The sequence below is a fragment of the Anatilimnocola aggregata genome (genome assembly GCF_007747655.1).
GTDB lineage: Bacteria > Planctomycetota > Planctomycetia > Pirellulales > Pirellulaceae > Anatilimnocola > Anatilimnocola aggregata.
On record NZ_CP036274.1, the window covers coordinates 230687 to 692059 of the forward strand.

The 461373-nt window shown below is 58.3% G+C and carries 362 protein-coding genes, 5 tRNA genes and 3 pseudogenes (1 of these 370 running past the window's edge); 170 read left to right on the forward strand and 200 right to left on the reverse strand.

Translation table 11 applies throughout. The annotated features are described in order from the left end of the window. The first annotated feature begins 151 nt into the window (after positions 1-151). The 5 genes from ETAA8_RS00780 (at position 152) to ETAA8_RS00800 (ending at position 13166) form a co-directional block, all read left to right on the forward strand. Positions 152-3199, forward strand: coding sequence for a CHAT domain-containing protein (locus tag ETAA8_RS00780; protein WP_202921480.1), 3048 nt, complete (start codon positions 152-154; stop codon positions 3197-3199). A gap of 87 nt (positions 3200-3286) precedes the next feature. Continuing rightward, positions 3287-6322, forward strand: coding sequence for a CHAT domain-containing tetratricopeptide repeat protein (locus tag ETAA8_RS00785; protein ID WP_145083462.1), 3036 nt, complete (start codon positions 3287-3289; stop codon positions 6320-6322). Positions 6323-6417: 95 nt separating this feature from the next. Further along, a complete protein-coding gene (locus tag ETAA8_RS00790) occupies positions 6418-9654 on the forward strand; it encodes a CHAT domain-containing protein (RefSeq protein ID WP_145083464.1) in 3237 nt (1078 codons plus the stop codon). A 279-nt stretch (positions 9655-9933) separates the two neighbouring features. After that, the gene (locus tag ETAA8_RS00795; protein ID WP_145083467.1) at positions 9934-11598 is read left to right on the forward strand and encodes an arylsulfatase; all 1665 of its coding nucleotides are present in this window, start codon (positions 9934-9936) and stop codon (positions 11596-11598) included. Beyond that, complete coding sequence (locus ETAA8_RS00800; protein ID WP_145083470.1) at positions 11595-13166, forward strand: sulfatase family protein; 1572 nt, start codon at positions 11595-11597, stop codon at positions 13164-13166. Before ETAA8_RS00795 ends, ETAA8_RS00800 begins: the two co-directional genes overlap by 4 nt. A 30-nt stretch (positions 13167-13196) precedes the next feature. Here the strand turns inward: ETAA8_RS00800 and ETAA8_RS00805 are convergent, their stop codons facing one another. From ETAA8_RS00805 to ETAA8_RS00820, 4 genes are all read right to left on the reverse strand, one after another. Beyond that, entirely contained in the window at positions 13197-14408 is a 1212-nt protein-coding gene (locus ETAA8_RS00805; protein WP_145083473.1) for a DUF1444 family protein, read from the reverse strand. Between the two features lie 100 nt (positions 14409-14508). Further along, positions 14509-14970: a hypothetical protein gene (locus ETAA8_RS00810; RefSeq protein WP_145083476.1), complete on the reverse strand. Its 462-nt coding sequence runs from the start codon at positions 14968-14970 to the stop codon at positions 14509-14511. 116 nt (positions 14971-15086) lie between these two features. Continuing rightward, on the reverse strand, positions 15087-16796 hold the full coding sequence (locus ETAA8_RS00815; RefSeq protein WP_145083479.1) for a thiamine pyrophosphate-binding protein: 1710 nt from the start codon (positions 16794-16796) through the stop codon (positions 15087-15089). Between the two features lie 589 nt (positions 16797-17385). Next, a complete protein-coding gene (locus ETAA8_RS00820) occupies positions 17386-18249 on the reverse strand; it encodes a sugar phosphate isomerase/epimerase family protein (protein WP_202921481.1) in 864 nt (287 codons plus the stop codon). 374 nt (positions 18250-18623) lie between these two features. Here ETAA8_RS00820 and ETAA8_RS34275 point away from each other — a divergent pair, with 374 nt between their 5' ends. Continuing rightward, a complete protein-coding gene (locus ETAA8_RS34275; RefSeq protein WP_202921482.1) occupies positions 18624-19991 on the forward strand; it encodes a BBP7 family outer membrane beta-barrel protein in 1368 nt (455 codons plus the stop codon). Positions 19992-20090: 99 nt separating this feature from the next. Here the strand turns inward: ETAA8_RS34275 and ETAA8_RS00830 are convergent, their stop codons facing one another. The 4 genes from ETAA8_RS00830 to ETAA8_RS00845 form a co-directional block, all read right to left on the reverse strand. Next, positions 20091-21206, reverse strand: a complete 1116-nt coding sequence (locus ETAA8_RS00830) for a D-TA family PLP-dependent enzyme (RefSeq protein ID WP_145083482.1) — start codon at positions 21204-21206, stop codon at positions 20091-20093. A 115-nt stretch (positions 21207-21321) separates the two neighbouring features. Beyond that, a complete protein-coding gene (locus ETAA8_RS00835) occupies positions 21322-21837 on the reverse strand; it encodes a sigma-E factor regulatory protein RseB domain-containing protein (protein ID WP_145083485.1) in 516 nt (171 codons plus the stop codon). Between the two features lie 143 nt (positions 21838-21980). Continuing rightward, positions 21981-23429, reverse strand: coding sequence for a DUF1501 domain-containing protein (locus ETAA8_RS00840; protein WP_145083488.1), 1449 nt, complete (start codon positions 23427-23429; stop codon positions 21981-21983). A gap of 86 nt (positions 23430-23515) precedes the next feature. Further along, positions 23516-26035, reverse strand: coding sequence for a DUF1549 domain-containing protein (locus ETAA8_RS00845; RefSeq protein ID WP_145083491.1), 2520 nt, complete (start codon positions 26033-26035; stop codon positions 23516-23518). A 183-nt stretch (positions 26036-26218) separates the two neighbouring features. Here ETAA8_RS00845 and ETAA8_RS00850 point away from each other — a divergent pair, with 183 nt between their 5' ends. Together ETAA8_RS00850 and ETAA8_RS00855 are read left to right on the forward strand one after the other, a co-directional pair. Next, entirely contained in the window at positions 26219-27454 is a 1236-nt protein-coding gene (locus ETAA8_RS00850; protein WP_145083494.1) for an ROK family transcriptional regulator, read from the forward strand. Positions 27455-27626: 172 nt separating this feature from the next. Beyond that, a complete protein-coding gene (locus tag ETAA8_RS00855; protein ID WP_145083497.1) occupies positions 27627-28925 on the forward strand; it encodes a DUF481 domain-containing protein in 1299 nt (432 codons plus the stop codon). A gap of 104 nt (positions 28926-29029) precedes the next feature. Here the strand turns inward: ETAA8_RS00855 and ETAA8_RS00860 are convergent, their stop codons facing one another. Continuing rightward, positions 29030-29224: a hypothetical protein gene (locus ETAA8_RS00860; RefSeq protein ID WP_145083500.1), complete on the reverse strand. Its 195-nt coding sequence runs from the start codon at positions 29222-29224 to the stop codon at positions 29030-29032. A gap of 148 nt (positions 29225-29372) precedes the next feature. Here ETAA8_RS00860 and ETAA8_RS00865 point away from each other — a divergent pair, with 148 nt between their 5' ends. Continuing rightward, positions 29373-31313, forward strand: a complete 1941-nt coding sequence (locus tag ETAA8_RS00865; protein ID WP_238397846.1) for a YjhG/YagF family D-xylonate dehydratase — start codon at positions 29373-29375, stop codon at positions 31311-31313. Between the two features lie 421 nt (positions 31314-31734). On the opposite strand, the gene ETAA8_RS00870 is transcribed toward ETAA8_RS00865, so the two are convergent. Continuing rightward, complete coding sequence (locus ETAA8_RS00870; RefSeq protein ID WP_145083506.1) at positions 31735-32421, reverse strand: hypothetical protein; 687 nt, start codon at positions 32419-32421, stop codon at positions 31735-31737. A gap of 329 nt (positions 32422-32750) precedes the next feature. Here ETAA8_RS00870 and ETAA8_RS00875 point away from each other — a divergent pair, with 329 nt between their 5' ends. Then, on the forward strand, positions 32751-33044 hold the full coding sequence (locus ETAA8_RS00875) for a hypothetical protein (protein WP_145083509.1): 294 nt from the start codon (positions 32751-32753) through the stop codon (positions 33042-33044). Positions 33045-33592: 548 nt separating this feature from the next. After that, the gene (locus ETAA8_RS00880) at positions 33593-34546 is read left to right on the forward strand and encodes an alpha/beta hydrolase (protein WP_145083512.1); all 954 of its coding nucleotides are present in this window, start codon (positions 33593-33595) and stop codon (positions 34544-34546) included. Positions 34547-34560: 14 nt separating this feature from the next. Here ETAA8_RS00880 and ETAA8_RS00885 read toward each other — a convergent pair whose 3' ends face one another. Beyond that, on the reverse strand, positions 34561-35898 hold the full coding sequence (locus ETAA8_RS00885) for a hypothetical protein (RefSeq protein WP_145083515.1): 1338 nt from the start codon (positions 35896-35898) through the stop codon (positions 34561-34563). Positions 35899-36100: 202 nt separating this feature from the next. Here ETAA8_RS00885 and ETAA8_RS00890 point away from each other — a divergent pair, with 202 nt between their 5' ends. Continuing rightward, positions 36101-37975: a heavy metal translocating P-type ATPase gene (locus ETAA8_RS00890; protein ID WP_145083518.1), complete on the forward strand. Its 1875-nt coding sequence runs from the start codon at positions 36101-36103 to the stop codon at positions 37973-37975. A 30-nt stretch (positions 37976-38005) separates the two neighbouring features. Here the strand turns inward: ETAA8_RS00890 and ETAA8_RS00895 are convergent, their stop codons facing one another. After that, a complete protein-coding gene (locus tag ETAA8_RS00895) occupies positions 38006-38908 on the reverse strand; it encodes a DUF1559 domain-containing protein (RefSeq protein WP_145083521.1) in 903 nt (300 codons plus the stop codon). Positions 38909-39140: 232 nt separating this feature from the next. Here ETAA8_RS00895 and ETAA8_RS00900 point away from each other — a divergent pair, with 232 nt between their 5' ends. Both ETAA8_RS00900 and ETAA8_RS00905 read left to right on the forward strand, forming a co-directional pair. After that, the gene (locus tag ETAA8_RS00900) at positions 39141-39707 is read left to right on the forward strand and encodes a hypothetical protein (RefSeq protein ID WP_145083524.1); all 567 of its coding nucleotides are present in this window, start codon (positions 39141-39143) and stop codon (positions 39705-39707) included. A gap of 557 nt (positions 39708-40264) precedes the next feature. Next, complete coding sequence (locus ETAA8_RS00905) at positions 40265-41194, forward strand: hypothetical protein (RefSeq protein WP_145083527.1); 930 nt, start codon at positions 40265-40267, stop codon at positions 41192-41194. Positions 41195-41336: 142 nt separating this feature from the next. On the opposite strand, the gene ETAA8_RS00910 is transcribed toward ETAA8_RS00905, so the two are convergent. Then, the gene (locus tag ETAA8_RS00910) at positions 41337-42461 is read right to left on the reverse strand and encodes a DUF6268 family outer membrane beta-barrel protein (protein ID WP_145083530.1); all 1125 of its coding nucleotides are present in this window, start codon (positions 42459-42461) and stop codon (positions 41337-41339) included. A 271-nt stretch (positions 42462-42732) separates the two neighbouring features. Here ETAA8_RS00910 and ETAA8_RS00915 point away from each other — a divergent pair, with 271 nt between their 5' ends. Next, positions 42733-43656: a calcium-binding protein gene (locus tag ETAA8_RS00915; RefSeq protein ID WP_202921483.1), complete on the forward strand. Its 924-nt coding sequence runs from the start codon at positions 42733-42735 to the stop codon at positions 43654-43656. Between the two features lie 121 nt (positions 43657-43777). Further along, positions 43778-45754, forward strand: a complete 1977-nt coding sequence (locus ETAA8_RS00920) for an MBL fold metallo-hydrolase (protein ID WP_202921484.1) — start codon at positions 43778-43780, stop codon at positions 45752-45754. 40 nt (positions 45755-45794) lie between these two features. Here the strand turns inward: ETAA8_RS00920 and ETAA8_RS00925 are convergent, their stop codons facing one another. Then, positions 45795-47270: a M81 family metallopeptidase gene (locus ETAA8_RS00925; RefSeq protein WP_145083540.1), complete on the reverse strand. Its 1476-nt coding sequence runs from the start codon at positions 47268-47270 to the stop codon at positions 45795-45797. Between the two features lie 168 nt (positions 47271-47438). On the opposite strand from ETAA8_RS00925, the gene ETAA8_RS00930 reads away from it, so the two are divergent. Continuing rightward, positions 47439-50654: a c-type cytochrome gene (locus ETAA8_RS00930; RefSeq protein WP_145083543.1), complete on the forward strand. Its 3216-nt coding sequence runs from the start codon at positions 47439-47441 to the stop codon at positions 50652-50654. A 132-nt stretch (positions 50655-50786) separates the two neighbouring features. On the opposite strand, the gene ETAA8_RS00935 is transcribed toward ETAA8_RS00930, so the two are convergent. From ETAA8_RS00935 to ETAA8_RS00955, 5 genes are all read right to left on the reverse strand, one after another. After that, positions 50787-51479, reverse strand: a complete 693-nt coding sequence (locus ETAA8_RS00935) for a HEPN domain-containing protein (RefSeq protein ID WP_145083546.1) — start codon at positions 51477-51479, stop codon at positions 50787-50789. A 3-nt stretch (positions 51480-51482) separates the two neighbouring features. Beyond that, positions 51483-52367, reverse strand: coding sequence for a DUF262 domain-containing protein (locus ETAA8_RS00940; protein WP_145083549.1), 885 nt, complete (start codon positions 52365-52367; stop codon positions 51483-51485). Then, positions 52367-52639, reverse strand: a complete 273-nt coding sequence (locus ETAA8_RS00945; protein ID WP_145083552.1) for a DUF262 domain-containing protein — start codon at positions 52637-52639, stop codon at positions 52367-52369. The genes ETAA8_RS00940 and ETAA8_RS00945 overlap by 1 nt, the downstream gene beginning before the upstream one ends. A gap of 328 nt (positions 52640-52967) precedes the next feature. Next, the gene (locus tag ETAA8_RS00950) at positions 52968-54320 is read right to left on the reverse strand and encodes a DUF1552 domain-containing protein (RefSeq protein WP_145083555.1); all 1353 of its coding nucleotides are present in this window, start codon (positions 54318-54320) and stop codon (positions 52968-52970) included. A 25-nt stretch (positions 54321-54345) separates the two neighbouring features. After that, positions 54346-56982 carry a DUF1592 domain-containing protein gene (locus tag ETAA8_RS00955; RefSeq protein WP_145083557.1) on the reverse strand — a complete coding sequence of 879 codons (2637 nt, stop codon included), beginning with the start codon at positions 56980-56982 and terminating at the stop codon, positions 54346-54348. Between the two features lie 210 nt (positions 56983-57192). Between ETAA8_RS00955 and clpB the strand changes: the two genes are divergently transcribed. The 3 genes from clpB to ETAA8_RS35765 all read left to right on the forward strand — a co-directional run bounded on the left by clpB (position 57193) and on the right by ETAA8_RS35765 (position 60653). After that, positions 57193-59853 carry an ATP-dependent chaperone ClpB gene (gene clpB / locus ETAA8_RS00960; RefSeq protein ID WP_145083560.1) on the forward strand — a complete coding sequence of 887 codons (2661 nt, stop codon included), beginning with the start codon at positions 57193-57195 and terminating at the stop codon, positions 59851-59853. A gap of 148 nt (positions 59854-60001) precedes the next feature. Next, the gene (locus tag ETAA8_RS00965; protein WP_145083563.1) at positions 60002-60235 is read left to right on the forward strand and encodes an antitoxin; all 234 of its coding nucleotides are present in this window, start codon (positions 60002-60004) and stop codon (positions 60233-60235) included. Between the two features lie 10 nt (positions 60236-60245). Further along, complete coding sequence (locus ETAA8_RS35765) at positions 60246-60653, forward strand: type II toxin-antitoxin system VapC family toxin (protein WP_145083566.1); 408 nt, start codon at positions 60246-60248, stop codon at positions 60651-60653. A 29-nt stretch (positions 60654-60682) separates the two neighbouring features. Here ETAA8_RS35765 and ETAA8_RS00975 read toward each other — a convergent pair whose 3' ends face one another. Then, complete coding sequence (locus tag ETAA8_RS00975; RefSeq protein ID WP_145083568.1) at positions 60683-62512, reverse strand: S8 family serine peptidase; 1830 nt, start codon at positions 62510-62512, stop codon at positions 60683-60685. Between the two features lie 110 nt (positions 62513-62622). Further along, entirely contained in the window at positions 62623-63066 is a 444-nt protein-coding gene (gene fliW, locus ETAA8_RS00980; protein WP_145083571.1) for a flagellar assembly protein FliW, read from the reverse strand. Between the two features lie 623 nt (positions 63067-63689). On the opposite strand from fliW, the gene ETAA8_RS00985 reads away from it, so the two are divergent. Both ETAA8_RS00985 and ETAA8_RS00990 read left to right on the forward strand, forming a co-directional pair. Next, positions 63690-63983, forward strand: a complete 294-nt coding sequence (locus tag ETAA8_RS00985; RefSeq protein WP_145083574.1) for a hypothetical protein — start codon at positions 63690-63692, stop codon at positions 63981-63983. 341 nt (positions 63984-64324) lie between these two features. Further along, positions 64325-66760, forward strand: a complete 2436-nt coding sequence (locus ETAA8_RS00990) for a VIT domain-containing protein (protein ID WP_145083577.1) — start codon at positions 64325-64327, stop codon at positions 66758-66760. Positions 66761-66874: 114 nt separating this feature from the next. Here ETAA8_RS00990 and ETAA8_RS00995 read toward each other — a convergent pair whose 3' ends face one another. Continuing rightward, positions 66875-67384: a hypothetical protein gene (locus ETAA8_RS00995; RefSeq protein ID WP_145083580.1), complete on the reverse strand. Its 510-nt coding sequence runs from the start codon at positions 67382-67384 to the stop codon at positions 66875-66877. A gap of 319 nt (positions 67385-67703) precedes the next feature. Here ETAA8_RS00995 and ETAA8_RS01000 point away from each other — a divergent pair, with 319 nt between their 5' ends. After that, the gene (locus tag ETAA8_RS01000) at positions 67704-69143 is read left to right on the forward strand and encodes a hypothetical protein (protein ID WP_145083583.1); all 1440 of its coding nucleotides are present in this window, start codon (positions 67704-67706) and stop codon (positions 69141-69143) included. On the opposite strand, the gene ETAA8_RS01005 is transcribed toward ETAA8_RS01000, so the two are convergent. The 3 genes from ETAA8_RS01005 to ETAA8_RS01015 form a co-directional block, all read right to left on the reverse strand. Beyond that, positions 69140-69634, reverse strand: a complete 495-nt coding sequence (locus ETAA8_RS01005) for a cell division protein FtsH (RefSeq protein ID WP_145083586.1) — start codon at positions 69632-69634, stop codon at positions 69140-69142. The two genes, ETAA8_RS01000 and ETAA8_RS01005, sit on opposite strands and share 4 nt — an antisense overlap. A 28-nt stretch (positions 69635-69662) precedes the next feature. Further along, positions 69663-71966 carry a hypothetical protein gene (locus ETAA8_RS01010; protein ID WP_145083589.1) on the reverse strand — a complete coding sequence of 768 codons (2304 nt, stop codon included), beginning with the start codon at positions 71964-71966 and terminating at the stop codon, positions 69663-69665. Positions 71967-72036: 70 nt separating this feature from the next. Continuing rightward, on the reverse strand, positions 72037-72846 hold the full coding sequence (locus tag ETAA8_RS01015) for a hypothetical protein (protein ID WP_145083592.1): 810 nt from the start codon (positions 72844-72846) through the stop codon (positions 72037-72039). A gap of 198 nt (positions 72847-73044) precedes the next feature. Between ETAA8_RS01015 and ETAA8_RS01020 the strand changes: the two genes are divergently transcribed. Continuing rightward, positions 73045-74688, forward strand: coding sequence for a sulfatase family protein (locus tag ETAA8_RS01020; protein WP_145083595.1), 1644 nt, complete (start codon positions 73045-73047; stop codon positions 74686-74688). Here the strand turns inward: ETAA8_RS01020 and ETAA8_RS01025 are convergent. Beyond that, on the reverse strand, positions 74685-76442 hold the full coding sequence (locus ETAA8_RS01025; protein WP_145083598.1) for a carbon starvation CstA family protein: 1758 nt from the start codon (positions 76440-76442) through the stop codon (positions 74685-74687). The two genes, ETAA8_RS01020 and ETAA8_RS01025, sit on opposite strands and share 4 nt — an antisense overlap. Before the next feature lie 236 nt (positions 76443-76678). On the opposite strand from ETAA8_RS01025, the gene ETAA8_RS01030 reads away from it, so the two are divergent. Next, positions 76679-77587, forward strand: a complete 909-nt coding sequence (locus ETAA8_RS01030; RefSeq protein WP_145083601.1) for an Lnb N-terminal periplasmic domain-containing protein — start codon at positions 76679-76681, stop codon at positions 77585-77587. 83 nt (positions 77588-77670) lie between these two features. Here the strand turns inward: ETAA8_RS01030 and ETAA8_RS01035 are convergent, their stop codons facing one another. The 3 genes from ETAA8_RS01035 to ETAA8_RS01045 form a co-directional block, all read right to left on the reverse strand. Beyond that, the gene (locus ETAA8_RS01035) at positions 77671-77973 is read right to left on the reverse strand and encodes a hypothetical protein (protein WP_145083604.1); all 303 of its coding nucleotides are present in this window, start codon (positions 77971-77973) and stop codon (positions 77671-77673) included. A gap of 85 nt (positions 77974-78058) precedes the next feature. Beyond that, positions 78059-78712: a hypothetical protein gene (locus ETAA8_RS01040; RefSeq protein ID WP_145083607.1), complete on the reverse strand. Its 654-nt coding sequence runs from the start codon at positions 78710-78712 to the stop codon at positions 78059-78061. Between the two features lie 31 nt (positions 78713-78743). Next, positions 78744-80060, reverse strand: coding sequence for a CARDB domain-containing protein (locus ETAA8_RS01045; protein ID WP_145083610.1), 1317 nt, complete (start codon positions 80058-80060; stop codon positions 78744-78746). Positions 80061-80255: 195 nt separating this feature from the next. Between ETAA8_RS01045 and ETAA8_RS01050 the strand changes: the two genes are divergently transcribed. Then, positions 80256-81569, forward strand: a complete 1314-nt coding sequence (locus ETAA8_RS01050; protein WP_145083613.1) for a Gfo/Idh/MocA family protein — start codon at positions 80256-80258, stop codon at positions 81567-81569. Between the two features lie 127 nt (positions 81570-81696). Here the strand turns inward: ETAA8_RS01050 and ETAA8_RS01055 are convergent, their stop codons facing one another. Genes ETAA8_RS01055 through ETAA8_RS01065 form a run of 3 tightly spaced genes read right to left on the reverse strand, consistent with a single transcriptional unit; the run spans position 81697 to position 83885 of the window. After that, a complete protein-coding gene (locus ETAA8_RS01055) occupies positions 81697-82023 on the reverse strand; it encodes a hypothetical protein (RefSeq protein WP_145083616.1) in 327 nt (108 codons plus the stop codon). Between the two features lie 30 nt (positions 82024-82053). Next, a complete protein-coding gene (locus tag ETAA8_RS01060) occupies positions 82054-83151 on the reverse strand; it encodes an anti-sigma factor family protein (protein WP_145083619.1) in 1098 nt (365 codons plus the stop codon). Between the two features lie 17 nt (positions 83152-83168). Next, on the reverse strand, positions 83169-83885 hold the full coding sequence (locus ETAA8_RS01065) for an RNA polymerase sigma factor (protein ID WP_145083622.1): 717 nt from the start codon (positions 83883-83885) through the stop codon (positions 83169-83171). Between the two features lie 282 nt (positions 83886-84167). Between ETAA8_RS01065 and ETAA8_RS01070 the strand changes: the two genes are divergently transcribed. Continuing rightward, positions 84168-85838: a permease gene (locus tag ETAA8_RS01070; protein WP_202921486.1), complete on the forward strand. Its 1671-nt coding sequence runs from the start codon at positions 84168-84170 to the stop codon at positions 85836-85838. 60 nt (positions 85839-85898) lie between these two features. Here the strand turns inward: ETAA8_RS01070 and proC are convergent, their stop codons facing one another. The 6 genes from proC to ETAA8_RS01100 form a co-directional block, all read right to left on the reverse strand. Next, positions 85899-86705 carry a pyrroline-5-carboxylate reductase gene (gene proC / locus ETAA8_RS01075; protein WP_145083625.1) on the reverse strand — a complete coding sequence of 269 codons (807 nt, stop codon included), beginning with the start codon at positions 86703-86705 and terminating at the stop codon, positions 85899-85901. 295 nt (positions 86706-87000) lie between these two features. Further along, complete coding sequence (locus tag ETAA8_RS01080) at positions 87001-87978, reverse strand: hypothetical protein (protein WP_145083628.1); 978 nt, start codon at positions 87976-87978, stop codon at positions 87001-87003. A 27-nt stretch (positions 87979-88005) separates the two neighbouring features. After that, entirely contained in the window at positions 88006-89760 is a 1755-nt protein-coding gene (locus tag ETAA8_RS01085) for a DUF4339 domain-containing protein (RefSeq protein ID WP_145083631.1), read from the reverse strand. 184 nt (positions 89761-89944) lie between these two features. Then, positions 89945-91402 carry an APC family permease gene (locus ETAA8_RS01090; protein WP_145083634.1) on the reverse strand — a complete coding sequence of 486 codons (1458 nt, stop codon included), beginning with the start codon at positions 91400-91402 and terminating at the stop codon, positions 89945-89947. A 57-nt stretch (positions 91403-91459) separates the two neighbouring features. Beyond that, positions 91460-95980 (reverse strand): SdrD B-like domain-containing protein, encoded by a 4521-nt coding sequence (locus tag ETAA8_RS01095; protein ID WP_145083637.1) that lies wholly within the window; start codon positions 95978-95980, stop codon positions 91460-91462. A 167-nt stretch (positions 95981-96147) separates the two neighbouring features. Then, on the reverse strand, positions 96148-97263 hold the full coding sequence (locus ETAA8_RS01100; RefSeq protein ID WP_145083640.1) for a WD40 repeat domain-containing protein: 1116 nt from the start codon (positions 97261-97263) through the stop codon (positions 96148-96150). Positions 97264-97674: 411 nt separating this feature from the next. On the opposite strand from ETAA8_RS01100, the gene ETAA8_RS01105 reads away from it, so the two are divergent. After that, positions 97675-98658 carry an alpha/beta hydrolase gene (locus ETAA8_RS01105; protein WP_238397848.1) on the forward strand — a complete coding sequence of 328 codons (984 nt, stop codon included), beginning with the start codon at positions 97675-97677 and terminating at the stop codon, positions 98656-98658. An 18-nt stretch (positions 98659-98676) separates the two neighbouring features. Here ETAA8_RS01105 and hpnC read toward each other — a convergent pair whose 3' ends face one another. From hpnC to ETAA8_RS01125, 4 genes are read right to left on the reverse strand one after another with little or no spacing between them, the layout of a single operon-like run. Continuing rightward, positions 98677-99579 (reverse strand): squalene synthase HpnC, encoded by a 903-nt coding sequence (hpnC, locus tag ETAA8_RS01110; RefSeq protein ID WP_202921487.1) that lies wholly within the window; start codon positions 99577-99579, stop codon positions 98677-98679. A 33-nt stretch (positions 99580-99612) separates the two neighbouring features. Beyond that, a complete protein-coding gene (locus ETAA8_RS01115) occupies positions 99613-100320 on the reverse strand; it encodes a hypothetical protein (protein WP_145083651.1) in 708 nt (235 codons plus the stop codon). Between the two features lie 42 nt (positions 100321-100362). Further along, positions 100363-101169 carry a hypothetical protein gene (locus ETAA8_RS01120; RefSeq protein ID WP_145083654.1) on the reverse strand — a complete coding sequence of 269 codons (807 nt, stop codon included), beginning with the start codon at positions 101167-101169 and terminating at the stop codon, positions 100363-100365. Continuing rightward, positions 101169-102569: an MBL fold metallo-hydrolase RNA specificity domain-containing protein gene (locus tag ETAA8_RS01125; protein ID WP_145083657.1), complete on the reverse strand. Its 1401-nt coding sequence runs from the start codon at positions 102567-102569 to the stop codon at positions 101169-101171. Before ETAA8_RS01125 ends, ETAA8_RS01120 begins: the two co-directional genes overlap by 1 nt. A 225-nt stretch (positions 102570-102794) precedes the next feature. Between ETAA8_RS01125 and ETAA8_RS01130 the strand changes: the two genes are divergently transcribed. From ETAA8_RS01130 to ETAA8_RS01140, 3 genes are all read left to right on the forward strand, one after another. Next, positions 102795-103199, forward strand: coding sequence for a BlaI/MecI/CopY family transcriptional regulator (locus ETAA8_RS01130; protein ID WP_145083659.1), 405 nt, complete (start codon positions 102795-102797; stop codon positions 103197-103199). Between the two features lie 8 nt (positions 103200-103207). Continuing rightward, complete coding sequence (locus ETAA8_RS01135; protein ID WP_145083662.1) at positions 103208-104875, forward strand: M56 family metallopeptidase; 1668 nt, start codon at positions 103208-103210, stop codon at positions 104873-104875. A gap of 195 nt (positions 104876-105070) precedes the next feature. Further along, positions 105071-106627, forward strand: coding sequence for a hypothetical protein (locus ETAA8_RS01140; protein ID WP_145083665.1), 1557 nt, complete (start codon positions 105071-105073; stop codon positions 106625-106627). Between the two features lie 118 nt (positions 106628-106745). Here ETAA8_RS01140 and ETAA8_RS01145 read toward each other — a convergent pair whose 3' ends face one another. Further along, a complete protein-coding gene (locus tag ETAA8_RS01145) occupies positions 106746-107771 on the reverse strand; it encodes a dihydrodipicolinate synthase family protein (RefSeq protein WP_145083667.1) in 1026 nt (341 codons plus the stop codon). A 1171-nt stretch (positions 107772-108942) separates the two neighbouring features. Here ETAA8_RS01145 and ETAA8_RS35150 point away from each other — a divergent pair. After that, positions 108943-109230: pseudogene (locus ETAA8_RS35150) on the forward strand (glycosyltransferase family 39 protein); the annotation flags it as partial. 1145 nt (positions 109231-110375) lie between these two features. On the opposite strand, the gene ETAA8_RS35155 reads toward ETAA8_RS35150, so the two are convergent. Continuing rightward, positions 110376-110801, reverse strand: coding sequence for a VanZ family protein (locus ETAA8_RS35155; RefSeq protein ID WP_145083672.1), 426 nt, complete (start codon positions 110799-110801; stop codon positions 110376-110378). A 185-nt stretch (positions 110802-110986) separates the two neighbouring features. On the opposite strand from ETAA8_RS35155, the gene ETAA8_RS01160 reads away from it, so the two are divergent. Then, positions 110987-111958: an NAD-dependent epimerase/dehydratase family protein gene (locus ETAA8_RS01160; RefSeq protein ID WP_145083675.1), complete on the forward strand. Its 972-nt coding sequence runs from the start codon at positions 110987-110989 to the stop codon at positions 111956-111958. 16 nt (positions 111959-111974) lie between these two features. On the opposite strand, the gene ETAA8_RS01165 is transcribed toward ETAA8_RS01160, so the two are convergent. The 3 genes from ETAA8_RS01165 to ETAA8_RS01175 form a co-directional block, all read right to left on the reverse strand. Beyond that, positions 111975-112907: an alpha/beta hydrolase gene (locus ETAA8_RS01165; protein ID WP_145083678.1), complete on the reverse strand. Its 933-nt coding sequence runs from the start codon at positions 112905-112907 to the stop codon at positions 111975-111977. 244 nt (positions 112908-113151) lie between these two features. Further along, the gene (locus ETAA8_RS01170) at positions 113152-113916 is read right to left on the reverse strand and encodes a DUF6891 domain-containing protein (protein WP_145083681.1); all 765 of its coding nucleotides are present in this window, start codon (positions 113914-113916) and stop codon (positions 113152-113154) included. Between the two features lie 129 nt (positions 113917-114045). After that, positions 114046-114492, reverse strand: coding sequence for a hypothetical protein (locus ETAA8_RS01175; RefSeq protein ID WP_145083684.1), 447 nt, complete (start codon positions 114490-114492; stop codon positions 114046-114048). A 283-nt stretch (positions 114493-114775) separates the two neighbouring features. Here ETAA8_RS01175 and ETAA8_RS01180 point away from each other — a divergent pair, with 283 nt between their 5' ends. Next, positions 114776-116185, forward strand: a complete 1410-nt coding sequence (locus tag ETAA8_RS01180; RefSeq protein ID WP_145083689.1) for a transposase — start codon at positions 114776-114778, stop codon at positions 116183-116185. Positions 116186-116529: 344 nt separating this feature from the next. On the opposite strand, the gene ETAA8_RS01185 is transcribed toward ETAA8_RS01180, so the two are convergent. After that, complete coding sequence (locus tag ETAA8_RS01185) at positions 116530-117213, reverse strand: DUF2314 domain-containing protein (protein ID WP_238397653.1); 684 nt, start codon at positions 117211-117213, stop codon at positions 116530-116532. 542 nt (positions 117214-117755) lie between these two features. Beyond that, the gene (gene pepT / locus ETAA8_RS01190; protein WP_145083692.1) at positions 117756-119009 is read right to left on the reverse strand and encodes a peptidase T; all 1254 of its coding nucleotides are present in this window, start codon (positions 119007-119009) and stop codon (positions 117756-117758) included. Positions 119010-119184: 175 nt separating this feature from the next. On the opposite strand from pepT, the gene ETAA8_RS01195 reads away from it, so the two are divergent. Further along, a tRNA-Leu gene (locus ETAA8_RS01195) sits at positions 119185-119268 on the forward strand. A gap of 84 nt (positions 119269-119352) precedes the next feature. On the opposite strand, the gene ETAA8_RS01200 is transcribed toward ETAA8_RS01195, so the two are convergent. Both ETAA8_RS01200 and ETAA8_RS01205 read right to left on the reverse strand, forming a co-directional pair. Then, the gene (locus tag ETAA8_RS01200) at positions 119353-120708 is read right to left on the reverse strand and encodes a glycosyltransferase family 4 protein (protein ID WP_145083696.1); all 1356 of its coding nucleotides are present in this window, start codon (positions 120706-120708) and stop codon (positions 119353-119355) included. After that, positions 120705-121331, reverse strand: a complete 627-nt coding sequence (locus ETAA8_RS01205; RefSeq protein WP_145083699.1) for a hypothetical protein — start codon at positions 121329-121331, stop codon at positions 120705-120707. The genes ETAA8_RS01200 and ETAA8_RS01205 overlap by 4 nt, the downstream gene beginning before the upstream one ends. Positions 121332-121650: 319 nt before the next feature. On the opposite strand from ETAA8_RS01205, the gene ETAA8_RS01210 reads away from it, so the two are divergent. Then, on the forward strand, positions 121651-122091 hold the full coding sequence (locus tag ETAA8_RS01210) for a TraR/DksA family transcriptional regulator (RefSeq protein WP_145083702.1): 441 nt from the start codon (positions 121651-121653) through the stop codon (positions 122089-122091). Positions 122092-122233: 142 nt separating this feature from the next. Next, positions 122234-122674 (forward strand): RidA family protein, encoded by a 441-nt coding sequence (locus tag ETAA8_RS01215; protein WP_145083705.1) that lies wholly within the window; start codon positions 122234-122236, stop codon positions 122672-122674. A 26-nt stretch (positions 122675-122700) separates the two neighbouring features. On the opposite strand, the gene ETAA8_RS01220 is transcribed toward ETAA8_RS01215, so the two are convergent. From ETAA8_RS01220 to thrC, 3 genes are all read right to left on the reverse strand, one after another. Beyond that, positions 122701-123546, reverse strand: a complete 846-nt coding sequence (locus ETAA8_RS01220; protein WP_202921488.1) for a triphosphoribosyl-dephospho-CoA synthase — start codon at positions 123544-123546, stop codon at positions 122701-122703. Positions 123547-123633: 87 nt separating this feature from the next. After that, the gene (gene dapB, locus ETAA8_RS01225) at positions 123634-124428 is read right to left on the reverse strand and encodes a 4-hydroxy-tetrahydrodipicolinate reductase (RefSeq protein ID WP_145083711.1); all 795 of its coding nucleotides are present in this window, start codon (positions 124426-124428) and stop codon (positions 123634-123636) included. Between the two features lie 88 nt (positions 124429-124516). Continuing rightward, entirely contained in the window at positions 124517-125917 is a 1401-nt protein-coding gene (gene thrC / locus ETAA8_RS01230; protein ID WP_145083714.1) for a threonine synthase, read from the reverse strand. 345 nt (positions 125918-126262) lie between these two features. Between thrC and ETAA8_RS01235 the strand changes: the two genes are divergently transcribed. Next, a complete protein-coding gene (locus ETAA8_RS01235) occupies positions 126263-127522 on the forward strand; it encodes an ABC transporter ATP-binding protein (protein ID WP_145083717.1) in 1260 nt (419 codons plus the stop codon). Then, the gene (nusA, locus tag ETAA8_RS01240; RefSeq protein WP_145083720.1) at positions 127509-128879 is read left to right on the forward strand and encodes a transcription termination factor NusA; all 1371 of its coding nucleotides are present in this window, start codon (positions 127509-127511) and stop codon (positions 128877-128879) included. Before ETAA8_RS01235 ends, nusA begins: the two co-directional genes overlap by 14 nt. Before the next feature lie 104 nt (positions 128880-128983). On the opposite strand, the gene sppA is transcribed toward nusA, so the two are convergent. Continuing rightward, positions 128984-130042, reverse strand: a complete 1059-nt coding sequence (gene sppA, locus ETAA8_RS01245; protein ID WP_145083723.1) for a signal peptide peptidase SppA — start codon at positions 130040-130042, stop codon at positions 128984-128986. Positions 130043-130166: 124 nt separating this feature from the next. Further along, positions 130167-131255 (reverse strand): PA0069 family radical SAM protein, encoded by a 1089-nt coding sequence (locus ETAA8_RS01250; protein ID WP_145083726.1) that lies wholly within the window; start codon positions 131253-131255, stop codon positions 130167-130169. Positions 131256-131381: 126 nt separating this feature from the next. Here ETAA8_RS01250 and ETAA8_RS01255 point away from each other — a divergent pair, with 126 nt between their 5' ends. Both ETAA8_RS01255 and ETAA8_RS01260 read left to right on the forward strand, forming a co-directional pair. After that, entirely contained in the window at positions 131382-132824 is a 1443-nt protein-coding gene (locus ETAA8_RS01255; protein ID WP_145083729.1) for a neutral/alkaline non-lysosomal ceramidase N-terminal domain-containing protein, read from the forward strand. A gap of 92 nt (positions 132825-132916) precedes the next feature. Continuing rightward, positions 132917-134095, forward strand: coding sequence for an enolase C-terminal domain-like protein (locus ETAA8_RS01260; protein ID WP_145083732.1), 1179 nt, complete (start codon positions 132917-132919; stop codon positions 134093-134095). Between the two features lie 18 nt (positions 134096-134113). On the opposite strand, the gene ETAA8_RS01265 is transcribed toward ETAA8_RS01260, so the two are convergent. From ETAA8_RS01265 to ETAA8_RS35770, 5 genes are all read right to left on the reverse strand, one after another. Further along, a complete protein-coding gene (locus tag ETAA8_RS01265) occupies positions 134114-135214 on the reverse strand; it encodes a hypothetical protein (RefSeq protein WP_145083735.1) in 1101 nt (366 codons plus the stop codon). Positions 135215-135531: 317 nt separating this feature from the next. After that, positions 135532-136263: a hypothetical protein gene (locus ETAA8_RS01270; RefSeq protein ID WP_145083738.1), complete on the reverse strand. Its 732-nt coding sequence runs from the start codon at positions 136261-136263 to the stop codon at positions 135532-135534. Positions 136264-136437: 174 nt separating this feature from the next. Then, entirely contained in the window at positions 136438-137121 is a 684-nt protein-coding gene (gene trmB, locus ETAA8_RS01275) for a tRNA (guanosine(46)-N7)-methyltransferase TrmB (protein WP_145083741.1), read from the reverse strand. Between the two features lie 13 nt (positions 137122-137134). Then, positions 137135-137665 carry a 3-hydroxyacyl-ACP dehydratase FabZ family protein gene (locus ETAA8_RS01280; RefSeq protein WP_145083744.1) on the reverse strand — a complete coding sequence of 177 codons (531 nt, stop codon included), beginning with the start codon at positions 137663-137665 and terminating at the stop codon, positions 137135-137137. Between the two features lie 108 nt (positions 137666-137773). Further along, positions 137774-137872, reverse strand: coding sequence for a 50S ribosomal protein bL37 (locus ETAA8_RS35770; protein WP_391484802.1), 99 nt, complete (start codon positions 137870-137872; stop codon positions 137774-137776). 456 nt (positions 137873-138328) lie between these two features. Between ETAA8_RS35770 and ETAA8_RS01285 the strand changes: the two genes are divergently transcribed. Next, positions 138329-139375 carry a 3-keto-disaccharide hydrolase gene (locus tag ETAA8_RS01285; RefSeq protein WP_145083747.1) on the forward strand — a complete coding sequence of 349 codons (1047 nt, stop codon included), beginning with the start codon at positions 138329-138331 and terminating at the stop codon, positions 139373-139375. Here ETAA8_RS01285 and ETAA8_RS01290 read toward each other — a convergent pair whose 3' ends face one another. Then, positions 139376-140137 (reverse strand): CPBP family intramembrane glutamic endopeptidase, encoded by a 762-nt coding sequence (locus ETAA8_RS01290; RefSeq protein ID WP_145083750.1) that lies wholly within the window; start codon positions 140135-140137, stop codon positions 139376-139378. Between the two features lie 166 nt (positions 140138-140303). On the opposite strand from ETAA8_RS01290, the gene ETAA8_RS01295 reads away from it, so the two are divergent. Together ETAA8_RS01295 and ETAA8_RS01300 are read left to right on the forward strand one after the other, a co-directional pair. Beyond that, positions 140304-141239 (forward strand): amidohydrolase family protein, encoded by a 936-nt coding sequence (locus tag ETAA8_RS01295; protein WP_145083753.1) that lies wholly within the window; start codon positions 140304-140306, stop codon positions 141237-141239. Next, positions 141239-142429 carry a glycosyltransferase gene (locus ETAA8_RS01300; protein WP_145083756.1) on the forward strand — a complete coding sequence of 397 codons (1191 nt, stop codon included), beginning with the start codon at positions 141239-141241 and terminating at the stop codon, positions 142427-142429. The genes ETAA8_RS01295 and ETAA8_RS01300 overlap by 1 nt, the downstream gene beginning before the upstream one ends. 90 nt (positions 142430-142519) lie before the next feature. On the opposite strand, the gene ETAA8_RS01305 is transcribed toward ETAA8_RS01300, so the two are convergent. Beyond that, complete coding sequence (locus ETAA8_RS01305) at positions 142520-143392, reverse strand: SDR family oxidoreductase (RefSeq protein ID WP_145083758.1); 873 nt, start codon at positions 143390-143392, stop codon at positions 142520-142522. A gap of 305 nt (positions 143393-143697) precedes the next feature. Between ETAA8_RS01305 and ETAA8_RS01310 the strand changes: the two genes are divergently transcribed. Next, positions 143698-145245 (forward strand): cytochrome B6, encoded by a 1548-nt coding sequence (locus ETAA8_RS01310; RefSeq protein ID WP_145083760.1) that lies wholly within the window; start codon positions 143698-143700, stop codon positions 145243-145245. Positions 145246-145254: 9 nt separating this feature from the next. Here the strand turns inward: ETAA8_RS01310 and ETAA8_RS01315 are convergent, their stop codons facing one another. Both ETAA8_RS01315 and ETAA8_RS01320 read right to left on the reverse strand, forming a co-directional pair. Beyond that, positions 145255-145758, reverse strand: coding sequence for a TrmH family RNA methyltransferase (locus tag ETAA8_RS01315; RefSeq protein ID WP_202921490.1), 504 nt, complete (start codon positions 145756-145758; stop codon positions 145255-145257). Positions 145759-145924: 166 nt separating this feature from the next. Further along, positions 145925-147337 carry a DUF1501 domain-containing protein gene (locus ETAA8_RS01320; RefSeq protein WP_145083763.1) on the reverse strand — a complete coding sequence of 471 codons (1413 nt, stop codon included), beginning with the start codon at positions 147335-147337 and terminating at the stop codon, positions 145925-145927. 672 nt (positions 147338-148009) lie between these two features. On the opposite strand from ETAA8_RS01320, the gene ETAA8_RS01325 reads away from it, so the two are divergent. After that, a complete protein-coding gene (locus ETAA8_RS01325) occupies positions 148010-149029 on the forward strand; it encodes a restriction endonuclease (RefSeq protein WP_202921491.1) in 1020 nt (339 codons plus the stop codon). A gap of 466 nt (positions 149030-149495) precedes the next feature. On the opposite strand, the gene ETAA8_RS01330 is transcribed toward ETAA8_RS01325, so the two are convergent. The 3 genes from ETAA8_RS01330 to ETAA8_RS01340 form a co-directional block, all read right to left on the reverse strand. After that, the gene (locus ETAA8_RS01330; protein ID WP_145083769.1) at positions 149496-150071 is read right to left on the reverse strand and encodes a hypothetical protein; all 576 of its coding nucleotides are present in this window, start codon (positions 150069-150071) and stop codon (positions 149496-149498) included. A gap of 422 nt (positions 150072-150493) precedes the next feature. Continuing rightward, positions 150494-151375 (reverse strand): BON domain-containing protein, encoded by an 882-nt coding sequence (locus ETAA8_RS01335; RefSeq protein WP_145083772.1) that lies wholly within the window; start codon positions 151373-151375, stop codon positions 150494-150496. 407 nt (positions 151376-151782) lie between these two features. Beyond that, a complete protein-coding gene (locus ETAA8_RS01340) occupies positions 151783-152337 on the reverse strand; it encodes a hypothetical protein (RefSeq protein ID WP_238397654.1) in 555 nt (184 codons plus the stop codon). A gap of 313 nt (positions 152338-152650) precedes the next feature. On the opposite strand from ETAA8_RS01340, the gene ETAA8_RS01345 reads away from it, so the two are divergent. Both ETAA8_RS01345 and ETAA8_RS01350 read left to right on the forward strand, forming a co-directional pair. Continuing rightward, positions 152651-154387 carry an OprO/OprP family phosphate-selective porin gene (locus ETAA8_RS01345; protein ID WP_202921492.1) on the forward strand — a complete coding sequence of 579 codons (1737 nt, stop codon included), beginning with the start codon at positions 152651-152653 and terminating at the stop codon, positions 154385-154387. Between the two features lie 50 nt (positions 154388-154437). Next, positions 154438-155013, forward strand: a complete 576-nt coding sequence (locus ETAA8_RS01350) for a hypothetical protein (protein WP_145083780.1) — start codon at positions 154438-154440, stop codon at positions 155011-155013. A 13-nt stretch (positions 155014-155026) separates the two neighbouring features. Here the strand turns inward: ETAA8_RS01350 and ETAA8_RS01355 are convergent, their stop codons facing one another. Beyond that, a complete protein-coding gene (locus ETAA8_RS01355) occupies positions 155027-155605 on the reverse strand; it encodes an RNA polymerase sigma factor (RefSeq protein WP_145083783.1) in 579 nt (192 codons plus the stop codon). Between the two features lie 453 nt (positions 155606-156058). Between ETAA8_RS01355 and cbiE the strand changes: the two genes are divergently transcribed. The 4 genes from cbiE to ETAA8_RS01375 all read left to right on the forward strand — a co-directional run bounded on the left by cbiE (position 156059) and on the right by ETAA8_RS01375 (position 161411). After that, positions 156059-157297 carry a precorrin-6y C5,15-methyltransferase (decarboxylating) subunit CbiE gene (cbiE, locus tag ETAA8_RS01360; RefSeq protein ID WP_145083786.1) on the forward strand — a complete coding sequence of 413 codons (1239 nt, stop codon included), beginning with the start codon at positions 156059-156061 and terminating at the stop codon, positions 157295-157297. A 46-nt stretch (positions 157298-157343) separates the two neighbouring features. Beyond that, positions 157344-158258: an alpha/beta hydrolase gene (locus ETAA8_RS01365; RefSeq protein WP_145083789.1), complete on the forward strand. Its 915-nt coding sequence runs from the start codon at positions 157344-157346 to the stop codon at positions 158256-158258. 89 nt (positions 158259-158347) lie between these two features. Continuing rightward, positions 158348-160387, forward strand: a complete 2040-nt coding sequence (locus tag ETAA8_RS01370) for an alpha/beta hydrolase domain-containing protein (protein ID WP_145083792.1) — start codon at positions 158348-158350, stop codon at positions 160385-160387. A gap of 22 nt (positions 160388-160409) precedes the next feature. Further along, on the forward strand, positions 160410-161411 hold the full coding sequence (locus ETAA8_RS01375) for an alpha/beta hydrolase (RefSeq protein WP_145083796.1): 1002 nt from the start codon (positions 160410-160412) through the stop codon (positions 161409-161411). 7 nt (positions 161412-161418) lie between these two features. Here the strand turns inward: ETAA8_RS01375 and ETAA8_RS01380 are convergent, their stop codons facing one another. Then, positions 161419-162066 (reverse strand): DNA-3-methyladenine glycosylase family protein, encoded by a 648-nt coding sequence (locus ETAA8_RS01380; RefSeq protein ID WP_145083798.1) that lies wholly within the window; start codon positions 162064-162066, stop codon positions 161419-161421. A gap of 383 nt (positions 162067-162449) precedes the next feature. Between ETAA8_RS01380 and ETAA8_RS01385 the strand changes: the two genes are divergently transcribed. Next, positions 162450-163019, forward strand: a complete 570-nt coding sequence (locus ETAA8_RS01385; protein ID WP_145083801.1) for a type II secretion system protein — start codon at positions 162450-162452, stop codon at positions 163017-163019. Positions 163020-163037: 18 nt separating this feature from the next. Next, positions 163038-164147 carry a protein-glutamate methylesterase/protein-glutamine glutaminase gene (locus tag ETAA8_RS01390; RefSeq protein WP_145083804.1) on the forward strand — a complete coding sequence of 370 codons (1110 nt, stop codon included), beginning with the start codon at positions 163038-163040 and terminating at the stop codon, positions 164145-164147. A gap of 88 nt (positions 164148-164235) precedes the next feature. On the opposite strand, the gene ETAA8_RS01395 is transcribed toward ETAA8_RS01390, so the two are convergent. Then, positions 164236-168078, reverse strand: a complete 3843-nt coding sequence (locus ETAA8_RS01395) for a HEAT repeat domain-containing protein (RefSeq protein WP_145083807.1) — start codon at positions 168076-168078, stop codon at positions 164236-164238. 312 nt (positions 168079-168390) lie between these two features. On the opposite strand from ETAA8_RS01395, the gene ETAA8_RS01400 reads away from it, so the two are divergent. The 9 genes from ETAA8_RS01400 to ETAA8_RS01440 all read left to right on the forward strand — a co-directional run bounded on the left by ETAA8_RS01400 (position 168391) and on the right by ETAA8_RS01440 (position 180731). Beyond that, the gene (locus ETAA8_RS01400; RefSeq protein WP_202921493.1) at positions 168391-170658 is read left to right on the forward strand and encodes a PSD1 and planctomycete cytochrome C domain-containing protein; all 2268 of its coding nucleotides are present in this window, start codon (positions 168391-168393) and stop codon (positions 170656-170658) included. Between the two features lie 47 nt (positions 170659-170705). After that, positions 170706-172157, forward strand: coding sequence for a DUF1501 domain-containing protein (locus tag ETAA8_RS01405; RefSeq protein WP_145083814.1), 1452 nt, complete (start codon positions 170706-170708; stop codon positions 172155-172157). Between the two features lie 51 nt (positions 172158-172208). Continuing rightward, positions 172209-172832: a hypothetical protein gene (locus ETAA8_RS01410; protein WP_145083817.1), complete on the forward strand. Its 624-nt coding sequence runs from the start codon at positions 172209-172211 to the stop codon at positions 172830-172832. Positions 172833-173334: 502 nt separating this feature from the next. Beyond that, entirely contained in the window at positions 173335-174075 is a 741-nt protein-coding gene (locus tag ETAA8_RS01415) for a hypothetical protein (RefSeq protein ID WP_145083820.1), read from the forward strand. 23 nt (positions 174076-174098) lie between these two features. Continuing rightward, complete coding sequence (locus ETAA8_RS01420) at positions 174099-175190, forward strand: hypothetical protein (protein ID WP_145083823.1); 1092 nt, start codon at positions 174099-174101, stop codon at positions 175188-175190. A 109-nt stretch (positions 175191-175299) separates the two neighbouring features. Then, on the forward strand, positions 175300-178428 hold the full coding sequence (locus ETAA8_RS01425; RefSeq protein WP_145083826.1) for a PVC-type heme-binding CxxCH protein: 3129 nt from the start codon (positions 175300-175302) through the stop codon (positions 178426-178428). Positions 178429-178454: 26 nt separating this feature from the next. Then, on the forward strand, positions 178455-178961 hold the full coding sequence (locus ETAA8_RS01430; RefSeq protein ID WP_145083829.1) for an MgtC/SapB family protein: 507 nt from the start codon (positions 178455-178457) through the stop codon (positions 178959-178961). Between the two features lie 242 nt (positions 178962-179203). Beyond that, a complete protein-coding gene (locus ETAA8_RS01435) occupies positions 179204-179689 on the forward strand; it encodes a CsbD family protein (RefSeq protein WP_202921494.1) in 486 nt (161 codons plus the stop codon). 178 nt (positions 179690-179867) lie between these two features. Then, entirely contained in the window at positions 179868-180731 is an 864-nt protein-coding gene (locus ETAA8_RS01440; RefSeq protein ID WP_145083832.1) for a class I SAM-dependent methyltransferase, read from the forward strand. 3 nt (positions 180732-180734) lie between these two features. Here ETAA8_RS01440 and ETAA8_RS01445 read toward each other — a convergent pair whose 3' ends face one another. Then, positions 180735-181631, reverse strand: a complete 897-nt coding sequence (locus ETAA8_RS01445) for a hypothetical protein (RefSeq protein WP_145083834.1) — start codon at positions 181629-181631, stop codon at positions 180735-180737. A 191-nt stretch (positions 181632-181822) separates the two neighbouring features. Here ETAA8_RS01445 and ETAA8_RS01450 point away from each other — a divergent pair, with 191 nt between their 5' ends. Further along, positions 181823-183109, forward strand: coding sequence for an outer membrane protein assembly factor BamB family protein (locus ETAA8_RS01450; protein WP_145083837.1), 1287 nt, complete (start codon positions 181823-181825; stop codon positions 183107-183109). On the opposite strand, the gene ETAA8_RS01455 is transcribed toward ETAA8_RS01450, so the two are convergent. From ETAA8_RS01455 to ETAA8_RS01475, 5 genes are all read right to left on the reverse strand, one after another. Then, complete coding sequence (locus ETAA8_RS01455; RefSeq protein WP_145083840.1) at positions 183110-184042, reverse strand: cation diffusion facilitator family transporter; 933 nt, start codon at positions 184040-184042, stop codon at positions 183110-183112. It abuts the gene before it with no gap. A 103-nt stretch (positions 184043-184145) separates the two neighbouring features. Beyond that, positions 184146-184682 (reverse strand): LPS assembly lipoprotein LptE, encoded by a 537-nt coding sequence (lptE, locus tag ETAA8_RS01460; protein ID WP_145083844.1) that lies wholly within the window; start codon positions 184680-184682, stop codon positions 184146-184148. 12 nt (positions 184683-184694) lie between these two features. Further along, a complete protein-coding gene (locus ETAA8_RS01465; RefSeq protein WP_202921495.1) occupies positions 184695-186068 on the reverse strand; it encodes a tetratricopeptide repeat protein in 1374 nt (457 codons plus the stop codon). Positions 186069-186127: 59 nt separating this feature from the next. After that, positions 186128-186895 (reverse strand): DNA repair protein RecO, encoded by a 768-nt coding sequence (recO, locus tag ETAA8_RS01470; protein WP_145083851.1) that lies wholly within the window; start codon positions 186893-186895, stop codon positions 186128-186130. Between the two features lie 54 nt (positions 186896-186949). Continuing rightward, entirely contained in the window at positions 186950-187960 is a 1011-nt protein-coding gene (locus ETAA8_RS01475) for a hypothetical protein (protein ID WP_145083854.1), read from the reverse strand. Positions 187961-188346: 386 nt separating this feature from the next. Here ETAA8_RS01475 and ETAA8_RS01480 point away from each other — a divergent pair, with 386 nt between their 5' ends. Next, positions 188347-189588 carry a BBP7 family outer membrane beta-barrel protein gene (locus ETAA8_RS01480; protein ID WP_202921496.1) on the forward strand — a complete coding sequence of 414 codons (1242 nt, stop codon included), beginning with the start codon at positions 188347-188349 and terminating at the stop codon, positions 189586-189588. A gap of 87 nt (positions 189589-189675) precedes the next feature. Here the strand turns inward: ETAA8_RS01480 and ETAA8_RS01485 are convergent, their stop codons facing one another. From ETAA8_RS01485 to ETAA8_RS01510, 4 genes are all read right to left on the reverse strand, one after another. Next, positions 189676-191028, reverse strand: coding sequence for a twin-arginine translocation signal domain-containing protein (locus tag ETAA8_RS01485; protein WP_145083859.1), 1353 nt, complete (start codon positions 191026-191028; stop codon positions 189676-189678). Positions 191029-191281: 253 nt separating this feature from the next. After that, positions 191282-192874: an SHD1 domain-containing protein gene (locus ETAA8_RS34285; RefSeq protein WP_202921497.1), complete on the reverse strand. Its 1593-nt coding sequence runs from the start codon at positions 192872-192874 to the stop codon at positions 191282-191284. A gap of 255 nt (positions 192875-193129) precedes the next feature. Continuing rightward, positions 193130-196633, reverse strand: coding sequence for a PAS domain S-box protein (locus ETAA8_RS01505; protein ID WP_145083871.1), 3504 nt, complete (start codon positions 196631-196633; stop codon positions 193130-193132). A 981-nt stretch (positions 196634-197614) separates the two neighbouring features. Continuing rightward, positions 197615-197839, reverse strand: a complete 225-nt coding sequence (locus ETAA8_RS01510; RefSeq protein ID WP_145083874.1) for a DUF167 domain-containing protein — start codon at positions 197837-197839, stop codon at positions 197615-197617. A 177-nt stretch (positions 197840-198016) separates the two neighbouring features. On the opposite strand from ETAA8_RS01510, the gene ETAA8_RS01515 reads away from it, so the two are divergent. From ETAA8_RS01515 to ETAA8_RS01525, 3 genes are all read left to right on the forward strand, one after another. Next, on the forward strand, positions 198017-198769 hold the full coding sequence (locus tag ETAA8_RS01515) for an SDR family oxidoreductase (protein WP_145083877.1): 753 nt from the start codon (positions 198017-198019) through the stop codon (positions 198767-198769). 402 nt (positions 198770-199171) lie between these two features. Continuing rightward, the gene (locus ETAA8_RS01520) at positions 199172-202594 is read left to right on the forward strand and encodes an aminotransferase class I/II-fold pyridoxal phosphate-dependent enzyme (RefSeq protein ID WP_145083880.1); all 3423 of its coding nucleotides are present in this window, start codon (positions 199172-199174) and stop codon (positions 202592-202594) included. A 105-nt stretch (positions 202595-202699) separates the two neighbouring features. Beyond that, positions 202700-203707: a S1/P1 nuclease gene (locus ETAA8_RS01525; RefSeq protein ID WP_145083883.1), complete on the forward strand. Its 1008-nt coding sequence runs from the start codon at positions 202700-202702 to the stop codon at positions 203705-203707. Between the two features lie 61 nt (positions 203708-203768). On the opposite strand, the gene ETAA8_RS01530 is transcribed toward ETAA8_RS01525, so the two are convergent. The 3 genes from ETAA8_RS01530 to ETAA8_RS01540 form a co-directional block, all read right to left on the reverse strand. Then, complete coding sequence (locus ETAA8_RS01530) at positions 203769-204692, reverse strand: DUF1559 family PulG-like putative transporter (RefSeq protein WP_145083885.1); 924 nt, start codon at positions 204690-204692, stop codon at positions 203769-203771. 115 nt (positions 204693-204807) lie between these two features. Continuing rightward, on the reverse strand, positions 204808-205950 hold the full coding sequence (proB, locus tag ETAA8_RS01535) for a glutamate 5-kinase (RefSeq protein WP_145083888.1): 1143 nt from the start codon (positions 205948-205950) through the stop codon (positions 204808-204810). Between the two features lie 157 nt (positions 205951-206107). Next, positions 206108-206947 carry a hypothetical protein gene (locus ETAA8_RS01540; protein ID WP_145083891.1) on the reverse strand — a complete coding sequence of 280 codons (840 nt, stop codon included), beginning with the start codon at positions 206945-206947 and terminating at the stop codon, positions 206108-206110. A 98-nt stretch (positions 206948-207045) separates the two neighbouring features. Between ETAA8_RS01540 and gluQRS the strand changes: the two genes are divergently transcribed. The 3 genes from gluQRS to ETAA8_RS01555 all read left to right on the forward strand — a co-directional run bounded on the left by gluQRS (position 207046) and on the right by ETAA8_RS01555 (position 209563). Then, positions 207046-208020: a tRNA glutamyl-Q(34) synthetase GluQRS gene (gene gluQRS / locus ETAA8_RS01545; RefSeq protein WP_145083894.1), complete on the forward strand. Its 975-nt coding sequence runs from the start codon at positions 207046-207048 to the stop codon at positions 208018-208020. A gap of 125 nt (positions 208021-208145) precedes the next feature. Further along, positions 208146-209357 carry an NAD(P)/FAD-dependent oxidoreductase gene (locus tag ETAA8_RS01550; RefSeq protein ID WP_145083897.1) on the forward strand — a complete coding sequence of 404 codons (1212 nt, stop codon included), beginning with the start codon at positions 208146-208148 and terminating at the stop codon, positions 209355-209357. 132 nt (positions 209358-209489) lie between these two features. Next, positions 209490-209563: transfer RNA gene (locus tag ETAA8_RS01555), tRNA-Met, on the forward strand. A gap of 74 nt (positions 209564-209637) precedes the next feature. Here the strand turns inward: ETAA8_RS01555 and ETAA8_RS01560 are convergent. Genes ETAA8_RS01560 through ETAA8_RS01570 form a run of 3 tightly spaced genes read right to left on the reverse strand, consistent with a single transcriptional unit; the run spans position 209638 to position 214368 of the window. Further along, positions 209638-210519 (reverse strand): endonuclease/exonuclease/phosphatase family protein, encoded by an 882-nt coding sequence (locus tag ETAA8_RS01560; RefSeq protein ID WP_145083900.1) that lies wholly within the window; start codon positions 210517-210519, stop codon positions 209638-209640. Positions 210520-210574: 55 nt separating this feature from the next. Continuing rightward, positions 210575-212005 carry a DUF1501 domain-containing protein gene (locus ETAA8_RS01565; RefSeq protein WP_145083903.1) on the reverse strand — a complete coding sequence of 477 codons (1431 nt, stop codon included), beginning with the start codon at positions 212003-212005 and terminating at the stop codon, positions 210575-210577. Positions 212006-212019: 14 nt separating this feature from the next. Next, entirely contained in the window at positions 212020-214368 is a 2349-nt protein-coding gene (locus tag ETAA8_RS01570) for a PSD1 and planctomycete cytochrome C domain-containing protein (protein ID WP_145083906.1), read from the reverse strand. A gap of 479 nt (positions 214369-214847) precedes the next feature. Between ETAA8_RS01570 and ETAA8_RS01575 the strand changes: the two genes are divergently transcribed. The 4 genes from ETAA8_RS01575 to ETAA8_RS01590 all read left to right on the forward strand — a co-directional run bounded on the left by ETAA8_RS01575 (position 214848) and on the right by ETAA8_RS01590 (position 217457). Further along, complete coding sequence (locus ETAA8_RS01575) at positions 214848-216149, forward strand: outer membrane protein assembly factor BamB family protein (protein ID WP_145083909.1); 1302 nt, start codon at positions 214848-214850, stop codon at positions 216147-216149. A 46-nt stretch (positions 216150-216195) separates the two neighbouring features. Next, on the forward strand, positions 216196-216474 hold the full coding sequence (locus ETAA8_RS01580) for a DUF1844 domain-containing protein (RefSeq protein ID WP_145083912.1): 279 nt from the start codon (positions 216196-216198) through the stop codon (positions 216472-216474). A gap of 42 nt (positions 216475-216516) precedes the next feature. After that, positions 216517-216696 carry a hypothetical protein gene (locus ETAA8_RS01585; RefSeq protein ID WP_145083915.1) on the forward strand — a complete coding sequence of 60 codons (180 nt, stop codon included), beginning with the start codon at positions 216517-216519 and terminating at the stop codon, positions 216694-216696. Positions 216697-216971: 275 nt separating this feature from the next. After that, a complete protein-coding gene (locus ETAA8_RS01590; protein WP_145083918.1) occupies positions 216972-217457 on the forward strand; it encodes a hypothetical protein in 486 nt (161 codons plus the stop codon). 39 nt (positions 217458-217496) lie between these two features. Here the strand turns inward: ETAA8_RS01590 and ETAA8_RS01595 are convergent, their stop codons facing one another. The 6 genes from ETAA8_RS01595 to ETAA8_RS01620 all read right to left on the reverse strand — a co-directional run bounded on the left by ETAA8_RS01595 (position 217497) and on the right by ETAA8_RS01620 (position 224119). After that, the gene (locus ETAA8_RS01595) at positions 217497-218018 is read right to left on the reverse strand and encodes a YkgJ family cysteine cluster protein (protein WP_145083921.1); all 522 of its coding nucleotides are present in this window, start codon (positions 218016-218018) and stop codon (positions 217497-217499) included. A gap of 4 nt (positions 218019-218022) precedes the next feature. Further along, entirely contained in the window at positions 218023-218244 is a 222-nt protein-coding gene (locus ETAA8_RS01600) for a hypothetical protein (RefSeq protein WP_145083924.1), read from the reverse strand. Between the two features lie 95 nt (positions 218245-218339). Beyond that, positions 218340-219656 (reverse strand): KamA family radical SAM protein, encoded by a 1317-nt coding sequence (locus ETAA8_RS01605; protein WP_145083926.1) that lies wholly within the window; start codon positions 219654-219656, stop codon positions 218340-218342. 399 nt (positions 219657-220055) lie between these two features. Then, a complete protein-coding gene (gene fabF, locus ETAA8_RS01610) occupies positions 220056-221306 on the reverse strand; it encodes a beta-ketoacyl-ACP synthase II (RefSeq protein ID WP_145083929.1) in 1251 nt (416 codons plus the stop codon). A gap of 165 nt (positions 221307-221471) precedes the next feature. Continuing rightward, positions 221472-221711, reverse strand: coding sequence for an acyl carrier protein (locus ETAA8_RS01615; protein WP_145083931.1), 240 nt, complete (start codon positions 221709-221711; stop codon positions 221472-221474). A 386-nt stretch (positions 221712-222097) separates the two neighbouring features. Then, on the reverse strand, positions 222098-224119 hold the full coding sequence (locus ETAA8_RS01620) for a PQQ-dependent sugar dehydrogenase (protein WP_145083934.1): 2022 nt from the start codon (positions 224117-224119) through the stop codon (positions 222098-222100). Positions 224120-224429: 310 nt separating this feature from the next. On the opposite strand from ETAA8_RS01620, the gene ETAA8_RS01625 reads away from it, so the two are divergent. From ETAA8_RS01625 to ETAA8_RS01680, 12 genes are all read left to right on the forward strand, one after another. Further along, positions 224430-225677 carry a cupin domain-containing protein gene (locus ETAA8_RS01625; protein ID WP_145083937.1) on the forward strand — a complete coding sequence of 416 codons (1248 nt, stop codon included), beginning with the start codon at positions 224430-224432 and terminating at the stop codon, positions 225675-225677. A 112-nt stretch (positions 225678-225789) separates the two neighbouring features. Continuing rightward, positions 225790-226542, forward strand: coding sequence for a Uma2 family endonuclease (locus ETAA8_RS01630; protein ID WP_145083940.1), 753 nt, complete (start codon positions 225790-225792; stop codon positions 226540-226542). 103 nt (positions 226543-226645) lie between these two features. Further along, the gene (locus tag ETAA8_RS01635) at positions 226646-227674 is read left to right on the forward strand and encodes a sugar phosphate isomerase/epimerase family protein (protein ID WP_145083943.1); all 1029 of its coding nucleotides are present in this window, start codon (positions 226646-226648) and stop codon (positions 227672-227674) included. A 99-nt stretch (positions 227675-227773) separates the two neighbouring features. Beyond that, the gene (locus ETAA8_RS01640) at positions 227774-228037 is read left to right on the forward strand and encodes a MoaD/ThiS family protein (RefSeq protein ID WP_145083946.1); all 264 of its coding nucleotides are present in this window, start codon (positions 227774-227776) and stop codon (positions 228035-228037) included. A gap of 267 nt (positions 228038-228304) precedes the next feature. Next, on the forward strand, positions 228305-231433 hold the full coding sequence (locus tag ETAA8_RS01645) for a DUF2309 domain-containing protein (protein WP_238397655.1): 3129 nt from the start codon (positions 228305-228307) through the stop codon (positions 231431-231433). Positions 231434-231470: 37 nt separating this feature from the next. Beyond that, entirely contained in the window at positions 231471-232910 is a 1440-nt protein-coding gene (locus ETAA8_RS01650) for a proton-conducting transporter transmembrane domain-containing protein (protein WP_145083949.1), read from the forward strand. Next, positions 232907-234409 (forward strand): proton-conducting transporter transmembrane domain-containing protein, encoded by a 1503-nt coding sequence (locus ETAA8_RS01655; protein ID WP_145083952.1) that lies wholly within the window; start codon positions 232907-232909, stop codon positions 234407-234409. Before ETAA8_RS01650 ends, ETAA8_RS01655 begins: the two co-directional genes overlap by 4 nt. 353 nt (positions 234410-234762) lie before the next feature. Beyond that, on the forward strand, positions 234763-235245 hold the full coding sequence (locus ETAA8_RS01660; protein ID WP_145083955.1) for an Hcp family type VI secretion system effector: 483 nt from the start codon (positions 234763-234765) through the stop codon (positions 235243-235245). A 138-nt stretch (positions 235246-235383) separates the two neighbouring features. Further along, on the forward strand, positions 235384-236172 hold the full coding sequence (locus tag ETAA8_RS01665) for a type VI secretion system accessory protein TagJ (RefSeq protein WP_145083958.1): 789 nt from the start codon (positions 235384-235386) through the stop codon (positions 236170-236172). A gap of 546 nt (positions 236173-236718) precedes the next feature. Further along, positions 236719-237528, forward strand: a complete 810-nt coding sequence (locus ETAA8_RS01670) for a YkgJ family cysteine cluster protein (protein WP_145083961.1) — start codon at positions 236719-236721, stop codon at positions 237526-237528. A gap of 17 nt (positions 237529-237545) precedes the next feature. Continuing rightward, the gene (locus ETAA8_RS01675; RefSeq protein WP_145083963.1) at positions 237546-239102 is read left to right on the forward strand and encodes a class I SAM-dependent methyltransferase; all 1557 of its coding nucleotides are present in this window, start codon (positions 237546-237548) and stop codon (positions 239100-239102) included. Positions 239103-239390: 288 nt separating this feature from the next. Then, positions 239391-240782, forward strand: coding sequence for a hypothetical protein (locus ETAA8_RS01680; RefSeq protein WP_145083966.1), 1392 nt, complete (start codon positions 239391-239393; stop codon positions 240780-240782). A gap of 6 nt (positions 240783-240788) precedes the next feature. Here ETAA8_RS01680 and ETAA8_RS01685 read toward each other — a convergent pair whose 3' ends face one another. Next, positions 240789-242951, reverse strand: coding sequence for an SEC-C domain-containing protein (locus ETAA8_RS01685; RefSeq protein WP_145083969.1), 2163 nt, complete (start codon positions 242949-242951; stop codon positions 240789-240791). Positions 242952-243465: 514 nt separating this feature from the next. Next, complete coding sequence (locus ETAA8_RS01690; RefSeq protein ID WP_145083972.1) at positions 243466-244314, reverse strand: glycerophosphodiester phosphodiesterase; 849 nt, start codon at positions 244312-244314, stop codon at positions 243466-243468. Positions 244315-244600: 286 nt separating this feature from the next. Between ETAA8_RS01690 and ETAA8_RS01695 the strand changes: the two genes are divergently transcribed. Beyond that, the gene (locus ETAA8_RS01695; RefSeq protein WP_202921498.1) at positions 244601-246082 is read left to right on the forward strand and encodes a DUF1501 domain-containing protein; all 1482 of its coding nucleotides are present in this window, start codon (positions 244601-244603) and stop codon (positions 246080-246082) included. A 13-nt stretch (positions 246083-246095) separates the two neighbouring features. On the opposite strand, the gene ETAA8_RS01700 is transcribed toward ETAA8_RS01695, so the two are convergent. The 7 genes from ETAA8_RS01700 to motA form a co-directional block, all read right to left on the reverse strand. Further along, the gene (locus tag ETAA8_RS01700) at positions 246096-248579 is read right to left on the reverse strand and encodes a hypothetical protein (protein ID WP_145083978.1); all 2484 of its coding nucleotides are present in this window, start codon (positions 248577-248579) and stop codon (positions 246096-246098) included. Between the two features lie 84 nt (positions 248580-248663). Beyond that, positions 248664-249914, reverse strand: coding sequence for a M16 family metallopeptidase (locus ETAA8_RS01705; RefSeq protein WP_145083981.1), 1251 nt, complete (start codon positions 249912-249914; stop codon positions 248664-248666). Positions 249915-250042: 128 nt separating this feature from the next. Then, complete coding sequence (locus tag ETAA8_RS01710) at positions 250043-250603, reverse strand: GNAT family N-acetyltransferase (RefSeq protein ID WP_145083986.1); 561 nt, start codon at positions 250601-250603, stop codon at positions 250043-250045. 202 nt (positions 250604-250805) lie between these two features. Further along, positions 250806-252449, reverse strand: a complete 1644-nt coding sequence (locus ETAA8_RS01715; RefSeq protein ID WP_145083989.1) for a hypothetical protein — start codon at positions 252447-252449, stop codon at positions 250806-250808. 90 nt (positions 252450-252539) lie between these two features. Next, a complete protein-coding gene (locus tag ETAA8_RS01720) occupies positions 252540-253787 on the reverse strand; it encodes a hypothetical protein (protein WP_145083991.1) in 1248 nt (415 codons plus the stop codon). 233 nt (positions 253788-254020) lie between these two features. Further along, entirely contained in the window at positions 254021-254776 is a 756-nt protein-coding gene (locus ETAA8_RS01725) for an OmpA/MotB family protein (protein ID WP_145083993.1), read from the reverse strand. Positions 254777-254824: 48 nt separating this feature from the next. Continuing rightward, positions 254825-255688: a flagellar motor stator protein MotA gene (motA, locus tag ETAA8_RS01730; RefSeq protein WP_145083996.1), complete on the reverse strand. Its 864-nt coding sequence runs from the start codon at positions 255686-255688 to the stop codon at positions 254825-254827. Between the two features lie 371 nt (positions 255689-256059). On the opposite strand from motA, the gene ETAA8_RS01735 reads away from it, so the two are divergent. Then, positions 256060-257700, forward strand: a complete 1641-nt coding sequence (locus ETAA8_RS01735; RefSeq protein ID WP_145083998.1) for a PP2C family protein-serine/threonine phosphatase — start codon at positions 256060-256062, stop codon at positions 257698-257700. A gap of 213 nt (positions 257701-257913) precedes the next feature. Here the strand turns inward: ETAA8_RS01735 and ETAA8_RS01740 are convergent, their stop codons facing one another. The 6 genes from ETAA8_RS01740 to ETAA8_RS01765 form a co-directional block, all read right to left on the reverse strand. Further along, positions 257914-261930 carry a general secretion pathway protein GspD gene (locus ETAA8_RS01740; RefSeq protein WP_202921499.1) on the reverse strand — a complete coding sequence of 1339 codons (4017 nt, stop codon included), beginning with the start codon at positions 261928-261930 and terminating at the stop codon, positions 257914-257916. Between the two features lie 292 nt (positions 261931-262222). Further along, positions 262223-263482, reverse strand: a complete 1260-nt coding sequence (locus ETAA8_RS01745) for an aminotransferase class I/II-fold pyridoxal phosphate-dependent enzyme (RefSeq protein WP_145084004.1) — start codon at positions 263480-263482, stop codon at positions 262223-262225. Positions 263483-263527: 45 nt separating this feature from the next. Further along, positions 263528-264838, reverse strand: coding sequence for a 3-phosphoshikimate 1-carboxyvinyltransferase (gene aroA / locus ETAA8_RS01750; protein ID WP_145084007.1), 1311 nt, complete (start codon positions 264836-264838; stop codon positions 263528-263530). Between the two features lie 27 nt (positions 264839-264865). Continuing rightward, positions 264866-266083: an outer membrane protein assembly factor BamB family protein gene (locus tag ETAA8_RS01755; protein ID WP_145084010.1), complete on the reverse strand. Its 1218-nt coding sequence runs from the start codon at positions 266081-266083 to the stop codon at positions 264866-264868. A gap of 56 nt (positions 266084-266139) precedes the next feature. Then, on the reverse strand, positions 266140-267330 hold the full coding sequence (locus ETAA8_RS01760) for a hypothetical protein (protein WP_145084013.1): 1191 nt from the start codon (positions 267328-267330) through the stop codon (positions 266140-266142). Positions 267331-267429: 99 nt separating this feature from the next. Continuing rightward, positions 267430-267969 carry a hypothetical protein gene (locus tag ETAA8_RS01765; RefSeq protein WP_145084016.1) on the reverse strand — a complete coding sequence of 180 codons (540 nt, stop codon included), beginning with the start codon at positions 267967-267969 and terminating at the stop codon, positions 267430-267432. Positions 267970-268227: 258 nt separating this feature from the next. Here ETAA8_RS01765 and ETAA8_RS01770 point away from each other — a divergent pair, with 258 nt between their 5' ends. Together ETAA8_RS01770 and ETAA8_RS34290 are read left to right on the forward strand one after the other, a co-directional pair. Beyond that, positions 268228-269187, forward strand: coding sequence for a DUF1559 domain-containing protein (locus tag ETAA8_RS01770; protein ID WP_145100065.1), 960 nt, complete (start codon positions 268228-268230; stop codon positions 269185-269187). A 93-nt stretch (positions 269188-269280) separates the two neighbouring features. After that, positions 269281-269442: a hypothetical protein gene (locus ETAA8_RS34290; protein ID WP_202921500.1), complete on the forward strand. Its 162-nt coding sequence runs from the start codon at positions 269281-269283 to the stop codon at positions 269440-269442. Positions 269443-269465: 23 nt separating this feature from the next. Here the strand turns inward: ETAA8_RS34290 and ETAA8_RS01775 are convergent, their stop codons facing one another. The 9 genes from ETAA8_RS01775 to ETAA8_RS01815 all read right to left on the reverse strand — a co-directional run bounded on the left by ETAA8_RS01775 (position 269466) and on the right by ETAA8_RS01815 (position 280589). Beyond that, positions 269466-269927: a hypothetical protein gene (locus tag ETAA8_RS01775; RefSeq protein ID WP_145084019.1), complete on the reverse strand. Its 462-nt coding sequence runs from the start codon at positions 269925-269927 to the stop codon at positions 269466-269468. A 420-nt stretch (positions 269928-270347) separates the two neighbouring features. After that, positions 270348-271310, reverse strand: coding sequence for an exo-alpha-sialidase (locus ETAA8_RS01780; RefSeq protein WP_145084022.1), 963 nt, complete (start codon positions 271308-271310; stop codon positions 270348-270350). Between the two features lie 133 nt (positions 271311-271443). Beyond that, complete coding sequence (locus tag ETAA8_RS01785; RefSeq protein WP_145084025.1) at positions 271444-272784, reverse strand: DUF1501 domain-containing protein; 1341 nt, start codon at positions 272782-272784, stop codon at positions 271444-271446. 26 nt (positions 272785-272810) lie between these two features. Then, positions 272811-275300 (reverse strand): PSD1 and planctomycete cytochrome C domain-containing protein, encoded by a 2490-nt coding sequence (locus ETAA8_RS01790; RefSeq protein ID WP_145084028.1) that lies wholly within the window; start codon positions 275298-275300, stop codon positions 272811-272813. Then, complete coding sequence (locus ETAA8_RS01795) at positions 275297-276865, reverse strand: FecR family protein (RefSeq protein ID WP_145084031.1); 1569 nt, start codon at positions 276863-276865, stop codon at positions 275297-275299. Before ETAA8_RS01795 ends, ETAA8_RS01790 begins: the two co-directional genes overlap by 4 nt. After that, positions 276862-277392, reverse strand: a complete 531-nt coding sequence (locus ETAA8_RS01800; protein WP_145084034.1) for a sigma-70 family RNA polymerase sigma factor — start codon at positions 277390-277392, stop codon at positions 276862-276864. Before ETAA8_RS01800 ends, ETAA8_RS01795 begins: the two co-directional genes overlap by 4 nt. Positions 277393-277525: 133 nt before the next feature. Further along, positions 277526-278611, reverse strand: coding sequence for an AI-2E family transporter (locus ETAA8_RS01805; RefSeq protein WP_145084038.1), 1086 nt, complete (start codon positions 278609-278611; stop codon positions 277526-277528). Between the two features lie 68 nt (positions 278612-278679). After that, positions 278680-279927 carry an alpha/beta fold hydrolase gene (locus ETAA8_RS01810; RefSeq protein WP_238397850.1) on the reverse strand — a complete coding sequence of 416 codons (1248 nt, stop codon included), beginning with the start codon at positions 279925-279927 and terminating at the stop codon, positions 278680-278682. Positions 279928-280088: 161 nt separating this feature from the next. Continuing rightward, positions 280089-280589 carry a general stress protein gene (locus ETAA8_RS01815; protein ID WP_145084044.1) on the reverse strand — a complete coding sequence of 167 codons (501 nt, stop codon included), beginning with the start codon at positions 280587-280589 and terminating at the stop codon, positions 280089-280091. 305 nt (positions 280590-280894) lie between these two features. Between ETAA8_RS01815 and ETAA8_RS01820 the strand changes: the two genes are divergently transcribed. Further along, entirely contained in the window at positions 280895-281644 is a 750-nt protein-coding gene (locus ETAA8_RS01820; protein ID WP_145084047.1) for a DUF72 domain-containing protein, read from the forward strand. Positions 281645-281837: 193 nt separating this feature from the next. Here ETAA8_RS01820 and ETAA8_RS01825 read toward each other — a convergent pair whose 3' ends face one another. The 7 genes from ETAA8_RS01825 to ETAA8_RS01855 form a co-directional block, all read right to left on the reverse strand. Continuing rightward, on the reverse strand, positions 281838-282185 hold the full coding sequence (locus tag ETAA8_RS01825) for a hypothetical protein (protein WP_145084050.1): 348 nt from the start codon (positions 282183-282185) through the stop codon (positions 281838-281840). A 300-nt stretch (positions 282186-282485) separates the two neighbouring features. After that, positions 282486-283442, reverse strand: coding sequence for an acyl-CoA desaturase (locus ETAA8_RS01830; RefSeq protein WP_145084052.1), 957 nt, complete (start codon positions 283440-283442; stop codon positions 282486-282488). Between the two features lie 166 nt (positions 283443-283608). Next, positions 283609-284568: a DUF1559 domain-containing protein gene (locus tag ETAA8_RS01835; RefSeq protein ID WP_145084055.1), complete on the reverse strand. Its 960-nt coding sequence runs from the start codon at positions 284566-284568 to the stop codon at positions 283609-283611. Positions 284569-284587: 19 nt separating this feature from the next. Beyond that, complete coding sequence (locus tag ETAA8_RS01840) at positions 284588-285916, reverse strand: PQQ-dependent sugar dehydrogenase (protein ID WP_145084058.1); 1329 nt, start codon at positions 285914-285916, stop codon at positions 284588-284590. Positions 285917-286159: 243 nt separating this feature from the next. Beyond that, the gene (locus ETAA8_RS01845; RefSeq protein ID WP_202921501.1) at positions 286160-287764 is read right to left on the reverse strand and encodes an FAD-dependent oxidoreductase; all 1605 of its coding nucleotides are present in this window, start codon (positions 287762-287764) and stop codon (positions 286160-286162) included. Positions 287765-288057: 293 nt separating this feature from the next. Continuing rightward, positions 288058-288882, reverse strand: a complete 825-nt coding sequence (locus ETAA8_RS01850; RefSeq protein WP_202921502.1) for an SDR family NAD(P)-dependent oxidoreductase — start codon at positions 288880-288882, stop codon at positions 288058-288060. Positions 288883-288949: 67 nt separating this feature from the next. After that, positions 288950-291211 carry a catalase gene (locus ETAA8_RS01855; RefSeq protein WP_202921503.1) on the reverse strand — a complete coding sequence of 754 codons (2262 nt, stop codon included), beginning with the start codon at positions 291209-291211 and terminating at the stop codon, positions 288950-288952. A 541-nt stretch (positions 291212-291752) separates the two neighbouring features. Here ETAA8_RS01855 and ETAA8_RS01860 point away from each other — a divergent pair. Together ETAA8_RS01860 and ETAA8_RS01865 are read left to right on the forward strand one after the other, a co-directional pair. Next, on the forward strand, positions 291753-292490 hold the full coding sequence (locus ETAA8_RS01860) for a PAS domain-containing protein (protein ID WP_145084066.1): 738 nt from the start codon (positions 291753-291755) through the stop codon (positions 292488-292490). Between the two features lie 47 nt (positions 292491-292537). Then, on the forward strand, positions 292538-294070 hold the full coding sequence (locus tag ETAA8_RS01865; protein WP_261343657.1) for a PAS domain-containing sensor histidine kinase: 1533 nt from the start codon (positions 292538-292540) through the stop codon (positions 294068-294070). A gap of 10 nt (positions 294071-294080) precedes the next feature. Here the strand turns inward: ETAA8_RS01865 and ETAA8_RS01870 are convergent, their stop codons facing one another. From ETAA8_RS01870 to ETAA8_RS01920, 12 genes are all read right to left on the reverse strand, one after another. Beyond that, positions 294081-294743, reverse strand: coding sequence for a response regulator (locus ETAA8_RS01870; protein WP_145084072.1), 663 nt, complete (start codon positions 294741-294743; stop codon positions 294081-294083). 25 nt (positions 294744-294768) lie between these two features. Continuing rightward, positions 294769-294842 (reverse strand) — tRNA-Arg (locus ETAA8_RS01875). 498 nt (positions 294843-295340) lie between these two features. Further along, entirely contained in the window at positions 295341-295823 is a 483-nt protein-coding gene (locus ETAA8_RS01880; protein ID WP_145084075.1) for an ExbD/TolR family protein, read from the reverse strand. A 24-nt stretch (positions 295824-295847) separates the two neighbouring features. Further along, positions 295848-296297 (reverse strand): ExbD/TolR family protein, encoded by a 450-nt coding sequence (locus ETAA8_RS01885; RefSeq protein ID WP_145084078.1) that lies wholly within the window; start codon positions 296295-296297, stop codon positions 295848-295850. A 63-nt stretch (positions 296298-296360) separates the two neighbouring features. Next, positions 296361-297164: a MotA/TolQ/ExbB proton channel family protein gene (locus ETAA8_RS01890; RefSeq protein WP_145084081.1), complete on the reverse strand. Its 804-nt coding sequence runs from the start codon at positions 297162-297164 to the stop codon at positions 296361-296363. A gap of 329 nt (positions 297165-297493) precedes the next feature. After that, entirely contained in the window at positions 297494-298543 is a 1050-nt protein-coding gene (locus ETAA8_RS01895) for a tetratricopeptide repeat protein (protein WP_145084084.1), read from the reverse strand. A 103-nt stretch (positions 298544-298646) separates the two neighbouring features. Then, positions 298647-301979 (reverse strand): hypothetical protein, encoded by a 3333-nt coding sequence (locus ETAA8_RS01900; protein WP_145084087.1) that lies wholly within the window; start codon positions 301977-301979, stop codon positions 298647-298649. A 401-nt stretch (positions 301980-302380) separates the two neighbouring features. Then, positions 302381-304555, reverse strand: coding sequence for a VWA domain-containing protein (locus ETAA8_RS01905; RefSeq protein ID WP_145084090.1), 2175 nt, complete (start codon positions 304553-304555; stop codon positions 302381-302383). Between the two features lie 56 nt (positions 304556-304611). Continuing rightward, positions 304612-305109: an RNA polymerase sigma factor gene (locus ETAA8_RS01910; protein WP_145100072.1), complete on the reverse strand. Its 498-nt coding sequence runs from the start codon at positions 305107-305109 to the stop codon at positions 304612-304614. Positions 305110-305340: 231 nt separating this feature from the next. Then, on the reverse strand, positions 305341-305541 hold the full coding sequence (locus ETAA8_RS01915; protein ID WP_145084093.1) for a hypothetical protein: 201 nt from the start codon (positions 305539-305541) through the stop codon (positions 305341-305343). Positions 305542-305994: 453 nt separating this feature from the next. Next, a complete protein-coding gene (locus ETAA8_RS34300; protein ID WP_202921504.1) occupies positions 305995-306135 on the reverse strand; it encodes a hypothetical protein in 141 nt (46 codons plus the stop codon). A 127-nt stretch (positions 306136-306262) separates the two neighbouring features. Next, a complete protein-coding gene (locus ETAA8_RS01920; protein WP_202921505.1) occupies positions 306263-306922 on the reverse strand; it encodes a Uma2 family endonuclease in 660 nt (219 codons plus the stop codon). 237 nt (positions 306923-307159) lie between these two features. Here ETAA8_RS01920 and ETAA8_RS01925 point away from each other — a divergent pair, with 237 nt between their 5' ends. The 5 genes and pseudogenes from ETAA8_RS01925 to gnd all read left to right on the forward strand — a co-directional run bounded on the left by ETAA8_RS01925 (position 307160) and on the right by gnd (position 311737). Beyond that, positions 307160-308452, forward strand: coding sequence for a diphosphate--fructose-6-phosphate 1-phosphotransferase (locus tag ETAA8_RS01925; protein WP_145084099.1), 1293 nt, complete (start codon positions 307160-307162; stop codon positions 308450-308452). A gap of 99 nt (positions 308453-308551) precedes the next feature. Then, positions 308552-308881 (forward strand): annotated as a pseudogene (locus ETAA8_RS01930) (four helix bundle protein); the annotation flags it as partial. A gap of 76 nt (positions 308882-308957) precedes the next feature. Next, on the forward strand, positions 308958-309824 hold the full coding sequence (locus ETAA8_RS01935; protein ID WP_145084103.1) for an HAD family hydrolase: 867 nt from the start codon (positions 308958-308960) through the stop codon (positions 309822-309824). A gap of 44 nt (positions 309825-309868) precedes the next feature. Then, the gene (locus tag ETAA8_RS01940) at positions 309869-310240 is read left to right on the forward strand and encodes a four helix bundle protein (protein WP_145084106.1); all 372 of its coding nucleotides are present in this window, start codon (positions 309869-309871) and stop codon (positions 310238-310240) included. Next, on the forward strand, positions 310241-311737 hold the full coding sequence (gene gnd / locus ETAA8_RS01945; protein WP_145084109.1) for a decarboxylating NADP(+)-dependent phosphogluconate dehydrogenase: 1497 nt from the start codon (positions 310241-310243) through the stop codon (positions 311735-311737). A gap of 79 nt (positions 311738-311816) precedes the next feature. On the opposite strand, the gene ETAA8_RS01950 is transcribed toward gnd, so the two are convergent. The 4 genes from ETAA8_RS01950 to ETAA8_RS01965 all read right to left on the reverse strand — a co-directional run bounded on the left by ETAA8_RS01950 (position 311817) and on the right by ETAA8_RS01965 (position 315778). Continuing rightward, on the reverse strand, positions 311817-313049 hold the full coding sequence (locus tag ETAA8_RS01950) for a cation:proton antiporter (protein WP_202921507.1): 1233 nt from the start codon (positions 313047-313049) through the stop codon (positions 311817-311819). A 57-nt stretch (positions 313050-313106) separates the two neighbouring features. Next, on the reverse strand, positions 313107-313442 hold the full coding sequence (locus ETAA8_RS01955; RefSeq protein WP_145084112.1) for a hypothetical protein: 336 nt from the start codon (positions 313440-313442) through the stop codon (positions 313107-313109). Positions 313443-313847: 405 nt separating this feature from the next. Further along, positions 313848-314615 carry a hypothetical protein gene (locus ETAA8_RS01960; protein ID WP_145084115.1) on the reverse strand — a complete coding sequence of 256 codons (768 nt, stop codon included), beginning with the start codon at positions 314613-314615 and terminating at the stop codon, positions 313848-313850. Between the two features lie 107 nt (positions 314616-314722). Beyond that, positions 314723-315778, reverse strand: a complete 1056-nt coding sequence (locus tag ETAA8_RS01965; RefSeq protein ID WP_145084119.1) for a DUF1611 domain-containing protein — start codon at positions 315776-315778, stop codon at positions 314723-314725. Between the two features lie 452 nt (positions 315779-316230). On the opposite strand from ETAA8_RS01965, the gene ETAA8_RS01970 reads away from it, so the two are divergent. Beyond that, positions 316231-316986 carry a PIG-L family deacetylase gene (locus tag ETAA8_RS01970; protein WP_145084122.1) on the forward strand — a complete coding sequence of 252 codons (756 nt, stop codon included), beginning with the start codon at positions 316231-316233 and terminating at the stop codon, positions 316984-316986. Positions 316987-317008: 22 nt separating this feature from the next. Here ETAA8_RS01970 and ETAA8_RS01975 read toward each other — a convergent pair whose 3' ends face one another. Next, complete coding sequence (locus ETAA8_RS01975) at positions 317009-319207, reverse strand: fused MFS/spermidine synthase (RefSeq protein ID WP_145084125.1); 2199 nt, start codon at positions 319205-319207, stop codon at positions 317009-317011. A 307-nt stretch (positions 319208-319514) separates the two neighbouring features. Here ETAA8_RS01975 and ETAA8_RS01980 point away from each other — a divergent pair, with 307 nt between their 5' ends. Next, positions 319515-320606: a redoxin domain-containing protein gene (locus ETAA8_RS01980; protein ID WP_202921508.1), complete on the forward strand. Its 1092-nt coding sequence runs from the start codon at positions 319515-319517 to the stop codon at positions 320604-320606. Between the two features lie 18 nt (positions 320607-320624). Here ETAA8_RS01980 and ETAA8_RS01985 read toward each other — a convergent pair whose 3' ends face one another. The 4 genes from ETAA8_RS01985 to ETAA8_RS02000 all read right to left on the reverse strand — a co-directional run bounded on the left by ETAA8_RS01985 (position 320625) and on the right by ETAA8_RS02000 (position 324062). Next, entirely contained in the window at positions 320625-322217 is a 1593-nt protein-coding gene (locus ETAA8_RS01985) for a CRTAC1 family protein (protein WP_145084131.1), read from the reverse strand. A gap of 102 nt (positions 322218-322319) precedes the next feature. Continuing rightward, complete coding sequence (locus ETAA8_RS01990) at positions 322320-322694, reverse strand: hypothetical protein (protein WP_145084134.1); 375 nt, start codon at positions 322692-322694, stop codon at positions 322320-322322. 537 nt (positions 322695-323231) lie between these two features. Beyond that, positions 323232-323429: a hypothetical protein gene (locus ETAA8_RS01995; protein WP_145084137.1), complete on the reverse strand. Its 198-nt coding sequence runs from the start codon at positions 323427-323429 to the stop codon at positions 323232-323234. 561 nt (positions 323430-323990) lie between these two features. Beyond that, positions 323991-324062, reverse strand: a tRNA-Cys gene (locus ETAA8_RS02000). A 416-nt stretch (positions 324063-324478) separates the two neighbouring features. Between ETAA8_RS02000 and ETAA8_RS02005 the strand changes: the two genes are divergently transcribed. From ETAA8_RS02005 to nadC, 7 genes are all read left to right on the forward strand, one after another. Beyond that, the gene (locus ETAA8_RS02005; RefSeq protein ID WP_145084139.1) at positions 324479-324817 is read left to right on the forward strand and encodes a hypothetical protein; all 339 of its coding nucleotides are present in this window, start codon (positions 324479-324481) and stop codon (positions 324815-324817) included. A gap of 106 nt (positions 324818-324923) precedes the next feature. Continuing rightward, complete coding sequence (locus tag ETAA8_RS02010) at positions 324924-325259, forward strand: hypothetical protein (protein WP_145084142.1); 336 nt, start codon at positions 324924-324926, stop codon at positions 325257-325259. A gap of 105 nt (positions 325260-325364) precedes the next feature. Next, positions 325365-325856 carry an acetolactate synthase gene (locus ETAA8_RS02015; protein WP_145084145.1) on the forward strand — a complete coding sequence of 164 codons (492 nt, stop codon included), beginning with the start codon at positions 325365-325367 and terminating at the stop codon, positions 325854-325856. A gap of 822 nt (positions 325857-326678) precedes the next feature. Beyond that, complete coding sequence (locus tag ETAA8_RS02020) at positions 326679-328007, forward strand: MFS transporter (RefSeq protein ID WP_145084148.1); 1329 nt, start codon at positions 326679-326681, stop codon at positions 328005-328007. Positions 328008-328104: 97 nt separating this feature from the next. Further along, on the forward strand, positions 328105-328656 hold the full coding sequence (locus tag ETAA8_RS02025) for an REP-associated tyrosine transposase (RefSeq protein WP_145084151.1): 552 nt from the start codon (positions 328105-328107) through the stop codon (positions 328654-328656). A gap of 186 nt (positions 328657-328842) precedes the next feature. After that, on the forward strand, positions 328843-329856 hold the full coding sequence (gene hemB / locus ETAA8_RS02030) for a porphobilinogen synthase (RefSeq protein WP_145084153.1): 1014 nt from the start codon (positions 328843-328845) through the stop codon (positions 329854-329856). A gap of 26 nt (positions 329857-329882) precedes the next feature. Then, positions 329883-330815: a carboxylating nicotinate-nucleotide diphosphorylase gene (gene nadC, locus ETAA8_RS02035; protein WP_145084156.1), complete on the forward strand. Its 933-nt coding sequence runs from the start codon at positions 329883-329885 to the stop codon at positions 330813-330815. Between the two features lie 27 nt (positions 330816-330842). On the opposite strand, the gene ETAA8_RS02040 is transcribed toward nadC, so the two are convergent. Both ETAA8_RS02040 and ETAA8_RS02045 read right to left on the reverse strand, forming a co-directional pair. After that, positions 330843-331832 carry an amidohydrolase family protein gene (locus ETAA8_RS02040; protein ID WP_202921509.1) on the reverse strand — a complete coding sequence of 330 codons (990 nt, stop codon included), beginning with the start codon at positions 331830-331832 and terminating at the stop codon, positions 330843-330845. 123 nt (positions 331833-331955) lie between these two features. Next, positions 331956-332216 (reverse strand): zinc ribbon domain-containing protein, encoded by a 261-nt coding sequence (locus tag ETAA8_RS02045; RefSeq protein ID WP_145084159.1) that lies wholly within the window; start codon positions 332214-332216, stop codon positions 331956-331958. 151 nt (positions 332217-332367) lie between these two features. On the opposite strand from ETAA8_RS02045, the gene ETAA8_RS02050 reads away from it, so the two are divergent. Further along, positions 332368-334164, forward strand: a complete 1797-nt coding sequence (locus tag ETAA8_RS02050; RefSeq protein ID WP_145084162.1) for a cytochrome c peroxidase — start codon at positions 332368-332370, stop codon at positions 334162-334164. Positions 334165-334179: 15 nt separating this feature from the next. Here ETAA8_RS02050 and ETAA8_RS02055 read toward each other — a convergent pair whose 3' ends face one another. After that, entirely contained in the window at positions 334180-334638 is a 459-nt protein-coding gene (locus ETAA8_RS02055) for an NADAR family protein (protein ID WP_145084165.1), read from the reverse strand. Positions 334639-334801: 163 nt separating this feature from the next. Here ETAA8_RS02055 and ETAA8_RS02060 point away from each other — a divergent pair, with 163 nt between their 5' ends. The 4 genes from ETAA8_RS02060 (at position 334802) to ETAA8_RS02075 (ending at position 339212) form a co-directional block, all read left to right on the forward strand. After that, a complete protein-coding gene (locus ETAA8_RS02060) occupies positions 334802-335566 on the forward strand; it encodes a class I SAM-dependent methyltransferase (protein WP_145084168.1) in 765 nt (254 codons plus the stop codon). A gap of 280 nt (positions 335567-335846) precedes the next feature. Then, on the forward strand, positions 335847-336545 hold the full coding sequence (locus ETAA8_RS02065) for a pirin family protein (RefSeq protein WP_145084171.1): 699 nt from the start codon (positions 335847-335849) through the stop codon (positions 336543-336545). 152 nt (positions 336546-336697) lie between these two features. Beyond that, entirely contained in the window at positions 336698-337369 is a 672-nt protein-coding gene (locus ETAA8_RS02070) for a hydrolase (protein WP_145084174.1), read from the forward strand. A 61-nt stretch (positions 337370-337430) separates the two neighbouring features. Next, positions 337431-339212, forward strand: coding sequence for an amidohydrolase (locus ETAA8_RS02075; protein ID WP_145084177.1), 1782 nt, complete (start codon positions 337431-337433; stop codon positions 339210-339212). A gap of 17 nt (positions 339213-339229) precedes the next feature. Here the strand turns inward: ETAA8_RS02075 and dusB are convergent, their stop codons facing one another. Continuing rightward, a complete protein-coding gene (gene dusB / locus ETAA8_RS02080) occupies positions 339230-340369 on the reverse strand; it encodes a tRNA dihydrouridine synthase DusB (protein ID WP_145084180.1) in 1140 nt (379 codons plus the stop codon). A gap of 68 nt (positions 340370-340437) precedes the next feature. Between dusB and ETAA8_RS02085 the strand changes: the two genes are divergently transcribed. From ETAA8_RS02085 to ETAA8_RS02105, 5 genes are all read left to right on the forward strand, one after another. Further along, the gene (locus ETAA8_RS02085; protein ID WP_145084183.1) at positions 340438-341073 is read left to right on the forward strand and encodes a 5-formyltetrahydrofolate cyclo-ligase; all 636 of its coding nucleotides are present in this window, start codon (positions 340438-340440) and stop codon (positions 341071-341073) included. A 108-nt stretch (positions 341074-341181) separates the two neighbouring features. Beyond that, a complete protein-coding gene (locus ETAA8_RS02090; protein WP_145084186.1) occupies positions 341182-341775 on the forward strand; it encodes a hypothetical protein in 594 nt (197 codons plus the stop codon). Between the two features lie 36 nt (positions 341776-341811). Then, complete coding sequence (gene thiS, locus ETAA8_RS02095) at positions 341812-342012, forward strand: sulfur carrier protein ThiS (protein WP_145084190.1); 201 nt, start codon at positions 341812-341814, stop codon at positions 342010-342012. A 4-nt stretch (positions 342013-342016) separates the two neighbouring features. Then, positions 342017-342883, forward strand: coding sequence for a thiazole synthase (locus tag ETAA8_RS02100; protein ID WP_145084193.1), 867 nt, complete (start codon positions 342017-342019; stop codon positions 342881-342883). 191 nt (positions 342884-343074) lie between these two features. Further along, positions 343075-344379: an NINE protein gene (locus ETAA8_RS02105; protein WP_202921510.1), complete on the forward strand. Its 1305-nt coding sequence runs from the start codon at positions 343075-343077 to the stop codon at positions 344377-344379. 41 nt (positions 344380-344420) lie between these two features. On the opposite strand, the gene ETAA8_RS02110 is transcribed toward ETAA8_RS02105, so the two are convergent. Both ETAA8_RS02110 and ETAA8_RS02115 read right to left on the reverse strand, forming a co-directional pair. Continuing rightward, positions 344421-345200 (reverse strand): SDR family NAD(P)-dependent oxidoreductase, encoded by a 780-nt coding sequence (locus ETAA8_RS02110; protein WP_145084196.1) that lies wholly within the window; start codon positions 345198-345200, stop codon positions 344421-344423. A 59-nt stretch (positions 345201-345259) separates the two neighbouring features. Beyond that, a complete protein-coding gene (locus tag ETAA8_RS02115) occupies positions 345260-346162 on the reverse strand; it encodes an alpha/beta hydrolase (RefSeq protein WP_238397656.1) in 903 nt (300 codons plus the stop codon). A 159-nt stretch (positions 346163-346321) separates the two neighbouring features. Here ETAA8_RS02115 and ETAA8_RS02120 point away from each other — a divergent pair, with 159 nt between their 5' ends. Together ETAA8_RS02120 and ETAA8_RS02125 are read left to right on the forward strand one after the other, a co-directional pair. Further along, entirely contained in the window at positions 346322-349651 is a 3330-nt protein-coding gene (locus tag ETAA8_RS02120) for a PSD1 and planctomycete cytochrome C domain-containing protein (RefSeq protein WP_145084202.1), read from the forward strand. A 64-nt stretch (positions 349652-349715) separates the two neighbouring features. Beyond that, on the forward strand, positions 349716-351128 hold the full coding sequence (locus tag ETAA8_RS02125; protein ID WP_238397657.1) for a DUF1501 domain-containing protein: 1413 nt from the start codon (positions 349716-349718) through the stop codon (positions 351126-351128). A 68-nt stretch (positions 351129-351196) separates the two neighbouring features. Here the strand turns inward: ETAA8_RS02125 and tadA are convergent, their stop codons facing one another. After that, positions 351197-351712, reverse strand: a complete 516-nt coding sequence (gene tadA, locus ETAA8_RS02130) for a tRNA adenosine(34) deaminase TadA (protein ID WP_145084208.1) — start codon at positions 351710-351712, stop codon at positions 351197-351199. Between the two features lie 278 nt (positions 351713-351990). Here tadA and ETAA8_RS35775 point away from each other — a divergent pair, with 278 nt between their 5' ends. Beyond that, a complete protein-coding gene (locus ETAA8_RS35775; protein ID WP_391484829.1) occupies positions 351991-352461 on the forward strand; it encodes a tetratricopeptide repeat protein in 471 nt (156 codons plus the stop codon). Between the two features lie 9 nt (positions 352462-352470). Here ETAA8_RS35775 and ETAA8_RS02140 read toward each other — a convergent pair whose 3' ends face one another. The 3 genes from ETAA8_RS02140 to hisA form a co-directional block, all read right to left on the reverse strand. Continuing rightward, on the reverse strand, positions 352471-353157 hold the full coding sequence (locus ETAA8_RS02140) for a 3-keto-disaccharide hydrolase (protein WP_145084213.1): 687 nt from the start codon (positions 353155-353157) through the stop codon (positions 352471-352473). A 197-nt stretch (positions 353158-353354) separates the two neighbouring features. Next, on the reverse strand, positions 353355-355472 hold the full coding sequence (locus tag ETAA8_RS02145) for an elongation factor G (protein ID WP_145084216.1): 2118 nt from the start codon (positions 355470-355472) through the stop codon (positions 353355-353357). 248 nt (positions 355473-355720) lie between these two features. Continuing rightward, a complete protein-coding gene (gene hisA / locus ETAA8_RS02150) occupies positions 355721-356437 on the reverse strand; it encodes a 1-(5-phosphoribosyl)-5-[(5-phosphoribosylamino)methylideneamino]imidazole-4-carboxamide isomerase (RefSeq protein WP_145084219.1) in 717 nt (238 codons plus the stop codon). Between the two features lie 141 nt (positions 356438-356578). On the opposite strand from hisA, the gene ETAA8_RS02155 reads away from it, so the two are divergent. The 4 genes from ETAA8_RS02155 (at position 356579) to ETAA8_RS02165 (ending at position 358142) form a co-directional block, all read left to right on the forward strand. Beyond that, positions 356579-356833 (forward strand): addiction module protein, encoded by a 255-nt coding sequence (locus ETAA8_RS02155; RefSeq protein ID WP_145084222.1) that lies wholly within the window; start codon positions 356579-356581, stop codon positions 356831-356833. After that, a complete protein-coding gene (locus tag ETAA8_RS35780; protein WP_145084225.1) occupies positions 356826-357128 on the forward strand; it encodes a type II toxin-antitoxin system RelE/ParE family toxin in 303 nt (100 codons plus the stop codon). The genes ETAA8_RS02155 and ETAA8_RS35780 overlap by 8 nt, the downstream gene beginning before the upstream one ends. Continuing rightward, complete coding sequence (locus ETAA8_RS34310; RefSeq protein WP_202921983.1) at positions 357076-357264, forward strand: hypothetical protein; 189 nt, start codon at positions 357076-357078, stop codon at positions 357262-357264. Before ETAA8_RS35780 ends, ETAA8_RS34310 begins: the two co-directional genes overlap by 53 nt. A 107-nt stretch (positions 357265-357371) precedes the next feature. Beyond that, positions 357372-358142: a hypothetical protein gene (locus tag ETAA8_RS02165; RefSeq protein ID WP_145084228.1), complete on the forward strand. Its 771-nt coding sequence runs from the start codon at positions 357372-357374 to the stop codon at positions 358140-358142. Positions 358143-358181: 39 nt separating this feature from the next. On the opposite strand, the gene ETAA8_RS02170 is transcribed toward ETAA8_RS02165, so the two are convergent. Both ETAA8_RS02170 and ETAA8_RS34315 read right to left on the reverse strand, forming a co-directional pair. Then, on the reverse strand, positions 358182-359291 hold the full coding sequence (locus ETAA8_RS02170; RefSeq protein ID WP_145084231.1) for a slipin family protein: 1110 nt from the start codon (positions 359289-359291) through the stop codon (positions 358182-358184). Between the two features lie 785 nt (positions 359292-360076). After that, positions 360077-360146: transfer RNA gene (locus tag ETAA8_RS34315), tRNA-Trp, on the reverse strand. A 190-nt stretch (positions 360147-360336) separates the two neighbouring features. On the opposite strand from ETAA8_RS34315, the gene ETAA8_RS02180 reads away from it, so the two are divergent. The 8 genes and pseudogenes from ETAA8_RS02180 (at position 360337) to ETAA8_RS02215 (ending at position 369121) form a co-directional block, all read left to right on the forward strand. After that, on the forward strand, positions 360337-361722 hold the full coding sequence (locus ETAA8_RS02180; RefSeq protein WP_145084234.1) for a Kelch repeat-containing protein: 1386 nt from the start codon (positions 360337-360339) through the stop codon (positions 361720-361722). Positions 361723-361900: 178 nt separating this feature from the next. Then, entirely contained in the window at positions 361901-365017 is a 3117-nt protein-coding gene (locus tag ETAA8_RS02185) for a PSD1 and planctomycete cytochrome C domain-containing protein (RefSeq protein WP_145084239.1), read from the forward strand. A 142-nt stretch (positions 365018-365159) separates the two neighbouring features. Then, positions 365160-365711, forward strand: a complete 552-nt coding sequence (locus ETAA8_RS02190) for a nucleotidyltransferase family protein (protein ID WP_145100082.1) — start codon at positions 365160-365162, stop codon at positions 365709-365711. A 12-nt stretch (positions 365712-365723) separates the two neighbouring features. After that, positions 365724-367196, forward strand: coding sequence for a DUF1501 domain-containing protein (locus ETAA8_RS02195; protein WP_145084242.1), 1473 nt, complete (start codon positions 365724-365726; stop codon positions 367194-367196). A gap of 141 nt (positions 367197-367337) precedes the next feature. Then, on the forward strand, positions 367338-367604 hold the full coding sequence (locus ETAA8_RS02200; RefSeq protein WP_238397658.1) for a hypothetical protein: 267 nt from the start codon (positions 367338-367340) through the stop codon (positions 367602-367604). Then, the gene (locus ETAA8_RS02205; RefSeq protein ID WP_145084250.1) at positions 367601-367924 is read left to right on the forward strand and encodes a type II toxin-antitoxin system RelE/ParE family toxin; all 324 of its coding nucleotides are present in this window, start codon (positions 367601-367603) and stop codon (positions 367922-367924) included. The genes ETAA8_RS02200 and ETAA8_RS02205 overlap by 4 nt, the downstream gene beginning before the upstream one ends. Before the next feature lie 200 nt (positions 367925-368124). Continuing rightward, positions 368125-368289: pseudogene (locus tag ETAA8_RS35710) on the forward strand (phosphopantetheine-binding protein); the annotation flags it as partial. A 427-nt stretch (positions 368290-368716) separates the two neighbouring features. Then, positions 368717-369121, forward strand: a complete 405-nt coding sequence (locus ETAA8_RS02215; RefSeq protein WP_145084256.1) for a DUF6157 family protein — start codon at positions 368717-368719, stop codon at positions 369119-369121. A 53-nt stretch (positions 369122-369174) separates the two neighbouring features. Here the strand turns inward: ETAA8_RS02215 and ETAA8_RS02220 are convergent, their stop codons facing one another. Beyond that, complete coding sequence (locus tag ETAA8_RS02220; protein ID WP_145084259.1) at positions 369175-370209, reverse strand: DUF1559 family PulG-like putative transporter; 1035 nt, start codon at positions 370207-370209, stop codon at positions 369175-369177. An 827-nt stretch (positions 370210-371036) separates the two neighbouring features. Between ETAA8_RS02220 and ETAA8_RS02225 the strand changes: the two genes are divergently transcribed. Next, complete coding sequence (locus ETAA8_RS02225) at positions 371037-372170, forward strand: hypothetical protein (RefSeq protein WP_145084262.1); 1134 nt, start codon at positions 371037-371039, stop codon at positions 372168-372170. A 97-nt stretch (positions 372171-372267) separates the two neighbouring features. On the opposite strand, the gene ETAA8_RS02230 is transcribed toward ETAA8_RS02225, so the two are convergent. The 3 genes from ETAA8_RS02230 to ETAA8_RS02240 all read right to left on the reverse strand — a co-directional run bounded on the left by ETAA8_RS02230 (position 372268) and on the right by ETAA8_RS02240 (position 374616). After that, positions 372268-372666, reverse strand: coding sequence for a hypothetical protein (locus ETAA8_RS02230; protein ID WP_145084265.1), 399 nt, complete (start codon positions 372664-372666; stop codon positions 372268-372270). 49 nt (positions 372667-372715) lie between these two features. Continuing rightward, positions 372716-373714, reverse strand: a complete 999-nt coding sequence (locus tag ETAA8_RS02235) for a DUF1559 domain-containing protein (protein ID WP_145084268.1) — start codon at positions 373712-373714, stop codon at positions 372716-372718. A 206-nt stretch (positions 373715-373920) separates the two neighbouring features. After that, positions 373921-374616, reverse strand: a complete 696-nt coding sequence (locus ETAA8_RS02240) for a hypothetical protein (protein ID WP_145084271.1) — start codon at positions 374614-374616, stop codon at positions 373921-373923. A 58-nt stretch (positions 374617-374674) separates the two neighbouring features. On the opposite strand from ETAA8_RS02240, the gene ETAA8_RS02245 reads away from it, so the two are divergent. The 3 genes from ETAA8_RS02245 (at position 374675) to ETAA8_RS02255 (ending at position 377121) form a co-directional block, all read left to right on the forward strand. Continuing rightward, complete coding sequence (locus tag ETAA8_RS02245) at positions 374675-375133, forward strand: hypothetical protein (protein WP_145084274.1); 459 nt, start codon at positions 374675-374677, stop codon at positions 375131-375133. A gap of 214 nt (positions 375134-375347) precedes the next feature. Then, positions 375348-376058, forward strand: coding sequence for a 3-keto-disaccharide hydrolase (locus ETAA8_RS02250; protein ID WP_145084277.1), 711 nt, complete (start codon positions 375348-375350; stop codon positions 376056-376058). A 55-nt stretch (positions 376059-376113) separates the two neighbouring features. After that, positions 376114-377121, forward strand: a complete 1008-nt coding sequence (locus ETAA8_RS02255; protein WP_145084280.1) for a TlpA family protein disulfide reductase — start codon at positions 376114-376116, stop codon at positions 377119-377121. 43 nt (positions 377122-377164) lie between these two features. Here the strand turns inward: ETAA8_RS02255 and ETAA8_RS02260 are convergent, their stop codons facing one another. From ETAA8_RS02260 to ETAA8_RS02270, 3 genes are all read right to left on the reverse strand, one after another. Then, positions 377165-378148 (reverse strand): DUF6807 domain-containing protein, encoded by a 984-nt coding sequence (locus tag ETAA8_RS02260; RefSeq protein ID WP_145084283.1) that lies wholly within the window; start codon positions 378146-378148, stop codon positions 377165-377167. A gap of 110 nt (positions 378149-378258) precedes the next feature. Then, positions 378259-378750, reverse strand: a complete 492-nt coding sequence (gene greA, locus ETAA8_RS02265; RefSeq protein ID WP_145084286.1) for a transcription elongation factor GreA — start codon at positions 378748-378750, stop codon at positions 378259-378261. A gap of 179 nt (positions 378751-378929) precedes the next feature. Further along, positions 378930-379259, reverse strand: a complete 330-nt coding sequence (locus tag ETAA8_RS02270) for an ArsR/SmtB family transcription factor (RefSeq protein WP_145084289.1) — start codon at positions 379257-379259, stop codon at positions 378930-378932. A 218-nt stretch (positions 379260-379477) separates the two neighbouring features. Here ETAA8_RS02270 and ETAA8_RS02275 point away from each other — a divergent pair, with 218 nt between their 5' ends. Further along, positions 379478-380215, forward strand: coding sequence for an energy transducer TonB (locus tag ETAA8_RS02275; protein WP_202921513.1), 738 nt, complete (start codon positions 379478-379480; stop codon positions 380213-380215). 58 nt (positions 380216-380273) lie between these two features. Here ETAA8_RS02275 and dnaE read toward each other — a convergent pair whose 3' ends face one another. The 3 genes from dnaE to ETAA8_RS02290 all read right to left on the reverse strand — a co-directional run bounded on the left by dnaE (position 380274) and on the right by ETAA8_RS02290 (position 385240). Next, positions 380274-383861, reverse strand: a complete 3588-nt coding sequence (dnaE, locus tag ETAA8_RS02280) for a DNA polymerase III subunit alpha (protein ID WP_145084295.1) — start codon at positions 383859-383861, stop codon at positions 380274-380276. A 171-nt stretch (positions 383862-384032) separates the two neighbouring features. Further along, entirely contained in the window at positions 384033-384536 is a 504-nt protein-coding gene (locus ETAA8_RS02285) for a YaiI/YqxD family protein (protein WP_145084298.1), read from the reverse strand. 5 nt (positions 384537-384541) lie between these two features. Then, complete coding sequence (locus tag ETAA8_RS02290) at positions 384542-385240, reverse strand: DUF2293 domain-containing protein (RefSeq protein ID WP_145084301.1); 699 nt, start codon at positions 385238-385240, stop codon at positions 384542-384544. A gap of 119 nt (positions 385241-385359) precedes the next feature. Between ETAA8_RS02290 and ETAA8_RS02295 the strand changes: the two genes are divergently transcribed. The 8 genes from ETAA8_RS02295 (at position 385360) to ETAA8_RS02330 (ending at position 395935) form a co-directional block, all read left to right on the forward strand. Continuing rightward, on the forward strand, positions 385360-386283 hold the full coding sequence (locus ETAA8_RS02295) for a beta-propeller domain-containing protein (RefSeq protein WP_202921514.1): 924 nt from the start codon (positions 385360-385362) through the stop codon (positions 386281-386283). Positions 386284-386322: 39 nt separating this feature from the next. After that, positions 386323-387366 (forward strand): leucine-rich repeat domain-containing protein, encoded by a 1044-nt coding sequence (locus ETAA8_RS02300; RefSeq protein WP_145084304.1) that lies wholly within the window; start codon positions 386323-386325, stop codon positions 387364-387366. A 34-nt stretch (positions 387367-387400) separates the two neighbouring features. Continuing rightward, positions 387401-389815 carry a sialidase family protein gene (locus ETAA8_RS02305; RefSeq protein ID WP_145084307.1) on the forward strand — a complete coding sequence of 805 codons (2415 nt, stop codon included), beginning with the start codon at positions 387401-387403 and terminating at the stop codon, positions 389813-389815. A 418-nt stretch (positions 389816-390233) separates the two neighbouring features. Next, the gene (locus tag ETAA8_RS02310) at positions 390234-390566 is read left to right on the forward strand and encodes a hypothetical protein (RefSeq protein ID WP_145084309.1); all 333 of its coding nucleotides are present in this window, start codon (positions 390234-390236) and stop codon (positions 390564-390566) included. Between the two features lie 148 nt (positions 390567-390714). Further along, complete coding sequence (rny, locus tag ETAA8_RS02315; protein WP_238397659.1) at positions 390715-392271, forward strand: ribonuclease Y; 1557 nt, start codon at positions 390715-390717, stop codon at positions 392269-392271. 51 nt (positions 392272-392322) lie between these two features. Next, a complete protein-coding gene (locus tag ETAA8_RS02320; RefSeq protein ID WP_315851582.1) occupies positions 392323-393159 on the forward strand; it encodes a TIGR00282 family metallophosphoesterase in 837 nt (278 codons plus the stop codon). A 24-nt stretch (positions 393160-393183) separates the two neighbouring features. After that, positions 393184-394347, forward strand: a complete 1164-nt coding sequence (locus ETAA8_RS02325) for an aldose 1-epimerase family protein (RefSeq protein ID WP_145084314.1) — start codon at positions 393184-393186, stop codon at positions 394345-394347. 1120 nt (positions 394348-395467) lie between these two features. After that, positions 395468-395935: a hypothetical protein gene (locus ETAA8_RS02330; protein WP_145084317.1), complete on the forward strand. Its 468-nt coding sequence runs from the start codon at positions 395468-395470 to the stop codon at positions 395933-395935. 16 nt (positions 395936-395951) lie between these two features. Here the strand turns inward: ETAA8_RS02330 and ETAA8_RS02335 are convergent, their stop codons facing one another. After that, positions 395952-396884, reverse strand: coding sequence for a DUF1559 domain-containing protein (locus ETAA8_RS02335; RefSeq protein WP_202921515.1), 933 nt, complete (start codon positions 396882-396884; stop codon positions 395952-395954). Positions 396885-397107: 223 nt separating this feature from the next. Here ETAA8_RS02335 and ETAA8_RS02340 point away from each other — a divergent pair, with 223 nt between their 5' ends. Together ETAA8_RS02340 and ETAA8_RS02345 are read left to right on the forward strand one after the other, a co-directional pair. After that, positions 397108-397701 (forward strand): hypothetical protein, encoded by a 594-nt coding sequence (locus ETAA8_RS02340; RefSeq protein WP_145084323.1) that lies wholly within the window; start codon positions 397108-397110, stop codon positions 397699-397701. A 399-nt stretch (positions 397702-398100) separates the two neighbouring features. After that, positions 398101-399510, forward strand: coding sequence for a transposase (locus ETAA8_RS02345; RefSeq protein ID WP_145083689.1), 1410 nt, complete (start codon positions 398101-398103; stop codon positions 399508-399510). A 252-nt stretch (positions 399511-399762) separates the two neighbouring features. On the opposite strand, the gene ETAA8_RS02350 is transcribed toward ETAA8_RS02345, so the two are convergent. Continuing rightward, a complete protein-coding gene (locus tag ETAA8_RS02350) occupies positions 399763-400395 on the reverse strand; it encodes a hypothetical protein (RefSeq protein ID WP_145084327.1) in 633 nt (210 codons plus the stop codon). A 10-nt stretch (positions 400396-400405) separates the two neighbouring features. Then, complete coding sequence (locus tag ETAA8_RS02355; protein WP_145084331.1) at positions 400406-400660, reverse strand: hypothetical protein; 255 nt, start codon at positions 400658-400660, stop codon at positions 400406-400408. Between the two features lie 223 nt (positions 400661-400883). Here ETAA8_RS02355 and ETAA8_RS02360 point away from each other — a divergent pair, with 223 nt between their 5' ends. Further along, positions 400884-402002: a M48 family metalloprotease gene (locus tag ETAA8_RS02360; RefSeq protein ID WP_145084334.1), complete on the forward strand. Its 1119-nt coding sequence runs from the start codon at positions 400884-400886 to the stop codon at positions 402000-402002. A gap of 254 nt (positions 402003-402256) precedes the next feature. On the opposite strand, the gene ETAA8_RS02370 is transcribed toward ETAA8_RS02360, so the two are convergent. The 5 genes from ETAA8_RS02370 to ETAA8_RS35530 all read right to left on the reverse strand — a co-directional run bounded on the left by ETAA8_RS02370 (position 402257) and on the right by ETAA8_RS35530 (position 406063). Next, positions 402257-402646 carry a type II toxin-antitoxin system VapC family toxin gene (locus ETAA8_RS02370; protein WP_145084337.1) on the reverse strand — a complete coding sequence of 130 codons (390 nt, stop codon included), beginning with the start codon at positions 402644-402646 and terminating at the stop codon, positions 402257-402259. Next, positions 402636-402866, reverse strand: coding sequence for a hypothetical protein (locus ETAA8_RS02375; protein WP_202921516.1), 231 nt, complete (start codon positions 402864-402866; stop codon positions 402636-402638). Before ETAA8_RS02375 ends, ETAA8_RS02370 begins: the two co-directional genes overlap by 11 nt. A 44-nt stretch (positions 402867-402910) precedes the next feature. Next, the gene (gene thiC / locus ETAA8_RS02380; protein WP_145084340.1) at positions 402911-404323 is read right to left on the reverse strand and encodes a phosphomethylpyrimidine synthase ThiC; all 1413 of its coding nucleotides are present in this window, start codon (positions 404321-404323) and stop codon (positions 402911-402913) included. A gap of 97 nt (positions 404324-404420) precedes the next feature. Then, on the reverse strand, positions 404421-405218 hold the full coding sequence (locus ETAA8_RS02385; protein WP_238397660.1) for a DUF1295 domain-containing protein: 798 nt from the start codon (positions 405216-405218) through the stop codon (positions 404421-404423). 146 nt (positions 405219-405364) lie between these two features. Next, positions 405365-406063 carry a PEGA domain-containing protein gene (locus tag ETAA8_RS35530; RefSeq protein WP_202921517.1) on the reverse strand — a complete coding sequence of 233 codons (699 nt, stop codon included), beginning with the start codon at positions 406061-406063 and terminating at the stop codon, positions 405365-405367. 408 nt (positions 406064-406471) lie between these two features. Between ETAA8_RS35530 and ETAA8_RS02395 the strand changes: the two genes are divergently transcribed. After that, positions 406472-406825 carry a PadR family transcriptional regulator gene (locus ETAA8_RS02395; protein ID WP_145084346.1) on the forward strand — a complete coding sequence of 118 codons (354 nt, stop codon included), beginning with the start codon at positions 406472-406474 and terminating at the stop codon, positions 406823-406825. 18 nt (positions 406826-406843) lie between these two features. Continuing rightward, positions 406844-408028, forward strand: coding sequence for a permease prefix domain 1-containing protein (locus ETAA8_RS02400; RefSeq protein WP_145084349.1), 1185 nt, complete (start codon positions 406844-406846; stop codon positions 408026-408028). A 26-nt stretch (positions 408029-408054) separates the two neighbouring features. On the opposite strand, the gene ETAA8_RS02405 is transcribed toward ETAA8_RS02400, so the two are convergent. The 3 genes from ETAA8_RS02405 to ETAA8_RS02415 form a co-directional block, all read right to left on the reverse strand. Continuing rightward, entirely contained in the window at positions 408055-409548 is a 1494-nt protein-coding gene (locus ETAA8_RS02405; protein ID WP_145084352.1) for a type VI secretion system contractile sheath domain-containing protein, read from the reverse strand. Between the two features lie 131 nt (positions 409549-409679). Next, the gene (locus ETAA8_RS02410) at positions 409680-410939 is read right to left on the reverse strand and encodes a GspE/PulE family protein (RefSeq protein WP_145084355.1); all 1260 of its coding nucleotides are present in this window, start codon (positions 410937-410939) and stop codon (positions 409680-409682) included. Beyond that, on the reverse strand, positions 410936-411292 hold the full coding sequence (locus tag ETAA8_RS02415) for an STAS domain-containing protein (protein ID WP_145084358.1): 357 nt from the start codon (positions 411290-411292) through the stop codon (positions 410936-410938). The genes ETAA8_RS02410 and ETAA8_RS02415 overlap by 4 nt, the downstream gene beginning before the upstream one ends. Before the next feature lie 185 nt (positions 411293-411477). Here ETAA8_RS02415 and ETAA8_RS02420 point away from each other — a divergent pair, with 185 nt between their 5' ends. Next, positions 411478-412623, forward strand: a complete 1146-nt coding sequence (locus ETAA8_RS02420; protein WP_145084361.1) for an esterase/lipase family protein — start codon at positions 411478-411480, stop codon at positions 412621-412623. 63 nt (positions 412624-412686) lie between these two features. On the opposite strand, the gene ETAA8_RS02425 is transcribed toward ETAA8_RS02420, so the two are convergent. From ETAA8_RS02425 to ETAA8_RS02455, 9 genes are all read right to left on the reverse strand, one after another. Beyond that, positions 412687-413130, reverse strand: coding sequence for a hypothetical protein (locus tag ETAA8_RS02425; protein ID WP_145084364.1), 444 nt, complete (start codon positions 413128-413130; stop codon positions 412687-412689). A gap of 107 nt (positions 413131-413237) precedes the next feature. Continuing rightward, a complete protein-coding gene (locus ETAA8_RS02430) occupies positions 413238-414398 on the reverse strand; it encodes a type II secretion system F family protein (protein ID WP_145084367.1) in 1161 nt (386 codons plus the stop codon). 71 nt (positions 414399-414469) lie between these two features. Beyond that, a complete protein-coding gene (locus ETAA8_RS02435) occupies positions 414470-417943 on the reverse strand; it encodes a PVC-type heme-binding CxxCH protein (protein WP_145084370.1) in 3474 nt (1157 codons plus the stop codon). Positions 417944-418016: 73 nt separating this feature from the next. Beyond that, positions 418017-419720, reverse strand: a complete 1704-nt coding sequence (locus ETAA8_RS02440; RefSeq protein ID WP_145084373.1) for a GDSL-type esterase/lipase family protein — start codon at positions 419718-419720, stop codon at positions 418017-418019. A gap of 93 nt (positions 419721-419813) precedes the next feature. Further along, a complete protein-coding gene (locus ETAA8_RS02445; RefSeq protein WP_202921518.1) occupies positions 419814-421631 on the reverse strand; it encodes an arylsulfatase in 1818 nt (605 codons plus the stop codon). 213 nt (positions 421632-421844) lie between these two features. Continuing rightward, complete coding sequence (locus tag ETAA8_RS36035) at positions 421845-422051, reverse strand: DUF7639 domain-containing protein (RefSeq protein WP_449224061.1); 207 nt, start codon at positions 422049-422051, stop codon at positions 421845-421847. 36 nt (positions 422052-422087) lie between these two features. Further along, complete coding sequence (locus ETAA8_RS36040; protein WP_449224062.1) at positions 422088-422384, reverse strand: DUF7638 domain-containing protein; 297 nt, start codon at positions 422382-422384, stop codon at positions 422088-422090. Between the two features lie 132 nt (positions 422385-422516). Next, positions 422517-423307, reverse strand: a protein-coding gene (locus ETAA8_RS02450; RefSeq protein WP_202921519.1) for an IS5 family transposase whose coding sequence is annotated in 2 segments (ribosomal slippage) — positions 422517-422959 and positions 422959-423307 — 792 coding nt in all. Because the reading frame shifts where the segments join, the coding sequence is not laid out codon by codon here. Between the two features lie 175 nt (positions 423308-423482). Then, complete coding sequence (locus ETAA8_RS02455) at positions 423483-424193, reverse strand: ROK family protein (protein WP_145084378.1); 711 nt, start codon at positions 424191-424193, stop codon at positions 423483-423485. Positions 424194-424496: 303 nt separating this feature from the next. Here ETAA8_RS02455 and ETAA8_RS02460 point away from each other — a divergent pair, with 303 nt between their 5' ends. Beyond that, positions 424497-426023, forward strand: a complete 1527-nt coding sequence (locus ETAA8_RS02460) for a serine/threonine protein kinase (RefSeq protein WP_145084381.1) — start codon at positions 424497-424499, stop codon at positions 426021-426023. Positions 426024-426075: 52 nt separating this feature from the next. Here the strand turns inward: ETAA8_RS02460 and ETAA8_RS02465 are convergent, their stop codons facing one another. After that, positions 426076-426396, reverse strand: a complete 321-nt coding sequence (locus ETAA8_RS02465) for a DMT family transporter (RefSeq protein WP_145084384.1) — start codon at positions 426394-426396, stop codon at positions 426076-426078. Positions 426397-427426: 1030 nt separating this feature from the next. Between ETAA8_RS02465 and ETAA8_RS02470 the strand changes: the two genes are divergently transcribed. The 4 genes from ETAA8_RS02470 to ETAA8_RS02485 all read left to right on the forward strand — a co-directional run bounded on the left by ETAA8_RS02470 (position 427427) and on the right by ETAA8_RS02485 (position 432568). Next, the gene (locus ETAA8_RS02470) at positions 427427-429118 is read left to right on the forward strand and encodes a DUF1549 and DUF1553 domain-containing protein (protein WP_238397661.1); all 1692 of its coding nucleotides are present in this window, start codon (positions 427427-427429) and stop codon (positions 429116-429118) included. A gap of 132 nt (positions 429119-429250) precedes the next feature. Then, on the forward strand, positions 429251-430528 hold the full coding sequence (locus tag ETAA8_RS02475) for a DUF1501 domain-containing protein (protein ID WP_145084387.1): 1278 nt from the start codon (positions 429251-429253) through the stop codon (positions 430526-430528). Positions 430529-430708: 180 nt separating this feature from the next. Further along, positions 430709-431665, forward strand: a complete 957-nt coding sequence (gene mch / locus ETAA8_RS02480; protein WP_145084390.1) for a methenyltetrahydromethanopterin cyclohydrolase — start codon at positions 430709-430711, stop codon at positions 431663-431665. Between the two features lie 18 nt (positions 431666-431683). Continuing rightward, complete coding sequence (locus tag ETAA8_RS02485) at positions 431684-432568, forward strand: ATP-grasp domain-containing protein (protein ID WP_145084393.1); 885 nt, start codon at positions 431684-431686, stop codon at positions 432566-432568. 87 nt (positions 432569-432655) lie between these two features. Here ETAA8_RS02485 and ETAA8_RS02490 read toward each other — a convergent pair whose 3' ends face one another. The 3 genes from ETAA8_RS02490 to ETAA8_RS02500 all read right to left on the reverse strand — a co-directional run bounded on the left by ETAA8_RS02490 (position 432656) and on the right by ETAA8_RS02500 (position 435644). Beyond that, positions 432656-433390 (reverse strand): DUF4198 domain-containing protein, encoded by a 735-nt coding sequence (locus tag ETAA8_RS02490; RefSeq protein ID WP_145084397.1) that lies wholly within the window; start codon positions 433388-433390, stop codon positions 432656-432658. Positions 433391-433560: 170 nt separating this feature from the next. Then, on the reverse strand, positions 433561-433980 hold the full coding sequence (locus ETAA8_RS02495; protein WP_145084400.1) for a hypothetical protein: 420 nt from the start codon (positions 433978-433980) through the stop codon (positions 433561-433563). A 2-nt stretch (positions 433981-433982) separates the two neighbouring features. Beyond that, positions 433983-435644 carry a HEAT repeat domain-containing protein gene (locus ETAA8_RS02500; RefSeq protein WP_145084403.1) on the reverse strand — a complete coding sequence of 554 codons (1662 nt, stop codon included), beginning with the start codon at positions 435642-435644 and terminating at the stop codon, positions 433983-433985. Between the two features lie 284 nt (positions 435645-435928). Between ETAA8_RS02500 and ETAA8_RS02505 the strand changes: the two genes are divergently transcribed. Further along, entirely contained in the window at positions 435929-437236 is a 1308-nt protein-coding gene (locus tag ETAA8_RS02505) for an outer membrane protein assembly factor BamB family protein (RefSeq protein ID WP_145084406.1), read from the forward strand. Here ETAA8_RS02505 and ETAA8_RS02510 read toward each other — a convergent pair. The 3 genes from ETAA8_RS02510 to ETAA8_RS02520 form a co-directional block, all read right to left on the reverse strand. Beyond that, positions 437224-438783 (reverse strand): glycerol-3-phosphate dehydrogenase/oxidase, encoded by a 1560-nt coding sequence (locus ETAA8_RS02510; protein WP_145100100.1) that lies wholly within the window; start codon positions 438781-438783, stop codon positions 437224-437226. The genes ETAA8_RS02505 and ETAA8_RS02510 overlap by 13 nt on opposite strands. Then, positions 438783-440282: a glycerol kinase GlpK gene (gene glpK / locus ETAA8_RS02515; protein ID WP_145084409.1), complete on the reverse strand. Its 1500-nt coding sequence runs from the start codon at positions 440280-440282 to the stop codon at positions 438783-438785. Before glpK ends, ETAA8_RS02510 begins: the two co-directional genes overlap by 1 nt. Before the next feature lie 640 nt (positions 440283-440922). Beyond that, positions 440923-441765: a carbon-nitrogen hydrolase family protein gene (locus ETAA8_RS02520; RefSeq protein WP_145084412.1), complete on the reverse strand. Its 843-nt coding sequence runs from the start codon at positions 441763-441765 to the stop codon at positions 440923-440925. Positions 441766-441993: 228 nt separating this feature from the next. On the opposite strand from ETAA8_RS02520, the gene ETAA8_RS02525 reads away from it, so the two are divergent. From ETAA8_RS02525 to ETAA8_RS02550, 6 genes are all read left to right on the forward strand, one after another. Beyond that, entirely contained in the window at positions 441994-443943 is a 1950-nt protein-coding gene (locus ETAA8_RS02525; protein WP_202921520.1) for an outer membrane protein assembly factor BamB family protein, read from the forward strand. A gap of 254 nt (positions 443944-444197) precedes the next feature. Beyond that, positions 444198-445607 (forward strand): sulfatase family protein, encoded by a 1410-nt coding sequence (locus tag ETAA8_RS02530; RefSeq protein ID WP_145084420.1) that lies wholly within the window; start codon positions 444198-444200, stop codon positions 445605-445607. Then, on the forward strand, positions 445604-447031 hold the full coding sequence (locus ETAA8_RS02535; protein WP_145084423.1) for a sulfatase family protein: 1428 nt from the start codon (positions 445604-445606) through the stop codon (positions 447029-447031). The genes ETAA8_RS02530 and ETAA8_RS02535 overlap by 4 nt, the downstream gene beginning before the upstream one ends. A gap of 255 nt (positions 447032-447286) precedes the next feature. Beyond that, positions 447287-448363, forward strand: coding sequence for a DUF1559 domain-containing protein (locus ETAA8_RS02540; RefSeq protein ID WP_145100105.1), 1077 nt, complete (start codon positions 447287-447289; stop codon positions 448361-448363). A gap of 52 nt (positions 448364-448415) precedes the next feature. After that, a complete protein-coding gene (locus ETAA8_RS02545; protein ID WP_145084427.1) occupies positions 448416-448886 on the forward strand; it encodes a carboxypeptidase-like regulatory domain-containing protein in 471 nt (156 codons plus the stop codon). A gap of 902 nt (positions 448887-449788) precedes the next feature. Continuing rightward, complete coding sequence (locus ETAA8_RS02550) at positions 449789-450262, forward strand: hypothetical protein (protein ID WP_145084430.1); 474 nt, start codon at positions 449789-449791, stop codon at positions 450260-450262. Between the two features lie 435 nt (positions 450263-450697). Here the strand turns inward: ETAA8_RS02550 and ETAA8_RS02555 are convergent, their stop codons facing one another. The 4 genes from ETAA8_RS02555 to ETAA8_RS02570 form a co-directional block, all read right to left on the reverse strand. Continuing rightward, positions 450698-452341 (reverse strand): cyanophycinase, encoded by a 1644-nt coding sequence (locus tag ETAA8_RS02555; RefSeq protein WP_145084433.1) that lies wholly within the window; start codon positions 452339-452341, stop codon positions 450698-450700. A 78-nt stretch (positions 452342-452419) separates the two neighbouring features. After that, positions 452420-453487, reverse strand: a complete 1068-nt coding sequence (locus ETAA8_RS02560) for a site-2 protease family protein (protein ID WP_145084436.1) — start codon at positions 453485-453487, stop codon at positions 452420-452422. Positions 453488-453682: 195 nt separating this feature from the next. Continuing rightward, the gene (locus ETAA8_RS02565; protein ID WP_145084439.1) at positions 453683-454600 is read right to left on the reverse strand and encodes a sugar phosphate isomerase/epimerase family protein; all 918 of its coding nucleotides are present in this window, start codon (positions 454598-454600) and stop codon (positions 453683-453685) included. A 103-nt stretch (positions 454601-454703) separates the two neighbouring features. Next, complete coding sequence (locus tag ETAA8_RS02570) at positions 454704-455852, reverse strand: Gfo/Idh/MocA family protein (RefSeq protein ID WP_145100108.1); 1149 nt, start codon at positions 455850-455852, stop codon at positions 454704-454706. Between the two features lie 121 nt (positions 455853-455973). Between ETAA8_RS02570 and ETAA8_RS02575 the strand changes: the two genes are divergently transcribed. Then, positions 455974-456801 (forward strand): hypothetical protein, encoded by an 828-nt coding sequence (locus ETAA8_RS02575; protein ID WP_145084443.1) that lies wholly within the window; start codon positions 455974-455976, stop codon positions 456799-456801. A 14-nt stretch (positions 456802-456815) separates the two neighbouring features. Here ETAA8_RS02575 and ETAA8_RS02580 read toward each other — a convergent pair whose 3' ends face one another. Next, positions 456816-457256, reverse strand: a complete 441-nt coding sequence (locus tag ETAA8_RS02580) for a YbaN family protein (protein ID WP_145084446.1) — start codon at positions 457254-457256, stop codon at positions 456816-456818. 220 nt (positions 457257-457476) lie between these two features. Here ETAA8_RS02580 and ETAA8_RS02585 point away from each other — a divergent pair, with 220 nt between their 5' ends. From ETAA8_RS02585 to ETAA8_RS02605, 5 genes are all read left to right on the forward strand, one after another. Continuing rightward, positions 457477-458871: a bifunctional folylpolyglutamate synthase/dihydrofolate synthase gene (locus ETAA8_RS02585; RefSeq protein WP_145084449.1), complete on the forward strand. Its 1395-nt coding sequence runs from the start codon at positions 457477-457479 to the stop codon at positions 458869-458871. Positions 458872-459116: 245 nt separating this feature from the next. Further along, positions 459117-459380, forward strand: coding sequence for a hypothetical protein (locus ETAA8_RS02590; RefSeq protein WP_145084451.1), 264 nt, complete (start codon positions 459117-459119; stop codon positions 459378-459380). A gap of 160 nt (positions 459381-459540) precedes the next feature. Further along, complete coding sequence (locus ETAA8_RS02595; protein ID WP_145084453.1) at positions 459541-459846, forward strand: plasmid stabilization protein; 306 nt, start codon at positions 459541-459543, stop codon at positions 459844-459846. 51 nt (positions 459847-459897) lie between these two features. Continuing rightward, entirely contained in the window at positions 459898-460701 is an 804-nt protein-coding gene (locus ETAA8_RS02600; RefSeq protein ID WP_145084455.1) for a hypothetical protein, read from the forward strand. Between the two features lie 7 nt (positions 460702-460708). After that, a complete protein-coding gene (locus ETAA8_RS02605) occupies positions 460709-461194 on the forward strand; it encodes a hypothetical protein (RefSeq protein WP_145084458.1) in 486 nt (161 codons plus the stop codon). Positions 461195-461227: 33 nt separating this feature from the next. Here the strand turns inward: ETAA8_RS02605 and ETAA8_RS02610 are convergent, their stop codons facing one another. Beyond that, positions 461228-461373 carry the 3' end of a hypothetical protein gene (locus ETAA8_RS02610; protein WP_145084461.1) on the reverse strand. The gene runs 1213 nt beyond the window's last position, so only the last 146 of its 1359 coding nucleotides appear in the window; its start codon lies off the right edge, out of view; its stop codon occupies positions 461228-461230.

Here is a 461373-nt window from a genome sequence, read left to right on the forward strand (position 1 = left end):
GGGCATGTTGAATTGCCCCCCATTATAAATAAATGCCAGAAGTGAATCGCAGTTCAGCCCCTCTCCCCGATATACCGAGGAGAGGGAAAAAAATGCGAAAATAAAAAGTAAAAAGTAATAAGGCTCTATGGGCCTTCAGGAGTTCGCTGCCATGAACGATCGAGCTTGTTCATCGACGTTCGCCGTCGTGCTGTTGCTCAGCGTTTGCTCGGTTTCGCTACACGGCCAAACGCAAGAAGACTTGGAAACTTCAGCCTATTATTCGCGCACCTACGTTCAGCTTTCGCGCTCGGGCAAAATAAACGAGGCGGTGGCCACGGCCGAGCGTTACGCTGAATTTTTGCTGCAGCGATTTCCGAAGCGCGACCACTGGAAGGCTTCGTTGTACCTGGGCGAAGCCTACGGTTTTCAAGCACGCTACAAGGAAGCGATGGAGCAATGGCACCTGACGATCGAGCGGATAAAAGACGCCGCGCCGCAAACGGAATTGGAGCGGCAAGCAATCGTCGTCATGAGCGGCGACGCGCTGAAGTCCATCGGCTTTTGCTTGGAAAACTTGGGACGAGCCGCGGAGGCAGTTCCTTACTTTGAAGCTGGCGTTGACTACTGGTCCAAAGCGCGGCATCCCAATGCTCGAAGGTATTACGCCAACGCTCAGACGGCGCTCGCCGATGCGCATATCATTCTCGGCAATTCCGAGAAGGCCAGGTCTTTGCTCAACGCAGCCACGGCGACGCTAGAGCCGCTTGCTCGCGCCGATACCAATGTGGGGCATTCGTCACCCAGTTACGACCTGTCGCTGACTCTGCACATGAGCGGCGAACTCGATGCCAAAGAAGATCGCTATGACCTGGCCGAAGTGAAACTTCGGCGAGCATTGCAACTCCGCGCCACCGCCAATGGCTGGCATCACTTGGACACCGCGAAAGTGCTCGATTCACTGGTGCGACTCTATGGCAGCCAAGGTCGCTGGCAGGAAGCAGAAATGTACTGCCGCGCTGAACTGGAAGCCTATGAACAAAGTGTGGGTCAGGATCACGTGGAAATCACGACGGCCCAGATTCGCATGGCCGCGGTGCTCAACGCCCAGGATCGACATGCCGAGGCCGAGCCCATCCTTCGCCGGGCCGCGGCGCAGTTGACCGCAGCTTTCGGTGCCGACAACACGCGCACGACCACTGCCACCTTTGAACTGGCCAAGACGCTCTGGAATCTGGAAAAGTACGACGAAGCCGAGACCGTCATGCTGAAAAATCTGGAGATTGGCAAAAAACTCCACGGCCCGGCGAGCGCACTATTATCCGACGACCTGAACTTGCTCGCGAGTCTGAAGTTCAGTCAAGGCAAGCCTGCCGAATCGCTGCAAGTGCTCGATGAACTCCTCAAGATTCATCAGGTCAGCCCACTGACGCCGCAAGATCTGGAGAGCTTGTACATCAACCGCTCAAGCGCGCTGTGGTACACGGGAAAGCGTGAAGAGGCGGTGCTGGAATTGGATAAGTGCCTCGATCAAGTGGAACTGCTACGGAGTTTTTCATCGGGAGCTGAACGAGAACGGGCCGAAATGTTTCAGGAGGTGTCCGCCAGTTTTGTCACCGCAATCGCCTGGCAGGCGGAGCTCAAAAACGCGGAGAAACTCTTCGCGGCCGTCGAGCGAGTGAAAGCCCGCTCGTTTCTCGACGAACTGAAACTGAAGAACGCCGATCTGCTGGCCGGTTTGTCGGCCGAGGAACGGGCGGAGTTGACACGCACCGAGAATCAATTGCGGCAAGAATTGCTGGCGGCCGAGAATCGATATTACGCGTTGCCTGAACTCGGCCCTCAACCCGCGGCTGAAGCAATCGAGCAACGAAAGAAACTTGCCAGCGAAGTGATGAGTGCCCGAGATCGGCTGTATCGTCACCTGGCCGACATTCGCTCGGCCAGTCCGATCTATCGAGAATTAATCGTCAATAAGACCGCCGCACCCACTGTCGCCCAGGTGCAGCAACTACTCGGCGACGACGAAATCTTGCTGTCGTATTCGGTTGGTGCGTACCACTCCTATGTGATTGCGGTGCGGCGAGACTCAGTTCAATTCACTGAACTCACTTTGGACGAAGCAACCGCAACCAAGTTGGGCGTCGAGGCTGGGTCGTTGACTGCAGCCATGGTCAGCCAGGTATTACAGGATAAGAAAACCGGCTTACTCACGATTGTCTCATCTCCCCACCGGCGCGATGAAAAGGTCGGGGGTGTGTTGTCGAGCTTGTGGAAGGCTCTGATTCCCGCAACGGAACGCGACCTGCTCACCAGCGGCAAATTGAAGTTGCTCACGATTCTGCCCGATGGGCCGTTGGCGTTGCTCCCGTTCGAAACGCTCGTCACGAGCGACGACGAAGAACATCCTGAATATCTGCTCGACGTCGGCCCGCCGATTGCTTATGCACCCTCGGCCGCCGTGCTGCTGAACCTCGCCAGTCGCACACCGAGCGATGCCGCCGCAGCGCAAAAGCTGTTGACGCTGGGCGATCCAAGTTATGCCGCGCCCACAGCCACGACCGACGCAGTCGATCGCAAAGTGGGTGTGCAACGTTCGATCGACCGCTTTCGCGCGTCACTCTCGCGTCTGCCTTTCACGGGCAAGGAATCGAACTGGGTGCAACAGAATCTCGAGAAGATCGGCTTCACGACCGTCAAAGTTACTGGCCCTGCGGCCACCGAAGCAGCCATTCGCCAACATGCACCCGGCCGGCAGATCATTCACCTGGCCTGCCACGGCATGGCCGATCAAAACTATGGCAACTTTTTCGGTGCCCTCGCGATTGCACCTGGCCGAGCGGGCGATCCTCGCGATGACGGCTATTTGTCCATGTCGGAAATCTACGAGCTCAATCTCGATGGCTGCGAGCTGGCGATCTTGAGTGCCTGCGAAACCAACTACGGCCCGCAACAGCAGGGCGAAGGAGTGTGGGCCTTGTCGCGTGGCTTTCTGGTTGCCGGCAGCCGCCGCGTAGTAGCCAGCAACTGGGTCGTCGACGATGCAGCTGGCGCGACGCTCGTCAGCTACTTCGCCGGCTACCTGACTCTTGCCGGAAAGGATCCGACGGCCCGCAATTACGCATCGGCCCTGCACAACGCCAAGAAGCAAGTCCGCAAACAAGAGCAATGGAAGCACCCGTTTTACTGGAGCAGCCTGGTGCTGGTGGGACCAAAATAGGTCGAGCCTTGTCACAAATGAGGCCGTCAGTTGTAGAGAACGCAGGCAGCCTCATCACAAACCCAGAACCTCAAACCGAGCTTGAGCATGAATACCTGGCGTCGATTCAATAAAATCTGTGTGCTGAGCTTACTCATTCTCTGGTCACTCAGCGTGACAAGCTCGGCGCAAGAGCCCAATGGCGACGATTGGCAGGCGTACTTGCAACTGCAGTTCGATACGATCGAACTTGCCGACGCGGGCAAGGTGCAGGAATCTGCTGCCAGCGCCGAGCGACTGAACGCTCATTTGCAAAACCGCTTTCCCAAGCGGTTGCATTTTCTCGCCAAGTTCCCGCAAGGGCGAACTGCGGAAGTGCAAGCGAAGTACGAAGAAGCGCTCGCCAGTTATCAGGAATTTCTGAGCGACTCCAAGGGTTTTCAGCCGCGGATCGAAACCGAGCGGCTGCTGGTCAACTCGTTTATCGGCGACTCGCTGCATTGCACCAGTTACTGCCTCAGCCAATTAGCCCGCTACGACGAAGCTGTCCCCTTCGCTCAAGCGGCCGTCGATTGGAAGCGGAAGTACAATGCGGACCAGCCGCTGGTGGCGGCGGAGTCGGAGAAGCAGATGGCGCTGCTGTTTCGTGACATGCGGGATTTAGAGCGAGCGGAAAAACACTTCCGGCAGGCGGCGGCTGTTTTCGAACGGGCCTATCAGCGAGAACAACAGCCAATTGCCGGTTTCCCGCATCTGCTCGCAGGTTGGGCTTCGATTTATGAACATCGCGGCCGCTACGATTTGGCAGAGCCTCTTTATCGCCGAGCGTTAAGCATGCAGCTGGCAATATCCGGTTGGCAGCACAACCACTCGGCCGAATGCGCCAACAACCTGGCCACGGTTTACATGGCCTTAGGACGTCATGCCGAGGCCCGCCAATATGCCGAAGCGTCACTCGTCGTGTGGGAAAAATTGGCGGGCAAGACGCATATCGTTACCATGCAGGGCGTGCAGCGGATGGCCATGATCGATATCGTCCAAGGCCGTGAAGAGGAGGCCATTCCGTTGATGCGCCGTGTCGCCAGCGTCTATGAAGAAAAATTCGGGGCTGCACATCCCTTCGCGGCTCAAGCCCTGGTTGACTTGGGGCAGACTTTGATGCTGGCCAGAAAGTACGACGAAGCAGATTTATCGATTCAGAAGGGCCTCGACGCACTCACTACCAAATTCGGCGCGGGCGACGCGCGCACGGCCAGCGGGCTGTATGGGTTGGCCATCATCAAGTTGAAGCAGGGCAATCCTCAGAAAGCCCTGACCTATCTCGACCAAATTGATAGCGTGTACGCGCTTCATCCGCCTGATCTCAAGGCGGCCGCCTCGGTGCATCGCTTTCGAGCGGAAGCCCTTTGGGAACTAAAAGACCAGGCCGCGGCCGTGAAGGAACTGCAGCGGGCTCTTGACCTGCTGGAATTGCAGCGCGGCAATGCCGTCGGCGCGGAGCGGGAGCGCGCCACGTACATGGCCGAGTTTGCCCCGGAATTTGAGAGCATGATTCAGTGGCAGGCCGAACTGGGTAACATGCCTGCGCTATTCGTCGCGATCGAACAGATGAAAGCACGATCCTTTCTGGATGAACTCCGGCTGAAAGGAGCAGACCTGCTCGAAGGATCTTCTGCGGCGGAGCGCCAGCAACTGGCGAAACGCGAGAATGAACTGCGTGTGTCTCTGGCGAGTGCGGAGAGGGAGTTTGAAGCTGTCGCGCACGTTCATCCCGAAACGCAGCCGGAGCTTGCCGAGAAGCGCTCGGCTGCGTTAACTCAGCTGCTCCACGCGCGAGATGCGTTGTATCGCCACATTGCCGATGCGAGGTCCTCCAGCCCGGTCGTTCGCAAGCTAGTCACGGATAATTCGCAGGCGATTACCTTGTCGGACGTGCAAGCGCAGTTGCGCGAGGATGAAGTATTGCTCGCATACTCGATCGGCACCTTTCGCACGTCGCAAGTCATGGTGATCCGCCGCACTACAGCAACTAGCAAACAGCTTGCCGTCGATGCTGCCGCCGCGGCAAAGCTGGGCATCGAGGCTGGTCCGATCGCCGCTCACGAGTTGACAACAATCCTGCAGGATAAAGACGAGGGAGTGTTGCCCGCGCTTTCGTCGCCAGAGAGCAAGATCAACGTCGACGTAAAATTGGCCACGCTCTGGCAAGTCCTCGTCCCAGAGAGCGTGAGGCAGGAGTTGACCAGCGGAAACGTAAAGCTCTTAACGATCATTCCCGACGGTCCATTAGCCTTGCTCCCCTTCGAAGCACTGATCGTGTCGTCGGTGCCCGGCGAAGACGAACCGCAGTACTTGCTCGATGTTGGACCGCCGATCAGCTATGCACCATCTGCGGCCGTGATGCTCAATCTGGCGAAACGCGAGCCCGCCACTCAGCGCGCAAGTCAGCCGTTGTTCACGTTGGGTGACCCCACCTATCCGCAGGTCACGCAAAGCTCTGCCGAGCGAGCGAAACTTGCCGTCGATGAGCAGTTTCGGGCTGGCCTGTCACGGTTGCCCTATACCGGTTCGGAGTCGATTTGGGTGCAGCAGTGGTTTGAAAAGGCTGGATTAGCGGGACTTCGAATAACCGGTACAGCGGCGACCGAGGGCGCAATTCGTGAGCATGTGGCCGGTCGCGAAATCGTGCATTTAGCCTGTCACGGAATGGCCGACCGGAGTTACGGCAATTTTTATGGAGCGCTCGCAATCGTGCCGGGCAAACCAGGCGATCCGCGCGATGACGGCCTCCTGTCGATGTCGGAAATCTATGAATTGAACCTCACTGGTTGCGAACTAGCGATCTTGAGCGCCTGCGAAACGAACTACGGCCCTCAACAGCAGGGCGAAGGGGTCTGGGCTTTGTCGCGCAGCTTTCTCGTCGCAGGCAGCAAGCGCGTGGTGGCCAGCAACTGGGTCGTCGACGATGCGGCGGGCGCCACGCTCGTCAGCTATTTCGCCAACTATTTGGCGCGCGATGGAAAAGATCCAATCGCCCGCAATTACGCATCTGCCCTGCACAACGCCAAGAAGCACGTCCGCAAAGAAGAGAAATGGAAGCACCCGTTTTACTGGAGCAGCCTGGTGCTGGTGGGGCCAAAATGAGCGGAACGTTGTCACAAAGCGGCAATTCGGCGGTACTGTCGGAAGTACATCACGTTCCGTCGCTGGCTGAATAACTCAGGTGCAGGAAACACGCCATGTCGTACTGCCGACCTTTCCTTCTCATGCTAAGCCTCGTCGTCTTGGCCGACCTCCTGCACGCTTCACCCGCAGTCGCCCAGACGAGCGATGCAATCATCGATCAATTCTGGGAACAATACAGAGCGGGGCAGTTCGACAAGGCTGAGCAAGCGGCCCTTCAGCTCCGGCGACTTCACGAGCAAAACAATCGTCCTGCGGGAGTCGGCGTCGCGCGGTTCTTACTAGGTCGAGCCGCAGAAAGTCAGGAACGCTACGACGATGCTGAGCAACATTACCGGGCAGCTCTCAAGATACTTCCCGATGCTGACTCCGCACCGCTGACAACCGAGGTGCAGCACGTTCTGGCCTTGCTGCTGAAGAATCAGAATCAATTTGCCGAGGCAGAGCAATTCTATCGTAGCGTCGTGACGCGACTCACTGCGAAGGAAGGAGCCAATTCACCAAAGCTGATCGCTCCGCTGACCGAACTCGCAGATTCACACATGCAGCAGTTGCAATTTGCCGAGTCCGAACCGCTGTTAATTCGGGCTCGCAACATCGCCGAGAAACAGACGCCGCCGCTCGACTATCAATTGGCGGCCATCGTTCGCACGTTCGGCCTGCTGCGCGGCCGCCAACATCGATTGAGTGAAGCCGAGTCATTGCTTCGCGACGCCTTGCACCGCTTTGAGCAGCTGCAAAACGCCAATGGCATTGCCGTCTTGAATGAAGACCTGGCGCTGCTACTGATTCGGCAGGCCCGCTATCGTTCGGCCGAAGACTATGCCCAGCGAGCGCTGCAGTTGCGGCTGCAGCAATTCGGTGCCGAGAATTCGAGCGTTGCAAATGTGCAAAATACGTTGGGGCGAGTCTATGCAAAGCAGGGCCGACTGCGGGAAGCCGAAGCTCTCCTGCAACGAGCGCTTGGCACACGTCTTCGAACTCTCGGACCCGGGCACGCCAAAGTGGCGACGTCGCTCGTCGATTTGGCCGACGTCTATGCCGCTCAAGCGCGGTTTGCCAATGCAGCGCAGTTGCTGCATCGCGCGCTGGCGATCGACGAGAAAGTTTGGGGCTCCGATCACAGGAACTTGCTGACGACCCTCGCGTCGCTGGGGTATGTCGTCTTGCAACTGGGCCAGCACGACGAAGCCGTGAAGCTTGCGCAGCAAAGTCTGCAGATTCTCGGTTCAGACTCTTCGGCTGCCGGCCCCGGTCACGCGGCGCTTGCGCAGATCTCTTTGAATCGCAAAGATTATGCGGCGGCCGAACGCGAGTATCTGCGGGCGATTGAATTGAACGAAAAATTCATAGCGGAGACCGGCAATCCTTTCCATCGCATCTCTGCTCCCGCGCTGCGCGGCTTGGCGCGGGTTTATCAGGCCACGGCGCGGCATGAACTGGCCGACGCCAAGTTCAACGAGGCCATCGCCGCACTCGAATTGGATGGCGGCAGTTCAGGCGAACTGTGTGCCGCTTATTGGGAACGGGGCCGCAGTAACTGGGCGCTGGGCAAACACCCGTCTGCTGCCGCCGACTTCACGAAGGCGATGCAACTTGCCGAACAGCAACGTAGCCAGTTCTCGGGCTCCGATTCAGATCGTTCTCAGTCGTTCGCCAATTCCACGGTAGTGTTCGAAGATATGGTTCGCTTGCAGGCGGAGATCGGCGATGTGAATGCGGCGCTGAATGCGATTGAACGTGGGCGCAATCAGTCGCTGCTGGATCAACTGGCAATGCAGGGGATCGATCTGCTGGATACCTTGCCAGCCCCGCAGCGGGCTGATTTCGAACAACGACTGGCCACGGTCCAAACGCGCGTCGCCACCGCCGAACAGCAACTGCAGGATGTCCTCAGTGTTTCGACGCTGGCGATCGACGAGCGCCGGCGACGGAGCATTCCGCTGCACCGAGAATTAACTTCGGCCCGCAGCGAGTATGTCTCCCTCGGAGCGGCGATTCGTAACGCCAGTCCCGCTTATCGGTTGGCAGTCAGCGAACGGCACGAACCTGTAGTGCTAAGCAAGTTGCAGGAGTACGTCGCAAGTCAGAAGGGGCTGCTGCTACGGTACATCGTGGGCGATGGAACCTCGTTTGTGCTGATTGTGCCCGCTCAAGGGACGCCACGGCTGATCGAATTGACGGTCGACTCGCACCAGGCCCGGACGCTTGAGATTGAGGCGGGAAAGCTGGACGAACGCAAACTGGCCATTGCTTTGCAGAACGATCAAAAGACCGGCATCCTCCAACTGCTCCGCCAATCGGAGTACGTAGCGAACGAACGCCCAACCACAGACAAGCTGTTCGCGCTTTGGCAAATCCTCATTCCGCCGACCGAGCGCGCGCTCCTGATGCAAGGCGACGTGCAGCGCTTGTTGATCGTTCCTGATGGCGATCTGACGATGCTGCCGTGGGAGGCCCTGGTGGTGGAGGCAGGTCAAGTGCCACAGTATCTGCTCGATGTGGGCCCCCCGATCTTGTATTGCCCGAGTGCCACGATTCTCTGCAACCTGGCTCGCCGCGCAGCCACTCCACATAGCGCGGGCCAGCTGAATGTGCTGACGGTTGGCGATCCTGTGTATGGCGCTGTCGCGGAAGATAGGGGACGGGGCGGTAGCACTTCGAAACAGCGGGGGGTGGTCGGACAGCTTTCGCGGTTGCCTTATTCGGGCCTTGAGTCGGGTTGGGTCGAGCAAATCATGACCAAGGCGGGAATGAAGGTCAGCAAGTTGACCGGCTCGGCGGCGAGCGAAGCCGAGATTCGCCAGCGTCTGTCGGGCCAGCATTTCATTCATTTCGCCTGTCACGGCCTGGTCGATCCAAGTTACGGCAACCTGTTTGGCGCGCTGGCGGTTACAGCCGGCAACAGCCGTGCGGTCAACGAATCAGAAGATGGCTTTCTGACTCTGGCCGAAATCTACAAGCTCGATCTGCGGAGTGCGGAACTAACAATTCTCAGCGCCTGCGACACCAATGCCGGCCCTACGCAAAGTGGCGAAGGCGTCTGGTCACTGTCACGCGGTTTCCTCGTTGCCGGAAGTCGCCGCGTGGTAGCCAGCAACTGGGTTGTCGACGATCAGGCCGGTGCCACTCTCATCAGTTACTACAGCCGCAATCTAACGAAAGAAGGCAAACTTTCGGCAACGCCAGATTACGCTCAGGCTCTCCACAGTGCGAAAAGAAGCATCCGCAAAGAAGAGAAGTGGCGCAATCCGTTTTACTGGAGCAGCCTCGTGCTGGTGGGACCAAACTAAAGGATCGTTCGTGGGCAACACAGCAGAGTTGGCTTTTTCACCATTCAAGCTCTGCAGCCGGCATGTGAACGATCTGCAAGGACCACGTTGCCGAAGAGAGTCTCCGAACAGCAGCAGTCACGAGCGTTCGGTTTGTTGGGTCTGCTCGATGGCCTCTCGCTCGCCTCTTGGTTGACCTCGCGTTTGCCCGCCGTGATACTGACGCCGTTCGGCAAATCCTTGGCAATGAGCCTGTTTGCCGCTGACAATGCCCGCCCGCTACTCTCTCAGCGAAGTTCTATGCGTCTACTACACAAGTTAGCTTTCCTGCTCATCGCGACCGTGGCGACAAGCACCGCAAGTCGCTCACTATTCTCTGCGGAAACAGCCACTGCAGGCCGTCCACCCAACATTCTGCTAATTATGGCCGATGACTTGGGTTACTCGGACCTTGGCTGTTATGGAGCGGAGATTGAAACGCCGAATCTCGATGGGCTGGCGAAGGGTGGGCTGCGGTTCACGCAGTTCTATAACACGGCCCGCTGTTGGCCGACGCGGTCGGCACTCCTCACCGGCCACTATGCCCAGGCTATTCGTCGCGATGCGATTCCTGGAGTGCGCAGCGGCGGGCAAGGAACGCGGCCCGCTTGGGCTTCGCTTTTGCCGACAATGCTACGGCAAAAGAACTATCGGAACTATCACAGCGGCAAGTGGCACATCGATGGCAAGCCGCTGCAAAACGGCTTCGATCATTCGTACGACTTGGGTGGAGTCAGCCAGAGCAACTTCTTCAAAGTGCAAAGTGTGACTGAGGACGAAAAGCCCGTTCCGCCGCAGGAAAACTTCTACTCGACCACGGCGATTGCCGATCATGCCGTCCGCTGTTTGCAGGAACATGGCGAGCAGTTTGCTGATCGTCCGTTCTTTCATTATCTCTGCTTCACCGCGCCGCACTTTCCGCTGCATGCGTTGCCGGAAGACATTGCCAAGTATCGCGACAAATACAAAGCGGGCTGGAATGTAGTTCAGCAAGCTCGTTACGAACGAATGAAGGCCATGCAAATTGTCAACTGCGAGCTCGCCCCGATGGAGCGCGAAGTGGGCCCGCCGTATGCGTTCCCCGAGGCGCTTGCCAAGTTGGGGCCCGGTGAAGTGAATCGCCCATTGCCGTGGAGCGAGTTGACCCCCGAGCAGCAGGCGTTTCAGGCCGAGAAGATGGCCATCCATGCAGCTATGGTCGATCGGATGGATCGCGAGATCGGCAAGGTCCTCGCTCAGATCAAGGCGATGAAGCAGTTCGAGAATACGCTCGTCTTGTTTCTATCCGATAATGGCGCTAGTGCCGAAATGATGGTCCGTGGCGATGGTCACGACCCCACGGCGCCACTTGGTTCGGCGGCGACTTTCCCTTGCCTCGGGCCGGGCTGGTCGAGTTCGTCGAACACGCCCTTTCGTCGCCATAAAACCTGGGTGCATGAAGGAGGGATCTCCACGCCACTGATTGCGCACTGGCCACAAGGCATTCAGTCGTCAGGCGAGCTGCGTCAGCAGGCAGGACATGTGGTCGATATTGTCCCTACGCTGCTCGAAGTTGCCGGCGCTAAGGCCCCAGCACCCGCGAATAACGAGGCGGTGCCCGCGATGGCTGGCAAGAGTCTGGTCCCCGCTTGGGCGAAAGGGGCTACTCCCGCGCCCGTTGAACTTTGGTGGCTGCACGAAGGAAACCGCGCACTCCGCTCCGGCGATTGGAAGTTGGTCGCGGCGAAAGATCAGCCCTGGGAGTTGTACGATCTGTCGAAGGACCGCGGTGAACTGAACAATCTCGCTGCCCAGCAGCCCGACAAAGTGAAAGAACTGGAGAGCCACTGGCAGCAACGGTTCGAGGAGTACCGCGCCCTCGCTTTGAAGAATGCCACGGCAGAAGACTTGCGCAACACCCCGAAGAAAAAAGGAAAGAAGCAATGAAGTCCCTCTCCGGGCTAGTGATGGGGCTGCTGTTACTCCTTTCTGCCGGTGCCTTCGCCGCCGATGAGACCACGCCGCGCAAGCCGAACATCATCTACATCCTTTGCGACGATCTGGGCTATGGCGACGTGAAGTGCCTCAACCCGGACTGCAAGATTGCTACTCCGCATGTCGACGCGCTCGCCAAGTCGGGGATGACCTTCACCGATGCTCACAGCGGCTCGGCTGTCTGCACGCCGACGCGTTACGGGGTGATGACGGGGCGGTATGCCTGGCGGACGAAGTTGCAGCGGGGCGTGCTTGGCGGGCTCAGTCCCTCGCTAATCGATCCCGCGCGGATGACAGTGGCCAGCCTGCTGAAGAAGGAGGGCTATCGCACCGCCTGCGTCGGCAAGTGGCACTTGGGGCTCGATTGGATCAAGCAACCCGGCAAGCAGGTAAACGAGTTGAACATTGAAAGTGCGCAGCAAGTGAACAACGTCGATTACTCGAAGCCCTTCGGCGGCGGACCGCTCGGCGCAGGTTTCGACGAGTACTTCGGCATCAGCGCTTCGCTCGATATGGTGCCCTACACTTTCCTGAAGAACGATCGCGTCGCTGTGCTTCCCACTGCCGAAAAGACGTTTCCTATGATGCTCGGTCTCCTGGGTGGCCAAACGCGCAAGGGGCCGGCTGCGCCCGACTTCGAAGCTGCCGACGTGCTTCCCGCGCTCACGAAAGAAGCGATCGCGTTTATCAACCGGCAAGCGCCGGATGCACACGCGGGCAAACCGTTCTTCTTGTATCTTCCCTTGGCCTCGCCCCATACGCCGATTGTTCCCACGAGCGAATGGCAGGGAAAAAGCGGGCTCAATCCGTATGCCGATTTTGTGATGCAAACCGATGACGCCGTCGGTCAATTGATGCGGACGCTCGACGAACAAAAACTGGCAGAAAACACGCTCGTCATTTTCACCAGCGACAACGGCTGTTCGCCGCAAGCGAACTTTGGCGAACTGAAAGAAAAGGGACACAACCCCAGCTATGTCTTCCGCGGCACCAAGGCCGACATCTTCGAGGGTGGGCATCGCGTCCCGTTCATTGTCCGCTGGCCCGCGCAAGTTCCGGCGGGCAAGACCTCGGACCAGCTCACTTGTCTTACCGATTTCTTTGCGACGGCAGCGGCCGTTGCAGGTGCCGATGTTCCCGCCAATGCAGCCGAAGATAGTGTGAACATGTTGCCGGCGATCACGGGGAAGGCGCACGAGCCGATTCGCGAAGCGGTCGTGCATCACTCCATCAACGGCTCGTTTGCCATTCGCCGCGGCAACTACAAGCTGGAGTTCTGCCCAGGCTCAGGTGGCTGGAGCGAGCCAAAGCCGGGAACCAAGTTGGCCAAGGAACTCCCCGAGGTTCAGCTGTACGATCTGGAGAGCGACATCGGGGAGCAGAAGAACTTGCACGATGCCGAACCCAATGTGGTGCGTGAACTGACCAGGTTGTTGAATCGCTACTTCACTATCGGCCGGAGTACGCCCGGTGTGCCGCAGAAGAACGACGTCGAGATTCCGCTGGTCGGCAATCCGTAGCGCTAGTTCCTGAACATCGGCATCAGCACATTAACTCGTTTTTCCCAGCTTCGATAATTCCTTCTCGCTGGGAAAATCGCTGACGAGATAGCGCGGCGGGTAGCAGTCTTGCGCTTGCAGCAAGTGGCCGACGACTTGCTGCACCCGGTCCCAGGGAGCTTGGGCGAGTAATTGCGGCTGCTTCGGATCGCCCCCCATGAAGTAGACCTGCTCTGTCTCGGGGAGCAACGTCGGCACGTCGCGCGGCCAGATGCAGTAGCTTGACGTGTTGCCCGTCTGGCTGTCTTGCACGCCGCTGAAAGATGAGACGAACACGTCTTCGCCGCGCGCGGAGTGCAACTGTTCGAGCAGGTCTTTCTGGTCGTTGTACTCGCCGCCAATGCTTCGCAGCTTGAGTTCGTGCAGGCGGTTATACGCGGGAGACGAAGGCTCTGGCAGCCACGATTGCCATTCGTCATCGACCAGCGTGAGCATCACGCCCGAAATGGGGCGCGGCTTTTGATAGGCCTCTTCCGCCAGTGTGGCGAGCAGTTGCAGCCCTTCGTGATCGTCCTGCCCGGCGACCAGCAGCGTGTCCCGATTGGGAACAATCGCCACCGGCAAGCCGCGCACGGGGAAGGTGCGAATCACATCGACGAGTAACAGGCGCGAAGCATCGTAGTTATCGCCCGTGGCCGTTGCAAAGACGCGATCGTCGAGCGAGGCCACCGAGATGTTGTTCATCTGTTCGAGATTGTGCCGGGCCGCTTCTACTGCCTCATAAAACGTGACGTTCCAGTCGTCGAGATCCTGCTGGCCAATCGATCGCATCGCGTGCGGCAAGTCATACACCAGCGACAGGGCCAGGTGATCGCCGATCAACTGCTGGGGAATGTTGACCTTGTCGCTCCCCTTGAGCCGCGCTTGCAGGCGCACCGCTTCAATCTGAAAGCGCGAGCGAATCACGGGGAGCAAGTCGGGATGAACGTCTTCAAAATCTTCGGGCAACTCGAAGGTCTTGCTGGCCAGCGAGCCGCGAATGAACCGCTGCATGATGGCCGCCCGCTCGCCTCGCGACACCTGGCAATATTCCTGATAGACGTTGGCCAGATTGATGAAGCCGCCATCCTTACGCAACAGCAGAAACTGACCAGCATCGTAAGTGAGCGGCCCTTCGAGCTTGCTCTTGGCAATCTCGGCCAGCATGAGGCGAGCGAACTTGTCTTTGCTCGGCGGACGGAAGAAATAGTCGAACCAGCCCACGGCCTCATACTCCTGCACGCCACGAATGCCTTAGTCGCACTGTACTACGTTGGCGAGTGGGAAGAAAGAAGTGAGAACGGAGAAGGGAGCAGTCAAAGATCTATTTACAGGCCATGTTCTTCGCGCGCATGTCGAACGGCTGCGGGCCTCGCGGGCGATTCGGGCGGATGATCAGAGCTACTTGCACGGCCAGCCACCAGGCCAGCGGAATGAGCGTTAAACCCGCCACCCAAAACCAAACGGGACTAGGTATCGAGATCAAATTGACCAGCGCGGCGAACCATAAGAAGGCGGCGATAATGCCCGCCAGTACCATCCGCCTGCTTGCGCAGGTCAGCGCGGCAACCAGCGATCCGCCGAACGAACCCACGGTCCAAGCGGCCAGGACGAACGCGAACGAAGCGGGAGTCAACTCTGCGAAAGCTGCCTGTTGCTTCACTTTGTCGACTGACATGATGCCCTCCGGTGGCGGCACGATGGTCATGCCTACGAGTTCGATCACCAGGACCAAACCCATCGCCACCATCAGGCCCAGCACGACGCCAGCGATGTTGCGGAACATAAAAGGGGCTCAGTTCAAAATTGGGATAGGCATCCTGCCTGTCAGAGTCTTTCTACGAAATTCACAGGCTGGAAGCCTATGCCACGGAATTCACAAGCTAAAAGTCTGTGCCACGATTAACCATACTGCAGGCGGGGCTGCGTCGTGCGCGATATCGGTACGTCGATTAGCAGTGGTCGGTTTCCTTGCCAGGCTTGCTGAATCGTATCACACAGTTCGTCGGGCTCGCTGATTCTTTTTGCCTGCACGCCGAAGCCTTCGGCCACCTTCACAAAGTCAACTTCCGGCCCGACCAGATCGAGTCCTTCAAACTCATCGGCCAGTGCGTGCGGCAGTTGTAGCCCCTTCGCGCCAATCTTCAGAATTTGGTATTGGGCGTTGTTACAAATGACGAACACGACCGGCAACTGATACCGGGCAGCGGACCATAACCCTTGAATGCCATAGCTGGCCGCTCCTTCGCCGAGCAGCGCAAGGACCGGCCGCTCGGGCCAGGCAAGCTTCACACCAATCGAGACGCCGAGTCCCCAGCCCAGCGCCCAGCCGCGATGACCAAAGTAGCCCGTGGTGTTCTTCAGCGCGCCGAGTCGTTCGAACGTGGTGTTGGTCGTCGTCACCGCTTCTTCAATCACAGCCACATTGTCGGGCAGAGTCCGCGCCAGTGAACCCATCAGCGCGCGGGGCGTAAGCGGCCTTAACTCACGATCGCCGGCGATGTCTTTTTCGAGTCGATTGCGCGCGGCCTGATGCGCGGCGATATGCCGCAGCGTGCGCGTCCGAATCAGTTCCCGTTGCTCGGGCGCTAGTTGCGGCTCGCACAGTCTGAGCATCGTGCCGAGATCGGCGAGCCCTGCCTTGGTGTCGCCAAGAATGCCGACATCGAGCGGATAATTCTTGTTCAGCTGCCAGGGATCTTCGTCGAGTTGAACCAGCTTGATCTGCTCCGGCAACGGGCGGTCGGGCTCGTGGTGCATGTAGAGGCGAAGCAGATCCATGCCGACGACAAGCAGCGCGTCATACTCTTTCAAGCGCTCGCGAATCTCGGGCGACCACAGCGGCAGTCCTTGGCCGTACAGCGGATGTTCGCAGGGGAACGCCAGCCGGCCATGCGTGGTCCCCGGTTCAGAAATGACCGGAGCGCCCAGTCGTTCGGCAACCGCGACCAGTTCTTGTACCGCGTCCCGCTCGGTGACTCGACTGCCGGCGAGAATCGCAGGGTTCTTCGCCGAGAGCAACACTTCCACGGCTCGCTGCAGTGCTTCCAGGGGCGGACGAACGCGCGTGCTGGGCAACCGCGGTGGCGTCAGGTCGAGCCCCTCGGCCAGCTCCATTTGCACATCGACGGGCAAGGACAAAAAAACCGGCCCGGTCGGCGGTGTGAGGGCGGCTTGCACGGCGCGGCGAATGGCGTTGGGAACATCTTCGACCCGATTCACCTCGGCCGACCACTTCGTCCACGGGCGAGCGACCGCCACCATATCTCCGGCCAGAATCGGATCCTCAAATCGCAACTTGCGACTCGTTTGCCCCGCCGTGACCAGGAGCGGAGTCCCCTCGCGAAAGGCGTTGTACAGAATGCCCATCGCGTGCCCCAGCCCGCAGCTGATGTGCAGATTGACCACCGCCAGGCCCCCCGAGGCCATCGCGTAGCCGTCGGCCATTGCCATCACCGGCACTTCCTGCAGCCCCAAGATGTACTGAAAGCGGCGGTCGGAAACCAAGGCTTCGTTCAGTGGCAACTCGGTCGTTCCCGGGTTGCCAAAAATGTGCCGCACACCAGCGCCGTGCAGCAGTTCGAGCGCCGCCTGAATGCCTGAAGTTTTCATGCAGAAATTGTACCCGTGAGACAGACTTTCTGCCTGTTGTTGAGTTTGAGTTCAGGGCAGAGCGACACGGAGTGCCACGAACTGCCGGCCACGAATCAGGAAATTTCCGTTATTTTCAAATATCGCGCAAATTGCTGGTGTCTCACAAAGGCTTGCGCGGTAAGCAATTATGCTCCGCGGGCTCGCCGTAAGTCCTTGCCGCATGCGGAAACTCGCGAAAATCAATTTCCAGAATTTCCATAATGAGTGCGCGGCAACTACTCAGCAATGTTGCGACATAAACGACACAAATTTCACGCAGTTACTACCAGATTGTCAATGAGCGCGCCAATAAGTTTCGATGCGCAGTTGTTGACTAGTCTGGTCCGCTGCAAAAAATTTACCGATTCACGCTGGCGAACAATCTGCCCGGGGTCGGGAGGCTTTTCGGGCAAGTTGACCGTGTCTTCAGCCGCTTGGCGACGGCCCGAAAATCCTCCAGAACCCAAACGTCCGAATCCCACAATCAGGGGTTAGGTTGGTGTTTCGGGCCAAGGGTCGACAGCAAACGGGCTGGCCGAACTCGCCCGATAACCAACGCCGACCCCGGTCATGCTGACTTGGCGATCGCTTCCTTGGCGACGGCGAGGCATTCTTTCATCTCGCTGATCGGGTCCTTGGGGTTGGCTTCGTATTCGAGGCAGAGGGAACCGTCGGCGGGGAACTTGATGGTGCGCAGGGCTTTGAAGAGGCCGACGACATCGAGGTGCCCCTTGCCGATGATGACGTTGCTCGACTTGGGGGTGTTCGCTTCCTTCTCGTCCTTGATGTGGGCGCCGAACACGCGTGGGCCGAGTTCCAGCACACACTTCACCGGGTCTTCGCCGCTGCGGATGAAGTGGCCGCAGTCGACGCAAGCACCGAAGTTCTTATGCCGCCCCTCGACGGCTTTCTTCACGCTGTCGAGCTTATCGAACAGGGCGTTCGGGCCGTGGTTATGAATGGCGATGCGAATGTCGTATTCGGCGACCAGTTTATCCAAGCTGTCGAACGAATCGGGGGTGGGGTTGGCGGTGATGACGCGAACGCCGATCTTCTTGGCAAAGTCGAACAGTTTGCGATTGGCCTCGTGGTCTTTGCCAAAACCATGCACGCCGTGACCGGAGAGTTTGATGTCGGCGTCTTTGAGCAACTTCTGGGTCTCGGCGATTTGCTCGTCGGTCGCCTTGGCATCCAGATGCTTGTTGTAGAACTCCGCATAGTGCAGCCCCATCCCCTGCAAGTGGCGAACGGCCTCCTGCGTGTTGAAGTTCCGCAGCGAATAGCTCTGGGCACCCAGCGGAAAACCACCCCAAGGATCGTCGGCCAGCAAGTTCGCCTTGGCCAGAACCTGCGGCACATCGAACCAGGTGGCTCCAGCGGCCGCAGCAGCGGCAATAGCGACGAAACGACGACGGGAGAAGTTGGAGTTCATGAGAGCCTCGGAGAGAAGGAGTCAGAAGGCAGAGGACAGAAGACTATTGAACCGGCATTATGTAGGCGGAAGTGGGCAGTCTCAACCGGCAGGGGGCGATTGATTGGCGAAATTGGGGTGACTTAGCAAGACAGGGAAACTGCCTTGAGCTTGCGACTTCGAGAAAAACTGTCGGTTGTAGCGGAAGTTCTGATTTTAACCGTTCTGACGTGTCGATAGGAGCTTTCGAGCCGAGATTGCGCGGGGCGATGCCGTTTCCGCAAAGTCTGACGGCTAGATGCAAGTCAAGAACACTCGACGACGCGGGCTAGCACAACGTAGCCCGGCCTGTGGTCAGGCGCTAGGAAGATCCTATGAGCCGCGGAGACTCGCCGATGAACTGTCGCTGGGCGTGGATGTTGCCCCTGCTATCGATTGTCACCTTGATGCTGGGCGATCAAAGCGTGCAGGCCCAAGGACCTCCCGGAATGATGGGGCCCGGTGGGCCTCCTCCCGGCATGATGGGCGGACCGCCCGGCATGATGGGCGGACCGCCCGGCATGATGGGACCTGGTGGACCTCCGGGCATGATGGGTGGACCTCCGCCCGGCATGTACGATCCCGATTCCATGAACGGCGCGGGAATCATGGGCCCCGGTGGCCCTCCCGGCAGCATGATGGGCCCCAGTGGCGACATGATGGGGGGCTGCCCGCCAGAGGGTGGCGGTTACGGCCATCGTCACAACGGCCTGCTGGGCGATGTGCTCGGCATCATCGCTCCCTATAGCGATGGCGGCTGTGCTGCCCCTCGTTGGTTCGACTTCGATGTCGGCGTTATGAGCATTCGCCGCGACGATGTCGGCAACAGCAGAGTCTTCACCGTGCAAGACGACGGCGTGAATCCTCCCGTCACCGTCCTGCAGACGAGCGATCTCGATTTCGATAGTTCCACCAGCTTCAAGTTCTCGGCCATGATGCAATGTGGCCCCGGCAGCAACTTGGAATTCACCTACTTCGGTCTGTTCGGCTGGACCAGCACTGCCCAGGCTCTGGGGAACAACGATCTGTTCTCGGTCTACAGCCAGTTCGGTACCGACCCGGCGGGTGGCTTTCCCGAAACCGATGCTTCCGATATCCAACGCATCACTTACTTCTCCACATTCGATAACTTCGAAGTCAACTTCCGCCAACGTTGGCAGTCGCCCAATTGCCGCTACCAAGGGTCGTGGCTCTACGGTGTTCGTTACTTCAAGTTAGATGAAGACTTCAACTACAACACCTTGGGCGTGCATACCGATTTGGGGCCGCCGATCGTTGTCACCACCGACACGTCGCGGACGAACGTAAACACCAACAACTCGCTCACCGGTCTGCAGATTGGTGGCGACATGTGGGTCTGCTTGATCCCCGGCTTGCGAGTCGGCGGTGAAGGCAAGTTCGGTGTGTACGGCAATCACCAGAACATCGATACCACAATTACCACGAGCACCGGGCTCAACTTCCAGGAAGAACTGCGAGTCGGCGACGTGGCCTTCATCGGCGACCTGGCTGCTTACGCCACCTATCGCATTAACTACAACTGGACTTTCAAGGCCGGCTATCAAGCCTTGTATGTCGAAGGGGTCGCTTTGGCCTCGGAGAACTTCAATCCGGTTCCGCCGAACGTGTTCGTCGGTGGCTCGCAAACGCGTGTCCCCACTGCGTTTCGCAACGGCAACGTCTTCTATCACGGTTATACCGCCAGTTTCGAATACCTCTGGTAATCGCCTGACGACAACCCGATCGACCACCTCTGCCCCGCCGAGCATTGCTTCGCGGGGCAGGTTTGTTTCTTGAGGTGGATGTTACGGAAATGAAGATCGTTAGATTGTCAGCACCCGATCGCGGGCGATGACGTCCCAGGTTTCGGTGACGTGGCCGCCAGCAACGACGTAGACCGATTTGTGCAACGCAGAAGTCGGGCAGACGTGCCGAGGAATGGCCAATAGTGCATCGCCCGGTTGAAACTCCGCAGCCCGCGAAGTTTCGAGCACCAGGTGCTCTTCGTTTTGCAGCACGGCCACTGCATCGGGCAGGTCGGGAAAGAAGAGCCGCTTGCCAGCTGGGGGATCGGAGGCGACTGCCTTGTAGCCGAGGTCGAGCGTGACTCGATTGGGGGTTGGCCGGCTGATGACGCGGGTGAAAAGTAGGGCCGCGGGAGTGAACTTCAGATCCGGGAACAGTTCGCGATAGTTGGCATCGTGAAAGATGATTGTCCCGGGGCTGAGTTCAATGACCGGGTCATTCAGCGCAGCAAAAATCGGGAACGAACCCGTGCCGCCGCAAAGAATGCGCGGCACTTTCAAGCCCGCGGCGACCAGTTCATCGCGCAGCTTGGCTGCTGGCTCCCAGACGGCCATGACGGCTTCGCGCCGGGCAGCGGCATCGGTCTGGTGATTCTGTCCATCGTACAAATGGAAGCCACCGGGGACGAGTCCAGCTGTCTGGGCAATCCGTTCGTACAGTTCGCGCGCTTGCGGACCAGCGGGGAGGCCAGTGCGATGTTGCCCGCTGTCGATATCGAGCAGCACGTCAATCTGCACCTTGGCTGCGACCGCTGCTTGACCCAACTGCGCGACGGGCTGCGGATGATCGGCTGTCACAGCCAGCTTCACCTGCGGGAACTGCTGCTTGAAGCGAATCACGCGGCCGATGTTTGGCCCGACCGGGTTATACGCGAGCACAATGTCTGGCACGCCAGCTGTCGCCAGCATTTCGGCTTCAGCCAGCGTCGCGCACTTGTGCTTGGTGATGCCCGCTTGCAATTCAAGTTTGACAATGGCCGGCATCTTGTGCGTTTTGCAATGCGGCCGCAGGCGTGCGGGGTCGCCGGCAATGCGGAGCATTTCGCGCAGGTTGCTTTCGACCAGTTCGCGAAACACGACCATTGCGGGGGAAACAATTTCGCTGGTCTCGGCGATTGCGTAGCAGGAGTCCATAGCGGCAGAGTGGGTGTGAGGGGGAGTGGGTGAGCGGAAGAAAGACCTTTATATCCTGAATTCTACGGCGGTCACACTCGCCTATATAGCTCAGGCGAGTCATGGAATGACTCGACTACGGCGTGAGCCTGTAGCCTTCTAGCGGCTCGAACACGTCAGCGGGTGGTGGGCCGACCTCAACCTGCCGGAACTCTATAGACAGCACCGGATCGCCCAACTTATTGAATGTCTGAGTTTTTAGCCGAATCCCCGTTTTCGGATCAACAAAGACCCAATTTGCAACGCGATCAGGTTGCGTCAATCGCCCTGCGAACTTTGTGCACAAGACACCATTCACAGTTTCTTGGCCAATCTCCGCCCAGGAATAATCCTCAGTTGGATCAAACTGCTGCGTGTTCAGAATCGGTGGAAAGTGCGCAATGCTGTACGTTTTGGTAGCCGGAATAAAGGTGTAGCCTCTGCCTAGATCACCGAGGGTGATCGAGATCGAGCGGCACACTTCGCCCTGGTAGTTGTCTATCCGGACTCTGTTGAGGCCGCCGTGATAAATTCGATACCAAAGACCGTCCGAGCGAACAACGTTCGCAATAAATGCTGCGGGAAGCGGGGGGAGCTTAGCAGAGGTACTCATATCTTGTGGAGTGAGACTTTATCCAAGGTGCCGCGCGTCATGGAATGACTCGACTACGTAGCTCAGTCACTCCGTGACTGAGAAGTGCCGGGTGCGATGTTTGTGGGAAGAGTGGCACGAGTCAGGGAATGACTCGACTACGGTTAGGCCATCAATTCGCGGATGGGCTCTGCACCTTCGACGCCGATGAGCTTCTGGTCGAGCCCGCCGTAGAAGTAGGTGAGACGATCGGGATCGAGCCCCATCAATTCGAGAATCGTTGCGTGCAGGTGTTTGACGTGGAACGGCTTCTCAACGGCAGCAGCGCCGATTTCATCTGTCTTGCCGACGCTGATGCCACCTTTCACGCCGCCGCCGGCCATCCACATGGTGAAGCCATAGGCATTGTGATCGCGGCCCGTTCCCTTGGGATATTCGGCCGTCGGCTGACGACCAAATTCGCCGCCCCACACGATGAGCGTACTATCGAGCAGCCCGCGCTGACGCAGGTCCGCGATGAGCCCCGCGATGGGTTTGTCGGTTTCGCCGGCATGCAAGTTGTGGTTGTGAGCCAGGTCGCCGTGCGCGTCCCAGTTGTCGTCGTTGTGCGCGCCGCCGGAATAGAGTTGCACGAAACGAACGCCCCGCTCGACCAGCCGCCGAGCCATCAAGCATTGACGACCGAAGGTCGAAGTCTTCTTGTCGTTAAGACCATACAACTCCTGTGTCTGTTCGGACTCGTTTGAGAGGTCGGTCGCTTCGGGTGCTGACGACTGCATCTTGAACGCCAATTCGTAACTGGCAATGCGAGCCGCGAGTGCTTGATGATCGGCATGAGCCGCCTTGTGATCTTCGTTGTAACTGCGGAGCGTATCGAGCAGGCGGCGCTGTTCGGCTTCGGTCATGCCCCCTTGCCGCGCCAGGTCGAGAATGGGTGTCCCTTGCGAGCGGAACATCGTCCCTTCGTACTGGGCCGGCATGTAGCCGCTGCTCCAGTTTTTCGCCCCGCTGATGGGACCGCCGCGTGGGTCGAGCATCACCACATAGCCCGGCAGGTTTTCGTTCTCGCTGCCGAGACCATAGTTCAGCCAAGAGCCGATGCTGGGCGCGCCGCTGAGAATCTTGCCCGTATTCATCTGAATCATCGCCGAACCATGAATGGGCGAGTCGGCAGTCATCGAGTGAAGAAACGCGATGTCGTCGACATTCTTCGCCAGGTTCGGAAACAGGTCGCTGACCCATTTGCCGCATTCGCCGTACTGGTTGAACTTCCAGCGCGGCTCGACGATTCGCCCTTGGTTCTTGTGCCCGCCGCGGCCGAACGTTTTGACTTGGATCGTCTCGTTGTCGCGGCCGATCATCGCCGGCTTGTAATCGAACGTGTCCATGTGGCTGGGGCCGCCATACATGTACAAAAAGATCACGCTCTTGGCCTTGGCCGCTTTGTGCGGCTTTTTCGGCGCCAGCGGGTTGGCGAACGCTGGCTTGCTCTCGGCCGCGTTGGCGCCCGGAATCAGTTCGTTGCCAAACAGGCCAGCCATTGCCAGGCCCGTGAAGCCCGCGCCGGTTTCCCAAATGAATTCTCGTCGCGTGCGGCCGCAAAAGTTTTGCATGATGGTCTTCCTTCAGTTGGAGTCCCGGCTTCAGCCGGTCCTAGGATTTCAGCGCTTATCACCGGCTAAAGCCGGAACTCCAGCGATCAATCCAAAAACACAAACTCATTCAGGTTCAATGTCAGCAGGCAGAAGCGTTGCAGGGCAAGATCGGCAGTGAGCTTGTCTTGCGCTTGGGCATCGCGAAGGAACTGCAGCCCGCGGCTGATTTCTTTTTCGACCGGTTCGCGTTGCAGAGCGCGCCGCAGGGCGAGGCGAATCTGCTCGGCCGGCTTCGCGCTTTGCGATTGAAGCTGCTTGGCAAACTCGGCTGCCTGCGATTGCATGAACTGGCCGTTAATCATGCCGAGCGCTTGCGTGGGCTGCGTGGTGGTGAAGCGAACCGGGCAGGGGGAATCGGGATCGGGGGCATCGAACACAGTGAGAATCGGCAGCCCGAGCGAGCGCTTGATATGCACATACACGCTGCGGCCCGCGGCATCTTCGGGGGACGATTTGTCCCAGCCCTTGCCAGGCTGCGATTGGCCGGCCAACACCTCGGCGGGAATGAACGGATAAATGCTCGGGCCTTCACTCTTCTTCAAATTCAAGTTGCCACTGACCGCCAAGACAGAGTCGCGAATCTCTTCGGCCGTGAGGCGGCGGAGATCGAAGTGCGAATAAAGATCGTTCTCGGGATCCTTCAAGTTTGCAGCCGGCGTCGTGTCGGTCGACATCCGGAACGTGTTGGAAGTGAGAAGCAGTCGATGGAGCGATTTCAACTTCATGCCGCCAGCGACGAACTCACTGGCGAGATAATCGAGCAGTTCGGGATGCGTCGGCGGTGTGCCCATGTAGCCAAAATTGCTCGACGAGCGAACCAGCCCGCGGCCGAAGTGATATTGCCAGACGCGATTCACCAGCACGCGCGGCGTGAGTTGATTCTGCGGACTGGCGATCCAATCGGCCAGAACGCGGCGACGACCGGAAGTGTTCGAACCACTGGGAGTGATTTCGGGAGTGGGAGGCATCTCGGCGGGAAACAGGACTGAGGGAAAGCCAGGTTCGACTTTGTCTCCCGGGCTCGTCGGATTGCCGCGCAGCAGCACAAACGTATCCTTGGCCTTCGGGCCGTTCTCAGTCACCACCAGCGCCATTTCGCCCGACTTGGGTGGATTGCGACGCAACTGATCGCGTTCTTTGAATCGACTGCGGTACTTTTCAAACACCTCGTAGGGAATTGGGTCGGGCGCATACCGCTTGAACAATTCCACCTTGCGCGCGTCGTGCTTAAAGTCGTCGATCTCGCCACCCTTGAGGTGCGGCTTCAGGATTTCGTCCATCTCGGCGATCAGTTTGTCGAATTCGCGAAGCTTCGCGTTGTGGGCTTCGATCTGACCGCGATGCTGCTGCTGCACTTCTTCCGAGGCGATCGTGCGGAGCGAGTTGCCGCCGTTGTCGTAGTGCTTCACGCCGTGAAAGAAGGCCATCAGGCGGTAATAGTCGCGCTGCGGAATGGGATCGATCTTGTGATCGTGGCAGCGGCAACAGTTCACCGTTAGCCCGAGGAAGGTCTGGCTCGTGGTGGCGACGAGATCATCGAGCCCGTCGTAATAGGCGAGCAGTCGGTCGGCCGGTTCGTCGTCCCACAGACCGAGGCGGTAGTAACCAGTGGCAATCAAAGTTTCGGACGTCACTTCGTCGAGTTCGTCGCCGGCCAATTGCTCGCGAATGAACTGGTCGTAGGGCTTGTCGACGTTGAACGAGCGGATGACGTAATCGCGATAGCGCCAGACAAACGGCTTGGGATTGTCGCGCTCAAAGCTGTTCGTCTCGGCATAACGGACCAGGTCGAGCCAATGGCGGCCCCAATGCTCGCCGTAGTGCCGCGACTCAAGCAGGCGATCGACGACTTTCTCGTACGCGTTTGGTGATTCATCTTGCAAGAAGGCGGCAACTTCTGCCGGCGATGGAGGCAAACCAGTCACGCTGTAATAAGCTCGGCGCAGCAGACTGGCCTTATCCGCGGGCTTAGCCGGGGTGAAGCCTTTGCTCTCCAGCTTAGACAAGATGAATGCGTCGACCGGATTGCTGGCCCAAGCCTGATTCTTCACCGCGGGAACTGCGGGACGCACGACGGCACGGAACGCCCAGAAGTTGCGGGCCTCTTCGTCGACGACTGGCGCGCCGTGCCGCTTGAGCGTGGCAGCGACCAGTTTGTCGGAATAGGGCAGCCCCATTTTCACCCAGCGAGTGAGGATTTCAATTTGCGACTGCGGCAGTTTGCCCTTGGGGGGCATCTCGAGCCCGCCGTAGTTAATGGCGTCGATCAAGCTGCTCGCTTCGGGCTTGCCAGGTGTCGCACCCGCTTCGCCACTTTCGCCCCCCTTCAAAATCGCATCGCGGCTGGTGAGTTTGAATTCACCTTGCACCTTCGGTTCGCCACCGTGGCAGGCCAGGCAGTTGGCCCGCAGAATGGGAAAGACTTCTTTCTCGAAGAAGGTTACATCGGCAGCAGAGAAGGGGTCTTTCGCCGGTTCTTCGGCAGCCGACACAGTTGCGGCCAGCAGCGCAGCGACGAATATTGCGTAATGCGTGTAGCCAGCGGGCAAACGAGACAGCAACATGAGAGAGCACCTGGCGGGAATGGGTCGGAAAGGAGGACTGCCCATTTACTTTCGTTCAGTCTGAAAATAATATAACGAGAGGGGGACTGACTGGCAACTATTTTCCGTCTTCCTCATTTGAGACACAGCGCCCACGGTCTCCATTCCACACCCGTCAATCCAACTTCGGTCATCCCATATTCTATGGTACCGCCTCGTTCGTCCGGCAGTTCGATCTTTGCGAATGGCGGCAAGCCGAAAGAGGCTCGCAACAGCGGCGCGCAGTCGTCGTTATTGCGCCAGCTGAACACGCGCGAAGTGCTGACGGCATTGCAACGGCACGGTCCATTGTCGCGAGCAGAGATTGCGCGACATACAGGCATCAGCGGGCCGACGATCACGCGGACGGTGCTCGACTTGCTCGCTGGGCAGTTGGTCGAAGAAGCGGAGCTGTCGCCAGGTGTCGTGAATCGACCGGCGCTTGGTCGCCCTGGCAAAGTGTTGCGATTAGCTAGCGCGTCGGTCTCGGTCCAAGGACTTGTGATCGGCGTGCAGCAGTGCGAACTGACGACGGCGGGCCTCGATGGCTCTTGGCAAGCGGAACCGCGCACCTTTGCCACGCCCAAGCGCTACAACGACCTGGTGCGCAAAGTGGTCGAACAACTGCAGCGCTCGCGCGAACAAAGCAAAACGAGCGTGCTGGGGGTCGGCATTAGCATTCCCGGTTTGCTCAGGCGGCAAGATAAGCGGACACTCGTCTCGCCGAACTTGCATCAAACCGACGGCCAGCAATTGGGGGTCGATGTGGCTGAGCGACTGCAGTCGCTGGGGCTCGGCAACGAAGTGGTGCTGCTGCAAGAAACGCAGGCCCTTTGTCTGGGCGAGCGGATGTATGGAGCCGCGCGAGATATTCCTGACTTCGCGATGGTCGATATTACCGACGGTCTCGGTCTCGGCGTGGTACAGGGCGGGCAGTTCGTCGAAGGAAGCACGGGTCTGGCCGGTGAACTCGGGCATATTACCGTCGATCTGCACGGACGACTCTGCGGCTGCGGCAATCATGGTTGCCTGGAAACCGTTGCCACCGATGCCGCGCTCGCAGCCGCCATCTCCGCGCGACAAGGGCGGCAACTCACGCTGGCCGAATGGCTGCCGCTGATTCAAACGGGCCAAGTGCGCGTTGAGCAAGATCTGAACGAATGGCTCGATTACCTGTCGGTCGGGCTGGCAGCAGTCATCAACATCTTCAACCCCAGCCGGCTGTTCGTGCATGGTCACGCGCTCGATGCCGCGCCAGATCTGTTCGATCGCCTGATCGAGCGCACCGCCAGGCGAGCCCTCGCGCCGTCGCTGGCCGATTGCCGGATCATTCGCGCCCAAGGAAGCAAGCGGCACGGTGCTGTCGCTGCCATCATTCAGCAACTAACCGCCGGGCGGTAGGCTTCTTCGGGTTACCTGGGGAAGGGCTGGGCGATTCGCGAGAATCTGTCTTCACCTGACGACGATGCCCTGCTATTGTTCGCGCGTCGTTACGGACCAGAGGGCTCGTTGCGCGCGGGACAGGCTGCGCTCGGACCGCTGCTAATCTTGATTACCTGCTGGATAACCTGTCATGAAGACGGCTCAACTCGATGCGCTCGTTCGGCAAGCATGGCGGCTACCGCTCTGTGCTGGCCTGGTGCTGCTCGTGGGGATCGTACTGGCTGGCGAATCGAACGGACAAGATCCTGTACCCCAGCAGATCAACATGGATGGTCCGTTTCGGCTGCCACTGCCGCCGTACGCGCTCGATCCCAGCGTGCCTGCGGAATTCTTGCCCACTCAAACTGCACCGGCAGCCCCGCCCGTTCAGCAAGTGAATGGCCCCCTCTTTGCGCCGTTTGTTCCTGCGCCGAGCGGGCCGATTCAGTCCCCCTATCAGAACCTGCCGTCGCAGCCATCACCCTTTCAGCCTGCTCCGTTTCAGCCAGCGCCTGCACCGCCGTATGCTGCGCCGCAATTCAACGCGCCGCAGAATGGTGTGCCACAGTACCCGCCGCAGTATCAACCTTTGCCCAATCCGCCCCTCGACTATCAGCCGGGTTTTCAGCAGCCCGGCAATCAGCAGCCGGTCGCGCCGCAGTTGCCAGCCCCCGCGCCCGAAACTCCCTCCTCAACTCCACCGCCGGAAGTTGTGCCACCTCCGCCACCGGCCGAAAAATCGACCGCGCCCCTGTTGGTTGAAGAATCGGGCTGGGGTTGGTGGACGCCCAAAATGCTCGATCCCTGGGAAGGAAATGTCGAGCTCGGCATGAACGGCACGGATGGCAATAGCCAGACATTCAACATTCGCTTCGGCGTGACGGCGAAGCACAAAACAGAAACGTTCGTGCAGTCCTTGCAGTTGACGTCGATTCAGAAATCGGCCAACGGCAACACGACGGCCAATACCGCGCTGCTAGACGGCCGACTGGAATGGCCGATGCCCAACTCGCGGTTCAATTACTTTATTCACGGCCTGGCCGAATACGACGAATTCAAAGCGTTCGACGTGCGGTTGTCGGGCGATACCGGTTTCGGTTACGAGTTCATCCAAAACGACATGACCACGCTCATGGGCCGGTCGGGTCTCGCGTTTTCGCGCGAAATCGGCGGCCCCGATACGACGGTCCATCCCGAATTGCTGTTCGGCGGCGAATACAAACACAAGTTCAGTCCGACCCACTCGATCAGCATGAAGGTCGACTACTTTCCCGACGTCACCGACTTCAGCGACTTCCGCGTCAACAGCCAGGCCTCGTGGGAAATCGCGCTCTCGCAAGCCTGGGGCATGAGCCTCAAGTTCAGCGTGATCGACCGCTACGACAGCACGCCGCAAGGTGCCAAGCCCAACGATCTCGACTACAGCACGCTGCTGCTGTGGACGTTCTAGGAAGGGGCGAGAGACGAGGGGCGAGAGCAACTCCTACTTAGCCCGACGCGTTAGCGAGGGAGCTACTTCGCTAACGCCATCCGCTTGTTTCTAGTTAAACACTCTCAAACCACGTGCCCTGGCAACTGCGCTGCATACTCGCGCACGCGATCGCAGTGCGTGTAGCGATACACTTCCACACGGCCGACAATTTTGTCCGCTCTGGTCGATTCCAACTTCAGTGCGAACCAGCCGCCGCACTGCGGGCAAATCCGGCAGACATCGGGACGCGGCGGCTCAGGCAGAATGGGAACTTTCATCTGCATCACGATAACGCCACCGGTTGAGTACAATCAACGTTCGTTTTCCCGCCTCCCCGCTCTCGCCTCTTTTCGTTTGAAGCTACCGATGCCAACTCCTGCTGCGCTCATTTCGCTCGAAGATCTGCTCGCTGTGCCCAGCGGGCAAATGGAAACGATTCAAACCCATGCAGCTGGTCCGCAGGGTGAGTTGCCGCTCAGCGATACCATGCTGCGCGAGTGGTCGAGTGGCGACCTGTTTGGACTGACGCAGAATGCGGGCATGGGGTGGTCGCCGCAAGAGTTGCTCGGCCCGCAGTATTTGATTCTCAGCACGCAAGGCGGAGTGCGCGCGCCCGATGGCACGCCGATTGCGCTCGGCTATCACACTGGTCACTGGGAAGTAGGCCTGCTCGTGCAAGCGGCGGCCCGCGAGATCAAGTCGCTTGGCGGTGTGCCGTTCGCCGGGCATGTATCGGACCCTTGCGATGGCCGCACGCAGGGGACGGTCGGCATGTTCGATAGCTTGCCGTATCGCAATGACGCAGCTGTGGTGCTGCGGCGGCTGATTCGCTCGCTTCCGCAGCGGCAGGGCATTGTTGGCGTCGCGACCTGCGACAAAGGCTTGCCCGCGATGATGCTCGCCCTGGCTGGCACGTCGCAATTTCCCAGCGTGATTGTTCCCGGCGGTGTGACGTTGCCACCGAGCGAAGGCGAAGATGCCGGCAAAGTCCAGACCATTGGCGCGCGCTACGTGCAGGGTGAAATGTCGCTGCACGACGCTGCGGTCGCGGGCTGTGCCGCCTGTGCGACACCCGGTGGCGGTTGCCAATTCCTCGGTACGGCAGCCACCTCGCAAGTCATTGCCGAAGCGCTCGGCATGGCGCTACCACACTCGGCACTCGCACCGAGCGGCCAACCAATCTGGCTCGACCTGGCCACCCGCAGCGCTCGCGCGGTTCATCAACTGGCCACGCGCAAGCTGGCGCTCAAAGACATTCTCACCGAGAAGAGCCTGCATAATGCGATGGTCGTGCATGCGGCCTGCGGTGGCTCGACGAACCTGCTGCTGCACGTGCCAGCGATCGCCCATGCCGCGGGCCTGCGACGGCCAACGTCAGCTGACTGGAGCGATATCAATCGTCGCGTTCCTCGCTTCGTTTCGGTCCTGCCGAATGGTCCTGTCGCGCATCCCACCGTGCGCATGTTCCTCGCCGGCGGCGTACCCGAGATCATGCTGCATCTTCGCAATTTGAAGTTGCTCGAACTCGATGCGCTGACCGTCACCGGTCACACCTGGGGCGATGTGCTGGACTGGTGGGAACGCTCGTCGCGCCGGCAGATGGTTCGGCAAGTGCTGCAAGAGCGCGACCGCGTTCAGCCCGACGATGTCATCATTCCGCCGGCCGAAGCCAAGCACCGCGGGCTCACCAGCACCGTCTGTTTTCCGCACGGCAACATTTGTCCCGAGGGTTCGGTCATCAAGGCTACGTCCATCGATCCGGTCGTCGTGGATGCTGACGGTGTGTATCGCAAAACGGGGCCAGCCCGCGTCTTCACCAGTGAGCGCGATGCCATCAAAGCGGTGAAGGGGCAAACGCCGCAGCCCATCAAGCCGGGCGATATTCTCGTCCTCATCGGTCGCGGGCCGATGGGTTCGGGCATGGAAGAGACGTATCAGATCACGTCGGCCCTCAAGTTTTTGAAGTGGGGCCGCGAAGTGGCCGTCGTCACCGATGCCCGCTTCTCCGGCGTCAGCACCGGCGCATGCATTGGCCACGTCGGCCCCGAAGCACTCGCTGGCGGCCCGATCGGCAAAGTGCAAGACGGCGACATCATTCAGATCATCGTCGACCGCAATAACCTCGAAGGGACTGTCAACTGGATCGGTGATGGAGTGAACACGTACACTCCGGAGCAAGGGGCACTGGTCCTCGCTGCTCGCCTGCCGCGGGCTGACCTCTTTCCCGATAAAGACCTGCCCGCCGATACACGCCTGTGGGCCGCGCTCCAGCGTGTCGGCGGCGGCACCTGGGGAGGCTGCGTCTACGACGTCGACAAGATCATCGCCACCCTCGCCGCCGGCGAAGCCGCTCTCGCTAAACCGTAGGCCGGTTACTTCGTTATGGATATCTCGGAAGCTGCGTTTTTTCCTCGACACACGGTCGAGCCATTGTGTGGTGTCGCCTACTAGGGCCCTAGATTGGCAGGCTGAAAGTCGGGGAGCTGTGGCGGGTCATACCAAGTCTCCGGCCTTAAGGTTCGGTCGATTCGCTCAAGCGACCAAAAGATCTGTGCTGAGTGATTGCGACCAAACCTGTAATGGGTAAAAAAAGGGCCTGAACCTACGAGGGGAAGGTGATTGCCATGCGGGTCCACCAACGCCAAGTAACAGATCACGTAAATCACAGGTAAGAGAAGTAGCACAATCGCAATGATAAGTGGGCCGCGGTTTGTCATTGGTTCTCCGCATGAACAACACGCCACCTTGAAAAGCCACGCTGTAGTCGTTTTCGTTGTCATCTAGGATTCTAAGCTTCTTGCTTCATCGCCGCCCGAAAGTCGGCGACCCATTCTTTACTCCAGTGGCTGCCACTAACGACGAAGCGGGTGCGCGACCTCCACTTGGCTCGCCGCGAATAACATTGGAGCAACCCGCCGGCGGGAACGTCGGGGCCGAGCGCATGGCGACAGAGTTCGCAAGTCGAGCGGTTGCGATACAAGGCGGCGGCCAGTTCGACGCGGTCTAAGTGCCAATTGAAGAAGAGGCGGACGCGAAAATCCTTCGTCGAGTTTAGCCACGAGTCTTTCAAGCAGCCCGCAAATACGAAATTGCGGTCGACGATAGTGCGATACGCGGCCTCAAACGGCTTGGTGGGCCAAACCGAGTGCCGGGCGATCCAGAGATTGGCTGCTTGGAAGGCATCCAGAATCAATTGTTGCTTGGCGAGCGGAGTAGCCGCGGCATGAAAGGCAGCGAAGTCGAAGGGCCAGCGATATCGGCAGACGCCGGGCACGTGCGGCGGAAGTTCGGAAATCTCGTCACTGAATTCCCAAACGAGCTTAGCCGTTTTGACTGTGCGAACCTGCTCGTGGAGAGCCGCCAGGTAAGGTTCAACGACTGAAGTCGACTCACGATGAAACCGTTGCACGAAGCCACCCTGATAGCGGTCAACAATCGCTTCGTCGGCGTGGATTGAGAAATCGCGGAGGAACATGGTTCGCGGCCGGCCAAGTTAGAGTTGCTATCACCTTTCGCAGGGTGCCCGTTATCTTGCCGTGGAGGGCGGGAAATTCAATGAAAAATCCTGGGGAGCGTTTGACCAGACTTGCCACGCGCGGGTGTTTTCTTGAAGCAGGCAAGCTCTTCTGCACTTTAGACGCACCTGAACCTAAATTGCTACCTACGTCCTGACTGCCCTTGGCTTGGGTACAAGACACAGCCGGCCTTCCGGCATTTTCTGCTTTTCAAGCAGCCTGGTGTCGACTAGAATCCGGGGGCATAAACCCTTCCTAAGAAGTATTTGATGGCTACCCGGTCGCTGCCATGAACACCAGTTGCTCATCGATTCGCCTGGTGGCCGCGCTGGCAATCTTGCTGCTGCCGGTGGCCTATGTTGAGTGCTACGTGATTCTGGTGCATCCCGGGCGCGCCTCGCACGGCACCGATTTTCGAATCATTTCGAACTATGCCAGCGACAGTGACTGGGACGACTACGTCTTCTGGCCATTGGAACAGGTGCACCGCAGACTGTTGCCCGCGCAGTGGGACGGCGTAGAACCGAGCAAGTACGTTCGCCCCCCCAACTTGCCCCTCAAGCGTGGCAAAGCATCGCCCTAGTGCTTAGCCGGGGAACGCGCCAACCAACATGCTTGGGGAGTGCGAAAAAAAGAAAGCCCTGGCAGCGGTCGCGGGTGCAACGCACTGCCAGGGATTTTGGACTGATCTTCCGAATCGCTGCGGGTGTGAGCGTCGCCACAGGTCACCCGGGCGGCATCCGGCTGAAGATCGGGCCAGCGCCACCCATGATGCGCGTCCCCCCGTTGGTAGTCAATTATCTCCAGCGAATTGGCAGAAAAAGGCCAGCAGTGCGAGTTTATTTGCCACGAATCAGGCCCCGCTGAAATCAAGAGTTTTTCGCTGTGATGCCAGTCATGCTAGTCCATCAGCCAAGCCGCTAGCAGCAGTTTTTTTCTGCCCTACGTGCACAGTAGCGAAAAAAGTAATGTCAAATAGGCGAAATGCGAGATAATCACTACAGTGGGGAGCAGCCTCCCTGCCTGGGACAGGCTCGCCCGCAAAGTCTTCCCAGCTTGATGGTCTACCCTGATTTACTATCCCACCAAAACGGGTAAAATCCGTTCGAGGCTGACCCCTCTCCAGGTCAGATGGCCGAAAACGTTCGACTGAAATCCACTTTCTCATCTCCCCTGAAGTGGAAGTTGGTCATCCTTCCTGCCGTTCACCCCGCCCAAACGCACATCATGCTTCTAGCCCCGCTAGCCAACCTGCTGATTTTGCGCCCCAGTCGTCACGTGATCCCGACTCCCGACAAGGAGCGACGGTTGATTCCGTTTCGAGGGGGGCACTTAGAGATTTTCGTCACGCGCACGGGCGACCCCGACGTCGATCCGCAATACTTCACGCTGGCCTTTCCCGGAACCGAAGGTCGAGCCGAGAAGTACCCGACCGATCCGCTCGATCAGTGGAGCGACATCCCCGGCGAAATCTGGACGGTGAACCCGCCCGGTTACGGTAAGAGCACCGGCTGGGCGAAGTTGTCGAAGCTGGCCAAAGCAGCCGATACGGTCTATCGGGCTTTCGAACGGGAGGCGAGCGGGCGACCGATGCTCCTCTCGGCCTTCAGCATGGGAACGTTGTCCGCCTTGCACCTGGCCGCGAATCAGTCCGTGAATGGACTGATCTTGCGAAATGCCCTGCCGCTCAAGTCGGTGATTATGGAACACCACGGCTGGAAGGGTCTCTGGCTGGGAACCTACTTTCTGACGTGGGAAGTGCCACGCGCCTTGGATGCCCTAAGGAATGCCCGCCGCTGCAACGTGCCGGCGGTCTTCCTGGTCTCAGGCAAGGATGAAGTCGTCTATCCGCACTTGCAACAGCGCGTCATCGATCGCTACTCGGGACCGAAGCAAGTTCTGCAATTGCCGCGGGCCGGGCACAACACCGGGCTGACGAAGCGCGAGCGCGAGACCTATGGCCAGCTATTGCAATGGCTGAGGATGCGAGTGTTGCCACCTTATGCGTGCGCACTGAACGACCGCTCGGCATATGTGCCGCAAGCGATACCGCAGGATTGCGAAAACGGCGTGTGGGTCGCATAGCCGCTCTGACGCTTTTAGAGTGCCTCCGCGGCCTGTATTGTCGCGGCGAATGCGCCGAGCAACTCGCTGGCTTGCGCGGCAGTCAAAATGCAACGATCGTAGTGCAGGCCAATGTGCAGCTTGGCGGCATACGTCACGATTGAAAACGCCACTTGTGTGAAGGGCCTGAGCGGCGGAATCAGCTCGATCGCCGCGAGGGTAACATCACCGGCCTGCAAGTGGCCGGTTTCATCGCGCGGCAACGGCACCTGGCTGTAAGGATCGCCGAGATTCGTCAGGACTGTCGTGGCTCGACAGCGCTGGTCGTCAGTCATCGAGCCTAATCGCCCCAGGGAACGGAGCAGGCCGAGCATCAGCGGAAAGATGAGCCCCAGGCGATGCCGCTTGATGCGATTCATCTGCTGCTGAATGCTCGCCAGGAGTGGCGCGGGCTGCTGCAAGAGCGGGTCGCGACGATCGATAAAGACCATGCTCACGACATTCGCCGCGGTGAGCTTCGCTTCGCTGGCTAACCGCAGGTTCACAGGCACGCTGATGCGGAGCCAATCGCGTTGCGAGTTTTCGCCCTGCGACCGTTGCCAACGATCGAGCGTCAGAAGCAAGTCGCGAATGAGCAAATCATTGAGCGAAGTGCCCAGTTTTTTGGCGCGCTGCCGGAGTGCTGCGGTTTCCTCCGGCGCAAGCGTGTGCGTTAACCAACCGGGCGAATAACTCTGCCCTGCTTCGCCCTGCACCGGCAAAGCCGAAGTGAGTGGCGCGGCACGATGCAGATTGAAGCGAATTGTGTTCGGCAAACCGAGGAGCAACCGCGGCACGCGCGCCAGCAGACCGAGCGAGGAAAACCAAAACTCACCGCGGCCCGGCAGCCGGTGAACATCGCGCGGCGCGGGCCTGCTCGTGGCGTCACTGGCAATTAAGGCATGGTAGTGCTGCAGCCAATCGCTGACAAAGCCAAACAGCCCCAGGCCATCGACGGCAGCATGATGTGCACAAAGCACCAGGTCGACTTGCTCGCCCTGCGCGCTGGCCAAAACTTGCAGCGCTGCCTGGTGATCCAAATCGAGAGCGGCAGTTGTGACCTCTGTGAGAGGTTCTGTCGACCAACTCAGCGGCAAGGCCGAACCTGCCGGGAGTTCGCGCCACTGCGGCCGCGCGGGGTTGGTGCGATCGAGTCGCGCAGCCAGCAGCGGATGCATGGCCAGCGTTTCGCGCAGCGACGTTTCCAGGGCCGTTCGATTCACCTGACCGCGCAACCGCAGTCGACACCAGATGTGCATCGGGTACGCCGGCCGATCGTCGAGCACCATGTATTCTTCAAACGGCGCGAGTCGGTGCGAGAGGGGTGCGGCCACTGGGCAAGTTCTCTTCCTCGAAAGCTCAAATATTCACGGCGACGGAACCGGCAACGACTATAACGCAAACCCGCCCGTCCTGCGCACTTTTCACTCTGACGCGAGGCTGGCACCGCAGCTACAACTAGGATTCTTCGCCAGTTTCTGGCCGCAAGAGAATCCACCAAGCCGACCATCGGCTCGAACAAAAGCGTGAAGCAACATGGCTGGTGAGCTGCAGAGTCGTCGAGCTTGGATCTTTGAACATCACGATGCTCTCGTGGCCGCCGTGGCGATCGCCGGACTGGTGACGCACGTGATGATGGCCTATGGACTGCGCACCAGTGAGTTCGCCGCGAACGTGCCACTCTGGGCGGCGCTAGTGCTGGGCGGCATCCCCGTGCTATTGGAACTTGCCTACAACGCCAGCCAGGGAAAGTTTGGTGCCGATTGGCTGGCAGGCATTTCGATCATTACCGCAATCCTGCTTGGGCAATATCTGGCCGGGGTGCTAGTGGTGCTGATGCTCTCGGGGGGCGAGGCCATCGAAGCATATGCCCTGGCCTCAGCCTCTTCAGTGTTATCTGCCTTGGCCAAGCGCGTGCCGCTCGTGGCCCATCGCCGCAGCGACGGGCAGCTGAACGACATTCCGTTGGATCAGGTGAACGTGGGAGATGTTCTCACGCTCTTTCCGCACGACATTTGTCCCGTCGATGGCGAAGTGATCGAAGGGCACGGCTCGATGGACGAGTCGTTCTTGACCGGCGAACCGTACAACATGTCGAAGGCGCCGGGCTCGCTGGTGATCTCGGGTGCGCTCAATGGCAACGTGGTCCTAATCATTCGCGCCACCAAGCGCGCGATCGATTCGCGCTATGCTCAAATCATGAAGGTGATGGAACAAGGCGAACAATATCGCCCGCGCATGCGCCGCCTGGGGGATCAACTGGGCGCGTGGTACACGCCCCTGGCCTTGGTGATTGCCGGCATCGCCTGGGCCATCAGTGGCGAAGCCACACGCTTCCTGGCGGTGCTGGTGGTGGCGACTCCCTGCCCGCTGCTGATTGCCATTCCCGTGGCGATCATCGGTGCGATCTCGCTCGCTGCCCGGCACGGTATCATCGTGAAGAAGCCGACGGTTCTGGAACAAATCGGCGGTTGCCGGACAATCATCTTCGATAAAACGGGCACGCTCACCTATGGCCGCCCGAGCCTGACCGAGCAACTAGCGCCGGCCGGCGTGCAGGTTCGCGACATGCTTCAACTGGCGGCCAGCTTAGAGCGTTACTCAAAGCATCCGCTGTCGCAGGCGATTGTCGATCAGGCCGAGCGCGAAGGAATCGCCCTGCTCGATGCCAGCGAAATCCAAGAGCCTCCCGGCCAAGGGGTGCGCGGCAAGGTGCATGGGCGCGAAGTTCAAATCACCGGCCGCAATAAGCTGGCCGTCAGCAATCCCACCGCTGCCCGCGATTTGCCCCCGGTCGACGCTGGCCTCGAATGTATTCTGCTCGTCGATGGCAACTACGCCGCCACCTATCGTTTTCGCGATGAGCCGCGGCTCGATGGGCGGTCGTTCATCCACCACTTGGGTCCGCAGCATCACATCGACCGCGTGATGATCGTCTCGGGCGATCGCGAGTCGGAAGTGAAATACCTGGCGGCCCGCGTCGGCATCACCGATGTTCGCGCCGAGCAAAGCCCGGAGCAGAAGGTCGAGATCGTCCGCGCAGAAACAGCCCGCGCGCCGACCATTTTCGTGGGCGACGGCATCAACGACGCTCCCGCGCTGCAGATTGCCACGGTTGGCATCGCCTTCGGTCAGGCCAGCGACATCACCAGCGAAGCGGCCGGCGCGGTCATCATGGACAGCTCGCTCAAGCGGGTCGACATGCTGCTGCACATTGGTCATCGCATGCGCAGCATCGCCCTGCAGAGCGCCGTGGGTGGCATCGTTCTCAGCTTGGGGGGCATGCTCCTCGCCGCCAGCGGGCACTTGTCGCCGGTGGCCGGGGCGGTGCTGCAAGAAGTGATCGACGTCGTCGCGGTCCTTAACGCGGCCCGCGTCGCATGGTCGACGCAGCCGCTGAACGACTACTAGCAGCAGGAACGACGAGCCAAGCCAATGCGCTTACTGCACCGCGTTGGCATCGTCGCGGCCAGCAGCCCATTTGACGACGCTCTTATCGCCGGTCTCATAGAAGAATCGCACGGAGCCATCGCAGTAGGCAAAAAAGGCTCCCCCAGGATGACGGCTGCTGAAGGCTTGCGGCGCGGGGCCGTTCACGTTGGCGCTCACGTCGTCGACCGACCACATGACGTCGCTGGTCCACACCGACGAAGCCATTTCGCCCGGCAGTGTGCGCATGCCGGTCATGCCCGCCCACAGGGCTGCTCGCTTGCCGGTCTTCTCGTCCAGAATGCACTCGCCAATCGCCAGCGTGTTCGAGGTGCCGTCGGTCACGCGGGCCAGCGGCGTGCGACTGTTTTGATACATCACGCCGCCATAGTCATAGTCGATATAGAACCGCATCATGTCGACCGGACCAGCCACGCAGCGATAGTTCGATGTGCCGTGAAACAACCGGGCCGGATTCTTGGCCGGCGAAGGATCGGACGGGCAGCGATAAAGGTTCAGCTGCAACTCGGTGTGGGTGGTGGGAAGTGCCGGAATCGCTCCGTCGCCGAACGTGGGCGTTTGATTGCGGGCCGCTTCGAACAAGCTCTTGTGCTCGATATAAGGCAAAATCGCACTACCCCAGCCCCAGCCGGGGTCAGTCCCGCTGGCCTCATAGGCCGAAGGGAAATAGCCGTAGCACCCTTCGTGATTGTGCAGACCAATCACAAGTTGGCGCAGGTGATTCTCGCACTGGGCTCGCCGGCCCGCTTCGCGCGCCGACTGCACCGCGGGCAACAGCAGCGCCACCAGCACACCGATGATGGCAATGGTCACCAGCAACTCAATCAGCGTGAACGCCGGTCGAACAGAGCGACGACGACGCGCAGCATCCTCTCTTCGACAAAGTTCGGCCATGACGGCAGCCCCCGGTGGTGAGCGATTCCACAGTCATGCCTCCCGCTTTCGCGAACCGCCCCCCTGAGAAGTTATCGAGCCCCCCAGCCACCGTCAACCAGAATCGCTGGTTTCTCGCGGGCGTTTTGAGGCATTGGGGAGCACGTCCGGCCAAATTTGACGCTCCCCCTCAAGCAAGGTATTGTGAGGGATCCTCTCGATTCGCACCCCAGACGCTGGCCCACCATTCCTCATGCAAGCCTATACCAAGTTCGAGCAGCAGGTCGTGGCGATCCTGACGAACAAAAAATACACCGGCAATATCAAGTTCACACTGTTGAACCGCAAAGTCGAACCGTCGATGTTTCAAGACGTCGCCGCCGCCATCAAGCAGAATCGCATTCAGGTCCGCTGGGTCGATAAGAACTCCAAAGTCCCAGGCGACGGCCTGTACGACGCCGCCCGCAACACGTTCTATATCCGCGATACCACGTCCGATATTGGCGATCTCTACTCGCTCATCGTCCACGAGTCGGTTCACGCCTATTCCGATCTCGTCAAAACACCGCGCGACACGTTGCCCGAAGAATTCATCGCCTATGTTGCGGGGAGCGTTTGCCTGCACAACCTGGGCAAAGCGAAAGACCCTGTCATTTATGACCTGGCCATGCTCGGCCTCGGCAGCAAGCTCAAGTATCACAAAAAGAAGCAAGACCTGATCAACGGTGTCTCGACCTATATCGCCACGCTCAAAGACAGCAGCGGGCACAACGTCTACAACCTCAAGGCCCAGTACCAGTTCGACGGCGTCCCCAAATAGTAGGCCACCCGCTCGAGTAATGGGGCTACACGGCTTGAGTGGCTGCGGTTCTACCCCGGGGCTTTCCTTGGTCTTCAGAGGTAAGGCTCCTCGTCAAGCGTGTAGGACAATCAAGTTTTCTTCTGAGGGGCCTCGATTCTGCAGCATTCGTGGCCTGTGCTAGTGACTCTCTTTTGACCGCGTTGGTCAGCAAACGATCCGTAAACCGACGAGCGGCGTGTCGTGGTTCGCCCTGTCGATTGCGTGTCGTAAATGGGCCATGCGCTGCCAAAGTGCTGGCACAAGGCCAGTGCGCCCTGAGCGATACGCTCGCAATTCAACGCAATTGTCCGGCGGAAGCCAAGCTTCATTCGGCCAACCTCAGGACTGTTTAAGGGGCGCAATCTTTATCGTCACTACGGCATAGGGTTCGCATGCTGCGGGTACAACCCAACCCGGACGGCGGCAGAGTTGGCTTCCTTTGATCATCACACAAAAGACGTCCACAGAGCCGGGTTCTTTCGACGGGATAGTTATCTCGTCAGCCCGGCTGAATAAACGCGTTGGAGTACCTGGAAATGTTTCGAGTTCATGGATTGAATCTGGCCTTGTCTGCCACCTTGCTTGCCGGTGGCTTGTTCGCCACCGACACCGCTCAAGCTGGGAGACGGCATCAGCGGGGCTGCGCTTCAGCCTGCAACGAAGGTTGCGCGACTGCCGAGTGTGCTGTCGACGCATCCGCGCCACAGCCGGAGACTGTCACGAGAACGATCATGGTCCCGCAGACCACTTATGAGACCATGACGGTGCCGGTCACGGTCTACAAGCCGGTGACCAAAACCAAGATGGTCACGGTCTATCGCATGGTCCCGCAGACTCGCGAGGTCAAGCGAATGATGACTGAGTACGTCAATGTGCCCCAGACCCGCACCGAGACGTATGTCTCGGTCACGCCCACTTGGAAAGAAGTGCAGAAGGACGTAACCGTCATGGTGCCGACCACCGAATCGCGAGAAGCGGTTCGCAGGGTCTGCAAGCCGGTAATGTCTACCGAGACTCGCACCGTTAGTCGCGATCAGGGTGCCTACGAAACTCGCACGCACACCGACTGCTGCGGCTGCATACGCACCTGCAAGGTCTGGGTGCCGAATGTTGTGCAGGAAGAAGTCGAAGTCCCCGTCTGCAGGCATCAGGTTTCGGAAGAGGCCTACACCTATAACGTCACCGTTTGCAAACCAGAAACTCAAACCAAGACCTTCAAGGTTTGTGAAATGGTCCGCGAAGACAAAACTCGAGAAGTGCAATTTGTCGAAACCCAGGCCAAGCAAGTTGAAAAGACCTTCACCGAGTCGTTCTACGAGCGCGTGGCCGAAGAGAAAGAAGTGAGCTACGTCGAGCGCGAAGCGGTCACGGAACAGCGCGAAGTTCAAGTCGCCAAGTGCGTCATGGTGCCGAAAGAAGTGACCTACACCCACTCTCCCCATGGTAGCTGCCGTAGCTGTCGATAAGCGTCTGCCGTCCGGTGGACTAAACCAGAGAGCCAGATAGCGAGGACCAGGCTGCAATCGCTGCCGCCTGGTCCTCGCTTGTTTCTTGGCAACTGCAGCGGACTCCGACCGTCAATGAGGTTCCCGACCGGGAGCGCTTGGATCAGCGAGACCAGCTGAAGAGCAGGCTAACGGCGGGGCCTGGTTCGATGTCTAGGACATCGTGCCGCGCGTCGGAGAAGGACTCGGCTTGAAAGATGCGCCGGTCGAACAAATAGGCTGCCGCAAGATCGAGCTTGAAGCCAAACGCCAATTCTCGCTCCAGGCCAATTCCCACCCGTTGATCGAACAGGTAGAGCCGGTCTTGGGTGTTCACTCGTTCGGAAAGCCAATACGTTTCGTTCACGATCTGATAGCTGGCATACAAATTCCAATAGTCTCCCAGCCTTTGACTCCCTCGCAGCGCAACATTCGTCAGTGGCAGATAGCTGGCGGTGAAGGTGAATGTCTCGGTGGGTTGATAGCGCAGCGAAAACGGGATGCCGATATTCGCGGTGAACTGATCGCTGGGCCGCCAGACGTAGGCCACCCCCGGAATGGGAAACGGCAACTGTGACGTCGGTGAATAAAACAGACTGAAGCTCCAAGCATCGCGCTCGCCGCTCGGAACGTTGAGAAACCCGAGCGTCGTCAGGGTCATGTCGCGAATACCGGCAAAGGGCCGATCGCTGGCAGAACCAACGTTGAACATGAAGCCGGCGCGCCAGCCGTTGTCGAACTCACGGCTGTGCAACGTGCCGATGCTAAGTTTCCAGAGATCGGCCGGCAGAGGCGTTCCCGAGTCGGGCAGTATCGCGTTGCCGCCAATTTCCAAATGCTCTAGGTTCGTCATGGCCAGCCAGATCGAGCGGCCCGTCGGCTCGATATAAAGCGGAAAAGCCAGGCTGGCCTGCAACCCGGTAAACGACAATTCGCTTCCCTGCCCCCGCACGTTCTGCGAGGGAACCCACAGCGCGCCCAACCTTAGTGGAGAACGGTCCTGGCCAGGTGGTCCGGCCGTTTCGCGGGGCTGAAATTCTGCGGGGTAAGTTCCCTCGCGCGGGGCAAACAGCAGAGCTTCTTCATCGACAAATAGAGGGTCTACCTCTGGCCACTGTTCGATTAACTGCGGAGAGGTCTGAGTTGGCCAGGCAATCTCGTCTTGGCACCGCGCATCGGCAACCATCCCCAGCAGCAGCCAGATCATGACCAATCCATTGGTTCCGCCCAGGCCGCGCCAGCAATGCATGCAACACCGACTCCGTTCGCTGTTTCCAAAAGCCAGCGCAGTATAGAAGGTAGTCAAGAGCGCTAATAGGCCATTTGAAAGAGCGCAAGTCGCATCGCACCATATGCTTATGAATAATCGTTCCGGCGATTAAATGGTCGATGGGGGCTCTTTTTCGAGCCGCAAGTTCGGAATCTCGAAAATTCTTGCCAGACCGTGTCGGGTTCTGACCATTGCCGTTGAGTTTCAAGTTGTAACGCCAACTTTCAACTCCCTGCCAAGGACCCAAACGATGAAGACCGCCACGACCCGCTGCCAACTGAAATGCGAAAAGCTCGAACAACGCGACCTGATGGCTGGCATCAGCATGAGCAACGGGATTGTCACCATCAGCGGCACCAACACCCGCGATATTGCCGTTGTCTCGCAGAACGGCAGCACCATCAACGTCAGCCTGGCGGGTGGCCACTCGCAGTTGAAGGCCTTCCCCGCCTCGCAGGTTCGGCAGGTGGTCTTCAATGCTTATGGTGGCAACGACGAATTCTACAACGACACGAAGGTCCCCTCGGTCGCTTGGGGCGGTGACGGAAATGACTTTCTTCGCGGTGGCGACGGGGTCGACTTTTTGTACGGCGACAACGGCAACGATCGCGTGCTCGGACTCGGCGGCAACGATCAACTGTTCGGCTGGTATGGGAACGACCTGCTCGAAGGTGGCAACGGCGACGATATTCTTCGCGGCGAACAAGGGGACGACGATATGTGGGGACATGCCGGCAACGACCAGTTGTTCGGCGACATCGGCAACGACACGCTCCAAGGTGGCACTGGAAACGACTTTCTCGCTGGCTGGTATGGCGACGACCGCATCATTGGCGATGACGGTGACGATCACATCCGCGGCGAATTTGGCAACGACAAGCTCTGGGGCAATAACGGCAACGACCACATCTATGGCCACGATGGCAACGATGAATTGTGGGGCGGAGCCGGCAACGACATGCTGGCTGGTATGAACGGTGCCGACGTCTTAAACGGAGAAGACGGCAACGACTACATGGACGGCGGCGGCTTGGACGGTGCCCAAGACAAACTCAGTGGCGGCCGTGGCTACGACCTCTACGTCATCGAGACTTACCTCAGCGGTGGCACACGGAAGCGGCGCGATACGTTGATCGGTCTGGAAGCTGTCGATGGCGTCTCGGAAGTTCGCTAGAGCTTTACGGGCACTCAAGTTGCCAGTGTGGCTGCTGCCGATTCCAACAGCAATTTTCTCAGCGGAGCGTTATGATTGCGACTCAGCAACCGTGCGACGAATCTCCGCTGAGGAAAACATCATGCGTCACCTGGCTCGTTGGTCATCCCGGGCAATCGCCTGTGCCTGTGTCTTGGCGACTTCGCTGCTCGCCTCCGCTCAAGAGCCGGCCACTCCCACCAAGGGAAGCTTTCGCCAGCCCGATGCGAAGGGGCATCCCGACCTGTTCGTCTGGACCGACACCTGCAACGTGTATGTGCTGAAACAGGGCGATTCTGCGCTCCTGATCGATTTAGGCAGCGGGAGTGTGTTGAAACACCTGGGCGAGATCGGGGTGAAGAAGGTCGAGTGGATTCTCTTCACCCATCATCATCGCGAGCAATGCCAGGGGATCGAACTTGTCGATCGCACCAAAACGAAAATTGCCGCACCAAAGTTGGAACAAGACCTGTTCGAGAAGCCGACCGAGTTTCGTAAGTGGCATCCCACGCTGGGCGATGCTTACACCGTTTATGGTGCCAGCTATGCCAGGCCACCACGCCGCGCCATACCGCTCGATAAAGCGCTCGAGCCCGGCGAGAAGTTTGCTTGGCGCGGGATCGAACTCGCCTGCCTCAGCACTCCCGGCCATTCGCCGGGGAGCATGACTTATATCCTGCAGAGCAATGACAAGTCGCTCGCCTTCAGTGGCGACGTCATGCACGACGGTGCGAAGCTAACAACCTGGTTCGATACCGAATGGGATTACGGTTTTGCGAAAGGAATCGACACCCTGATTGCGTCGGTCGAAGGACTTCAAGCCACGCCACTCGATCTGGCCCTCACTTCGCATGGACCGACCATTGAGAAACCACAGAAGCAGTTGGCAACGTATCTAGGCAAATTAAAAACGTTCCGGCAAAGTTATATCCGCGGCTATCCGGTCTTCGAAATCAAGCCGCCCGAGTCCGATCCCATCTCCAAACCGACCGCAGTGCCGCTCATCAATCAAGTGACACCGCATCTCTATAAGTTGAGTCACAAACTGCCGGGAAAGAACTTCGCGATCATTATTTCCGACAAAGGACGCGGTCTGATTCTCGATGCCGGGCTGTTTCCAGAAGCACAGCTCGACGAGATCGTCGTCGGCCTGCGCGAGCACATGGGACTCAAGCAAATCGACGCCTTCTGGATTTCGCACATGCACGGCGATCACTTCCTGCTCGGGCCAACGCTCAAGCGAAAGTACGGCGCGCAGGCGTGGACTCTCGATCGAATTGCCGACCGCTGCGAGCACCCGCGGCGCTACGATTACTCCGCACTGGTTTCAGCTTATAAGGATGGCTTTGATGGCATGAAGATCGACAAGCCCTTTCGCGATGGCGAATCGGTCGAGTGGGAAGGTTACAAGATTCAAGTCGATTGGATGCCCGGCCAAACGGAATTCGGCTGCTGTCTGTGGCTCGATATCGACGGCAAGCGGATCGCCTTCACCGGCGACAATCTGTTTGGCAACTCGGCCGACAAAAAGCAAAACGGCCACGAGGCGGTCGTCGCCCGCAACAGCGCGATTTTCGAAGAAGGGTACATTCTGGGAAGTCGCTACTTGAAAAACCTCAAGCCCGACATCGTGATGGGAAGCCATTCGTATGTCATGCCCGAGCCTGCTGACTTTCTCGCCCGCTATCACGACTGGTCGCTGCAGATTCGCGACCTGTATCGCGAACTGTTGCCCGATCGGGACTACGAATATTTGTTCGATCCTTACTGGGTTTCGGCCTATCCCTATCGCGTCGACTTCAGCGCGGCCGAAACGCAAACCGTGGCCATCACCGTCCGAAACTTCCGCGACAAGCCGCAGCAACACCACATCGAATTGAAGTTGCCGGCCGGCATCACTGCTGAACCCGCGACGCTCTCAGGTACCGTCGCGGCGGAGAGCCGGCAAACCTATCCGGTGAAGCTGACCGTCAATCGCGCGGCAGTCCCCGCTGGCCTGCAGATCGTCCCATTCGATATTACGCTCGATGGCCGGCACTATGGTGAACTGTTCGACTTCATCTTGCGCACCAAGGAATAACCGTGGGACAGGCATCCTGCCTGTCATCTGCTTCTCCCTCTTACTTCAACTCCACGGGAAACAGCGGCCGACGCTTGCGATACGTGAGGGTGCCGAACTGATGACTATGGAGCGCCGGGGCATCGACCAGGTGAATCGAACCAGCGATCTGCTCGAACCCGCTGCGAAAATGGGCCGCACTCTTCACGGCGATGTACTTCAGTTGGCTGCAGTCGATTCCCAGGGACCGAGCAAAGGCCGGATCGAGAGGCTGCTCGCGCTTCGAGACGACGACGACCGAAACTCCGCCGCAGCGGAGCCAGGCGCTCGGGCCCATGTTGCCCGTGAGCCCGGCGTACATCGGTCCGTCGTAGCGAAACGCGCCATCGGAGAGCGCCACAACTTCGACAGTCACTTCGAGGGGCGGTCCTTGCGACGGATGCGAACTGCCACCAAGTGGCAGCGTGAGTTGCGCGCCGACACCCGCCTGATGCGCTGCGGCGACCGCATTCAGGTCGACCAGGTACAGCAGTAATGCGTCGGGCAAATTCATGTCGATCATCGTCCGCAGCAACGCAGTGGAATCGCCGGGAGCGCCGCCGCCGGTGTTGTCGTTGTAATCGCCGAGCAGGATCGGATACTTCCCCAGCGCCTGGCCCGCAGCAATTCCGTCCCGCACACTTTGCGGCGCTTGATACCAGCGCGAGCGCTCGGCCCAGATCCAATCGCCCAGTTCCTTCGCAGCTTGCTGGGCCAGCGGTTCGTCTCCATCGGCGACCACGAAGACCGACGAGCATAACTGCGGCACGTCCGCCCAGGGAAAGCCGGTCGAAATACTAGCGGCGAGAATACCGGGGCGGCGTTCCAGTTCATGTAGCCGCGCGAGGACTTCATTCATCGGCGCGTGCCCGGTCACTTGTCGCTGGGAACTCCAAAACAGCGGCAACTGATGCAGCGCGGTAACGGGACGGACTTCGCCGCGAATCGTCCGGGCAATCAGTTCCCCCGCTTCGCGGCCGCGCTCCCCCATATCGACGTGCGGATAAGTGTCGTAGCCGATGCTCGCGTTCGCAGCCCGCATTCGCTCGGGCGTATGATTGCCGTGCAAGTCATACGTCACCACGATCGGCCGCTCGTTGCCAATCGCCGCGCGCACGGAAGTTACGAAATCCCCATCACCGTCGTCGAGCCCTTCCACCACCATCGCGCCGTGCAGATCGAGCAGCACGCCATCGAGTCGCTGCTGCTTGTCGGCGGCCAGGAGTCGTTCGAGGAACTCGCTCTTCAACTGTTCATAGTCGGCCCGCGCGATGACGCCGCTGGGATAGGCAAAGCCCCAGAGGAGCGGAATCGCTTCGAAGCCGGCCGACTTGGCAGCGTCGAAGAAGCCGCCGATGCACATGTTCGCGCCGCTGAAACGCTGGCGCACTTCTTCGCCGCGATACAGCCCAAAGCCTGCCGAGAAATCGGCGACCGTCGTCGGTTGGGGCAAGAACGTACTCGTCTCGTGCAAGACGCCACCCATCGCAATTCGCATCACGGGCTCCCTCAGCATGCGGGTACAACTGTTCGAAGTCTCGCCGATTGTAGCTGGTGGCAAGCACGAGAATTCGCGGGCAAATGTTTCACCCCACAGGTGCCACGCCAGCCCGCAGCAATTATCCTGTTAAGCTCCCCCGACCAGCCTTCCTTTCTGGAGTTGCCCATGAAGCGGCCCATCCTCAGTTCGCTCACGTTCGCTGCCGCCACGCTGTTCATCATCTCTTGCGCTCCCGCGCATGGTGCCGACACCACCGATGGCAAGCATTTCACGCAGAAGCCCGAACTGGCCGCTGCGGTGGGTCAGCCTGCGGTGGAACCAGCGCCGGCCGCGACTTCGGCCGTTCCCAAGAACTGGGTCAGCGAAGGGCCGGCACCCACTTGGATCTGGGGAGCGGATCCCAAGAAGAACTACGTCGCCCGCAAGACGTTCATGGGGGGCACGAAAGGGGCCCGCCTGAAGACCTCGTGCGATAACGTTGTCGCCATTCGGATCAATGGCCAACTCGTACTGCAGTCGAGCGAGTGGCAAACGGCCTCCGAAGCCGACGTGCAAAAGTTCATTAAGCCCGGCGAGAATGTTCTCGAAGCTGAGATCACCAACGAAGGGGGCAGTGCGGCCTTCGTGCTGAAGATGATGCTCACCGCCGCCGATGGCAAAACCAGCTACCTCGTCAGCGACGATTCGTGGGAAGTCGCCAATCTGCGCAATCCCAAGGATTGGGCCAAGCCAAAGGTCGTGGCCAAGTATGGCGACGCTCCGTGGGGCCAGGTGCTGACGGGCGGCGCAGTCGCCTCGAATACGCCGCGCGATACGTTCAACCTGTTGCCGGGCTTTCAGGTCGAACGCTTGTTCACCGTGCCGAAGGACAAGCTCGGCTCGTGGGTCTGCCTGGCCGTCGATGGCAAGGGTCGCTTGCTGGCCAGCGATCAAGGTGGCATCGGTCTCTGCCGCATCACGCCCCCGAAAATCGGTAGTACTGAAGAAACCAAGGTCGAACTGCTCGATATCAAAATCGATGGCAAACAAGTCTCCGGCGCGCAAGGCCTGCTCTGGGCTTTTGACTCGCTCTATATCTGCTGCAACGGTGGTCCCGGCAGCGGACTGTATCGCGCTCGCGATACCAATGGCGATGATCAGTTCGACGAATGCGTCAAGCTGAAGGACTTGCGTGGCGGCGGCGAACATGGCCCGCACGCGCTCCGGCTTTCGCCCGACGGCAAGTCGATCTATGTCGACTGCGGCAACCATACGCAGCCTCCTTTCGATCGCAAGTTGAATGCGCCGGTGCAAACGATGGGTGGCGTGCGTGCCGAGCAGTTGCATGCCGAATTGCCGGCGGGGATGACCAGCCGGATCGCGCCGAACTGGGACGAAGACTTGTTACTCCCTCGCCAATGGGACGGCAATGGTCACGCGACGGGAATTCTGGCTCCGGGTGGCTGGATCGCGAAGACCGATCCGGATGGCAAGACCTGGGAAATGATTTCCATTGGCTATCGCAATCAATACGACTTTGCTTTGAACGGCGACGGCGAAATTTTTGTCTACGACGCCGACATGGAATGGGACATGGGTTCACCCTGGTATCGCCCCACGCGCGTGGTGCATGCCACGAGCGGCAGCGAATTTGGCTGGCGCAGCGGCACCGGCAAATGGCCTCCCTACTACGTCGACAGCTTGCCGCAACTGGTCGATATCGGCCCGGGTTCGCCAGTGGGTGTTGAGTTCGGCTACGGCACGAAGTTCCCCGCGAAGTACCAGAAGGCGCTGTTCATTTGCGACTGGACCTTCGCGACGATGTACGCCATTCACATGGAACCGAGTGGTGCGAGCTATAAGGCCGTGAAAGAAGAATTCGTCTCGCGCACGCCGCTGCCGCTGACCGATGTGGTGGTGGGAGCTGATGGGGCACTCTATTTTTCGATCGGTGGCCGCGGTGCTCAGAGTGAATTATTCCGCGTGACGTATGTCGGTAAGGAATCGACCGCGCCAGCCGAACGCAAAGATGCCAAAGATGCCGACCTGCGTGCGCTGCGGCGCGAGATTGAAACGTATCACGTGGCCGATCATGCTGCCCCGGCGAAAGCAGCGGCCTTTCTCGTTCCTCATTTGGCGCACAGCGATCGGCACATTCGTTATGCGGCGCGCGTGGCGCTGGAGCGCTTGCCCGTCGCCACCTGGCAAGATCAGGTGCTTGGTTCGACCGATATCGAAACGGTGATTACCGGCGTCGTTGGCCTGGCTCGTCAGGCTGATGCCCCGCTGCAGTCCAAGCTGCTCGCCGCGCTGGAAAAGCTGAATTACTCGTCGCTGACCGAGAATCAACAACTCGAATTGCTACGGGCCTATCAGCTTGTCTTCCTCCGCTTGGGTCTGCCGGCCGATGCTGACAAAATCAAGCTCGGCAGCAAGTTCGACTCGCTCTTTCCGACCGCGTCGAACAGCCACAATCAAGAACTGGCGATTCTGATGGTCGGTCTCAGTTCGCCCCAAGCGGCCAGCAAGATCGTGCCGATGTTGACCAAGGAACGAGTTGCCACGCAGACCGTTGCGGAACAACTGCTGGCCCGCAATCGTGGCTACGGCGGCAATATCGCGACCATGCTCGCTAATCAGCCTGACTTGCAGCAGTATCAATTCGCTTTCACGCTTCGCAACCTGAAGTCGGGCTGGACTATCGATCAGCGGAAGACGTACTTCGGTTGGTTCGAGAAGGCCCGCACCTGGAGCGGCGGCAATAGCTACCAGAAGTTCCTCACCAACATTAACAACGATGCGTTTGCCAACTCGACCGACATCGAACGGCTGGCGATCGAATCGGCAGGAATTCGTAAGCCTTACGTCGCTCCGGAATTGCCGAAGCCCAAAGGTCCAGGCCGCGAGTACACCGTGGCCGATGTGGTGAACCTCGCGACCGACAAACTCAAGGGGCGCGACTTCAAGAACGGACAAAAGATGTTCGCCGCCGCCCGCTGCATTGTCTGCCATCGTTACAGTGGCGACGGCGGTGCCACCGGCCCCGACCTGACGCAACTCGCCGGGCGGTTCAACCTGAAGGATCTCACCGATTCCATTGTCGAGCCCAGCAAAGTCATCTCCGATCAGTACAAGGCAACCGTCGTGCTGACGGACGACGGCAAGATTCGGACGGGCCGTGTGGTGAACGATACGGCGGAAGAATTAACGATGGTGATCGATCCGGAAAATGCCGCGAAGATCGAGGTCATCAAAAAATCGGGCATCGAAGAAAGCAAGCCCTCGGCCGTTTCGCTGATGCCCAAGGACCTGCTCAAGCAGTTGAACGAAAACGAAGTTCTCGACCTGATGGCCTACCTACTCTCGCGCGGCAACCCGCGAGACGCGATGTTTCAGAAGTAGGGCGGGCTGAATGTAGGAGATTGGTTAGCCCGCGTTTGCGGGCTAACCAAATCTTTCGACAGCAAGCATTGAAATGCAATTCGGCAAGGTCACAATACCGGCCCGCGGTGGCGCTTCCGAACAATGCACTTGCTAAAGAGCGGCCAGATATATCTGGACATCTTGATCAATTGTCTCGGCAAGAGTTTGTAGAAATTTTGCGCCGGCCGCTAAGTCAGCCCGGCCGATAGCGAGTGCATTTGCTGAGTGTGCAACTCGATGGCGTCTTTGCACAATTTCTTCAAGTTTATCAACAAGAAAGCTTGCCGCTTCCGGTTGGGCCCATTTTAAGTCAAATGTTGGCCGAAGGTAAGCGAACGGATCTGGGATCCCCAATCCTTTGAGCAATCTCTTTACTGTGGCAGGACTCGGATTACTTTTTGTTTGACTTAAAGCAGCTGGATCAACCAACCCGCTCGAAATCTTGCTTACCGCTGCATCAATATCTGGCAGTCTTTGTTCCTTTGTAGTTGTCTGGCCATGTCGAGGGCCGTACATAGCAAGTTCTAGCGATTCATACACAGATGCTGTTTGCAGCTTCTTGGGCAAAGTATTCAACAGTTTTGCCGGCGGACCAAGCAAAGGATACACTAATTCCGCAATGCCACTACTCAAATATCCTTCGAATGCAGCAACCATCAACACTGCCGCCCCTCCTCTCAATCCACGTGCGCGCGCTTCATCTGCAGGTGGAGCAGGGTCTGGTAGCACAGCCTCGATCTGCATTAATTCGTTGGCTAGTGCCAAGGAGGCTCTGAAGTTGGTTAGTGCTGCGGTGTCGGGCATACTCTATTTTCCAAGAGCCTCTTTTAGCAGTGTTTCAACTGCGCTTACACGGTATTTCAAGTAGCTCGGTGTGTTTGTGGCAGCATCGACTGACTTTCGAAACTCATCGCTATCGAAAAGCTTCTTAAATTCAGCAATTATTGTCGACTTTGCCGCGTTTAGATCTTTCTTGCGGAATGACCGCATGGCGAGCATTTCCGCGTCAAACAGCGACGCAAGGACTTGCTTTCGCCATGCGCTACGATCGGTTTGCCATCGCTGGAATGCATTTGGACCAAAAACCTTCGATACCGCCTCAAGTGTATCTAGGAATTCCTTTTCTAGACTCTTTAGCTCAGTTTCAGTTGGCGCAGGCTTAATCGCCATGAACCTGTCCATTTGTCGCATGACTCCGCCTGTAAAAGTATTCCATTTTGTTCGGAAGGCGAAATATCGCAGAACCAATTCAGCGTCGCGCATTTCTTGATGCATACGCGATTTGTGTTTCGCCTTAATTCCAAGTGCTGCGTGAAACCGTGGATCTTCTGAAAGCTTCAAGATCAGGTCATTTAACGGTCCAGGGTAGGTGCTATTGCGAATTTCCTGGGCGTTCAGTTTAACTCCGCCAGTATTCAGCCGTTTAAAGACCTCGAATTTCACATCACTATCGGATTGTCGTAGTATAATGACGGCGCGAATAGTGGGGGGTACTCTAAGAACCGTCTTCAATTCTTCTGGTAGTTCATCAAATGTCTTGCCGTTAATGTCCGAAAATACTTCGAGGCCAGAAAGTCGCAGTTTGTCAAGAAACAGGGATGATATAGCCTGAAGTCGCTGCTTTCCGTCGATCACACTATATTTGCCGTATTCATCTTCGTTCAGAAAAATCGGGGGCACTGGGACGTTCATCAAAAAAATGATTCTATCAATTTTGATTGTCGCTTATCGTCCCACCGAAATCGCCGTTGATACTTTGGCGAGAGATCGATTGTCTTGAGCCGCACCAAGTCCGAAAGTGTTCCCAGATTGTAGTCGACAACACTAGTGATTACCTCTCGCTGCTTTTGCTCCCAAAAATTGACGGGATCGCCGTCTTGCATTGCGCTCTCGAGAAGGTTGTCATCTTCATCTGGGATCTCGATGTCGTCCTCAACATCCGCGTGTGAAGTTTTCTTGCCCATTGACTGTCCTCGTTTGAGCTTATCAGCATCGAACATCCCACAAAGTGGGCTTTAGGCCAAATAGTGTAGCAGTAAAGGCAAAGGAGGGCATTTGCCAGCAAGCGGTAAAAACCCGATGTTCCAGAAGAAGGGCCGCGTGATGCAAGTCGCTGCTAGTTAGTTCGGGGGGCGTCCATTTATCGCCCCAATTGTTGGACACCAACTGCAGAATTCCTCGGGAACGGCGCGAGTTCGTGTCCAAATAGGGGCTCGAAGTTGGACAAGTTGGTGGAGTTTTGATTCACGCGCACGAAGTTACGTTTGGGACTGCGAGTGACCAGCAGGTGGACTACACCAGTTCACTAATGAGTCCGTCGGCTTCGCCACCTTGAAAATTCTTCGGCGCGGGAACTTGCATCCGGTCGAACATGGTGGCCCAGAGGTTGCCGAGTCGCACGTCGTCTTTGACGATGTGCCCTTGGTGTTTGATGCCCAGCTTGGCCCCACCGGCGAGCATGGTGGGGAGGTGGTGATTGTGATGGGCGTTGATCGCACCGCCGCTGCTGCCGTAGGCGACTAGCGTGTGATCGAGCAGCGAGCCGTCCCCTTCTTTGATCCCCTTCAGCTTGCTCAGGAAGTACGACCATTCTTCCATGTACCAAATGTCGGCCTGCGTGAACCACTTGAGCTTGTCGGGGTCTTCGCCGTGGTGGGTCATCTCGTGGTAGTTGTAGGGATTGCCCATGTCGCGGTACGAGCCGGTGCCATCTTGCCCATCCATGCGTGCCAGGTAGGAGACGACGCGGGTGCTGTCGGTTTGTAGTGCGAGGGCGATGGTATCGAACATCAGCCGTTGATAGCGGCGATACTCGAGGCCGGCCTTGTCGGGGTCGAGGCCTTGTTCTTTGCCGAAGTCGAGCGAGGCGACATTGGGCTTGGGGCGGCGGAGCCACTCTTTCTCGTCCTGCATGCGGCGTTCGAGGTCGCGAATGCCGGTGAGGTATTCTTCGAGCTTATGTTGATCGTCGCTACCGAGCGTGGTGCTCAGGCGGCGCGCCTCTTCGCGCAGCGAATCGAGCACGCTGGTGCGGCGAATGAACTCGGCTTCGCGCTGGGCAATGGTATCGGCCGTGTCGGGGCGGAAGAGTTGATCGAAGAGAATGTGCGGCCGGTTCTCGCACGGCAGCGGTGTGCCCGCTGAGGTCCAGGAGAGCGTTTGATCTTGATTGCCGCCGAAGCCGGTGCCGCGGCGAATGCCGAGGATGAGCGAAGGAAAGCGCGTCTCGCGCCCGACAGCTTCAGCCAGTTCCTGATCGCACGAGACGCGGAACTTGGCACCGGCGCTGCGGGTGTTGGTGCCGGTGAGAAACGTGCGATCGCCCGTGTGGCCGCCCGAATGCGTGAGCTTGAGCCCCGAGATGACGGTGAAGTCCTGCTTGTGAGCCGCCAGCGGTTTAAGGATGGGGGTCAGTTCGTAATCGCGTCCCGTTTGGGCGGGAGTGAAGTCGCGGCCATTGATACCCAGGCCAAAGAAGCAAAATACCGAGCGCTTCGGCCGTTCGTTCTCGGCGATGGTGCCGGCGTGCGTGAGCGAACTGGAGGTGCGGCTCATGATATCGAGCCACGGGAGTGCCAGCGTGATGCCGGCACCTTGCAGGAAAGTGCGGCGCGGCAGCGACGGTCGCTGAAGTTTGATATGCACGGGAAATACTCCAGGGAGTGTCGGATTATTTGGTGAGGAAGGGCTCGCTGCGGACAATCTCTTGCAGCAGCCGATGAATGCGGTAGTCGTCTTGTTTGAGCGCGGCCGTCAGTGAATCAACCACTTCGTGATCGGTATAACCGACCGGCCGCCCCAGGGCATAGGTCAACATCTTCACGGTGAAGGCGCGGGCAAAGCGATCTTGTTGTTGCAGCAAGATTGCCTTGTATTCTTCGAGTGTTGTAAATTTGGCTCCACTGACCAGTTCACCGCTGACATCCAAGAGCGGAGCATCGCGCCCGCGAAAGCCTTCGCCGTTGAAGCGCTCGCGCCACTTGCCGATTGCGTCGTAGTTCTCGAGCGCCAGGCCATAAGGATCGAGCTTGGCATGGCACGAAGCGCAGACGGCATCGGTCCGGTGCAAGTCGAGCCGTTGGCGGACGGTCAAATTCTTGCCGGCGGTGTTGGGTTGAATCTCACCCGCATTCGGCGGTGGGCTGTTGGGCGGGTCGTTGAACAACTCGCGCAGCACCCACGAACCGCGCCGCATGGGGAGCGTGCGGGTGCCATCGGCCAGATAGGTCATCAGCCCCGCCATGCCGAGCACGCCGCCGCGGTGATGCTCGGGCTTGATCGCTACACGACGGAACTCGGAACCGGCGACGTCGTCAATGCCGTAGTGCCTGGCGAGTCGGTCGTTGATTACCAGAAAGTCGCTGTCGATGAAGTTGGTGATCGGCAGATTGTGGGCAAGAACCTCGGCAAAGAAGGCCAGTGGTTCCTGCTCGGCGGCCGACTTGAGCGGGCTGTCGTAATCTCGATATTCGGCTGCCGGCTGGACCGATCCATACTCGCGAACCGATAGCCATTGGCCGCCGAAGTTCCGCACGAACTGCTCTGCCTTCGGATCGGCCAGCAGCCGCTGCAATTGAGCCTGAACCACTGCTGGTTCGCGCAATTTGCCTTGGGCAGCTAACGCCAATAACGGCTCGTCGGGCATCGAACTCCAGACGAAGTAAGACAACCGCGAGGCCAGTTCGTAATCGTTCAAAGGGCGGCGCGTGGTTTCGCCAGCCGACGGTTCGTGAATGAACAGGAAACTGGGCGAGCAGAGGACGCGCTGCAGGCCCACGCGCATCGCTGCGGCGAAGGGCAACTTGCTGGTTGACTGAGCATCTTCGACCACGTCGACCACGGCTTCAACTTCCGCGGCTGTCACCGGCCGGCGATAAGCCCGAGGCAGAAAGCGAGTAAAGATCTCGCGGGCATACGCGGCATCTTGTCGCTCGTCCCCCGCAAAGAACAGTTGCTTGTGGCTGGCCGGGGGCCACTCTTTTTGCACGGGGCCGGTGATTTCGATCGACTCGAGCAGCAGGCGCGGCAGTTTGTCGATGTCCATTTCCGGGTTGTAGATGTTGGCCGGCCCGGTCCAGGCATTCAGTTTTTGTTCGAGTTCGCTGCGCTGTTGCTTGAGTTCATCGAGTTCGCTCTGCGGCGCGCGACGAGCGGCTGCCTGTTCGGTTTTGCCGCGCAGGCCGGTCCATTGCGACACCAGCTTCATGTAGTTCGGCTCGCGAATGACCGCCTTATCGTTATGGTTCCAGAGCAAGCGAAAGACCTGCGGTCCCTTCACTTCGCCATTCACGGGCCCGCGCAAGAACAGCACGACCTCGGTTACTCCGGAGGGATCGACCGGCACTTCCTTCTCGACAAAGATGGGGGAATCGGTCGCGTAAAGCAGGCGAAATTTGTTCTGCTCGGTTCGGCCGCGGTTGTCCATCTTGGCGTTGATGCGAAACCGATAGTAGCCGTCCTGCGTTACCACTTTGCTGATGGCGAAATGCTCAATTGCGCCCCAGCCGTCGTATTCGCGCTTGTAGGTTGGGCCGCCCTGTATGATCTCGATGTGATCGGCATGTACGAAGCGATCCTTGGCTCCGCGTGGAATAGTGTGCGCGAAGGCGGGAAAGACTTCGACCATCTCGGGCGGTGGTCGCTTGTGTTCGAACTCGAACCGGTTGACCAGACTGTTTTCTTTGGGGGGAGCAGTCACGATCGCCCGCGCGACGATCTTTTCGGCGACGCCTAGGCTGCGTTCGATTTGGGTCTGGTCGAAGAAGAGGGCTACGCCTAAGCGGTCGAAGCCTTCGGCCTGACCATCGCTGGGAAGGTCTTCGATGAGCGGGCGGACAATTTTATCGTCGAGCAACAGCAGGTCGCGCACGGTGTTGGCATATTCATCGCGATTGAGTCGCCGCAGCGGAATGCGCCCCCCCGCTTTCTTCGCCGCCAGGTCGACTTGCCGCAGTTGCTCGTTCACCCAAGTCACAAACGCGGCTGTTTCCTGCGCGCTGGGCTGCGGGCTCTCTTTGGGTGGCATTTCGCCGACGTTCACCCGGTCGATCAGTTCCTTCCAATGATCAGCCACCGAAGCAGCCGAAAAATCGGTCCCGATGAGATCGATCCGGTAGCCAGCCTTGGCCGCGGTGCCGTGACAGTTCAGGCAGTACTGCTTGATGAAAGGCTGAGCGACGTCGTCGTATCCCCGGGGCGCGGCGACGGCCTGTTTTGCTGAGGGTTGTTGGGCAGCGGCAATATCCACTGCAGCCAAACAGAGGCTTAGCCAGCAGCAGACGGACAATGCCCGGATCGAGAGAGGCATGGTAGACAGCTCGTTACAGGTGATAAAACCGCTCTGTCGCTCAATTTAGCTCACATGGGCCGGCTTTGATATCAAAAACCCATTGCTGGCGGCTTCCCGAAATGGCAAATGGATTGGAACGGAGTTTGCGTTAGGAGGTGCTTGGCGCGAGAATCTGTCATTCTCGACGCACTTGTCTCCCGCTCCTGCCTTCTCTCTTCAAAAAACTATATGCCCTTCCGCTTCGACAAACTGACCATCAAAGCCCAAGAAGCCGTCGCTGGTGCCCAAAACCTGGCGGCTGAACGGGGCAACCCGGAAATCGACTCTCTCCACTTACTAAGCACCATGCTGACTGAGCGCGAGGGGCTCGTGCGCCCGCTGCTGGAGAAGATTGGCGTCAATTTGGGGCAGCTATCGAAGCAAGTGAATAACGAGCTCGACCGCCTGCCGAAGGCCCAAGGTGGCTCACAACCGAACCCAAACCGCGCGCTGGGGCAAATTCTGGAAGGGGCAGCCAAAGAAGCCCAGCAAATGCAGGACGAGTTCGTTTCAGTCGAGCATCTGCTGCTCTCGCTGACGAAGAACGACTCGACCGCCCGTAACCTGCTGCAGGTCAATGGCGTGCGCGATAAGGACGTGCTGAGCGCGCTGAAAGATGTGCGTGGCAGTGGCCGCGTGACCGATCAGCACCCCGAAGATAAATTCCAGGCGCTGAAAAAGTACGGTATCGACCTGGTCGAGAAAGCCCAGGCGGGCAAGCTCGACCCGGTGATTGGTCGCGACAACGAAATCCGCCGCGTGATTCAAGTTCTCTCGCGCCGCAGCAAGAACAACCCTGTGCTCATTGGGGAACCGGGCGTGGGCAAGACCGCCATTGCCGAAGGTCTGGCGCAGCGCATCGTGCAGGGGGATGTGCCACAAAGTTTGAAGAATCGCCGGGTTATCGCCCTCGATCTGGGCCAACTGATTGCCGGGGCCAAGTTCCGCGGCGAATTCGAAGAACGGCTGAAAGCGGTTCTGCGCGAAGTGCAGGAGAGCGCCGGCCAGGTGATTCTGTTTATCGACGAACTCCATACCGTCATCGGTGCCGGCGCTGCTGAAGGTGCTGCCGACGCAGCGAACCTGCTCAAGCCGGCGCTCGCGCGCGGCGAGCTGCGCTGCATTGGCGCGACGACACTCGACGAATATCGCAAGCACGTAGAAAAAGACGCGGCGCTCGAGCGGCGCTTTCAGCCGGTGTATATCGGCGAGCCATCGGTCGAAGACACCATCAGCATTCTCCGCGGGCTGAAGCCGCGATATGAGGCGCATCACGGCGTGAAGATCAAAGACGGCGCGCTCATCGCCGCTGCGAAGCTGTCGCAGCGCTACATCACCGAGCGGTTCTTGCCCGACAAGGCCATCGACCTGATCGACGAAGCGGCGAGCAAGTTGGCCATTGAGCTCGACAGCGTGCCGACCGAAATCGACGAAGTGCAGCGCCGCCAACGGCAGTTGGAGATGGCCTCGCGCCAATTGGCCGAAGAGAACGAAGATGCTGCGCAAGAACAACGGGCCGAAATCGAAGCTGAGATGACGGAAGTCAAACGGAAGCTTGCCAGCCTGCGCGAACAGTGGGAAGCCGAGAAGCTGAGCGTGTCGGACGTGCAAAACGTCCGCAAAGAGCTGGAGAAAGCGCAATTTGAATACAGCCAGCTCGAAACGGCCATTAAAGAAAAACAGTCGGCCGGCGTCGTTCCCAGCGAAAGCGATTTCCAGAAGCTGATGCAGTTGCATAAGCAGCGGGAAGTGCTGAGCAAGCAGGTCGAAGCCAAGGATGAGCGCGACGAAGCCCAAGCGGCTGAAGCGCCCGAGAAAACCGGCAAGAAGGCCGATCGCCGCCTGCTGCGCCGCGAAGTGACCGAGGACGAAATCGCCGAGGTCGTGAGCGCGTGGACGGGCATTCCGGTCAGCCGCATGCTCGAAACGGAGCGGGCCAAGTTGCTCGTCATGGAAGAGCGCCTGCATCAACGGGTCATTGGCCAGGAAGAGGCTGTGATCGCCGTCTCGAATGCCGTGCGTCGCAGTCGCAGTGGGCTGCAGGATCCGAATCGCCCCATCGGCTCGTTCATTTTCCTCGGGCCCACGGGGGTCGGCAAAACCGAGCTCTGCAAAGCACTCGCCGAAGTGATGTTCGACGACGAGAGCGCGCTCGTGCGCGTCGATATGAGCGAGTTCACCGAGAAGCATAACGTCAGCCGCTTGATCGGCGCTCCGCCCGGATACGTCGGTTACGAAGAAGGGGGCAAACTGACGGAGTCGGTTCGTCGCCGCCCTTATTGCGTGGTGCTGCTCGACGAAATCGAAAAGGCCCACCGCGACGTGTTTAACGTGCTGCTGCAAGTGCTCGACGATGGCCGCCTGACCGATGGCCAGGGGCAGACCGTGGACTTTACGAACACGATCATCGTGATGACCAGCAATATCGGCAGCCAGCTGATACAAGAGATCGCCCGTGAGCATGGTTCGCTCGACGAAATGAAAGATGCGGTGAAGGAAGCGTTGCAAGCGAAGTTTGCGCCGGAGTTTCTCAACCGCATCGACGAAACGATTGTGTTCCACCCGCTCACGCGCGAGGATCTGACTCGGATCGTCGATATTCAACTCGACCGGCTGCGAAAGCAACTGGCTGCCCAGGAGATTACGCTCGAAATCACCGACGCTGCGAAAGAAGAACTGGCCCGCGAAGGCTTCGATCCTGTTTATGGCGCGCGCCCCTTGAAGCGAGCCATTCAACAGCGATTGCAGAACTCGCTCGCCACCGAATTGCTGCGCGGCAACATTCCCGAGAAGACCGGCGTGCGGATTGATTTTCGCGGAGATGAGTTTGTGTTTGAGCCGATACGCTAGGCAAGTTGGTCGTATCGCAGCCCGATGCCTTGCTTCGGGCCACATAGAGACGTGCTCATGCGAACCCGACCGAGCCTTTGAATAAGTTTCCGCTTAGTGGTTAGGACGGCAAGCGGCAGCTTATACTGAAGCGAGAATGGGGATCGCTATGAAGACCGCTGAAGTGATCGAGTTACAGGGGATGCAGGCCGTCAAGTTGCCCGAGGAATTTCGTTTTGACGGATCGAGCGTATCGATTCGCAGGGCGGGAGAAGCGGTAATTCTCGAGCCGATGAAGCCTGCAACTTGGCCTGCCAATTTTTTGGAATCCATTCATGTTGACGATCCGGCATTCGTCCGTCCTGAGCAAGGACAGACACCACCAGCCCCCAACTTGAGTTGACTTCGATCCCGTGCAGTATTTGCTCGACACCAATACGTGCATTGCGGCCATGCGGAATCATCCGCTGGTGGCGAGACGATTGCTGGCCCTGAACCCTGGCGACTGCGGGATATCGACCATCACTGCATATGAGTTATTCACTGGCGTCGAAAAGTGTGCGGATCCAACACAAGAGCGTCGTAAGGTAGAGCTATTTTTGCAGATGGTGAGCTTACTCCCATTTGACTCAATTGCGGCGGTAGAGGCAGCCCGAATCCGAGCAGCGCTTGAGAAGCTTGGACATACCATTGGACCTTACGATCTGTTGCTCGCAGGACACGCCTTGTCGTTGCGACTTATCCTGGCCACTAACAACACCGGGGAGTTTTTACGAGTCAGAGGATTGACTGTGGAAGATTGGCAATGCCCGGCACCTTAGCTCGCCCAATACTTTTCCACTAACTTCTCCTACGGCTTTAGCATCTTGGCGAGCGCCGCGCGTTGTTCGTCGGTCATTGGCTTGACGTCGATCTTCACGTTGGGGAGTTCTTTCTTCAGCTGTTCGACTTCGGCGTCAGCGATGTCAACGCGCTCGAGCGTGAGGAGCTTTAAGTTGGGGAGCCCTTTCAACTGAGCGAGCGCGGTACCCGACAGGCGTGCTTCGTCGAGCCAGAGACTCTCGAGTGAAGTGAGCTGTGCAATCACTTGGATGGTGTCGTCGGTCAAGCTCGGCGGGTTCGGTTGGCCGTTGTATTGCCGCAACCGCTGACCCAGTCGCAGCTCTTTCAGGTTTGTGAGCTTCAGCAGGTGCTGATTGCCCGCTTCGGTTTGAAACGTGTGCCAGGTGCGAAAGGCCTTCAGTTGCGTCAGTTTGCCGACCGCGGCCATCCCTTGATCGTTGAAGGGCGTACCAGCGATGGTCAACTTTTCGAGATTGGGCAACCCCGCCAACTGCACGAGTCCCGTGCCGACGAATTCCTTGCTCCCCCACGAAGGATGAAAGAAGCTCAGCGACTTCAGGCTCTTCATTTCTGCGAGCGGGCCGAAGCCAGCGTCGGTCACTTGCATGCCGTCGGTGCTCACGTCTTCCAGCTTGGTGAGCTTCTTCAAGAGCGGGAGGGTCTCGTTGTTCAAGCCTTTGCAGCTGCCATAGAGGGTGAGCTTTTTCAGCTCAGGTTGATTGGCAATAAGTTCAAACTCCGCAGCACCTAGCTTGGAGCAGTCTTTGAAGCTGATCTGCGATATCTGATCGCCAGCCTTCGTCACTTGGGCACCGAGGGCGGTCAGTTGTTGTTCGGCAGCTTCGTCGGCACCACACTCCGGCTTGGGGTCTGCTTTCGCGAAGACGTGTTCCACCGCAGCGAGCAGGTCGAGACGGCGGAAGGTGAGCTTCGTCGCCGGATCGTCCACTTCTTTGCCCGTCCGCTGCAGGATGGCGAGCATGGCAGCAGGCAGATTCTCACCGTCTGGCTTCCAGTCGTACTTAGCCTTCTCGATCGCTTCGCGGAGGATCATCACACTGCCGCAGCAGATTGCGTTCGAGGAACTGGTGGCCGCGGCGGGGACAACAAGATCGACCTTGGCATGACGATCTAAGTAAACTTTGTCTTCGGCCACGCGAACCGCACCGATGGCGAAGCAGTTGGGCTGCGAAGCGGGCCACGAGATGCCGTTGGTGAAGTTATGGTTGCCGGTCGGAGCACTCACCCAAACGCCAGCCGCACGGAGTTTGGCCAGCTTGTCGTCGATGTCGGTGGCGACTGGTTCGGCATGGGCCAGGTCATCGACGGGGGCGAGATTCACCGTGGTGATGTTGTACTTGGCATGATTTTCGAGCACCCATTGCAGCGCCTTGGCCAGCGATGCGCCGTCGGCCACTTTGCAATGGCAGCATTCCAGCCCACGAATGACAGCCAGTTGATTGTTAAATGCCACGCCACGCTTACCGTCGTAGTTTACCGACGACGGAATGCCAATCGTCGAGCCGTGATAGCCGCGCCCTTCGTGCTGCGGGTTGTCGTCGCCGTCGACACTGTCGTAAGTGACCAGCACCTTGGGCACTCCATCGGTCTTGGCTTGCCACTGCGGCATCGCCAGTTTGCAGCCGTCATCGACCAGAGCCAAAGTCTGTCCCTTGCCGAACGTCAGCTGGCCATCGTATTTCTGCCAGACGTCGAGAATTCGCGTGGTCGCGAACTCCTTCGGGTTCGTCGGTTCAGCTGCGAACATAGACAGCGGCAGCAGCATGCAGGCCGAAACGGCGAAGCCACGAGAGACAGACCACCAGGCAGTGCGCATCAGAAAATTCCCGCGAGTGTGCTATCCGAACGGATGAAGCAGTTCGCAGGTAGTTTCACTCACCCGAGTGCGCTCGGCAAGTTGGTGGCTCAGAAGAGTGGAGCGTTTCGCTAGGCTGATTTTCGCAGCAAGCTATGCATGGGCTGACCGATGGCAAGCGCTACGGGCTGCTCGTCGGTGGTGATTACCTGGCGGCCGAGGCGACGGTCGAGATTCACGACCAGCGGCGCTTTCAGATTCACCGTCAGTGACGGCCCGTCTTTGCTGACAATCGACAGCACAAACGCCTGGTCGAACTGCGCCAGTTCCAGCGGCTGCAGTTGGGTGCGAGCGACCCGCACTTGATAGCCGGCCACAAACCGTCGCGGACTGACCACGGGCAGGGCCACTTCGGTGCGCGAGACACACTGCAACCAACCGAGCGAGTCGTTCTCGCCGTCGCTCAGCAGCACCCAGTGCCGGCAGTCCTCAAAGGCAATCAGCCCGTGAGGAAACAGCAGAATATCGTCTGCCTCGAGGTGTACCGTACCGAAGCGAGTCGTCTGGATTTGCATGGCAGCTACGCGCCTGTACAGGCCCATCGAGAAAAGAACCAGCTATCACAGCCATGACATCTGTGCTGGCAGTGCGAGCCTAGTGTCATCCTTCGTATCATCGGCAGAAAGCAATCTTCAAAGCCAGAAAAATCGGTAGTTCTGGCGGCGGATGATGCGAGCGAACAGAGTTTTAGAAGAAAGCTACCTCGTCAGATTCGCAACTAATGCCGTGAGGCAGAAAAATGCCGTACACCTTTTTTTGCCCGTTTACAGTTACGACCAACTGGGCTTTGCTAGGAGCTGTGTTCTGCGGAGATTGTAGAACAAGAGTAGTGCGGCTAATTTGCCCTATCTGAAACCTCTGCCCATTCACAATTAGCTTGCCAGCAATATTGAGCTGAGGAACGTTCAAGTCCGAGCACTCCATGATCCGCCTTGATTTGCAACGACGAGCTTATTTATACGCTAGACGCACCAAAATTTCAATTCCTGATCCGTTCCCGTTCGACGGAGGCGATGACGGTTCTGTCTGGTACTCGAATCGCAAAAGCATCGTTAAGTCGTTTCTTCGGGCAGACAATTATGCTCACGAGAAGGAGTGTTATCAGCGCATAAATGAATCGGGTTTCGGGAAGAAGATCTTGGAATTCAACGTGCCCGAGTTCTTGGGACATAGCGACCAACTCCGCGTAATCGAGATGGGAGTCGTTTTTCCGCCGTACCTTCTCGACTTCGGCAAGGCATACCTTAACGACCCTGAATGGCCGGAGCATGTCCTGCAAGAGTGGCACGAGCGAATGGAGGACTGGTGGGGAGAGGACGTAAGACGAGTGCGGTTGGCGTTAGCGGCACTTCGGAAATGCGGCATCTGGTACTACGACGCAAAACCCGGGAACATCATGCTCTCCGATTGGGATCCGCAGATCGATGATTGAGTGCCTCTCTCGTAACAACCGCGTCACGAAGATTGCATTCCGCTGGGAATGCGTGAAACTGAGGGTGGGGTTCGTTCGTCTAGTTCGTAGGGCCACTGTCGTTGGCAAGCGAACGTGCGCAAGCCGCTAAAGGGGGGTGTTGATAAATGGGCCGGGTTTATCAACAGCAAAACGCGTGGCGCACGGGTTTAGCGCTAGGTAGTGTTGATGAATTGCGGTGATTTATCAACAAAGAGGATCTTTGTGACGGCGGAGTCGAGTTGGGCAAAGACACAGCAGTCGATTGAAGGGCCAGCGGCTCGGCAGGAGCCTCGCCCTCCCAAATTGGATGGAGCAGGATTATGAAACGGGCGTTGTCAGCAGCGGGTTGGATGTTCTTTCTGGCGGTCATTGCCGCTTACTCCACAGCTTGGGGCCCGGCGGCCTCAGCCCAAGGGGTGCTGATCATCATCGATCATCCTCACCCGGTGCCGCTGCCACGACCGATTCCGCCCTGGCCTCATCCCCGCCCCACTCCGCCGACACCAGCCATTTCGTACAAGATCAAAGAGCTGTCGTACCAGGCCAAGATCAAGGACCAGATTGCCCAGGTGCAGGTCTCGCAGACTTTCGTGAACACTGGCAGCCAGATCGCTCAGGTGCAGTTCGTCTTTCCGCTGCCGTACGAAGGGGCCATCGACCGGATGACCTTCATGGTCGACGGCAAAGAGTACGACGCTAAGTTGCTCGAAGCGAAGAAGGCCCGCGAAATCTACGAGGGCTACGTGCGGCGCAATCAAGACCCAGCTCTGCTGGAGTGGGTTGGCACCGGCATGTTCCAGACGAGTGTCTTTCCGGTACCTCCCGGGGCAGAACGGAAGGTCACACTCAAGTTCAGTCAGTTGCTGCGGAAAGATCATCAGCTAACCGACTTCTTGTTGCCCCTTTCGACAGCCAAGTACACCAGCAGTCCGGTGGAGAAGGTCTCGATCGAAGCGAGCATCGAAACAACCGCAGAGATCAAGAGCGTCTATAGCCCAACTTATCCCATCGAAGTAAAACGGCCGGATAGCAAGCACGCGATTGTTAAGTACGAAGCGACGAACGTCGTTCCCGCGACCGACTTCCGTCTGTTCTTCGATACCAACGATGGCAAATTGGGCGCGAGCCTGATTAGCTATCGTCCCGAGTCGAGCGAGGAGGGCTTCTTTCTGATGCTCGCCAGTCCGGAGATCAAGGCTGACAATGCCGACCGGCCAGCGAAGACGGTGATCATCGTCGCCGATCGCTCGGGGAGCATGAGCGGTAAGAAGATCGAGCAGGCGAAGGAAGCAATCAAGTTCGTCCTCAACAATCTGCGCAAGGGGGACACGTTCAACATCGTCGCTTACGACTCTGCCGTCGAATCGTTCAAACCCGAGCTGCAAAAGTTCGATGATGAAACGCGGAAGCAAGCGCTGGGATTTGTCGAGGGCTTGTATGCTGGCGGCAGCACGAATATCGATGGCGCGCTGACCACGGCGCTCGGCATGATTAAGGACGACACGCGTCCCAACTATGTCCTCTTCCTTACCGATGGTCTGCCGACCGCGGGTGAAACGAACGAAGGGAAGATTGTTGCCAACGCCAAGAACAACAACAAGATTCGGACCCGCATGATTAACTTTGGCGTGGGGTACGACGTGAACAGCCGGCTCCTCGATCGCCTGAGCCGCGATAACTTCGGCCAGAGCGAGTACGTGCGGCCGAACGAAGACATCGAAGCGCACGTCAGCCGGCTGTACAGCAAAATGAGCTCGCCCATGCTGACAGGCGTGAAGGTGAAGATTGAAGTTGATGCCGCTTCCGTTGAATCGGGCCCGGCGATCAATCGCGTTTATCCCAAAGAAGTTTATGACCTCTTTGCTGGCGAACAGCTGGTGATGGTTGGCCGTTACAAGAAGCCGGGCGAAGCTAAGGTCGCCATCAGCGGCAAGATTGGCGGCGACGAGAAGAAGTACGACTTCCCCGCGACACTCGTGGAAAAGAGCAATGACCAGACTTACGCGTTTGTCGAAAAGTTGTGGGCTTTGCGGCGCGTTGGCGAGATTATCGATGAGATCGATCTGAAGGGAAAGAACGACGAACTGGTAAAAGAGCTGATCTCGCTCGCCACCAAACACGGCATTCTCACACCTTACACTTCGTTCCTAGCTGACGACCTGGCTCGGCCGGGTCAACTGTCCGACGCCCGCGAGAATCTGGAACAGACGCGCCGCCTGGTCGATCGCCTGGGCGAAGCCGAAGGGCTCTCGGGCGTTGCCCAACGTGCCGAGAAGAAGTCGTTGCAAGAAGCGAAAACCGCTGGCAATACCACGCGCTCGTATGCGATGTCGCCGCGCGGCGAAGCTGCCTCTGGACCTGCTGCACCATTGGTTACCGGCCGCCCTGCAGCCGCAAAGCAAGATTACGCAGGGGGTGGTGCTGGCGCAGGCTTTGGCAATGCGGCTCCGCAGGCAGGCCTGGCCCAGAACAAATTCCGCGACATCGATAGCGATAAGGAAATTGCCGCCGACGCCGTGCAGAATGTCGGCAGCCAAACGCTCTATCGCCGCGGCAAGTTGTGGATTGCCGCCAATGCCCAAACGGTCGATCCCGAGAAGGACCAAGCCAAGATCAAGAAGATCAAACGCTTCAGCGACGAGTACTTCGCCCTGGTGAAGGCCAACACCGCGGACGAGAACGCCGTCCTGGCGACCCAACAAAACGACGAGCAACTCCTGGTCACCTTGCGCGGCCAGACGTATCAAATCGAGTAGCCAGAGACGGGCAGTAACTGCTTGCCCTGGCCATTTGATGCAAACACGAAAAAACCCCGGATGTTGGTCCGGGGTTAGGTCAACCTCAGTGTTAGCGAGGCAGTTCGTTGGGCGTTAGGGGTTTTGATCGTTGGCGTTGGGGTTGGTCGACCGCAAGATGACCTGATTGTCGATCACAGTTCCATTTCGGCCATTTTGAATGCGGCGAACATTTGTGGTGGAGTGAGGCCGACCGAAACTGGTCCAGCTGGTGACCGTCGTTTCCATTTGATTGCCGAAGGCATCGCGGCTGATCGACGAGCTGCGGCGAAGGCTGCCAGGATCAACCTGGTTGCGGTTGGGGTCCATCGCACTGCGGTGAATGGTGTGGCCGTTGGTGTTCACAATCCAGCGGCCGGTGCGAGGATCAATTCGCATCGACCCGCCGTCGAAGCCTTGGTCGATGACTGGGTTGCGTTGGCGACCTCCAGGAACGAATCCACCAGGATTGAAACCGCGGTTCGAACCGATGTTGAAGTCGCCGATGCGGATGAACCAATCGGGCGATTGGGCCTGGGCTTCGACAGCGACCAGCGACAGAGCGAGCAGGGCAGCAGCGGCGAGCGAGAAAGTAACAGTCTTCATGGCATGAGTCCTTCAAAGCTGAGGTTTTTTGGTGTGTCAGAGCGACAACCGCTGTGACACCCTTAGCCCGCAAACTTCCCCGTTTGCCCGCCACACTTACCCACAAGATTCCCAAAAAATCTTGGCGAGCCGCCTTCCGTCCCTTCCGTCAGCCCTCAACGACCACCAGCTCGCAGCGGTTTCTGCATTGCATTGCTGGGCGATCTAAGTTAATTACCCGACCCTCGTCGCCGCACTCCTTGCCCTGGCAAGTTGCGGGCAGCTGAAGCCGGGCTAATCGCTTCCGCTGTTGGAAATCTCCTCCAATGTGAGTCCTCGTATGCAATCGCGTCAGCGCCAGCAGTTTCGTTCGAACTTCCGTTCTCTTCTCGCCGTCGAAGCCCTCGAACAGCGTGCGATGATGGCTGGCAACGTGACAGCCACCGTTGCCAAGGGAGTGCTCGTCATTCGCGGTGATGATGCAGCCAACGAGATCATCGTTGGCAAAGGGCCGACAGCGAACAGCTTCACGATCACGCCGGCCGCCGGCACGACGATCAACTCACTCACCCCGGCCCTTACGTTGACCGGCATCACCAAGCTCGATATTCGCCTCAACGGCGGCAACGATCGGCTGGGCATTGGCAATGACGTCGAGTTCGTGGCCGACATGTTGGCAGCGGTTGATTCCTACGGCGAAGAAGAGGAGCCCGAAGGCGGCCTGTTCGACTGGCTAGCGGGGGACGAAGAGGAATCGAGCTTCGATATCGAAGATCCAGATTTTAGTAGCGACGACTTAATCAACTTGCCCACGCGAATGACCGGCCGCACGTACATCGAACTGGGAGATGGCGACGACACGCTGGTGATGACGATGCGCACCGTCGACACCATTCAAATCGAGGGTGGCAAAGGAAACGACTTCATCCTGAGCGTGCTCACCAATGCGACTCACCTGGTCATCAACACCGATCCTCGCAAGGGAGCAGGAATGGGTGACGATATCGCCGCCGTCGTGCTCAACACAGTGCGCGGCGATTTGGCAATTACCACCGGCGCTGAAGACGACGGCGTCGTCGTGCTGGGGACCACGGTCGGCAATCTGGGAGTGGGGACCGGAGGCGTGATCTCGGGCGAAATCACCGACAACGACTTTGTCATGTTCGCCGACGTTTCTGCAACCGATAACATCGGCATTCTCACCGAAGCAGGCGACGACGGCGTGCTCGTCCAATTTATCACCGGCGATAATCTCCGCATCAACACCGGATCTGGCGACGACCAGGTCGAAATCACCGGCGCGGCCCTTGTCGCGCTGGCCATCGATACTGCGGCTGGCGAAGACTCGGTCTCGCTCAACAGTGGTGAAGATGGCCTGGCGTCGTTTGTGGTCCGTCGCAACTTGCAACTCTATACGGGTGCCGATGACGACGAAGTCGAAATCGATGGTGGCCTGCTGAATCTGCTCGTGGGCGGGGTGCTCGATATTCGCACTGGCCAAGGCGACGATCTGCTGACGCTGTATCGAGTGGTGGCCCGCACCGCCTCATTCGATGGTGATACTGGGAGTGACGAGTTCGATATCGATAGCCTGGATGTGGCCAATAACCTGACGATTGGCATGGGTGCCGGCAACGACATTCTCGCCGTGCGGAACCTGAGCGCTCGCAATGCTGTGATCTCGGGCGGGACTGGCAACGACGTGCTGCACGACCTGGGCTTGCACGACATCGCCTTCACTCCGAAATTGTTCGAAACGATCGACGACGGCGATATCTAGTCGAACTTCGCCGCTGCCTGTTCGAAAAGATGCTTCGCAGCACGCCCGCTGATGGTCGTGCTGCGCAGGAGTTCATCGGCAATGAGCTTGGTCGCCAACCAAACGGCCGGATCGTCGAGCAGATGCTCGACCTTGTCGAGCATTCGCCGCTCCAGCCGTTCGATTTGCTTTTGACTGCCGGCACGTTGCGTCGTCAGCGAGCGGACGTAGCGCAGATCCTGCTGCGCACCACCCCAGGCATAGGTGCCGGTAAAGCGTGCTTCTGCCGCCACGCCACCCAAGAAGATGAGAATCTCGGTTTCGACCGGGTCGTGCGTTTGCTTCGCCTTCCCTTTCTTCAATTCGCACGCGCCCAAACGTAGTTGATTGGGCAAGATGCTCACCCGCTGCACCAATCGGCCGAGCGCGAGGGCAATCACCGCATGCCCCGCTTCGTGATAGGCGGTCGCCAGGCTGGGCGCGGGAAGTTCTGGCTTGGCTGGTTCGGTCATGAATGAAACCGCGTTGGACGGAGAAACGCTATTTCAGTTCTTCATCGCCGAACAAATCGATCGAATCAACTTCAGTTAAGAGCGTGATTGGAACTTGCTCCGCTTCGAGCAGTTGCGGACCCTGCGGAAGCAGCCTTAGGAACTCACGATGTTTTTGAAAGATCTCTTCCTGTTCGGCCAGGCTCTTGCCGGTGCAGTCGCGGGCAGTCTCTTGGACTTCCCGAATCGCTTTTAGCACCAGCTGTTGAGCTTCTGCGACCTTCCCTTGCCGGAGCCAAATCGAGGCCAACATATCGGTGGCGTCGCTCCAACTGGCGCGATCGTTGGCGTGCAACTTGAGCAACAGCGACTCCGCCAGCGCGAGATCGCCACCTGCTTGGGCCGCAGCACCTAAGCTGCTATAGCCCAAGTTGTGCGGCCAATGCGGCTCGAACGTGCGCACGACTTCCAGCAACTCGTTGCGGCGTCCCAACTCTTTAAGTGCCGCGATCGCGAGGAGCGCTGCCTCGCCGAGGGGAGAAAAAGTATCGAACATCTCGCTCTGCATTTCTGCGGGCAGACGTTGAACTGCGGCGAGCAATTGTTGATACGCGGCGAGAGTAACCTCCGGCTTGTCGCGCGCGGTCGTCTCGACGATCGCTTCGACATACCGTTCGAACTTCCCCTTCAGCAGGCTATTGCCACCGAGCAACTTCTCCGCCTCCGCGAGATTAGCCGCTTGCTGCAAATAGCCTTCATAGGTGGCGATGAAGTCCGCCGCACTCGGTTTGTTACTCTCCGGCCGTAAGTACGCGCTACGATCGACAGCCTCGCGAAAGCCAAGCAGTTCGCGTCCGACGTGGACTTTCAACACCTGCCCCGTTCGTTCTCCCGCTGGCATTTCGGCCGCTGCGTAAAAGCGACTCCGCGGGCCATCGAGCACTACCCAGCCCGGTTCACCCGCGCGCTGGGCCGTCGCAATGCCCACGAGCGCCTGCGGATAGTTCAAGCTGGATGCCGGTTCGACAACCGTTTCGAGCACCACTTCACTTAAGTCGCTCCCCGCGTACTGCCGCAGCAGGTGATCGTACTCGTGTGAATTCGGCGGCAGCTCTAGTTCCGAGATCAACTCTTGCGTCGTCAACTCCCAGTAACAATGAATTGCGTAGCAGTCCTCGGGCGACCGCTGATTCAGCTGATAGGTGAAGAGGCAAAACGTCACACTGCCGACCATTCCCACGTCGACATGGTCTTCTGCGAGGCCCGTTCGATCGAGCTTGCGAAAGCGAAATAGCCAGACTGGACAGATATCGCGAGCCGGCGGCCAGGCTAATTCACGATGGTCGACCAGTTCGAGTTCGTCCGGTGCTTCACCCAATTCGCAAGGATGAGCCAGCCAGCGCGCGAACTCTGCTTGCGCGCGAAAGGTCGGATCCTGGCACTCCGGCGGAATTGCATCTTCGCGATCAAGTTCCTTCAAGTAGTGGCAGGCGACATCGGAGTGGTTGATATCAAGGCAATAACGGGCCAACTGTTGAATGCCCGCTTCGCGCCCCACCTTCGCCGCAACCCACGCTCCTTCTAGCTGCACATTGTCGCTGGCATGATCGAGCGCTAGAGCTAGCAGGCCGTCGCGATCCGAGTGATCGAGAAAAGGCAGTGCAGCAGCCGCGCTCACCGCGTAACTGGCATGCTCAGGATCAGGGTCCGTCAGCCAGCCCTCCAGCCGAGAAATGCCAGCCGGCGAATCGAAGGGATGGATAAAATCTCCACCACTTAACCGTGCGCTGTTGGCCGCATCGAGCAGCGAGACCGCTAGAAACTTCGTGGGCAGCGGATCGGCCAGGGCTGCGAACAGCCGCTCGGCCTGTGGATGCCCTTCGCGACCATAGTTGCCGAGAATGACCGACCACATGTAGTCGTCAGCATCAAGCTCCTGCAGCGCGGCACGAATGACGGTGTCGGTCCCTTCATCGGTGCCGTACATGGCCAGAATCTTGAGAGCGAAGAGCAGATCGTCGCGCTCGAAGAGTTGCCGATCAGCTAGACCAGCTTCTACCACCGAGATTAGCGCCGGCAAGGCCGACTCCATGATTGGCGGGAAGGCTGCGCACTCGGCATCTTCCACGTCTTGCAGCAGGCCGGTCAGAGGCCGCAACCAGGCTGCATGAGTGCGCGGCGACTCGTCAAGCAGCGCGAGCGCCGCTGCGATCGCTTCGCCATCCCCCTGCGCAGAGACTGTGTATTCGCCCAGCTTGTCAATCTCATCAGCCAGTTTGCCATCGGGTTTCTGGCCCCGTTCGAGTGCGAGTTGCAGTGGCGTCTTGCGCGCAAACCAATCTTTCAGCCCCATGGCTCGTAGCTACCTCAACAAAAGCAAGTGGCGAACAACAATGCAGGTGCGGCTCAAGAGAAGGACGATCTTACTCGGTTTTGGGTTCGGCTTTCTTGTCCTCTTCCTTGGGTTCATCGTCGCCTTTGCCGGGCAGAAGTCGCTTCTTCGGTTCGCCGAGCGGTTTGGAACCAGTCACCGCGATCTGCGAAGCCAGACCCTGGCCAGCGGCCTTCTGCCCCATGGGATAGCGAGCGCGAATCTCGACCTTATCGCCAATCTGGGCATATTGCAGATGATTGACGTCGATGGCGACCTTGGCTTCTTTGTCGAGATCGGCCTTGATGGTCGTCCCGGCGCAGTTGATGGTCATTTCGCCCGTACGGCTGAGTTTGGTCACCTGCCCAGCGACCAGATACGTAGCGTCTTCGGTCACCTTACGCGGCGTCTTTTTTTCTTCTGGCTTGTTTTCGGTGAAGAGTTCGGCTTCTCCCTTCGAGAGACCTCCTTCGGGAATCACCCCCACACCGCGACCTTCGCGCACGGTGATCACCGTCAAGCTGGTAACTGGGTCAGCTGCCTGCCCCTTTTTGTTGACCTTGGCCTTGAATTCGACGAGCATGCCCGGCTTCACAAAGCTGGGATCGGCGGCGCCTTGAAAGACGATATCTTGCGGCCGCGCTTCGACCTGCACGATCCACTGTTCGCCACCTTCGGCGGCAACTTGCACCAGCCCGCCTTGCATCCCCTTGATCAAGCCGGACAGCTGGGCATTTTCCCACTGAATATTCGGCTGCTGGCCTTGTTGACGAAGCCGCTGCAGCTGTTGTTGCCACTGCTGTGGTGTTTGACTGAAAGTCGCGCCGCTTACCAAACCAACGATTACTAACGACCAACTCATCGCCCGTATCATGCGCCAACCCTTATGCTAAGCCCACTGTCCCGGAGAGCTTCACAATAACGCCCGCCGTTGGATTTCGCTAGAGAAACCCCCGGAATGCGCTGGTAGAGTTGGAGTTTGCGAACGGACAATCCGTCAATAATTGCGGCTTCTAGGCCATCTCAACCGGTCGAAATCTTTCTCTTGGAGGTGAAACGGATGAATCGCTGCTGGCTCCTCTCTGGTTTGCTCGTGCTCCTTGTTGGTAATTCGTTTGCCCACGCCGCTGACGCCAAGCGGCCGAACATTCTCTTCGCCTTTGCCGATGACTGGGGTCGCTATGCCAGCGCCTATGCCGCTGTCGATGGCCCCGGCACGCCCAACGACGTGGTGCGCACTCCGAACTTCGATCGCCTGGCGCGCGAAGGTGTCCTGTTTCGCCGGGCGTTTGTTTCTGCTCCCAGCTGCACGCCCTGTCGTAGCGCGCTCCTCTCGGGACAACACTTCTGGCGAACCGGGCGAGCTTCGATCTTGCGCGGCGCAATCTGGGACGGTTCGCAGCCCGCGTTTCCGCTCCTCTTGGGCGATGCTGGTTATCACCTGGGCGAAACCTACAAAGTTTGGAGCCCCGGCTCGCCCAATGATGCTCCCTATGGCAGTGGCAAGTTCGCCTACGAAAAGGCAGGGGGCCGCGTCAATCAGTTTTCGCAGAACGTGACCAAGATGGTCGCCAACGGCATGGCGCTCGAAGACGCCAAGCATGCGCTTTATGACGAAGTGACCAACAACTTCGATGCCTTCCTCGCCGCCCGCAAGCCCGACCAACCCTTCTGCTATTGGTTCGGCCCGACGAACGTTCATCGCAAATGGATCAAGGGCTCGGGCAAAAAACTTTGGGGAATCGAGCCCGAGTCACTCCAAGGCAAGTTGCCCGCCTTCCTGCCCGACGTTCCCGAAGTGCGCGAAGACTTTGCCGATTACCTGGGCGAAGCGCAGGCCTTCGATGCTTCGCTGGGTGCGCTGCTGAAGAAACTGGAAGCCACGGGCGAGCTCGACAATACCATCATCGTGATGAGTGGCGACCATGGTCCACCGGGCTTTCCGCATGGCAAGTGCAACCTCTACGATTTCGGTTCCAGTGTCTCGCTGGCCATCCGCTGGGGGAACGCCAAGTCGGGCCGCGTGGTCGACGACCTCGTCAGTCTCACCGATCTGGCGCCAACCTTCCTCGAAGCAGCTGGTCTGCCGATTCCCGAGCGGATGACGGGCCGCAGCTTGGTGAAGTTGCTGAAGTCGGAAAAATCTGGGCAAGTCGAACCTGAGCGAACGGCCGTTTTTATCGGTCGCGAGCGACACGTGGAAAGTGCCCGAGCCGATTACATGCCTTATCCACAACGGGCCATTCGCACGCCTGACTTCCTTTACATCATCAACTTCAAACCCGGTCGCTGGCCGCTGGGTGATCCCTATCGCCTCGATGGCGACAACGTTCCCACAGCGAGCGCGATTACCGAAGAGACTCGCGTCACTCTGCCCGATGAAGATGCGGGGCCCACCAAGGCCTGGCTCGTGGGGGTGCGTAACGAGCCTAAGTGGAAGGCCCACTACGAATGGGTTTATGGCAAACGCCCGCGCGAAGAGTTGTACGACCTGCGTCAAGATCCGCAACAGTTGAAGAACGTCGCAGCCGAAGCAGCCTATGCTTCGTCGCGAGCCAAGCTGGAGGAACAGCTGATGGGTGAACTTCAGCGCACGGGTGATCCGCGTTTGATCGACGATGGCAAGTTTTACGAAACGCCACCAATGGCGGGCCCGGTGAACGATCAGCCCACGGGCGGAAAAAAGAAGAACAAGAAATCTTAAACGGTTGCCGGCTTCGCCTCAAACTTCGGTTCTGGCTGCGGTGGATTACCCATCGTGGCCAGCACGCGAATTGCTTCGAACAGCATGATCGCGGCGAGAATCATCAGCACCACACCGGCCCAAGGAACTGGGTCGGTCGGCACGCTCCATTTGCCTTCGCTGTAGAACTTGGGAAGCGTCAGGACGATCAAGGCCCAAGTGCTCATGACATACATCCACACGGTCGGAATGCCGGTGACGATCCACACCCACCACGCGCGGCGTGTTCGCCACAACCAAACGGTAACGCCGAGCAGCGTGAGGGCGGCGAGTAACTGATTGCTTGCCCCGAACAGGTTCCAGAAGATTCGCCAGACGGGAATCGCGGCGTCGCTAGGATGCCGCAGCAAAAAGAAGAGTGGCGTTCCGGCGGTGAGCGCGGTGCCGATGAACATGCCGATTTTGTTGTGCATGCCCGTCAACTCTTGCAGAATGTAGCGCCCCAGCCGCGTGCAAACGTCGAGCGTGTCGTAGACGAACGTGGTGAACGCCATCAGCCCGAACGAAATGGCAAAGGTCACAAAGCCGGGATTCGTGCTGATGACTTGCATGAACTTGCCGATGCCGTGGGCATAGATCATGTTCGGCCCATTCTTCAGATTCAACTCCGGCGCACCTTGGGCAAACATCATCACGCAGCAGAGCGAAATGATGGCGACCATCGCTTCCATCAGCATGGCACCGTAGCCAATCGACTTGGCATCGGATTCGGTCTTCAACTGCTTGGAAGTAGTGCCCGAGGCGATGAGTGAATGAAACCCGCTGCAAGCTCCGCAAGCGATCATGATGAACAGCGCGGGAAAGAGCGTCGTGATTCCACTGCCGTTATCGACAGTAAAGCCGCGAAACGCCGGATACTGCGCGGTGGCTCCGCCAAAGCAGACGCCAATCGCACCGGCACCCAGCGCGGCATACAAAAAGTAACCACCCAAGTGGCCGCGCGGTTGCAGCAGCATCCACACCGGTACCATGCCGGCAATCAGGCAATACGCCAACAGCAACACGTCCCAAGCTTTGCGGGCGTCACCTTCGCTCAGGCTGAATTGCTTCCCTAAATCGAATGGCGCGAACTGACCGACCCAAATCGCTACGCCCACGAGCGGCACGAAGATCACCGTCGCCAGCCACATTGGCATCTTCAGGAACTTAACTAGTAGCCCCATGACGATGGGCAGAATCAGGTACAGCAGAGACGACGTAGCAATCGCCCCGCCACTCACACCACCCGCTTCGGCATTGGCCGCCGCAATGAACGACCCCGAAGTCACGTCGGTAAAGGCGACAATGATGTAGACCAGCGCGATCCAGATGAATGTCAAAAAGAGCGTGTACGAAAGTCCGCTCATGTGCTCTTTCACCACCATGGCGATGGACGTGGCCCGGTGACGAATCGAAGCCACCAGCGCCGCCATATCATGCACGCCGCCAATGAAGATCGATCCGATCAAAATCCAGATCAACGCCGGCAACCAGCCGAACGTCAGGCCGGCAACAATCGGCCCCACAATCGGGCCCGCAGCGGCAATCGCCGAAAAATGTTGCGGCAGCAGCGAACTGGCCGGCAGCGGTTCGAAGTCCAAGCCGTCATTCAATTCTTCGGCCGGCGTGATTCGCTTGGGATCCAGCTTGAATAGCCGCACCAGCAGCGAGCCGTACGTAAAGTACGCAATCGTCAGAATCACCGCCGAAGGAAGAACGATCCACAACAAATTCATGCCGCACCTACCGCCCGAAAAACGTCATAAGTCCCACCTTACAGGATAGAAGAGTGCGGCGTTTGAGGCTAGGGAGAAAGGGCAGGTAAGGTGAACTGGCTAACTGGCGTCCCAACTTCGCGGAGCTAGCTGGCTATCAGGGGCGACAGCTGCATTGCTCTTGCTGCCAGCGGACACTTTCTGTAATTCCACCACGAAAATAGCCTCACTCTGCCGCCGCTCCGTCGACCGATATCATGCCGAGCCCGCTTATCAGCTCGAACGTCGCCCAGCCAGCTAGCCGCTGCCTTGTCGTCGGCGCTATCTTGCTGGTCACCGCACTCGCTGGTTGTAAGAACGGACCAGCGGCCGCCAATGGCACCGCACCGCTGGAACTCCCCACCATTACCACCGCGTCGAACGATCGGAACTGGATCATCGAGCACCGCGTGCTGGCCGATGCCAAGATGGCCGGCGATCAGATCACCATTCACAACGTTCGCGATGCCGAGTTCTTCACTTACCGCGATTGCGTCGTCGACTACTACGACAAAACATTCAAGCTGGGCGACGTGCAGAACGTCGACTATCTGGTCGTCCCTTTCAACGAGCAGCGGGCACTCGCCCATACGATGCTCAGCTTTGGCCTGGCCGATGGTGATCGGGTTGGTGTCTCGGTCGAAGTACGACTCGAACAAGGCGAAGAGTATCATCCGGCCACGGGTCTGCTCGGGCAGTTCGAGCTGATCTATGTCGTTGCCAGCGAGCGGGATTTGATTCGCGTCCGCACCGAGCATCGCAAGTGCGATGTCTATGCCTATCGCGGCAACTCCACTCCCGAACAAACGCAGGCACTGTTGGTCGATATCCTCCGCCGCGTGAATCAGCTCCGTACCAAGCCCGAACTGTACGACTCGATCAGCAACAACTGCACGACGAACATCGTCCAGCACATCAACAAGTTGGCCCCGGGCAAGATTCCGCAGGACTATCGCGTGCTCCTCCCCGGCTTCTCCGATCAACTGGCCTACGAATTAAAACTGATCGACACCACATTGCCCTTCGAAGAGACGAAGCGTCGAGCCCGTGTGAACGACCTGGCTCTCAAGTATCGCGACGACCCCAACTTCTCAGCCCGCATTCGCGGCGAGCGAATCGCCCGCTAGTTATCTCTGGTTAACCGGGCTGCTTGCGGCCGTCGAACTAGTAGTTTGCTTGATTTGCAGTTCGCCCGCGCAAGCGCGTGGGTTCACCAAATGACAATGATCGCTAGTCGAGTTACGCGTGTCGCGCCCGGTTTATCAACACCCCCTTTTGCGTGCATCACCTGCAAGCCGTTGCGTGGCAATGAATTGCGGCCAATTTGGTAACTCTGAAAACATCCTATTTGTTGATAAACGTCCGCGGTGCATCTCGCTGCGACTGCAAGCTGGCCAGCAAAGCCAAGAAACAGTTCCTCGCGCCGCGCACGAACGGTTCCCGTCGCAATCTCCTTCCACCAAAATGCAAAAACAATCAATTTATTTATGAATAGTTCGTGAATACTTGTCAAGTATCTGTGCCGTAATTTTCTCGCTATCGCGCCGGGCGATGTGGAGCAGATTGGACGAAGTACCGATCACTCGAAGCGCTGTTGCCTAGAGGCCACTCGTCACTTCTCGCGCAGCGGAAGTTGAACGCTGGTGCGAGATCCACATCGTCACCCAGCCACCAATGCCAGCGACGAGCAGAGAGAACATCACGGGAAGTGAGCTGCGAATCGCTTCGAACTGCAAGTAGTAGTCAGAAGAGTAATACGGCGTCGCCATGGGGGGCGGCGGAAAGTTAGATGGTGGCATGGCGAAGGATGGCGCGCTGTTTGGTGCCGTGGTAGTAGGCACAGGCTGGGGTGGAGTTAAGGTTGGCTCGTAAACTTCCTCGGTCAGGTATTCGGTCACAGGCGGCTTGAAGGATGACGAGGGAATGATGCGAGTACGAGGGTAGCTGACTGCCGGACCACCCGGCTGTGGTTGCCCCATCAGCAGCGTCGACAGTTCGCTGGTCGATTGCTGATAGGCGTTGAAGTAACTCGCCAGCACAACGTTGCCGAATCCCAGCACGAAGAATCCGGTCCAGAATGCGCGGCGCAAAGGCTCACGGTCCCAAATCGCCAGGGCCAAAGTGAGGCAAATCCCCAGTAGCACCAGGTTAGTCGCCAGTTCCATCACGAGCGGTGACTTCGAAACAATCGCCCCGAGCAACACCGCCACGATCGACACCGCGATCAACCCAGTGCGAATTGAAAAGTTCATACTCACTCCTTTGAGTTCAGTCGATTGCGAACTAGATCGTAATCACCTGCGAACTCGTGCCGTTATAGAACGTCAGCGATTGAATCTTCACGCCCCCTGAAGCTGCAGCCAGAACCGCTTCGTAAGGTTGACCATCCGCACGTTGGCCGTTGATGTTGAACTGATTGGTGACCCAAATCGGATTGGCCGCTGCTGCGAGCAGGCGTTGCAGGTCGAACTGCGCGGCGAGCAGTGAAGTGGCCTGATTGCGGCTGATGATATCGGCCACGACTTGCACCGTCTTGGAGTGGTCGCTGTTGCGCACGACGAACGACTCGTCCGCAGTGGCCGAAGTCTTCGCACTGCCGTAAATGTCTTTGGCACTTTCGTAGAAGGCCCACGAGTAGCGACTGTTGCGAGCGAAGTTGACCTCGGGCACGCCGCTGGACGTCCCTTCGGGGTTATAGCTGCCACCGGGAAAGTCAGTGGCCGGATCGAGCGCCATGATCGTATTCACTTCGGTCAGCACTTCGCCCATCTCGGCACCGATGTACGCGCCCCAGCTATGACCGACCACGTTGATTTCATCCGCGGTGATGCCGTAGCCCACCAGCACGCTCGCGGCCCAAGCAGCGACGGGCTTGATAAAGTTTTCGCCACTGCCGCCAATCAGACCGCTGGCTGCGGCCGCCGTCCAATCGAGGACAAGGACCTGATCGTCGGTGTATTCCGCCTCAATCGCAGCGGCAATTTGCGCGACGCCCGTCGTGGCGGGACTGCTGTTGCGGCCGTGAATCACAATCCAGGTATTGCGATCGTTGTACAACTCGGCGCTGGGGTTGAGGGGGCGAAGGGCCACAGCCTTGGTCGTGCTGCTGTACTTCACCGTGCCGGTCAGTGAATTAACAAACAGCGTGCTGGCGGTAGCATCGCCGAGCGTGTTGTTCGTTTCAATGTTCTCGCGAATCCGATTGAGCGGATCGACGACGACGCCAATCGTGTAATTGCCGGCGGCGAGATTCGCGGGAATGGTGAGCGTCTGAACCCACTGCGAATCTCTGGCGGCCGCAATCGTGCTGCGCGTGACCGACGCCAAGAGCAGATCGGTGCGCGTAATCGTCGCATCGGTGCTGAGGCGAAATTCAACGACGTAGCTCCCCGAGGAAACGTTTCCCCGATTGTCGATATCGACGTTGACCTGCACCGTGGAACCAACCGCCACACGGTCAACCATGTTGACGAGTGCCGGCACCAGATCGGCAGCAGGGGTCCACCGTTCTTCCAGTTGTTCGCACCCTAAGCGAACGCGGCGGCGGCGCTGTTCGGGTTGACGTTGGCTCGAACGTTTTTTCTGACTAAAGATCCACATCGCAGCACTCCCACTAAAGAAGGAGGGTGAATCCTACTGCCGCGGCGGGGAAGTGGTCAATTGAGACTGCATTTTACGCAGCGAAATCGGCCGATTCTCTCACTCTTGTTGCTTGCCGCGTACTGAATGCAGCGTTACAACAGCGGGAATTGGGACGCACAGGCAACTCACCGATCAGGCCCCGGAGATTTTCAGATGGCTCGTGTAACTCGCCGCAGGTTCTTATCGGCATCGGCTGCTGCCTCCAGCGCGCTGGCGCTCGGCGCTTGGGTGAATGTAGCCCCGGCGCAGGAGTCGAAATCGCCGAACGAAAAGTTGAACTTAGCCGGAGTGGGAACGACCGGCCGCGCGGGAGCCAATCTGAACGAACTGGCGTACGAGAATCTCGTCTGCATGGCCGATGTCGATAGCGACAAGCTCGACCAGGCTGCGGTCAAGTTTTCGGAGACGCGCAAGTATCGCGACTTCCGCGACATGCTCGAAAAAGAAGGGGACAAGATCGATGCGGTCGTGGTCGGCACGCCCGATCACACGCACGCGCCAGCTGCTGCCATGGCGCTGCGGATGGGCAAGCACGTCTACTGCGAAAAGCCGCTGACGCATACCGTGGTCGAAGCCCGCACGCTCTCGACCCTGGCGAAGGAAAAGAAGCTCGTCACGCAAATGGGCAATCAGATTCACGCCGGCGACAACTACCGCCGTGTGGTCGAGGCCATTCAAGGGGGTTCCATCGGCGAGGTGGACGAAGTGCATGTGTGGGCCGGCGCGATTTATACCGGTGCGACGTTCACCACGAATACCACAGCACCGAAGAATCTCGACTGGAATCTCTGGCTCGGGCCAGCTGCCGAACGGCCTTACAGCGAAGGAGTTCATCCATTCACCTGGCGCAAATACTGGGACTACGGCACTGGCTCGCTGGGCGACTTTGGTTGCCATTACATGGACCTGCCGCATTGGGCCCTCGAACTGCGCGGGCCGTCGTCGGTCGAAGCGAGCGGCACCCCTTATGACCCGGTGAGTTGCCCCGGCTATTGCCTGGCCAAGTACGAATACCCAGCCCGCGGCAAGTTCCCGGCCTGCAAGCTGTTCTGGTACGACAGCGGCAAACAGCCCGAATTGTTAACCACGCTCAAGCACAGCCGCGTGAAACCCGAGACCTGGAAATCGGGCGTGCTGTTTGTCGGCAGCAAGGGAATGTTGCTCTCCAGCTATGGAGATCACTTCTTATTTCCCGAAGAGAAATTCACCGCTTACAAAGCGCCGCCGCAAACGATTGCCAAGTCGCTCGGTCATCATCGCGAATGGACCACCGCCATTCGGACCGGCAGCCCCACGCTATCGAACTTTGACTATGCCGGCGCGCTGACCGAAGCAGTGCTGCTGGGAACTGTCGCTTATCGCCACGGCAGCAAGATCGAGTGGGATAGCGAGAATCTGAAGATCACCAATGCCCCAGCAGCGCAGAAATGGCTGCACAAGGAATATCGCAAGGGCTGGACGCTGTGAGGAAGAGGGGAAGAGTGGGAGAGAGGGCGAGTGGGAGAAAAGCAGGACTTCTCTTCCCCACGCCACCGCCCCTGCGGCGGTGGTTCATTGGCTTGTGCACTACGTTTGCAGAGCAGAGATTTTCGGCTCAGACGGCAGCAAAGGCAGCTTGAACCAGCGCGCGAACGGCAAGCAAAAACAGGGCGAGAAATAGGGCTGCGAAGCCAGCATGCCAGCGCGTGACTGGCCGCCCGGCAAGTGCCGCAGCGAAGCCCATCACAAAGATGGCGCTGAGATCAACCGCGGTAAGAAACGACAGAGTTTGCGCCGGGTGAATCGACGCGTTTCGCCAGAGATAGCCCGGCAGCGTGAGCGTCGTAATCGCCAACAGAGTAGCGATCGTCCACAGACAATAGATGGGCCAAGAGCCCGAAAGCGCAGCGAGCGGCGGCGATGAACTCCCAGGTTCAAGCACCTTGTCACCCCCTCACCTTGTCACTTCTTCCTACGGTTGCCACAAAGCGGGAACCGGATGATCCGGGCTGCGGCCGAGAACGGCATCGTTGATATCGAGGCCGGCAGCGACCTGACCGAGGCGATTGTGGAAGGGATCGTCGAGGGCCGAATCTTGCTGGGTGTTGTTGGCCAGTTTGACGAACTTCACGCGGCCATCTTCATACAGCACGTTTTGACCGCGGCCGGCATGGTTGGCACTGCTGCGGCCCGGTTGCAGGTCGTTCGGTGCATCGGCCAGCAGAGCATATTCAGCGCGGCGGCTGTTGCGCGGCGGCAACACGTTGGCATCGCGCGAGTAGCCCATGTTGTAACCAAAGCTGCCACCCATCCGGTTCTGCAAACTGGTCAGAATTGACTTGGGCGCGGCATCGATTTCGTCCAGCGTGGGAATGAGCTGATGTTCCGGGGCCACATCGCCGCTGCCAGGGCAGAAGAAGTTTTTGCTATCAGGTACCAGCTTGTTGCTCACCAGCGTCGGAGCATAGACGCCGGCGACACTGCGCGGACCGCTCAAAGGAACGTGAGGAAAAGCACCGTCCTGTTGCAGGCCACTGTACTCGTGCAAGGCTGTGCCCAACTGGCGAAGCTGATGCTGACAAAGGTCAACGTTGGCTTGAAAGCGACTGGTATAGAGGGCCGGAAAACTGAGGGCTGAAGCGACCAGCACAATCGCGGAGGCGACGATTACGTCGAGCTTGCGGAGCGTTGGGCCACCGGCTTCGCTGCGCGAAACGGGTGAGAGCGTGACTTTGGGCCGGGCATTGCTTGCGGAAGCGCTGGGCGAACTAACCTGTTCTGCCGCGGCGATAGAACTGGCGGTGATCGCTTTCAGGATGACGGTTTCAGCGCTGTAGGATTCGGCTTTCTGTTCGACAAATTCGCAAGTTCGCGCGGCCAGGCAGAGGGGCGGCTCTTCGAGTTCGGGTTCTTCGAGCAACCCGAGCGTATCGAGCGAGCGACGCATCTTTTCCAATTCGGCGGTCATCTCGGGACACTGAGCCAAAGCTTGTTCGACGTCTACGCATTCCTTGCGGTCGAGTGCTCCCAGCAAGTATCCGAGCAAGTGCTCGCGAGTAAGGCGGGTCATAGCTGCTCTGTTAGGTATTAGTCGACGATTTGATTCTCGGCGACGGCGGTGTCGGCGAGGGTCTCACCCGGAAAGCGTTCGTTCCAGGCCTCGGTCAGTTTCAGCACTGCGGAGTGGACTCGGCTCTTGACCGTGCCGACTGGCACGCCCAACATCTCGGCCGCTTCGCGATACTTCAAATCCTGAAAATACACCAGCTCCAGTGCTTCGCGAAAACCGACCGGCATGGCGGCAATGGTTTCGCTCAGCCACAGGCGACGCTGCTCAGCACCAAACTGCACGGCTGGATTCGGCTCATTCGAGGCGAGCAGGTCGAGCAGTTTGCCATCGGCTGAGTCTCCATCGGCAGTGGATTGCCGATCGAGGCTGAGCATGCGATGCCGCTTGTTGCGGCGTTGCAGGTCGATGGCCTGATGGGTGGCAAGGGTGTACAGCCAGGGGCGAAAGGTCCGCCCTGCTTCGAACTGGTCTCGCTTCAGATGGACTTGCAGGAACGTGGCCTGGAAGGCATCGTCAGCTTGTTCGGCATCTCCCAAGTAACGGCGGAGGTAGTTGAACAACTCGCGCTCGTAACGGTGCACCAATTCGGCGAACCATTCCCGGCGGAGGTGTTCGGACTGCTCCTCGTTGCGATACCCCAGCAGGAGTTGTTCGTCCGACTTGGACGCCAGCAGCGGCTGTGCTTCGCACGACAGGTTCAGGTAATCAGGAGATGTAGCGAGGGTGGCTTTCATGTTTATCTACGAACCAAGTAAGAAGAGAGTTCGTTCGTTTTCGCCGCTAGCACCCTGTCGGCACGCGAGATTAACCCGAGTGGGGTAATCGAGGCCAACGCATCAATCGCGACGCATTCCGTTTGTAACTGTAGCAAACTCGAATCGGCTGAGAAGATTCTTTTCCGCGGTTTGCAACGAATGCGGCGATTACTGCGAGCTGGCTGTGAATCAGGAGAACTCCTGGTTACACTGCCAACTCAGGGCGGTTTACTATCACGGCACACCCAATTTGCAATCGCTATGCCAGAACCCCCTGTAAAGACCGCAACGCCCTATTTGTGGGCGGCCCCGGGCGACGTTAACGCCTTCTTTGGCTTGATGTTAGACAATGTCGCCGGATTGCTATTGACAGTCGGGCTGCTACACGTCGTTTTTGAATTTCCTACAAGTTTTGCCCTGCGTTACATGATTCCCGGCACCGCCATTGGGGTGCTAGTTGGCGATTTGCTTTTTTTCTGGCTGGCCTTCAAGTTAGCGGCCCGTACAGGCCGACAGACCGTCACCGCCATGCCCTTGGGGCTCGATACGCCCAGCACCTTTGGCATGGTTCTCTTCGTGCTGGGACCTGCCTTTATCGCTGCCAAAAAGGCAGGTCTGGACGAACAGGCAGCCGCCCTCAAGACCTGGCACATTGGCATTTGTGCCATCTTTATTAGCGGCATTTTCAAGTTTTTCTGCGCTATCGGGTCCAACCAGTTGCGCAAACTGATTCCCCGCGCGGGCTTGCTCGGTTCGCTAACCGCCGTCGCGCTGGTTCTCATCAGCTTTCTGCCGCTGATCGAAATCCTGCACGCACCGATGGTCGGCCTCGTCGCGCTGGCGATCATCCTGGTCACGTTGATCGCCCGCATCCCGCTACCGTTTCGCACTCCTGGGGCGCTCGGGGCGCTCTTGGTCGCGGGCACTCTTTACTACGTGCTGCAGGGGCTCGAAAGTTCGCAACTGTTGCCGGAGATGTTCCGCCCCGAGAAATTGGCCGACACCATCACGCACGAAACGGCCGTCTCGGCCCTGCTGCCCACCGAGTGGCTCACGGTCTTTCGCTTCGAGTGGTTGGGGGCGATGCCGGACACGGTTCAGTATCTGCCGATCATCATTCCCTTCGCGCTCGGCACGGTGGTGGGCGGCATCGACTGCACCGAGAGTGCTGCAGCTGCGGGGGATGAATACGATACGGCCACGGTCATCGGCATCGAAGCGGGGGCGACATTGCTCGCCAGCGTATGCGGCGGCGTGATTCAAACGACACCTTACATCGGCCATCCCGCTTACAAGGCGATGGGGGGCCGGGCGGCCTATACGCTCGCCACGGCGATCTTCATTGGTACGGCCGGCGTGCTCGGGTATTTCGCGTTTCTCTATCAATGGATTCCGAAGCCCACCGTCTTTCCGATTCTGATTTTCATCGGCCTCGAAATTACCGCGCAAAGTTTTTACGCCACGCCGAAAAAGCATTACACGGCTGTTGCGCTCGCCTGCATTCCCGCCTTGGCCGCCCTGGCGATGATCTATGTGAACAAGTTGCTGGGCGATCCGGACATGGCTGCTGTCTTAGCGCAGAAGCCCTATCTTCTTGCCGAGCAAGGGACGCTGCGGATGCTCTCGAACGGGTTCATCGTCACGAGCTTGCTCTGGTCGTCCGCGCTCGCCGCTGCGATCGACCGGCAGCTGTTTCGCAGCGGTGCGTTCTTTGCCATCGCCGCCCTCTGCACGCTCTTTGGCGTGATCCACTCGCCGCTCGTCAGCGGTGCCATGTACTGGCCGTGGGATCTAGCGGCCGAACACTTGAAGCAGGTGGCGCAGTACACCGCCGGCTATACGCTGATCGCCATTTTGCTCGTCGCATGGGGTGGGCACCTTTGGTATCACGGCGACCCCGGGGCGATGCACGCAGCTGAAGAAGTGCACTAACGTAGTCGAGTCATTTCATGACTCGGACAACGCAGTCACGGAGTGACTGAGCTAATGTTATTACTTGCCGAGTTCGGCGGAACGTTTTGTGGCCGCATCGACGGCGGCAATGAGGGCGCCGCGAACGCCGCGATCTTCGAGTGTGGCCAGACCCGCGATGGTCGTGCCGCCGGGGCTCGCGACAGCGTCTTTCAAGACCCCCGGATGTTCGCCACGAGCCAGGACCATCTCTGCAGCACCGAGCACTGTTTGCGCAGCGAGAGCGGTACTGAGATTGCGCGGCAGTCCGGCTTTCACGCCACCATCGCTGAGCGCTTCGATGATGAGATAGACATACGCGGGACCGGAGCCTGAGAGGCCCGTTACCGCGTCGAGCAGTTTTTCGTCGACCTGGTGTGCGGTCCCCACTGCAGCGAGCAACTTGCCGACGAGCGCTCCATCTTCGGCCGTTGCGCCCGCAGCGAGCGCGTAGGCACTGGCCCCTTTGCCGACAAGTGCTGGCGTGTTCGGCATGACGCGCACGACGCGCTGCGTCTTCAATCCTTCGCACAATTTGGCGAGCGATATGCCCGCAGCAATCGAGACGACTAACTTACCCGCCAGCTTGCCGCCCAGTTCTTGATAGACGGCGGACATCGCTTGCGGCTTGACGGCCAGCACGACCACATCGCAACTGCTGGCGATGGCGACGTTGCTCGCAGCCACTTTCAGCCCGGGGAGCTCGCTCGCCAATTTTTCTGCTGCCGCAGGCACGGGGTCGGCAGCGGTCAGCGAACTCGCGTCGAGCAGTTTCGCACTGACAAAACCATGAGCCAAAGCGCGCGCCATTTGTCCAGCGCCGATGAATCCAAGCGTCGTACCTGCCATGAACCGTGCCTGCGTGAAAGGAGCTTCTGGGCTGCGACCGATAATCGTTCTACTTTAACATGCGGTTGGCGGGGTACATCGGGCCGGGAAGGTTTTCGTCCAACAGGACAGGCGCTGGCTGAGCGAGGTTGGCCCGAAACACTTTCCTGACCCATTTCGCGCGGTGGCAGACGCCTCGCCGACTTCTGTCGTTCCAGCCCTTGGGCTCTGGAGGATGTTCCGGGTCGGCGATTGACGGCTGAAGGCAGGGCGTTGCTGCCCGGAAAACCTCCCGACCCCTATTTTTCCACATCACTCAGCGCTGCCAGAGTTCCGGCAGAAGTTTGAAATCGTACGAGCCAGTGCGCCGGACAGCAGCGGCGGGAAGTTGCAGGAAGAGGGTTTCGCTGCCGGTCGCTTTGGCGGGGGGAATGGCAAAGATCAGCACGTCGCGCACCGACTCGCCCGGGTCGAGCGTCGCCTCGGGCAAATGCCCCGCAATGTCCTGCACGCCCGTGAATCGCTGCGGAGGATAACGACGCCCCGTGTCATCGGCCAGTTCGGCCGCAATCGTTCGGTTGCCATCGCGAAAGTGATTCGCATACCAGCTGATGTAGGGCACCTTTACCTTCAACCGGTTGGTGATCTGCAAATGAATCTGCAGGAACTCGCCTGGCCCGGCGGGGACGGGCAAATTGCCACTATCGCGGGCCATTACATCGGCAAATTCACAGCGCAGCACCCGCACATGAATGCCCGCGCGCAGCCCGGCACTGCGACTGGCGTCGATCCACTTCACCGGCCCGCCGTCTGCGGGCCGCAAGTCGATAATCTCCACCACATCCGCAGCTGCCACCTCTGCCGGCTCACTCGCAACCTTTGGTTCCTTCAGCTTGTTTACCAGCCGCGGCAACATGGCGACAATCGCAGCCGCACTGATGAGGATCGTGACTAGCGCCAAGCGCATCACCAGTCCTTTGGTGCGCGATGGTCGAGGTGCTTCTTCCGCGGCTTCGCTTCTGGTGTCATTTCCGGCGAGTGGAACGGGAATGACTTGTCGCTGCAAATGCGGCGGGATCACTTGCGGCGCAATGGTGGGAGGTGCCATCCGCGGCGAGGTGATTTGCGGTGGGACAGGCCCGGCCAGATTGGCCCGGGGCTGCACCGTGGGTGGCGACAGCGTGAAGACGTGCCCACAGAGTGCGCACCGCTGCGGAAGATGGGCAGCTTCGCCGGCGACGAACTGCCCACTCTGACAACGCGGACAGCGAACCGAAATGGCAGGTAGCGGCATGCGAGCAAGCGGTGTCGATTCTGGAAATTAGGTCTTGGGGGGAGGGGCCGTGTTCGGTACTTCTTCGGGCTTCTTGGGACCATCTGCAGGCTTGGCGGGCTCATCGGAGAGTCCGGGAATCGGAATCTTTCCTGAGGAATCAGGCACCGGCTTTTTCATTTCCGGCTCATCCGACAAACCTGGAATCGGAATCTTTCCCGAGGAATCGGGAACTGGCTTCTTCATCTCTGGCTCGGGTGTGAGCCCCGGCGCAGCGACCGGAGGAACAGCAGCCGGGGGTGGCAGCGGTTTAGGTTCTTCTTCTAAGCCAGGAATCGGAATCGACGTGGAAGAGCGCGTTGCCCCGGGGCCGGCCATACCACCTGGATTCTGCGCAAGGCCCGTTCCAGAGTTCGCGGCCAGCGCTGCGGGCGAGATTGCGATGCCAAAACTTCCTTTCGCCAACTTCGAGAGTGCCTTCTGCGGCAGCACCAGGCGGAAGTCGTTGTCTTGGGGTTCGTTCATGGTAAAGACCAGCGTATCGGGCGTTGATTCGCCCGGCTGGATTTCGGTCGCTGACTTGCGGGCGGCGGTCGGTGTGGCTGCAATGGGCGCCAGAGGCAACGGCAGACCTTCGTCGTCGACGAGTAGCGCCGCCGTGGCTTCGCTGTTCCAGCCCGAGTATTGCTGCGGCCTGGCACTCGCATTCTTGATCTGCAATTCGACGAAGACAAACTTCGGCAGTTCAATTGCGAATGCCTGACTGCCAGGAACCAGGTCGCCCAGGGTGGGTGCTGTGCTGGGTGCCACAATTTCTGGAGCGGCACCGGGTACGGGCGTTGTATTGGCAGCGACAGGAGGTGTCGCAACTGGCGGCACCTTGGCCGCCAGGGCCAGCGCATTGGGATCGACTCGCTTACCCGCAGCATCGACTGCCAGCCAGACGGTAACCTTGTCGACAACCAGGCCATCGCGAATGCCAAGCCGGCTGAACTTCTCGATCTGTGACCATTTTTTAACCGCTTTTACCAAAGTGTCTGCTTCAGCCTTGGCAGCGGCCGCTCTCGGCGCTGCGGTGTCGGTTTTGGCAGCGGTCGCGGTTGTCTTGGTTGCAGGCTTAGCCGGTGCTGTGGCGCCTCGTTCGCTGCTCAAGCCCGGATCAGTTTCTTCCGTCGCAATAACAACTCCCTTGGCAGCGACCGGCTCCGCTGCGGGGGGAGCGTTCATTTTCCAAATGATGGCGATCGCGCCGAGGAGGCCAATGGCTAGAATCGCGCCGCCGAGCGCTAGGACCATCGTCTTCGATTTGTCGGGCTTGGTGCCGGTCAGATCTTCGTCGTCGGTTCTGGCTGCCGCTTTATTCATGGCCGGTGCTGCGCCAGTGTTCACCACAGGAGACCAGGCTGCCGGACCAGCCGCGGCAACCGGCGGCGCTGCTGGTGCCGAAACAACTCGCCCGCGTGGCACTCCCTGTGGCAGGCTGGCCGCAGCAGGTTGAACTCCCTGTTGCTGAACAATGGGGACCCCCTTCGCCACGGGTCTGCCAGCGGGAATCGCCTTCATCGCGCCGCTGGCCGAAGGTGCCGCAACCGGGTGCGCGGCAGTCTTGGGTGTTGCGACGGGCGCGCTGGCCGTGGCAAACAGGCCGGGAACATGCTCGGCCAGGTACCACTGACTGTCGAAGTTTCGCCGTACGTGCGTGGCCGGCACAACGTTGCCCGCCGCAGCCATCTGCACGAGTTGCGTCCACGTGTAGGGGCCATACTCTTGACCGTTGACGTAGCACAGCCATTCAGGATTCATGCAGGCAATCTCCACGACATGCGACGCTTCGCCACACAAATCCGGCAGGGAGGGTGTAAGCCATTCGTAGGCGAAGGAAGTTCCCGTAATTTACTCAGCTGACTTGCGAAACACCAGCGCGAAGGCGAGAAGCCTTATCCGATTGGGGGATTGCTAGTGAAAAAGTAACACTGGCGCGGCGTCATCAGGCTCGTGGTTTGCCGCCCGCGACAAAATCGACGGCAACAACGATTGCCCCTACCACCACGACCCCCAGCGACCAGTAGCCCTCTTCGGTCCCCTCGGTCCAGGCGTATTTAATCCCCGCGTAACACATATAGACACAGGCCAGGACAAAGAGAATTGGCGGTAACGGGTAGAGGGGCACGCGATAGCGGTCGGCACTCAGCTGGCCCCGTTGCCGCAGCACGGCCAAGGCGATAATCACCAGGCAGATGAAGCCCCAATAGAAGGGTCCGGTGAAGACCACCAGCCGGTCGAAGGCCTGAGCATTCGCGCCGAAAATCATCACCAGGGCGATTGTCGCCACGGCTTGAGCCAGCAGAGAATTGAGTGGCACAGCGCGGTGGGCGTCCCAGGCACCAAGCCACCGAAACAGCCAATGCTCGGAGCCCAGTTTGTAAAACACACGCGCGCCGGTGAAGAGCATGCCGTGAATGGTTCCCAGGCAGGAGACCACCACGAGCAGACTGATGGCGCGGTCGCCGATCGGACCCCAGGCAGAATGCAGCACATCGCTGGCGATGGATTTCGATTCATAGACCCCAGCCAGCCCCAACCCGTGGACAAAGCCGAGGTTCAGTAGGAGATAGATCACCGTGACAGCCGTCGTGCCAAGGAGCAGGGCGCGGGTAATGTTCTTTTGCGGATTGGCGACCTCCGCGGCCACGTACGACATATCGCTCCAGCCGCCGTAAGCAAACATCACAAAGATGATTCCCAGCGGCAGCAGGAAGTTCGGCGGTTGCGGAGCAGAAATTGCGACGGGGGGCACCAGAAAGCACCAGGCCGTGAGCGCGACGAACAGCAGTCCCAGCACCTTCGCGGCGGTGAGGACGTTCTGCGTCCAGCGCTCCATTTGAATGCCGAGAATATTGATGACAGTCAGGAGCGCGATGGCAGCCACGGCGAGTATCGTTTCGCCGCGCGCGCCAAGCGCTGTCCGCCAAGAATCGGGCAATAGTTGCAGCGCGAAGGTTGCCATCACGAAAGCGATCGCGCCGATGTTGCCCGGGCGAACAATCCAGAACTCTGCCCAGGCGAAGGCAAAACCCGTGGGACGACCGAAGGCCGTCGTGAGAAAGACGTAGTTGCCACCCTCGTGCGGCAGCGCGGTCGCGAGTTCCGCATAGCAGAGCGCGCCGAGGAGCGCGATCACGCCGCCGATCAACCAGATCAGGGCAATTCCCAGGTATTGCGCTTGCATCAGGCCGTTAGTATCGTCTGGCCCGGGCCAGCCGAGCGTTTGTTGCAGCGCCCAGGTCATCCAGCCAGCGGCGCTCGCGGAGATCAACGGCGAGCTTTTGAAGATCGTCGAGCCGATGATGATGCCCACGATGATCGACGTGGTATCCAGCAGCGTCAAGCGCCGCTGAGGTTGATTCCCCAGCGCGGGTTCGGTTCGTTCAGGCGTAGCAGGCATGCGGCCCAATATACCGGCTCAGGGCGAGCGAGAGGACGCGGCGGTGGTGGGTGATTCCTACTGCTGGGGTACTTCGAACGAAGTTTCGACTTGCAGTTCGCCTTGGCGATATAGCTGCGGTTCGTCGATGCCGTCGCCGTTGAAGTCGCCGACAACCGGCAGGTCGCCGTTGCCCCCCAGTTCGAAGACGCGATCGGCTGCATCGATCTCGCGATTGCCGTTCATATCGACAATCCACTTACCGTTGCGGAAGATGCCGATCTCTTCGATGCCGTCGCCGTTGAAGTCGCCGACAACCGGCAGGTCACCCTTCTCACCGAAGCGGGCCGTTTCGTCACCCTTCGACCAGCGACCATCGCCGTCCATATCGAAGTGCCACTTGCCATCGCGATAGACGCCGATCGAGCGAATACCGTCGCCGTTCCAGTCGCCAGCGATCGGAATGTCGGTCGCCACACCGAACTGGAAGACGTGGTCGATGAGATCGGCCCGCTCCTTGCCGTGCTTCGACAATTGCAGCAAGCGATCGCCTTCGGTCGCCTCTTCGGGCTTCGGCGGAACGTTCTTCTGGCGTTCGCGGGGAATGTTATGTGGGTCGGGCAAACCAGGCTCGTGCTTGATATGCCGCGGATCCATCGGCCACTCGGGGCCAAAGATGCCGATGTCGTCCTTACCGTCGCCGTCCCAATCGCCGACGACCGGTTTGTCAGCTTCGGTTCCCAGCTTGGCCCACAGGTCACCTTCGTCCCAAACACCGTTGCCGTTGACGTCGAGGAACCATTCACCTTTGTAGTAGATGCCGAGCTCGCTCTTGCCGTCGCCGTTCCAGTCGCCGACGACCGGAATGCCATCGGGAATGCCAAACGCGTAGACCCTCGTCTGGCCAGCTTCCCCTTCGACGGCTTCGTTATGGATGGTCCAGATGCCCTTGCGCAGGCGTTCCGAATCCCACTGAATCTGGTCGACGAACAGAGCCGGGCGGAAGACCTTGTCGCTGATGCGCGTGCTGCGCTCCGAGATACGGGGTGAACCCGCATCGATGATGCTCAAGTGCCACGTCCAGCCGGCATCGCCGCCGGTGATCGATTGCTCGGCAACCGGTGGTGGAATGAACAACAGCGGTGCAGGGTCGAGCGGTGGTGGGGGCAATACGAACGGAGGTTCCGGTGGCGGTACGGGTGGCGGCGGCGGTGGTGGTGGAATGATGGTCGGAGTGATCTTCACTTCGCTGAAGTTGTTAAACAGCGATTCCTGACCTGCGGCCAATGGAATTCGTAAGATCGCATCGAACTGGAAGTTCACGCCGGCCGCTTCGAAGATGAAGATCGTCAGCGGATCGACGGTCGTATTCACGTTCACTGCCAAACCGGTCGTCGTGCCCGCAGTGTCTCGGCTATCAAAGTAGCCACTGGGGTGAACTTCGATCACGGTGTAGTTGCCGCCGCGGAGGCCATCGAACTTGTAGAAGCCGTCGCTGTCGGTCGCGAGACGATAAGCGCCACTGCCGCCGTGCAAGGTTTCCGACATGTCGACAACTTCACCGGTCAGCGTATGACGCAGTTCGAGAATTACTCCCGAGATTCGCTGATCGTCGGGCGTCAGTTGGCCGTCGCGAATGTCGTACAGGTTCGCAGGTGGCGTGCTTCCGTTAGTGGGAATAGCGGGTCCATCCTGGAACACATAACCCGACAAGCTGGCGGGCGGAACTTCGCAGAAGTCGTAGCGAGTCGCGTTATCGCCGCTCTCGAGAGTGACGTCGGCAATCACGTCTTGCGACAGATCGTCGCCACCTTCACTGCCCGCCATCTGGCCGCCTTGGAAGTAGCCGGTGGGCTGAGTTTCCTTGACGGTGTACTGACCGGGCTTGAGGTTGAGGAACTCGTAGTAGCCCTGCGAGTTGGTGTGCGTCGTCGCGACGATGGCACCGAACTCGTCGTACAGATTGATCGTCACGCCCGAGAGTGGTTGCTCTTCAGGCTGGAAGATGCAGTCGGGCAGGGTATCGACCCAGACATAACCGCTGAGCCGCGCGGGCAGTACTTCGCAGAAGTTGTAATTGACGGCGTTGTCGCCCGATTCGAGCGTGATCTGGCTAAGTTCATCGGGCGCACTTTCGACACCGCCATGCGAGCCGATTTCCTGGCCGCCATGGAAATAGCCCGCCGGTTGCGTCTGCCGCACGGTGTAAGTGCCAGGCGGCAACTTATCGAACTTGTAGTAGCCGTTCTGATCGGTATAGGTCGTGGCGAGCACGTTATTGCTCACATCGTACAGAGTGATCTTCACGCCCGAGATCGGCTTCTCGCCAGGATCGAAGATGCAGTTGCGAATCGGATCTTCGTGAACGTAGCCATCGATGCTGACGGGCAGGATTTCGCAGAAGTTGTAGTCGGTCGCGTTCTGGCCCGAAGGAATCGCGATCTGGCTCAACTCGTCTTTCGATTCGAGCCCGCCGAGATTGCCCGGTTCCTGCCCGCCGTGGATGTAATCGACGGGTTGCGTCTCGCGTACCATGTACGTGCCGGGAGCCAGATTATCGAACTTGTAGAAGCCGTTTTGATCGGTGATGGTAGTAGCTAGTTGCACGCCGTTGGCATCGTAGAGCGTGATGGTTACGCCGCTGATCGGCTTCTCGCCAGGATCGAAGATGCAGTTGCGAATCGGGTCTTCGTGCACATAACCCGACAAGCTTACCGTCTTGAGTTCGCCGAAGTTGTACTCGATGCCGTTGTCGCCATTGAGCAGCACGACATTGTTCTGCTTATCGTTGGTGGCCGTGCCAACGGTGACGCCACCGATCGTTCCGGGGGTGTCTTTACCGTCGCTCCAGCCCGTGGGCTGAACTTCGACAATCATGTATGTTCCGGCACCGAGGCCCGTGAACTTGTAGAAACCGTTCTGGTCGGTCACTTGCGTGGCGATCTGTGTGCCGCCGGCATCGAGCAGGATGATTGTCGTGCCGGGAATGGTTTCTTCGCCCTGCTCACGAATGCCGTCGTTATCACGATCGTGATAGACGTAACCCGAAACCATCGCGGGTTCTTTTTCGCAGAAGTCGTAGTTGATGCCGTCGTCGCCACCGCGAAGTGAAACGTCGATCGTATCGTTCTCAACGACCGTGCCCGTCTTCACACCGTCGACCGTACCCACATGATCGCCGCCGTCAATCAAACCGGGCGGCGTGATTTCGACAATCGTATACTCGCCCGGCCGCAGACCGGTGAATTCATACTTGCCTTGAGCATTGGTGAGCGTTTGCTTGATAATGTTGCCCTGCTTGTCTTTGAGCAGGACCGTGGCCCCTTCAATCGGGCGCGTGGCTACACCGGCCGCTTCGCAATTGCCGAACTTGTCGGTCAAGCGCACGAGACCGCTGATCGAAGCTGGCAAGGTTTCGGCGAAGTCGTAGCGAATACCGTGAGTATCGCCGAGCGGCATTGCGATTTCGGTGAGTTGATCGGGATCGCCGCCGACGAGGTTACCGGTCTTCACTCCTTGGACCAAACCGACGATCGCACCGACGCTGAAGTATTCATCAGGCTGCTGTTCGCGCACCTGGTAAGTGCCAGTTTCGAGTTTCAGGTCGAGACCGAATTCGTATTCACCCTGGGCATTGGTTTTGGTCGTGTGGCCGGTGAAGACGTAGTTGTTGCCAACCTTTTTCCACAGCGACATGGTGACGTTGCCGATGCCGGTATCACCGGCGTCTTGCGTCAGGTCCGCGTCGTAATCGAGAAACACCTTACCGGCGATGGTGATTGGCTTTTCGATCTGCTGCAGCGGAACCATCACGCCGGTCGAGCGGTCGCGCTTCCCTTCGAAGTCGTCCTGGGGCAGGCCATTGGCATTGCCGGACGACTTGAGAAGATTCGTGCCTGCGAACTGCGTGTCGTAAACGTTGCGGAATTCGCGCGCGCCTTCGACATCGAAATAGTGCGGCGCTTTGAAGGTGGCCGTCGAAATCGAACCTTGGAACTCGACGCCCGAGGTGATCGGGTCGACGCTTTCGTTGTGGATATTGATGTTCGTTTCGCTCGGGTCGTAGTCCTGCACTTCGTCCACGTCGATGCTGAACCGCAGTTTCTCGCCGGCGTTGAAGCCTTTGAAGTTCAGCACCAGGCGCGTGCCGCCGTCTTCGACGGTCCAGGTCACTTCTTGAATGCCCGTTTGCGAAACGATCTGCATGGGGAATGCTTCATCAGCGCCCCAGCCACCCTTGATCGTGTCGAAGAACAAATCGCCGACGCTGCGGCCAACCGGGCCATGGTCGGTATCGATCACCAAGCGAGTGAGTTCCGTTCCGGCAGCACCCCCTTCGAACATCAGTTCGAACGTATCGCCGTGCAAGTCCGAACCACTATCTTCTTCGATGTAGACGACACCCAGCTTGATGGGATCGGCATCCATCATCTGCCGATCTTCCATCGTCTCGAAGCGGCACCGGCGCGAGGCTTCGTCGACGCGGATGGTGCGGCCGCCACTCTTGCGAATCGTGGTGCCGGTGTGCTGCGCGGCTTCCGAGAGACGAGCCGACCAAAGCGAGCGACGACAGATCGAGAGCAGATTCCACAATCCCACAAGTCACCTCCATGTGCTCGGTTCTTCGCGAACGACAAACATCCTTGTTTGCCGTTCAGTCTCGTCTTCTTCTCTCAGGTAGCCCGCAGCGTTAGCGAGGGTGAATCGCTAACAGCGTCGTGCTTCGCTTCACCCTCGCTGACGCGTCGGGCTACTTTCCAACCAACCTAACGTGTGTTCACCGGTGGCAAGCCGAAGCTTGGCAAGCTGGGGGCCGTGCCAACTCGCGGCGTACCAGCGGCAGCCGGTGCCCCGGCAATGTTTTCGGTAATCGTCCATAGGCGCAAGGTCGTGTCGTAGCCAGCCGAGGCCAGCATGGTCCCCTTGGCACCCAGCGCGGCCACGCTGCCGGTGTGTCCGGTCAGCAGGCCCACCTCTTCGTGCTTGATGACATCCCACAGCCGCACCAGGTTGTCGCTGCCACCGACGGCCAATTTGCCCGGAGCATAAAAAGTCGCGGAGAGGACCTTCACTGGCCGCTGCGGCAAATTCTTGCCGACGGCGCCGTCGCTTAACGGCTGAATGTGAATCGTGCGGTCTTCGCCGACAGACGCGAGAAAGCTGCCGTCGGGCGAGAACTCCAGCGCTCGCACGCGTTGCTTGTGGGCGACGAAGTCGCGAATCACGCGGCCATCGGCCACACTCAGCAGGCGAATGCTGCCGCAGCGACCAGCAACTGCGACCGACTTTTGATCGGGAGCAAAGACCACGGTCCGCAAATCGTTGCAGGGGCCGGCCGCTTGCCAGAGTAACTCGCCATCGCTGACGCGATACAGTCGAACAGCTTGTTCGAAACCGACCACGGCCAGCTTGGTTGCATCATCGCTAAATTTGACCGAGGCAATTGCCTGTTCGTGAACCACGAATTGCCGCGGCTTTGGGTCGGCTGTCGTTGGCCACAACAGCACGCGGCGATCGTTCCCCGCCGAAGCGAGGAGCGAACCATCGAGGCTGTAGTCAATCGTGCGGACCCAGTCGGCGTGCGCTTCCAACCGTTGCACCTGGCTCCCATCGTTCAGGCTGTAGATGCGCACGATGTGATCGTCCCCCGCAGTCGCAATCACTTGCCCTTCGCGATGAATCTCGAGGGCCGTGATTACTGGCGGCGTGAGTTCATCGGGATCGGCCTTGAGTTGCACAACGCGGGCCGGCCAATCGAGCCGGGCCGAAATATCGGTTATGCCCGGCGCTTGAGCCTGGGCAGATGACAGCGGCAACAACCACGGCGACGACAGCGTGGCAGCAGCGGCGAGCAGGAATCGGCGACGATGAATGGATGGCATGGTGGTGATTTGCCAGCGTGGGTTTCGCAGCAGACAGGAAGCCGAGTGAGGCAACGCAGCGGCGCGGAAGTCCGCTCGCGCGGCGCTGCTGTTCGTTTTGTATCGGTTGCAAAAGCAGCTGCGCCCCAGCAGAAAGATGCGGCAAAGAAAGTCGCCTGGTAAGCTTTGCGGCCTAGGGAAGCCGTGCCGGGCAAACTGGTGGGGGTGCTAGTGCCGATGCCAGGCGAATTCCACTTAAGCTTCTCCCCGGAGTGAGTTGCGCGGCGGCAGAGCGTAGGATGTCTGCCAGCGATCTGACCGACAACTCTCCCCTCGTGCGAAAGATATGACTCCATGAAATCGAAGTTTCTCTCTGCTTGCGCATGTCATTGTTTATCCGTGGTACTGGCGCTGAACCTGCTCAACTCGGCGATGGCGGCCGAGAACGAGGCGACAAAAGCCAGCAGCGATGGCAATGGCAACGTCGTCATTGGGCCCGACTACAAAATTGATCCCGATCTGACGGATAAGAAGAATCCCAAGGGGAAGTCGTTTGAGTTCTCGCTGAAGTTGGCCGACAGCAAAATATTTCGCGGCGACGATTCGACGCTCGACCCGAAGAAGGCCGTGCGCGAATCGCGCAAGATTTTTGTCTATATTCCCGCTGCTTACAAAGATGGCACGAAGGCCCCACTGCTGGTCACGCTCGACGGCCCGAGTCGCTTGAACCTGGTGCGCAACGCGCTCGACAACTTGACGATTTCCAAAGACCCAAACCGCAAGTTGCCGGCCTTCATCGCGATTGCCGTCGAGAATGGTGGCAACGATGGCAAGGGGAGCCAGCGCGGGCTGGAATACGACACCATGTCCGACCGCTTTGCCCGCTTCATCAACGACGAAGTGTTGCCGGCGGTACTCAACAACCAGGAAATTCGGGCCGCATATCCCAAGCTGGCCTTCACCGAAGATCCGTGGGGCAAAGCGGCCATGGGTTGCAGTTCGGGTGGGGCAGCGGCCTTGACCATGGGTTGGTTTCGCCCCGATCTGTTTCGCCGGTTAATCACTTACTCGGGGACGTTTGTCGATCAGCAGGATGACGATGCGCCCGAAGAGGCCAAGTATCCGCTCGGTGCTTGGGACTATCACTCCGGCTTGAAGTTGATCGAGAACAGCGAGAAGAAGCCGCTGCGCATCTTCACGCACGTCGCCGAGAACGACAACCGCGCGAACGATGCCGAGGCCACCTATCACAACTGGGTGATGGCCAACGAGCGGACAGCTGCGGCGCTGAAGGCCAAGGGTTATGACTATCGCTATGTGTTCAGCAAAGCCTCGCGCCATTGCGACGGCCGAGTGTTCGACCACACGCTGGCCGATACGCTGGTGTGGATGTGGCGCGACTACGAGCCGAAGTAAGGGGCTGCGAAGATAGCGCTACGAAAAGTATCCGCGGACGAGCAACTTAAGCTTTGTCCATTTGCTGACGACGGGGCGACGCGTCCAGACGTCGAACCGCTGGTCGCGAATTGCCTGGGCGATGGCGAGGCCGCCATCGATGAACAGGCGAATAGGCAAGCGTAAGTCGGCGCCGGCTTGCTTCACCAGCGGTTCGCCAGCGCGCAAGAGTTGCTCAGCGCGCTCGACTTGCTCCCGCAGCATGTGGCGAAAAGAATCATCTGGCACTATTTGGCTGGCGGCCTGCGCCGCAAAGCGCTCGTCGGTCCAGCCGAAGGTCTCGCGCTGGTCGCGCGGCAGATAGATGCGCCCCTTCGCGTAGTCGCGGGCCACATCCTGGCAGAAATTGATGTGCTGCAAGCCGGTGCAGATGGAATCGGAGAGGGCAATGTTCGCCGGCGATGCGCTTTGCCCCAGATGCAAAACGAGCCGGCCCACGGGATTGGCCGAGTGCTCGCAATAGCGCGCAAGGTCGGCCCAAGCTTCGTAACGCGTTTGCACCTGTTCCTGGCGAAAAGCACAGAGCAAGTCGCGAAAAGGCTGCTGCGGGATCTGTTTCTGCCCGATCGTCTGCGCGAGCGCAACGAACACCGGATGGCGCGACTCGCTGCCGAGGTCCAACTGCGCTTCCCACCAACTGAGTAATTCGCTGGCTTGCGCGGGGTTGGCGGCCTCATCGGCCAGGTCGTCAGCCCAGCGGCAATAGGCATAAACATTGCAAAGATGCTGATGGAGATGCCGCGGAAAGAGCCAACTGACTACCGAAAAGTTTTCGTAGTGCGAAGTGGCCAGCCCGCGGCAATAGGCCTCTGCTTCTGCCAAGGACGGGCGCGCGTGACTGCTCGTTGGTCCCCAGCGTGCGAGTTGTTCGGCAAGATTCAAGCGAGAGACTTTCGGCGACAGCCTGTTGGAAAGTTAGAATCCCATCACGAGCGAGATAATCAGTGGCATAGCCGCAATCAGCAAGTGGAAAGCTATTCTGACAAAAACCCCAACCGCGTGCAGATTGTCCCGCTGCCGACGATTGCGCAGATCGTCCACCACGGCCAGCGCGACCAGGCCTAGCACTAGCCAGTTGGCCCACCACTCGATGCGGTAGGTAATGAAATGGGTGCTGATTTCCCAAAACTCCAAGACAACCGATATCAACAGCACGAGGCCGATTAATCCGCCCACTGCAAAGGTTGCCCGCCAACATCCAGTGAACCTGCGCATCGGAATAATGTAGAGGACTAACGCCACACCGAGCGTCACGATTCGCAAAATTGCATAAGTGGGAACTGCGAGGCCCAACGTGTTCATGCCTGACAAGACGACGAATCGCAGGAACATCGCTGTCGTGCTGGTGATTCCAAAGATCACCAGCAACCAGTGCCCGGGCTGCGATGGAAAAGTTGGTCCGCCCGTCGCAAATCGCCAGAGCATCAACAACACTGCAACAGCGCCAGCACCCCACAGCGGTGAGAAGACAAAGGCGATTCCCTGAAAAAGCAAACCGTATTGGCCATGCCAATTGTCGTTCGTCGCCCGATCTATCGCCAACAGCACCGCGCTCATGGTGGTCCAAAGCATTAGCAGCGCAATGCTGATCCGCTCGGGCTTGATCTCAAGTTTGGTACACACGAAAGATTCCCGAGCAGCCAGGATTTTGTTTTCTGCCGAGCCCTAGATAACAAGCAAGGTAATTTTGAGGACCAGGCTGATGACCGTCAGCACCAGAGGAATGGCAACGCCCAGCCAATGCAAGGAATCGCGCTGCTTGCCTTTAAGCACGTCTTGCAGGGCAGCCATGATGAGGCAGATCGCCATGAGGCTCTGCAGAAAATTGGTGATGGAATAGGGAATCCAATGATTGGGGTCTTCCACCCACTGCGTGCTGGCGGCGATGTACCACATGTTCAGCACCAACACCCAAGCGTAGCGTTGCCACAAGCGCTCGCCGCGCGAATACCAAATGGCAAGCAGTGGTACCACGCTGCCGAGCAAGATCATCAGGATGTTGATCGCTGCCAGATTATCGCCGACGAAATTGCCCACCGGACCCTGATCGGTCTGGCTCAGCCGTTGACGTAACTCACTACGAAAACTGTAAAGGTCCAGCAATGCGTAGACATGGCGGCCAAGCCAACCGAAGCCTTGGATCAGCAAAATCCAGTGGCCAAAGAAGACCGGAAACGTCGGCGGTCCCACGCGCTTTCGCCAGATCGCCAACAGAATGGCGGCGACCAAGACGGTGCCGTACAGGGCATCGACGATATGAAACAGACCTTCGAACGACAGCAAGCCGAGCAGGTTGTGACGCAGCCTGGGCATGAGCGCAATCACGATCAGTGCCGCCACTCCGCACAGCTTCCAGTGCAGCGGCCCAATCTGCTCGCCCACAACGGGACTGTCATCTGCCGCGGGCACAGCAACATCATCGGGATCTTCGTCAAACGATCCGACTCCCGGCGACTCATACGGATTGTGCATCAAGGCAACTCCACCGCTTCGCGATAGTGCGGCACGTGGACGTTCAAGCGAAGCTGCTTTTCGGCATGGTCGGCAAAGGCGAGGGCCACATCTTCTTCGCCATGCGTGAAAAAGACCCGCTTGGGATTGGGGCTGAAGTGGGTCAGCCATTTGAGCAGGCCGGTGCGGTCGGCATGGCCCGAGAGGCCGTAGACCTGCGCGACTTGCGCTTCGACGCGGAACTGCTGGCCGTGAATCCGGACGAACTTGGCTCCTTTGACAATTTCGTGCCCGAGCGTCCCTTGCGATTGGTGACCGACGAACAGAATCGTGGCAGCGGGGCGACCGATGTTGTTCCGCAGATGATGTTTGATGCGCCCCGCGTTGCACATTCCCGCGCTGGACATAATGACGCAGGGCTCGTAACTTTCGTTGATCTTTTTCGAGTCCTCGGCCGTGCGGACCATCGTCAGCCCGGGGAAACGGAGCGGCGCATCGGAGCTGCCAATCAGCTGCTTCATTTCTTCGTCGTAGTATTCGCGATAGCGCTCGAAGACCGCCGTTACATCGACGGCCATCGGACTATCCATATAGACCTTCACCCGTGGAATCCGTTGGGCCCGCACGAGGCGAGCGAGGTGATACATCAGTTCTTGCGCACGCTCGAGCGCGAACGTGGGAATGACCACGTTGCCGCTGCGGCCAATAGTGGTGTTGATGACCTCGGCCAATTGCGTTTCGACATCGCCGGCGTCCGGATGGTTCCGGTCGCCGTAGGTCGTTTCCATCACTACATAATCGGCTTTCACGAGCAGCGAGGGGTCGCGAATGATCGGTTTGTTCCATTGGCCGATATCGCCCGAGAAGACCAGCCGTTTCATTCTGCCCGCTTCGGTCACTTCCAGTTCGATCATCGCCGAGCCGAGGATGTGCCCCGCATCGTGAAAGATCGCCTTCACGTTCGGCAGCACTTGCACGGGCTGGTTGTAATGCACCTCGCGAAACAGCGGCAGGCAACGATCGACGTCTTCGTCCCGATACAACGGTGCCGGCTCATGCGCGCCGCGGCGATTCTCGCGCGCGTGCCGCTTCTGTTTGTACTCGGCATCTTCGGTTTGAATTTTGGCTGAATCGCGGAGCATGATCTCGACGAGTGCCGACGTGGGGCGCGTGCAGTGAATGGGCCCGGTGAAGCCTTCTTTCACGAACCGCGGAATCAGCCCGCTGTGGTCGATGTGCACGTGCGTCAGCAACATCGCATCGATCTTAGCTGCGGGAATCGGGCAGGGGTCCCAGTTCCGATTTTGAAACTGCCGCTCTTGAAACAGGCCACAGTCGATGAGCAATTCGCGCCCGTCGGTTTCCAGGCAATAGCGGCTGCCGGTCACTTGCCGGTTGGCACCCAAAAAATGCAATTTCATACGAACTCGATCAAGCAAAGTTCCAGGGGAGAGACCCAGGCGATTAGACACGCGCTGCAACCCGTGGGATAGGTTGCCGCCGGTGAAAGCTCCGCGCGTGGCTTAGGCTTCCAGCCTGAGAAAAGAAGACCAAATGCTGACAGGCAGGATGCCTATCCCACGAGCCGACTTTTCTCTACGGCAAAAACAGTTGACACCTACGGCGAAACCAGTAGAATGCGTCGCATGGCTAGACCAAAGGAAGAACATCCGACCGCCGGCGAGCTGGAAGTGCTTAAGGTGCTGTGGCAACGCGGCCCGAGTACCGTGCGTGACGTGCTGGAAGTACTGAACGAGTCGCGACCGCGGGCTTATACGTCGGTGATGAGCTTGATGAATGTCATGGCTGACAAGGGGCAACTTGTTCGCCGCGAACAGGGCCGGGCGTTTCTTTACGAGCCGGCTTTCGAGCGTGAAGAGACGCTGGGTGGTATGGTGGCTGATCTGCTGGGCAGGGCCTTCGAAGGTTCCGCCAGTCAGTTGGTCGCCCATCTGCTCGACCAAACCCGCCCCAACTCGGGCGAGCTCGATGAGATTCGTAAAGCGATTCAACAATACAAACAGGCCAAGCCAGACAAGTCTGACAAGTAGAGGCGCGTATGACTGCCATCGACCTGCTGACTCATCCCTTCGCGCAGCGATTGACCTGGACGCTGGCGCACTTTCTGTGGCAAGGCGCGCTGATCGCGGCCCTGCTGGTGGCAATCGTCGAAGCTTTTCGCATTCGCAACTTGAACACGCGTTATGCATTGTCGCTGGCAGCGCTCGTTGCCATGCTGCTCGCCGTGCCCGCTACCTGGCTGCTATTGGGCGAAATGCCGGTGGTAGAAATCGCTCCGTTGGCGATCCGGACGAACACGAGTGGAGTTGTGGCCACAGCCTTTGCTCAAAACTCGGCCGCCGCAACGAACGCACCGGCCTACCTGATTTGGTGCCAACGACTGCAGCCCGTTTTATTCACCGTGTGGCTGGCGGGCTGCTTGCTCTTGAATTTGCGCCTCGTGGTCAGTTGGCTGGCGATGCACGCGCTGTTGCGTTCGCGCCTGCGGTTGCCGCGGGAAGTTACCGCGAATTTGGCGCGACTCGGCTGGCGCTTGAAGACTTCCATCCCGCACGTTGTTTACGCCAGCGAGCGCGTCACCGAAGCCCTCGCTGTCGGCTTCTTTCGCCCGGTGGTATTGCTCCCCGCAGCCTGGCTGCTCGAGCTGCCGCCGAATCTGCTGGAGGCCGTCGTGGCCCATGAGTTGGCCCATCTGCGGCGGTGCGACCTGTGGGTGAACTTGCTGCAGCGTTTGGCTGAGGCAGTTCTCTTTTATCATCCGGCCGTGTGGTGGCTCTCGTCGCGCTTGCGGCGCGAGCGCGAACTGTGTTGCGATCAACTGGCTGTCGCCGCGACTGGCGAACGGCTGGATTATGCCGAAGCATTGGAATTGACAGCCCGCTGGGCGATGGTCGACGGGCGACCGGCGCTGGCAGCAGGTTTTTTCGGAGAAGGCCAAATGAATCTGCTCCATCGTGTCCGCTGTGTGCTGGGAATTTCCAGCGAACGTCCTGCCTCGTTGTGGCCAGCTGGCCTGGTGCTGGGCGGGCTCTCCCTGGCCCTGCTCGCCGCCATCTATGGCGCCAGCGGCTCCGCTGCTGTTGCGCAGGAAGGTGCCAAGCCGGCCGAAGTCAAGCGCGAAGGGGATGCCCCACGTCGCGAAGGTGAAGTGCGTCGTGAAGGTGACCGCCCGCGCGAAGGTGAAGTCCGCCGCGATGGTGATCGTCCTCGACCAGAAGGTACGCGGGACGGTGATCGTCCTCGCCCAGAAGGTGCTCGCGAAGGTGATCGCCCACGACCGGAAGGTGCTCGCGAAGGAGACCGTCCCCGCCCTGAAGGTGCGCGGGAAGGGGATCGTCGTCCAGCCAATCCTGCATCGCCTGGCGAGCAAAACGAGATGATGCAAATCATCCGTCAACTCCGCGCTGAAGTGACCGAACTGCGGGCCGAAGTGGCTCGCCTCCGAGGTGGCCGTGGTCCTGATGTCCGTCGCCCGGGTAGCGAAGGTGACATTCGGATCGAACCACGTCGCGATGGCGACCGTCCGCGCGTGGAAGGTGAACGCCGCGACGGCGATCGTCCGCGTCCGGAAGGAAGTCGCCCAGACGCCCCGCGTCCTGAAGGAACGCGTCCACCAGCAACTCGCGAAGGTGGCGATCGTCCCAAGGTGGAAGGGGAACGACGTGAAGGTGCAGATCGTCCGAAGACCGAAGGGGAACGTCGCTAGTGAACCGTGTGGTACGCCGGGTTACCCCGTGCGAACCACCTGAACGAATGTTGATAAAACTCAACCGGCGGCCAGTCTCAACCTCTCCGAGATTGGCCGCATTTTTGCGCGCTCATGTTTTCGGCACACTCGCGCCGCGGGCTGCGCTATAATCGAACGTTGGCAGGGGCGCTGTCTTGGCAGAATGGGCGTGGCATGTTTGAACAGAATTATCACCGGAGCTTTCGTACGCTGGCCCTATTCGCCCTGGCACTCTGCAGTCTGGGCTGGCTGGCCAGTTGCGGCCCAATGCCAGCTCCTGCGGTGAAGAAGAAACCAGCCCCAAAAAAGGTCGCGCAAAAGCCCGCTGCGAAGCCAGCCCAAGCTTCTCCGAAGACCGCCAATAACAACGCGAACGATGAGCCACCCAGCCGCCCCTTTCTGCCGCAAGTTCCCGAGAGCGACGCCCCGATCAAGCCGCGGAAAGCGGGCACGCTATCGGACCTGGTGAAACGCGGCGAAGCCACTCAAAACGACTTGCCCGAACTCGATGACGGTAAGATTGCCGCGGCAGGCATCCGCAAACTGACCGGCAAGCATTTGATTCTCTACACCGACGTTCCGGCGACGGTGGAAGAAGTGCAAAAGCTGCCGCAGATCTTCGATTTGGCCGTGCCCGAACTCTGCAAGTACTTTGGAGTCGATCCCTCCAAGCTCGAGCAGTGGAAACTGGTGGGCTGCTTGATCGAAGACAAGCCGCGATTTCAAGGCTGCGGGCTGTACAACGGCGACGTCCCCGATTTTCCCAACGGTTTTCATAAGGGTTCGCAGTTCTGGCTTTATAACCAGCCTAGCGACTATTACCGCCGGCACTTGATGATTCACGAAGGGGTGCATGCCTTCATGAGTCATTGGCTGGGGGGCGCGGGGCCACCGTGGTACTCGGAGGGAATGGCCGAACTGCTGGGGACGCATGAGTGGGACGGCCAGCAGTTGAAGTTGGGCTTCAACCCGCCCGACAAAACGCAGGTGCCGTATTGGGGGCGCGTGAAGATTGTTCGCGACGAATACGCAGCCCAGCGCGGCATGACCCTGCTCGATATTTTTCGCTACGATGGGCAGGCCCATCTCAAAAACGAAGCTTACGGCTGGTGTTGGGCGGCGACTTCGTTTCTCAATCAACACCCGCAAACGCGCGAAGCGTTTCTCGCCTTAAAGACCGACACCCAGGACCGCTCGATTGAATTCTCGCGCCGGCTGCACGAGAAACTGAAACCGCAGTGGCCCGAGATTGCCGAAGATTGGCAGCTGTACGTGATGCAACTCGAATATGGCTACGATGTGGCCCGCGCGGCCACCGTGCGCAAGGAATCGGTTCCCCTGCCGGCAGCTGGTGCCACGGTGAATGTGGCCGCCGATCGCGCCTGGCAATCGACAGGATTCGAAGTGACCGCCGGCAAGACGTACGAGATTTCGGCGAGCGGGCGCTATCAACTGGCGCGCGAGCCGAAGCCTTGGATGGCCGAACCCAACGGCATTACCATCGAGTATCACCAGGGTCAGCCCCTCGGCATCTTGCTCGCCGCGGTCACCAGCCCCGCGGCCGCCGTGAACGCCATCTCGCCGCTTGCCACGCCCGACATCATTGGCACCAGCGGCCGCCTCACACCCCGCCACAACGGCACGCTCTATCTCAGTTTGAACGACAGCCCTTCCAAACTGGCCGACAACAGCGGCGCATGCACCGTGCAGATTCGGGAAGTAATGCCGTAGCCCTGTGTGAGCAATACACGTGTAGCCGCGAAAATCGCAGTGAAACTCGCTGGATCAGGCGTGATTTCGTACCGGTCGACAATCGGCGGTGCCTTCGAATACGTGGGGAACTCGCAGCCTACGCAATGCCGCGCTTGCGCAGTTCGCCGACGACGTTTTGCACAATGCGGGCGACGTGATCGGCATCGACGGTGGGAGGAACTTTGCAGCCAGCTGCGGGCTCTTTGGTGAAGCCTTCGGCGGCGAGCAGGCACTGAAGCTGATCGCTGAGTTGGCGAAGTTGATCGACTTGCACGGCCGATTTTGGTTGGCGACTGGGGCCGGGTTCGATGCCGCGGAGCTTAAGTGCCGCGCGAAAGCCGTCGGGGAATTCGGCCGAGTAGAGCATCGTGTCGAAGAGCGGCAGCAGGCGATACTGCAGATCGCGAGCTTCGTCGATCTTGCCGGCCATCGTCAGTTCGTACAGCTTCTTGGTGATCTCGGGGGCCACACCACTGGTGGCGTTAGTGCCGCCATCGCAACCGATCAGCAGCATCGGCATCAGCGCGGCATCCCAGCCCGTCATAAAGCCGAAATCGGGGCGCAGTTTGCGCACCGCAGCAATCATCCGCATCATGTGCGGCAAGTCGCCCGAGCTGTCTTTAATGGCGATCACGCGCGGGCATTCTTCGGCCAGGCGCTGCACCGTCGGCACATCGATGGGCGAAGCGAACATCGGAATGTTGTAGAGCGTGATATCGATCGGGCTGTTGTCAGCGATCTCTTTGAAATAGGCATACACGCCGGCCGGCGACAGCTTGTAGTAGAAAGGCGAAACAATCGCCACTGCGCGGCAGCCCAGCGTGTGATAATACTCGCAAGCCTTGATCGTTTCGCGGGCGTTGGCTTCGGCGGCACCTGCCAGAATTGGCACACGGCCGCGCGTCTGGTCGGCCATGATCTCGATGATTCGCCGCCGCTCTTCGACGGTGAAGCGGGTGAATTCGCCGGTGCTGCCGTTGGGATAGAGCCCATGCACGCCGTGGTCGATGAGCCAATCGACATACCGCCGCAACTCGGGCTCGTTGATCTCGGCGTCGCTGGTGAGCGGCACGATGTTCGGGGTGAAGATGCCGCGCAGGCGGTTTTCGGCGGTGGCTGCCATGTTGTTGATGCGTGGTGGTCGCGAGGAGGGAATAAGTCGGAATGGAAACGCGGAATCAGGTGGGTTGCGCGCAAGGCGTCCGCTACAACGTAATTCGGCTCAAACTTTCCGCAAGTTTCCGCCGCAACAAGCTGTGCGGTATGTTTCGATTATCCGGCCTAGCCGCTACAAAAGCATAGCCCCCCAGTTTACTGAGCCGGAAGCGTCAGCGCCCGGAGATTTCACCGCAGCAGGGGTCGATACTCTCCGGGCTCTGACGCTTCCGGCTCACAGACGACCAAACCAAAGAAGGATTCGGTGAATGCCGAAACCGCGACAACCCAAACGGCGGACCCTCAGCGACCAACCGGGCGCAACAGCCCCGCTCGACGGCGAAGATTTGATCCAACGCATCGGCCTGCGCTGGTCGGCCTTGGCGGCAGCCATTGCCACCGCACTATTCTTTTGGCTTTGGCAGTTTCTCGATTACTCACTGGTGCGCAGCGAAGTGCTGATGCTGGTCTTCAGCCCCGAAATCTGGATCGGGGAGTGGTTCGGCAGCAACGATCCCTCGGCAACGGTCTCGCTGTTGGATCGGGGGCCAATTCTGCTCACGGCATTGCTCATCGTCGTCGCCAGCCTCGGCCCCGGTTCGCTACTGGTCACACTGCTGACAAAGAAAGGCTCGCTCGACAAACTCGAACACATCACGCTCTCAATCGGCGCTGGGCTGAATCTGGCGTCGCTCTACGTCCTGGCGGTTGGCCTGATCCCCGGCTCGCTTCACCAGCCATGGTGGATCTGGCTGGGAGTTCTCTTCGGACTGCTCACTTTACCGGCCATGATTTATCAGTTGATTCGCCCCGGCGAAGCTCCGCCAGCGACTGGTGAAGACGATCAACCGCCGGCAGCAAAAGCTGCATGGTCCGAGCGCTCTGCGGGCTGGATCATTGGCCTGCTGAGCTTGCCTTATTTGTTCGGTGGCATGTTGCCTCCGTGGGACTTCGATGTGCGCGAGTATCACCTGCAAGCGCCCAAGGAATGGTTGCAGCGCGGGCAGATCGATTTTCTGCCGCACAACATTTATGCCAACATGCCGCTGGGTGCTGAAGTGCAGGCCATCACCGCGACGACCATTCTCGGCGGGGGTGATGGTGCCTGGTGGCTCGGCGGACTGACCGCCAAAACGTTGATGTCACTATTCGCGCCACTGACGGCCGTGTTGCTCTGGTGCATCGGTCGCCGTAGTCAGTTGCCGAAGGTCGGACTTGTTGCGGCAGTCTGCTATCTTTCGCTGCCGTGGGTCGCGCACGTTTCGCTCAGCGGCTTGAACGATGCCGCGCTTGGTTATTATTTGCTGGCAACCTGGTGGGTCTGGCACAAGAGTGAAACCGGCGATTGGCGGGCACTGATACTTTCTGGCTTCTTTGCCGGCGCAGCTTCGGCAATCAAATATCCCGCGCTGATTTTTGTCGTGCTGCCGCTGTTTGTCGAAACCTTGATGCGCAAACTCGGACTCCGCGGTACAAACCGAACGAGCACGTTCCGGCTCAATCGGTTTGGTCATGCGGCGATGGGGCTGCTGTTGCTGCTGATTGGTCTGTTTGCCGGCGGTTCGCTCTGGTATGTGAAAAACAAAGTGCAAACCGGCAATCCGTTTTATCCGCTCCTCGCGAAGTCGTTGGGGGGAGAAACGCGCACGCCAGAAAAAGACGCGCGCTGGGTCAAAGCGCACGCAGTCCCGCAGGATGAGCAAGGCCGGCGTTTTACGCTGGCGCAGCTTTATGGCGGGCTCAGTCAATTCATGTTTCGCGGAGCCAATGCGAGTCCGCTTTTGCTGCCGCTGTTGCTGCTGGGCTGCTGGTCGATTGTGAGGCAGTGGCTATGGCACGCTCCGGAGCAAGGTCCCTCGCTTCGTTTCCCCTTGCTGGCGATTGGTGTGTTCTCGTTTGCGCTCGCTGCCTGGTTCTTGGTGACCCATCGGCTCGAGCGATTCTTGGTCCCTACGTTGCCCCTCGCTGCACTCCTGGCGGGATATGGCTATGCCTATGCGAAGGAGCAAGCTGGCCCGCTGATCGCGCGGAGTTTTCTGTTCGTCGGTTTGGTGTACAGCCTGATATTCACCTTGGGCACATGGGGTGTTGCCGACCCGCGCTGGTTCGTCGCGCTGCAACATTTGCGCAGCGACCCGTTACACACGGACGAGCGAAATCCGCAACCACAGCGGCTTTCGCCGGCCGAGCGCTGGATCAACGATTACGTCGCCATCGATGAAGGAGTGCTCCTTGTCGGCGGTGCGCGCGTTTGGGATTTGCCCGGTCAGCCGCAGCGGACGAACATCTTTTACAACACGTGTTTCGACGATTGCCTGTTCACCAATTGGACGGCAGATAAACAGCCCGAGGAACAACGGGCTGCGTTTGAAGAACGGGGCGTCCGCTATGTGAGCGTCGATTGGAGCGAACTGCGGCGCTATCTGAGTCCGGGCAACTATGGCTACGACCCGCGCTTTTCGGCAAAGCAGATCGACAAGTTAGTGGCCGACCGCGTGCTGAAAGAAGAAGTTCGCCTCGGCCCCGACACTCAGTGGAAGGACAAAAAGCGACCGCGACCACCGCAGCAAATCTATCGCGTCTTAACATCGGCCGAGGCCACGGCCGCCGCTGCAGCAGCCCGCGCGGGCCAAAAGGCCGCCACTAAAAACATCAAACCGACTCCCACCGCAGCGCCCCCCACATCGGCTAACCAATCGAAGAAATCGGGATAGCGATAGGGAACAAATCCCTGCGTGATTTCATCGATGGCACCATAGGCGGCAATGGCGATGAAGACCCAGATGTAGCCCAACGTATCGTGCGGCCGCCAAGCGCCATAGGCTGAACAAAGTAACACGGCCAGACCAAAGAACGCGCTGCCGTGCTGCAACTTATCGAGCGAACCCACGGGTCCGGGAAATGACAGCGGCACGTGCGTCAGCGTGAAGATCAGTGCCCAATAGGCAGCGGCCATCACCGACAGAAGAAGCAGCCGCGTTTTGAAAGCTAAGGGCACTCGAACAACTCGTTAGTTTTGCGTGGCTAAGGGCGGGGGGCGAGCAACTCAGCCTGGCCGGCGCACCAGCGAAGGTAATGCGCCAGCGTCGATTGCCAGCACTTCGATTCCCGCACCAGCGGCATCCATCCAGTATATCATTGAGTCGACGGTTCGCTTTTTGAAGAACAGGCACAGGGCAGGTTATGACGGTTCTCGTGACGGGTGGGGCAGGTTTCATCGGCAGTCACCTTTGCCGCGCGCTGGCTGCTGCCGGTTACGAACGAATTGTCGCGCTCGACAACTTCAATTCTTATTACGACCCTCCATTGAAGCGAGCCAGCGCCGCCGAGTTAGCGGTTCTTCCCCAGGTTAAAATTATCGAAGCCGATTTCTGCGATGCCCCGGCGATGGCCCGGCTGTTCGCGACCGAACGGTTCCGCCACGTGATTCATCTGGGCGGTTCGCCCGGCGTGCCCTATAGCGTGCGCCAGCCAGCCGAGGTGTTGCACAACAACGTGCAAGGCACGCTCTCGCTGCTCGAAGCGGCCCGGGCGAATCCGGTCGAGCGGTTTCTCTTCAGCAGTTCGTCGACCGTGTATGGTCAGGGAGTCGCCGCGCCGTTCGTCGAGGATGCGCCCCTGGGCGTTCCAGCGAGTCCTTACGGCGTGAGCAAGCGGGCTGCGGAACTTCTCGGGCTGAATTATTTCCGCCTGCACCAGGTGCCGTTCGTTGCGCTGCGCTTGTTCAATGTTTATGGCCCGCGGTTGCGACCGGAGTTATCGCTGGCTACGTTCGCCCGCAAAATACTCGCGGGCGAACCGCTTCCCCTCTTTGGCGATGGGAGTGTGCTCCGCGATTTCACGCACGTTAGCGATATTTGCCGCGGCATTCTCAGTGCGCTCACCGCGCCGCACGTCGCCGGCGAATGCCTCAACCTGGGGCACGACCAACCGATTGCGATGCGACACCTCATCAACCTCATCGAGCAGGCTGCTGGCCGCCGCGCACAAATCGAATACCTGCCCCCGCGCGGCGAAGACCTGCCGCTCACGCATGCCGATCTCACCAAGTCGCGCCGCCTGCTCGGCTACTCGCCCCGCGTCGCAATCGCCGAGGGCGTTCACGAATACATCTCGTGGCTGCAAACTCTTCCCCGTAGCTCCGTCACTCCGTGACGGAGAAATCCCCGCCCTATTTTTTCTTCAACCATTCCAGCAACAACTCGGGCCACTTAGCAGGAGCAAAGCCGTTCTTTACTCGCTGGGGAATCAAGTTGCCGACGCCGTGAGCACCTTCATCGAAGACGGCAAAATGGACCGGGACTTTGAGCCTGGTGAGGTCGGCTTCAATTTCGCGAGGAAGTTCGATCGGAGCACCGCCACCGTTGATGCCGTCGTTAGTGGCATGCACCAAAAAGACCGGTGGAGAGTCAGCACGGAACGTGAACGGCGATTCCTTTTGCCGCCAATGCCACGTGGCCAGACCGACTGCAAAATCGGGCCGACAACTGATTCGTTCAATCGGATCGGCTGATTCGGGATCGCCGGCGTCGAAGTTGGCAGCTGCATTCATCGCCAGGTTGGCACCTGCTGAGTAACCGGCGATGCCGATCTGCTGGGGATCGAGCCCCCACTCTTTCGCCCGCGAGCGGACGAGTCTGATTGCCCGCTGAGCATCGAGCAACGTCAACTGTTGAATCCCGGCATTGTCGACCTTGTGCGGCGGCCGCAGACGGTACTTCAGCCCGATGATTGCGACCCCTTTGGGCACAAACACATCGGCTGCATAAACAACGTGCGTCCGCCAATCGAGCCCGCCGTACCCGCCCCCCGCACAAACAACAATCGCTTGCCCCGTCCGCTTCTCTGCTGGCGGCAAATAGACGCTGATGGTTGGCACCGTTACCAACTTGATTCGCCCATGATCGTCCACTTCCTCAGCTGGACCATCCTTCAAAAACTTCGGCGGCTCTCCCTCCCACAGCCGAATCGGCTCCGGCGTTCCCGCGCCCAAGATCTTCTTCAGCAGCGCTTCGCTGGCAGGGCGTGAGGCCGTGGGCGCATCTTGAGCATTTGCCATAACGCCGCAAAGCATCAGCATGAGGCAGCCACAGGTTCGGTGCATGGTCTGATCCGCCAAAGAGGAAGGTAAAATCAAAATTCAATTTGTTGTAGAGTACCACTGGCGTGGCCAGTGCCCAGTCTGCGTGGGTGAGTGGATGGATCGCTGAAAGTGAGAGATTTTACCTTTTGCCAACGCGTTGCCCTGTGCGAAAAGGCGAGATGTCAAGTTTCGGCTGCACATCGATCTTTGTGTCGCAAGTCAGCACTGGCAAAACCAGTGGCACCCGACGATGGTTCCCGTGACACTACTGCAGCATCGCTCGACGCTGCCAATTGAGAGAGATACCTATTTTCTTCGAGAAACTTCCGTCCCAATTCGATTTGAAACCATGCTTGCGGAGGCAATCGCAAACTTCCCTGGCGATGTCGAGAGCATTCGCTTCGTAGACATCCGGCGCAACGCTAGATTCCTCTTGCGATAGCCAACCATACCCGAGGTAGACAGAAATATTAGTGTCTTCCGCGAGCATGTCGGCCATATTCTGATCGATAAAAAAGGTGTAACCACACACCTTATTCCGGAAACCGGGATATCGCCGTTCTAGCTCATGAATCCGATCAGGAAGTTCGCCACCCGTACAAGTGTCGCAGCAAGGCGATGCTTGCCACAGAAGAATGCCGCGATCTCGCAAGGCCGCTTCGACCTGATCGAGGCGGTCGCAATCTGTCTCGGGCGGCCATGTAGCCTGTGCCGCCGCATGTGCGGCTTCAGCCTTCTTTAGTTCGTCTGACGCGAAGCGAACAAACGACTCCCATTCATCCTCTGGACACTCGTCCTCAATATAGACCTCACGGCAGGACTGGATGATGTCATCGTGGCCAGATTTTGACAAACGAACCTCGCCTACAACGCAATTCTGAAGAGTCTCACGGAGGTCACTTCGTGCTGTGTCGTTCCAGCTGGATTTTTCGGTCATGGTTTTCGGAGGTGATGGTGTTTGCGATGTCGGCAATTCTTGACTACTGCAACCAGCAATCAGGAAAACCACAGTGATGGGAAGCCACTTCATGACGATCTTCATTGCTCGCCGAACGTTTCCGTTCACCGGGCGGCGGTGAATGATTTTGATTTTCCAATTGAACGTTGCCTGTGCTCCGGTGCAACGGATTGTTCTGATGGAGGGTTGTTTTGATTACACCTAGTTTCGATTTGGCCTGCCTTCAAAATATCGCTTTAGCTCGACGATCTTCCGAAGAAATTCCGATTTTGATTCAGCGGTGATCGTGCCACGTTCTGCGACGTCGAATGAGACCGCGAAATCGTCAAGACTTGAGGTTCCGAATGCGGCGGCGAGATACGCGTCTAGAAACTGAACAAGTTGATCAACTGTCATTGAGGACGTATTAAAGTCGGCAAACAATCCTGCATCCCACAAACCAGCGTCTGCTTTCTCGTTGTGTGGGAAGTTCCGTTCTGCAATTAGGTCAGTTGGAGATTGGCAAAACGGATAGGACAGATTGATCTGTTCCGGAAGTAGCTGCGCCCATTTGCTGTCGTCGGAGTGATGGGTCAACGTGATCATCGCATCAGGCTCACCCTCGGCAGCGGCTCTGACTGCAGTGATGAGGTCGTGAAGCGATGGCATCTGCGCAGTTCTCGACAGAACTAGTTATTCTCTTGTGCAGCAATAGCGATAGCGTAAGCCTGTGCTTCTTGCCGGTCAATGTTCGAAGCCGTTGCGGCAGAGCGGTTTCGCTCCCGTTGGCGGCTTGATAATCGTTCGGGCAATCTTTGCGCCGGGTGCCACTCAACGCCGTGAACCCTTTTTGGCGAGAGTGAAAAAGTCTTGATGCGATTGAGGTTAGTGGCGATGCTTTCGTTTCTCACCGCGAAAGGATCGTTCACCGCTCACCCGAAAGGATTCGGGAATGTCGCATCAAGACCCTAGTCGAAGTCAGCAAGGTCGAAGTCAGGTTGTCGTTGCCGAGTTCCAAGCGGATCAGCTCAAGCAGTCACTGGAGCGATTGCTCGGCGAGGGGGACTGGGGTGCGATTCGGTTTCGTGACGACTGCACGTGGGGCCCACGGCAATTGGCGGCCACGGCGTTGCTCTGGGCTTGGTCGGATGAACTCACGCTGGGGGACCGCTTCTTTGCTGCCCGCAGATTAGCTCAATTTCTGTTTGCGCCGCAACAGGAGTTTGCCAGTTCGGTGCAAGCCTTCATGAAGTTGCTGCTGCGTTGGACGGTGCTGCTGGTCGGCGTATTGCAGGTGACGTTTCGACGGCAGATGCAGCGTGCATTACCCACCCTTTGGCGAGTTCATGGCCTGGTCCTCTTCGGCATTGATGGCAGCCGAGTCGACGTGCCGCGAAGCAAGTCACACGAGGCGGCACATGCTCCGGTTCGCGATGGTAAGGGACGAAAACTCAAACGCAATCGTCGCCAGAAACCGCGCACCGCGATTCACTCGCGCAAGGCAAGCGTCCCGCAAATGTGGTTGACCCTGCTGTTTCACGTCGGCACAGGACTGCCTTGGTCGTGGCGAATCGGTCCGACCGGCAGTAGCGAGCGCGAGCATTGGTTGGCGATGCTCGACGAACTTCCGAGCAATGCCCTGATCACCGCCGATGCTGGCTTCGTGGGTTACGATTGTCTGCGCGCCGTTGTTAACAGTGGTCGCCATTTCCTGGTGCGAGTCGGTTCGAATGTGCGTCTGCTGTACAAGCTGGGCTTCTCCCGCGAAGTCGTTGGCACGGTGTATCTCTGGCCCGATCGTGCTGCCCGTCGCAGTCAGCCGCCGCTCGTGTTACGCCTCGTCGTGGCCACTGGTGGAAAGTATCCGGTCTACTTGCTCACCAGCGTCGGAGAAGAAGAATTATCGCGCGGACAAGTCCTCGACGTTTACCGTCGTCGCTGGGGCGTGGAACTCTTCTTTCGCCACTTGAAGCAAACGTATCAGCGCCGCAAACTTCGCAGCACCAATGCCGCGCATGCGCGTTTGGAGTTGGAGTGGTCGCTGCTGGGACTATGGAGCATGGCGCTCGATGCTCAGGTCCAAGCGACGCGCGTACAACTAGATCCTACTCAACTCAGCCTAGCGGGCGTCTGGCGCACGTATCGGCGGCTGATGCGCGACTATCGACATCCGCTGGCTCGGCAACAATCGCTCCCCCACCAACTCCCTCAAGCAGTGCGCGACACCTACGAGCGAGCCAACAAATCCAGCCGCAACTATCCTCGCAAAAAACGTCCCGACCCGCCCGCTGGCTCTCCCGAGTTCCTACTCGCTACCAAGTCCCAAATCCATCGCGCCCGCTACCTCACGACCGCTGCCTAAAAAGGGTTCACGGCGTTGGGTGCCACTGGCTCAGCCAGAGCCTGGTCTGTGCGGGCGAGTGGATGGATCGCTGAAAGTGGGAGATTGTACCTTTTGCCAACGCGTTGCCCTGTGCGAAAAGGCGAGATGTCAAGTTTCGGCCGCACATCGATCTTTGTGTCGCAAGTCAGCACTGGCAAAGCCAGTGGCACCCGGCGTGTAGCAGATGACGGCGGCTCCCGCGATCTTTGACGGCACCGGACTCACGAGTTGCTCCTGCCGACTAACGACCGCAATCACCCGGCCGCGACGAGAGATTGTCCACTTGAAAACGCCCGACTTCGCGGCTCGGGTGCATTGCTTGGTTATGCGTATTCTGTGACACCGATATGACGATCAAAGTCTAGCTTTTCGGCGTCAGACATACGAGCACGATTGTACCGCAAGGAGAAACCACCAGTGAGGCGGCCGTTCTCGTTGACCATCCAGTCCATCAATTCTTCGAGTATCACGACGTGTCGAATGCCGGTTGTGTAGTTCGGAAGAGTGTCCGGAACTTCGAACAGTTCTGCAGTGAAGTTGTCGCCTTCAGTAGCGGTGTTGTTGAGCCACATGAATGCGCTGTTATCGCCATCCACAAGTTTTGTCTTGATGAGAGCGTCGGGCCGTGGCGTACCGTCCGATGGAAGCATTGCGCGAAACCGCTCGATCGATTCTTGGGCGTCCAAAATTGTTTGCTGATATGCCGGGTCACCTGATCGGACATGGTCGAAGCGTGGACCGGGATCAATGTCCGGTTTGCGGCCCATGTCGCGGCGAGCCATTTGCCAATCATGCCAGCAGTTTTCCGGATCGATGTCACGGTATCCGCGGCTATCGTCCATTTTGCGGGCATCATCGGCTTCCATCATGATGCAGGCCCCGCTGTCGCGAATCGCGTGAACTTCGTCCCGTGTCAAAGGCGTGCCTTTCTTGTCTTCCGCGTGGACAAGAAGAACCACAAGCGCTGGCATGAAGACGGGCACAAGATCGTCGGTGTCAGAATTCACGCTAATTCTCTACGCATAACTAGTTATTCTCTTGCGCAGCAAAAGTGGTAGCGTAAGCCGGTGCTTCTTGCCGGTCAATGTTCGAAGCTGCTGCAGCAGAGCGGTTTCGCTCCAGTTGAAGGTTTGATGATTGACCGGGCAATCAGTCCAACGAGCGTTCAGTCTCAACTGGTCAACCGCGCTTGCGCGGGTGAACTGCGAAGTTGCCGGAGCAGCAGTTCAGCGGCCGCAAGCGGCTCGGTTAACCGCGCTTGGGTCGCGTCCGAAAAACCTCCCGACCCCCGACATCGTGCTGGCGTGAACGCAACCCAAATAGAGCCGAGGGTATCGACGTAAGTTGCGAATAGTTCTTTCGGGTGGTGTTCAAGAATTGGCTTACTGAGGAGTTGTTTCCCTCGGGAAATGCGCTGGTTGACCACCCGAAAGAATGGCCGATAGTTGGACAAGTTGGTGGAGATTTCAATGGCTCGCGCGAAGTTACGTCGCGAGCGGGGTTGGTTGGCCTGCACTAAAATCGCTCGGTTCAGATTTGCGCGAGGAAGTTACTTCCGTTCGGCCCACACTTGCACGAGCTCGCTGCAGACTTCGGTGGCGGCGACCATTTCTTCGAGGCAGGTCCATTCGAGGGGCGAGTGTGGGTTGTGTTCGCCGGTCGAGAGGTTGGGGGTGGGAAGGCCGCGCTCGGTTAGCTGCGAGCCGTCGGTGCCGCCGCGAATGATGGTCAGCTTGGCTTCGCGGCCGAGGCGGGTGTGAGCTAGGTCGGCATAAGCGGCCGCGCGGGGCTCCTTGGCAAGGCCATCGCCCAGGTTGCGATATTGCTTCTTGATGTGGACGTTCACCTTGCAGCCCGGATGTTCTTGCTCGACTTCGCTGGCCAACTTCTGCAGCAGTTCGGCCTTGGTGGTGAGGCCGGCAGTATCGAAGTCGCGCAGCAGGACTTTCAAACTGGCTTCGGCTACACCGCCGGTCAGATCATAGGGATGCAGGAAGCCTTCACGGCCAGCAGTCGTTTCGGGCGAATGACCGGCGCGGGGCAAACGATCGAGAAACGTGCCGACCGCGCGGAGGGCGTTGACCATGCGACCCTTGCCAATCGACGGATGAATGTTGATGCCAGTCACGCGGACGGTAGCCAGGTCGGCGGAGAATGTTTCGACGTCGATTTCGTTGGCTCCGCTCCCATCGAGCGTGTAGCAGACGGTGGCATTCAGTTTGTGCAGGTCGACGTGGTCGATGCCGTGGCCGATTTCTTCGTCGCAGGTGAACAGAATTCGGACCGGGCCATGCTCCAATTCGGGCTGCTCGAGCAAGTGCTGGGCCATCTCCATGATGACGGCGATTCCCGACTTATCGTCGGCACCAAGGAGCGTGGTGCCGTCGGTGGTAACGAGGGTCTTCCCCTTCAGGTGCTCGAGTTCCGGATTCTCCTTGAGCGTGATCACGCGGGTTTGATCAGCGGGGAGGCGAATGTCGCCACCGGCGTACTTACGAATGACCTGCGGGCGGACATTCTTGCCTGTCGTCTCGGGAGAGGTATCGACGTGGGCGTTGAAGGCGACGACGGGCGCGGCGACGGTCCCCGCAGCATCGAGCGTGCTCGGGACGGTCGCATAGACGAGCCCTTCGGTGGTGAACTCAACGTCGGCGAGTCCCATTTCCTTGAGTTCGATCGAGAGCATTCGCCCCAGCACCAACTGGCCGGGCGAACTGGGATAGGTGCCGCCTGGCTCACCGGCGGTGGTATCGAGTTGCACATACCGGAGAAACCGCTGCAGCAGGCGTTCGGGCTGGATCATGGGGAGGCTCGTGGGTTTAGCAGGTTGTGGGAATTGAAAAGCATCATAGCCGCGCCGGGCGACCAGGTGACAAGGTGAGAGGGGGCAGGAATTTGGCCCCCCAAGCCGCGTGATAGCTACATTCGGCACTTCCCTTGACGCCCGAGCGGGATAACTTAGACTAGAACTTCGGCACGCGGTCGTGGCGGAATTGGCAGACGCACCAGCTTGAGGGGCTGGCGCCAGCAATGGCGTGGAGGTTCAAACCCTCTCGACCGCACTTTAAGAAGCCCGTAGTTCTGCTGCGGGCTCTTTTTATGCGCGTGGGGTTTTTTCCGTGGGATAGGCTTCCAGCCTGTCGAGATTACGGCGAAGTGCATGACAGGCAAGATGCCTGTCCCACGGGCGGGGCCACGCGCTCAAGGATCTCGAGCAGCACTTCGGCGGCGACGCGGTTGGTCCGCCGCTCGAGCACGGCGATTTGTCCCCGTTCGCGCAACTGCTGGTGCAGTTCGGGATTGGTCAGCATTTCGTGCAAGCGCTCGGCCAGATGATGGGCGTCTTCGGGGCGGTGCAACAGTCCGCCGCCCAGCTCCGTTAGCATTTCGGGAAATGCCCCATGCGCGGGCTGAACGACGGGCACACCAGCGGCCAGCGCTTCGAGCACGAAGAGCCCTTTGGGTTCCTGATAGGTCGTGGGGACCGAGAGGACGTCAATCGAACGGAGTAGATGCAGCTTGCCGGCCCGGTCGACTTCTCCCAGGTATTCGTACTCGTCACGCAGACCCACTTTATCGAACTGCTGAAAAATAGAATGCGCGTAGTCGTGATTCTGCGCTCCCATCCAGCCGGCAATTTTCAGCTGGGCGTTTTCGGTCCCTGGCATCTTCCGCAACCGGAGCCACGCTTCGGCCAGGATGTGCAGCCCTTTCTCAGGTGCCAGACGGGCGAGATAGCCGACGGTAGGCGGTCGAGACGTTGTTCCCGCAGTCGTGGGATCAACGGTCACGTCCGGCACGAGATCGCTGCCATGCACACCGAGCGGCAGGAGGTAAATCTTAGCGCGATCGATGCCCAGGAATTCGCTCATGGCATCGGCGTAGTACCTGCTGTGGGCGAGAAACCCATCGACGTGGTCGCTCAGGCGGCGAATCTCGGCCAGTGCCTGCTGGAGATCGGCGGGCTTCAATTCGCGGAGAAAGATATCGTCTCCTTGCAGCAGCACGAGGACTTTGGCAGGGAGGCGGCGTTTGAGTTCCGGCACACAGCCCGCGGTGAGGATGTTGCTGAAGATGACAATCTCGGGCTGGGCTTCGCCAGCCAGCCAATCGACCAGGCGATGGACTTCTTTGCTTTGAAAACCCTGTTCGCCCCGCAACATCGAGACGGCGAGCCCGCCCAGTTTTTGATAGTCGAGCTTGCCGCCGAACCGCGTCGCGAGGTCGATGATCCAGGGGCGGTCGATCCAGCGATCGAGCCAGCTTGGCAACCAGCGAAAGAGGGATGTCTGCTGCTGCAGATAGACATTGATCCCGCCGAAGAAGACCTGGTCGAGACTCACATCCTGGTCGTCGGTGCGGATCGGCGTATAGAGCGGGACCAGTTGCACATCGTGACCGAGGGCCAACAGCTCGCGAGCCACGGCGTTGTCGTTGAGGCAACTGCCGCAGAACATGCCGGCCGCCCCCGACGTCAGATAGGCGATTTTCCGCAGCGTCATGCTTCGCACTCCGCATTGCCGGACGGCAAAGGCTCTTTGCCGGTAGTAGTCCGTTGAAACTTCTGGCTGGTTGCCAGGTCTCGCCACTGCTTCCAAACAAACAGAACCAGCAGCGGCAGCATGGCGGTGACGACCACGATCCCGACAGGTCGAGTGGGCCCAGATTCAAACACAATGGCCCCGTTGAAGGCAATAAAAAACAGAAACAAGTAAACCGCTGCTACAACCCAACCTGGCCGGCGAATGGCCAGCCAAAGGCAGGCGACGTCGGCGACCCACAGCAGCAAGAAGATATAGCTGAAGTAAATGCCGTCGCCGAAGGCCACACCCAACATCCGTTTGGTTTCGGCCGCCGTATGTTCCCAGGCGTGCGTGTGGCTCCAGTGATGCGTGAACTGAAACGCGCACACGACATGGGCAATGAATAATAGGCAGCCTGCCGTCCAAATCCAGCGCAGCCAGCGAAAGGCCCGGTTGCGATTCGCAGTGAACTTAGCCCGCGGTTCTGCTGTCTGGTCAATGCTCGCACAACGGGCAAGACCTAGCAGGTTTCCTGCCAAATAGGCAGCAAAACAGGCCAGCGCCAGGCGGATTGTCCACTGGGTAAGAAGCGAACCGAGCATTGCAAAACCAGCGTGCCGGTTGAGTTGGGGAGGGCAGAAAGGCGAGTGATGGCTCGCATTCTACCCTGACGCCGTTGCCACGACGAACGGTTTTGTGACGAGAAACGAGCTGTTTTTGGTGACCACGGCGCTTAACCGCAATCGGGGGGTTTGTCCATAGCCGGGCGAACCGACGGCGCTAACATATCGTAGTTGCTGATGACGGCAGCGATGGTCCGGAGGATTCGGCACCTGAAATGCAAGGAGGTAGAAGACTGGAGCAACCTTTTAGGTGCAGGCAGTCGAGGGCGATGAGCCTGTACCAGGGAGAAGAGATAAGATGAAACGCAGTGACTTTGTTCGAATGATGCAGCAACGATTGACTCAGCGTCGACAGGAACTGCGCCGGTACCTGGCTGGCGAAGTCAACGAACTGCGTGATAGCGTGCAATCGGGCGTGGGCGATGAGATCGACGTGAGCGTCGATAGCGAACACGCGGCCATGCGTTCGCAATTGGCCGACTTCGAAAGCCGCGAACTGAAGCAGATCGATGCCGCGCTCGAGCGCGTCGAAATCGGCCGCTACGGCAAGTGCGACACGTGCGATAGTTCGATCGGCACCGAACGCCTGCGGGCAGTTCCTTACGTGGCCGATTGCATCGAGTGCGCACGCAAGGCCGAACGGGTTTCGAATCGCAGCCGCGGCAGCGCGTGGGATCGGTACGGTATGCCGACGGATGAAGAATCGCGACCGAAGGCGAATTACATGAGCGAGATGTAAGCTCGTCAGGTCGCGTCCACATCAAAAACTAGAGGCACCGGCGGTGAGTATTCATCGCCGGTTTTTTTGCGCGCTCGGCGAGCATACAATGGCGGCCTTCATTCGGATCATCCAACCTCACTTTTCACTCGCGAGCATCGCCATGACTCCCACCGAAAAAGCACAATCCGTCGGCATCACCTTTGTTGAACAGCCCGCCGGTTATCTGAACATGTGCGTAAAGACCGGTAACTTGCTGATTACGTCCGGCCACGTCAGCGATACCAAGGGCGTGCTCGGCACGGGACTGACGATTGACGAAGGGTACAAAGCGGCCCGCGAGTGCGCGGTGAAGATCCTCCGCTCGGTGCATCAGGCCCATGGCACACTCAACGGCCTCAAGGTGCTCAAGGTGCTGGGCTGTGTCTATTCGGCCCCCAGCTTTACCGAGCAACATTTGGTCATCAATGGCTGTTCTGACCTGTTCCACGAAATCTTCGGCAAGACCACCGACGGCTTTCATGCCCGCTCGGCCCTCGGCTTCGCCGCGCTCCCCACCGGTGCCGCAGTGGAAGTGGAAGCGATTTTTGAGATCAAGTCGTAAAAGACCGACCTGTCAGAAAATCAAATTTACCGATACGGCGGCTTGAGCAAGCCCTCGCGCAGGCCGGCGAAGAGGGCGGCGGCGAGTAGGTCGGCAGTGGTGCCGGGATTGCGCTCGTGGCCATCGCTGCGGAGCCAGAAGTCGAGATCGGCCAGGGCTTCGTGATAGTGGTCGTCGCCGGGTTGGCCAGCGTTGAGGACTTGGGCCGCATAAGCGCACGTGCGGGCGGCGATTTCGGGGCCGCACTTGCGGACGATGAGACTATCGGGATGTTCGCTGAGCAGCCGGACATGCTCGCGAATCAGATTGTCTTGCAGCGACCAGCCGTACTCTTGCCCACGGAGCAAGCTAGGGAGGATCTCGCCCAGGACTAACTCGAAATTCGTCGCATATTGCTTGGCGACCAGGTCACGCTCGGCTGCCAGGTGCATCGCCGCGAGCAAGTTTTCCGGCGCTGGGCCGGCGAGGTCCATTTCCTTTGTTTCGCCCAAGCCGCCGGGCTGGGCGAGGCGAATCGCCTCGTAGACAAGTTCACTGTCGCGCGGCGTGAGGCTTTGCAGAATGGCTGAGATGCCACTGACTAAGGGCTCACCGGCTGGAACCGCAGCCAGCGGCGCGATGAGCAGGACCATGCCCAAATTGGTGTTTGTCGGCACCAGCGTGCGCGTGGCTGTAATCGCTTGCAGCACTGCCGCGCCGACGCCAACCTCGCGAGCCCGCTGCATGGCTGGGCCAATCGCCACAGCGCTCACCACAAAATCGGCAAACGTCAACTCGTCGAAATCCGCCCCCCGGTGCACATTGCCCACCTTGGGAGCCGTCGCTTCCAGCAGGCAGGCGAGGGTAGCGCATTGGCTGAGAGACAGGGGCACGTTTTGAGTTCTAAGTTCTGAGTTTTGAGACCGGAAGGACTCCGACATACTTTCCTCGTGTCTCTGAACTCAAAACTCTAAGGTTTCTTACAGTCCCAACACGTCGTACATGTTGTACATGCCGGGCTTTTGCTGGGCAGCAAACTTGGCGGCCTGCAGCGCGCCGAGAGCGTAGCAATCGCGGTTCGAAGCTTTGACGTTGATCTCCAGCGTTTCGCCGAGCAGGCCGAAGATGATGGTGTGCTCGCCCGGGTTGTCGCCGGTGCGCACCGCGTGATAACCGATTTCGTTGAGTGGTCGCTTGCCGACGGCGCCATCGCGGCCGTGGCGATGCTCGGTCTGTCCCATCGTGGCGGCGACAATCTCGCCGAACTTAAGAGCCGTCCCGCTGGGCGAGTCTTCCTTGAAGCGGTGATGCCGCTCGATGATTTCGACATCGACGCCGCTGCTAGTGTTCTTCAGTACCATGCCGGCGGTAGCGACGAGTTTCATGGCCAGATTTACTGTAGTGCTCATGCTCGGCGACCAGACGATAGGAATTTCGTTCGACGCGGCATTCAGCCGGGCTTTGATGTCGTTCGCCAGTCCGGTCGTCGCCATCACCAGCGGAACCTTGCGGCTAAGGCAGGCATCGATGATGTTGCTCGCCCCTTCGGGGACCGAGAAGTCGATCACAGCCTGCACGTCGCCGTGCAAGGAGCCAGTCAGAGGAACGCCCAGCGCATTCACGCCGGCGAGCAAACCCGCGTCTTTACCCATCTCAGGATGCTGGGGATACTCCACCGCGGCGACGATTCTTAGTTCGGGATCGACGCTGCCGAGCGCGACGAGCCTGCGTCCCATGCGACCTGCGGCACCGTGAATGGCAATGTTGGTAATCATTGGAAGAGAGGGGCTAGGGACTAGGAGCTAGGAACTGGGGGTAAAGAAGTGCGCTCTTGGCCCAGAACTCAAAACGAAAGAGGTAACGCTAACTATACAGTTGAATCGCTTTGATGATTTCGCCGAGGTCATTGGGTACTGCGACAGCTCGGTTGGCGAACGAGGCCCGTTTGACGCCGCGGCTGCCGAGCACTTTGTTGAACTGTTCTTGATCGGTCGTGTGATAGGCGACGGTGGCCGTCGGGTCTTTCAGCTGATGGCCGGTGAGAATGCAGACGACCCGTTCGTCGCTGCCGATAATTCCTTGGTCACGCAGCAAACGAGCACCGGCCACACTCGCGGCACTCGCCGGTTCGCAACCGAAGCCGCCGGCACCAACCTTCGCCTTGGCATCGAGCATTTCTTGATCGGTGACTTGCCGCACGACTCCATCGCAGAATTCCAGCGCACGGAGGCACTTGCGCAGGTTGACGGGGCGATTGATTTCGATGGCGCTGGCGATGGTCGACGCCTTGCGCCCCAGTTGATCGAGTTCTTGATAGTAATGATCGACAATGCTCATGTTCGCGCGGCCGCCATTCCACCGCAGTCCGCGATGCTCGAAGAGTTCGAACAGCGTATCGGCGCCGGAGGCGTTAATCACTGCCAGGCGTGGCACGCGGTCGATCAGTCCGAGTTCCTTCAACTCCATGAAGGCTTTGCCGAAGGCGCTGCTGTTGCCGAGATTGCCACCAGGAACGACGATCCAATCGGGCACTTCCCAGCGCAGCGCTTCGAGCACGCGGAACATGATCGACTTCTGACCTTCGAGGCGGAAGGGATTCACGCTGTTAACCAGGTAGATGCCCAGGTCGCGCGAAATCTCTTGCACGCGGGCCATCGCGTCGTCGAAGTCGCCGGCGATTTGCACGGTGAGTGCGCCATAGTCGAGCGCTTGCGAAAGCTTGCCGTACGAGATCTTGCCGCTACCGATGAAGATGACCGCTTTCATCAGGCGCGTCGCAGCACAGTACATGGCCAGCGATGCGCTCGTGTTGCCCGTCGATGCACAGGCGGCCCGCTTCGCACCAATGGCATGCGCATGCGTGAAGGCGGCGCTCATGCCGTTGTCTTTAAAGCTGCCCGAAGGATTCATCCCTTCGTACTGCAAGTACAAGCGCCCCGGTTTCATGCCGACATAGGTGCCGACGAAATCGCTTTGTTGCAACAGGGTTTGCCCTTCGCCGACGGTGACGACCGTCTCGGGTTTGGCAAATGGCAGCAGTTCATGAAAGCGATAGATGCCACTGAACCGCAAGGGCTCATTGCGGCGCGACCACATCTCTTCGAAGTACTTCAGCGACGATGGTGGCTTCGAGCGATTCCAGTCGTACAGCACGTCGAGCAGGTCGCCACACTTGGGGCACGCGGTGCGGGCCTCTTCGGGTCCGCAGGTGTAGCCGCACTGGTGGTTCAAGCACCGCTGATAGGCAAAATCGTTGAGAGGCACGGCTGTGATTGCTTATAGCTGTAATTGCTTGTCGTAACGGGAGTTCAGACGCAGTTGCTAGTCTAAGGGGCGGGGGAGAAATGCGGAATGGGGAATTGTGGCTCCCCGTTGGGTTGGCCGGTTCTTGCTCCAACTTGACACTCTCACGCTACACCGATATCTTTTTGAGTGACTCGGAGGCGAAAGCTACTGGCACGTTGGCCGGAGGCTTTCAAGCTGGCAGGTTTTCGTTTTCGCGTCGTGATGGTATAATAGTTCGAGCGTTTTTACCGGCGCGAGCTGCTCGACAGGGTAGGTCGCGTTTTTTTGTCGATTGAGGCAAACAGTACAGGTGATCCGCGGCGAATGGCCAGCTTGCAACTCCTTGGCGTGACAAAGGTTTTCGCGAATCGCGAGACCACTGGAAGTGTCGGGGGAGTGCAGGCGGTACAACAGGTCGATTGGGAAGTTGGCGATGGCGAGTTGCTGGTTTTGTTCGGCCCCAGCGGGTCGGGCAAGACGACACTCCTGCGAATGATTGCAGGGCTGGAGCAACCCTCTGCCGGGCGGGTTTTGATGGACGGCGTCGATGTGACGCATTCATCGCCGCGCGAGCGGAACGTCGCGCTGGTTTTCCAGACCGGCAGCTTGTATGGCCATCTCACTGTCGCGCAGAACCTGGCCTTCGGCCTGGAGCGGCAAAACGGCGGTTGGTTGAGCGGTTGGACAGGTAAGTCGAGTTGTGGTTCGGAGTCAGCACTTTCGAGCGAGCAGATCGCCGAGCGAGTGCGGGACGTGGCGGAACGGGTGGGCATTGCACCTTGGTTGCAGCGTAGACCGGCCGAGTTATCGGGTGGTCAGCAGCAGCGAGTGGCTTTGGCTCGGGCCCTGATTCGTCGGCCGAAGCTACTGTTGCTCGATGAACCACTGGCCAGTCTCGATGGGCCGATTCGGTTGGCGCTGGCGAGAGAGTTGAAGCAGCAGCTGCGCGAGCAGGGTTTGACGGCGATACACGTGACACACGACCTGACCGAGGCCTTGACCTTGGCAGATCGAGTGGCGGTGCTCATCGACGGTCAGTTGCGGCAACTGGCTTCGCCCCGCGAGGTGTACGATCGGCCGGCAGACAGGCAGGTGGCGGAACTATTTTCGCCGCGCGGCTTGAATGCTTGGGTCGGACACTTGTCGGTGAACGAGCGAGGTTGGCAGTTCGCAGCGGACGATGGTTCATTGCAAGCAGCGCGCCTTGAGTTGGTAGCTGAGTTAGCGATAACGAAAGAGGCTTCGCGGCGGGTGGTCATGGCCCTTCGTCCCGAAGATTGCGATATAGCTAGTGCGAGTGCGACCCAGATAGAGCGAGCGGACTGCACGCTGGAAGTAGTTCCAGCTGCCGGTTCGCAAGTCGTCGCAGAGTGGTTGGGTAGCGATTGCTTCGGCAGTCTGTTACTAGAACCGCGAAGTGCCGGGCGCTTGGTATTTCGCTGGAACGAAGCGTTGCTAGGAGCGATTCAGCCCGAGTCGCGACTGCGGGTGCTAGGCCGGCGAGTGCTGTGGTTCGAGGAAACAGGCAAGCGAACAACTTTAGAACAATTGACTGGAAGGCAGGACGAACATGAATCCCGCTGACATGCTGCGGATCGTCGATTCGATCCACCGTGAAAAGAACATCGAAAAAGACGTCGTCTTCCAGGCGATCGAGTCTGCGCTCGTCAGCGCGGCCAAGAAGAGCTTCGGCGAATTGGCCGAGATTACCCTGCACATCGATCGTGCCACGGGCGCGCTCTCTGGCACGCACAACGGCGAGGTGATGGACCCTGATGAAATCAGCGGTCGCATTGGCGCTCAAACTGCCAAGCAAGTCATCATTCAAAAGATTCGCGAAGCCGAGCGTGACTCGCTGCTTGGCGAATTTGGCACGCAGATTGGCCAGATGGTCAACGGCACCGTCACGCGCATCGAAGGTGGTGCTACGATAGTTGCCCTCAGCAACAATGTGGAAGCGATTCTGCCCCGCTCCGAACAAATCCCTGGCGAGTCGCACCAGACCAACGAACGGGTCCGCGCGATCATCTTCGAAGTGAAGCCACAAGGAAGCCGCGTGAAAGTGGTGCTTAGCCGCACCCGCCCGCAACTCGTGCAGCGACTGTTCGAACAAGAAATTCCTGAAGTCTCGGAAGGTGTAATCACCATCAACGCGATTGCGCGCGAACCGGCTCACCGCAGCAAGGTGGCCGTCAGCAGCACCGATCAACGTGTGGATTGCGTCGGCGCTTGCGTTGGAATTCGCGGCAATCGGATCAAGAACATCGTCGACGAATTGTCGGGCGAGCGGATCGATATCATCCGCTGGAGCGACGATCCCGAAACGCTGATTCGCGAAGCACTCAAGCCTTCGGAAGTCGACCAGGTTCTGCTCTGCGATATGATCGGCCGCGCCATCGTGCTGGTTCGCGAAGATCAGCTGTCGCTGGCCATTGGCCGTAAGGGTCAGAACGTTCGTCTCGCCAGCAAGCTGTGCGGCTGGGACATCGAAATCATGACCAACGACGAACTCGAGCAGCAGATCGATCGCGCGGTCGCCGGGTTCATGCAGATCGAAGGGATGAACGAAGAGTTGGCCCAGCGGTTGGTCGAACAGGGCTACCTGTCGTACGACGATCTCTCGGTGATCGAACCCGATGCCCTCATGGAAATGGGGAGCATGACGGAAGAACAGGTCGAGAAGATCGTCGAGCAAGCGGAAACGCTCGCGCTGGAAGCTGAAAAGGTTGCCGACGCCGAGAAGCAGCGCAAGCGGATCGAAGACAACGAAGCGGCTGCTGCTGGCAAGCCCGTTGTGAAGGGCAAGTCTGCCAACCGTGGTCCAGCGAAGGCTCCGCCACCGGCTGAAGCCCCTGCCGCCGAAGCTGCGCCAGCAGTTGAAGAAACGCCGGCATCACCCGCTGAAGCTGCTCCTGCTGCGGAAGCGCCACCCGCAGAATAATCATGCGGGGTCGGGAAGTTTTTAGGGCTCGAGTATCGCTTTCGGCGAGATCGGGCCTGACCCAAACGGCTCAGGGTAATCACGATCACCGTGCCCGAGAACTGTTACTCCGCGCGTTTGCTCGCAGCCAGCGTGGGAAACGCCGAAAACAGGTAATAAGCTCGCGGCGTCGACATTTCGAGCAGGCCCGTGAGCGCCGAAATGTTCGCGCTTCCTTGTTGGGCTTTCGCCATGGCACCGATGTCGAAGAGTGATGCGGGTCGCTTGTACTTCACGACGCGGACGCTGTCTTTCTCCAGCTTGGCCAGTTCCAGCGCGCGAGCCACGGCATCTTCGAGAAAGCCGATTTTGTCGACGAGCCCATGCTTCACCGCCTGGTCGGCCGAGAAGATCTCGCCGGTGGCGAGTTGGTCGAGAGCGGATTCGTCCTTCTGAAAGATCGGGCGACCCGACTTCACGATGTTCTTGAAGCGGCCGAAGCTTTCGTCGACATAGGCCTGAATCAGTTCGCGATGCTCGGGCGAAATGTGTTTCGTCATGCTCAGCATTTGCTTCCGCTCGTGGCTGGCGATCGAATCGTCTTTTACATCGAGCTTGTCCAGCAAACCGGTCAGGTCGTAGTGCGGAATGATGACACCAATGGATCCGGTTGTCGTCGTCGGCTCGGCAAAAATGACGTTCTCTTGATCGTCGACGGCCATCGACACATAGTAACCGCCGCTGGCAGCCATGCTCCCCATGCTGACGACGAGCGGGATCTTTCCCTTGTCTTCGCGCAGCCGCTTCAGGTGGTGATAGATGTAGTCGCTGCCGGTGACCGTGCCGCCGGGAGAGTCGACGCGAACGATAATCGCCTTCACGTCTTTGTCTTCGCGCACGCGGTCGATCTGTTGCTTGACGAAGCCGTCCCCTTCCATGATGACGCCTTCGATGGAGATCACGGCAATCTTGTCGGACGAGAACTTGCCGCCGCTGACGTACTTTTCTTCCAGCCCATTCGTCACGTCGAAGTATTCGGCCAGTGCCGACCATTGACCGATGACGATCAGCCCGGCGATGAAGAGCCCAACCCAACCGAAGACCGCAGCGAGCTTCCAAAAACCCGCTCCACTTTGATAGATGACAATGGGCTGCGGCGGATAATTCGGGGATGCTTGGGACATGAGCGTGAGCTCCTCGGGCGTGCGAGCGGACAAAACATATCAATAACTTACGTTATTTTAGGGCATTTGGTTGGGGCGACCAGGGGAACCGATCGCCCAGCAATGGCCGCAAAAACCACGAAAGCTAAAACAACTGCCCCTGTCCACCCGGCAAGCGCGGGGGGCGAAAGCGACTGCAATCGAGCGCTGGCGAAGGTTGATCGAGACCCAGTTTGCGGCAGAACGCTTGAAAGGTGGTTCGCACACTATCGGCGTACGGGCCGGTTCCGGTCATGCGCTGGCCGAACTCTGCATCGTAGAGTTTGCCGCCCCGCACTTCGCGCAGCAGCGACTCTACTTTGTCGGCCTGCAACGGGCGATGTTCGAGCAGCCAAGCGCTAAAGATGGGAGCGACGGCCCAGGGCAACCGGAGCATGACATAGCCGGCGTTGTGCGCACCAGCTGCTTTCGCCGCGGCCAGAATCGCCGGCACTTCGTGATCGTTCAAGCCTGGAATGATCGGCGCGACCATCACCCGCACAGATACACCAGCTGAGGTCAATTCGCGAATCGCCCGCAACTTGGCCGCGGGCGTGGCGGTTCGCGGTTCCATGGTCCGAGCCAGGTCTGCATCGAGCGTGGTGATGCTAATGCCCACACCGACCAGCTTGCGCTCGGCCAAAGGTCGCAACAGGTCGAGATCGCGGAGAATGAGCGAGTTCTTGGTAATCATCGTCAGCGGATGTTCCGCTTCGAGCAGCACCTCCAAAATGCCCCGCGTTAGTCGGAAGCGTCGTTCCGCAGGCTGGTAGCAGTCGGTTACGCCCGAGATCATGATTGGCTCGGGCTGCCACTTCTTCTTGTTCAGCTCGCGACGGAGGATTCGCGCCGCATCGAACTTCACCAGCACGCGCGTTTCGAAATCGAGCCCCGCATTCATTCCCAATGTTTCGTGCCCGGGCCGGGCGTAACAATAAACGCAGCCATGTTCGCAGCCGCGATAGGCATTGAGGCTGAAGCGAAACGAAACATCCGGGCTGTCGTTCTCGCGAATCAACGTTTCTGCCCGGTCGGGCAAGAATTCCGTCTCGACCTTCCTTCGCTCGCCTGGCAGTTGTTCATCTTCAGCAAACCCATGCTCATGATCGGCCTCTTGCCGCGAATGCTCGAAGCGATTCGGCGGATTCACGGTCGCCGCGCGGGCAACATAGCGGTGGGGAGTTTCGTCAGGCATAACAGAACCCTGCAGAGGAGGATTTTGATTAGTGTACACTTGAACACACTTCGCGTGAACGGCATTCGTGCTATTTTCACTCCATCTCTCCTCGAACCCCCGCCCGATTTGCCTGAGCCCACCATCATGCGCCACGAATCGCCCCAATCTGTCTGCCGCTTCGGCATTGCTCGCGGCGATATCACGCCGCCGGTTGGCATCTATCACCGCATGTGGGGTGCGGCCACGCACGAGAGAGCAGCGGGCGTGCATCGCCCGCTCGTGGCTTCGGCGGTTGTGATTGCGCCCCTCAGCAGTGCAGCGACCGATAACCGGGCGCTCATTACGCTCGATCATTGTTTACTCGGCGAGACAGAAATCGAGCTGCTGAAATCGACGATTGAAGAAATTGCCGGCACGCGTGCGAAACAGTTATTGATCACATTCACGCATACGCACGGTGCTGGGCTGATGAGCCTGGACCGCAAGAACTTGCCGGGGGGTGAGCTGATTGGTCCCTATCTGCGCGAGGTGGCCAGCCGCTGCGGCCAATTGGTCCTGCAGGCCAACGAGCAACTCGCAGAAGCCACGATCACCTATGGCATGGGCCACTGTTCGCTGGCGACGAATCGCGACTTTTGGGATGCAGATCGCAAGCAGTTCGTGTGCGGCTTCAATCCCTCACTACCCGCGGACGACACAGTCGTCGTCGCGCGCGTGACGAACGAAGCGGGGAAAATTCTCGCCACCTTTGTCAACTACGCCTGCCACCCCACCACACTTGCTTGGGAAAATCAGCTGATTAGTCCCGACTTCATCGGCGCGCTGCGCGAAACGGTCGAACGCGAAACGGGCTCTGCGCCGTGCATCTTTCTGCAAGGCGCTTCGGCCGAGATTGGCCCCCGCGAAGGTTTCGTCGGTGATGTGGCAGTCGCCGATCGCAACGGCAGACAGTTGGCCTATGCAGTGCTCGAAGCTCTTACTGCACTTCCCCCAGCGGGCACGACCTATGTCTATCAAGGACCGACCATCTCCGGTGCCACGCTGGGTACTTGGAAGGACGAACCGTGGAGCGAGGCCCGCCGCGCACAGGCAAGCACCCTCGCCTGGCAGAATACCGAACTCGCTCTTTCTTATCGGCAAGATCGCCCCAGCCGCGCCGAGGTCGAAGCGACATTGGAAAAGCAGCAGCAAGTGGAACTGGAAGCCCTGGCTGCTGGCGATCAAGCCGAGGCCCGCGATGCTCACGCGCTGGTCGAACGGCAAACGCGGATGCTGCGCCGCCTGGATGAGTTGCCGCCGGATCAATATCCGTACGTCATTCAAGCCTGGCGGTTGGGCGATGCGATTTGGCTCGGGGTACGCGGAGAGTTGTACAGCGGTCTGCAAACGGCAGTGCGCCGCGCGCATCCGGAAACGCCAATCATTGTGATGACACTCGTCGATGGCTGGGGCCCATCGTATATTGTGCCTCGCGAGAGTTATGGCCGCGGTTTGTATCAAGAGTCGGTGGCGGTCCTCGCCCCGGGCACGTTTGAGCAGGTGGTCGCCGCGGCAACCCAACTCGTGAATCAATTAATCGGTTCCTAAGGTCCGCTGTGCGTTTGTTTGTTGATTCGCGCTACTACTAATCGTGAACTGGTCATGGTCCGCACAGCGGACCCTACTGAAAAAACTGCACCATGAAAATTACGCGCATTGAGCCCCTCGTTTGCCACGCCCGCATGCGGAATTGGATCTTCGTCAAAGTTCACACCGATCAGCCTGGGCTGTTTGGCTGGGGCGAAGCGACGCTCGAATGGCACACGCGGGCTGTCGTCGGCGCGATCGAAGATTTATCGCAGTTAGTAGTCGGCGAAGATCCCACGCGCATCGAACACTTGTGGCAGATGATGCACCGCCAGCACTTCTGGCACGGCAACGGCATCGTGCGTTCGACCGCGATTGCCGGCATCGATATCGCGCTCTGGGATATTCTCGGCAAAGTCGCCAACATGCCTTGCAGCAAGCTGTGGGGCGGACCGGTTCGCGATCATGTGCGGACGTATTGCCATCTTGGCGGCGGGCGGATGGAAGATTTTTACGAAACGCCCGTCGACAATGCCAAGCGGTTTGCAGAACTCGCGCAGCAGGCAGTTGCCGATGGTTACACTGCCTTCAAGAGTATGGCGGTCCCTTCGACCTTGCCGCTGGAGGGAATGAAGCCAGTTCGCGCAGCTGAAGCAGCCGTTCGCGCCATGCGTGAAGCTGTAGGGGAAGAGATCGACATCATGGTCGATTGCCACGCGCGGCCGTCACCGGCGATGGGCCTGCAGTTTGGCAAGGCGCTCGAGCCTTATCATCTGTACTTCTTCGAAGAACCTTGCTGGCCGGAGAGCATCGAAGGTCTGGCGATGATTAACCGCGAGCTCGTAGCTCCAGTAGCAACCGGCGAGCGGCTGACGCATCTGGCTCAGTTTCGCGACTTGTTCGCCGCTCGGGGCTGCGAAGTTTGCCAGCTCGATATTACTCACTGCGGCGGTTTGTCCGAAGCGCGTCGCATCGCCGCGCTGGCCGAAGCTCATCGCATTGCGCTTGCGCCGCACAATCCGCAGGGGCCAGTCAGCACGGCCGCGTCGTTGGAGTTTGGCTTTGCCCAGCCCAGCTACATCATCTGCGAGACGGTCCACAACGATGTGCCGTGGCGAGCAGATGTGGTGCAAGAAGGATTTACGATTGACCCGAAGGGGCGCATCGTGCGGCCGAATCAGCGGCCGGGTCTCGGCATCGAAATCGACGAGGCCGAAGTGAAGAAGCACCCCTTCGAACAAGAGGTGCTGCAGCGAGTCTTTCTCAGCGATGGCAGCGTGGGCGATTGGTAGTCGCCGCGCGGTCTGAGCTTAGTTCGTAAAGGTCTTGATTTTGACAACGCCGCGAAGCGTATTGCCCCCTTCTTGAATCAGGCGGGCCTTTTCGCGGCCGCCATCAATCAAGCCGAGCTTACGGACTCGGGTGTTGCCGATGGTGATGCGATCGACGCCGCCCCCCGATTCGATGTACATCCGTTCGAAGATCGAATCGCGAACCGCAATCGTATCGACGGCGTTACCGGTGCTGATTCGCAGCGTACCAGCTTGGACGTTGTCGATGAGGATGTCATTGGCACTTCCACCCGTCTTTTGCAACTTGAGTTCGCCCCCCACCACAGTATCGACCAGGTCGAAGTTCAGGTTGGCTCCCAAGTCTTGGACGAACATTCCGCCCCGAGCACGAAGGTTTGCTCCGTTGAACGTGTCGGCTCCGCCGCCGAGCAGAACCGTTGTCTTCTTGCCAACCGTCACCGGGAAGGCAGTGAGCTCACCGCCGCTGGGTGTGAAGGTCGTCGGGAAGCGAACGGTGTCGTTGCCGTCCGTGGCCGTGTTCAAAGGATTGTTGACGTCGGCATGAATGGTGAGATCGCGGGCGATCGAAGCATTCGTAATATCGAGCGTGTCGTTACCCGAACCGAGCTTAATGGCCATTGTGGTGCCAACTTCGAATTCGTTGGCGATGGGGGCTGCCCCACCCGCTGCGTTGCCATTGCGTCCGATGGTCACCGTGTCGTTGCCATTCCCCATTTGAATGTCGACAAAGCCATCGACGACAAACGAAGTGGAAGTGGCAGCGCCGAACACCAAGAGGTCGTTGCCGTTATTCGCAATGACGCGAATTCCCTTGGTAACGTTGTTGAAGATCTGCGCGTTCGCCGGCACCGAAGTATCCAGGCCGTTGATCGTCGTGGCAGTGCTGCCGGTCGGGGTCGTCCCGATCACCGAATAGGCATCGGTGGTTTGGTTGTAGTCGATGGTGATGCCGTTGTCCGCGGTATCGCCGGTGACCACGAGGACGCCGTTGGTAACCACGGCGGTCACGTTACCGGCCATGAGCGAACGATCTTCTAACTTCTCCATCGCCAGACGTTGGAAACCACGACCGCTAGGATGCTTGCGCGCTTGACGCATACAGACCTTTCTGTTGACCGCTCGGGACCATTGATGACTGCCCTACCAACCGCAAAAGGCAAGCTGGCGAGAATCTATCAATTGCAACGACACAGTTCCTTATAGATAGACTTTGCATCGGCAGCAACGAAACGGAATCTTCGGCCCGAGCGTGGGTTTGGGAGGTTTTTTCCGATTTTGCCGGCCAGCCCGTCGAACTGACTTGCTAGCAAGCACTTAGCTGATGCAACAGAACCGCGTGTGCCTGAGTGGTAATACGCGGCAACCAGGCAGAGTGTTCGGGCGGAATACTTGTGCACCAATTCAGGTACAGCCGCTTATTGGTACGAACGATAGTACTGCGACCGGTCGTTGCGGTCGTAAGTCGGATAGTAGCCATCGAGCCAAGGCTGGGCATAGTTTTTCTGCTGCCCACCCCAAGCTCCGGGGCCATTCCATCCACCACCACCATTCCAACCGCCTCCGTTCCAGCCACCGGGCCCCATATTGCCGGGCCCCATATTGCCGGGGCCCATATTTCCCGGTCCCATGTTGCCGGGACCGTTGGGGCCATTAGGCCCGTTTGGACCAATGGGCCCATTGGGAGGGAAGCCGCCACCACCGTTCCAACCGCCGCCGTTCCAACCGCCACCCCAGCCACCATTGTTGATGACCGTGGTTCCCAGTCCGCCGAACGGAGGGCCCCATTGATCGTAGGGGACCGAGAACGGACGAAACGGGAATCGCCATTCTTCGTACGGCCGCACAGCCCGGCCGTATTCTTCGACAATGTGCATATTGTCTGCACTGCCGCCCGCCTGAATCGTGCTCCGATAGTTTCGATAGCCGCTGCGCATGAAGTCGGCCCGGTGATAATAGTAAAATGGTCCGATCTGCGAGTACTGCGTTACCGGTGCGCCCGAGAGCGGATCGTTCGTGTAGTACGAAGGGGCAGTCAGCCAATCGGCACCCACGGCGGGCGCTGCACTTGCGATGAGCAACAGGGCCGGCGCAATCAGGGCCGGCGCAAGTAGAGTCGAGCGGAGCGAAGACGCAAATGATGGACGCATGGCAGCACACCCAGAACAGGCGATGAGAAGAGCTACCTTCCAGCCTAATTGGGTCGCGACCGATTTCTAGCGAGTGTACTATCAGGCCGCTGAACTGCCGGCGAATCGGGAGAGAATGTGCCGATAACGACGAATCGCCCGGGCGCGTTGGCGCAGTTGTATCGATCGCGCGAGCTATGCCGGCGCAGGTATTGCCGGAGTCGCTTCTTTTGAGAACTCCGACCGATAGACGGGCAACTCATGCAGACGCATGCGGCGCTCGAAGTGCGTGCGATAGTCGAGGTTGTGTTCGGCTGGCGATTCAGGCACTGCGAGTGGCCCGAGGAGTTTGCCGGCGGGATGCGGCGGCAACTGTGCAATCAGTTCCAGCGACGTTTGAAAATACTCTTCGACATCGGTCCAAAAGTGGAGCTTGCCGCCGGGAATCAGCGTCCGAATCACGTCGTGCAAGAATGCTTCGTTCATCACGCGCCGGCGACGATGTTTCTTCTTCCACCACGGATCGGGAAAGTAAACGTGCACCGCGTGCAACGAACTGTCGGTGACCCACTCGCGAAAGAAGGCGAGCGCGTCGCCTTGCGCCATCAGCGCGTTGGTGCGGCCCGCGCGCGCTAGGCGTGACGCTGCGAAGCGGGCATATTTCATCGCCACTTCGACGCCAAAAAAATCGTGTTCGGGCCGCTCGCCCGAAGCGCTCAGCAGGAATAGTCCCTTGCCACTACCGACTTCGACTTCGACCGGTGAGGAATGGCCAAAGAGTGTTGCGGGCGCGAACGGCTTGGGAAGTTCGCTCGCCGTGAGGAGGTGCCGGCTGAGATCCAGCTGCGGATCGATTTTGGGAAGAGCACGTCGGCCCACGGAGCTACCCTACTTAGGCTTTAGCGCCGCGTGTTTTCTGATACTCTTGCAAGGCCGAGACCGGAATCGGCACGCCTTTGAGCGTTCCCTCGATGCACAGTCGATCGTTCACCGCGCCCTGAAAGGTGCAGACAATCATCCGGCCGCGACGAACTTTTTCCAGCTTGCACATGACGAGGAAGCGATCGCCGGGAAACACCGGATCGCGAAATCGCACTTCTTCTAGGCCGCCGAAGCCGACGATTTCACTGCCGAGCAGGTCGTACTTTTGCGTTACGAAGCTGCACAGCTGGGCGATCGATTCGAGCATGACCACGCCGGGCATGATGGCCAAAGCGGGGAAGTGGCCGCGGACCCAGAAATCGTCGACCGACGTGTCTTTGTAGCCAACGCTCAGATAGCTCGTCTCATCGACGTGGACAACGGCCGTCAACTGCTCCATTTCGAAGCGTTGCGGGTTGAATTTACGAATTTCCTCCAGCGTCGCCATGGGGCGGCTGAAATCGATCGTCGACAAGTCAACCAAAAAGTCTTGCTGGGCCACAGCATCATCCCTTCCCGGACGCGGACAAACCACAGACCTGCTCAGTAAACGGTCGTGAAGCAAATCGGCTGGCTGGTTGGCGGGGTTGGCGAAAAACCAATGGAAGTCTTAGGTACGGACCAATTTGCGTTTGGCACGCTTGGCCTTGCCGTTGGCCGGGCGCTTGCCATGATTGGCTTTCTTTGTGGCACGATGGGGCTTCGCCATGAAATCACCTGAAAAATCGACGCAACTCCGCCGCCTCAGCCGGGTTACCAACCGTGGGTAACTCGATTCCGCGCGAGCTGGCGGCGTCTGCGATGCAAATTTGAATCCATCAAGCTACCACGGCTAGACCCCGGGCGAAAGACCAAACCCAAAGCGGGAGAGTCGCCGTTTCCTTGGCTCGTGGCGACGGCCAAGAGTTTCCGGAAAGCGAACTCGACTCCAGAAGTTGCCAATCTGCTGTAACGGATAAAATCTCCAGCACTTAGGACTTCCGAGGTCGACGTAACTCCTTACCGTAATAAGGAAACTGCGAGTTTCGATTTCCAATTGCCGTCGACTCTTATCATGAATGTGAAGACTTCGATCAAGTTCAGTGCTTGAGTTCGCAATGCCAGCAGGATAGTTTCACGCTGCCAAGTGCTGGCTACCTCTCGCCATTGCCCAGGAGCATCTTCGATGTTCAATTCGCTGGCCCTCGTTCTGCTCACCCTTGCCGGTGGTGAGGAAGGCTTCACGGAGCCGCTGGCCGATGAGAAATCCCCGGCCGAGTATGGCTATGGTCTGAGCAAAGAGGAGGCGCTTACCGGTTGGATTGCCCTGTTCGACGGAAAGACGACGTTTGGTTGGCAAGACGCCAAACTAGAGATGAACCAGAACAAGGCCGGCTCGTCGCGCGTGCTAACCGCGGGAACCACGACGAGCCCGTTTCACTGTTATGAACTGCGCCTGAATGTCGTGACGGCTGGAACATTGCAGGCGGGGACTGCTTTCTCGCTTCCTCTCAAGCCTGGGTGGCAACGCGTCAAGTGTGCTCATCGATTGGGACAACTGCAATTGAAAGACGGTCTGGCGGTCGGTGAGTTCTCGCTGCGGCCCACTCAGGCAGTTCCCCTCTTCAACGGCAAAGACTTGAGTGGCTGGCGGGTGCTCGCCTACCCCAAATCTCGCCCCGACAAGACGGTGAGTTGGAAAGTTCAAGACGGGCACATTCACGCTCTCGGTGGTCCCGGCGCGCTGGAGTATCATGGTGCGGCAAAGGCCAACGGCGACGTTGGCACTGCTCCGCCGCTGCTGCAAGATTTTCTGTTGCAGGCCGATGTACGGACAGCGGAAGCCCACACCAACGGTGGCATCTTTCTGCGCAATCCGCCCGGCACAGTGATGATGGGCTACGAGACTCAGTTGCACAATCGCGTTTACGATACGCGCAACGGCCAAGGGGGCTGCTGCACGGGTTCGGTCGACGATCGCCAGCATGCGCGCAAATTGGTCTGCCGCGATTGTGAACTCTTTCGTTTGACGACGGTCATTGCTGGCCCGCACATTTCCATCTGGGTGAATGGCCATCAAACCTGCGACTGGACCGATATGCGCGAGCCGAACGAGAACCCGCGCCGCGGGCTGCGACTTGCCGGCGGCACACTGCAACTGCAAGCCCATGATCCGGAAACGAATCTGGAGTTTCATCAACTCCTGCTCGATCGCTACGAGACGCCGAAGTGACTACTTCAACTGCGAGCCGAGCAGATCGTAGCCAATGAGAAAGATCACGGCATCGGCGCACGCATGGGCCAGCCACGGGGCATAGATTGATCGGCTCCGCACATAAAGCCAGCCGAAGATCGCGCCGCCGCTGCCAACGCAGAGCGACAGGATATATGTCCATGGCGAATCCCAGCGAAAATAGCCCGCGAGCACTAGCACGTGATGGGCCATGAAGGCCACGCTGGAAATTGCGATCGCCCGCCAGGTCGCTGCGGATATCGTCGCGCTGCTCGTGGCATCAGAAAGTTCTTCGCGCGGTCGCAGTTCATTCAGCACGAACCAGCGCCAGTAGTATTCTTCGAGCCACGAATGAACCAGCGAGTAGCCAATCGCTAGCGCCACAAATCCCGCGCGCCAGTCCAGCCCAAAGCCCCTCAGCTTGGCCAACATCTCTTGCACGGGCGCAGTGAAGACACCGCTCGACTTGAGCCAGAAGTAATAGACTGCCAGCCCGGCGATCAGTTGTGCGATTCCAATTAGCAGCGCTAAACCTAGCCCGCGCGTTGGGAGCTGCGGCAACGCTAGTGGACGTCGTTGGATACAAAACACCCAGACTGCGGGAAAGGCGAATTGAATCACTTTGCCAATGCCGAACGCCGCTTGCTGCCACGTGCTGGGTGAATCTTTGAGCAACGTGAAATAGACCCACGTGAGTAACGTGGGGTAAGTCATCGCGAATAAAACGGCGATGAGATTCGCGCGGTGAGGCAGTGCAGGCATCGCTTGATTATGCCAGCTGGGCTCCTGCAATGCTTGCCCCAAGGGCCGCACTGCGATAGGCTCAGCGCGGCAAAAAGATATCGTGGCATAGGCTTCCAGCCTGTGAACTCGGCAGCAGGAGATTGGTGACAGGCAGGATGCCTATCCCACTTTGAGGACTTCGCTTATGAATCGCCGTCATTTCCTCTCAGCCACCGCGGCCGCCCTCGTTGCCGCCAGTCACTATCACCTCCAGGCGGAAGACAAAAAATTCCCCACGGGCGACTACGTCGACATGCACACGCACTTGGGGCAAACGTGGAACACCACGCAGCCGTTAAGCGCGGAAGAATTGCTCCGCTGGATGGACGCTCATAAGATCGCGCAAGCCGTGGTGCTGCCGCTCGTGTCGCCCGAGTCTTCGAGCTATTTGCTGACGAGTGATTTCGTGCTGCAACAGACCAGCCCGTTTCGCGACCGGCTGATTCCCTTCTGCTGCGTCGATCCTCGCACCAGTTACAACGGCGGCGCGAAGGGCTTACTCACCATGCTCGAAAAATATCGCGAGGCGGGTGCCAAGGGTTTTGGCGAGCACAAGCCCGGTGTGGCCATCGACGACCCCCGCAACATGGCGTTGTATGCTGCCTGCCACGAACTGAAATGGCCGCTCTTGTTTCATCTCGACAATCAACGCAATCTCGATAAGCCCGGGCTTCCCGGACTGGCCAAAGCGCTCGAAGCACATCCCGACTGCAAGTTCATCGGTCATGGGCCGGGTTGGTGGGCGTCGATTAGCGGCGATACTTCGCAGGTCGATCTCGGCGGTTATCCCAAGGGAAAAGTCGCCCCTGGTGGTGCGATGGACGCGCTCATGGAAAAATATCCGAACCTGTTTGCCGATCTGTCCGCCGGCAGTGGTGCCGGGGCCATTAGTCGCGACCTGGAATTTGGCGAACAATTTTTAATTCGTCGACAAGACCGCGTGATGTTCGGCACCGACTTTCTAGCACCAGCCCAAGCGGTCCCGCAGTTCGATCTGTTCGAACAAAAGCTGCAGCTGCCGGCCGAAGTGGCGCAGAAGATTTATCGCGGTAATGCCCGCCGGATTCTGGGACTCTCGTAATGGATTTCTGGCCACTGGTGCTCCTCGTCCTTCACTGGGCTGTTCTTGTTCTCGCGATCTTCACGGCAGTCTTTTCCGTTCTGATGGTCCTGCTGCTGGCCTATAGCGACCGCTGCGTCCGTCGCCTGGCCGAAGTGCCACTCCCAGCTGACTCCGCGCAGCCGCTGCCGCGCATTTCGCTCATCGCGGGTGCCAAGGACGAAGAGCGGAACATCGAAGAGGCCGTTCGCTCGCTGGTGGCCATCGATTATCCGAACCTGCAGATCACGCTCGTCAACGATCGCTCGCGCGATCAGACGGGAGCGATCCTCTCGCGCCTGGCCGCCGAGTATCCGCAGCTGAACGTCGTGCACGTGACGGAACTGCCCGCCGGTTGGCTCGGCAAGAATCATGCGCTGCAACTCGGGGCCGATCACTCGGACGGCCAGTGGTTACTCTTCACCGATGCCGACATCGTGTTCGAACGAACCGCACTCCGCCGCGCCATTAGCTACGCCGTCACAAATCAGGTCGACCATCTCGCCGCGACCCCCGACGTCAACATGAACTCCTGGCTGCTGCAGGCGTTCGTGGTTACCTTTTCGATCTTCTTCACGATCTTCGTCAAGCCGTGGCTGATTCGTAATCCAAACAGCTCCGCGCACGTCGGCATCGGCGCGTTCAACCTGATTCGCGCCAGCGTTTATCAACAGATTGGGAGACACGAACCGATCCGCATGCGCCCCGATGACGACATGAAACTCGGCAAAATTGTGAAGCAGAGCGGGCACAAGCAAGACCTGGTGCATGGGATGGGGATGATCGCCGTCGAGTGGTACAGTTCGCTGAACGAGATCATCGTCGGCCTCGAGAAGAACGCCTTCTCCGGCGTCGACTATCGAATCTGGCACACGGTCCTTTCTTCCCTCTTCCTCCTCACCATGCATGTCTGGCCGTTCCTCGCGGTTTGGATTGTTCCCGGTCCAGCGCGGTGGTTCTATGTGGCCGCGGTGGTCGTTCAATTGTTCATGGTTGCCCGCTTTGCTCGCACGATGAGCATTCCCCTGAGCACCGCTTTCGGTTTCCCGCTCACGGTGGCGATCTTCACCTACATTCAATGGCGGGCGATGATTCTCACCTTCGTACGCGGCGGCATCCGCTGGCGCGATACGCATTACTCGCTGGCAGAACTGCGCGCGAATCGAGTGTGAGTGGGTGGGGGCTAGAGGCTGGGGACTAGAGAAGAGAAAACGTAGGCACGTCTTACTAGCCCCCAGCCCCTAGTTCCTAGCCCATTCTCATCACCCATTCACAATTTCGCCGCCGTTGGGATGCAAAATCTGCCCGGTGATGTACGAGGAATCTTCAGCAGCGAGAAACACGAAGCAGGGAGCCACTTCGGCCGGTTCGCCGGCGCGGGCCATCGGCACATCGGAGCCGAACTTCTTCACTTTGTCCGCTGCAAACGTAGAAGGAATAAGTGGCGTCCAGATTGGTCCCGGCGCAACGCCATTCACGCGGATTCCCTTGTCGACCAACTGCATCGCCAGCGAGCGCGTGAACGTGACAATCGCCCCTTTCGTCGCCGAGTAATCGAGCAACTCGGGACTGCCGCGATAGGCCGTGACTGAAGTCGTGTTGATGATCCGCGCGCCGGGATCCAAGCGCGGTAGGGCCGCTTTGGTCAGATAGAAGAACGAAAAGATGTTCGTTCGAAAGGTTCGTTCCAGTTGTTCGGCGGTGATGTCGGCAAGCGACTTCTGCGGGTGTTGTTCGGCCGCATTATTCACCAGAATGTCGAGCCGGCCAAACTTCTTCAGCGTTTGTGTCACCACCTTCTGGCATACAGCTTCGCGGCCAATGTCGCCGGGAATCAGCAGGCACTCGCGGCCATGCTCGCGCACTTGCTGTTCGGTTTCGCGGGCATCGTCGTGCTCGTTCAGATATACAATCGCGACGTGCGCTCCTTCCTTGGCAAAGGCGACGGCCACGGCGCGGCCGATGCCGCTATCGCCCCCCGTAATGATCGCCACCTGATCTTGCAGCTTGCCGCTGCCGGCATGTGAGGACCGGGTCACTTCCGGCAATGGCTTCATCTTCGCTTCGAGACCGGGACGGCGGTTCTGCTTTTGTTCGGGACGGATTTGGCGTTTGGGCTGAGTCTTGGCGGGCATGGTCAAACCTTGTCGTTCGGAAATGTTCAGGGACAAGCTGGACGAAACGATGCGTACGAAGGTGGGCAAAGAGTATGCCGCGCCGGGAACAGCGATCCTGAAACCTTGAACTGAACGACTACTGACCAACCTGACAGGTTGCGGCACAAGAATTGGCAAATGTTGAGTTGCGGCCAATGCCGTTTGTGAACGTTGTGGACGAAAGAGTGGCCAATTTGCGGCAGTCGAAAGCGTGGCATCAAACGTGCTTTGATTTGTCGGCACACCATTCGTCATTGATTGAAAGTAAGTAGCAGGAGCCACCCATGAAGAGACTAGCCATTACCTCAGCCATCCTGTGCGGCGTTACGCTGGCCGGTGGTTTTGCCTTCCGCGCGGTGGGACAACCGGGGGCTGTACCGCTGCCAGCGTCGCGTCGCGATGCCGTGCAGGAAGCTCAGGCTCCTGCTCGCCCGGTACAACAGCGAGTGGAGCAGTTGAAAACCGAACACGACCTGGCCATTGCAACGTCTGCCAAGGATCCCGCGCCCATCACGCGCGATTTGCAGAAGCAGCCCAACCAGGGACAAACCTTGGGGTTCGATTTCGGCCGCGATGGCAATGGCTCCGCACGGCCGATGCAGCCCTTCGAAGAAATCATGACGAAGGAATCGCGGGCCAAAGCAGACGTGATGGCCGCGCAGAAGTCTTACCTGGCCGGTCGCTTTAATATGCGGCCACGGCTCGATCCGAAAGCCACCATGTCGCGCGGCAAACCACTCGCAGTGGGACCGACGGCCATCCTGCCGGAAGGTATGCGCTGGGAAGACTTCGCCAGCATGACGCCTGCGGAGATTCGCGAGAAAGGAGCCTTTCCTTACACGGCGCTGCCTCATCCGCTGCAGACGAATGGTGGGCAAGTCTTCCCGCAGATGCAGGTCCAGATGTTTCCGAGGCTGCAACGGTTCGATGTCGATTTCGATCTGCCGGAAGAGTTTCTGCCCGAGTTTCCGCCCGCGATCTTCTTGAATAATCGTCCGGAACTCGGTGACGTTTCGCAGGGCGAAGTCGTCACGATCAACAACTATTATCGCCTCTTCAAAGGTCTGCTCACGCCGGTGCAACTCGACGGTCTGCGAATGCTGGTGACTCCATTTCCGCAGGAAGAATTCAATCCAACCGATGATCGGAAAACTCTCGAGCCCAGTTTGGGAGTGACCTGTTTCGATTGTCACGTGAACGGACATACGACGGCCCAGTTCCACTTGAATCCAGACACGCGGCCGCAAGAGCGCCGGATGCGACTCGATACGACTAGCTTGCGTGGCGTCTTTAATCAGCAGATTCACGGCTCGAAGCGCAGCTTGCGATCGATTGAAGATTTCACCGAGTTCGAACAACGGACTGCCTACTTCAATGGCGATCAATCGCATGCGGCGAAGAAGGGGATGAACATCATCGACCGCGTGCTGGTCAGCAACATGGCTCAAATGCAGAACATGCTCGATTTTCCACCGGCACCTAAGTTGGACGTGGCCACAGGGCGACTCAATCCCGACAAAGCCAGCGACGCCGAACTGCGGGGCGAAGCCATCTTCTTCGGCAAGGGAAAATGTGCGAGTTGCCACAGCGGAGCGTTCTATCTCGACGACAAGATGCACGACCTGCATCTGGAGCGGTTCATGTATGACGAACCAGGGGACGGTCCGATTAAGACCTTCACGCTGCGGGGCATCAAAGATAGTCCTCCCTACCTGCACGATGGTCGCTGCTTGACGCTGGAAGATACGGTCGAGTTCTTCAACATCGTGCTCGAACTCAAGCTGACCAAAGACGAGAAGGTCGATCTCGTAGCGTTCATGCGGGCGCTATAACAGGCGAGCTTAGCCCTGCGGATATTGCCGGCAGTACTCGTACATGGCGAGTGCTGCCGAAGTGGCCACGTTGTAGCTGAACGGCAGGCCATAGACGGGAATCTCGACGCAGGCATCCATCCACTGGAGCTGCTCTTCGGTCAGCCCGAGTCGTTCGTTGCCGAGTACGAGCGCCGCTTTGCGCGGGAACTGATACGTGTGCAAGTTGTGGGCACCGGTGGTCTGTTCTAAGCCGATAAGTGGATAGCCCTCTTCCTTTAACTGCTTGAGGACCGGAAGCAACGTGCGATGCACTTCCAGTTCGACTTGTTCGCCGCCATCGCGGGCAATCGATTTGTGAATGCTGGGATTGCCGCACGCTACGACCCGCGTGATGCCGCAGCAGCCCGCGGTGCGGAGCATGTTCGACAGGTTCACATTGCTGCGTAGCGGCGCGCAGACAATGATCAACTCGCGCGGTCGCTCCAGAGCCGTCGGCGGCTTGTGGCGCAGATGTTCGAACGGTTCGGACATGGGGGAGGAGCTGGGAATTGGGAGCTGGAAATTGGAGATTGGGGACAAGAACGAGACGATACGGAGCCGCGTTGATGATAGCTGGGGAGCGCGGTTTTGGCGATTCGGGAAGAAGTGGGATGGCCCGTCGAGTGGAATAGAAATGACAGGCTGGAAGCCTGTCCCACTAGAGGAGGCCGTCGATGGGTTCGGCCGTTTCGCCCAGCTTGGCGACGTCGCGGGGGATGTTGGTTTGCAGGCGGAGGAGCCCCATGTCGAACAGGACGTTCATCAGCGTGATGAGGAGGTTCTGCGGGCGATAGGACTTGCCCGCCGCGCGAGCTGCCTGGCCGTCTGACTGGCCGATGACTTGCCCCATCTTCAGCCCGCCGCCGAAGAGTAACAGCGGAGTCAGATCGCCGTAGTGATCGCGACCGCCGTTGTTATTGATGCGCGGGGTGCGCCCCATTTCGCCGGTGACAACGAGCAGGATCTTCTCTTGCAGGCCGCGCTCGCGCACGTCGTCGATGAACGCACTGACAGCGTGATCGACCTGGTGACCCAGCGGTTGCATGCCACCGAGGAACTTCGGGCTGTTGCCGTTGCTGTGCATGTCCCAGCCACAATCGCTGACGGTGACGAACCCGCAACCCGCTTCGCACAAGCGGCGAGCGAGGAGCATCTGCCGGCCGAGCAAGTTGGTGCTGCGGCGCATATCGCCCCAGCGCTGCACATCTTCGTTGCGGAAGACTTTCGACGTGTCGTAGCGCTCGAGCGTGGCCTGGCTTTCCTGCTTGAGATCGAAAGCTTGCGCGACGCCGCGAGTGATGACATCGAGCGCCTGTTGTTGGAATTCGTCGGCACCTTTGACGGCGATTTCGCGCTCGGCGTCGCGCTTCATCCGGTCGAGACCGGCCAGCAGGTTGCGCCGATCGAGCAGACGCTCGGCGGGAATCTTCAGTTCCAGGTTATCTTTGAGTTGACCGCCCCCAGCTGGATTGAAGGCATTGAACGACGGGCCCAAATCGCCGGGCTGCGTGAGTGTGGGGAGTGCGCCGGTTTCGAAATTGCTGCCCAGCTTCAACCCTTCCTTCACTGCTTCGGGGAGCAGGAGGATGTTGTTCGGGATGCCGGTCTGAGGATGATTCACGCCGGCGACGCGGGCGTAAATGGCACCGAGGGCCGACTTGAGCGTGTTGCCGCCGGTGGTGACCGATTCGTAAGAGTGCCCTGAGTTGCCCGAACCGTAGGAGCGGACAACGGTGAACTTGTCGGCCCGTTCGGCCAACTGGGGAAAGGTGCCGCCGAAGGTGATGCCGGGATGCTTGGTCTGCAGTTCGCCCGTCACGCTGCGAATCTCAGCGGGGGCCGACATCTTGGGATCGAAGAACTCGATGTGGGACGGCCCGCCCGACAAGAACAGCAGGACCACCGACTTATCGCGCACCAGGGGCGAACCGGCAGCCTTGGCAGCCAACAGTTGCGGCAACGTGAGGAGCCCGCCGAAACCCATCGAGCCGAGCGCACCGATCTTGAGGAAGTCACGACGAGCCAGCCCTTGGCAGTTCCGGCTGGGCCGCGGATCGGCGATGGTGAGCATGGCAAAGTCCTCGTGACTGGGCGGGAGCGAGGCGGAGGGGCGGGGAATCAACAGCTATTGATCTATGGCCCAGTCTAACCGTTCGTTTCACCTGTGCCAAATTTCTGCCGGCTCTGGTGTGAATTCCACGCGACGAAAATTGGACACCACCCATGATAGGGGTATCCGTTCGTAAGGCTGCTTGCGGATAGCGTGTACTGCGAAACTTCGCCGCATAGCACGTGGATTTGTACACTCAAGAGGTCGCACCATGGCCGCGATCGACAATGGCATCTCGTTCGCAGAGCACTATCAACACTTTTGAGCAATGCATGGACTGCCGCCGAGCACGATATGAAGCGTCACGTGAACGTTCGCGCTTGAGCGCGCAGTTACAAAGTCAGGATCTTCGACTGATTCGCGGTACGATCTCCTCAGTGCGCCGCGAGTCGGCATAACGCATTTCACGCTGCATTCTCGCACTCGCGACGACAAAAGATTTCGAATGCTCCTCGTCATCGTCGGCAACGAGGTCTGATCTGCATCCGCGGCCCAGGCCAGTCGCCAATTTCAAGTGAGGATTTGGCGTGATATAGTCCGACTGTCAGGGCTGGAGCACCAGACCTGACCTACGCAGCTTGGAATTGCAAACAATATTTATCTCATTGGTCCATGGCTCTATGGCTGGATTCTATGCCGACAGAACTTTACCAAGTACTGGATGCTGAACGGCGAGTTCAGCAGGTTCGCGCAGAGTGTGAATCACGCGGTGCATTCCACGTGATGCGAATTGACATAGATCGTTTTGATTCCGAAATTGCTCACCAGGAAAAATTGCGCGCAGAGCGATTCGGTAGCAGCGCAACCCGCTGGCTATGGTGGCTACCGTTGCTAATCTATTCCGGCCGTATATTCTGCGGTCAAGCAGTGAGCCTTAGCGGAATTCCTTTGTTTGCAGTGTCACTACTTGTTGCTGTTTTGTTTTTAGGGATTGGCTTGATCCTCGGCATCGGTTTGGGCCTTTCTCAACAAATCACAATCTTGACGGGCGCAGTTCTCTCCGCTACCTCGGGCATTGGGTTCGCCGTGTCCTTAGTTGCAATCAACGAGGAAAATGCCAAGCAGAGTTGTTTAGAAATCATTCGGTGGAAGGAAGACCTCGCTAGGGAAAACTCGAAGATTCAACAACTACGTCGCGAACGGAACTCCGTAGATGAATTGTTGAGAATCCGGACGTCTCTTGAAGCACTGGTCCTTCATGCGGAGACACTTCGGCAGGAATTTGAGAGTATTCCAAACAAGCTTGCGATCGAGAATTGGCGCGCGATGCGGAGTATCGAGTTTGAAGATTTCCTTGCCACTGTGTTGCGGCATCATGGGTTCGATGTTTCGACAACTAGAAGAACTGGTGATCAAGGGATTGATCTCATTGCAGTATCGCAAACAATGCGCCTGGGTATTCAAGTGAAGGGATATGAGAACAGTGTCGGTAACGATGCTGTTCAACAGGCTCACGCCGGAAAGGCACACTACAAATGCACGCACTCGGTCGTTATCACAAACAGTGTGTTTACTCGAAGTGCCAAGGAACTGGCAAAAAGCGTAGAGTGTCTGCTTATCGATGAGTCACAAATGCTCGATTTAATCGCAGGCCGAGTCTTGTCGGCACACCGTCCCGTTGAGCGAACGGGGTGTATTCACGAAACTTCTTAACGCCGGTTTGGCGCTCGGGCTTCGAGCCGTTCTGAGGTGAGGCTGTGAGGCAACTCATGATGAAAGTGAGTCGAAGTCCGCCAGGAGTGGTTAGGTGCCTTACCTCATAAGTCCAGGGAACGCACGGGTAAGTACGACCCGTTCACGTTTACCTAATTTCTGCCGGGCATTTCCAGAGACTTACGTCGATGAAAAACGCAAACCACCATTTTGGGTGGTGTTCAACAATTCGAGCCATTTTGAGCACGGAATGTGCGCCAAACCCAAGAGTTGTGCCAGGTGAGGGGGTCGTGGTACTGGTCTTAGTTGGACAAGTTGGTGGTGGTGGAGCGCTCGGCCGCAGCGAGGCCGTCGACGTAAGTCGCGCAGTCATAACGTCCGCGCGCAAAAAATCAGCCGCCAGGGAAGTGGCGGCTGAGAGAGGTTTAAGCGAGTTTGGTCGGGCCGAGCTTCAGTTAGGCAAAGCCTAGTAGTTCGAACCGGCTCCACCGCTGACGTTGCCAACCATGTGGAAGTGGTTGTGATCGATGTACAGCACTTCCTGGGCGTCTTCATCCACGGTGGTATACGGGATGGGCCAGCCGACGCGAGTGACTTCCGAGTAGTAGACGGTGCATTTGTAGTGAGCGTGATGCAACTGCACGGGACCGAGGAGCGGTACGACGCGCGGCGGATCGATGTAGTCGGCGATCTTCTCTTTTTGAATGCGAACGTTGTTTCGTTGGCGTTCGTGCAGGAACGGCAAGCCACCCTGGATGGGGTTGGCTTTTTCCCAAGCCTGAACGACTTCGTCATCGCTGGGTGGATCGAGAGCCACGGTGGGACCACCGGGCTGCAGCGGCGGCAGGATCGGTGCCCGCTCGTAACGCTCGTGGTTCCAGAAGGCATCTTCCTGCTTCTTCTGGTAGTACGGGCTGACGGGGATTGGGATGCCCCAGAGGCCCATGTTCGTACCGAGTGCCATTCCCACGCAGCCGGTGCTGGTGAGTGACGTCAGCGCCATCACGGTGCAAAGTGCTGCGAGTGCCATCCTGTGCGACATGGTTCATCCTCGATGCGAATCAGTCAATTGGCCCGTTGCGAGCTTCGTGAGAAGTTCGCGAATTGGCCGGCTTGTGTCGGTTGCCTAACGCCTGAGCTAAGAGCCCAACCGTTCCAGAGCTATTTATCGTGTGAAGCTGTAACGAACTTGCAGGATTTTCCGGTAAGGCGGGATTTTCTGAGAAATCGGGCGAGGGATCGGTGAGGGGGCTAGGAACTGGGGGCTAGGGGCTGGGGAAATACGGGGAAGACTGTGCTAGCAACCGGCGCATGGTGAACCCAACTATGAGATGTCACCACTGCGGGGCATTTCTTGTTCTTGTATTTTCCCCAGCCCCCAGCCCCCAAGAAACGAAAAAACCTTCGCGGCCCAAGACCGCGAAGGCTTCATGCTGTCGTTACGTTTTGCTATCAGCGGGCTGACTAGCGATAGCGGCGATTCTTGAAATCGAGGAACCACCAACCGTCGTCCCATTCCATGGTGACCTTACGCCAACCCAGCGGAACTTGCGGGTAGGGATAGAAAGGTCCGATGTAGGGCCAGGCGGTGGGCGAGTATTGCTTGGGATAGGTCACGGCGGCGTAGTTCGGGTAAGCCGCGTAGCTCGGCCAGGCGTGGCCGGGCATCGATGGGTGATCGTAGCGGGCTGGGGCGATGCCCATGCCGCCGCCGGTGTGCATTGGTACTGGCTGGCCGTAGCCTTCGCCAGCGTACTGGCTGGGCATGCCTTCTTGGTGATTTACATAACGGGCCGGGGCATAAGCCATTGGCACTTGCGACTGATGAGCCGGAGCTCCAGCGTAGGGCTGCATGGCTGGCGACTGCGGAGCAATCGCTTGGATACCGGTCGGAACCGGGCTGCTCGAAGCAACCACGCCCGAGCCAACTTCACCGCGGGGCGAGAGGGCCGGTGTCGGTGTGGCAGGAGTCGGGTCGACGGGCAAGTTCATGCTGGCCAGCATGTTCTTCGATTGCGAAGGGCTGTCTTCGCTCGAGAACTTGTTGTTGGCTGGGGCAGATTCAGTGATGGTGATGTCGTTCACCACTTGCTTCACGCCCTGCACGCGGCGGGCGATATCAAGCGCCCGGGCCTGTTGTTCGGGTGTCGAAACGCGGCCCGAGAGCCAGACCGTTCCTTCTTGAACTTGCAGTTCAAGATTAAAGCCCTTCAAGCTGCCGGTCTTTTTCTCGGCTTGCAGTTTCTGCACGATGGTCTGAGCGATTTGATTGTCGTCGCCCATTGCCACAACTGGCACCAGCGTCATGCCGGCCAGCAAGGCAAATTGAAACACGTAACGTCGCATGGTTTCCCCCTCCTGAGGATGAATCTTCGCATGGGTGCCCGGCGTTTTCGCGGCTGCCGAATCTCTTGTGTCAGTGGTCGTCACGCTTCTTGGGTCGCGTGACGTTCAGGCATAAGTGACAACCGCCAACCGGGCTGCTTCAGGTCGAAATCGACCTGTGCCAAGATGAGCGCCTCATTGGAACGAACGTTCCCCCCTGAGACCTGACCTGGACAAGGCGTCAGCGCAAATCGAGTGATTCGACTGAGTACCCGCTAGTAATTGTCGGTAAGGGACCGTGCCGGAAGGTAGGTTTTTTTCGATTTTGCCGGTCGGTCTATGGCTCAATCAGCCCCGAAAAGGCAGGAATCGGGGCTGCTAGCGAGAAACTTTAACGACTGCGAAGAGTCTGCCGTGCGGCAGCCAAGCTACCTGGGTTCGGTGGCCTTTTCCGTTTTGGTCTCAGCGGGCTTTTCGTCGGCGCGGGTAATGGTGCCGAATAGATGCCCCTTCACAGCTCCATGTTGCCAAGTGCCACTGTACATACCGTCGTAAATGACGACCCGCGTGCTGAAAGTGCCGAGGCCTGGGACCGCCATGTCGGTCATGGTGATGACCGGAGTATCGCCAGCCCACTGAATTTCGAGTGGGATCGGCAGTGTCTTGTCGGTGGTCCCATATTTAACGCGGGCCTTCAGCAACCAAATGTCGCCATCGGGAATTTTTTGGGCAGAGACAATGGTGTATTCCTCGGGGGTGGGTGCCTTCTCTTCCTTTCCAAGCACGGTAAAAGTGCCAGTCATTCGCGCGCCGGTTAAGGTTTTTTCGAGCTTCGCAATCAGTTCGTCTTTGGTCGCCGGTTTTGCTGCCGGCTTCGCTGGGTCTTGTGCGGCGGCCATGGGAAGCGACGCCAGCCCGAGAGCAACAAGAAAGCATGCTGGCAGGAAAAACTGTCCCGCGAAATAGCCAAACGAGCGTTTCATCGTGCCAGCTCCCTGATTTTGAGGCGGAAGGAATCAACCTCAGCAGTATCTCGCCCTGGCCAGCAAGTTGCAATCGGCAACGACTCACTCTGCTATCGAAGCCAGCTTCGCGCCAGCAGACTGCGAAGATTTTCTCAAAGGATCGATTATGCCAGACCGATGAGATTTAAGGATCGTAGCGGTTAATCCGGCGGGTCAAGGTATGCGTACAACGCACCGCACCCAGCTTCACTACCAACCACCCGATTTTTACACCCGCGTCGCTGACTGGATCCTCCAGAGGCAACCTGACCGAACTCTCGGAGGGAATGAAATGCCTCGGACCACTTACCACCTGACAGCTTGGCCCCTTACAGTGGCCGCACTGCTGACGGTGCCTTGGCCGGGGCAAGCCCAGTCACCCCCCGCGTCCGCCGCCTGGCCAGTACCGGCCATGCAGATGCCCGTGCCGCCGGGTTCTCAGATTCAGCCCTTTCCCATTGCTGAACAATACGGGCCGCTCAACGTGGTGCAGCCGCAACAGCTACCAGTGCCGCAGCACTTGCCGTCTCCGCAATTCGCTCCGCAGCAGCTGCCGCTTGCTCCCCAACCATATTACGTGCAACCGGCCACCGCGACCGAAGCCGACGAAGCACTCGTGCCGCTTCCCCTCACCGATGCTGAACGTCTCGCCGATTTGGAAGCGAAGTTCGACGACATCGCCCAGAAGTTGAAGGCCTCTGTCGAAAAGGAAAAGCCAGCACCGAAGAAAGAAGATTTTCCCACCTTTAGGACGACCGGCTTTTTGCAACTCGATTCCGCCCTGTATGCTCAGACGCCCGAAAACATTGCGACCGTGGGCGATGCACAGGACGGCACTGGTTTTCGTCGCGCTCGACTTGCGGTGCAGGGGAAAGTTGCCGAGTTCACTGCCTATCAAATTGAAATGGACTTTGCGACCGCCGGGCGGCCGAGCTTTTTCGACTGTTATGTCGAGCAGTCGAACATTCCGTTTCTCGGTGCAGTGAGGATCGGTCATTTCTGCCAACCCTTCAGCGTCGACTCGCTCACCGGCTTCCGCAATCTGACGTTTCTCGAACGCTCGTTGCCGTTTCTCGCGCTGGTTCCCTTCCGCAAGACGGGCATCTCTGCAGCGAACCAAAGCGAAGATCAAATGACACAGTGGACCTATAGCCTGTATCGCACGGGCGGGTTCAACAATGCGCCTCTGGGTGATACGCGGTCAGCGACCGACATTGGCGACATTGGCGGATACTCATTCGCGACGCGGGCCACACACTTGCTGCATTACGACGATCTGGTTCCCGATCGGTATTTGTGGCACATCGGCGGCGGTTACACCTTCGCCATGCTGGGTGCCAACGACGCTGTAGGCAGCGGTGCGTCGGGCAACATCGGCAGTCCGCGCCCCTTCTATCAAGCACGAACCACGCCGGAATTCGGCCCGCTCGGCTTCTCGGAGTTTCCTAGCAGCTTCGGCTCCGCTGTGAACGGAACGCCGATCTTTGTGGATACGGGGCGCTACGAGGCCACGAATTTCAATATGTTTGGACTCGAATCGGTGACCCAATGGGGCCCGTGGGGCGTTACTGCGGAGTACATCGGCACGCAGGTAAATACACCGTGGGGCAGCGTTTACTATCAAGGTGGTTACGCACAGGCCGCTTATCGACTGACGGGTGAGAACCGCGTCTATGACAAGAAGACCGGAACCCTGGGCAAACTTGTTCCTTATACCGACTTCATCCCGCTCAAGCGTGACGGCATTTGTGGCTGGGGCGCGTGGGAAGTGGCGGCCCGCTGGTCGGTCATCGATTTGCGGAATCCCGACTCCTTCGACGGCCATTATTATGTCGCCGCGACGAACTCCTACACCGGTACGAGCAAAGCTGGCAACGGAGTGCTAAACGACACCACGCACGGCATCACCTGGTTCCTGAATACGCACACAAAGATCCAGGCCAACTGGATTCACGCCATGCTCGACAACACTGCCGGCGGTCCCAGCACCGCTGACTTGTTCGTCAGCCGCGTGCAGGTGGACTACTAGTCAGTTCCTTCTACAAATCATCAGCCAACACATCCGCAGGGAACTCAGCCATGCGAATCATGCCCTATCTGTTTGCCGCGGCCATCGTCGCGATCTCGACCGCTTTGACCATCGCGCAGGAATGCTGCGTCACCTGCGGATGCAATGTTTGCATCCGCAAGGTGTGCCACGTGAAGTGCGAGATAAAGAAAGTCCCGAAGATCGAATACTCGTGCGAATGCGAGGACTTCTGCGTCCCCGGGCCGAGCAAGAAGTGCGGCTATGAATGCACTCCTGGCTGCGATGGTTGCAGCCAGTGCAAGGTGAATTGGGTTCCCCAGTGCGCTGAAGTTCACACCAGGCACAAGCTGAAGAAGACGACTGTCGACAAAGAAGAAAAGACTTACAAGTGGGTCGTCGAGACTTTCTGCGAGCAATGTGCGACCCGCTGTGTGACGTCCGAAAAAGACTTACACAAACTGCAAGTTGCCTCGGCAGAAGAACCGGTGACCGACGTTCGCAGCAACAACAGTCCCGTTCAACAAGCTTCGTTCGAGCAACCAGTGCGTGCCGAAAGTGCGACCAAGAGTCCGGCAACAGCTATACCAGCGGCCAAGAGCTGGTTCCGCTGGCCTTGGCAGAAGTAGTGACCGGCGAAGCTTAGTTCGCAGCCGAGTCGACACCAAAGCGACGCAATTTGGCGCGGGCCCGATACAACGTGGGCCCGACGCTGTTGCTCGGAATTCCGAGCGTGCTGCTGATCTCGTCGTAGCTCTTGCCTTCGATGTGATACAGCTGCACGATCTTGGCTTCCTCGCCGCCGAGTTCTTCCATCAGCTTTTGCACTTCTTCGCGATTGCTGAGGCGATCTTCGACCGGCTGATGCTGGTCGACTACTTCGTCAGCTTCGGCTGCATCTGCTGGCGGGGCATTCAGTTTGCGTCGCAGCATCTCGCGCACGACAACGCGGCGAGCGACCACAGTCAGGTAAGTGGCAAGGCTGCTCAGCCCTTTGAAGCGCCGCATCACGGCATAATCGTCGGCCACAAAGGCCAAGAAGACATCGGCGGTGAGATCTTCAAGGTCCTGAGTAGTGATGCTCAGCCCCCTCGAATCGGCGGTGTGATTCACGACGTGAATCACGAGCCCCAAAAAGCGGTCGACAAAGGCTTCCCATGCCCGAGGTTCATGCTCCAAACAGAGTTGGAGCAGTTGGCGATCTTCGTCGGTGAGAGGCACGGGGAGCGTTCCTTGGGCGGACAGCTAAAGGCAAATCGTGTTGCGAACTCCAAGCTTCCTGAGAAGTGATCGGCAACTTCACTGGCCAGCGGGTTGCGATTCATTTTAAGTCGCGCCCCGCACGCGGGCAAGCGAAACCATGGACTGCAGCAGACACATTCACCCTTTTTGGACGCAACCGCGACTTTGCCGTTTGGGCATTCTGCGGCGATGAACGCATCTAAGTGTCCACGGACTCACCTACCTACTGAAACCCCGGGTGGCGGACGAAGTATCGAAACTGTCAGTACTTAGGCGCCCAGAAAATCCCACCGTCGTTCCCTACGCTGACTGTTACCACCCCACGGGCCGCCGTACAATGCTCGGGAAATAGGCGTATTTTCGCCGCGGGGCAGATGGCTCGTCGTCGTTGCCACTTTTCTACTTCTCCTTCGGCAGGTCACTGCGGTTCGCATGGAAAAAGTTCAAATCATTGGTATTGGTGACGACGGACTCGAAGGGCTGACCGCCGCAGCGCGGCAGCGCCTGCAGCAAGCAGTGTTGATCCTTGGCGCGCGGCAGGCATTGGCGGCAGTCGAATCGCTGCCGGCCCAAAAGCTTGATATCGGTGGCGACCTAGAACAGATTGTGCGCCGCATCGATGCCGCCCAAGGCAAGTTGATCGCCGTGCTGGCCAGTGGCGATCCACTTTTTTACGGCACCGCGCGCTTCCTGTGCGATCGCTTGGGTAAAGACCGTTTTGAAGTCACGCCCCACGTCAGCAGCATGCAGCTCGCGTTTGCACGGGTAAAAGAAAGTTGGGACGATGCTTACCTGACCAGCCTCGCGACCCAGCCTTTGGATTTAGTGGCCGAAAAGGCGCGGACTGCAACCAAGGTCGGGCTCTTCACAACCGATGCCGCTCCGCCGGCAGCCGTGGCTCAAGCGCTGCTGGATCGGGGCATCGACTACTTCACTGTGTATGTGTGCGAGAACCTCGGCGCGCCCGATGAATGCGTAACGCAGGGAGAGCTTGAAGAAGTTGCAACGCAGCAGTTCAGCGCGCTGAATGTGATGATCCTCGTTCGCAAGCCCGGCGTGCCCGATCGGCCCGCGAGCATGGTGGGTCGCCGCTTGTTTGGCAATCCGGACGATGCGTTCCTGCAATCGCAACCCAAACGGGGTTTGCTCACGCCCGCTGAGGTTCGCGCGATCGCACTGGCCGAACTCGATATCGGTCGCAGCAGCGTCGTATGGGATGTCGGCGCGGGGAGCGGCAGTGTGTCCATTGAGGCGGCTCAAGTGGCCGCAGCTGGCTCGGTCTATGCAATTGAAATGGACCCCGAAGATTACGCGCTCATCGCCGCGAACTCGGAACGCTTTGGGGTGACGAATTTGATTCCCGTGTTGGGACAAGCCCCTGATGCCTGGCAGGGACTTCCCGACCCCGATGCAATTTTTGTCGGCGGCACCGGCCGGCATATTCGCGGGCTGGTCGAACAAGCGTTCGAAAAACTCAAGCCCGGGGGTCGCCTCGTTGCCAATGTCGGTAGCATCGATAACCTGGCTGACGTCCGCAAAGTGCTGCACAAAGCGGCTGGCGACACCAAAGTGCTGATGGTGAATATTTCGCGCGGCAACGATCAACTCGACCGGCTGCGCTTCGAAGCGTTGAATCCGACCTTTTTGATTATCGCCGTCCGTGGGAAGTGAAGCAGCGGAAGACGTGTTGATGTAGTTACTGAAATTTGAGGGTGAAATGAAATTGCGCGTTACTTCGTGGGCATGGGCACTCTTCTGCAGCGGTGCATTTCTCTTTCCCTCGCTGGCACAGGAAACGCCGAAGACCGCGCCGCCAATGCCTCCCGCGGGTGTGCTCTATCAACCCGATCTCGAATATGGGACCGGTGCCGGCGAGAAGCTGAAGCTCGATCTGGCTCGGCCTGAAAAACTCGATAAGGCCGCTCCCTGCGTGGTCGTTATTCATGGTGGGGCGTGGCGCGCTGGCGACAAACGACAGCACACGAACATCATTTTTCAGTTAGCCCAGCAGGGTTACGTCGCTGCGACCATTCAGTATCGCTTAGTTCCCAAGCATCGCTTTCCTGCGCAGGTGGAAGATGTGAAGTGTGCCGTCCGCTATCTGCGGGCTAGTGCGGCTGAGCATAAACTCAATCCTGAAATGATTGGCGCGATCGGTTTCTCGGCCGGTGCGCATCTCTCGATGATGCTCGGAACCATGAGCAAAGATGACGGCCTTGAAGGGGATGGAGGCCACGCCGATCAATCGAGCCGCGTGCAATGTGTGGTGGCATTCTTCGGCCCCACCGACATGGAGCGCAAAGATCTTCCCGCTGTCAGCGTAGGCCTGCTGAGTGATTTTGTGGGAACAACACCCGAGGAAGATAAGGGAGAACGAAAACGAGCTTCTCCGATTACTTATCTCGATCAAGGGGATGCGCCAATCCTCATTTTTCAAGGGACAAAAGACAAGCTGATTCCCACTTCGCAAGCGCTCGTGATGGCCGATGCCATGACGAAGGCTGGCGTGCCCGGCCGTGTCGAATTGCTGATTGGTGCTGACCATGGCTGGGGTGGCGAAGAACTTATTCGCACCTGGAACGAAAGTTTGCTCTTCTTCAGTCAACATTTAAAACCAAAGCCAGTCAGGTAATACTACCTAGTGATACTGCGTGTGTTCGTTTGCAACGATCACGCACGAATCACTCCCACCACTCATTCCTGCCCGCCGAGGAGGTATTGATGTCGCTACGAGGATTGGCCCCTTTGCTGATGGCTGTCGTGCTGACACCAGCCTGTTTTGCCGAGGTTACTCGCTGGGAGATCAAATCTCGCGAGCCGTACCTGGCTGGCAAATCACTTGGCGAAGTTGGCAAGTATGAGCGACTGGTGGGCAAAGTTTACTTTGCCATCGATCCTAAAAACGAAGCCAACAAAACAATCGTCGATTTGCCGCTGGCACCCCACAATGCAAAGCAGCAGGTTGAATTTTCAGCCGATTTTGAAATGCTGGTTCCCGTCGAGCGGAGCAAAGCGAATGGTGCCGTCTTTTACGAAGTGAATAATCGCGGCAAGAACACGGCGGCCAATCTGATCGACGGTGGTGGCGACGATTTTCTTTGCCGCCAGGGCTTTGTGGTTCTCTGGTCGGGTTGGATTGCCGAAGTTCAGCCCGGCAACAATCGCTGGATTCTACAAGCTCCGCCGGCGACCGAAAATGAAAAGCCTCTGCGTGGCCTGGTGCGGAATGAGTTCGTTCTCGAACAGGCCGCCGAGCGCGCTGCGGTCGCGCATCGCGCGAATCTTGGCAGCTATCGGCCCGCCCTCGATGCTCAGCGAAACGCCATTCTTTCGTTCCGCGAACGAGAAACCGATTCGCGTCGCGTGGTTCCGCGCGCCGATTGGAAGTTTGTCGTCAGCGATGTTGTCGAGGGGGGCGTGAAAGGGCAACTGCCGCTGGTGGAAGTGGAACTGGTCGGTGGGTTGCAGCCGGGGTTGATCTACGAAGTCGTGTACGAAGCCGAGGGGGCCATCGTGCAAGGCGTTGGCATGGCCGGAATTCGAGACATTATCTCGGCACTGAAATACGCCAAGTCAGGGGAACAAAATCCGCTGATCGATGGCACGGGTAAGTCGCTGGTGAATCGAGCGATCGGCTTTGGTACATCGCAAAGTGGTCGGCTGCTCCGGCACTATCTGTGGGAAGGCTTCAATCTCGATGAGCAAGGTCGCCTGACGTTTGATGGTGTGATCTCGCACGTTGCCGGAGGTGGTCTCGGCTCGTTCAATCATCGGTTTGCTTCGCCCACGCGAACCAATGGCCAGCACGACGAGCATTTGTTCCCAGCTGACTATTTTCCCTTCACCTATGGCGACGAGAAAGATCCTCACACCGGTAAAGAGGACGGCATTCTTCGCAGGAGCCGGCTGGCGAAGTCGTCCCCGCTTGTCTTTCACACGCAGTCGTCCAGCGAGTATTGGCACCGCAGCGGTTCGTTGGTGCATACCGATCCGCTGGCCAAACGAGATGCCGAGTTGCCGAGCAACGTGCGCATCTACTCGTTTGGCGGCACGCAGCATGGTAGTGGTGCCGGATATCCTGGCGCGAAAGGTGGTGGACAACTCCCAGCCAGTCCAGCCGATTATCGCCCACTGATGCGCGCGCTCGTGGTTGCCATGGATGCTGCGCTGAAAGACGGCACCGAACCGCCAGCCAGTGTTTATCCCAAGCTCAGCGACCGGACGCTGGCGAATTGGCCGGCCAACGAAAGTGGCTGGCCAGGCATTCCCGGCGTGAACTATCCGCAGGTGATTCAGCGGCCGTCGCTCGTCGACCGCGGTCCGTGGTGGGAGAAAGACGGCATCGCTTCCCTCGAGCCCCCTGTGGTCAAGCAAGCCTATGAAGTCCGTGTCCCCGCCATTGGTCCCGATGGCAACGAAGTTGGCACTCTAAATCTGCCAGCGATCACGGTTCCTGTTGGCACCTACACCAGTTGGAACATGCGCGATACTTCGATTGGGGCTGCGGGCGAGCTCCTATCGTTGCAGGGTGGCTTCATTCCCTTTGCCAAGACCAAGGAAGAGCGACTGGCCAAGAAAGATCCGCGTCCCTCGCTGGCCGAACTCTATCAGGGCTACGACGACTACGAAGCCAAGTATCTGACTGCAGCTGAAAAACTAGTCGCGCAGAAGTATCTGCTCGCTGAAGACCTGCCGCGATTGAAAGCGCTTTGCGAAAAGTTCAAGCCGTGGTTCGATTCGCCTGCCGTTGGATCGCGCTAGTAATGAGGGAGTTGAGGCGATAATGCGTGACGCGCTCCTGATCGTACTAGCGGCCGGAATGTTCTGCACTTGCAGTGGCTTTTGCGCTGCCGAAAGTGACGCCTCCGACATCGAGCGCGGTACAGCCAAATATCAGCCGGCAGAGATGTCCGCTGAGTTGAAGGTGGGTGAGCGCTTTCGCTTGCCCGAGCACACGTTCAACTACGAAATGAAGCGGCTGGATGTCGAACTATCGAATCACGACATTTGGGACGTTACGTTTCCCTCGCCGGTAACGACTCCTCACGAAGTCAACAACACGATCCACTGCGAGTACTATCGCCCGCGCGGCGCGGGCAAAAAGCCCGCCGTGATTGTGCTTCACATCCTGGGCGGCGATTTTGCTCTCTCGCGACTCTTTGCTGGTTCGCTCGCCCAACGCGGCACGGCAGCCCTATTCGTGAAAATGCCCTACTATGGTCCACGACGACCACCGGGCAGCGAACGGCGAATGATTAGCGCGAATCCGGAGGAAACCGTTGCCGGGATGACGCAGGCAGTGCTCGACATTCGTCAGGCCACGGGCTGGCTAATGAGCAGACCCGAAATCGATCCCGAGCAACTCGGCATCTTCGGCATTAGTTTGGGGGGCATCACGGGCACCTTAGCTGCGTCGTCGGAACCGCGCTTGAAAAGTGTTTGTGTCTTGCTTGCCGGCGGCGACTTGGGGCGCATTGCGTGGGAAGCGCGGGAGTTTCATCGCCAGCGCGAGAAACTGATTGCCGCCGGTCACACGCTGGCCGATTTTCGCCAAGCGGTCGAGCCGATCGAGGTTCTCAACCATGCCGCCAATTGCCGCGGCCGCAGAATCTTGATGCTCAACGCCGAGAGCGACGAAGTGATTCCGAAGCCCTGTACGGAGGCCCTGTGGGAAGCCTTCGATAAGCCGGAAATTGTTTGGTACTCCGGCGGACACTATTCAGTACTGCAGCACTTTCTAAACGCCCGCGGGCGGGTGCAGGATTTCTTCCAACCGAAGAAGTGAGCCATGCCTACGCGGGCTTTTGGCTGGCGAGGTCGCAGGCCCGCCACAAGTACCACGCCGCGGCCGAGCGAAACGGCCGCCAGCGCTCGCCGTGTCTGGCAATCGCTTCCAGGGCCGGGAGTTCTTCCCGCTGATCTTTTTTAAGGTAGGTCAGTCCGAAACCTTTGCGAATGCCCAGGTCGGCGACGGGGAGTACGTCGAGACGACCGAGCGTGAACATGAGAATCATCTCGGCCGTCCAACGACCAACGCCGCGAACTTCTGTCAGCAGTTCGATGATCTCTTCGTCGGTCTTCTTCGCTAGCGCCTTTCGCTCTGGAACAAGCCCCGCTGTACTGCGCGCCGCCAGATCGCGAATCGAAAGAAGCTTGTTGCGAGACAGTCCTGCGCCGCGCAAGACCTCGTCTGAAAGAGCGGCAATTGCCGTGGCGTGTTCGCTGGGTTCGGCAGGGAGCAGTGCAAGCACGCGGCCGTGAATCGTTCCGGCAGCTTTGCCCGAGAGTTGCTGATAGACGATCGACTTCATCAATCCAGAAAAGATCGTCCCCTTTTGCGCGCTCAGCAGCAATGGACCAGCTGCCTGAATGAGCCGGCCCATTTTTTTGTCGACAGCCGACAGGTGTGCGATGATTTCGTCCGACCTTGGGTGAGGCATGGGGGTTGCAGATTGATGATTTGTGATGGCAGATTTCAACTGTTCGGCTATCAGTCGACCAGGGTGCCTTAGTTAGGGAAAGGGGGTTCCGGAGTTTGCCGCGGGAGTACCGCGTAGGACCTCAAAAACAGGCTTAAATCCATAACGGGTTAGGCTGAGAATTTACAAAATTTCGCGCGGGCTGCGTTCCAGTCTCGATTCCCTGCTGACGATGACCACGAGCCCGTACACGCCGGTGGCGATCGCAAATCGTCAATCCTTCCATTCGGCACAATCGCTCCAGCCCTACCCGAGTAACTTCCGCAACTCCTCATTCGCGCAGCTTGCCGTGAGATAGAGTTGACCAGCTGAAATGTGGTCATTTCGGTTTCCTGGGGGCAGGCATGCAACTCTCCGGCACACTTCGCAGCACCATGCTGCAGCGCGATTCTTCGCGCTGCGAGCAGACGCCTGTGCGCACGAAGAAGCCTGCCAAGCGAAGTCGCCGCCGCGCCTTCACGCTGATCGAAGTGCTAATGGTGGTAACAACACTGGCGATTATCGCGGGCGTGGTGATTCCGCAGGTCGGCTCGGTGATCGACGACGCTCGACACGCGACGATGCTCGCCCAGTTGAGCGAGCTGACGCTGGCCGTCGAGCGCTATCAGATCGACCACGAAGGGCGAGCGCCCGACCTGATGACCGATCGTTCGCTTCCCCAGCTGATCAATCACACGAACATCCAAGGCGCCGTGGGAACCACCAGCAGCTATCCGCTCGGTCCCTATGTGCGCAATCGGATGCCGGTCAACCCGCTGAATGGCACCAGCGACGTGTTTCGCAGCAACAGTGCTCCACCAACAAATCTCACCAGTCGCGTGGGCTGGGTCTATCATCCCGAGACAGGGCAGATCTGGGCCGGGTTGTATCAAGGCGTTGTGCCCAACGGGGCAACTTCGCTACCCGGGAATTAATCCGCAGAAAGACAATTCATGAAGGCTGACAAAATTACGCGCGTGTTGGTCGTCGACGATTCGCCCTTGATGCGGGCTTTGATTTGCGACGCCATAGCCACCGCCAGCGATATGCAGGTGGTTGGTCAGGCTGAAGACGGCATCGAAGCACTCAAGCAGTTCGAAGCTTTGCAGCCCGATGTGGTCACGCTCGATATTCAAATGCCGCGGCGGAACGGGCTCGAAACCTTGCAAGACTTGCTCGCGCGGCGGCCCGTCCCCGTGCTGATGTGCAGTTCGCTGACAACCCTCGGTGCCGAGATCACGCTCACGGCGCTTGAACAAGGGGCCCTCGACTACGTCGCGAAGCCCGAAAGTGGTCGCCTCGGTAACGAACTGCTGCGCGATGAGCTGCTCCGCAAGATTCGGCTTCTGTCTGGCGCCGATGTCGCCCGGATTCTCGAAATTCGCCGCAAGCGGCAAGCGCAACGCCCCGCGCGCAATCCCGCCACCGCGCTGAGCAGCACGCTCTCGGCCCAAAAGGCCCTGAACGATCAAGCGGGCAAAGTAATTGCCCTTGGTATTTCCACCGGTGGTCCTCCGGCGCTGCATTCGCTGTTCGAAACGTTCCGCGCTCCCCTGCCGCCGCTGGTGATTGTCCAGCACATGCCACAGCACTTCACCAAGTCACTGGCTGGGCGGCTCGATCGACTTGGTCCCATTCGTTGCAAAGAAGCGGAGACCGGAGATGTGCTGCAGTCCAATCACGCCTATTTGGCAGCGGGGGGAATGCACTTGAAGTTGGAACGGGGCCCGAGCGGCGTTCGCTGCGTGGTCTATAACGGCGATCTCGTAACCGGACATCGACCAAGCATCGATGTGATGATGACTTCAGCCGCTGACCTGTTCCGCGCCAAATGCCTGGGCGTGATTATGACCGGCATGGGGCGGGACGGTGCCGACGGCTGCCGCGCGATTCGCAAGGCTGGCGGATTTGTCCTTGGCCAGGATGAAGCGTCGTCCGATGTTTATGGCATGAACCGCGCCGCGATGCTCGAAGGCCAGGTCGACGAGCAATTCGCGCTCGAAGATGGCGCACTGGCCATCATGACCCACGCCTTGCAGCTGGGAATGTCTGTCGCGCGCTAGAATTGCACGCTGGGCTCGCGCACAAAAGGAACGTGTCCAACAACCAGGACGATTGCTGGACAGAAGTTCTACGGGCAAATCGCGATCGTTAGCGATTCAGTTTTTCGAGCGGGCGGCGGGCGATGCCCGATTTACCGGTCCGCTGCATGTAGGCCATCAGGTCGGCAATCTCTTCCGGCGTCAGAGTTTCGAGCAGACCGGCGGGCATGGCGCTAACCTTGCTCGGCTTCGTCTCTTCGATTTCGCCCGCGGGGACCGAGATCCGTTCGCCAGTCTGAGTGAGGATCACCGTTTCGCCGCCACCACCCGGCGCAACGAGCCCCGTGAGGGTGCGACCATCGGTCGTCTGCACCGTCTTGGCTTGATACTGCGACGAGATGACCATCGACGGATAGTAGATCGACTCGAGCAGCTCGCGCTTAGTGAAGCGATTGGCAACTGTCGTCAGGTCCGGACCCATCGATTCGCCTCGGTCGCCGAAGCGATGACACTTGGCGCATTGGGCTTTCACGAAGACTTCGGCACCGCGGGTGGCGGTCGCCTTCTCCGCTTCTTCGCCGTTCAAGTACGACAGGAGTGCGTCGAAGGTGTACTTGGCATCGGGCGCGGCGGGGATTACCGCGTCGGGCATTTCGGGATAGGTTTGCGTGAACCACTTTTGCCAGGAGGCGAGCTTGGTCGCAGTATCGGCATCGGCGCTTAGTTCTTCGCCGGTCCAGAATTGCAGCAGTTCGATGGCGGGTTCCGAACCCTTCTCTTTCATTTTCAGGCCGAGGAGAATCACGTTGCGATAGGGATCGGGTTCTTCCGGTGCCTGCGGCACCGTAGCCAACTTACCGAGTACTTCGCGGGCAGCAGCCGGTTCGAGCGAAGGCAAGCTGCGAACCAGATAGGGCCAATTGTCCCCGTCGGGCTTTTGCGACAACCCAACGGCAATCGCCTGGCGGCGATCGGGATCGCGCTCCCAGATTTTGCGGAGGTAAGCCAGCGAAGCCTCGTCGCCACTGCGTGAGAGGACGGCGACAATGCCGACCTTCAGCCGCTGGAACGAATCGCCTTGACGATCGGCTAGGCGACCATCGAGATCGACCAACGATTGCAGCGTGGTGTCGTCGATTTGTTCGGGCAAGGTGTAGAGCGCACCGAGAGCCGCGTTGGGCATGTCGGTTCCTTGAGCCAGCACCAGTCGCGATTCTTGTTCGCTCATGGTTTTGGCAAAGTCGCGCGTCGCGGCAATGATGTAGCGGGCATAGCTGCCGCCACCCTTTTTATTGTTGGCCGCTTCATAAAAGGTGAGGAGTTCCAACCGCTGTTCGGCAGTCCAGCCGGCCTCGACAAACCGCAGGTGCATGGCCATGTGCAGCTTGTCTGCGTCGGTCACTCCGGATTTCAAATATTCGAGATAGCGGGGTGTGATGCTCGTTTCTTGCATCGCCGTGAGGAGGCGAATCAGTTCGCGATTCATCGTCGGCTCGCCGGAAGGGAATTCTTCGGCCAGCAAGGTTCGCAGCGCCGGGACTTCTTCTGGTGGCACTTCTCCCTGATGCAGGGCAACTTGGGTGAGCCGCAACAGGTCGATGAAGTCGCCATCGCTGACGAACTGCTGCATATGCTTTTGCACTTTCTGCAGCACTTCCAGACCATGCTCCTTGCTCGGGTGAGCAATCATCAGCGCCAGACCACCCTGAATCAGCAGGCGATGACCTTCGCCATCGAGAACCCGCTTCTTCCAGGCGACGACCGGCATTCGTTCGAGCAGGCGTCGAGCCGACCAGGCTTCAAACCTGTCGTCCGAGGCCAGCATCTTTAGCAACTTATCGACCGGCGGAGCTTGATCGGCCCGCGACAGCGCTTCGCACGCACTGCGGCGCACAAAGCGATCGGAATCGTCGAGCATTTCAATCAGACGGACGTGACCGTCTTCGCTCGGGTGCAGGCCCATCAACTGGGCCGCTTTGGCACGCACAATTTCGTTCTTCTCTTGCGAGAGTTGCAACAAGAGTTCCGGAGTCGGCTCTGGTCCATACAGTTGCATCAGGTCCAGCGCCTGCAGCCGGTAATTCACCGGGTTGGCAGCTGACTGAGCGACGCCGATCAGGCTCGGGTTCCAAGTATCGCCCATTTGCTTTTTGAGCGCAGCGATGTTCTGCCGGGCAAACGCGCTGGTGATTTGAGGCTGGCGAATGACGGCGGTGAGGCCGGTACCAACGTTCGAGATTTGCTCGGGAACAGTTCCCTTCCACATCACGCGATAAACGCCGCCTGCTGTACCGCGACCACCGGTCACGAAATAAAGCCAGCCATCGGGGCCAACGTCGAGGTCCGTCACGTTCAGCGGATTGCCACTCAAAAACACTTCCGGAGTCGCTTTGTAAGTTGCTCCGTTCCGTTGCATTTTCACCGCGGTGATCGTCCCCTTCGACCAGTCGGCCGTGAAGATCGCGCCGTGATAGCGAAGCGGGAACATGAAGTGGTTGTAAGCGACGATGCCAGTCGGCGAACCCTTGCCTGTATCGAGCGTGGCCGGCAGCGAGTCGACAAAATACTCGGGCCACTTCGACCAGCCACTGCGCCAGCCATATTCGCCACCTGGCAGAATGTGAGCGAGTCGCGTGGGGCGATACCAGGGCAAGCCTTCGTCCGACTCCATGTCGGCATCGTGAATGAACATTTCCCCTTCGCGATTGAAGCACAGGTCGTAAGGATTGCGCAAACCACCGGCCACAATCTGCACGCCGCTGCCTGTGGGATCGGTTCGAACGACAACGCCACCCGGAGCAGTTACGCCCGCTGCGTGACCAGTGGGATCTTCATACTTCGGGCCGACGATGTCCCCTTCGTAGTAATCGCGATGCGGGCTGCCGACATCCGGCGCGACTTCCATCTTCACGTGGTTGCCGAGCATGACGTAGATCAAGCCATCGGGCCCGAGCACCACGCCGTGACCGCCATGTTCGGAGTTCTCGGTGGGAAGTTTCAAGACAGTGCGCACGTCTTCCAAGGTCCCGTTGCGATCTTTATCGGCCAGGCGATAGAGAGCTGGTCCATCAGGACCGTCGGCAGTCACGAAGACTTCGCCATTGAGGGCGAGAATCCCTTGGCAACTTTTTACCTTGTCGCAATAGACCCGCGACTTATCGAGCTGACGATCGTTGTCGCTATCGAAGACCATCAGCAGTGGGCCACCCTCTTTCGAGCAGAGCAAGTTGCCGAACTCGTTAAACGTGCAGGCAATCAGCGAGCCCACTTCGTCCCCCTTCAGCAATTGCTGGACTTCGAATTCGGGGGAAATATCGAACCGTTCGTTACGGTGCGTCTCGGCGACGGGAACTTCCTCGCGACGATCCCAGGGGGCGGTGCTGCCCAGTGGACCGAAGGCGACTGCGCCATCCCAGCCACGATCGGAGTAAAGAACGGTGTTCCAGAGCGGGAAGGGACGAAGGGTCGTCTTCCAACTGGTGTCGCTCGAAAACGACTTCCAACCGGTTTCTTTTTCCTGGACTGTCAGCCGCACCACGAGCGCTGCCGAACCGGCCGTTTGATTAGTAACTTTGACGGCGATCACATTTGGACCACGCACGAGCGATTTCGTCACATCGTATTCATCGAGCTTTTTGGTCGATTCGCCGATGCCGATGCGCCGCCCATTGATGTACAGCTCGTATTCGTCATCGGCCGCGATAGCCAAATGCGCTGCAGTGGGCTCTTTCAACGCGAAGGTCTTGCGAAAGTGGCACTCGGCCTTTGCCGGCACGGCGTCCTTGGGATGGGCCGAGGTCCAGATCCACTGCGCCTCGAGGGCGGGATCTTGAGCCAATAGCGCTCCTGCCCACGAGCCCAATTGGCTCGCGATGGTTAACGCCAAACTACAACAAGCGATCTGTGACCAGCTTTGCAGTTGAGCCACGGCTGCACGGTTCCGTCCGTTCATGGCAAACTCGCCGTCTCGCGACGACGCCTATTTTAAGGCCGCTGGCAAGCGCAGCCGACATCCCTGTCTGCCCCCAGTTGGGAGCTCACCGCGGCACCTTAACAAAACATGTCACCGCGCGACAATGGCGAAATTGGACCATTAACGCGAAAGTGCCCCCCCAGCAGCGGTGCTAGCGGGGGCACGAAAGGCTTGCTTTGCCCAGCTTTCCCGACGAAACTAAAGGATCGCGTGTGGCACGCCGCACGCAACCGTCCCATCCTGGCCCTGCTGGCTTGTCCTTTCCTCTCCGCACGCTTGGAAACAGTCCGCATGATGTCGTTTCGCGATTTCGCTACCTTTCGCATCAGCAGCTTTGTTTCGTTGCTGATTTGCCTGGTAGCCGCCCACGCCTTGCCCGCCGCCGAAGATCACGCCTTGCCCGCTACTGAAGATGCAGTGTTTCGCGACAAAGTGCTGCCGGTGTTGGCCAAGCACTGCCTCGATTGCCACGGTGCCGAAGAACCAGAAGCCAACCTGAACCTGACGACGCGCGAAGCACTATTGGTCGGTGCTCGCAGCGGTTACATCATCACGCCGGGCAAAGCCTCGGCCAGCCTGGTGTCGCAGTTGCTCGTCAAAGGTTCGAAGCCGCACATGCCGCCGGAAGGGCAACTGAGCGACGAAGAAATTGAAGTCGTCACCAGTTGGATCGACAGCTTGGAAAATGTCCCCCTCCCCCCCCGTCCGTCGCTCGCCAAGGGACTCGACCACTGGGCCTTTCAATCGCCCAAGCACGAGCCGCTGCCCACCGTGAAAAGCGCAGCGCTTACCGAGAACGCCATCGACAGCTTCGTGCTCGCCAGGCTAGAGGACTCTCAACTGTCTCTCTCAGCGCCGGCCCAGCGCGAAGTTCTGCTGCGGCGCGCGGCCATCGATTTGATTGGCTTGCCGCCGTCGCCAGAAGAAGTGCAAGCCTTCGCCGCCGACAGTTCACCCGATGCCTACGAACGAAAGCTGGATCAGTACCTCGCTTCGCCCGCTTATGGCGAACGTTGGGGCCGCCATTGGCTCGACCTGGCTCGGTATGCCGATAGCGGCGGCTTTCACGACGATCTCGATCGTCCGCATGCCTGGCGCTATCGCGACTATGTGATTCGCAGTTTGAATGCCGACAAATCGTACGCCGAATTTATTCGCGAGCAGTTAGCCGGCGATGAGCTCGCCCCGGCGAATCCTCAAGCGCTGGCTGCGACCGCCTTCTGTCGCAATGGGCCGACCAACGACGACAACATGGGGAACAACGCCTTCGATCGCGAGAAGTATAGGCTCGATCTGCTCGACGATGTGATCTCGACGACATCCGCTGTGTACCTGGGCCTGACCGTCGGTTGTGCTCGCTGCCACGATCACAAGTTCGATCCCATTCCGCAGACCGATTACTACCAACTGCTGGCCGTCTTCAACAACATCACGCGTAAGGATGTTCCCTTTGGTGAAAGTGGCGAGCCGGAATTGGCCGGCAAATGGACCAAAGGACAGGCCGGCATTATGGCCATCACCGATGTGGGACGGCAGCCCCGCGAGACCTTCGTCCTCTATCGCGGCGACTTGAATAACAAAGGCCCCAAGGTGGAAGCCAATGTGCCGCGGCTGTTTCAATCGGCCGCGAACTTCAAACCTGCAGCACTCGAGAAGAGTTCGGGTCAGCGTTTGGCGCTGGCCAATTGGATTGCCGCGGAAGAGAATCCCCTTAGTTGGCGTGTGATGGCCAATCGCTTGTGGCAACATCATTTTTCACGTGGCATTGTCTCGACGCCGAGCAACTTTGGTTTGACCGGCGCCCCGCCGTCACATCCCGAACTGCTCGATTGGCTGGCGACAGAACTCTCGGCACGTGGTAGTTGGAAAAAACTTCACCGGCTGATGATGACGTCGGCCACGTATCGGCAATCGTCGCAAGGTTCCAAGTCAGCTGAGAGTGTCGATCCCGAGAATCTGCTGCTGTGGCGGATGAACAAACGCCGTCTGGAAGCCGAAGCCATTCGCGACAGCGTGCTGCAAGTCGCAGGAACGCTCAATCATCGGGTGGGTGGCCCTGGCGTGAAGCCCCGCATTCCCACCGAACTGCTCGAAGCGAGCCAGCGGAACAAGTGGCCCGTCGTCAAAACCGAAGGGCCCGAGCATTGGCGCCGCAGCGTTTACATTTACGTCAAACGCCAGATGGCGTTCCCGCTGCTCGAACTGTTCGACATTCCCAGCACCGCGCACACGTGCGATTGCCGCCAAGACAGCACCATCCCCACGCAGGCTCTGGTGTTGATGAACGATCAGTTCACGGCCGACCAGGCTGCCCGGTTCGCCAAGCGCGTGCAGGTTGAAGTGGGCCCAGACGCTCGCGAATCAGCCCGCCGCGCCCTGTGGCTCGCCTTGGGACGCGAACCGACCCCCTCGCGCTGCAGCGAAGCCGAAGAGTTCTTGCGGGCGCAAGCAGAATTTCATCAGTCAGCCAAAAAGCCAGCCGATGAATCAGCAACGCTGGCGCTCGTCGACTTGTGTCACGTGTTATTGAATAGCAACGAGTTCCTGTACGTCGATTAGTAGCCCAGCTAGCGCGGGCTTCAGTCCGCCATCCGAAGGACCAGAACATGTCAGGATTGAACCGACGCGAAATGCTCGCCAGCTTGGGTGGCGGTTTCGGTACCCTCGCGCTGCGCGGCCTGCTCGAAAAAGATGGCGCGCTGTCTGCCGAAAAATCAGCGGCGGAAAAATCGAAGGCTCAAGTTCGCACGAACAAGAATCCGCTTGCGCCACGTCCGCCGCAATTCGCGGCCAAGGCCAAGTCGGTCATTTTTCTGTTCATGTACGGCGGGCCGAGTCACATCGACCTGTTCGATCCAAAGCCGGCCCTGACGAAGTGGGAGGGCCAGCCCATCCCCGTCTTCAATCAGAACGACGTCTTCCGCAAGGGAAGCAAGAACGCGGCGCTGCCCAGCCCCTACTCGTTTGCCAAGCATGGCGAATCGGGAATGGAGATCTCCGAGAAGTTCCCGCATCTCGCCAAACTGAGCGACGAGTTGTGCGTGATCCGCTCGATGCATGCAGAGAGCAACAACCATGCGCCGGCCCTGTTTCAAATTCAAACCGGCGACCGACTCTCCGGCCGCCCTTGCATCGGCTCGTGGGTGAACTATGGGCTGGGGAGCGAGAACGAGAATCTTCCCGGCTTCGTCGTGCTGATGGACCGCGATGGCGCTCCCGTCAATGGCGCGCTCAATTGGTCGAATGGTTTCATGCCAGCGGCCTATCAAGGGGTGCCGTTTCGGCCGACCGGCGATCCGATTGCCTATCTCAGTCCCCCCGCAGGCGTCTCGCGCGAGCAGCAACGGGCTCGGCTCGATCTGCTCGGCAAGTGGAACGAACAACATCGCGCGCAGAACCCGAACGAGAGCGAACTGGCCGCCCGGATCGCTTCGTACGAACTGGCTTATCGCATGCAATCGCACGCCGCGGAGGCAGTCGCCATCGAACAAGAGCCCGAATCGATTCGCCAGATGTACGGGCTCGATAACAAGCTCACTGCTCACTTTGGTCGCAACTGCCTCCTCGCCCGGCGAATGGTCGAACGCGGCGTACGATTCGTCCAGATTTACAGTGGCGGTAATGAGGGGCCGAAGGCTTGGGACGCGCACGACGACATTAAGAAGAACCACGACTTGCACTGCGGCGAAACTGACCTACCCATTGCCGGGCTGATTCAGGACCTGAAGCGTCGCGGGTTGCTCGATTCGACCCTCATCATTTGGGGTGGCGAGTTCGGCCGCACTCCGTTTGCGGAAGATGGCAAGGGGCGCGATCATCATGCCAAGGCCTTTACCATGTGGCTGGCTGGCGGTGGCATCAAGGGTGGCACCACGTACGGCGAGACCGACGAGTTCGGCTACAACGTCGTCAAGGACGCAGTTTCCGTCCCCGACCTGCACGCCACCTGCTTGCACCTGCTCGGGCTCGATCACACGCGCCTGACTTACAACGTCATGGGTCGTGACTTCCGCCTGACCGATGTCAGCGGCAATGTGCTGACGAACCTCATTGCCTAAGCAGCAACTCAGATTGTGCCTTCGGGATCAGAAATTCTTGTGAGGCTCTCCATGAAACGGTGGATGGCTCTGGTTGCGCTGTTGGTTGTTGCTTGCCAGGCATCTGCTGTCTGTGGTCAAGCGTTCAATCCTGGAGCCCAACAGGCGATCGCCGAGATCGAAGCGCTGGGCGGGAAGGTTTATCCCTTACCGAACGGTGACGCAGATATCGTCGCCATGACCGGCCGAAAGTTTGGCGACGAACACTTAGATTTGCTGCTGGCGATTTCCACGGTTCGCAGGCTTAACCTGGATGGCTCGCGCGTGTCGGACGCCGGGCTGGAGAAGCTGTTGAAGTTGCCCAAGTTGGAAGAAGTTTCGCTGCTCCGCACCGCAGTCACGCAGGGAGCAGCTGATGCGCTGAAGGATCAACATCCGGGTGTGTACTCAGTTGCTCTGTCAGCAGGGACTCGCCCCGCCATGTTTGGCGTGGCGGCCGCCCTGCTGATTCCGTTCGGTTTTGGGCTGTGGCTCATTTCGCTCACGCGCAAAAAGCGAGCCGTGTTGGCACCGGCCCTTTACCTGCGCGGCATGCTCTGGGGGTTTGCCGTGATGGCAATCTGCACGCTCATGATCGTTGTGGCCTTGCTGCAGGCGATGGGCATTGAGTTCCGGCTGGCTGATCTGTTCGGCTGACAACAGTGCCGAAGAGGAAGCCAACGCGCGCAATAAGTACCTGATCAATTATTGACAACATAACACACAAGTACTAATCTAGTTGGCAGTGTTTTGAGGGCCTGGTGGCGGCGCTGCGCGCGTGGAGTGCGCTGCAAATTCACTGAGGTGGGGAGTGCGAATTCTCAACCACGACGCGCTCATTTGACGTAAGTTGTGGCGCACCTATTTGGGGGGTGTTGATTTACTCGGTCGATTTTGGTCCGTAAGAACTGTTCACAAGGTATTCAAATTTGGCGTAAGTCTTTGGGTGTCAACCGGTTACCGCTAACTGCCAAAACGGAGTCGATTCGCGGAGCCCGAGAGAAAATCAACAATCAGGATGAATTCAAAACTGCGCAAGCAAAGTTACGGCGAGAGATAGGGAGTGCTCATCCAGAAACGTTGCAATCGAAGGCTGGGTTCTCAATACTGAGTCGAGCGAGGTTTCCGGGCGTTGAGACCGAATGCGAGCGAGGTATTTGTGAGTAAGTTCCCTGCAGAACGACTGAACCGCGGTTGGAGTTCAGCAGCTTGCTGGGCAGTGGCGATCGCAACTGTGCTGCCCGGTTCATTCACGATGAGTCTCACCGCGCAAGAGCCTGCGGTGACCGCGCCTGCCGCTCGGTTGCCAATTCCCGGGGAGGCCGAACAACGGGAAGCGACGAAGTTCGTGCGCGATTTGTTTGCCGACGAGTTCGCGGCTGCCAAAAAACCACTCGAAAAGAACACGCTGGCGAACTCCCTGCTCAAGCAGGCGAACGATCCGACCAATAGCAGTGTGAATCAGTTCGTGCTCTATCAACTGGCCCGAGATTTAGCCGTGAGCGCCCCAGCAGTCGAACTTGCTTGCCAGATTATTGTCGAGCAAGGAAAGAAATTCGCCATCGATGACGATGCGGAAATTGCCGCGGTGCTCGACAAGGTCGCAGCCAGCGATGCGCCGGCCAACGTGCAGGTCGAAGCAATCGGTCAGGCCACTAGTAGGGCAGAAATCGCGGTGAGGGAAGAGAAGTTCGACCATGCCCTGCGGCTGCTGCGCGGCGCCTTGACGGCCGCTCGCAAAACGCGAGAGCCCGAGGTACTGAAGGAAATTATCGAACGAGGACGGAAGGTCACGGCCCAGTCCAAGGAGTTTACAGGGCCAAACTGGGGCGAGAAACGCTGGCCACATCGCCCGATGATCCAGCCGCGAATCTGGCCGTCGGTCGCTACCTGTGGTTAATTCAACAGCATGATGCCCAGGCGATGCCCTATCTGGCCAAAGGGAGTGACGAAGCTTTGAAGCGAGTCGCGCAGACGGAAGTTGACCATGCGGCCAAGCCGCTTGACGAGCGAGGAATCGAAGCACTGGCCGACCAATGGTGGAACCTGGCGGCAGCCAAAGGGAAGCCGCCCGAAAGCACTCCGTACTTGAAACGGGCCGGATATTGGTACCAGGCGGTGGTCGGCAAGGCGAGCGGGCTGGCGAAAGCCAAAATCAACCTGCGGATCGAAGAGATCAACGGCACGCTCAAGGTGGCGAGCGTGAGTCCTGTTCGGCCCGACCCGTTTGCACCCGGTCCCTCGGCAACGATTCCAACTCCCATGCCCATGCCGAAACCTAAACCGGTTCCCCTGCCACCAGAACCAAAAACCAAGACGGCGAAGAATCGCATTCCCACACCGCTCGAAATGGAAACCGGCACGGTCTGCGAGTTGCTGCAAGGCAAACGCATGCCCGACGGGCTGTGGAAATCGGCAATTCCCTTCAATGCGCCGGTGGGAGACGGTCGCAAAGGTGCGAACGGCTTTGCGATCATGGCGGGGGATCGCTGGAAGAAAGAGGGAACGACCTGGAAGTTTCAATACACCTGGTCCGGCTCGGCCCAAGGCGTTGAGATTGCGCATCCATTTCAGCTGGGGCAAGTCCTGATTCGTCTTGTACCTGGCAAGAATGGGGTGGGCATCACCGCTGGTGGCAACTGGGGTGAGATTGGCTGGGGGATGACCGGCAAGCGCAAGGTTCCGGTCGAGTTCTCACTCGAAAGCCAAACGGTGTTTCCGCTGGAGAAAGACGTTACGTATGACGTGGTTAGTCAACTGCTGGTCGATGGTCGCTATGGGCTCTTCATCAACAAGCAACTCATGGCCTATTCGGTCATTCCCGCAGCAATTCCGCTCGATCTAAAACTTCCCGATGGAATGGCCGCGCCGCAGTCCCGCGCGGGTTCGGTATTCACTGGCGACAACATGCCCCGCGCCCTGAAAGCGGGCGAAGCGTGCTTGATCGTTGGTCCGCTCGACAATGGCCTCAATAAGGCTTCAGCAATCGAGTTCGGCCCGCAGCCGGAGGAGTAGATTGAATTGATGATTGCTGCTGTTAGAGCGGCAAGCGATAATCACGGCTCGTCGTACTCACACTCAAATGGCGAAGAATTTTGATTTGGCTCCTCTCCGGAATGGTTCGATGAATTTGCGATCTTGGCTGGGCGGTCTGTTGGTGTTGGGATGCGCGTGCGCGGTGCTGGCCGAGGACTTCATTCCTCGTCGGCAGGATAAGTTGCCCGGCCCTGCACTCACGCCAGCCGAAGCGATTAAGAAGATGACCGTGCTGCCGGGATTTACAGTGGAACTAGTGGCCAGTGAGCCCGACATTGTGAACCCAGTCGCCATGACGTTCGACGAGCGGGGCCGCGCGTGGATCACCGAGAGTTTTGAATACCCGCGCCGTGAGCCCGGACCGGGACGCGACCGGGTCAAGGTCATCGAAGATACCGACGGCGACGGCAAGGCCGACAAGTTCACGGTGTTCGCCGAAGGGCTGAACATTCCCAGCGGAGTTGCCGTGGGGCACGGCGGCGTGTGGGTCGCGAACGCGCCGGACATTCTCTTCCTGCAAGATACCGACGGCGATGGCAAAGCTGACAAGCAGGAAGTGATCGTCACCGGTTTCGGTCGCGACGATACGCACGAGTTGCCGAACTCACTGACCTGGGGACCCGATGGTTACCTGTATGGCCTGAACGGTGTGTTTAACTATTGCCATGTCAAGTATCCGAAGACGTCAAAGCACTATCGCGAAGATCAGCCAGGCTGGAAGTTCACCTGCGCGCTGTTTCGGATTCATCCGATTACAAAACAATTCGAAGTCTTTTGCGAAGGGACGAGCAATCCCTGGGGCGTGGCCTTTGATGGCGAAGGTTCGGCGTTCATCAGTGCGTGCGTGATCGATCACCTGTGGCATCTCACGCGCACCGGTTATTACCATCGCCAAGGCGGGCCTTACCCGCCGCACACCTGGAAGCTGGAGAGCATCGTCAAGCACAAGCATCAGGCGGCCGCTTACTGCGGCATCCATTACTTCGATAGCGACGCTTATCCGGCCGAGTATCGCAACAAGTTGTACATGGGGAACATTCATGGCGGCTGCATCAACGTCGACAAGTTACGGCGTGATGGGAGCAGCTATTTTGCCACTGGCGAAGCGGACTTTCTGACTGCGAACGACGTCTGGTTCATGCCCGTCGTGCAAAAGACCGGCCCCGATGGCTGCTTGTACGTGCTCGATTGGTACGACCGTTATCACTGCTATCAGGACGCGAACCGCGATCCCAAGGGGATCGACCGCGCCAACGGACGACTCTATCGCGTACGTTACAAAGACACGCCCCGCGCTGCAGCGGTCGATTTTGCGAAGCTCAGCGACGATGAACTCATCAAGCTGCTGCACAAAGAGAACGACTACGCGCGAAGTACGGCGCAGCGCGTGTTGACAGAGCGAATAGCAAGTTGGGAAGCGCCCGTACGACCGACCGGAAAACAACAGACGTATCGATTGAAGGATGGCAGTACTCGCGTGCTCGAATTCCCCACATTCGCCGACGGCGAAGTCCCCGAAGTGGTTTCGCCCCTCGAATTGGAACTGCAGCAACTGGCATTGAACGATAAAGCTCCTCGCAAAGCTCGCATGCACGCGCTGTGGACAACACTTTCGTTGAAACAACCAAACGAAGCCTATTCGCTGCGACTACTGTCGGACAAGGATCCCGCGCTGCGCGCCTGGGCGGTTCGCACCGTCGGCAATTTCGGCGGCAGTGAAGCCGCGTGGAAGCAAGTTCGGCTTCTGGCGACTGATGCGTCCGTTGATGTGCAACTGCAAGTCGCCATCACCGCCGCCACGAAGAACGACGAGCACACCATTCCCACGCTGCTGAACGTGCTGGAAAATTGCGGCGACGACATGCTCATCCCGCACATCGTGTGGCAGAACCTGCATCCGCTCTTGGAGAAGCAAGGTGAGCAGTTCGTGAAGCTGCTCGAGCAGCCCAATTTGGCCAGCTCGAAGAACGTGATGGCGCTGATGCCGAGAATCACCGATCGAGTTCTGTCGAGCAAGGATGTGCGGACGGAAGTTCTGGCCGCCATGCTCAAAACGGTGATGATGAAGAAAAGTGACCAGACCGCGGCGACAGCCCTTTTACAAACCCTCTCACAGAGAATTCAATCACGCGAATTGGAAGGTAAGAAACTTGATTCGGTAAAGGCCGTGCTGTCGGACCGCGTCGATGAGATTATCCAGACTCCCGGCAGTCCGCTTTATATGGATGCGATCCTTGTCGCCGGGACTTGGAAGAATGAAAAGGCGATTAGTGAATTGCTGGAATTCGCCACCAAAGTAAAAGCCGACGAAGTCCGTCGTGAGCAAGCCATCAACGTTCTCGCCGCAGCGCAAGAACCACGCTTGCTGGACATCGCGGGAACGATCCTTCGTCAGCCCGATCTGAATTCCTTGAAAATTCGCTCCGCGATGATGGCGGCACTCGGCAAGTTGGAATCGCCCGAAGTTGCGCACGAGACCATCAAACGTTACGACGTGCTTGGCGAAGAACTGCAACCCCGCGCGATCGAACTCCTCACGCAGCGCGCCAGTTGGGGCAAGACGCTGCTTGGTGCTGTGGCCGAGAAGAAGATTGCGGCGACGGCGATCAACGTGAACCAGGCCCAAAAGCTGATGTCGCTCGGGGATAAGGAGTTGAGTGAACTCGTCACCAAACATTGGGGCGTGGTGCGCACGGGCCGCGATCCGGCACGAGTGAAAATTATTGAGGAAATGCGAGCGCATCTGAACAAGACACCCGGCGATCCGACGCGCGGGCTGGCGGTCTTTAACAAGGTCTGTGGCCAGTGCCATAAGATGCACGGCAATGGGCAGGAGGTTGGTCCCGATATCACAGTGAACGGTCGGTCGAACTTCGAGCAGCTGCTGTCGAATGTGTTTGATCCCAGCCTGGTGATTGGCGCGTCGTATCAGGCTCGCACGGTGCTCACGGCCGATGGACGCGTTCTCACCGGGCTGCTGGCCGAAGATAACGAGCAGCGTGTGGTACTGAAAGTGCAGGGAGGAAAGCTCGAAACGATTGCCCGGGGAGATATTGAGGAAATGAAGATCAGCGAGTTGTCGCTGATGCCCGAGCAGTTGGAAAAGCAATTGAAGCCTGAAGAAATCGCCGATCTGTTCTCGCTCCTCGCACTCGACAAGCCACCCAGTGACCCGAATGCCAAGCTGATTCCCGGAGCACCCGTGAAGAAGCAATAGCAGAGAGTTAACAACCCAGAGACAAAATGCTCAGCACCCTTGAACTGATCGTCCGATTGTCACTCGCCGCTCTGTTTGGAGCGGTCTTGGGCTGGGAGCGGGAAGCACAACAGAAGCCAGCGGGACTGCGAACTCACATCCTTGTTTCGCTTGGCTCTGCCGCATTCATGCTGGCCGGGCTAGAGCTGAAAAACGAGTTAGTTGAGAAAAATCAGGCCAACTCGGCTGACATCCTGAAAGTGCTGGGCGGCATTGTGGGCGGCATCGGCTTTCTTGGCGCAGGGTCGATCATACAGAAACGGCGCGGGGTAAGTGGCCTGACGACCGCCGCAACCATTTGGCTGACCGCGGCGGTCGGCATTGCCAGCGGTCTCGGGTATTATCGCCTGGCAATTATTAGTGTGATCCTGGCTCTGGTTGTGCTGCTGGCACTCGGCATTGTGCAGCACGGAAAGCAATACCTGCATAACGACGACTCGCCGAGTGACCCTCCCAAAGACGACGCACGCAACGAAAAGCCAGCTCGCGGTTAAGGCCTGAATTGGCGGGTGATTGACCGCTGCGCAAGCTTCTTGGCTGAAATCTGTCCGGCGAAACAGCCGTGGGTTCCATCACTTTCTTGTTTGAACCAGGATTTTGACGGCTTTGCGCCGTTGGCATAGTCGTTGCATTGCTTGGTTTCAACGAGACGAATCACTCACGGATGCAAGCAGCTGACTAGTTGTCGCTGCTTGCAAAACCAGCGGATCGAACAACCAAAACGAAGGAGCAAATCATGGCCAATGCACAAATGCTGCAAGGGAATTGGAACGAAATCAAAGGCAAGTTACGGATAAAGTGGGGTCAACTCACCAACGACGACATCGGCATGTTCAATGGCAACGTCGATCAACTGGTCGGCACCATTCAGCGCAAGACTGGCGAAGCTCGGCAATCAATCGAGCAGTTCCTCGATTCACTAACGTCTGGTAGCTCGTCGACAGTCGGTCAAGCCGCCGAAACAGCGCGTGAATATGCGACGCAAGCGACCAACCGTATTTCTGAATATGCAAACCAGGCCGGCGAGTACGCCACTGACTTTGCTCAACATGCGGGCGAACGCATGCAGCAAGGAACCGATCAAGCTGGCCGCGCTATGAAGCAAGGTTACAAGCAGGCCGAAAGCGTTGTGAGGCACAACCCAGCTGAATCCGTTGCCGTCTGCTTCGGAGCCGGCGTATTGGTTGGTCTCATGGTCGGGATGATGATCAACAACCGGTAGAACCAGTCCGGAATTGAGACGTCGTCCATTCTTTGCAGACGCTTTTGGTCAGCAAGTGCCACGCTCGGTAGTCACGCAGATTGAACCGCTTACTCGATTGCAGAATTGAGCAACCGACTCGATCTAAGGATTGCTGAGCGTGGTTTTTATTGCGCACCGTCGAGAGTTAGGTCCTGCCATGTCGACGCAAATTGCGAAGCGAGGCTCAAGCGCCAAGCAGCAGTCTCTTCCCGACTATGCTGCGAATCTGCAGGCCTTCCATGTCGAGTTTGCTAACGAGTTGCGGGCGATGTTGCAGCAGCTGCCGATCGCGCCGGGTATGCAAGTGCTGGAAGTTGCGGCTGGCGATGGTCAATTTGCGATTTGGCTAAACGAATTGGTCGGCACAGAGGGGAAGGTGACCGCAGTTGATATTTCCCGGGCGTGGCTCAAAGAAGCGACAGTTAAGTTGGAGGACCAGCAGGCAGACGGTGTCGAATTGCAGCAGGCCGATGCCACGCAACTGCCGTTTGACGATGCTTCGTTCGACTTTGTCTGGTGTGCTCAGAGTCTATACAGCTTGCCGAGAATTGGCGATTGCCTTGCCGAGATGCGCCGCGTCTTGCGGCCCGGTGGAACCTTGGCGATTCTCGAAAACGACTCACTGCATCATCTGCTGCTCCCCTGGCCTGTCGATCTCGAACTACAAATTCACACCGCGCAGCTACGTGCCTTTCGAGCTCAATCGAGACAGCCGGCGAGGTTCTATGCCGGGCGGTGGCTTTCGCGTTTGCTGCGCAAGGCCGGTTTGCAGCGGCCACAAGAACGCTGCTTCGCTTCGACGCGGCAACAGCCCCTCAGCAACATGGCCGAGCGGTATTTCAGCACCTATGTGCAAGGTGTGCGCGAGCGCGTCGAACCGTGGCTCTCGAAACGTGCTCTGCGGCGATTGGATCAATTGATCGATCCGGACCACAGCCGTTGTTTGTGGAAGCAGTCGGATTTTGTTGCCGTGTGCATCGACCGGGTCGTATGGGCGCAGCGGAGTCGGCGGGCAAAGTAGCAGCTATTCGCCTGGCGTGGCGAGCGGCAACGTAGAGAGTTCCGGTGCGAAGAGATCATCGTGCTGAGTGTGAGCCACTCGGACGAACAAGATCGACCGCGAAGTTGTCCCGCCGACCGACTCGACAAAGAAATGTTCGCCAAGTCCTTTGGCGTCTTCACCTGCCGAGACAATGAGCGTTTGTCCGGGAGACAGGGTCAGTGAAGTACGCAGGTTTTCGAAGGTCCGCTTGTCGCGGCCGATCCGCTGCATGAGCGTCCCTTCGCCGGCGACAAATTGCTGCCTGACTTCGCCATGTTCCACTTCGGGAATGAGATCGATGCGTACTCGGCCGTCCGACTCTGGATAAGGTTTGAGACCGAACAGGCATTGTGCCTTATGCAGTTGTTGCCCGCGCACGGCACCATTGTCGCGCGTCAAAAGCGAGAGCTCGTCGTAGGTTTTCGAGCAGAGAATCTTGGCGCGACGGCCAGCCCGGCATTGCAGGCGACGAACCTGACGATCGACTTCGACTTCGCCAACGTCCAAGTCTTCGCTCCGCTGCTGGGCGAGGTCGATCTTCTGCGACATCAGCTGGCGAACCTTTTCTGGCACACGCTGGCCGAGAATTCCGCACCGCAAACCGTTGCGGGCGAGTTCTTGCCGCAGTTCGAGCGACAGCGATTGCTCGTCGGCCTGCTGCCAGACTTCGTCGTACCCGCTTCTGTCAGTCAGGGGCATTTGCGCCTGGCCGATTTCCAGAATCACACTGTCGGGCGATAGCCGAGGAGCGGGGAGCGCGCGACCAGAAGTTGGTATCTCGTCGGGAACGCGAAATGGCGCGCAGCCGACCAGGCTCGCGAGTCCCCAGATGAGGATCGCCAGTCTGAACTGTCGTCGTGAATTTGCAGAACAGGCCACAAGCAAAGTTCCGGAGGGCTCATGCGCGGGACAACGTGGTCGGCGCGCAGTCGTAGCTATCGCGCAGGAAGAATAGTGACCGCCCACGACCCACGCAACGCCAATCGCGTGGAAAGTGGCTGGCGCGGCAGGTATGCTAAGGGGCCTTCCTACCCTGCTTGCCACATTCCCTCCTTTCGCGGGTTCTTTGCATGCACCGTCAGCATCTGTTCTTCACATTGGCCATTGGTCTCGTCTGTTTCGTCGGTCAGGTTGCTTTGGCAGCGGATGCCGCGCCCAAGGTTACCGGCTTTCAGCCCGCGGCCAACGATTGGCCTTGGTGGCGAGGGCCCAATAACAACGGCATCGCGGCAGCCGATCAGGACCCGCCTGTGACGTGGAGCGAGACTGAGAATGTCGTTTGGAAAACGCCGATTGCCGGCCGTGGTCACAGCAGTGCGACGGTCGTCGGCGACCAGGTCTTTGTGACCACCGCCGAAGAAGATCGCGAATTGCTGGCAGTGATCTGCCTCGAGCGAAAGACTGGCGCGGTGCGCTGGCGGACCGATGTACACACTGGCGGTATGGACAAGAAGGGGAACAAAAAGACCTCACAAGCGTCTTCAACGGTCGCCTGTGACGGCGAGCGGCTGTATGTCAATTTTCTCAATCATGGTAGCGTCGTCACGACGGCACTCGATCGGCAGGGGAAGCAGGTCTGGCAAACCAAAGTCGCCGATTTCGCCACGCATCAGGGCTTTGGCTCCTCACCGGCCCTGTTCGGCTCGCTGGTCTACGTGACGGCCGATAGCAAGACAGGGGGCGCAGTCGCAGCCCTTTCACGCGAGAAGGGCGAGATCGTTTGGCAGCAGTTGCGACCCGAAAAGGCCAACTACGCTTCACCGATTGTGCTGCGCGTGGCCGGCAAAGAACAGCTGCTTGTTTCCGGTTGCGACCTGGCCAGCGGGTTTCACCCCGTCACGGGCAGTAAGTTCTGGGAGATTGAAGGGGCCACGACCGAGTGCGTAACGACGATGGTTACCGATGGCGAGCGAGTATTCGTCAGTGGTGGTTACCCGCGCAAGCACGTGCAGGCAATTGTCGCCGATGGTACAGGCAAGACTGCCTGGCAGAATAATGTGCAAGTATATGTGCCTTCGATGATTGCCCACGATGGCTACCTGTATGCCACGCAAGATGGTGGCGTTGCCTCGTGCTGGAAGAGTGACACTGGCGAAGAAATGTGGAAAGAACGCCTTGGTGGCACCTTCAGCGGCTCGCTCACGCTTGTTGGCGACAAACTTTACACCACCAACGAAAGTGGTACGACATTTGTCTTCAAGGCGAACCCGAAGCAGTTCGAAAAGCTGGCCGAGAACATGCTGACCGGCGAAGCCTTCGCCACTCCCACCATCTGCGGCAGCCAGATTTTCCTGCGCGTCGCTGAATTCAAAGACGGCAAACGGCAGGAAATGGTTTATTGCATAGGTAAGAAGTAATTACACGACGTCATCCGGCGCTAAGCGGCAGGGATGATCGGCGTCGCCCAGTTCGAATTGAATCGTCGTGTGTTCGATGCCGAATTGATCGTGAAGCTCGCGATTGATCCGGGCGAGCAACTGATCATCGAGCGTGGCATCGGGTTTCACCAGGTGTACCGTGAGGGCTGTTTCGGTCGTACTCATTCCCCAGATGTGCAGGTCGTGTACGGCCACGACCCCGGGTAACTGTTGCAGATAGGCGATGACCTTCTCGGGATGAATGTTCGCGGGGACGGCATCGAGAGCCAGATCAAGAGACTCGCGCAGCAGTCCCCAAGTACCGAAGGTGATCACCACAACTATCGCGAGGCTGGTGGCCGGATCGAGCCACAACCAGCCCGTGAGTTGCATGGCCAGGGCCGCGAATACGACACCCAGCGAGACTGCGGCGTCAGCTGCCATGTGCAGAAATGCGCCGCGAATGTTCAAGTCGTTGTGCCCGGACATGAACAGCCAGGCGGTAAACCCATTCACCAGAAAGCCGATTCCAGCAACCACCATCACGGTGCCACCGGCGACAGGCTCCGGATGAATCAACCGCTGCACCGCTTCCCAAGCAATGCCGCCGACGGCGAGTAGCAGGATGATCGCGTTGAGAAGCGCAGCGAGAATCGATGATCGCCGCAAGCCATAGGTGCGGCGCTGCGTGGGCAGGCGAGCGGCGAGCACACTTGCGCCCCAAGCCAATAGCAGGCCCAGCACGTCGCTCAGGTTATGTCCCGCGTCGGCCAGCAATGAGAGGGAATGCGACCAGGCCCCAAAGCCAGCTTCGACAATCACAAATCCCAGGTTGAGCGCCACTCCGATTGCAAACGCGCGACCGTAGTTGGCCGGCGCATGGCTGTGGCCATGAGCGTGGGAGTGATTACCATGCGCGTGAAGGTGTGGCATTGAGCAAGGGATCGGCCAAATGAAGCGGGATGGATCTCCCTATTCTAGCTCGGGCCGTCTTTCCTGCGCTGGCTGAACCACAAGGAGGCAAGGTGACGAGCACTCACCAGGGCAATTCGAGTTGCCCGACGATCTGATCGGCAAGGCGGAACATGGCCTCTTGATGAGATGTGGCCAGCGACTGTCCACCTTCAGCGACGAAGTTGGTCGCCTGGCTGACATTAACGAGCAGCGGTTGAATGGGGATGTCGGTGTGGCTCATGATCAGGTCGCCACGACGATCGACCCAGCGAACCTGGACGAAAAAGTCGGTTTCAACATCGCGCGCCTCGTCGAGTCCGTTCTCGGCCAGCACTCGTTTGCTTTCACTGACGATGCGAGCGGTGAGGATGCTGTCGGCCGCATCAGCATCAGCCAGCTTGTACGGTGTCTTCAGTTCGATCTGTTTGCAGATCTGTTCGGTCAGTCGTTCGCCCAGATTACGACGGAAACTATCGGATTGCACGATCGGCACATGCACCGTGCGAATATCCGCGCGATAAAGCGAGCGGTTACCAAACTGGTATGTGGCGCAGCCCGCTGAGGAAGCAAGGCAGAGCAGTGCGACGGCAAGGGCGGCGATTGTTCGAAAATGGTTCAATTCGCCCGCCCCTTATTGCTGGAATCCAGCTTGCTGAACAGGAGACTGGGCTTCAGGTGTCGGATTTGCCTTTTCGTAAGCGTCGACGGCATCCTGCACGCGAGAGATCTTGTCCCGCTTGGGAAACAGGTCGACGAGCCAGGGAACGTACTGCTCAGGCTTGCCGGGCTTGTCGCTGATCTCGGCAATGCGGTTCGCGGCCTTCTCGGCGAACGGTGTGTCGTCGAATTCACGCACGATCCGTTGATAGTATTGACCTGCCGCGCGATACTCGGCCCGGAAGTCAAAGTACTCGGCCAGCTTGTAAACCTTCTCGGCCTTCTTGTAGCGAATTTCGGCCGACGCGCGATCGAGGTAGTCTTGCTCGGCTGCATATTCTTTGGGGAACTGACGCTTAATCTGTTTAATCAGCTTCTCGGCTTCGTCGAGCGCGCCGGCCCCGTAATCGGGGCCCATGTAACTCATCAGCTTGGCCTTGAGACCAAGGTAGTGCGCGTTGAACTGATGCTCGCTCGTGGGATAGGCCTGGCGCAGGTCGCTATAATAGTCGTCGGCCTTTTGGAACCTGCCGCTGGCGAAGTTTTCGTTACCTGCAGCAAGGGTGGCGTCGTCGGCCAGTCGTCCCGTTGGGTCATCCACGCGAATCTTGTCGAACACGCGTAACGCATAGCCGCGCGTGTCGCGCCAGGGGCGTTCCTGGTCGAATAGGTTGAAGGCGTACCAGCTTTCCGGTTCTTTACGATTCTTGTCGAGCCAGTAGCGAGCGACCGCGAAGCGGCGCTGGTCGATGGTGTCGAGATAGCGATTATTGGGAAACGCTTTGATTACCTGCTCGTACTGGTCGTTGGCTTTGGGGTAGTAGTCGGCAAAGTAATAACTTTCGCCCGACATGAACAATGCGTCTTGCTGGAGTGCCGAGCCAGGCCAACGGTCGGCTGCTTCCGCATACTTTTCGGCAGCTGCTACGAACAGTTCTTGCCGCTGGTTTTCGGGTTTGGCAGCCGCTTCGCGATAGATCCCTTCGGCCTCGCGATAGAGTTCGCGAGCCACTTTGCGATTGGGGCCGTTGCCGGTGACCTTCTTGACTGCTCTGGTCAGATTCTTGGGCTGAAAGTCGTCCCAGGTCAGCGCTTCCAACGCGGCGTCTGACGCAGCATCGGCTGCTACCTGCTCGGGGCTGTCATCCGCCGAGTCAAACATGTTATTGGCTTGGGTAACTTCGCTCGGGCTCTTGCTGCGGGGCACCAATGATTGGCAACCGAGACAGAGCGTGAGGAGGGCGATGCCGAGGATCGTCCAAGCGCAGCGGCCCACCGCGGGCGAAAGCGCCTCGCACATCGTCGCCCGCAATATGGTTGGTGCGGACGAAGCGGCAGTTTTCGGCATGACCATCCTTGGCATTACCGTCCCCGGAAGTTTACTCGGTGTTGTTCGCTCTGTGCCATTCAGCGGCCGCGATCTGCTGCCGTGAGTCCATTCAAATAGCTTTGCAGTCGCGAACGATGTCCCATCAAGTGGTTCAAATAGTTATTCAGCAAACCGCGCAACTCGCCTCGTTGATCGACCGGAATCACCAGCTCGCGCCAGTCCATAGTCGCATCGAGAAATCGTTGCATGGTTCCAATTATTTCGGCCCGCACGCTGACGACTTGACGTTGACCGCTGCGACACGCAGCACACAACAGCCCGCCGGCGAGCAATCCGAACGGCACGCGATCGACAACTTCTACTTCGCGACTGCAGGCTGCGCACACATCGAGTGTGGGCAGATGGCCGAGGCGAGACAGGGCTGTCAATTCGAGCCACAAAACGGCCGTGGCCGGCGAAATCTGACCATCGAGAGCCAGTAGCGACTGATCCGCTGCGTCGAACAGTTCGGGATGCGGGTCATGCGTGTCGGTTAGCTCGGCAAGGAGCTCAGCCACGTAAAAGCCGGCATACAAACGGTTCAAATCGCGAGCGCCCGCTCGAAAGCGGCGGTCGAGTTTGGCTTCGGTCAGCAAGTCGAGGACATCGGACGATTTGCGCAGGAACACTATGCGAACCAAGGCCAACAGGTCAAGAGCAGACTCGAAGGGCCCTTTGGGACGCCGCGCTCCTTTGGCCAGCGCGCTGATCTTGCCAAACTCCCGCGTAAATAGAGTGACAATCAGGCTGGTTTCGCTGAATTCGACGGTGCGCAGCACAATCGCCGGGGTTTTTTCGCTGGGCATACATCCCTGATAGCAACAAGCGGCAGCGGTGCTCCGAGAGGCACAATCGCGCGGTTACGACTTCTTCTTTTCTTCCTTCTTTTCCGCCGGCTTCTCCTCATCCACTGCTGGTAGCGGGGTGCTGGTGAGCGACCAGGCGGGGAGCCACGTCAGTTCCGTTCGCTGCATGCCAAAGTCGTCGGCCAGCTTTTTTTCCATATCCGGCAGGTGAGCTGCTCCGTAAAAGACGCCAATCTTCTTCTTTCCCGCGGCAAGTTCCTTGGCCAGAACTTCAAAGGCTTTGCGATTGCGCTCGGTCAGAATAGTGGAGCCATCGGGACCATCGAAGATGATCGTCTGCGAATCGAGGTCTTCGAACTGAGAAGACATTGCCAGCCGCAGCTTTTGCGCTCGGTTGTTCGAGAAGAGGGCTGCGAGCATTTCGAGATCGCCACTCTGTTTGCCGGTTGCCTGCTGAGCCATGCCAGCACCCATGGCGCGAAAAATCATCTGGGCAAAGCTTTCACCCTTATCCTTCATCGACTTGGCGAATTCATCGGGTGACATGTCGGCGTGGACGAAGTTGGCCTTCGTATAGTCCACGCACTCCAGCTGATGCTCAAGGCCAAGCATCGACTTCATTCCCGTTTGCATCGCCGCGATGGGATGGCCGGACGAACCCTTGGCACCCTTAGGAATGCGTGTATTCGGCGGAGCCACCAATTCATAAAGCAGGACATCGTAGTCTTCGAACTTCTTATTGAGCGCGTCGTAATACGACTTCTCGCCAATGTGGACCGCTCCAATCAGGTCGACGATCGCACCCTTATTCTTGCCAGCGGCCGCTTGATAACGGGCAATTCCGGTATCCATCGTCAGGGGCGTACCCTTATCGTTGCGATGGATGCGGATGAAGTTCTCTTGCGCGGCAGGCTCTTGATTGTCTGCTGCCTCTTTCGCCGCCGTGGCTTTGGCCTCGGCGTTCGCGGCCGGTTTTCCCTCCTGGGCAACTGCTGGCAGTAGAGAAACGAGCCAACCGCAGGCAAATCCCACGAACGTTAAGAGCCCAACAGCGAGCGTGCGCATGACAGCGGTCCTCAGATCAAAGCAAAAGCGATAGCAGCGCTGCTGCCAGCAAGTGAAACGCTTAGGCAGCCAAAATGCCGGTTGAACTTCCGTTCGTTTAACACGGGCATCAATGCCAAAGTATACGCCTGCTTAGTACTTGCGGCAATTCACGACGGCTGATGCACGGGCGATTGCCGCGGGTTGTTCGCGCCTACAGAGGGGTACGTCAAGATCAAGGTGACTGCCGCAGAATCGGAATTCTCGGAATCCTTTACCACTCTTACTCAATCTCTGCGTCGGGCAAATCCGATACTACCGTCACGAGCGGAAAAAAGGTTTCCGCGTGGAGCGTCCTGTCCCCCGGACGAGAGCCAACGGAACGCAACTCCGAAGGTGCACAAACTATGTCGCTGAAACGTTCGAAACTGTGGTTCACTGTCATCCTGGCTGCGATGTCGTTCGCGACCAGTTTGCGGGGAGAGCACCCCACACTGCCATCCTCTGGGCCAACGGTTCAGTTGGAGCGGTGGTCGCCGTTCATTGAACCCGAGAGTTTCGGGGACGATTACCAATACTTCGCCCCAGCCGATGTTAGCGGCTATGGTGGTGGTGATCCGCCGAATATCGGCTTCTTCCTCACCTATGACCGGATGAACCTGGCGGTTCAGCGGCCACAGATGAGGCCGATCTTGCGGGTAGGCGTCGAAGGCAACTTCGGCGAGAATCTGAACATTGACCTGTTCGACGACAATGGCCAGGCCATGATGGGTTTCACGGGCAATCGTGAAACCGGCTACGACAGCGACTTTACCTGGGGTAATCGCTACGACTTCGGTTTCATGACCGAAGACGAACATGGCTGGTACGCTTCGGCCTGGCACATCGACGGGCCCTATGAAGGCCTGCGGTTGCGACAGGAGCGGATTAACCGTATCAACACCAGCGATACGCAGGACAATCCCGATCCGATTCTCGCGGATCGCAACCCGCGAGCTTATGATCTGCAAGCTTCGATCAACCATGCGACCTTCTCTTCGTTCGAATTGAACAAGGTGTGGCGTCGCAAGGAGTTCCACAACGGTGGCGTGCTCGAATCGTTCCTGGGTGGTCGATACATGCAGTTCAAAGATCGCTACCGCCAGGATGGCTACGGTCGGTATGCTCTTGATCCAGACGATTTCCCAGACTTGAGCAATGCGAACCCGCTCGGTCCCGTGGAAGTGCTAGTTGTCGACCGGGCTCACTTCGAGAACAACATGGTCGGTGGCCAATTGGGTGCCCGTTACTTCTATGAGAAGGCCCACTGGACCATCTCGACAGAAATGCGGATGTTCGCCTGCCATAACTTCCAGTACCTGACCCGCTACCAAGACCAGGAGGTTACCAACTATGGTGCTGCTGCCGCGACGACTCCCGTCTATATACTGCGAAATCGTGCCCGGTCGTTTGACCGCAGCGACGAATTCGTATGGGGTGGCGAATTGCGAGCTCAGGCTCAGTACGCTCTGACCCGCGATATTTCCTTCCGCTTCGGTCTCACCTTGTTCGACCTCGGTCAAGGCATCGGCCGCGGCAATGACATCCGCGACAATACCGAAGACGTGTTCATGGCTGGTTACACGTTTGGCTTCACGGTCAATCGCTAACTCAGACAAGTCGACGCACAACGCAAATAGTGCTGCCCAGGGGCGATCCACAGCGGATCGCCCCTTTTTTGATTCTTGGGCTGGAAGTTACTGGTGAGGCGCAAAGGTTGTGGGCTGTGGCGTGGCAGCGGTGATTACTTTCCAGCTGGCGCCCGTCTCGCGCATGTTGGCAAAGTCAGCCGTTGGGTAGGCAAACTGCAATTCGGGTGTGTCGATGACCTTGCCCCCTGCCTGGTGCGAGCGCATGGCTGCTTCGAGAAGTCCGCTGGCAATTAACGTTCGCTCGACCGGGTAAGGAGACCTTCCCGATTTGAAGAAAGTGGCGATTGCGTGGCTGAGCGCGCTGAATAAGTTGAAATTGCCCCACGGGCCGTTGATGAGTGCCGTAGCCCGCTGCTGTTCTTCGCCAGCTAGTCGGCAAGCAAAGTTCCAGCGGTTGGACGAACTGCCATGCTTAACTACCGTGGCCCGCAAGCCATCGACATAGTCGATGAAGAGGGCGTGGTCGCCATGATCGGGATGGGGCTTGCCTGTGGAGGCAATCGGCCGCTGTTGTCGCTCCGTCGTGGCTTGCTCTTCAGCCTGCTGCGCCGCTGCGTACAGTTCGGCAGGCCAATCCTTTTGCTTCGTGGCAGTTGTGAAGGCGTCGCCCGAAACCAAACGGACACTACGGATGCCGGTCTCGCCACCTTTACGAAATTCGAGAAATGACTGCAGCACTTCGAAAGCGTGAAAGTCATACACTTCCATGCCGCCGCCATGCACGCTCACGGCTGACTCGACACGCGCGTCATTGGGCATTTCCCACATTGGCCGCCGCTCGGCCAGCGGCACGCTGCTGCCCGCCATCAAGGGAATCTTCAACTCGCGAGCCTGATCGTACATCTCCTTGGCCCAATCCCAGCGATACGACAGGTGCTTGTCGTTGAACACCGGCACATACCGCTCGCTGCGGCGCATGGTCCGCACGACCTGGTCGAAAAACTGCTTACGCGGGTACATTCGCTGTCCGAGCTTGTTGTCGGGGTAGTCGCCATGCTCGCCAATCAGCAGGACAGCGTCGCACTTCAGTTCTTTCCCACCGACGCAAAGTGCTTCGTCGATAGTGCTATACAGCGGCACACGAAAGCGCTGTGAAACTTCGCGGGTCATATCGTTCGCCGGAAACTGATCGGCATAGAACGAGACCACCTCCATTCCCAGGTCCTGCCATTGGCCGCGAAACATGCAGCGGCCCATGAAGTTCATCAGAATGTTGTAGGCGTGCGAGCGATGACGCAACTCGGTAAAGATAGCAGCCACACGCATTCGCCGCGGCGTATCGGCACCACGAACGGGCGTCAGACTCGCCAGCGACGAAAACGGACCGATCGCAACTGCCGTGGCCCCGAGCGATGTCGCTTGCAGAAACCGCCGGCGAGAAGTGCATACGTGGGTCATGGTCAGACAACTCCCTGCTGCCGAGGTTCATCACAGGTGGGACGTGCAGGCCCAATCATATCGCCTGGCAAATCATTCTGCAGCTTCCCCTGCAACCTCCTCCCGTAGCCTTCCCGTAAGCTCAGTCCCTCCGCGACCGAGTACCGTACACATTCTCCTCCGCGCAGCAAAAAGGCCAGCTACTTTACAGCAACTGGCCTTCGCGTTCGTGCTCGCAACCGACGTTGCGAGCTGAATGAATTTTCGCTCTCGACTAGCGCGAAGCAAACTGACCAATCAGGCCCCGACCATGCAGATTGATCACTTCATCGACGTACTTCTTGTCGGTGGTGCTCAAACGGCGATTGGGAACCGTGGTGGTGCGTCCGTTGTCTTTTAGCAAACGGACGTGCCCATCGAGGATCGCAATCAACCGACCGCGAACTTCGAACGTGCCCGTGTTATCCGTCCAGCTCCGCATCGGCAAATGACCTTCGGCCGAGATCTTGAACGGATCGGCAAACGGATCATCGCCGGCCGGTTTGGCCGGAGCTGGCGTAGCTGCCTTAACAGGAGCCGGAGCAAACGGATCATCAGCCGCTGGGGCGGGAGTCGCAGGGGCCGGAGCTGCGGGGGCAAACGGATCTGCCGCAGCTGGAGCGGCCGGTGCCGCAGGAGCAAACGGATCATCAGCGGCTGGTGCCGGAGCGGGTGCAGCAGGCGCTGGTGCAGCCGGTTTGGGAGCGAACAGATCATCGACTGGATCAGCCTTAATCGGTTCGGTTGTGGCAGGCGCTGGTGCTGGAGCGGGAACTGCCGGGGCAAACGGATCGTCCGTTGCCGGAGCAGCTGGCTTGGTCATTGGAGTGGGCGCAGGAGCCGGAGCGAATGGGTCATCCGATGCTGGGTCGGCTGGTTTTGGCATGGGTGCCGGAACAGCTGGGGCGAACGGATCGTCAGCAGCTGGAACAGCGGGCTTAGGCATCGGGGCTGGCATCGGAGCTGGATCGGCCGGTTTCGGCGCTGGAGCAAAGGGGTCGTCCTCGGCAGGAACAACCGGCTTCGGCGCAGGCATCGGAGCCGGGTCAGCTGGCTTGGGCGCTGGAGCAAAGGGGTCTTCCTCGGCAGGAACCACTGGCTTCGGCGCGGGCATTGGTGCCGGGTCAGCTGGTTTCGGATCTACCGGCTTCGGCGCAGGAGCAAAGGGATCTTCTTCAGCTGGGACTACAGGCTTTGGCATTGGCGCAGGCATCGGAGCCGGATCAGCTGGCTTCGGTGGCGCGGGATCAACCGGTTTGGGTTCAGCGGGAGCTGGTTCAACGGGCTTCGGTTCCGCTGGTGCTGGTTCGACAGGTTTTGGCGGTGCTGGTTCCACCGGCTTCGGAGCTGGTTCAACAGGCTTGGGCGCTGGTTCAACGGGCTTCGGTTCCGCTGGCGCTGGTTCGACAGGTTTTGGCGGTGCTGGTTCCACCGGCTTGGGCTCAGCAGGAACAGGTTCAGCGGGAACTGGCTCCACAGGCTTGGCCGGAACAACTGGTTTCGGCTTTGTCGGCTTTGGCTTCGCCGGCATGGGTGGCGGTGGCATCGGTGGTGGTTCCACGGGTGCCATCACTGGCGGCAACGACGGCTTTTGATCGGCTGGAGTTTCCAATTCTGGGCGTTGCACGGTCGTGCCCGGAGGCATGCTGTCCGAAGGACTTGCACCCATCGGAGCACCGTCAACTGGAGCACCGCACGCGGGTGGCGGGCAGCAAGGTTGGCAACGGCGGCGCGACCAGCGGCAAGCGAGCGCTGTGTCGAGACACATCGTCAGAATCACTACCCAAACCAACACTGGTTTGATCAGTTTGCGAAACAGCTTTCGCATGGAAATAGTCTCCAAAAACGCGTCAAGAATGGTGTGTTCAGGCAGGAAATCGGGCAGCAGTCGCTGCGGGTCAGCCGGCTATCGTGGGCTGGTATCCAAAGGCGCAGCAAGCACCGGCGGGCGGATCCGATCTCGTAGCTATGCTACCCCGCGAAAATGGGCCCCGCAACCATTTTTAAGAACTTGCGACTCGGGATCGAAAGTCCTCCAGCCAGCTGACAATTGCCATAAGTCGATTTCCGGTAAGCACTTCCCTTATGCCTGGTTGTTCAGCGGCAGCCATATGCGAAACAGCGCGCCGTGCCCCCCAGTGACCGTTGGCTGCGGGTTCGACTCCGCCGAAATTCGCCCCTGATGGGCTTCGATGGTGCTCCGGCAGATGGCCAAACCCATGCCGGTGCCACTTTCTTTCGTGGTGAAGTAAGGCTCGAAGACCTTCTCTGCCATTTCGGGTCGCATCCCGGGACCAGTATCACTGACCGATAAACCAACGCCTCCCGCTTCCAAATACGTCCGGATTTCGATCTGTCGCTGGCCAGCAGGTACATCTTCCATGGCCTCGGCTGCGTTCCGCACCAAATTGACAATCACTTGTTCGATGAGCAGACGATCCGCTTGAATCGCCGGCATCGGTTCCGTCAGTTTATAGCTGATGGTCGCTTCGTGGCCGCGCGCGGCCACTTCCAACAAGGGCTCCAAGGTGCGGACACATTCGCTCAAGCTGAAGGGAGAAGGGTCGAGTTCACCCTTGCGCACAAACAAGTTGATGCGGCGAATCACATCCGCCGCGCGGCGCGATTGCCGGGCAATCTCCCCCAGCCAATTGCGCGCCTTGTCGATTCCCTCGACCGCCTGCTCGCCATTTTGCCCCAGCGCGCCGAGTGAGGCCGAGGAGAAATTGGCAATGGCATATAAGGGCTGATTCAGTTCGTGCGCCAATTCTGCCGCCATCTGTCCCATCGTGCTCATGCGATCCGCATGCGCCAGATCGGCTTCGCGCTGGCGCAACTTGCGGGCAGCGTCGACGCGATCGGTGGCATCGCGCACCGTAATCAGCACTTCGGTAGCTTCGACGTCTTGCTCGCTGCCGCCGATCAAATCGCGCACTGCCTTGGCCTGTAGATCGAGCGATCGATACTCTCCCGCTGAATGGCGAAACCGCGCGGTGATCGATACTGGTTTTCCCTTCCACAAGAAGGCCTCGCGCATCGCAGCTAACCGCGGCCGATCATCGGGATGCACCAGTTCGTCGAAGATCTGACCATTCTTGATTTCCACCGGCTCCAGCCCCAGCAACAGCCGGCTGGCTGGCGAAGCATACAGGCATTCGCCCGCGCGATTCAGCCGCATGATCAAGTCCGAAGAGTTTTCGGCCAGCAGGCGGTATCGCTCTTCGCTTTCGCGCAAAATCACTTCAGCCCGCTTCTGGTCGGTGATATCCCGCACGATTCCGCTAATGCGGTACAACTGGCCCGCTGCGTTGAAAATTTTTGCCCCGTGATCCTGCACCCAACGCCGCTGGCCATTCGGCCGCTCGATCTGATACTCCACGTCGTAACTCTTGCGCTCGCCAGCCAACCATTCGTCCAAAGCGCGTTCCACCCGTTCGCGATCCTCGTCGATCACTTGCTTAAAGCCAACTCGCACTCCGGCATACAAGGCTTCCTGACTGACGCCCCAAATATGCGAAAAAGCCGGATTCACATATAGCAGCCGTTCGGGCATCAAATCGACAAGCCAAAAACCTTGGTCGGTCGCCTCGGCCAGTTGGCGAAAGCGTTCGTCGTGGTCGAGAAGTTCCTGCTGCATCTGCTTGCGCCGCGTGATATCGCGGGCAATCATAATGCACGAGTCGATCCGGTCCCCGTCCTTGATCGGCGCCAAATGCACCGACCACCAGCGCGGCCCCACAGGCTCGTTGGAAGACAACGTTTCGTAGTTGCACTCCTGCCCGCTGGAAAACACCAGCTCGAAGCTGTTCTCGACTACGCGGCGATAATCGCTGGCGACCCAGTCGATGCATTTGGAGCCGATAATCTGCTCCATCGTCGCCGGTGCAATTGCCCGGTTGGTATAGACAATGGTGGTATCGCGCTTGGCTTGCATGATCAGATCCGGCGCGAATTGCATGAGCGTGCGATAGCGCAGTTCCGATTGTTGCAGCGCCTTTTCAACACGCCGCTGCGCGGTCACATCGATATCGCAACCCAGCACTCCCACAATCGAATTGTCCAGCCGCACCGGCGCGATCAAGCATTGGTCGACCCGCTGTTCCCCCAGGAAGTCGTGCGCTACCTCCGCGTTCACCACTTCCCCAGCGAGCGCTCGCTGGATGAATACCATGTGCTGCTCGGCAATGTCTGCCGGCATCTGCATGTCTCCCACCTTCGTGCCGACCACATCGCCAAACTGCTGCCGCGACACCGGGTTCTGCAACACCACCCGCGCATCGCGATCGGCTGCCCACAAGCGAAACGGCAAGCTCTTCATCACCGCATCGAGCAATGCATCGGTCGAACTCTTCGCCTGTTCGGCTTTCTTTCGCCGCGTGACGTCGACCATGTATCCGCGCAATCGAACCGGTACGCCGTTCACGCGAAAGATGCTGACGAAGTCATGAATCCAGACGTTCTCGCCCGACTTAGTTGGAATGCGATACTCTGTTTCGAAGTGGTCGCTCTCTTTCAAATGAACGTAGTATTCGGCCAGCAATGCCTCGCGTTCGTCGGGATGCACCAGCTTGTGCCAGAAGCCGGGGACATACCATTCCTCCATTGGATAGCCAAAAATCTCTTCCGCCTGCGGGCCAACATACGTATAGCGGTCGGTGTTCAACTCGGCTTCCCAGGGCACCAGCCGCGCTTTCTCGGCCAGTTCGCGGAATCGCGATTCGCTGCGCACCAGCGAGTCGATTCGTCGCCGGTTCTCCATCGCCAGCGCCGCCAGGTTCGTGGCCAGCCCCAACAGTTCGATCTCATCGTCGCTGGGCGAATGGACCTGCAACCGATAGATGGCCATCGTCCCGATCACTTCGCCGCGCTCGCCGCTGATCGGTTGCGACCAGACGCTCCGAATGCCCGTTTCTTTGGCCAATTCTTCAAAGCCACTCATCCGGGAGTCGGCATGGACGTCGGCAATGACAACTCGCTGTCCTGTGGCTGCTGCCGAACCGCAAGCGCCCACTTGGGGACCAATCGGCAAGCCATGAATCCTGGCCGCAATATGCTTCGGCAAACTGGGAGCAGCCAAATGCTCGAGCCGCTGACGATCGGCCGAGACCCCGAGAATCGAGACCGCCGCGCCGTAGTAGTTGGCCTCCACTCCCTGGGCCAGTTCACTTAGTACGGTGGGTAATGATTCGTTCGCTGCCAACTGCTGGACGATGCGGCTTTGCAGGGCCAGCAGTTGTTCGGCCCGCTTTTGCCGCGTGATCTCGTTCGACCACAGATGCAATTTTGGCGGCTCCGCTAACTCGAGATGCACGCGCATTTTGAACCAGCGCCACTCGTTGGACTCGCTGCGAGCACGATACTCGCAATCCACATGCTGCGCCGTCCCGCGCAACAACGGTTGCAAGCAATCGTGCAGACCCGCTTCGTCCTGTGGATGAATCACCTGGCCGTGCGACCAGTCGACCGGCAACGCCCACTTCGTCTCGCCGTGCTTCGCCACGGCCCGGGGCACAAGTGTGGCTTGCCAGTAGCGGGCATCGGTCGTCGACAGCAACACCGCCAGCGGATCGCTAATAGGAGATTTCATCGTGCGCTTGGCCAACAGCTTGTCGGAGGAGAAGAAGTGCGGGAGCGGCCGCTCCTGTCTATCGTAACGCTCCGCGCACAAGGTTCGTAATCCCAGGCCTGAGATTGCCGCCGAAGATGCCGACAAAGAAACCGCCCCGCTGCATCGAACCGGGGGGAAGGAGGCAGCGGGGCGGGACGCAAAACACTCGAAAACCGCAAGCGGCTTTTTAGGAGAAATCTTTCCAGGCGTGTTTTGGCAACCACGCTGGACGAGTGCCTGTGCTGCCAGCAACCTGAGTTGCGCCAGACACAGTGACCCTCGCGAACGCTTGGCCCGAGGTGGCGAAGGATGAAGCCGGATCGGCAATGGTTGATGATTGCCGGCCGACGCATCGACGCGATGCCCGGGCGATTCATGCGGGGAACAGAGAAATAGACTGCAGTCCTGCAGAAAGGTTCACCGTCCAGCCGCTCGCTGGCTGATTTCCGAATCAGGAAATTTCCATAATTCACACGAGTTTGCAAAGTCTCCATTGTCTCGTAACTTGTTGTTTGGCAACAGTTTCGATCCGGTGAACTTGTCCTAAGTCCTGAAAGCCCGTCAGAAGGTTCCGAATTCAATTTCCAGAATCCCCTTCATTCAGGAAACCCGCCTGGTGAGCGAGTAGTGCCACACCTTCCTCCGCAGCAAAAGCGGAAATTTCCGTAATCCAACGCAACTTCAAAAGTTTCCGCTATCGCGCAACGTTCTTCCCGCTCACCACTTGCGAGCTTTTGGTGCGACCTAAGTCGTTATCCGCTGATGAAAATTGCCAGATTCAATTTCCATTAATGTGACGACCAACGGATTCAGATGTCGTGAGTACCTTCACGCAACAACGCGCGCAATATGCACGCATTTACTACCGTATTGTCAAAGAGCGCCAACAAATTCGATGCGCAGTCGTTGACTAGTCTGGTCCGCCGCAATTTCTTTTTTTGAACATCTCGCCAGCAAAACTCAATCATCGATCTGCACGTACTTCAGTCGGCCGGAAGCTCCGCTCTTGATGGTGACGTCGGCCTTGCGCACTCGAAAGTGGGCAGCGACGACGCGAATCAGTTCCTCGTTGGCTTTGCCATCGACGGGTGGTGCCTTGAGCCGCGCGAGCCAGGTGCCGTCGGCCTGCTCGGTCAGTTCCGAGGTCCGGGCATTCGGTTTCACTTTGATGGGAATGGTACGCATCGCGCGCTCGGTCGTGTTACGATGTTCGCCCAAGTAGTTTTTAAGTAGCCCGACGCGTCAGCGAGGGGAACTTCATGATCTCGTCCGCGACAACAGGGCCTCATTCTAGGAAGTCTCCCTCGCTGACGCGTCGTGATATGTGGGTCGGAATAATTGAACACAGGCAGAGTACCACCAATGAGCAGCAAAGTTGCGATCGTCACGGGAGCAGGGTCGGGCATTGGTCGCGCGGTCGCGCTGGCACTGCTGCGCGAAGGTTACACTGTGGCCCTTGCTGGTCGCCGAGTCGAGGCGCTGCAGCAAACGGTGGAGCAAGCTGGTGAACACGCAATGCGGGCGCTGGCAGTGCCAACCGATGTGGCCGACCCCGCCTCGGTGCGCAGTCTGTTCGATCAGGTCGTGGCGAAGTTCCAGCGGGTCGATCTGCTGTTCAACAACGCGGGGATGGGTGCGCCGGCCATTCCTATCGACGAACTCAAGGTCGAAAAGTGGCTGCAACTCATCAGCATCAATCTGACCGGCGCGTTTCTGTGCACGCGCGAAGCGTTCCGGGTGATGAAGGCGCAGCAACCCCGCGGCGGACGAATCATTAACAACGGCTCGATCTCGGCGACCACGCCGCGCCCCAACTCGGCTCCTTACACTGCCTCGAAGCACGCCATCACCGGGCTGACGAAGTCGTGCGCGCTCGATGGCCGCGCGTTCGATATCGCCTGCGGGCAAATCGACATTGGCAACGCCGGGACCGACCTGACCGCGCGCATGGCCGCAGGTGTTCCGCAGGCCAATGGCACCCTCGCCGCGGAACCTACCATGGACGTGAATCATGTGGCCAGCGCCGTCGTCTATATGGCCAGCTTACCACTGGATGCCAACGTCCTATTTTTGACGGTGATGGCGACTCAAATGCCATTCGTTGGAAGGGGTTAAGTGCCGCCAGCAAGCACTCTGCGCGTTAGGCGGGCTAGGAGGGCTGGGAAGAAAGCGTTAAATTCGAGCGCAGAAGAATGACGTCGCCGGGCCAAGATGGCGGGAATGAGCTACGTGACTGCGGCTCGCTCTGGCAGACTCCTTGGAATCATCGCAACTGTTTGCTGCCGAATTACTTAAGCTTGGCAGTCGCAGTTTCACAACCGCTCCGCGCAGCATTCCAATCCGCGGGCAAACCGGCAGCTGTCGAGAACGTGTGTTCGGGGGCTGCTGAATATGACGAAGATAAGGTAGTCCAAGGCTTTTTGATTTTCCGTTTGTGTTCGTGATTTGTTAAGGTGCAGCCTTGGTCGAGGCGACCGGTAACGGCCGGCGGCCATTTCACTGGGTTGGGAGGTACTCGTGGACCTGGAACGTTTTTTTAAGCCGTACAATCCACCGACCACATCGCTGATCGACGCCCTGCAATATTGGACGGAAAAACAACCTGACGACACAGCTTACATCTTCACCGACGGCGAGTCGGAAGAAACCAAGCTGACGTTTGCGCAGTTCAACGACCGAGTGCGCTCCATCGCGCGCCGCCTGGTCGACGAAAAGCTGAGCGGCGAGCGCGTGCTGCTCCTCTATCCGCCGGGCCTGGAATATGTCGCCGCCTATTTCGCCTGCCTGGCAGCTGGCGCGGTCGCAGTCCCGGCATATCCCCCGCGGCGCAACCGCAACATGCTGCGGATCCAAGCCATTGCCGACGATGCCCAAGCCAAGGCTGCGCTGATCACCGGCGATATTGCCGACCGCAGTGGCGACATGCTCGATGAGACGCCCAACCTCAAGCGGCTCCTCTGGCTGGCCACCGACGAAATCCCCAGCAACTCGCATGGCGGCTGGCAGCCCGGCACGCTCAGCCCCAAGCGACTGGCGATGCTGCAATACACCAGCGGTTCGACCGGCACGCCCAAGGGGGTGATGCTGACGCACGGCAACTTGATGACCAACTTGCAGATCATTACCTACGGCTTCGAACCGACCCGCAGTGGCGTGGGGTTGTCGTGGCTGCCGACCTATCACGACATGGGCCTGGTGGGTGGCGTACTGACGTCGTTTTTCATCGGGCGCCCGAGCGTACTCATGTCGCCGATGACGTTCCTGCAAAAGCCGATTCGCTGGCTGCGCGGCATCAGCAAGTATCGCGTGACGATCAGCGGCGGCCCGAACTTCGCCTACGACCTCTGCACCAGCAAGATCACCGACGAACAACTGACCGGCATCGATCTCAGTACTTGGGAACTCGCCTTCAACGGCGCCGAACCCGTCCGGGCCGATACGCTGCACAAGTTTGCCGAACGGTTTGGTCCGTACGGCTTTCAGCCCAAGTCGTTCTATCCTTGCTATGGCATGGCCGAGACGACCCTCATTGTTACCGGTGGCTTCAAAGATAAGTCGCCGTTGCTGCGCACCTTCGACGGCAAGCTCATCGATCAGCGGCGCGTGCAACCCTGCGATGCCAAGAGCGACAACGCTCGCGAACTGACTGGTTGCGGTCGCGTGTTGCCCGAAGAACGTGTGGCGATTGTCGATGCCGACATGCTGCACGAATTGCCCCCGGGGCGCATCGGCGAAATTTGGGTGCAAGGTGGCAGCGTCGCGCAAGGCTATTGGAACAAGCCCGAAGCGACGCAGGCCAACTTCCACGCTTACATGGCCGGCAGTAACGAAGGCCCCTTCTTGCGCACAGGCGATCTCGGCTTCTTCCACGAGGGAGAACTGTTCGTCACCGGTCGTTTGAAAGACCTGATCATCGTTCGCGGTGTGAATCGCTATCCGCAAGACATTGAACAGACGGTCGAGCGCGCCAGCCCGCGGATTAACTCGGGCGAAGTCGCAGCGTTTGCCGTCGACCTGCATGGTCGCGAGCGATTGATTGTCGTCGCCGAAGTCGAACGGACCCGCCGCAGCGATTGGGGTGATGTGATCGCCGCGATTCGCCGCGATGTCACTCGCGAACACGAGTTGCCACCCGATGCGGTTGTGCTCGTCCGCTTCGGCTCGATTCCGAAGACCTCCAGCGGCAAGATCCAACGCCATGCCTGCCGCGAAGATTTCCTCGGCAATCAACTGCAGATCACCGAGCAATGGCTCAGCTGGGAACAAAAAGAAACCGATGCCATCGTGCCGCCGGATATCGCGATTAGCGACGATGTCGATACGGCCATGGTTGCCGGCGACCCTGCGAAGGATCCAAACCCAGCCGTGGTGCAGGTGGTGATCGAGCACGTGAAGGCCATTGCCAAAGAACGGGCCAAGGTCATCACGCTCGAGAGCAATATCGTCACCGACTTGGGTCTCGATTCGCTTGAACGACTGCAGATTGCCAACACACTGGAAGAGACATTTGGCGGTCGCTTTCCCGAAGCAGTGCTGGCCGAGATTGAAACCGTTCGCCAGGTGGCGGATGCAATCGAACAGTACATCGGTACGCAACCGCTTGTGCAGCGGCAGTCGACGGCAGCCGTTTCGACGGTGAAGAAGACGATCGACGATATCGGCCCCGAGTGTTACGACTTCAGCAAAACGCCCGAGTATTTGCGCCTGCGACAGACCATCGACATGCTCGAGGGTCTGGGCGTCGGCAATCCGTACTTCTGCGTGCACGAAGGGATCACTCGCGATACGGCCCGCATCGGCGGTCGCGATTACATCAGCTATACGACCTACAACTACATTGGCATGTCGGGCGATCCGGTCGTTGCTGCAGCAGCGAAAGCGGCCATCGACAAGTACGGCACCAGCGTCTCGGCCAGCCGCCTGGTCTCGGGCGAAAAGCCCGTCCATCGCGAACTGGAAATGGAAATTGCCGACTTCGTGGGACAGGAAGATTCGATCTGCTTCGTCGGTGGTCACTCGACCAACGAAACGACGATTGGTCACCTGTTTGGACCCGGCGATCTCATCCTGCACGATTCGCTCGATCACAACAGCATTGTGCAAGGGTCGATCATGTCGGGCGCTCGGCGCCGGCCGTTCCCGCACAACGATTGGCAAGCAGCCGACGATATCCTTAGCGAGATTCGGACCGAGTATCGCAAAGTGCTGCTGGTTATCGAAGGAACGTACAGCATGGACGGAGATTTTCCCGACCTGCCGCGGTTCATCGAAGTAAAGAAGAAACACAAAGCGCTGCTGATGATTGACGAAGCCCATTCGAGCGGCGTGCTCGGCGCTACAGGCCGTGGCGTGGTCGAGCACTTTGGCTGCAACCCGCGCGATGTCGATCTATCGATGGCGACGCTGAGCAAGTCGTTCGGCAGTTGCGGTGGCTACATCGCGGGCAGCAAGGAACTGATCGAGTACATGAAGTACACAACGCCGGGCTTCGTCTTCAGCTGTGGGTTGCCTCCCGGGGCAGCGGCCGGTTCGCTCGCCGCGCTGCGACTGTTGAAGAAAGAACCCGAACGCGTCTACAAGCTGCGGGCCAATGCGGACCTGTTTCTGAAGCTGGCGAAGGAAAAAGGAATCAACACGGGCTATGCGGGAGGCACGGGCGTCGTTCCGGTTATCACTGGCAACTCGCCCCATGCCCTGATGCTCTCGCGTGCCCTCTTCGAACGCGGCATCAACGTGCAGCCCATTCTGCATCCTGCTGTGGAAGAAGAAAAAGCGCGGCTCCGCTTCTTCATCAACTGCATGCACAACGAAGAGCAGATTCGCTACACGGTCGAATGCGTGGCCGAAGAGCTCACCAAGCTCGACCCCAAGTACCTGCAGATGACCAAGCTCCGCGGCCCCCACATCAAGAGCCTGCGGACGCCGAGTGCGACGAGCTAGGCAGCAGTCGCCCTTGCCACGAATCTGTTTTGCTTCTGCCGCTGGCAACTCTATATTCCTCATGCGTCGGCAACCTCCCCTGCCACACATGACGGAGTTAAGTCCATGCGGAAAGCGATCACTGCCCTGCTCATCGTGCTGCTGCTGGTTGGTCCCACGTATGCGTGGAACGACCTGGGCCACAAAATTGTCGCCGCAGTGGCCTGGCGACAGTTAAATAACAACGAGCGCGATCGAGTAATCGCTCTGCTGAAAAATCACCCGCGATTCGCCGAGGACTTCAAGGCGAAGATGCCCGCTGCGGTTGCGAATGGCACGTTGGCGGCCCACAACGAATGGCTGATTCAACAGGCGGCCATCTGGCCCGATATTGCCCGCGGCATCTTGCCCGAGACGGTGCGCGAGAACTTTCATCGGCCCACCTGGCACTACATCAATAAGCCGCTGTTCCTCGTTCCTGCCGATGAAGCCACGCTGCACGGCGACGATGAGTTGAATCTCAAGCTCGATCCACCCGCTGTCGAACGTCGCGATATGAATGTCGTCCAGACGATTCGCCTCGCGCGCCGGACTCTCGGCAGCATGGAAGCCGCGAAACAAAAGGCCCTGATGCTCTCGTGGCTGACGCATTCTGTTGGCGACCTGCACCAGCCCATGCACTCGACGGCCTTCTTCACGAAAAATTTGTTTCCCGCCGGTGATCGTGGCGGCAACTTGATTCGGACCGAGCAGCGGTTCAATCTTCACTCGCTCTGGGATTCGTTTCCTGGCAGTGGCGGCCCCGGCGCGACTACTTTTCGTGAAGCGCGCAATTTTTCCTTCGTCATGACCAACGACGACGAATTCAAAACCCTTGGCACTGCCGCAGCTGGCGACCTGAACGAAGAAACGTGGCTCGCCGAAAGTTTTGAACTGGCCAAGAACGTGGCCTATGGACCGGAGATTCTCGGCCCGCTGCGGATCTTCGAAGCCGACAACGATCCAGAATATCCGCCGATCAAACTCAGTGAAGACTACCTCGAAGCTGGCGGCAGTGCCGTCGACCGCCGCTTGATCCAGGCCGGTTATCGCTTGGGCGCGATTTTGAAGAAGGTAGCGGTGGATAATCCGTAAAAGCTGTTGCCGGCTATTCTTGCGGCCTTCTGGGACCACTCAAAAAACAGGCAACGGCAATTCACTCCGGCGCTGGCAAGCTCACCACTTCGCCGCCGGCGACGGTGGCCATCGCTTCAATTTCGGAGGAAGGGGTGGTGTCGTAGAGAAAGTAGACTTCGCCATCGGCCATCAGCACGTTTGCGCCGTTGTGATGATTGCCGCCGAGGTCGCCGCCGATTTGAAAGTCGATCGTCCAGGGCAGATCAACGGGCTCCAACCAACTTTTGCCGTTCGCTTTTACTTCCACCACGAGCAGCGTGTTTTCCGGGCCGTCGGTGATTTCACTTTTCTTTCGCGCGCTGGGCGTGCGCACCAGCTTCGCGTCGACATCTTCGGGAAAGGTTGACTTCGCGCCAACGATCACCAGGTAATTGCTCTCTTGCGAAGTGAGGGCATTCGGATCGAGAGGCGAGGCAAAGACCGCCGGCATGCGCTTGGCCACCAGCGCATTGCGCGGATCGTCCCAGGCAACTTTCAGATCGAGCTGCTGATAGAGGGCCATCTCGCTTGGCCCCAGATAAGGCAGGATCAGCGCTCGCCAGCTATGCAGTGGCTTGCCACTGGCGTCGGTCGTGTAAGCTGGCGGGAACGAACCGTTCTGAGCTTCGTAGGCCAGCAATGCCTGGCCGAGCTTGCGCAGGTTGTTCGCGCAGGTGCGCTTGGCCGAAGCTTGCTGCGCGGCGACGATCGCGGGCTTGCCAATGGCCTGATAAAAGGCATACAGCGCAACGCCCAGACCGAGGAAGAAAATGGCGAGGACCAGCGCCCCTTGCCAGTTGCTTCGCTGCACACCCTTCATGGCCGTGCGCAACGAGTAGCGCGGCGCGCCCGACGGGACGGTGACCAATTTGCCGCAGTTCACGCACGGGCCCGTGTGGCCGGCGAGTGGATCGTCGACCAGCGTCGTTTCGCCGCAAAAGGGGCACGAGAAGGGAATGGGCATAGAGAACGCTGATTCGAAATGAACTACCTGGACCGATGCTTCAGCAAGTGAGAAGTACGAGTGAGCCTGATTCCATCGTAACGCGTGGCGGCAAGCGTTGGCAAAGTTAGCATCACTACTTCTTCACAATCGCCAGGTTGTCTCGGTGAATCACTTCCTCATAGGGCCGATGGCCGAGAACCTGCGCGATTTTGGCCGACTTCAAACCTTTGATACGTTCGACTTCTTCGGAAGAGTAGTTCGACAGCCCGCGCGCGACTACCTGGCCTTCGCCATCGCACAGGGCCACGACGTCCCCCTTTTTGAAATCCCCTTGCGTGCCGGTGATTCCCGCGGCGAGCAGGCTCCGCCCTTGTTCGACAATCGCGCGGCGAGCGCCCGCATCGAGTTGCACGCGCCCGCGCGTTTGCGCGGTGAAGCCCAGCCAACGTTTGAACGGCGTGATTCCCTTCCCTTGAGCCTGAAACAGCGTGCCGAGTGGCTCGCCGGCCGAGAGTTGCGTCAGCACGTCCATTCGCCGGCCACTGGCGATGATCACGTTCTCGCCAGCTGTGGTGACGATTCGCGCGGCTTCCAGCTTGCTCGCCATGCCACCTTTACTCAGGCCAGTCTTCTTGTCGCGCACGTAGGCATACACACTTTGGTCGATGACGGGCACCGTGTTAATCAACTGCGAACCAGCCAGGCTGGGGTCGCCGTTATACAGCCCTTCGATATCGCTGAGGATGATGAGGAGCGGGGCGCGAATCAGGTTGGTAACCATTGCCGCCAGGCGATCGTTATCGCCGAACGTCGTCTGCAGTTCCTCGACGCTGACCGTGTCGTTCTCGTTGATGACCGGTACCGCGCCAAATTCGAGAATCGATAGCAGCGTATTGCGCACGTTCAAGTACCGCACGCGATCGTCGACATCTTCGGCCGTCAGCAGCACCTGGGCCGCCTGGCTCCCATGCTGGCTGAAGGTTCGGTCATAAGCTTGGATGAGCGGCACTTGCCCCACTGCCGCCACCGCTTGCAGCTTGGCCAGGTCGGTCGGCCGGCCGGGCAATTTCAATCGGCTCATGCCGGCCCCCACCGCGCCGCTGCTCACCAGCACCATCCGCCGGCCTTGTTGCCGCAACGCCAGCAACTCCTCGGACAGGCGGTCGATCCGCTCGTGATTGAGCGTACCATCGGGGGAAGTGAGAACGCGGGTTCCCACTTTAACGACAATTGTCTTGGCAGCAGCAAACAACTGCTCGCGGATCGGATCGGGCATGAAGAGCGGGGCCTCTCAAGAAGCAATGCACACATTCGGGCTGCGGCAATCTACCGAAAACCCCCGCTTTCAACAATTCTGCTCAAGGAGATTTCTGCCTGACGAAGCCCCTCAAGGCCTGAAAAATCCGCAAGAAATGCCGCTGCTGGACGGGAAGTTATCCCTTGCCATTGCCGCGAACCAGGTGATAGCCAGCCAACCGCACAATCACCAGCGCACCGAAAACTAGCAGCGAAGTGAATAGCATGAGGAAGAACGCAAACACGGCGGACTGGTAGTCCTGGTAGTCACCGGTGAAATTGACGAAGGCAAACGTCGTCGCCAGCACCACACCGAATATGCCGAGGATCACCAGTGCGGGACGTTGGCGAGTGAGCATCAGGTAGCCTACCCCCAGGGGAATAACCGCCAAGATGCCGCTAACGACCATATCCAGCAGCAATTCCTCCTGTTCAATCTGCACATAGCGGAGAATGCCCAGCAGCAGCGCCGCACAAGTCGTGGTGGCGAACAAGTTGGCCACACTGAACTGCCAAGGTGGCTGGCGAGTCTGCTGTTGCTCGTGAGCCAGCACCAGTCGCCAGCCGCGCAGTTGCAGGAGCCAGGTTCCTGTGAGCACCAAGATGCCATAAAAAAACAACATCACCATCAAAGTACCCATGCGGGATTCCTCCCCGCCTCGGCTCAAATAAAACCCGGTAATTGCCGCCGTGCAGACGAACATCCAGGCGCGCAGCGCCAGGTGTTGTCGCCCAAGTCCGCACGCGAGTGCGACCAAACCCGTTTGCGCAAAACTCAGGGCGATCATCAGAATCCAGCCGGGCTGCGGCCATTCCCGACCGCCGACGCGCACCCAAGTCAGCGTGACGATGTTCAGTTCGGCAGCAGCAGTGACGAACAGCACCGCGAGCGTCCAGGCAATGATGGCGGCATTGCGGGCGCGCGGTTCCACGCGAACAGTGGGAGCAGCGGTAGTTGTTTCCGCGAGAGTGGTCACGTCTGCAATCGTCACGCAGCAGGAATAAAGTCGGTTTCGAGCGGCCGATTTTCTGATATCGTTGTCCCTTCTATCTTAACCCTTCGAGCCCGTTTCCCATGCCTGCTTTTCCCTCCACTTCGCCCCCGATCGTGGGCCGGCTAGCGCCGTCGCCAACGGGTGCGCAGCATGTAGGGAATGCGCGGACGTTTCTGCTCGCCTGGCTCTCTGCCCGCTCGCAACAGGGCAAGCTGATTTTGCGGATGGAAGACATCGATTCGCCACGAATCAAGCCCGGTGCGGCCCAGCAGGCAATCGACGATTTGCGCTGGCTAGGCCTCGAATGGGATGAGGGGCCGGATGTTGGCGGGCCTCAGTTTTCTTATGTGCAAACGGAGCGACTCCCGCTATATGAGCAGGCCCTTGCGCAGTTGAAACAGGCCGAGCGGATCTATCCCTGCACGTGTACTCGCAGCGAAGTTGCCGCTGCTGCCAGCGCGCCGCATGCCGGGCAAGAAGGCCCGCGCTATCCGGGCACTTGTGCGGCCAACACCGCAGCGCTGGCCAGCCGCTTCGTGCCCGGCAGTTTCGCCTGGCGCTTTCGCACCACTGACGAGCGGCTGACAATTCACGATGGCCTGGCCGGTGAAGTGAGTTGTAGCGTAAATCAAGAGCTAGGCGATTTTGTCATTGCCAAAGCAGATGGCACGCCGGCGTATCAATTGGCGGTCGTCGTCGACGATCACGCGATGGGCATTACCGAAGTCGTGCGCGGCGACGATCTCTTGCCGAGCGCCTTTCGCCAACAACAGCTTTACGACTTCTTCGGCTGGCAGCCACCGCGTTTCATTCACGTCCCGCTCGTCATTGGCGAAGATGGTCGTCGCCTGGCCAAGCGCCACGGCGATACGCGCCTCGCCACCTTTCGCGCCGCAGGCATTGCGCCCGAGCGCATCATCGGGCTTCTCGCCTGGTCCTGCGGACTTCGTCCGACCGCAGCACCAATCCACGCCCGCGAATTGCTCGCTGATTTTTCCTGGCAACGAATCGCTAAGATACCGTTCGTCTTCACCGAACAAATGCATTTTACTTAGCCCGACGCGTCAGCGAGGGGAAACCAGGATGGATCGTCCGCAGCAACAGAACGTTGATTCAGAAAATTCCCTCGCTCACGCGTCGGGCTAAGTAAGACAAATAAAAAGAAGAAGAAACCGAACGCATGGCCATTGATACACCGGCGAAGTTGGCGATGGTGGGAGCGGGGCCGATTGGGCTCGAAGCGGCTCTGTACGCGCGGTTCTTGGGCTATGACGTGGTGATCTTCGAGCAAGGACGCGTTTGCGAGCACGTGCAACAACAGTCGCATGTTCGCAGCTTTGTTCCCTTTCGCTGGTGTTGCTCGCCCCTTGGCCTGGCTGCGATTACCGCGCACGACGAAAACTATCAACCGCCAACTGACGACGCGCGCTTAACCGGCAGCGAATGGCTGGAGCAGTACTTGTTGCCGCTCGCCGCGACCGATTTGCTCAGCGATCACTTGCAGCTGCACACGCGAGTGCTTGGCATTGGCAAAGAGCAGGTGCGAAAAACCGATCGCGCGGCAGACCTGCCCGCCGGGGACGAGCGCGGCGATTGGTCGTTTCGACTGCTCGTACAAGACGCTGCCGGCAATGAGCGAATCGAAGAAGCCGATGCGGTTCTCGATTGTTCCGGCGTGCTGTCTCAACCTAACTACTGCGGGCACGGCGGGCTGCCCGCAATCGGTGAACGAGCCCTGCGCGGGCAGATCGACTATCGACTTCCCGATCTGCTGGGCGATGAACGCGACCGGTTTTCCGGCAAGCGGACCTTGCTCATCGGACATGGGCACTCGGCGGCCACTGCGGCTGTTCAACTGGCCGAGATCCAGCAGCAAGATCCGGCGACTTCCTTCACCTGGATCACGCGACACGAACATCAGCCCGCAACTGGGCCGGTTCGGCGAGTATCAAACGATCCATTTCCCTCCCGCGCTGAACTGGCCGCACAGGCCAATGCCATTGCTCAGCAAGCAAACAGCTGGCACTGGGCATCGCAGGTTGAAAAAATAGTGCGCGAACCTGGTGGTCCCTTTGTCGTGTCGTTATCCGTACCGATTGCCGGAGATCATTCCTACGACAACATCCTGGCGCTCGTTGGCTATCAGCCCGACTTATCGCTGCTCGCCGAGTTGCAAGTTGAACCCGACTTCGCGACGGGGGGCTTGCGAGACCCAGGCACGAAGTTGATCCAGCCCGAAGACAATTTTTACCTACTAGGAGCCAAATCGTTCGGCCGCCAAACGGGCTTTCTGTTCCGCGACGGCCTGGCCCAGATTCAACAGCTGTTTGCCATCCTCGGCGACCGCCCCACCCTGGACCTGTACGCCGCCGGTCAGCCCAAGTTGGAGTAACCGTCGTCGCAGTCGTCCCCGGGAGCATTCCGGGGCTTGTTACGCAGCACTTTCTTGATATTCTGGACTGTCTTGTTTGGGCGGGCATTCTCTGGCCGAAAAGCCGCAGATTGCTAGCCCCAGCAAACCCTTGGCGGGGTAGCTCAGTTGGTTAGAGCAACGGCTTCATAAGCCGTGTGTCGGCGGTTCAAGTCCGCTCCCCGCTACTTTGAATGAATGCGACGAGAGCCTCGTGTTGACGAGGCTTTTGTCGTTTCTTGTCTTGGGAGTGCCGAGAAACTTAGCGCAGTTCGGCGAAGACGGGCCAATGGTCGGATGGGGTGCGGCCTTCGCGCTTGGAGATATCGATCGAGGCGTGTTTGATTTTCCAGGACCGACCAGCTCCGATCCAGTCGATGCGGGCACCGTTGGCGGGCTTGGGATTGAAACCGGAGAATGTTCCCCTCTGACTATCGGGATATTGCGTGCCGAAGGTATCTACGATGGGACTTGGCTCCCCTTCCACTTCGCCAAACAGCGCCTGATGCGGCGCGCTGGCCGGACCAGCATTGAAGTCGCCAGTTACGACAATCGCCGAATCTTTGGCAACGGCGACGAGCCTGGTTCGTAACAGCTGGGCTGATTTCAAGCGAGCCTCTTGGCCTTTGTGGTCGAAGTGGGTGTTGAAGAAGGTAATCGGCTGGGCAGTCGGCGACTGGCGATCGCGGAGCTTAACCCAAGTGACCATGCGTGGTAGTGAAGAATCCCAACTCTTGCTGCCGGGCTTGTCGGGCGTTTCGCTCAGCCAGAAATGGCCGCCATCGAGCTTCTCGAAGCGCTCGCGTCGATAGAAAAGGGCGACCGTTTCGCCAGAGTCCCTGCCATCATCGCGACCCGCTGCCAGCGAATCGTATAGCGGCAAGTTCTCGGCGAGATAGTCCCGCTGAAAAGGAAGCGTCTCTTGCGTGCCGAGCAGGTCGAGTCGATAGGCCTTGATTGTATCGACGACGTGGGCCTTTCGCTTGTCCCAATGGTTCTCGCCATCTTTCGCGGTGCCGTAGCGAATGTTGAAACTCATCACGCGGAGCGAGGGAGCTTCTTCCGCCACGACGTTGCGACAGGCAATGGCCGCAATTGCAATCAATAAACAAGAAGCGGCAAATCGCAAGCTGGGGCAGGGCATGGCGACGGTTTTCGCTAAGTGATGAAGGCCTCGCGCGAAGCGTGACGAGTACAGTTTAGGCTAGCAGTTTGGTCATGATGTTGCCGTGGACATCGGTCAGGCGGAAGTCGCGACCTTGGAAGCGGAACGTCAGCTGTTTGTGATCGATGCCGAGCAAGTGCAAGATTGTCGCATGCAAGTCGTGCACGTGCGCTGGATCTTCAGCGGCATTGAAGCCCAGCTCATCGGACTTGCCGTACGTCTGCCCCGGTTTGATGCCGCCCCCTGCGAACCACATGCTGAAGGCATCGATATGGTGATTGCGGCCGGTCTTTTCGCGATTCTCGCCCATCGGCGTGCGGCCGAACTCGCCACCCCAAATCACCAGCGTGTCCTTGAGCAGATCGCGCTGCTTAAGATCCATCACCAGAGCTGCGCAGGCCTGGTCTACATCTTTAACCACCTTGGGAAAATCGTCTTCCAGCGTTTCGCCGCTGCCGCCGTGGCTATCCCAGTTGGTGTGGTACAGCTGCACGAAGCGCGTGCCGCGTTCGACGAGACGCCGCGCGAGCAGACAGTTACGAGCGAACGAAGCCTTCTGCGGACTCACGCCGTACAGATCGAGCGTGGCCTGCGTTTCGCCGCTGATGTCGATCAATTCCGGCGCGCTCGATTGCATGCGATAGGCCATTTCGTAAGCATTGATACGGGTCGAGATTTCGTCGTCCCCCGTTTGCTTCAGCCTGATCTGATTCATCGCGCGCACGGCATCGATGGCGGCGCGCTGCTTGGCCGTATCGATGCCTGCGGGATTGGTGAGATTCAGAATCGGCTCGCCTTGACCGCGCAATGGCACGCCCTGATAGGTGGTCGGCAAGAAGCCGCTCCCCCAGTTCACAGCGCCGCCGCGTGGCCCGCGCGGACCACTTTGCAGCACAACAAAGCCCGGCAGGTCTTGCGATTCGCTGCCGATGCCGTACGTCACCCACGAACCCATCGAGGGACGACCAAACTGCCCGCTGCCGGTGTTCATGAACAGTTTGGCCGGAGCGTGATTGAACAGGCTCGTCTGGCAGGTATTCACGACGCTGATGTCGTCGACAATCTTCGCCGTGTGAGGCAGCATGTCGCTGACCCAGGTGCCGCATTGGCCATGCTGGGCGAACTTGCGCTTGGTGCCGAGCAGTTTCACACCGTGACTGCTGTTCATGAAGGCAAACCGCTTGCCTTCGATATAGCTTTGTGGAATGGGCTGGCCGGTGAGTTCGACCAGTTTGGGTTTATAGTCCCACAGTTCGAGTTGCGACGGGCCGCCGGCCATGAACAGATAGATGACGTTCTTGGCCTTCGCCGGAAAGCGCCCCCCCTTGGCAATGGCCGGCGCAGCGGACGCTTGTTCGCCCCCGAGCAACGAAGTGAGAGCCAGCGCGCCGAGCCCCATCGAGCAATCTTGAAAGAAATGCCGGCGAGTGACTTCGCGGAGAATATTGTCTTGAGCTGGAGTCATGAGTGGAGAGACGCTTATTCGCGAGTAATGGTTTCGTCGAGATTCAGCAGCACGCGGGCAAGAGTGAGGGAATCTAGCTTGCCGAGGAGTTCGAGTTCGTCCTTTGTTGGTTGGCGGGCGACACAGCGCTCGAACGCAGCGGGGAGGCCATCGCGCTCGATAATCGCCTGCAGCGATTTGGCAAACTCAAAATGGCTGGCATCGTTCAAGAGCGTGAGCGCTTGCAGCGGAGTGTTGCTGCGAATGCGCCGCGTGCATGTGCTGAAACCTTCGGGTGCGTCGAACACGCTCAGCGATGGGGGTGGAGTCGAACGAAAGACAAACGTGTACATGCCACGACGATAGCGATCTTCCCCCTTGCTGAGTGGCCAAGGTCGTTTCACCTGACCGAGCCCCAGCACGCCATCGGGAATGGGTGGATAAACCGGCGGGCCCCCCATTTTTTCCGAGAGGAGGCCGCTCACGGCGAGCGAAACATCGCGGACCACTTCGGCATCGAGCCGTAGTCGCGATTGCCGCCACAGCAAATAGTTTTTGGCATCTTTCTGCAGGGCGGGATGATTGGGGGCGACACTACTACTTTGCTGATAGGTGGCGGAAGTGACAATTCGCTTGTGCAGCTTCTTCAGACTCCAGCCGTTATCCATGAAGTCGATGGCCAGCCAGTCGAGCAATTCAGGATGCGTCGGAGCGGCCCCCATCGTGCCGAAGTCGTTTTCGGTTTCGACCAGCCCGCGGCCGAAGTATTGTTGCCAGACCCGATTCACGATCACCCGCGCGGTAAGCGGATTCTCGCGACTCACCAGCCACTTGGCGAGGTCGAGGCGGTTGGGTCGTGCGTCGGCTTTCAGCTTCGGTAAGACTGCAGGAACGCCTTCGGTCACTTCGGCTGCGGGGCGAGTGAAATCACCTTTGATGAACACATTCGTCTTGCGCGGCGCGGGCATTTCTTGCATGACGAGAGTGCTGACGCCGCTGGCAAGAAGGGCAACGAGTTCCTGATACCGCTCGTTGAGCGCCCGATAGTCTTGATCCGCAGCACCGGGGCCCATCGCAAAGAGTTGGCGCTTTTGATCGAAGGTCCGCTTCGCTGCGGGAATGGTGAGGGCTTTGATGTTCTCCTTGGAGAGGAGTTTTTTCGACATCTCGCCGAGTTCGCGCTCCCAGGTGGCAAACTCTTCCTTCTGCTCAGTGAAGTAACCGTTGATCTTTTTTTCAATCTCTTTCTGCTCCGCGGCGATTTCGCGCGGGTCGACGTTGCTATCGACCACCTTCAGCGTCGGTTCGCTTTGGTTGTTGAAGAAGGCGAAAAACTGGTAATACTCGGCGTGCGAGATGGGGTCGAATTTATGGTCGTGACACTGGGCACAAGCGATGGTCAGGCCGAGCCAAACGGTGCCGGTCGTTCCCACGCGGTCGACGACGCTTTCGATGCGGAACTGCTCGACGTCGATGCCCCCCTCTTGATTGATTTGCGTGTTGCGATGAAAGCCCGTGGCGATTTTCTGCGGCTCGGTGGCATCGGCAAGCATGTCGCCCGCCAACTGCTCGACGCTGAACTGATCGAAGGGCATGTCGCCATTGATGGCGTCGACGACCCAATCGCGATACTTCCAGATTTGCCGGGGAGCATCGATGCTGTAGCCGTTCGAGTCGGCATAGCGAGCCTGATCGAGCCACCAGCGGCCCCAGCGTTCGCCGTAATGGGGAGATTCCAATATCTGATCGACCAGGTTCTCGAACGAACGTTCGTCTTTGTCCTTGATGAACGCCTCGACTTGGGCAGGAGTTGGCGGCAAGCCAAGCAGATCGAGATAGACGCGGCGTACGAGCGTGGTCCTATCCGCAGGCTGCGAAGGGGCGAGAGCTTCTTTCTTTAACCGGGCGCGGACGAAGGCATCGATGGGCTGCGTGTTTACGTCGTCGGTCTTGGGGATGGCTGGCTTCACCGGTGCGATGAACGCCCAGTGACGATCGTCGCTGGGCTTTTCATCGGTGGGCGCTGTGGCCCCTTCATCGATCCAGCGCTTTAAGAGTGCAACCTGGGCGGCATCGAGGGGCGGCCGCTTGTAGGGCATTTTGGGAATGTAATCGTGATTGCCCTCGATCGACTGAATCAGCAGGCTTTCGCTGGCCTTGCCGGGCACAACCGATGGACCGCTCACGCCACCCTTCATGGCCCCAGCTGCGGTATCGAGCTTGAGATCGCTCTTCTGCGTGCCGGCGCCGTGGCACTTCACGCAGGTTGCTTGCAACAGCGGTTTTACTTCGCGGGTGTAATCGACAGGGGCTGCTGGCGAAGGAGTGGGCACCAGGAACAGGCCCAGCAAAAGCGCGGCGATGGCTGACGGAGAAAGTTTCATGGGCGAGAGGGCTGGCTGAAGGCGGGCAGGCAAACAAAGCTGAAGCCTACACCCTAAGCCAATTCGCCCTGCCAACGCAAGCTTTTCAGCTCGAGTGCGGCCGGTTTTGGCGAGTTGGAAGAGACGGGCTGGACCGGCATCGCGATGGTTCACTCCACATCAATTCGACGATCAGATATGCTGACTTGTCCACCACGGTGAACTTGTCCCCAGGGAGACATTCGCTTCGGTAGTGAGTTGGGTTCGAGCCGCAAAATGGGTGGGGTGTTTAACAATCCGGCCAATTGTTGAACAGCAACACACATAACTCTCGGGTTTCCGAGCAATTCGTGTTCAACAATTACACACCAAGTTGAACACTTAGGATGAGATTAGAATTCAAAAGTGCCCGATGGATGATCGCGTGATTTCGCGCTGCTGACACTCGCTTGCTACAATTATTTTCCTTCGCATCAGCCCTCTCCGGATATGTATTGAACATGACTTCACAACCGTCCATTCTCTTTGCCGCTGCGATTGTTTGCGCCTCCGTCAGCAACTTGGCTGCGGCTGAGAACTGGCCGCAGTGGCGCGGGCCAAACGGAACGGGAGTCTCGAGCGAGCGCGACCTGGCAATTGTCTGGCACGAAGATCGTGGACTGTTTTGGAAGACGCCGCTGCCGGAGTGGGGAACGAGCACACCTGCCGTCTGGGGTGAGTCAATTTTTCTCACTAGTCATACGGGCGACGGAAAGTTGCTGCTGCTGAAGTTGAACAAGAAGGACGGCAAGATTGTCTGGCAGCAAGACGTGGGAACCGGCGAGGCCGTGCGCGAAGCGCCCAAACGGCTGACGCAGAAGTTCCATCAGCTTCACAATTTGGCCACACCATCGCCGGTGACCGATGGCACGACGGTCGTCGCCCATTTCGGCAATGGCGATCTCGCCGCCTACGACTACGACGGCAAACAACTTTGGAAGCGTAACCTGCAGGAAGAATTCGGCGGCTATACGATCTGGTGGGGACACGCCAACAGTCCGGTGATATTCAAGGACATGGTCATTTCGGTCTGCATGCAGGACTCGCTGGCCGATCTGCAAGACCAACCCGTGCAGAGCTACCTCGTCGCGCACGATCTGCTCACCGGCAAGCAGCGCTGGAAGACGCCCCGGATGACGCGAGCCGATTCCGAACAGAGCGATTCATATACCACGCCACTGCTGACGACTTATCAAAAGCAACTTCAACTGATCGTGATGGGTGGCAATCAACTCGATGGCTACGATCCAGCCAATGGCAAGCAACTTTGGTTTCTGCCTGGCCTTGTCGGGGGCCGCACAGTCACCGGCCCAACCGTGGCAGGCGATTTCATCTACACAACTCGCGGCCAGCGCGGGCCGCTCCTCGCCGTGCAACCTCGCAAGGCGGGCGAGAACGACTTCAAGAGCATTGAGTGGGATTACAAAGAAGGAACGCCCGACTCGTGTACGCCCGTGGTCTGGAACGAACTTCTCTTCACAGTAGCTGACGACGGGATCGCCCGCTGCATTCACGCCCCTTCGGGCAACCTGCGCTGGAAAGAACGGCTAAAGGGCAAATACAAGGCATCGCCGGTTGCCGTCGATGGCCGTGTCTTGTTCCTCAATACCGAAGGGCTGTGCACGGTCGTTTCAGCCCAGCCGCGATTCGACAAACTGGTCGAGAATCAACTGAACGACGAAACGATCGCTTCACCCGCCATCAGCGACGGCCGCATCTACCTCCGCGGCAAGCAGTTCTTGTATTGCATCGGAAAGAGGTAAGTTTGCTTGGAGCAGACATTTCCCTGCGATTACTTGAGGAGCAACCATGACCGACCAACTTACCCCGCAGCAAATTCCCCCGGCGTCGTTCACCGTGTTGGTCTCGACCGTCGCCACCCAGGCCAGCGTCGCGCTCGGCATGATCGCCGACCCGCGCACCAACAAGCCGGAAGTGAATCTCGACCTGGCCAAACACTTTGTCGATACGCTGGTGCTGCTGGAGCAGAAGACCAAGGGGAATCTCACCCCCGACGAATCCGCCCTGCTGGCTGCTGCGACGAGCCAATTGCAGATGGCGTATGTGACGATGAAGAATAAGAAGTAGTCAGGAGTCGGGGGGGCGCGAGAACGAGTGGAGAGGGCAGTCGTGCTCGAAATCAAATCGCTCGAGATTCTCTATCTGTCGCGGCATGGCCACGACATCGCTTATGGGCTAACGGAAGAAGACTTGTTTGCCGTAGCACCCTCGTTGCGGCATGCCAAAGACAAACTAATCGTCGCGAAGCCGGCGCGAGTTGGTATTGTTGTCGGAATCGTGTACGACTGAAACGAGCGGCAGAGCACCGCTTTTCGTCCCAAGGTTCATTGGGATTGTCCCGCTTGTGGCCAGCACGGGTTTGACGACTGTGGGGAGTCGCAACCGTTATTCACCGAACCGTTTTGTAACTGCGTGGACTGGTGGCTGGTGAGTTGGGATGCAACGCAAGCGAGAGCTGAATTGACAGTTCGCGAATAGTTCGCAATTTGCCCAAATGCGCACGGCGTACGTCGCGTTGAGGAAAAAAAAGTAGATGCGGGAGACGATGGCAGTAGAATTCGTGAATGGCCAAGTCCAGCCTCAGATCGTCGCAATTCTCACTGAGCTTACTGCTGCTTTTCATGAGCCTGATCTCAGTAGCAGTTTATGGCTGCAAGCTGCTTAGTTCCTACATCCATGTGCAAGATGTGCCGGTTGCAGTGGCGAACGACAAACTCCGAATGATTGGCACCCCCTTTTCCATACCGGATACAGCCACTCACTGCTCTGTCAGCGGTAGATTTTACAGCTATTTCCAGGCGACATATCAAATCGATCAAGTTGCGTTCTTGAAATCGACTGCCGATCGCTTTCCCGACATAAGGCGACCGGAGCCGATTCCGTTCGATGTCCGCACGTCCCTTGCTTACAACTTCAAGCCTCTGGGCCACGGCGACATCCAGCAGAATGCTCACGGTTACGTGCTAAACACGATGACAATGAGAGGTGGGTGGCGGATAGTGTATGACGCAACCGAGCAGCGCGCATACGTTGAGTATTCGCCGCGATGATCTCGATCCGAGAGTGCTTGCCCACGTGCAATGTGCGAGTCATGGAATGACTCGACTACGAGAGGAGTTCACATTCTCTTTCGGCAATTCCTCATACAACTGCCGGTGCCAGCGTTGGGCGTCGGTCAGGTTCATATCGAGGGCTTCGAGCAAGCCCTGGCCGATGCGGAGGAGTTCGGTCGGGCAGCCGGTCGAGAGTTCGTCGGTGATGCCGTCAGCGTCATAGCTGAACGGGTAGAGCCGGCAGATGAGAGGCCGCGTTTCCAGTGGCAGAATGCAGCCTGCGTTGCCTAGGAAGGTGCAGTCGCCGTTGGCTTGTTTTTTGAGAACGCGACGGGTGCCATCGGGGCGGAAGACATTGTCGCGCCAGATCGGGTCGTCGTCCTGATCGGCGTAGTCGGGAATCGCTGGCCCGCGAAACTCGGTGAAGCCGGTTTGCCCGGTGTACGCTTCGATTCGCCCGACATCGCCAAGTGTGGTGTAAATGTCACACGTCTGGCAGCAGGTTTTCATGTGCCGCGAGCAGCGGATGCAGAGAAATTCTTCTGGGGACGTTTCCATGTACTTACGCTGAGGTAGCTGGATAAGCGGTTTGCACACTGGCGATATGCAGATAGGCCACGATCGAAATCCGGTCAGAATCGGGGTATCCCACTACCATTCCGTTTTTGGAAAGAATCACAAACTCCGGATGTGGGACGTGAACTACTTCCCCGCTCGACAAAGTCATATCGAATGGAACAAAAGGCTGTCGTTTGATCAGGTCGCGAATCGCTTGCGAGTTCATTGCCGAATCCTCTATTTTGTTTTGGCAGGCTCTCGTGGCACCCCTAATTATATGCCACGAGACTGAACCAGCAAAATACGAGGCTGAATCAGGGGTTACCCCACCGGATCCGGATAACGATAGACCTGTCCTTCGTAGTTTCGCAGCAGCAGATCGTCCCCCTCGCGGCCGACGATGTAGTTCGGCTGCAGCGGGATCTTGCCGCCGCCGCCGGGAGCATCGATCACGTACTGGGGAACCGCGTAGCCGGTGGTATGACCGCGCAGCCCTTCGATGATCTCCAGCCCCTTGCTGACGCTAGTACGAAAGTGAGCCGAACCGCTGATCGGGTCGCATTGATAGATATAGTACGGCCGGACGCGCATCATCAGCAGGCGATGAAACAGGTCCTTCATCGTGCCGATACTATCGTTCACACCCTTCAGCAGCACCGTCTGCGCACCGAGCGGAATGCCGCTGTCGGCCAGCCTGGCACAAGCCTGGTAAGCTTCGGGCGTGCATTCATCGCCGTGCAGAAAGTGAATGCTCATCCACAGGGGATGATGCTTCTTCAGCACGCGGCAGAGCGACGGAGTGATCCGCTGCGGCAGCACGGCCGGCATCTTGGTCCCAATGCGAACAAACTCCAGGTGGGGAATCTCCCGCAGCTTGCCGAGCATCCAGTCGAGCTTTTCGTCGCTTAGGGCGAGCGGGTCGCCACCCGAGATAAGGCAGTCCCGAATCGTCGGCGTGTTGCGAATGTAGTCGAAAGCCTGTTCCAGTCGCTTCTCGTTCGGCATGATCTCGCCGTGACCCACCACGCGCGAGCGGGTGCAGTAGCGGCAATAGGTCGAGCAGAAGTCGAGGGCGAGCAGCAGCACGCGATCGGGATAGCGATGAACTAGCCCCGGCACCGGGCTGTGGCCATCTTCGCCCAGCGGGTCGTCGGCTTCGCCCGGCGTGCGGATGAATTCATCCTTCACCGGGACAACCGTTTTGCGCAGTGGCTGCTGCGAATCTTCCCGGTCGAGCAGGCTCATGTAATAGGGGGTGACTCCGACGGGGAGCAAGTTGCCACCCTTCGACAGACCCTCTTGTTCTGCGTCCGATAGTTCGAGCATTTGCGCGAACTTCTCGGCCGTGCGAATTCGATGGCGCGACTGCCAGCGCCAATCGTTCCAGTCTTTGTCGGCGACCTCGGGGAAGAATCGCTTGCGAAATGCCTTGGTCCGCGAGGTCGTCTTCGCGCGGCGATTGAACGCAGCGGGTGCCGGCGCTTGATCCGCGTGAGGCGGGTCAATTCTCGTCGTTGCGGCAGGACGAGCCGGCGGCGGAGCTAAGTTCAGGGTGAAAGAAGTGACGTGGTAGGTACTACTCGGAGGTTCCTCCAGAGCGACACTCGTCAATGTTTGCTCGCATTCGGAGCTGTTCATACCGTGGGATATCCCCAGGAGCCAGGTGAAGTGCGTCCGGAACGGTCTCCTTGCCGTCCAACGCCGAATCGCAAACGCCGCGATTCGCGGCCAGAGAATCCGAGCATTCGACGCGAAAGCAGCATCCGCTCACCGCGGTTTCGGTCGCTTGATTGCTCGAACTGGCCTGTAAAGAAACCATCGCTGGGCTCGGTGGTCTTCACCGAGCCATCCCAACAACGAATTGGCACCCGTCAAAGCTGGTTATCCGTGACCAGCATCCATGACAGCGACATTTCGTCGTAGCGCGGAATTAAAGGGGGCTACGGCGAAACTGTCAATGGACTTTCTGTCTTATTGACAAAAGAATCGGAAAAAAGTCCGGGAGTTACGAAGCGACCCGCGACGGAAGGCCGTTGCCTAGCGTAGTTGGCCGACAATCACGCAGGCATTGTGCCCGCCGAAGCCGAAACTGTTGCTCAGCGCGGCATTGATCTTGCGTTCGCGCGGCTGATTGGGTGTGTAATCGAGATCGCAGGCCGGGTCGGGAGTGTCCAGGTTAATCGTTGGGGCAATCACGGCGTCGCAAATCGACTTGACTGTGGCAATCAGCTCCAGGCCACCGCTGGCCCCCAGTGTATGCCCCAGTTGGCTCTTGGTGCTCGACACGCTCAGTTGCTTGGCGTGTTCGCCAAACACCCGCTTGATGGCGGCCGTCTCGGCCTTGTCTCCCAGTGGAGTGCTGGTGCCGTGGGCGTTGATGTATTGAATTTGGCTCGGGTTCAATTCGGCATTACGGAGGGCATCGCTCATGGCGCGGGCGGCACCGGTGCCGTTTTCGTCGGGGGCGGTGATGTGCCCGGCATCGGCACTGGCTCCAAAGCCCAGCAATTCGGCGTAAATCTTCGCCCCGCGAGCTTTGGCGTGTTCGAGTTCTTCGATGACGAGCAACCCGGCTCCTTCGCTGAGCACGAAGCCATCGCGATCGGCGTCGAACGGTCGGCTGGCCAACGTGGGCTGATCGTTGCGCGAGGAAAGCGCCTTCATGTTTTGGAACGAAGCCAGGCTCATCGGCGTGATGGCTGCTTCCGACCCGCCGGTGATCATCACATCGGCATCGCCGTATTGAATCGTTTTGAAGGCGTCGCCAATCGCGTTGTTCGAACTGGCGCAGGCCGTAGCGACCGAGTAATTAATGCCCCGCAGGCCGTAGCGAATCGAAATGTTCCCCCCCGCTGCGTTGAGCATCATCTTGGGGACCGTGAACGGGCTGACCCGGTCTGGTCCCTTCTCGATCATCTTCGAGACTTGCTCTTCAATTTCGTGCAGCCCGCCGATGCCGCTCCCCAGGATCACGCCGCAGCGGAAGGGCTCTTCTTTGGTGAAATCGAGCCCCGATTCGACAATCGCTTCGTGACAGGCCACTTGGGCAAACTGCGAGAAGCGGTCGAGTCGCTTGATCTCTTTGCGGTCGAGAAAGGCGTCGGTGAACGACTCGGGATTCCAGTCGTGGACATCGCCGCCAAAGCGGATTTTGAACCGCGTGACGTCGAACGCCCGTAGTTCGTGAATGCCGCTCTCGCCCTTGAGCAGCTTTTGCCACAACTCGTTGACCTGGCACGCGAGCGAGGTTACGACACCCATCCCGGTAATGACAACTCGCCGCTTCATATCAACAGCCCGCAATCACAGAAACGCGCAACCGCTGGCCTGCAATCGCCGGCCGGCAAACTCACCTGCGTACATCCAAACACAAAAACCCAGTTCCTGGAAGGGAGACTGGGCCTTAATGATGATCAGAATCCACCGACATTCAACCTAGTCCCTCAGGGGGAACTAGCTCTTTTGAGCTTCGTCGATGAACTTGATGGCCTGCCCGACGGTTTGGATCTTCTCCGCCGCGTCGTCGGGAATGTTAATATCGAACTCTTCTTCAAGTTCCATGACCAGTTCGACCGTATCGAGCGAGTCAGCGCCCAGATCATTGACGAACGAGGTTTCTGGCGTGATCTTCTCTTTGTCGACGCCCAATTGCTCGGCGACGATATCAATAACGCGTTCAGCGACGGATGCCACTTTCACCGTCCTCCATACACCAAGGAAGTGCGGCCCTACACTTCGGCCAAGCACGAACAAGCAACAACAGTCCCCTTTGGACGAAACCCCGTCCGCAGGGATGAAACAGCATAAGATAGAGGAGATTCGCAAGACGGGTCAAGACTGGATAGCCCCCCGCAGCACGAATCACCCACCTATTCTCGACTTGCGGCAATCCCGGGCGTCGCTGAACTTCGAAATTGGGCCATCTATCCCACATAAGGCCAGCTGCCGTTGCGTTACCGCAGGCTGCAGATCTGGCCCCAGTGTCGCTAACCGAGAACTGCTTTCGCAAAAGCCCATGAACCACCGCCCCGGGTCAAGAAACCCGCGGCGGTGGCCTGAAGGGCGGTTTGGGCGGGGTGCTACTTCCCCTTCACCAATTTGAAGATTCCCTGGCCGGTGGCGCTGGTGCCCATCAGGTAGAGTTCGCCAGCTTCGTCTTCGCCGAACGACATCACGGCGACGGGAGCTTTGGGAAGTTCGCGGTTGGCCACGACCCGTCCCTTTTCTTCGTCGTACTTCAGAGCCCAGAAGCGACTGCTGACGTAGTCGGCATAAACGTAGTGACCTTCGAGGGCGGGAACGGCCTTGCCCCGATACACGTCGCCGCCAGTGATCGACTTGCCGATGTCGTGGTGATACTCCCAAATCGGTTCGATCATGTCTTTCTGCACGCCCACGCCCTTAGCGCCGAACGGGTGCAGCGATTCACGCAGGCTCCAGCCGAAGTTGCCACCCTTGGTGACGCGGACGATTTCTTCGAACAGGTTCTGTCCGACTTCGCCGGCCCACAGCTGGCCGGTCTTTTCGTCGAAGGCAAACCGCCAAATGTTGCGGAAGCCATAAGCGTAAATCTCGGGCTTGGCTCCCTCTTGCTTCACGAACGGGTTGTCCGCAGGAATGCCGTAGGGTTTCCCCGCCGAGGGCTTGTCGACATCGATCCGCAGAATCTTGCCGAGCAGGGTCGACATCTTCTGGCCGTTTTCGTGCGGGTCGCCACCGGCGCCGCCATCACCATGGGTGATGTAGAGGTAGCCATCGGGGCCGAACGCAATCGTGCCACCATCGTGATTCCAAAACGGCTTTTCGAAGCGAATCAGTTCGACTTCGGAAGCCGGATCGCCGGCGTTCTTATTGCCAGCCTTGGTCTTGAACTTCGACACGACGTTGACCAGGTTGGTCTTCTTTTCGGTGTAGAAAATGAAGAACTCGCCGTTTTCTTTGAACTTGGGGTGGAAGGCCAGCCCGAGAAAACCTTCCTCGTTCTGCTTGTCCGAGTATTTCACCCGATCTTGCAGGTCGAGGAAGATCTTGCCTTCGGTGGGATTCTTGGGATCGATGACGTAGATCACGCCGTGCTGTTCGCCGACGACGATCCGGCCGGAGCCGTCGCCAAAGTGCGTGAGCAGAATCGGGCGAAAGGGAACCGCTTTGCCACTTTCGCTGCCGTCGTCCCAGCCTTCCCACTTGATGCCGGGGAACGCGGGCTTGGCTTCGATGGCCAGGGGCGATTCGTCGACTTCCCAGCCGGGAATGGTGGTCGAAAGGGTGATTAGCTTGCCCGACTTCATATCCGGAATAAGCAGTTGCGTGCCACTGGCATCGACGCAGCTATCGGCGGCATTCTGTTCGAGTTTGCCCAGGAACACCGGCTTTTCGCCGGGGCGAGGAATGCCAAAGGCTTTGCCGGTCGTCCACGAAGTGATGAAGAGTCGGCCGTTATAGTCCCAGGCCAACCCATCGGCACCTTCGAGTCCATCGGCAATCTTCTCGGCGCTCTTGTCGCTAAGCCGAACGCGGTGAAGTTCACCCTTGCCCATGTCGGCCACAATGAACGAACCGCCGCCGTCGAACGTGACCCCGTTCGGCTTGTTCAGCCCGGGGATGTTTTCTTCGCTGGCGACGACGTCGATCTTGTCTTGGCGGATATCGAGGCGAAACACCGCGCCACCCTTGCCATCAGCACCCGAGTCGCTGATGAGAATGATGCCGTTCGGGCCGTCGATGGCGATGTCGTTCAAAAAGATCGGCGCGACGGGAAACTTGTCTGCCGCAGCCAGGACCGACTTTTTGCCACTGGCATCAATCTTCACCACTTTGGTTTTGTCAGTCAGGTAGAATGAATCTTTAAAGAAGACGATTCCCTTGGGGTCGTCGAGACCGTCGACAAAGGTGGTCGCTTTGCCATCTTCGATGATGCTGACCTTGCCATCGCCATCTTTGCCGAACTCGCCGATCTCGGTCACGTACCACTTGCCGGCAGGGCCAACGCAGACCGATTCGGGCATCTTCAGCCCTTCGATTGCGGTCTTGGGTTCGGCAGCAGTCGCGAACAGCGAGCCGGTGAGCAGCAGCCCAGCGGAGAATAACCAATGCTTCTTCATCGTCTACCTCGGTGAATCGAGTATCAAGTTGCAGCAGGCCAGGTGCGGCGAGCCGAGACCAGAAATCATCGATTCCGCTGCGCGCAGCCGCAAGTGGGGCAATGACGGGACTCACGCAGGCCGACGAGCATTGTTGCGATACTGTTCCCTGCTGAAACCTGCTAAGAGGAGTGGTCTGGCGAGGCCGTAAGTCGAGAAGCGTTGGCTTGTGGCGTGGCTGCAAACCGAATAAAACTGCCGTTTCGCCCGTTGTTGCCGCACTTCGCGTTGCGGCCCTGCTTAGCCTTTCCCCGTGGAGTCGCTCGCACCCATGATTCAGCCGAATGTTGTGAAAAAGGATAGCATCAGCAAAGTTCTCGACCGCGCCTTGGATAAGGGAGAAGGGCTGCTGCGACTAACCCCGACCTGGGTTCCCCGCAGCTTTTTGCATCCGGGCCGCCGGATCAAGCTCCATCCGCAAGATTTGTACGCTTACGGCGCGAACCGCGGCGGCATCGACGAACGCTGGTTCAGCAGCACGACCGAAGCGGCCAACGAAGGTCGCGTCTGGCACGAAGGTCTCAGCTTCGCCAGTTTCGAAGGAAAGCAGTTCCTGCTGCGTGATGCAGTGGAAGAAGCCGGTACCCGGCTCATCGGCAAGACGATGTACAAGAAGTACAACCGCTGGCCGGTCTATTCAAAATTCTTCGATAACATGGGCCCGATCCCGCATCACATGCACCAAAGTGCTGCCAATGCCAAGCTGGTCGGGCAAGAAGGAAAGCCCGAGAGCTATTACTTTCCGCCTCAGTACAACAATGTCGACAACAACTTCTGCTACACCTTCATGGGGCTCGAACCAGGGACCACGAAGGACGACCTGAAACGCTGCTTGCAGAACTGGGACAAGGGAGAAAATGGAATCCTCGATTTGTCGCGCGCCTATCGCCTCAAGCGCGGCACGGGCTGGTTGATTCCGCCCGGCGTGCTGCACGCTCCCGGTTCGCTCTGCACGTACGAACCGCAATGGGGCAGCGACGTCTTCGGCATGTTCCAGAACATTGTCGAAGGGCGCTATGTGCCGTGGTCACTCTTGGTGAAAGACATGCCCGTCGATAAGCATCAAGATCTCGACTTCATCATCGGCCAACTCGACTGGGAGAAGAACGTCGATACCCACTTCAAGAACAGCAATTACCTGGAGCCCATCGTCGACAAGAAGTCGAGCGGTCCGGGCTACACCGACAAGTGGATCGTCTACGGCCACGTGGACGGCGAACAACTCTTCAGTGCCAAGGAGCTGACGATCGATCCCGGCGTGAAGTGCACGCTCAAAGATCCCGCCTCCAGCGGTTGGATCACCGTGCAAGGGAAGGGCCGCATCGGCAAGCTGGCGTTACAAACGCCGGCCATGATTCGCTTCGGCCAAGAAACCGAAGACGAAGTCTTCATCAGCTATGAAGCAGCCACGCGCGGTGTCGAAATCGAAAACACCGGCAGCGAGCCCCTCGTCGGCCTCCGTTACTTCGGCCCTGACGTCCACAAGAAGGTGCCGATGATCGGGGATGCAAACAAGTAATTGCAGTTCGCAGTTCCCATCCAGATGACTCTGGCGGTGTAGAATTCAGGCAGGTCCGAAACGCAATTAGTCCCGGAAACAGCGGGAAACGGCGAATAAGGCAGGTTTGAATATGAGTACGGTCACCGCCGAGTCTGAGTATGTAGTTCTTTATGGAATCCCTTGGGAGATGTACGAGGGGATCACTAGCGCGCTGAGCGAGTGTCATTTGCGGCACACCTATGTCGCCGGCACGCTGGAGATACGGCGATGTCTCGTTGGTGTTGATTGGAAAGCGTACCAAGCGTTCTTACGAGCACTAGGCGATCGAGGTGTCCGGCACACTTTTCACGAGGGTACGCTTGAAATCATGTCCCCACTGAAGGATCACGATTGGATCAAGCGATTGATTGGTCGAATGATCGAAGCCATTACGCTGGAGCTGGATCTGGACATTCAAAGCATCGGTTCGACAACCATTACCGGTGAAAAGATTGAGTGGGGACTGCAGCCCGATGAGGCCTATTACGTCGGCAATGAGAAAAAAGTGCGGGGCAAGCGTCGGTATGATCCCAAAAAGGATCCCCCGCCAGACTTAGTGGTGGAAGTCGATGTCACCAATAGTTGTGTTCAGCGACTTCCTGGCTTCGCCGCGATTCGTGTACCAGAAATTTGGCGGCATGATGGCAAGACGTTGCAATTTTTGAAAAGAGACCACCAAGGGAAATATCGCGAAGTAAAACACAATGTTGCCTTCCCCTTTCTTTCGCCAGGCGATCTCCAAGCTTCCCTCGATCAAATCGAGCATGTGCGAGAAACCGAACTAATTCGGAACTTCGTCAAGCTGGCCCTGCAGCGGTATCGTGATTTCATGCGGATTAACTAAAACTTTTGCCCTGGACATCACGACTGATCGGTATGATACGCACCAAAGGTGCTAACACTGCTTTCCAATCCTAAAGATCACCTCCCAACGAATTGAGTCAACAATGCCCAATGCCTTTCCGAAACTTCACAATGCCATGTGGCCGGGTCTCGTGGGCAAGGAGCCGGGGACCGATCATCCGCCGATCAGCCTCGATCACATGCTCGAACTGACCGCGGCGGCGGAAGTGAACGGGCAGAAATTCGAAGGGGTCGATCTCTTTCTGTTTCACCCGCACACCGATCCCGATGCCAGCGACGACGATATTCGCGCGATGGCCGATAAAATCGCCAGCTATGGTCTGAACGTCGGTTCGGTCGTAGCACCGGTTTGGCCCGGCACCGTTGGCGGTTCGGCGATGGGGAACGAACTGGAACGCGATAACTTTGTGCTGGCAGTGCAGAAGGCCTGCCGCATTGCCAAGATTCTCAACGAGCATGGCGTGCGGAAGTATGGCGTGATTCGGATCGACTCGGCCGATTCCCCGACTCATTGGGCCGATGATCCGATTGGCAACACTCGCAAGATCGCCCAGACGTTCAAGGAAGCGGCGAAGATCGCCAAGGATCACGGCGAGCGACTGGCCATGGAAGGAGAAATCTGCTGGGCCGGCATGCACTCGTGGCAAGCTGCCTTGAAGCTGCTCGAAGAAGTGAAGATGCCGGGCACGGTTGGCTTCCAAGCCGACCAGGCTCATACCTATCTCTATCTGCTCGGTTACAACGCTCCCGAAGCGGCCCTCCTGCAGCCCGGCTATGACGAAACGCAGTTCGTCACTGCTTACACCAAGATGACTGACGCTCTGCGCCCTTGGACGATCGACTTCCACGTTGCCCAGAACGACGGCAGCGTGCATGGCACCGGTTCGCACGATAAGACCGGCCGCCACTGCCCCGCCGACGATCCGAACGGCAAGATCGACATCGTCAAAACGGCCGGCTACTGGCTGAAGGGTGCCAAGGAACGCGGCATTCAGCACATCTGCTGGGACGGCTGCATGTTCCCGAACGGGATGCTCGAAGATCCCAAGACCTGGAACACGATCCTCGCCAAGATGATCCAAGTGCGCGACGCGCACGGCTGGAATGAGTAGGTAGTAGGTGGCCCGACGCGTCAGCGAGGGTGCAGCAGATCGTGACGTCGATTCGAACATCACCCTCGCTGACGCGTCGGGCTACGTAAGGAAAACTCGATGCCCACCGTCTTCATTCCGGCCCAACTGCGCGGCCTGACGAGTGGGCAAGCTCAAGTCGAAGTCGCGGCGACAACCGTTGCCGAAGCAATCGCGCAGCTCGACGAGCAGTTTCCTGGCATTCGCGCTCGTCTCTGCCAAGGCGAAAACTTAATTCCAGGCTTACAAGTCTCGGTCGATGATCGCTTTACGCGGCAAGGTCTCTCGGCCCGTTTGCAAGCCGCCAGCGAAGTCCACTTTCTTCCCGTCATTGGCGGCGGCTAGTCCCCGCCAGCTAGAATGGGCTCTCTCTCCCAGCGTGCTCTTCCGCGCTGAGCCATTACGCAGCCGAACAACATTCTTTCGGAAGCGTTATTTAACTCGCGCGTTCGTCGGCGATCTCGGTAAACCGCTGAACGCGATGTTTCCTTCGCAAACTGCCGTGCGGATTGAGCTTCTGTATATCTAAACAAGTTGTAATGAGATCGCTTCTATTCATTGATCCGAAATAGAAGTACAAGCAATAGATCACCCCGCTGAAGAGGTCTTACGGTGCCTGTCACGATGCAGCGACCTGCCGACGACGTCCGAGAGGACGAAGTCAAACCTTCCCCGCCTGCCGACCTGGAACTGCTGAAGCAGCGGATTGTCCTGATCGGCGATCTGCTGCCGACTCAAGGGCCCATCACGGCCTTCGTGTTTCTCAACACGTTGCAAGCGCTTGAAGACCTGCCGTTCGAGCAAGGCGTCAAGGAAGGGGCTCGGCTGTTTCATTGTCAGCCCTACTTGAGCGAAGAGAAATATCGCGAACGTTTGACCCAGGGGCGCATTCGCCTGATCGATTTGCAGTACATCGTGCGCGAGGACCTGGCGGACCGAGCGGACGAAATCGTCTTTGGCGATACCACGCGGTTCGATCTGCGGCTGGCAATGTTGCAGCATCCCTTGCGAACCGGCCCCGCCGAAGAGCTTCGCTGGTTCATCGCCGAGACCGACGCTCTGCAGCACTTGCGGCCGGAAGCTTCGAGCGGCATTCGCGAAAAGTTCCTGCGCGAGAGCAAGCACTGGATCATGCGCGATGCCCGGACGGCGGGCGATTCTGAAAACTATCAGCCCGATGAATCCGATCAACGGACGCAATCGCTGCTGGCCGATCTGCTCAAGCGCTATGGCCAGTCGTCGATGGAGCATTGGAACGACCGCACCTGGGAAGCCTGTTCGTTGCAAGCCTTGTGGCGAGTTTGCCGTGCTGGTGTGCAAGGTTTGCCTGCGCCGATTCGCGAAGAACTGCCGACGTTGCGCCATCGCGATTTGTTGCTGGCGGCAACCGGCGAAGATAGTGATGCCCTCGTTCACGAAGTGTTGATTCGCTTTTGTGCGGCCTTTGCCGATCAGGGTTTTGCCGATTGGCTGTTGCCCGACCGCGAACTGGGTATCTTTCGCGCATTTTCGAATCTTTACTGCCAGTCAGCAGGCCCTCCCGATCGCTGGCTCGCCGCGTTGCCGGCGGAATTGAAACGCATCGAGCAAGCGGGGCTCTCGCCACTCGAATCGATTCGCGAATCGCTCACCCTGCTTGGTGTGAGTGCCGAAGACGAACGCGAATACCTGACCGCTTCGATTCTCGCTTTGCAAGGTTGGGCCGGGCTGATCTGGCAGATGGAAGTTCGCAGCGACCGCGTCGCCGTCCCTGCTCCCGTGGGCAGCCTGGTTGAATTCGTCGCTGTTCGCTTGATCCTCGAACGAATTGCTTTGGCGCACGTCGCCCGCACTGCGCTCCGCTGCGAATGTGGTTTTCAAGAATTGCCCGCCAAGCTGCAAAGCCTGCACAAGCGCGCGGTCGATAACGTCGAACAGCGGGCCTTCCTGGCGTTTCAGTTGGCTCAGGTGCTCGGCTGGAATACCTACCAACTGCTGAATCTGAGCAAGGACCAGTGGGGTAAGTTGATCGCCGAAATCGAGTCGTTTTACAGCTTCGAACGACGGCGCATATTCCACCTGGCCTTCGAGCGGCAATATCGCATTCAAGCGCTCGACGCCATTTCGGCCCACGCCGCCAAGCCGGCTCGACGGGTCGATAAGCCCCGGTTTCAGGCCGTGTTCTGCATCGATGCCCGCGAAGAATCGTTTCGCCGGCATCTGGAAGAGTTTGCACCGGAAGTCGAAACATTCTCCGTCGCCGGCTTCTTCGGCGTGGCCATGTACTATCGCGGCGTGGCTGACGCTCATTACGCCACCCTCTGCCCGATCGTCGTGCGCCCCAAGCACTGGGTGATTGAAGAGGTCGTGCTGCCATTCGAAGAAACCAATCGACGTCGCGCCCAAACGCGAAGGGCGATTGGAGCGACGTCGCTGGGCATGCATCGCGGCAGCCGCAACTTGGCCAGTGGTGCTTTGCTCACCGCGAGTCTCGGTGTGCTGGCTTCGATTCCACTCGTCGCCCGCGTTCTATTTCCGCGCTGGACGGCGCTGGTGAGCCGCACTGCCAACAGCCTGGTTGCACCGCCGCAGATCACGCGCTTACGGCTCGAACGGCAAACGCCCGAGCCGGGTATGGAAGATGCGCAGATCGGCTTCTCGGTCGATGAAATGGCCAACATCGGCGAACGGATGCTCCGCGACATGGGGCTGATCGAGAACTTCGCCCGGCTGGTGATGTTCTTGGGCCATGGTTCGCACTGCTTGAACAATCCGCACAAGTCGGCCTACGACTGTGGTGCTTGCTCGGGTAGCCCCGGTGGTCCCAATGCTCGCGCGCTGGCTTCATTTTTGAACGATCCTCGCGTGCGCGACATTCTGAAGTCGCGTGGACTTACCATCCCGCGCGAGACGGTGTTCGTCGGCGGTTTGCACAACACGGCCGCCGATACGATCACTTGCTCCGATCTCGATCTGCTCCCGAAGACGCATCATCGCGACTTCGAACAAGCGATGGAGACCCTCCGCAGCGTATGTCAGCGGAATGCCCACGAACGTTGCCGCCGGTTTTATTCTGCCCCGCTCGATATCACGCCCCTCGAAGCGCGCGAGCATGCCGAAGGGCGCAGCGAAGACCTGGCGCAGACGCGGCCCGAATTTGGCAACGCGTCGAATGCCATGTGCTTCGTCGGTCGCCGCAGTCGTGTGCGCGGATTGTACATGGATCGCCGCAGCTTCATGCACTCGTACGACATTACCGTCGATGACGCCAACAGCACCATCCTCGGCCGCATCCTGGCCCCCGTCGTTCCGGTCTGTCAGGGAATTAACTTGATGTACTTCTTCTCCGCCGTCGATTCGACCGGTTGGGGCGCCGGCACCAAGTTGCCGCACAACATCACGGCACTGCTGGGCGTGATGGACGGTTACTCCAGCGATTTGCGACCGGGGTTGCCCCATCAGGGCGTCGAAATTCACGAACCGCTGCGGCTCCTGTTCGTCATCGAATCGACTCCCGAACGGATGCTGGCGATTATGGCCCGCGATCAAACAGTCGGCCGCATTCTGCGGAATGGTTGGGCGCAACTGGCCGTGCTCGATCCCGACAGCAACGACTTGCAGGTTTATCGCCACGGCATCTTCGAACCCTATACGCCGGAAGTTCGCGGCTTGCCACAGGCCACGTCGTCGGTCGACTGGTATCGAGGCTGGCGCGAGCACTTAGGCTTCGCCTCGATTCGAACGCCGCCGCAGCCTCAGTAATTGCTCGTTGATCTTTCCCGCCCAAAGCTAAAACGCCATGTTCGATCACGATACTATTTTCCGCGTGCTGGGGATGATTGTCGTCTGCGCGCCTCTGCTGCTGACGATCGTGCTCGGCGTGATGACGCTGGCCAGCGCGCCCCTCTCCGAACGGACGACGAGCCTGCTGGTGCAAATCAGCACCGCCGTCGGGCTCTGTGCTTCACTTTGCATTCTGGTGCTCATGCTCATTTGGGGCCCGCGGTTTGTCCCCATCGATGTGGGCGATTGGGTCGACGTGCGGGATTATCAATTCTCGGTCAAGTTTGTCTTCGATCGGCTCTCGGTTCCCTTCGCGGTCCTCACGTTTGTGCTGTGTGGTGTAATTGGCGCGTTTGCTAGTCGATATATGCACCGCGAACCCGGCTACAACCGGTTCTTTGTGATGTACTCGCTGTTTGTGCTTGGCATGGTCATTACGTCGCTGGCCGGCACCATCGAAACCTTGTTCACCGGTTGGGAACTGGTCGGTCTGTCGTCCGCCCTGCTCGTCGCCTTCTTTCACGAACGGGCCGCGCCGGTGCGGAATGGTTTGCGAGTCTGGACCGTCTATCGCATTTCCGATGCAGCCCTGCTGATCGCCTCGGTGGTCATGCATCACCTGCACGGGCATGGCGATTTCGAAAAGCTCCTCGGCACCGGCACACTGGCCACCGCCTGGCCCGGCGGACATGTCGATATTCCCACGCAGAGCCTGCTGCTGGTTGGATTCTTATTAATTCTGGCTGCTGCGGGCAAGAGCGCGCTAGTTCCCTTCTCGGGCTGGTTGCCCCGCGCGATGGAAGGCCCCACTCCGTCGAGCGCCGTCTTTTACGGCGCTTTGTCGGTTCACTTGGGCGCGTTCCTTTTACTCCGCATCAGCCCGATTCTGGCTGCTTCGCTCCTGCTGTCGTCAGCTGTGATTGCCCTCGGTCTGATCACCGCCATGTTCGCTTCGTTTGCTGGCCGCGTGCAAACCGACATCAAGTCGGCCCTCTCGTTCGCTTCGCTCACGCAGGTGGGCATCATTGTGATGGAGATCGGCCTCGCCTACTTCTGGCCACCGATGCAGTACGTGGCCCTCGTCCACATCCTGGGTCATGCCTGCTTCCGCACGTTGCAATTCCTGCGCGCTCCCACGCTGCTATATGACTATGGCACGATGGAAAACGCCCTGGGCAATCGCTTGCCGCGGCTCACAGGGCCCGGCGCAGGTTGGCTACCAGAATCAACTCGCACCTGGCTCTATCGTTTGGCCTTGGAGAAGGGATATCTCGATTCTTGGATGATGCGCTGGCTCGTCGAGCCCTTTTTGAAATTGCTGCGCGGCTGCGACGCGCTCGAACGTCGCTGGGCAGATTTGTTTGACGGCGGTGGACCTGAATTGAATGGCATCGGTGCTGCTGCTCATCCCACGCACACGTCCGCGCTGACCGGTTCGCCGGAGGAATCTCTGTGACCGAGTTACATTTACCCTGGCTCGAAATCTGCGTCGTGCTGCCGCTCGTCGGGGCCCTTTGGGTCGGGCGCATCAAGGACTCGAATCTTGCCCGGCTCCACTGCCTGTTCTTCATGCTGCTGACGTTTACCTTCGCGCTAGGGACCTGGCTCGACTTTGTCGCCATGCGCGCCAGTGAAGCGCAGGATCGCTTTCACCTGACATCGCGGTTATTCGACCGCGAGATTTTTCAGATCGACGAACTGAGCGCGCCGCTGTTGCCGCTGACGGCGCTTTTGTTCGCACTGACCACCATCGCCACAGTCCGTGCGAAAGCCCGCCGGTTTTCGTTCTCGTGGACGCTCCTCTCCGCAGCGATCACGCTGGCTACCTTCAGTTGCAAAGAGCCCTGGCTCATCATCGTGCTCCTGAGCCTCGCCACGATTCCGCCGTTTCTCGAACTGCGAGCGCGGGGACGTTCGGCCGGCATGTACGTCGCGCACATGGGTCTGTTCATCGCGCTGATGGTGATTGGCTGGGGAGTGGTCCAGTCCGAAGGGACCGACCTGAAAGTCCACTCGCTGTGGGCGGTGTTGCCCTTGCTGGGCGCTGTCTTCATTCGCTGCGGGATCGCTCCCTTTCACTGTTGGGTTACCGACCTGTTCGAGAAAGCGACCTTTGGCACGGCGATTCTCTACGTCACTCCGCTGGCCGGCGTCTATGCGGCCGCGCGCTTGGTGCTGCCGATTGCTCCCGCCGAAGTGATGCGCACGATGGGACTCATTTCGCTCTTTACGGCCGTCTATGCGGGGGCAATGGCACTGGTGCAAACCGATGCCCGCCGCCTGTTCTGCTATTTGTTCCTCAGCCATGCCGCGGTGATTCTCGTCGGGCTGGAGATGGTGACCGTGCAAGGCTTGACCGGCGCGCTCTGCGTCTGGATCTCGGTCGGACTGTCACTCACCGGCCTTGGTTTGACAATGCGAGCCATCGAAGCCCGCCACGGTCGGTTGCAGCTTAATCAATATCACGGCCTGTACGAGCATATGCCGATGCTGGCGGTTTGCTTCATGCTGATGGGGCTCTCGAGCGTTGGCTTTCCAGGCACGATGGGTTACGTCGGGGCCGAACTGCTCGTCGATGGCGCGGTCGAAACGTATCCCTTCGTCGGTGTGGCCGTGGTCTTGGCGGCGGCACTCAACGGCATCGCCATCGTGCATGCTTACTTTCTGCTCTTCACCGGCAAGCGGCACATCACGAGTGTTTCGCTCCGCATGGGCCGGCGCGAAAAGGTCGCGCTGCTGACATTGGTCACGCTCTTGCTCGCCGGCGGGATTGCGCCGCAGTTGAACATCGGCGCGCGGCATCACGCGGCCGAAGAACTCCTTAAACAGCGCGGCCCGCTGATCGAAACGGAACACGACCACGCTAATTCTCCCTGGTGGGCGCCCCGCTTGATTGCACCGCAAACGGCCAGCGAACATCCCCTGCCGATGCCTGTGAGTAACGAGCAAGATTGAAATCGCTGCGGACTGACTTCCCTGTAGCGCCGGCCCGACTGATTCCGCAGTCCGATTTTTAAAAGCAATCGTCGCACTGCACCATCGGTTCTTGAGTTTCTGTTGACAGACAGTCGCCGGCTGGCTTTCTGGGTAACTTCTTTGGGGCTTCCTAAGCCCTGTTCTGCAAAGGGGTTGTGTCGTGTTGGCCGCACAGACTTGAAGCCTGAAGAATCTTTCGGCAGATTCCACGCAACTTTCGCCGGGCCGCTTCGAGAATAGTGGTGTAAAGAGCCTCACACGGAAAACAAAACACGGGTTCGGGGCGAATCGAATTCACACTTTTTCAGGTTTAAGTTAAGGGAGACTGAGCGATGGCTGTTGACATGTTTCTGAAGTTGGAAGGTATCAAGGGCGAATCGAAGGACGACAAGCACAAGGACGAAATCCACATCGAGTCGTTCAGCTGGGGCTTGACTCAACAGGGTGGTTTCAACGTCGGTGGTGGTGGTGGTGCCGGCAAAGTGAACGTGCACGACATCTCGATTTCGAAGTACCTCGACAAGTCCTCGGCCCTGCTGATGTCGCACTGTGCGACTGGCAAGCACATTCCTAGCGGTTTGGTGACCTTCCGCAAGGCTGGCGATAAGCCGCTCGAATACCTCAAGATCAAGCTGACCGACATTCTGGTTTCCAGCGTGCAGCACTCGGGTTCGGGCCACGGCGACGTGCTCAGCGAAAACCTGAGCTTGAACTTCGCCAAGTTCGAAGTTGAATACTACGAACAGAAGCCAGACGGCAGCGGCACGAAGGCCGGTGCGATGAACTACGACATCAAGATGAACAAGGGTGGCTAGTCCGGCCGGTCGGTTGCGAGCAATCGCGGCCGACATCGCTGGCTAAAGTGCGGGGGGCATGATTGCCCCCTGCTTTCGTTTGTGCGAACATTTTCCCGGCGATCCCAGTTTATTCCTAATCTTTGCGAGCCCCGATTCATGGATGCCAAACAAGCCTTTGATGCCGGAAAACTGCGGGAAGCCATCGACGCCCAGGTGCAAAAAGTGAAGGGTGCGCCTGGCGATACGCGGGCCAGAACCTTCCTCTTCGAACTTCTCTGTTTTGCCGGCGAATGGGACCGGGCGAACAAGCAACTCGATGCCCTGTCGGTACAAGAAGCGGGGGCCGCTTGGGGAGTTTCGGTCTATCAGAATCTGCTCGCCGCCGAGAAGACTCGCCAAAAGGTCTTTAGCGAAGGTGTCAAACCCGAGACCTTTATCGAACAACCCCCTTTTCTCAGTTTGCATCTCGACGCCATCAGCAGGTTGCGCGAAGGAAACGGTGCCGCTGCGACGGCACTGCTCGAACAATCGGCCGCCCTACAGACACCGGTCAAGGGAGAATTGAACGGCCAGGGGGTCAGCGGACTGCGCAATGCCGACGATCTGCTCGCGCCGATTCTGGAAGTGATGGTGATGCGGGACTATGTCTGGGTGCCGTGGCAGCAGGTGCAATCCCTCACGGTGATGATCCCGCAACGCCCCCGCGACCTGATTTGGGCGGCCGCGAAACTCACACTCACCGACGGCATTCAGCGCAGCTGCTATTTGCCAGCCCTCTATACCGGCTCCAGCGCCGCCGACAACGACGAGGCCAAACTGGGACGGCTGACGGAATGGGTAGGTCTCGAAGGTGGTCCGGCTCGCGGGCTTGGCCAGCACCTGCTAATGGTGGGTGATGGTGACATCGGCCTGCTCGAAGTCCGCACCTTCACTGCAGGCAGTTAAGCGGCAGGCCGGGCGCAACTGTTCCTGAAATCGAAAAAAGTACTTAGTACATTTGACCAGACTAGTCACAAGTTCGGTCTCTAATTTTGAGGCAGGTGTCACGGCAGAAGGGGCTCGCTGCGCGCCGGAAGGGGCTGGTTGAACCGGCAGCGACAAGTTTCGCTGCGGGAAATTCAGGAAATTGAAAATGGACATTTCCTCATCGTGGAAAACAGGAAACGGTTGACTGTCCCCCCTTCGCAAAGAGAGCGACTTGCCAGTAGCCCACGGGCGGATAATGGAAAGTCGGGAAATCGAAACTAACGAGCGGTTGATCGATAGGTTGTGAGGATTGTCGCTAGTGTTTGGTAACAAATGCCTTGCAGTTACGCCTAAGTCCGTTGGCTTGTTTGAAGAAACGTAGATTCCGGAAATTTCTCGGTCAGCGGGCTGGGAAGATGGCGGCGAATTTGACTATGGCGAAGGGTGAACTTGTTCCCCTTGGGTTTTGGCGATGCAAATTGGAATTCCGGAAATTTCTGGGGTTAACTGGAACGGAGATCAGTCATGTCCAATGCGAACATTCCTGCAGGTGTCGAAAGTGTGACGGCTGATATCTCGATGCGCATCGCCGGCCATCAGCTGAAGACAAAGGTGACCGTCCCGACCGCGCGAATGGGGCTGAAGCAACTGTTGCCGGTGGTGCAGCAATTGTCGAGTTCGATCGTGCAGATTGGCGAAGAGAACGTCGAGCGGCAGGGGTTGAAGATCTCGTGCCAGAAAGGGTGCGGAGCCTGTTGCCGGCAATTGGTGCCGATTGCGCCGGTCGAAACCCACGGCATTCGCGATCTGGTCGAGAAAATGCCCGAGCCACGGAAAACGGAAATCCTCCGCCGGTTCGCCGAGGCCAAGGAGAAAATGACCGCTGCCGGAATGTGGCAAAAACTGACTGAGCGGGCTAACTGGCCGCATGACGAAGTGCTGCAGAATGGACTCGACTATTTCAAGCTGGGCGTGGCTTGTCCTTTTTTAGAGGACGAGTCGTGTTCGATCCATCTTGACCGGCCCATGGCTTGCCGCGAGTACCTGGTCACTTCGCCAGCTGCCAACTGTGCCAATCCCACGCCCGAGGGTGTGGAGTGGGTACCGATTCCCGCGAAGGTTTGGCCGGTCGTCGCGCGCATGGAAGAAGCCGGCGCGCCGCAGACCTATGTGCCGTGGACACCACTCATTCAGGCCCTCGATTACGCCGCCACTCATGACGAAGGACCGGAGCGACCGGGACCGGAATGGGTGAGTGAAGTTTTCTCGCGTTTGGCTAAGTCGTCCTCCGTGCCGGCAGCCAACATGAACCCCAACATTCCCGCGGCCGGTTGAGCCCAGGTGCAACACCGATGAACAACAGCAGCTACGACGAAATTCAATACGAAAGCAAACCGCATTACCCGATGCATGCCGATTGTCTGGGCACGCTCGGACATTTGTTCGGCATGCGGACCGCGCCGGCTGGAAAGTGTCGCGTGCTGGAGTTGGGCTGTGCGACGGCGATGAACATCATCTGCATGGCCGATGGTTTGCCCGAGAGCGAATTCGTCGGCATCGATCTTTCGCCTTCGCAAATCGAGGCAGGACAGCAGTTGGTCGATGCTGCTGGATTGAAGAACGTCCGCCTGCATACGGCCAGCATTATGGACCTCGATGAATCGTGGGGAGAGTTCGATTACATCCTGGCACATGGCGTTTTCTCGTGGGTGCCGGATTTTGTGCAGGAAGGAGTGTTCGCGCTGTGCCGCCGGTTGCTCAAGCCACACGGTATTGCCTACATCAGTTACAACACTTACCCCGGTTGGCATCAGCGGGCGGTTGCGCGCGAGCTGATGCAGTATCACTGTACGGGAATCGACGACCCGCAATTGAAGACGCAGCAAGCGCGGGCGATTCTATCGTTCATGGTCAAGTCGGCACCGTTTCCCAATAGTCCCCACGCGCGGGTGTTGGCCGAGGAAGCAGATACCTTAGAGCGCGCTCCCGATAGCTACGTCTTTCACGAGCATCTGGAAGACTCGAATACGCCTCTCTACTTTCATCAGTTCATGCAGCGGGCCGGCGAACATGAACTGCAATACCTGGGCGAAGCCTGGCAGCACATGCAGCTGGATGATTTGCCGGCGGAAGTCAGCGAATCGTTGCAGGGGATTTCGCACGACTTGATTCAACTCGAACAGTATGCCGACTTCCTGACCAATCGCATATTCCGCCGTACGCTACTCTGCCGCGACGACGTCGAACTCGATCGTTCACCTTCGGCCGATGTTATCGGTTCGCTGTTGGCTTCGGCGCTCGGTCAGCCTGCTTCGCCGGAGCCCGATGTCCGCACTGCCAAGGAGGAGAAGTTTAAATTGCACGATGGTGTCGTCGTCCATCTGACGTTTCCCATCGTCAAAGCGGCGCTCGTCCATTTGTTCAAGTGCTGGCCGCAGATGGTGCCGTTCGATGAGCTATTCGCCGTCTCACTGGCTGCTATCGAAGATCCAGCGGCCGACCGCGAGCAACAGCGGGCTCTGCTTGCGGCCATGTTATTGCGCGGGCATCTGACGCACTTCGTGGCGCTGCACCGTCAGCCATTTGCTTTCTCGCTGGAAGTCAGCGAGCGGCCGAAGACATCGCAGTTGGTGCGCGTGCTAGCGGCCCAATGGGCGATGGTTCCCAGCCGGCGACATAAGTTGGTTCCAGTTCCGCTGGCCGAACGTTTACTACTTACCCTGCTGGACGGCACACGCGACTTGCCGACACTTGCGCGCGACTTTGCCGCCGCGCGAGCTGACAACGTTTCTGCTAGCGGCGATGCTGATAGCAGAGTTGCTGACTTATTAGTCGATAGCGATGAATTGCCAGCGTGGATTGAAACAACCTTAAAGCAATTTGCATGGCAGGCGTTATTAATTGCTTGATAGCAAGTAGTAGAAGTGTCACTCATAATCTAATCGCTCAATCGTATTAGTCCCTGCTAGCGTTGCTATCAACAATTCTAGTAATTTGTGTGCATCTCGTACTTCGGGCAGACAAGGCAGAATTGGTAAAGCTTAGGGCGAAGGGGAATTTGATTTGCGATAGCGTGACGCCCTGCCGATTGTCCAAGGTAGGGTTTCCTCCAGACGGAGGGAGTCCTATGTAGGTGGGAAGCCTGCTGGCCACGGATTGGCCAAATTAACAAACGGATTTGCTCGGGGACTGTTTCTATGTCACTCTCAAAAGTGATGTGCCTCCTTAGCGTGGTGCTGGTCGGGGCAATGCTGCCCGGACGCGCGCAAGCCCAAGCGCCAGTGCCGGTTCAGCCGCGAGCCACACTCTGGAGTTTTTTAGGCATTCCGCAGACCTATACCTCGGTGCGCGACAACTGGTCGAACCGCAACGGTAACCGCCCCAATGCCGAGCGCAAACCAAACCTGAAGCGATTGGCCGATCCGAAGAACTTGGAATCGGAAAACCCAGCCATCAAGCGGGCTGCTGAAATCAAGAAGGAAGAGGATCTCGCTAAGCAGAAGATCAAGGCAGTGAAGTATCTGACCAAGATCGGCTGCGGCTGCTACAACCGCGATGGCAGCATTACCGATGCCCTGCTGAAGGCGCTCGACGATTGCACCGAAGACGTCCGCTATGAAACCGTGAAGGCGATCACCGAAGCGGCCAATGGCGAAGCGTGCGTCAACTGCAAGAACAAGAGCTGCTGCAGCGAAGAGCTGTCGAACAAGCTGTATGAAATGGCTTACGAACGAGATGACAGCGGCTGCTACCTCGAACCTTCGGAACGCGTTCGCTTAGCGGCAGCAGAAGCCCTGCGAGCTTGCTGCCCAGGTGGCGGCGGCGGACCTGACTACATCGTCGAAGAAGGTGGCACCGGAGCCGAGACGATCGATGGTGGTGGTGGCGAACGGCCAGACATGGCTCCGCCCGGTGGTGGTGAACGCCCCGAACTGCCCCCTGCTCCGCCACAACCTGTACCAGGGATCGGTCCGACGCCTCTGCCGCCACCTGTACCGACGCCAGCTGTCGATCCAGCTCCCACGTCGTTCGAAGATCAAACGGGCGAGGCTCCCGCGCCCGCTCAGAAGTCGAGCCGCCGGACGGCTAACCTCTACAACGGTCGACCCACGATCGCTCAAGCCTCTGGCACCACCAGCGGAACACCTGCCTCGGCAGTGGCCTTCGCCAGCGAAGCGCAACCATCCAGCCGGTTGACGCAGAACGTCGCTCCGGTGGCAACGCCGGGTGAAGTGGCTTCGCCCTTTATGCCCGCTGCTGCTCCGCAGGCCTATGTCGCCGCCCCACCTGCTCAGCAGTTTGCGGCTCAGCCCGCTCGGCCACGGCCAACGTTCGAAAACTTTGGCCCAGCTGTGGCGACCGCCGTCGATCATAAGAACAACGAAGCGACCGTTAGCTTTCCTGGTGGCGAGACAGCTCCGGTCGGCTCCATCCTGCGGGGCTATCACAACTATGCACTGACCGGCAAGCACGCGGTTGGCGACTTCGTCGTGATTCAAAGCGACCCCGGCATCGCCATCGTTCGCCCCCGTGGTCAAACCCGGCTCGGCAAACTGATGTCCGGCGACGAACTGATCCTGCTGCAGTAAGCGTTCTTAGTCCATGCCCGGCAGCCAGAGTTTACCCTTGCTCGCCTCGGCCGGAGCCGCGGCGGGTTGGCCAGGTGTCCACAGTCCGCCGCTGCTGGGTGCAGCAGCTGGCATTGCGGTGGGAGCGCCGGGCATTCCGCCCGGGCCGGCACCTGGAGCGCCGCCCTGCGGACGAATGAGACCCAGCTGGGCGAGCATCATGTACAAGCCTTGAGCAATGCCCGGCTCGTTCATGTGCTTGGCGCGAAGTGTTTCCATGATGCGAGTGAATTCGGCCTGTTCGCCACGCATGAGGCGAAGGGGAATCTCTTGCAGCATGAAGCGAGCAGGCGAGCGACCGCGGTCCTTGGCCCAATCTTGCGCTTTGGTCAGCAGTTCGAGCGTTTCGGTCGGGTCGTTCGACTGCCGCGACAGAATCTCGAACACGTCTTCCTTATTCGCGACCTTGTCGAGCGATGGCCGGGCTACCACCTCGCGACCCATCTTCAGTACCAGGCGACGACAGCTCACCAGTGTGCCGCGAGTGAAGGCTTGCATCAGATCTTCATCGTTGAGCTTGGTGGCTTCTACGCGTGTGAGCTGGGCGAGCGAGAGGGCTTGAATCTTACGGCCTGCGGGGTCGAGTTCATCGATAGTCGGCAACCCGAGCGAACGACGGACTTCGTTGAACACCGGCTCTTCTTGCGGCTGAGCCAGGTCCATTAGCAGGATTGTGGCGAGCGCCTTGTTCTGCAATTGCGGATTGGCCGCCGCTTGTCGCAACGTGGCCCCATCGAGCCCGGCTTGCACCGAATCGGGGAGCACATTCAGCAGCAAGTGCCGCCGCTGTTCGAGAATCAACGTCTTGCGATGTTCCTGCGGAGTGTCATCGGGAAAACGCCAATTCACGGCCAGAATCGCGGCATTACGATTGGCTAGACCAACAGCCTCTTCGGTCGGATCACCCTGCAGATGCGAACCGATCAGCGTTTTCACCTTCTGAATCCGGTCGTTCCAATCTTCAAGCTGAGGCGCGGTGAATTCCACGCGGGCGGCCCGATCGGTTTGGCGACCGTAGAACAACAACTCGCCCAGCACGCGCGGGATTGCGTCGCGAGCGATGTCCACGCCGGTTGACGGAATCTCGCGATCGAGAATGAAGAAGGCACTTTGCGGTGGTGGTTCACCTTCGGCCAGATCCATGTCTTCGGGCCGCAGAGTGATGGCCTGCAATTGCTTGTTCGAGATCCAGGCTTCGCGCAAAGCCGGTGCATCGTCGATGGTGAAGGTCGCGGTCACTTCGGGAACTTGATACTCTTCGCCATTCATCGCCAGGAATTGGGCCAGCGCTTCGGCTTCGATGGCTTCGTCGCGCGGCACGGCGGCAAACGCGGCATACTTCTGGAAAATGGCCGCAGCGATATCATCTTCGGCCAGCGTGACGAGCAGCGTTCCCAGGTTGCGCCAAATGGTTGGTTCGTTCGGTTCGCTGGCAGCCAGCGCTTCGAACTTCTTGGCCGCCGCTTGAAAGCAGCCGTAGTTGGCGTCTTTCAGTGCGGCTTGAAATTCGGCCAGGCCAGCAGCAGAGAGGGAACTCTCGGCCGGGGGTGGAACAAGATCGGCAAACGTGTGGGCGACGAGGGGCACCTGCCCGCTGCTATCGAGGTCCATCATCGCGCTGAAGGCCGTTTCGTCTTTCCCTTGCGAAACACGCACTTGATAGGTGAGGTGCCCGCGCGCGGCGAGAACTTCGCCGGTGGCGAACAGGGCCCGGCCCAGCGTGCCGATGGCCTGATAGACGAGGTGATGAATCTTGCCCGGGTGCTGCTCGAGTGCCTGCTGCACGCGGCTGATCGCGGCGAGCACGTTGCCATCCTGGCAATCGAGAATCGCGGCCAGCGCCAGGCCGGGCGGATTGGTCGGGGCCACTTCCAGCAGCTTCGCCGTCGATTGCCGGGCTTGTTCGACTTCGCTCAGGCTGAGTTCGACGAGTGCCTTATACATCAGGGCCGAAGGAATCTTGGGATGCGTCGACAGCAGCTTGTTGATGTGGTCGAGCGCGGCCAGCCGCTGCTCGCCTTCCATCGCCAGTTGAATCTTCTCCAACTCGTGGCTGACATCGGCCCCACAGCAGAACTTGAGCTTCTTCTCACTGCCACAGGGGCACGGTTGATATGGATCGAGAGACATCGTCCTGGCACTTTCTGGCAACAACCAGCCGGAAACCGGTCACCGCAGGGGACATGCATCCCAGGGACTCGGGTCTCAAACGGCCAGCCGACCATGCAAATTCGTGGTGAATTGGTTCAGCCGCAAGCCCTGCAATGTAGCAAAACGGGGGCAAAGGCGGGAGAAGGGACAGACCGCCGGGCTGAGTTGCTAGTGCCCCAGCTACCAGGGCCAGACTCGGGTCAAGAATCTGGCTGGCTCTCGTGGTCCCCAGTTGCAGCATCTCAGCAACTCTGACTTCACCGAGAAACGGACCCCGTACGATTTAGCACTTAGCCGCGAAAACTCCACTTCAGTTTCACCCTAAATGTCCAACTAGCAGCCCCATAGTTGAACACCAATCGCTCGGAAACCCGAGAGTTACGCACTCCCCTGTTCAATTAACAACTCCTTAATTGAACACCCCTCCTTTGCGGCTTGGCGTCGTAACTTTACTTGCAGCTGGGTGGTAATGGCATTGCCTGCATCCGGCCACCTAGCGAGTTGGCAGCGACTCTTGGACTTGCTGAATCTTGGTCGGGATGTCGGTGCAGGCAACATCAACGCCCAGACCAACGGCCAGGTAGTAGTCTTGCACGGTGTGGCCGGGCCAGCAGTTGATTTTGTAGCCCTGCTTTTGCGCTTCCCGAACCATCGCCCGCGACGTGCCGTTCAACTGACACGCGATGTGCTGAGCCTTGAGACCCTTGGCTCGTTCGATGAACTCAGCCGAGAGAGGCTTGCCCGCGATAATGGAGATGGGGGCGGCTTCGTCGAGCGCGCGAATGGCCCTCAGCGGACGCTCGTCGAACGACGTGAACAGGTAGTACGACTCTTGGGGCATCTTGGCCTGGGCCTGTTGGTAAAGCCTGGCACAATACTCGGCAATCCGCTCGTCGGGATAGAGTTTCTGGTTGCTGGTTTTCATTTCCAGCTCAATGCAAACGCCGGGCTTATCGGCAAAATAGTCGAGCAACTCTTCAAGGAACAAGAACTTCTGTCCCTTCTTGGTGGTGACCTTCCGCAACTCGTCGGCTGTCTGCGCTTCGATCGGACCCTTGCCGTTGTGTGTCCGCTCAAGGCTGTCGTCGTGCAGAACCACCAGCACGCCATCGCGCGTCATCCGCACGTCGGTCTCGAACCCCCGAATCCCGCGCTCGTAGCAGGCCCGGAAGCCCGCCATGGTATTTTCTTCGAATTCGTGAGCCCCACCCCGGTGCGCCAGAATCAGCGGAGTCTTTGCCGCTGTCTTGGTGGCAGCAACCTTTTCCTCGGCAGTCGCGCGCTTCACGCACCACAACGTCGGGCAACACAGCAGTCCAATCATCGCCAGCCGGCCTAGCATCGCAGCAGATCCTCGTGAACAAGTCGAACTATCGAGAGGCAATAGAGAATCCGAGCGCCCTACCACTTTGACTACGATTATAGCCCAGCGAACCAAGTCTAGCTGCGATGGCAATCAGTAGGTCGGGGCTGGCACTCCGGCGCCCTGACAAAGGGAATTCGAAGTACAGCGGATGAAGTTTGGAAAGACTGACGCCGGCCAGTATATTGACTTGAGCTTGCGGATGGCGTTCCACCGCCGCAACTCCGCTGGAAACCTGCCTTCGCTGCCTACCGGAGATTCGCCGATGACTCGCGATACCGCTCCCACGAATCTCTCGCGCCGTTCGTTCGGCGTGATGGCCGGTTCGTTGGCGGCAGCAGCATCGCCAATCACGGCGCTAAGCAAGGCTGCTGCAGAGCGGCCGCTGGGGCAGAGTCACTTTGGTCGCGCGAAGCGGGTAATGCTGCTGTATCTGTATGGAGCAGCAGCCCAGCATGAGACTTGGGATCCCAAGCCTGATGCGCCGGCGGAGATTCGCGGCAAATTCAATCCGACCAGCACTTCGGTGCCGGGCCTGCAGATTTGCGAGCACTTGCCCCGCGTGGCGAAAATTGCGGACAAGTTGACCCTCGTGCGGTCGATGTCGCATCCGTATAACATTCATTCGGCGGCGTACACAATGTCGGGCATCGACAAGGTCGATATCCCGATGGAATTGAACCCGTTCGATGCGCGGCACTGGCCCAGCTTTGGAAGTGTCCTAGATTACCTGGCGACGAAGGAGCAGCCGACCGCGCCGCCACCAGCGATTCCGCGCAATATCTGTCTGCCGTTTCGCTTCAGCAGTCGCGCAGGCGAGTTCACGCGCGGCGGGCCTTACGGTGGCTTTCTCGGCCGCGGTTACGATCCCGTTTGCACCGAATTCGCAGGAAAGATCACCGGCAAGGTCGGACGCTGGCGCGGCAATGCGATGCAAGACGTCGACGAACCTTACCTGGGCATCGATCCAGCTGGCCGCTTCGTCGTGTCGCAAGCCAAGGGGGATACGGCCATGTCGCTCGATCAACTCAGTAGCCGCTGGTCGCTCCTGGCCAAGTTGCAGCACGAACAACTCGACTATCAAACCGCAGCAGCGCCGCGCGGGCACGATCGCTTTCGCGAAATGGCCTACTCGCTCCTGACTTCCGATCGCATCAAGGCAGCCCTCGATATCGGCCAAGAAAAGGAGTCGCTGCGCGAGCAGTATGGCTACACTCTCTTTGGCCAGGCTACGCTCGCCGGCCGCCGGTTGCTTGAAGCAGGGGCGAAGCTGGTCACGGTGCTATGGGATGAAATCAAGACCGCCAATTCCGCCTGGGACACGCACTTCCATCACTACGAGCGACTGCAGGACGAACTGCTGCCGGGCCTCGATCGCGCGCTAAGTGCCCTAATTGCCGATCTCGACGAGCGGGGCATGCTCGACGATACGCTGGTCCTGTGCATTACCGAGCATGGCCGCACGCCCCGCGTTCACGACAAGGGAGCCAACGGCGCGGGACGCGAACACTGGTCCGACGTCTATAGCAACGCCTTCGCCGGTGCCGGCATCCGCCGCGGCAGCGTCGTCGGCAGCAGCGACAAGCACGGCAGCTTCGTCCAAGAGAATCCCATCAGCCCCAAAGACATTCTCTGCACCATCTACCACCTGCTCGGCATTGATGCTCACACCATGATCCCCGACCGCCTCGGCCGCCCCTTGCCCCTCGTCACCGGCGGGCGAGTCGTGCATGAGATGTTGAGTTAGTGTTCCCCACCCCTCACTCACACCGTCGCAATAGTTCTTGAAATTGAACTTCCCAGCCACTGCCGGCGAGACCAGGGGGAGCTTCGAGGGTGTAGCGTAGCAGTTGGGCGGCAGCGGGCTTAGCGCCAAGTTTGAATTGGGCGAGGGCTACACTGTACTTAGCTTTGTACCAGCGCGGGGTGCGGGGCTTGGTGCGCGCGGCAATTAGTCGCCAGCGATCGAGAGCCTGCTGTAGCGTTGGTTTATCGGTAGCTGCCAAAAGGACGTCGGCCCAACCTTCTTGAATGGCGGCGCTGTCCTGGTTTTCTTTCGCCAAGCGGGCATACAGGGTGAATGCTTCGTTCCGCTGGCCAGCAAGCAGCAGCGCTTCGGCTTTCACGCGGTCGAGCGTCACGCGCTCGGCGGGCTGGAGTTGATTGCGGCGCTGGTCGAGCAGCGCGATGGTTTGCAGTTGCAGGCGGGCGACAACCGTGCGCAGCGAGGCGGGTGAGGTCTCGGCGATCTTGGACAAGCGCTCGACACTGACGAGCAATTGTTCAGGCGAGGCACCAGCCGCTTGTTCAATGGCAGCCTGCGCTTCTCGTTCGCGACCCGGCAACACGGCCAAGGCAAGAATGCGCTGCAATCCGGCCGCTTGTTGCCAGGCAGCTGGTGGGTCGCTGGTACTTTGTAGAGCGGCATTGAGCAGCGATTCGACTTCGGCAGCCGAGTTGGGTTCGTAAGCGAGTCGCAGTTCAGCCACCGCGAGTGCTGCATCGCGATGAGCCTGCGTCCAGCGCTCGGGCAGGCGATCGTTTTCGCCGACGAGGACTTGCTGAAAAAACGCCAACGCGGCGGGCAACTCCGTCGACGGCGATTTACCCGCTGCGACCGTTTGCGCGAGCCACAGTTTGGCGGCGTTACTCGCCGCGGGAACAGCTTCGACCAGTTTCGCCGAGTCGCGCGGCACCAAGGCATACGCGGCCAGAGCTTCACGCCATTGTTGCTTCGCCGCCTGCCACTGCCCGAGCCAGATGGCCGCTTGCGCGGTCGAAGGATCGGCGGGCCAGGCTTTCAGATGCTCCTGCAACAGGTCGACATAGTTGGCTGCAGTGGTGGGATCCAGTCGGACATCTTGCGCGGCATTCCAAGCAGCTTGCAGGTGGGCAGCACCAGCCTGCGGATGAGCTACTTCGCGCAGGCTGGCGGCGCGCAGCCGGCGAGTGGCATCGGCAAACAGCTTGCGATTCTGCTGCACCAGCGCGCCTTTGTAGGCCAGGTCGAATGCGGTGTTGCTATCTCCCGCCGCGAAGGCCTGCTCGGCAGCCTTTTCATAGGTGGCAGCTGCCTGGTCGAGTTCGCCTTTCACGTAGAAATTATCGGCCGTGCGCGCCAGGACTGCCGCACCCGCGCCGGTGTTGCTGCCGCCGAGCGCATGCACGAGCAACTGATCGCCGCGGCGGCCCCAATAGGTGCCGTGCGTTTGCTGCAGGAACTTGGCCATGGCAGCCGCTTTGTCTTGCCACCCTTGCGACTCGGTGGCGTTTTGTTGCTGCTGGTATTGCTGCCAGACGGCGATGTAAGTCTCGAGCCACGCAAGATCGAGCTCCGGTGAATCTTGCCCGCCGAGTGTGCGGCCTTGATTGAGTAGCTGCAGCGCGGCAGTGTTATTGCGGGCTTCGAGAGCGGCCCGAATCTGTTCCGCGCGCGCGGTGAGTCGCAGCGCCGCGGGCTTGGGGTCGCGATCGAGCAGAGCGAGCAATTCCGTGGCCTGCGCTACGTTGCCTAGCAGGCGCTCGCTGATGGCCAGTTCGAGTCGCACTTGATCGGCGAGGGGATCCTCGGGAACGAGTTGGGTGAGCGGAGTCTTGAGAATCTCTTGTGTCTGCTGAGCGAGCGAGACACGATCGGGCGATTGCGGCGGATACAACTGACCGCGCAGGCGACAGACTCGCGCCCATTGATACAGCACATGCTGCTGCAGCGAGAAGAGTTCATCGGCCGAAAGTTCACCGGGGGCCAACGTGCGGCGGCGAAGAAGAGGTATCTCGCGAGTCAGTTGCTTATCGAGATTCTCGAGAGCGCTAGCCGCGGTGCGGAGGGGCTGCAAGGCGCGATCGAGTTCCGCGGCCGGTAGTGCGCCGGCCCGATATTCAGCCGCCGCGAGTTCTCCCTCAGCTAGCCAGGTGAGGGCGTCTTGCAATTGCACGAGCATGCCCCGAACGTGCTTCGCGCGAGCATACTCGGCAGCGAGTGCGTGGGAGCGCTGGAACCACTGAGCCCGCGTGGCAGGGGGTTCGTTCATGGCATGCAAGGCATAAGTGCGTTGCAGCTCGACGGTGAGTTCGGTGAAGGCTGCTTCGTCAGCAATGGTCGCAGCCAGGCGCTGCTGGCAATAGGCTTCGGCCAGTTCGAACAAGCGGCGTTGTTGCAAACCGGCGACCAGGCGAGCATCGCGCGAGTCGGCCGCGACAGTCGTCGCAGCAACCAGCAGCAGCGCGAGGCAGAAGGTTCGCACGAAGAGGACTCGAACTTTAGTCAAGCGTGTAGGCATAACGCTAAGGGAAGTCGAGTTGCCGGGCCCCCTCGCTGACGCGTCGGGCTAAATAGCGGGGATTTGCAGCGGCTGTGGGCCAAGGGAGACGACGGTGAGATTCTTGGGTGGATGGGCGGCGAGCCAGTTGTTGATGGAGTTGCAGGTCAGGCCGTCGATCAGCTTTTGAATCTCTTCTTTCGTCCGTACGTGCTGCAGGTAATACCAGTCGAGTGCGATGTTGCCAGCCCGCGCGGGGCTCGATTCTTGTTGAATGATCAGCGAGCGCTTGATGCGCCCTTTCAGCCGGTCGAGCTCTGCTTGCTCAATGCCGGAGTACATCCGCGCGAGCTCGCCCCAGGTGACATCGAACGTGTCCTGACCGTGTTCGGGAGTGGTACCGGCGAAAGCGATGACACTGCCCCGATCGCGGAGTGAATGGCACATCGCATACACGCTGTAGACATAGCCACGCTTCTCGCGCACTTCGGTGAAGAGCCGCGAACTCATGCCGTCGCTAAGTGCGCCAATCGCGCCGCGCAGTTGGAAGTAGTCGTCGTTGGCGTATGAGATGCCATCGATGGCAATGCCAACCAGCGTTTGATTCGATTCGACTTGAATGTGCTCGTAGCCGCGTTCGCCGGGCGTTTCGATCAGCTGCTCGTTGAGTCCGGGTCGCCAATCGCCGAACAAGTTCTCGACCTGATCGCGCAATTGCGGCCAGTTGATTTTGCCCGCGATGCTCAGGATCCCCTTGTTCGGCAGCATTCGCTCGGTGACGAACTCGCGCACGTCTTTGTGCTGCAAAGATTCCAACGTTTCGACGCGGCCCTGCGAACTGCGGCCCAGTGGGTCGCCATAGTAACGGCGGCGTAGTTCCTGCATCACGCGCTGCGAAAGGTCGTCTTCTACGGCCCGAACTTCTTGCAAGCACGAGAGGCGTGCATCTTCGAGCTGATCTTCGGGCAGTAACGGGCGCAGAAGGAGGTCGGCGTACATCTCCAGGACTGCGGGCAGGCTTTCTTGCGGCATCGAGCCGCCGAAGCTGGTGTGCGTCACGCTGACCGACGAACTGCAATCGGCACCCAGGTTCTCCAGGTCCGAGACGAATTGCCGGCTGTCGCGCTCGCCAGCCCCGCGTTGCAGCATTTCGCTGGTGAGGGCGGCGAGTCCTGCTTGCTGCGGCTTTTCATGCGCGCATCCGCCGGGCAGCAGAAAGGCGAAGGCGGCCGATTCGAGCCAGTCCATTTCTTCCGCAACGAGTGTGAGTCCGTTCGAGAGCGGGTGGATATGTATTTTTTGAGAGGCAGTAGCTGGCATTGCGAATCCTGGTTGCAGATTGAAGATGTTCCCTGGCAGATGGAAAGACTGCGAGGTTTTGACCGATTGGCCGTGGAATCTGCAATCTTCAAGCTCAAATCTTCAATCCTGTGAGCCTATCCCTACGGCTACGCGTACGCAACCTCACTAGCCTTATAGACGGTCTTCACCTTGCGAAAACCAAGTCGCTGGTAAAGACGAACCGCACCCGTGTTTTGGGCGGTTACTTCGAGAAACACCTTCTTCTGGCCGGCCAGGCGAAAGCCATTGAGCGAGTACCAAACCAGGGCGGCACCCAGCCCACGGCCACGATGCTCGGGAATTACCCCCACGTTCTGAATCGCGCCGATTCCCTCCCCTTCGCACACGCCTTGAATGGTAGCGCAAACATCGGGACGACGGGAACCCGCCGGCCAGTATTGAATGAGCCACGTGGCCGTCGGCAAGAAGCCGTTGCGGTCGGCGATTTCGGTCATCAACCGGCGACAGCCAGCCTTGGTCCCCAGGCAGGGGAACACGCTGGCATCCATCTCGTCGCTGAAGCAACGGAACTTGACCTCGGCGTGCAGGGGGATCAACTTCTCGGACCAAGCGAGCAGCGCATAGTCGGCGGGCAACTGCGGCGGAGTCACCGGAAGCAAGGAGAGGTCAATCTCCATGCGGTAACGCTTGAAATAGGTGACGCCCATAGCGTGAACCGCAACAGAACCTGGCTGAAGACACCCTGGCAGATTTTGCCTCGGGGGGAAATTGAATCGTAGGTCGACGCGCCGGTGGCGTCAACATTTCAGCGCGCCGGGCTGCGAAGGTTATCGGTGCCGCAACCACGGCAGGCTTGTTATAGCCGCTACAAGCGGTGCGGCTTATCGATCAAGTACTCAGGCTGCAACGCTAGCTGTTCGGAACTTCCACCACTGGCGGTTCGATGGCAGAAGTGGCCGCAGCAGCTGGCTTGGTCTCTGTTTTTTCGGGCAAGCGGATTTCAGCCATCAGCGACTTCTGGTCTTGATAAAACACCCAGACGTCTCCCTTGCCGCTTCGTTCGGACAATAGCAACTGCTTGGCCAGTTCCGGCGAGCGACTTTTGTTGACGACCAGGTAGCGGCTCTTCGCTGCTTGCAGGTGGGTGAGCCACGAGGGATCGCCCGTGTAGATTTTCACGTACGAGTCCCAGGTTTCCTTGTTGGTCAAATGAACGTGCGAGTAGACCAGCGGGCGGAGCTGGCCGTTCGTTTCCCAAATCAGATAGTCGGACCAATCCATCGGGGCAGTGATGTTGCCGTCGAGGTTCCGGCGCAGCACTTCGTCGGCAATGTAGATCGGCGTGTCGGTGACCAGGCACTCGGCTGGTCCGCGCACACGGCCGGTCAACATGCTGTAAGTCGAAGGTGAAATGATCAGGACGGTAAAGGCGAAGCCCACCGCAATGAGCGTAGCCATGGAAGTTGGTTCATCGGCCGGTTCGGCAGGCAAGTCGCTCTTCTGGCGATGAGCGGCCCAATAAGCGGCGAAGTGCGGCACAATGACCCACGGGCACACGAGTGCCCACCACGCCAGCATGCGAATTGCGTTGAGAGTGAGCAAGGCAAAAAAGACGAGCAGCAAGTACTCGTACGCTTGCCATTTGCGCGGGCTGTGCTTGATGAGCAGGCCGGCCGCAATCGACGACACGATCATCAGCACCCCGGTCAAACTCTTCGGCGAGAGGGCCCGCCACTCTGAAATGTATTGCAAGGCTGCATGTTCGCCGAAGAAAATCGTGCGCGTCAGCAGCGCCGGACCATGCGGATTCACACAGCTGGCCGCGACCGACACGATCACCGCCAACCAGGCGCGCGACAGGCGACCGTCTTTCACCGCTTTGCCAAAGTTCCAGTCTGCTTCGCGCAGCACTTCGTAGGTCATGCCCAAAGCGAACAGACCGAGAATGGCCAAACCCATGAGCACGCTGCCGTGCAAGTTGGCCCAGAGAATCATTACCACCGGCAACCAAAACAATGGCTGGCGTTTGGTGATCAGGTCGCTACAGGCGAGCAAAGTTAGTGCTGCGCCGAGCATGCCGAACAGCTGCGGACGAATCGTGCCCAGGACGGGCAAACCGAGCACAAACACGAGCGTTCCCGCCGTCCAGACCAGCGATGGACTCGTACCGCGACGATAAACGGCCAGCATCAAGACAACGCTCAGCAGTGTTACCAGCAGCGCGTGCCCGAAGGCGAGACCTTCGTTGCCGAAGTTGTGTTGCACCTCGTAACCGATGAGTTGCGACAGCCACGCGGAGTGGAGCATCGGCTGATTCACGGGAGTCGCAGCGAACGGATCGCTGGTCGGCAGCGAACCATGCTCGGCGATCCAGCGGCCGAAGTTCAGGTGCCCCCACAGGTCAGTGTGATTCAGCCGATGAAAGCTGGTGAGGCCGAACACGATGCCGGCGGTCACAATCGCCAACAAGAGCGCTCGGCTGGTGTTGGGAAACCAGGGAGACGTCAAGCGATCGCGGGTAATGCAGGCTGGCACTTCGGATGGACTGGTCATATTCGGGCCTTGGTAGCTGCGTGATTTATGTTTGGTGATTCTCTCGTCGCTTCACCCTCGCTAACGCGTCGGGCTACTTGAAACTCGGCGCTAGCCGCCGTTGGCTTTGCTTGGTGTCTGGCCAGCTTGCCAGGCGACATACGGCTCTACGCCTCGCCACAGGCAGAGAGCGCGAGCGGCATGAGTGTAAGGACCGTAGGCGGAAAGAAGCTCCTTCTCGTCCATTTCGGTCAGCGTGCGGACCAGCCATTGGCTGCCGCGAACGATAGTTTCGCGCGGGGGCTGAACATCGTCGGGGGCATAAGCGAGCCATTCGAGTTGATGGCCGGTCACCAGCAGCTTGTCGTGCAGCGAAGCTGACTTATCTTCTAGTGCAGCGGCACCTGCTGGCCAGCTACGCGACCACGAACCATCGGGAGCCTGAGCCGCGACCAGCAAATCGCTGACGCGCTTCATATATTGCAGCATGGCGCGCTTGGTTCGCGGCTGCAGCGCGTGGACTTCTTCATCGATGCGATAGAGCACAGCTAGCGCTTCCAAACGATGCAAACCGTTGCAAGGGCCCGCATCGAGTGGAGCGGCGACAAGTTCCTTCACGAGTTCGTTCACATCGATTCGACCGCCGTACTTGTTCTTCCACTGCCGCAAGGGAAACACATAGCGGGCGAAGACAATGGCCGTCCATTCGTATTCCAAACGCTCCAAGTGAAATCGCATCAACGAGTCGTTCAGTAGTTCGCCAATCGTCGCTTCGTCGTTGCGCATGACGATGGGTGTCGTTAGCGGCAGGCCCGATTCGGCAAAGGTCGCCAACAAGTCGTCAGTGTGATAACTGGACGAGTCTCGATGCTTCAGCTGTTCGTCGAAAGAGCGGACTTCGAGACCATCGCGGCCGCGATAGAACAACGGAGCCGCTTTTTCGCCGGCAAATTTGCGGAAGACCTGATCGTCGAGAAAGTACTGCTGCAGGTCGTGCCCGCTGACAACTTTCTCATCGTGAAAATCAGCTTTCGGCCCCCACAATCGCAGAGCATGGACGAAGTTGTTTGTCATCGCTTCCTTGGCCATCGGCGGCTTCACCCGATTGAGGACCGCGACGAGTTGCTCGTCAGTAGCGACCCGCGGTTCGGCAAAGCGCGGCGTGATCATCCAGGGATCGTTCTTGGCCGGCTCGACGCGCGCGACCTGCGGTTTGATGATGACTAAGCGATAGGCACCGAGCATCAAAGCCAACAGAAACAGAGGCAGAATCACGCGCGAAATACGGTGCGCGATGGTTAGTGGCGCGTGAGAGGGCGTTTCGTGCTCTGGAGAAGCTGAATCAGGAGACGCTGTCATGGCAACCACCGACCTTGCGGACAAAGTGAATGAAGGAGCGCAGCGGTAGCCCACGCGCGCGAGGGTTCGCTGCTCTTGTTCAACCCTAGTTCATGGGGGAAGAAAGGCGATAGGCGGGGGCGCAAGACCGGCACAAGATGCTCAGGCACCGTCCGCAAAACTAGTGCGATCGGAATAGGTGGCACGTGAGTGCCGCCGGTTTCTCTGAGTTCACACGACGTTCCGCAAATTCCTTAATGCCCAGCCGCCTTCGGCTCGGTTGTCTTTTCAGCCTCTTCAGCAGCAGCCCGTTCGGCTGCGGTGCCATTCAGATCCTGGGCAAATTCGCTGAGCATGAGAATTTCGACGCGGTCATTGGGGTCGTACTTCTGCTCTTCTTTCACTGCCGTGGTATAGGGCTCGAACACGCCCCCTTGGCTCAAACGCATGCGATCGGGCGCGACGTCCCCTTCTTCCAGGTATTTCATCGTGGCCATCGCGCGGGCATACGAGAGTTGCCAAGCATCGTCGAATTCGCTGGCCGCAGGTAAGGGACGCCGCGAGGCGTGCCCGCGCACTTCCACCTTCTGCGGTTTGCCGGCAAGGCGCGGCAGCAGCAAGTTCAGGCGCTCTTGCGCTTCGTCGTTCAGTTCGGTCGAGCCGTGCTTAAAGAAGATGATTGTGCCAATGCCGGTTCGTTGGCCTTCGCGAATCGTCAGCATGCGAGGCTTGCGCGCTTCGGGATCGGTTGGACTCTTCGTCAGCGACATGCGATGGGCAAACCCGGTTTGCCGTTTGCCTTGCTTGCCGGAACGGGGTCCACCAGCACCGCTCGCATCGTCGTCGGGCTCTTCGGGAAAAGCTTCGAACGGATGATTGAAATGGTGCGCAACGGCCTCTTTCAGGTCTTCCTTCTGGCCGACGAGCCACATCACCATGAAGAACGCCATCATCGCGGTCACAAAGTCCGCGTAGGCCACTTTCCATGCACCACCGCCACCACCAGCCATTGTTCGTCTCCTGCGTCAACTCGTTGCCGTTGGAATCAGCTGTGGGTATTAGCCGTTGGTTTCGACTGCCTTGAGAAGCGCTTCCATTTGTTCGGGCGTGGGACGAACTTCGGCACCCAAGCCGCGACGGGCCATTTCGATGCAAACCTTCGGCGGCAGATCACTGACAAACCCTTGAATCAGTGCCGCGATGGTTTTGAAGTAAGCCATCTCTTCGTGACCCATGAATTCGAGCTTGGTTACGAGTGGTGCGAAGAAGCCGTACGAGAGCAAAATCCCGAGGAACGTACCGACGAGCGCCGCACCCACCTTGTGACCGATTTCTTCGACCGGGCCGTTGATGTGACCCATCGTGATCACGATCCCGAGCACCGCCGCCACGATTCCGAACCCCGGTAAGCCGTCCGCCGTTTTCGACAGCACGCTGATCGGATGGTGGTGTTCGTCAGCCATTGTCTTCAGCTGCATTTCCATCATCTGCCCCAAGCGCTCGGGCGTAGCACTGCCGTCCATCACGGGCGCAAAGGCCCCGACGATGAACTCGCTGACGTGATGGTTGTGCGAGATGGTGTGATACTTGCCGAAAATGCTGCTGGCGTGCAGATCGGCCAGGTGCGATTCGAGCGTGAGCAAACCGTTACGGCGTACGAGGCGAAAGACCTCGTACATCGATTGAAATAGTTCCTCGTAGGCCTTCTTGCCGAAGGGCGATCCCTTGAGCGTAGCAATCAAGCCTTTCATCAGGTCGATGAGGACCTTCTTCGGCGACATCACAATAAGGGCACCGAGGGCTGCCCCACCGATGGTCACGATTTCGGAAGGGTGCCACAGTGCGCCGACGTGACCGCCGGCCATGGAGAAACCTCCCAGCACGCAGCCGATCACGACGATAAATCCGACGATGACGATCATGTCAACAGTTCCACATCGTGGCCTTGGGGCGCACTCACTCGCGGCGCGCCTCTCGGGCGGTGATGCCGAACTCTAGGTCAAGGTTGAGAAAACGCAACAAAGGGAGACGAGCGGATGGGAACTGGGGGCTAGGAACTGGGAACTGGGAACTGGGAACTGGGGACTCGGGAGGGAGTGGCCAGGTATAGTTGCGTGCTAACTACTTCGCGTTTTGGCAGTGGTCAACTGCTCTCCTTCAAGGATTGTAGGGACGCGCGAACTTAGGTTGAAATTGCCGCGAACTCCAACCGATTGGAAACTGTAACGATCAAGGAAGCTGGACGGCCTGCGGCAGGATTGCTGTGGGGGCGCGATCGTGACTTGTGGTTTGCATGGAGGGTCCTTTCGCTGGCCACTTTCCCCCTCGCATTTCCGTGGCTCAACAACCGCACCCTGCCCTCCGTCTCCATTTCGAAGAACCACCAACTGCGGCTCCGTTGCCCGTCGGTGAACTCTCGCTGCAATTCATTAGCGAAGCCTTTGCCCGCGCCACAGGCTGGCAATTGCAATATCAGCTTGGCAGTTCTGCCGACAACAGTCAGCGCTGGAGCGCGCCGGTCGACGGCGCTACTCCCGACGCCGACGGTCGCTTGTCGCTGGTGCCGAGCTCGCCTTCGTCGACGCAAATCGATCTCGAAGCTGCTCGCCCGTTGGCCCTGGCAATTGCCAATCTGTTGAGCGAATCGAATCGACTCAAGTATGGCCTTTGGCAGCGCGAGGCAGAGTTGGCTGCTGGTGTGCCAGTGGCGGTTCGCCCCAACGAGCAACAGCATCTGGCCGAACGGTTGCAATGCGTGCTGCAGGGTGGTGCCGAAGCCATTCACTGCGAAGCGGCAGCCCTCTATCTGCTCGACGAAACAACTTCGTCGCTCAAACTGCGCGCGATGTGGGGTTTGCCACAAACGAAATTGCTCGAGCCTGCACGTCCGCTGCGCGGTGCCGTGGCCGATCTGGAAGCGCTTGTCGGCCATGCTGTGGTGCTCGAAGATACTTCGCTGTTGCCGCATTGGCGCTGTCCCGAAGGTGAGTTTGGCGCTGCGGTGTGCGTGCCCGTTTCGACGTCATCGACCCCCCTAGGCACACTTTGGATCTTCAGCCGCACGCAGCGTGAGTTTACTTCGTCGCAAACGAATCTTGCCGAAATTATCGCCGGCCGGCTCGCTGCCGATCTCGAACGCGAAATGCTGCTCACCGTCGGTGCTTCGGCAAAACAGGGCGATAAGCAAATCGAAACTGCTGCTCGCTGGCAACAAGATCGCTTGCCCAGCGTGGTGCCGCTGCTGACCGAATTCGAAGTCTCGGGCTGGACACAACAAGCCAGGAGCGTCGGCGGAGATTTTCACGATTGGACCGTCCTGCCCGATGGCCGTCTGGCCCTCGCTGTCGGGGATGCCCAAGGTGCTCCGTTGCAAGCCGGGCTAAATGCTGCCGCCGTGCAAGCGGCGATGCGAGCGCACACGGGCTATCGGCACAGTGCCAAGGAACTAGTCACGCGGTTGAACGATACGCTCTGGCAAGGTTCGGCCGGCGATCAGTTCGCTTCGTTCGGCTATGTCATCATCAATCCCGAGACAGGCGAAGCCGACCTCGCGCTCGCGGGCAAGGTGGCTGCGCTGCTCATTCGCGAAGACTCCCGAGAAATCTTCGCCGCCGATGGTGCTCCGCTCGGCACCGGTGTCGAACCGCCACTAAAAACGGCCAAGCTGATTCTCGATCCGGGCGAGTGCCTGGTACTGCTGAGCGAAGGTGTCCGAGCTGCCACCGATCAAGCTGGCCTGCGAATTGGCGAGGCCGTGATGGCCGCCACGTTACGTCGGCATTGCAGCGAACCGGCCGAATCGCTGGCCGGTTGGCTCCGCCGCTTGCTCGAACGAGCCGGTTCGAGCGAAGCCGAAGACGACCGCACCGTCCTCGTCTGCAAACGTCGCGGCAACTTCGGCAATTCGAAGAAGTCGAAGCGCAAGCGGAGCTAAGGCGAACCTCTAACGCGGCCCATTAGAAATGACTCATCAAGAAATGCAGAAGCCGCTGCACGTCTAGGGGGGAGAGACATGCAGCGGCTTCTTACTCGGGCTGTTAACCCTGTCGCGGCGAACTCTCAAACAGATAAGCTGAGCTTTCGCGGCAGGACTGCAGTGAGAGAATTCTCACCGCAGGTTGATTAGACGATTCAGTCACCAGGTCGACTATTCTTCAAAGTCGATGCCCAGCTTCTCTTCTTCTTCTTCCTGAATGATGATGCGTGGTGTCACCATCATCATCAAGCTTTGAGCATCGCGGCCGATACCGACGTTGGTGAACAGACGGCTGACGTACGGAATTTTGCTCACAAGGGGCAAGCCACGTTCGACGCGACCTTCACGCAACCGCTTGATACCACCGAGCAGCACTGTACCACCGTCCGGCACGCTGACCGTCGTGGTGACCGTCGTGGTGGCCAGCGTTGGCAGCTGAACGGTCGTACCTTCGACAGTTCGCGTTTGACCGTTGGTGACGGTCTGATCGGGATTGGCCGGGTCTTGCACCACCGTACCACTGTCGGTCGTAACCTTGCCGTTGAAGGTGAAGGTTTCGACGTCGCCGATCTGGCTGAAGAACGGCACCAGGGTGAGGCGGACGAAGCGGCGATCGGACGAGACCACAGCTTGGACGCTCATCATCGTACCTTCGCTCAGCACCACAATCACAGGCTGGTGAGCCGCGGCAAAGTCGCCGACGACGGGCACCACGCTGGTGACGAAGGGACGGAACGAGCTGTCGATGATGGTCGCTTGTTGACCGTTGAACAACGTGACCTTCGGAGCTTGCAGCACGTTCGTGCGGTCGTCGCCCTGAGCGGCTTGCAGCAGGAAGAAGACCTCGATGTCGCTGAGGATCGCGAAGCCGAAGTTCGCAGCCGAACCGGCATCGAACCCACCGAAGGTCGGCGTGCTCGCACCGAAGCTGCCGTTACCAAAGCGGAAGTCGAGATCCGCCGTCGGGCCGTTCGGCGTCAAGCCAACCGCAAAGCTGCGGCCGTCGTCGTCGAAGGGGCTGGTTGGCACCGCCACCTGGCTCGTCGGAATCTGATCCGCAAAGCTGTTGAGGTGCGTGTTGTCGTCGATGTTGAAGTCGAAGTCGATACCGATCCGCTCGAAGAAGCGATCGCTGACCGTGATGAATCGGACTTCGATCGTCACCTGCAAGTCTTGCAAGCGGCGAAGCTGTTCGAGCAAGTCCGCGATTCGTTCGTGGATATCTTGTCGTTGGCTAACGACGAGGCTCAAGTTGGTATCGAAGCCCGAGACCGAACCAGGACCACCGACGTCTTGCCACGAGTCAGGCTCGATGGTCGACGTGATGAGTTCAATCAGCGGATCGAAGTCAGCTTGCACACCACCGCCCATGCCACCGGGACCAGAACCCAACGAGCCACCCTGGCGAGCGCTCGAAGTGGGGAACAGACCGTTGGCACTGTTCTGTTGTTGCTGAGCCATGACCACTGGATTCATCGAAGCAGGTGGCTGAGTGGTATCGGCAGCCATCGTCAGCGGAGCGCGATTGAGCGGACCTGAACCACCACCGTAGCCGAGCGAAGCCAGGCTTTCTTTCAAGGCACCAGCGATGCCCATGTTATAGGTGGGGGTGAAGTTCGGAATCGGCACGACCAGGTCGGCCACGTAGTAGACCTTGGCATACACATTCGAATCGCGAGTTTGTTGGCTCGTGATGCGGAGCACTTCGTTCTGAATGACGTAGGACAGATTCAGCGGTTCGAGGAGCAGCGTCAACGCACTCTTGAGCGAGATCGGTTGGCTCAAGTCGAGCGTCACCGGAGCATCGCTGGTCAAACCTTCGGCCCGCATACCTTGCGGATCGAGATAGATGTTCACACCGGTCATTTGACCGAGCAACGTCATCACTTCCGACAGCGGCCGTTCGGTGAACTTCACCTCCACCGGCTTGCCGAGCGACTTCTGAATTTCCATCTCCGCAGGAGACAGACGATTCTGCATTTCTGCCCGACTGCGGCGACGGCGAGTCAGTTCGCCCCAACGCCGAACGTTGAAGACGATTGGTTCGCGATCGTCGAAGGCAATGGCCGATTCATCTACCGATTCCAATGCACCCTGGAACCCGCCAGTCTGGCGTTCCTTAATCGATTGCGAAGCAGCGATGTTGCGAGCGAGCGCGGCCTTCTCCACCATGGCAGTCGTGATGACGCTATTGGGCTCGATTTCGCGAGCCTGCTTCGCAATCACTTCAGCTTCCGGGTAACGCTGTTCGTCCATCAACTTGTTGAATTGCTCAACGAGTTGAGCCATCTTGTTCTGCATTTCGCTGGTCAACTCGGCCGAGCGAGCGCGGTCGGCGAGCAGGTCGCGATTGCGTTCGGCATTGTCGATGGTCGACTTGTTCTGATCGATGTAGGTCTGCAGTTCGGCAGCCTTGCGATCGACACCGGTCAACAGGTTCTTACGAGCCGTGGTATCGATCTCGGCCGCACTAACGCGTTCGCGGAAGGCCTTGATCTTGGCAAGCGCGCCCCGCGGATCGGTCTGAGCCAGAGCTTGAGCAGCACTAGCTTCGGCGAGGAACTCGCGAACCAACCGCTGACGCGACAGTTCTTGCTGCGAGTTCACTTGTTCGAGCGGCGAGATCGGAGCACCAGGTCCCTCGGGACGAGGCAACGGCTGAGCCGGTGCAGTATTGGCCCGCAGGAAAGTGAGCTTGTCCCCCAGCTGGCGTTGCATCTCGGGATCGAGTTGATCCTTCTGCTTCCAGGCTTCTTGGAACAACTTGATCGCGGTGTCACGGTCCTGAGCTTCGAGCGCTTTCACACCCGCTTCGTACATCTTGGCCGGATGCGAAGCACCGATCGAATCGGGAGCTTGTCGCAACATGGCAGCCGATGTCGATGCTTGTTGCAGGCGCGAGTTGTCGGCCGCGGGGTTGTAGACACCGGGCGAAACGGGATACTTCGGGCCATCGTTGGCAACGGGTTCCGTGGCGCTGGCGGTTTGCATTCCCTGGCGACGATAGATGGCCTTGTCGACTTCGAGCACGATCTGCCACGGGCGAGTTTCACCCGGAGCAAACGCGTCATCAGGCACTCGCAGACCATCGGCCTGTTTGGCCAATTGGCCGGCAGTGTTCAAGTCGCCCTTATCGAGCGCCATGCGAGCCTGCGCGATGAGTCGCAGAGCTTCGGGTTTGTTAGGAACAGCTGCCTGGGCATTGCTGGGTTGCCCCGGCGGCGCGTAAGGCAGGGCAGGCAACCGTTGCGGTGGTTCGTCTGGGCGGCCCGGTTCGCGAGGCGCTGGCAGATTCAGATCGGCCAATTGCTCAGGAGTCGCTTGACGGCCAGTAGCTGGCGGCAGTCCCGACTGGGCCAATGGATTGGTCTCCATGGGCAACGCATAGGGATTGATTTGCGGTGCGACGTTCACGCCTCCTGGAGGAGCCTGCATGCCAGGCAGTAAGTTCGGCAGGTTCTGATCTTTCTCACTCATGCCGGCCGTGTTCATGATGAACGGGCTGGTGGGGTTGAAAGCAGCGGGAGCCACCCGGGAGACATCGAGGCCGGCGGCGGTAATCGCAGCAGCCACTTTCTCCGGCGAGTCCTCGTCGGGGCCGAATTGAACCCGCAGCCCCGCAGCCTTTTGATAGGCCGAAAGGGCGGCGAACTTATCGCCCTTAGCGAGCTGGGCCCGAGCTTCGTTGAGCAGTGAAGCCGCTTGAGCTTTCGCCCCATCGGTCATCTGGTTCAACGCTTGCTCTTGCGACTGCCGCTGAGCGAACGGATCTTGGGGAGGCGAAGGAGCAGCTGCTGGCTGTTGGCCAGGCTGATTCCACAGGGCCGGGAACAGAGAGCTCGGTTTGCGAGCACCACCTGTCCGGGCGCGTTCCTCGGCGGCCAGCTTGCGCAGGCTCGTCGGAGTATCGCCATACTTGGCTTGATAGGCGTCGTAGGTGACGCCCGTCTTCTCGGCCTGCACGATCAAAGCTTCCGCTTGATCGAACTGACCTTCTTTGACGGCTTTGCGAGCCTGCCGCAGCAGGTCATCGGCTTGCCGACGGGCTTCGCTGGCCTGATTAGAAATCTGGCCGGCGGTTTCCGCCGCGGTGATCCAAGCCACTGCCGTGGGCGTGGCCGCCTGACTCGACGCAAAGAGCATGGTCGATGCAACGACGATGCCCGGCAACACGACGCTCGCTTTCAAAGCGCTTCTCCTGTTTCGAGAAAACCCGCACGCGCCAAGCTGCGGCCGGCGACCCATCGCACGAACCGCGGTGACCTGTCCGCTGGAGTCCGTAGCCCACAATCGAACGACGATTGCTAGCTCCCGCACTCGAACGGACCGTATCGGCTTGTCGCCAGGGATCCCTGACGAGACTTACCTGGGTAGACGAGAGGCGGGTAATTACTCGCCAGCGGCAGTTGGCGTCAAGAGACGTTTGTCGAGAATTTTCTGTTCGCGACAGGTTGGCGGCGTCGTCAGCTGGGCCGTTTTCTTACTCCCTCTCCTCGCCCCGTTTTTGAAAATACGGCCGGGGAGAGGGGCTGATCCGCAAACCCACTTCCCCTCGCAAATAGTCGGACTTAACAAACCGCTTTCGTCCTTCCCCCACCGCGCTAAGTAACCGCGAGAGAGTCCCAACATCGTGCTGCCAGGTCAAGCTGAGCCGCAAGAGCGATTGCCCCGCTGGCACACTGGGCGGGCGAATACCCGGCACGAAGAAGCCCTGGTCGCGGAGCCAGGCAGCAAATCGCATCGTTGGTTCAGCATCGCCGATGCGCAGCGGAATAATCTGGCTGCCAACATCCGGTAGCGGCCAGCCTTGCGCGCGAAGCTGCTCGCGCAGTTGGCTGGCACGCGCGAGTAACTCGATTCGCCGCTGCGGCTGTTCCTGCACAATGCTCAGGGCGGCAAGACCCGCTGCCGCAACCGCTTCAGGACATGCCGTCGAAAAGAAGTAAGTCCGCGCGCGATTGGTGAGCCAATCAATGAGCCGCTGCTGGCCAGCCACAAAGCCACCCATCGACCCCAGCGCTTTGCTGAGCGTGCCAACGCGAATATGCACGGCGTCTTCCACACCCAGGTGTTCACTCACACCGCGTCCATTAGCACCAAAGACGCCGGTCGCATGCGCTTCGTCGACCATGAGCATGGCGCGATGTTGCTCGGCTAGTTCTGTCAGGTAAACAAGTGGCGCAAGATCGCCATCCATACTGAACAGGCTATCGGTGACGATTAGTTTCTTCTTCGCAGCGGGTGCCGCAGCGAGCAGTTCGCGCAGATGGGCTACATCGCAGTGCCGATAAACGACCACCTGAGCGCCAGACAGGCGACAGCCATCGATGAGGCTCGCATGGTTCAGCGCGTCACTAAAGACCACATCGCCCGGACCAACCAGGGCCGCGATGGTCCCGGCATTCGCTGCAAAACCAGTGGGAAAGAGGAGCGCCGCTGCGGTACCCTCAAATTTCGCGAGTGCTGCTTCAAGCCGCGCATGAAACTCGCCGCGGCCGATAATCAGCGGACTCGCTCCCGCGCCCCAACCTGCCTGGCGAACGGCGTCGTCAATATTTCCTTGCGACAGCGACGCGGCAATTCCCAAGTAATCGTTCGAACCAAAATTGGCTAGCGACTCCCCGTTCAATATCACCTGCAGGCCACTCTGCGGTCCCGACCGAACTGCCAGTTTGCGCAGCAGTCCACCCGCAGCGAGTCGCGCTAGTTCGTCGTCAAGCCAATTCAGCGGATCGTGCATCGCCCCATCTTACTTCGATAGCGCCCCAGTGCTGTCGGCACCGAATCAGCTGCCGACATCGCCGCCGGCAATCAGTTTTGTCAGATCGCTGAAGAAATGCGGATAGGTCTTGGCCGTGCAACCGGGATCGTGAATGACAACCCCAGGCAGATTCAAACCGGTCAGCGCCAGACTCATGGCCATGCGATGGTCGTTGTAAGTGGCAATCGCAGCACCGTGAAAATTGGCGTACGAAGTTGGCGGAGTGATCCGCATTCCATCGTCGAATTCATCGACTTGCGCGCCAAACTTACGCAGCTCGCGGGCCAGGTCGCCGATGCGATCGGTTTCCTTATGCCGCACGTGGGCGATGCCGCGAATGGTGGTTGCTCCTTTCGCAAACAGCGCTACGACACCCAGCGTTTGCGCGGTATCGCTGATGGCGTTCATGTCGACCTCAATCCCCCGCAGCGGTTTGCCGACGACGGTGATCGAATCTTCCTGCGCGCACACTTCGCAGCCCATTTTTTCAAGGCAATCGACGAAGTCGACATCTCCCTGCAAAGCAGCGCGGCCGAGTCCGCGAACGGTGACTTCGCCCCCCGTCACTGCTGCCGCGCCCCAAAAATAGCTGGCGGCCGAAGCATCAGGCTCGATAGCGTACTCGCGCGGTTGATACTGCTGAGCGCCGGGAATGGTGAACTGCGACAAATCGCCCGGATCAACGTTCACACCGAACGCGCGCATCAACCCCAGGGTCATGTGTACATAAGGCTGCGAAACGAGCACGCCGTCGACATGCACCCGCACGGCTTCGCGCGCGTAGGGAGCAGCCATGAGAAGCGCGCTGAGGAATTGACTCGAAACGTCGCCCCGAATGTTGGCCCGGCCGCCGGTCAAGCCTCGGGCTCGAATCAACACCGGGGGACAACCGGTCTTCTGTTCGCTGGTGGCGTCACTGCCGAGGGCATTGAGCGTGTTGAGCAAATCGGCAATCGGCCGCTCGCGCATCCGCGCGATACCGTCGAGCCGAAACGTCCCTTGGCAGGCTGCCAGCATTGCCGTGAGAAAGCGGACCGTCGTGCCACTGTTACCCACGAACAAGTCGGCTTGCCGTTGCGGAATGTTGCCGCCACTGCCATGAATCACGAGTGTCGTGCCAGCTTGCGATTCCTCAACGCCGATACCCAGGCGCGCCAGGCTTTCGATCATCACCTGCGTGTCTTCGCTGGCCAGCGCGCCGGTAAGAGTTGACTTTCCCGCAGCCAGCGCTGCGATGATCAGCGCGCGGTTAGTGATGCTCTTGCTACCCGGCGGACGAATGCTGCCGTGAATAGGTCCGCAAGTCTGAATGGCGATCGAATCGGGCGAAGACATTAGCAACAGCGTCTTGAGAGGAGGAAACTATTTAGCAGCGATTTTCCACAAGTTCTGACCAGTCCGAATAAACAAGCCATCACTGCTGACGGCTGGAGAACCCAGCACTTGCTCGCCCAGTTCGCTGGTCGGCGGGTCCTCGGGCTTCTCCGCACCCAGCTTCACGGCAAAACATTTGCCATCTTGATTGATACAGTACAAGTGCTCGCCAGCCACTACGGGGGTTGCCCAGAACGTACCGGCCAATCGCTGTTGCCACAGGATTTCACCCGTCTTGCAATCGCCGCAGGCGAGCACGCCGGCCTTCGACAAGATGTAAACGTGGTCGCCCACAATCACCGGGCTCGAATTACCCGGGGCGAGGCGATTCGATTCCCAGGCGACCGTCGGGCTGGTCGTCGTGGCTGTCGCTTCGAGCAGAGTCAGTCCTTTGGCCGGCAGAAAAACGCGATCCTGCGCAGCGGTGGCGGAAGGAATGATCGAGCACTGCGCATCGTATTTCCACACCTGCTTGCCCGAGCGTGGCTCATGCGCGGTAAGGACTCCTGGTGATTGCAGCAGAACCACTTCCTTGCCGGTAGCATCGCGCAGCAATGCGGGCGAAGCCCAGTTGGCAGATGCCTTGCGAGTTTCTCGCCAGAGCGTTTCACCGGTCAACGTATCTAGCCCTGCAGCGAACGAATCGCCTTGATTTTCAATTTGTACAACGACTGCTCCGCCAGCGACGACGGGCGAGCTCGACATCCCCACATCGTTGCCCGCTTTGGGAAAGTCGTAACCGAGACCGCGATACCACTGCAAGTTGCCATCGAGATCGAGGCAGATCAAATCGTTCGAAGAGAAGAACGCGAAGACCCGCTCGCCATCGCTGGCTGGTGTCGGCGCGGCATTAGCACTCGTGGGATGATGAAAGCAGCGACCGGTGGCCCAGAATTGACGGTGCCACAATTGCTTGCCGCTGTCGGTATCGAAGCACAGCACGTGCAGCCGATCTTGCACGACGGGACCCGAGCTGGCAGTAACGAAAACCTTCTTCCCCACGACGATCGGCCCGGAAACTCCCTTGCCAACCAGCGGCGACTTCCAGGCGACGTTCTTTTCGGCAGTGAAATCGACCGGCACTTTGGCCGACGCAGCTACGCTGCTGTTATCGCTGCCGCGAAACTGCAACCAGTCGGCAGCGAAGGTGGTCGTGGCAAATAGACTCAGTACACAGCCGAGCAGGAACACTTGTTTCGTTGGCATATTGGTTTCTCGAAATGAATGTGCGGAATTTAGTGGCCGGCAGGCACAGCAGGTAGCTATTTGAGCAACGTCGATCCCGGCAAGGCCGAGGTGCGTACGGTAGGTCGATCGGTCGAAAGAATCGCGGTGCCGATGGCATCGCAAACCCGCAGTTGAAACTTCCAGTCCTGGGCCCACATTTCTTTCTGCTCGTTCTGGCAGACCTTGATCAGAATCGTGTTCTTGCCGGCCTTCAGTTCACCTTTGGAGTTGTACTGATCGACCTGAATCCCTGCGTGATAAACGTGGTTCGCGGTCAGTTCTTTGCCATTCACCCAGAGCTTGTTCGCGTTAATGCTCCCCAAGCGAAAGTCAGCGGGCTGATCTTTGTCACTTAGAAACTCGGTGTACGCATAAGCCACGGCACCCTTATGTTTGTCGAGAGCCTTCGTCAGGTCGACAATGCCGAATTCGTCGGTCGAAGTATGCGAGATCCAACCGATCTCCTCTTTCTGCCCGGCATATTTCGCCGTCAGATCGACCCCCTTCTCGGGTGGATAGGCCACGTCCCAACCGGCGTCGTCAACGTTGTCGAATGGGCCGACAATGTGCCAGGTGGTGATGAAACCCATGTGTGTCGGCACATTGGCCTTCTCGCCAAGATCCTTCAACTTGGCGCTGGCGGCCTTGATCTGATCGAGATCGCGGGCCGCGGTCAGCGCGTTCTGATACATCTTCACGGCCGTGGGCTGGGCGGAAATTTTGGCCGCATCGTCCAGGGCTTTGGCCACAGCTTCGCGGCGAAGCTCCAAGCTCGGATCGTTGAGCAGCGTGGGAATCAGCCGCTCAGGAGCTGTCTTATCTTGCTGGGCGATCAGTTCAAAAGCCAACCGCCGGCCGCGCGGTGAATGCCGCGTATCTTTGAGAAACAGTTCCAACTGAGCAACCGGAAGCGGCTTGCCCGCATCGACTTGCTTTTGCGCGACAGCTTCGGCGGCGGCGCGAATCCAGTTCTCCACGAGTGGCTCAGCACCGTCCATGGCGGCAATGATGATTGGTAGCGCGGCGGCATCGGCCTGCGAGACCTTCTTCATCGCCAGCGAAGCATCGCGATTCCCTTCCCCCTTGGCCTGGACCGCGCGAATTTTGGCTAACTCGGGAGACAGATCGTGCGCGGGGTCCGCAGCACTGGCCACTGACCACAACAAAGCGGCACCACTGGCGGCAAAACAAACGATCCGCGCTGCGAAGAATTGGAGACGTTGCATGAACTCGTTCCTGCTACAAAGCCAGACAAACTTCCGGGCCCTGCATTGTACAGGAAGAATTGAGTTCGGGTGCTAAGGGTGAGGAAGGCCGCGCTCAACCTACTCTGCTGCTGCCCGCTCCGCGAGATAAGTGCGAATGAACTCAGCACGGTGGCGCACTTCAGGATTCGAATGCGCTTCCATCGTCGACAACAGTTCGGCACAGGCGGCGGGCTCGGCCTGCCTGGACCAGAGCAATTGATCGACGATGCCAGCCGCCCAAACTTGCACACCCAGGTCGGCATCTTGCATGAATTCGGCTGCCCAGGCGAGACCTCGGGCATCGGCCACCACGCGGAGGAGTTCGACGGCAATGCTGCGCGTATCGCTATCGCCTTGGCTGCGCGCTAGTTCCACGCAGCGCTCCATGGCGACTGCAGGCTGCAACTGCCACAGCACCGAGCGGGCCAGTTCACTCCCCGGTTTGCCCGCCACGTAATGATCAACCGCGGCCCGCAACGCTTCTTCGCCCAAGAGTTGCACGATCGCCCTGCGTGCGAGATCCGAACCGCCACTCTCACCCTTCTCGGTGAGTGCACCCACTTCACGGGCCAGTGCTGGCCAATCGATCGAAGGCTCATCTTGGTTGAAGTGACTCATTGATTTAGCCGTTTCCAAAAAATTCAAACCGTCAGCTAATACAGGTGGTTCGCTTAGGGGGCAAAGTTATTAACAACGGGGTGGACAAAAGGTGCGCTGCGACTTGTTGTCCTGTTCTGAGCTACGGACAGCCGCAAATCGGGCAGCTATCGCCAGTCCTCATACGAACTTAACCGACCGCGACAGGCTGTTTCATATTCTGTTTCTAAGCTGACGCAGTGATGCGAGGTTACTAACATTTCACTTAGAGAATTTGAAATGAAGTTGCGAGACATGAATCAATACCGGCGAGGTTTCACGCTCGTCGAATTGCTGGTGGTGATTGCAATCATCGGCGTGCTGGTCGCCCTTCTTTTGCCAGCCGTGCAAGCCGCCCGCGAGGCTGCCCGCCGAATGCAGTGCAGCAACAATCAAAAGCAACTCGCGCTGGCCATGCACAACTATCACGACACCTACGGCAAGCTGCCGTGGGCCATGTCTCAGGGATTCGGGTTCACCTATCACGCTCACGTCTATCCATTTATGGAGCAGACGCCACTTTACAACATCATCCAGTTTCAAGAGTCGGGATCGGGGCACGACAACACGCCCAACAGTTCCTTCTCAGTGCTTGCAAAAACCGTCGTCAAAACGCTGAAGTGCCCCTCCGAAAAGATTGGCTACACTTGGGCCCCGCCCATCAATGGCCTGTCGAATCGCGCAGTCGGCAGCTATGTCGGCTGCGTGGGTTCGGACGTCACCAAAGATGTGACTCAGGCTCAAGGAACAATCGACGTTCGTAGTGGCAATGGCATGTTGCTGGTTTACCACATGGCTTCGGACGTCAACAAGAATGGCCCCTTCCGCTTTGCCGAAATTAGCGATGGCTTGTCCAACACTTTCATGGGCGGTGAGTCTCCTTTCTCGGTGACGGGAGTCTGTACCATCTGCGATCGCATGTATGGCTACAGCTATGACGGGGACGCCGCCAACGCCGCGTCTGGTAACAACGATTTTTCGGAAGTCGTCTGCTCGACCTACTATCGCATGAACCAGTCGATGAAGCGTGGATCGATAAGTGGCGACGAACGAGAGCTGTCGTTCGGCAGTTACCATCCGGGCGGCTGTGTGATGCAAATGGGGGACGGCTCCATTCGGTTTGTGGCAGAGAACATCGACCTGCCCACCTGGCAAGCTGCCGGCTCGCGTAACGGGGGCGAAACGCTGCAAGTCCCTTAGTCTGCTGCCAACTGCTGTTTGCGTCATTCCTGAGACAGGCCTCTTCCCTGTCATAACGCTCTGTTGCTCTTGAACCCTGGAATATCGCCGACCATGCTCGCCCATCTCCGACTCCCCGTTATCTCCCTCCTCCTGCTCACCTTTGCCGCCACATTGACTGGCTGCAGCCAACCACAACCCGCGCAGCCCGGACCTGTCGAAGCAGTTCCTGCTGACGCGCCGGTCGACGAGCCACCGTCGACCGATGAGAGATAATGGTTAGGTCGCTAGGTTGCTTGTTAGCGATGTTCCATTAATCTCCAACCAAGCCAGATCAACGCGGGCAACAAAATCATCGCCCCGAGCAAGAAGCCCAGAGTAAAGGCGAAGTGCGTGGCAATCTGGCTGGAGTCGCGCGCGATGGGCAGAACTCGATACGCCTCGCCTCCCACGTCACCGACATCGGTTCGCGTCAAAACGATGCAGGTCGATAGCGGAATCAGCGGGCAGGAGATCACGCACCACCACAGCACCGACTGGTAAGCGACCGGTTCGAAGCCCGCCTCCATCGCAGTCTGAGCCACGCTGCCGGTTAGCTTGCAAGAATGCTTACGGCCGTACAGCAGTACATCCGACACATCCTCAATCAGCACTTCCCGCGTCTCCTCACCGGCAATCATGCGCACGATCAAGGCGTCTGTGATGGGCGATTCCGCTGGTGCTTCGCTAGCGGACACCGGTGACTCATACGGATTGGTCATTTAACTCAGGCCCCTCGTCATCGCGAAGGACTAGCACCCCATGCACAACCCTCTTCGAACTAGTTCTCTGTTCTCGCTCGCTGTTAACTAAACCAGCCTTTAGTTTGACTGAAGTGTTTTTACTGCAAATCTCACACGAGTTGTGGGTCGACCGTACGAAATCCGTCCATTGATCAAATTGACGTAAGTTTCAGAGAGCCTGCGGTGTCCAAAATAGAATGTTTCCCATCATTCGCTTTGGTGATGTTGCGAGCGTTCTTTCTTGGATTCGCATTTGGAGTGACAGGGGCAACAGGGTGCCGAGAGGGGTCTGTCCCGCTCGCAGGAACTCCCGCCGCGAAGTCGCCGACGGAAAGCACGTAAAAATGTCGTAGACGCGGGCGATACCGACCCTGGAGGTAACGATGCTCAAAACGCGTGTTATTTTGCGTTGTAGGTCACGTCGAGCCTTGCGATATAAATCGAACACTTGCCAGACTCACTCGAGTAATAGCTCGTCCACAGCTCTTTGCCAAAGAGATGGAGGCCCGGGTAACCGGTTTCGTGCTGCGATGGCAACGTGAGGGCGGGGCTAAGATTCGGAGGATCGATCGAAAGCCACGCTAACGCAGTTTTGGCAGAGCCTGCACCGATTGGCTTCGCGCGCCCCCCGACCAGAAGCCGCCCATCAGAAAATTGAATCAACGCCGGGCCGTTAAAGCGGTCGTTCAACTCCTGCCAGGTCCAATCCTTGTATGGAGGTCGCGAAAGTCCCAGACGATTCTGGCCTCCTTCACGCCTCAGCAGGACGACACACCGACTATCAGGCTGAAAGGCGAATGCCGCTTCGTTCACGTACCCACCACCAGCCTCCGTCTGCACGATGCGTTCCCACTCCAGGCCGTCACGGCTGCGATAAAAAACCAAAAAGGTCTCGCCGCCCAAGCCTTTCGGACGTTGGCAATAACCGAAACTGTAAACGTAATCGCCATGCGTCACGAATCGCCACATCCAGACCTGCGGATCACCCACGATTCGCTTATCCCACCGTTCGCCGTCCGCTGTGACCGAGACTCGCGTGACCGTCCGCCAGTTAAGCGGGTTTTTAGTGTCTTGCGTGCGGTCGCCCATTCCCACCAGCAATCGGCCATCCGGTAGTACGCAGAGCTTCGGATCGCGAAGATCGTGTCCTTCTTCAGTGAACTGCACGAGACTTTCCCAAGTCTTGCCGTCCTCGCTACGAAGGATTCGCACCTTTCCGTCGTACGAAGCATGAGCAATTCCTTCACGGAATGAGCAGTACCAGCGATCCTTCCAACGAATGAGGTCGGTGAACGCATTATGGGGAGCAGCGTCCCAGATCAGCTTCGAGTTCAGGACGCGAATCCGTGGTAGCGACGCCATCTCGCTCTGCGGCGTTTCAGCGAAGCAGGTCGCATGGATTGATAGCAGAATGGCAGCCGTTGTAGCCGCAACCGAGCCGTGGCAAAAAGTCATTCAATACCCCGTGGTTGTAAATCGTTCAATCGAACGCGCGTTAAATAAGAATGTCTTTCACGACATTGCCATGCACGTCAGTCAGGCGAAAATCACGGCCGCTGTATCGATAGGTCAACTTTTCATGATCGAGACCGAGCTGATGCAAGATCGTGGCGTGAAGATCGTGAATGTGGACCCTTCCTTCCAGTCCTTCGCCACCGTAATGGTCGCTGACGCCGTGTCGATGCCCAGGCTTGGTGCCGCCACCGGCGAGCCAAACCGTGAAAGCTCGGTTATTGTGGTCGCGACCGTTGTCGAATTGTGCGAAGGGCGTGCGACCGAACTCTCCTGCAAAAACTATCAGCGTATCTTTCAGCATGTCCCGCTGTTTTAGGTCGGCCAGGAGTGCAGCGATCGGTCCATCGACTGCGGCTGCACTTTGCTCCATCTCGTCCTTCAAATCCTTGTGATGATCCCAGCCGCCAGTGCCGATCTCGATGAATCTCACCCCCGCCTCGGCAAACTTCCGGGCATAGAGACATTGGCGACCGAATGAATCCGTGTTGCCGGCTCCGATTCCGTACGACTTCAGCGTGTCAGCGGTTTCGCGACTCAGATCCATAAGTTCCGGCACTGCGGATTGCATCTTGAATCCCATTTCGTAGCTACCGATAAAGGCTTCGAGATCGTGATTCGTTTCATCTTTTAGCAATCGGCGCTCGTTCAAACGCTGAAGATAGGCGAGCTGAAGCCGCTGTTGCTCGGAGTTAAGATGAGCAGGCCTTAAATTGGCGACCGGCTCGCCTCCCGCTTTCCCTCCGGGCCGAACAAAGGTGGCCTGGTACGATGCGGGTAGAAACGCACTGCCTTGGTTGTTCCCTCCAAAGCGATTCAGCGAATTCATGGCAATGAATCCAGGCAGATTCTCGGTCTCTGCGCCAAGTCCATAGAGCACCCATGCACCCAACGAGGGTCGAGCTTGCAGCGCGTTGCCTGTGTGAAACATCGGCACGGCCGTTTCATGCGCCTGAGCTTCGGTGTGCATCGCGGTTAGAACGCACAGATCGTCGGCGGAGCGCGCAAGCCTGGGGAACAACTCGCTGATCCACTGACCGCTCTCGCCGTGCTGCTTAAACTTCCATGGACTCGCCAACAGCTTGGCGGCTTTTCCAGTCGCCATTGCTTTGCCGTGGTCGGCTTGCAGTTGCGGCTTGTAGTCGAACGTGTCGACATGCGACACGCCCCCTTGCATGTAGAGCAGAATGACACGCTGGGCCTTGGCCGGAAAATGAGGCACTCGCGGCGCAGCTTGAGCGGTTAAGCCGGCAAGGGCCGTGTAGCCGAATCCACCCAGGGTCAAACGGAGCATGTCGCGGCGGCTGAGAACGCTATAAGACATGGTGACGTGCACTTATTGCTAAAGATTCAGTGAAGGTAAACGAACTCTGCAGAGGCGAAAAGCGATTGGCAAAGCGCCGCCACCGCTGACTGCTTATCAGCGTCAGCTGCGCGGAACTCGATTAAGAAAGCCTTCGCATCCTTGATCTCGTCTTCGCCAGGCGAGCGATTCAGAATCCTCAAGTACGCGCTGCGAATGATAGCCGCATCGTCGCCGCCCTCTTGGATGACAATTGCGGCCGTTTGTTTTGCGTGAGTGGCGATGAACGGGCTGTTCATCAGATGGAGCGATTGCGTGGGGACCGTCGTGACGCTGCGAATTCCGGTTACGAGTTCTGGATCCGGAAAGTCGAAGAGTTTCCAGTCCTCGGGAATATGATCGCGAAGAACCGGTTGATAAATCGTTCGATGACGCGCCGTCGGTAGGAACCACTCCTTCAGATCCATCGACTTCACTCGATCGTCATCCGGCATCGGCGGAATCACGGGTTCCGGTCGTGTTAGCACAAGATCATTGCTGATCTGTCGAATGGCATCGAAGAGGGCGTCTGAGTCCAACCGACGGCGATTCGATCGCCACAACAGTCGATTGTTAGGGTCGAGCTCGAAGCTCTTGGCGTCGTATGTCGTATTAAGCTGATAGGCCCGACTTTGCATGATTTCGGCAATCAACGTTTTGAGGCTCCAGCCGTGCGTAATGAAACGATGGGCCAGATAATCAAGCAGTTCGGGGTTGGACGGAGGCTGGCCGGTGTAGCCGAAATCGTCGGGCGTTTCCACGAGGCCAATTCCAAACAGCTGCTGCCAGGTCCGATTCACCATTACTCGCGCAGTGAGCGGATGGTTCGGGTCAGCCATCCACTGAGCAAGTTGCAAACGGCCGCTTTGATCGACGGGTAGTTGAGCCTGCTTACCGCGAACCAGTACTTGAGGAAAGCCACGCGGAACAACTGGCCCCAGTTGGGTATCTTCACCACGGATGTGAATTGCGCAGTCGGTAGGGGTGCTTTCGCGCATCCCCATAATTGTGTGAGGAAGCGCGGCTGTATAACGTCGGCGCAGTTCTTCGAGCCGCTCTTCTAGGAGCTTCAACTCCGCGCGTAGTTTTTGTATTGCCGGTTGCGATTCAAGAAGCGAAGAGTACTTTTGGATGTCCTTCTTGAACCCTTTGGCATCGAGAATGCGCCATTGTTCATCGCGAATCGCTAATCGTTTGTATGTGGCGTCAACACGAGTCTGGAGAAGTTTCGCTAGATCATCGTCGCTGAATGTCGCCGCCGCATCGGCTTGAGTAAGCAGGCCGGCAGCGAACGCGTTTCGTTGACGGTTGCGACGCGCACCCAACATCGGCTCGCTGCTGGTAAAAATGCCCGCCAATGCGTAGTAATCGGCGGTCGGAATTGGGTCGAACTTGTGATCGTGACATTTGGCGCACGCGAGCGTGAGCCCGAGGAACGCGCGGCCTACGGCATCGATTTGCTCGTCTGCCATAGCCATGCGGAAGCGATGCGTGTTGTTCTCACGGAGATCTTTCATGCCGACGACGAGAAAACCAGTTGCCGCGAGTTGTTCGTTACGCTGGCCCGCATCCCGAGCAGGAAGTAGGTCACCGGCGATCTGCTCACGAATAAACCGATCGTACGGCTTGTCCGCATTCAGCGAGTCTATAACCCAGTCGCGATAGCGATAGGCAAGTGGGAAGAGTACGTTGTGTCCGCCGCCGGTAGACTCCGCATACCGTGCCACGTCTAGCCAGTGCCGCCCCCAGCGTTCGCCAAACCGCGGCGAAGCAAGCAGCCTTTCGACGACCGCTGCAAATGCCTCACCTTCTTTCGATTGCTTTTCGACGGCGAGCACAAATGCTCCGACTTCGTCCGACGTCGGCGGCAAGCCAGTCAGGTCAAACGTCGCGCGACGAAGTAGATCGGCAGGCAGCGCGTCGGCGGCTGGTCGCAGACCTTTCGCTTCGAGACCTGCGAGAAGAAAACGGTCGATGTCATTGCGAGCCCGGGCGTCAAGTGTTGGCCGCGGTGCGGCAGCGACACGGAGCGGCTGAAAAGACCAGAACTTCCGGCCTGCTTCGATGTCCACCGTAGGGGTTACTTCTGATGCGATTCCATCGCGAGGGTCTGGCGCACCGGAGGCGATCCACGCCTCAAACCGTTTCACCACGTCTTCAGGCAGCCGATTACTAGGTGGCATTTCGAAACCGTCGTAACGCAGTGCGTCGAGCAACAGACTTTCGTCCGGCTTGCCAGGCACCACCGCCGGGCCGGAATCGCCTCCCCGGCGAATGCCTTCGCGTGTGTCGAGTAGCAAGCCTCCCTTTACCTTCTTAGCTTTTGCAGAATGGCATGCGTAGCATTGCTCAACGAGAACGGGACGAATGTGTTTCTCGAAGTCTTGGAAGTCTTTCGACTCCGCAGCGCGAGCACCGCGTTCATTTAAGCCTGCCTCAAAGACAAAGCAAAATGTCGCAAGCAATACTGCGAGGCTGGGATTGATTCGATACTTCACGGCGAGGAACCCTCCTGCGAAACCGACCACCAGGTTGTACCGATGCGAAGATCATCAAGGCCACGCGCCGCTGGGCCGTGTGACGACAAGAAGACGACTTGCAGCCGAGCAGCCAACTGCACGCCGCGCGTCGTTACGTCCCAAATCGGCGGTTCGATCTCGTAGTTCTCCTGTTCGTCTAAAAAGATCAGAGAGAGTTCGTCCTCGCCTTGCGTGCGCGTAAGCACCTTTCCGATCAGTCGCATACTCGTAGCAGTCGACACTTTGGTTCGACCGACGAAGCTACGACCTGCGGAAGTCTCGATGATCGGTCGTTTTGTATTATTCGTGCCGAAAGAGATCATCCCGGCGTCCATGGTGGACGGATCAGATCGAAACGAGAGGCGAACGGACCGCCCTTGTTTATCGAATGGACCGGCAGCCTCGGTTTGTTTCTCTGCATGAATTGTCAGCCCGATATACAAAACTCCGTCGGCAGCGAGATTGATCGGCTCAGCGAGGGACCGAGCACGAAAGCTTTTACCCGCGGGAGTTTCCCAAACGCGGTTGCCGTCAGAATTCCCGGTGATCTGCATGAAACGCTGTGTCCCTGGGTAACTGGGTGTACCATCTTGCTGGAGCGGCAGCTGCCATGGGCCCCGCCAACCGTGTCCGCGGTTCAGGAGATCTGGTTTGTGCATGCCGATTGGATAGTCAAAGGACTCGTCGACCAACACCGCTTTTTCTGTTTTTTGCCGTCGAATCCGCTGCAGTAACGCAGCCACTGGCTCGCCATCGTAGGGAATCGCTTTTGCCAGCGCTGATTCCTGATCGATACGCACTGCTTGCTGCGTGACAACTACCTCAGTTCGCTTTTCGGTCGCTCCCTCCCGCTCCAGGCGTACGGAGCCCTCAACGACATGAACCTCCGTTCCACCCAGCGCGTCGACACGTAGCGCGAACTCGGTACCCTGGTCGACCACTGTGGCACGCGGAGTATGAACCACAAATCCCGTCGCGTCGTCGGCGGACCGGACGCCAATCTCTCCTCGACGCAAATTGACTCCACCGTCACGACGAAGCTGCAAATCGCAATCGCCACGTAAAACAATTAGCGTACCGCCGTCTAAGCGGATAATCGCGTTGCCGGCGAGCAACCGGAGGCTTCCAGCAGGTACTCTCTGCCCCTCATAGTATTTCTGTTCGCTCCAGCGACATTGTTCCACGGCAACCAGCGTGGCCTGCGTCGGTTTAGCCAGCTCGGATGCAGAACTGACTTCGACTATGCCGGGATTGGATGATCTTGAAATTACCCATCCCAACAACATTGCTGCCGCAAAGACCGCCGCAAAGGCCAGCCGACGGCTAATTCGCCTCGACCCCGATGTAATCGCCAAAGGCCTCACATCAATGGCACCTGCCGCCCAATCCTCGAGTGCCGAATCAAGATTCATGTACTCGATGAAGTCGCGCAGCGACCGTGGATCGCGCTCCATCGCCTGCTCGAGACGTTCCATATCCGCGGCCGTGGCATCACCCGCTGCAATCCTCGGAAAGCTCTCGCGTAGTTTATCCTGTTCCGTCATCGCAAATCTCCAGCGCCAGCATTGCGCCGCACGCAATCCAGGAGGCGGGCTCTTATCCGCTGCAGATTCTTATACAGCGACTGTACTGTCTTTCCCGTCTCCTTCGACAACCAATCGAGCTTCACACCCGGCGCATAGGCGGCCCGCAACAGTGAGCGCTGCTCCTCCTGAAGTTTGCCAATGCACGTCTCCAACGCGGATCGTTGCAGTTCCAGTTGAGCAGCGTCTTCCGTCATCTGCTGCGCGATCGATTCGACGGCGCTTTCGCTAAGTACGAGTCGATCACGGGCTTTGTCACGACGCCACGCCAACACCTGGAACCGTGCAACTCCGAACGCCCACCGCCGAAAGTCCTCGTGGCCCTGGTACTCGTCGAACTTGCGCCAGAGCACGAGCGAGATTTCCTGCATGATCTCCGCTGCATCATCGCGTGTGGGAACCAGCACCCGCACGTAGGCGCGCAACGCCGCGTCACTCGCCGTAAAGAGTTTCAGGAAGGCCTCATGTCGCTCGGGACCGCTATCCATACCTAAACACTCCGTGAAAGTCACAAAGTGGACAGTATATTTTGAATGGAACCGTCTTTTCCCGATTGGCCAAAACGAGACGAAGCTTTCGGCAAGCTTGAAGTCTGTTTGCTGGGACGGTTAGCGGCACTCTTTAGTAATGAGGACCGTGAGGTTTTTCTGTCTCGCCGGTAAGAACGGCTGCCAATCCGTGCAGCGATTCAAACTGATCACAAGTGAGCTTGATGACTGCGAGCAAGGGAGCGGCCATCAGGCCACCCGCGATCCCCCACATCCAGCCCCAGAATAAGATGGCGATGATGATCGCCAACGGGGACAACTGTAACGATCGACTGAGCACGTAAGGGGTGATGAAGTAACTTTCAAGTGATGTCAGGACCGCAAACATGCCAGCAATCGTCAATCCATAGGCTAATGATTCATGTGTGACAGCGCCAACCAGAAACAAGATCCCCATGCAGAAGAAGGCACCGACATGCGGCACGTAATTCAACATGGTGACCATAACTCCCCACAGAACTGGATTTGGAATTTCCAACATCCATAGCATCAGGCCTGCCACAACGCCCAGGCCACAATTGATTAAGGTGATCGTAAGTAAGTAACGCGACACCCCGTCTTCCACATTTCGCAAAAGCTGCACAATCGTCCGCTTGTCGTTGTAGGAATCACGGCTTTCCACGGCTTGGTTGAGCAATGTTGAGTGAAACGCCAGCAAGAAAAAGGTGAGAACAAATACGATGATCGCCGCCGCGATGAAATGAGTACTTACGCCGAGCGCCGCAAACATCGTGTCGTGAGAAGCAACTTCCACTTGTAGTGGTGGTGCTTCGTCATCCGATCGCGTCATATCCTGCATGGCCTTGGATGCGGCTTTGAGGTGCTTAAACGGGCCGATCTCCGTCGGCACCAGTTGGCTCGCGCGGCTGAGTATTTTCGGCGCATCAACCACCCAGCGTTGAGCTTCACTGGCTAAAGTAAGCACTCCGATTCCGAACAAAACAACGATCGTTGCAACCAGAACAAACGCCGACACGGAATCCGGCACACGCCAAGTTCGAAGCCTTCGCACAATTGGCATGAGGAGCAGTGCAAGCAGCAACGAAAGCACGATCGGAACCAACAGATCGCGCGCGAAATAAAGTGCTGCCAAGGTTCCGAGCCAGGCAAGCACTGTCACAGGCATGTTTGCAGCTGGGAATTTCGCTTCAGCGCTCATGCCGGTGTCCCCTTGAGAAGCGACCTTAGCCCTTACTTCGCCGAACGACTTGCAGAATTGCGTTAGATTTATTCGGCGACTACTTGCGAATCCCGAATCACGGCTGGCGAAGCGGTGAACAACTGCGTCGCAAACTCTCCGATTGCTTCGCTCACTCTTGCAGATTGTTCCCAGTGTCCCAGATGCCCGCCGTCAACGGAGAAGGGCCGATCATTGGGAAGCAGGTTTTGCAGATGTTCGCTGGCCGAATGAAGTGTCATGCGGTCCTGAATGCCACCGATAACCAAGACTGGAATTTCAACCTGCGGCAACGTCGCTTCCTCATTGAACTTCAGCATCCCAAGATTGCCCCGTGCAACCGCTGCGGGCCATGCCTCCGCCGCAAGTCGGGCACCATGTTCAACCTGCTCGCGAGTCTGTTTTCCGGAAAAGCTGGCAAACCGAGTGAAGACATGGAGCGAGCCGTTAAAATAGCTTTGCCAGTTCGACAGCCAAGCGACTGGCGCGAGATAAATGGTCACGTAATTCAGCGGGACGATTACCGCCGACTCCACCGCAGTTGTAAACGTGGCGGCCAAGTTCGTGCGCAACGGGTTGGTGTAGGTGGTGTGCAACAGCACGATTCCCTGTACCCAACTACCGAGTTGCTTAGCGTAGATTCGACAGAACGTCTGGGAAACCATGCCACCAATGCTATGACCCACAAGTATTACCGGACTTCCCGCGCAGGTTGCTTGAAGAACCGCCTCTAGGTCTCGCGCCATCTTGTCCAGGCTGAAGTCATGATTCGTTGGTCCGCGAGACCTGCCCATGCCGGCGAGTTCCCACACGACTAACCGGTGGTTTCTGGCTAGATCGGTTTTCACATAGTCCCAGGCTGTGCCGTCGAGCGACCAACCGTGGGTCAGCAGCAGCGTCGGCCCCTTGGTTTGTCCATAGATCTCGACGTGCAGTTGTGATCCGTCAGGACGATCAACCATGAACGACGAATCCGTCGATAACTCAGCTGCCGATTTCGACATCGGCTTACCCAGGAAAAAGCGGATCGGCAAGTAACCGCCGACTGAGATCGCAATGCAAACAGCGCATCCGCCGAGAAATGCCCACTTCTTCCAATTCTGCGGCAACGGTTGGCGCTCTCTAAGCACCTCACGGTTTATTTCCGACTGGATTGCGAGATCACTCTTGGGCTCAACAGCAATTGCCACTGGCCGCGAGAATTCGCGATAGGTCTCATAGCCTAAATAAACGCCCAGGCCGAGCAGCGCCCAGCCGAGAACGCCTAATCCCCAAACCCGCAAGACGCTAAATGGCATCACGGTGCTGTTCCTTGCTGAGATATAGAGCCGGAAAAAGTGTGGTCAATTGCGTTAGCCGGCCATCCACTGACTGCTTAAGGACCACGCTGATGGAACCAAGGTCACTAAACGGACTCGGCGGCTACAGATGCGGCCGAGCATTTACGTTCTGTGACGTTCTACCGCCGGACGGTTGAACGGTCGTAGCCGCCGTATTGGGTCAGGACGCTTTGAGCTTGACCTGCGGGCGGACCGCCATGCACTGTTACGATCGTGCGACCCGATTTGAACTCACCTTCATAGTACTTAGCGTCGTCATCCGAAATTCCCAGACCCGCCAGAGCGCCACCAATCCCGGCCGCTGCTGCGCCCGCCGCGGCGCTCGACAGGATCACGCCGAGGGTGCCACCGAAGATCGCTGGGCCGATTCCTGGCAACACGTTCGACAAAATACCCAGTCCCCACAGCGCGCCGATCCCAGCCCCTGTGGCCAACCCTGTTGCGGCACCTTCTCCAATCTTGGTGCCGGAATCCGTGTTCGCGACCTCACGATTCTGCGACACAACACCGATCTGGTCTTCGGTGTAACCTGCCCGCCGCAATTCAGCGATCGCCTGCTGAGCCTGCCGTTGATCTTCAAAAACGCCGATTACTGCGCCAGTCACTGTTGACGAAGCCATTTGAACCTCCAGAAGTAAGATGTGAGTTGATTGAGCCCGTTGCTCTGCTCGCCCTAGTCGCAACATCCAGGCCATCCGACGAACCCACATGAACTTTGCCGAATTTCGGATTTTCGTGACCCCTTACGATGTGGTTGCTAGCGTCTGTAATGGAGCGAACTGCGTACTGTTTTCGACCGCCACTTCGTCTGCAACAAGAAGAGATCGTCTCGCTACGATCAGCCGCAACACGGATGCAAAGCGGAATAATAGTTGCCCACTCCAAACGTTTCGAGAAAGCGCAACTTGCCTGGCGGTAGGTATCGATGCAAAGTTCTGTGGCAAACTCTTCGACTGACATCCCGCACATCGGCGTTGCCGGCTGGAACATACCAGCTCAATTTGCCAGTCACTTCGCGTCGTCCGGCACACATCTCGAAAAGTACGCGTCACAATTCTCCGCCGTTGAAATCAACAGCTCTTTTTATCGCTTGCATCGTTCGCAAACTTATTCCCGTTGGGCTGCAAGTGTGCCAGACGACTTTCGCTTTAGCGTGAAAGTTCCCAAGCAGATCACACACGAGCTTCGCCTGCGGAACTCGGAGCACGCCACGGACGTGTTTCTTGCCACGGTCGCTGGCCTCGGTCCCAAGCTAGGATGTCTGCTCGTGCAACTGCCACCCAGTCTGCGATTCGACGCCGAGGTTGCGGAACATTTCTTTAGACATCTGCGGCAACGCTGTCCTGCCTCTGTCGCTTGCGAACCTCGCAACCCTAGCTGGTTTCACACCGAAGCAGAGGAGCTATTTCAATCCGCGAATGTGGGCAGGGTCGCAGCCGATCCAGCGATCACGTCTGGTGCCGCACTCCCTGCGGGGAGTGCGGAAGTTACGTACTACCGGTTGCATGGCAGTCCCCGAGTTTATTATTCGCAATACAGCGCAGACTTCTTGCAGTCGTTATCGGGAGCACTCGTCGCGAGGCGTAATACCTGGTGTATCTTTGACAACACTGCTGAGGGCTGGGCAACGTGGAACGCCCTGGAACTGCAGCTACTACTGCAACCGCAAATCTGAAGCAGCGGTTCGAGAATTGCACAGATAGAACATCTTTACCGCTGCGAAAGGTGTTCTATGTTTGCTTTCTATTCGAATCGCCTGGGATGCCTTGGGTCAATCATCGTATCGGTGATTGCTTCGATCGCGCTTGTCGCATTGCTCCGAGGGTGCAACAGCTAATCTTTCATCGGTGGTGAGGCGCCCCTGGCCGTTAACTATTGAAGATGGCGGCTAAGAGTAGTCCAGTTCCCGTCAATGCCAGTATTCCATGGCCGGCAATCAGGAACAGCGGCAGCGGCCGGCCGCGCAAATGGAAGCCACCGAATAGGGTCGCACCGCCCAGAGCGGCTAGTGCGAGCAGTACGAGAGCCCACATCGCTGAAGTGGGAAGCGTTGCCTGAGAGTAGGCAAAGCCAAGCGACGCGAGTCCGCTAATTGCAACGATTCCGTGCCCGATGGCCAACCAAATGGGTGGACGACCATGCCCGAGAAGTCGCATGGCCAGCATGGTGACGCCGCCGAGGGCGGCGACGACGAATAAAACGGCTGCGGTGTTCATGATGAGTCTGTTCCGAGTCTTGGGTAGTCTTGATTTGTAGTAGCTGATAGGGCGGAGGGTTCGAAGAGGTATCCCGTGAGTCGGCCTGCGACTTAGTTGCTGACAATATCCGCCAATGGAATCTCATGCTGTTCGCTGCAATGCGCCAAATGCCTTTTGCCTGCGTCCGACCTCGGACAACCCTTCGGGCGTAGCGTTAAGTTTTTCAATCGCAGCTTGCAGATACCAAATTGGTATCCCTCAACTCCTCAAGTAGCACCAAGTCAGCTTATGCGCCTTTTGCAAAATTGTCGCGCTAATTTAAGCCGAGTTGCGCGATATGGTGCCGCTAGAGGGCACTTTGACATTCCAGGCAAGGTGCAATACCTCGAGCAGCCGAATTACCCAATAGCTGACATCGATCTGCCACCAGCGAAGGCCATGGCGAGCAGACGTGGGGAACGCGTGATGTGTATTGTGCCAGCCTTCACCAAGTCCGAAGATCCCGAAAAATGCGTTGTTCCGACTTTCGTCATTGCTTCGATAGGGCTGCTGCCCCCAGATGTGGCAAACAGAGTTAATGCTCCAGGTAACGTGATGCACAAACAGGATTCGCACGAGTCCGCCCCAGATGAACCCGTTCCAGGCACCGCCAATTGATCCCACCAGTAGCCAACCAAGCGCGGCTGGGATGAGCAAACCCACGGCAACCCACAACGGAAACAGGCTGCTCACCGCTCGCAGCACCTTGATTTGGTTCAAGTCTTTCACGTAATGGCGAAGGTTGGCCGGTTTCGGCTGAAACATCCAGCCAAGGTGAGCATGCCATAATCCACGCAGCATCCCTAATACGCCGCTGCCTTGGTGATGCGGAGAATGCGGGTCTTCTGATTCATCGCTGTGCTGATGATGGCGACGATGGAGAGCAACCCATTGCAAGAGTGGTCCCTGTACTGCCATCGACCCCAGAATGGCAAAGGTAACTTGAACTGCTCGGTTCGTCTCAAACGCACGATGAGTAAACAAGCGGTGAAAGCCGACCGTGATTCCTAACACGGTCAACATGTACATCGAGAGGAGCAGGATCAAGTCTGTCCAGCGAAAGCCCCATCCCCAAAGCGAGGCGATAGCCGCAACTAAGCCAAGGAATGGTGCAATCACAGCCACCAGTAGAACTACACGTGCTCGTAACGATATTTTGTCGGTCACCGCAGCCGCACAGTTTGAAAGTGCATTGACAGATTTAAACCCTTCATCTCGGCTTTTCAATTGGTTCATGGCTCTGCCTCAATTGCACATCTGGTGGATTCAGAGTCACTCACAGCAATCGCTGCGCCCTCCATCGAGCGAAAGACTATTTCTGCGAAGGATTACATTGCTTTTACAAGGCGAAGTCATTCCGGCGATTTGCAGTCGCACTATCATCCGTGCGTCGCTGACAAAACTACGGCATTTCTAGGATTTCACTTTCGTCGCGGGTGGCGATCGCTCGCCAAGTGGAAAGTGCAACGCTTTCGCCGAGATAGCGAACACTGCCATCGCAAAACAGAACGGCGACAACACCGGGGTGGTAGCTGCGAGCAGTCATCAGAGCTTTTTGTTGGGTGGCATTCATGCAGTCCCAGTTGGCGGAGTTCGGCGCTTGGAAATGGTTGTAAAGAGTATTGCCGTAGTTTCCGAGAATCCATTTTGCTCCGCGTTCGTGATTCCAGGTGCCGCTGCTGCTGGCTCCACACTCCGATGAAGTCGGAGTTGCCGATCCGGAGACTTCCCGCACCGCCCGGTTCGGCATTGTCATTTGACTGATATCTTCGCCACTGCCTAACGTTCGCTCGCTGAAGGCAACGGTTTGCGAGGTACCGTCCGTAATGTCTCTGAATCCAATGGTGGAACCGAGGAAGAAAACACCATCGGCAGTAGCCAAATTGCCACCGTCGCGGCCGCTGCCAGCGTTCGCGACGTAATTCGTGGCCCCGAACAAGAGCCCTGGAACTCGTCCGACAGCGACGTCCGACGGGCACGTAAAGAGTTTTACTATGGTGTTGGCAGCGACTTGATTGCGGGTGCCATCGTAAAGCGTACTCGGAGGAACCGTGAACGTGGTGGGAGGAGCATTCAGGTCGAGTGAGGTACTCAGACTCTGTTGCTCAGCGTAGCGAAGCAGATGAGCATGCGGAGAGAACACGAGAGGTGTAGGCGCGCCGCGACCGGAGGGAAATCGCGCCAGAGCATCGTGATGATTGTGAAGCGCGATGCCGATTTGCCGGAGGTGGTTGCTGCAAGTCACCCTTGCCGCCGCCGCGCGAGCGGCCTGAACGGCAGGCAGCAGAAGCATAATGAGCACTCCAATCACGGAGATTACAACCAGCAGTTCGACGATAGTAAAGGCACGCCGCGACATCATTCGACTTTCGAGCGAGGTGCTATTTCGCCGACACGCGCCATACGACGTTGCCAGGCTCATCACAAACGAGCAGTGAGCCGTCCTTGGCTACGGCCACACCAACGGGTCGGCCGTATACCTCTTCATCGTTGGCGATGAAGCCGGCCAGAAAGTCCTCCGGTGGGCCCGCAGGCTTACCGCCAGCAAATGGAACGAACGCCACTCGATAGCCCACAAACTTCGAGCGATTCCAAGAACCTCGCTGGCCGATGAAAGCGCCACCCTGATACTTTGACGGAAAGGTCTTGCCGGTATAGAACGCCAGGCCGAGCGAGGCGGTGTGGGAACCTAAGCCGAGATCGGGAACCACCGCCTTCTTCACCAAGTCGGGACGCTCATCTTTACGTCGCGGATCTTCATGCTGACCGAAATAGCTGTAGGGCCAGCCGTAGAATGCTCCCTCGCGAACGGACGTGATGTAGTCTGGCACCAAATCATCGCCAAGCTCGTCCCGTTCGTTCACCGCTGTCCATAGACTTCCTGTTTTTGGTTCCCAACTCATGCCAACAGGATTGCGCAAACCTGCGGCAAACACACGGAGGTTGGTCCCATCCAGATCGACCTCCAGAATATTTGCACGTAGCGTTTCTTCAGCTGAGCCATGTTCGCCAACATTGCTGGCCGAGCCGACAGAGACATATAGCTTCGTGCCGCGCGGATTAGCCACCACATTGCGAGTCCAATGGTTGTTGTAGCCACCTGCGGGAAGGTCAAGAATCTTCATTCCCTTTGCCGTAATCTTCGAGTCACCCTCCTTGTACGGATAGACACGTAGCGCGTCGGTTTCTGCGACGAACAGTTGATCCTCGACCAGCGCCATACCGAATGGCTGACGCAGATCGCTGAGGAAAGTCTCCACCAGCTCAGGTTGCCCATCGTTGTTTGCGTCGCGAAGCAGCGTAATCTTATTCGGCGAGGATCCGGTGACGGTCTTCGCTTGCTTAGCCCCCTCCTCCTGTTTCTTCTCCTTTTCAGTTTTCTCGGAGTCGTCTTTTTCCTCGTCGGCCGGCTTGGGCAACGTCCGCGACTGGGCAATCAGAACATCACCATTGGGTAACACATAGATCCAACGAGGATTTTCCAGCTCACGTGTGAAAGCATCGACCCGGAAGCCTACCGGCACGCTTGGTGACTTGTCTTTAGGCCAGCCGATGACCTTCGGATGCTTGATTGTCGACTTGGTTGCAAATGGCTCGGGGAGTTGGGTGGAAGCCTTCGCGCCTGCGTCTCGGTTTTGGCCGTAGGCAAGCTTGGTGCAGGAATTGAGGACTAGCGAAAGCAGGATGAGCGACATGGAAAAGCGGTTCATGTACAGCTCTCGAGCGAGGGGATTGCAAATCAAAAAAGTTGACAACGTCCGGAGAGCAAATCCTGGTCCGGTAGTTCCAGAACTTCTGGGAGAGGCGTGGTTGAGCAGCGAAACACGCGGACGTGTTCAAAAGTTGCTTTTGCCGATAATGTATTCACTTGCAACTTCCATTCGCGTGCGCAACCAACTGGTCCCGGATTGACCAACTTGATTTGGCACTGAACCGTCAATTCTGCAGCTCGATCATTTCGGTTTTGAGGCACGCTTACGTTTGGCGGTTTGCTCTGACGCGGTTTGCTCTGACTGGGCCGCATTTGCCCGCTTCTTCTTGGCGGGTTTGACCTTTTCCAAAGGTGTCTCGGCCGGCCCCGCCAGCACTTCGCCGGTTGGCTTGAAGCGCGAGCCGTGGCAGGGGCAGTCCCAAGTTAGTTCGGCGCTATTCCAACGCACGAGACAACCCATGTGCGTGCAAACGGCTGACACCATGCAGAGCTTACCGTCGTTATCCCGCGAGCATGCGACACGTTCGCCGCTCAGCGACAAGATTTTCCCTTCCCCACGTTTTACGTCACGCGTACCTGAGCCTTCGGCTGGAACCAGGCGATCTTTGGCGTAGTAGTACGGGTAGTCCATGTTCTCAGACAGTGATTCCCAAAGGCCTGTAATCGATTGCCGGTTCACCGAGAATAGATCCTGCCAGGAATTCTTTTTCTTCAACATTGCGTCGCGGGCCATCAGGGCGGCGAGGGTGCTGAAGGTCATTCCATTGCCACTGAAGCCAGTCGCGACAAACTGCCGTTCGGCCGTTTCACCAATGAAAGGAAGCCCGTCACTCGTTTCGATAACCTGACCCGACCACTGCCGGTCGGGCTGGGCTTCGGGAATGATCGTAGTCAATACCTTCTGCAGTTCCGCGAACGTTTGCTCACTATCGGCTTGTCCCGTCTTGTGATCTTTGCCACCGAAAATGGCGTAGTCCGTTGCCTTACCTGCTTCGACTCGCAAGTAGTAATATGGTTCGCTGGTATCCCAGAACGAGGCAACCGGAATTACGCCACGCGGGATCTTGGCACCAATCACATAGGAAGAATACGGGAACAACTTGGCTTGAAATAGAGTGGCATTAAGGATGCCAGTTTTGCCCATCAGCGGAACGTGAGTGGCGATAACGATGTACTCGGCCCGCAGCTGATGCTTGTCGACCATCACTGCCTGCGGGTCATTCTGGATCTCCGTGACTTCAGCTTCCTCGAAAACGTGGCTTCCCTGCCCGTTGATTGCCGCGGCGAGTCCGGCGATGTATTTGAGAGGATGAAACTTTGCTTGGTTCGCGAACTTCACTCCCGGACGATTGAAGTAGGGCACATGTTCCGCAAACTCAGCTTCAAACCCGAGTTCGCTGGCGAGAGAGGCATCTTCGCGAAGTGACGGGGTTTCATCCTGTTTGGCAGTAATCGATTCGTGCAGGTAGCCATCGCAGCGGTGAAAATCGCAGTCGATTTGAAGGTGCGCCGCGGTCTCCTCGATCGTATCGATCGCATGCGCGCCGGCTTGCCAAACGAGCTGGGCTGCCTTTTCACCGAAGCGTTTAACCATCGAAGGTAAACGCAGGTCCGTGACATACGTTAGATGTGCCGTGGTGAGCCCTGTATCTACGAAGCCGATGCGGTGCCGCTCGACCACGGCGACCTTTTTACCGGCCCGTTTCAACAGATAAGCGGCAGTCAAACCCGTGATTCCACCACCGATGACAACAGCGTCGTACTCGGCGGATTTCGTGACGTTCTTGAACGTCGGACGCTTGGCTGCCTGCCAGATTGATTCGGAATTGAGCTTGATCGCGAGCATGGTTGCACCTGAGCGGGCGTGTGAAGTGAGATTCGCACGTTGGTGCAATTTTCGATCCAACGCCATTCGACTGCTGTTTCGAAAATTACCGCGGACGGATTACGAGTACAGGCACAGGACTTGCTATCCATGCCAGCCAAACCGACCGTAGCACTCACTTGCGGTAGACCCGATCGCCGCTTTCGCGCAGCTCGTGTTCCGCTGCTGATTTCCGTGAAAGGGGCATGCCACCAGACGGCTCCCCTTCAGAATTGAAACTTGGTGAGAGCAGGGCAGCAACTCCGACGCAATTGTCACGGAGAGCTGATTGTTGTGCGACGAATTCCACTCTCCAATATTCGCTGTGGCAGAAGTGCCTTCATCAGCGAAATTCCCCAGGACTGCATTCCGACAGGATACCGAGGCATTATCCTCTCGTCGCGAATCGCATGAAGGATCGCATCAGCGACGTGCTCTGGCGGCATGCCATCGCGAATCGCCTGCACAAACTGCTCAGCTGACGAAGCTCGCTTTGAAGAGTACGCGTCAAGCGGACGATCTGGTTTGATCGCCTTATCACCGGCGTCAGTACTCACCGTTCCAGGTGCAATCAGCGCCGCTTGGATTCCGAACTCTTCGACTTCCAGTCGAAGTGACTCCACGTAGGCCTCGAGCGCGTGCTTTGTTGCGCAGTAATAGCCAGCGTAGGGAACCGAAACGACACCTCCAGCAGAACTCAAGAACAAGACTCGTCCACCGTGCTGGTCGCGCATGCTGGGCAGAACTGCGTTCGTCATGCGGATTGCCCCAAACAAATTGATATCGAAAAGCTTTTGAACTTGCTCGATCGAGCACTCTTCAGTTGCAGCTAAAATTCCTGTGCCGACGTTGTTCACTAGCACGTCCAAGCGGCCTGCTGTCTGCGAATAGACCTCTGCCAAACAAGCTGCGACCGAGTCGTTGCATGTAACCTCGAGTTGTATCATTTCGATACCCGGCGGCGCGTCAGCGGGGTGACGGCTGGTGCCGAATACCCGGTAGCCAGCCGTAGCTAAGTGAATGGCGGTGGCCCGCCCAATTCCTGAGGACGCTCCCGTAATCAAGACGACTTGATCTGTTGGTTGATCAGCCTTAGTCATGGGAGTAATCCCGTCATGCAATGAAAAGTGCCAAACCAGATTGGCTTCGGCCATTTCCGGCTCGTAATTAACCGTTTGGTAATGTCAGGCTTTCGCGCTCCCAGTTTCGATGGTTGCTTATCGCTTCGACAAAGGCAGAAGCCATTTGCTTCGGTGAGCTATGTCCCAGGACGACCGCGACGTCACCAGCTTCGATCGACGCCTGCACTCGCGTTGAGGCCAAGAAGGCTTCCGCTGTACCGCTGCATGCAATGGCTTTACAGTGCTTATTAGCCTCTTCCACAAACTCGACTGCTCTGGTCTCGCCCTGCAATACCGCAACGCACGATTCACCTCCAGCGACGTATACCGCGTCGAACACGACAGAGCAGACAGTGGGCAAACTGAAGTCGACCTTCAATTCCGTCCCTTTATCCCCTGTCGCCATGCCGCCGCGGGGAGCAATGATCTTTGCCTCACCGCCAGCGGCGCTGATCGCTTGAGAGACCGCCTTTACACCAGCTTCATCAAATCCATCCGCCAACAGCACTGCGATTTTGGCTGTCTGCATGCCTGGCTTCGCTGAACGCATAATGCTCAAGGCTGGTGAATCGTGGGACTTACCGGTGAACTTCTTCGGTTGCACCGTTTTTGGATCTGCGTCGGCTCCAAAGTTCTGATTCAGATAGCCTTCGATTTTCTTCGGAACCAAGACTCCCAGCCCATCGGCGACTCCTTTTGCCAACGCATCGTCAATCTGCGACAGAAGGTAAAGGACTCGCTCTCGAACCGACTGCTGCGCACATTTGCCTAATTCAAATCGTAGCGCATTAATGATGTGCCGTTGTTCCACTGCGGACTGACTGTGGAAGAACATTGCCGCTTGCGAGAAGTGATCGCTGAAACTTGGACTACGCGCTCGGACCTTTGCCGCATCAAGTCGTTCGGCGTGAGATGCAAACCCGCCCTGGGCAATCTTCGCTTGACGAGGATCGCCCCCGCCGAGAGTATTGGGATCGTATGACGTCACTCCGCGATTGATCATTTGACGCATGAAGCCATCGCGCTGATTGTTGTGCAGTGGTGCAACTGGGCGATTGATCGGGATTTCGTGGAAGTTTGGTCCGCCCAGTCGGATCAGTTGCGTGTCCGTGTAGGAGAAGAGGCGCCCTTGGAGAAGCGGATCGTTGGTAAAGTCCATGCCCGGAACAATATGTCCCGTGTGAAAAGCGACCTGTTCAACTTCCGCGAAGAAGTTGTCGGGATTGCGATCCAGGACCAGTCGGCCAATCGGTGTAACGGGCACCAGTTCTTCGGGAACGATCTTGGTTGGGTCCAAGAGATCGAAGGCGAACTTGTGTTCGTCAGCTTCCGGAATCAACTGCACACCGACTTGCCATTCCGGAAAGTTTCCGGAATCGATCGCTTCCCAGAGATCACGCCGGTGAAAATCGGGATCGCAACCGGAGATGCGCTGCGCTTCATCCCACAGCACAGATTTCATTCCGAGCGTGGGCTTCAAGTGCCATTTGATAAACGTCGATTCACCCTTCGCATTTAGGAAGCGAAATGTGTGAACCCCGAACCCCTCCATCATCCGGAAGCTGCGTGGAATCGCTCTGTCGGACATCACCCACATGATCATGTGAGCCGACTCGGGGGTCAGCGAAATAAAATCCCAAAACGTGTCATGTGCGCTCGCCGCTTGGGGGATCTCGTTATGCGGTTCCGGTTTGACAGCATGAATTAGATCGGGGAACTTGATCGCGTCTTGGATGAAGAACACTGGCATATTGTTCCCAACCAAATCAAAGTTGCCTTCTTCGGTATAAAACTTGATAGCAAACCCGCGTACATCGCGGGCCAGATCTGTAGAACCGCGGGAACCAGCAACGGTAGAGAATCGGACGAAGACAGGTGTCCGACTGCCAGTCGTCTGGAGAAACGCGGCCCGTGTGTATTTCGTCAGCGAGTGGTCCAATTCGAAATAACCATGGGCACCGCTCCCACGCGCATGAACGACCCGCTCTGGAATACGCTCGTGGTCAAAATGCGTGATCTTCTCGCGCAGCAGAAAATCTTCAAGCAAACTCGGTCCGCGATCTCCGGCCTTGAGCGAATTATGGTCGTCGTTAACCGGCACCCCCTGATTGCTGGTCAACAGGGCACCAGCACTTTCTTCTATGTTCGCTTCTAAATCGGCCGTTTTGGCACTATCGGTCCGCTTGGTTTTGGCAGTAGGGCGGGCTGACGAGCGCTTAGCCATGAACATTTTCCTTTGGATACGAGAACTGCGGTGAGCTGGCATTGAAGTGGCGATAGCCAGCACGGACACCGCGACGAAGCACAATTTGTGCCACTCCGTTCCGGCCCAGGCTCGGATCAACCGCCTCCGGTTAAGGCGTGATTTGTAGCATCGCAGGGTGAAGACAGCCTTCGCTAACAACCGCTAGGCGGGTAAAGTTGCCTCAACCGTACAAAACGCACTCACACTGACTCATGAGCGTCCAAGTCGGGCCCGCCTTTTTTATGAGCTAATCAAAGCTTGGTGCGATTACTCGCGCCTGCAAGAGTTGACGAACGGTCGAGGCCCTGACCGAGTCATTGACGCAGTCGGCTGCGAGGCTCACGCTGCCAGCACTTGGGGTAACCGACGCGCGCTGGTGAGACAGCTGTCAGCGAAGTAGCCGACGATGACGTCTACGGGTTCGCCCTGAGCAGCCGAAGTGCATTTTTCGAGTTGCCGGAGGTTGATCCCCGGCTTCTCTCACGAATGCGGTGATAGTTCGCTTCTTTTAGATCATGCGGAATCGTGCTGTGTACTTCATAGGCTTCCGCCCTGATGATGGCACCCAGTACAATTCTTCGCGATCCACCGGAGGGGAACCAGAATGGCAGATGAGGACCTCAACCCGAAAGAAGTCGAGCGCGAGCCGGCCGAAGTGTTGCGCGAGCAGGACGAGCTGTTTCGCGCGCTGACACAGCACGCCAACGACCTCCTTTGCCTGAATGAACTGGATGGGCGAAGCGTTTATGCAAGTCCGTCGGTCGAGCGTCTGTACGGTCGAAAGCCGACCAAGATGTTCGAGTTCGCGTATCCAGAAGACGTGGAGCACTGTCAGCGATGGTGGAGAGGGGCGGTGGCTGGAGGAACGGAGCGTCTGCACTGGCGGGCCCGTGACAATGACGGACAGTGGCGCTGGTTAGAGACATCGGCCGCGCGGGTTCAGTATCACAATAAGCCGCAGATTCTGACCGTCTGCCGTGACGTGACCGAGCGCAGGCTCACCGAACAAGAATTGGGGCGGACAACGACGCTGCTTCGAGCGGTCATCGACGGAACGACCGATGCTGTGTTCGTGAAGGACCGGGGAGGCCGTTATCTGCTGTGCAACGCGGCCGCTGCCCAGTTTTTGGGCCGCACGGTCTCTGAAGTTCTGGAAAACGATGACAGCGTCTTCTTCGACCCGGTAAGTGCGAAAGTGGTAAAGGACCACGACGAGCGCGTAATGAAGTCGGGAGTGGCCAACACTGAGGAGGAGGAATTGACGGTCGGTGCAATCACTCGCATTGTTCAAGTGACCAAAAGGCACCCTATCGGGACGGTAGCGGAAATGTCATCGGCGTAATTGGTATCGCCCGCGACATCACTGAGCGTAAGCGGACGGAGATTGCACTGCGCGCCGCCGAAGAACGATTGCAGCACGTGGTTCAGTCTAGTCCAGCCGTGCTCTTCACCCTGCACGCGGAGAATGGACAATTCGGCGGGATCAACTGGATCAGCCCGAACATTGAGACTTTGCTGGGCTACCGGGCCGGTGAGGTGCTCGGGGGAGACTGGTTTCTGGGCAACATCCATCCAGAAGACCGCGAAGCGGTGGTAAATCCGTTTTTCACTGAGATTGTCCGCAACAACTACTTTTCCGCCGAATACCGCTTCCGTCACAAGGACGGCAGCCATCGCTGGATTCGAGGCGAGATCCGACTACTTCGCAATGCAGCCGGCCAGCCAGCCGAGGCCATCGGCTCATTGGCCGATATCACTCAGCGCAAACAGCTTGAGGATCAGTTCCGCCAGGCGCAGAAGATGGAGGTTGTCGGACATCTGGCCGGCGGCATAGCGCACGACTTCAACAACGTACTAGCCGTAATTCTTGGCTGCTGTCAGTTCCTGGAGAACGATGTGGCTGTGGGCGGTGAAAGTCGCGAACTTGTAGAAGAGATCTACAAGGCCGCGAATCGCGCGGCGTCTCTAACCAAGCAATTGCTTGCCTTTAGCCGGCAGCAGATCTTGCGGCCTATGCTCTTGAATCTTAACGAAGTTGTCACGGAGGCCGTGGCGATGCTTGATCGTTTGATCGGTGAAGACATCACGGTTAAAACCAGTTTGCAGTCGCGGCTTTGGCCGGTGAAGGTCGATGGGGGCCAGATGAACCAGGTAATCATGAACCTGGCAGTGAACGCCCGCGATGCGATGCCCCAGGGAGGAACGCTGACCATCGAGACTTCCAACGTCGAACTTGACGAAACCTATGCGCAGAGCCATCGGGAAGTGACTGCCGGATCGTACGTGATGCTGGTCGTGAGCGATACCGGTTCCGGGATGGATGAGCAAACCAAGTCTCGCATCTTTGAACCTTTCTTCACCACGAAGGAAACGGGCAAAGGGACCGGGTTGGGTTTGGCTACCGTATTTGGAATCGTGAAACAGAGTGAGGGGCACGTGACGGTCGATAGCGAGTTGGGAACAGGAACCACGTTTAAGGTCTACCTACCTAGACATGAAACAGCAGCAACCAGTGAGGACGCGACGAAAGTTTCGACGTCGGCCCCGCGCGGTACTGAGACGATCCTGGTAGCAGAAGATGAAGAGATGCTGCTTAAGCTGGCCAGTCGCATTTTGTCGTCGCAGGGTTACGCGGTGTTGCAGGCCGGCGACGGTGAGGAAGCGCTTCAAATGTATCGCGCACATGCAGGACCAATTCACCTACTGCTCGCCGATGTGGTAATGCCAAAAATGAGCGGTAGGCAACTCTACGATCAGCTCAGCGCGATCCAGCCCGGGTTAAAAGTGCTCTTCATGTCGGGTTATACCGACGACGCGGTCCTTCGGCACGGAGTTCTCGAATCCACGACGAACTTCCTCGAGAAGCCGTTCACTTACGCCGCGTTGTCAACCTGCGTACGCCGTGCGCTGGATGCGATGTGAAGCTGTTGGGTTACGCCGAAACCCAGCTAAAGACCCTTTGGAGAAGCGACCACCCACGCCCGAACTCGCGAGCGTCAACAGGTCTTGCCTCGCTGGACCTGAGCGGCACGGAGACTTCAGGCATCTCGGCTTGCGATGTGGAGGACAACTCATCTTCGGCGTTTGTCGACTCCGTAGTTGTTGAATCGTTTGCCGTAGACCTAGGCTCCGCCGCTTCAGGCATCACGTATTCCCTGAACATCGCAGAACGCCGTTTCACCAACGCTTTTACTTTCGCAGCGAGTACCGAGAAATCGGTTGGCTTGAAAAGAATGTCGTCCACTCCTCGGACAATCAGATCCTTAGCGAGTTTGGGCTCCATTACGCCGGTATGAATAATTACTACAGGACGGCGTTGTGCGGCAAGCAGATGGGTCGCCAGCGCATGACCGTGTTGATTGGGCATTCTCAAGTCGGTTACCACGGCATCGTATTTGCTTGCGGCCAACATCTGCAGGGCCTCATTGCCATCGTTCGCAAGATTGCAAGCAAAGCCATCTTGGCTCAGAGCGCGATGCAATAGCCTGCGCATCATCACCTCATCGTCGACCACTAGCGGCATTAATTGGGCACATTTGGCCATTCCGCGAAGCCTCTGCTTGCCATTCAATTCGATCAAGAAACGCGAAAACACGCGAGAAATCGCGTGTTTTCTTGAGCACCCCCAGCAGGATTCGAACCTGCGACCTGCCGCTTAGAAGGCGGCTGCTCTATCCAGCTGAGCTATAGGGGCGAATGGGCGGACTAAAGAAACGCGGCTGTTACGGCGCAGGGCAGGCATGCATTATTGGGGCGATGGGTAGACACGTAAAGCCGACTGCGAGTTCGGTAGTGGGGCAATTTGGTTGTCCAGCCTGGCCACGAGGTGGCTTGCGGGCGAACGAGTCAAGCATCCCAGGCAACCGTTGCCACCGAGAGAAATGTGCTCAGCACTGGGCACCTCTTCGTCTCGTGATCTCCCAACTAAATTCATCGTACATGTTCAACATTCACCCCGATTGTTGAACACCGATCGCTCGGAAACCCGAGAGTTGCGCAGGTCCCTGTTCAACAATTGACCCGATTGTTGAACACCCCCTTCTGCGATGACTGCTCGTTCTCGAGGTCGTGAGAATCAGCCCGGCACAAAAGACTGGCTGTCGCGACTGCACAGAAAAAAACTGCAACGGCGCATAAAAAAACCCTGGTCGGAGAGGGTGACCAGGGTCTGGAATGATTTGGAAACCGGGGGCTACTGGGCGACCGGCGGTGAGAACTTAATCTTCTCGACCAGTTTGACGATTTGCCCGTCGCGCATTTCGCCCGAGACAGCAGTGATCGCTTCGATTACGTGCTCGTAGTGCAGGTTGTAATCGCAAACGAGTTCAACTTCGGCCGAGGAGGCCAAGCTGCCGTCTCCAACGATGCCGGCGACGTGATTGTGCAATCGCGTCCACCGGTCGCCACCGCTGAACTCCGAGTCGTTCATTACGACGCGGGCGCATTTGCCGGCCGAATCAGCCTTCAGGAAGAGCTTCATCGGCGGCAATTGGTTAGGATCGGGTGGACCTGCGCGCGGAGCGGCCAGCGGCATGCGAATGTTGAAATCGCCCTCGGCAGTAGCGATCTTCAACGTCATTACGAAGAACGTCAGCAATTGGAACACGATATCGATCATGGGTGTCATGTCGATCGCGATCTTGCTGTTCCCCTGCTTTTTGATTTTAACTGCCATAGTTCAACTTTGAGTCAGATTGAATTAGTAGCCGATTTCTTCATTTGCCCGGAGCGTGAACTTTTCAAAGCCCACTTCCTGACAGACTTTGATCAGATCCTGGACATCGCCTGTTTTGCAGTCTTTATGTGCCCGGATGATGATCGTGGCATTGGCGGCCGACGAATTCTGAGTCTGCAGAACGTAAACCTCATTCTTCAACTTGGGGATGAGCGCCTTGCGATCTGCATATACTTCTGCCGCCAACAACGGATTGCCGTCCTTGGTCATTTGAATCGTGATTGGCGTTTCGAAGGGGGCTTCGGGGGGCTTCGCTAGTTGACTGGACGGCAGGACGACGCGGGAGTCCTGCTCGGCAGCTTCGAAATTGATGAGAATCATGAAGAAGGCGATCAGCTGAAACGTCATGTCGATCATCGGCGTCATGTCGATTTCGTACTGCTCGACTTCTTTTCGCTTTAGCTTGAAACCCATGAAATCACTTGTCCAACCAACGCGGAACTACAAACCCCGACGCGAAACGATGTCGTACGTCAATTACTTCTTACCCATCGATTCGAAGCGACCCATCAAGCGACCGGCAGCGTGGCCAGCTTCCATGGTGAGACGGGAGATTCGATTCTTAAACAAGTTGAAGGCGAGAATCGCGGGAATGGCGAGCACGAGACCGACGAGGGTCGTAATGAGAGCCATCGAAATACCTTCCGCCAAATCGGAGGCCTTGGGCGTGGCACCGCTAATCGCGATCACCTGGAACGATGCCACCATTCCGTCCACCGTGCCGAGCAAACCGACGAGTGGGCTGATGCTGGCGATGAGCGAGATATAGCTGAGACGATGCTCAATCTTCATCCCTTCGTCTTCGGCGGTTTCGGCCATGGCTTCCATCGCCTTGTCGTAGCCGGCTTGCAAGTTGGCCATGCCCGAAGAGAGCATTTGCCCTAGGAACGATTCATCGTTCTTCGCCAGATCAAAGGCTTCTTGGAAGCGCTTTTCGTTGAGGTGAGCTTCGAAGGCATCGATCAAGTGGCGGGGGACGAAGGAATCGCGGCGGCAGACCAGGAAGTTCATCACCAAAATAGCCACGAAGCTAAACGACAGAGCCAGGAAGGCGATGGTGTAACGAATACCAAGCGCTTTGAAGAACCAGGCGAGGTAGCTTTGCTGAGGCTTGCCAGCGGGCTCTTCGGCGGCAGCGGGCTCTTCGGCAGGCTCGTCCTGCGCAACGGCTACGGGGCCGGTGACGATGCCGAGCGAACGGCCAGCCTCAACGCTTAGACCAAGCGCAAGCAGCAGGACTACAACCAAACCCCACGGCTTTGAAACTTCAAGCCACCGCATGACTGCCTCCCCAAATCCCGAGTAAACCCGATGTAAAGATTGTTTCCAAGAATAGTTGCCTAAACAGATTCTTTCCAGCGCTGCGAATTTATTCCCTGCAGGTATTTTGCGGTCACCAGGTTCATCCTGGCGGCACAACTATTCCAAATGGAGAAATCTCGCGAGAGACCCGTGGGCAGGGCAGTGAAGGAAGCGATCTGCAGATGCGAGGGTGCCGTAGGCAAACCATCGCCAGCTCGAATGAGCCGGCACCCCGATGTGGACTGGACATTCTAATTACCGAGGCGGGGCATAGTAAAGCAGCAACCCGCGTTTTTGGCACTGAAAAGCTATTCTTTCGCATTCCAGATGCTACCAGCGTAACGTTCGCGCAACGTTGCCCGGGCAGCGGTCGCCCGGTCGGCCTTGTTCAGGTCACCCCACAGCTTGACCAGGTTGTAGAGGGCTTCGGCATGGGCGTCGCTATCGGCGTAGAACAAAACATCGGTATGCAGATAGGCGAGTAAAGCGTCCTTCGGGCGGCCGGCCTTCAGGTGGCAGGCACCGAGAGCGTTGTAAGCGCGGGCAAAGAGCTTGGCGTCTTGCGGGTCATTCTTGGCAATGATCCCTTCGGCCATGGCAACGCCTTCATCGGCCTTGCCGGTTTCGCCCAGGCACTGGGCCTTGCCGACCGAGGCCAGCATTTTCTGCTGGGTGGCTTCCACGGTGCTGAGATTGCCGGCGAGCACGGCTTCGAACCCGGCGAGGGCGGCGGGGAAGTTCTTTTGAGCGACTTGGGCCCGCGCGACGGCGTTGTTGGCCCGCATTTGATAATCTTCGAACGGAGCCTTGGAGATTGGCGTGTAGTAGCGGACCGCGTTCTCGTACTTGCCCGAAGAGGCAGCCAGGTCGCCGAGCAGTTCGGCCGCTTCGTAGAAGTGATAGCTATCGGGAGCGGAGCGGAGGAAGGCCAGCATGTCGGCTTCGGCCTTCGTCTTGTCCCCACCTTCGCTCATGGCCAAGCGCAGTTCAGACAGTGCTTTGTAATAGGCCGCATCGTGCCGCATGAACTCGCGCGTGAGGGCCGCTGGGTCGACTTTCTTCAGTTCTTCAACGGCTGCGTTGTAGTTCTTCGCCACAACCGAGTTGCGGGCATTAGTTAGTTCGTTCGGTTCGTCGGCGAAGATCACGCGAGTGATTTCGTTGACGGGAAAAGATCGGGGCACGCCGGCCATATCGAGCGCGATCTCGTTCTTGGTGATCGTGGTAACGGTCCCCTTGCTCGGCACACCACCCTTGGTGGAATAGATCGTATCGAGCGACTGGGCCTGAGCGGCCAACGTGCAGCAACTGCCGAGAATGGCAGCAGCAACTGCGATCGTGGACTGACGGAACTGCATGACAAAATCTCCGGTTCGATAAGGTCGCCGCGAAGCAAGGCGGCGCTGAAATGTTGGAACGAATGTCGACTTGGAGGCGAATGAGCAAGCGGATGACACGGAACTATTTGGCAGAAGTGGCACTTCCAGCTGCCTTGGTGGTTGTTGTCGGAGCGGTCGTCGTCCCAGCCTTGGTAGGCGTCGTGCTATTCGCAGCTGGAGGTTCTGGCTGCCGCAGAGCGGCCAGGCCTAGTGGGCGTTCACCCAGGGCTTGTTGAACATTTTTGAGCAACGAGTCGTACTGGGCCCGCCACTTGTCGCCCCCCAGGTCGGGATAGAAGCCATACATGATGGCAACGTCCTTCTTGGCGTAGGCCAGTTGTTCCTTCTTCTTTACGTCGGTCTTCTGAGCCATCGCGTAGTTGTAGCGGCAGAGGGCCAGGTTGAACCGTGCTTCGTGGAAGATGTCTTTGTACTGAGCATTGGATGCGACAATTCTCGCAACTTGCGCCCAGCCCCAAACGTTGTTCTTGTCTTGCTTGGTCTTCGGATCTTTCATGGGGCGGGCACCGAAAATCGCCCGCTGATAGTTGTCTTCCATCTTCTCTCCCTTGAGCGCGCCCCAATCCTGATAGGTGCGGGCAGCTTCGATCTGCACAGGGAGAAGCATGTTCTGAGCCTTCAAGATCTCGTCGAAGAGGTCCATGGCTTCTTTGAATTTGCCCATCGAGCGGTTCGTGCGGGCCACCGACAGGCGGAGCGAAGTGGCCATGGCAGGCTGCAAGTAAGTCGGGTCCTTCTTGCCAGTATCGAGAATGCGTTGATAGGTGGCATTGGCTTCGGCAAAGTAGCGGGCCGCTTCGGGATTGATCCCCTTCGAAGCTGGACCGAAGCTTTCACCCATGCCGCGATACGTTTCCGCGACCCAGTTAAGAACCTTCAAATCCTTCGATTCCTTGGCCATCTGACCCAGGAACGCTTCGAAGCCCTTGCCGAGCGCCACCTTGGAAGCCGGTTCGGCAAGTTCCATTTGCTTTTGCAGATCGCGAGCGAGGCTGACGTAAATGCCAATCAGCTTGGACTGCCCCTTTTCGTCGGCACTGACCAATTGATTGAGCGATTCCATCACCCCCTTGGCCTTGGTCACTGTTTCGTCGGCATTGCCGCCAGCCGTACCAAGCGACGAGATGTAACTGCGCAGGGCAGTCTTGTAAGTTTCTTCGGGAAAGCCTTCACGCTGAGTCGTGGGATCGTTCTTGCGAACGAGCACCAGCGTGCCAACCTTGGGATCTTCGAGCAGGGCAGCCGCTTTGGCGGGCTCGTTGGTATCGACATAAATCTGGGCCAGCGAAAGGACCGCGGTGACGACAATCGGATTCACTTCGCCGCTGGCTTGCATGCGCGCCACACCATCGATGAGCGTGGTTTTGGCTTTGCTCTTCAGGCTATCGAGTTCCGTCTTCTTGGCAGCCAGATCGACACCTTCGGGCTTGATTTCGGTGCCGTTTTCCCAGTCGCGTAGTTGCTTAGAGCCTTCCAGATAGGCGGCCCACAAGGCCTGACCCATCTTCAACTCGGCCGCTCCGCGGGAAGCGTGGTCGGCGGGAATTTGGTCAAGGTACGTTTGCGCTTCGGCAAGTCGCTTCTCCTTGATCATGAATGGAATCAGGGTATTGAGCGCCTCGGCCGCCTCCGTGGAATCGGGCCATTTCTGCGTGATGTATTTGCAGATGCTGACGATCTGCTGAGCTTCGAAGTCCTTCTTTTCATCGGGATTCTGAGGGTCCTTCTCGCCGTACAGCTTGATGTACGACGCCATGGTGATCTTGGCGCATTGGCGCGCACCCTGAGCATCGGGATAGCGGCGAGAAATGAAATCGCCCACCACCGCCGCTTCCAGGTATTCGGCCTTCGTATAGGCCAGGTAGCAGAGGAGGTAGCGAACCAGATTCACTTCCTCGACGGGAGTCGCAGGTTCGACATAGCCCATCGCTAGTTTCAGATAACGGACAGCATCGTCGGTCGCCTGCGCAGCTTGCTTGGTCGCATCTTCGAGTTGCTTCTGCGTTTCCGTACGCTCGGCGGGATCCTTGAGCGTCTTGAGGCGATCGGGCAGGCTCTTCACCAAGGTGTTGGCGGCCTGCATTTCATCGATCGATTCTTTGCCGACCTTGCGGGCATCGGCGAAGTTCTTTGGTTCGGGCTTGTCAGTAACTTCGCCCCCATCGCCGCCGAAGTCGCCAATCATGTTGCGCGCCCGCTCTTGGAACGGCCCCGGAAACTTCATGACGTACCGAACCAACTTGCCGCCGTCGACCAACAGTTTGCGGGCATTGGGGTCTTTGGCATCCTTGGCTTTGAGTTCATCAGCGTAAAGCTTCATCGCCCTGGCAATATCGACTCGAATCGACATGAACTCTTCGCTGCGATCTTCGGCTGGGCGGGCGGAGTCGACCAGTTGGACCGGCCGCTTTTCTTTGTTCTTGTCGATGATTTCGAGATACAGTTTTTGATCGATCCACGAGGCCATGGCCAGTTCGGTGACTTTCACCCGCATCACGCGGAAGGGTTCCGGATTATCGGGATTGGCCAGCAGTTCGTTGAAGTAGCCGAGGGCGTCTTTGTGTTTGCCAAGCTTCTGCAAGCAGCGGGCCTGATACATGCGGGCATACAAGCCGGCTAGGCGGGTGCGATACTTCGAGTAGATCTCGCCGTACTCTTTGGCCGCCGTTTCGAGCGCCGTGGTCCGATCCTTCGCGCCAGCTTCGTAAGTTTCGGCCATTTCTTCGCGAGTGGCAGCCTGCAGAAGTTGCGATTGGAGATAGTCCTTGCGGAACTGCTCGCGTTCTTCGAACTTCTTGGCTTCTTTCTTTTCATCCAGCGCCGCGGGATACGCCTTCAGCTTTTCGCCGATTTCGGTCGTCAGATCTTCGAAGACTTTGAGCGCTTCCGTGTAGAACGTGCGGGCTTCGGTCAAGAACGCTGATTTTTGTGCGGGGAGAGCCTTCTCCGATTTCTTCATGCGAGCCCGAGCGCGCTCGACCACCACGTTGCCCAAGTGACTGCGGGCAGCAATCACCAGAATGTGCGACGAGTTGCTGCCGATGAACTTTTGGAGCGCCTGCTGACCTTCGTCGAGTTGCTTTTCTCGCAGTGCCGGGTCGCGCTGGGCCTTGGCCCCATCGACGAGGGTTACACCCCGTTCGTATTGCAGCGTCGTTTTGAATTCAGCCGGCACGGCGGGATTTTTGGCAGCAACATCGAGGTAGTCGATGGCCACATCGTAATAGCCGCGTTCGCGCAGGCCTTCGAGAAACGCACGCGCCGGTTCAATAGCCTGGGCCGATTCGGTGAACCCGGCAAGACCAACGAGCGCACCGGCAAAGAGCCAAGCCGCTAATTTTGCGCGTGAACCTAATCGAAGTGAACCGAACTCGAGCGAAGATCGCCTGGTCATGACGTGAATCCTTAATCTGCCTGCTGAGTGCGTGTACTGTTGAACGTTCGCGGGGCAACGAGTCATTTATTGCCGCCACAGCGAACGGTGAGCGAATCGTCGGGAAATAATAGTCGATAGCGAAAGTGGCTACTTGGGGAACGGATGCCGACAACGGAGCACGCCGAGAAGCGAGCCAATGTCAGACGAAAGAACAACGGGGGAACGAACTTCAGACAAGGGGAATGCGCAGAGTGCCAATTGGTAAATTATAGTCATCAGGACCTGACTTCAACCGTTTTAGTCTCAAACTGGCCCTCCAGGCGACATTTTCTCCATCCTTGACCGACTTGACGCCAAATCGTCATTCGACGGCGGCAATTTGCCTCGCTTGTTGCCAACGTTTGTTGCGGGGTTTGCCGTTAGCGGCCGCGAATCTTCTCCATTCGATCGAGCAAGGTGAGCAGGCGATTCAAATCGGGCTCTTGCCGCAGCGTCAGGCTCCACGGCCGTATGGTTGTACGGATCGTAGCGGCTGTATTGCGCTGCTGCGTCGGGAGCAGATTCTCTCTCCGCAAGGCTTCGCGCGAGCCGCGCAGTTGTTCCGCAATCTCGGCGGCCACGGCCGCCGTTTGCAGCGAAGCAGGTGTTTCGCCAAACGACGAAGCGATGTGATTGCGCGTGAGCGGCAACTTTTTCTGCTGACGCTGACTCGTTTGCGGGTCTTTCCAAGTGATGATGGCTTCGCCCAGATTGGTGCTGCTATGGCCGGTTAGCCAAAGTTCAAGCAAAGCTCCCGCAGCTTCTTCCGGCAGCAATTGAGCATCGACGGCAGCGGGAACAACCGCGGCGAGCAGGTTCGGCTCGTGACCGAGCAGACGATACGCGCCCACGGTTTGCGGATTGAAACGAATGCGAAGTTGCGCTTCGAGCGCGACCGCTGGACTATGCCCTGCCAGGCTTTCGACCAGCGAAGCATACAACTGCTGCCGCGAACTAATCGCCCGATAAGTCCCTGCCAGTTCTTGCGTCAATTGGCTCAAGAGTGGGTCGGGCTCGGAACGGCCGGAGACATCGAGCACATCAAAGCCAACCCCTTCCGCGCCGATGAGCGTCATCACTTCCGTGATCTTTTCGGCCGTATCGTCCGGCATCGCTGCCCGGCTGTCGGTAATCAAGACCAGCCGTTGACGATAAGAACCTACATTCATCAGCGGTGGTTCGGTCAAGGCAACCGAAGCTGCGGTTTGCAAACCGGCCGCCAGGTTGGTGCCGCCACGAGGATTCAATTCGAGGAGCTGCTGCCGCAACTCTTCCCCCTGGCTAGCGGTCAAATGCTCGGTGCGGCAGACGATGTCTTCTTCAAAGGCGACAATCGAGAGCGCGTCGCGCCCCGTCATCTGCCCCTGCATTTGATTGAGGGCGTGGCGCACCATTTCCAGCCGATTGCCTCGGGCCATGCTGGCCGAGATATCGATCGCCACTACCAGGTGCGTGGGCTGCTTCGATTGGCGTTTCAACTTGCCCGCCTGCACGCCAATGTGCAGCAACTTGGCATCGGGCGGGCCGAAGGGGGACGGACTGCCGTTAATAACGAGGTCTAGCCTGCCGCGTGGAGCGGGTGGAAGTCGCGATTCGAGCGCGGCCACAAACTGTTCCACGCGAATTTCGTCGGCGTTGGGGAGTTTGCCGTTCGCGAGCGCTGCTTCGGCCAGTTCGACCGACGAATTTGCGGTGCTGAGTGGAATCTCCAGCTGTTGCAGTTTGGGATTGCGGCCGGGGCTAACGGGCGGAAAGATCCCTTCGCGCAGCAGAAAGCGACGATCGAATTCGCGAACCAGCGGCGGTTCGATGCCGGAACGGGCCGGCAGTTGCACGCGGATTAATTCGGGAAGTTCATCTTCGGAATACTGCGGCGCACCGAGCAGGCCGTACTTCATGAGCACAACATCGTCCCAGGGACGCATGCCGCTGCGCAGGAGCGACTGCAACTGACCCACCGGGCCGCTGCTGGTCAGGAACAGACTCGGATCGACTTCGCCCATCAGCGTGGTGTCGCTCTCGGCAGGTTCGACCGTCATCGCCATCGACGGTAGCGATTCCTGGTGTGGCAGCCAGGTAACCCCCTCGTCAGATTCGTCCGGGGCGGGAATCAGCGAGCCGTCCCAAGTACCCGGAGCCTGAGCGAGCACGACCCATTGCGGTTCGACAGCGGGTGGATAGATCGACGTCAGGTATGCGGCCCCGGAAGTGAACAGCGTTGCCGAGACGGCCAAAAACAGCGCGGCGGCCACTGTCAAGCGAGCGGCCCAGCGCTGCACGTTGCGCCAGCGATCGGCCGGTGTTGGCAGTTGCAATTGGCCGCGCAGCGTAAGGGGCGCGTCCACTTCCTGCAACTCTTCATCGAGCAGGTCGTCTTCGGGAATTGCATGCAGCCGCAGCGACAGTTCTTCGGGAACAGCCAACCCGCATACCAGTTGATCGAGTTCATCGTCCGTGGGAATCGCGATTTCCTTCAGCCGCGCAGCGAGTTCTTGCGGCACCGCGATATCGCGGAGCAAGTCGTCGAGGCGGGAATCGTCGGGAACGTGATCCATGGAACGAGAGCGCTAGTTACTTCAAGCTGTTCGATTGAGGCGGTGGGTGGGGTATGTCATGTACGGGCTGCAATCAGCACTTCGCGTAATCGCCGGCGCGCCCGGCTGACCCGCGATAACACGGTGCCCAGCGGAACTTCCAGCAAATCGGCGACTTCCTGATGGGTTAACTCGCCCACGACGACCAGCAGTAATGTCTCGCGCAACTCGGTCGGAAGTTGCGACAGGGCGAACTGCATCTCGTCGGTGTAGTCACTAGCCAGCGGATCGATCGGCTGCACGCCAACATCCAAAGGTTGTTCGCCAGCCAAGGTGGGAGGGGGGGCCTTGCGCCGCCAACGATCCACAATTCGCCGGCGCAGGATTGACGCTAACCACGCGCGGTCCCCGATCCCTTCGCAGAAAGCCTCACGGCTTTTCCACGCTGAGCGGAAGGTCTCTTGAACCATATCCTCAGCTTCGTGCCGGTCCCCCATCATGCGATAGGCAATGCGGTACAAAGCAGACGTGTGTTCATCGACCAGCGCGTTGAACTGCGTCAACGACAACGCCAACGTCCGGTCTCCGTTGCGGAAAATCGCCGCTTCAATCAGCAGCAAGTTGTTTCGAGAGAGGAACTTGCGGCAATTTGCAGCAGCGAGACTAAGTTGACTCGCTAATAGGGGTTCGCCCCGTCCCCTTAAGTTTATTCCCGCTAGCTATCGCGGGGATAGCTTTCCGTTGCCAAAAAAATGCCGCGGGGAGTGGGCTTAGCAGGCAATCTGTCTATACGAGCCAGCGGAGAATTAAGTTTTCGTGACTGAAAGGAGTTGAGCGAGGGTGACAGCCAGGCCTTCCAGAGCGCTGCGGTCGGGGAGGGTGATCGTCAGCCGCTGCTTGCCGGCGGGATCTACTTCGACGCACTGTGAAAGTTCCGAGGTGATTTCGCTGACGAGTTGCGGCTGAGCAGGGGTCGCTGCTCCTTGCGAGGCGACCAGTTCGCCCAAAACCCAGTCCGGTGCCGCGCAAGGCAACGCGAAACGTCTTGCCGGTGAGCATGCTGGTGACGGTGTAATGGGTCCAGGGCTGCTCGGGCACAGCCGCGGCGATCTTCATTTTTTCGGTGCGGGCGCGTTCGGCCCGGTCACTGAGCGCCCGCAGGTACAATTCTTCTTCCGGCAAACTTTCGAGCGGCTTACCGGGCTCGGTTGGAGCAACCGCCAGGCCCAGAAGAGTCTTCTCCTCCAGCAGCAGAGAGAAGGCTGCTCCGAGATGCTCACAGGGACCTTCGCAGCCAGTGCAGTTCCATAGTAATCGGCTGCGGGAATCGGCCCTTGGCGTGATGCTGGCGACAACAGGCAGCCCCTGCTTCGTCGTCTCAAAAAAGCGGACGCGGAATAGATCGTTCCCGAGATAGACCTGCTGTTCGGGATTGATTTCCCACTTGCCGCCCTGCTGAATCAGTTTTTTCCTGCGGGGCCGAGCAGTTTGCAGGCATCAAGAAAGTTGAGTTGCGACAGACGATCGCGAAAGGTGAGCTTGTTCGCAGGCTTTGATTCGACCACCGGAGCCTTGGTGTTTGCCGCATCCTTCGTCGTCATGACGCACCCTTGAAGAAGAGTTGCCGCGATTAGTGCGGTGAACGAGTCATTCCTAAATCAGACCCCTGCAACAGGCACCGATCTTAATGAACCGCCCACCCCGATTGAATCACCCCGTGCGACCAATTTACTTGAGCGCGTCGAGTGGATTTTGAAAGATCTCGGCGAGCTTTAGTTCGAAACCGGGCAGCAGGGAGGTCGAGACCATGGCTGTTCCTTGCCAGACCAGCGGGGACTGGGGGCTGGTGAACTGGTGCAACTCACGCGTCTTGGGATAGACGTACCAAACTTCTTCACTCCCCGTAGAGAAATACTCCTTCAACTTCTCATCCATTTCCTTGCGGCTGTTCGAATCGCTAATGACTTCGACGGCTAGGGTGGGTGCGACAGGAATGAGATTTTCTTGAATTCCTGCAAAAAACTGCTGGGCGCGATCTGCTGCTAAGTACGCCGTATTCGGGCGGCGAATGAGTCCTGTGCGCAATCTGTATGCTGCACTGCCCCCCAGCACGATTCCACCTGAATGCAGACCTACATACGATGCAAGTGAACTACAAATCCGGCTGCCGATGAAGGAATGGAATGTCCATGTCGCTTTGTCGATCAAAATTCCGTCGACTAGTTCGCACAAGCGGTCTTCGTGCTCGGCGAGATAAACCACGGCTTCTTCCGTGGCCTGACCCGGAAGAGGCCTCATGGCGATACGTGCCACGGGAATCTCGCCAAAACGCTCAGCAAGTTGAACTAGCATGAACTGCGGCAAGTCCAAGTCAATTGGACCATTCATTGGCGACCAAGTGCTCATAAACGCCAGTTTAGGCAGACTGCTGACCCTTTACGAGTGTCTTCCCCTGGTTTGTGCTTCCGCTGCCTTTCCTTGCCAGCACCGGCAATTCAGCCACTTTCCGTCCCTTCGCGCCCCTCGGCTACCCGGCTAAAATCGCGGTTTCCCGTTTTACCCGGCTTTTGCCGGTTACAAACCAGACGTAACTCTCCACGAGCACCGCTCAATCAGCACGAAATCATGAGCAAGAAGAAAAACCTGGTCGTTGCCCAAAGCGGCGGCCCGAGTCCGGTGATCAACAACACGCTGCGCGGCCTGATCGAAGCGGCTCGCAACTACGACAACATCGGCACCGTCTACGGCGCATTTCACGGCATCGAAGGGGTGCTGAAAGAAGAGTTGCTCGACCTCTCGGGGCAATGCCGCGACGAGATCTCGCTCCTTCGTTACACGCCGGCCGCCGGTTCGATTGGCACTTGCCGTTACAAGCTCAAGGCGAATCAAAACGAAGACTTCGATCGCGTGCTGGAGGTATTTAAGGCTCACGATGTCGGCTACTTCTGCTACATCGGTGGCAACGACTCGATGGACACCGCCAACAAAGTGGCTCAGCTTGCGCAGCAGCGAGGCTTGGACCTGATTGGCATCGGCGGGCCCAAGACAATCGACAACGACGTCGGCGATTCCGAATTCAAGCTCATCGACCATACACCTGGTTACGGCAGCACCGCCAAGTACTGGATGCACGCGGTTCAAAATGCCAACGAAGAAAACGAAGGCTCGTGCCCCGCAGACCCTGTGCTGGTCATGCAAGCCATGGGTCGCAAGATCGGCTTCATTCCTGCCGCGGCTCGGCTGGCCGATCCGAATCGCGAGATGCCGTTGCAGATCTATCTGGCCGAAAGCCCTTGCTCGCTCGAGCAATTGGCTGATAACGTCAACGATCAACTGGTGAAAGACGGTCGCTGCATTGTCGTCATCAGCGAAGGCTTTAACGTCGGCAGCTTGGGCGAGCGTAAAGACTCGTTCGGCCACACGCAGTTCAGCAGCAGCGAAACGACGGTGGCTCAGCTGGTCGTGAACTACCTCAACAAGATCGGCTTGAAGGCCAAGGGAAGTGCTCGCGGCAATGTGCCCGGCACCGACCAGCGTCACTCGATGGCTTATGCCTCGACAGTCGATTTGGACGAAGCCTATCGCGCCGGCGAGAACTGCGCCGTCATCGCCGCCAAGGGTGAGAGCGGCTACATGTCGACCATCCTGCGTAACCCAGGTGCCGTCTACAGTGTGACCTACGACAAGGTTCCTTTGACCGAAGTCGCCAACAGCGAGCGGACCTTCCCCAAGAAGTGGATCACCGCTGCGGGCAACGACGTCACCGACGACTTCCTCAGGTACGCCAAGCCCCTCGTCGGCGAAGGGATGGTCAGCTTGCCTATCGTTGATGGTCGTCAACGGATGACGCGGCTTAAGAAGACGTTCGCCGCGCAAAAGTTGCCGAAGTATGTGCCGCAAGCGGATCGGGCAAAGTAGTAGGGAGGAAGCGAGGAAGGGATAAAGGGTTGAAGAGAGGGAAAGCCAAGGCGGGAGGTTGTGATGAGGAATTATCGCGACCTCTAGGTTTGGCAAGCTGCCTTGCGACTCGCAGTTGATATTTGTCGTGCCCTGGAATCGTTTCCTAAGCACGAGCAGTACGGCATTTGCAGTCAGATTCGCAGGAGTGCAGTTTCTATTCCCTCAAATATTGCCGAAGGACATCAACGCGACTCCACCAAGGAGTTCCTTCAATTCCTTTCCATTGCCCGCGGTTCATTGGCTGAAGTTGAAACACAAATCATCATTTCTCAAGAACTCGGATATTTCAAGAAAGAGTATGCAGAAGCATTCCTAGCACGAACTAGCGAGTTGCTTCGCATGCTCCAAGGACTTCAAGCGGCCCTGCGAAGGCGATTGGCCAAGTAAATTCCTGCTGCTCTATCTCTTCATCGCTTCGTCCCTTTCCCCCTTCAACCCTAACCTCTAACCAACAGCCTCACCCATGTATGAGATAGCTCCCAAACACGCTTTCCTCGTCGGCATCGATAGCGATGGCTGCACGTTCGACACCATGGAACTGAAGCACAAAGAGTGCTTCATTCCGAACATCATCAACTACTACGGCCTGCAAGCCGTAAGCAAGTACGCTCGCGAATGTGCCGAGTTTGTGAACCTGTACAGCAAGAGCCGCGGCATCAATCGCTTCCCGGCGCTCATCGAAGCGCTCGAGTGGCTGCAGAAGCGGCCCGAGGTGATCGCTCGCGGCGTGAAGATCGAAATTCCTGATGCACTGCGCAAGTGGGTCAAGGAAGAAACCAAGCTGGGCAATCCAGCGCTCGAAGCCAAGGTGAAGGCCAGCGGCGACAAGGCCCTAACCGAATGCCTCGCGTGGTCGAAGGCCGTGAACAAGACCGTCGACGATATGGTTCGTCACGTGCCGCCATTCCCGTATGTCTTCGACAGCTTGAAAAAGCTGCAAGGCAAGGCCGACATGATCGTCTGCTCGGCCACGCCGAACGACGCGCTGAAGAAGGAATGGAGCGAGCATGGTATCGATCAGTTCGTGACCGCGATCTGCGGCCAGGAAGTCGGCACGAAGAAGGAAGTCCTCACGAACTCGCAGAAGTACGCCCCCAGCCATACGCTGATGATTGGCGATGCTCCTGGCGACTATGCCGCTGCCAAGGCCAACAACTGCCTCTTCTATCCGATCAATCCCGGCAATGAAGACGCCAGTTGGAAGCGGTTTCATGATGAAGCCATCGATCGCTTTTTGAATGAGACGTTTGCGGGTGAATATCAAAAGATGTTGCTCGCCGAGTTCGATAGCTACTTGCCTGAGAAGCCAAGTTGGAAGGGTGTTAGCTAGGAGGGGGCTAGGGACCGGGAACTGGGAGCTGGGGAAAGAAGGCAATGGCCGCTATTCGCAGCTACCGCGACTTAATCGTTTGGCAAGAGGCGATTTCGCTGGCGAAGAGTGTCTACAAACTTTCCGCGAACTTTCCCCGCCGAGAAGTTTATGGATTGACCAGTCAAATTCGCCGCGCGAGCATTTCCATTCCTTCGAATATCGCCGAAGGCCTCGCTCGAAACTCAACTCGTGAATATCTTCGGTTTGTTTCGATCGCTTTGGGCTCGCTGGCTGAATTAGAAACGCAACTTTGTCTTTCAGTCGAATTGGAATTCTGCACACAACAACAAGTGGATCCAGTTTTGAAAATAGCCGAGATACTCGGTCGTCGAATACACGCACTACAAAGCTCCCTCAACGCAAAGGTCGAATAGATGTCTCCTTCCCCAGCCCCCAGTTCCCAGTCCCAAGCCCCTGCAGCCGACTTTGGTTTGATCGGTCTCGCCGTCATGGGCGAAAATCTGGCTTTGAATGTAGAGAGCCGCGGCTACAGCGTCGCTGTATTCAATCGAACCACTTCGGTGACCGACGCATTCATTTCCGGCCGCGCCAAGGGGAAAAAGTTCACCGGCTGTCATTCGCTGGAAGAACTTGTTGCGGCGGTGAAGACTCCACGCAAGATCATGATGATGGTGAAGGCCGGTCCTGCCGTTGACGATCTGATCGAAAAGCTGATCCCGCTTTGCTCGCCCGGCGATGTGATCATCGACGGCGGTAACGAGCACTACACCAACACCGAACGCCGTACGCAGTATGTCGAGAGCAAGGGTTTGCTCTACATCGGCACCGGCGTTTCCGGCGGTGAAGAAGGCGCCCTCAAGGGCCCGAGCATGATGCCCGGCGGCAGCGAAAAAGGTTGGCCGCTCGTAAAGCCGATCTTCCAAGCAATCGCCGCCAAGGTCGGTCCGAAAGAAGACATCCCTTGCTGCGAATGGGTTGGGCCGCGTGGTGCTGGTCATTACGTGAAGATGGTTCACAACGGCATCGAGTACGGCGACATGCAGCTGATCTGCGAAGCCTACCTGATGCTCAAGGAAGCAGCCGGCCTGACAAACGACGAACTGTACGACGTGTTCGATTCATGGAACCGCAGCGAGCTGCAAAGCTACCTCATCGAGATCAGCCGTGACATCTTTAGTGTGAAGGATGACCAAGGTGGCGACGGCTACCTCGTCGACAAGATCCTCGACGCCGCCGGCGCCAAGGGCACGGGCAAGTGGATGAGCCAATTGGCCCTCGACCTTGGTGTGCCCAGCACGATGGTGACGGAAGCCGTGTATGCTCGCTCGCTGTCGTCGTTCAAAGATGCTCGCGTCCGGGCCTCGAAGATTCTAGCTGGTCCTTCGCCAGCATCGTCTGGAGTAAACATCGGCGACAAGAAGCAATTCATCGAAGACGTGAAGCAAGCGCTCTACGCTTCGAAAATCTGCAGTTACGCTCAAGGTTATGTGCAGCTGCAAGCTGCCGCCAAGGAGCACAACTGGCCGCTCAACTATGGCGACATCGCCCTGCTGTGGCGCGGTGGCTGCATCATCCGCGCTCAGTTCCTCGAGCGGATCAAGGAAGCCTTCGACGCGCAGCCTAATCTTGAGAACCTGCTCCTCTTCCCGTTCTTCACCGAAGCTTTGAAGAAGGCCCAGGACTCGTGGCGCAAGGTCGTTGTGACAGCGACGCAGATGGGCCTGCCGGTCATCGAGTTCAGCAACGCCCTGGCTTACTACGACAGCTATCGCCGCGAGCGCTTGCCCGCCAACTTGCTGCAAGCCCAGCGCGACTACTTCGGCGCTCACACCTATCAGCGCACCGACAAGCCACTCGATAAGAAATTCCATAGCGAGTGGATTCAGCTGCGCAAGACGCCAAAGGCGTAACGTCGACTACTCCAAAAGATCAACCGTCATGCCACTGGATTCAATGCCAGTGGCATTTTTATGGCATCTTACGCCGTGACTAATCTTCCTCTCGCGGCCCTGCCACCAGATCTTCAATTCCTTCGGAATCCGACCGCTGAGGCTTCTTCGGCACTGCAAGCCACTTGAGCCATACAGGGGCGATAAAAGTGGTTACCATCACCATGAGGGCGACGGCACTGAACAGCCCGCGATCGAAAATTCCGCTGCTAAGTCCCATGCCGGCGAAAATCAGGCCGACTTCGCCACGCGGGATCATTCCCACCCCAATGATCGCTTTGTTTCCTTTGAACCAGAACGGCGCAAAGCCCGCGGCAAACTTGCCAATAATAGCCGCCACCACGAGCAGACCGCCGAGCAGCAGAATTGGATGAGCTGCGGGATCGAGTGGATTGAACGTCCGCACATCCACTGCGGCACCAACGGCCACAAAGAAGATCGGCACGAAGAAATGCCCGAGACTGGCGACTCCTTTTTCGATCTCTTCGTGCATCGGTAGTTCTCGTTGGAACAGGCCAGCAGCGAAGGCACCAATGATGAGTGCCGAGCCAACCTGATCTGCCAGCCAGGCGAGCCCCAGGGCAACAACGAGCGCAATGATGGTGGGAGAGCCAGGCATTCTGAAGACTTGCAGAATGCGGTCCAGCCAAGGCACGATCCAAAGCCCTAGCAGCAACGTGACCACAAGGAAACCAAAAGCGATGCCCGTCGTTTGCGCAACCCCCAGTGCCGTGACTTCCGCCCCGCCAGCCATTCCTGTGACGACGGCCAAGATGACGAGGCCAATAACGTCATCCAGAATGGCAGCACCGAGAATTACTTGTCCCTCGGGATCTTGCAGACGTCCCAAATCGGACAACACACGAGCCGTGATCCCGACACTAGTGGCCGTCAGTGCCGCTCCAACAAACAGCGAGACAAGGTAATCAAGCTCCATCGCCCAGCAGACGGCATAGCCGAGCGAGAACGGCAGAATGACTCCAGCGAGCGCCACAGCAACGGATGCGCCACCGACTTTTAGCAACTTCTTCAGGTCAGTTTCGAGCCCGATCTCGAAGAGCAGGATAATGACGCCCACTTCCTTAAGCAGCGTAATGATCTCGTCCTTTGCATCGACCAAGCCTAGGAGTGAAGAGCCAAGAACAACGCCAGCGAGCAATTCGCCCAAGACGGCAGGTTGGCCAATTCGTTGTGCCAAAGCGCCGCCAATCTTGGCACCTACCAGGATGATGGCCAGCAAGCCCAAGAAGTGTACGAGGTGATGATGATCCACGGTTGCACAATCGCCCTTCGAAAAAGAAGCAAGGCTTCAGTAATAGATGTCGCAGGCCTACATTCGCACCCAAACGTTTGCCGCGATGAGTGCGACGAGTCCAATCCCGAGAGAAAAAATGGTGTACTTCCAGAAGTGTTGCCAGGTTGCCGGCTGACCATCGGCTGTGATGGCGTTGCCCGTCCGAATTTCCAACCAGCGCGACAGCGGCAAGCCCGCCAGACCGACAAGATAAGCAACACTGAAGCCCAGTTGCCGGCCATCCTCATCGTTAAGGATGCCGAGCAACATCAGAACCAGGAACATCGGGCCGATGAAAAACCAGTACAACCGCTGCGTGATCAGAGCAAACAAGGAGTCGTAGCGGGGTTCGGTCGGTTGTGCGTCAGACATGGCAGCGATCCATCCAGTTAGTAGGTTGTTGGCAAGACAAGAACTGCGCGCAGACGCTCTTCGACTTCACGGCGAGGTCACAAAACGTAAGCCCGCGCGAAGTAATGTCCGCGGTAGCGATCGAGAGTTCGGCGCGAGAGAGTTCGGCGCGAGCGAACTGAGCGCTCAGGACGGTGCCCTGATCTCACTCAATCGCAAGTGGTGTGCCGATCGGTCGCGCAAGATGCGCAAAAATTGCTAGAGCCCGCCGCCGCAGGTGATGAAGAGCTTGAGATAGAGCTCATGCTCGCTTGCCGGATGTGTTTCGAACAACTGCATGTCGGCCTTCCATAAAGTGATTCCTGCACCCTAACACCAAACGCGCTGAATCGCAACCGCAGTGAAACGCTTATCGCTCGACGCAATTCAGCGCTTCTTCGAGGTTCCCGGAAATCGCATGGTCGCGGCGAGGATGCTGCAAAGGATGAAGCCGAGCAAGAGCCCGAGCGCGACAACGCCGAGGAAGGCAAACGGGGGCGGGATGATGCTCTCGATGCCGTGATTGAGCGAGACACCGAAGATCGAACAGAGCGTGACGATGGGAAAGAAGAAAGCGGCGAGCAGATTGAGCCGATGCGAGGCGAGCGCCATTTGATGGGAAGCCGCGGTTTGCTCTTCGGTTTTTTTGGCGAGCGCGAAGTCGAGCGCGGTCTGGACTTCGCCCAGCAACAACTCAGCTGCCCGTTCAATTTCATAAGCCCGGTCGCGAAAGTTGATCAGGTCGCGATCGCTGGAAATCAGCGTACGAGCTTCCTGTAATGCAGCGTGCAGATTGCGAGTCGTGCGATGGAGTGGTCCCATGGCCTCGATGATGCGAAACATCTCGTCGACAGTGCTCGCGTTATCTTCCAAGCGGTCGAACTTATCGACCAGATCACTGAACTCACTCAAATGCTTTGCGAGCGCCGCCGCCCCTGGCCCAAGATCGCTCGACAGCCAGTTGCCATCGGGTTTGCGCCAGAAGAATCGACCTTGTCGTTCGCTTTCGTTCGCCTTGGGCAACTTGTGCAAGACGAGCAACAAGTGTCCGTCGGCCATCATCGCCCGCTGTCGTCCGACCTTATCGCCCAAGCGCTCGCGGATTCCAGCAGGAATGTCCCAGGTGGGAGGCAAGATGTTCTTTACAACGGGCATCGAGTGTTCTCTGGGTCAGGGAAATGCAGAATGTAGAACGCAGAATGCAGAATCAGGAAAGAACCGAATGGCATTTCATTCTGCATTCTGACTTCTTCCTTCTGCATTTAAGGACTGTGCCAGCCGCCTTGCTCATGAAAGGCAATCACCGCGTCGACCAGTTCGTCGGGGCCATCTCGCAGCACGTCGCAGGCGGGCAGGCCAAACTCGGCTTTCACGCGAGCTCGTTCTGCTGCTGCGGCAGCGGCGTCGACCCGGCGACTGTTGATCGCAATGCCGATCACCTGGCAGCTCTGATGGATATTCGCCATCAGCTCGAACATCTTTTTAATTTCCGCAAGTGGTGGAATCTTCACGCTTTCCACGCCGGTGACCGTGTCGCGGCCGATCTCGTAACACAAAATTAACGCTTGCGGCGCACAGCCATGCAGCAAGCTGAGCGTGACACCGGAATAGGAAGGATGGACGAGGCTCCCCTGTCCTTCGACGAGCAGAATCTGATGATGCTGATGTTCGAGCACCATTTTCTCGGCAGCACCCGAGACAAAGTCGGCGACGATGCAATCGATGGGGAGGCCGTCCCCTTCGATCATAATGCCCGTCTGACCGGTGGCGATGAACTTGGCATCCCAGCCCTTCTTCTTCAGGCCGTTGGTGACTTCGACCGAGACTACCATCTTGCCAATGCTGCAATCGTGACCGACCGTATGGACGCGCAGACAATCGGGTCTCAATCCCTTGCGGCGAGCGATCGACTTCTCACTATTAGAGCGAACATCGACCAGCTTCACGCCAGCCGCGGTCGCGGCCTGCTTGAACTCGGCATCGTTGTTCAGAAAGTCGTGCAGTCCGGAGACGACATCCATCTTGCGGCCTATGGCCTGCAAAATGATCTTGCGCCAACTGGCGGGAATCTTGCCACCCGGCGGCGCAATGCCGAGGAGCAGCGTGTTGGCAGAGGGCGCTTCGTCGAGGTTCGCAATGACCGGCACAGGTTCGCCGGTGGTCACCGCGAACAGATCGCGCGAGTTCTTGCCGACCTGCGTGCTATCGAGCATGGCAACCACTTCTTCGCGGCGGTAGCGAATGACATTGGCTGCCGTTTTTCCTGCATGGGGTTCCGAGTGACCTTCGGTGAGGCAAACAATTTTGCGAGACGTCATGGATGGGCTAACCGCAAATGACAGGGTGGAAATTGCGCGGGCTAGCGCGGCTGGATGCAGACGCGCTTCCGCTGAAAGAACTTTCAGCGGATTGTACTGCAAGGAGCGAGAAGTTGCTCCTTGCCAGGCGCGAAGATACGCCGGCGGAATGAATCCACCAGCGCAGCAAAAAGGGCGGGTCCATCGATCCTGATGAAGCCCGCCCAACACGGGAGTGAGAAAGCCTGTGTTTCGACGCAGCAGCGGGTGCGAACTGCGTACACTCAACTCTATGTCTGACCGGGGCCCTGTCAATTCAAAGCATGAGGGGAAAACTTCTGGCCGGTGGAAAAAGTTCAATCGCGGGCCGGTTGTGCAGACTTTGCTCGACTTGCGGCAGCCCCGCGAACCATCGGCAATCGATATACTTCGGAGAGTGTTCTGTCTGTAACGCTTGCCAAGAAAAAACTGCCATGAATCCCGAGCTGAGCACCGCCCTGAATCGCTGGCCGGAACTCGACGTCATCGCCGTGGGGGCCCATCCCGACGATGTGGAGATTGCCTGCGGCGGCACGCTCGCCAAACTGGTGAAGCAAGGGTATCGCGTTGGCATTATCGACCTGACCGATGGCGAGCCGACGCCGCGCTCGCCGGGGCCGGAAGTGCGCCTGGCCGAAGCGCGCAAGGCAGCGGAGAAACTGGGTGTGCAAGTGCGCGTGACGCTCGACCTGCCCAATCGCCGGTTGTTCGATAGTTTTGAAGCACGCGTGGCGCTAGCGAAGGAGTTTCGGAAGTATCGACCACGGGTCGTCATCGGTTTTGGCGATAAGACTCCGCTCGCCTCGCCCGATCATTGGCAAGCGATGCAAATTACCGATGCAGCTGTCTTCTACGCGCGGCTGACAAAGTGGGATCACCACTTCGAAGACTTGCCGGTGCATGTGATTGCCTCGCAGCTTTACTTTCGCCTGGCGTTCGAGCCCGCGAACTTGCAAGGCTTTCCCAGCCACTTCACCGTCGATATTACCGAAACGCTGGAAGCGAAATTGGCTTCCGTCGCCTGTTACGAAACGCAGTTCCCCAAGGAGAAGGCGTACGTCTTCGACCGAGTGAAGGGAGCCGCGCTCATTGCTGGTGCAGCCAGTGGCTTTCACGCCGGCGAAACTTTCGTCAGTGTCCGTCCGCTCGGTGCGATCGATCTGGTAAAGACCGCGCTCGGACAAGTGTAGGTTCCGCTTCTCGAAAAGCCGATCACCGGAGAAGCGCCGTGAGATTGGTGTAGTCATCGGTCCAGAGCGGAATGTTGCGCGGGTGACGGAGGTAGTCGGGTAGATCGTCGATCTGGTCGCGGGTTTGCGCAAGGAACGTTTCGTCCTTGGAGAGAAGCATGTAGTAGTTGCGATAAAGCAGGCGGTCGAGATCGCCCTGTTGATAGATGCGGCGATAACCAAAACCCGCCTGGTCGGCCAGTTTGCTGACGACGGGAAAGAGGTCGAGGTGGGTGTTGGTGATGTGTACGACAAGCAGACCGCCCGGGGCCAGGTGTTGCTGATAGACGTCGAACGCTTCCCGCGTGAGCAGGTGCGTGGGAATGGAGTCGCCGGAAAAAGCGTCGACAACGAGCAGGTCGAACTTCTGGCTGCCGCCAGCTTTGAGCTCCCGTTCGAGTTGCAGCCGAGCATCGCCCAGGACGAGTTCGGGTTTACAGCGACAATCGCTCAGAAAGTGAAACCAGCGCTGGTCCTGAGCAATGTCGATGACTTTGGGATTGATCTCGTAGAGCCTGATCGAGTCGGTAGAGCGGGCGTAAGTTGCGATGGTCCCCACGCCGAGGCCGATCACCCCGATTCGACATTGCTCGGAGCGAGCCTGAGCGAACTTGATAGCCACTTCGCACCCCGAGCCGGCACCGTAATAAGTAAGCGGAATCGCGCGACGGGTTGGTTCGGCCAGCTGTTTGCCGTGCTGAATGGTGCCGCTGTAGAAAGTGTAATTCTCGTCCACATCGCCGATGGCGCGGTGCATGACTTCGACAATGCCATAGAAACTGCGCGAGACATGGACCGTTTTGTTGTGCGTGCTGGTCGAAGGTGCGCTGTCGAGCAACAGGCCGACGATCGACGTCGCCCCGAGCGCAACTGCGCCACCGACTGCGGGCCAGCGCAGCTTCGAGGTGGAACTCCCCGCCCAGATCAGCACGATTGCAACCAGAGCAGCTGTCATGAGGGCGAGAGGAAACTCGAAGAACGTGTTGAACAGAAATGGTGCCGCGAGATTAACCAGCAGCCCGCCCAGTGCGCCACCGAACGACATCATCAAGTAATAGCTGGTGAGATATTGCGGCGCGGGACGCGCGCGGGCCAGTTCGCCGTGGCACATCAGAGCGATCGCAAACATGGTGAGAAAATAGATGCTGGCCTGCAGCCACCAGAGGCCGCCCAGTTCTATACTGTCGTCTGCAGTGGATCCCAGAAGTGAGTTGGCGACCTGGTCGACCGTTTCGAGCGTGGTGTCGTAATAGATCACGAAAGCCAACAGGACGAGCGTACTCCAGGCAACGATTTGCCGCGGGTACCAGCGGGGATGGTCGAAGGCGATAATGAAGGTGACGAGATACAGCGAGAGCGGAATGACCCACATCAACGGAACCGAGGCGACGTTCTGACAGACTTCGTTGGTCGTCGCCAGGAACATGACCGAGGCCAATGTCGGCAGTCCAAGCCAGATTGCTTTGTCACGGAGCGAAGCCACCGCGGGAGTGATCTTTTCGGGAATCGGAATTGATTTGTCAACGCTTGCAGCCTGTTCATTGGCTACCCGAGTCGCCGGCTTGCTCAGCTGCCAGGTGCGAATCGCACAGCAGGCACAAATGACGACGAACAGGACATAACCCACCGACCAGATGCTCGCCTGGGCCACCACGCCCCACTGAACTTCGAAAAAGAATGGGTAGCTGAGGAGTGCGAGCAGCGAGCCGAGATTGGAGAGCGCAAACAGGCGATAGGGGGAGACGCCGGGCAGGCTATCGTGCAGCCAGCGCTGCAGGAGGGGCCCCGTTGCCGAGAGAGAAAAGTAAGGGATGCCGACAGTGACTGTGAGCAGCAGCAGCAGCTGAATGAGCGGGATTTCGCCGGCCTCGCCTTGGGGGCGGAGCGATTCGGGCGGGATAAGTCGACCCCAGGCGACGTTCGCGGCGGCGAGTGCCAGCACTGACAGGTGGACAGTGAGCCGCTGGTGAATGGTGCACCACTTGCTTAACAAGTGAGCATAAAAGTAACCGCCGAACAGCACAAGTTGGAAGAAGAGCATGGCTCCGGTCCAGACCGCCGGAGTGCCGCCGAACCAGGGGAGAATGAATTTGCTCACCAACGGCTGAATCTGAAACAGCAGAAACGCGCTGAGGAAAATAGTACCGGCGAATACCACGAAGGTCGCCGTCGCGGATCGCATTCGTGCAGGAATTGCCTCGGCGGCGGAGTCTAACTTTGCTACTACGGAGTTCATATTGATCCTTGGAGAACCAACCAGACCCACCGGCGGACGAGGCTTCAGCCTTGGTCAGGCACTGAACAGCACGTCCGGCAATTCTGGACGCGTGCGGCCCGATTTGGGTGCAAATGACGTTCCGCCAGCTTGCTGCCGTCCACTAACCAATGGTGGCAGTAACCAAAGCTGTTCGCCGGCATCCAATTCGAGAGGATTGCCAGTGGTCGGCGACTCTCAGAAAATGATGTGTCATAGGAGCAGGGCTTTACCCATGCGGACAGTTTTCACTACGTTCGTTGTCGTCGCCTTTGCTTCACTGCTGTCGGGACTCACTGCGCGCGGCGCGGATCCATTTGCCGGTGCCGATCCTTCCTGGGCTTTGCTGCACGAGCCGGCCGTGGTCGCAGAACTCAAGCTGAGTTCAACCCAGCGCGTGGCCTATCAGGAGTTGATGGATAGCGTCGATCTGCGCTTCTTTCCGCTGCGGAACAAGTCGCGCGAAGTGGTTGTCGCCGTAGTCGACGAGATCATGGGAGAGTGCCAGCAGAAACTCAACACTTTGCTCCTGCCTGCGCAAAGCAAGCGGTTCCGCGAAATCCTCATGAGAAAGCTGGGGACAGCTGCCCTGGTGCGGGACGATCTCGATTTGCAAATGGACTATACCGACGAACAGTTGAAGCAACTCAAGACGATCGTCGACAAGGCTGCAGCGGCAGTCACTGCGCTTGAGAAAGAGGCCAGCGAAGGGAAGCCGCGCCAGCCGCTCGAAGAGAAATTCAAAGATGTCAAGCTGAAGGAGCAACAGGAAATCCTCGCATTGCTCAAACCGGCTCAGCGGACCAAATGGCAACAGGCGGTTGGCGCGCCGTTCGATCTTTCGCGGCTGGGACAAACCGCCTATCGCGCTCCAGAGATCGTCGATACCAAGGACTGGATCAACTCACCCGCCATGAAACTCGCCGACCAACGTGGCAAGGTTGTCGTACTCCATTTCTACGCCTTCGGCTGCAGCAACTGCATTCACAACTATCCGTGGTATCGCGAATGGCACGACAAGTTTCAGGGAAAGGACGTTGTCTTGATCGGCGTGCACACACCCGAGACTGCTGGCGAGCGCGAGGCGGCCAATGTCCGCAGTTCTGCCACCAAGGAAAAATTTGCCTTCCCGGTGGTGATTGACGGCAAGAGTGAGAACTGGAACGCCTGGGGAAACTCGATGTGGCCTTCGGTGTACCTTATCGACAAGCGCGGCTACCTGCGGCACTTCTGGCCCGGCGAGTTGAAATGGCAAGGCCTCGACGGCGAGAAGTACATGCGCGAGCGGATTGAACAGCTGCTGACAGAGACGGACGCGAAGTCATAGGATCCTGTCATCGATGGACTAAAGCTTTTTCGTTTCGTACAGCACGACTTCGCTGCCGGCGCTTGCTCCGCTGATCTCGCGCACAACTCCTGATGGAAAGCGAACCCGAACGTCGACCGTCTTGAATTCACCCAAGCCGATGTGCAACCGCGGCACAAGTACCGTCGAACGGCCGGCGCTTCGCTCCATGAATCCCTGGCGATAGTGAACCAGGGACTTGGCGTCGCCCAATTTGCCGGGTTGATAAACCCAGAGCTTAGCGCCCAGGTGAACGTCGCCAGCAGCTTTGGGGACCAACTTCACATGCAGTCCGCTTGCCGCGGTCTGGTTGCGATGCAGGGTGAGTTGCTTGCCATCGAAGGTGGCCATGTCGAGTCGTCCGTAGTTGTCGACATCGCCAAACTTGCGGTTGCGGCGGCCACCCAGGATGCCGTCGACTTCCACAAAACGACCGCCACCCAGGTTGAGAAACGCCCCATGTTGAGTGCCATGATCGCTGGCGGTGACCAGGTCGCGATAGCCGTTGTTATCGAGATCGAGCCATTGCAGTTCGTTGTCGGTCGTCCAGGGATGACCACGACGATTCGGCAGCCCGCGCTTTTCGGGATCAAACACAAGCTGCTCCTGCTGGGCAAACTTGCCGCGACCATCGTTGGCGTGCCACCTGCCAGAATGCAGGTCGACCAGGTCCAGGTCGCCATCGACATCTAAATCTTCAGGAAACAGCCAGGCGGTGGCGCTTGCCGGCAGGCCGAAAGCAGCGGTCGCGTCTTGCCAGCTTGAACCATCTTTCGACTCTTTGCGCACCAGTATCCAAGTGAAGAGTTGCGAGCTGTAAAAACCTTCGCCGCGGAAGTGCACGATTAATTCATTGCGCTCGTCCCCATCCAGATCAACCGCGTAGGCATCTCGATAGCCGGGGCGACCGGGGCCGCGGCCATGTTCGATGCCTGCGGGCCAACCCACCAGCGACTCGGATTCCCACAACGTTTCGCTCTTCAGCTTGGCATCTGCGGCGGTGGGCCATTGGTCGGGCGAGGGAGTCAAGCGAAGTGCCGCGCCGGCGCCACTCATGTACGCTTCGCGATGCAGACCATCGCCGTCGAGATCGGCCAGCTGAAAATCGCCATAGCCGGCTTGCGGCAGTTGTTGAGCTGACTTGCGATAGTTGCCCGCACCGTCATTTAAAAAGAAGTAACCAGAGATGTTGCTCCCCTCAGTGCCAATAGCATGCGGCGCGTTGCCACCAGCCCACCAGACCGGATCGCGGGCACCAAAGAGCCAGCGACGAGCATAGGGCCCCTCGTCGAGCACGAACTTCGCGTTGCCACGACCGAGCCAGATCGCCGCGCCACCCCCATGATGACCATAGACAATCAAGTCGAGCTGGCCATCACCGTCGAAGTCGATTGGCGGCGACATCCAGGGATAGTCGAGCTTCCCGCGCTCCGGCTCGCTGTTAATCACATGCGTCAGGCCAGACTCCTCGGGAGCCACCTTGACCAGCGGCAAGCGAACAGGCTCCGCCGTCGGCTCGGCAGCCACAACCGCGCATGCCGACAAACTACCGAACAAGAGCGCCACGAATGATTGCACGATGTAATTGTTCATAAGTCGCCATTTATGGTCTCCGCAAGCGGCGATGTCAAACAAATGCAGGCAAGGGGGTAGCATCGGGCGAAGAGTATCGGCGGAGACATTGCTCGATAAGTTTTATGCAGAGGCATCGAGCCAGGCGCGGGCCTCAGTTTGGGTGGCAAAGATGTTGCTGTCCAATCCCCGATTGCCGGCGACGAGTACACCGAACTTTTGCGGATCGATCATTTCTTGCTGAGCTACCATCGCCAGCCGCAGTCGTCGATTCGCTGATTCTGCCCACTTCACGACTGCTGCATATCGTTGAATGGTGGAGGGGGAATGGAACCCGGTTAGACCTGTGGTATCGACCAATAACTCCTCGACCTGCTGCGCGCACGCTGCAGTTATGGCCGCGCTAACTAGGGCAACGACTTCGTCGAACGAAACGGTGCCAACCGGGCAATAGATCCCGCGATTCCGTTCGATGCTGAATCCCTCTGGCGCGTCCAAATCACATCGTCTCCATAGATAGCAATGTGTAGCTAGCAAATAGACCAACGTTCCACGGCGGGCAGAGTGCCGACCGGCCCGGATTTTAGCAGAACAGCCAGAAACCCGCAGTCTGCACACATAGAGACGATGGGGCGCGCGTCACGCAACATAACGAAACGGTTTCGCGTGGCCGCAGCAAAATTACGCTGTTGAACGGCACACCCTTAGCCGACGGCCCCCCCAAGAAACGAAAACAGCCGACTAGCATTTGCTGCTAAATCGGCTGGTTTTCTGAGAGGCGCTGGTCGGAGTTGAACCGACGATGGCGGAATTGCAATCCGCATAAGCGTCGATCGTAATCGCTTTGCTTGTTTCGCTTTGCGTCGTTCGTTAATCGCTGGCCGCACAGTATTTGCACGGATCGTAGCGTATTCGGCACACCTACGTCCAGCGAAGGCTTGGCGGAAATGTCCCACCAAATTTCGGTGGCGCAAAGAGGTCTCTCCCTCGCCTAGGAACAAACCACGCATTAGGGCGGATGCGACGGTCAGTGCTTTATAGCGGACGAAAGAATTTGCTAGGAAGCGTGCCAGGAATCCGATAGTGCGAAACGTAGTAGCCACCTGTTGGTAAATCTACAAAATCACCTTCCGGCTGAACCAACGCCAGATAACTCCCAACGTACAGCACCTGCAGGAGCAGCAAGACGATGGCGACAAATATCGGTGCGACAGAAGTATGAGGCTTATCCATCTCCGCATTCTACCCGCCCACGAAAACGTATTGCCAGATCGTTTGGCCAGCGTAATCGCTGACTGGTACGTGCTATTTTGAATGACTAGGTCAAGGACGACGTTTTGGATTCCGGTGCTGGTTGTAGAACATCCAGATTCGGCATGATACCCAAGCCACGGTTAGCGCAACAAAGACGCCAATTAGTCCGGCTTTTTGCACTCCGTCCAAAACTGGGAACTTGCTGTACGTGTAGAATCCAACCATAACGCTGACGATGAAACTTAAGACAGCGGTGATGTTCACGATGATGTACATCGCCGCATTCTACCCGCCCACGAAAACGACTTGCCAGATCGTTTGGCCAGCGTATTCGCTGTCGCCAGAATTAAGACGGTCATTCGCTGCGAGAGGTATCGCTTAGGGGACAAACGGGACGCAAGGGTGTGAACCGTAGCGTCAGTTCGGAATCGTTGGTTTGCAGGGAAAACCATGCAAATCGAAACAAGAAACGAAAAACGCCAATCGCAGTGAAGCGATTGGCGTTGTCGTAAAGCGTTGAACGCTCAGCGATTATTCGAGAGGCGCTGGTCGGAGTTGAACCGACGATGGCGGATTTGCAATCCGCTGCCTTAGCCACTTGGCTACAGCGCCTGATGGGTGCGCGCGACACGACTCGTGTCACATCTGTGAGCGTAGGGAAACCTTGCGGGTCGGTCAAGAGGCGCAGGTTGTGCCTCAGGTGATCGCTCGGACTACGCTTACCGATTGCTAGGTTTGTATCGGCCTAAAGCGGGTGCTGGTTTAATCATCCCAACGATTTCGGTCGCTAGCAGGGGGAATATCTTCGCAGCAAACAAGTTCGCCAAGCGGTCCAAACCGGCGCGACTGCAGCTGGCATCAAGAAGCTGCAGCCAGGAATTCGATTCCCTGTATACGCGAGATGCCCTGGCATCCGCAATCTGCGCTTCTTAACGCGATTGCTGCTGCTCGTGCATTCGTGCCTGGCCGTCGTGGCGATCGTCGCTCGGCCGCCTGGAACTCCCCCCACGCTTGGAAGGATAGTGGTTATGGGTCTTGCACAATGGATGGCCGATTGGCTGGTTACCGATAAAGTGGCTCAGCTGGCCGAACGCATTGCCGGCCGCAGTCGCTTGGCAACCTATCAACGCGTTTGCGAACGTCTCTACTCGCTCGAAGCTCACGAAGCTCGCGGTTATGTTCGCACTCGTGCGGCGACAATCGTCACGGCTGAGGCTGACAAGTTGATTGCTCAGGAAGGGGTCTCGGCAGGAAAGCTGCGAGATAAGTTAATCGCCTCGGCCATGGACTCGCTCGTCTCGGCCATTCTGCTGCAAGCCGAACAAGCTCGCCGCGCGAAGCCGACGACTCGTCGCTTGGCTGCGTAGTTGGTGAATGAAGTTGACAGGCGAGTGGAGGAGGAAGTTGCAGTTCTCCCTCGCTGACGCGTCGGGCTATGTAGGAGCGCGTCGGGCTACTAAAGAGAGTACACCTATGAATTTGCCGTCACCGGGCGATCTTGCCAAAACGAACCAGCGGCTCGCCAGCAACAATGCGCGCGTCACGGCGCTGCTGAATTCGTTGCCCCTCCTGCTCGACCATTTGATCGCCGCTGCCGACCGGCGCGATTGGCTGGAAGTGGTGCGGCAAAGTGAATCGCTGGCCGAAATGGGGCGGGCGATGAAATGCGATACGCTGGCGATTCCCGCCGGTGAATTGGCGGCCGTTACGGAAGCCCGCAGCAGCGAACTTGAGATCAAGCGGCATTTGCTGCGCGTGATCGGAGCTGCTGGCCGGGCTCGCAAAACGTCGTTTCTGGCCGGCAGATAGCCCCACTGAAGCGACCGCCCGCGTTGACCGTTCTGCCCTGCCGGGCCTATAACCAAGCTGGTGTCGTGTCGTGGCATTTGAGATTGCATCGCTTGGGGATTGGGCATGAGCATTGGCGAGGGAATGGATACCGGCTATGTCACCGCCCGTGGCAAGGGCTTCCCCACCATTCGGCAGTTCACCGTGTTTCTGGAAAACCGGGTCGGACAGCTGATGGAAGTGATTCGCCGCTTCGAAGGAAGCAAGGTGCGAATCGTGGCTCTTTCGATCAACGATGCCACCGAATGCGCGTTTGTCCGGTTTCTGCTCAGTCATCCGGAGCAGGGGCGTGAGATTCTCGAACGGGCCGGGCTGGCGATTATCGAGAGCGAACTGATCGGCGTCGAGTTGCCGCAGACCAACCAACCACTGCTGGAAGTTTGCACGGCTCTTCTGCAGGCTGAGGTGAACATTGTCCAGGCGTATCCGCTGCTGATTCGTCCGCACGGTCAGCCAGCCGTCGCCCTGATGGTCGACAACCTCGACATGGCCATGTCGACCCTGAATGCCAAGGGTTTCTCGATGATTCACGAAGCCGACCTGGCCGACGAAGACTAGAACCTGAATGTTCGATGGAAGTCAGGTTGCCAAACCTGGTTAACCGGGCCGCTTGCGGCCGTTGAACCTTTAGGCCGGCGATTTTGCAGTTCACCCGCGCAAGCGCGAGGGTTAACCGGACCGCTTGCGGCCGTTGAACTGTTAGCCAAGTGAATTCGCAGTTCGCCCGCGCAAGCGCGTGGGTTAACCAGCTGACACGAAGCTAGTTGGACTAGTGGCCGGGCAAAGGAGTCGCTTCCCTTTCTCGCCAAAATAGTACAAAAAGTACGCATCAAGTTATTGACAAGAAGTCAGTACTTTGTCAGAATCGAAACGGCTAGATTGGCAACCTGGTGGAAGAACTGCGCGCCGCGGGGTGGGTGCAATTCTCACCGCTGCGAAGGACTGCTGCATGGCTGGCCCAGCGATGAATCAATCGCGGCAAGTTGGGCCACGGAAGTTCAGCAACGGTGGTTCATTAGCCAGGGGTTTATCAACAGATAGGATGTTTTCAGGTTGAGAAAATTAGCCACAATTCGTTGTCGCAAAATGGCTTAAGTGTGATGCACGCAAAAGGGGGGTATTGAAAAACTCCGGGGTGCGTGGTGCGGTCAGGCGACTGATGGAGTCTGGTGGCTGTGGCAACTCGCAGGCGGAATGACGTCGGCATGAGAATCCTTTTGCCTTGCTGCGATAGAAATTGACACGCACACTTCGGCCGCGGAAAAGGGAAAACTTGGAGCTTTCGCGAGCCCAGTGCGGAAGGTACGATTTTGACTCTGCCCCTGCGAACGTTTTACAAACCCGATTTTTCTGCTTGCCAAAACCTATTGGAGCCCGTTCATGAGTCGCGCGTCTGATCCCCTGAAGTCTCCCGCGCATGCCGGTCCCAGCGGAACGGGGATCAAGCTCTTCTTCATGATGGTGCTCGAGTTCTTTATCTGGGGCGCGTGGCTGCCGCTGATTTTCGGCTATCTTCCGGCCATGGGGCTCACCGAGAACGAACAGAAGTTGATTCTCAGCGCGTTTCCGGTTGCGGCCATCATTGGCATGTTTTTCAGCAATCAGTTTGCCGATCGTAATTTCTCGGCCGAGCGCTTCATGGCGTTCAGTCACCTGGTTGGCGGCCTGGCAATGGCCGGGCTGGCTTGGGTGAGGTTCGATCGCCTGCCGCTGGAAGCGGGCGAAGTGATTAAGCCCTACGATACGCCGTTTTGGATCTTCTTCGGCCTGATGTCCGTCCACTGCCTGTTGTATGTGCCAACGATTTCGATTGCCAATTCGATCGCCTTCAGCCACATGAAGAACTCGGAGAAGGAGTTCGGCATTGTGCGGATGGGTGGCACCATCGGCTGGATTCTCGCAGCCTGGCCGATTGCCTTCATTCTGTATGGCAAGCCCGAAGCCGAAGTGCTGAAGGCGACGAGTGCGATCTTTATTGTCTCGGGCGGGGCTTCGCTGCTGCTGGCGGCGTTTAGCTTGATATTGCCACACACGCCGCCGAATAAGGCGACCGGAGCGGAAAGCTTCGCGCTGTTGCGGGCTCTCAAATTGCTGGCAACACCCGCGATTTTGGTGCTGTTCATTGCCACGTTCATCGACTCGACGATTCACAACGGCTATTTCGTAATGACGGGCAATTTCCTAGCTCGCGCCGGGATTGAGCCAGCTTGGATCATGGTGGTGATGAGCCTGGGCCAGGTTGCCGAAATTCTGACCATGATGTTCCTCGGCCTCGTACTCTCGAAGTTGGGCTGGCGCTGGACGATGATCATTGGCATCTTGGGGCATGCCGCTCGGTTCTCCGTCTTCGCCCTGTTCCCGGAGAGTACGACGCTGCTGGTGGCGGTCCAGTTCCTGCACGGCATTTGCTATGCGTTCTTCTTTGCGACGGTTTACATCTATATCGATAAGGTCTTTCCGAAGGACATTCGCACCAGTGCTCAGGGGTTGTTCAATTTTTTGATCCTCGGCGTCGGCGACCTCGCGGCCAAGTGGCTCTTTATTCCGTTGCAGACCCATTTTGTCGGGCCCACGGGTCTGACCGGCTATCGCGAACTGTTCATGATTCCCACCGCAATGGCCATTGGTGCCGCGCTGCTATTGCTCTTCTTCTTCCATCCCCCGCGCGATGCCGAAGAACCTGTTGCCATTAAAGCGCCGTCGCATTAAGCGTTTTGAATCATCACAGGTAGGGTGGGCCGAGTGAAACGAGGCCCACCAGGATCGACTATATCTATCGAAGAATGGCAACCAAAGGGCGACTGCCATGCCGAACTATCGCAGGAACTACGTGCCGGGAGGTACCTATTTCTTTACGGTGGTTACCTACAAGCGACGACCGCTCTTTCACGATGAAGTAATCAGAGGGCTCTTTCGCGAGGCCATTCAACACGTCCAAGCGAAGCTGCCTTTTGAAATGTTTGCTTCGGTTCTGTTGCCCGAGCATTTCCACTGCATCTGGACGTTGCCGCACGAGGACGCGAACTATTCACGCCGGTGGCGACAGATCAAGGAAAAGTTCACCTACCTGTTTCTTCGATCTGGCCACCGAGGCTTGGAACGGTCGGCGTCTCAGAAAAGGCATCGGGAACAGGCAATTTGGCAACGTCGTTTTTGGGAACATACGGTTCGAGATGTTGACGATCTCGAGCGATGCACGAACTACATCCACTGGAATCCGGTGAAGCACAACCTGGCTCAACGCGTGAAAGATTGGCAGTGGTCATCCTTTCATCGCTTTGTGCAAGCAGGTGACTATCCGTTGGATTGGGGAAGTGCAGATCCTTGTCCCGGTTATCATTCGCCCGAGTGGGAGTAGTTTCTCGTGGGGACGCGTGCAATGCTTTCCTGCGTCAAACTTGGTGGGCCTCGTTTCACTCGGCCCACCCTACGTTGGCAAGTCAATACCGCCATGCATTGTGGCCGTTGTGAACAGTGGAGGTCAAAGTTAGAGTGAACGATTCGTGTTTTTAGGATCGTTCTTGCTTCGGCCTTGTTATTCCCCATGAACCAACGTTCGGCTGCCGATTCGGGTTTTCCCACTACACGCATGCGGCGCTTGCGCTACAACGCGGGCGTGCGCGCACTGATTCGCGAGACGACCCTTGCGCCAGCGAACCTGATTTTGCCGCTGTTTGTGCGGCCGGGAAAAAACATCAAGCAGCCAATTGGTTCGATGCCAGGGCAGTTTCAACTGTCGCTCGATCAACTGGCGAAGGAAGCGAAAGAAGCGGAGCAGCTCGGCATCGCCGGCGTGATTCTGTTCGGCATTCCAGCCGAAAAAGATCTGCAGGGAAGCGACTCGTATTGCGATCAAGGGATTGTGCAGCAGGCGGTGCGGACGGTGAAGGAAGCAGCACCCAAGTTGCTGGTGCTGACTGATGTTTGCTTTTGTGAATACACGAGTCACGGTCACTGTGGTTTGCTCGAAGAGCGGAATGGGCAGCAGGATGTTGCCAACGATCCGACGCTGGCGCTGCTAGGCAAGCAAGCGGTCAGTCACGCCCAAGCCGGAGCCGACATGGTCGCACCCAGTGGCATGATGGACGGCATGGTCGGTGCTATTCGTTATGCGCTCGATCATGCGGGCTTCAGTCACTTGCCGCTGATGAGTTACGCCGCTAAATATTCCAGTGCTTTCTATGGTCCGTTTCGCGATGCAGCTGAAAGCGCCCCGCAGTTTGGCGATCGGCGGACCTATCAAATGGACCCCGCGGCTGCCGCGGGCCAGGCCCTGCGCGAAGTCGAACTCGACCTGCGCGAAGGGGCCGACATGATCATGGTCAAGCCGGCGCTTGCCTATCTCGATATCATTCGCGACGTGCGCGAGAACTTTCCCGGCGTGCCGCTTGCGGCATACAACGTGTCAGGCGAGTACAGTCTGGTGAAGGCTGCAGCTGCCAATGGCTGGGTCGACGAACGAACGCTTGCGCTCGAAATGTTGACCGCAATCAAGCGGGCCGGCGCGAGCATCATTCTCACTTACTGGGCCAAAGACGTCGCCCGCTGGCTGAGTTAGCAATCGCACACGGTTAGAGATCGATCATGGCCAAGGAATATCGTCAGCTAACGTGGGATGCCGATGTCGAGCACGACTGCCGCCAGCTCGTGCGGCTGGCGATTCTCGAAGACCTGGAGCGCGGCCACGATTGGACGACCGTCGCTCTCGCCAGCGAGGAAGCGCGATCGGTGGCGAATCTCGTGGCCCGCCAAAGTGGAGTGATTGCTGGCATTGAAGCTGCCCGCATCACGCTCGAAGAAATGGAGATCGCCGCTTCGTGGGAGCCGCAAGTTGCGGATGGCGCGAAGGTCGAGCGAGGTGCACTCGTTGCCCGTCTGCGCGGACCAGCCCGCGGCCTCCTTACTGCCGAGCGAACATTGCTGAACCTGATGGGACGCATGTCGGGCATTGCGACGTTAACCAGTGAATATGTCGCTGCTGTTGCTGGCACCGGAGCTCGCGTTTATGACACGCGCAAGACAACTCCCGGTTGGCGCAGGCTGGAGAAATATTCCGTCCGCTGCGGCGGTGGACATAACCATCGGCTCGGCCTCTTCGATGGCGTGCTCATCAAAGACAATCACCTGGCACTCGGTCGCGAAGGGTCAGCTGCTACCCGCTATACGCCGGCTCAAGCAGTGCAACGGGCGAAGGCCTTCTTGTACGAACATGGGGCCGGCCAAGAGCGCTTTGCCGAGATGATGGTCGAAGTGGAAGTTGATTCCCTGGCTCAGCTACGCGAGGTTCTACCCGCGGGGCCCGATATCGTCCTGCTCGATAACATGCCGCCCGACGTGCTTCGCCAAGCCGTGGCCATTCGCAACGAACTGGCCCCACACATTGAACTTGAAGCTTCCGGCGGCATCACGCTGAAGACGATTCGCAGCGTGGCCGAGACAGGCGTCGAGCGAATCAGCTCCGGAGCTCTCACCCATTCCGCGATCGTGCTCGACGTCGCGCTCGATTGGCAGGAATGAAATAGCTCTCGGTTCCAAGCCGTCTTACTATAGGCGGTAGTACTTCACCGCGTTCTCGCTGAAGAGCTTTTTCTGCTCTGCTTCGGATCGGGCGGCGACGATTTGCCGCAGCGCTTCGGTCCAGGCTTTAAGTGGGGCACCGAGGAGGCAGACGGGCCAATCGCTGCCGAAGATGACGCGGTCGGGACCGAAGCTATCGAGGCAGTGATTGACGATGGGTGCTAGGTCGTCAGCTGACCACTCCTTCGTGACGCGGGCAATGATGCCGCTGATCTTGCAAAGGGTGTTCTTGCGCTTGGCAATTTCTGCGATCTCTTTTTTCCAGGGCTCCACGGTATGGTCTGGTTTTTGATCACCGCGACGGGTGGCCGAGAGCCAGGCCTTGGGATCGGCGTTGCCGCAGTGGTCGAGAATCAGTCGTGTGTCCGGGCACTTGTCGGCCAGCTGCGAAGCATCGGCCAGATCTCCAGGGCGCAGGCAAAGGTCGAAGCTCAGCCCCATTTCGCCTAGCAATTGCACACTCTTCACATACGCGGGCGAAAGGCAGAAGCCGGCCGGGGTGCTATCGCCATGGAGCACTTGCCGCACACCTTTGATTTGCGGCGAGTCTTTGAACTGGGCGATGTACTTCTTAAATGCGGCTTCATCACCGGGGCGGCCAGAGATAACGGCACCCACTGTGGGCGCGGTGCCAGACTTGCAGATTGCGATCAAGTGCTCGGCCTCGGCAGTCTGTTGTTCCGGCGCGACATCGACCTCCATATAAACCGAGCGGTCGATGCCGGTTCCCACGATGGCCTGGCGGTAGTCGTCCAGCACGTAGCTGCGGGCGAGCACTCCGCTGGCGGGAAGCCAAGGCAACTTGAACTTGGTGACATCCCACAAGTGCTGATGACAATCGATGAGCGGAAGCATTGGTTTTTCCTCGCGAGCGGTGGCCGTTGTTGCCAACAGACCAGCTGCGGCAGAACCGATGACCCAGTCACGTCGGGAGATTTCGCGTCGAGAGAGAGGCATGGCCGGAACTCGATAAAAGTGGGTGAGGCAGGATTGTGTTTTGTTGCGACTGAGGAACCTACGAACGCTGGATTGTAGTCACTTCGGCGCGACACCGAAATTATCCTGGGCGAAACCAGTTCACTAAAACAGCAGGCCATACAGGGCCCACAGGAGCCAATCGAGCATAACAAACAGCAACAGCCCCACGGTCACATAGATCCACCAGGGCTTGCGAGTGGGAGGCGAGTCTTCGTCGGAGATGTAGCGTTCGCAATACGGGCAGCGCTGGGAGTCTTCGTGAATCTCGCGCCGGCAATAGGGGCAATCGATAGTTGGTTCGTCGTCGCTATTGTCGAACTCTTCGTCGTCCCAATCGTCGTCGTTTTGATTATGTCGTTTCATCGCGAATTAGATCTTTCCCTGACTGCCAAGAGGCCCAGCCGATGCCTGGAACCGCGGGACTTTTGACTTGTGACCGCCCCTTCGCTATGCCAGACTAGAGGCTCCCAGCAGCTACCAGTCTGCATCTTTCCCACCTGCAAGGTCGTGCGCGATGAGCCTAGTTTCTTCGACCGTTTTGCACCGTAGTGGTGCCCAAGTCAGCGGTCTGCTGGTCGGTTTGATTCTACTGGCAACATGCCCTGCCGCAGAGCCTGCAGCGCCCAAACTAGCCACGCAACTGAGGCGGCCAATTGCTCTGGCCAATGATGCCCAAGGGGAATGGCTGTATGTGGCCAATCGCGAGAGTGGCAGCATTACCTCGCTGACCGCAGCTGGCAAAGTCACCAGCGAAACAGCGGTCGGCAAACAACTGTCTGACTTCATTCCGGTGCCCGGCAGCGATCTGTTTCTAGCTACCGACGAGCAAGCTCATCAACTGTTGGTCTTGCGAATGAAGGGTGACCAGATCACCGTTCTGCAACGGTTGGCAGTGAGTCCCTATCCGGTCGGTGTGACCGTGTGGGACGACGGCAAGCAAGCGGCGGTCACTTCCCTTTGGTCGCGCCGCGTATCATTCCTCGCACTGAACCGTAACGGTGATAAGAAACAGGAAATCGCACGCATCACGAAGGTGCTCGACCTTCCCTTCGCGCCGCGCAAACTCATCATGCTGCCGCAGCAGCAAAAGTTGATCGTCGCCGATTCGTTCAGCGGCAAGCTGGCGGTGATTGACCCGAAGAAGCAAACGCTGGAAGCTGTTCGTCAATTCCCAGGGCACAACATCCGCGGGTTGGGGATCAGCCCGAATGGCGAAATGTTGCTCGTCTCGCACCAAATGCTCAACGAACTGGCCCATACCATTCGAAACGACGTTCACTGGGGCCTGCTGATGTCGAACGACCTGCGCTGGCTGAAGATCGAGTCGGTGCTGGCTGGCGGCAAGGAAACTTACTTCGGTTCGCACATGCACCCGCTGGGGGAAGCGGGCCAAGGTGGCGGCGATCCGGCGGGCTTCGATATCGCGACCGATGGAACGGTGGCGGTGACGATGTCTGGCGCGGGACAGATTGCCGTCGGCAAGGAAGAAGATTTTTCGCTCCAGCGGATCGAGGTCGGTCAGCGGCCCGTGGCGGTGAAGATCGCCGCCGATGGCAAAACGGCGCTGGTCGTCGATCAATATGCCGACTGCCTGGTGCGAGTCGACCTGGCGCTGCAAGAGGTGACCGAGCGGATTTCGCTGGGCCCCACGCCCGAGCTAACCGAAGCACAGAAGGGAGAGGTTCTGTTTCACGACTCGCGGCTAGCTCACGACCGCTGGATGAGTTGCCATAGTTGTCACGCCGATGGTCATGCCAACGGCCAGATGAACGACAACTTCAGCGACAAGTCGTTCGGCGCGCCGAAGCGAGTTCTGTCGCTCCTCTCGCAGAAAGATACTGCCCCTTACGGCTGGAATGCCAAGGCCGAAGACCTGCTCGTGCAGATTCGCAACTCGCTAGAGAACACGATGCAGCGAGAGGATGAAATTCCCGCTGACGACGTGAAGGCCATCGCCGCTTACGTGAGCACGCTCGAACTGCCGCCGCCGCTCGATGTGCTGCGCGGCACAACTGACTCAGCTGCCATCGCCCGCGGCAAACTCGTGTTCGAGAATCACGACTGTGCCCGCTGCCACGCCGGACCCAACTTCACCACGCCCAAAGCTTACGACGTGGGTCTGACCGACAAGCAAGGGAACAAAGAGTTCAACCCACCCAGCCTCCGCGGACTCAGTCATCGCGGCCCCTTCTTCCACGACAACACCGCGGCGACGCTCGAAGACGTTTTTCTTAAGCACCAGCATCCGGCCAAGGCAGTATATAGTGCGGAAGAGATCAAAGACCTCGTGCATTACTTGCGGAGTTTGTAAATCGAAGATTGAAGTTCAAGGTTGGGAAGCAGTAGCCTCCTCACGTAACTTCGTCCTGACTTCCATCAGTATCAGCCCCAGCATGTTCTTCCCACTGCCGCCGCCATCGCCCCAGTAGTTGTCGTTGGTGGTGTGCTCGACGATCGGGGCATCGCCGGTGCTGAGGAGGATTTCGCGCAGGTTGGCATGCTGCGTGAACTTGGCGAGGACCGCCTCGCGCATGATCGAGTCTTTCACTGCTTCCCAATCGGTGCGGAAGGGGCGCTGGCGATCGCGGCCCATCCGGGCGGCGAGCAGCGGTGAGCTTGCCCGACGTATCTCTTCTTTATCCGGCTGGCCGGCAAACTTCTGCGCTTGAAAATAATGCTCCGACGTTGGCCAGGTCTTCCCTTTTAACTCGATCGGGTAAGCCGCGAAATTTGAGAATTCGCCGTACGCATCGGCTGTGGAATAAAACTGAATCGGCTCGGTCATCGTAAATCCCGCCTGCCCACCACGAAAGAAAACGCTAAATTAACAGTTCTCGGCTCGGCAGGATGCTCGCCCTCCCTCAATCGCTCCTGCCCTTCATCGCTTTATTCCTGCAACCCTTCCTCCCTTCCCCATGCACGACCACAACCGACGCGCGTGGGACGAAATGGTTCGCGATAAGCAGCGGTTCACGCGGCCGGCGCGCGACGAGGACTTTGTCGATCCGCTGAAGACGGTCGATGCCCTGGGTTGGCTGGGGGGCGATATTCGCGGCCAGCGCGTCTTGTGCTTGGGTGCAGGGGGTGGCAAGCATGGCCCGCTCTATGCCGCAGCTGGTGCGCGGGTGACGGTGGTCGATATCAGTGCCGCGCAGCTGGAACTCGATCGCGAAGTGGCCGCCGAGCGCCGGCTGGAAGTGCACACCGTCGAAGCATCGATGGACAACCTGCAGTGCTTCCAGGCTAGCGAGTTCGATCTCGTCGTGCAGCCCGTCAGCACTTGTTACGTGCCGCAGATTGGACCCGTGTATGCGGAGGTCGCGCGGATCACGCGCCCGGGCGGTCTATATGTCAGTCAGCACAAGACGCCGCAAAGCTTGCAGGCCGACGTGCAGGCGAGTGCCAAGGGATACGAATTGACAGAGCCGTACTATCGAACCGGGCCGCTGCCACCTGTGGTTGGCAGTCGGCATCGCGAAGAAGGTACACACGAGTATTTGCATCGCTGGGACGAAATCCTCGGGCTGATGTGCCGTAGCGGGTTTGTGATTGAAGACCTCGTCGAGCCGCTGCATACCAAGCCCGACGCCATCCCCGGCAGCTGGGAACATCGCAGTAAGTTCGTGGCACCCTATGTGCGAATCAAAGCGCGGCGGACCGGCGAGAAAGCTGCTGCTTCGACGGCGACGTCGCGCCTGTGGCTGCCGAGTTAACGAACAGGATTGGTATCACATAGCCCGACGCGTCAGCGAGGGAATGGCTCGAAGCGACTTTCATCTCCATTGAGTTCAGCCAAATCACCGTATCGGCAGTAAACCGTTGCGAAATCGCAGCCGTTGTTGAAGTGGCTCCCTTGCTCACGCGTCGGGCTACATGGGAGAAAAATGGGCGGAAAACAGTGGGCAAGAAGCGTGTAAGGTTCGCCTCGCTGGGCGGTAGATCAGGTGTCCACACTCACCAATGTTCTCACCAAGCTTCTCCGGAGGTCCCGCCATGTTTGCCGTTCGCAAAGCAGCTGATCGAGGTCACGCAGACCACGGCTGGCTGAACACTTATCACACCTTTTCGTTTTCCAGCTATCGCGATCCCCGGCACATGAATTTTCGTGCCCTGCGGGTGATGAACGAGGACTGGGTCGCAGCGGGTCAAGGGTTTGGCACCCATCCGCATCGCGATATGGAGATCGTTACCTACGTGCTTGAGGGAGCGCTGGAACATAAAGATTCGATGGGAAACGGCGAAGTGCTGCGGCCTGGTGAATTCCAACGGATGACGGCTGGGACCGGCATCACGCATAGCGAATTCAATCCGTCCACCAGCGAACCCGTGCACCTATATCAGATCTGGTTGTTCCCGGAAGCCAACGGACTGACGCCCAGTTACGAGCAGAAGCGGTTCGCCGACGAAGAGCGGCACAATCGGTTGCGGCTCGTCGCTTCGCGAGATGCTGCCGAAGGCTCGCTGTTGATTCATCAAGATGCCAAGATCTACTTGGCTTCCCTTGATCAAGGGCAGAGCGTGACGCACTCGCTCGCAAGTGGCCGGCATGCCTGGCTACAGGTGCTGCGCGGCAGTGTGACGTTGAATGGTCAGGCCCTCGCCACCAGCGACGGCGCAGCCATCAGCGACGAAACCTCGCTCACGATCGAGGCCACCAACAATGCCGAAGTGATGCTGTTCGACCTGGCCTAATAGTTTTCCGGTCTTTGGTAGCCCGACGCATCAGCGAGGGTGGTGCTGCAAACGACGCAAATTGGCGGTTCACGCTCGCTGACGCGTCGGGCTACTTTCTTTTTGAGTCTTACTCCTCCGTTCCCAACCCTAGCTTTTAAGGAGACTTCCTCATGGCCAACATTCTTCCGCACACCGATGGTGGCTTAATCACTGCCGACAACAGCGTGCTTGTTTTTATCGATCATCAACCACAGATGTCGTTCGGCGTCGGCAGCGGCATTGATCGTCAGTTGCTCATGAACAACGTGCTGATGCTGGCCCGCGGCGCGAAGGAATTCAAAGTTCCCACCATTCTTACCACGGTCGAAACCGAATCATTCAGCGGCCAGATGTGGCCGCAACTGCTTGATATTTTTCCAGATCAACAGCCCATCGAACGCACAGGCATGAATTCTTGGGATACCCCGGCGTTTCGCGAAGCGATCAAGCAAACCGGGCGGAAGAATATCCTGCTCTCCGGGCTGTGGACCGAAGTCTGTATCACTTGGCCCGCGTTAAACATGCTCGCGGAAGGCTATAACGTGTATGTCGTCGAAGATGCCTCCGCAGGCACCTCGCCGGCGGCTCACGAAGCGGCTCTCTCCCGCATGGTGCAGGCCGGCGCGGTTCGTATGACCAGCGTCGCCACCGTCCTCGAATTTCAGCGAGACTGGGCTCATCGCGATCATTACGACGCGTTGATGAATATCTTTCGCGAGCATGGTGGCGCGTACGGCGTGGGCATTGAATACGCCTACACGATGGTTCACAAAGCACCTGCCGCGCGGAAGGTGCTCCAGTAAAATCGAATCTCGTCAATGCTCCACTCCCGGCGCTAGCGCCGGGAGACAAGGAACGGAAACCATGAATCCTGACATCATTCTCTATCATGGCAAAATCACGACACTCAATCCGGCGCAGCCTGAAGTCACGGCGATCGCGATCTCCGGAGGAGTAATCACAGCGCTCGGATCCGATGACGAGATCCTGAAACTGGCAGCAACGCAAACGAAGACCATCGACTTGCACAAGCGGCGCGTGATACCCGGCCTGAATGACTCTCACCTGCACGTGATTCGCGCGGGGCTTTTTTATAACCTGGAGCTGCGCTGGGATGGCGTACCCACACTGGGACTCGCGCTCGAACAACTCAAGCAGCAGGCCGAACGGACCCCGCCGCCGCAATGGGTTCGCGTCATCGGCGGTTGGAACGAATTTCAATTCGCCGAAGGGCGCATGCCGACGCTCGCCGAGCTTAACGAAGCAGCACCGCACACGCCCGTGTTCCTGCTGCACTTGTACGACTCGGCACTGCTCAATCGTGCGGCCCTGGCAGCACTTGGTTTTGACAAGAGTACGCCAAATCCGCCCGGCGGTCTCATCGCCCGCGATACCAAAGGGAATCCCACCGGTCTGCTGACCGCCGAGCCCAGCGCACTCATTCTCTACTCCACGATTGCCAATGCTCCCAAGCTGTCGTTCGACGATCAACTGAACAGCACGCGACACTATCTGCGCGAGCTGAACCGCTTTGGGGTCACCAGCGTGGCTGATGCTGGCGGTGGCGGGCAGAACTATCCCGACGACTACGCCGTGGCGAAGAAGCTCGACCAGGATGGTCACCTGACGGTGCGCGTCGCTTACAGCCTGTTCGCGCAAAAGAGTGGCGAAGAGCAGGCCGACTACGCTCGCTGGCTGAAGATGACGCGCCCTGGCGAAGGGAGCGATCTGCTGCGCGTGAATGGTGCCGGTGAGAATCTTGTTTGGAGTGCTGCCGACTTCGAGAATTTTTTGCAGCCGCGACCGGATCTGAAGCCGACGATGGAGAGCGAACTCGAGCCAATTGTGCGGATGCTGGCCGAAGCGAAGTGGCCCTGGCGAATTCACGCGACTTATGACGAATCGATCGGTCGTTTTCTGGACATTTTCGAGCGGGTGCATCGCGATGTTCCCATCGATAAGCTGCGTTGGTTCATCGATCATGCCGAGACGATTTCCGATAAGAATCTCGAGCGGATTCAAAAGCTCGGCGGCGGCATCGCCATTCAACATCGGATGGCCTATCAGGGCGAATACTACATTCGCCGCTTCGGGCTCGAATCGGCCAAGCGCAAACCGCCGCTGAAGAAGATGCTCGCCATGGGCTTGCCGATTGGCGCCGGCAGCGACGGCACGCGCGTGGCCAGTTATCATCCGTGGACCTGCCTCTGGTGGATGGTCACTTCGAAGACTGTCGGCGGCACCGTCCTCCACGAAGAGTCCGAGCGGCTCTCGCGCGAGCAAGCACTCCGGCTCTATACTCACGGCAGCGCCTGGTTCAGCAGCGAAGATGATTGGAAGGGAACACTGGCCGTCGGTCGGTTCGCCGATCTCGCGGTGCTAAGTGACGATTACTTTGCCATCGAAGACGATGCCATTCGCGGGCTCGAAAGTGTGCTCACGCTCGTGGGCGGCCGCATCGTGCACGGGGCCAGCGAGTTCGCCTCACATGCGCCGCCCCTGCCGCCAGTCAGTCCCGATTGGTCGCCGGTGAAGCATGTGGGTGGCTACAACAATTCACTGCCTAGCCCGCCGATTCACCAGCACACACCCATCATGGCCGCTGATGGTCGCGTCTGGACTGCGGGCTGTGGTTGCAATCTGTAGCTGGACTGCCGTGAGTTTTAGCCGCACGTTTCTTCGCACGGCTCGGCGGCATCGTGCGGCTGAAAGAGTTGCGGGTTGTCTTGCTTAGGAAAATGATTAGCGACGACGGCGAGAAATTCAAAGCGCGTGTTCACGTTCCCCACTGCGCCGCGAAAGTGCCTGGCCCCCGCTTTGCCCTGGGCATAGTTGCAGGCGAACTTCCGCATGAGCAGCGTGCCGCGCTCTTCGCCAAACCGTTCGCAGACGAGTTCGTAGTGCCGCAGCATCCAGTCGCGTTGTTCGTCGAGCGTCGGTTCGGGGGGAATCGGGTCGCCGCGCAGCGCTGCCGCACATTGAGCAAACAGCCAAGGGCGACCAAGCGACGCCCGGGCAATCATCACGCCGTCAACGTGATAACGTCGAAACGCTTCGACGACTTTCGCAGCTGAATCGAGATCGCCGTTGCCAATCAGCGGGATGTGCTTCAAGTGCTGTTTGATTTCGGAGATTTTCTCCCAATCGGCACTGCCGCGGAAAAAGTCCGAAGCGACGCGGCCATGTACGGTCAGGGCAGCCGCACCCGCGGCTTCGACAACGCGGGCAATCTCGCAGGCATTGATTGACGCGTGCGAACATCCGAGGCGAATCTTGGCAGTCACCGGCGTCGGCGCGCAGGCTTTGACCACCCGCTCGATGATCGCGCCGACCCGATCGGGAAACTTTAGGAGGTACGAGCCGCTGTGCGCCTTTTCGGTGAGGTCTTTCACCGGGCAGCCGAAATTGAGATCGACGACGCTTACCTGATATTCATTGGCCAGTCGTTCGCCAACGCGGGCGAGCGTATCGGGATCGTTGTCCCACATTTGCACGGCCAGCGGGCGGGCTTCTTCTTTCACGCCCCACAGTCGTTCGGGGGATTCCGCTTCGTGCTCTGCGAGCCAGACAAAACTCCGCGCGCTGACCATTTCGGTGGCAAGCAAACCGGAGCCGCCAAACTGGCGCACGATCTGGCGATAAGCAAAGTTAGTGAAGCCCGCCATTGGCGCTTGGAGAATCGGGGGATCGACCTTCACGTTGCCGATGTAGAGCGGCTTCACCTGAGGCAGCGCCTGATCGGCGGCGGGTGGCAGCGAGCCAGTTTGCGGAGCGGTATTTGGTAAAGTATCGAGCGTGGTCATCTCTGCAGTTTGCCTTCTGCAGGCGTTTCGCGCCAAGGGCAAGCAGTCAGAAAGATAGAAAGGGTCGAATGCCCCCCAGCGAGATTTCACCCAAGCAGCGATTTCGCCAGCAGGCCCGCGCGAGGCGCGCCGCCATCGATCGGCGCGCCGAAAGAAGCGCCGCGATCGCTGCACGATTGATGGCAATTCCGTTATGGGCTGCGGCTCAAGTGGTCTCGATCTACGTCAGTTTTCGGGATGAAGTCGAAACGCAGCTGCTCATCGAAGCAGCCCGCGCGAGCGGCAAACAAGTAGCAATTCCGCTCTGTTTGCCCGATAAGACGCTGGCGATGATCTCGCTGCTTCCTGGCGACGAATTAGTCCCCGGCAGCTTTGGGATTCTCGAACCGGCGCGCGCTGCTGGCACGAACGAGCGGCGGGTGACGGCGAGCCAGGCGCTCGATATCATCGTCATTCCCGGGCTGGCCTTCGATCGATCTTGCCAGCGAATGGGCTACGGCATGGGGCACTACGACCGCTACCTGCCGCTGCTACGAGGGGACTGTGTGAAGGTTGGGCTGGCCTACGACGCCCAGATGGTCGACCAACTGCCGACCGAACCGCACGACTCCCCCATGGATGTGGTGGTAACGGAAAGTGAGCTCATTCGTTCGTCCCTTTTCGACGGTTTGGCTGGTGATTCGCCGGGGAATGCGATAGGATGAACGAGGTCTGACGGGCTAAGCCGTGAGGCACTTGTCATTCCGTTCAGGGGCGATTCTTAGGCGATTTCTCAGGCAGGCCTTCACAGGCAAAGGGACAGTACGATGGCGATGAAACGATTTCGTGGCCGAGCGACTTGGTTGCTGGCCGGTTTAGCGATGGGGTTGCTGTTCGGCCTGGGGACCACTGCCGGTCTGCTCTGGTCTACGCAGACAACCGCGAATCAAGCTTCGGCAAATGCGATTCCCAGCCATCCCGCCTGGCCCAAGGGGTTGCCGCTGAATGCTTCGACCGCTTCAACGAGCGAGACGTTGGCGTTGTGTACCGGCCGCGTCGACGATCAAGTGGAAGGAATTTTCACGCTCGACTTCATTACAGGCGATTTGCAATGCTTTGTGATGAATCCCCGCGTGGGAAAGTTCGTGGGCTGGTTCAAGACTAACGTCACCACTCAGTTGCCCGTCGAAAAAGGGAAGAAGCCTTCGTACGTAATGACGACCGGCGCTTGGGAGCCAGTTGGCGCTTCGACGAATGCCCGCCCTGCTGGTTGCGTGGTGTATGTGGCCGACGCCAACACGGGCATGTTCGCCGCCTATACTTTCCCCTGGGTGCGCGGTGCTGCTTCGTCGGGCGTGCTGCAATCGACGCCGATGACTCCGCTCGATGGGAACAAAGCCCGCAATATTGTGCTCCGTTCCGAGTAAATCCATTTCAAGACGCTTCTTTCGCCGATTGCTGCTGTGAATATTGTGCTTAATGGAAAGGTGGAGCAACTGCCCGGCCCGTTGACGGTCGCGCAGTTGCTGGCCAGCCTGAAGATGCCGCAGCGTGGTGTGGCGGTCGAAGTGAATCACGAGATTGTCCCTCGCTCGCTGCACGAAAAACACGAGTTGCAGGAAGGCGATCGGCTAGAAGTCGTGTCGCTAGTTGGGGGCGGGTAAGCTGATGAGCCTCGCTCCTCCCGTCTCGTTGCCCGCCGAACAGACCGGCGATGAATCGCTGGTCATCGGCACGCACACGCTGCGCAGCCGCCTGATTGTTGGCACGGGCAAATACGAAACGTTTCCGCAGATGCAGCAGGCCCTCGATCTGTCGGGTGCCGACTGCCTGACGGTTGCCGTCCGCCGCGAACGCTTGTACGACGGCCAAGGGCAGAACATTCTCGACTTCATCGATCTTGCGCGCTACACGCTGCTGCCTAATACGGCCGGCTGTTACAACGCCGACGATGCCGTGCGCGTGGCGCGGATGGGGCGCGAGATTCTCCGCTCGCTCGAAAATGCCGGTGCCGATTGGGTGAAGCTCGAATGCCTGGGGGATCCCAAAACGCTCCTCCCCGATCCAATTGAAACGCTCCAGGCGACCGAGCGCCTGGTTGCCGACGGCTTTCAAGTTCTCGTGTACACCAGCGACGATCCAGTTCTCGCGCGTAAGCTCAAAGCTGCCGGCGCGACCGCGGTGATGCCCGCCGGCAGTCCCATCGGTTCGGGGCAAGGAGTGCTGAATGCCAATAACATTCGCATCATTCTTGAATATCTCAAAGCGGACGACCCGACCTACCCGGTAATCATCGACGCTGGTGTGGGTACCGCCAGCGACGTCGCGTTTGCCATGGAACTTGGTGTCGATGGGGTGCTACTCAATACGGCCATCGCGCACGCCCGCGATCCGCTAGGGATGGCCCGCGCCATGCGAGCAGCCTGTGATGCCGGCCGCTGGGCCTTTCAAGCGGGGCGGATTCCCCGCCGGCTCTATGCTCAGGCCAGCAGCCCCGAAGAAGGGGTCATCAGCTTACGGCCGTACTCGTCGTAACGATTATTCCTGCCCGGCACGCAACTGGACCGCGAGTTGACCATTCGCAGCCTGAGGTAAGCTCACATTCCACTCCATTTTGCCCGCTAAGGCTGGAAAACAACGCCGCCGCTGCGCACGATAGTGATTCTGCGCAACTGGTTCATTCGCAATCGAAGTAATCCTCTCGTTGTCACGCGCCTGATTCACTCATGCCTGTCGAAGCCGCTTGCCCTAGTTGCGACGGAAAATTTCGCCTGCCCGATACCGCGGCCGGGAAGAAAATCCGTTGCCCCAAGTGCAAAGGTCCGCTCGAAGTGCCACCGCTTTCCGCAGCTGAAGATGCTGCTGCGCCCACCTCGATCGAAACCAAGCCCGAGCCAGCCGCCCCTCAGCCCGCCGCGCTGGAACCAACGCCACCCGCAGCCTCCACCCCCGCGGGCAAGACCGTCGAAGCGAACTGCCCCAGTTGCTCCGGAAAGTTTCGCTTGCCCGAAGCTGCTGCGGGCAAGAAGATTCGCTGCCCCAAGTGCAAAGGTCCGCTCGAAGTTCCCCCGCTCGGCGCAACGTCATCCCCAACCGCGCCGGCCAGCACCGAAGGGCTGAAGTCTGCGTGGCGCGCCGCTTCGCAAGAACCGGCACCGACCGAGATGCTCAAGGCGGCATCAACCAAGCCAGCGGCAGAACTTCCGGCGATTGAGAAACCACTCCCCGAAAAACCACCGGCGGAAAAAGTTCCGGCGGAAAAAACACAACCCACCAAAGTGCCAGTTGTCGAAAAGCCCGTTGCCGAGAAAGAGAAAGTCGTCAGCAAGAAGCCCGTGGCGGAAAAGCCGCGAGCTGAAAAGCCTCAGCCGGAGAAAGCTCCACCGGCGAAGAAGCCCGCGCAGCCAACTGCCGAAGTGGTGACTACTGCTCCCGCCTCGAACAAACTCAAATTCATCGCCCCCGAGCCCACCGTACCGCAGTGGTTCTTTCGCGGCGAAGATGGCGAGGCCTTCGGCCCCGTCGATCGCCCGACGCTCGATGCCTGGAAAGAAGAAGGGCGAATCTCTGTCGATTGCCAGGTGCTGCAACAAGGGAGCGAGCAGTGGCAGTGGGCCAGCGATCTCTATCCCGAACTGGAAGAGGCCGAAGAGGAACCTGCGCCCAGCAGTCCAGCTGACAATTCCGAGGCTGACGAATCAGCTGACCTCGACGAAGAAGCGGCTTCGGCCGACACCAGTTTCGTCAGCAAGTCGAAGTCGCGCAGCGAAGTTGCGACCACTCGCCGCGCTGTTGACGAAGAGAGCGAACCCAACGAAGAGCGTCTCAGTCCGCACAGCAAACCGGTTGCCTTCCTGCTGGCGCTCACGCTCGGCTGGCTCGGCATTCACCGCTTTTACTTGGGGCACGTCAGCATCGGCCTGGCGATGCTCTTCACCTGCGGCGGCCTCTTCATTTGGAGCATCACTGATGCCCTCCGCATCCTCTTCGGCCATGTGACCGACTCCGAGGGGCTCAAGCTCCGCGATTGAGGTTTTTCACGTTAAGTGGAGCTAAACTGCCGTTATACCTGCTACCCCGTCATCAGCACTCCACCATCGATGTTGATGGCCTGGCCGGTCATGCCGCTGGAACCGGCGCTGGCGAGATAGACAGCCAGGGGAGCAATTTCGTCAGGCTCAAGTCGGCGGCCCATCGGCGTGGTACCTGCGACGATCTGCTCAACGCTGACGCCACGACGGGCCGCGTCGTAAGCGATTCGCTTGTCGTTCATCGCTGTGTGAACTGGGCCGGGGCAGATGGCGTTGACGGTGATGCCTTCCTGCACCACTTCCATCGCGAGAGTTCGCATCAATCCGAGGACACCATGCTTACTGGCGGTATAGGCGGCACCGTGCAGCGCCCCGATCTTGCCATTGATCGAAGCGACCATGATGATCCGCCCCGCGCGGGCCCGCTGCATCTCGGGCAAAACCTGTTTACACAGGAGATAGGGTGCCGTGAGATTTATCCGCAGCGTCCGCTCCCAAAAGGCATCGTCAAAGCTGACCACGGGCTGCGGATCGGCACTGCTGCCGATCCCAGCGTTATTCACCAACACTTGCACCGGTCCCCAAGCCGCGCGTACTTGTTGCACGATCTTGGCTGGCGCGGTGGCGTCTTCCAAATCAGCGGTGATACTAAGCGCGCTCGCGCCGAGCGACTTGATCTCCGCAGCGGTCTCGGCCAGTTCACCCGCCGAGCGCGCCGTGATGGCAACCTTCGCACCCTCACGCGCAAACGACACCGCAATCGAGCGGCCAATTCCACGTCCCGCACCAGTCACGAGACAAACTTGATCTTTGAGCAGCATGCAGCAGTCGCCTTGGATACCGTTGAAGTGAGGGCTTGATGGATGACGAGTAACACAAATCAGTCGAGCAACGCCAGCGACTTCAGGAACTGCTCCGTTCGCGAGAGGGTGTCGCGATAGAGCGTTTCTTCGAACATGAGGTAACCGTGCTTGCCATCTTTGGCGACCACCAGTTCGCTTCGATTGCCGGCCTTGCGCATGGCAGCGTCAAAGGCCAGAGCGCCGGCGAAAGGAGTAACGGTGTCGCTGGTGCCGTGAAAGGTGATTGTCGGCGGCAGATCTTTGCGAACTTGATGAACGGGTGAAATGGTTTCCCACTTCTCGCCGCACTTTGTGTTGCCATAGCCCGCTTTGGAAGTATCGATAACGGGATAGAGCAGGACGAGCGCGGCGGGAGTCGACGTGACGTTCGCGTCGTCGGACGATTCGTCGATGCCGGTGAACAGGGCTGTTGCTGCGGCCACGTGTCCACCTGCTGAGCCACCGCTGACGATGATCTTGTTCGGATCGATGCCAAGCTCCGCGGCGTGCGACTTCAAATAGCGAACCGCTGAGCGGCCATCTTTCACGCACTCGAACGGAGTGTTGCCGGCCTGCTTGTTGATCAGGCGATACTCAAGGCTGACGCCCACCATCCCAAGCTTGGCGAAATGATCTGCGAAGGGGTACATCCGGCGCGGTTCACCACCGGCCCAACCGCCACCGTGAATCGTCAGGAAGCAGGGCCGCTTGTCACTGGCCTTCCAACCGGCTGGTTCGAAGACGTGCATCGACAATTTGCGATCGCCGACAGTCTTATAAACCAGCTTCTTGCTGGGCTCGAGGGTGGCCGCGATCTTGGCAACCGGATCAGGCGTTTTGGCTTTCGCCTCCGGCGCTTTTGTCGCGGGCGCTTGGGCGAAAGCCAGGGGTGCCATAAGCAACAGCGTTAGGCAGGCAAGCTGTGGTCGGGAAAGTTTCATTGGCGGACCTTTCCAATTCTGAGCGGCGGGAGGTTGGAGATGGGTGGAATCGCCGTAGCTTAAACCAGGCTGCCGGAGTTCGCGAGAGTTGCAACCCACGCTGGGGTATGCAACAGTCACAGTTGATGTGATTCGCCGAGCCACCAGCGAAGGGCCGTGATGAGAAAACTCCATTACCCGCCGGCCACTTGGGCCAGTCTGCTATTGCTGCTGATGACGCTAAGTCGCGGCGTGGCCGACGATGCCGGGCTGCATCTATTCGAAACCAGCGTGCGGCCCGTCCTGGTCGAGAAATGCCTCGAGTGCCACGGCCCGAAAGCACAGGAATCGAACCTGCGGCTCGACTCGCGCGAAGCAGCGCTGCGGGGCGGTGAATCGGGCCCAGCCATCGCGCTCGACAAGCCCGAGCAAAGCCTGCTGCTGAAGGCCATTCGCCACTCGGGCCAGTTGAAGATGCCTCCCGAAGCAAAGCTGAAGGACGCGCAAATCGCGGCCATTGAGCGGTGGATCAAGCTCGGCGCGCCGTGGCCGAAAGTCGACCTCGCGGTCAATCCGCGGGCAGAAATTGCCCGCCAACATTGGGCATTCCAACCCGTGCGCGATCCACCGGTCCCCACGCAGTTCCCCGCCGCGAATCCTATCGACTCGTTCGTCCACGAGAAATTGTCCGCTGCCAAGTTGGTCGCTTCCCCACGTGCTGATCGCCGCACGCTCATTCGCCGCGCCACGTTCGATCTGCTCGGCATGCCCCCCACAGCCGACGAAGTTGATGCCTTCGTCTGCGACGACGATCCAAGCGCCTATGCCAGGCTCATCGAACGGCTCCTCGCCTCGCCCCACTACGGCGAACAATGGGGCCGACATTGGCTCGACGTCGCCCGCTATTCAGACACCAAGGGCTATGTCTACGCACGCGAAAACCGGACCTGGGTGCATGCCTGGGCCTATCGCGATTGGGTGACCAAGTCCCTCAATGACGACCTCCCTTACGATAAGTTTCTCCTTTATCAAATCGCCGCCGATCAGGCCGCTGGAGATGAAAAGCGTCACTTGGCCGCGATGGGGTTCCTCACGCTCGGCCGCCGCTTTCTGGGCGTGACGCACGACATCATTGACGACCGAATTGATGTCCTCACCCGCGGCACAATGGGTCTCACAGTCGCTTGCGCCCGCTGTCACGATCACAAGTACGACCCGATTCCCGCTGCCGACTATTACTCGCTCTACGGTGTGTTTCAAAACTGCATCGAACGCTCGGTGCCTGCGGGTGAACCTCAGGAGCGCGATGCCGCTTATCAGGCCTTTGAACAAGAGTGGCAGAAGCGGCAAAAGAAGCTCGACGATCTATTGCTGCAGCGGCGCAATGAGTCCGCAGCTAGAGTGCGCGAACGTGTGGGCGACTATCTCATGGCCCAACTGGAATTGCACAAGTATCCCGAAGAAGGCTTCGATCAACTGCTGACGAAGACCGATATCATCCCGGAGTTCGTCCGCCATTGGCAGAACTATCTGCGCGAAGCGGCGAAGAACGACGACCGCATTTTCAACACCTGGCTCGCCTTGGCAGCGGTTCCCGCAGAAGGATTCAAGGAACAGGCAGTCGCAGTGCTGGAAGCATTGCAGCGAAGATCGAATTGCGAAGTTCATCCCTTGGTAAAGGAACGTTTTCGCACACCCGTTCATTCCCACCTCGATGTGGCCACCCGTTACGGCCAGCTCTTCATCGAAATTGAAACCGAATGGCAAGCGGCCCGAGCAAAGGCAGCAGAAAACAATGAGCCCTTGCCCACGATGCTCGCGGACAAACCCCGCGAGCAATTGCGGCAAGTCCTGTATGGCGAGAATTCACCTTGCGAAACGCCGAATGCGGGGATCGTGAACATTGAGGGCTTTTTCGATAACGGTACTGTGACCGAATTGTGGAAAGCCCAGGGCGAAGTCGATGCCTGGCTGATTCAGTCTCCGCTCGCGCCGCCGCAAGGATTGATTTTGGAAGATCGCCCCATACCGCTGCCGGCTTATGTCTTCAAACGCGGCAAGGCCGCCAACAAAGGGGCGGAAGCGCCGCGGCAGTTCCTCGCGCACTTCGCCGGCCCCAATCGCAAGCCGTTCGAGCTGGGAAGTGGCCGGCTGGAACTCGCCAAAGCGATCATCGATCCCAACAATCCACTCACGCCGCGCGTGTTGGTGAATCGAGTTTGGTTACACCATTTTGGGGCCGGGCTCGTACGGACGCCCAGCGATTTTGGGACGCGCGCGGAGCAGCCCAGTCATCCGGAATTGCTCGATTGGCTGACGAGCCGCTTTCTCGCCGAAGGCTGGAGCCTGAAGCAGTTGCACCGTCGCATCATGCTCAGCGGAACGTATCAGCAGACTTCGCACGGACCGGAGAAAAAGGAACCACTGGCGACCGCACTGCAAATCGATCCCGAGAATCGGCTGCTGTGGCGGATGAATCAGCGACGGCTGACATTTGAAGAACTGCGCGATGCAATGTTCGCCGCCACGAGCGAATTGAAACTCGAAATTGGTGGCAAGCCTGCTGATCTGTTTAATGCTGGTTTCAAACGGCGGTCGCTGTATGGTCAGATCGACCGGCAGTTCCTGCCCGGCACGTTGCGCGCCTTCGATTTCGCCAATCCTGATCTGCACATTCCGCAGCGAACCGAGACCACAGTCCCGCAGCAGGCTCTTTTCTTTCTCAATCATCAGTTGGTCCTGAGCCGCGCGCAATCACTGGCCAAGACCGTTCCTGCGACGCTCGCGCCAACCGAGCGTGTACAGCAGATGTTCCGGCATGTTTATCAGCGCGCCGCATCGCCCGAGCAAGTGACCGCAGCACTCGCGCTCGTTGCCGCGAAGAGCGATGAATCGGAGAACACGGCTCCGGCAACCGCCGTCGATTGGCAATACGGCTTCGCCGAGTTCGATGAACAGGCCCAGCGAAACAAAGCATTCACCAAGCTGCCGCTCTTCAACGGCACTGCCTGGCAAGGTGGCCCTGCGTGGCCCGATCCAAAGCTGGGCTGGGTGCAATTGACCGCTGACGGCGGGCATGCGGGAAACGACGTGCCGCACGCCGCCGTGCGCCGTTGGACAGCGCCGCGCGACATGCTGGTCAATATTTCGTCGGTCATTGTTCACGATACGGCCGCCGGCGATGGCGTGCGGGCACGCATCATCAGCAGTCGCCACGGCCTGCTTAAGGAAGCCCGTGTCCATAACAATCAGGCCGAAATGAAGGGAGAACAAGTCGAATTGAAAGCCGGTGATACCCTCGACTTCGCCGTCGACATCGGCGGTACGCTCAACAACGACCAGTTCACTTGGGAAGTTCGGATTACTCCTGCCGTCGCCACCACGGACATGCCGGTCGTTGCCTGGAACTCACGCACCGACTTCACCGGTCCCATTACCTCCCAGCTCGATTCCTGGGAACAACTGGCCCAAGTGTTGTTCTCGACGAATGAGTTCATGTTCATCGACTAGTCGTAGGGTGGGTCGAAGCTGTACTCAGCGAGGCCTACCAAATTCAACCGCTGCGAGCCCTCCCGTGAATCAAATCCTTCCCTGCTCACGCCGCGAACTGCTCCAACGGAGCGGCCTCGGTCTCGGCGCACTCGGACTGGCCAGTCTGCTGGGCGAAAGTGGCCACCAGGTGCAGGCCAAGGAAATCGCGGGGCCTCTTGCGCCGCGCGCGCCTCATTTTGCCGGCAAGGCCAAGCGGGTGATTCATTTCTTTCTGAACGGCGGCCCCTCGCACGTCGATACGTTCGATCCTAAGCCAGCGTTAGAAAAATATGCGGGGCAAACATTACCCCAGACCTTGCTCACCGAGCGCAAGACGGGCGCTGCTTTCCCCTCGCCATTCAAGTTCAAGAAGTACGGTCAGAGCGGCTTGGAAATCAGCGAGCTCTTTGCGCAAACGGCCCAACATGCGGATGACATCGCGGTCATTCGGTCGATGTATGCGCAGGTTCCCAACCACGAACCTTCGCTGATGCTGATGAACTGCGGCGACTCCGTGCAACCGCGGCCCAGTGTCGGAGCGTGGGTGCTGTACGGCTTGGGAACCGAGAATCAGAATCTGCCTGGCTTCTTGGCGATGTGCCCGGGCGGCCTGCCAATCAAGGACACTGAAAACTGGCAGTCGGCATTTCTGCCGGGCGCGTTCCAAGGAACCTTCATCGATTCCAAGCATCAGCAACTGGCCAAGCTGATTGAGAACATCGCGCACCCGCACGCTTCGACCGCCACTCAGCGGCGGCAACTCGACCTGCTCGCGCAGTTGAATGCCGAGCATCGAGCTGCGCGGATCGATACGAGACTCGATGCCCGAATCCAAACGTTCGAACTCGCCTTCCGCATGCAGACGGAAGCCGCGGACGCGTTCGACCTGGCTCGAGAGACGAAAGAAGTGCGCGAGGCCTATGGCGACGGCGTTCACGGGCGGCAAACTCTGATTGCGCGGCGACTTCTCGAACGCGGCGTTCGTTACGTGCAACTGTGGCACGGTGCCGGCCAACCTTGGGACAACCACGACAATATCGCGGGGGCTCACAGAAAGTTGGCTGGTGAGATCGATCGGCCCATTGCAGCCCTGATCGCCGATCTGAAACGGCTGGGGATGTTCGAAGACACACTCGTCGTCTGGGGAGGTGAGTTTGGTCGAACGCCAACGGTGGAACTTGGCGGCGATGGCAAAGCGAAGCTTGGCCGCGACCACAATCATTACGGCTTCAGCGTGTGGCTGGCCGGCGGCGGCATCAAGGGTGGCCAGGCGTATGGAGCCACCGACGAGTTCGGCTTCAAGGCCGTCGAGAACCCAACCAGCGCGCACGACTTGCACGCGACGATTCTGCATCTGCTCGGTTTCGATCACGAGAGACTTACGTACCGCTATGCCGGCCGCGATTTCCGCCTGACCGATGTGGCCGGGCGTGTGATCAAAGAAATCGTCGCCTAGTTCAGTATTTCAGTCACCCCGCGACTGAGTCATTCCAGCCTGCGAATTAGAGAATGACTCGCCTACGGCTACTTTTTGCCCAAGCGGCGCTGGGCCTGAAAGAACCGCGTGAGAATTTCGCCGCAGGGCCCCGCGTGTACGCCCGGGACAATCTGGCAACGGTGATTGAGTCGATTATCGTTCAACAAATGAAAGAGAGTGTTCACGGCCCCTGCCTTGGGATCGGTGGCGCCATACACGACGATCGGCACGCGCGCCTGCAAGATCGCCCCGCTGCACATGATGCAGGGCTCCAGCGTCACGTATAGTGTACAACCTTCCAGCCGCCAGTCTCCGAGCGATTCCGCTGCCTGGGTAATGGCAATCATCTCTGCGTGCGCGGTCGGATCCTTCAGTTGTTCGCGCTGATTGTGCGCCGACGCAATCACCCGCGAGCCCTGCACAATTACCGCGCCGACCGGCACTTCTTCTTCTTCCAGGGCCTGCTGCGCTTCGGCCAGCGCCATGCGCATGAACCGCTCATGGCTGATCGGCAAATCCGGCAGTCCTTCGCCCTCTTCGTCGTAATCCGGTAGGTGAATCATGCCATCCAAGGTAGCCCGAAGCGAGGCGCACAGGTAGTCCCGTTTTGATGACGGCAAATGACGCGATAGTTCTCGCGAATGCATAATGAACCAAAGCGATGGAAACTTGTCTTTGTTTAGCAGACAATTGCGAAAAACCTGTAGGCAGGAGCCCGCGGTTGAATCGAGCGACCCGATTTGAACGACTTATCAAGCTTTTACGCGGTGACTCTCCCGCATCGACCATCGTCTATGCGCGAAGGTTCCTGGCTCGCTATCCACATCATGGCCCGGGCTGGATGACTTTCGGAATCGCACTCATCGAAACCGCGCATTATGCAGAGGCGAGAGCCGCTCTGGAGACAGCCCTCAAATTCTGTCCGCCCGCAAAACAACACCGAATTTTTTGCCAATTCGGACATCTGTGTCGGAGTGAAGGAGACTTGCACCAGGCTGCGGGATGGTTTCGCCGAGCCGTGAAACTATACCCACACGAAGCTGATACATACATTTTTCTCGGAGGTACGTTGGCACGGTTGGGCTATTTGCGATCAGCGGAGCTTATACATCGGCGGGGAACAGAGTGTGCCGAAGGCTGTGTCGATGAGGCTTACCTCAACCTGGGCCTCGTTCTTCGCGCTCAGGGTCGATACGCCGAAGCGGCCGAATGCTGCTATCAAGCAATTCGCATCGACCCTAACTATTGTGCAGCGAAGCAACTGCTCCGCGATGTGCAGCGTGCGGAGCGCTGGACCAGACCGAAGGATTGAAGACGAAGGCTACTTCTTCTCTTCCACCTTCTCGGCTTCTTTCACCGTGCGCCACTTGATGTCGCGAATGCCCGCCTTGGTGCGGTAGGCCGAGACGCCGAGGGGGCGGGTGATGTCGACTTCGAAGCGGGTGGAGATTTTGTGGTCGGCGATTTTGACGTCGGCAAAGTTCTCTTTGTCGATGAAGGCTTGTAACTGTCCGCCGGCGACGCGCACGCGAATGCGGTACCACTTATTGCTCTCAAATTTTTTGTAACCCGTGGTGGTGTTTTCCGAAGCGTCCATGCCGTCGAGGCTGGAGATGCCCACTAGCCCGCCACCCCAACCGCCGCAGATGAAGCTGGCGTGCGAATCGCCAACGGGAAACGTCAGCCCGCAGAAGAAGTCATCTCCCTCAAGCCGGTTGGCTTCGAGCGTAATCTCGTAATTGTCCTTGGGGAGCCCTTCGGCTTTTTCGATCACGATGCCGGTGAGGGGGTCGCCGGTGCCGAGAATGATTGAACCTTTTTCAACGGTGATTTCGCCTTCGCCGCCAAAGTTGATGCTCTTCCAACCTTTGATCGACTTGCCGTCGAATAGCGGCTTCCATTCGACGGCAGCTGCGACTTTGGGGTCGACAGGTTTTTCTTGTCCCATGAGCGACGAAGTGGAGAACAAGATGCCGAACAGGAGAGCAATGCGAATGCTGTGAGTCATGGTGTATTCCCTGGTTAAACCTACGCGGCAGCGCGGAAGTGAGCAATTCTTCAATAGCTAGGGCGGTGAGCAGTTCAGCCCCTCACCCCATCCCTCTCCCCGGAGTACCGAGGAGAGGGAGTGAGCTTTTCGTAATCATACCCCGGTCTCTCGCCTCTCGCACCTCGCCTCCTTCTCAAGTCCCCGGCCCCTTCCTCTTACTCCTCTTCCTCTTCGTGCATGGTCGCCTTGCTCACCACTTCCTGCTGCACGCTGGTGGGCATGATGTCGTAGTGGCTGAACTCCATCGTGAAACTCCCCTGGCCGCCGGTCATGCTGGAGAGGGTGCGGGCGTAGGTGGTTACTTCGCGCAAGGGAACTTCCGCAAAGATCGTTTGATAGCCGCCGCCAGCTGCGTCGGTTCCTTGCACGCGACCGCCGCGGCCAGACATATCGCTATAAAGGTCCCCGACGTGCGATTCAGGCACGGTGATTTCCATTCGCACGATCGGTTCGAGCAGCGCGGGCTTGGCTTGCTGAAAGACGTTGCGAAACGCCATTGAGCCAGCGATTTTGAAGGCCGCTTCGCTTGAGTCCACATCGTGATGCTTGCCGTAGTGAACTTCGACAGCCACATCTTGCACCGTGTGCCCGGCAATCACACCTTTCTCGATTCGCTCTTTGAAGCCCTTCTCAATCGCCGGCAGAAAGTTGCCGGGAATCGAACCGCCCACCACGCTGTTGACCCACAAGAAACGGTGCGTGGGGTCGAAGTGAAAATCCTTCATCTGCGGGAACCGGTCTTTGGTGCAAAACCCCTCGGGAGTGATGTTGCGCGGCAAGGGATACATGCGAATGTGGACTTCGCCAAACTGCCCGCGGCCGCCCGATTGCTTCTTGTGGCGATAGCTCCCTTCGGCACTGGCCATAATCGTTTCGCGAAAGGGAATCTTCGGCGGCCGAGTATCGACATCGAGCTTATCGCGCCGGTGCAGCCGCTCACGCAGAATCTGCAAGTGCAGATCGCTCATGCCGGTCATCACCAGCTCTTTGGTCTGCGGGTCGCGATCGAGCTTAAGCGTTGAGTCTTCTTCCAGAATCTTGTGCAGCGATACCGAGAGTTTGGCTTCGTCGTTGTGACTCTTCGGCTTGACCGCCAGGCCAACCATAGGAACGGGAAACGGAATGCGGGGCATTTCGAATTCGCCGAGCGTGCTGCCCGTGTGCAGGTCTTCCATCTTGGCGATGGCGATGATCTCACCGGCCGAAGCACTTTCGATGGGTTTCGTTTCGGCACCCTGCACATCGAGCAGTGGGCCGAGCTTCGCCCCCTTGCGCGAACCGCATACATGAACCTGATCATCCTTTTTCAGCGTGCCTGAATAAATCCGCAGATAGGTGAGCTTTTGCACGAAGGGATCGATGCGGGTTTTAAAAACCTGGGCTACGAGCGGAGCACCCGGATCGGACTTCAGTTTGATCTCGTCTCCTTCCTCCCCTTCCTTATGCCCCTCTTTGTAGGCCAATCGCTGAATGTGCCCAGGCGGCAGCGCCTCGTGAGCGAGGACGGTCAGCAGATCTTTCAAGCCCACACCGGTTTTCGCCGAGCAGCAGACGATCGGAATCAGGGTGCCGCGAGCGATGGCTTGCTCGGTCAGTTCTTCGATCTTTTCGGGCGACGGCTCTTCCCCTTCAAAATATTTTTCCATTAGCGCTTCGTCGACTTCAACAATCGACTCGATCAACTGCGTATGGACATCGGCCACAGGGAGCAGCGTCCCTTTCGCGCCGTGGTCTTTCTCCAGCGTGGTCACCACACCTTTGAAGTCGGGCCCAGTTCCAACCGGAATATTAAGCAGCGCGCAGGCATTGCCAAAGGTGTCGCGCAGCTGCTCGATGAGCTTGGGGAAGTCGATGTTCGGCTCATCCATGCGGTTGATGACGATCATCCGCCCGACACCCGCCTTACCCGCCTCTTGAAACACACGGCGCGTATTCACTTCGATACCGCTGTGGGCGTTGACAACAATGACCGCGGTTTCAACGGCACGCAGGGCACCGATGGTCTGGCCGATGAAGTCGGCATAGCCGGGCGTATCGATGGCGTTGATCCGTTTGCCATCGTGCATGAAATGAACGATGCTCGACTCGATTGTCCGTTTGTGAGCTTTTTCTTCCGGGTCGAAATCACAGATGCTGCTGCCGTTGTCGACGCTCGGTTCGCCAGAGACGGCACCGGTCAGGACCAGAAGTTTATCCAGCAGCGTCGTCTTGCCGCTGTTGCCGTGGCCGCAAAAAGCCACGTTACGAAGATCCGCCACATTGACCTTAGCCATACCCGTTTCCTTCACAAAGAGATGGAGAGACGAGGGAGAGAGGCTCCGCGGTGCTAGTGCATCGGTGTTTGGTTTTCAGGTAGCCGGCGCCCTTAACTCCCTCTCCGCGGATACCCGTGGTACTCCACAAGATTGCAGGGAGAGGGTTGAGGTGAGGGGTTGAGGCTTCCAGAGACTACGATCCGAGTCTTCCGTCACCTCTTCCTCGCTAACGCGTCGGGCTACTTCATTCTTATCTGTGCGATTCCTTATTGTTTCGCTGCCATCAGTGCTGTTGGCAGTGTGAGCGTTTCTTCATAGAAGGCTGCGCCGATGATGGCCCCGGCCATCGGAACTTTGGCGAGCGCGACGACATCGTCAGCTGTCGTTACGCCGCCGGAAGCGATGACGGGAATGGTCATGGCATTTTTCATTTCGGCCATTGCGGGCAGGTTCGGTCCCTGTAGCATGCCGTCGCGGGCAATATCGGTATAGATGATGGCGCCGACCGCATCAGCGGAGAATTGCTTCGCGAAATCGATCGCGAGCGCGCTGCTCGTTTCGAGCCAGCCATCGGTGGCGACCTTGCCGTTGCGCGCATCAATGCCGAGCGCCAGCTTATGCGGATACTTCGCGCACATCTGCTTGAACCAGGCTGGCTCCTTCAGCGCTTTGGTGCCGACGACAAGCCGAGAGACTCCGAGCCCGAGCAACCGTTCGATGGTGGCTTCATCGCGAATGCCGCCACCCAGTTGGCAGGGAATTTTGACTGCAGCCAGGATAGCGATAATTGCCGCCTGGTTAGCGCCAATGCCGTCGCGCGCTCCGTCCAGGTCCACCAGGTGCAGGCATGACGCGCCTTGCCGCACCCAGTGCCGAGCCATCTCCGCGGGATCTTCTCCGTAGACAGTTTCCCGCTGATAGTCGCCCTGCTTCAGGCGGACGCACTTGCCCCCGCGCAGGTCGATCGCCGGCCAAATTTGCATCACAAAACCTAACTTTTCCTGACGTTTCTTCGAGTGTAATACCTCGCGCAATATGGCATAGCAGTGAACGGCATGCAAGCCGCGGAAAAGAGGGAGATTGCGAGTGTTTGATACCTAACGGCGGGGAGTTACAATTCAGCAATGACTCCTCAATACCAAAAACTGCTCGACGAAGCGAAGCAACTCTCCGCAGAAGAGCGAATTGCCATCGTGGGTGAACTGCTGGAGATTACAAGCAGTGACCCCGCAGACGACAAGGTCGACGATGAGTTCGAATACTCAAGCCCCTTGGCTACCGAGATTCAGCGTCGAGAGTCGGAACTCGATTCTGGCAAGGAGCAAGCAATTCCTCATGCGGAGGCAATGAGGCTGATGTTCGGAAGCTCTGATGGCTAATACTCAGCTTGAGTATCATCGGCTGGCGATTCAGGAAGCGCGAAACGCAAAGCAATGGTATGACCGAGCCAGTGAATCTGCCGGCCGTCGCTTTGAACAATCAGTCAGGCAAGCCCTCGATCAAATCGCCGAGGCACCTGAGCGATGGCCCGCGAATCCAGATGGTACTCAGTTTCGTCGATTACCGCATTTTCCGTATTTGATCATCTATCGGCGGCTTGAAAATGACCGAGTGCGGGTCATTGCCATTTCCCATTCAAGAAGACGCCCAGGGTATTGGTCTCGCCGAAAATGAAGGTCGCCTCACTCCAAAGTATCTAAGGCCACTTCAACTCCAGCAAGTTCACAACTCGGTCAGTCAAACCTTTCTCGTTGTCGCCGCCAAGGACGACTTTCAGCTGGCCAGCCGAGGCAATCTTTTCGAGCAGTAGCGATCATGGGAACTTTCTGACTTTACCCTTGTCGCCACTCCTGCGATAATCGTTGAGTAGTGACGGGCCAGGGCTAATGGGGCTAGCCGGGGCCGTGGAAAATTCTAATGGTCCGCATCATCTTCGCGGTCGCGTGTTGCCTCATTCTTGGTGGTTGCGGTCGTTCGCCGGCAAAAAAGCTTACTCCTCGCGCTCGACTCCCGGCCCCAGCGCAAGCTCAGCAGGCGGAGAGTATGCCGCCGCGTATGGCTAACAAGAAGAAGCCAGTCCAGGAGGAAGTGCCAACGCCGTTTCTTTCACCAAGTCAGTTGCAAGCCATCGAAGCTATGTGGGTCAATCATGCGTCGGAAGCAGGCGACGCTGATGAATTGACCATTGTCGAAGAAACGGATGACGAACGCCTGTTGCGCATGCATCGCGAGGAAATGGAAGCCGCAAAGGCTGCGCGTGATTACCCGGAAGATGTTGAGGATGTGATGGAGGCTGTGCTGCGGCATCGCTTCAAGCAGGAATTTGCGGGCGGGCAACCTTGCACCGAAGGTCTCAGTATTCTGGACCGCTGCCCGAGTGAGAAGTTTCTCAAACGCTTTGCCGGTGAAGCAGTAGCATTTCAGTTCGGCTATCTCAAAGATCGCCGTATGTCCTACGAGATATATCAGTGGAAAATGACGCCGCCAGACCGTGCCGTTTGTTGGCTCGCTCAACACGACTCCGGAAGCATGTGCATTGACGCCTATGTGCTCAGTCGTAAGGAAGAACATTGGCACGTGGCAACAGTCCAAACCGTTTTATACGCATGTGGAGTCGTGGTAGATGTTCCTCAAATCAACCCGAATTCGAAATTAAGGCCGGCGCTGCGGCTGCTACTACGAGAGTAAAAACAGCCCCGGACCTTTCGATCCGGGGCTGCGTGTTGGTTACAGCAAGTTCACGACTCGGTTCGCGAGTCCTTTCTCGCTGTCGCCGCCAAGGACGATCTTCAACTGGCCAGCCGAGGCGATCTTTTCGAGCACCTCGAGCTCGCGCAGCCGCATGAGCGTCGGCTGATCGGCGAGCAGCTTGGCCGTGTTGGCCTGGCTGCGGATTGCGGCCGTTTCTTCACGGCGAGCAATCAGGTTCGCTTCGGCAGCCTTCTTGGCTTCCGTTACGCGGTTCATCAGATCCTTCATTTCGCCCGGCAGGATTACATCGCGAATACCGACTGCGATGACCTCGATGCCGAGTTCCGCCGCGCGAACGCGGATCGCAGCGCTCAGTTCCTGAGCAACTTCGTCCTTGCCCGCGAGGAACGCGTCGAGTTCACGGCCGCCGATGATCGCCCGCAGAGCCAACTGTGCCTCGCGGTACAGCGCCTGCCGCGCGTCGTCGGCTGCGCTAACTGCCCGGCGAGCATCGACAATGCGATACGTCACTAGCGCGTTCACACGCAACGTCACCTTGTCAGCCGTCATGATTTCCTGACCGCTGATGTCGGCTGCCGTTTCGCGCATGTCGACTTCCACCACGCGGGCCTCGGCCGCACCCTTCCAGAATGCGTACTGTCCCGGCGCCAGCGTTTCGATGTAGCGACCGTCGATGAACAGCACGCCCACTCGGTCGCGCTGAACCTCGCAAATGTCGAGCAACACCTTGGCCGCAGCCGTGCGAGCAATGACCTTCAGGTCTTTATGCTCGAACCGCGCCTGGCGGATATCGATCATCTCGACGTTCACTCGCTTCTGACCGAGCCAATAGGCATACAGGCCCGCACCCAGAATCTGGCTGAAGCGACCTTCGATCCACACGAGCGCGCGCTGCTGGTCCTGCACATCGAGCACTTCAGCCTGTCCGGCGAGCAGACCAGACTTCACGATCAAGTCGAGCTTCTCGTGGGCAAGCCACGGTTCTCGGCGCGAAACGATCGTCACGCGCGACTGGCTCCAGGGATCAAACCGCCAGTGCGTACCTTCGCCGAGCAAGCCGACAAACTCACGGTCGCGGAAGACGAGACCCATCTCGTAACTAAGAATTTTGATGCGGTGGAACATGCGGAAACACCTCCGTAGGTCGCATCCGCTAGATGCGACCAAGCGATCAGGACGATACAAATCGGCAGTTGAATGTGTTGGTTACGAATCGGAGATTCCAAGGTCACATCCGGCGGATGTGACCTACTGAACTCGGGCAATTCAAAAAAAGGCCGCGGGGAGACGCGTCATCACGAAATCACAACGAGTAGTCGCGGAATGACGCTTGAGCTTGCCTCTGCTGGTCGGCAGCAGCGGATGGTGCAAAAGGGATGATGACAGGGGCAGGCCCGTGTCGCGCATCACACTTTCTTTCTCGTCCGAGATGGCCGAAAGCAGGAGCAGGCCGCGGCGCACTACAGAGCGGTACTCGATTGCTGCCCCGATTGCCGAAGTGAACTAAGTTCTAGCAATCGCAGTGGACAAGCCACCGCAATCGCTGCTGCACTTCATTTCGGGCCAATCGAGGCCGATTTCCTGGTTGCCACGTCTCCCGTTGGCTACTTGGCGAAAATGCTTCCGCATTTCCATGTTGTTGGTTTTTAGCCAACATGCGTTGGACGGGAGTCGAACCCGCTACCCACAGATTGAGTATCTGTTGCTCTACCCAGTGAGCTACCAAATCGATGACGGAGGTTCAGAATCCAGTAAGGAACACCAAGCTATGCGGATCACTCCGACGCTCGCTTGCCCCTGGCCTGCCGGCATCAACGCTTGCCTGGTCCTGCGTTTGTATTGTTCGAAACAGTTCACTCTTTTTCTCCTGTCTCAGAACTCAAAACCTAGAACACTGAACTTCTTCGAAGCACGAGTGCGAGGATTTGAACCCCGTGCCGCAGTTTTGGAGGCTGCTTGCTCTCCCAGGAGCACGCTCGTGTATGGTGAACTACTTGGATAAAGACGTTTGTCGGCACTGGAGGTTCGAGGTTGTGTTGGTAAATCTCCAACAATCCCCTCTCCGTTGCCAAAGCATTTGTAAATCCACTTCAACGTTGGTTTCGGCATTCCCAGTCGTTTACACTGCCGGCACTTCAGCGACCTGCTTAATTCCTGGCAAGACACCGAAATGAAGATCTTTAGCGATCTTAAGGCTTACCGCCTCTTAGTCACAAGTGTTTGCCTGGCAAGTTGCTTCCTGTTGGCAGTCGACGTGCAGGCAGCAACGCCGCATGCGAACGACCCCGATATTTCGCGTCAACTGAAGGAACTAAAGCCCGGTGAATCGCTGCTTCTTCCGAAGGTCAAACACATGGCCGACGGCAAACCGATCGACGGCACGGGGCGGAACGGTCCGTACTCGCGCGACTACACGAACAAAATGGTTTACGCTCCCGAGCGGCAAACCGCGTTGTATGCCGGCGGCAATCACGGTGCGGGAAGAATGAACGACGTCTGGGAATATCACCTCGGCAGCAACACCTGGCATCGTCTGCACATTGCCGATGGCGGGGACCATGCCCGGTTCAAGTTCGCGCTGATGTTTTATCCGCGGATGATTCTAAAAAACCCCAATCCCGAACTGAACGACAAGCAGCAGGCGGAGATAGCAACCTGTCAGCCCTGGTGGAATGAGAACGTCGTGCTGCGGGACGGTAACTTCGTCATGCGCAATACCGGCGCGCCGCTCCTTGTCGGCCATACCTGGGACACACTCATGTATGACCCAATCAACAAGCGGCTTGTGCATGGGACCGGAGCACACTGCGCGAATCTTCCTTGGCTCGAACATCGCTTTCGTGGCACACCCCTGGCGGAGGTCGAAGCGGCCCATGGCAAGCGAGCCGATGGCACTCCGTGGCGACGTCCGTGGACGTTTGATCCAGCCACCGGCAAATGGAGCCCCTACGCGCACTCCAGCCCGATTCCAGAACTGGATGGGATGGCTGGGTCGCTGCTTTACATTCCCGATCGGCAGCAAGCCGTTTGGTACTACGCCGCTCAGAACACACCAGGCGCGCCGCACGTCATGGCACTGTGGGATCTGAAAAACGATACTTGGACTGACCTCAAACCCAACGACGGAGTCTCACTCGGCAAACTGAGCACGCAGTTGAAGGTTGCCCCGATCAGCGAGCAGCAAATGGTGTATTACCCGCCGCGACAGCAGATAATTGCCGTGCTTGGCCAGTCGACATTCGGATACGACTTCGCCAGCAATGCCTGGTCGAAACTGAATGACTCCGTTCCGTTCGATGCCCATGATGCAAAAACGGTGTTTGTTTACGACGAGCAGGCCCAAGTTTGCCTGCTCTGTGCTCCCAACAAGAATCAGGTAGCAGCTTTCGATCCCCACAAGAACGAATGGCGCGGCATAGAGCCCGACGGTCCTGGCATCCCCAAACCGGCCTATAACGTGGGAAAGGGTTATTACGATCCAACGCACCGGGTGTTCGTCGTCCACGCAGCAAACATGGACCGTATCTGGGTTTATCGTCATCCGCGCGCGGCATAGTAGCGCCCACAGCAGTGCTCGATAACACACCCTTCGGTTCCTTCGTAAGACTTAGATCGCGCTAGACTCCGCCCGAAGCGTATGTTGTAATAGAAGGTGCTATTGGGACTGCCGATCCTCACCGACCGAGCTGGCTTGTCATGCCTACCCGCCTTCCTCCCACCTGCGGGACATTTCCATGCTCAAATCCATCCCGTGGATTTGTTTCGTTGCGACCGTTTTCGGCTTAACGCTGAGTGCCGTGAACCCGGCCAGGAGTGCCGATCCGCCTGTCGATTTCAACCGCGACATCCGGCCGATCATTTCCAACACTTGCTACAAGTGCCACGGCTTCGACGAGGCCAAGCGCGAGGCAGGCCTGCGACTCGATACGCATGAAGGTGCGATCGCTAAGCTCGACTCCGGTGCCGCGGCCGTTGTGCCGGGCAAATCAGCCGACAGCGAAATGCTGAAACGGCTCCTCTCGACCGATGCCAGCGAGCGAATGCCGCCGCCAGAATCGGGCAAGACGGTAACTCCCGAACAGATTGAATTGATTAAGCGCTGGATCGACCAAGGGGCCAAGTATCAAGGCCACTGGTCGTTCGTTACGCCAGTTCGCCCGGCGTTGCCGGAGGTGAAAGCCAAGGATCGCGTGCGCAACCCGATCGACAACTTCATTCTCGCCCGCTTGGAGAAAGAAGGGGTCGCCCCCTCGAACGCCACGGACAAGATCACCCTCATTCGCCGCGTTACGTTCGACCTGACTGGTTTGCCGCCCACAATTGCCGAAATTGAGGCGTTTGTGGCGGACCAATCACCGCAAGCTTACGAAGTGCTGGTCGATCGTTTGCTCAAGTCGCCTCGCTACGGCGAACACATGGCCCGCTATTGGCTCGACGCTGCCCGCTACGGCGATACGCACGGACTGCACTTCGATAACGAGCGGTCGCTGTGGCCCTATCGCGATTGGGTGATCAAGTCGTTCAACGACAACTTGCCCTACGACAAGTTCACCACCTGGCAAATTGCTGGCGACTTGTTGCCTCAGGCCACACTAGATCAGAAGGTCGCGTCGGGCTTTAACCGCTGCAACATCACCACCAGCGAAGGTGGCTCCATCGCCGACGAAGTGCTGGCCCGTTATGCCGTCGATCGGACCGAAACGATGTCGACCATCTTCCTTGGCCTGACGATGGGCTGTGCCGTTTGCCACGATCACAAGTTTGATCCCGTTTCGCAAAAAGAGTTCTATCAACTCTATGCCTACTTCAACTCCGCTGCCGATGCGGCCATGGACGGCAACGCGCTGTTGCCCGCTCCCATCGCCAAGGTCGCTCAGCCTGAGCAACTCGCCAAACTGGCGGAACTCGAAGCCAAGACTGCCGAGTTGAAGAAGCAGATGGACGAGATGATCACGAAGATCGAATACACCGACCCCACTCCTGCTGGCGATGCGGCGAAACCGCTCGAGCCTGCCGAATTCGTGTGGATCGACGACGCCGCGCCCAAGGGTGCCAAATTGCAGGGGGATACGCCCTGGAAATTCGTTGGCAAAGACAACGGTGTCGTGAACAGCGGCGAAAAGGCCACCACGCGCAAAGCCGTTGCCGTCAGCCAGCATTATTTCACCGAAGCGAAGCCCGGGTTGATCATTGGCGAAGGGGACAAACTGTTCGCCTATGTCTATCTCGACCCGCTCGATCCTCCCAAGACAGTCATGCTGCAGTTCAACGACGGCGCGTGGGAGCATCGTGCATTCTGGGGTGAAGATCTCATCCCGTTCGGAGCTGGCGACCAGCCTGGCCATCGCCGCATTGGTGATCTACCAGCGATTGGCGAATGGGTCCGCCTGGAAGTCGAGGCCGACCGCGTCGGTCTCAAGCCCGGCGCTATTCTTAACGGCTGGGCATTCAGCCAGTTTGGCGGCACGGTCCATTGGGATACTGCGGGCATCGTCACTCGCACGCCGCAAAATGGACAAGGCTTCGAATCGCTCGCAGCCTGGCAGGCGTATGAAAAGACGCAGAAGAAATCGACGGTGCCGAAAGAAGTTCAGGATGCGCTGAAGTTGGCAGAAGACAAACGCAACAACGGGCATAAGAAGACGATTCGTGACTACTTCCTGCGCAACGTCTACTCCAAGACGAAGGACATCCTCGCGCCGCTGCAAAACGAGTTGAACAAGGCTGAAGCCGATCAAAAGGCTGTGGATACAGCAATTCCTGCCTCGCTGGTGATGGCCGATATGCCGAAGCCGCGCGACACGTTCATCCTCATTCGCGGTGCTTATGATAAGAAGGGGGAAAAGGTCACCCCGGGAACTCCCGCGGTTCTTCCTCCGCTACCGAAAGACGCACCCGCCAATCGTTTGGGCCTCGCTCAATGGTTGACCGACCCGCAGCATCCGCTGGTGGCGCGAGTCACCGTCAATCGCTTCTGGCAGCAGTATTTTGGCACGGGCCTGGTCAAGACATCGGAAGACTTCGGTTCGCAAGGGAATCTTCCTTCGCACCCCGAGTTGCTCGACTGGCTATCGCGAGAATTCATCGAAAGTGGCTGGGATGTGAAAAAGCTGCAAAAGCTGATTGTCATGTCGGGCACTTATCAGCAGTCATCGAAGATCACGCCGGAACTCCTCAAGCGTGATGGCGCGAATGAACTGCTGGCCCGCGGACCTCGCTTCCGTCTCGATGCCGAAGTGATTCGCGACTCAGCGGTCTTCTCCGCTGGTCTGCTCACCGAAAAGGCAGGTGGCCGCGGCGTGAAGACTTATCAGCCTGAAGGAATTTGGGAAGCCATTTCGTTCAAAGGGAGCAATACAGGAACGTACAAACAGGATGACGGGGACGCGCTCTATCGCCGGAGCATCTACATGTTCTGGAAGCGGACCGCCCCGCCATCCGCGCTGCAAACGCTCGATGCTCCCTCGCGCGAATCGTGCGTCGTGCGACGCACCCGCACGAATACCCCGCTGCAAGCGCTGCTGCTGATGAACGACCAGCAATACATCGAAGCCGCGCGCAAGCTGGCCGAACGGGCGATCAAAGAAGCTGGCGATAAGCCTGCTGACCGCCTTGGCTACATCTTCCGCATCGCGACCGGTCGCACTGCAGCCGCAGACGAACTAGCAGTGCTCTCGCGCATCTTCGACAAGCACTTGGAAGTCTACTCAGCCGACAAATCGGCTGCAGAAAAGCTACTCGGCAACGGCGCTGCCCCACGCGACAAAGAACTTCCTGTGGAGCAAGTCGCTGCCTACACCATGGCCTGCAACTTAATCCTGAACCTCGACGAAACGATGACGAAAGAATAATCCTCGTTCCCTACTCCTTCTTCTCGGTAATCCGGGGAGGGGGTTGGGGTGAGGGGCCGTCCCTCGATCGACTTTAAGCAAATAGAGCCAAACTCGGAGCTGATCAAGCGTGGTTGACCTGGGCGAATTTTCCCTCGACCGAATGGTGCGTGCTGTGGAAAAAGTACGTGAAAGGTTGCTGCGCGCGACGGCAGCTTTGAATTCTCATCAAATACCCTACGCCGTCGTTGAGGGGAATGCAGTGGCCGCTTGGGTTTCACGTGTCGATGAAGCGGCCGTGAGAAATACACAAGATGTTGACATTCTGATTCGTCGCGAAGACTTGCCAAGAGCGGAGGCGGCGCTCGCGACCGCAGGATTCTATTACAGGCATGCTGCCGGCATCGACATGTTTTTAGATGGCGAGAATGCCAAAGCCCGCGATGCAGTTCACGTCGTGTTTGCAACCGAACGAATTCGTCCTGAGTACTATTTGGACTCGCCAGATGTGAGCGAGAACGACACAAGTGGCGCCTACTCAGTGCTAAAGCTGGAATCGTTGGTCAAGATGAAGTTGAATTCCTTTCGCGATAAAGATCGGACCCACTTACGAGATTTCATCGAAGTCGGGCTCATCGATCAACCTTGGGTCAATCGAGTTCCTTCTGAACTCGCGCCCCGTTTGCAACAATTGCTTGATACACCTCACGGTTAACGAGATCCCACCATGTCCCCTTTCGAACAACACGCCCTGCAAGAAACTCGCCGCTACTTCTTCGGACGCATGGCTGCCGGAGTCGGCACCGCTGCCCTGGCGTCGGTCATGACCCCGCAACTCTTTGCGGCCGATGCCTCGAAGGCGACCGACCCGATGGACAGCTTGGGGGAACTGAAAAAGCTCCATCATGCGCCCAAGGCCAAGCGGGTAATCTGGTTATTCATGGCCGACGGCCCTTCGCAACTCGACTTATGGGATCCCAAGCCCAAGCTGTCGGAATACTTCGATAAGGATCTGCCCGAGAGCGTGCGGAATGGCCAACGCATCACCACCATGACCAGCGGCCAATCGCGGTTTCCCTGCGCGCCTTCGATGTTCAAGTTCGCGCAGCATGGCAAGCACGGCGCCTGGGTCAGCGAACTGCTGCCGAACCTGGCCAGCGTGGTTGACGACATGGCCATCATCAAAACGATGAACACCGAGGCCATCAATCACGACCCAGCCATCACCTACATTCAAACGGGCAGCCAGATCCCCGGCCGTCCCAGCATGGGCGCGTGGGCCAGCTATGGCATCGGCAGCGTCAACGAAGACCTGCCCGCTTACGTGGTGCTGCATTCCCGCATCGCGGCCGGCTCGCAGACGCAGGCTCTCTTCTCGCGCTTGTGGGGTTCGGGCTTTTTGCAAACGAAGCATGCCGGCGTCGCACTCCGCAGCAGCGGCGACCCAGTGCTGTATCTGTCGAATCCGCCCGGCGTCTCGGCCGATACGCGGCGCACGATGCTCGATGGCCTCGCGGAACTGAATCAGAAAAAGCAGGCGCAGGTCGGCGATCCCGAAATCGCCAGCCGAATTGCCCAGTACGAAATGGCGTTCCGCATGCAGTCGAGTGTGCCGGAACTAGCCGATATCTCGAAGGAATCGGCCGACACACTGGCCATGTATGGCGACGAAGTGAAGACCCCAGGAACTTTTGCCTACAACTGCTTGCTCGCCCGCCGTCTCGCCGAGCGCGGTGTCCGCTTCACGCAGGTCTTCCTCCGCGGCTGGGACCACCACGGCAACTTGCCCAAGCAAATTCCCAACTTGTCGAAAGCCATGGACCAACCTGCTGCCGCTCTCATCAAAGACCTCAAGCAGCGCGGCATGCTCGACGACACGCTCGTCGTCTGGGGCGGCGAATTCGGCCGCACGGTCTACAGTCAGGGCACCCTCACCAAGGAAAACTACGGCCGCGACCATCATCCCCGCTGCTTCACCATGTGGCTCGCTGGCGGTGGCACCAAGCCGGGCATCGTCCACGGCGAAACCGACGACTTCAGCTATAACGTCACCGAGAAGCCAGTCCACATTCACGACCTGAACGCCACCATCCTCCATTGCCTCGGCATCAACCACGAACGGCTCACCTACCGCTTTCAAGGCCGCGACTTCCGCCTCACCGACGTCGAAGGCCACGTCGTGAAGGAGATTTTGGCGTAGTTGTGTAGTCATCTCGCTCCGCCGAGATGGCAGCAAGCCGGTACAGTACTCCGGCCGTGGGCCGCATGGGGGAGAATCTCGCAGCGCCTCATTCGGCTTTGTATACTCAAGGAGTGCCGCTTCGGGAGCTTACCAATGGCAATGAATTCCACCTCCAATCTAACTAACGAGTTGCGAGATTTTCATTCATTCGTCGGCGCACAACTAGCTGCCAATCGCGACCAGTTAACTCCCGAAGAAATCGTTGAACTGTGGCGCGATCAACATCCAACGGATGGAGAAACGGCGGCGACCGTTGCTGCTGTGCAATCCGCGCTCGCCGATATGGCCGCTGGTGACACCGGCATTTCTCTCGCCGAGCATGATCGGCAATTTCGGGCGAAGCATGGACTGCCGCCGTCCGCATGAAACGTCATGTCACCCTTCTCGCTCGAGCGCGCAGTGACGCAGACAAGATCTTCGACTGGATCGCCACAAGATCTCTGCTCGGTGCCTTGAGTTGGCATGAAGCATTTCTAGCTGCAGCAGCGACGTTAAGCGAAGACGCCCAGCGTCATCCAATTGCCCCCGAACTGCGAGAGCTTGCCGAAGAAGTGCGTGAGCTGCATTTTCGCACGCGATACGGAAAACGCAATCGAATACTGTTCATGATCGTCGGCAATGAAGTCCGCATTCTCTGCATCCGCGGCCCAGGCCAGTCGCCAGTGACAAGTACGGATTTGGCGTGATATAGTCCGATCGTCAGGCCGGAGTACCGGAACTGATCTATTTACTTTTGAAGTTGAGTCGGCGTATGAACATCGCGGGGAAATCAGGATTGTTGGTCCTTTGCTGTTTCGCTTGCACCTTCGGATGCGGGAAGCAAGATACGCCGCCAACTCAACCTAATAGTGCTTCCCAGCAGCCAGTTAGTCCAACCACCGAGCGAATCTGCCAAATCGTGGCGGAGCAGATGGGCGTTAATCGCGCCAACTTGAACAGTCAGACGACACTGGGCGACCTCCGCGCGGATGACTTGGATTTCGTTGAACTGGTGATGGAGTTGGAAGAGGAATTCGATATCAGCATTTCGGATGAGGCTGCGGAGCGGATGCTGAGTTCGAAAAACTGGAAACAAGGAATGAATAACGTGACACTCGCAAAGCTCTCGTCGTTGGTCGACGAGCAGTGTAAGTTGCCGCGAGCGAAAAACGCTGACCTGCAACCGCCCTCAGTGGATTCGGAGTTGCCGCAAGTGAAGGTGTACCTTAATCCCTTGCACACGGTACTGATTGCTGCAGAACAGAACAAAGGACAACCCTTAACGCAAGATGAGGTCCTGGACATTCGCGACAAGGCAGCGTTTGCCATGCTTTCGCCGGAGCAGGCAGAGAGATTTAATGCGGCCCTGGATTCTCAGGTTCGTGTCCCTAAGTTGGACCCGCAACGTATTTGGGAAGACTGGCAGGAAATTCGCGGTCGGCCGTCACTAATGAAGCCCGTGAAGTGACGCTTGCGCTAATGCCATAGTCAGGTTGTTCATGAAAAGCACCAACTACTACGATACGTTCATCGAGGTCGCTGAGGATTGCCCGGTTGAGGCTGCGGAGGCGCCGGCGCAGTGTGGCGAGGGGAAGTCGGTGCCGCAGTTGCAGTACGAGATGATCTTCAAGCATCCGTATCAGTACACGCAGGACGACGTGCTGTTCGCAGTGCATGCCGAACGAAACGGCATCCGCAAAAACGATGCGCAGGAGCGAGAGAAGTTCTTCTGGAAGGGGCAGCCCTGCCTGCGTTGCTCGTCACTCGGCAAGCGTTACGGCTGGGGCATTCACAGCGACAGCAATGGCAAAGTGGCCCTCTATCCGGTCGAGTCGAAAGAGTACAAGAAGCTGGCCAGCGATAAAAAGCTGAAGCGTGTGAAAGAAATGCGGACCAAGAAATGACGCTGCTTGTAAGACCTCTGCGCATGACAAGATCTCGTCGCCAGCGATAATCGCTACCAGTCGTTGCTCAAAGCGTTGCCATCGTTTGGCTGCAGGGCGTTGTCCCAAGTCGTTTGGCTGATCTCGCGAAAAACCGACCGGACGCTGCCGTCGGCCAGGGCAGCATTCATGGCGATATGCGGTGTTTGAGCGCGCCAGTTGTCGCAGCACTCGCGCCCCGGCGGGCACTGCAACTTGGTCTTGGCCGGTGGCGCGGTTTGAAACATCGTGGTGTTGGGCGTCTGATACCAGTCGAGGCCGAAGTTGTGGTAGTACCACGAATGCAGAGCAATTCGCGGAAATCCGTCGCAGTAGGCATAGCCTTCGGCGAACAGCAGGGTGTTCGACAGGCCGTCGGTGATTTGGCTGAAGCGGGAGGGGTTCGTCCACAGGGGCTGGTTAGCGGGAATTCGGACACCACTGTCGAAGGCGTTGTAATTGGCTAGGTAACTGGTGATTCCCCAGTTCGAAATCACCCCCTTTTGCGCCGTCGGGTCTGACGGGCAGCGGAGCAGCGCGAAAGGCGTCGTCCGGACAGACATCACCCAGATGCCGTGTTCTTCATACGTGCCCGGAGAGTCGCAGGAAGTGTAGCTGCGAGTATGGTTGCCGTTGTAATCACGGTCTGCCACCGTCCGGCAACCCGTCGGAGCCGACAGGGTGATCCGGGCATTGCGCGGGACGACTCGCACCTCGTCGGCGACGTTTTGGTGGAGGTTGTTCTGCTCGACGTACGGCAGGAGGTGCAGGAACCAGCCGCCGTAGGGGGCAGCCAAATTGCAGCCCGAGCGCACGCCGCAGTTACCCACAGGTGGGTAGATGCCGAAAAACGTGGGCAGGCTGCCGTTCGCCTCGTGGAATTCGTGTGTGCCCAAGGCCAGTTGCTTGAGGTTGTTCTGGCACTTCATCCGCCGTGCCGCTTCGCGGGCCGCCTGCACAGCCGGCAACAGCAGTGCCACGAGAACGCCAATAATCGCGATGGCAACCAGCAGTTCGACCAGTGTAAAACCAGCCGGGGTTCTGCGGAACTTGGCCCGAAGCACGTTCATGACAGTTGCTCCTCAAAGGTGCGAGCAAAACTCGCAAAGAGCGCTCAGCGAACCGCTTTTAGAAGCCGCGATTCAGAATCGCCAGGCCCTTGATTCTGTCGAAGCAGCACGGTGTGTCAAGTATTTTTGCCACCATTTTGTAGGGGTGCAAAAATGGTCGCGTGCTCGTTCTGTTTTGCGACGCAAGCACAGGTGTTCGTTCCATGCATTACCGGATCGAGATTGTCTCTTCGCCGCGATGCCACTGTTTTGGTCTTGCGACACCAATGTTTGTTGTGTGCGGCGTGGCACGCGCGCAAGGAGAGTTACGTCGCGAAACCGCAAAAGGGGGGTGTCCAACAATGAGGTCGATAGTTGGACAGTGGTGTGCGTAACTCTCGGGTTTGGCTGGGGATTGGTGTTCAACAATTGGGTGCATTGTTGAACGTTTAGGATGGAAACAGAGGTACGGTTTCTTGCGTAAGTGCTTGTCTTTTAATCCGGTCATCAAGACGGTGCAGTTGCTCGGCGCGCCTGATCAGCAAATCTCCAACAGCTGACATTGACGCTTTTTAATCGTCCTTCTACGATCCCTGCCGGTAGATGGGCGGGGGGTGAAGGCCTCCGCCTGACGGGGCGGATTGCGCGGCAAACTTGCGGCAATTCGCGCTGCCGGTACCGGTTTGACTGGACTTTGCCGATCAGCAGGACCGAAATAATTATACGGATGATAGCAGCGGCCTCCCTCTCATGGATGATGACAGGCCGCTCACAACATACAAGTTCACACATCCCGGGTTCATGTTGCGGACCGGGCCGCTTGCGGGCTGAGAAAGGATTCTCCTCCCATGCGTAGGACGCGTTTTAGCGGTTTGAAAGTAGTCACCTGCCTCGTTGTAGGTTCGGCGCTCATCATGAGCACCGGTTGCAAGACAGCCAGCTGGGGCAGTGCGAGCAGCTACGTTTGGAATCCCATGAAGGCGTGGGGTTGGGGCAAAAGCGAAGCTCCGGCGGCCTCGTCGCTGGCTGCGTCGAGCAAGCCCAGCACCCAGATTCCAACGCCCAGCCCGACCAGCAGCGTGGCAGCCAAGAGCTCGGCAACTCCGGCGAGCAGCAGCTGGCCTAACAGCAGCGCCACGGCTTATAGCTCGCCAGCTGTCCCCGCGGTTTCGACCGGCGGTTACGGCGGCACGACGACGCCGGGCAATGCCTACGCCGCGAACAGCTATCCAGCCACGCCTAACGCCAACGGCTATCCGACTCAACCGGCTGCCGCGTATGGCACACCAGGCCAACCGGGTCAGGTCGCTCCGACCGCTGGCTATTCGGCCGGTCCTTACGGTGCCACGGCGACTCCAGCTGGTGGTGCCGCCGGATATCAACCGACTTACACCGCTGCTGCTCCTGCACCTGCTGCAGGGGGCTATCAGCCCCAGAACTATCAAACGAGCCCGTACCAAACTCCAGGCGCTGCCGGCTATCAAGCAGCTCCGACGTACGGGGCACCCACGTACAACCAGCCCGCGGCCCCAGCCGGTGCCTACAGCCCAGCTGCCCCTGCGGCCGGTGGTTATCAGGCTGCTCCGACGTACAGCGCTCCCCCGGCTCAGCCGGCGGGGAGCTTCAACACGAATGGCTACATGCAAGGTGGTTACAACACCAGCAGCAGCAACCAGACGCCTGCACCGAATTGGCAAATGCCAGAATCGTCGGCTGCACCAGCCAGCAATGGCTACGCAGCTGCACCTGCTGTCCAGTACGAGGCGGCCCCGGTGTCGGCCACGTATGAGAACCAACCGGCTCCGCAGCCATACGTCGAAGTATCGAGCGTGAGCACCGCCAGCCCGCCTGCTGGCCCAGCGTTACCCGCTTCGTTGTCGGCTCCCGCGGGCTATCGCCCCGGTAGCACCGGCGTGCAGAACGCCGCCTATCAGCAACCAAGCACGGGTTACAGCAGCAGCGGCGGCACAATGTATCGCTAGTTGCTACTGACTTGAAGAATGAAATACTAGAACCCTCTTTCGCTTACGGAAGAGGGTTTTTTTATGCGCAGAGAGGGCGGCTGCGAGACGGCTAGCCTTACGGTTGCCGAGGGACATCGATATTGATTACGGTGTCCGCTTCTGGTAGCTCCTTGGGAATGAGGGCACCTGCAAACAACGCTTTGCCCATCGCCAATTCCGGTTGCGGAATCCCATCGTTGCCGTAAATACGCAGCACGCACTTACCACCGACAGGTCCCAAGCCGTTTTCTTTGCGAGTATCGAACGTGCCATCTTTGATTATGGCGAAACCCTGCGGACCTGCACCACCGGAGGCGATATCCGGGTCAAAGTAAATGATGCCCGCAGGAATGGGCATGCCTTGGTATGTGATCTTGCCCGATACCTCGTACCGCTTAGGTCCTTTTTTCTCGCAGCCGGAAAACGTCAACAAACCAACGAGTGACAACAACACCAAGATTCCGCTGCGCAGCATTCACGATTCCTTACTTCCTCAACGCTAAGAACTTGACTCGAGTTCGTAGTTAGTCGACAGTCTTTGGCTCGCCGCCACCGCGGCTGGATGTGGACTTGTAGACACCTAAATCAATGTTCTCAGAAACCGAGCGGATCGAGCCATCGCACATGCCGAAGTTGGTAACGCCCGGATGGTGGCTCGCCATGGCGATACTGTTGAACTGCGTGGAAACCGCGGGAGTGGGAACGTTAATGCCGTTCACGTAATTACGGCAGCCGCACACTTCGTCGTTCAAAGTCGCACAGCCACGCACCCAACTGCGAAAACGCGAGCCGTACTTTTGATCGTGCCGCGAGTTTTCGCCCAGCATGAACGTGAACGCAGTTCCATCTTGAATATCGCGCAGCTTGTAGGGCGGAATGGTACTGTCGCTGGAGGCACAGACGCCTTCTTTACTGATATAGCCATGTGTGGCAGTTCCCCGCTGTTCGTAAGTGCCACCGCCAACGCTCGCTCCCAGCGGCCCCATGTTGCCGAAATAGTGAATCGTATGGGGCGGATAATCTCCGGCCGGATAACCAGCAGGATTCGTAATCATGTCCGACGGGTTCACATTATTCGGGCTGCCGAGCATCATCTTTTGGGCGACCGAACTGGGACACAGGTAAAAGGCGACCTTGTTCATCGCCAAATGGTTTTTGGTGGCACTTGGGGAGTTGTAGTCGCCGGCACTAAAGGTGAACTTCTCGTAGAGCGGCTTCTGTTCCACAAAGGGCAGAATAAACACTGCCCAACTCAAGCCATTCCCGTGCAAACAGCCCGGCGGCAGGGTCTGAAAGGTGTCGTGATAATTATGCCAGGCCAGCGAAATCTGCTTGAGGTTGTTCTGGCACTTCATCCGCCGGGCGGCTTCTCGGGCTGCCTGAACCGCGGGGAGGAGCAAGGCGACGAGCACGCCAATGATGGCGATAACCACGAGCAGTTCGACGAGCGTGAATGCCCGCTGTTGATTAGCCCGGTGAAGGAAATGCGCCGAACGGCGATGTTCCCGGAGAGGGAGAAACATCGGCAGCCTCCGAAAAATAGAACTTAACCTGTGAACCGCGAATTTTACCTTGACACATCCAACCGGGCCAGGGTTTCGTTGTTCCGTTAATGGGAGGATTGCGGCTAATACAGGCAAATAGTCCGCCCTTCCGGGCGGGTTCGGTTGCAAGGTGGGGCGATTTGTCGCCCCACCCCATCCATTTGCTGAGATCGCCCCACAGCTTACTAAGTGTAGAGCTTCTGGGGCTGCTGCTGACCGAACTGCGGCTGGGTGGGCAGTTGGCCGGACATCATCAGGTAGGCAGTGGCCCAGAGCATAGAGAGCAGCGGCGCTGCAAACAACACCCCGATACCGCACGCCAGACAGCCCAGCATGATAATGCCGACGCCGAGCAGCCAAACCAAAAACGTCGTCAGGCGATTCCCCTCGGTAATGGTACCCGCCATTCCAAACGACTCTATCACGCCGGCTTTTTCTTCAACAATGAGATAGTAAGCCGGCCAGTAGAACAGCAGCAGAATGATGCCTGGGACCACGAGTAAGGCAAATCCCAAGAACAAGGCAAAGAACGCTATTACCATTACTCCCAGCATCGGCAGGAAGCGATCGCCCCCTTTGAACAGGTCGCCGAACTCGGCCGGTTGATAGCGGGCTAGTTGTAAGCAAATACGCGCTTGGCCAATGCCCAGGAAAATTTGCACAACGTTCTGCAAAATGAAAAAGACAACCGCGACACCAACCGATGCCTCTGGCATTTCGTTCGCTTGCAAGGCCACCTGAACTCCCTGGCCAATCCAGTTCACCGCGTTGGTGAGAATACCGGCTACAAACGTCGTTCCCACCAGCAGCCCCATGTTTTTCTGCCAAATCTCCAACGAGTGGTTCATGATCGGGCCGATGTCGACGATCTGATGGCTCACCCCTTGCGAATTGATCGGCCGGGGTGGCTCGGTAAATCCTGTCGGCGAGGCATACGGATTGGGCGAGCCACTCGGCCCCTTGGGATCGGTCGCGAAAGGATTCGACCCGCCGCCACCGAACGGATTGCCGCCGCCTGGCGCACTGCCGAATGGTGAACCAGGTGGCGTACTGCCGAACGGCGAACTTGGCGGTGCGGCACCAAACGGACTGCTGGGGGGAGGGGGGCCAAATGCGCCGCCCAACGGGGGCGTACCGAATGACGCTGACGCGGGCTGGGATTCTGGCGGGTTGCCAAACGAGAAAGCGCCAGGACTGGCGGGTGTCGATGCCGGTGGAGACAGTGGCGAGATTGCGCCTGTCTCGGAAGTGGCCGGAACCGCCAGGACCGATGCACATTTGGGACACTTGGCATTCTTGCCCGCAGCTGTATCCGGAACACGCAACTGCTGGTCGCAACTGGGGCAACGGAACTCAATCGGCATCGGAGCGATTCCTTCGAAGGTTGAACTAGGCTGATTCGCTGGCACGAATCGCAACAAAATCGTAATCGAAACGTCCGGAATATCCCACTCAGATTGTCAGTTAATCCGCTTCGCTGCCGGTCCTATTCGCCGGCCAGAGTAATCCCTTGGCTCGAATTGCTTGTTTCTAATCGACGCGCGCCCCATACTAGCGGCTTGCGACTCACCTTTGCCTCTCTCCGCAATCACACTGTCTGGAGTCCTCGGCCATGCAGCACTGCTTTCGCTTCTTCTCGCTCCTCTCGCTGTTGATTGCTCCCGCCGTTGTGCTGGCAGCGGACGATTGGTCGACGTCGGTCACGTTCCCCGCCAGCGAGAAGCCGGTCCCGCTCTTTAATGGCAAAGACCTGACCGGCTGGCATGGCAATACTGGTGCCGATGGAACGAAGGAATACTTTAAGGTGAAAGACGGCGTGATCGTTGCTCGCAACGAGAAAGACGCTGCCCCCAAGGTGAGTAACTATCTTCTCACCGACAAGAACTATCGCAATTTCCGCCTGATCTTTGAAGGGAAACTGGCCGAGTCGGGCATGCACTCCGGCATTGCCATCTGGGGCAAGCAGTTCACGAAAGATGCCGAGAAGAATTCCTATCAGGGGCACCTGGTCATGTTTCCTTCGGGCTGGGGCTTTTACGATTTGTTCCGCCGCAACTCGATCTATAAGGACGATGGCCGTGCGAAAAAGGCCGACAACAAGGATTGGAACCAGATGGAAATTCTGGCCATCGGCGATCGCATTCGCCTGGCCGTCAACGGCCAGGAAGTGGCCGATTGGCGCGACCCCAAACCCGAACTGTGCGAAGCAGGTCCGCTTGGCCTGCAGTTGCACAGTAACACCGTCGCGCAGGAAGTTCGCTTCCGCGGCCTAATCTTGTCCGAGAATCCTGAGGATCGACTCATCACGCTCAAGAGCGAATAGCTTGTCGCGTGCTGCCTAGTTTTCACGTTGTTGCCGCTTCTCTCCCAGGTGAGTTATGTCACAGCGAAATTCAGCCCCCGGGTTATTCGTCCTCAGTTTGATCGCCTTAACGATCACCACTTCTGCAGCGCTGGCTCAGATGCCGCCACTCCCACCCGACCCGTCGGTGTGGGTGAATGGTGGCCCCATCACTGCCGAAATGCTGAAAGGGAAAGCTGCGTTTCTGTATTACTACGAAGAGGGCTGTCCTCGGTGCCGAGAGAGATGGCCGGGCCTGCTCGAAGTCGCCAAGAAGTTCGAGGACAAGCCGATTGTCTTCATCGCCGTCAACTCGGGAAATCAGCGCGACGATGTCGCTTCCTATGCCCGCGAAGTGAATCTCAGCTGGCCCGTTATTGTCGATGCGAACCGCCAGTTCGAAAAAGCGTCCGGCGTCCCCGAGATCAGTCTGCAGAACATCTACCAGGCGCGAATCATTACTGCTGACGGCAAATTGGCGATGGCTAGCACCGCCAATCCCGAAGAGTCAGCGAACCGGGCCTTGCAAGGGGCCAAGTGGAACATCGATCCCACCGGCCTGCCCGCGGTGCTCGTCCCGCTTTGGCGATCGCTCGAGTTCGGCATTGCTTCGCCGGCCAACGGGCCAGCTCTCAAGTCGGCCCTGGTATCGAAAGATCCCAGCGTCAAAGCAGGGGCTGAAAAGTTGAATTCCGTTGTGCAGGAGAAAGTTGCCACCGAATTGAAAGCAGCCAAGGAACTATACGGAGCAGGCGAAAAATGGAAGTCGTACAAAATGGTCGATGCTCTGACCGTGCAATACGTCGGCCTCGATTTGCCAGAAGGAGTCGCCAAAGCCAAGACCGCGCTGGCCGCCGATGAAGAAGTGAAGAAGCAATTGCAAGCGCACAAAGAACTCGACCTGCTGAAGAAGCGGGCGGCCAAGGCCTCGCCAGCTGCCATGCGAGGGCTAATCTTCAAGTTAAAGGAACTCGTCGAGAAGCATGCCGGAACCGAAGCTGCCACCGAAGCCCAGCAGTTGCTCGGTAGCACTCCATCCAACTAACCGGTAGCAATCATTCTCCGTCCTTGTCGCCCCTCGTGGAGAGTTAGGGTTTCGGCTTCTTCTCGATGGCGGGGACATCGCCGATTTTGGCAAACGCGACGAACTGCTCGTTGATTCGGTCAGCTGTGGGGGTGCCGCCGTGGACCCAATAGCCATAGCGGAGCTTGAGCGAGTCGCCAACGGCGATGGTGCGGGGGGCTTCGTAGCTAAGGCAGGCCCCCATCCAGCCGTCGTCGCGAACGTGAAAGTGAGAAGGATGGCTGGGGTTCATGGGATGGTCGAAAAGGGTGACGCCGCCTGATTCGGTCTTGGTGAGAGGCCCGCTATAGTCGACCCAGCGAGCCTGTTTCCAAAAGACGCCGGCTTCGTTCACTCCCCCTTCGCTATTGAGAATGCGGCCGCCGCCATCGTGCACGCCGATCGTCTTGGCCAGGCGAATGCCAGTAATGCCGAAGGGAGTTTTGCCGAAGGTGACTCCCTCTTTGGCATCGGCACCGGGGGTGAGATTGAGGTCGATGACGAGAAGCCATTCACCGGGAGTAGCCGAGGGGATGAAACGCATGGCGCGCGTTTCTTCGAGCAGCTTTTTGCCCGCTTCGTCGACCCAAGTATTTTCGACTTCGATGAGGGCTTCGGAATCGGCGTCTTCATAGCGACTGACGCGTTTGTGAACGATGCGGCCCTTGGTCTGATCGTTCCAGAAGCCGACGCCGTTTACATCGTGGTGGCTGATCCAGAGGCTGTTGTGGTGGCTATGCCCGTTGGGATCGCGCGGGTGACCCATGCGGGTGTGCGACTTGCCGCTGGGGCCGATGAGAGGATAGACGAACGTGCGGCGATTGCCCGGGCCGAAGTAGTAGCGACTGATTTCGCGGCCATCGTGCTCGACCGCAGCTTGGCTATCGGGGAGCGGGAAGACCTGTACTGCCGGGACGGGCTTGGGAGCCGGAATGACTTTCTCGGCGGCTTTGGTTTCGGCAGTGACTTGGCCGAGTAAACTTGTGAGCAGGAAAACTTGAGTCAGCATGATGGGCACCAGTCGGCAGGATGAAAGGGCTCGATCAAGGAACGCTTCGGGCGCAAAACTCAAAAAACCAAAGGACAAAACAAACAAAGCCGGCTTCAGAACGTTTAGCGTTAATCGGCATCGAGAAAACTGAAATCGATCTTGACGATTTCGAGTTCGTACGAGCCCTTGGGGGCGGGAATCTCGGCAGTCTCGCCAATCTTCTTGCCGAGCAAACCTTGGCCAAGCGGACTGGTGACGAGAATCTTGCCGGTGTCGTAGTCTTCTTCGCCAGAGCCGACGAGGGTGTAGACCTCTTCTTCATCCATGTCGACATCACGAACGGTGATGGTGGCACCAAAGCAGACCTGGTCGCGCGGCAAGGTGTTCGGGTCGATGATCTGCGCCCGGGAGAGTTCCCCCTTGATCTGGTTGATCTTGGCTTGCAAGAGACCCTGCGCCTCTCGCTGGGCGTGGTACTCGGCATTTTCTTTAAGATCGCCTTCGGCCCGGGCAGCAGCGATCTTTTCGGCGATCAGCGGCATTTCAACATTGTCGAGCCGATCCAATTCAGCCTTCTTCTTGTTGAAGCCTTTTTTGGTCATCGGGACGTATTCGACCATGGGAGCAGTCTCGGTATCAGCAAGCGACAAGGGACAAAAAAATCGCGACCTTCAGTGAAGGCCGCGTGGCAGTAAACGATTTGGCTGAAAGGTATTGTGTGCCGCGCAGCAGCGTCTGTAAAGGCGAAAGAGGGGCCGTGCAGGCTGGTGAGGCGATTCGCGACCAGTGAGGCCGAGGACTAAGTCTCGCGCGGTTCGAGCTTCAGATCCAAATGACAGCAGCCGAAATCGATCTTGGCAACATCGGTCGTGGGGAGTTCGGCGGGGATCACTTCGGGGTGAATGGAGTACTGGATAAATCGCCCCTGCCGCGTGGGCAGGACGATCTTACCGCGCCGAAGTATCGACAAGTGGTGAGAAACCTTGACAATATCCTCCGAGAGTCGCTCCGCGATTTCACCGACGGTACAGGGCCCGCCAAACAGCACTTGCAAGATGCGCAATCGTTCAGGATCGGCTAACGCTTTTAATCGTTCGGCGCAAGCTTGAAATTCAGCTTGATCTTTCATGCTCAATCTCTGGCAAATTAGCCGACAAAAGCAGTTAATGGTTGCTCCTAAATTGCACGGTCTTTAGAATGTAAGACCGATTCGCGAAGCAAGTTTTACAAGTCTAACCCACCGTGATGTTTCCCTCTAGAGCGCGATATATAGCTCGGACCCTGCTAGTCGGCTGGGACGTTTCGATCATTGCGCACGTAGCAGTGGCGGCAGCAATTGGTGGAACGATGCTAGCATTTCCCTCGGTGCTAGAGTTTCAAGTTCGCCGCGGCGAAGCGATCTTGATTCACGCCCAGATGTCAGCGGTCGCGGCGACCCAGCCCGACCATACCCAGGAAGTGGAAGTGTCGGTCGAAGCGGTGTCGCTCGAACCGCCGCCGCAGGTAGCGGTCGAAAATGCCCCCATTCGCGATACGCTGGAACCGACCCCGGCGGTGCTGCCGGTGGTCAGGTCGGGCGATTACGAACCGACGAATGTAATGCCTACGGATAAGCCGCCAGCAACTTCGGTGTCGATCGATGCACCGGCGAAAGTGCCACCCAGAGAGAAGGCGAAAGAATCACCGCAGCAGAAAGTGGAAACAGCCGCCAAGCCACTCGACCGGCAAATTGCTGATCAGCTGCGGACTTCGCCCGGCAAAGTGAACGTCGCTGCCATTCGCCCTTCGGTCGCGGGCGCCAAGGTAGACGAGCTGCCTCGCAAATTGCCAGACAACCGCGAGCCACTGTACCCGCGCGATGCCCTGCTGGCGGGAGTGGAAGGGAAAGTAATGCTACGCGTGCAGATATCGGCTGCCGGTCGAGTACTGCGAGCGAGCGTCGAAAGGTCCAGCGGTATGACGAGCTTTGACGAATCGGCACTTGATGCCGTCCGTGATTGGCGGTTCACACCGGCCAAGCGGCAAGGCTTCGCCGTAGCACACGAGGTGTTCATCCCGATCCGGTTTATGATTCGGCGGGGATAGCTAATCCCATTACGCGACTTGCAGTTTAGACGGCGAAGAGTTGCCTGCTTGCGAGTGCCTACCTCGCGCCAGCTTTCTGAAACTGCCGTCGTGGGGGCGGACGATCTGCAGATGGCTTGGGAGGATTCTTCAGCAGCCGAAGGTGACCGGGACCAAGTAAGTCGTGCAAGCGAGCTTCCAGTTCTTTAGTGATGTTTAGCCGAGCCTTGGCCACTTTCAATTCAACGATGGTGCGGTCTTCGGTGACGATCTGCATTTTCAATTGACCGGGTTTCTCACCTGTCGCTGGATAGCCACGAACGATCTCGTACGCCTTTTTGATCGTCTCGGGACCGTGCTGCCGTTCGTCGAAACGAATCTCGATCCCGGAAGTGCTCCGCTCGTCGATATCGGCGAGCGTGCTTAGTTCGTTGACGATCAGGTTCGCTTCTTCGCCGCCGCGGCGATCGATACTGCCGCGAACCATCAGGATCGCGTCGGCTTGCACTAGATGACCGTAGTCGACAAAGCCATCGGGCCACAGGATGCAACGGATGTTGTTCGACTCGTCATCTTCGAGGTCGAACATTACATAGCGCGAAGGCTTACCGGGCTGCGGGTTCTTCGTGCTGCTGAACTTCAGGGCACCGAGCATGCCGCCCAAGATCACTTCCTGCCGTTCGGGCACGCTCTTCGCCCCGGTAACGGAATGTGAACGATACATGGCCAGTTTGTGCTTGTATTCGTCGAGCGGATGCGAAGATAAATAAAACCCGAGCACTTCTTTTTCGGCCTGAGCCATCTCCTTCGGCTGCTGCTCCGGCAGATCGGGCATGGTGACAACGGGCTTCGAGTCAGACTCTTCAGCGAATGCGCCGAACAGCGACTTCTGCCCGCTCTTGCGATCTGAGGCAACGCTCTGTCCCGCTTGAATCGCCCGCTCAATAATCGCATACAACTGTGAGCGCTTCACCTTAAAGCCATCGAAGGCACCAGCCTTGATCAGAGTTTCGATCACTCCCTTGCTTGAACCGGAAGAGTCGACTCGTTCGCAAAAATCGAACAAATCGCGGAATGGACCGCCTTTCTTGCGCGCGGTAACAATCGCTTCACCCGCACTACCGCCGCAACCCCGGATTGCAGAAAGCCCAAAGTGAATCTTGTCGCCAGAAACAGCGAAATCGACGTCGCTGTGATTGACGCACGGAGGCACCACCTCAATATTCATCCGCGCGCAATCTTCCAAGTGTTCGACGAGCGCGTCCTTCGTTTTAAAGTTACGCCCTTCGATATCACCACTGAGAAGTGCTGCCATGAACTCGACCGGATAGTGCGCCTTGAGATACGCCGTCATGTAGGCGATCAGCGCGTAAGCGGTCGAGTGGCTCTTATTGAAGCCGTAGCCCGCGAACTTGATGATCATGTTCCAGAAGTCTTCGGCCTCGTTTTTCGAGAGGCCCTTCTCACCGCAGCCGATGAGGAACTGGTCTTTGTTCTTGGCAATCAGCTCTTCCTTCTTTTTGCTGATCGCCTTGATGCACGTGTACGAACTGGCGAGTTCAATGCCGCCCAGTTCGCTCAGGATCCGCATCACCTGCTCTTGATACACCATCACGCCGTGCGTTTCCGAGAGGATCTTCTCGCACACGGGATGGATGTAACTGGCAGCCTGACGGCCGTTCTTCACTTCGACGTAGTCGCGGACCATGCCCCCTTCGAGCGGACCAGGACGATAGAGCGCGTTCGTGGCGATGATGTCGCGGAAGTGATCGGGTTTCATCTTCTGCAGCAGGTCGCGAATACCGCCCGATTCCAGCTGGAAAATGCCCTTCGTTTCGCCGCGTTGCAGCAGGGCGAAGGTTTTCTTATCGTCGAGCGGAAACTTGTACGGGTTAATTCGCTTGCCCGTCGTCTGCAGAATGATGTCTTCCGCTTTGCTGAGGATCGTCAAGTTGCGGAGGCCGAGAAAGTCCATCTTCAGCAGGCCAGCAGCTTCGACATCGCCCATCGACCACTGCGTGATGATGTCGTTCTTACCGCTCACCTTACCGAGCGGCACGTACTCGGTCAGCGGCTTGTCGGCGATCACGACTGCGGCCGCATGCGTGCCGATGTTCCGCGCGAGCCCTTCGATCTTGCGAGCCAAGTTCAACACTTCGCGAATTTCAGCATCGGTTTGATAGAGATGCTTCAGTTCTTCGGCCTGCTCAATCGCTTCGTCCAGCGAAATGTGCAATTGATCGGGTACGAGACTCGTGAGTTTATTCACGCGCTCGACCGGAATTCCCAGTACGCGGCCCACGTCCTTGATCGCCGCACGAGCTTGGAGCGTACCGAAGGTGCCGATTTGTGCGACGTTCGCCTCGCCGTACTTTTCCTTCACATAGTTGATGATGAGCCCGCGACGTTCCTTGCAGAAGTCGATGTCGATATCGGGCGCTTCCTTGCGATTCAGGTCGAGGAACCGCTCGAACAGCAGGTCATATTTGATCGGGCAAACGTGGCTCAAGTAGAGCGCGAAGCAGACGAGCGCGCCGACACCGCTACCTCTCGCCGTCGCGGGAATTCCCTTGTCGCGAGCTTCGCGTACGAAGTCCCAAACGATGAGAAAGTAGTTGGGAAAGCCCAGCTTGTTGATCACATCGAGTTCACGATCGAGCCGCGCGATCACCACGTCGGCCAGCACATCGTCCTTGAGCATCTCCGGATCGTCGGAGTAACGATCTTTGAGGCCGGTGATGCACAGCTCGCGCAAATATTCAGATGTCGAGCGACCTTCGGGCAAGGCATACACGGGGAAGTGCCGCTTGCCGAGTTCCAGGTCGATGCAAACCGAATTCGCAATCTCCTGGCTCCGTGCCACCGCATCTTCGAGCCCAGGAAAATGCTGGTACATCTCTTCCGGCGAACGGAGGTAGAACGAATCGTTCTCCATCTTCATCCGGTTAGTGTCGGTACGGAACCGACCGGTGTTCACGCACAGCATCACGTCTTGCGCTTCGGCATCTTCGCGATCGACGTAGTGCGCATCACTCGTGGCGACAAGCGGCAAGCCCATTCGCTTGGCAATGTCGACGGCCCCTTCCAGCTGAATGCGTTGGATGTCGACGCCGTTGTTCATGATCTCGATGAAGTAGCGATCGCCAAACAGCTTGCTGAACCAGGCAGCGGTTTCCATGGCGGCTTTGAAGGCATCGTCGCCGTCGCCACCGCGCAAGATCGCGTTGCTGAACTCGCTGGAAACACATCCGCTGAGGCAGATGATCCCTTCGCTATGTGCAGCGAGGATTTCTTTGTCGATGCGTGGCTTGTAATAAAAGCCTTCGAGCATCGCGGCCGAGGCAAGCTTGATCAGATTCTTGAAGCCGACTCGATTCTGCGCGAGCAGCGTCAGGTGATAACTGGCTTCCTTGCTGTTCGAAGCGTCCTTCTTATCGAAGCGACTGCCCGGCGCAATATAGGCTTCGTAACCGAGGATCGGGTTGATCCCCTTGGCCTTCGCCTTGTTATAAAACTCCAACGCGCCGTGCAGATTGCCGTGATCGGTCAGCGCCAGGGAGTTCATCCCATGGTCCTTCGCCCGCTGAATCAGCTTGGGAATGGGCGAGGCACCATCGAGCAAGCTGTAATGCGAGTGGCAATGCAAATGCACGAAAGAACGAGACATACGGGACTTCCTTGCGGACGGAATGCAGCGAAGACTTTGGCGCGATTAGCAGCCGACGTTCATTCTAAGAAATCGGGGCCGAGAGGCGAGAGGCGAGATATGGGAGGCAGGCGAATACAGAGGACAGAATTCGGTAAGTGTCGAGGGACGTTGCAGTTGGAGCCGAGAGAATTATTTCTTCCCCTCGTCTCCCGCCTCTCGTCTCTCTCCCCCGGCCTTCTCTCGCTCCTTGATCGCCTTGGTAAGCCACCGATCAAGCGTGTTAGCGAAAGCTTGCCGATCGTTCGCGTTGTAACCCCGCGGGCCGCGGATCACGTCGCCGCTGCCGCGCATCTGGTCGAGCATGTTCCGCACGGCAAGTCGCTCGCCGATGGAAGCCTCCGTATGAAGTTGCCCGCGCGGGTCAAGCGCTTCGCCACCTTTGGCGATGACATCGGCGGCCAGCGGAATATCGGCGGTCACCACCAGATCGCCGGGAGTCAGTAGTTCCACGATCTTGCGGTCGGCGATATTCGCGCCGTCAGTGACCAGTAGCGACGAGATGTAATCGGATCGCGGAATGCGAATCGACTGATTCGCGACCACGGTCATCTTCACTTGCCGCCGGTCTGCCGTGCGAAACAGCAGTTCCTTCACATCGACCGGGCAAGCATCGCCATCAATCCAAATTTGCATACCAGCTATTTTATCACCTCTGCTGCTGCCTTGTTGAGTGCAGTCCGCAGTGGGCAGGTGTCAGGATTGACGGGGAAGTCGGAGCGATATTGGTTGAGTAGCTTGCGTGACTGCTCAGCCAGTTCGCGGCGGACTTCGCGGCGCTCTCCTTTGATGCGGGCGATCTTCATTTCGTCGTAAGCGGTGGTTTGATGCCGCAGCCAGGCAATCACGGCTGCTTCGGCCCGCTGTTCGATCGGAATTCGCTCGGTGCGGGCAACGGTGCCACTCCCTACAGGCGTCGCATGGGCAGTGACGGCAGTCGCTAACTTTTCTGCAAGCGCGGAGTAGTAAGAAGAGAAGCCTAAGAACTGTAGCACCGCGCCGCGGAAGTCTTCGACGTACTCGCCATGCTTCTTCTCGCGCCGCGCAGCATCCGCTGCTTTCTTTTTGGCATGCGCCGGATCAGCCCGCTCAGCCGCCAGATCGGCGCGAATCTGCTCCACGGTGGCAGCAGGGCACCACATGCCGCGGGAGAATATTTTGCGGCCCCTTTTCTCTTGCACGCTCCATGTTGGACCAGCCAACTTCACCCGTCGCGTAAGGGCTGCATCGCCAGGCGGCAGGAGTATCCAATCGGCAGGTGCAGTCAGTATTTTTCCTTCGGCGGTGACGACGGTCCGCTCACTAGGACCGACGGCGACGGTGAGATTTTGATTGGGCATGAAGTGGCTGAAATGAATTCGGGTGAAGTGAATTTCCGGCGCAACAACCTGATTACAGCGGAAAGCCCGCGCGTCGGCTAGACTGTGGAACTTGCCCACACCTCTCGGGGAGAAATCAGATGCTGGTTCGCTGCAGTCGTTTGTTCTGTCTCGTTCTGCTGCTGGCTGCGGCCTTGCCCGTTCGCGGCGAAGAGCTGATCAAGCATTCGTTCTTTACTGCCGGCCCCACCTTCACGGGAATCATCGGCGAAGACGATGCCGAAGTCTGGAACGCCGGACGACCAGCTGCCCGCGATGGCTACGTCCTCGAGAACGGGAACGTGCTCGTCGCCTGGGCCGATGAAGTGGTCGAGTTCACCCGCGACAAGAAGGAAGTTGTCTTCCGTTACAAGCGGGCCGCCGAGAACAAAGAGATTGGCACTGCTGAACGACTGGCCGATGGCAAGACACTGATCACCGAGCTGGGTCCTAAGCCGCGGTTGCTGGAAGTTGATGGCGACGGCAAGATCAAGCTCGAGTTTCCCTTGCAGCCTGAAACCGACAACGCCCACATGCAAACGCGCATGGCTCGCAAGTTACCGAGCGGCAATTATCTGGTGCCGCATCTGCTCGCGTTCAAGGTGAAGGAATACACGCCGGAAGGAAAGATCGTCCGCGAACTGAAGACCGATCTCGATTCGCTCGGCGGCCGCGCGGCGAAAAACTGGCCCTTCACGGCGATTCAACTCGACAGCGGCAAGCTACTCGTCAATCTCACCAACGGCAACAAGACGGTCGAGCTCGACACCGAGGGGAACGTCGTCTGGCAGATCAGCAACGCCGACTTCCCGAAAGAACAGCCTTTTGCTGACCCTTGCGGCGGCCAGCGCTTGCCCAACGGCAACACCATCATCGCCAGCTACGGCTCCAAGGGCCCGATCAAAGCGTTCGAAGTCACTCCCAGCAAGAAGCTCGTCTGGACCTACACCGGCAAACATCGGATTCACGAGTTGCAGATTCTCACCACCAATGGCAAACCCATCGAAGGAAAACCGCTGAAGTAGCTTTCTTGTGTCGCCAGGGAACCAGCGCGAGTTTGATCGATGTCAGTAGTTGGCGAAACCTCTGAGTCCAGCAAAGTCGCCGGAAAACCTTTGCGACTTCGATTTTCGCTTCGCGCTTTGCTGGTGGCCACCACGCTATTTGCCTTCGCCCTGGGTTGGTTCGTGCGTGAGTATCGCCGATACGAGCGAGAGCGAGTGGCCGCGGCATTCTTTGCTGGCCACCCCAGCGTCAGCTTGTTTAATAGTCTGAGCCCACTTGGCGAGACTAATAATCAGCCGGTGATTGCGATTGGAGAAGTCCGTCACGGAAGAATCTATCGACCGATTGAGACGTTGTTTTGCGAAGGGAGAATCGAAGAAGAGTTCTCCAGCCATATGCAGCTTTTCACGAACCTCAAGAACATAGAGATTTATCAAGGGGAGTTCAGTTCCGAGAGCAACACCTTCGATCACCTTCCGGCGCTGCGGGAACTCTCGATCAAGCACAGCGACCTTCGCGACCGTCACCTCGGAAGCATTGCGACATTACCGAGCCTACGGAGTCTGCAGCTTCTGAAGTGTTCAATCTCGCCAGAAGGTGCGGAGAAACTCTCAACTCTTCAGAATCTCCACAACCTGATCCTCACGGATGCTCCAATTTCTGATGTTGCAATGGAGCGACTTTCAACATTTGCTCGGCTGGAAACTTTGGATCTACGGAACTGTACCTTTACTAGCGACTCAGCCGTGCATTTGGGGAAACTCTCGCGACTAAAGGTATTGGTGCTCAATTCGACGACGGCCGACGACCGCCTTCTCGAGTCGGCAGACTTTTCGCGTTTGGAGGTGCTCTCCCTCAATGACTGTCAAATCTCAGATCGCGGCCTCAAACAAGTAATCGCCGGCAGTCTTCGGCTGAAGTATCTCCTGTTGCGAAACACACGAGTTACTGATGAAGGTGTGGAGCAACTTCTGGATCTACCATGGTTGACGCACCTCGATCTGCGAGGAACAAGGATAACTCGGCAAGCACTTGCTACAGTAGAATCCCTCAAAGGCCGGGGCGTAGTTACTCTTGCCAACGTATTTCAAGTCCCGCCATAGCGCAACGATTCATGTCCATCATCAAGTGATCCCCATGAAACACCTCTCCGCGACATTAGTCCTCTTTCTCTCGATTACCTGCGCACCAATTGCCGCCGTCCCCGCGGCCGACGACCTCGCGCTACAGCCGCCATTGATCAATAAGTCCCCCGGCGCGGAGTACTCGCACGAGCAGCGAGACTATGCGATGACGATTGGCATCGAGCGGACGCCGAAGGGGCGGCTGTGGTCGTGCTGGGTTGCAGGGGGCGATAGTCACCTGGGTTACTTTGTGCTCGCGACGAGCGACGATAGCGGCAAGACTTGGACGCAGCCTCGCCTGGTGATCGACCCGACTGATGCGCCGAATGGTACGCCGCGGCGGACGCTGGTTGGCAACTTGTGGACCGATCCGACCGGCAAGTTGTGGTTGTTTTTTGATCAATCACTTGGGTATTACGACGGCCGCGCGGGAGCCTGGGCCATCACATGCGACAATCCCGATGCCGATCAGCCGACCTGGTCGGAACCGCGCCGCATCTGGCACGGCTGCACACTCAACAAGCCCACGGTGCTGAAGGACGGCACCTGGCTGATGCCCATTTCGCTCTGGCAACGGAGCCGGATCAGAACGCCCATCGCGGCGCTCAAGGGTGAAGCCGATCCGCAGGCGTTTGTGAAGACATTCACGGACGGTTTTCATGAACTGGACGAAGATCGCAAGGCTTGGCTCTTTGCTTCGAACGACGAAGGCAAGACCTGGACCAAGCGCGGCGGCACCGTGTTTCCCAAGTTCGATTTCGACGAACACATGACCGTCGAACTCAAGGACGGCAAGCTGTGGATGCTCGCGCGGACCGTCGATGGCATCGCTGAAACCTACTCCAGCGATCAGGGGCGAACCTGGACTGAACCCAAGGTGCGGTTTCCCAATATCAACGCCCGATTCTTTCTCCGACGGCTTTCGTCTGGAAATCTCCTGCTGGTGAAGCACGGCAACATGGATGAACGGACCGCCAAGCGGTCGCACTTACGGGCTTTCATCTCGAAAGACGATGGCCAGTCGTGGCAGGGTGGCCTTCTGCTCGAAGAGCGGACAGGCGTTTCCTATCCCGATGGCTTTCAAGCACCCGATGGCCGCATCTTTATTCAATACGATCGCGAGCGGGCCAAGGAGCGCGAGATCCTCTTTGCCGACTTCACCGAAGCCGATGTGCTCGCAGGCAAGCTGGTGAATGACAAGTCGCGGCTGCAGCGAATGGTCAGCAAGGCGACGGGCAATCTCAAAAAGGAAGAGCCGAAAGCACCAGCCAAGACTGAAGCAAAGCCCGAGACCAAACCGGCCGCGCCATCTTCGACCTTCGTACCGCCGCGCGGCACAGAAGGAAGTTCGGACAAGTGGGCGAAGCAAGCAGCGGAAGACGCCAAGCAGGATCGCAGTTCGATTCCCTACGACGGCATCACGCCGAACAAAATGGTCTGCGACACCACGCTGCGGCAACTGCCGGATGGCTCGTGGATTCTGTTCTTCCTCGCCGGCGGCGATACCGAACCATCGCCCAAGAACTACACCGCGATCAGTCGCAGCAATGACCAAGGGAAGACCTGGACCAAGGCCGAAGCGTTCGACACCACCTTCCCCCGCGAAGGAAAGACGATTGGCCAGGGCCCAACGGAACTGATGATTCGCGGCAACGAATGCACGCTCTTCTTTTCCACGCATTCCAAGCACTGGAACAGCGACTGGCAAAGCTGGATCATGCGCAGCAGCGATAACTGCAAAACCTGGACAAAGCCCGAAGCGGTGCCCGGTCGACTCGCCAAGCGGACCTTCATTCGCAACCACATCGTCGCCCGCGATGGCCGCATCATTGCCCCGTTTCAGCACTACATCGGCCCGAACGATCAGCAGGAGATGCCAATCCACGAACGCAAGTTCACCAATCCGCGCAACGGTGTGATCATTAGCAATGACGGCGGCCAGACGTGGAGCGAGCACGGCAACGTGGCTCTCACCGACAACGATCAATACTTTGGCTGGGCCGAAGCAAACATCGCGGAACTGAGCGATGGCCGGATCGCGATGATCATTCGCGCCGACAAGCTAGGCGGGGTGCTCTACTACGCCGAGTCGACCGATGGTGGCAAGACCTGGCCGACAATGGCCCGCAAGACCGACATTCCCAATCCGGGCTCGAAGGCCACGCTCTATCCGCTCGGTGGCGATAAGGTCGCCATGCTGCACAACCCGAATCCCGGCCACCGCAGCCCGCTGTCGCTCTGGATCACGTTCGACGGTTTGAAGACCTGGCCCTATCGCCGCGTGCTGGTGCCCGAATCGAGCGACGGGCCCAAGGGGCGGATTAACTACCCCGACGGCTTTGTTTCCGCCGACGAAGAGTGGCTCCACTTTGCCTACGACGACAACCGGCATCGCGCAGTCCATTACAGTGCGAAGTTGCCGCGGTAGGAGAGGGGGCGGGAGACGAGGGGCGAGGGCCGGGAGATTAGGAAAAGGTATCCGGACCTGAGGACTGGGGTCTTGCGCAATAAATCTGTATCTAGATTCTTCTGCCTTCTGCCTTCTGCCTTCTGCCTTCTGCGCCTCGTCTCCCGCCCCTTCCGGTTGCAGCATGCGAAGACTGTGTTAATATGCTACTCGTGCCAGGGGGCGGCATTGGTTTCGCCCCTTGCTCAGTTCATTCATGAACTGGCAACTGGTGCGGAGCTTGCTTCGGCCTGAAGGCGAAGTGGGCAGGCGTTTTGACGTTCGTAATCGATTTTGCACGCCGTGGGGCGATGGATAGCCACGCGGATTGATGGTGCGTTGCCTTGTGATCTTGCGGGTGGCGTTCTGCTGCTCGACTGTATTTCACGAGCAGAATTTCATGAGCTTCGGTTCATGGAACGGGATGAGTGGTATGGAGTTTCTCGCAATCGTGTGGTACTGGCTATGCGCTGCCTGCCGCTTGCTGAAGAGCAAGTCTGCGGCAGAGCGCGCTCGTCGCCACATCTCGACTGGCAATCGTGCCGCCGACGTTCGCCCGGTGCGAACGGGTTCGCTAGGCGGTGCCGTCGGCCGATTGGAGTGGTCAGAAATTCGGATCGCACTTCATCGTTGGCTTTCCCCGCCATTGGTCCCCTCGCTTGCGGCTCGTGCCTTGGCACAGGTTGCCACGCGAATCGCTGACCCTGCTCGTGTGCTCGATCGAAGTTGGTAGCAAACTCGTCAAGTTGGTTCTCGTCAAACACGTTTGTTCGTTCGCCGTCAGAGTTGACGCCGCGCGGGTAGTGCTCATCACTTCCCCGTGACGCGTTAACATGCGAAGCAGGTCCGCACTCTCGCTGCCAGAAAATAGCGGAGGCGTTGTGGACAATCCTGTAGTAGTCGGTGCGATTGCGGCAGCAGTTGCAGCCGTGTTGACGTTTGGCGTAGTAAAGTTTCTCGATCGACTGCGCAAGGTCGATGCCGAAAACCAGGCCAAAGAAATTCTCGACCGCGCCGCGCGCGATGCTGCTTCCAAGGTGAAGGAAGCTGAGCTGGCCATTAAAGAGCGGGAGTTAGCTTCCAAGGCTGAAACCGAGAAGCAGTTGACCAAGAGCCGCGACGAATTGCGCGAACGCGAACGGGCCGTTGAAAAGCGATCCGAGCAAGTGCAGCAATCGAGTGACGACCTCCGCAAGCAAGAGCGGATTGTCGAGACCACCCAGCGCCGCCTGGCCGAACGACTGGAAGACTCCAGCCGTCGCAACGAAGAACTGGCAAAACTGATCGAAGCTCAACGCACCACGCTCCACAACCTCAGCGGACTTTCGCCCGGCGAGGCTTCCAAGCGACTCCTCGATACGCTCGAACAAGAGTTGCAGCAAGAGATGGGTTCCATCATCCTGCGGCACGAACGCCGCGTGCAGGAGCAGGTCGAGCAGAAGTCGCGAGACATCCTGCTCACCGCAATTCAGCGCTATGCTTCTGCCCACACCGCAGAAAGCACGACGAGCACGGTCGACATCCCCAACGACGAAATGAAGGGACGCATCATCGGTCGCGAAGGTCGCAATATTCGCGCGTTCGAAAAGGCGACCGGAGTCGACGTGATTATCGACGATACTCCCGGCGTCGTCATCGTCAGCGGGTTCGATCCAGTCCGCCGCGAAGTGGCCCGCCAATCGCTGGCCAAGCTGATTGCCGATGGTCGTATTCATCCTTCGCGAATCGAAGAGATTGCGGCGGAAACGACCAAGGAGATCGAAGGCTTCATTCAAAAGAAGGGTGAAGAAGCTGCCGAAGAAGTTGGCGCGCATGGCCTGCATCCGCGCGTCATCTACATGCTCGGTCGGCTTCACTTCCGCACCAGCTATAGCCAGAACGTGCTGCGGCATAGTGTCGAAGTGGCTTTCCTCTCGGGCCTGCTGGCGGAAATGGTGGGCCTCGATGGCACGCTCGCTCGCCGCGCGGGATTGCTGCACGATATTGGCAAAGCGGCCGATCACGAGCTCGAAGGTGGTCACCCCAAGATCGGTGCCGACCTGCTCAAGCGGCACAACGAGAAGGTCGAAGTGGTTCACGCGGCGTTTGGTCATCACGACGAAATAGTCACCGAGTATCCTTACACCATGCTCGTCGCCACTGCCGATGCCTGCAGTGCTTCGCGACCTGGTGCTCGCCGCGAATCGCTCGAGCGCTACATCAAGCGAATGGAAGAACTCGAGTCGATCGCCTGCGGATTTCCCGGCGTCGAACAAGCGTTCGCGATTCAAGCCGGTCGCGAACTGCGCGTCCTCGCTAGCTCGCGCGATACTGACGATGCCAAGGCAGCAAAACTCTGCCGCGATATCGCCATGGCCTTCGAAGAACAGTTGACCTACCCCGGCGAGATCAAAGTTACCGTGGTGCGTGAATCGCGATTCATTGAAGTGGCGAGGTAATGCATTTAAACACCCTCTCCCTAGTACTCTGGGGAGAGGGATCGCGTTTTTTTGAGAGGCACCTCTGTGCGCATTCTGCTGATTGGCGACATCGTCGGCAAACCGGGGCAGCGGATTGTCATGCAGGCGCTCAAACCGCTGCGCACGCGCGAGCAAATCGACTTCGTCATTGCCAATGCCGAGAACGCCCTCGATGGCAGCGGCCTCAGCCCGACGATCTATAAAAAGCTGGTTGCCGCCGGCGTCGATTGCATCACGCTGGGCGATCATATTTATCGCCGCAACGAGATCAGCGCGACCCTCAACAGCGAGGGGAACATCGTCAAGCCGGCGAACTATCCCGCCAAAGCTCCGGGCAAAAACTGGGCGGTGGTGAAAGCCACGAATGGTGAATCGGTCGGGGTCTTCTCGCTCCTGGGCCGCGTCTTTATGAAGCCCGTCGATTGTCCCTTTCAAGCTGCCGAACGAGTGCTGGCCGAGTTGCCCGCCGAGGTCAAAATCCGCGTCCTCGATTTTCATGCCGAGGCCACCAGCGACAAACAACTGATGGGGCGCATGTTGGACGGCCGCGTGAGTGCCGTGCTGGGCACGCATACGCATGTGTCGACCGCCGACGAACAAATCTTTCCTGGCGGCACGGCCTTTCAATGCGATGTCGGCATGACCGGCCCGCACGAGAGCATCCTTGGCCGTAGAATCGACCGCGTCCTGGAGACTACAATCACTTTTCAGCCGACGCAGTTCGATGTGGCGACCGGCGACGTGCAACTGCACGGCACGCTGGTCGACGTCGATCCCGCTACCGGCCACGCCACCGCCATTCGCCGCCTGGTTCTTAAGCAGGCCGAAGCTGACTCGCTCGCCGCGCCGTCGGCTGACCCATCGTAGTTGCCCACTTTCGGAATTTGCCTCATGACGACTCGCTCCTGGACTCTCCTGCATCAAGCCGATAACACCCGCACCGACCACACCGTCATCACGCCGCAAGACCTCGGCGTCGATGGTGCCTGGAAGATCGAAAAACGGACCCTGCACGGCGGCCTCAGCGAAGGGGTCGATGAGATCCGCGTCAACAACGGCAAGCTCACGTTTTCCATTCTGCCCACGCGTGGCATGGGCCTGTGGAAGGCCTGGCTCGGCGATCTCGAAATCGGTTGGAAGTCCCCTGTGCATGGGCCGGTCAATCCGGCCTTCGTGAATGTCGGCGAACCTAGCGGTCTCGGCTGGCTCGATGGCTTCGACGAACTGCTGGTCCGCTGCGGGCTCGAAAGCAACGGCGCCCCCGAGTTCGACAAAGAGACCGGCCGGCTGAAGTATCCCGTCCACGGCCGCATCGCCAATCGCCCGGCCACTCACGTCTCGGTCACCGTCGACACCACCACACAAGAGATCACCGTGCGGGGCATTGTCGAAGAGACTCGCTTCCATTTTCTGAAGCTCCGCATGGTCACGCAGTTCAGCACCCGGTTCAACGACAGCAGTCTGACCATTCACGACGAGATCGAGAACTTCTCGGCCGGCCCTGCCGAAATGCAGATGCTCTATCACGCCAACTTCGGGCTCCCGCTGCTCGACGGTGGCTCGCGGGTCGTCTGTCCGGCGAAAACCGTCGTCCCTCGCAACGACCGCGCGGCCAGCGGCATCCGCACCTGGGATAGCTTCCCCGCACCCGAAGCGGGCTACGAAGAAATGGTCTACTTCCTCGAACTCTATGCAGCCGACGACGGCTGGACCCGCACGGTGCTCAAGAACGCCCACAGCACCCAGGGCATCAGCCTGGTCTTCAACAAACGGCAACTCCCCTGCTTCTCGTTGTGGAAAAACACGACGGCCGAAAACGATGGCTACGTGACCGGCCTCGAACCAGGCACCAACTTCCCCAACCCCCGCAGCTACGAAGGGGAACAGGGCCGAGTGGTGAAGATCGACGGCGGCAAACGAGCTGCCTTTCTATTGACTCTCGAAATTCATCCCACCTCCAAAGACGTTGCCGATGCTGAAGCGGCCGTCCACAAAATCCGCGCAGGGCGCGATGCCCAAGTCTGGGATAAACCCCAGCCCGGCTGGTGTTCCTAAGTTTCCTCCCTTGCCGTCGCCTTAACGAAATCTCGAAACCGGAAATTTCCGTTATTTTCACTCGCGTGCAAAATTTCCCTCATCGCCCAAATCCCCAGCGGCCAAACAGTTACGCCGTTCTCGATCGTCATAACTCCTTACGAGACGATTAAAACGTCCAAACTCAATTTCCATTATTTCCACTTTCCCAGGTAACCCGAAGTGTCAACGAGGAGTGTGCTCGCGGGCCCTATGCGGCGCTAACTCCGCTGGAACATTCGTCCCACCGCCGTAGCGATCGCACTCTCGAACCACGCGCTACCCAGCACTTCCGAAACCGGAAATTTCCGTTATTTTCACTCGCGCGAGAAATTTCCCTCATCGCCCAAATCCCCAGCGGCCAAACAGTTACGCCGTTCTCGATCGTCATAACTCCTTACGACACGATGAAAACGTCCAAATTCAATTTCCATTATTTCCACTTTCCCAGGTAACCCGAAGTGTCAACGAGGAGTGTGCTCGCAGGCCCTATGCGACGCTCTCTCCACCGGAACATTCGCTCGACCGCCGTAGCGATCGCGCTCACAAACCACGAACTACCCAGCACTTCCGAAACCGGAAATTTCCGTTATTCTCACTCGCACGCGAAATTTCCCTCAGCGCACAAATCTCCAGCGGCCAAACAGTTACGCCGTTCTCCATCGCCATAACTCCTTACGAACCGCTGGAAACGTCCAAATTCAATTTCCATTATTTCCACAAACAACTGAATCACACAAACTGACCATTTGCGAATAACATACCGCGTACCTTGTAGTTACTTCCACCCGCATTGCCAGAGCAATCGCCAACAATTTAGATGCGCAGTCGTTGACTAGTCTGGTCCACCTCAAAATTATTTTGCACCCATCTACGCTGGCAATGATTAGGTAACCCGAAGAGTCAGCGAGGAGAGCGAGCGGAAGGCAGGGAAGCGAATTTCCTTCGTGCCCCGTTGGGAGGACTCTGTTGGTGGCGTGGAGTATGTCCAAGCGAATGCCCCGCCTTTCGCTTGCTTTCAGCCGGAGAACCGGTTGTAATCTCCTTCGCTCTCTTGGCCGCTGTCGCCTGCACCTGTTTCCCTTTGCAGAAAAGGATGAACATGACTTACCAAGCCAATTCGGTTCGCTGGAATCGCTCGCGCAACGTGGCACTCGCGCTGGCCGCCGCCTTGTTGCTGGCCGGCTGTGGTTCCAGCGACAAGGGCAAGGTCAGCGGAACGGTGACTTCTGACGGCCAACCGGTCTCGGGCGGTTCGGTCAGCTTCGTCCCTGTGGCTGAGCCCGGTTCTTCGCCAGAAGCACCTGCAGCTGCCGCGTCTGGGCGAGTCGCCACGGGGGCTGTCCTCAGCAGTGGCTCGTTCTCGTTGAGTACCGATGCCGACGAAGACGGCGCGCTCATCGGCCGGCACGAGGTCGTGTATACGCCCCCCTCGGTCGGCGGCGAATCTGCCGACCCCGCTCTCAAATCGCCTTACCACGGGCTGGTCCCGCGCGAGCGCCAGGTCGAAGTGAAGGCGGGCGTCAATACGTTCGCCATCGAACTCGTCCCGGAGCAGCCGTTGCCGTAAGTCCCGACTCCCGACTTCAATTCACGGGCTCGCCGTCGTTCAGAACGCACGCCCGCATAAAGTTGGTGGCATCGACGTTGAAGGCAATCGTCCGCACCGAGCCATCGCAATAGACGAACTGCGCGCCACTGGGATGCGCGGAGCCAAACCGGAAAAAAAGTTGATTGTGCGGAGGTGTGGCTAGTTTGGTGTCGGCAATCGGCGTATACCACAGGCTCCCCACCGGCAAACTGCCGCGCATGACGTCGCCGTCGGGATAGCCCGGACCGGCCCAGGTTTCGTTATCGCTCCAGTCGTCGGGCGAGCTGGAACCACCCATGGTTGGCCGATTGACCAATTTCTCGCCCAGCAACACGACATTCGCGGTTCCGTCGGTGACTTCCCCCAGACGAACCTTGCCACTCTTGAATGCGGAGCTCAGCGCGTCGCACTTGGCGACAGGCCCCGTGGCCCCATCCGAATCCGCCCGCGTGGCACCATTGCCGGCATAGTCAGACCGCGACGTGCCGTTGAACAGCTTGGGCTGGCGTCGCGTCGGACAGACGTACGATTTCAGAACCGTCGAGCGCACGAGAGTGTCATTGGAATTTTCGAACAGCGGCCGCTGCTCAATGTATGGCAACACTTCATAGCCCCAGCCCCACTCCCGCCGGTCCGTGGGAGGATTTCCAGTGCTGTTGCCACCCGCAGACGGCAAGCGGCCATAGGTATCGTGATGGTTTTGGAACGACAGCCCAAACTGCTTGAGGTTATTGGCGCACTGCGTCCGCCGCGCCGATTCGCGCGCAGCTTGAACCGCCGGCAGCAAGAGCGCCACCAGAACGCCGATAATGGCAATCACCACCAACAACTCGACGAGTGTGAAACCCGAGTTTAAAGCCGGGAATATCCGGTTCTTTACCGGGAGCACCCGGCGGGTAAAACCACGCCTGCCATTCACGCAACCCATGGAGAGGCCTCGACTGCGGAAAGACGACCGAGAAAAGAAATCTAAGAAAAGCATCAGTTTTTTCTGACTCGATCAAGCAACCTATCTTCGCGCCCCCCATTTGTCAAACGTTCGGGTGGCAGCAGGCCAATCGTGCCATCCACAGCGATCGAACGAAAACCAAAGTACGTCGGCAACCGTCTCGTTTGGTTATGGGCCTTTCCCTTCACCTTGAGGTTGTGACATGAAATCCTGGGTACTGACGCGACGTCGCTGGATTGGTTGCCTGTTGTGCGGGCTGGCCCTATCGCTGACGGCATTGTCGTTGCCGGCAACGGCCGCCGAGCCCCCGCCTCAGGAAGCAGCGGGCATCGATCGTGGAGATGAGAAGCGGTTCATTTTCGTCGCCCGAGACAAGGCGACTTGGGAAGCTGTCAAAAAAGCCGTCGATCGGCCGCAAATGCTCCCCATCGGTTTTGCCAAGGGAACCGAGCTACAGACGCTCGACAAAACGGATTTCGAGAAGCAGATGATCGTCGCCGTGTTTTGGGGCGAGATGACTTTTTCCGGACAAGGAGAGAAGTGTTGGATCGAAAGTGTGCAGACCGGAGACAAGGAAGTTACAGTCGATTGCCGCGCCCTGCTCTGGGGCGGCAGAGCCTCTGCTGCCTACCGTGCCTGGCCCTACCACGCGAAAGTGGTCGCGCGCAGCGAAGTCCCGGTCAAGTTCACGCAGACCACCGAATGGAAAGCGCTGCCCGACCGCAGCGAAAAAGACAAACTCTTGGGGACCATCCAACCCGGCGAATGGCAACTAGAAATCAAGCCCGGCAAATAAATAGGCTCCGTGCGGTACTCCGTCGGATGGCTCCGTTTGGCACCGCGCGAAAACACAGCCTCTACGCCGCCCTCGTTACTCGCCCGCCATCAAACTCTGGGTGGCACGGGTTCTACCCGTGTCTTCCCTGGTCTTATGCGGTAAGGCTCCTCGCCAAGTCTCGCGGACGTCAACTCAACTTCGCCATGAACTGCCTCGCTGCCTTACCTCAGAACGGCTCGAAGTCCACCAGACGAAGTCACTCTCCCTCGAACGAGAATGGGCCTCTGGGGTGGCACGCAACGCCGTGAACCCTTTTTGGCGAGAGTGAAAAAGTCTTGATGCGATTGAGGTTAGTGGCGATGCTTTCGTTTCTCACCGCGAAAGGATCGTTCACCGCTCACCCGAAAGGATTCGGGAATGTCGCATCAAGACCCTAGTCGAAGTCAGCAAGGTCGAAGTCAGGTTGTCGTTGCCGAGTTCCAAGCGGATCAGCTCAAGCAGTCACTGGAGCGATTGCTCGGCGAGGGGGACTGGGGTGCGATTCGGTTTCGTGACGACTGCACGTGGGGCCCACGGCAATTGGCGGCCACGGCGTTGCTCTGGGCTTGGTCGGATGAACTCACGCTGGGGGACCGCTTCTTTGCTGCCCGCAGATTAGCTCAATTTCTGTTTGCGCCGCAACAGGAGTTTGCCAGTTCGGTGCAAGCCTTCATGAAGTTGCTGCTGCGTTGGACGGTGCTGCTGGTCGGCGTATTGCAGGTGACGTTTCGACGGCAGATGCAGCGTGCATTACCCACCCTTTGGCGAGTTCATGGCCTGGTCCTCTTCGGCATTGATGGCAGCCGAGTCGACGTGCCGCGAAGCAAGTCACACGAGGCGGCACATGCTCCGGTTCGCGATGGTAAGGGACGAAAACTCAAACGCAATCGTCGCCAGAAACCGCGCACCGCGATTCACTCGCGCAAGGCAAGCGTCCCGCAAATGTGGTTGACCCTGCTGTTTCACGTCGGCACAGGACTGCCTTGGTCGTGGCGAATCGGTCCGACCGGCAGTAGCGAGCGCGAGCATTGGTTGGCGATGCTCGACGAACTTCCGAGCAATGCCCTGATCACCGCCGATGCTGGCTTCGTGGGTTACGATTGTCTGCGCGCCGTTGTTAACAGTGGTCGCCATTTCCTGGTGCGAGTCGGTTCGAATGTGCGTCTGCTGTACAAGCTGGGCTTCTCCCGCGAAGTCGTTGGCACGGTGTATCTCTGGCCCGATCGTGCTGCCCGTCGCAGTCAGCCGCCGCTCGTGTTACGCCTCGTCGTGGCCACTGGTGGAAAGTATCCGGTCTACTTGCTCACCAGCGTCGGAGAAGAAGAATTATCGCGCGGGCAAGTCCTCGACGTTTACCGTCGTCGCTGGGGCGTGGAACTCTTCTTTCGCCACTTGAAGCAAACGTATCAGCGCCGCAAACTTCGCAGCACCAATGCCGCGCATGCGCGTTTGGAGTTGGAGTGGTCGCTGCTGGGACTATGGAGCATGGCGCTCGATGCTCAGGTCCAAGCGACGCGCGTACAACTAGATCCTACTCAACTCAGCCTAGCGGGCGTCTGGCGCACGTATCGGCGGCTGATGCGCGACTATCGACATCCGCTGGCTCGGCAACAATCGCTCCCCCACCAACTCCCTCAAGCAGTGCGCGACACCTACGAGCGAGCCAACAAATCCAGCCGCAACTATCCTCGCAAAAAACGTCCCGACCCGCCCGCTGGCTCTCCCGAGTTCCTACTCGCCACCAAGTCCCAAATCCATCGCGCCCGCTACCTCACGACCGCTGCCTAAAAAGGGTTCACGGCGTTGGGTGGCACGGGTTCTACCCGTGTCTTCCCTGGGTCTTATGAGGTAAGGCTCCTTGCGAAGCCAGTAGGAAATCAATTCGAGTTCGCCTCAACTTGCAGCACTACGCTACCTCAGAACGGCTTGAGGTTCACTCAACGCTGCCCAATTGCCTCGCACGAAAATGGCCAGCAAACACGGGTGGAACCCGTGCCGCCCAGGAAAAATGCAGCCAAATCAGGCGTGCAAACTCGCCGCTTATTCACAAAGTTTGTCCAAGCCTTCCTTCAGTCTTCGATTTTGAGCATTGCGTATTAAGTCTGGAAATTTGTTAACCATCACCTCAATCGGATAAAAGTTGTGCCGAGAAATCTTCAGCGTGGCGAGTTTGCGATCGCGAGTAAATTTCGGGTGGTTAATCGCAGTTACCCAGCGAATGAATCTACAAAACTCATCAAGCGTATCATCAAGTATGCGAACTAAGTCATCAGGATTCGCATCGGTCTTACGTTCCTGGTGCCGCAATTCCATATGGTCCAGGAATCTGGGAATAGCGCTATCCGTCAGCACACGACAAAACGAATCACGAACTTTGTCAAGTTCCGCGTCAGAAGCATTAGCTTTATAAACACTCACCAGTGCGTCGAGGCATTTGCCACACTCGACGTATGCACTATTCGACTCTTTCCGCGCTCGCGCGAGATTGCTGATTAGCTCAGACTCGTTTTTGATGATGTCAGCACGAAGCTTGGTGGCTTCTGTGGACAGCTTCGCAGTTTCCGCGGTTAACTTCGCGATTTCCGTCGCGGTCCTCCATTGACTTAAAAACCAACCAATGACCATTCCAAGTACCGCCCCCCCTCCGACGGCACCTAAACCCGTAGCGTCCATTATTTCCTCTTTAGTCGTTTAGTAAGCCTTCGAGGTCGCGAATTTTTCGATCAACGTCATCAGATGCGGACGCTCGCTTTTCAATTTGGTCGTCGGTGAGTCCAGTACCAGTCTTCATCGCCTTTCGCGATTTTTGGCGATGCGTCCCGCTGGTCCTGTTATACTCATCGATGACCGAATCCAGTTCATTCTGGGTAAGGGTTTGGCCTTTGAGCGCCTCAGCTGCTCTTTTTAGCGCGTCGATGATCTGCGAATTTGTAGGCATTGCGAATTCCTGAGTAAGAGGCAGGGATTGTCTGCGATCCGCGGATTCTAGCATCAGCAAATAAGCTTTCAAGTTGCAGGACAGGCTAAGCCCCTATCAAAATGCAGCCTGCTCCCGATTGTATATCGAGACTATCTCCGGTATCGGCGGAGGCTACCCAACATGTGTTTGAATTTTGATGCAACCCCAAACTCAACCGTGCTTTTCCGTAACGTGAAGTGATATGCCAACTAATGAAGACCTAATCGATAAATACATGAATGCACGCGGTGGCAGACTCGTTCCGGGTAATGATGAGCTTGCACGGACGGTTGCTTACCTAAAATGGCGAGCCAACGGAAACATCGACGTCGTCCGACAGACATTCCCAAAGTTACCACACATCCATTTTGACATCTTTGATTCATGGGATGCAAATGCTATTGCATTCAAGTACGGCCAAGTTTATTTCATTGGCGTTTCTCGTGGAATCGTTGGATTGTTGGGCGTGATGTTCGACAGAATAATGGGAGACAAATCGTTGCTCGATTTCCTCGGCGACTCTTCGAAAGAACGAGAAAGCATGCCGAATATTCCGCTCGGTCCTGACTTTGTCAATTCAATGAAAGAGGTGGAGATCTTCGGTCAACCCATAGATCCTATGCGTCACGCCGTGGCGCAGCGAATGAAGGACTTGGCTTTTGATTTTGTCTTTGCACATGAGTTTGCCCACATTGCAAACGGCCATCTTGATTATTGGAGCGACAGATATGGATATTCAGAGATTCAGGAACTAAGCGAGTCGTCCAAAATCGCTAACGTGAACCAGAACTGGGTTCGCCAAGTGATCGAGTTGGATGCTGATCGAACGGGGGTCTTTATGACTTTGTCTAGTGAACTGGGCAAAGTCCTCGGACACTCTTCTCGGCCCGCAGAGCCCGTCGCAGGTCTTTACGACCTGCCCTCAATTATACTGCAACTTTGGTGTATTTCAGTTGCTTCTGTTGCCCGTTTATTCGGGGATGACTTGTTGGAGGCTGAAGGAAGCCCAATTCCTCTCTATCCTTCCTGGCGCCTAAGGTCAATTGGAATGCAGAGAATGGCGCACCGAATCGTTAGGGCTGGCGATTTTCCCACTCGCCTAAAATGGGAGGACCTCAACATTCCGGACAGCATACTTTCCTCGACGTACCACTACGTCGAGGAGATTTTTTCCAAGATTTCCGGTATGCCGCCCGTAACTCGCGGGTTACTTGATGCAACAAGCGAACGTGGATGGAAGCGAACTTCACAATTGGATGAGATCTGGACGAAGTTGCGCCCAGACTTAGAAAGATTTGCTTATGTGGCTCTTCATGAATAATTACAAAGCTTGAGCACGCGACTGTATTTCCGCTAAGTTCCCGCATTCAGCGTCAACAACTTCTCGTCAATTTCCGGCTTGACCGTGAACTCACCAGCCACTGCCATCTTGCGGATGTCTTCCGTGAGCTTCATGGAGCAGTACTTGGGGCCGCACATACTGCAGAAGTGACCGGACTTGAAGGTGTCTTGGGGGAGCGTCTTGTTGTGGTAGTCACGGGCCGTCTCGGGGCCGAATCTAGTGACGGGAGTAGTTTACCAACTTTCAACCGTCAATCCATTCACTTTCTGAAAGTGCTGGTCGCGAGTAGCGACAATTAGGTCGTGCTGGCGTGCGATAGCAGCGATCCAAACGTCGTTTTCCGGGATAGGAAAACCTTGGGCTTTCAATTCGTTTTTGATTTGTCCGTAAATCTCCGCAGTTACGAGATCGCAACCTAACACCTGCGATTGGGTTGCGAAGGCTTGAACCTCTTGCATGTTCCGTTGCACTTGCGCGGAGTGTTGTGCCCCATAGTAGAGTTCGCCGATGGCGATGAGGGGAACGAAGGCTTCGGTGGCAGTGGCGAGACGCTGAAGTACGTTCGCGTCTCGTTTGAAGATCGCAATGATGATGTTGGTATCGAGCAGGTGCTTACCAGCCATCGGTGTCGATCCTCTCGCAACCATCCTCGATGGCTGACGACATCGAATTCAAATCAGCCTCGTCGATCTTGCCTGCAAACACGAGCAACGCAGAGCCGGGGACGCCAACGATGGGCTTTGCGCGGAGGTTAAGTGCAAACTCTAAGACTTGGCGTTGCTGAGCAACGGCCAAGTCATCAAGACAAGCAACTAACTGGCTTTGGATCGACCGATCTACCATTCGCGAGTCTCCGCGTGGCGCGAAGCAATACCTAAAATCCAATTCTACGATCCCGCGTTCAGCGTCAGCAGGCTGTCCTTCGGCGTTTCTTCCTTCACGCTTAGGTCACCCGCCACTGCCATCTTGCGGATGTCTTCGGTGATCTTCATGGAGCAGTACTTGGGGCCGCACATGCTGCAGAAATGAGCAGACTTGAAGGTGTCTTGGGGGAGCGTTTCGTCGTGATAGGCGCGGGCAGTCTCGGGGTCGAGCGAGAGGCGGAATTGCTCGTTCCAGTCGAAGCCAAAGCGGGCGCGGCTGAGGGCGTCGTCGCGGTCGCGAGCACCGGGGCGCTGGCGAGCGACGTCGGCGGCGTGAGCGGCGATCTTGTAGGCGATCACACCTTGCTTGACGTCTTCCTTGTTCGGCAGGCCCAGGTGTTCTTTGGGCGTGACGTAGCAGAGCATCGCCGCGCCGCTCCAGCCTGCAAGGGCGGCGCCGATGGCTGACGTGATGTGGTCGTAGCCGGGGGCGATGTCGGTGACGAGTGGTCCCAGGACGTAGAACGGCGCACCTTGGCAGATTTCGATCTGCTTCTTGATGTTCATGTCGATCTGGTCCATCGGCACGTGGCCGGGGCCTTCGACCATGACTTGCGTTCCCTTGTCCCAGCCCATTTGCGTGCAGCGGCCGAGGACTTCGAGCTCGGCGAATTGAGCCTTGTCGCTGGCGTCGGCCAGGCTGCCGGGGCGAAGACCGTCGCCGAGGCTCCAGGTCACATCGTACTCGCGCATGATGTCGCACAGGTCGCCAAAGTGTTCGTACAGGGGGTTCTGTTTGCGGTGGGCCATCATCCACTTGGCAATCAAGCTGCCGCCGCGGCTGACGATGCCCGTGACGCGACCCATCGTGAGGGGCAGGTGTTCCATGAGCACGCCGCAGTGGACGGTCATGTAGTCGACCCCCTGCTTGGCCTGATGTTCGACCATGTCCAGGAAGTGCTGCGGGCGCATATCCTCGATATTGCCGCCGAGTTCTTCCAGCATCTGGTAAATCGGCACGGTGCCGATCGGCACGGGCGAATTCTTGATGATCTCGGCGCGGATGTTGTCGATGTCTTTGCCGGTCGACAGGTCCATGACCGTATCGGCACCGAAGTGAACGGCGGTGTGCAGCTTATCGAGTTCGTCCTGCACCTTGCTGGTGACGGCACTGTTGCCGATGTTGGCGTTGATCTTGCAGCGGGCAGCGATGCCGATGGCCATGGGCTCTAAGCGGCCGGCGAGGTGGACCTTGTTAGCGGGAATGACCATGCGGCCAATTGCCACTTCCTCGCGGACCTTCTCAGCGGTCAGGCTTTCGCGCTGGGCAACGAATTCCATTTCGGGAGTGATTTCACCGGCACGGGCAGCAAGGATTTGAGTGGTCATGATTCTCGTCGGGCTGAAGAATTTTCGATGGAGGGCCAGCTGGGCCATTCGATTAGCCCGTGCATTATAGCGCATTCGCCCCGCCGTGGCAGTGCCGGGGTCTGGATAACCCGACTTCGTTATCCCACGAATGGGGCCGGGCCAATCAAGCGGAAGACCGGGGAAACCACGGCACAAACGGGCTCGTGGTCCGCTGATAGTCGCGGTAGTCGTCGCCGCGACTGACGATGCCTTGGGCTTCGGTCGGCGGAATGCCGGTCACAAACAGCAGGAAATAGAGGAGCACCAGCGGAGTCCCCGCCGCCAGCCAGAACCAGGGCCCACCCCAGGCGAGCAGTAAGAAGGTCCACCAATGGACCCATTCAAAAAAATAGTTCGGATGCCGCGAGTAACGCCACAAACCATCGCGACACGTCGTCCCCTTGAGTCCTCGCTGGGCAGCTGTCGCCTTGAAACGCGTCAGTTGCCAATCGGCCAGCGACACTCCGCTCACGCCCACCAGCCAAATGACGAGGGCCAGTCCATCGGTGACCTGAAACAGCGGCGCGGGATTGGCGGCCGCCAAGGCCACCGACCACACGAACAGCGGCACGCTCAGCGCTTGATACTGATAAAAGGCGAGCATTCGCAAGTTCGTCGCCGGTCCCCAGGCTTTGCGCATCGCTTGATAGCGCCCCTCTTCGGGCTCGCCCCAGAAGCGGGCAATCAGGTGAGCATCGAGCCGCAGGGCCCAGAGGGCGATCAATACTGCCGTCAACTGCCGACGGGCGATGTCTCCACTGGCGAAGTAGCAAGCGGCCAGGCCACCCGCACCAACCAGGAACGTCCAGGCGATATCGACAATCGCGGCATTCTTGGTGCGCAGTTGAATCAGCCACATCAGCAGCATAAAAACTGCCGAAGCAAGCCAAATCCAAAACAAATGCCCAGCCAAAGTGTTCACGCGCCGCTTTCAAAGGAGGAGTGGTGCCGTACTCCACTTTCTAGGCAGGCAGGGCGAAAAGACAAGTTCCTTCCCCGTGGGACAGGTATCTTGCCTGTTAGCATTTCTGCCTCCATTCACAGGCTGGAAGCCGATGCCACACCTGCTTATTGAAACGCCCGGCTCGGGAAGAACTGCGACGGCGAACCGGGAGGAGGAACCGCGCCGCTCGGTGGCATGCTGCCCGCTGGTTGCTGCTGACCGAAATTGGAACTCGGCAGCGGCGGAGCAAAGGTGGGGGGCGCAAGGGACTGCGGCGCCAGCGAACCAGGAGCCAATGAACCAGGAGCCAGCGACTGCGGACCGAGTGTCGATGCCGGCGGGCCCAGCGGCGTGGCGGCCGGGTTCGTCAGGGGCGATGAACTGGGGGTGGGGAGTGATTGATAAGGAATGGGCTGGCCGCCGGGCAAGCCTTCGCCGGGGACGCCGATCTTGGGGAGCACACCGCCGGGAGGTACATCGGGCAGCGGGGTGACGATGCCCAAGCGGGCACCGGAGCGCATGTTGTTGGCCCGCTCGAGCAGTTTTTCGGGCGAGACATTTTCTTGCGGCGCAAGCGTAACATCGACGATGCGCTCGTCGCGGATTTCACGCGGGTTCAGGTTCTCGTTGATGAAGTCGAGCGGCACGTACTGATACCAGGGGACCGTGAATTCGTGGTACAGCGTTTCGGTCTTGTAGCCATCCTTCACCAACATGATCTTCCGCGTGGCGTAATAAGTAAACGCCGTGGAGCAAGGAGTGGTGCCGATTTCCTGATCGTCGACAAACACCTGCGCGCCCGCAGGAAAGCTGCGAATGGTCATGCGCCGCCGCACGCAGCCTGCATTCGCCAGGCAAACGAACACGAACACCACGCAGCAACAACTGCGAAGCGCCTGTGAAGCGAAGCTAAGCCCGGAATTATGGCGCATCCGTGCGACGGGTCCTGGCCCTGAGGAAATTGAAAAGAACCGGCAGCACGAATCTGCCGGCAGAGACCGGGCGGGATATTACTCAGCTATGCCCTGTTCGACCAGACCGGAATTACGTCGCTCAATGAAGTCATCGCTAGCAGACTCACAGGCGAAAAGAGGGCGTTCGCTCCATCCTTGACTGGCTGAATAGGGCAAAGCTGCGGGAAAATTTGACGCGCGATATATCGCCGTGCTATACATAGCTGCGCGATACTTAAGCCTGCAAGCGCAAATGCCCCAGTGCTGGATGCCACGGCCATGATCGATAAGTTTGAGCGCGACCTGCTCCGCGGCAGTTTGGACCTGATGATTCTCTCGGTCCTCGCGGGTGGCAAAAAATATGGCTATCTGCTGCAAAAGCAGGTGCGCGATGCCAGTGCCGGACGCATCGATCTTCCTGCCGGCACCCTCTATCCGCTGCTGCACCGCCTGGAAGAAGACAAACTCATCCGCAGTTCGTGGGACGACGAGTCGGGGCGCAAGCGAAAGTGGTACGAGTTGACGGCGGCGGGGCAAAAGCGGCTGAAGTCGCAGGCCCAGCAGTGGTTCGACTATGCTCAATGCGTGCGCGAACTTCTGCAGTCGGCAGCGATCATTCCCAAGCCGGCGTAGCCGAGGGGGTAGCAAGTCATGTCGAAAGACGAGTTCGATAACTACCTGACATTGCTGGCCAGCTTGCTGCAATTGCGCGGCCAGCAGCGGGAAGCAATTGCCGGTGAGTTGCGGGCCCACCTGGAAGATCGGCTCGACGACTTGCTGGCGCAGGGTTACGACCGCGACGCAGCGGTCAAATTGGCGCTCGAAGAATTCGGCGATGCGGCCGGTCTGGCCGCCAACTTTTCTCTTTCCATTCGGAACAGGCGTAGGAGGTGGATTGTGAAGATGACGTCTTACTCAACAGCGGTGTTGGTTCTGTTAGCGGTCGGGCTAATGGCAATTTGGCCCGAGCATCGACCGGGGCCCGCCCCGCGCGCGGCCATCGGGCAAAACCCAGCGCAGAACTCTGAGCAAAAGTCGGAAAATGTTGGTCCCAAGAACCAGGCCGATCTTCAGCCCGCACTTGCCAAGCCACAACCGGGAGTCGTGATCGGCGGCGACAACTCGCTGGATGACAAGCTCTCGAAGCGAATCGCGGTGGAGTTCTTAGATACACCCCTCAGCGAAGTGCTGACCTTTTTGTCCGATTTGGCCGACGTCCAAATGTTCGTGAACCAGCGGGCGCTCGAGAATGAAGGCCTGGCTGTCGATACTCCGGTGACGATTAGCTTGAAGAGTGTGCGCGTCGACATGCTGCTCGACCTGGTGCTGGAACAAGCCACCACTGGCTCCGCGACTTATGTAGAACGCGACGGCATCTTGATCATCTCGACGTTGGCGAATCTTGAAGGGGCCAGCGAAGTCCGCGTTTATAACTGCCGCGATTTGCTCGCCATGGACGCGCCCAGCAAGCCCAGCGAAAAACCGGCCGCGGCGGTCGCACCCGCAACTGTGGGAGCAGGAGGTGCCGCCGCAGCACCAGCAGGAGTTTTTGATGGCAACAACCCGTTTGCCGGTCTGGAAACGGTCGCTTGCCAGGCTCCGCTCAGTGAAGAAGCCCAGCGCGCTACGGCCTTGAAAAGGCTGATTTGCACCGCAGTCAAACCCGATAGCTGGCAAGACTCGGGTGGCTTCGGCACGATCTCGGACTACAACGGCCTGCTAGTCGTGACTCAAAACAGCAAGACCCACAAACAGATCGAGAACGTGCTGAAAATGCTGCGCGAAGCTTCGGGTTTGGATGCAACCAAGGCCCACAAAGTCATCAGCAAGCGCTAGCTGTGAAGCGACCCCTGGCTGCCGACTTAACCCCACAACTCTCCCTGCAGATTTTGCAGGGGGAGCACGCGCACGGCGCCCGCATGCGGCAACGCATAGACGGCCGTTACCCCGAGTGAACTCAATTGCTGGAGCGCGCTCTCGCGCAACCACCAGGTTGCCGCGGGAACCATTTGTTTGGTCCCGTCGCGAGCAGGCAAGACCACGCAGGGGAGGCCCGAGACGTCGCTCGCGCCATCGACTTCGCGCAGCAATTGATCGACGCCCAAATAGGCTCCATTTCCCCAGAGCAATGTCTGCTGCGGGTCGCAACCGGCCAACTCTTCCAACTCCAACGATTCGACTTCGCTGGTCTTCTTGCCATACGGCTGTCGAAGCAAGAATCCCGGCCAGATCGCGGCGGCGCAGGTTGCTTCGGGCAATTGCTGCAGAGCGCTCCAGGCGCTTGCAGTCCCCTTTAGTTCAGCAGGGACAAATGGTTCGCTGGCCTCGTTGCATCCCACGGCAGCATCCGTCAGGCCCACTACCAGCCGCGCGCCGGCATCGGCGGCCAACTGACAGAGGCGCCCGAGCAGTTCGATATCTGCGCGCGTGGCGCTGAGTTGCAGATCGAGCACGATCAATTGCCAGCCTGTCTCGCCCGGCTTCAGTTTTGGCCGCGTGACGAGCAGTTCGTAGAGCGCCCCTTCAGTCAAATCATCCGGGGCCAGATCGGTCCGCAGCTCCTGCTCGTTGATATCGATGACCGCCAGTTTCACGGCGATGTCCGATTCAATTCGCCTCGTCAGCCAATCGACGGCTCGCCACCGCGCCTCCAATTGGCGAAAGGTCGGATGCTGCAACAGTTGACGCACTGCAAAGGACGTTGCCTGATCGGCCGCTTCGAGCCAGGCATCTTGCCGCGGATCGTCGGCAGGGACGATATAGTTGGCCATCAGCGCCTGCGCATAACGCTCGACCTCGCTCACCTTGCGCGGCTGGGCCTGAATATTCTCCTCGGTCGCCGCCAGCATCTGGTCGAGCAGGCTGGCGCTCGTTTCCTCGCCGGCAGTTTGTGGCGCACTCACCGCGACCGGCTTGGCAACGGGTTTTTCTTCCGCAGCAGTCGGCGGCTGCAACAGCCCGGTGGCTTCTGCGCGCGCGGCGTCGAAAGTATCTCGATTCGCCAACCGCTTGCGCAACTCCCGCAGGGCCTTGAAACCGCTCACACGCTGCAACAATGCATCGGGATGAAAATCGTCGAGCGAGCCAATCGCTACTGCGCCTGGCTTGCCATTCGGTTCGACCGGCACCTGCTCGATTTGGACATTTAAGTGCTGCAGCACTTGCTCGAAATTGTCGCGATCGATGAGCAGCGGGCGATACGAGCCCAGGCTTCGCTTCGGCGCCGCAGGCCGGCTGCCCCGACCGCTAAAGTCGCCGAGCACGGCAATCTTCAGCGGCTGATCGGGCCGGGCTTCATCACCGTCTGCGGCTTCCATCCCCAGATTCACGCCACCGAATTGCCACGACTTGCTCATGCGGTTGCTCCCGCTGCCGAAGATTGCTGCTGACGATCAATCATTGCTTGAATGATAGCCAATGATGCAGCGAGCAACATGCCCGCCAGCCAGGCTGCTGTCGAGATGCCGCCGGCTTTGCGCACGGGAGGCTAAAATTCCAGCCCGAGATACTCGGCAGGCAGTTCTTGCAGCACTTCCTCGGTCGAGGTGATGCCTTGGGCAACTTTTAGCATCGCTCCCCGGCGGAACTCGATCATTCCACTGGCGATGGCCGCTCGTTGAATATCGTCGGCTCCCGAGCCATCGAGAATCATGCGACGCAACTGCCGATTCATCGTCATGATCTCAAAAACACCCACCCGGCCACGATAACCTTGTTGCCCGCACTCTTCGCAGCCGCGGGGCCCGTAGATATAGCTGCCTTGACCGGCCTGCAAAAACGAGGCAATTTCAGCGAACGTCTCCGGCGAATCGCTGACGTCGTAGGCGGTGCGGCACGTCAGGCACAGGGTCCGCAGCAAGCGCTGCGCGACGACACCCAACAAGGAACTGGAAAGAAAGAATGGGTTTGCCCCGAGCGCGAGCATGCTTTGCACCGCACCCGCGGCAACCGGAGCATGCAACGTGGCTAATACCAGGTGGCCACTGTTGGCCGCGCGCACGGCAGTGTGGGCAGTCTCTTCGTCGCGAACTTCGCCGATCATGATGACGTCGGGCGCTTGTCGCAGAATGTTGCGCAGCAGTTCCGGAAAGTCGACACCCAGCTTCGGATTCGCCTGCGATTGGCGAATGCCGGAAATCGCATACTCGACGGGGTCTTCGAGCGTATTGATCTTGCGACTGCCATTATCCAAGTGCTGAATGCAAGCATAGAGCGTGGTAGTTTTGCCAGTGCCCGTTGGACCTGTCACCAGGATCAAGCCGGAGGGACTTGTCAGCAGCGAGCTAAGTTTGGCGAATTCACCATCACTGAGCCCCAGGTTGTCCAGGGTCTTCAAGCCAACTTTGCGATCGAGCAGCCGGGCAGTCAAGTCTTCCCCAAACAGCGTAGGAATGATGTTGATCCGCAAGTCGATGCGCCCTTCATCCCGCTCGATGATCCAGCGTCCTTCCAGCGGTCGGCGTCGCTCGGCGATATCAATGCCGGCCTCGGCCTTGATGTAGTTGATGAGGAAGCGACCTTGTTCTTTCGAAACCACAGCCACCGGCTCCAGCTGCCCATGCAGGCGGACGGCGACGGTCAACGATCCTTCTTCAGTCAGCAAGAATAGATCGCTGGCATGAGTATCGGCCGCCAGATCGATGATTCGCTGCACTGCCTGTTGAGGGTTGCACTCGCCAAGTTTTAAATCTGGCAGGCGTCGCTCGCGAAAGGTGATGGATTGACTGTCTGCAGTGAGTTGGTTCATGGCGCGACTCCTCGCACGACCTCTTCGGCATCGCGCCGCGTACCCGCCAGGTGCAGGAGCTTCTCCATCTTGAGCAACTTCAACGTATTGGCGACTGCTGGCGAGATGGAATGCACGATGAGCTTGCCACCCCGTTCGCGAAACCGTTTGTGCATCAAAATTAACCAGCCGACGCCACTCGAATCGAGAAAGGGGGTTCGGCTCAGATCCAGCAGAACCTGCCGTTGATACGCCTCGGCACCCAACAAATCGCTGAGCAGGTCTCCCACTGGAGAAAGCTGGCGTTGAGTCAGATCCCCCTCGATGCGTAAGTGCGCGAGGTGGCCATTGTCTTCGGCAACAAGCAGCTGCATGTAACATCCGATTCTAGAGGGAGGCTCTTACCGACTGATGCCAACTTCGCTATTTGGCGGCTCAATCTAGACCGCTACGATGAAGGGATGTTGAAGATTTCACGCAGGACGTGAATATGCCGAGAGCCCCGGCTAGCAGTGGGAATGGGCGCGCCCACTTCCCCGCCGGATAGATAGATCGAATAATGAACCGTTCAGGATTCGTAGAGGCCAAGTGCAAGGGCAATCCGGAAGCTCGCCCAGTGAATAGCATGCAGAAATTTCGCCAAATCCTGGGAACGGCTTTCATCTTTCTGACAGTCGGCCTGATGTCTGTCGCCTGCGGACAGGCCCCTTCAGAGTCTCCCACACTGCCGTTCGCCGTTCCCACCTTCACGCCGCCGAATCTCCCCTCGATTACTCTGGGGGGAGAGCAGTTCTGGAGTGACGAAGTCGTGCGCCACGGCTGGCGGGTGCAAATCAACGCACTGACGGGGCATCATCGGCTGCTCGATCAAAAAGAAGTGCGTCGCGCGTGGGGTGACCATGCTACGTGCGTGGCCGCCTTAAACGAAACGGCCCTGCGCGAAGCGTGGCCACCGCCGAAGAAGAAGGCGGTCATCACGATGCACGGACTGATTCGCAGTCGCGACACAATGGAAGGGATCGGTGCCTACCTGGCCAAGGAAGGTGATTACGAGTGGGTGAACATCGGCTATGCGAGCACGCGCCGCACCGTCGACCAGCATGCCGAGTCGCTGGCAAAGATTATTGCCGGGCTCGATGGTGTCGAAGAAATCAACTTCGTCTGCCACAGCTTAGGGAATATCGTCGTGCGGCGTTATCTGGGCGAAGCTTCTGCTGCTGAACCAAAGTGGAAGCCCGACCCGCGCATTAAGCGTCTCGTCATGCTCGGCCCGCCCAACAACGGAGCCGAACTGGCCAAGCGCTTCAAAGGGAACAAACTGGTCGCCATGGTCCTTGGCTCTAGTGGCAAACTGCTGGCGGGAGAATGGGATGTTGTTTCGACCAGGCTGGCAGTTCCCAAATGCGAGTTCGGCATCATTGCTGGTGGCAACGGTACCGACGCCGGCGCTCATGGATTGATCGCGGGAGATGACGACGCTGTCGTTGCCGTAGCCGAGACCCGCCTGCCCGGGGCCTGCGATTTTCGCGTCGTTAACTTGCTTCACGGCCAGTTGATGAACGATCCGCAAGTTCGCAACTATACGCTGAACTTCTTGCAGAAGGGCTGCTTCGAGGCACCTGAACTGCGTCAGCCCATTACGGTTCCCGACATGCCTAAGACGAGGCCGGAACAAGGTACTCCGCAGTTCCGGCAAATGCCCTAGTGCTCCTCGCGACTCAGGTCGAACTTCGCAACATTTGAGATCAGTGACGTGCTGATTGCGAAGCTAATCGAATGAATAGCCCGCGAAACAAATCTCATCTGGCTCGCCATTGCGGTAAAGAATGATATAGACACCCAGGCCTCGATCGACGTCTTCAAGAAAACTCATTTCGTTTTCGACCATTGCTCTGGTTGGTTGAGCGGTTCCATAAAGCTCTTCGAGATGCTCGCCTGGCAGTGGAGAAACCGCACAAAACTCGGGCTCTTCAGCGACGTGATCCATGTCGAGAATCGAGCGAGTGCCATCTTCGGCTGCGTCCTCGCGCGCAGCGTCGATTGAATCGTGACCTGCACCCGGCGCGGGCGAATTTGCAGTCACCGGGTAATCGGGAAATAGAATCACGGGATTATATCGGCCAGCCAGGAACTCGCGCTGTCGAAGCGTTTGCAGTGCTTCGTCAATATCTGGGTTGTATTTTTCGAAATACCAGTAGGGCGAACTTCCCATGCGACCGGCTCTCTAAATAGCAGTTTGTGTAACGACTCTATTCGAGCACGAGTATGCGATATTGATTTGGAGTTCTCAATAGTCGCTGCAGCATTTATTAGTTGATGTTAGATCGGCTCGTTAATCACCGAATACAACTGGCCAATATAAAACATGGCCATGCGTGCAATGGCGAGTACTATCACCAGCGTGACGACGAGAAACGTGACCGCCGTCGCAGCCATCGTCAGCATTCGCATCGCTCCTTGTGCCTTCTCTTCGTATTGCTTCGTCAGTCGCAGAAGCGATTCGTTGGTGGTGCCGGCGATCTCGGCCGTTTCGAGCGCGAAGAGAAAGTCGTCGGGAAAGGCCTTGGTTTGCGCGAAGGCTTCATGAAACGTCTGGCCTCGGCCAATGGCTGCCGTCACTGCCGCGGAATGTTGCTCGTAGTGCTTGTTTTGCGTCGCTGCGATGGCCAGTTCCACCACGCGTCGCGCGTCCATGCCACTTTCGAGGCCGAGCGCAAACGACCAGGTGAGCCGGGCGAGCGCGAACGCTTCCAAACAGTTGCCAATGATGGGCAGTCGCATCGCCATCTGAATCGGTGCGGGACCGAACCAGCCTCGTAGCAAGCCGTTGATCGCCAGCACGATGCCGGCGATGACGGTGGCCACGGAAGCAATGAAGATTAAAGCGCCAGATGCGCCGGAAAGACCCAGCCCGAGGATATCGAGCTTCACGCCATCGACGAGTGTGTTGACGAAGCCGTTGATCCAGATGACCAGCGCAATGACGAACGTCGCGCCGAACAACTGAATCATCGGCCACGCGATGCCGAAGTAAAACATGCGGCGCATGGCCGCCTGCTGCTCGTAGTAATGAGCCAGTTTAAGGAGGACTTCGTCGAGTTGGCCGGTTTTCTCGCCAATTTCGACCATCTGGCAAGTGAGGGGCGGGATATAACCGTGGCATCCGCGCATGGCATCGGCGACGGTATCGCCGGCCGAAACGCGGCGAAAGATCTGCTCCATGTGACGGCGATGCGATTCTTTGCCGCGCGACGCCTCCGATTGCCAGATGCGGCGAATATCGACACCCGCTTTGATCGAAGTGCCGACACGCTGGCAAAGGCCAATCAATTCGCCCGCGGAGATCGTCCACGTCAGTCCAGTTTTGCCCGGCTCAATCTGGGGCGCGCGTTCGCTGCCGCGAGCAACGCGGCCCTCACGATCGACGGCACTGGCGGCGTCAGTGGGGACAATCGGTCGTGCTTGCTCATAAGAAGTCATCGCACACCCCAAGCTTTTAGTGGCCAAGTTTCCTACCCTAGCCCCCAGTTCCTAGTTCCCAGACCCGTCGCCTACTTCCCTCCCACCAATTGTACCTTGGCAGCCGAGTCAGCTGCGTCGATCACTTGCAACTTGAGCGAACTTGTCTGCACGTTGCGATCGACAGCCAGCGTGACGTTGTGTATGCCGGTGACCAAATTCACCGTCAACTGCTTGTCCTTCAGCGCTTGCGGCTTGCCATCGATCCACAATTGCACACCTGCGACTTCGTCGAGGGCGAGTGCGACTTTGCCCGGCGTGCTCACATCGAGTTGTGCCCGCAGGAATGTGGTGGGGGGCAACTGCTTGTGAGGCTTGAAGGTCGGCAGACCTTCCAGCGGCAATTCGCCGGCCACGCGGCTGTAAGCACTGTTCCAGGTGAAGGCTTCGTCGTCGGTTGCGGCTGCATCGAAACTGGTGCGATTCAGCTTGGTGTTCGCAGCTGGGGAATGTTGCAGTACTTGCCAGCGCCGAACGGGCCGCGTCTGACCGACTGTATACTTGCCACCGACTTTGCCCAGCTCGCTCAAAAACCGCAGCAGATCGGCCAGTTCCGTTTTGGTGAGCGTGTCGACGGCACCGTCGGGCATTAGCGAACGGCTGTCCTTGATGCCTTCGATATCGCTCTTGGCCAGCGTAACGAGCTTGTCTTCGGCGGTCCGCAAGATCAACTGATCTTTCGAGTCGCGCACAATCAGCCCGGTATAAACTTGTCCGCTCGCTTCGAGCACCAGTTTGGCGTGATAGCCTTCTTTCACTTTGCTTGCGGGAGTGATGAGGGACTCGAGCAGATAATCGGGCTGCGCACTCGCACCGATGCTGACCAGATCGGGACCGACCACTCCACCCGCGCCGCCGATGGCGTGACATTTGAGGCACGCCAGTTGAGTGGAGCGATAGATGGCTTCTCCTTTTTCTGGGTTACCCTGGTCGCGGGCCAGCGAAACGATTTCGTTGATGAATTCGGGGGACAACTTCCAGCCCGCGACATCCAAGCCCCCCGCCTTCTGCGCGCTGGCGATGAGTTCTTCGGAAGGCTGCGGAGCGCTGCGGGCCGCGCGAATCACCAGCTTCGCCACGTCGGCCGATAAGTTTTGATTGGCTAGCGCGCTGGTCAAGGCAGCGGCACCACCCTTTCGAGCCAGCAGGGGTTGAATCACGGCGGCGGGGTCTACGCCATCTGCCCCTTCGTTCAGCAGTAGCACCGTGCCAAACGCGGTTGCCTGCAAGTCGGCCGAGGCCAGGGCTGCAAGCGCATGCTGACGATCGACGATCGGACGACCTTTGCTCGCCAGCGCAGCCAACTTCAACTGATTTTCTGCTCCCCCCGCTAGACCCAGCGCTTCGATGGCAGCCTGTCGCACGCTGGCGGGCTGATCCTCGCTCATTGCCAGCACTGCCACTGCGTCATTGGCCCCCGGTAACTTCCACTGTCCGGCCGCCAGCGCCGCCGCGGCGCGGAGGCGGGAGTCGCTGGCATCGAACAACTTCGTCAAGCGAGTTAGATCGCTGCTGGGTTGCACTTTGCGCAGGCGGCTCGTCTCGCGAAGGGCATCGAGCAGTGCTGCCCGCTTCGCGACATGCAGGCTAGTGTCGTTCCCCACGACCATTTCGAACACCGCGCCCAGTTCTTTCGGCCCGCCCAAGCTGGCCACAATAGCGAGTACACCTTCGACGCGTTCCGCGGGAATCTTGTCTTGCTGAATGAGCTTCAATAGCGGAGCCACCACCTCGGGCGAGTCGACCGCCTTGAGTGCGAAGGTAAGTTGATTCACATCGCTGACGTTGAACTTTCCTTCGTGCAACGCGGGGAGCCAACTGGCGCTCAGATCGCGCATGGTCGTCCACAGGGCGAAGTCGAGAAAACGATCCATGGGACGATTCAGCACGACGAGCGCGGCTTCGGCTGCCCGCGGATTGTCGATTTCCGCGAGGGCGCGGACCGCTTCCAGTCGCACGCGGGGATGCTCGTGATCAGCAGCTGCCGCTGCGAACTCCAGAAAATCTGCGGCGGGAATTTTCTTTCGCCAATGAACTGCCGTGCGAACGGCGGCCGCGCGAACGCGATGGTCTTCGGATCGCGTCAATTCACCGAGCACAAATGGCCTCGGTTGATCGAGCGCTTCGTAGACCCAGAGCGCTTCGAGCTTTTGTTGATCACGGTTCGTGGCCGTGGCTGGAATGGCCGCGACCCAGGCATCGACAGCCGCGGGAACCGTCGATTGCTTCAGGTCACTCCAATGCCGATTCTTCAGGATCGTTTTCGCGTGCTGCCGGACCCATTCTTCGGGCTGTTTTAAAAGATCGAGAAGCTTTTCAGTCGAAGTATCCGCAGCAATTTCGGTTCGTAGCAACGGCCGCCCCTTCGCCGTCACGCGCCAGATGCGGCCGTGGGTGTGATCGCGGCGCTCATCGCGAAAATCGACTTCGCCGTGCTGAATGATCGGGTTGTACCAGTCGGCAATGTAGATCGCGCCATCAGGGCCCATCTTCACATCGATGGGACGAAACGCCACGTGGGGCGTCTTGATCAGTTCGGTTTCCTGCTTCGACGCATACCCGCTGCCATCTTCGGTCACCGTGAAGCGGCAAACGCGATGCGCGCGAAAGTCGTTCGTTATCATCGAGCCGTCCCATTCGGGAGGCAGATGCCGGCCGCCGATAATCTCCAGCCCGCAATGCTTGGGGCTGCCGGGGTTCAGTCCGGTCATCAGCCGCTTCGCACCCGGGGCGGAAACAAACACCGAACCGGGGAAGACGTAGTTAATCCCTTCGCCATACGCACCGTCGGTGGCGAATGACTGGCCCCAGCGATCGATGTGATGACCCCACGTATTCACAAAGCCATAGGCGAGCACTTCCAGCTCGAGCGTTTCCGGCCGAAAGCGCCAGATGCCGCCGCCGTTCAAACGCTTCACGCCATACGGCGTTTCGATGTGCGAGTGAATGTAGATCGACTGATTCATGTAGAGACAACCATCGGGCCCCCAACGCAATGTGTGGAGCAGATGGTGCGTATCTTCGGTGCCAAAGCCGGAGAGAATCACCTTCGACGAATCCGATTTGAGATCGCCGTTCGTATCGGCCAAGTAGAGAAGTTCCGTGCTATTCGCGACGTAGCAGCCACCCTTGTTGTCCGGAATCACTCCGGTAGGAATCAGAAGTCCATCGGCAAAGACGTTGGTCTTGTCAGCTGTGCCGTCGCGATTGGTGTCTTCAATCACCAGAATCTTGTCGGTCGCTGTCTGCCCCGGCTTGATCTGGGGATAGACCTCGCTCGAAGCGATCCACAATCGGCCCTGAGCATCGAAGTTCATCTGAATCGGCTTGGCCAGCAGCGGGTCCGCGGCGTACAGACTTACTTCAAAACCTTCCGGCACCACGAACGTCTTACGTTCCTCTTCTGGATCGGTGCTCGGGATGTTCTTCAGGTCTCGCTGAGCGAACAATGTGCTGGCGACTGCCGTTGTGATGAGCAGGGCGAGTAGCTGGGTAAATCGTTTCATTGGATATGGGAGTGTTGTGAGGAGGCTGAAGGATGCGGTCGCGGAACTTTGCTGGAAATGCCAGGTTCGGCCATTACGGAGCGAGTTTGACCTCAAAGCGATGTGGCTGTGGCTGGCGGAGTTCCGCGATTTCTTTTTCTTTCTCGGCAATTAACGGATCGAATTGCGGAATCTCGACCGCATTGTTCCCCTGCTCATGCTTACGGAAGAGGAAGAGATAGGTTTCGTTTTGGGGGCGATGGCGATTAAAGAAGAGCGTGTTCTTCTCGTTGATTTTGCGTTGCAGTTCGACACTCCGCTGGAGCGTCAGCGGCACGGCGAAACGCTCGTTCCAAGCATTGGGCGCTTGCTGCGGTTCGCCATCGATGAACAAGTGATAACCGGCCCCAGTCAGGCCCTGCAGGTGCAGCATGCGGTTGGCATTCAGTGGCGCGGGGAGTGGCAAATCAATCCCTCGCCAGATGGCGGAGAACGAAACACCACTCGCATCGACCTTCAAATCCGTAACTTGAGCGCCCACGGCGTCGAGCGAATTCTGTTTCAAGTCAATCGCTACATTCCAATCAGCCTTCGGGACGCCCAGTTGTGGCAATAACTCGCGAGCCAGCAGATACTCGCCCGCTGGTGTGAGATGCACGCCGTTTTCCGAGACGACCTTGGCGCCGATTTCGCCCGAAGGAACAGAGTTATAAAGGTCGACGAAGGCATGCTCGCGAGCTTTCGCCGTTTCGGCAATCACATCGCGATAGAGCTTCAAGCTCGCGTTGTATTCCTTCTGATCGGGGAGCGGATAACCGAGCGACTCATGTTGCCGCGGACTAAGTAACAAAAGTCGCGCGCCAGTCGCTTCGAGCGAATCGAGCAGTTTATTCAGGCCGTCGCGAAAGCCATCAATGCCGCTTTCGCCTTCGTAGGCTTCGTTTTCGCCGTAGCAGACAATGATGACCGTTGGATTGCAGAGGTTCACATCGCTAAGCAATCGTTTGAATCCATCGGCACGCGTGCCGAACACCGCTCGGGCGTCACCCCAAACGGTGTCACCGCTCCAGCCCAGGTTACGGAACGTGATGTTCTTATCGGGCAGCCCCGCTGTAATCATCGTTTCGAGATAGTTGTACTTCTGCATCCGTTCGATGAAGGCACTGCCGAGAAAGACCACGCGGTCGCCGTCGCGAAAATCGAAAAAGCCCTTCTCGGTCGCGCGCGGCTTGCTCGTCACAACTGCGGCTTGGGGCGTTTTCACTTCACCAGCTTTGCCCCACGGCGCGAGCTTGCCATATTCGCCCAGCACGACGGCGCTGGTCCAGTTGCGGTCGTCAAATTCCAAGCGGGCCCAATTGCCGAACTGCTTCGCGGTGAATTTCCACTCGGCATCGGTGACAAATTCAATCGCAGGCTTGTTGTCTTTTTGCTGAATAGCGACCTTGGCAACAAGTCCTGCCGGATCGGTGCCGTCGTTGGTGGCCATCACGGCCAGGACGTTGCGTCCCGGAATTAACAGCGGACCAAGGTCGTAGCGCGTGCGCGTCTGCCAGACCGCGCCCGAACCAACATTGTGGCCATTGAGAAACAACTCGTAGCGATTGTCGACAGTGATTTCGACGGTGCCGGACCGCGGCGCATCGACATCGAAGCCACGGCGGAAATAAATATTTCCCGCTGGTGCTTTAACGTTGGCGTCCTTCTCCGACCAGATCCAACTGGGCTCAGCGGCGGGGGCGAGCGAGGCGAAGGCGAGCACGAGGGAACTCAAGACGTGCGCAGAAAGGAGTTTCATAAGTCGACGGAATAGCAAGCGGGTTATGGTAAGGCCAGCGGAATTCGAAGCTTCCTGGCTGGCGCTGCAGGTTTGCTGCGGAAGCCGTTCATTCTATTCCAAACGGCGGATGGTCGTGTAATAAGCACCCCGACTTCCACCATCGGCTTGTGTCAGCCAGGTCTGCAGCATGGCGTGCGGGGTGGGCTTCAGGTCGAGTTCGATGGTGAAGCTTTTGGCTCCGGCTGGAATTTTGGCAGACCCTTCCACATCGCCAATTTTCACTTTGGCATCTCCGGCGGGAATCTCGTGTTCGGTTCCTTCCGGACGCATCCGCAGGATGAATTGATATTTCCCCGCGCGCGCCACGCTTACAGCCCAGAGACCATTCACGAGTGGATTGCCGGCGACACCACCTTGGCCGCTTTGGTTCCAAGGAGTGGCCGGGCTGCCCGGATGCCAGTCGTGGCAGCAAAGTTCCTGCGACGGAGCAGCTTCAGCTCCTAAAGGAATGTCGCTGTACTCGCCAAAGCGGGGCGAGACATGTTTCCACCAGCGCTCGTATTCGCCGCGCAGTTGGGCCACGACCGGCGCATGATCCGCAGCGATATCTGCCTTCTGCGCAGGATCCGCAACGATGTCGTATAGCTCTTGGCCATCGACCAGTCGATGCTGCTGGGTCAGCACCGCGCACTTGCGCCACATCTCGGGATGTTCCACTCGCTGCGAATGGACGACGAGGGTGCGCGGTTGCCAGGGCTTCGCATTTTCGCCCGCCAACAATGGGGCGAGCGAACGGCCATCGAGTTGCTCGCTGGCGAGTGTTCGCTGGGCGGGGAACTGGCAAATGTCTCGCAGCGTGGGGAGTAAATCGAAATGGGCGGTGAGTTCGCTAACTTCTGATCCCGGCTTGAGCGATTTCAGAAACGGCGCGCGAATGAAACAAGGGACGCGATGACCGCCGTCATACTGCGAGCCCTTTTGCGCTCGCATGCCAGCTGCAAAGCCGTTCCACTGGCCATCGTTCTGTGGGGCAACTTTCTTCTTGGCGTTCTTGCCGCCACCCATTCGACCGCCGCCCACACCGGCAGCCGTGCCATTGTCGGTCATGTAGATGACCACGGTGTTCTCACTCAACTTCCACTCGTCGAGCTTCTTCAGCAACGAGCCGATGTTTTCATCGATGTTCTCGATCATGCCGTAGAAGTTGGCCATCGGCTGCGGCACTCCGCGCTCGACATAAGGCTTCGAGTATTTCGGGTCAACGTTGTACGGCCCGTGCGGGGCATTCGTGGCGATGTAACAAAAGAAGGGATTGTTTTTGTTCTTCTCGATAAATGCCGACGCGTTATGGAACCACACATCGGTGCAATAGCCGGTCTGCTTCTCCGGCGTGCCGTTGCGCGAAAACGTGTCGTCGAAGTAGTCGTTCCCCCAGGCATCGGGCGATTGACCAACCCCGCCGCCACCGCTGAAGAGGGCTTCGTGAAAGCCGCGATCATGCGGCCGATAGGGCCAGTTATCGCCCAAGTGCCATTTGCCGAAGTGGCCCGTGCGATAGCCAGCCTCCGCAAAATACTGCGGCAGGATCTTTTCGTCCTGACGCAAGATCGATCGCCCCATGATCGTGTGCCACACACCGACTCGACAGCTGTACTTGCCGGTCATCAGCGCGGAACGTGTTTCGGCACATGTGGGATCGACATGAAAATTCGTCAACCGCACGCTCTGCTTGGCCAGCGTGTCCAAATGGGGCGTGCGAATCATCGTGTTGCCATGCACGCCTAAATCGCCATAGCCTTGATCGTCCGTAATGATCAGCACGACGTTCGGCGCGCGACCAGCCGCAGCACCCTCTGCCAAAAACGCCGGGCAAGCCACGGCGCCAATCGCCGCAGCCAGAAGTACGAGTGAGGTTAAAGTGTGAGACATACGCATAAAATGTCCGCCGCCAGGAAGAGGCTCGATTGAAACTGCCACGATCTCAGCAGTGAAAAGTGAAACCGGGAGGGCCCGAGTTTTGGCCCCGGATTTCTTCAAGCGTAACAAATCGCTCGCCAGTTTCCCATTCCGAGCGCACGGACGACTCGGCGAGCAGGCCGCTGAACTTGGCGACTTTACGGGCAACTTCGATTACCACCTTCGCTATTCCTGGGACGACGCCTCATCTGCAAGTACTTTGCGAATAGGAATATCTTTCAGCTCTGGACCTAACAGCCAGCAGTCGAGATGCGATGGAATGGATTCGTACTCCAGTTTAAGGATTTGGCGGTTGGACTCCGTTGGATCATGAAGGAACTGTTGGAATGCTTGGCGACGCATGTCGCTGCTAGTTGGCAATCCATTGAGCATCCGCTGAATGTCCTTGACTTCCTTAAGAAATTCTATCTATTCTACAATCGGCATCACGTCACTAATATTGAATCCGATCAAATCCGGTATGGAAATCCTCGCCAAATCTGGTACTCGTGTGCAAATCTGTCCAGAATCAATCGCAGCTATTAGTTGAGCTTCAATCAGAAAGTCGTTGTCAAGCTGAAACCTCCCATCTTGCAAAATTTTTAGCTCGGTCAATTTAAAGCTGCTAAATCTCCGCATGAATACACGATATGGCACAAACTCTACCAATCCCTGGTCCGTCTGCACAAATACTCGATTCGACTGGCTACTTGATCTTTTTTCCATCAATTACCGCCTTAAGAATCGCATCAAATGGAATTTCGTTTGTAGCAAGACCATGCACTTGCTGCTCTATATACCGCGCCTTCTTCCCCATTTCTTTCATAAGTGCCTTATCTCTAAGAGGCTGTCTGAAAATCAAGCTTTTGCCTTCCTTTTGCCTGCTCTGCGGAGCATGAGTCGGATCATGCTGACGTAGATCATGGCTTCGCTGGTCTCTGGCAATTCTTCGTAGTCGCGGCTGTGGCGGCGATATTGGCTCAGCCAGGCGAACGTGCGTCCGACGATCCAGTGTTTGGGGAGAAGTTGAAAGCCCGCCGTGGCGGTTCGCTTGACGATTTCCAAGTTCCAACGGACCGAGTCCCAAAACCAGTCGACCAACTGGCCGGCGTAGCCACCGTCGGCGAACACGGTTCGCAAGCGAGGGAGTGTGCATTTCATTTGCTCGATCAGCAGCTTCGCGCCGTCGCGATCTTGAATGTCGGCTGGATGCACGAGAGCGGTAAGCACCAAACCCTGCGTGTCGACCATCAAATGCCGCTTGCGACCGCAGATCTTCTTGCCAGCATCATAGCCGCGAGGCCCTTTTTTGCGGTCGTTTTCGCCGACTGGCTATCCATGATGCCGACCGAAGGCTCGGCCTTGCGACCCTGCGATTTTCGCTCCAGGCGACGCAATGCATCGTTCACCCGCTGCCAGGTGCCATCGATGCGCCAGAGGCGAAAGTAGTGATAGAACGATTGCCACTTGCCAAATTCCTTCGGTAAAGCTCGCCACTGACAACCTTCTTTGTTCACGTAGAAGATGCCGTCCAGGATTCGCCGCCAACCGATCTCCAGCTTGCGGCCGCGCGGCTTTGGAGCTGGCAGCAACCGCTCAATCACCTGCCATTCCGCATCACTCAATTCACTCGGATAGACGGCTTCCATGCCTCGCGCTCCTCCATAAAACTGTTCAAGATCAATCCGTATCATTCCTCTCCAACAACTGAACTGGCCATAGAATAACCTCTCACGCTATGCTACGAAAATAGCATTTTCAGACAGCCGCTAAGGAGCAGAATCAATCAGCGGCCTGTTCGCCGGGATTGATTGGTAGCTCGGTTCAGCCACTAATGCGGAAGCGCTCGGGATAGATCGAGAGACCACGTTCGATGGAAACGTTAGTATCTTCCCACATCCGCACGCCGCCAAAGTAAGCGTTGTGATTGCCGCCACGGCGACAGCCTTCGGGCATCTCTTCGATCTTCTTGGCATTGCCGCCACCCAGCATGACGTAGTCGGCGAGAAACGCCTGCTTCCAAATCGAAGCCGCTTCGGCCACTGCTCGCCGCCAGCGCTTGGCACCGTTGAGTTCCAGTCCTTTGCGGCAGAGAAGTTCGTTGAACGTTTCGCCGCCGGTAAATTTCAAGTGGCCGAGCGCGAGAGGAATGACTTTGCCGTCGCTCACGAACGACGTTCCCAGATTCGTGCCAAAGCCCAGATAGAGCATGCGGCCGCCATCGTAACTGCCGAGGGCCTGCATACAGGCATCGTTCATCAGTCGCGTGGGGCAACCGAAGGCGCTGGCGTAGTCGAAGCCGACCCAACCTTTTCCCAGTGCCCAGGGGTCGTTGGCGGGATGACCGTTAATCACTTCGCCGGGATAACCAATCGAGACGCGCTCGAATTTCCACTCTTTGGTCAGTTCGCGGACCTTCTCGACCATCGCTGCAGGAGTGAGGTCTTTGCCGGACGGGATTTTTTGCTTGTCCCCTTCGCCAGTCGTCCAGACTTTGACGTTTGTACCACCGATATCCAACACCAGAATATTCATGGGAGCGATCCTCTGCAGAAGAGTGAGGTCGGAAACGGCGGACGAACGAATGACCATTCAGCAATATCGCGAGCACCTTCAGCGAAAGCAAACCTCGTGCCGCGAAAGTGCAGTAGAGTGAACCGAGGAGCGCAAATGCTCAGCCATTGCGGGAGCTTGGGCCTTGAAATAGCATGGCTTACGTATTGATTCGCTGTCGAAATACCGGCAGCGGCCAAACTCGCCGCGGGCGACGCAGCGGGGCCAATGGTAGACGACTAGCCAGGCAAGTGCCGAGCGGGTCGCATGTTTCGGGTGTTGTGAATGTCGGACGTGACTGCCGAAAAACTGGGCCAGCGGATCACCGACTCTGGCTTAATGGATTCTCACCAGCTCGAATCGGTCTGGAGTGAGCTGGGTACTCGCGACATCACGCTCGAACAATTCACCAGCATGCTCTTGCGCCGCGAGTTTCTTACCAACTATCAGCTCGATCGTTTGCTGAAGGGTGAAAAAGGGGGCTTTTTTTACGGCGATTACAAGGTTTTGTACCTGGTGGGTACGGGCACTTTCGCGCGCGTGTATCGCGCGGTGAATATCAAAACGGCCAAGGTGGTGGCCCTGAAAGCCCTCCGCAAGCGGTTCCGCGCGGAGCCGGGCATGACCGAACAGTTCATTCGCGAAGGTCAGATCGGCGCCAAATTGCGGCACCCGAACATCGTTCCCATCTATGAGGTGAGCGAGAAGCCGAGCCCATATATGACGATGGAGTTTGTCGAGGGCCGAAACTTGCGCGAGTTCCTCAAAGTGCGGAAGTCGCTTCCCCCAATTGATTCGCTGCGGCTGGGCGTCGACATTTTTGCGGGCCTGGCATATGCGTTTGAACACGGCATGACGCACCGGGACCTGAAGACGTCGAACGTGCTGGTGACGAGCCGGGGCCGGGCAAAACTCGTGGATTTTGGCTTGGCCGGACTGCAAAAAGAGAACTCGCTGAAAGAGGACGACCTGAACAATCCACGGACGATCGATTATGCAGGCCTGGAGCGGGCTTCGGGCGTGCGTAACAACGACCCCCGCAGCGACCTCTTTTTTGCTGGCTGCATTCTGTACAACATGATCGGTGGCGAACCGCCCCTCTCGGAGACCAAGGATCGGATGTCGCGCCTGAGCGTACAGCGATACCAGAACATCCGCCCCCTGCATCAGCTGGTCCCAGACATTCCGAATCGTTTGCTCGCGTTCGTGAATCGCGCGCTGGAGATGAATCCCGATCGCCGCTTCGGCAGCGCCGCCGAAATGCACGAGGAAGGGAAGCGGGTTCTCGCGCGGCTCGAATCTGGCGATTTAAGCGAGTCTGAGCAAGCAGCCGAGGTCACGGCGCCCAAGAGCGGCGCGCCGCTGACGATTGCGTCCGACCAGGAAGGATCGGGCAAGACCGTGATGCTGGTCGAGAGCCGAATTGACATTCAGGACCAGGTTCGCGAACGATTGAAAAAGCACGGCTACAAAGTGCTCGTCTTCAGCGATCCGGTACGAGCGCTGGGGCGGTTCACGGAATATGAGCCAGCCGCCGCTGACTGCGTGTTATTCTCGACCGTGGGGCTGGGGGATGATGCGCTCGAAGCGTTCAATCGGTTCGGCACCGCCGAGCACACCAAGAATCTGCCTGCCATTCTATTTGTCGATTCGCGGCAAGCTGGCATTGTGAAGAGCGCGCAGCTCTCTCCTAAGCGACGCATGTTACAGATTCAGGGCGCGCTCAAGGTTCGCGAAATTCGGGACGCACTCCTCGCGCTGCTACGCCCCGGTTACATTCGCGCCTCCGCAGCTGCTGCGGACGAGTCTTAACCACGTTGGCGAGTCATTTCTTTGACTCGCCCTCAGGTATGGAGTGGCTGAGCTACAAGGGTTCAGTCAGCTTCAAGCCGATGATGCCGCCGAGGATCAGCAGGATGCAGCCGATTCGTACGGCATTGACTGGTTCGTGAAACATCACAATGCCGGCGATCACTGCTCCAATCGCGCCGATGCCGGTCCAGACGGTATAGGCTGTTCCCAGGGGCAACGTGCGCATGGAGTAACCCAGCAGCAACATGCTAAGAGCGAGCGTCACGATCGTGAACACACTCGGCCAAAAGAGTTTGAAACCGTCACTGGCCTTGAGCCCGGTCGACCAACAGACTTCGAATAAACCCGCCACCACCAAAATGAGCCAAGCCATGCTTGCACCTCTTCGAGCGGCAGGGTCGTCCCTGCAGATGCCAAGCCCGCCAATTTCGGGGGAGCATAACCAAGTTTCAGCCCTCGGTTTGCTCGGGTCGTCCCGCCAGCCACTGCGGAAAGTTTAGGCAGCTGGCCGCGGACGTCAACCGACGTAGTGCCGGTCTGTGCTCCCAGTGCTTGGCAGATCCTCTCACTCCATACGCGAATTGCTTTTGGCACGCCACTTGCTTTTATGGTGGCATTCCCAACGAGGACCGGAACTCTTCGGTGGGAACGATTCCTGATGCGGGCCGGAACAGAGAAGTGGCATCCACAAGATGCTAGGGGCCGGCGAAAAGAGGCTAACTGACGCAGATTCCTGCGATGGTTAGAGAGAAAAGACAGACGAGAGGCAATCAGGAAACGAGTTTGAGGCAGCTGAGGGCGTCTGGACAGCGCACTCGGCAATGCATCACAGGCGAGCTGATTCGACAAGTCGAGTCAGCTCGCCTGCTGCATTTTGATAGAGCAATTTTGCAACACAGTGTTTAGAAATTAGACACTCTCTGCTTCGGCTGAAGCGATGCCAGTAAACGATTTGACGGATTGCGGCCAGCCGCAGGCGTCTCTTGTCGGTGTGACGATTGATCGCCGGCTAACCCGAGTCTTGCATCCTGCACAGGCGTTCTGCACAGGATTGCCGCCAGGAAGCCGCTAACTGCCAGCACTTTTTGATTGAATTCCAGCGTAATGAGCGATAGACTCACTCATTCTGAGACCGCCGAGGGACAGAAATAACAAAAAAGCGGAGTACTTTTCCGCCGCAGTGTCGTTTATCGGTTGTCGGGGAACACTTTCGGACGATGCGAGACACCTGCCGATGGTGCCCTAAGTCCTGATGGCAAGACCGCGAAAGAGATCTCAGCGAGTTCGCTCCTGGTTCACTCTTGGTGTGCCTCAGGACTTTCCAGGATGGTTGTTACAGGCGATGGTTTTGACGGCGACAGGGTAGGCTTCCCGACTTATCGTTCACAGGCAGTGAGGGAATTATGTCACGTATTGTAGGTGGTTTGTTGTTGGTGGCCCTGATGGGTGGAGTCGTGTTCCAGGTGAATGCGCAAACTCCGAAAGCTGGTGCTACGTCGACAGCCGCAGACTACAACATTCCTCAAGTCAAATACATCAACGAGCAGATTCGTCAAGTTTGGACCGACAACGGCATGGTTCCGTCGCCGCCGGCTACGGAAGGCGAATGGTGCCGTCGCGTTTATCTCGATGTCATCGGTCGTGTCCCCTCGGTCACCGAACTGAAAGAGTTTCAAGCCGATAAGACTCCCGAGCGCAAGCTGAAACTGGTCAACAAACTGCTCAACGACGAAATCTATCTCGAAGACTACGCTCGCAACTGGACGACGATTTGGACGAACATCCTCATCGGTCGCACTGGCGGTACTGAGCAGCGCACGCTGACCAGTCGCGAAGGGATGCAGAAGTATCTCCGCGATTCGTTTGCCCAAGACAAGCCTTATGACCGGATGGTGTACGAACTGGTCTCGGCCACCGGCACAACTTCGCCCGGTGGCAAGGGCTTCAATGGCGCTGCCAACTATCTGGTGATGAAGTTGGAAGAGAAGGCCGCTCAAGCCACGGCCATGACTGCGAAGAACTTCCTCGGCCTGCAAGTGCAATGCACGCAGTGCCACAACCATCCGTTCAACGATTGGAAGCAGCAGAAGTTCTGGGAGTTCAACGCGTTCTTTCAACAGACTCGCGCTCTCCGCACGTTCATTCCTGGCACTCGCGATGTGCAGTCGGCCGAACTGGTTAATCAAGACTTCGCCGGTGAAGGTGGTGGTGGCGATGCTTCGGAAGCCATCATTTTCTACGAACTTCGCAACGGCCTGATGGCCAGTGCTTATCCCGTATTTGTCGATGGCAAAGAAGCTCCTCGCAGCGGTTATGTGTCGGACGTGAATCGTCGCGAAGTCCTCGCCAAGATGATTGTTGCCTCCGATTACATGGACAAGATGATTGCCAATCGCATATGGCACCACTTCCTCGGTTATGGCTTCACCAAGCCGATCGACGATATGGGCCCGCACAACACGCCGACTCACCCCGAACTGCTCGATTACTTGGGCAAAGAAGTTCGTAAGAACAGCTTTAACCTCAAAGAATTGATCAAGTGGGTGGCTCTGAGCGAAGCTTATTCGCTGTCGAGCAAGATCACCCCCAGCAACAAGGCCGATGACCCGCTGATGGGCGAAACGCCGAAGTTCACTCACTTCTACCTGCGGAATATGCGGGCTGAAGAATTGTACGAATCGCTGATCGTGGCGACCGAAGCTCAAAAGACCAAGGGCGATTACGCCGAACAGGAAAAGCTGAAGACGCAGTGGCTCTCGCAGTTCAATCAAACGTTCGGTACCGACGAAGGTGACGAGCAGACGACCTTCAACGGCACGATTCCCCAACAGCTGATGATGATGAACGGCGATCTGGTGAAAAAAGCCGTCAGCACCGAACAGGGAAGCTTTTTGCAGAAGGTGGCGACCAGCAAGCTGTCGCCAGCCCAAAAGATCGATTACTTGTTTCAGTCTGCTCTCTCGCGTGCACCGACGCAGAGCGAAGTCGACATTGCCAACAAGTTGCTTACGGCCCGTGGTGGCGACTCGGTCGCTGCCTTGCAGGATGTGTTCTGGGCGGCACTCAATGCCAACGAGTTCATCCTGCAACACTAAGGAGCCATTTCGCCTCAACCATTTCGCTCAACACCCTCATTAACTCAGCAGACTCCCTGGTGGAGTTTGCGATAACGAAGATAAGTCAGCTAACTACTAAACCATCGTCGATCATTTCTCGGAGATTCTAGCATGATGAATTCAATTCCCTCGGACATGTCTCGCAGGCACTTCATGTCGCACCTGGCCGGTGCCTCGGCCATGACGATTCCCGCCCTTACGTTCGGCCACAGCTTGCGAACGCACGCTGCCGAACTGAAGAAGAATCATAAGTCAGCGATTCTGTTGTGGATGAGTGGTGGTCCGAGCACGATGGACATCTGGGATCTCAAGCCAGGTGCCCCAACCGGTGGTCCGTTCCGCACCATTCGCACCAAGGGGGACGTCGAGATTTGCGAACACATGCCCCTCACGGCCAACGTGATGGACAAGCTGTCGATCATCCGCTCGATGAGCACTCGCGAAGCCGACCACATGCGTGGTCGCTATTACATGCACACTGGCTATGTGCCGAACCCAAACATCGAACATCCCAGCTACGGAGCTGTGTTGTCGCACGAGCTGATCGATCAACGGGCCAACCTCGAAATTCCTCCCTTCGTTTCCGTCGGTGGCGGTAGCGTTGGTCCGGGCTTCCTGGGCATGGCATGGGCTCCTTTCGTGGTCAGCAGCAATGGCCAGGTCCGTAACTTGGACATGGGCATCGAAGACAAGCGTCTGATGCAGCGGATGGCCGCCCTGGACATGATCGAGAAGAACTTCATCAGCCAGAATCGTGGTTCGGCTTCGGAGGATCACATGAAGATCCTCAAGAAGACCCTGAACCTGATGACCAGCGAACAGATGGAAGCCTTCAAGGTCACCAAGGAACCGAAGGAAGTTCAAGACCGTTACGGCAACGATGGCTTCGGCCGCGGCTGCTTGATGGCTCGCCGTCTGGTTGAAGCTGGTGTACCGTTCGTCGAAGTCGACCTCGGTGGCTGGGACAACCACGCCAACATCTTCACCACGCTCGGCACTGGCATGAACCCCAAGCTGGGCATCCTCGATCGCTCGATGAGCGCTCTGGTCGAAGATTTGGAAACTCGCGGTTTGCTTCAAGACACCGCCATCATTTGGATGGGCGAATTCAGCCGTACCCCACGCATCAACGGCACGACCGGTCGCGATCACTGGGCCCGCTCTTGGAGCGTGGTCGTCGGTGGCGCCGGCATGAAGGGTGGCATCGCGGTTGGTAAGACCAGTGCCGATGGCACCGCAGTTGAAACCGAACCCTACACCTCGCAAGATGTGATGGCCTCGGTTTGCAAGGCTCTCGGCATCTCGCTCGAAACGACCTTCACCAGCAAGAGTGGTCGTCCGATGAAGATCGCCAACGGCGGCAAGGTCATCAAGGAACTGTTTGCCTAAGGCAACGCAGCTCTGCAGTTGAATTAACTCAGCCGGCCGGAAGTCCTACGATTTCCGGCCGGCTTTTTTATTGGCCGAGAAAACCGCGGAGAAGCGTCAAGCCCCGTTGCGACCCCCCCGGGCCATGAGGCAACATTCGAACTGGCAACTCGTGTAGCTCCAAACTGAAATGATCCTAGTATGCCCGTGGCGAGTCTATCCCTCAACGATCGAGCCTGGCAACGTGCCGACCTCCTGGCGGCTGAGCCGTTGCGCTACAATTTGCATGTCGCCCGGCTTCCTGGTGGAGCGCGGCTGATCGACTGCGGCGTACAGGTCGCTGGGGGCTTGGAAGCAGGTCGTCAACTCGCAGAAATTTGCCTGTCGGGGCTGGGGACCGTCAGCATTGTTCCCGGCGAGCGACAGTTGTGGGCAGGGCCAGCGGTGACAGTTCATACCGATCAGCCCGTGGCCGCGTGCCTGGCTTCGCAATATGCGGGCTGGCAAGTGACGTGCGAAAAGTACTTTGCGATGGGTTCGGGGCCCATGCGGGCGGCGGCCAATCGCGAGCCGCTGTTCAAGGACATTGGCAACACCGAAGCGCCGCAGCAAGTGGTCGGCATCCTCGAAACCAATCAACTGCCGACTGCAGCCATCACCGGTCAGATTGCCGAAGCCTGCCGGGTCGCGCCCGACAAAGTGACGCTACTCTGCGCTCCAACCGCGAGCCTCGCGGGCACCATGCAAGTTGTCGCCCGGTCGCTCGAAACGGCCCTGCACAAATTGCACGAGCTCAAGTTCGATCTCACCAAGATTGTCAGTGGGTTTGGTGTTGCTCCCTTGCCGCCAATCGCCAAGGACGACCTGGACGCGATCGGACGCACGAACGATGCGATTCTTTATGGCGGCGAAGTGACGATTTGGGTCCGCGCAAGCGACGACGAATTGGCCACCCTTGGCCCGCAGGTTCCCAGTAGCTCTTCACGCGATTTTGGCGAGCCGTTCGGCAAGATTTTCGAGCGTTATAGCGGCGACTTCTATAAAATCGATCCGTTTCTGTTCAGTCCAGCCGTGATTAACTTCGTCAATTTGACGAGCGGCAAGTTGCATCGCTTCGGCCAGTTTCGCCCGGACGTGCTGCAGCAGTGGCTGACTTAATCTCGCCTTAAACATCCCATGCGAATCGCCGTGCTGGCTGCTCCCGATAGTTGGTACGCGCGCGACCTGCAGCGGGCTGCCGGCGATCGTTGCGAAGTTTCGATTGCGGCATTCAGCGAAATGAAGGCCAGCATTCCCCGCAGCGGTGCGATCCAAATCTCGAGCGGCGAGTGCAATCTGTCGGCCTGCGAGGCCATCCTTGTTCGCACCATGCCCCCGGGCAGTTTGGAGCAAGTTGTTTTTCGCATGGATTGCCTGGCTCGGTACGAAGCGGCCGGTGGCATCGCGATCAATCCGACCCGCGCGGTCGAAGCGGCCGTCGATAAATTTCTCACTTCCGCCAAGCTGCAATCGGCGGGGCTTCTAACTCCGCGGACGATTGTCTGCCAATCGTTCGAAGCAGGCATGCAAGCCTTTGAAGAGCTTGGTGGCGATGTAGTCGTGAAACCGCTCTTCGGCAGTGAAGGGCGCGGGCTGATTCGCCTGCAAGATAGCAACCTGGCGTTGCGGGCTTTTAAGATGCTCGCGCAGTTGAATGCGGTGCTCTATGTGCAGGAGTTTATTCCGCACGAAGGTGAAGATTGGCGGCTGCTGGTGCTGGGCGAGCAAGTGTTTGGCATGCGGCGGCGCAATCCGCACGACTGGCGGACGAACGTCAGCCGCGGCGCGAGCACAGCGCCGCTAGAAGTTACACCCGAACTGCGAGACTTAGCTCTCCGCGCTGCTGCAGCTGTCCAGGCGCCGATTGCTGGCGTCGATCTGCTTCCCGCGCGCGATGGTCAGCTGTATGTGCTGGAGGTGAATGCCGTACCCGGGTGGAAGGCGCTGGCGCGCACGCTCGATGTCGACATTGCCCGGCATGTAATCGACTTCACCGCGGCTGCCATTCGCAGCCGCGATTAGACACTTTCGTAATGTGGGCTTTAGCCCACATTTGCTCGAGCGGTTCGTGGGCTAAAGCCCACGCTACATGTGAACCTGCTCGAAGCTTTACTTCGCAGCCGCTTCGGGCTTCACTTCGCCGTTCTTCAGCACGAGCGTGCAGTAGTGCTTTTCGGCCTTGTACTCTTTGTCCCCCTTTTTGCCAGCAACCGCGTTGGTGTGGCGAGCGCGGACTTGCCACAACCCCTTTTGATTGGCCTTGAACTTCACCTTGCCGTCGGCATCGGTGAAATTCTCGGTTTCCTTCTCGTACTTGTCTGGGGTCCAGATGATGACCTGGGCATTCGCGGCAGGCTTGCCGTCGAACAGCACTTGCAGTTCCCCTTCTTCACCCTGGAACGAAGGAACGATGTCCAGCTTGAGGTTCTCCGTGCGGGCAAAACTTTTGAGCGCGGCCGGATCGGTCGCGTCGATATGCTTGGCGTGATAGACAAGCAACGAAGGCTCGGCTCCGCCGCGCGAAGTCACACCATATTCGCAATTGGCAGTGAAGGCCCGGCCGACAACGTCGGTCGCCCCCATCCAGGTGCCATTCTCGCCCATGATCTCTTTTTCCAACTTCACTTCGACCGGCGGCTTGCCTGCTTCATGCGCCCAGACCTTGGTGTGGGCCACGTTGTCCAGGAACTTCGCTTCGCTGGCGATCGAATCATCGCCGAAGAGAATATGGACGGCTGGCTTACCGGCCGCATTGGGCCGCGTAGCAATAAAAATGAAGTGAGCCCAGGCGGGCAAGGCGACCAGGCAAACAAGCACGGGCGCAAGGAACGAAGCAACTTTCATCGAGGCACTCCAACAGTTACCAGGAGCGGGACACACTGCCGCGCAGCCGGTGAAGAAACAAAATCGTGGGCGCTCTCCACGTGTGGTGGCTGGCAGGCAAAAGCTGGCGTGACGCAAAAGAGTTGAGAACCAATCTCAAATGAGAGGATAGCTGGTCGCGGAGAGCGTGGTCAAGCGGGCGGGCTGACCGGAGGCTTTGGTTCGCTGAGCAATTTCTCTTGCAGCTTGGTCAATCGAAGGCGCTGGACGGGCGAGCTTTCGGCAGCGAGCAGCTCGCGCCAAAGGTCAGCTTCGAGGAAGAAGCGAGCGGGGTCGCTGATCTTGAGCTTGCGAGCGCAGGAGGAGATGAGTTGCCGGTCGAACCAGCTCAGATGATGAAGTCGGCAGAGTGCGCGGAGCAGTTGCTTCGGCGAGTTTTGTCGCCGTTTCAGCCTTGCGCCACGCCAGCGGAAGACCAGCCAGGTGACGATCGTCGACGTGAGCATCGTCAGTACGATCCAGGCGAGTACCCACGGATGATGAATCACGCCGGGATCGGGGGGCGATGTGATGACGGGAGTCGTGAGAGCTTTTTCAGCCAGCAGCCACATGGTTATGCTCCTGCCGCGGAAGGTGCGAGCGTGTCCGTGGGCATGTCGTCTTCGCTGTGCCTGACTTTTCCTGTTAGCAACTCAGGCGGAGCAGGCGACCGCTCGGCGAACCGCGCGAGGGCTTCTTCTGCAGCTTGAGCTACGAGAGGCGAATGATCGAGAAGCATCCGCCGCAGCGCTTGTTGTGATTCATGGAGGTCGCAATTGGCCAGCGTGCGCACGGCATCGAGCCGGGTGTAATGGTCTTCGTCGTTGAGCAGCAGCTTGATGGCGTCGAACAACTCGGGAACCAATTGCAGCGTGACGGCAATTTGCAGCGCGCGAGTGCGGCGGGCTCGCACCGGAGCCTGCAGTTCCGCGGTCAATTGCGCGGTGGCGGTCGTATCGACCTTCATCACCAGCCAACCGGTCGCCAGGCGCGCTTCGGGGGCCATCGTATCGAAGCTTTGCAGGTAGCGTTCAAAGTTATAGTCGTGCAAGCACTGGGCAGCAGCTTCGCGTTCGGATTGATGCGGACTATCAAGCATTTCGAGCAAGCGCGGGATTGCAGTCGGCGTGGCGCTCGTCCCCATGCGCGCCACCGCTTGCGCGCGGACGAGAGGATCTTCGTCGTCGAGCGCTTGCCAGGCGATTTCGTCGGCTTCGTTTCCTTGAAACTTCGCCAACCCCGCGGCTGCCATGCGCCGGCCGGCCGCACAACCATCTTGCAACGCGAGCGACAACAGCTGCAGCGCTTGCGAGGCTGGCAGATTGGCTTCGGTCACCAGGTTGATCGCAGCGGGCTGTTCGGTGGCAGAGAGGGCGGCGAACACCGCGCCGCTATCCGCGAGCCAAGGCAGGTCGTCGATGCGATGGAGATTGTTGCGCACGACCTGGACTGGTTGATTACCGATTTTGCGGAGCAATTGCCGAATGAATTGCAGGTCGCGCCGCCGGGCGAGAATCTCGAGCGCCGAGCGCGGCGCATGAGGATCGTCCAGATAGCTCAGCAGCAGGCGAATGACGCCGGTGCGCGAGCTCCGCTGCAGCACCTTCGCGACGAAGGGAAAGCTGGGATCGCGCGGGCTTTGCAAAATGCGTTTGACGGTTGCCGTGTCGCGCTCGGCCAGCAACAGCAGCGCTTCGATGAGGGGCAACTTCTGGTGACGATCGACGGAGTCAGCAGTCCGTTCGAGGGCCGGCATCAAGTTGGCACGTTGCAGTTGCGGATCGCGGCGGACGCGATAGTCGCGCGGTGCATGTAGTTCGTCAAACAGCATCTCGGCCAGCAGCAGCGCTACTTCGGCCGCCCGGCGATTGCAGACGTTCTTGGCATCGATGGCTGCCGCCGCCAGCGAAGGAATTTGATCGTAATCGCGCGTAGCGAGCGCCGCCTCACAGGCGTTGCGCACCAGTTGATCGGTCTGACTATTTAGTCCTTGGTGGATAACACCGGACAACCAGCCCGGCTTCTCGGCCACGAGCGAGCGCATCCGGTCGCTCAGTTCGTGCCAACGCGTAAGAACTTCCAGTTCGGCAGCGACGCTTGTGCGGTGCAACAAGGTCCGCAAGCTGCGCTCTTGCAAATGCCGTTGAGGAGCGCGCAGCGCGGCCAGGAGCACGGGAACGGCGGCTTCGTTCTCGGTCTCTGCCAGATAATTCAACGTGGAAACTATGCCCGCCATGCCCGGCACCGCGACACCCCGCCAACTTGAGGAAGCTAACAAACAGGCCGCTAAACTCTACGTCGCCAGAAGTTCGGCGCTGCCGATCCAGGCCGGCAATGGGTCGCGGCTTCGCGTATTCCGCTCTGGTTCTCGCCGCGCGTCGCGCCGCAGATTAGCTACAGCCGTCATAATCGGGCGCTGGCCGCATCGCGAGCCGCGGCGGCAGCGATTATGATTAACGGCCGTTGATGCATGCTGGTGAAGTGCTGCAGCAATTCAGAATCAAGTTGGGAGTGCGAGCGATGCGAAGTTGGCTGCGAAATGTGGTGACGCTATTGATTCTCGGTTCCTGCACCGCGGCCTTGGCCGGCGAAAACTGGCCCTGCTGGCGCGGTCCGCGCGGCGATGGGACCAGTGCTGAGACCAGCTTGCCCGTGAAGTGGGACGGCGTCAGCGGGACCAACATCGTGTGGAAGGTTCCCGTCAGCGGCAGTGGCCACGCGTCACCCATCGTGTGGGACGACCGCATTTTCTTAACGGCCTGCCTCGATGCGACCAAAGAGCGCGTCCTGCAATGCCTCGATCGCGCGACGGGCAAAACGCTCTGGCAAAAGACGGTCTTCACTGGCCCGCTCGAAACGAAACACTCGCTCAACAGTTTTGCCTCGAGCACTCCGGCCACCGACGGCAAGTTGGTGTTCGTCTCGTTCCTGGAAGTGGACGGCAGTACAATCCCCGCGCCGAACGTGGGGGCTCCGCGCCCGATCACGCCGGGCAAGATGGTCGTCGCCGCTTACGATTTTGCCGGCAACCAAAAGTGGCTTGTTCGGCCCGGTGAATTCATCAGCGCGCATGGTTACTGCTCGAGCCCCGTGCTGTTTGAAGATCGGGTGATTGTGAACGGCGATCACGACGGCAAGTCATATATCGTTGCGTTACAGCGCGAGACAGGTGAAGTTGCCTGGAAGGTGCCGCGGGCTAACGGCATTCGCAGTTATGTGACCCCGATCATTCGCGAGATCGATGGCCGCACGCAAATGATCTTCTCGGGGAGCAAGCACATCATCAGCTTGAACCCGCGCGACGGCAGTGAGAACTGGAAGATCGAAGGGCCGACCGAACAATTCGTGGCCTCGATGGTCTTCGATGGCAAGCTATTGTTCATGGCGGCCGGTTTTCCCACGTATCACGTCATGGGAATCAAACCCGATGGCCGGGGTGATGTGACCGATACGCATGTCGCCTGGCATGCAACCAATGCCAAGTGCTACGTCCCTTCTCCCGTTGTGGTTGGTGAACACTTGCTGGTGGCCGATGATCGCGGCACGGCCAATTGCTTTGTCGCTGCGACCGGCGATCGCCTGTGGCAGGAGCGGTTGGGAAATCACTTCAGCAATTCGCTCGTAACGGCTAATGGGCTGGGCTATCTCGTGGCAGACGATGGCCTGACCAAAGTCGTTCGTCCCGGTGCCACGCTCGATGTGGTCGCCGAGAACCCGCTCGGCGAACGCTGCTATTCGTCACCTGCCATCGCGCACGAGCAGTTCTTCATTCGGGGCGAAAAGCACCTCTTCTGCATCGGCGAGCCGCAGGTGACTCAGGGCAAATAGCCCGCGGCGAGCATCTCGAAGGCTTCGACTTCGTCGCGCTGCCAGTTGGCATCGCGATTGAGTTCGCTGGCAAGGAGTTCGGCCACCCGCGGTGCCATGGACATTGCCGCGCGAGCATTCAGGAAGAGGGCGCGGGTTCGCCGGGCAAGCACATCTTCGACGGTGCGGGCCATTTCGTTTCGCGCGGCCCAAACGACCTCGGCGGCGATCGATGGCAAGTCGGGGTGTAACAGTTCGGCCAGCACGGAATGTGAATCGGCCAAGGCTCGAATGGCTGGAGCATCTGCGCCATACATGGCCAGGTTGCCAAATTGCTCCGCGTTCGCTTGATGGCCATGAATGGGTAGCTCGCGCGTGGTGCAGGGACGCTTGGCCAGTTCGGCCCGCTCCGCGGCCTGATTCACGCAGTCTTCTGCCATGTTGCGATAGGTGGTCCATTTGCCACCGGTTATCGTGATTAGCCCGCTGCTGTCGACGTGAATCGTATGATCGCGCGAGAGAGCGGCGGTGCTCTTCTGATTCGCCGCCTTCACCAGCGGGCGAATTCCGGCGAACATACTCAGCACATTGGCCCGCGTAGGCTGGCGCTCGAAATAGCGGCCGGCCGTTTCGAGAATGAAATCGATTTCAGTCTCCGTGGCGAGCGGTTCCAACGGCGTATCTTGAATCGGAACGTCCGTGGTGCCCACCAGGGTGTGACCGTGCCAGGGTATCGCGAACATCACCCGGCCATCGGCAGTGCGCGGGACCATAATCGCATGATTGCCCGGCAGAAACGAGCGTGCGAAGACCAGATGAATCCCCTGGCTCGGGCTGATCATGTTCGTCGAACTGGGGTCGGCCAGTTTGCGGAGGTCGTCGCAAAAGGGCCCGGTCGCATTGATCACCGCGCGGGCTGTGACCGCGATCGACTCACCCGTCTCGCGGTCTTCGATTTCGACGCCACTGGCATGCCCCGCAGCTGATTTGTGGATGGCTGTCACCCGCGCATAGTTCAGCAGCGTCGCCCCTTGCTCCGCAGCGGTCGTGACCATGTTGATGAGGAGGCGAGCATCGTCGAACTGGCCATCGGAATAAACCACGCCACCGCGCAGTCCCGCGCGCTTGATCGTGGGAATGCGGCGCACGACTTCGGCCTGTGAGAGAAACTGCGTGGGACCAAACCGTAATTTGCCGGCGAGCAGACTGTACGCCTTGAGACCGAGGCCGTAGTACGGTGCTTCCCACCATCGATAGCTGGGTACGACGAACGCAAGGTCGTGCACCAGATGCGGCGCGTTCTGCCGCAGCAGCCCGCGCTCGCGCAGCGCTTCGGTGACGAGCGAGATGTTCCCCTGGGCCAGATAGCGGACGCCGCCGTGAACCAGCTTGGTGCTGCGGCTGGAGGTTCCTTTGCCGAAGTCGTGTTGCTCGGCGAGGAGCGTGCGATAGCCGCGGGCAGCGGCGTCGATGGCGATTCCCACGCCAGTGGCACCGCCGCCGATGATCACCAGGTCCCAGGTTGCGTGCGCGGTGAACGCTTGCGCCCGCATGTTGTCGCGGTTCATCACCGGCTGCCACCTTCCCACAGTTTGCAACGTTCCACGGCCCGTTGCCACTCGCCGCGCAGAGCGTCGACTTTGCTGCGTGGCATCTTGGGTTCGTAACGGCGGTCGATCTGTTGCAGGTGTACGAGCTCGTCGGTACCTTGCCAAAATCCGACGGCAAGGCCGGCGAGATAAGCGGCTCCGAGCGCCGTTGTTTCGATTTCTTTCGGCCGCACGAGGGGCACGCCGAGCAGATCGGCTTGAAACTGCATGAGCAGATCGTCCTTCGATGCGCCTCCATCGACGCGCATCTCGGTGAGGTCGTTTTCCGAATCGGCCTGCATGGCAGACAGCAAGTCGGCCACCTGAAAGGCAATCGATTCGACGGCGGCCCGGGCAATATGTGCTTTCGTTGTGCCGCGCGTCAGGCCAATCATCAGTCCGCGGGCAGCGGGGTCCCAATGTGGCGCGCCCAGGCCGGCGAAGGCAGGGACGAGAAACACGCCGCCGTTGTCGGGCACACTCGCCGCCAGCTGCGAGACCTCGCTCGACTTGCGAATAATTTCCAGGCCATCGCGCAGCCACTGCACCACGGCACCGCCAATGAACACACTCCCTTCGAGTGCGTAGGTTGTTTGATTGTTGCGCCGACAAGCGATCGTCGAGAGGAGCCGATTCTTCGAGATGAGGGGCTTGGTGCCCGTGCTCTTGAGCATGAAGCAGCCGGTACCGTACGTCGTCTTGGTCTGGCCGGGCTCAAGGCAAAGTTGGCCGAACAGGGCCGCCTGCTGATCGCCGGCAATCCCTGCGATGGGAATGCCCCGCGCGTTCAGCAGCCCGCCGGTTGTTTCGCCATAGATTTCGCTCGACGAACGAACTTCGGGGAGCAAGCTGCGGGGAATGTTGAACAGTTTGAGCAGCTCTTCGTCCCACTCGCCAGTGTGAATGTTCAGCAGCATTGTGCGCGAGGCGTTGGTGATATCGGTAATGTGCTGCGCGCCGCCGGTCAAGTTCCAGACGAGCCAGGTGTCGATGGTACCGAAGGCCAGCTTGCCTGCTTCGGCCTTGGCTCGCGCGCCGGGTACGTTATCGAGAAGCCAGGCGATTTTTGTCGCCGAGAAATAGGCATCGAGCAACAGCCCGGTTCGCTCTTGAATCAAATCGGCATTGCCAGCTGCCTGGAGTTGATCGCAGAGGGGAGCTGTGCGGCGATCTTGCCAGACGATGGCATGATGAATGGGGTGGCCAGTTTCACGATCCCAGAGGACGGTGGTTTCGCGCTGGTTGGTGATGCCAATGGCGACGATATCACTGGGTCGCAAGCTGGCCCGCGCAACGACCTCCGTAGCGACACCGATTTGTGTCGACCAGATTTCGTGGGCATCGTGCTCGACCCAGCCCGGCTTGGGAAAGTGCTGTTCAAACTCTTGCTGAGCGACGGCCTGGATTTCGCCCGCGTGGTTGAAAACGATCGCGCGGCAGCTGGTTGTCCCTTGATCGAGGGCCAGAATGTGAGGCATGGGGAGCAATCCTTGGAGAGAGGCTCACGAGTCAGCCTTCACTTTGGCAGGATCGCAGCCCGCTGCCAATTACGGGAGACGAATCGGGTGGGTCCGTGGTCTTCGTTTCACTCCCCAGGAGGGCGGATCGCATTATCGCGGGGCAGGCGACAAGGGCGGAATGGAAGCCTGCGATCGGCTAGGCGATGCAGCTTGTATGCCAAACATATTGTAAGTAATTATTTTGCAACTGTCAATAATATAACGAGCATGCGCATCTAACCTGTTGGCGAATTGTTGGTCGATTTTGGCGTAAGTGAGGGAAGAGTGTGCAACTCGTCACGCAGGGAATTGCCAATGGGGGGACTGAAGTTGCGGAAGATTCTGGAAAGCGATTTCCGGAGTTTCCTGCATGCGGTAACGACTTGGGGCCAAGGCGAGTCGCAACTGCTGAGCAAGACACTCATTACGACAATCAGGCAACGTCGCACAAGAGCTGGGATAATGGAAATTGAATTTGGACCTTTCCTCTAATTCTTAAGGACTTAGGAAGACCCGGAAACGCACAAACGACAGCCGGAGAAGGGTTTACGAGATAGCGGAAATTTTGCGTGTAACTGTGAATAGTGGAAATTTCCTCAACTGCTGGCAAGGGGCGGGCCTAGCTGGGCGCTGCGTACTCGGCGCGGGCGACCGTGTCGGCAAAGAGCACCTTGGCACAGCCGTCAGTATCGAAATTGAACATCGCCCGCGTGGCGAGGTCGATGTCGATATCGGCAAACAGCACCATTTCCTTTTTCAATTCAGCTTGCGCTTGAATGCGGCCGTCGGGCATAACGATCATCGAGGCGCAGTTCTGGTGCTCGGGGTGGCAGATGTTACACGAGGCGAACCAGACCGTGTTCTCGGCGGCGCGGGTGACGATCATCGCGTGATGAATCGGGATCTTCCAGTCGTTAGGGCGCGTGGTGTTGTTCTGGGGATGAAAGATCAGTTGAGCACCCTGGCGGACGCACTCGCGGGTGGTCTCGGCAAAGCGAAAGCCTTCGAAGCAGATCACAATGCCCACCCGCACGCCGAACAGGTCGAAGGTTTCGAAGGTGCTGCCGGGAGAATAAGCCACGGCATCGAGGGGCGTGAGTTTGTTTTTGTGATGGACGCCGAGGATCTCTCCAGCGGGAGAGAACACCAAGGCGGAGTTATAGGGCTTGCCGCCGGTCGGGTTCGAGGGGATTGGAGTCTCGGTCCCCAGAATGCAAGCGATCGATCGTTCGCGACAAAGTTGAGCGACGCGCTCGTGCAGCTCGGCCAATCGCTGGGGTTGAATGGGCGTATCGGGCGTGGAGATATCGACGCGATAACCCACGGTCTGTGTTTCTGGAAAGCAGACGATCTGCACGCCCAAATCGGCGGCCAGTTGGATGAACTGCAAGATCTTGGCTTCGTTCTCATCGATGTCGGCGGACTGTTTGACTTGCGCAAGCCCAATGCGGATGTTCGTCATCGCAGCAACCCTGTTGGCGAGGAAGACTCAGAAATACAGCAGCAATGTAAACGACGACACTGCGATCAACAGCATCTTTTTCCCAGGCGGCCCGTTTTCGGCAAGTTCGCTGACGAAAGTGCATCCAGCCAATTTCGCAACGGCTACAATGCAACTCTTCTCTCAGCGAGCAATATCATGCTGGCGACTCTCCTTTGCCGTGGGTCTCGTGCAAGTTGGTGCGCGGCGATGTGCTGCGCACTGCTGCCAATCAACGCAAGCGCAGCCGAGCCAGCTGCCGATTCGACTTGGCCTGGTTGGCGTGGACCAACGCATGACGGCGTCGCGACGGGAGCGGAGTTGATCGACAAATTTCCTGCGGAAGGTCCGCCGGTTTTATGGGTGCGAGAGTTGGGACAAGGCTACGCAGGTTTTGCGGCCAGCAAGTCTCGGTTGTTCACGATGTCGCAGTCACTGTACGAACAGTCCCTCGTTTGCTTGAATGCCGATTCGGGCGAAACCATCTGGTCGACGAAACTTGGTTGGCCTTACGACGGTGCTGGCTTGTACCCTGGCCCGCGCTCGACCCCGGTGATTGCCGATGAAAGAGTGTTTTACGTCACTCCGCAAGGCGTCGTGGGATGCGCGGCTGCCCAGACCGGCGAGTTGCTCTGGTCGCTGAACTTTAATGAGAAGTTCCAAGGCCGCGGTACCGAGTTTGGCTATTCGAGTTCACCGCTCGTCATCGACGGATTGGTGATCCTGCCAGTCGGTGGCGAATCGGCAAGCGTGATCGCCCTGCGGGCCTCCGATGGAAGCCTGGCGTGGAAGTCGGGTACCAAACCCGCCAGTTATGCGACACCGCTGCCGATCGAGTGGCAGGGGCATCCGCTGGTGGTCGTGCTTATGCAGAACTCCTTGGCCTGTTATCACCGCCAGACCGGAGAGCGCTGGTGGGAATTGCCGTTGTCCAATGGTTACGACGAACATGCGGCGTCTCCCATCTATCGGGAACCGCGATTGCTGATTGCCGCGCCGTTCAAAGCAGGAGCCGAGCAGTTCCAGCTTGTCGCAAGCGAAGATGGCCGTCGCTGCGAACCAGCACGTGTGTGGGATAGTTTGCAGCTTTCAAACGATGTGGCTTCCAGTGTGCTCGTGGAGGAAACGCTGTTTGGCTTCGATTTGCGCGAAGCACAGTCCCGGCTACATCGACCCTCACGAGGAGAGTTTCGCGCGCTCGATTGGCTGACGGGCGAAGTGCGTTGGTCGTCCCAGGAGCCAGGGCAAGCCCAGCTGATTGCTGCCGATGGAAAATTGGTTGGCCTGAACGACCGGGGTGAAGTGCTGCTATTTCGCGCTCATCCCGATCGGTACGAAGAGCTGGGGCGCGTGAGGATATTTCCCGATGAAGTCTGCTGGACTCCGCCGGCACTGGCGAACAATCGCTTGTACTTGCGAACACAAACTCGCGCCGCCGCGATCTACCTCGGACGCCAGCCCCTGCAAACTGCTGCATCTGTTCTCGTCGCCAGCGAAGTGGTCCGGCAAGAAAGGTTTGATCCGGGAAGCCTGCTCGGAGCCGAGCGGGACTATCCAGCGACGCCGCCTGCCGCCGTTGAGCTTCGCCACTGGTATTGGTTCAGCTGTGCACTAATCGTCATGGCGGTGGCCATCTCCGGCCTGACTGACATCTTCGTGCGTACGCGCGTCAGCATGAAACCGCAGGCGGGAAGTCCGTTTGCCAGTTCAGCACCAAGCAACCTCGCGCACGTTGTTTGCTGGACGTTGATTTTTCTCGGCGGTTGCCTGGGAAGTTGGATCGTGCATCACTGGACAACGCTCTACGTTTTTAGCTGGCCACTCGCGTTGTGGGCTGCGTATCAACTGGCGATCTTTTTTAGCGTGACCGGTAGTCGTGCAAACTTTCGAAGTCGTGCGCGTTTGAATTCTTATCTTGCCGGCGCAGGATTGGTCGTGCTGGCGGCAGTCTACTTTCATCTATGCCGCTGGCTGGGGCTCGCACTCGAGTGGTGCTACCTCACGGGCTTTGTCCTCTCGTTTCCGTTGGCCGTGCCACTGGCGTGGTACTTGATGCAAGTGAAGCAATTCGTGTGGTTCAGCAGTGGTATCGCGTACCTTGTTTCGTTCAGTGCGTACTACTGGACCAGCGTCTACTTCATGGAGTGGTGGCTGAGGTAAGGGTCGCAACTGATTAACTCCACTGGCGGACAAGGTCATGAGTTATTTCATCAATGATCGGATTGGAAACACGCATGCCGTTCGCTAGGTTGTACAGGGTGCAGACGTTGCTCCTGTGGATTTGCGAAGTACCTCAAGCTCAACACAACTGCCGTCTTTGCCAAGATCAATTCAACGCTGCAAATAGCTCCGGCTTGCAATGCGTTTACTCTAGAAACAATGTGATATCCTTCTCTTCTGAGCGGCGAAAGCTAATGGGTTCAAAATACAAATTGACGATACTGATCATCGCTGCTGCAATCCTTGCAGCCGCACTCCGACCGGCAACTGCCGATGAAACTACAGTTTCTGGCCGTGCCCCTAATGTATTGCTGATCATTACCGACGATCATGGCTATGGCGATGTTTCGACGTATCACGAGTCGGATGTGCAGACGCCGAACATCGACCGGCTTGCGGCGGGTGGCATGTTATTCACTGGCATGCGGGCGAATTGCACGGTTTGTTCGCCGTCGCGCGCGGCGCTACTCACAGGCCGCTATGCCGATCGTGTTGGTGTGCCGGGTGTGATTCGCACGCAGCCCGAGAATTCGTGGGGCTATTTCGACCCGCGGGTGCCGACGCTGGCCAATGAATTGAAAGCTGCCGGCTATCACACGGGCATCGTCGGCAAGTGGCATCTAGGACTCGAATCGCCCAACACGCCGAACGAGCGGGGCTTCGATACATTTCGCGGCTTTCTCGGCGACATGATGGACAGCTACGCCACGCACGCACGCCACGGGAATAACTACCTGCGGCATAACTCCGAAGTCATCACGGCGAAGGGACACGCAACCGACTTATTCACCGATTGGGCCATCGACCACTTGCGCGAACGGGCCAAGCAACCGGCGCAGCCGTTCTTTCTTTACCTGGCGTACAACGCGCCGCATTTTCCTATCGAGCCGCCAGCCGAGTGGCTCGCAAAAGTAAAACAGCGAGCGCCGCAGTTGAGTGACAAGCGAGCCAGCAACGTTGCGTTCGTCGAGCATCTGGATGATCGGATTGGACGCGTCCTAACGGCGCTAAAGGAAGCGGGATTGGAGGGAAATACGGTCGTGGTCTTTACGGCGGACAATGGAGGCTCGCTGCCGCATGGACAAAACAATGCTCCGTGGCGCGATGGAAAGCAAAGCCACTACGACGGCGGCCTGCGTGTGCCCTTCATGGTCCGCTGGCCGGGGCGAATTCAAGCGGGCTCACGCAGCAATTACGCGGGCTTAAATTTCGACTTATTTCCAACGTTTTTGGAACTCGCAGGACGCCAGCCAGCTGCCGATCTCGATGCCGTCAGTCTGGTTTCAGTGCTGCGTGGCGAAACGATCAACGCGCCGCGCGATTTGTATTTCGTCCGCCGTGAAGGTGGAGCCGCGTATGGAGGCAAAAGTTACGAAGCGCTCATTCGGGGCGAATGGAAACTGTTGCAGAACGATCCGTTCAGTCCGCTGGAGCTCTATAACCTGAAGGCGGACCCCCAAGAGACGAATAATCTGGCTAAGGTAAACATCAAGATGGTTCAAGAACTATCGGCTGCTTTGCGCAAGCACATTCAACGCGGCGGCAGCACCCCGTGGCAAGCTCCAGTGATAGCGCCGCAAAGCGCTCAGGACTCAACCAAATGAAATCGCCTCTTGCCACCATTATTACTTTGTTATTCTTGTCGACCGCGCTGGCAACTGCTGAGGAGCCGAAGAAACCAAATATCATCTTTGTGATGGCCGACGACATGGGCTGGGGAGAGACCGGCTATCGCAACCATCCGGCTCTGAAAACTCCTCACCTCGACGCGATGGCCGCGGGCGGTTTACGGTTCGAGCGGTTCTATGCGGGCTGCCCCGTCTGTTCGCCAACACGAGCGAGCGTGCTCACAGGGCGGTCCAACGATCGTACGGGAGTGCTGAGTCACGGCTATGCCCTGCGTCTGCAAGAGAAGACGATTGCCCAGGCGCTGCAGCAGATCGGCTACGTGACGGGGCATTTCGGCAAGTGGCATCTGAATGGAATGCGCGGCCCCGGTGCTCCGGTATTGGGAACCGATCCGCGTCATCCTGGGGTGTTTGGCTTCGACCAATGGGTCTCGGTCACCAACTTTTACGATCTGAATCCGCTCATGTCGCGAGCTGGCCAGATTGAAGAGTTTACCGGCGATTCGTCGGAGATTGCCGTGGCCGAAGCGGTCAAGTTCATCGACGCGTATCGTCGCGGCGACAAGCCACTGTTCGCGGTCATTTGGTTCGGCTCGCCCCATAGTCCGTTCCGCGCGCTGCCCGAGGACAAGGCGCAGTTTCCGAAGCTCAACGATACGTCGGCCAATCATTACGGTGAGTTGGTCGCGCTCGATCGTAGTGTGGGAACGTTGCGGCAGAAGCTCCGCGACACTGGCCTCGCCGATAACACCTTGCTGGTATTCTGCAGCGACAATGGCGGTTTATCGGGAGTGTTTCCCGAAACTGTCGGCGGCCTGCGCGGCCACAAAGGAACTGTGTTCGAAGGTGGTCTGCGTGTGCCGGGAATTATCGAATGGCCTGCGGTGATCAAACCGCGCGTTACAAACTATCCGGCCTGTACGATGGACCTGTTTCCCACGGTGAGCGACATTTTGAAGCTCCCTGCAAGTACGCGAGTCGAGCCGGTAGACGGCCTCAGTTTGCAGCCACTCTTCGCCGGTGAGATTGGCCCACGCAGCAAGCCGATTCCGTTCCGCTTTCAAGGTCAGGCCGCGTGGATCGACAATCGCTACAAGTTGCTGACTTCCAAGCTGAGCGAAGGTGAGTTTCAACTGTTCGATCTGGAAGAGGATGGCCCAGAGTCGCGCGATTTAACCGCCGAACAACCCGCGGTTGCTGCCCGCCTGAAGAAGGACCTTCTGGCCTGGAACGAAAGCGTGGAAGCCAGCTTCATGGGGAAGGATTATCCCGAAGGGAAGTTGAATCCGCCCGACTTGCGGTCGAAGTTGTGGACGAACGAACCCGAGTATCAGGAGTATCTACCTAAGTGGCAGAAGCGCCCCGAGTATCGCGCGGCCGGCAAGGGCACGAAGAAATAATCGAAGTCCCCTGTAATATGTGACGCTGCGATTTGTCGCTTGCCGAGGAGCAAGAGTTACACTCACCGGAGGGGGCGACAGACTGGCACGAGGCTGATCAGGCTACTTTTCTTGAACCAGTACATTGGATCATGCACTATAGCCGCGCGAAGATTCAGCTATAATTTCGTCAGCTGCTGAGTTCCTGCGCCACTGACCAGCACGCTACTCGTGTTGTTCGCCTTATCATCATCCTCACTCTCCCGGAGGATTCTCATGGCACGCGTAGTTGCCGTTTCACGCCGGTCTGGCTTTACGCTCGTCGAATTGCTGGTTGTGATTGCCATTATCGGCGTGCTCGTCGCGCTCTTGTTGCCGGCCGTGCAAGCCGCCCGCGAAGCGGCCCGCCGCGCGCAGTGCATGAACAACATGCGGCAGTGGGGCCTCGCTCTGCATAACTACATGGACACCTTCGGCGCGATGCCAGCTGGCTCGGGTGGAACCCAAGGCACAGGAGGCAACAGTCGGCGGATCAGTGCCTACGTTGGCCTGTTGATGTTCATCGAAGGTCGATCGCTGTACGAGAAAATGAGTTCGGAGCAGAACTTCGGTGGCACGACATATCCACCGTTCGGGCCCGTTCCTTGGGATCAGAACTACGATCTATGGGGCAAGGCCTTCCAAGTGAAGAGCATGCATTGTCCGTCCGATGTGCCGGTGGGTGACCCGCGCGGCGGCCGCACTGTCGCCATGGCGTCCACCAGTTATTCCTTCTGCGTCGGTGATCACGTGACCGGTACCGGCAATCAGCAGGCCTATCAGGGGCGCGGGTTGTTTGGCACCTACAGCTATGCCAGTTTCAAAAATATTTCCGATGGCACCAGCAATACGATCGCGATCTCGGAAAGGTGTTTCCCCAAGGACGCTCGGAGCGTTTCCGGCCGCGCGGTGGAGAATCTGACGGGCGTCAATACCAACCCCTCGTTGTGCCTGGCACAAGTGAGCCCAGGTACGAATCGGTTTCTCTCCTCTGCCGCGGTGTCGGGTTATCGCTTTGGCGGTACTCGCGCGTACGACGGCATGCCCATCTATACCGGTTTCAATTGCATCCTCCCGCCGAATGGTCCTTCGTGCCAAACCGGTGATGCCAACTCCGTCGGCGTGATCTCGGCTCAGAGCTGGCACCCAGGCGGTGTGCTGGCGTGTTTCGCCGACGGCTCGACACGGTTTATTACTCAGACCATCAATGCCGGTAACCCGGGCTCGGCGGAGTCGCTCGGCGGGGCAAGCCCCTATGGTGTGTGGGGCGCTTTAGGAACGATCAACGGCGGCGAAGTGGCGTTTGTTCCTTAACGGTTGTTCAATTGATCGTGAACGGATGAATGCGAAGCGACGAGAGTCACCTATGTGCGAAAGCTGGATTTCTCAATCACGAATTGCTGCGAGCGTTATCGGCCTGACGCTGCTGACCTTAAGCGGCTGCGCCGATCCCGGGGCTGGCAGCAATCTTCCCCCGCTCACCAAGGTGACGGGAACGGTTCGCTTCCAAGGCCAGAGCGTGGAAGGGGCCGATGTCACTTTCAACAATGTCTCGGCGGGTTACTCGGCGAACGCCAAGACCGACTCGGCGGGACGGTTTGTGCTAACAACCAGTGGTAAGGAAGGGGCAGTTCCCGGTCAGCAACTGGTGAGCATTCGTCGCGTCGATGTGATCGACAACACGCCCCCGGGTGTCGATCCAACCGCGGGGGGCATCGCACCTCCGCCGACCATCAACTGGATCGTCCCTCAGAAATACTCAGAACTGGCGACTTCTGGCCTGACCGCCGAAGTGACCGACAGCGGCCCGAACGATTTTCAGTTCGATTTGAAATGAAAGCCCATTGGTCGACACGAATTAACTCATTCGTGTTCCTCCCTGCCGATGAATCTCCGCGATCGCACTCAGTTCGCTTCGCCGCGGGCCGGGGGTTTATCAACACCCCCATTTTGCGTGCATCGTATGCAAGCCGTTTCGCGGCACCGCATTGCGCCCGATTTGCAAACTCCGAAATCATCCTATTTGTTGATAAACCTCTGCGTCGCAGTTTGCTGCGGTGACGACATTGCGAACAAAACCCAGAACAATTACCTGAACGATCGTTGGATGTCCGTTGCCAAACCTGGTTAACCGGGCCGCTTGCGGCCGTTGAACTGGCGGTTCGTTTGTTTTGCAGTGTACCCGCGCAAGCGCGTGGGTTAACCAACTGACCTGGTGCACTAGTTACACTACTAGCTCCACGCAGCGGCGCGGACAGCTCGCGCGGCGCAATCGCTCTCATTCCACCAGGTTTTCAAACAGCTGCTTAATTTATGACGATGTCGTGATTACTTGTCAAGTAACTGACAGCGACATTTTCATTGCTTGCCAGCCTGATTCACTGACGACAATCTGGTCTGCCAAAAGACACGGGTGGAGTACCTCCCGAGCCACCCGACGGTCTAGCGGAAGACCTGGATGTGGTTGAGATTGCCTACTGCGTTCCAATTGCGGAAGGCGAGCATGTCAAAAAATACTGGGAGGACACATATGCGAAACTGCCTAACATGAAGTACTGCGTTCCGGGCACACATTGCACGAGTACGGCTGCACACGAGGGCACCGGCGAACCAATCGCCAATCATTTCTTTCTCGCACCGGATATCTTTTTGAGTCAATTGTAGTTAAGCAGAAGCACACCTGCGGAAAGAACAAGGGTAAGCTTGCCGAGTTCAAAATACTTAACAAGGCACCATATCATGACAAAATTAAGCAGTGAATCTATCGATCGCAGGTTCCAGTATCATTGCAATCAGCTGCTGACAATTGCTGTTTGTGTTGCTTGGAGTTATGGCGCCAGCGTGTTTGCCGACGAGTTGGGCGCCCTAGGTAAGCGCATCAGCGTAGTGGGCACACGCCAATACAAAAAACAAACATCGGCACTGCAGGTTTCGCCCGCTGCGGCTCGAAAAAAAATGGACGATCAGTTGTTGAGTGAAGGCGCGTCTATTAGGTACGATCTTGTATGCTTGTTCGACGATGCATATGTTTTCTCTGTACCTGTGGAAAAGATGGGCGTGCGCCTTTTCGGCTACCTAGTTGACGGCAAAACTGGAAAGATTACCGCAACGAAGCGTGGCCAAATTGACGACATGCTTGGCTCGGCTGTAGACAGCGGCGTGATGCCTCATGCGACTTTTAGATCGATCAAAGATCTAAATGATCGACCGTGAACTGCATTGGTCGATGACGGAGTTTGTTTAATGGTAATGTTCGGGTGTATTGTTGCATTCGGTGCCCTTCGCGATCGGCTTAACTGAAAAATACCTGCTTCCACAAAAGTGACCACTTCTCGAGTTCCATCCTCCCGGCAACGATATACCGAATCGGCACGAATTGACTTGGGCTTATCGAGCGCTAATCGCATCGCTCCGCTGATAATTGAAATAAGTTCAACTGCCTTCGCGCGAACTGTATTTGCGTTGTCAGATGGGGCAAAGGTATCCGACTTCAGCACATACTCGTTGCGATCAAACGTTATTTCAGCCGTGGGACCGACCAACGACTTTGCGAGGATGGAGAGATCAGTTGAATCGCCTATAAGTTGCACAAGCCACATCAATCGTTCCATTCAATTCAGCGATCATTAATCTCGCTTGAAAATGCCGCTACTCCACCAACTTCCGTTCCGCCAAATCAAACTTCTGTCCGGACTTGAGTGAGAGATAGTCTTTCTCGCCGCTGGGTTCGCCGCTTCGATAGTCGTAAAAGTGGACTTCGCTGTTGCCGAGAACTTCGGCGGTGCTGCCGCGGACGACGAGGGCGGTGGCTTCGTCGATGCCGATGCCGAGCAATTGCGGTTGGAACTTCATCAGCTGGGTCATATCGCCGAACCGCTTGCGCTGGGCAAAGTGCTGGTCGATGGCGACGCCCGGCAGGTAGCCGAGGCCGCGCTCGTAACCCTCAGCCATCATTTCGAGATTGCCGAGCGGGCTGCCGCGGCAAAGGTAGTCACCTTGAATCGTCGCCCCTGCACTGCTGCCCCCGATGACACCGCCACGGGCAATCACTTCGCGCAGCAGCGGTTCGACTTTGGTTCCGGCATAGGCATCGATAAATTTCCATTGCCGACCACCACCGAACCAGACCCCCTTGGCCGTGGAGAGAGCCTCGATGACGGCCGCCGATTCCACTTCGTCCCGCTTGGTCTGCGGCAGGACGATGATGTTCTTCGCGCCGAGTCGCTTGAGAAACGCCCCTTCTAATTCGGGCTTTACCGGTTCTTGCGCGGTGGGCAAGACGACAATCGGCGCGTCAAGGCCGCCGGCCAGTTCCAAAAACTTTTCGGCAACGGGTTTCGGCATTCCACCGCCGCCGACAATCACCAGTGAACCTTGCTTCACTTCGGGCGTGGGCCATTTGGTGGGCAAGTAAGCTTCCGTCGCGCGCGCTAAGGCAGCGCGGCGGAGTGAGACCAGGTCGTGAGTATCGCCGGCCTTCAACACCACTTCGCGCAGCGGCCGGCCAGTTCCAGCTGGCAACAGCACGGTCGCCGTCGACTCGCCGATGACTTCCAACTTGCGTCCGCGGACGACGACCGCTGTCTTTTCATCGATCCCGACACCCCACAGCCCGGGCTTCTGCTCGAGCGCTTTCAGCAATCGTGGCATCCGTTTGCGGGCGACGAAGTGTTGATCGACGATGGCCCCGGGAAGCAGGTCGAAGCCTGTGGCCATCTCGGGTACGACCTTGCCGCCGCCGATCATCACGCGACTTTGAATCGCCGCGCCGGCACTGGCTCCGCCGATCAGACCGCCGCGTTTCAGCAGGTTGTACAGTTCCGTTTCGACTTTTGTGTTCAGGTACGAAGCGGCATGCAGATTCTGATTGGAGCCGAAGAACCAGACAGCGGTGGCTTCTTGCAGCGGCTTCACAAATTCGTCGCTGTTGGCTTCGGCCGCTTCGCGGGTGTGAAAGATTGTCAGGCTTTTGGGCTCGTACTTGCGCCACGGTTCGATGTATTTCAGTTCGAACTCCGGCGTGTCTTTCTCAAACTCATAGCGCGGGCGCGAGGTGGGAATGATCACCAGCCTGGCGTTTTTGCCGCCGGCGATTTGCATGAACCGCGCGCGAATCCCGTCGTCCGCAGGTACTCCGCCGCCACTCACAATGAGTGTGCCCGGAATGCCCGCGGGATCGACCAGCGAGAGGCTGTTCAGCGGCGAGATCGGCAGATTCTCGGCTGCCAGAGCAAGCGTGGCAGTCGAGAGCAGGCCGATGAACAGCAGCGAAGCGGAGAAGCGTGAAGACATTGTATTCACCTGTAGCGTGGGCTTTAGCCCACGTTGTGTTTGATGCCAGGTGCGTGGGCTGAAGCCCACACTACTAAACTAGCGGATGGCCATGACTTCGGGGGTGAGGCAAACGATGGGGATGATCAGTGATGCCCAGCCCAGGATGATGCGGGGCCAGCCGAGTGGCACTGTGTCGTCGCTGGTTGGCGGGTGGTCCGTTCCCATCAGCATCACCAGTAAGGCCATCAAGATCAACATTGTGTTGCCGGTGTAAGCAAAATACGCGAACGTAAGGACCATTAACCCGCGGGCGAGCCAATGGGCACGGCGGCCGAGCAGGCAATAGGTAATGTGGCCGCCGTCGAGTTGACCGACAGGGAACATGTTCAGGCCGGTGAAGAAGAGGCCCGTCCAACCTGCCATGAGGTAGGGATTCAACTGGCCGAGCCAAGCGCCTGATTTCCAACTGCCGGGATGGGCGGCCTGCAGCCACCAATCCATTAGCAGCGGCGGTTTGACTGAGACGATGCCGTAAGCGGCCTCTTGCAGATCGAGTTGTGTGATGCCGAGCCAAAGCACGGGAATCGCCACGATGAGGCCGGCGAGTGGACCGGCGATGCCGATATCGAAAATCTCACGACGGTTGGCCTTCCCGCCTTCCATGACGATCACGGCACCCATGGTGCCGATGGGAGATAGAGGGAATGGAATCACCAGCGGCAAGGTGGCTCGCACGCGATAGATCATGGTCATCACGAAATGTCCCATTTCGTGCGCGAGCAGAATGCCGAGCAAACTGCACATGAAAGCCAGCCCCGTGGGCCACTCCGCCAGAATGCTCCGCCGCAAAGGCGTCAGGTTTAGCTGGTTAAGACAGGCGGTGAGGACATCCTGCGGCCACCAGTGACTACAGCCAGCAATAAAGATGCTCACGCAACTGAGCAGGAATAAAATCAGGGGCAAACGCACGGCATAGTAAATGGTGCGAGGACCAGCTGCGGCGCGATCGTCCCCCGTGATGTCGGTGACGGCACTCGGTTCGTAACGGACGGTTCCGTCGTCGCTCACTTGAGGCTGCGCGGCATCATGCACGTCGGTGGTACTCGCCAGCAGGGGCGTCGAGGCTGGCGCAGGCGAATCGGTAGGCTTAACGGGGTCCATCATTCCAGAATAGCCGAAGACCCGCGCGGTCACCATGCGGGCGCGGGCTCGGCCTGATCCAGCTCGACGCGATAGCGAGGGTGATGCGCAATCGACCGTTCGCAGCTCGAACGATGCGACCTCCGGAACCTGAGATTTGACGGTGAATATCTGCTCATTTAGCTCCCTCGCTGACGCGTCGGGCTAAATAGGAACGGACTATCGTCCGATGAACTGCCGCAAGTAGATGGCACTCTGCCGCAGCGAGCGTTGGCGGGCTTGCAACGAGTCTTCATAGGCCCGGTCTTCGACTTCGACACAGACCGGCCCACGGTAGCCAACCTCACTGAGCACCGAGAAAAAGCGACCCCAGTTCACATCGCCCAGGCCCGGCAATTTAGGGGTGTGATATTCGTTGGGATGAGCGAGGATGCCGACGTCGTTCAACTTGTGCTGGTCGATCCGGACGTCCTTGGCATGCACGTGAAAGAGTTGGTCCTTGAACTCGCGCAGCGGCTGCAGGTAATCCATCTGCTGCCAGATCATGTGCGACGGATCGTAATTAAGTCCGAGGTGTTCGCTGCCCAAATCGTTGAACAAGCGCCGCCAGATCTTAGGCGAAGTGGCGATGTTCTTGCCACCGGGCCATTCATCTTTCGTAAACGACATCGGGCAATTCTCGATGCCGATCTTCACGCCCCGCTCTTTCGCCAAGGCGACGATCGGCTGCCACGTTTCGATGAGGCGAGGCCAGTTGTCGTCGACCGATTTCGTCCAGTCGCGGCCAATGAAGGTGTTTACCCGCGAGAGGCCGAGTAACGGCGCAGCAACGATTACTTTCTTGAGATGTTCCACGCATTTCGCCGCTTCGGCAGCATCCGGCGAAAGGGGGTTCGGATAATACCCGAGCCCGCTGATCTCGACCCGCGCGGTCGTCAGCACTTTGTGCACCTCGCTCGCTTTTGCCGGCGTCATATCCGTGACATCGATGTGCGTCACACCGGCGTAACGTCGTTCGGCCTTACTTACGGGCCAGCACATCACTTCGATACATTCGAAATCATTCTCGGAGGCAAACGCAGCTACTTCGGTGAGCGAGAGATCGGCGAGAATGGCGGTGACAAAACCGAGCTTCATTTTTTCTGACTCCCAATGCGATCAACGATGAACGAGTTCTGAGTTCTCAGGCAAGCGCTTGCGAAGTTCTGGTCTCAGAACCTAGAACGCAGATCCATCCCACTTAGACCTCAACCCAACCCCTTGACGCATGACTCCTCAGAATCGCTTCGCAGAGCAGAATCTCGCGATGCCCTTCCGCCAGGGTGGGATATGGTTGCGCCGCGCTAGTGGCCGGCTTATCGAGACTGCCGTAGAAGGAGCGAAATAGTTGCTTGAAGGAATCGGAAAAGCCTTCGTTGTGTCCGCCAGGGTAGGCTGCGATCCCGCGCGCTAGCGGAGACAATAGTGCTGGATCGCGCACGAGCAGTTCGCTGGCTCGGTCGCGCTGACCGATCCAAAGTTCGTTCGGGCGTTCGCTGTTCCAGGCTAACGATTCACTTCTTCCGGCCAATTCGTAACGAATGCAGTTCTTGCGGCCGGCCGTTGTTTGCGAAACGTGTAGATTTCCTTTCGCGCCGCTGGCGAATTGCAGCAGGATATTGCCGGCATCTTCGGTATCGATGGAGACTTCTTCGTCGTGCACGGGGGTCGCGCGGTCCGCTTGAAAGGTTTCGACACTCGTCATGCCCCGCGGTCGCTTGCGAATCGGATGGACCGTTTGCAGGTCGGCACACACACTCGTGACTTCTTCGGCCATGATGAATTGAATCAGGTCGAGCCAATGCGTGCCGATATCGGCAATTGCTCGCAGCGGACCACCTTCGCTGGCCAGTACGCGCCAGTTGAAGTCGGTTTCGTGCAGCAGCCAATCTTGCACGTACGAGCCGGTGACGTGCAGCAACTTGCCAGCTTCGCCCGCTAGCACTCGCGCACGCGCTTCGTGACAGAGCGGATAGAAGCGAACGTTGTAACAGACCCCGGCATGCAACCCGGTCTCAGCTGCCAACTTCACCAGGTCGGCAGATTCCTGCGACGTCATGGCTAGCGGTTTTTCGCAGAGCACGTGCTTGCCCGCTCGCAGGGCCGCAGCTGTTTGCTCGGCGTGATAGCGATTGGGGGAAGTGACGTGAACCGCCTGCACCCGGGGATCGTACAGCAGTTCGTCCAGCGACGCATAGCCCCGCGGAATGCCATATTTCTCGGCCGCAGACTGCGAGCGCGCCGGCGACGAACCGAGAATTCCCACCACCTGCTGGCCCGCGCGGCGGAGTGCTTCGAGATGGATGGGCCCGATAAAGCCCGTGCCGATCAGGGCGACGCCAAACGACATTGACACCAAGCCTCCGTTTGTTGCAGGCTACTGTAGCGTTTTACTTGCGACAGACTACTCGCACGCAGCCTAGCAATCACTGGCACCAGCGACAAGCAAGCTCACCACGGATGATTCGAGCATGAACTCTCTCCACTTCTTTTGCTCGTTGCTGGGTTACGTTGCGCTCTGTTGCCTATTCCCTTGCTCCATCCTGGCCGCGGAAGTAGAGCCCGAGTCTGCATTCACACCGTCAGAAGGATTTCAGACCTGGGTGACCGAGATCGTCCGCGATCAACTTCCCGAAGATTATGAGAAGAGCAAGAACTGGGGAAACACGACCCGCACCTTCGCTGGCTGGAAGGTCGAGCGCGATGGCCTGAAGATCGAAACTCGCCGTCGCTGGAAAGAAGCGAACGACGGCACGTGGACTCGCTATCGCGTTACGCCTCTCAATCCCGATAAGCACTTCGCGGTTCGCGTGGAGAAACTCGAACAGCTTGAAGGGAATAGAATTCGCCTGCAACTCACAGCGATCTCGAAGCTAAGGCTCTTCGGGCGGATGTCTCAATGGGAGCATGGCGTGCAACTGCTGAGCACAAGTGCCGAAGCTGATGCCAAAGTCCGCGTACGCGGCACTGTCGAGATCGCGCTCAAACTCGATCCGACCAAGTTCCCGCCAGATGTTTTCATCGTTCCAGAAGTCACCGACGCCGATTTCGCGATCACCGAATTCGAACTGCGCCGCCTCGGACAGTTCGATGGCCCGCTGGTTCGTTCACTCAGCGATGATACCCGTGCCATGCTCGCCGACGAACTGGCTGCGCGCCGTCCCAAACTCGTCGCCAGCTTGAACAAGAAACTTGCCAAGCAGCAGGACAAGTTGAAGTTCTCGTTCAGCGACTTGCTCAAATCGGAATGGGGCAAGTTCGTCCCCGCCGATTTGTCTGCCGACGAAAGTGAAAAATAGAAACTGCTGCGAGGCTAAGCGGCCATGCGCAGTTTGTTGCTGCGGCCACTCTTGATCTTGGCCGTGTCGGCGGTCGCATCCTCACTCACGGCACGTCGTACCGTCGGCAAACGACAGACCACAATCACGGCGACGAGCCCGCCGAGTAGTGACACGCCCAGCGGAATGCTGAGCTGCGGATTGAGCGTGAACGTGATGACCGGGGTGGCGAGCGCCAGACAGAGCGCCGCGAACTTGGCAGCGGGGCGCATGCCGCGATGTTGTTCCCAGTCGCGAAGCACAGTCCCGAGCAGCGGTAGGCGACGCAGGCGGCGCAAGGCCCGATTGCTGCTGCGGGCAAAGCAGGCCGCAGCCAGCAGCACGAAGGGAGTGCACGGCAACACCGGCAGCACTGCTCCGGCCAAGGCCAAGAGCACGCAGCAACCGCCGGCGATCATCAAGATGGCGCGCATCATCGGTTTGCCCCTCAGTCATCGCCGGCCCGATCTGCCCAATCGTGCGCGATCACTCTTTCAGAATATCGGCAAGCGGGCAAGTGAAACTAGATGGGGAAAATCCCGAGACTGGGACGGTCGTAGCGATTTTGCCGCGATTTTTGCCTACCCGGCACGACAGCTGGCAACCTCACGGGTAGGATAACAACCTTCGCTCGTCTGTCCCTGGTCGCCAAACCCTATGCCCGCCACGCTTGCCGTCGTCGATCGCGATTCGGCTCTGGAATTTCTCTTCGGTCGCATCAATTACGAGCGGACGACGCAAATCCCCTATCGCACCGGCGGGCTCAAGCTCGAGCGGATGCAGCAGCTGCTGCAAATTGTCGGCGACCCTCACATCGGCATGCCCGTCGTGCATGTGGCGGGAACCAAGGGGAAGGGCTCGACGGCGACCATGGTCGCCCGCATCCTGCAAACTGCCGGCTATCGCACCGGGCTTTATACTTCGCCCCATCTCGAACGGCTCGAAGAGCGGTTCGTCATCAACGGGCTGACGTGCAGCGAACCGGAGTTCGTTCGCCTGGCGGCCGACCTGCAAGCCGCCACTTATCAACTCGAAGCGCGCGACCCGCTCAATCGCACGCCAACTTTTTTCGAAATCACCACGACGATGGGGCTGCTCCACTTTGCCCGCTCGCGGGCCGACGTTGTCGTGCTAGAAGTGGGACTCGGTGGTCGGCTCGATTCGACCAACATCTGCCGCCCTACGGTGTGCGCAATCACGAGCATCAGCTTCGATCACGTTCGGCAGTTGGGTAACTCACTGGCCGCGATCGCGCGCGAGAAGGCCGGCATTATCAAGCCCGGCATACCAGTTGTTTCGAGCGTCTGCGAAGCCGAACCGCGTGAGGTAATCGAGCGTATTGCTGCGGAACAGAACTCCCCGTTGATTCAGCGGGACGTTGATTTCACCAGCTCGATTCTTACGGATCAACAGTCAGCTGCCACGCAGTTGCTTTATCGCGAACCTGGCGGACCCGCTGCTGCCAGTTATCAACTGGGGCCACTTCCGATCGGCATGATTGGCGAACATCAGGCCCTCAATGCCGCGACGGCAATCGCTACTGTCCGGCAACTGCCGCACCAGCGGTTTACGATCCACGATGCCGCCATTCGCCAGGCCCTGTGGGAAGCGAAGTGTCCCGCGCGCGTCGAAGTCCTGCAGCAGCGGCCGACAGTGATTGTCGATGTCGCTCATAATGTGGCTTCGATCGCGGCATTGATCGAGGCACTCACGCAGCGTTTCATCGCGCGGCGGCGGATCCTGGTGTTTGCGAGCAGTCGCGACAAAGACACCAGCGGCATGTTGAAACTATTGCTCCCGAAGTTCGATCACGTGGTGCTGACGAAGTTCGTCAACAATCCACGCGCGGTCGAGCCCGAAGAGTTGCGTGTGTGGGCCCAGCAGGCGCTCCTTGGCAGCGGTCACTCGCCGCAGCTTGAATTGACTGCTGAACCCCAAGCCGCATGGCAACGCGCTCGGGCACTGGCCCAAGCCGATGATCTCGTTTGTATCACCGGCTCGTTCTTTCTTGCCGCGGAATTGCTCCCCACACTGCATCAGGCCTCCCCATAACGATTTCAATCGTTCTTGATCGTCCAGAAAGCATGCTGAACGCGTGCGAAGCACGCCAGCGGGCCTTGTTCGCAAAAATGCCGGCAAAACAAGCGTATTTCAATTTGTTTTCGCTTGTGGCGCGCAGCTTGCATAACTACGAATTCGTGACGGGAACCCAACAGCCGTCAGCGAGGCCTGTGACAAGAAACATTCGTTGCCAGCGCCTGCCTCGATGCTGCAACAGTCGATTAGGAGTTTCCATCATGAAACAGTTCACTTTTGGTTTGATTGCCGCGCTCGGTTTGGCCTTCGTCGGTTGCACACAGAGTGTGCCGGATGCAGCCCGCGATGTACGCGAGGCCGAAAAGGCAACCCAGGAAAATGTGAAAGAAGAAGTTCGCGACGTCCAAGATGCAGCCATCGAAGGCAAGAAGAATGAGTTGGAAGAGAAACGCGACCTGGAAGATGCCAAGAAGGCTGAGATCGACAAGGTTAACGACTCAGTCCCCGCTCCGGTCAATCCGTAGTTCGGCGTTAAATACATAGGTGAGTTCGGCGTACTCCCAAAAGAGGGACGCTGGCTCATCAACCAAGTTCTGCCCTATGATTGGCAAGTTCGCTTGTTAATTGTGGGGCAGTTCTTTTTTGCGCATCAGCTTGCTTACGATTCGCAGCAGGAGTGCTACCATGCCCCGCGGTGATAAATCCAAATACACCGATAAGCAGAAGCGGCAAGCTGAGCACATTGCCGACAGCTACGAAGATCGCGGCACTCCGAAGAAAACCGCCAAGGCCCGCGCTTGGGCTACTGTCAATGCCATGACTGGCGGCGGCAAGAAGTCTGGCTCGGGTGTGGGCAAAAAGGTAAACAAAGCCCCGGCGAAAAAGGGTGGCAAGAAAGGTGGCGCGGCCGCCGCTGCTCGTCCCAAAGCGGCCCGGGTAAAGTCTGCCAAGAAGGCAGCAGCCACGCGCGCGAGACGAAAGAAGACGTAGTCCATAAAATCGCGCCGCTTGTGCGTAGCCTTTGGTCAGCAGCCGATTAAAATGCTGCCCATGGAATTTGACTATGTCACCCTCGTTGTCATTGGCGCTATCTTCCTGGCATTCGTGCTCCTTGTGCCGATCAGTTTGTTTTTTACGCAGCGGTTCTCCCTTCGTCCCCAAGCCGAAGTGTTTGTTCCCGCGCCGGAGACAATGCCGCCGGTCCTCTTTACTCACTTTGCGAATTCTTATCTCGCATTGCAGCGGGTTGGTTTCGAACTGCTGCTATGTGTGAAGGCGCAGGGCATGAAGAATGTCGTAAGCCACGTCGCCTCACTCGTAAATCGACAAACCCTCGATTCAGCGGTCATTACTGCACTCACAGTTGTCGGCACGCCCCATGTGTTCCTGTATGTAGAGATCTTCCGCCGCTATCGAAACGGGGAGGTTGTGCAAACGAACAATTCCCCTGTGCTGATGGGATTACCCGAACCGGCATATTGCACTTTCTATCAGTTGCCACAGATTTCAGATCCTTCTCAGCTGTTTCAGATTCATCAACTGCTAATCGAGCGCGCCGCGCCGCAAGCAGAGGCGTATTTGCGACTCGATGAAGAGTTCGGCGACAATCCCATTGCCTGCATGCAAACAATCTTCGAGGAAGCCGTACAGGATGAAATTCGGCGTGGCCTATTCTATCAACCGGCTGGTACTGACTACGCGCGATTTACAGTCTATGGTTCGCTGCGGGCCGGTTGGTCGTTGATCTTTCCCGTCAGTCTGGTTCGGCGGATACTGCGTGATCGCCGGGCACAGCAGTTGGTTCAGGAAGTAACCGCCAACATTCCCGTTGCCGAATTGAAGTAACCCCAATATGGCTCGCAACGAATCAGATCGCGAAGACTTGCTGCGCGAAGCGACCGCCCTCGTCGAGCGCGCGGAGTACCTTCTGCCCGGTGAAGAAGAGCCTGTGGTGGCGGGCTTTCGCCGCGATGGCAGTTTCAGCCTGTTCTTTGGCGGCGAGCGGGTAGTGCAATTCAATTCAGCCGGGCAATTGCGCCGCGGTTACTTTCACGGCCGTTTGCTGAAAGCGGACCAAGGGAAACTCGTCTGGATGACGCGCGAGCGAACCGCCGACGCGGTGATTCTGCTGTCGCAACCTGTTGTCAGCGCTGAGGCAGGTGACTTATTGCGTCAGGCTACCGAACTGGTCGAGCGTTTGAGTTCGCATTTGCAGCAGGGAAGGTTTACCCTCGTTGGTCAGGTTCCTGCCGAAGGAAAGATTGTCGAGCGGATCATTGCCTGGTCAGCAAACATGCCGCGTCCGTTGCAGGTTGCCGCAGCGCCGAACGCGCGCTAAGTGCCCGTTCATCGACCGCACGAACTGACAGCGTTAGAACGTCCATTGCACTTGCGTTTGCAGGCCGACCCCTTGGTTGTTCGGCAGGCCGACGTAGTCGGTTTCGCGATACGTCACTTCGAAGCCGACGCGGAATTGATGGGTGACGTCCCAAATCAGGTTGCCGAAGACCGTCTGGT

What these genes read in the sequence shown, in the direction of transcription:
- ETAA8_RS02060 (WP_145084168.1), top strand. Translation starts at nt 334,802, where the DNA reads ATGGTTCGCGATAAGCAGCGGTTCACGCGGCCGGCGCGCGACGAGGAC.
- ETAA8_RS34300 (WP_202921504.1), bottom strand. Translation starts at nt 306,135, where the DNA reads ATGACGACGAAGGATGCGGCAAACACCAAGGCTCCGGTGGTCGAATCA.
- ETAA8_RS02400 (WP_145084349.1), top strand. Translation starts at nt 406,844, where the DNA reads ATGTCGAAAGACGAGTTCGATAACTACCTGACATTGCTGGCCAGCTTG.
- ETAA8_RS02015 (WP_145084145.1), top strand. Translation starts at nt 325,365, where the DNA reads ATGAGCATTGGCGAGGGAATGGATACCGGCTATGTCACCGCCCGTGGC.
- ETAA8_RS01515 (WP_145083877.1), top strand. Translation starts at nt 198,017, where the DNA reads ATGAGCAGCAAAGTTGCGATCGTCACGGGAGCAGGGTCGGGCATTGGT.
- ETAA8_RS01810 (WP_238397850.1), bottom strand. Translation starts at nt 279,927, where the DNA reads ATGCCATTTAGCGTCTTGCGGGTTTGGGGATTAGGCGTTCTCGGCTGG.
- thiC (WP_145084340.1), bottom strand. Translation starts at nt 404,323, where the DNA reads ATGGCCCAGCTGGCCCTCCATCGAAAATTCTTCAGCCCGACGAGAATC.
- ETAA8_RS01690 (WP_145083972.1), bottom strand. Translation starts at nt 244,314, where the DNA reads ATGCTAGGCCGGCTGGCGATGATTGGACTGCTGTGTTGCCCGACGTTG.
- ETAA8_RS01200 (WP_145083696.1), bottom strand. Translation starts at nt 120,708, where the DNA reads ATGACGCTGCGGAAAATCGCCTATCTGACGTCGGGGGCGGCCGGCATG.
- ETAA8_RS02590 (WP_145084451.1), top strand. Translation starts at nt 459,117, where the DNA reads ATGAAACAGTTCACTTTTGGTTTGATTGCCGCGCTCGGTTTGGCCTTC.
- ETAA8_RS02595 (WP_145084453.1), top strand. Translation starts at nt 459,541, where the DNA reads ATGCCCCGCGGTGATAAATCCAAATACACCGATAAGCAGAAGCGGCAA.
- ETAA8_RS35530 (WP_202921517.1), bottom strand. Translation starts at nt 406,063, where the DNA reads ATGACCATTCGCAGCTTTCCTGCGGGCGCGCAGGTGTTTGTCGACGAT.
- ETAA8_RS00935 (WP_145083546.1), bottom strand. Translation starts at nt 51,479, where the DNA reads ATGCCCGACACCGCAGCACTAACCAACTTCAGAGCCTCCTTGGCACTA.
- ETAA8_RS01900 (WP_145084087.1), bottom strand. Translation starts at nt 301,979, where the DNA reads ATGACCAGGCGATCTTCGCTCGAGTTCGGTTCACTTCGATTAGGTTCA.
- ETAA8_RS02370 (WP_145084337.1), bottom strand. Translation starts at nt 402,646, where the DNA reads ATGGCTGGTAAGCACCTGCTCGATACCAACATCATCATTGCGATCTTC.
- ETAA8_RS00945 (WP_145083552.1), bottom strand. Translation starts at nt 52,639, where the DNA reads ATGGGCAAGAAAACTTCACACGCGGATGTTGAGGACGACATCGAGATC.
- ETAA8_RS01845 (WP_202921501.1), bottom strand. Translation starts at nt 287,764, where the DNA reads ATGCTCGCGATCAAGCTCAATTCCGAATCAATCTGGCAGGCAGCCAAG.
- ETAA8_RS02100 (WP_145084193.1), top strand. Translation starts at nt 342,017, where the DNA reads ATGAGCCTCGCTCCTCCCGTCTCGTTGCCCGCCGAACAGACCGGCGAT.
- ETAA8_RS00925 (WP_145083540.1), bottom strand. Translation starts at nt 47,270, where the DNA reads ATGCGAATTGCGATGGGTGGCGTCTTGCACGAGACGAGTACGTTCTTG.
- ETAA8_RS02250 (WP_145084277.1), top strand. Translation starts at nt 375,348, where the DNA reads ATGCAGCACTGCTTTCGCTTCTTCTCGCTCCTCTCGCTGTTGATTGCT.
- ETAA8_RS01650 (WP_145083949.1), top strand. Translation starts at nt 231,471, where the DNA reads ATGTTCGATCACGATACTATTTTCCGCGTGCTGGGGATGATTGTCGTC.
- ETAA8_RS01775 (WP_145084019.1), bottom strand. Translation starts at nt 269,927, where the DNA reads ATGACCAATCCGTATGAGTCACCGGTGTCCGCTAGCGAAGCACCAGCG.
- ETAA8_RS01995 (WP_145084137.1), bottom strand. Translation starts at nt 323,429, where the DNA reads ATGGATAAGCCTCATACTTCTGTCGCACCGATATTTGTCGCCATCGTC.
- ETAA8_RS02105 (WP_202921510.1), top strand. Translation starts at nt 343,075, where the DNA reads ATGCCTGTCGAAGCCGCTTGCCCTAGTTGCGACGGAAAATTTCGCCTG.
- ETAA8_RS01145 (WP_145083667.1), bottom strand. Translation starts at nt 107,771, where the DNA reads ATGGCAGCCACCGCCGAAAACCGCCTGCGCGGCATCTTCACCCCGAAC.
- ETAA8_RS01265 (WP_145083735.1), bottom strand. Translation starts at nt 135,214, where the DNA reads ATGCGTCAAGCGCGCAAGCATCCTAGCGGTCGTGGTTTCCAACGTCTG.
- ETAA8_RS01210 (WP_145083702.1), top strand. Translation starts at nt 121,651, where the DNA reads ATGAAACGCAGTGACTTTGTTCGAATGATGCAGCAACGATTGACTCAG.
- proC (WP_145083625.1), bottom strand. Translation starts at nt 86,705, where the DNA reads ATGGCAGGTACGACGCTTGGATTCATCGGCGCTGGACAAATGGCGCGC.
- greA (WP_145084286.1), bottom strand. Translation starts at nt 378,750, where the DNA reads ATGGTCGAATACGTCCCGATGACCAAAAAAGGCTTCAACAAGAAGAAG.
- ETAA8_RS02230 (WP_145084265.1), bottom strand. Translation starts at nt 372,666, where the DNA reads ATGCTGCGCAGCGGAATCTTGGTGTTGTTGTCACTCGTTGGTTTGTTG.
- ETAA8_RS01010 (WP_145083589.1), bottom strand. Translation starts at nt 71,966, where the DNA reads ATGGGGCTGAAAGATTGGTTTGCGCGCAAGACGCCACTGCAACTCGCA.
- ETAA8_RS01455 (WP_145083840.1), bottom strand. Translation starts at nt 184,042, where the DNA reads ATGCCACACCTTCACGCGCATGGTAATCACTCCCACGCTCATGGCCAC.
- ETAA8_RS01485 (WP_145083859.1), bottom strand. Translation starts at nt 191,028, where the DNA reads ATGACCCACGTATGCACTTCTCGCCGGCGGTTTCTGCAAGCGACATCG.
- aroA (WP_145084007.1), bottom strand. Translation starts at nt 264,838, where the DNA reads ATGTCTTCGCCCGATTCGATCGCCATTCAGACTTGCGGACCTATTCAC.
- ETAA8_RS02375 (WP_202921516.1), bottom strand. Translation starts at nt 402,866, where the DNA reads ATGGTAGATCGGTCGATCCAAAGCCAGTTAGTTGCTTGTCTTGATGAC.
- ETAA8_RS02340 (WP_145084323.1), top strand. Translation starts at nt 397,108, where the DNA reads ATGAAATCCTGGGTACTGACGCGACGTCGCTGGATTGGTTGCCTGTTG.
- ETAA8_RS02455 (WP_145084378.1), bottom strand. Translation starts at nt 424,193, where the DNA reads ATGAATATTCTGGTGTTGGATATCGGTGGTACAAACGTCAAAGTCTGG.
- ETAA8_RS34285 (WP_202921497.1), bottom strand. Translation starts at nt 192,874, where the DNA reads ATGCGAAAGCTGTTTCGCAAACTGATCAAACCAGTGTTGGTTTGGGTA.
- ETAA8_RS02185 (WP_145084239.1), top strand. Translation starts at nt 361,901, where the DNA reads ATGCTCAAATCCATCCCGTGGATTTGTTTCGTTGCGACCGTTTTCGGC.
- ETAA8_RS00895 (WP_145083521.1), bottom strand. Translation starts at nt 38,908, where the DNA reads ATGGCCGAACTTTGTCGAAGAGAGGATGCTGCGCGTCGTCGTCGCTCT.
- ETAA8_RS01040 (WP_145083607.1), bottom strand. Translation starts at nt 78,712, where the DNA reads ATGAACTTTTCAATTCGCACTGGGTTGATCGCGGTGTCGATCGTGGCG.
- ETAA8_RS02215 (WP_145084256.1), top strand. Translation starts at nt 368,717, where the DNA reads ATGAAAAGCACCAACTACTACGATACGTTCATCGAGGTCGCTGAGGAT.
- dnaE (WP_145084295.1), bottom strand. Translation starts at nt 383,861, where the DNA reads ATGTCTCGTTCTTTCGTGCATTTGCATTGCCACTCGCATTACAGCTTG.
- ETAA8_RS01630 (WP_145083940.1), top strand. Translation starts at nt 225,790, where the DNA reads ATGAGTACGGTCACCGCCGAGTCTGAGTATGTAGTTCTTTATGGAATC.
- ETAA8_RS02345 (WP_145083689.1), top strand. Translation starts at nt 398,101, where the DNA reads ATGTCGCATCAAGACCCTAGTCGAAGTCAGCAAGGTCGAAGTCAGGTT.
- ETAA8_RS01785 (WP_145084025.1), bottom strand. Translation starts at nt 272,784, where the DNA reads ATGTCTTATAGCGTTCTCAGCCGCCGCGACATGCTCCGTTTGACCCTG.
- ETAA8_RS02115 (WP_238397656.1), bottom strand. Translation starts at nt 346,162, where the DNA reads ATGAAACTTTCCCGACCACAGCTTGCCTGCCTAACGCTGTTGCTTATG.
- ETAA8_RS02045 (WP_145084159.1), bottom strand. Translation starts at nt 332,216, where the DNA reads ATGAAACGACATAATCAAAACGACGACGATTGGGACGACGAAGAGTTC.
- nadC (WP_145084156.1), top strand. Translation starts at nt 329,883, where the DNA reads ATGGCCAAGGAATATCGTCAGCTAACGTGGGATGCCGATGTCGAGCAC.
- ETAA8_RS36040 (WP_449224062.1), bottom strand. Translation starts at nt 422,384, where the DNA reads ATGGAAAAAAGATCAAGTAGCCAGTCGAATCGAGTATTTGTGCAGACG.
- ETAA8_RS01000 (WP_145083583.1), top strand. Translation starts at nt 67,704, where the DNA reads ATGCAATCGCGTCAGCGCCAGCAGTTTCGTTCGAACTTCCGTTCTCTT.
- ETAA8_RS00810 (WP_145083476.1), bottom strand. Translation starts at nt 14,970, where the DNA reads ATGTTCCGCAACATCGCTGGCGTCGTGCTGGGCCTGATGGTGGCGATG.
- ETAA8_RS02005 (WP_145084139.1), top strand. Translation starts at nt 324,479, where the DNA reads ATGGGTCTTGCACAATGGATGGCCGATTGGCTGGTTACCGATAAAGTG.
- ETAA8_RS00990 (WP_145083577.1), top strand. Translation starts at nt 64,325, where the DNA reads ATGAAACGGGCGTTGTCAGCAGCGGGTTGGATGTTCTTTCTGGCGGTC.
- ETAA8_RS01235 (WP_145083717.1), top strand. Translation starts at nt 126,263, where the DNA reads ATGGCCAGCTTGCAACTCCTTGGCGTGACAAAGGTTTTCGCGAATCGC.
- motA (WP_145083996.1), bottom strand. Translation starts at nt 255,688, where the DNA reads ATGATCGTCATCGTCGGATTTATCGTCGTGATCGGCTGCGTGCTGGGA.
- ETAA8_RS01695 (WP_202921498.1), top strand. Translation starts at nt 244,601, where the DNA reads ATGACTCGCGATACCGCTCCCACGAATCTCTCGCGCCGTTCGTTCGGC.
- ETAA8_RS02475 (WP_145084387.1), top strand. Translation starts at nt 429,251, where the DNA reads ATGATGAATTCAATTCCCTCGGACATGTCTCGCAGGCACTTCATGTCG.
- ETAA8_RS00995 (WP_145083580.1), bottom strand. Translation starts at nt 67,384, where the DNA reads ATGAAGACTGTTACTTTCTCGCTCGCCGCTGCTGCCCTGCTCGCTCTG.
- ETAA8_RS01310 (WP_145083760.1), top strand. Translation starts at nt 143,698, where the DNA reads ATGAAGAGACTAGCCATTACCTCAGCCATCCTGTGCGGCGTTACGCTG.
- ETAA8_RS02445 (WP_202921518.1), bottom strand. Translation starts at nt 421,631, where the DNA reads ATGTCTCACACTTTAACCTCACTCGTACTTCTGGCTGCGGCGATTGGC.
- ETAA8_RS02550 (WP_145084430.1), top strand. Translation starts at nt 449,789, where the DNA reads ATGACAAAATTAAGCAGTGAATCTATCGATCGCAGGTTCCAGTATCAT.
- ETAA8_RS01895 (WP_145084084.1), bottom strand. Translation starts at nt 298,543, where the DNA reads ATGCAGTTCCGTCAGTCCACGATCGCAGTTGCTGCTGCCATTCTCGGC.
- ETAA8_RS00940 (WP_145083549.1), bottom strand. Translation starts at nt 52,367, where the DNA reads ATGAACGTCCCAGTGCCCCCGATTTTTCTGAACGAAGATGAATACGGC.
- ETAA8_RS01065 (WP_145083622.1), bottom strand. Translation starts at nt 83,885, where the DNA reads ATGAAAGCCACCCTCGCTACATCTCCTGATTACCTGAACCTGTCGTGC.
- ETAA8_RS01925 (WP_145084099.1), top strand. Translation starts at nt 307,160, where the DNA reads ATGAGCAAGAAGAAAAACCTGGTCGTTGCCCAAAGCGGCGGCCCGAGT.
- ETAA8_RS02070 (WP_145084174.1), top strand. Translation starts at nt 336,698, where the DNA reads ATGGCCAACATTCTTCCGCACACCGATGGTGGCTTAATCACTGCCGAC.
- ETAA8_RS01840 (WP_145084058.1), bottom strand. Translation starts at nt 285,916, where the DNA reads ATGAACCGCTTTTCCATGTCGCTCATCCTGCTTTCGCTAGTCCTCAAT.
- ETAA8_RS00910 (WP_145083530.1), bottom strand. Translation starts at nt 42,461, where the DNA reads ATGCATTGCTGGCGCGGCCTGGGCGGAACCAATGGATTGGTCATGATC.
- ETAA8_RS02055 (WP_145084165.1), bottom strand. Translation starts at nt 334,638, where the DNA reads ATGACCGAGCCGATTCAGTTTTATTCCACAGCCGATGCGTACGGCGAA.
- ETAA8_RS02470 (WP_238397661.1), top strand. Translation starts at nt 427,427, where the DNA reads ATGTCACGTATTGTAGGTGGTTTGTTGTTGGTGGCCCTGATGGGTGGA.
- ETAA8_RS01850 (WP_202921502.1), bottom strand. Translation starts at nt 288,882, where the DNA reads ATGACTAAGGCTGATCAACCAACAGATCAAGTCGTCTTGATTACGGGA.
- ETAA8_RS01760 (WP_145084013.1), bottom strand. Translation starts at nt 267,330, where the DNA reads ATGCAACGTCTCCAATTCTTCGCAGCGCGGATCGTTTGTTTTGCCGCC.
- ETAA8_RS34290 (WP_202921500.1), top strand. Translation starts at nt 269,281, where the DNA reads ATGCTCGCCCATCTCCGACTCCCCGTTATCTCCCTCCTCCTGCTCACC.
- ETAA8_RS01635 (WP_145083943.1), top strand. Translation starts at nt 226,646, where the DNA reads ATGCCCAATGCCTTTCCGAAACTTCACAATGCCATGTGGCCGGGTCTC.
- ETAA8_RS01940 (WP_145084106.1), top strand. Translation starts at nt 309,869, where the DNA reads ATGGCCGCTATTCGCAGCTACCGCGACTTAATCGTTTGGCAAGAGGCG.
- ETAA8_RS02285 (WP_145084298.1), bottom strand. Translation starts at nt 384,536, where the DNA reads ATGCAAATTTGGATTGATGGCGATGCTTGCCCGGTCGATGTGAAGGAA.
- ETAA8_RS01370 (WP_145083792.1), top strand. Translation starts at nt 158,348, where the DNA reads ATGTCGCTACGAGGATTGGCCCCTTTGCTGATGGCTGTCGTGCTGACA.
- ETAA8_RS01725 (WP_145083993.1), bottom strand. Translation starts at nt 254,776, where the DNA reads ATGGCTGGTGGTGGCGGTGGTGCATGGAAAGTGGCCTACGCGGACTTT.
- ETAA8_RS01715 (WP_145083989.1), bottom strand. Translation starts at nt 252,449, where the DNA reads ATGACCAGTCCATCCGAAGTGCCAGCCTGCATTACCCGCGATCGCTTG.
- ETAA8_RS01510 (WP_145083874.1), bottom strand. Translation starts at nt 197,839, where the DNA reads ATGCGTACCATTCCCATCAAAGTGAAACCGAATGCCCGGACCTCGGAA.
- dapB (WP_145083711.1), bottom strand. Translation starts at nt 124,428, where the DNA reads ATGATTACCAACATTGCCATTCACGGTGCCGCAGGTCGCATGGGACGC.
- ETAA8_RS02220 (WP_145084259.1), bottom strand. Translation starts at nt 370,209, where the DNA reads ATGAACGTGCTTCGGGCCAAGTTCCGCAGAACCCCGGCTGGTTTTACA.
- tadA (WP_145084208.1), bottom strand. Translation starts at nt 351,712, where the DNA reads ATGATTCACCTACCGGATTACGACGAAGAGGGCGAAGGACTGCCGGAT.
- ETAA8_RS01260 (WP_145083732.1), top strand. Translation starts at nt 132,917, where the DNA reads ATGAAAATTACGCGCATTGAGCCCCTCGTTTGCCACGCCCGCATGCGG.
- ETAA8_RS01205 (WP_145083699.1), bottom strand. Translation starts at nt 121,331, where the DNA reads ATGCTCGGTTCGCTTCTTACCCAGTGGACAATCCGCCTGGCGCTGGCC.
- ETAA8_RS01020 (WP_145083595.1), top strand. Translation starts at nt 73,045, where the DNA reads ATGAATCGCTGCTGGCTCCTCTCTGGTTTGCTCGTGCTCCTTGTTGGT.
- ETAA8_RS01965 (WP_145084119.1), bottom strand. Translation starts at nt 315,778, where the DNA reads ATGACGTCTCGCAAAATTGTTTGCCTCACCGAAGGTCACTCGGAACCC.
- hisA (WP_145084219.1), bottom strand. Translation starts at nt 356,437, where the DNA reads ATGCAAATTTGGCCGGCGATCGACCTGCGCGGGGGCAAGTGCGTCCGC.
- ETAA8_RS00915 (WP_202921483.1), top strand. Translation starts at nt 42,733, where the DNA reads ATGAAGACCGCCACGACCCGCTGCCAACTGAAATGCGAAAAGCTCGAA.
- ETAA8_RS02270 (WP_145084289.1), bottom strand. Translation starts at nt 379,259, where the DNA reads ATGAAAGATCAAGCTGAATTTCAAGCTTGCGCCGAACGATTAAAAGCG.
- ETAA8_RS02255 (WP_145084280.1), top strand. Translation starts at nt 376,114, where the DNA reads ATGTCACAGCGAAATTCAGCCCCCGGGTTATTCGTCCTCAGTTTGATC.
- ETAA8_RS00890 (WP_145083518.1), top strand. Translation starts at nt 36,101, where the DNA reads ATGGCTGGTGAGCTGCAGAGTCGTCGAGCTTGGATCTTTGAACATCAC.
- ETAA8_RS00830 (WP_145083482.1), bottom strand. Translation starts at nt 21,206, where the DNA reads ATGGACTCCTGCTACGCAATCGCCGAGACCAGCGAAATTGTTTCCCCC.
- ETAA8_RS01705 (WP_145083981.1), bottom strand. Translation starts at nt 249,914, where the DNA reads ATGCCAGCTACTGCCTCTCAAAAAATACATATCCACCCGCTCTCGAAC.
- ETAA8_RS02460 (WP_145084381.1), top strand. Translation starts at nt 424,497, where the DNA reads ATGTCGGACGTGACTGCCGAAAAACTGGGCCAGCGGATCACCGACTCT.
- ETAA8_RS01100 (WP_145083640.1), bottom strand. Translation starts at nt 97,263, where the DNA reads ATGCCATCCATTCATCGTCGCCGATTCCTGCTCGCCGCTGCTGCCACG.
- ETAA8_RS01410 (WP_145083817.1), top strand. Translation starts at nt 172,209, where the DNA reads ATGAAACGGTGGATGGCTCTGGTTGCGCTGTTGGTTGTTGCTTGCCAG.
- ETAA8_RS02120 (WP_145084202.1), top strand. Translation starts at nt 346,322, where the DNA reads ATGAGAAAACTCCATTACCCGCCGGCCACTTGGGCCAGTCTGCTATTG.
- fabF (WP_145083929.1), bottom strand. Translation starts at nt 221,306, where the DNA reads ATGAAGCGGCGAGTTGTCATTACCGGGATGGGTGTCGTAACCTCGCTC.
- ETAA8_RS01590 (WP_145083918.1), top strand. Translation starts at nt 216,972, where the DNA reads ATGGCCAAGTCCAGCCTCAGATCGTCGCAATTCTCACTGAGCTTACTG.
- ETAA8_RS02605 (WP_145084458.1), top strand. Translation starts at nt 460,709, where the DNA reads ATGGCTCGCAACGAATCAGATCGCGAAGACTTGCTGCGCGAAGCGACC.
- ETAA8_RS35770 (WP_391484802.1), bottom strand. Translation starts at nt 137,872, where the DNA reads ATGGCGAAGCCCCATCGTGCCACAAAGAAAGCCAATCATGGCAAGCGC.
- hemB (WP_145084153.1), top strand. Translation starts at nt 328,843, where the DNA reads ATGAACCAACGTTCGGCTGCCGATTCGGGTTTTCCCACTACACGCATG.
- ETAA8_RS00875 (WP_145083509.1), top strand. Translation starts at nt 32,751, where the DNA reads ATGAACACCAGTTGCTCATCGATTCGCCTGGTGGCCGCGCTGGCAATC.
- ETAA8_RS02435 (WP_145084370.1), bottom strand. Translation starts at nt 417,943, where the DNA reads ATGAAACGATTTACCCAGCTACTCGCCCTGCTCATCACAACGGCAGTC.
- ETAA8_RS02520 (WP_145084412.1), bottom strand. Translation starts at nt 441,765, where the DNA reads ATGACGAACATCCGCATTGGGCTTGCGCAAGTCAAACAGTCCGCCGAC.
- glpK (WP_145084409.1), bottom strand. Translation starts at nt 440,282, where the DNA reads ATGCCTCACATTCTGGCCCTCGATCAAGGGACAACCAGCTGCCGCGCG.
- ETAA8_RS01340 (WP_238397654.1), bottom strand. Translation starts at nt 152,337, where the DNA reads ATGAAACGCTCGTTTGGCTATTTCGCGGGACAGTTTTTCCTGCCAGCA.
- ETAA8_RS01335 (WP_145083772.1), bottom strand. Translation starts at nt 151,375, where the DNA reads ATGCGACGTTACGTGTTTCAATTTGCCTTGCTGGCCGGCATGACGCTG.
- ETAA8_RS01385 (WP_145083801.1), top strand. Translation starts at nt 162,450, where the DNA reads ATGCAACTCTCCGGCACACTTCGCAGCACCATGCTGCAGCGCGATTCT.
- ETAA8_RS01105 (WP_238397848.1), top strand. Translation starts at nt 97,675, where the DNA reads ATGGCGGCCGAGAACGAGGCGACAAAAGCCAGCAGCGATGGCAATGGC.
- ETAA8_RS02165 (WP_145084228.1), top strand. Translation starts at nt 357,372, where the DNA reads ATGGTCCGCATCATCTTCGCGGTCGCGTGTTGCCTCATTCTTGGTGGT.
- ETAA8_RS01560 (WP_145083900.1), bottom strand. Translation starts at nt 210,519, where the DNA reads ATGCCCTGCCCCAGCTTGCGATTTGCCGCTTCTTGTTTATTGATTGCA.
- ETAA8_RS00845 (WP_145083491.1), bottom strand. Translation starts at nt 26,035, where the DNA reads ATGTTGCTGTCTCGTTTGCCCGCTGGCTACACGCATTACGCAATATTC.
- ETAA8_RS02050 (WP_145084162.1), top strand. Translation starts at nt 332,368, where the DNA reads ATGAGCCTAGTTTCTTCGACCGTTTTGCACCGTAGTGGTGCCCAAGTC.
- ETAA8_RS01090 (WP_145083634.1), bottom strand. Translation starts at nt 91,402, where the DNA reads ATGCCTGCTACGCCTGAACGAACCGAACCCGCGCTGGGGAATCAACCT.
- ETAA8_RS01920 (WP_202921505.1), bottom strand. Translation starts at nt 306,922, where the DNA reads ATGAATGGTCCAATTGACTTGGACTTGCCGCAGTTCATGCTAGTTCAA.
- ETAA8_RS01685 (WP_145083969.1), bottom strand. Translation starts at nt 242,951, where the DNA reads ATGTCTCTCGATCCATATCAACCGTGCCCCTGTGGCAGTGAGAAGAAG.
- ETAA8_RS02010 (WP_145084142.1), top strand. Translation starts at nt 324,924, where the DNA reads ATGAATTTGCCGTCACCGGGCGATCTTGCCAAAACGAACCAGCGGCTC.
- ETAA8_RS01720 (WP_145083991.1), bottom strand. Translation starts at nt 253,787, where the DNA reads ATGACAGCGTCTCCTGATTCAGCTTCTCCAGAGCACGAAACGCCCTCT.
- ETAA8_RS02350 (WP_145084327.1), bottom strand. Translation starts at nt 400,395, where the DNA reads ATGGACGCTACGGGTTTAGGTGCCGTCGGAGGGGGGGCGGTACTTGGA.
- ETAA8_RS02530 (WP_145084420.1), top strand. Translation starts at nt 444,198, where the DNA reads ATGGGTTCAAAATACAAATTGACGATACTGATCATCGCTGCTGCAATC.
- ETAA8_RS00840 (WP_145083488.1), bottom strand. Translation starts at nt 23,429, where the DNA reads ATGCAAAACTTTTGCGGCCGCACGCGACGAGAATTCATTTGGGAAACC.
- ETAA8_RS01890 (WP_145084081.1), bottom strand. Translation starts at nt 297,164, where the DNA reads ATGCGGTGGCTTGAAGTTTCAAAGCCGTGGGGTTTGGTTGTAGTCCTG.
- ETAA8_RS00855 (WP_145083497.1), top strand. Translation starts at nt 27,627, where the DNA reads ATGAAGACGGCTCAACTCGATGCGCTCGTTCGGCAAGCATGGCGGCTA.
- ETAA8_RS02545 (WP_145084427.1), top strand. Translation starts at nt 448,416, where the DNA reads ATGTGCGAAAGCTGGATTTCTCAATCACGAATTGCTGCGAGCGTTATC.
- ETAA8_RS02565 (WP_145084439.1), bottom strand. Translation starts at nt 454,600, where the DNA reads ATGAAGCTCGGTTTTGTCACCGCCATTCTCGCCGATCTCTCGCTCACC.
- ETAA8_RS00780 (WP_202921480.1), top strand. Translation starts at nt 152, where the DNA reads ATGAACGATCGAGCTTGTTCATCGACGTTCGCCGTCGTGCTGTTGCTC.
- ETAA8_RS00955 (WP_145083557.1), bottom strand. Translation starts at nt 56,982, where the DNA reads ATGCCTCTCTCGATCCGGGCATTGTCCGTCTGCTGCTGGCTAAGCCTC.
- ETAA8_RS00920 (WP_202921484.1), top strand. Translation starts at nt 43,778, where the DNA reads ATGCGTCACCTGGCTCGTTGGTCATCCCGGGCAATCGCCTGTGCCTGT.
- ETAA8_RS02305 (WP_145084307.1), top strand. Translation starts at nt 387,401, where the DNA reads ATGAAACACCTCTCCGCGACATTAGTCCTCTTTCTCTCGATTACCTGC.
- ETAA8_RS01350 (WP_145083780.1), top strand. Translation starts at nt 154,438, where the DNA reads ATGCGAATCATGCCCTATCTGTTTGCCGCGGCCATCGTCGCGATCTCG.
- ETAA8_RS01480 (WP_202921496.1), top strand. Translation starts at nt 188,347, where the DNA reads ATGTCGCTGAAACGTTCGAAACTGTGGTTCACTGTCATCCTGGCTGCG.
- ETAA8_RS02415 (WP_145084358.1), bottom strand. Translation starts at nt 411,292, where the DNA reads ATGCAGCTGCTTGTTGCCGAAGACAATGGCCACCTCGCGCACTTACGC.
- ETAA8_RS01060 (WP_145083619.1), bottom strand. Translation starts at nt 83,151, where the DNA reads ATGACCCGCCTTACTCGCGAGCACTTGCTCGGATACTTGCTGGGAGCA.
- ETAA8_RS00820 (WP_202921481.1), bottom strand. Translation starts at nt 18,249, where the DNA reads ATGAACTCCAACTTCTCCCGTCGTCGTTTCGTCGCTATTGCCGCTGCT.
- ETAA8_RS02025 (WP_145084151.1), top strand. Translation starts at nt 328,105, where the DNA reads ATGCCGAACTATCGCAGGAACTACGTGCCGGGAGGTACCTATTTCTTT.
- ETAA8_RS00905 (WP_145083527.1), top strand. Translation starts at nt 40,265, where the DNA reads ATGTTTCGAGTTCATGGATTGAATCTGGCCTTGTCTGCCACCTTGCTT.
- ETAA8_RS02290 (WP_145084301.1), bottom strand. Translation starts at nt 385,240, where the DNA reads ATGCCCAATCAAAATCTCACCGTCGCCGTCGGTCCTAGTGAGCGGACC.
- ETAA8_RS01285 (WP_145083747.1), top strand. Translation starts at nt 138,329, where the DNA reads ATGTTCAATTCGCTGGCCCTCGTTCTGCTCACCCTTGCCGGTGGTGAG.
- ETAA8_RS01430 (WP_145083829.1), top strand. Translation starts at nt 178,455, where the DNA reads ATGCTCAGCACCCTTGAACTGATCGTCCGATTGTCACTCGCCGCTCTG.
- ETAA8_RS01475 (WP_145083854.1), bottom strand. Translation starts at nt 187,960, where the DNA reads ATGCGCACGCTCGCTGTTGGGCTCTTAACGTTCGTGGGATTTGCCTGC.
- ETAA8_RS01405 (WP_145083814.1), top strand. Translation starts at nt 170,706, where the DNA reads ATGTCAGGATTGAACCGACGCGAAATGCTCGCCAGCTTGGGTGGCGGT.
- ETAA8_RS01625 (WP_145083937.1), top strand. Translation starts at nt 224,430, where the DNA reads ATGATTCAGCCGAATGTTGTGAAAAAGGATAGCATCAGCAAAGTTCTC.
- ETAA8_RS01030 (WP_145083601.1), top strand. Translation starts at nt 76,679, where the DNA reads ATGCCGAGCCCGCTTATCAGCTCGAACGTCGCCCAGCCAGCTAGCCGC.
- ETAA8_RS02430 (WP_145084367.1), bottom strand. Translation starts at nt 414,398, where the DNA reads ATGACTTCTTATGAGCAAGCACGACCGATTGTCCCCACTGACGCCGCC.
- ETAA8_RS01745 (WP_145084004.1), bottom strand. Translation starts at nt 263,482, where the DNA reads ATGCACGATCCGCTGAATTGGCTTGACGACGAACTAGCGCGACTCGCT.
- ETAA8_RS01165 (WP_145083678.1), bottom strand. Translation starts at nt 112,907, where the DNA reads ATGCACCGAACCTGTGGCTGCCTCATGCTGATGCTTTGCGGCGTTATG.
- ETAA8_RS02465 (WP_145084384.1), bottom strand. Translation starts at nt 426,396, where the DNA reads ATGGCTTGGCTCATTTTGGTGGTGGCGGGTTTATTCGAAGTCTGTTGG.
- ETAA8_RS02555 (WP_145084433.1), bottom strand. Translation starts at nt 452,341, where the DNA reads ATGTCTTCACGCTTCTCCGCTTCGCTGCTGTTCATCGGCCTGCTCTCG.
- ETAA8_RS01005 (WP_145083586.1), bottom strand. Translation starts at nt 69,634, where the DNA reads ATGACCGAACCAGCCAAGCCAGAACTTCCCGCGCCCAGCCTGGCGACC.
- ETAA8_RS01765 (WP_145084016.1), bottom strand. Translation starts at nt 267,969, where the DNA reads ATGAGTCACTTCAACCAAGATGAGCCTTCGATCGATTGGCCAGCACTG.
- ETAA8_RS01130 (WP_145083659.1), top strand. Translation starts at nt 102,795, where the DNA reads ATGGCTAGACCAAAGGAAGAACATCCGACCGCCGGCGAGCTGGAAGTG.
- ETAA8_RS02180 (WP_145084234.1), top strand. Translation starts at nt 360,337, where the DNA reads ATGAAGATCTTTAGCGATCTTAAGGCTTACCGCCTCTTAGTCACAAGT.
- ETAA8_RS02075 (WP_145084177.1), top strand. Translation starts at nt 337,431, where the DNA reads ATGAATCCTGACATCATTCTCTATCATGGCAAAATCACGACACTCAAT.
- ETAA8_RS01290 (WP_145083750.1), bottom strand. Translation starts at nt 140,137, where the DNA reads ATGCCTGCACTGCCTCACCGCGCGAATCTCATCGCCGTTTTATTCGCG.
- ETAA8_RS02295 (WP_202921514.1), top strand. Translation starts at nt 385,360, where the DNA reads ATGCTGGTTCGCTGCAGTCGTTTGTTCTGTCTCGTTCTGCTGCTGGCT.
- ETAA8_RS02110 (WP_145084196.1), bottom strand. Translation starts at nt 345,200, where the DNA reads ATGCTGCTCAAAGATCAAGTTTGTCTCGTGACTGGTGCGGGACGTGGA.
- ETAA8_RS02145 (WP_145084216.1), bottom strand. Translation starts at nt 355,472, where the DNA reads ATGGCTAAGGTCAATGTGGCGGATCTTCGTAACGTGGCTTTTTGCGGC.
- ETAA8_RS00930 (WP_145083543.1), top strand. Translation starts at nt 47,439, where the DNA reads ATGAAGCGGCCCATCCTCAGTTCGCTCACGTTCGCTGCCGCCACGCTG.
- ETAA8_RS01330 (WP_145083769.1), bottom strand. Translation starts at nt 150,071, where the DNA reads ATGTCGCACAGGATGGCACTCGCAGCACTTTGCACCGTGATGGCGCTG.
- ETAA8_RS01885 (WP_145084078.1), bottom strand. Translation starts at nt 296,297, where the DNA reads ATGGGTTTCAAGCTAAAGCGAAAAGAAGTCGAGCAGTACGAAATCGAC.
- ETAA8_RS01170 (WP_145083681.1), bottom strand. Translation starts at nt 113,916, where the DNA reads ATGAAGTGGCTTCCCATCACTGTGGTTTTCCTGATTGCTGGTTGCAGT.
- ETAA8_RS01980 (WP_202921508.1), top strand. Translation starts at nt 319,515, where the DNA reads ATGCGGACAGTTTTCACTACGTTCGTTGTCGTCGCCTTTGCTTCACTG.
- ETAA8_RS01175 (WP_145083684.1), bottom strand. Translation starts at nt 114,492, where the DNA reads ATGCCATCGCTTCACGACCTCATCACTGCAGTCAGAGCCGCTGCCGAG.
- ETAA8_RS00900 (WP_145083524.1), top strand. Translation starts at nt 39,141, where the DNA reads ATGCAAGCCTATACCAAGTTCGAGCAGCAGGTCGTGGCGATCCTGACG.
- ETAA8_RS01620 (WP_145083934.1), bottom strand. Translation starts at nt 224,119, where the DNA reads ATGAAGAAGCATTGGTTATTCTCCGCTGGGCTGCTGCTCACCGGCTCG.
- ETAA8_RS01125 (WP_145083657.1), bottom strand. Translation starts at nt 102,569, where the DNA reads ATGAAATTGCATTTTTTGGGTGCCAACCGGCAAGTGACCGGCAGCCGC.
- ETAA8_RS01680 (WP_145083966.1), top strand. Translation starts at nt 239,391, where the DNA reads ATGTCACTCTCAAAAGTGATGTGCCTCCTTAGCGTGGTGCTGGTCGGG.
- ETAA8_RS02275 (WP_202921513.1), top strand. Translation starts at nt 379,478, where the DNA reads ATGCTAGCATTTCCCTCGGTGCTAGAGTTTCAAGTTCGCCGCGGCGAA.
- ETAA8_RS01400 (WP_202921493.1), top strand. Translation starts at nt 168,391, where the DNA reads ATGATGTCGTTTCGCGATTTCGCTACCTTTCGCATCAGCAGCTTTGTT.
- ETAA8_RS01860 (WP_145084066.1), top strand. Translation starts at nt 291,753, where the DNA reads ATGGCAGATGAGGACCTCAACCCGAAAGAAGTCGAGCGCGAGCCGGCC.
- ETAA8_RS01015 (WP_145083592.1), bottom strand. Translation starts at nt 72,846, where the DNA reads ATGAGTTGGTCGTTAGTAATCGTTGGTTTGGTAAGCGGCGCGACTTTC.
- ETAA8_RS02540 (WP_145100105.1), top strand. Translation starts at nt 447,287, where the DNA reads ATGGCACGCGTAGTTGCCGTTTCACGCCGGTCTGGCTTTACGCTCGTC.
- ETAA8_RS00835 (WP_145083485.1), bottom strand. Translation starts at nt 21,837, where the DNA reads ATGAGTACCTCTGCTAAGCTCCCCCCGCTTCCCGCAGCATTTATTGCG.
- ETAA8_RS01380 (WP_145083798.1), bottom strand. Translation starts at nt 162,066, where the DNA reads ATGCCTCACCCAAGGTCGGACGAAATCATCGCACACCTGTCGGCTGTC.
- ETAA8_RS02580 (WP_145084446.1), bottom strand. Translation starts at nt 457,256, where the DNA reads ATGATGCGCGCCATCTTGATGATCGCCGGCGGTTGCTGCGTGCTCTTG.
- ETAA8_RS02410 (WP_145084355.1), bottom strand. Translation starts at nt 410,939, where the DNA reads ATGAACCAACTCACTGCAGACAGTCAATCCATCACCTTTCGCGAGCGA.
- ETAA8_RS02570 (WP_145100108.1), bottom strand. Translation starts at nt 455,852, where the DNA reads ATGTCGTTTGGCGTCGCCCTGATCGGCACGGGCTTTATCGGGCCCATC.
- ETAA8_RS02140 (WP_145084213.1), bottom strand. Translation starts at nt 353,157, where the DNA reads ATGACTCACAGCATTCGCATTGCTCTCCTGTTCGGCATCTTGTTCTCC.
- ETAA8_RS01770 (WP_145100065.1), top strand. Translation starts at nt 268,228, where the DNA reads ATGAAGTTGCGAGACATGAATCAATACCGGCGAGGTTTCACGCTCGTC.
- ETAA8_RS01325 (WP_202921491.1), top strand. Translation starts at nt 148,010, where the DNA reads ATGCCGACAGAACTTTACCAAGTACTGGATGCTGAACGGCGAGTTCAG.
- clpB (WP_145083560.1), top strand. Translation starts at nt 57,193, where the DNA reads ATGCCCTTCCGCTTCGACAAACTGACCATCAAAGCCCAAGAAGCCGTC.
- cbiE (WP_145083786.1), top strand. Translation starts at nt 156,059, where the DNA reads ATGGAAAAAGTTCAAATCATTGGTATTGGTGACGACGGACTCGAAGGG.
- ETAA8_RS02330 (WP_145084317.1), top strand. Translation starts at nt 395,468, where the DNA reads ATGACTTACCAAGCCAATTCGGTTCGCTGGAATCGCTCGCGCAACGTG.
- ETAA8_RS01755 (WP_145084010.1), bottom strand. Translation starts at nt 266,083, where the DNA reads ATGCCAACGAAACAAGTGTTCCTGCTCGGCTGTGTACTGAGTCTATTT.
- ETAA8_RS01375 (WP_145083796.1), top strand. Translation starts at nt 160,410, where the DNA reads ATGCGTGACGCGCTCCTGATCGTACTAGCGGCCGGAATGTTCTGCACT.
- ETAA8_RS02495 (WP_145084400.1), bottom strand. Translation starts at nt 433,980, where the DNA reads ATGTGGCTGCTGGCTGAAAAAGCTCTCACGACTCCCGTCATCACATCG.
- ETAA8_RS02225 (WP_145084262.1), top strand. Translation starts at nt 371,037, where the DNA reads ATGCGTAGGACGCGTTTTAGCGGTTTGAAAGTAGTCACCTGCCTCGTT.
- ETAA8_RS35780 (WP_145084225.1), top strand. Translation starts at nt 356,826, where the DNA reads ATGGCTAATACTCAGCTTGAGTATCATCGGCTGGCGATTCAGGAAGCG.
- ETAA8_RS01735 (WP_145083998.1), top strand. Translation starts at nt 256,060, where the DNA reads ATGGAGGGTCCTTTCGCTGGCCACTTTCCCCCTCGCATTTCCGTGGCT.
- ETAA8_RS00815 (WP_145083479.1), bottom strand. Translation starts at nt 16,796, where the DNA reads ATGAAAACTTCAGGCATTCAGGCGGCGCTCGAACTGCTGCACGGCGCT.
- ETAA8_RS01905 (WP_145084090.1), bottom strand. Translation starts at nt 304,555, where the DNA reads ATGGATCACGTTCCCGACGATTCCCGCCTCGACGACTTGCTCCGCGAT.
- ETAA8_RS02525 (WP_202921520.1), top strand. Translation starts at nt 441,994, where the DNA reads ATGTGCTGCGCACTGCTGCCAATCAACGCAAGCGCAGCCGAGCCAGCT.
- ETAA8_RS02155 (WP_145084222.1), top strand. Translation starts at nt 356,579, where the DNA reads ATGACTCCTCAATACCAAAAACTGCTCGACGAAGCGAAGCAACTCTCC.
- ETAA8_RS01710 (WP_145083986.1), bottom strand. Translation starts at nt 250,603, where the DNA reads ATGGGCGTCACCTATTTCAAGCGTTACCGCATGGAGATTGACCTCTCC.
- ETAA8_RS01250 (WP_145083726.1), bottom strand. Translation starts at nt 131,255, where the DNA reads ATGCCTGACGAAACTCCCCACCGCTATGTTGCCCGCGCGGCGACCGTG.
- ETAA8_RS01045 (WP_145083610.1), bottom strand. Translation starts at nt 80,060, where the DNA reads ATGTGGATCTTTAGTCAGAAAAAACGTTCGAGCCAACGTCAACCCGAA.
- ETAA8_RS00880 (WP_145083512.1), top strand. Translation starts at nt 33,593, where the DNA reads ATGGCCGAAAACGTTCGACTGAAATCCACTTTCTCATCTCCCCTGAAG.
- ETAA8_RS00795 (WP_145083467.1), top strand. Translation starts at nt 9,934, where the DNA reads ATGCGTCTACTACACAAGTTAGCTTTCCTGCTCATCGCGACCGTGGCG.
- ETAA8_RS01780 (WP_145084022.1), bottom strand. Translation starts at nt 271,310, where the DNA reads ATGGCGTCGCTACCACGGATTCGCGTCCTGAACTCGAAGCTGATCTGG.
- ETAA8_RS01215 (WP_145083705.1), top strand. Translation starts at nt 122,234, where the DNA reads ATGACTCCCACCGAAAAAGCACAATCCGTCGGCATCACCTTTGTTGAA.
- ETAA8_RS01320 (WP_145083763.1), bottom strand. Translation starts at nt 147,337, where the DNA reads ATGCTCACCATCGCCGATCCGCGGCCCAGCCGGAACTGCCAAGGGCTG.
- ETAA8_RS01570 (WP_145083906.1), bottom strand. Translation starts at nt 214,368, where the DNA reads ATGAAACTTTCTCCGTCAGCCATCGCCGCGCTTTTGCTGGGCCTGTTC.
- ETAA8_RS01975 (WP_145084125.1), bottom strand. Translation starts at nt 319,207, where the DNA reads ATGCGATCCGCGACGGCGACCTTCGTGGTATTCGCCGGTACTATTTTC.
- ETAA8_RS01675 (WP_145083963.1), top strand. Translation starts at nt 237,546, where the DNA reads ATGAACAACAGCAGCTACGACGAAATTCAATACGAAAGCAAACCGCAT.
- ETAA8_RS01830 (WP_145084052.1), bottom strand. Translation starts at nt 283,442, where the DNA reads ATGAACCAATTGAAAAGCCGAGATGAAGGGTTTAAATCTGTCAATGCA.
- ETAA8_RS02500 (WP_145084403.1), bottom strand. Translation starts at nt 435,644, where the DNA reads ATGGCGGGCATAGTTTCCACGTTGAATTATCTGGCAGAGACCGAGAAC.
- mch (WP_145084390.1), top strand. Translation starts at nt 430,709, where the DNA reads ATGCCCGTGGCGAGTCTATCCCTCAACGATCGAGCCTGGCAACGTGCC.
- ETAA8_RS01180 (WP_145083689.1), top strand. Translation starts at nt 114,776, where the DNA reads ATGTCGCATCAAGACCCTAGTCGAAGTCAGCAAGGTCGAAGTCAGGTT.
- ETAA8_RS02575 (WP_145084443.1), top strand. Translation starts at nt 455,974, where the DNA reads ATGAACTCTCTCCACTTCTTTTGCTCGTTGCTGGGTTACGTTGCGCTC.
- ETAA8_RS02560 (WP_145084436.1), bottom strand. Translation starts at nt 453,487, where the DNA reads ATGATGGACCCCGTTAAGCCTACCGATTCGCCTGCGCCAGCCTCGACG.
- ETAA8_RS01880 (WP_145084075.1), bottom strand. Translation starts at nt 295,823, where the DNA reads ATGGCAGTTAAAATCAAAAAGCAGGGGAACAGCAAGATCGCGATCGAC.
- ETAA8_RS00785 (WP_145083462.1), top strand. Translation starts at nt 3,287, where the DNA reads ATGAATACCTGGCGTCGATTCAATAAAATCTGTGTGCTGAGCTTACTC.
- ETAA8_RS01120 (WP_145083654.1), bottom strand. Translation starts at nt 101,169, where the DNA reads ATGCACAATCCGTATGAGTCGCCGGGAGTCGGATCGTTTGACGAAGAT.
- ETAA8_RS00975 (WP_145083568.1), bottom strand. Translation starts at nt 62,512, where the DNA reads ATGCGCACTGCCTGGTGGTCTGTCTCTCGTGGCTTCGCCGTTTCGGCC.
- ETAA8_RS02600 (WP_145084455.1), top strand. Translation starts at nt 459,898, where the DNA reads ATGCTGCCCATGGAATTTGACTATGTCACCCTCGTTGTCATTGGCGCT.
- ETAA8_RS00865 (WP_238397846.1), top strand. Translation starts at nt 29,373, where the DNA reads ATGGAAACGATTCAAACCCATGCAGCTGGTCCGCAGGGTGAGTTGCCG.
- ETAA8_RS01525 (WP_145083883.1), top strand. Translation starts at nt 202,700, where the DNA reads ATGCGGAAAGCGATCACTGCCCTGCTCATCGTGCTGCTGCTGGTTGGT.
- ETAA8_RS02190 (WP_145100082.1), top strand. Translation starts at nt 365,160, where the DNA reads ATGGTGCGTGCTGTGGAAAAAGTACGTGAAAGGTTGCTGCGCGCGACG.
- ETAA8_RS02425 (WP_145084364.1), bottom strand. Translation starts at nt 413,130, where the DNA reads ATGGGAAGTTCGCCCTACTGGTATTTCGAAAAATACAACCCAGATATT.
- ETAA8_RS01955 (WP_145084112.1), bottom strand. Translation starts at nt 313,442, where the DNA reads ATGTCTGACGCACAACCGACCGAACCCCGCTACGACTCCTTGTTTGCT.
- ETAA8_RS02510 (WP_145100100.1), bottom strand. Translation starts at nt 438,783, where the DNA reads ATGAACCGCGACAACATGCGGGCGCAAGCGTTCACCGCGCACGCAACC.
- ETAA8_RS02085 (WP_145084183.1), top strand. Translation starts at nt 340,438, where the DNA reads ATGCCCCCCAGCGAGATTTCACCCAAGCAGCGATTTCGCCAGCAGGCC.
- ETAA8_RS01660 (WP_145083955.1), top strand. Translation starts at nt 234,763, where the DNA reads ATGGCTGTTGACATGTTTCTGAAGTTGGAAGGTATCAAGGGCGAATCG.
- ETAA8_RS02485 (WP_145084393.1), top strand. Translation starts at nt 431,684, where the DNA reads ATGCGAATCGCCGTGCTGGCTGCTCCCGATAGTTGGTACGCGCGCGAC.
- ETAA8_RS01800 (WP_145084034.1), bottom strand. Translation starts at nt 277,392, where the DNA reads ATGGATAGCGGTCCCGAGCGACATGAGGCCTTCCTGAAACTCTTTACG.
- ETAA8_RS01530 (WP_145083885.1), bottom strand. Translation starts at nt 204,692, where the DNA reads ATGCCCATTCCCTTCTCGTGCCCCTTTTGCGGCGAAACGACGCTGGTC.
- ETAA8_RS01575 (WP_145083909.1), top strand. Translation starts at nt 214,848, where the DNA reads ATGACTTCACAACCGTCCATTCTCTTTGCCGCTGCGATTGTTTGCGCC.
- ETAA8_RS01435 (WP_202921494.1), top strand. Translation starts at nt 179,204, where the DNA reads ATGGCCAATGCACAAATGCTGCAAGGGAATTGGAACGAAATCAAAGGC.
- fliW (WP_145083571.1), bottom strand. Translation starts at nt 63,066, where the DNA reads ATGCAAATCCAGACGACTCGCTTCGGTACGGTACACCTCGAGGCAGAC.
- ETAA8_RS01025 (WP_145083598.1), bottom strand. Translation starts at nt 76,442, where the DNA reads ATGAATTTGTTGTGGATCGTTCTTCCTTCGGCGGTGATTCTGACGATT.
- ETAA8_RS01600 (WP_145083924.1), bottom strand. Translation starts at nt 218,244, where the DNA reads ATGAACTCGCAAGCGATTCGCGACCTGATCAAACGACAGCCTTTTGTT.
- ETAA8_RS00860 (WP_145083500.1), bottom strand. Translation starts at nt 29,224, where the DNA reads ATGAAAGTTCCCATTCTGCCTGAGCCGCCGCGTCCCGATGTCTGCCGG.
- ETAA8_RS02020 (WP_145084148.1), top strand. Translation starts at nt 326,679, where the DNA reads ATGAGTCGCGCGTCTGATCCCCTGAAGTCTCCCGCGCATGCCGGTCCC.
- ETAA8_RS01795 (WP_145084031.1), bottom strand. Translation starts at nt 276,865, where the DNA reads ATGACGGAACAGGATAAACTACGCGAGAGCTTTCCGAGGATTGCAGCG.
- ETAA8_RS01960 (WP_145084115.1), bottom strand. Translation starts at nt 314,615, where the DNA reads ATGCCCGTTGTAAAGAACATCTTGCCTCCCACCTGGGACATTCCTGCT.
- ETAA8_RS01665 (WP_145083958.1), top strand. Translation starts at nt 235,384, where the DNA reads ATGGATGCCAAACAAGCCTTTGATGCCGGAAAACTGCGGGAAGCCATC.
- ETAA8_RS01565 (WP_145083903.1), bottom strand. Translation starts at nt 212,005, where the DNA reads ATGACTCCAGCTCAAGACAATATTCTCCGCGAAGTCACTCGCCGGCAT.
- ETAA8_RS01135 (WP_145083662.1), top strand. Translation starts at nt 103,208, where the DNA reads ATGACTGCCATCGACCTGCTGACTCATCCCTTCGCGCAGCGATTGACC.
- ETAA8_RS02260 (WP_145084283.1), bottom strand. Translation starts at nt 378,148, where the DNA reads ATGCTGACTCAAGTTTTCCTGCTCACAAGTTTACTCGGCCAAGTCACT.
- ETAA8_RS01080 (WP_145083628.1), bottom strand. Translation starts at nt 87,978, where the DNA reads ATGCCGCTACCTGCCATTTCGGTTCGCTGTCCGCGTTGTCAGAGTGGG.
- ETAA8_RS34275 (WP_202921482.1), top strand. Translation starts at nt 18,624, where the DNA reads ATGAACTGTCGCTGGGCGTGGATGTTGCCCCTGCTATCGATTGTCACC.
- ETAA8_RS01605 (WP_145083926.1), bottom strand. Translation starts at nt 219,656, where the DNA reads ATGAACAGCTCCGAATGCGAGCAAACATTGACGAGTGTCGCTCTGGAG.
- ETAA8_RS00965 (WP_145083563.1), top strand. Translation starts at nt 60,002, where the DNA reads ATGAAGACCGCTGAAGTGATCGAGTTACAGGGGATGCAGGCCGTCAAG.
- ETAA8_RS02395 (WP_145084346.1), top strand. Translation starts at nt 406,472, where the DNA reads ATGATCGATAAGTTTGAGCGCGACCTGCTCCGCGGCAGTTTGGACCTG.
- ETAA8_RS01140 (WP_145083665.1), top strand. Translation starts at nt 105,071, where the DNA reads ATGTTTGAACAGAATTATCACCGGAGCTTTCGTACGCTGGCCCTATTC.
- ETAA8_RS01070 (WP_202921486.1), top strand. Translation starts at nt 84,168, where the DNA reads ATGCCAGAACCCCCTGTAAAGACCGCAACGCCCTATTTGTGGGCGGCC.
- sppA (WP_145083723.1), bottom strand. Translation starts at nt 130,042, where the DNA reads ATGTCCCAAGCATCCCCGAATTATCCGCCGCAGCCCATTGTCATCTAT.
- ETAA8_RS00870 (WP_145083506.1), bottom strand. Translation starts at nt 32,421, where the DNA reads ATGTTCCTCCGCGATTTCTCAATCCACGCCGACGAAGCGATTGTTGAC.
- ETAA8_RS01315 (WP_202921490.1), bottom strand. Translation starts at nt 145,758, where the DNA reads ATGTCCGAACCGTTCGAACATCTGCGCCACAAGCCGCCGACGGCTCTG.
- ETAA8_RS01420 (WP_145083823.1), top strand. Translation starts at nt 174,099, where the DNA reads ATGCCCTATCTGGCCAAAGGGAGTGACGAAGCTTTGAAGCGAGTCGCG.
- ETAA8_RS01270 (WP_145083738.1), bottom strand. Translation starts at nt 136,263, where the DNA reads ATGCGTCCATCATTTGCGTCTTCGCTCCGCTCGACTCTACTTGCGCCG.
- ETAA8_RS02355 (WP_145084331.1), bottom strand. Translation starts at nt 400,660, where the DNA reads ATGCCTACAAATTCGCAGATCATCGACGCGCTAAAAAGAGCAGCTGAG.
- ETAA8_RS02505 (WP_145084406.1), top strand. Translation starts at nt 435,929, where the DNA reads ATGCGAAGTTGGCTGCGAAATGTGGTGACGCTATTGATTCTCGGTTCC.
- ETAA8_RS01505 (WP_145083871.1), bottom strand. Translation starts at nt 196,633, where the DNA reads ATGAAATCTCCTATTAGCGATCCGCTGGCGGTGTTGCTGTCGACGACC.
- ETAA8_RS01595 (WP_145083921.1), bottom strand. Translation starts at nt 218,018, where the DNA reads ATGGAAACGTCCCCAGAAGAATTTCTCTGCATCCGCTGCTCGCGGCAC.
- ETAA8_RS00790 (WP_145083464.1), top strand. Translation starts at nt 6,418, where the DNA reads ATGTCGTACTGCCGACCTTTCCTTCTCATGCTAAGCCTCGTCGTCTTG.
- ETAA8_RS02235 (WP_145084268.1), bottom strand. Translation starts at nt 373,714, where the DNA reads ATGTTTCTCCCTCTCCGGGAACATCGCCGTTCGGCGCATTTCCTTCAC.
- ETAA8_RS02490 (WP_145084397.1), bottom strand. Translation starts at nt 433,390, where the DNA reads ATGAAAGTTGCTTCGTTCCTTGCGCCCGTGCTTGTTTGCCTGGTCGCC.
- ETAA8_RS35775 (WP_391484829.1), top strand. Translation starts at nt 351,991, where the DNA reads ATGACTTTCGGAATCGCACTCATCGAAACCGCGCATTATGCAGAGGCG.
- ETAA8_RS01550 (WP_145083897.1), top strand. Translation starts at nt 208,146, where the DNA reads ATGGCCATTGATACACCGGCGAAGTTGGCGATGGTGGGAGCGGGGCCG.
- ETAA8_RS01305 (WP_145083758.1), bottom strand. Translation starts at nt 143,392, where the DNA reads ATGCCCGCCAAGACTCAGCCCAAACGCCAAATCCGTCCCGAACAAAAG.
- ETAA8_RS01465 (WP_202921495.1), bottom strand. Translation starts at nt 186,068, where the DNA reads ATGCCGAAAACTGCCGCTTCGTCCGCACCAACCATATTGCGGGCGACG.
- ETAA8_RS01580 (WP_145083912.1), top strand. Translation starts at nt 216,196, where the DNA reads ATGACCGACCAACTTACCCCGCAGCAAATTCCCCCGGCGTCGTTCACC.
- ETAA8_RS02065 (WP_145084171.1), top strand. Translation starts at nt 335,847, where the DNA reads ATGTTTGCCGTTCGCAAAGCAGCTGATCGAGGTCACGCAGACCACGGC.
- ETAA8_RS01640 (WP_145083946.1), top strand. Translation starts at nt 227,774, where the DNA reads ATGCCCACCGTCTTCATTCCGGCCCAACTGCGCGGCCTGACGAGTGGG.
- ETAA8_RS02535 (WP_145084423.1), top strand. Translation starts at nt 445,604, where the DNA reads ATGAAATCGCCTCTTGCCACCATTATTACTTTGTTATTCTTGTCGACC.
- ETAA8_RS02440 (WP_145084373.1), bottom strand. Translation starts at nt 419,720, where the DNA reads ATGAAACTCCTTTCTGCGCACGTCTTGAGTTCCCTCGTGCTCGCCTTC.
- ETAA8_RS01935 (WP_145084103.1), top strand. Translation starts at nt 308,958, where the DNA reads ATGTATGAGATAGCTCCCAAACACGCTTTCCTCGTCGGCATCGATAGC.
- ETAA8_RS01985 (WP_145084131.1), bottom strand. Translation starts at nt 322,217, where the DNA reads ATGAACAATTACATCGTGCAATCATTCGTGGCGCTCTTGTTCGGTAGT.
- nusA (WP_145083720.1), top strand. Translation starts at nt 127,509, where the DNA reads ATGAATCCCGCTGACATGCTGCGGATCGTCGATTCGATCCACCGTGAA.
- ETAA8_RS02205 (WP_145084250.1), top strand. Translation starts at nt 367,601, where the DNA reads ATGAAACGTCATGTCACCCTTCTCGCTCGAGCGCGCAGTGACGCAGAC.
- ETAA8_RS02360 (WP_145084334.1), top strand. Translation starts at nt 400,884, where the DNA reads ATGCCAACTAATGAAGACCTAATCGATAAATACATGAATGCACGCGGT.
- proB (WP_145083888.1), bottom strand. Translation starts at nt 205,950, where the DNA reads ATGCCCGATCCGATCCGCGAGCAGTTGTTTGCTGCTGCCAAGACAATT.
- ETAA8_RS02310 (WP_145084309.1), top strand. Translation starts at nt 390,234, where the DNA reads ATGAGCTTCGGTTCATGGAACGGGATGAGTGGTATGGAGTTTCTCGCA.
- ETAA8_RS01450 (WP_145083837.1), top strand. Translation starts at nt 181,823, where the DNA reads ATGCACCGTCAGCATCTGTTCTTCACATTGGCCATTGGTCTCGTCTGT.
- ETAA8_RS01425 (WP_145083826.1), top strand. Translation starts at nt 175,300, where the DNA reads ATGAATTTGCGATCTTGGCTGGGCGGTCTGTTGGTGTTGGGATGCGCG.
- ETAA8_RS01670 (WP_145083961.1), top strand. Translation starts at nt 236,719, where the DNA reads ATGTCCAATGCGAACATTCCTGCAGGTGTCGAAAGTGTGACGGCTGAT.
- gluQRS (WP_145083894.1), top strand. Translation starts at nt 207,046, where the DNA reads ATGCCTGCTTTTCCCTCCACTTCGCCCCCGATCGTGGGCCGGCTAGCG.
- ETAA8_RS02325 (WP_145084314.1), top strand. Translation starts at nt 393,184, where the DNA reads ATGACGACTCGCTCCTGGACTCTCCTGCATCAAGCCGATAACACCCGC.
- ETAA8_RS00850 (WP_145083494.1), top strand. Translation starts at nt 26,219, where the DNA reads ATGGTACCGCCTCGTTCGTCCGGCAGTTCGATCTTTGCGAATGGCGGC.
- ETAA8_RS01255 (WP_145083729.1), top strand. Translation starts at nt 131,382, where the DNA reads ATGCGCCACGAATCGCCCCAATCTGTCTGCCGCTTCGGCATTGCTCGC.
- ETAA8_RS00800 (WP_145083470.1), top strand. Translation starts at nt 11,595, where the DNA reads ATGAAGTCCCTCTCCGGGCTAGTGATGGGGCTGCTGTTACTCCTTTCT.
- ETAA8_RS01815 (WP_145084044.1), bottom strand. Translation starts at nt 280,589, where the DNA reads ATGGCTTCGTCAACAGTGACTGGCGCAGTAATCGGCGTTTTTGAAGAT.
- ETAA8_RS01835 (WP_145084055.1), bottom strand. Translation starts at nt 284,568, where the DNA reads ATGATGTCGCGGCGTGCCTTTACTATCGTCGAACTGCTGGTTGTAATC.
- ETAA8_RS01050 (WP_145083613.1), top strand. Translation starts at nt 80,256, where the DNA reads ATGGCTCGTGTAACTCGCCGCAGGTTCTTATCGGCATCGGCTGCTGCC.
- ETAA8_RS01085 (WP_145083631.1), bottom strand. Translation starts at nt 89,760, where the DNA reads ATGAATCCTGAATGGCTGTGCTACGTCAACGGTCAAGAGTATGGCCCC.
- recO (WP_145083851.1), bottom strand. Translation starts at nt 186,895, where the DNA reads ATGCCCAGCGAAAAAACCCCGGCGATTGTGCTGCGCACCGTCGAATTC.
- ETAA8_RS02040 (WP_202921509.1), bottom strand. Translation starts at nt 331,832, where the DNA reads ATGCCTCTCTCTCGACGCGAAATCTCCCGACGTGACTGGGTCATCGGT.
- ETAA8_RS02195 (WP_145084242.1), top strand. Translation starts at nt 365,724, where the DNA reads ATGTCCCCTTTCGAACAACACGCCCTGCAAGAAACTCGCCGCTACTTC.
- ETAA8_RS02300 (WP_145084304.1), top strand. Translation starts at nt 386,323, where the DNA reads ATGTCAGTAGTTGGCGAAACCTCTGAGTCCAGCAAAGTCGCCGGAAAA.
- ETAA8_RS01820 (WP_145084047.1), top strand. Translation starts at nt 280,895, where the DNA reads ATGCAAAGTTCTGTGGCAAACTCTTCGACTGACATCCCGCACATCGGC.
- ETAA8_RS01395 (WP_145083807.1), bottom strand. Translation starts at nt 168,078, where the DNA reads ATGAACGGACGGAACCGTGCAGCCGTGGCTCAACTGCAAAGCTGGTCA.
- ETAA8_RS01160 (WP_145083675.1), top strand. Translation starts at nt 110,987, where the DNA reads ATGACGGTTCTCGTGACGGGTGGGGCAGGTTTCATCGGCAGTCACCTT.
- ETAA8_RS01345 (WP_202921492.1), top strand. Translation starts at nt 152,651, where the DNA reads ATGCCTCGGACCACTTACCACCTGACAGCTTGGCCCCTTACAGTGGCC.
- ETAA8_RS01970 (WP_145084122.1), top strand. Translation starts at nt 316,231, where the DNA reads ATGAATCCCGAGCTGAGCACCGCCCTGAATCGCTGGCCGGAACTCGAC.
- ETAA8_RS01300 (WP_145083756.1), top strand. Translation starts at nt 141,239, where the DNA reads ATGGATTTCTGGCCACTGGTGCTCCTCGTCCTTCACTGGGCTGTTCTT.
- ETAA8_RS01440 (WP_145083832.1), top strand. Translation starts at nt 179,868, where the DNA reads ATGTCGACGCAAATTGCGAAGCGAGGCTCAAGCGCCAAGCAGCAGTCT.
- ETAA8_RS36035 (WP_449224061.1), bottom strand. Translation starts at nt 422,051, where the DNA reads ATGCTCAATGGATTGCCAACTAGCAGCGACATGCGTCGCCAAGCATTC.
- ETAA8_RS02420 (WP_145084361.1), top strand. Translation starts at nt 411,478, where the DNA reads ATGAACCGTTCAGGATTCGTAGAGGCCAAGTGCAAGGGCAATCCGGAA.
- ETAA8_RS02090 (WP_145084186.1), top strand. Translation starts at nt 341,182, where the DNA reads ATGAAACGATTTCGTGGCCGAGCGACTTGGTTGCTGGCCGGTTTAGCG.
- ETAA8_RS01390 (WP_145083804.1), top strand. Translation starts at nt 163,038, where the DNA reads ATGAAGGCTGACAAAATTACGCGCGTGTTGGTCGTCGACGATTCGCCC.
- dusB (WP_145084180.1), bottom strand. Translation starts at nt 340,369, where the DNA reads ATGACCACGCTCGATACTTTACCAAATACCGCTCCGCAAACTGGCTCG.
- ETAA8_RS01295 (WP_145083753.1), top strand. Translation starts at nt 140,304, where the DNA reads ATGAATCGCCGTCATTTCCTCTCAGCCACCGCGGCCGCCCTCGTTGCC.
- ETAA8_RS01805 (WP_145084038.1), bottom strand. Translation starts at nt 278,611, where the DNA reads ATGAGCGCTGAAGCGAAATTCCCAGCTGCAAACATGCCTGTGACAGTG.
- ETAA8_RS01365 (WP_145083789.1), top strand. Translation starts at nt 157,344, where the DNA reads ATGAAATTGCGCGTTACTTCGTGGGCATGGGCACTCTTCTGCAGCGGT.
- ETAA8_RS02335 (WP_202921515.1), bottom strand. Translation starts at nt 396,884, where the DNA reads ATGGGTTGCGTGAATGGCAGGCGTGGTTTTACCCGCCGGGTGCTCCCG.
- gnd (WP_145084109.1), top strand. Translation starts at nt 310,241, where the DNA reads ATGTCTCCTTCCCCAGCCCCCAGTTCCCAGTCCCAAGCCCCTGCAGCC.
- ETAA8_RS01825 (WP_145084050.1), bottom strand. Translation starts at nt 282,185, where the DNA reads ATGAACACCGCAGCCGTTTTATTCGTCGTCGCCGCCCTCGGCGGCGTC.
- ETAA8_RS02200 (WP_238397658.1), top strand. Translation starts at nt 367,338, where the DNA reads ATGAATTCCACCTCCAATCTAACTAACGAGTTGCGAGATTTTCATTCA.
- ETAA8_RS02170 (WP_145084231.1), bottom strand. Translation starts at nt 359,291, where the DNA reads ATGTTCCACCGCATCAAAATTCTTAGTTACGAGATGGGTCTCGTCTTC.
- ETAA8_RS02585 (WP_145084449.1), top strand. Translation starts at nt 457,477, where the DNA reads ATGCCCGCCACGCTTGCCGTCGTCGATCGCGATTCGGCTCTGGAATTT.
- ETAA8_RS02405 (WP_145084352.1), bottom strand. Translation starts at nt 409,548, where the DNA reads ATGAGCAAGTCGTGGCAATTCGGTGGCGTGAATCTGGGGATGGAAGCC.
- pepT (WP_145083692.1), bottom strand. Translation starts at nt 119,009, where the DNA reads ATGATCCAGCCCGAACGCCTGCTGCAGCGGTTTCTCCGGTATGTGCAA.